Origin of the sequence: Bacillus sp. FSL W7-1346 (assembly GCF_038593335.1) — a bacterium.
GTDB classification, from domain to species: Bacteria; Bacillota; Bacilli; order Bacillales; family Bacillaceae; genus Bacillus; species Bacillus altitudinis.
In genome coordinates this window covers 3401470-3729481 of record NZ_CP151988.1, presented here as the reverse complement: position 1 = coordinate 3729481, position 328012 = coordinate 3401470, and the positions used below count along the sequence as shown (strand labels likewise).

At 41.5% G+C, this 328012-nt stretch carries 322 protein-coding genes, 4 tRNA genes, 1 pseudogene, 4 riboswitches and 1 other annotated feature (1 of these 332 cut by a window edge); of the genes and pseudogenes, 232 read left to right on the top strand and 95 right to left on the bottom strand.

Going from position 1 to position 328012, the window contains the following annotated elements:
• Nucleotides 1-620: 620 nt before the first annotated feature.
• The 11 genes from rpmH (at nucleotide 621) to NST09_RS19130 (ending at nucleotide 10964) form a co-directional block, all read left to right on the top strand.
• Nucleotides 621-755 carry a 50S ribosomal protein L34 gene (rpmH, locus tag NST09_RS19180; RefSeq protein ID WP_008360908.1) on the top strand — a complete coding sequence of 45 codons (135 nt, stop codon included), beginning with the start codon at nucleotides 621-623 and terminating at the stop codon, nucleotides 753-755.
• Between the two features lie 78 nt (nucleotides 756-833).
• A complete protein-coding gene (rnpA, locus tag NST09_RS19175) occupies nucleotides 834-1193 on the top strand; it encodes a ribonuclease P protein component (protein WP_008347592.1) in 360 nt (119 codons plus the stop codon).
• 158 nt (nucleotides 1194-1351) lie between these two features.
• Nucleotides 1352-2134, top strand: coding sequence for a YidC family membrane integrase SpoIIIJ (gene spoIIIJ, locus NST09_RS19170; RefSeq protein ID WP_089374159.1), 783 nt, complete (start codon nucleotides 1352-1354; stop codon nucleotides 2132-2134).
• Nucleotides 2131-2754: an RNA-binding cell elongation regulator Jag/EloR gene (gene jag, locus NST09_RS19165; RefSeq protein WP_035390148.1), complete on the top strand. Its 624-nt coding sequence runs from the start codon at nucleotides 2131-2133 to the stop codon at nucleotides 2752-2754. Before spoIIIJ ends, jag begins: the two co-directional genes overlap by 4 nt.
• 402 nt (nucleotides 2755-3156) lie before the next feature.
• Nucleotides 3157-4536, top strand: a complete 1380-nt coding sequence (mnmE, locus tag NST09_RS19160) for a tRNA uridine-5-carboxymethylaminomethyl(34) synthesis GTPase MnmE (RefSeq protein WP_074041760.1) — start codon at nucleotides 3157-3159, stop codon at nucleotides 4534-4536.
• A gap of 17 nt (nucleotides 4537-4553) precedes the next feature.
• Complete coding sequence (gene mnmG / locus NST09_RS19155; protein WP_046344926.1) at nucleotides 4554-6440, top strand: tRNA uridine-5-carboxymethylaminomethyl(34) synthesis enzyme MnmG; 1887 nt, start codon at nucleotides 4554-4556, stop codon at nucleotides 6438-6440.
• A 13-nt stretch (nucleotides 6441-6453) separates the two neighbouring features.
• Nucleotides 6454-7173, top strand: a complete 720-nt coding sequence (gene rsmG / locus NST09_RS19150; RefSeq protein ID WP_007497477.1) for a 16S rRNA (guanine(527)-N(7))-methyltransferase RsmG — start codon at nucleotides 6454-6456, stop codon at nucleotides 7171-7173.
• A 105-nt stretch (nucleotides 7174-7278) separates the two neighbouring features.
• Nucleotides 7279-8154, top strand: coding sequence for a nucleoid occlusion protein (noc, locus tag NST09_RS19145; RefSeq protein ID WP_024718432.1), 876 nt, complete (start codon nucleotides 7279-7281; stop codon nucleotides 8152-8154).
• A gap of 128 nt (nucleotides 8155-8282) precedes the next feature.
• Nucleotides 8283-9116, top strand: coding sequence for a YiiX/YebB-like N1pC/P60 family cysteine hydrolase (locus NST09_RS19140; RefSeq protein WP_342493231.1), 834 nt, complete (start codon nucleotides 8283-8285; stop codon nucleotides 9114-9116).
• 239 nt (nucleotides 9117-9355) lie between these two features.
• Nucleotides 9356-10117 carry a sporulation initiation inhibitor protein Soj gene (soj, locus tag NST09_RS19135; RefSeq protein WP_008360890.1) on the top strand — a complete coding sequence of 254 codons (762 nt, stop codon included), beginning with the start codon at nucleotides 9356-9358 and terminating at the stop codon, nucleotides 10115-10117.
• Nucleotides 10110-10964 (top strand): ParB/RepB/Spo0J family partition protein, encoded by an 855-nt coding sequence (locus NST09_RS19130; RefSeq protein ID WP_035704116.1) that lies wholly within the window; start codon nucleotides 10110-10112, stop codon nucleotides 10962-10964. Before soj ends, NST09_RS19130 begins: the two co-directional genes overlap by 8 nt.
• Before the next feature lie 25 nt (nucleotides 10965-10989).
• On the opposite strand, the gene yyaC is transcribed toward NST09_RS19130, so the two are convergent.
• Complete coding sequence (gene yyaC / locus NST09_RS19125; protein ID WP_025208343.1) at nucleotides 10990-11616, bottom strand: spore protease YyaC; 627 nt, start codon at nucleotides 11614-11616, stop codon at nucleotides 10990-10992.
• A gap of 72 nt (nucleotides 11617-11688) precedes the next feature.
• Between yyaC and NST09_RS19120 the strand changes: the two genes are divergently transcribed.
• A complete protein-coding gene (locus NST09_RS19120) occupies nucleotides 11689-12744 on the top strand; it encodes a hypothetical protein (RefSeq protein WP_076821506.1) in 1056 nt (351 codons plus the stop codon).
• 25 nt (nucleotides 12745-12769) lie between these two features.
• Here NST09_RS19120 and NST09_RS19115 read toward each other — a convergent pair whose 3' ends face one another.
• Together NST09_RS19115 and NST09_RS19110 are read right to left on the bottom strand one after the other, a co-directional pair.
• Nucleotides 12770-13180: a hypothetical protein gene (locus NST09_RS19115; protein WP_007497462.1), complete on the bottom strand. Its 411-nt coding sequence runs from the start codon at nucleotides 13178-13180 to the stop codon at nucleotides 12770-12772.
• 15 nt (nucleotides 13181-13195) lie between these two features.
• Nucleotides 13196-14515, bottom strand: a complete 1320-nt coding sequence (locus NST09_RS19110) for a hydrolase (protein WP_342493230.1) — start codon at nucleotides 14513-14515, stop codon at nucleotides 13196-13198.
• Between the two features lie 294 nt (nucleotides 14516-14809).
• On the opposite strand from NST09_RS19110, the gene NST09_RS19105 reads away from it, so the two are divergent.
• The 10 genes from NST09_RS19105 to wrbA all read left to right on the top strand — a co-directional run bounded on the left by NST09_RS19105 (nucleotide 14810) and on the right by wrbA (nucleotide 22715).
• Nucleotides 14810-15016, top strand: a complete 207-nt coding sequence (locus NST09_RS19105) for a DUF951 domain-containing protein (protein ID WP_008347561.1) — start codon at nucleotides 14810-14812, stop codon at nucleotides 15014-15016.
• 215 nt (nucleotides 15017-15231) lie between these two features.
• Nucleotides 15232-16332 carry a redox-regulated ATPase YchF gene (gene ychF, locus NST09_RS19100; RefSeq protein WP_007497458.1) on the top strand — a complete coding sequence of 367 codons (1101 nt, stop codon included), beginning with the start codon at nucleotides 15232-15234 and terminating at the stop codon, nucleotides 16330-16332.
• A gap of 108 nt (nucleotides 16333-16440) precedes the next feature.
• Nucleotides 16441-16728 carry a 30S ribosomal protein S6 gene (gene rpsF / locus NST09_RS19095; protein WP_008347557.1) on the top strand — a complete coding sequence of 96 codons (288 nt, stop codon included), beginning with the start codon at nucleotides 16441-16443 and terminating at the stop codon, nucleotides 16726-16728.
• 36 nt (nucleotides 16729-16764) lie between these two features.
• Nucleotides 16765-17307 (top strand): single-stranded DNA-binding protein SsbA, encoded by a 543-nt coding sequence (gene ssbA, locus NST09_RS19090; RefSeq protein WP_007497456.1) that lies wholly within the window; start codon nucleotides 16765-16767, stop codon nucleotides 17305-17307.
• A 41-nt stretch (nucleotides 17308-17348) separates the two neighbouring features.
• Entirely contained in the window at nucleotides 17349-17588 is a 240-nt protein-coding gene (rpsR, locus tag NST09_RS19085) for a 30S ribosomal protein S18 (protein WP_008347556.1), read from the top strand.
• Between the two features lie 199 nt (nucleotides 17589-17787).
• Entirely contained in the window at nucleotides 17788-18753 is a 966-nt protein-coding gene (locus NST09_RS19080; protein WP_342493229.1) for an ABC transporter ATP-binding protein, read from the top strand.
• Nucleotides 18746-20263 (top strand): ABC transporter permease/substrate-binding protein, encoded by a 1518-nt coding sequence (locus NST09_RS19075; protein WP_342493228.1) that lies wholly within the window; start codon nucleotides 18746-18748, stop codon nucleotides 20261-20263. The genes NST09_RS19080 and NST09_RS19075 overlap by 8 nt, the downstream gene beginning before the upstream one ends.
• A 210-nt stretch (nucleotides 20264-20473) precedes the next feature.
• Nucleotides 20474-21424: a ring-cleaving dioxygenase gene (locus NST09_RS19070; RefSeq protein ID WP_116306602.1), complete on the top strand. Its 951-nt coding sequence runs from the start codon at nucleotides 20474-20476 to the stop codon at nucleotides 21422-21424.
• Nucleotides 21421-22032 carry an alpha/beta hydrolase gene (locus NST09_RS19065; RefSeq protein WP_024718443.1) on the top strand — a complete coding sequence of 204 codons (612 nt, stop codon included), beginning with the start codon at nucleotides 21421-21423 and terminating at the stop codon, nucleotides 22030-22032. Before NST09_RS19070 ends, NST09_RS19065 begins: the two co-directional genes overlap by 4 nt.
• Nucleotides 22033-22091: 59 nt before the next feature.
• Nucleotides 22092-22715: an NAD(P)H:quinone oxidoreductase gene (gene wrbA, locus NST09_RS19060; RefSeq protein WP_045034926.1), complete on the top strand. Its 624-nt coding sequence runs from the start codon at nucleotides 22092-22094 to the stop codon at nucleotides 22713-22715.
• 48 nt (nucleotides 22716-22763) lie between these two features.
• Here the strand turns inward: wrbA and katX are convergent, their stop codons facing one another.
• Entirely contained in the window at nucleotides 22764-24353 is a 1590-nt protein-coding gene (katX, locus tag NST09_RS19055) for a catalase KatX (RefSeq protein ID WP_048001993.1), read from the bottom strand.
• 106 nt (nucleotides 24354-24459) lie between these two features.
• Between katX and NST09_RS19050 the strand changes: the two genes are divergently transcribed.
• The 3 genes from NST09_RS19050 to NST09_RS19040 all read left to right on the top strand — a co-directional run bounded on the left by NST09_RS19050 (nucleotide 24460) and on the right by NST09_RS19040 (nucleotide 26621).
• Nucleotides 24460-25119, top strand: coding sequence for a hypothetical protein (locus NST09_RS19050; protein WP_060832808.1), 660 nt, complete (start codon nucleotides 24460-24462; stop codon nucleotides 25117-25119).
• Between the two features lie 149 nt (nucleotides 25120-25268).
• Complete coding sequence (locus tag NST09_RS19045; protein ID WP_007497431.1) at nucleotides 25269-25763, top strand: RNA polymerase sigma factor; 495 nt, start codon at nucleotides 25269-25271, stop codon at nucleotides 25761-25763.
• The gene (locus NST09_RS19040; RefSeq protein ID WP_048001995.1) at nucleotides 25764-26621 is read left to right on the top strand and encodes a DUF3298 and DUF4163 domain-containing protein; all 858 of its coding nucleotides are present in this window, start codon (nucleotides 25764-25766) and stop codon (nucleotides 26619-26621) included. It abuts the gene before it with no gap.
• A gap of 44 nt (nucleotides 26622-26665) precedes the next feature.
• Here NST09_RS19040 and NST09_RS19035 read toward each other — a convergent pair whose 3' ends face one another.
• On the bottom strand, nucleotides 26666-27595 hold the full coding sequence (locus NST09_RS19035; protein ID WP_048001996.1) for a manganese-dependent inorganic pyrophosphatase: 930 nt from the start codon (nucleotides 27593-27595) through the stop codon (nucleotides 26666-26668).
• A 303-nt stretch (nucleotides 27596-27898) separates the two neighbouring features.
• Here NST09_RS19035 and NST09_RS19030 point away from each other — a divergent pair, with 303 nt between their 5' ends.
• From NST09_RS19030 to rplI, 3 genes are read left to right on the top strand one after another with little or no spacing between them, the layout of a single operon-like run.
• Nucleotides 27899-28846: a YybS family protein gene (locus tag NST09_RS19030; RefSeq protein ID WP_017368456.1), complete on the top strand. Its 948-nt coding sequence runs from the start codon at nucleotides 27899-27901 to the stop codon at nucleotides 28844-28846.
• A gap of 20 nt (nucleotides 28847-28866) precedes the next feature.
• The gene (locus NST09_RS19025) at nucleotides 28867-30846 is read left to right on the top strand and encodes a DHH family phosphoesterase (protein WP_017359884.1); all 1980 of its coding nucleotides are present in this window, start codon (nucleotides 28867-28869) and stop codon (nucleotides 30844-30846) included.
• Nucleotides 30843-31292: a 50S ribosomal protein L9 gene (gene rplI / locus NST09_RS19020; RefSeq protein ID WP_007497423.1), complete on the top strand. Its 450-nt coding sequence runs from the start codon at nucleotides 30843-30845 to the stop codon at nucleotides 31290-31292. The genes NST09_RS19025 and rplI overlap by 4 nt, the downstream gene beginning before the upstream one ends.
• Before the next feature lie 201 nt (nucleotides 31293-31493).
• Here the strand turns inward: rplI and NST09_RS19015 are convergent, their stop codons facing one another.
• The 7 genes from NST09_RS19015 to NST09_RS18985 form a co-directional block, all read right to left on the bottom strand.
• Entirely contained in the window at nucleotides 31494-32708 is a 1215-nt protein-coding gene (locus tag NST09_RS19015) for an MFS transporter (RefSeq protein WP_125590798.1), read from the bottom strand.
• 22 nt (nucleotides 32709-32730) lie between these two features.
• Nucleotides 32731-32874: a YycC family protein gene (locus NST09_RS19010; protein WP_008347524.1), complete on the bottom strand. Its 144-nt coding sequence runs from the start codon at nucleotides 32872-32874 to the stop codon at nucleotides 32731-32733.
• Nucleotides 32875-32892: 18 nt separating this feature from the next.
• Nucleotides 32893-33681: an alpha/beta hydrolase-fold protein gene (locus NST09_RS19005; protein WP_035704090.1), complete on the bottom strand. Its 789-nt coding sequence runs from the start codon at nucleotides 33679-33681 to the stop codon at nucleotides 32893-32895.
• An 89-nt stretch (nucleotides 33682-33770) separates the two neighbouring features.
• Nucleotides 33771-34736, bottom strand: coding sequence for an iron-hydroxamate ABC transporter substrate-binding protein (locus NST09_RS19000; RefSeq protein ID WP_216943208.1), 966 nt, complete (start codon nucleotides 34734-34736; stop codon nucleotides 33771-33773).
• 98 nt (nucleotides 34737-34834) lie between these two features.
• Nucleotides 34835-36460: an AraC family transcriptional regulator gene (locus tag NST09_RS18995; protein WP_216943209.1), complete on the bottom strand. Its 1626-nt coding sequence runs from the start codon at nucleotides 36458-36460 to the stop codon at nucleotides 34835-34837.
• Nucleotides 36461-36669: 209 nt separating this feature from the next.
• Nucleotides 36670-37551, bottom strand: a complete 882-nt coding sequence (locus NST09_RS18990) for an alpha/beta hydrolase-fold protein (RefSeq protein WP_116306594.1) — start codon at nucleotides 37549-37551, stop codon at nucleotides 36670-36672.
• A gap of 499 nt (nucleotides 37552-38050) precedes the next feature.
• Nucleotides 38051-38908 (bottom strand): hypothetical protein, encoded by an 858-nt coding sequence (locus NST09_RS18985; RefSeq protein WP_213407110.1) that lies wholly within the window; start codon nucleotides 38906-38908, stop codon nucleotides 38051-38053.
• Nucleotides 38909-39017: 109 nt separating this feature from the next.
• Here NST09_RS18985 and NST09_RS18980 point away from each other — a divergent pair, with 109 nt between their 5' ends.
• The 3 genes from NST09_RS18980 (at nucleotide 39018) to NST09_RS18970 (ending at nucleotide 42165) form a co-directional block, all read left to right on the top strand.
• The gene (locus NST09_RS18980) at nucleotides 39018-39974 is read left to right on the top strand and encodes a DUF4885 family protein (RefSeq protein WP_342493227.1); all 957 of its coding nucleotides are present in this window, start codon (nucleotides 39018-39020) and stop codon (nucleotides 39972-39974) included.
• 281 nt (nucleotides 39975-40255) lie between these two features.
• A complete protein-coding gene (dnaB, locus tag NST09_RS18975; protein ID WP_003214779.1) occupies nucleotides 40256-41620 on the top strand; it encodes a replicative DNA helicase in 1365 nt (454 codons plus the stop codon).
• A 131-nt stretch (nucleotides 41621-41751) separates the two neighbouring features.
• Nucleotides 41752-42165, top strand: coding sequence for a VOC family protein (locus tag NST09_RS18970; RefSeq protein ID WP_017359894.1), 414 nt, complete (start codon nucleotides 41752-41754; stop codon nucleotides 42163-42165).
• A 32-nt stretch (nucleotides 42166-42197) separates the two neighbouring features.
• Here NST09_RS18970 and NST09_RS18965 read toward each other — a convergent pair whose 3' ends face one another.
• Nucleotides 42198-43403 (bottom strand): cytochrome P450, encoded by a 1206-nt coding sequence (locus NST09_RS18965; protein WP_017359895.1) that lies wholly within the window; start codon nucleotides 43401-43403, stop codon nucleotides 42198-42200.
• Nucleotides 43404-43519: 116 nt separating this feature from the next.
• Here NST09_RS18965 and NST09_RS18960 point away from each other — a divergent pair, with 116 nt between their 5' ends.
• The 4 genes from NST09_RS18960 to NST09_RS18945 all read left to right on the top strand — a co-directional run bounded on the left by NST09_RS18960 (nucleotide 43520) and on the right by NST09_RS18945 (nucleotide 47126).
• On the top strand, nucleotides 43520-44122 hold the full coding sequence (locus NST09_RS18960; protein ID WP_282706817.1) for a TetR/AcrR family transcriptional regulator: 603 nt from the start codon (nucleotides 43520-43522) through the stop codon (nucleotides 44120-44122).
• Between the two features lie 216 nt (nucleotides 44123-44338).
• A complete protein-coding gene (locus tag NST09_RS18955) occupies nucleotides 44339-45634 on the top strand; it encodes an adenylosuccinate synthase (RefSeq protein WP_007497400.1) in 1296 nt (431 codons plus the stop codon).
• A 133-nt stretch (nucleotides 45635-45767) separates the two neighbouring features.
• Complete coding sequence (locus tag NST09_RS18950; RefSeq protein ID WP_213407109.1) at nucleotides 45768-46901, top strand: DUF418 domain-containing protein; 1134 nt, start codon at nucleotides 45768-45770, stop codon at nucleotides 46899-46901.
• Nucleotides 46902-46916: 15 nt separating this feature from the next.
• Entirely contained in the window at nucleotides 46917-47126 is a 210-nt protein-coding gene (locus NST09_RS18945; RefSeq protein WP_024718463.1) for a hypothetical protein, read from the top strand.
• 30 nt (nucleotides 47127-47156) lie between these two features.
• Here NST09_RS18945 and NST09_RS18940 read toward each other — a convergent pair whose 3' ends face one another.
• Nucleotides 47157-47681 (bottom strand): peroxiredoxin family protein, encoded by a 525-nt coding sequence (locus NST09_RS18940; protein ID WP_017368445.1) that lies wholly within the window; start codon nucleotides 47679-47681, stop codon nucleotides 47157-47159.
• Nucleotides 47682-48015: 334 nt separating this feature from the next.
• On the opposite strand from NST09_RS18940, the gene NST09_RS18935 reads away from it, so the two are divergent.
• The 11 genes from NST09_RS18935 (at nucleotide 48016) to NST09_RS18885 (ending at nucleotide 56150) form a co-directional block, all read left to right on the top strand.
• Nucleotides 48016-48091, top strand: a tRNA-Lys gene (locus NST09_RS18935).
• 6 nt (nucleotides 48092-48097) lie between these two features.
• A tRNA-Glu gene (locus NST09_RS18930) sits at nucleotides 48098-48169 on the top strand.
• Nucleotides 48170-48250: 81 nt separating this feature from the next.
• Nucleotides 48251-48327, top strand: a tRNA-Asp gene (locus NST09_RS18925).
• Nucleotides 48328-48353: 26 nt separating this feature from the next.
• Nucleotides 48354-48426, top strand: a tRNA-Phe gene (locus NST09_RS18920).
• Nucleotides 48427-48773: 347 nt separating this feature from the next.
• Entirely contained in the window at nucleotides 48774-49481 is a 708-nt protein-coding gene (yycF, locus tag NST09_RS18915; protein ID WP_017359978.1) for a response regulator YycF, read from the top strand.
• A gap of 7 nt (nucleotides 49482-49488) precedes the next feature.
• On the top strand, nucleotides 49489-51327 hold the full coding sequence (walK, locus tag NST09_RS18910; RefSeq protein ID WP_017368444.1) for a cell wall metabolism sensor histidine kinase WalK: 1839 nt from the start codon (nucleotides 49489-49491) through the stop codon (nucleotides 51325-51327).
• On the top strand, nucleotides 51317-52696 hold the full coding sequence (gene yycH, locus NST09_RS18905) for a two-component system activity regulator YycH (protein WP_017368443.1): 1380 nt from the start codon (nucleotides 51317-51319) through the stop codon (nucleotides 52694-52696). The genes walK and yycH overlap by 11 nt, the downstream gene beginning before the upstream one ends.
• Complete coding sequence (gene yycI, locus NST09_RS18900; protein ID WP_342493226.1) at nucleotides 52683-53546, top strand: two-component system regulatory protein YycI; 864 nt, start codon at nucleotides 52683-52685, stop codon at nucleotides 53544-53546. The genes yycH and yycI overlap by 14 nt, the downstream gene beginning before the upstream one ends.
• A 6-nt stretch (nucleotides 53547-53552) precedes the next feature.
• Entirely contained in the window at nucleotides 53553-54347 is a 795-nt protein-coding gene (locus NST09_RS18895; RefSeq protein WP_007497388.1) for an MBL fold metallo-hydrolase, read from the top strand.
• A gap of 81 nt (nucleotides 54348-54428) precedes the next feature.
• Nucleotides 54429-55616, top strand: a complete 1188-nt coding sequence (locus NST09_RS18890) for a S1C family serine protease (protein ID WP_342493225.1) — start codon at nucleotides 54429-54431, stop codon at nucleotides 55614-55616.
• A gap of 69 nt (nucleotides 55617-55685) precedes the next feature.
• Entirely contained in the window at nucleotides 55686-56150 is a 465-nt protein-coding gene (locus tag NST09_RS18885) for a GNAT family N-acetyltransferase (protein ID WP_082055591.1), read from the top strand.
• A 38-nt stretch (nucleotides 56151-56188) separates the two neighbouring features.
• On the opposite strand, the gene NST09_RS18880 is transcribed toward NST09_RS18885, so the two are convergent.
• Both NST09_RS18880 and NST09_RS18875 read right to left on the bottom strand, forming a co-directional pair.
• Nucleotides 56189-57070 (bottom strand): ABC transporter ATP-binding protein, encoded by an 882-nt coding sequence (locus tag NST09_RS18880; RefSeq protein ID WP_342493224.1) that lies wholly within the window; start codon nucleotides 57068-57070, stop codon nucleotides 56189-56191.
• Entirely contained in the window at nucleotides 57071-57760 is a 690-nt protein-coding gene (locus NST09_RS18875) for an ABC transporter permease subunit (protein WP_025208317.1), read from the bottom strand. It lies immediately after the preceding gene.
• A gap of 192 nt (nucleotides 57761-57952) precedes the next feature.
• Nucleotides 57953-58223 (top strand) — a binding site (T-box leader).
• Between the two features lie 111 nt (nucleotides 58224-58334).
• On the opposite strand from NST09_RS18875, the gene NST09_RS18870 reads away from it, so the two are divergent.
• From NST09_RS18870 to NST09_RS18780, 19 genes are all read left to right on the top strand, one after another.
• The gene (locus tag NST09_RS18870) at nucleotides 58335-59195 is read left to right on the top strand and encodes an S-adenosyl-l-methionine hydroxide adenosyltransferase family protein (RefSeq protein ID WP_007497378.1); all 861 of its coding nucleotides are present in this window, start codon (nucleotides 58335-58337) and stop codon (nucleotides 59193-59195) included.
• A gap of 14 nt (nucleotides 59196-59209) precedes the next feature.
• The gene (locus tag NST09_RS18865) at nucleotides 59210-59767 is read left to right on the top strand and encodes an ECF-type riboflavin transporter substrate-binding protein (RefSeq protein WP_024718471.1); all 558 of its coding nucleotides are present in this window, start codon (nucleotides 59210-59212) and stop codon (nucleotides 59765-59767) included.
• A 19-nt stretch (nucleotides 59768-59786) separates the two neighbouring features.
• The gene (locus tag NST09_RS18860; protein WP_342493223.1) at nucleotides 59787-61502 is read left to right on the top strand and encodes an ABC transporter ATP-binding protein; all 1716 of its coding nucleotides are present in this window, start codon (nucleotides 59787-59789) and stop codon (nucleotides 61500-61502) included.
• Nucleotides 61493-62320 (top strand): energy-coupling factor transporter transmembrane component T, encoded by an 828-nt coding sequence (locus tag NST09_RS18855; protein WP_342493222.1) that lies wholly within the window; start codon nucleotides 61493-61495, stop codon nucleotides 62318-62320. Before NST09_RS18860 ends, NST09_RS18855 begins: the two co-directional genes overlap by 10 nt.
• Nucleotides 62321-62484: 164 nt before the next feature.
• Nucleotides 62485-62655 (top strand): CxxH/CxxC protein, encoded by a 171-nt coding sequence (locus NST09_RS18850; protein WP_008360116.1) that lies wholly within the window; start codon nucleotides 62485-62487, stop codon nucleotides 62653-62655.
• Between the two features lie 80 nt (nucleotides 62656-62735).
• Nucleotides 62736-63215, top strand: coding sequence for a 23S rRNA (pseudouridine(1915)-N(3))-methyltransferase RlmH (gene rlmH, locus NST09_RS18845; RefSeq protein ID WP_035390089.1), 480 nt, complete (start codon nucleotides 62736-62738; stop codon nucleotides 63213-63215).
• 575 nt (nucleotides 63216-63790) lie between these two features.
• Nucleotides 63791-64213 carry a DEAD/DEAH box helicase family protein gene (locus tag NST09_RS18840; RefSeq protein WP_342493221.1) on the top strand — a complete coding sequence of 141 codons (423 nt, stop codon included), beginning with the start codon at nucleotides 63791-63793 and terminating at the stop codon, nucleotides 64211-64213.
• Between the two features lie 353 nt (nucleotides 64214-64566).
• A complete protein-coding gene (locus NST09_RS18835) occupies nucleotides 64567-64890 on the top strand; it encodes a type I restriction-modification enzyme R subunit C-terminal domain-containing protein (protein WP_342493220.1) in 324 nt (107 codons plus the stop codon).
• A 742-nt stretch (nucleotides 64891-65632) separates the two neighbouring features.
• Nucleotides 65633-65779, top strand: coding sequence for a hypothetical protein (locus NST09_RS18830; protein WP_342493219.1), 147 nt, complete (start codon nucleotides 65633-65635; stop codon nucleotides 65777-65779).
• A gap of 432 nt (nucleotides 65780-66211) precedes the next feature.
• Nucleotides 66212-67477 carry a hypothetical protein gene (locus NST09_RS18825; RefSeq protein WP_342493218.1) on the top strand — a complete coding sequence of 422 codons (1266 nt, stop codon included), beginning with the start codon at nucleotides 66212-66214 and terminating at the stop codon, nucleotides 67475-67477.
• A 200-nt stretch (nucleotides 67478-67677) separates the two neighbouring features.
• Nucleotides 67678-68835, top strand: a complete 1158-nt coding sequence (locus NST09_RS18820; RefSeq protein WP_342493217.1) for a hypothetical protein — start codon at nucleotides 67678-67680, stop codon at nucleotides 68833-68835.
• Between the two features lie 26 nt (nucleotides 68836-68861).
• Nucleotides 68862-70238: a DNA adenine methylase gene (locus NST09_RS18815; protein WP_342493216.1), complete on the top strand. Its 1377-nt coding sequence runs from the start codon at nucleotides 68862-68864 to the stop codon at nucleotides 70236-70238.
• A 12-nt stretch (nucleotides 70239-70250) separates the two neighbouring features.
• The gene (locus NST09_RS18810; protein ID WP_342493215.1) at nucleotides 70251-71354 is read left to right on the top strand and encodes a site-specific DNA-methyltransferase; all 1104 of its coding nucleotides are present in this window, start codon (nucleotides 70251-70253) and stop codon (nucleotides 71352-71354) included.
• Between the two features lie 109 nt (nucleotides 71355-71463).
• Entirely contained in the window at nucleotides 71464-72312 is an 849-nt protein-coding gene (locus NST09_RS18805; RefSeq protein WP_342493214.1) for an MBL fold metallo-hydrolase, read from the top strand.
• Between the two features lie 149 nt (nucleotides 72313-72461).
• On the top strand, nucleotides 72462-73052 hold the full coding sequence (locus NST09_RS18800) for a Crp/Fnr family transcriptional regulator (protein WP_342493213.1): 591 nt from the start codon (nucleotides 72462-72464) through the stop codon (nucleotides 73050-73052).
• A 71-nt stretch (nucleotides 73053-73123) separates the two neighbouring features.
• A complete protein-coding gene (locus tag NST09_RS18795) occupies nucleotides 73124-73465 on the top strand; it encodes a darcynin family protein (RefSeq protein WP_039165381.1) in 342 nt (113 codons plus the stop codon).
• A gap of 105 nt (nucleotides 73466-73570) precedes the next feature.
• Nucleotides 73571-74077 carry an LURP-one-related family protein gene (locus tag NST09_RS18790; protein WP_048002606.1) on the top strand — a complete coding sequence of 169 codons (507 nt, stop codon included), beginning with the start codon at nucleotides 73571-73573 and terminating at the stop codon, nucleotides 74075-74077.
• A gap of 15 nt (nucleotides 74078-74092) precedes the next feature.
• Nucleotides 74093-74599 (top strand): hypothetical protein, encoded by a 507-nt coding sequence (locus NST09_RS18785; protein ID WP_342493212.1) that lies wholly within the window; start codon nucleotides 74093-74095, stop codon nucleotides 74597-74599.
• 13 nt (nucleotides 74600-74612) lie between these two features.
• Nucleotides 74613-75473, top strand: coding sequence for a LysR family transcriptional regulator (locus NST09_RS18780; protein ID WP_327878564.1), 861 nt, complete (start codon nucleotides 74613-74615; stop codon nucleotides 75471-75473).
• A 39-nt stretch (nucleotides 75474-75512) separates the two neighbouring features.
• Here the strand turns inward: NST09_RS18780 and NST09_RS18775 are convergent, their stop codons facing one another.
• Nucleotides 75513-76409, bottom strand: a complete 897-nt coding sequence (locus tag NST09_RS18775) for a PhzF family phenazine biosynthesis protein (protein ID WP_342493211.1) — start codon at nucleotides 76407-76409, stop codon at nucleotides 75513-75515.
• A 253-nt stretch (nucleotides 76410-76662) separates the two neighbouring features.
• On the opposite strand from NST09_RS18775, the gene NST09_RS18770 reads away from it, so the two are divergent.
• Together NST09_RS18770 and NST09_RS18765 are read left to right on the top strand one after the other, a co-directional pair.
• Complete coding sequence (locus NST09_RS18770; protein WP_342493210.1) at nucleotides 76663-78846, top strand: hypothetical protein; 2184 nt, start codon at nucleotides 76663-76665, stop codon at nucleotides 78844-78846.
• Between the two features lie 119 nt (nucleotides 78847-78965).
• Nucleotides 78966-79976 carry a hypothetical protein gene (locus NST09_RS18765; protein WP_342493209.1) on the top strand — a complete coding sequence of 337 codons (1011 nt, stop codon included), beginning with the start codon at nucleotides 78966-78968 and terminating at the stop codon, nucleotides 79974-79976.
• A gap of 49 nt (nucleotides 79977-80025) precedes the next feature.
• Here NST09_RS18765 and NST09_RS18760 read toward each other — a convergent pair whose 3' ends face one another.
• Entirely contained in the window at nucleotides 80026-80736 is a 711-nt protein-coding gene (locus NST09_RS18760) for a GntR family transcriptional regulator (RefSeq protein WP_008347432.1), read from the bottom strand.
• A gap of 155 nt (nucleotides 80737-80891) precedes the next feature.
• Between NST09_RS18760 and NST09_RS18755 the strand changes: the two are divergent.
• Together NST09_RS18755 and bglA are read left to right on the top strand one after the other, a co-directional pair.
• A pseudogene (locus NST09_RS18755) lies at nucleotides 80892-82790 on the top strand (beta-glucoside-specific PTS transporter subunit IIABC).
• 9 nt (nucleotides 82791-82799) lie between these two features.
• The gene (bglA, locus tag NST09_RS18750; RefSeq protein ID WP_342493561.1) at nucleotides 82800-84239 is read left to right on the top strand and encodes a 6-phospho-beta-glucosidase BglA; all 1440 of its coding nucleotides are present in this window, start codon (nucleotides 82800-82802) and stop codon (nucleotides 84237-84239) included.
• 51 nt (nucleotides 84240-84290) lie between these two features.
• Here the strand turns inward: bglA and NST09_RS18745 are convergent, their stop codons facing one another.
• Complete coding sequence (locus NST09_RS18745; RefSeq protein ID WP_025208294.1) at nucleotides 84291-84452, bottom strand: hypothetical protein; 162 nt, start codon at nucleotides 84450-84452, stop codon at nucleotides 84291-84293.
• 160 nt (nucleotides 84453-84612) lie between these two features.
• On the opposite strand from NST09_RS18745, the gene NST09_RS18740 reads away from it, so the two are divergent.
• From NST09_RS18740 to NST09_RS18715, 6 genes are all read left to right on the top strand, one after another.
• On the top strand, nucleotides 84613-85848 hold the full coding sequence (locus NST09_RS18740; protein ID WP_116306567.1) for a TerD family protein: 1236 nt from the start codon (nucleotides 84613-84615) through the stop codon (nucleotides 85846-85848).
• A gap of 201 nt (nucleotides 85849-86049) precedes the next feature.
• Nucleotides 86050-87708 carry a T7SS effector LXG polymorphic toxin gene (locus NST09_RS18735; protein ID WP_269927736.1) on the top strand — a complete coding sequence of 553 codons (1659 nt, stop codon included), beginning with the start codon at nucleotides 86050-86052 and terminating at the stop codon, nucleotides 87706-87708.
• Between the two features lie 30 nt (nucleotides 87709-87738).
• Nucleotides 87739-88101 carry a hypothetical protein gene (locus NST09_RS18730; protein WP_116306562.1) on the top strand — a complete coding sequence of 121 codons (363 nt, stop codon included), beginning with the start codon at nucleotides 87739-87741 and terminating at the stop codon, nucleotides 88099-88101.
• A gap of 157 nt (nucleotides 88102-88258) precedes the next feature.
• Nucleotides 88259-88678 (top strand): hypothetical protein, encoded by a 420-nt coding sequence (locus NST09_RS18725; RefSeq protein ID WP_116306560.1) that lies wholly within the window; start codon nucleotides 88259-88261, stop codon nucleotides 88676-88678.
• Nucleotides 88679-89012: 334 nt separating this feature from the next.
• Complete coding sequence (locus NST09_RS18720) at nucleotides 89013-89489, top strand: hypothetical protein (RefSeq protein ID WP_116306558.1); 477 nt, start codon at nucleotides 89013-89015, stop codon at nucleotides 89487-89489.
• A gap of 282 nt (nucleotides 89490-89771) precedes the next feature.
• Complete coding sequence (locus NST09_RS18715) at nucleotides 89772-90965, top strand: MFS transporter (RefSeq protein WP_060832790.1); 1194 nt, start codon at nucleotides 89772-89774, stop codon at nucleotides 90963-90965.
• A 46-nt stretch (nucleotides 90966-91011) separates the two neighbouring features.
• On the opposite strand, the gene NST09_RS18710 is transcribed toward NST09_RS18715, so the two are convergent.
• The 3 genes from NST09_RS18710 to NST09_RS18700 all read right to left on the bottom strand — a co-directional run bounded on the left by NST09_RS18710 (nucleotide 91012) and on the right by NST09_RS18700 (nucleotide 94779).
• Complete coding sequence (locus tag NST09_RS18710; RefSeq protein WP_017368407.1) at nucleotides 91012-91914, bottom strand: shikimate 5-dehydrogenase; 903 nt, start codon at nucleotides 91912-91914, stop codon at nucleotides 91012-91014.
• Between the two features lie 18 nt (nucleotides 91915-91932).
• Entirely contained in the window at nucleotides 91933-93114 is a 1182-nt protein-coding gene (locus NST09_RS18705; RefSeq protein ID WP_144683243.1) for an MFS transporter, read from the bottom strand.
• A gap of 648 nt (nucleotides 93115-93762) precedes the next feature.
• Nucleotides 93763-94779, bottom strand: a complete 1017-nt coding sequence (locus tag NST09_RS18700) for a LacI family DNA-binding transcriptional regulator (protein WP_125589233.1) — start codon at nucleotides 94777-94779, stop codon at nucleotides 93763-93765.
• A gap of 276 nt (nucleotides 94780-95055) precedes the next feature.
• A riboswitch (glycine riboswitch) is annotated at nucleotides 95056-95135 on the top strand.
• A gap of 162 nt (nucleotides 95136-95297) precedes the next feature.
• On the opposite strand from NST09_RS18700, the gene NST09_RS18695 reads away from it, so the two are divergent.
• Nucleotides 95298-96644 carry an amino acid permease gene (locus tag NST09_RS18695; RefSeq protein ID WP_008347408.1) on the top strand — a complete coding sequence of 449 codons (1347 nt, stop codon included), beginning with the start codon at nucleotides 95298-95300 and terminating at the stop codon, nucleotides 96642-96644.
• 47 nt (nucleotides 96645-96691) lie between these two features.
• Here NST09_RS18695 and NST09_RS18690 read toward each other — a convergent pair whose 3' ends face one another.
• Both NST09_RS18690 and NST09_RS18685 read right to left on the bottom strand, forming a co-directional pair.
• Entirely contained in the window at nucleotides 96692-97372 is a 681-nt protein-coding gene (locus NST09_RS18690) for a DUF3169 family protein (protein ID WP_144683245.1), read from the bottom strand.
• Nucleotides 97369-97575, bottom strand: coding sequence for a helix-turn-helix transcriptional regulator (locus NST09_RS18685; RefSeq protein WP_008347396.1), 207 nt, complete (start codon nucleotides 97573-97575; stop codon nucleotides 97369-97371). Before NST09_RS18685 ends, NST09_RS18690 begins: the two co-directional genes overlap by 4 nt.
• Nucleotides 97576-97744: 169 nt before the next feature.
• Between NST09_RS18685 and NST09_RS18680 the strand changes: the two genes are divergently transcribed.
• Nucleotides 97745-98368 carry a CoA pyrophosphatase gene (locus NST09_RS18680; protein WP_052320578.1) on the top strand — a complete coding sequence of 208 codons (624 nt, stop codon included), beginning with the start codon at nucleotides 97745-97747 and terminating at the stop codon, nucleotides 98366-98368.
• 10 nt (nucleotides 98369-98378) lie between these two features.
• Here NST09_RS18680 and NST09_RS18675 read toward each other — a convergent pair whose 3' ends face one another.
• Complete coding sequence (locus tag NST09_RS18675; RefSeq protein WP_342493208.1) at nucleotides 98379-98867, bottom strand: DUF4188 domain-containing protein; 489 nt, start codon at nucleotides 98865-98867, stop codon at nucleotides 98379-98381.
• A gap of 4 nt (nucleotides 98868-98871) precedes the next feature.
• Nucleotides 98872-99423: a PadR family transcriptional regulator gene (locus NST09_RS18670; RefSeq protein ID WP_342493207.1), complete on the bottom strand. Its 552-nt coding sequence runs from the start codon at nucleotides 99421-99423 to the stop codon at nucleotides 98872-98874.
• Nucleotides 99424-99605: 182 nt separating this feature from the next.
• On the opposite strand from NST09_RS18670, the gene NST09_RS18665 reads away from it, so the two are divergent.
• The 5 genes from NST09_RS18665 to NST09_RS18645 all read left to right on the top strand — a co-directional run bounded on the left by NST09_RS18665 (nucleotide 99606) and on the right by NST09_RS18645 (nucleotide 106034).
• Entirely contained in the window at nucleotides 99606-100499 is an 894-nt protein-coding gene (locus NST09_RS18665; protein WP_116306552.1) for a hypothetical protein, read from the top strand.
• 101 nt (nucleotides 100500-100600) lie between these two features.
• Entirely contained in the window at nucleotides 100601-101479 is an 879-nt protein-coding gene (locus tag NST09_RS18660) for a hypothetical protein (RefSeq protein WP_116306550.1), read from the top strand.
• Between the two features lie 344 nt (nucleotides 101480-101823).
• Complete coding sequence (locus tag NST09_RS18655; protein WP_342493206.1) at nucleotides 101824-103683, top strand: beta-glucoside-specific PTS transporter subunit IIABC; 1860 nt, start codon at nucleotides 101824-101826, stop codon at nucleotides 103681-103683.
• 4 nt (nucleotides 103684-103687) lie between these two features.
• Entirely contained in the window at nucleotides 103688-105154 is a 1467-nt protein-coding gene (locus tag NST09_RS18650; RefSeq protein WP_008347383.1) for a glycoside hydrolase family 1 protein, read from the top strand.
• Nucleotides 105155-105185: 31 nt separating this feature from the next.
• A complete protein-coding gene (locus tag NST09_RS18645) occupies nucleotides 105186-106034 on the top strand; it encodes a PRD domain-containing protein (RefSeq protein WP_144683249.1) in 849 nt (282 codons plus the stop codon).
• A gap of 93 nt (nucleotides 106035-106127) precedes the next feature.
• Here the strand turns inward: NST09_RS18645 and NST09_RS18640 are convergent, their stop codons facing one another.
• From NST09_RS18640 to NST09_RS18620, 5 genes are all read right to left on the bottom strand, one after another.
• Nucleotides 106128-107306: a tetratricopeptide repeat protein gene (locus NST09_RS18640; protein ID WP_144683251.1), complete on the bottom strand. Its 1179-nt coding sequence runs from the start codon at nucleotides 107304-107306 to the stop codon at nucleotides 106128-106130.
• Between the two features lie 658 nt (nucleotides 107307-107964).
• Nucleotides 107965-108726 (bottom strand): ABC transporter ATP-binding protein, encoded by a 762-nt coding sequence (locus tag NST09_RS18635; protein ID WP_008347378.1) that lies wholly within the window; start codon nucleotides 108724-108726, stop codon nucleotides 107965-107967.
• A 13-nt stretch (nucleotides 108727-108739) separates the two neighbouring features.
• Nucleotides 108740-111067 carry an ABC transporter permease gene (locus NST09_RS18630; protein WP_254000909.1) on the bottom strand — a complete coding sequence of 776 codons (2328 nt, stop codon included), beginning with the start codon at nucleotides 111065-111067 and terminating at the stop codon, nucleotides 108740-108742.
• Nucleotides 111064-112317, bottom strand: coding sequence for an MFS transporter (locus tag NST09_RS18625; RefSeq protein WP_342493205.1), 1254 nt, complete (start codon nucleotides 112315-112317; stop codon nucleotides 111064-111066). Before NST09_RS18625 ends, NST09_RS18630 begins: the two co-directional genes overlap by 4 nt.
• 69 nt (nucleotides 112318-112386) lie before the next feature.
• Nucleotides 112387-113037 carry a TetR/AcrR family transcriptional regulator gene (locus NST09_RS18620; protein WP_019743642.1) on the bottom strand — a complete coding sequence of 217 codons (651 nt, stop codon included), beginning with the start codon at nucleotides 113035-113037 and terminating at the stop codon, nucleotides 112387-112389.
• A gap of 160 nt (nucleotides 113038-113197) precedes the next feature.
• Between NST09_RS18620 and NST09_RS18615 the strand changes: the two genes are divergently transcribed.
• The 7 genes from NST09_RS18615 (at nucleotide 113198) to NST09_RS18585 (ending at nucleotide 119958) form a co-directional block, all read left to right on the top strand.
• Complete coding sequence (locus NST09_RS18615) at nucleotides 113198-114310, top strand: sugar diacid recognition domain-containing protein (RefSeq protein WP_342493204.1); 1113 nt, start codon at nucleotides 113198-113200, stop codon at nucleotides 114308-114310.
• A 117-nt stretch (nucleotides 114311-114427) separates the two neighbouring features.
• A complete protein-coding gene (locus NST09_RS18610; RefSeq protein WP_098680419.1) occupies nucleotides 114428-115699 on the top strand; it encodes a GntP family permease in 1272 nt (423 codons plus the stop codon).
• 29 nt (nucleotides 115700-115728) lie between these two features.
• Nucleotides 115729-116868 carry a glycerate kinase gene (locus NST09_RS18605; RefSeq protein ID WP_342493203.1) on the top strand — a complete coding sequence of 380 codons (1140 nt, stop codon included), beginning with the start codon at nucleotides 115729-115731 and terminating at the stop codon, nucleotides 116866-116868.
• Nucleotides 116869-116959: 91 nt separating this feature from the next.
• The gene (locus NST09_RS18600) at nucleotides 116960-117298 is read left to right on the top strand and encodes a zinc ribbon domain-containing protein YjdM (protein WP_017359922.1); all 339 of its coding nucleotides are present in this window, start codon (nucleotides 116960-116962) and stop codon (nucleotides 117296-117298) included.
• 328 nt (nucleotides 117299-117626) lie between these two features.
• Nucleotides 117627-118556, top strand: a complete 930-nt coding sequence (locus tag NST09_RS18595) for an ABC transporter ATP-binding protein (protein WP_081038934.1) — start codon at nucleotides 117627-117629, stop codon at nucleotides 118554-118556.
• Nucleotides 118553-119503: an ABC transporter permease subunit gene (locus NST09_RS18590; RefSeq protein ID WP_035390029.1), complete on the top strand. Its 951-nt coding sequence runs from the start codon at nucleotides 118553-118555 to the stop codon at nucleotides 119501-119503. The genes NST09_RS18595 and NST09_RS18590 overlap by 4 nt, the downstream gene beginning before the upstream one ends.
• A gap of 26 nt (nucleotides 119504-119529) precedes the next feature.
• A complete protein-coding gene (locus NST09_RS18585; protein ID WP_007497283.1) occupies nucleotides 119530-119958 on the top strand; it encodes a DUF4064 domain-containing protein in 429 nt (142 codons plus the stop codon).
• Nucleotides 119959-120001: 43 nt separating this feature from the next.
• On the opposite strand, the gene NST09_RS18580 is transcribed toward NST09_RS18585, so the two are convergent.
• The 7 genes from NST09_RS18580 to NST09_RS18550 all read right to left on the bottom strand — a co-directional run bounded on the left by NST09_RS18580 (nucleotide 120002) and on the right by NST09_RS18550 (nucleotide 129596).
• A complete protein-coding gene (locus NST09_RS18580; protein ID WP_035390026.1) occupies nucleotides 120002-121330 on the bottom strand; it encodes a citrate:proton symporter in 1329 nt (442 codons plus the stop codon).
• 294 nt (nucleotides 121331-121624) lie between these two features.
• Complete coding sequence (locus tag NST09_RS18575; RefSeq protein WP_342493202.1) at nucleotides 121625-123691, bottom strand: beta-galactosidase; 2067 nt, start codon at nucleotides 123689-123691, stop codon at nucleotides 121625-121627.
• Between the two features lie 23 nt (nucleotides 123692-123714).
• The gene (locus NST09_RS18570) at nucleotides 123715-124923 is read right to left on the bottom strand and encodes a glycosyl hydrolase 53 family protein (RefSeq protein WP_039962843.1); all 1209 of its coding nucleotides are present in this window, start codon (nucleotides 124921-124923) and stop codon (nucleotides 123715-123717) included.
• Between the two features lie 11 nt (nucleotides 124924-124934).
• Nucleotides 124935-125777 (bottom strand): sugar ABC transporter permease, encoded by an 843-nt coding sequence (locus NST09_RS18565; RefSeq protein WP_007497274.1) that lies wholly within the window; start codon nucleotides 125775-125777, stop codon nucleotides 124935-124937.
• Between the two features lies 1 nt (nucleotide 125778).
• Entirely contained in the window at nucleotides 125779-127017 is a 1239-nt protein-coding gene (locus NST09_RS18560) for a sugar ABC transporter permease (protein ID WP_007497272.1), read from the bottom strand.
• 145 nt (nucleotides 127018-127162) lie between these two features.
• Nucleotides 127163-128428 (bottom strand): extracellular solute-binding protein, encoded by a 1266-nt coding sequence (locus NST09_RS18555; protein ID WP_008347347.1) that lies wholly within the window; start codon nucleotides 128426-128428, stop codon nucleotides 127163-127165.
• Nucleotides 128429-128600: 172 nt separating this feature from the next.
• Complete coding sequence (locus tag NST09_RS18550; protein ID WP_025208261.1) at nucleotides 128601-129596, bottom strand: LacI family DNA-binding transcriptional regulator; 996 nt, start codon at nucleotides 129594-129596, stop codon at nucleotides 128601-128603.
• Between the two features lie 172 nt (nucleotides 129597-129768).
• Between NST09_RS18550 and NST09_RS18545 the strand changes: the two genes are divergently transcribed.
• Nucleotides 129769-130668 (top strand): LysR family transcriptional regulator, encoded by a 900-nt coding sequence (locus NST09_RS18545; RefSeq protein ID WP_017359912.1) that lies wholly within the window; start codon nucleotides 129769-129771, stop codon nucleotides 130666-130668.
• A gap of 16 nt (nucleotides 130669-130684) precedes the next feature.
• Here NST09_RS18545 and NST09_RS18540 read toward each other — a convergent pair whose 3' ends face one another.
• The 3 genes from NST09_RS18540 to NST09_RS18530 all read right to left on the bottom strand — a co-directional run bounded on the left by NST09_RS18540 (nucleotide 130685) and on the right by NST09_RS18530 (nucleotide 134351).
• Nucleotides 130685-132361 carry a hypothetical protein gene (locus tag NST09_RS18540; RefSeq protein WP_008347341.1) on the bottom strand — a complete coding sequence of 559 codons (1677 nt, stop codon included), beginning with the start codon at nucleotides 132359-132361 and terminating at the stop codon, nucleotides 130685-130687.
• Nucleotides 132362-132443: 82 nt separating this feature from the next.
• Nucleotides 132444-132854: a hypothetical protein gene (locus NST09_RS18535; RefSeq protein ID WP_116306528.1), complete on the bottom strand. Its 411-nt coding sequence runs from the start codon at nucleotides 132852-132854 to the stop codon at nucleotides 132444-132446.
• A 12-nt stretch (nucleotides 132855-132866) separates the two neighbouring features.
• The gene (locus tag NST09_RS18530; RefSeq protein WP_342493201.1) at nucleotides 132867-134351 is read right to left on the bottom strand and encodes a lipase; all 1485 of its coding nucleotides are present in this window, start codon (nucleotides 134349-134351) and stop codon (nucleotides 132867-132869) included.
• A 113-nt stretch (nucleotides 134352-134464) separates the two neighbouring features.
• Here NST09_RS18530 and NST09_RS18525 point away from each other — a divergent pair, with 113 nt between their 5' ends.
• From NST09_RS18525 to NST09_RS18500, 6 genes are all read left to right on the top strand, one after another.
• The gene (locus tag NST09_RS18525; protein WP_116306524.1) at nucleotides 134465-134965 is read left to right on the top strand and encodes a DUF1433 domain-containing protein; all 501 of its coding nucleotides are present in this window, start codon (nucleotides 134465-134467) and stop codon (nucleotides 134963-134965) included.
• 97 nt (nucleotides 134966-135062) lie between these two features.
• Nucleotides 135063-135998: a nucleoside hydrolase gene (locus NST09_RS18520; protein WP_342493200.1), complete on the top strand. Its 936-nt coding sequence runs from the start codon at nucleotides 135063-135065 to the stop codon at nucleotides 135996-135998.
• A 116-nt stretch (nucleotides 135999-136114) separates the two neighbouring features.
• On the top strand, nucleotides 136115-136948 hold the full coding sequence (locus NST09_RS18515; protein ID WP_034646848.1) for a MurR/RpiR family transcriptional regulator: 834 nt from the start codon (nucleotides 136115-136117) through the stop codon (nucleotides 136946-136948).
• 185 nt (nucleotides 136949-137133) lie between these two features.
• Nucleotides 137134-138678: a gluconokinase gene (gene gntK, locus NST09_RS18510; protein ID WP_272755497.1), complete on the top strand. Its 1545-nt coding sequence runs from the start codon at nucleotides 137134-137136 to the stop codon at nucleotides 138676-138678.
• A gap of 24 nt (nucleotides 138679-138702) precedes the next feature.
• Nucleotides 138703-140031 carry a GntP family permease gene (locus NST09_RS18505; RefSeq protein ID WP_046527545.1) on the top strand — a complete coding sequence of 443 codons (1329 nt, stop codon included), beginning with the start codon at nucleotides 138703-138705 and terminating at the stop codon, nucleotides 140029-140031.
• A 276-nt stretch (nucleotides 140032-140307) separates the two neighbouring features.
• Nucleotides 140308-141240, top strand: coding sequence for a DNA alkylation repair protein (locus NST09_RS18500; protein ID WP_189337183.1), 933 nt, complete (start codon nucleotides 140308-140310; stop codon nucleotides 141238-141240).
• Between the two features lie 21 nt (nucleotides 141241-141261).
• Here the strand turns inward: NST09_RS18500 and NST09_RS18495 are convergent, their stop codons facing one another.
• Nucleotides 141262-142599: an amino acid permease gene (locus NST09_RS18495; protein WP_116306522.1), complete on the bottom strand. Its 1338-nt coding sequence runs from the start codon at nucleotides 142597-142599 to the stop codon at nucleotides 141262-141264.
• Nucleotides 142600-142917: 318 nt separating this feature from the next.
• Between NST09_RS18495 and NST09_RS18490 the strand changes: the two genes are divergently transcribed.
• Nucleotides 142918-144432 carry a PAS domain-containing protein gene (locus NST09_RS18490; protein ID WP_017368371.1) on the top strand — a complete coding sequence of 505 codons (1515 nt, stop codon included), beginning with the start codon at nucleotides 142918-142920 and terminating at the stop codon, nucleotides 144430-144432.
• A 41-nt stretch (nucleotides 144433-144473) separates the two neighbouring features.
• Here NST09_RS18490 and NST09_RS18485 read toward each other — a convergent pair whose 3' ends face one another.
• Entirely contained in the window at nucleotides 144474-145457 is a 984-nt protein-coding gene (locus NST09_RS18485) for a Gfo/Idh/MocA family oxidoreductase (protein ID WP_046344808.1), read from the bottom strand.
• Between the two features lie 144 nt (nucleotides 145458-145601).
• Nucleotides 145602-145961 (bottom strand): MerR family transcriptional regulator, encoded by a 360-nt coding sequence (locus NST09_RS18480; protein WP_007498034.1) that lies wholly within the window; start codon nucleotides 145959-145961, stop codon nucleotides 145602-145604.
• Nucleotides 145962-146272: 311 nt separating this feature from the next.
• On the opposite strand from NST09_RS18480, the gene yidA reads away from it, so the two are divergent.
• The gene (gene yidA / locus NST09_RS18475) at nucleotides 146273-147085 is read left to right on the top strand and encodes a sugar-phosphatase (RefSeq protein ID WP_007498032.1); all 813 of its coding nucleotides are present in this window, start codon (nucleotides 146273-146275) and stop codon (nucleotides 147083-147085) included.
• 35 nt (nucleotides 147086-147120) lie between these two features.
• Here yidA and NST09_RS18470 read toward each other — a convergent pair whose 3' ends face one another.
• A complete protein-coding gene (locus NST09_RS18470; RefSeq protein WP_342493199.1) occupies nucleotides 147121-148128 on the bottom strand; it encodes a LuxR C-terminal-related transcriptional regulator in 1008 nt (335 codons plus the stop codon).
• A 125-nt stretch (nucleotides 148129-148253) separates the two neighbouring features.
• On the opposite strand from NST09_RS18470, the gene NST09_RS18465 reads away from it, so the two are divergent.
• The 3 genes from NST09_RS18465 (at nucleotide 148254) to NST09_RS18455 (ending at nucleotide 151547) form a co-directional block, all read left to right on the top strand.
• The gene (locus NST09_RS18465; protein WP_050826762.1) at nucleotides 148254-148961 is read left to right on the top strand and encodes a class I SAM-dependent methyltransferase; all 708 of its coding nucleotides are present in this window, start codon (nucleotides 148254-148256) and stop codon (nucleotides 148959-148961) included.
• Nucleotides 148958-150055: a saccharopine dehydrogenase NADP-binding domain-containing protein gene (locus NST09_RS18460; RefSeq protein ID WP_050826761.1), complete on the top strand. Its 1098-nt coding sequence runs from the start codon at nucleotides 148958-148960 to the stop codon at nucleotides 150053-150055. The genes NST09_RS18465 and NST09_RS18460 overlap by 4 nt, the downstream gene beginning before the upstream one ends.
• A gap of 220 nt (nucleotides 150056-150275) precedes the next feature.
• Entirely contained in the window at nucleotides 150276-151547 is a 1272-nt protein-coding gene (locus NST09_RS18455; RefSeq protein ID WP_050826760.1) for an MFS transporter, read from the top strand.
• A gap of 95 nt (nucleotides 151548-151642) precedes the next feature.
• Here the strand turns inward: NST09_RS18455 and NST09_RS18450 are convergent, their stop codons facing one another.
• A complete protein-coding gene (locus NST09_RS18450) occupies nucleotides 151643-153466 on the bottom strand; it encodes an acyltransferase family protein (RefSeq protein ID WP_342493198.1) in 1824 nt (607 codons plus the stop codon).
• A 239-nt stretch (nucleotides 153467-153705) separates the two neighbouring features.
• Here NST09_RS18450 and NST09_RS18445 point away from each other — a divergent pair, with 239 nt between their 5' ends.
• The 11 genes from NST09_RS18445 (at nucleotide 153706) to NST09_RS18395 (ending at nucleotide 164391) form a co-directional block, all read left to right on the top strand.
• Nucleotides 153706-154581 carry an aldose 1-epimerase family protein gene (locus NST09_RS18445; RefSeq protein WP_050826758.1) on the top strand — a complete coding sequence of 292 codons (876 nt, stop codon included), beginning with the start codon at nucleotides 153706-153708 and terminating at the stop codon, nucleotides 154579-154581.
• A 60-nt stretch (nucleotides 154582-154641) separates the two neighbouring features.
• A complete protein-coding gene (locus tag NST09_RS18440) occupies nucleotides 154642-155586 on the top strand; it encodes a sugar-binding transcriptional regulator (RefSeq protein WP_007498020.1) in 945 nt (314 codons plus the stop codon).
• 84 nt (nucleotides 155587-155670) lie between these two features.
• Nucleotides 155671-156342 (top strand): deoxyribose-phosphate aldolase, encoded by a 672-nt coding sequence (deoC, locus tag NST09_RS18435; protein ID WP_096882069.1) that lies wholly within the window; start codon nucleotides 155671-155673, stop codon nucleotides 156340-156342.
• 167 nt (nucleotides 156343-156509) lie between these two features.
• Entirely contained in the window at nucleotides 156510-157691 is a 1182-nt protein-coding gene (locus NST09_RS18430) for a NupC/NupG family nucleoside CNT transporter (RefSeq protein WP_096882068.1), read from the top strand.
• A 24-nt stretch (nucleotides 157692-157715) separates the two neighbouring features.
• Nucleotides 157716-159017: a pyrimidine-nucleoside phosphorylase gene (locus tag NST09_RS18425; RefSeq protein WP_035702607.1), complete on the top strand. Its 1302-nt coding sequence runs from the start codon at nucleotides 157716-157718 to the stop codon at nucleotides 159015-159017.
• A 547-nt stretch (nucleotides 159018-159564) separates the two neighbouring features.
• Complete coding sequence (locus tag NST09_RS18420; RefSeq protein WP_045033720.1) at nucleotides 159565-160008, top strand: MarR family transcriptional regulator; 444 nt, start codon at nucleotides 159565-159567, stop codon at nucleotides 160006-160008.
• A gap of 13 nt (nucleotides 160009-160021) precedes the next feature.
• Nucleotides 160022-160660 carry a nitroreductase family protein gene (locus NST09_RS18415; protein WP_017368360.1) on the top strand — a complete coding sequence of 213 codons (639 nt, stop codon included), beginning with the start codon at nucleotides 160022-160024 and terminating at the stop codon, nucleotides 160658-160660.
• Nucleotides 160661-160685: 25 nt separating this feature from the next.
• Nucleotides 160686-160979: a putative quinol monooxygenase gene (locus NST09_RS18410; RefSeq protein WP_017358637.1), complete on the top strand. Its 294-nt coding sequence runs from the start codon at nucleotides 160686-160688 to the stop codon at nucleotides 160977-160979.
• A gap of 191 nt (nucleotides 160980-161170) precedes the next feature.
• Nucleotides 161171-163552 (top strand): immune inhibitor A domain-containing protein, encoded by a 2382-nt coding sequence (locus tag NST09_RS18405; RefSeq protein WP_025208238.1) that lies wholly within the window; start codon nucleotides 161171-161173, stop codon nucleotides 163550-163552.
• Between the two features lie 207 nt (nucleotides 163553-163759).
• Nucleotides 163760-164023, top strand: coding sequence for an ORF6C domain-containing protein (locus NST09_RS18400; protein WP_008345710.1), 264 nt, complete (start codon nucleotides 163760-163762; stop codon nucleotides 164021-164023).
• Nucleotides 164020-164391 carry a DUF1304 domain-containing protein gene (locus tag NST09_RS18395; protein WP_007498006.1) on the top strand — a complete coding sequence of 124 codons (372 nt, stop codon included), beginning with the start codon at nucleotides 164020-164022 and terminating at the stop codon, nucleotides 164389-164391. Before NST09_RS18400 ends, NST09_RS18395 begins: the two co-directional genes overlap by 4 nt.
• Before the next feature lie 143 nt (nucleotides 164392-164534).
• Here NST09_RS18395 and NST09_RS18390 read toward each other — a convergent pair whose 3' ends face one another.
• Nucleotides 164535-164699 (bottom strand): hypothetical protein, encoded by a 165-nt coding sequence (locus tag NST09_RS18390; RefSeq protein ID WP_342493197.1) that lies wholly within the window; start codon nucleotides 164697-164699, stop codon nucleotides 164535-164537.
• A gap of 254 nt (nucleotides 164700-164953) precedes the next feature.
• Here NST09_RS18390 and NST09_RS18385 point away from each other — a divergent pair, with 254 nt between their 5' ends.
• The 11 genes from NST09_RS18385 (at nucleotide 164954) to NST09_RS18335 (ending at nucleotide 177359) form a co-directional block, all read left to right on the top strand.
• Nucleotides 164954-165610: a type 1 glutamine amidotransferase domain-containing protein gene (locus NST09_RS18385; RefSeq protein ID WP_017358640.1), complete on the top strand. Its 657-nt coding sequence runs from the start codon at nucleotides 164954-164956 to the stop codon at nucleotides 165608-165610.
• 141 nt (nucleotides 165611-165751) lie between these two features.
• A complete protein-coding gene (locus NST09_RS18380) occupies nucleotides 165752-166879 on the top strand; it encodes a hypothetical protein (RefSeq protein WP_342493196.1) in 1128 nt (375 codons plus the stop codon).
• Nucleotides 166880-166935: 56 nt separating this feature from the next.
• Nucleotides 166936-167039: riboswitch (TPP riboswitch) on the top strand.
• An 87-nt stretch (nucleotides 167040-167126) separates the two neighbouring features.
• A complete protein-coding gene (tenA, locus tag NST09_RS18375) occupies nucleotides 167127-167813 on the top strand; it encodes a thiaminase II (RefSeq protein WP_342493195.1) in 687 nt (228 codons plus the stop codon).
• A complete protein-coding gene (locus tag NST09_RS18370) occupies nucleotides 167810-168409 on the top strand; it encodes an ECF transporter S component (RefSeq protein WP_019743666.1) in 600 nt (199 codons plus the stop codon). Before tenA ends, NST09_RS18370 begins: the two co-directional genes overlap by 4 nt.
• Nucleotides 168384-169976, top strand: a complete 1593-nt coding sequence (locus NST09_RS18365; RefSeq protein WP_065461374.1) for an ABC transporter ATP-binding protein — start codon at nucleotides 168384-168386, stop codon at nucleotides 169974-169976. The genes NST09_RS18370 and NST09_RS18365 overlap by 26 nt, the downstream gene beginning before the upstream one ends.
• Nucleotides 169966-170700 carry an energy-coupling factor transporter transmembrane component T gene (locus NST09_RS18360; protein ID WP_216099227.1) on the top strand — a complete coding sequence of 245 codons (735 nt, stop codon included), beginning with the start codon at nucleotides 169966-169968 and terminating at the stop codon, nucleotides 170698-170700. The genes NST09_RS18365 and NST09_RS18360 overlap by 11 nt, the downstream gene beginning before the upstream one ends.
• A gap of 149 nt (nucleotides 170701-170849) precedes the next feature.
• Complete coding sequence (locus NST09_RS18355; protein WP_024719223.1) at nucleotides 170850-171689, top strand: methyl-accepting chemotaxis protein; 840 nt, start codon at nucleotides 170850-170852, stop codon at nucleotides 171687-171689.
• Between the two features lie 173 nt (nucleotides 171690-171862).
• A complete protein-coding gene (locus NST09_RS18350; RefSeq protein WP_342493194.1) occupies nucleotides 171863-172678 on the top strand; it encodes a YwqG family protein in 816 nt (271 codons plus the stop codon).
• Between the two features lie 224 nt (nucleotides 172679-172902).
• Nucleotides 172903-173736 (top strand): PRD domain-containing protein, encoded by an 834-nt coding sequence (locus NST09_RS18345; protein WP_017368351.1) that lies wholly within the window; start codon nucleotides 172903-172905, stop codon nucleotides 173734-173736.
• A gap of 325 nt (nucleotides 173737-174061) precedes the next feature.
• Complete coding sequence (locus tag NST09_RS18340; protein WP_342493193.1) at nucleotides 174062-175969, top strand: beta-glucoside-specific PTS transporter subunit IIABC; 1908 nt, start codon at nucleotides 174062-174064, stop codon at nucleotides 175967-175969.
• Nucleotides 175941-177359 carry a glycoside hydrolase family 1 protein gene (locus tag NST09_RS18335; RefSeq protein ID WP_125589293.1) on the top strand — a complete coding sequence of 473 codons (1419 nt, stop codon included), beginning with the start codon at nucleotides 175941-175943 and terminating at the stop codon, nucleotides 177357-177359. Before NST09_RS18340 ends, NST09_RS18335 begins: the two co-directional genes overlap by 29 nt.
• 212 nt (nucleotides 177360-177571) lie before the next feature.
• Here the strand turns inward: NST09_RS18335 and NST09_RS18330 are convergent, their stop codons facing one another.
• The 3 genes from NST09_RS18330 to NST09_RS18320 form a co-directional block, all read right to left on the bottom strand.
• Entirely contained in the window at nucleotides 177572-177826 is a 255-nt protein-coding gene (locus NST09_RS18330; protein ID WP_213407087.1) for a hypothetical protein, read from the bottom strand.
• A gap of 115 nt (nucleotides 177827-177941) precedes the next feature.
• Nucleotides 177942-178931 carry a GNAT family N-acetyltransferase gene (locus NST09_RS18325; protein WP_331832181.1) on the bottom strand — a complete coding sequence of 330 codons (990 nt, stop codon included), beginning with the start codon at nucleotides 178929-178931 and terminating at the stop codon, nucleotides 177942-177944.
• Nucleotides 178928-179104, bottom strand: a complete 177-nt coding sequence (locus NST09_RS18320; RefSeq protein WP_331832180.1) for a PqqD family protein — start codon at nucleotides 179102-179104, stop codon at nucleotides 178928-178930. The genes NST09_RS18325 and NST09_RS18320 overlap by 4 nt, the downstream gene beginning before the upstream one ends.
• Before the next feature lie 675 nt (nucleotides 179105-179779).
• Between NST09_RS18320 and NST09_RS18315 the strand changes: the two genes are divergently transcribed.
• Entirely contained in the window at nucleotides 179780-180391 is a 612-nt protein-coding gene (locus tag NST09_RS18315; RefSeq protein ID WP_342493192.1) for a cupin domain-containing protein, read from the top strand.
• 151 nt (nucleotides 180392-180542) lie between these two features.
• Here NST09_RS18315 and NST09_RS18310 read toward each other — a convergent pair whose 3' ends face one another.
• From NST09_RS18310 to NST09_RS18290, 5 genes are all read right to left on the bottom strand, one after another.
• The gene (locus tag NST09_RS18310) at nucleotides 180543-181664 is read right to left on the bottom strand and encodes a 5-methyltetrahydropteroyltriglutamate--homocysteine S-methyltransferase (protein ID WP_342493191.1); all 1122 of its coding nucleotides are present in this window, start codon (nucleotides 181662-181664) and stop codon (nucleotides 180543-180545) included.
• Between the two features lie 87 nt (nucleotides 181665-181751).
• Nucleotides 181752-181864, bottom strand: a riboswitch (SAM riboswitch).
• Between the two features lie 81 nt (nucleotides 181865-181945).
• A complete protein-coding gene (locus NST09_RS18305; RefSeq protein ID WP_008345676.1) occupies nucleotides 181946-183265 on the bottom strand; it encodes a gluconate:H+ symporter in 1320 nt (439 codons plus the stop codon).
• Between the two features lie 50 nt (nucleotides 183266-183315).
• Nucleotides 183316-184737 (bottom strand): four-carbon acid sugar kinase family protein, encoded by a 1422-nt coding sequence (locus tag NST09_RS18300; protein ID WP_342493190.1) that lies wholly within the window; start codon nucleotides 184735-184737, stop codon nucleotides 183316-183318.
• Between the two features lie 6 nt (nucleotides 184738-184743).
• Nucleotides 184744-185637, bottom strand: a complete 894-nt coding sequence (garR, locus tag NST09_RS18295) for a 2-hydroxy-3-oxopropionate reductase (protein WP_017358657.1) — start codon at nucleotides 185635-185637, stop codon at nucleotides 184744-184746.
• A gap of 200 nt (nucleotides 185638-185837) precedes the next feature.
• Nucleotides 185838-186695 carry a MurR/RpiR family transcriptional regulator gene (locus tag NST09_RS18290; protein ID WP_342493189.1) on the bottom strand — a complete coding sequence of 286 codons (858 nt, stop codon included), beginning with the start codon at nucleotides 186693-186695 and terminating at the stop codon, nucleotides 185838-185840.
• A gap of 161 nt (nucleotides 186696-186856) precedes the next feature.
• Between NST09_RS18290 and NST09_RS18285 the strand changes: the two genes are divergently transcribed.
• Entirely contained in the window at nucleotides 186857-187534 is a 678-nt protein-coding gene (locus NST09_RS18285) for a DUF3298 and DUF4163 domain-containing protein (protein WP_017368341.1), read from the top strand.
• A gap of 78 nt (nucleotides 187535-187612) precedes the next feature.
• On the opposite strand, the gene NST09_RS18280 is transcribed toward NST09_RS18285, so the two are convergent.
• Complete coding sequence (locus NST09_RS18280; RefSeq protein ID WP_008345664.1) at nucleotides 187613-187792, bottom strand: hypothetical protein; 180 nt, start codon at nucleotides 187790-187792, stop codon at nucleotides 187613-187615.
• 288 nt (nucleotides 187793-188080) lie between these two features.
• On the bottom strand, nucleotides 188081-189313 hold the full coding sequence (gene pepT, locus NST09_RS18275) for a peptidase T (RefSeq protein WP_217816015.1): 1233 nt from the start codon (nucleotides 189311-189313) through the stop codon (nucleotides 188081-188083).
• A gap of 226 nt (nucleotides 189314-189539) precedes the next feature.
• On the opposite strand from pepT, the gene NST09_RS18270 reads away from it, so the two are divergent.
• The 5 genes from NST09_RS18270 to NST09_RS18250 all read left to right on the top strand — a co-directional run bounded on the left by NST09_RS18270 (nucleotide 189540) and on the right by NST09_RS18250 (nucleotide 192936).
• On the top strand, nucleotides 189540-189863 hold the full coding sequence (locus tag NST09_RS18270; protein WP_146271002.1) for a WXG100 family type VII secretion target: 324 nt from the start codon (nucleotides 189540-189542) through the stop codon (nucleotides 189861-189863).
• Nucleotides 189864-189867: 4 nt separating this feature from the next.
• Nucleotides 189868-191064 (top strand): glycine zipper domain-containing protein, encoded by a 1197-nt coding sequence (locus NST09_RS18265; protein WP_017358662.1) that lies wholly within the window; start codon nucleotides 189868-189870, stop codon nucleotides 191062-191064.
• Nucleotides 191065-191076: 12 nt separating this feature from the next.
• A complete protein-coding gene (locus tag NST09_RS18260) occupies nucleotides 191077-191835 on the top strand; it encodes a hypothetical protein (protein WP_342493188.1) in 759 nt (252 codons plus the stop codon).
• 21 nt (nucleotides 191836-191856) lie between these two features.
• Nucleotides 191857-192384: a YfjD family protein gene (locus tag NST09_RS18255; protein WP_007497966.1), complete on the top strand. Its 528-nt coding sequence runs from the start codon at nucleotides 191857-191859 to the stop codon at nucleotides 192382-192384.
• 96 nt (nucleotides 192385-192480) lie between these two features.
• Nucleotides 192481-192936 (top strand): helix-turn-helix transcriptional regulator, encoded by a 456-nt coding sequence (locus tag NST09_RS18250; RefSeq protein ID WP_007497964.1) that lies wholly within the window; start codon nucleotides 192481-192483, stop codon nucleotides 192934-192936.
• A gap of 253 nt (nucleotides 192937-193189) precedes the next feature.
• Here the strand turns inward: NST09_RS18250 and NST09_RS18245 are convergent, their stop codons facing one another.
• Nucleotides 193190-193537, bottom strand: a complete 348-nt coding sequence (locus NST09_RS18245) for a helix-turn-helix transcriptional regulator (protein WP_008345648.1) — start codon at nucleotides 193535-193537, stop codon at nucleotides 193190-193192.
• Between the two features lie 206 nt (nucleotides 193538-193743).
• Between NST09_RS18245 and NST09_RS18240 the strand changes: the two genes are divergently transcribed.
• From NST09_RS18240 to NST09_RS18215, 6 genes are all read left to right on the top strand, one after another.
• Nucleotides 193744-194733, top strand: a complete 990-nt coding sequence (locus tag NST09_RS18240; protein WP_017358664.1) for an asparaginase — start codon at nucleotides 193744-193746, stop codon at nucleotides 194731-194733.
• A 28-nt stretch (nucleotides 194734-194761) separates the two neighbouring features.
• Nucleotides 194762-196183: an aspartate ammonia-lyase gene (aspA, locus tag NST09_RS18235; protein WP_017368335.1), complete on the top strand. Its 1422-nt coding sequence runs from the start codon at nucleotides 194762-194764 to the stop codon at nucleotides 196181-196183.
• 143 nt (nucleotides 196184-196326) lie between these two features.
• Nucleotides 196327-197733: a Na+/H+ antiporter NhaC gene (gene nhaC / locus NST09_RS18230; protein WP_017358666.1), complete on the top strand. Its 1407-nt coding sequence runs from the start codon at nucleotides 196327-196329 to the stop codon at nucleotides 197731-197733.
• A 295-nt stretch (nucleotides 197734-198028) separates the two neighbouring features.
• On the top strand, nucleotides 198029-198454 hold the full coding sequence (locus NST09_RS18225) for a DUF5082 family protein (protein WP_017358667.1): 426 nt from the start codon (nucleotides 198029-198031) through the stop codon (nucleotides 198452-198454).
• Between the two features lie 37 nt (nucleotides 198455-198491).
• Entirely contained in the window at nucleotides 198492-198758 is a 267-nt protein-coding gene (locus NST09_RS18220) for a YwqI/YxiC family protein (protein ID WP_008345634.1), read from the top strand.
• A 284-nt stretch (nucleotides 198759-199042) separates the two neighbouring features.
• On the top strand, nucleotides 199043-199468 hold the full coding sequence (locus NST09_RS18215; RefSeq protein WP_007497950.1) for a DUF5082 family protein: 426 nt from the start codon (nucleotides 199043-199045) through the stop codon (nucleotides 199466-199468).
• A 47-nt stretch (nucleotides 199469-199515) separates the two neighbouring features.
• On the opposite strand, the gene NST09_RS18210 is transcribed toward NST09_RS18215, so the two are convergent.
• Nucleotides 199516-199713 carry a hypothetical protein gene (locus NST09_RS18210; protein ID WP_265154561.1) on the bottom strand — a complete coding sequence of 66 codons (198 nt, stop codon included), beginning with the start codon at nucleotides 199711-199713 and terminating at the stop codon, nucleotides 199516-199518.
• A 137-nt stretch (nucleotides 199714-199850) separates the two neighbouring features.
• Between NST09_RS18210 and NST09_RS18205 the strand changes: the two genes are divergently transcribed.
• The 7 genes from NST09_RS18205 to NST09_RS18175 all read left to right on the top strand — a co-directional run bounded on the left by NST09_RS18205 (nucleotide 199851) and on the right by NST09_RS18175 (nucleotide 207323).
• Nucleotides 199851-201809: a BglG family transcription antiterminator gene (locus NST09_RS18205; protein WP_342493187.1), complete on the top strand. Its 1959-nt coding sequence runs from the start codon at nucleotides 199851-199853 to the stop codon at nucleotides 201807-201809.
• Nucleotides 201810-201898: 89 nt separating this feature from the next.
• Nucleotides 201899-203209, top strand: coding sequence for a PTS transporter subunit EIIC (locus tag NST09_RS18200; RefSeq protein WP_024719533.1), 1311 nt, complete (start codon nucleotides 201899-201901; stop codon nucleotides 203207-203209).
• Nucleotides 203210-203224: 15 nt separating this feature from the next.
• Complete coding sequence (uxuA, locus tag NST09_RS18195; RefSeq protein ID WP_041091556.1) at nucleotides 203225-204289, top strand: mannonate dehydratase; 1065 nt, start codon at nucleotides 203225-203227, stop codon at nucleotides 204287-204289.
• The gene (locus NST09_RS18190) at nucleotides 204286-205719 is read left to right on the top strand and encodes a glycoside hydrolase family 1 protein (RefSeq protein WP_342493186.1); all 1434 of its coding nucleotides are present in this window, start codon (nucleotides 204286-204288) and stop codon (nucleotides 205717-205719) included. The genes uxuA and NST09_RS18190 overlap by 4 nt, the downstream gene beginning before the upstream one ends.
• Nucleotides 205720-205731: 12 nt before the next feature.
• Nucleotides 205732-206055 carry a PTS sugar transporter subunit IIB gene (locus tag NST09_RS18185; protein WP_008345616.1) on the top strand — a complete coding sequence of 108 codons (324 nt, stop codon included), beginning with the start codon at nucleotides 205732-205734 and terminating at the stop codon, nucleotides 206053-206055.
• A 19-nt stretch (nucleotides 206056-206074) separates the two neighbouring features.
• Complete coding sequence (locus NST09_RS18180; protein WP_081114261.1) at nucleotides 206075-206404, top strand: PTS lactose/cellobiose transporter subunit IIA; 330 nt, start codon at nucleotides 206075-206077, stop codon at nucleotides 206402-206404.
• Between the two features lie 64 nt (nucleotides 206405-206468).
• The gene (locus NST09_RS18175) at nucleotides 206469-207323 is read left to right on the top strand and encodes a polysaccharide deacetylase family protein (RefSeq protein ID WP_342493185.1); all 855 of its coding nucleotides are present in this window, start codon (nucleotides 206469-206471) and stop codon (nucleotides 207321-207323) included.
• A gap of 967 nt (nucleotides 207324-208290) precedes the next feature.
• On the opposite strand, the gene fosM is transcribed toward NST09_RS18175, so the two are convergent.
• The 4 genes from fosM to NST09_RS18155 form a co-directional block, all read right to left on the bottom strand.
• Nucleotides 208291-208713 (bottom strand): FosM family fosfomycin resistance protein, encoded by a 423-nt coding sequence (gene fosM, locus NST09_RS18170; protein ID WP_342493184.1) that lies wholly within the window; start codon nucleotides 208711-208713, stop codon nucleotides 208291-208293.
• A gap of 64 nt (nucleotides 208714-208777) precedes the next feature.
• Nucleotides 208778-209869 (bottom strand): bifunctional diaminohydroxyphosphoribosylaminopyrimidine deaminase/5-amino-6-(5-phosphoribosylamino)uracil reductase RibD, encoded by a 1092-nt coding sequence (gene ribD / locus NST09_RS18165; protein WP_017358675.1) that lies wholly within the window; start codon nucleotides 209867-209869, stop codon nucleotides 208778-208780.
• Nucleotides 209856-210617 carry a GTP cyclohydrolase II gene (locus NST09_RS18160; protein ID WP_008345606.1) on the bottom strand — a complete coding sequence of 254 codons (762 nt, stop codon included), beginning with the start codon at nucleotides 210615-210617 and terminating at the stop codon, nucleotides 209856-209858. The genes ribD and NST09_RS18160 overlap by 14 nt, the downstream gene beginning before the upstream one ends.
• Entirely contained in the window at nucleotides 210595-211488 is an 894-nt protein-coding gene (locus NST09_RS18155; RefSeq protein ID WP_342493183.1) for a VOC family protein, read from the bottom strand. The genes NST09_RS18160 and NST09_RS18155 overlap by 23 nt, the downstream gene beginning before the upstream one ends.
• Nucleotides 211489-211667: 179 nt before the next feature.
• Here NST09_RS18155 and NST09_RS18150 point away from each other — a divergent pair, with 179 nt between their 5' ends.
• The 15 genes from NST09_RS18150 (at nucleotide 211668) to cydC (ending at nucleotide 228151) form a co-directional block, all read left to right on the top strand.
• Nucleotides 211668-212000, top strand: coding sequence for a helix-turn-helix domain-containing protein (locus NST09_RS18150; RefSeq protein ID WP_125589315.1), 333 nt, complete (start codon nucleotides 211668-211670; stop codon nucleotides 211998-212000).
• A gap of 371 nt (nucleotides 212001-212371) precedes the next feature.
• Complete coding sequence (locus tag NST09_RS18145) at nucleotides 212372-212830, top strand: NEAT domain-containing protein (RefSeq protein ID WP_007497924.1); 459 nt, start codon at nucleotides 212372-212374, stop codon at nucleotides 212828-212830.
• A 20-nt stretch (nucleotides 212831-212850) separates the two neighbouring features.
• Nucleotides 212851-213507, top strand: a complete 657-nt coding sequence (gene isdC / locus NST09_RS18140; protein ID WP_057078871.1) for a heme uptake protein IsdC — start codon at nucleotides 212851-212853, stop codon at nucleotides 213505-213507.
• Nucleotides 213508-213526: 19 nt separating this feature from the next.
• Nucleotides 213527-215335 (top strand): NEAT domain-containing protein, encoded by a 1809-nt coding sequence (locus tag NST09_RS18135; protein ID WP_342493182.1) that lies wholly within the window; start codon nucleotides 213527-213529, stop codon nucleotides 215333-215335.
• A 76-nt stretch (nucleotides 215336-215411) separates the two neighbouring features.
• Nucleotides 215412-216299 (top strand): heme ABC transporter substrate-binding protein IsdE, encoded by an 888-nt coding sequence (gene isdE / locus NST09_RS18130; RefSeq protein WP_342493181.1) that lies wholly within the window; start codon nucleotides 215412-215414, stop codon nucleotides 216297-216299.
• Nucleotides 216300-216332: 33 nt separating this feature from the next.
• On the top strand, nucleotides 216333-217319 hold the full coding sequence (locus tag NST09_RS18125; protein WP_017368325.1) for an iron ABC transporter permease: 987 nt from the start codon (nucleotides 216333-216335) through the stop codon (nucleotides 217317-217319).
• Nucleotides 217306-218076, top strand: a complete 771-nt coding sequence (locus NST09_RS18120) for an ABC transporter ATP-binding protein (protein WP_135226463.1) — start codon at nucleotides 217306-217308, stop codon at nucleotides 218074-218076. The genes NST09_RS18125 and NST09_RS18120 overlap by 14 nt, the downstream gene beginning before the upstream one ends.
• 26 nt (nucleotides 218077-218102) lie before the next feature.
• A complete protein-coding gene (gene srtB, locus NST09_RS18115; protein ID WP_017358682.1) occupies nucleotides 218103-218852 on the top strand; it encodes a class B sortase in 750 nt (249 codons plus the stop codon).
• An 18-nt stretch (nucleotides 218853-218870) separates the two neighbouring features.
• Nucleotides 218871-219809, top strand: coding sequence for an ABC transporter substrate-binding protein (locus NST09_RS18110; RefSeq protein ID WP_017358683.1), 939 nt, complete (start codon nucleotides 218871-218873; stop codon nucleotides 219807-219809).
• Nucleotides 219806-220819 carry an iron ABC transporter permease gene (locus tag NST09_RS18105; RefSeq protein ID WP_099496941.1) on the top strand — a complete coding sequence of 338 codons (1014 nt, stop codon included), beginning with the start codon at nucleotides 219806-219808 and terminating at the stop codon, nucleotides 220817-220819. The genes NST09_RS18110 and NST09_RS18105 overlap by 4 nt, the downstream gene beginning before the upstream one ends.
• A gap of 1 nt (nucleotide 220820) precedes the next feature.
• A complete protein-coding gene (gene isdG, locus NST09_RS18100) occupies nucleotides 220821-221942 on the top strand; it encodes a heme oxygenase (RefSeq protein ID WP_079919928.1) in 1122 nt (373 codons plus the stop codon).
• Nucleotides 221943-222270: 328 nt separating this feature from the next.
• Nucleotides 222271-223686: a cytochrome ubiquinol oxidase subunit I gene (locus NST09_RS18095; RefSeq protein WP_008345582.1), complete on the top strand. Its 1416-nt coding sequence runs from the start codon at nucleotides 222271-222273 to the stop codon at nucleotides 223684-223686.
• Nucleotides 223673-224689, top strand: coding sequence for a cytochrome d ubiquinol oxidase subunit II (gene cydB, locus NST09_RS18090; RefSeq protein ID WP_342493180.1), 1017 nt, complete (start codon nucleotides 223673-223675; stop codon nucleotides 224687-224689). Before NST09_RS18095 ends, cydB begins: the two co-directional genes overlap by 14 nt.
• On the top strand, nucleotides 224689-226425 hold the full coding sequence (gene cydD / locus NST09_RS18085) for a thiol reductant ABC exporter subunit CydD (RefSeq protein WP_076821357.1): 1737 nt from the start codon (nucleotides 224689-224691) through the stop codon (nucleotides 226423-226425). The genes cydB and cydD overlap by 1 nt, the downstream gene beginning before the upstream one ends.
• Nucleotides 226415-228151 carry a thiol reductant ABC exporter subunit CydC gene (cydC, locus tag NST09_RS18080; RefSeq protein WP_342493179.1) on the top strand — a complete coding sequence of 579 codons (1737 nt, stop codon included), beginning with the start codon at nucleotides 226415-226417 and terminating at the stop codon, nucleotides 228149-228151. The genes cydD and cydC overlap by 11 nt, the downstream gene beginning before the upstream one ends.
• Before the next feature lie 57 nt (nucleotides 228152-228208).
• Here the strand turns inward: cydC and NST09_RS18075 are convergent, their stop codons facing one another.
• Nucleotides 228209-229240, bottom strand: coding sequence for a pectate lyase (locus NST09_RS18075; RefSeq protein WP_017358687.1), 1032 nt, complete (start codon nucleotides 229238-229240; stop codon nucleotides 228209-228211).
• Between the two features lie 489 nt (nucleotides 229241-229729).
• Between NST09_RS18075 and sigY the strand changes: the two genes are divergently transcribed.
• The 13 genes from sigY to NST09_RS18010 all read left to right on the top strand — a co-directional run bounded on the left by sigY (nucleotide 229730) and on the right by NST09_RS18010 (nucleotide 241005).
• A complete protein-coding gene (sigY, locus tag NST09_RS18070; protein ID WP_213407080.1) occupies nucleotides 229730-230260 on the top strand; it encodes an RNA polymerase sigma factor SigY in 531 nt (176 codons plus the stop codon).
• Nucleotides 230260-230571 (top strand): YxlC family protein, encoded by a 312-nt coding sequence (locus NST09_RS18065; protein WP_342493178.1) that lies wholly within the window; start codon nucleotides 230260-230262, stop codon nucleotides 230569-230571. Before sigY ends, NST09_RS18065 begins: the two co-directional genes overlap by 1 nt.
• On the top strand, nucleotides 230568-230780 hold the full coding sequence (locus NST09_RS18060; RefSeq protein WP_008345569.1) for a hypothetical protein: 213 nt from the start codon (nucleotides 230568-230570) through the stop codon (nucleotides 230778-230780). The genes NST09_RS18065 and NST09_RS18060 overlap by 4 nt, the downstream gene beginning before the upstream one ends.
• Nucleotides 230781-231088: 308 nt before the next feature.
• Nucleotides 231089-232459 carry an NADP-specific glutamate dehydrogenase gene (gdhA, locus tag NST09_RS18055; RefSeq protein WP_268357469.1) on the top strand — a complete coding sequence of 457 codons (1371 nt, stop codon included), beginning with the start codon at nucleotides 231089-231091 and terminating at the stop codon, nucleotides 232457-232459.
• 83 nt (nucleotides 232460-232542) lie between these two features.
• The gene (locus NST09_RS18050) at nucleotides 232543-232656 is read left to right on the top strand and encodes a hypothetical protein (protein WP_008345567.1); all 114 of its coding nucleotides are present in this window, start codon (nucleotides 232543-232545) and stop codon (nucleotides 232654-232656) included.
• 111 nt (nucleotides 232657-232767) lie between these two features.
• Nucleotides 232768-234150 carry a copper amine oxidase gene (locus NST09_RS18045; protein ID WP_342493177.1) on the top strand — a complete coding sequence of 461 codons (1383 nt, stop codon included), beginning with the start codon at nucleotides 232768-232770 and terminating at the stop codon, nucleotides 234148-234150.
• Between the two features lie 69 nt (nucleotides 234151-234219).
• Nucleotides 234220-234834, top strand: a complete 615-nt coding sequence (locus NST09_RS18040; protein WP_098680771.1) for a class F sortase — start codon at nucleotides 234220-234222, stop codon at nucleotides 234832-234834.
• A gap of 242 nt (nucleotides 234835-235076) precedes the next feature.
• Entirely contained in the window at nucleotides 235077-237020 is a 1944-nt protein-coding gene (locus NST09_RS18035) for a BglG family transcription antiterminator (protein ID WP_281201157.1), read from the top strand.
• Nucleotides 237021-237141: 121 nt separating this feature from the next.
• Nucleotides 237142-237447, top strand: a complete 306-nt coding sequence (locus NST09_RS18030; protein ID WP_007497889.1) for a PTS sugar transporter subunit IIB — start codon at nucleotides 237142-237144, stop codon at nucleotides 237445-237447.
• Between the two features lie 14 nt (nucleotides 237448-237461).
• On the top strand, nucleotides 237462-238811 hold the full coding sequence (gene celB, locus NST09_RS18025) for a PTS cellobiose transporter subunit IIC (protein WP_007497888.1): 1350 nt from the start codon (nucleotides 237462-237464) through the stop codon (nucleotides 238809-238811).
• Between the two features lie 26 nt (nucleotides 238812-238837).
• Nucleotides 238838-239164, top strand: a complete 327-nt coding sequence (locus tag NST09_RS18020; protein WP_008345561.1) for a PTS lactose/cellobiose transporter subunit IIA — start codon at nucleotides 238838-238840, stop codon at nucleotides 239162-239164.
• On the top strand, nucleotides 239161-240489 hold the full coding sequence (locus tag NST09_RS18015; protein ID WP_342493176.1) for a 6-phospho-beta-glucosidase: 1329 nt from the start codon (nucleotides 239161-239163) through the stop codon (nucleotides 240487-240489). Before NST09_RS18020 ends, NST09_RS18015 begins: the two co-directional genes overlap by 4 nt.
• Nucleotides 240490-240606: 117 nt before the next feature.
• On the top strand, nucleotides 240607-241005 hold the full coding sequence (locus NST09_RS18010) for a hypothetical protein (RefSeq protein WP_025208200.1): 399 nt from the start codon (nucleotides 240607-240609) through the stop codon (nucleotides 241003-241005).
• Between the two features lie 323 nt (nucleotides 241006-241328).
• Here the strand turns inward: NST09_RS18010 and NST09_RS18005 are convergent, their stop codons facing one another.
• A complete protein-coding gene (locus NST09_RS18005) occupies nucleotides 241329-242420 on the bottom strand; it encodes a branched-chain amino acid aminotransferase (protein ID WP_007497882.1) in 1092 nt (363 codons plus the stop codon).
• A 359-nt stretch (nucleotides 242421-242779) separates the two neighbouring features.
• Here NST09_RS18005 and NST09_RS18000 point away from each other — a divergent pair, with 359 nt between their 5' ends.
• The 5 genes from NST09_RS18000 (at nucleotide 242780) to NST09_RS17980 (ending at nucleotide 249032) form a co-directional block, all read left to right on the top strand.
• On the top strand, nucleotides 242780-244207 hold the full coding sequence (locus tag NST09_RS18000) for a right-handed parallel beta-helix repeat-containing protein (RefSeq protein ID WP_017358694.1): 1428 nt from the start codon (nucleotides 242780-242782) through the stop codon (nucleotides 244205-244207).
• A 117-nt stretch (nucleotides 244208-244324) separates the two neighbouring features.
• A riboswitch (SAM riboswitch) is annotated at nucleotides 244325-244434 on the top strand.
• Nucleotides 244435-244607: 173 nt separating this feature from the next.
• Nucleotides 244608-245726 carry a sugar ABC transporter substrate-binding protein gene (locus tag NST09_RS17995; RefSeq protein ID WP_342493175.1) on the top strand — a complete coding sequence of 373 codons (1119 nt, stop codon included), beginning with the start codon at nucleotides 244608-244610 and terminating at the stop codon, nucleotides 245724-245726.
• 72 nt (nucleotides 245727-245798) lie between these two features.
• On the top strand, nucleotides 245799-247295 hold the full coding sequence (locus NST09_RS17990; protein WP_342493174.1) for a sugar ABC transporter ATP-binding protein: 1497 nt from the start codon (nucleotides 245799-245801) through the stop codon (nucleotides 247293-247295).
• Nucleotides 247292-248305, top strand: coding sequence for an ABC transporter permease (locus NST09_RS17985; protein ID WP_017368303.1), 1014 nt, complete (start codon nucleotides 247292-247294; stop codon nucleotides 248303-248305). The genes NST09_RS17990 and NST09_RS17985 overlap by 4 nt, the downstream gene beginning before the upstream one ends.
• Nucleotides 248306-248399: 94 nt before the next feature.
• Entirely contained in the window at nucleotides 248400-249032 is a 633-nt protein-coding gene (locus NST09_RS17980) for a GTP pyrophosphokinase family protein (protein WP_007497867.1), read from the top strand.
• A gap of 50 nt (nucleotides 249033-249082) precedes the next feature.
• Here the strand turns inward: NST09_RS17980 and NST09_RS17975 are convergent, their stop codons facing one another.
• Both NST09_RS17975 and NST09_RS17970 read right to left on the bottom strand, forming a co-directional pair.
• Nucleotides 249083-249232: a hypothetical protein gene (locus NST09_RS17975; protein ID WP_017368302.1), complete on the bottom strand. Its 150-nt coding sequence runs from the start codon at nucleotides 249230-249232 to the stop codon at nucleotides 249083-249085.
• Between the two features lie 19 nt (nucleotides 249233-249251).
• Entirely contained in the window at nucleotides 249252-250337 is a 1086-nt protein-coding gene (locus tag NST09_RS17970; protein WP_206115853.1) for a Rap family tetratricopeptide repeat protein, read from the bottom strand.
• 529 nt (nucleotides 250338-250866) lie between these two features.
• Here NST09_RS17970 and NST09_RS17965 point away from each other — a divergent pair.
• The 3 genes from NST09_RS17965 to NST09_RS17955 all read left to right on the top strand — a co-directional run bounded on the left by NST09_RS17965 (nucleotide 250867) and on the right by NST09_RS17955 (nucleotide 253071).
• The gene (locus tag NST09_RS17965; RefSeq protein ID WP_007497862.1) at nucleotides 250867-251631 is read left to right on the top strand and encodes a transporter substrate-binding domain-containing protein; all 765 of its coding nucleotides are present in this window, start codon (nucleotides 250867-250869) and stop codon (nucleotides 251629-251631) included.
• A gap of 70 nt (nucleotides 251632-251701) precedes the next feature.
• Nucleotides 251702-252346 (top strand): amino acid ABC transporter permease, encoded by a 645-nt coding sequence (locus tag NST09_RS17960; protein WP_007497860.1) that lies wholly within the window; start codon nucleotides 251702-251704, stop codon nucleotides 252344-252346.
• Nucleotides 252343-253071, top strand: a complete 729-nt coding sequence (locus NST09_RS17955) for an amino acid ABC transporter ATP-binding protein (RefSeq protein WP_007497858.1) — start codon at nucleotides 252343-252345, stop codon at nucleotides 253069-253071. The genes NST09_RS17960 and NST09_RS17955 overlap by 4 nt, the downstream gene beginning before the upstream one ends.
• An 87-nt stretch (nucleotides 253072-253158) precedes the next feature.
• Here the strand turns inward: NST09_RS17955 and NST09_RS17950 are convergent, their stop codons facing one another.
• Nucleotides 253159-253542 (bottom strand): VOC family protein, encoded by a 384-nt coding sequence (locus tag NST09_RS17950; RefSeq protein ID WP_008345541.1) that lies wholly within the window; start codon nucleotides 253540-253542, stop codon nucleotides 253159-253161.
• A 117-nt stretch (nucleotides 253543-253659) separates the two neighbouring features.
• Between NST09_RS17950 and NST09_RS17945 the strand changes: the two genes are divergently transcribed.
• Nucleotides 253660-254841, top strand: coding sequence for a class I SAM-dependent rRNA methyltransferase (locus NST09_RS17945; protein ID WP_217816035.1), 1182 nt, complete (start codon nucleotides 253660-253662; stop codon nucleotides 254839-254841).
• Between the two features lie 37 nt (nucleotides 254842-254878).
• On the opposite strand, the gene NST09_RS17940 is transcribed toward NST09_RS17945, so the two are convergent.
• Nucleotides 254879-255559, bottom strand: coding sequence for a CidB/LrgB family autolysis modulator (locus NST09_RS17940; protein ID WP_007497850.1), 681 nt, complete (start codon nucleotides 255557-255559; stop codon nucleotides 254879-254881).
• Nucleotides 255553-255936 (bottom strand): CidA/LrgA family holin-like protein, encoded by a 384-nt coding sequence (locus NST09_RS17935; RefSeq protein ID WP_008345527.1) that lies wholly within the window; start codon nucleotides 255934-255936, stop codon nucleotides 255553-255555. Before NST09_RS17935 ends, NST09_RS17940 begins: the two co-directional genes overlap by 7 nt.
• Nucleotides 255937-256101: 165 nt before the next feature.
• Between NST09_RS17935 and NST09_RS17930 the strand changes: the two genes are divergently transcribed.
• The 4 genes from NST09_RS17930 (at nucleotide 256102) to NST09_RS17915 (ending at nucleotide 259196) form a co-directional block, all read left to right on the top strand.
• Nucleotides 256102-256989 carry a LysR family transcriptional regulator gene (locus NST09_RS17930; protein ID WP_008345526.1) on the top strand — a complete coding sequence of 296 codons (888 nt, stop codon included), beginning with the start codon at nucleotides 256102-256104 and terminating at the stop codon, nucleotides 256987-256989.
• A 17-nt stretch (nucleotides 256990-257006) separates the two neighbouring features.
• On the top strand, nucleotides 257007-257831 hold the full coding sequence (gene thiM, locus NST09_RS17925; protein WP_342493173.1) for a hydroxyethylthiazole kinase: 825 nt from the start codon (nucleotides 257007-257009) through the stop codon (nucleotides 257829-257831).
• A complete protein-coding gene (gene thiE / locus NST09_RS17920; RefSeq protein ID WP_047946593.1) occupies nucleotides 257818-258507 on the top strand; it encodes a thiamine phosphate synthase in 690 nt (229 codons plus the stop codon). The genes thiM and thiE overlap by 14 nt, the downstream gene beginning before the upstream one ends.
• Nucleotides 258508-258821: 314 nt before the next feature.
• Entirely contained in the window at nucleotides 258822-259196 is a 375-nt protein-coding gene (locus tag NST09_RS17915; RefSeq protein WP_008345523.1) for a nuclear transport factor 2 family protein, read from the top strand.
• A 26-nt stretch (nucleotides 259197-259222) separates the two neighbouring features.
• On the opposite strand, the gene NST09_RS17910 is transcribed toward NST09_RS17915, so the two are convergent.
• The 4 genes from NST09_RS17910 to NST09_RS17895 all read right to left on the bottom strand — a co-directional run bounded on the left by NST09_RS17910 (nucleotide 259223) and on the right by NST09_RS17895 (nucleotide 262712).
• Entirely contained in the window at nucleotides 259223-259570 is a 348-nt protein-coding gene (locus NST09_RS17910; protein ID WP_342493172.1) for a DUF4288 domain-containing protein, read from the bottom strand.
• Nucleotides 259571-259855: 285 nt separating this feature from the next.
• Nucleotides 259856-261394, bottom strand: coding sequence for a cation acetate symporter (locus NST09_RS17905; RefSeq protein ID WP_017360150.1), 1539 nt, complete (start codon nucleotides 261392-261394; stop codon nucleotides 259856-259858).
• The gene (locus tag NST09_RS17900) at nucleotides 261391-261705 is read right to left on the bottom strand and encodes a DUF485 domain-containing protein (protein ID WP_025208191.1); all 315 of its coding nucleotides are present in this window, start codon (nucleotides 261703-261705) and stop codon (nucleotides 261391-261393) included. The genes NST09_RS17905 and NST09_RS17900 overlap by 4 nt, the downstream gene beginning before the upstream one ends.
• A gap of 335 nt (nucleotides 261706-262040) precedes the next feature.
• Nucleotides 262041-262712: a hypothetical protein gene (locus NST09_RS17895; RefSeq protein WP_048001151.1), complete on the bottom strand. Its 672-nt coding sequence runs from the start codon at nucleotides 262710-262712 to the stop codon at nucleotides 262041-262043.
• Between the two features lie 736 nt (nucleotides 262713-263448).
• Here NST09_RS17895 and NST09_RS17890 point away from each other — a divergent pair.
• Together NST09_RS17890 and NST09_RS17885 are read left to right on the top strand one after the other, a co-directional pair.
• Nucleotides 263449-264576: a RapH N-terminal domain-containing protein gene (locus tag NST09_RS17890; protein ID WP_046344747.1), complete on the top strand. Its 1128-nt coding sequence runs from the start codon at nucleotides 263449-263451 to the stop codon at nucleotides 264574-264576.
• Nucleotides 264566-264850, top strand: coding sequence for a hypothetical protein (locus NST09_RS17885; protein WP_342493171.1), 285 nt, complete (start codon nucleotides 264566-264568; stop codon nucleotides 264848-264850). Before NST09_RS17890 ends, NST09_RS17885 begins: the two co-directional genes overlap by 11 nt.
• A gap of 341 nt (nucleotides 264851-265191) precedes the next feature.
• Here NST09_RS17885 and NST09_RS17880 read toward each other — a convergent pair whose 3' ends face one another.
• The 3 genes from NST09_RS17880 to NST09_RS17870 all read right to left on the bottom strand — a co-directional run bounded on the left by NST09_RS17880 (nucleotide 265192) and on the right by NST09_RS17870 (nucleotide 266981).
• Entirely contained in the window at nucleotides 265192-265860 is a 669-nt protein-coding gene (locus NST09_RS17880) for a glycosyltransferase family protein (RefSeq protein ID WP_144716441.1), read from the bottom strand.
• Entirely contained in the window at nucleotides 265853-266542 is a 690-nt protein-coding gene (locus NST09_RS17875; RefSeq protein ID WP_057078891.1) for a class I SAM-dependent methyltransferase, read from the bottom strand. Before NST09_RS17875 ends, NST09_RS17880 begins: the two co-directional genes overlap by 8 nt.
• A gap of 298 nt (nucleotides 266543-266840) precedes the next feature.
• Complete coding sequence (locus NST09_RS17870; RefSeq protein WP_008345506.1) at nucleotides 266841-266981, bottom strand: anti-repressor SinI family protein; 141 nt, start codon at nucleotides 266979-266981, stop codon at nucleotides 266841-266843.
• Nucleotides 266982-267439: 458 nt separating this feature from the next.
• Between NST09_RS17870 and NST09_RS17865 the strand changes: the two genes are divergently transcribed.
• Together NST09_RS17865 and NST09_RS17860 are read left to right on the top strand one after the other, a co-directional pair.
• Nucleotides 267440-267823, top strand: coding sequence for a GtrA family protein (locus NST09_RS17865; protein WP_024719496.1), 384 nt, complete (start codon nucleotides 267440-267442; stop codon nucleotides 267821-267823).
• Between the two features lie 26 nt (nucleotides 267824-267849).
• Nucleotides 267850-268107, top strand: a complete 258-nt coding sequence (locus tag NST09_RS17860) for a hypothetical protein (protein ID WP_008345502.1) — start codon at nucleotides 267850-267852, stop codon at nucleotides 268105-268107.
• 34 nt (nucleotides 268108-268141) lie between these two features.
• Here NST09_RS17860 and NST09_RS17855 read toward each other — a convergent pair whose 3' ends face one another.
• Nucleotides 268142-268987: an AraC family transcriptional regulator gene (locus NST09_RS17855; protein WP_007497828.1), complete on the bottom strand. Its 846-nt coding sequence runs from the start codon at nucleotides 268985-268987 to the stop codon at nucleotides 268142-268144.
• Nucleotides 268988-269162: 175 nt separating this feature from the next.
• On the opposite strand from NST09_RS17855, the gene NST09_RS17850 reads away from it, so the two are divergent.
• The 8 genes from NST09_RS17850 to qoxD all read left to right on the top strand — a co-directional run bounded on the left by NST09_RS17850 (nucleotide 269163) and on the right by qoxD (nucleotide 278435).
• Nucleotides 269163-270347 (top strand): galactokinase, encoded by a 1185-nt coding sequence (locus NST09_RS17850; protein WP_342493170.1) that lies wholly within the window; start codon nucleotides 269163-269165, stop codon nucleotides 270345-270347.
• The gene (gene galE / locus NST09_RS17845; RefSeq protein ID WP_017368288.1) at nucleotides 270347-271339 is read left to right on the top strand and encodes a UDP-glucose 4-epimerase GalE; all 993 of its coding nucleotides are present in this window, start codon (nucleotides 270347-270349) and stop codon (nucleotides 271337-271339) included. Before NST09_RS17850 ends, galE begins: the two co-directional genes overlap by 1 nt.
• 31 nt (nucleotides 271340-271370) lie before the next feature.
• The gene (gene galT / locus NST09_RS17840) at nucleotides 271371-272891 is read left to right on the top strand and encodes a UDP-glucose--hexose-1-phosphate uridylyltransferase (RefSeq protein ID WP_052320534.1); all 1521 of its coding nucleotides are present in this window, start codon (nucleotides 271371-271373) and stop codon (nucleotides 272889-272891) included.
• 7 nt (nucleotides 272892-272898) lie between these two features.
• Nucleotides 272899-273981, top strand: coding sequence for an aminopeptidase P family protein (locus tag NST09_RS17835; RefSeq protein WP_017368286.1), 1083 nt, complete (start codon nucleotides 272899-272901; stop codon nucleotides 273979-273981).
• Nucleotides 273982-274493: 512 nt separating this feature from the next.
• On the top strand, nucleotides 274494-275450 hold the full coding sequence (gene qoxA / locus NST09_RS17830; RefSeq protein ID WP_089374137.1) for a cytochrome aa3 quinol oxidase subunit II: 957 nt from the start codon (nucleotides 274494-274496) through the stop codon (nucleotides 275448-275450).
• A 27-nt stretch (nucleotides 275451-275477) separates the two neighbouring features.
• Nucleotides 275478-277436 (top strand): cytochrome aa3 quinol oxidase subunit I, encoded by a 1959-nt coding sequence (qoxB, locus tag NST09_RS17825; RefSeq protein WP_008345496.1) that lies wholly within the window; start codon nucleotides 275478-275480, stop codon nucleotides 277434-277436.
• Complete coding sequence (gene qoxC, locus NST09_RS17820) at nucleotides 277436-278053, top strand: cytochrome aa3 quinol oxidase subunit III (protein ID WP_007497820.1); 618 nt, start codon at nucleotides 277436-277438, stop codon at nucleotides 278051-278053. Before qoxB ends, qoxC begins: the two co-directional genes overlap by 1 nt.
• A 1-nt stretch (nucleotide 278054) precedes the next feature.
• Nucleotides 278055-278435 carry a cytochrome aa3 quinol oxidase subunit IV gene (gene qoxD / locus NST09_RS17815; RefSeq protein ID WP_007497818.1) on the top strand — a complete coding sequence of 127 codons (381 nt, stop codon included), beginning with the start codon at nucleotides 278055-278057 and terminating at the stop codon, nucleotides 278433-278435.
• Between the two features lie 77 nt (nucleotides 278436-278512).
• On the opposite strand, the gene NST09_RS17810 is transcribed toward qoxD, so the two are convergent.
• Nucleotides 278513-278776, bottom strand: a complete 264-nt coding sequence (locus NST09_RS17810; protein WP_008345491.1) for a spore morphogenesis/germination protein YwcE — start codon at nucleotides 278774-278776, stop codon at nucleotides 278513-278515.
• 475 nt (nucleotides 278777-279251) lie between these two features.
• Between NST09_RS17810 and NST09_RS17805 the strand changes: the two genes are divergently transcribed.
• The 3 genes from NST09_RS17805 (at nucleotide 279252) to NST09_RS17795 (ending at nucleotide 282382) form a co-directional block, all read left to right on the top strand.
• Nucleotides 279252-280463: an FtsW/RodA/SpoVE family cell cycle protein gene (locus NST09_RS17805; RefSeq protein ID WP_342493169.1), complete on the top strand. Its 1212-nt coding sequence runs from the start codon at nucleotides 279252-279254 to the stop codon at nucleotides 280461-280463.
• Between the two features lie 110 nt (nucleotides 280464-280573).
• A complete protein-coding gene (gene nfsA, locus NST09_RS17800) occupies nucleotides 280574-281323 on the top strand; it encodes an oxygen-insensitive NADPH nitroreductase (protein WP_342493168.1) in 750 nt (249 codons plus the stop codon).
• Between the two features lie 54 nt (nucleotides 281324-281377).
• The gene (locus tag NST09_RS17795) at nucleotides 281378-282382 is read left to right on the top strand and encodes an LLM class flavin-dependent oxidoreductase (RefSeq protein ID WP_046345037.1); all 1005 of its coding nucleotides are present in this window, start codon (nucleotides 281378-281380) and stop codon (nucleotides 282380-282382) included.
• Nucleotides 282383-282393: 11 nt separating this feature from the next.
• On the opposite strand, the gene NST09_RS17790 is transcribed toward NST09_RS17795, so the two are convergent.
• Nucleotides 282394-282621: a hypothetical protein gene (locus tag NST09_RS17790; RefSeq protein ID WP_017360133.1), complete on the bottom strand. Its 228-nt coding sequence runs from the start codon at nucleotides 282619-282621 to the stop codon at nucleotides 282394-282396.
• A gap of 81 nt (nucleotides 282622-282702) precedes the next feature.
• Entirely contained in the window at nucleotides 282703-285126 is a 2424-nt protein-coding gene (locus NST09_RS17785; protein ID WP_342493167.1) for a S8 family serine peptidase, read from the bottom strand.
• A gap of 501 nt (nucleotides 285127-285627) precedes the next feature.
• Between NST09_RS17785 and NST09_RS17780 the strand changes: the two genes are divergently transcribed.
• The 6 genes from NST09_RS17780 to NST09_RS17755 all read left to right on the top strand — a co-directional run bounded on the left by NST09_RS17780 (nucleotide 285628) and on the right by NST09_RS17755 (nucleotide 291585).
• Nucleotides 285628-285906, top strand: coding sequence for a hypothetical protein (locus NST09_RS17780; protein WP_025208181.1), 279 nt, complete (start codon nucleotides 285628-285630; stop codon nucleotides 285904-285906).
• A 51-nt stretch (nucleotides 285907-285957) separates the two neighbouring features.
• Nucleotides 285958-286791: a PRD domain-containing protein gene (locus NST09_RS17775; RefSeq protein ID WP_008345476.1), complete on the top strand. Its 834-nt coding sequence runs from the start codon at nucleotides 285958-285960 to the stop codon at nucleotides 286789-286791.
• 255 nt (nucleotides 286792-287046) lie between these two features.
• Nucleotides 287047-288435: a sucrose-specific PTS transporter subunit IIBC gene (locus tag NST09_RS17770; protein ID WP_007497804.1), complete on the top strand. Its 1389-nt coding sequence runs from the start codon at nucleotides 287047-287049 to the stop codon at nucleotides 288433-288435.
• A gap of 19 nt (nucleotides 288436-288454) precedes the next feature.
• Nucleotides 288455-289912, top strand: coding sequence for a sucrose-6-phosphate hydrolase (locus NST09_RS17765; RefSeq protein ID WP_342493166.1), 1458 nt, complete (start codon nucleotides 288455-288457; stop codon nucleotides 289910-289912).
• A 187-nt stretch (nucleotides 289913-290099) separates the two neighbouring features.
• Nucleotides 290100-290354 carry a hypothetical protein gene (locus NST09_RS17760; RefSeq protein WP_008359596.1) on the top strand — a complete coding sequence of 85 codons (255 nt, stop codon included), beginning with the start codon at nucleotides 290100-290102 and terminating at the stop codon, nucleotides 290352-290354.
• Between the two features lie 154 nt (nucleotides 290355-290508).
• Nucleotides 290509-291585 carry a chitobiase/beta-hexosaminidase C-terminal domain-containing protein gene (locus NST09_RS17755; protein ID WP_025208178.1) on the top strand — a complete coding sequence of 359 codons (1077 nt, stop codon included), beginning with the start codon at nucleotides 290509-290511 and terminating at the stop codon, nucleotides 291583-291585.
• Nucleotides 291586-291631: 46 nt separating this feature from the next.
• On the opposite strand, the gene NST09_RS17750 is transcribed toward NST09_RS17755, so the two are convergent.
• Both NST09_RS17750 and NST09_RS17745 read right to left on the bottom strand, forming a co-directional pair.
• On the bottom strand, nucleotides 291632-292441 hold the full coding sequence (locus NST09_RS17750; protein ID WP_060832744.1) for a bifunctional hydroxymethylpyrimidine kinase/phosphomethylpyrimidine kinase: 810 nt from the start codon (nucleotides 292439-292441) through the stop codon (nucleotides 291632-291634).
• Nucleotides 292442-292567: 126 nt separating this feature from the next.
• Nucleotides 292568-292873, bottom strand: a complete 306-nt coding sequence (locus tag NST09_RS17745; RefSeq protein WP_057078895.1) for a general stress protein — start codon at nucleotides 292871-292873, stop codon at nucleotides 292568-292570.
• A 127-nt stretch (nucleotides 292874-293000) separates the two neighbouring features.
• On the opposite strand from NST09_RS17745, the gene NST09_RS17740 reads away from it, so the two are divergent.
• Complete coding sequence (locus NST09_RS17740; protein ID WP_007497795.1) at nucleotides 293001-293828, top strand: glycosyltransferase family 2 protein; 828 nt, start codon at nucleotides 293001-293003, stop codon at nucleotides 293826-293828.
• The gene (locus tag NST09_RS17735) at nucleotides 293825-294511 is read left to right on the top strand and encodes a uracil-DNA glycosylase (protein WP_017360124.1); all 687 of its coding nucleotides are present in this window, start codon (nucleotides 293825-293827) and stop codon (nucleotides 294509-294511) included. The genes NST09_RS17740 and NST09_RS17735 overlap by 4 nt, the downstream gene beginning before the upstream one ends.
• A 26-nt stretch (nucleotides 294512-294537) precedes the next feature.
• On the opposite strand, the gene NST09_RS17730 is transcribed toward NST09_RS17735, so the two are convergent.
• Entirely contained in the window at nucleotides 294538-295896 is a 1359-nt protein-coding gene (locus NST09_RS17730; protein ID WP_268438331.1) for an aldehyde dehydrogenase, read from the bottom strand.
• A 172-nt stretch (nucleotides 295897-296068) separates the two neighbouring features.
• Between NST09_RS17730 and NST09_RS17725 the strand changes: the two genes are divergently transcribed.
• From NST09_RS17725 to NST09_RS17715, 3 genes are all read left to right on the top strand, one after another.
• Entirely contained in the window at nucleotides 296069-296401 is a 333-nt protein-coding gene (locus tag NST09_RS17725) for a YwdI family protein (RefSeq protein ID WP_008343634.1), read from the top strand.
• A 33-nt stretch (nucleotides 296402-296434) separates the two neighbouring features.
• Nucleotides 296435-297745, top strand: a complete 1311-nt coding sequence (locus NST09_RS17720; RefSeq protein ID WP_007497786.1) for a purine/pyrimidine permease — start codon at nucleotides 296435-296437, stop codon at nucleotides 297743-297745.
• A 67-nt stretch (nucleotides 297746-297812) separates the two neighbouring features.
• Nucleotides 297813-298184: a DUF423 domain-containing protein gene (locus NST09_RS17715; RefSeq protein ID WP_003215282.1), complete on the top strand. Its 372-nt coding sequence runs from the start codon at nucleotides 297813-297815 to the stop codon at nucleotides 298182-298184.
• 41 nt (nucleotides 298185-298225) lie between these two features.
• Here the strand turns inward: NST09_RS17715 and NST09_RS17710 are convergent, their stop codons facing one another.
• The 3 genes from NST09_RS17710 to NST09_RS17700 all read right to left on the bottom strand — a co-directional run bounded on the left by NST09_RS17710 (nucleotide 298226) and on the right by NST09_RS17700 (nucleotide 300415).
• Nucleotides 298226-298843, bottom strand: coding sequence for a cupin domain-containing protein (locus NST09_RS17710; RefSeq protein WP_019743221.1), 618 nt, complete (start codon nucleotides 298841-298843; stop codon nucleotides 298226-298228).
• A 131-nt stretch (nucleotides 298844-298974) separates the two neighbouring features.
• Nucleotides 298975-299517: a spore coat protein GerQ gene (gene gerQ / locus NST09_RS17705; protein ID WP_007497781.1), complete on the bottom strand. Its 543-nt coding sequence runs from the start codon at nucleotides 299515-299517 to the stop codon at nucleotides 298975-298977.
• Nucleotides 299518-299740: 223 nt separating this feature from the next.
• Entirely contained in the window at nucleotides 299741-300415 is a 675-nt protein-coding gene (locus NST09_RS17700) for a YIP1 family protein (RefSeq protein WP_008343625.1), read from the bottom strand.
• 175 nt (nucleotides 300416-300590) lie between these two features.
• Between NST09_RS17700 and NST09_RS17695 the strand changes: the two genes are divergently transcribed.
• The 12 genes from NST09_RS17695 to NST09_RS17640 all read left to right on the top strand — a co-directional run bounded on the left by NST09_RS17695 (nucleotide 300591) and on the right by NST09_RS17640 (nucleotide 311631).
• Nucleotides 300591-301361: a glycosyltransferase family 2 protein gene (locus tag NST09_RS17695; protein ID WP_342493560.1), complete on the top strand. Its 771-nt coding sequence runs from the start codon at nucleotides 300591-300593 to the stop codon at nucleotides 301359-301361.
• A gap of 6 nt (nucleotides 301362-301367) precedes the next feature.
• Nucleotides 301368-302780 carry a CDP-glycerol glycerophosphotransferase family protein gene (locus tag NST09_RS17690; RefSeq protein WP_035702453.1) on the top strand — a complete coding sequence of 471 codons (1413 nt, stop codon included), beginning with the start codon at nucleotides 301368-301370 and terminating at the stop codon, nucleotides 302778-302780.
• A 21-nt stretch (nucleotides 302781-302801) separates the two neighbouring features.
• Complete coding sequence (locus NST09_RS17685) at nucleotides 302802-303980, top strand: DegT/DnrJ/EryC1/StrS family aminotransferase (protein ID WP_342493165.1); 1179 nt, start codon at nucleotides 302802-302804, stop codon at nucleotides 303978-303980.
• Entirely contained in the window at nucleotides 303977-304852 is an 876-nt protein-coding gene (locus NST09_RS17680) for a GNAT family N-acetyltransferase (RefSeq protein WP_148779826.1), read from the top strand. The genes NST09_RS17685 and NST09_RS17680 overlap by 4 nt, the downstream gene beginning before the upstream one ends.
• A 1-nt stretch (nucleotide 304853) precedes the next feature.
• Nucleotides 304854-305981, top strand: coding sequence for an N-acetylneuraminate synthase family protein (locus NST09_RS17675; RefSeq protein WP_342493164.1), 1128 nt, complete (start codon nucleotides 304854-304856; stop codon nucleotides 305979-305981).
• Nucleotides 305971-306711 carry a glycosyltransferase family protein gene (locus tag NST09_RS17670; RefSeq protein ID WP_017360114.1) on the top strand — a complete coding sequence of 247 codons (741 nt, stop codon included), beginning with the start codon at nucleotides 305971-305973 and terminating at the stop codon, nucleotides 306709-306711. The genes NST09_RS17675 and NST09_RS17670 overlap by 11 nt, the downstream gene beginning before the upstream one ends.
• On the top strand, nucleotides 306708-307736 hold the full coding sequence (locus NST09_RS17665; protein WP_342493163.1) for a glycosyltransferase: 1029 nt from the start codon (nucleotides 306708-306710) through the stop codon (nucleotides 307734-307736). Before NST09_RS17670 ends, NST09_RS17665 begins: the two co-directional genes overlap by 4 nt.
• 2 nt (nucleotides 307737-307738) lie before the next feature.
• Nucleotides 307739-308479, top strand: a complete 741-nt coding sequence (locus NST09_RS17660; RefSeq protein WP_017360113.1) for a sugar phosphate nucleotidyltransferase — start codon at nucleotides 307739-307741, stop codon at nucleotides 308477-308479.
• Nucleotides 308476-309441 (top strand): dTDP-glucose 4,6-dehydratase, encoded by a 966-nt coding sequence (gene rfbB / locus NST09_RS17655; RefSeq protein WP_342493162.1) that lies wholly within the window; start codon nucleotides 308476-308478, stop codon nucleotides 309439-309441. The genes NST09_RS17660 and rfbB overlap by 4 nt, the downstream gene beginning before the upstream one ends.
• A 3-nt stretch (nucleotides 309442-309444) precedes the next feature.
• Nucleotides 309445-310299: a dTDP-4-dehydrorhamnose reductase gene (gene rfbD / locus NST09_RS17650; protein ID WP_057078905.1), complete on the top strand. Its 855-nt coding sequence runs from the start codon at nucleotides 309445-309447 to the stop codon at nucleotides 310297-310299.
• Complete coding sequence (locus NST09_RS17645) at nucleotides 310292-310747, top strand: dTDP-4-dehydrorhamnose 3,5-epimerase family protein (protein ID WP_017360110.1); 456 nt, start codon at nucleotides 310292-310294, stop codon at nucleotides 310745-310747. The genes rfbD and NST09_RS17645 overlap by 8 nt, the downstream gene beginning before the upstream one ends.
• 92 nt (nucleotides 310748-310839) lie before the next feature.
• A complete protein-coding gene (locus NST09_RS17640) occupies nucleotides 310840-311631 on the top strand; it encodes an SDR family oxidoreductase (protein WP_017360109.1) in 792 nt (263 codons plus the stop codon).
• 14 nt (nucleotides 311632-311645) lie between these two features.
• On the opposite strand, the gene NST09_RS17635 is transcribed toward NST09_RS17640, so the two are convergent.
• From NST09_RS17635 to NST09_RS17610, 6 genes are all read right to left on the bottom strand, one after another.
• The gene (locus NST09_RS17635; RefSeq protein WP_342493161.1) at nucleotides 311646-312839 is read right to left on the bottom strand and encodes an aminotransferase class I/II-fold pyridoxal phosphate-dependent enzyme; all 1194 of its coding nucleotides are present in this window, start codon (nucleotides 312837-312839) and stop codon (nucleotides 311646-311648) included.
• A gap of 17 nt (nucleotides 312840-312856) precedes the next feature.
• On the bottom strand, nucleotides 312857-314278 hold the full coding sequence (locus NST09_RS17630) for an ATP-grasp domain-containing protein (RefSeq protein WP_136944621.1): 1422 nt from the start codon (nucleotides 314276-314278) through the stop codon (nucleotides 312857-312859).
• A gap of 14 nt (nucleotides 314279-314292) precedes the next feature.
• On the bottom strand, nucleotides 314293-315054 hold the full coding sequence (locus NST09_RS17625) for an SDR family NAD(P)-dependent oxidoreductase (protein WP_052320449.1): 762 nt from the start codon (nucleotides 315052-315054) through the stop codon (nucleotides 314293-314295).
• Complete coding sequence (locus NST09_RS17620) at nucleotides 315051-315758, bottom strand: cupin domain-containing protein (RefSeq protein ID WP_008343606.1); 708 nt, start codon at nucleotides 315756-315758, stop codon at nucleotides 315051-315053. The genes NST09_RS17625 and NST09_RS17620 overlap by 4 nt, the downstream gene beginning before the upstream one ends.
• 1 nt (nucleotide 315759) lies before the next feature.
• Nucleotides 315760-316365, bottom strand: coding sequence for a bacilysin biosynthesis protein BacA (locus NST09_RS17615; protein WP_081114236.1), 606 nt, complete (start codon nucleotides 316363-316365; stop codon nucleotides 315760-315762).
• A 149-nt stretch (nucleotides 316366-316514) separates the two neighbouring features.
• Nucleotides 316515-317747: an MFS transporter gene (locus tag NST09_RS17610; protein WP_342493160.1), complete on the bottom strand. Its 1233-nt coding sequence runs from the start codon at nucleotides 317745-317747 to the stop codon at nucleotides 316515-316517.
• A 145-nt stretch (nucleotides 317748-317892) separates the two neighbouring features.
• Here NST09_RS17610 and NST09_RS17605 point away from each other — a divergent pair, with 145 nt between their 5' ends.
• Nucleotides 317893-318372, top strand: a complete 480-nt coding sequence (locus NST09_RS17605; protein WP_008343601.1) for an Lrp/AsnC family transcriptional regulator — start codon at nucleotides 317893-317895, stop codon at nucleotides 318370-318372.
• Nucleotides 318373-318387: 15 nt separating this feature from the next.
• Here NST09_RS17605 and NST09_RS17600 read toward each other — a convergent pair whose 3' ends face one another.
• Together NST09_RS17600 and hemQ are read right to left on the bottom strand one after the other, a co-directional pair.
• A complete protein-coding gene (locus tag NST09_RS17600; RefSeq protein ID WP_074041786.1) occupies nucleotides 318388-319548 on the bottom strand; it encodes an MFS transporter in 1161 nt (386 codons plus the stop codon).
• Between the two features lie 67 nt (nucleotides 319549-319615).
• On the bottom strand, nucleotides 319616-320386 hold the full coding sequence (gene hemQ / locus NST09_RS17595; protein ID WP_007497744.1) for a hydrogen peroxide-dependent heme synthase: 771 nt from the start codon (nucleotides 320384-320386) through the stop codon (nucleotides 319616-319618).
• Nucleotides 320387-320625: 239 nt separating this feature from the next.
• On the opposite strand from hemQ, the gene pta reads away from it, so the two are divergent.
• From pta to NST09_RS17550, 9 genes are all read left to right on the top strand, one after another.
• The gene (pta, locus tag NST09_RS17590) at nucleotides 320626-321597 is read left to right on the top strand and encodes a phosphate acetyltransferase (protein WP_008343597.1); all 972 of its coding nucleotides are present in this window, start codon (nucleotides 320626-320628) and stop codon (nucleotides 321595-321597) included.
• 136 nt (nucleotides 321598-321733) lie between these two features.
• Nucleotides 321734-322585, top strand: a complete 852-nt coding sequence (locus NST09_RS17585) for a MurR/RpiR family transcriptional regulator (RefSeq protein WP_046344706.1) — start codon at nucleotides 321734-321736, stop codon at nucleotides 322583-322585.
• A gap of 141 nt (nucleotides 322586-322726) precedes the next feature.
• Nucleotides 322727-323398, top strand: a complete 672-nt coding sequence (locus NST09_RS17580; RefSeq protein WP_079919313.1) for an RraA family protein — start codon at nucleotides 322727-322729, stop codon at nucleotides 323396-323398.
• An 11-nt stretch (nucleotides 323399-323409) separates the two neighbouring features.
• The gene (locus NST09_RS17575) at nucleotides 323410-324288 is read left to right on the top strand and encodes a prephenate dehydrogenase/arogenate dehydrogenase family protein (RefSeq protein ID WP_065461263.1); all 879 of its coding nucleotides are present in this window, start codon (nucleotides 323410-323412) and stop codon (nucleotides 324286-324288) included.
• Nucleotides 324289-324331: 43 nt separating this feature from the next.
• Nucleotides 324332-325666, top strand: coding sequence for a TRAP transporter large permease subunit (locus tag NST09_RS17570; RefSeq protein WP_017368250.1), 1335 nt, complete (start codon nucleotides 324332-324334; stop codon nucleotides 325664-325666).
• Nucleotides 325667-325679: 13 nt separating this feature from the next.
• Nucleotides 325680-325946: a hypothetical protein gene (locus NST09_RS17565; protein WP_008343586.1), complete on the top strand. Its 267-nt coding sequence runs from the start codon at nucleotides 325680-325682 to the stop codon at nucleotides 325944-325946.
• Between the two features lie 170 nt (nucleotides 325947-326116).
• Nucleotides 326117-326515 (top strand): DUF5082 family protein, encoded by a 399-nt coding sequence (locus NST09_RS17560; protein ID WP_017368249.1) that lies wholly within the window; start codon nucleotides 326117-326119, stop codon nucleotides 326513-326515.
• Between the two features lie 4 nt (nucleotides 326516-326519).
• Entirely contained in the window at nucleotides 326520-326798 is a 279-nt protein-coding gene (locus NST09_RS17555; protein ID WP_052320443.1) for a YwqI/YxiC family protein, read from the top strand.
• Nucleotides 326799-326809: 11 nt separating this feature from the next.
• On the top strand, nucleotides 326810-328012 hold the 5' portion of the coding sequence (locus NST09_RS17550; protein WP_342493159.1) for a T7SS effector LXG polymorphic toxin. It continues 492 nt past the right edge of the window; only the first 1203 of its 1695 coding nucleotides appear in the window; the start codon lies at nucleotides 326810-326812; its stop codon lies beyond the right edge, outside the window.

Here is a 328012-nt window from a genome sequence, read left to right as displayed (position 1 = left end):
AAGGCTTCTCCCCCCTCCTTTTCTTTTTAAAATGACCAGTATCAAACTGTTATAGAACACGAAAAAGAGCAAATGGTCATCACCATTCGTGCACATACTTTGTTGAAAACAATTAATATAGTAGAAAAACGTCTTTTCGACAAATTACACAGGTTGTGGATAAACAATTCAACAAGCTGTGTAATAACTTTCCACAGGTTATCCACAAATTGTGGATAAGATAAATAGGCCAGATAAGTAATTAAGAGTTAAAACACAAATATAATATCAAAATAAACAAGATGGTGCAATGGGTGTCACAAACTTATCCACACACTTTACATGCTGTTGAAAAATAATTATCCACATAGGTTATTTGTGTGAAAAAAATGTCGATAATGGATGTGGATAGTCAAAATATGCCGGAAAAATATCCACAACCTTGTTTTGAAGGTTTTTTTGAAGGAAAAAAAGAATAAAATGCTGGAAACTAAAAAAGAAGGTTTCTTCACTTGATAACTTGTGTTATGCTTATAAGGTTGATAATAAGAGTTTTATCATTGATATTGACAATCGATGGGTTACACAAATATAATGAGTTAGACTGTCTTAAACAGCTATTCCTCAGGGAGGTGTCATAAATGAAAAGAACGTTTCAACCAAATAACCGTAAGCGTAGTAAAGTTCATGGCTTCCGCAGCCGTATGAGTTCTAAAAACGGACGTCTAGTTTTAAAGCGACGCCGCAGCAAAGGTAGAAAAAAATTATCAGCTTAGGCCACTGAATAATGTCAGTGGTCTTTTTTACATAAAATCGTAAATGAACTGTCAGTTTTTATCGGAGTGGAAGAAAACATGAAGAAGCGAAACAGGCTAAAAAAAAATGAAGAGTTTCAAACAGTGTTCAAAAAAGGTCAATCAATGGCTAATCGCCAATTCGTCATTTATCAGCTGGACCAACCAAATCAAGAAGAACTGCGTTTAGGATTGTCTGTCAGTAAGAAGATAGGTAATGCAGTGATAAGAAACCGGATTAAACGACTAATCCGTCAGGTGTTCTTAGAGGAAGGTCATAAGCTAAAGCAAGAAAAAGACTACATTGTTATCGCACGAAAGCCAGCAAGCGAATTGACCTTTGAAGAAACAAAGAAGTCTCTCCAGCATTTATTTAGAAAATCCGCTGTTTATCAACAACAACCGAAAAAGTCTTCGTAATAGAAACTTTCGTTGAATCAATTTTTAAAAGCGCTTCCTTCATCTAGTGAATTAAAATGAAACCACCACTTTGTAATGAAAAAATGTTACCATACTGATTAGGTGAGTCACTTTCGTAATCAATTCCAACTTAAATAAAGTTTGAAGTAATGGGAGGAATCTTGTTGAAAAGGCGATTATTACTAATATTTAGCTTGATTGGCGTGTTGGTTCTATTGGCAGGATGTACACAAATCAATGAACCAATCACATCAGATAGTAAGGGATTCTGGAATTCTTACATTGTATACCCGCTATCTCAATTAATCACTTACATGGCAAACTTAACTGGTGAAAACTATGGTGTAGCGATTATTATTGTAACTCTTTTGATTCGTTTGCTCATTTTACCATTAATGATTAAACAATTAAGAAGTACAAAAGCAATGCAAGCACTTCAGCCAGAATTAAAGAAGCTTCGTGAAAAATATAGTTCAAAAGATCAAAAAACACAGCAGCAGCTTCAACAGGAAACAATGGCTCTTTTCCAAAAGAATGGTGTAAATCCATTAGCAGGGTGTTTCCCAATCTTAATTCAAATGCCAATCTTAATTGGTTTTTATCATGCGATCATGAGAACAGCTGAAATCAAGAAACATACTTTCTTATGGTTTGACTTAGGCAGTCCAGATCCATTATTCCTGTTACCGATTATTGCAGGTGTAGCTACTTTTATTCAGCAGAAGCTAATGATGGCTGGAAATCCTTCGGACAACCCTCAAATGGCGATTATGCTTTGGGTGATGCCGATTATGATCATTGTATTTGCAATCAGTTTCCCAGCGGCACTTTCACTGTACTGGGTTGTAGGTAACATTTTCATGATCATTCAAACGTTGGTCATTAAAACACCTCAAGTAAAAGTTGATACAAAAGAAAAAGCTGGCGGGAACAAAAAATGAAGGAAATAACTGCTGTCGGTCGCACAGTCGAAGAAGCAGTAGATTCCGGACTGAAACAAATTCAACTACTACAAGAAGAAGTGGATATCACAATAGTAGATGAAGGAAACAAAGGATTTTTAGGATTATTTGGTAAAAGACAAGCTGTTGTCAAGTTAGTAGAAAAGCGAGATGCGCTCAAATTAGCAACACAGTATTTAGATAAAATTGTTAAATCAATTGATCCTAAAGCAAACATTGTTTCGAAAAAAGAAACGAAAAAGATCTCTTTTCACATTGATGGAGACAAAACTTCATTAATGATTGGAAAAAGAGGACAAACACTGTACTCTTTAGAAACCTTGGTGCAGTTAGTGTTTAATCGTTATTCTGATCAGTATCATCATATTACAATTGATATTGGAGATTATAGGAAGAAACGACAAGAAGCACTTGAACAATACGCAATCAAAACGGCAAATCGTGTTTTAAAAACGAAGAGAAAGGTTCATTTAGAACCGATGCCTTCGAATGAACGAAAAGTCGTTCATGATACGATTGCAGCATTTTCTAAAGAACTTGCCACGGCATCCGAAGATACAGGCAGCAAGCGTCATGTTGTGGTGATGTATAAAAAATAGCAGAAAGGCTAAGATTCAGCAAAGCTGGATTTTAGTCTTTTTTTATTGAAAAATTACCTTTTAATAGTAGATTCCTCCTTTATTTCTAAAAAGTTAGTGTGTTATTTAGATCGAAAACGTCATTTTCCCTTAGTTGCAAAGGGAGAAGGGCGTTTTAATTTATTGGATTTAGGTGTAAGATGTGAAGACAAGTTTAGAACGTCGTTATTCACATGTGGATAAGTTAAGTGTTAAAATAGACAGGGTGCAAAACTGTGGATAATTAAATGTGGGCTACTTTCGCTTCGCATGCATTTATGGTATCTTTAAATTTTGGATTAAGCGTTTTTGATATAGAGATGGACAACGTCCATTTAATAGATATAAGACTGTCTATTGAATAGAGAAAGAGGTGAATGAGCGGTGGATACAATTGCAGCAATTTCTACACCAATGGGTGAAGGGGCAATTGCCATTATACGTTTAAGCGGGCCTGATGCAGTTCAGATTGCTGATCGCATGTATAAGGGGCCTAAGGAGAAAAAACTTGTATCAGTGGATTCTCATACAATTCATTATGGTCATATTGTAGATTCAAGTACCGAGCAAGTGATAGAAGAGGTCATGGTGTCTGTATTAAGAGCGCCAAAAACATTTACGAGAGAAGACGTTATTGAGATCAACTGCCATGGCGGAATTGTCACGGTCAATAAAGTCTTGCAGCTTGCTTTAAAAGAAGGAGCGAGATTAGCGGAGCCAGGTGAGTTTACAAAACGTGCTTTCCTAAATGGAAGAATCGACTTGTCACAAGCAGAAGCCGTAATGGACTTGATTCGTGCAAAAACTGACCGTGCGATGAATGTCGCAATGACTCAAATGGAGGGACGTCTCTCCGGTTTGATTAAACGTCTTCGTGGTGAGATATTGGAGACACTTGCCCATGTAGAAGTGAATATTGATTATCCAGAGTATGACGATGTGGAAGAAATGACACATCGAGTCTTAGTTGAAAAGGCGACATCTGTGAAAAAGGAAATTGAATCGCTTCTAACGACTTCACAGCAGGGGAAAATCCTACGTGAGGGCTTATCTACTGTTATTATTGGAAGGCCAAATGTTGGGAAGTCTTCCTTATTAAATAGTCTTGTTCAGGAAACAAAGGCGATTGTGACCGATATTCCTGGAACAACCAGAGATGTCATCGAGGAATATGTGAATGTAAGAGGAGTACCGCTCCGTTTAGTAGATACTGCGGGTATACGTGAGACTGAAGACATTGTTGAGCGTATTGGGGTCGAGCGATCAAGACAGGTCTTAAAAGAAGCTGACCTGATTTTACTTGTGCTCAATTATAGTGAAGAGTTATCTGAGGAAGATATTAAGCTATTTGAGGCTGTCTCAGGTATGGATATTATTGTGATTGTCAATAAGACAGATCTTGAGCCTAAACTTGATGTAGAAAAGGTAAAAGAGTTAGCGAAGGATCGTCCGGTTGTTACAACATCTTTATTACAAGAAAAAGGGATTGATGAGCTTGAAATGGCCATTCAATCTTTATTCTTCACAGGCTCAATTGAAAGTGGAGATTTAACGTATGTGAGCAATACTAGGCATATTGCGCTCCTTCAAGAAGCAAAACAATCGATTGAAGATGCTCTAGAAGGAATTGAAATGAATGTACCGATCGACATTGTTCAAATAGATTTAACACGCTGCTGGGAGCAGCTAGGTGAAATTATTGGGGATGCTGTTCATGAAAGCTTAATCGATCAGTTATTCTCTCAATTCTGTTTAGGAAAGTAAAGGGAGGAACAAAAGAAATGGGTTATGAAGCTGGCCAATATGATGTAATCGTCGTCGGTGCCGGTCATGCTGGTGTTGAGGCTGCTCTTGCTTCTGCAAGACAGGGCGCCAAAACACTTGTATTGACCATCAATCTCGATATGGTTGCTTTTATGCCATGTAATCCGTCCGTAGGAGGTCCCGCTAAAGGGATTGTCGTCAGAGAAATTGATGCGCTAGGCGGGGAAATGGCACGAAATATAGATAAGACGCACATTCAAATGCGTATGCTGAATACTGGGAAAGGACCTGCTGTCCGTGCGTTAAGAGCGCAAGCAGATAAGTTTCAATATCAGCACGAAATGAAAAAAACAATGGAAAATGAACCAAACCTAACAATGCTGCAAGGGATGGTAGACCATTTAATTGTAGAAGATGATGAATGTAAAGGTGTTGTGACTCAAACAGGTGCAAATTATCGCGCGAAGTCTGTTGTTCTAACGACTGGTACTTTCTTAAAAGGCCGCATTATTTTAGGGGATCTTTCTTATTCAAGCGGTCCTAATAATCAGCAGCCTTCCATTAAATTATCGGATCATCTAGCAGAATTAGGATTCGATTTGGTTCGCTTTAAAACTGGGACACCACCTCGAGTAAACAGCCACTCGATTGATTATAGTAAGACGGAAATTCAACCAGGTGACGATGTACCACGTGCGTTTTCTTATGAAACTGTGGAATATATTACAAATCAATTACCATGCTGGTTAACATACACGAGTTTAGAGACTCATCAAATTATTGATGAGAATCTTCACCGTTCTCCTATGTATTCAGGTATGATTAAAGGAACAGGTCCTAGATACTGTCCGTCTATTGAGGATAAGGTGGTTCGTTTTAATGATAAACCGAGACATCAAATTTTCTTAGAGCCAGAAGGCCGTAATACGCAAGAAGTGTATGTTCAAGGTTTATCTACAAGTCTGCCAGAGGATGTACAGCAGCGAATGCTGTCAACCATTCCAGGGCTTGAAAATGTACAAATGATGCGAGCGGGTTATGCCATTGAGTATGATGCGATTGTGCCTACACAATTGTGGCCGACACTTGAGACGAAGAAAATTTCTGGATTATATACAGCTGGCCAAATCAATGGTACCTCTGGTTATGAGGAAGCTGCAGGTCAAGGAATTATGGCAGGTATCAATGCAGGAAGAAAAGCATTGGGTAAAGAAGAAGTCATTTTAAGCCGATCTGATGCATATATCGGTGTTCTCATTGATGATCTTGTCACGAAGGGTACAAATGAACCTTACCGTCTTTTAACTTCTCGTGCAGAGTACCGCTTACTTCTGCGTCATGACAATGCTGATTTAAGATTAACGGAACTTGGATATAACATTGGTTTAATTTCTGAAGAGAGATTCCAAGCATTCACACAGAAAAAAGAGGCTATTGAAGCAGAGAAAAAACGTTTATATTCTGTCATTATTAAACCTACAGCAGAGACACAGGAATATATCCGTTCTCTTGGTGGAAGTGAATTGAAGGACGGTATTCGAGCAAGTGATCTGATGAAGCGTCCAGAGATGAACTATGAATCTGTTGTGAAACTAGCTCCTGCTGACACACCGCTTCCTGCTGATGTGTGTGAACAGGTAGAGATTCAAATTAAATATGAAGGTTATATTGAAAAGTCGCTCCAACAAGTTGAAAAGCTGAAAAAGATGGAAAACAAAAAGATTCCGGATCGAATCGATTATGATGCCATCAAAGGGATTGCAACTGAAGCGAAGCAAAAGCTAAAAGAAGTCCGACCGCTTTCTGTTGCACAGGCTTCTCGTATTTCAGGCGTTAACCCTGCTGATATTTCTATCCTTTTAGTGTATTTGGAGCAGGGACGTATTGCGAAGATAGCAGAGTAGAAAGGATGTCGGCATGAACATTGAACAATTTACAGCAGCACTAGAGGAGAAAGGGATCACTCTTTCTCCAGTGCAGCTTGAACAATTTGAAACTTACTTCCATATGCTTGTAGAATGGAACGAGAAGATGAATTTAACGTCCATTACAGAAAAGGAAGAAGTATATTTAAAGCATTTTTATGACTCGATATCAGCAGCATTTTTTATTGATTTTCACAATGTGACAACAATTTGTGATATTGGAGCTGGTGCTGGTTTTCCAAGCATTCCTCTTAAAATTTGTTTCCCTCATCTACATGTGACCATTGTTGATTCTCTCCAGAAACGCATTACGTTTCTCAATGAGTTAGCAAAAGGGTTAAACTTACAAGATACTACTTTTTATCATGATCGTGCGGAGACCTTTGGACAACGTAAAGATCAACGTGAAAGCTATGACCTTGTCACCGCTAGAGCAGTTGCGCGCTTATCTGTCTTGAGCGAACTATGCCTGCCTCTTGTGAAAAAGGAAGGATTGTTTGTTGCATTAAAAGCATCTGCTGCAGATGAAGAGATGCAAGCAGGAAAAAAAGCCGTCACTGTCCTCGGAGGAGAGGTTGTTGAAAAGCATTCCTTTGTTCTTCCTTTAGAAGAAAGCGAACGGAACATCATTGTCATTGAAAAGAAAAAACAAACACCAAAAAAATATCCTAGAAAACCAGGAACACCTAATAAATCACCAATAGAGGGTTGATCATGTAAAAGGTCGGTTTTTCTTCAATATTTATGATTTTACAGAAGGAAAAAACATGAGAAAATAGAATTATAAAAAGGTAGTTTTTAAAGGTGGTGTAGGTTCATGAAGCATTCACTCTCACGCTTCTTCGGGCTTGGTGACAAAGAACATCCTGAGCGTGATACCGAAATAGAGGCAGAGATTGCTGAGCATGAAACATTAAAGGAAGAGATACAGGAGCTCCCGGTCGACACAATTATGCCTAACCGTTTTCAGCCACGCACCATTTTTTCAGAAGAAAAGATACAAGAGCTGGCCACAACCATCCATACCCATGGCATTATTCAACCGATTGTTGTTAGACCAACAGAAGAAGAAGGAAAATATGAACTGATCGCCGGCGAAAGACGTTGGAGAGCGGTACAAACTCTTCAATGGGAGAAGATCCCCGCTATTATAAAAGATTTTACTGATACGGAAACGGCATCTGTGGCATTGATTGAAAATTTGCAAAGAGAAGAGCTGTCTGCAATTGAAGAGGCTCATGCTTATGCACGTCTTTTAGAGCTTCATGATTTAACGCAAGAAGCGCTTGCTCAGCGTTTAGGTAAGGGACAATCGACTGTTGCAAACAAACTAAGACTTTTAAAGTTGCCTGAAGAGGTACAGCAAGCCATTTTGGAGAAAAAAATCTCAGAGAGACATGCCCGTTCACTTGTACCTCTAAAGCTGCCAGAATTACAGATCACGCTGTTGCAGGAAATCATCGAAAAGCAGCTGAATGTGAAACAGACTGAAGAGCGTGTAGTGAAGATGCTTGAACAAAAAACAGATCGCAAACCGAAGCCGAAACGTAAGGCGTTTAGCCGAGATACGCGAATTGCGATGAATACCATTCGTCAGTCTCTCCACATGGTAGAAGACAGCGGACTTAAAATAAATACCGAGGAAGAAGAATTTGAGGAATATATCCAATTAACGATTCGAATTCCTAAATAGAAAGAAGCTGATGAGCATTACTCGTCAGCTTTTTTGTCTTTCTCTCCCTTCAATTCATGATATTTACTTATTATTAATTAATTGGTAAAATATGATTTTCATAGTAGAAGGGAGGTGACATATAACCGATGAAAATGAAAAAGACTATTTTTGCTATTATCTGTTATTTACTAATCTCTTTTTCTCTTTTTTCAAATGAAACGACTGTGTTTGCTGTGAGCACATCAACGAATCATGATACTCATTCAGCGGAAGAAACGATTACGAAAGAAGAACTGAGTACTCTGAAGAAACAAGGTGTGGTTTCGACAGATATAACGGTTCAACAATTAAATCAAGAGCAAGCGTCTCAGGACGATGCGATCGATGTGATCACAGCTGATGATGATTTGGAGAACTATGGTTTAAGGCAAAACAAACAGGATGAAATGGTAACAGATGAAAGTCCGAATACCATTCGCCATCTTTTTGGTAAACCGTATCCTGGAACCGATATTATGCCTCAAAAAGGGGATATATTGGTGACGAGCACTGGAGCTTTAAATGGTTTAATTGGTCATGCAGGCATCGTCATTAATGAGAAAAGCTATGCATCCATTCCTGGGTTCCGGCAGCATCCAAATATTGATTCCATTCAAAGCTGGTTTCGCTATAGTGCCAATACAAAGGTGATTCGGATTAATCATCAGGAAAAGGCAGATTTAGCAGGGAATTGGGCGCATGATTACGTGAAAGACCATCCGAAGGCTCGATATTCGATCACTATGTCTATTCAATCCTTGGACCCTACTTATTGTTCAAAGATTGTATGGCAGGCTTACGCGAAAACCGGGGACGCTGTTGGACATGCCACATTTACCATTAAAGCACCCTATGGGTTTTTGAAAAAGAAGAACTATAAAACAGTGACACCTAAAGTCATTGTGAGCGAAGGTCGTAAAATTGGCGGATTAAACTTTTGATTGTATCTCCCTCACTTTTCATGAAAAGTGGGGTTTTTTTTGTCTCGTTATTTTCTTTAAAAAGATATATTAATATATCTTCTAAGCGCATTTTTATGCATCTATTCATGTACGGAAACACAGATTCATTCACGAATTTATAATGGGGGAACAAAAAAAGCAAACGTTTCATACTTTTTTTGATAGAATAGGAAGTATGAATGAATGAGAAACTTGTTAAGTTGAAAGTGGGTGACATCGTGGGGAAAATCATAGCGATTACCAACCAGAAGGGCGGCGTTGGGAAGACGACAACTTCTGTTAATTTGGGTGCGTGTTTAGCATACATAGGAAAACGAGTGTTGTTAGTTGATATTGATCCGCAGGGAAATGCCACGAGTGGTATTGGGATTGAGAAGGCCGACGTAGAGAAGTGCGTGTACGATATTTTAGTAGACGATGCAGATGTACTTGATGTGATTAAGACGACAGAGGTCGAAAATCTTGATGTCATTCCTGCGACGATACAGCTTGCAGGGGCGGAAATTGAGCTTGTGCCTACGATCTCACGTGAAGTGAGGTTGAAAAGAGCACTTGAATCTGTGAAGCAAAATTATGATTATATGATTATTGACTGCCCGCCATCGCTTGGATTACTGACGATTAATGCGTTAACTGCATCCGATTCTGTTTTAATACCGGTTCAGTGTGAATATTATGCGCTTGAAGGATTGAGTCAATTATTGAATACGGTTCGTCTTGTGCAGAAACATTTAAATACCGACCTTGCCATTGAAGGTGTCTTACTGACAATGCTGGATGCAAGAACAAACCTTGGAATCCAAGTCATCGAAGAAGTAAAAAAATACTTTAGAGATAAAGTCTATCAGACCGTGATTCCGAGAAATGTGAGACTAAGTGAAGCGCCTAGTCATGGGAAACCTATTATCTTGTATGATCCACGTTCAAGAGGTGCAGATGTCTATTTAGACTTAGCAAAGGAAGTGGATGCGAATGGCTAAAGGTCTTGGAAAGGGTATTAATGCGCTATTTAACAATGTGGATTCCAATGAAGAAACTGTCGAAGAAATTAAGTTGAAGGATTTGCGCCCGAACCCTTATCAGCCAAGGAAAACGTTTGATGATGATGCATTGTCTGATCTCAAAGAATCGATTCAGCAGCATGGTGTTTTACAGCCGATTATTGTTCGTAAGTCCATTAAGGGATATGACATTGTCGCGGGAGAACGCCGTTTCCGTGCAGCACAACAAGCTGGTTTGACAACGATTCCTGCGATCGTCAGGGAATTTTCAGAAACACTGATGAGGGAGATCGCTCTTTTAGAAAACTTACAGCGCGAGGATTTATCTCCATTAGAGGAAGCGGAAGCCTATGCCTCCTTACTAGATCACTTAAGTGTGACTCAGGAGGAATTAGCCAAGCGATTAGGCAAAAGCAGACCGCATATTGCGAACCACCTTCGTTTATTAACATTACCGGATGAAGTACAGAAGCTGATTGCGGATGGAACATTATCCATGGGACATGGACGCACGCTGCTTAGTTTGAAAAACAAAAAGAAGCTGGCGCCATTGGTAAAGAAGGTCGTGGACGAAGGATTAAATGTCCGTCAGGTTGAGAAACTTGTTCAGCAATTAAATGAAAATGTTCCACGTGAAACAAAGAAAAAAGAAGCACCAAAGGATCGCGTGTTGAAAGAAAGAGAATCTTTCTTACAAAATTACTTTGGTACTTCAGTGACGATCAAGAAACAGAAGAAAAAAGGGAAAATTGAGATTGAATTTCTCTCAAATGAAGATTTAGAAAGAATCCTTGAATTGCTTTCTACGAGAGAATCATCGGAATGACCATCTTGATATGAGATGGTCTTTTTTATATTCTTCCCGTGATATTTTGAATAGGGGTGAAAAGAGAACGGCTTTTTTCTCTCGTCCAATCCATTTGATCAATGTGGGATAGACTTTCAGAAAGTGTATTGGCCATAGACATTACAAGATGAAGACGTGTGTTTTGGAGAACGAAGTATTCCATAAAACCGCTCACGTTGACGATTCCATTAATATGAATATTGCCTACTTCTGGCAGCTCTTTTTGCACACCTGCACCGGGCTTTAACGGTCCTTCTCCAATTTGAAACGATCCTACACTTTTCACTCTACCTAAACAGGCATCAACGGCTACGATAAATGGATGTTTATGAGCTTGTTCAATTTCAGCGAGCTTTTCCTTTAAATTGACCGCATGCACTGGGTCAGAGAGAGTGCCGTATACATGCAGCTTTTTTAAATCAAGACTTGAAAGCTTTGTTCCTACAAGTGGACCTAGAGAGTCACCGGTTGAGCGGTCTGTTCCTATGCAGACGATGGCAACGGGTCTTTTTCCTGCTTTCTGAAGATGCGAGAATAAAATACTTTTAAGCTGCTGAATGGCATTTGTATCCGTATGGGACACGTATTCTTTCACCCTATTTCTTAAAAAAAGACCGTTCTTGCTATTCATAGGTCTCACTTCCTTGTCATAGTAGTTAGTATCAGTATACGGAAACAAGCTTAATTCTATACCTATGAGGTGATGATTGTGTGGAAGGCTGGTTCAAGGTGGACGCTTTTAATTTTAGGAAGCTTGATAGGAGCGGGATATGCCTCCGGTCAAGAAATTTGGCAGTTTTTTGGCCTTGATAGCGGACTAGCCATTCTACTGTTTACGCTCATGTTTATGCTGTCTACCTATGTGGTGTTAAAAATCAGTTATGAGGTGCGTGCCGATCATTTTGTGCCGGTGTTAGAGCGTCTTGTAGGTCCTTGGCTGGCCAAGGTGTATGATATTTTAATTGTTCTTTATCTATTCACGACAACAACAGTCATGATTGCCGGTGGCGGGGTGACACTTGAGATGTATCATGTGCCATTTTGGGTTGGAATCGGTGCATTTTGTTTATTCTCATTTATGATTTTTTTCTGGGATGTGAAAGGGCTCTTATCTGTGAATGCCTTCATTATACCAATTTTGGTGGCGGGGCTCATCTATGCGTTTGTTTTTTATTATATGAATCATGATCATATGTGGAGAATTGATTTTGGCCAGCAATACAATTGGCCTGCTAGTATCGTCTTTGCTTCTTTGAATATATTATCTGTTGTGGCGGTGCTATCTTCAGTGGGGAAAGAAATGAAGGGGCTTGGAGAGGCCAAAGTTGCGAGTATATTAAGCGGTTTGATTTTTGGTGTCATTTCTTATGTGTATAACGAAATACTAGTTGATATTTCTGGGAGTCTTTCAGCAGAAGGGATTCCTTTGTTTACAGTATTAGAGGGGGCACCAACATCATTGTTTGTGTTTATGACCATTGTTCTTTGTTTAGCGATTTATACAACAACTGCTGCGGGATTATTTGGTTTATCCAGCCGCATGCTCTCTTTTGTACGAATGCCCCGCTGGTTCATTGTATTCATCATGCTCCTTTTGATGGCACCTTTAACCTCTCTTGGATTTGCTGATTTGATTGCTTTCTTGTATCCGATTTACAGCTTGCTCAATCTTTATTTGCTTGTCTGTTTAATGCTGTATCCTATTTTAAGTAAAAAGATATTTTTCCGTTCTGAAAATTATACTGATAAAATAAAATAAACACCTCTCTTTTAAAGAGAAGTGCTTATTTTATCCGAATGGAATCAATCGCTTCCTTGATATCGTCATATACAGGCATGTGCTGGAGACGCTGCATGCGTTCCTCTATTTCTGATATGGCTTGTCCCTTTAAATGCTGGGATACATGCTGTTTGACAATGGTTGTCTGGTTCATCATGTCTTCTGTTTTGGACAATTGGTACTCCAAGTGCATACGTGTGTTTGCCAATTCATCGTGAAGCCGCATTTTCAGCAATCGCTTTAAATCTTTTCGTTGTCCTTCTCTGCGCATGGCCTGAATAGCGGCAATTTCTTCAGGTGATTGCGATTGTGTTTGTGGTGCAGATTGACTTTCGAATACAGACATGGAGCGGCGGGCACTCACATTTTGCAAGAAACGCTGGGCGTCACTAGGAGGTTTATTTTGATTGATCATATGGCGACTCCTTTCTTAACGAATACCCATTTGCATCGCAAGGCGTCTATCTGCCTTGGCATAGTCATCACCCATTGTGTACATATGTCTTGAAAGGGTGGAAAGTTCTTGTTCGTAGTCTCTCAAGGTGTACAAGGCATTCAGTTGTTTTTCATGAGAATAAAAGGATGATTGCGGCTGCTCCATCCTTACTTCCTCTAACAGTGCTTCTACATCGCTATGGGTTAATAAATCATAGTGACCAAATCCTACAAGTCCTTTCAGCTCTTGTTTTACATGATGGACGGCATCTTTGACACTATCATCAATTCCATCTATTTTCTCAAATACAGTGTGTACTTCATGTTCAATAATACTTTGTAGATCATAAGATGAATTTTTTAGTAAATGGGATTTTATGATAATTTCAAGCCCGCTTTGTGCATATGCACGGCCTGAATGGATTTCTTGTAAAAGCATCGCTGTAAAACTTGTATTGTGATCAAGCTGTTCATCTAAAATACGAGCGGTTCCATTCGAATGGAATGAATACCCATTTACTTTAAATTCTCCTGAAACGAGAGCTAAAAATGCATTTGTATCAAACGATTCGTTCCACTCTATATTCATTGATGCAAAAGCTGATCTTAAAAAGGTGTCAATTTCTCTTGGTTTATATTTTATGGATTCTTGGACCGATCCCTGCTCCCGGGGCGGTACGGTGTACTTGACTTGTCCAACTCCATGATCATGGCGATTGAGTAATCCTACATAATGATTGGGTTGAATATATTCCGTGAGAACATGGTTATATTTTCCTTCTACTGCTTTTTGCTGAATGGAAGGTGCCAGGCTGCTCCATATATTTGGGCTATCGAATGTGATGGCTTTTTTGACAGCTGGCTGTTCTGTCGCAATGTAAGCACAAACAGCACCGGCAAGCGCTTGTCCAGTGAGATAGATGGTTGCATTCGGGTGCTTCTGACAGACGTCCTTGATGTATTCCTTCCCTTTAAAAAAGACATGATCTTGTTTCCCGGCTAAGGATTTTCTTTCAATGGGGTAGGCATAATCCGTTTTTAACAATGATTGGGTAGCCGTTTGAACATCTTGTGTCGATGTCACCGTCATTTGTTTTGGCAGAGGACAGTGAAACGCGACAATGAACTCATCTGACTGTTCCTGCTGCATCGTTAAACCATATAATTGATGATCTATTTTTAGAAAATCGTTGACAGTGAGCGTATGCTGACCTACTTCTATCGTATGGTTCTGCTGGTAATTCTCTGCGTTTCCAGCGTGATCGGATATGATTTTATAATCTTTGTCGGTTAATCTATCCTTTCGATTGACCATCGTACCTGCTCCCTCACATAACATTTATGCAGATATCATAAATCAAAAAATATGGAAAAACCACAGCGTTCTACCAATAAAAACCTTTTGACCTACAGTGTTTGTGACAATATTGAAAAAAAGCGGAGTTTAAGTAACTATTGGTCACAAATAAAATGATCTAAAAGAAGGGTTTTTTCTATAAAAAAGAACGGGATTGATACATGACAGCGGCTCTTTATTTTGTGCATTGCTCTCTATCGGCATTTTTTTGTACAATAGATTTAATGAAGTGAGCAAGAGAGGTGAATGCTGATGGCAGACAAAGCATTTGGGTTACATGACGTCGTTGAAATGAAAAAACCCCATCCATGTGGTGCCAATCGGTGGAAAGTCATTCGTTTGGGCATGGATATTCGTATTAAATGCGAAGGGTGCGGGCACAGCGTGATGATCCCAAGAAGAGATTTTGAACGAAAAATGAAGAAAATTCTCGTCAAGCATGAGGAGCCAACTGCTTAAGTAGGCCTCATGCTTTTTTGATGAAATTTGTCTTTTGTTCAGAGAAACAGATGCAATTTCTTATTTTAAAGCTCCGATTTAGTCTTTTTGGTAATGTTTCTTCTATTGAAAATGCATGATGGTTAGCTTGTCTTTTCATGTAAACCTACTTATAATTGCTCTAGGTTCATATTACGCAGTATAACGAGCACGTTTCATATAGAGGAGATGAAAGAATGGCTTTAACAGCTGGTATTGTTGGCTTACCTAACGTCGGGAAGTCAACGCTATTTAATGCAATTACACAGGCTGGAGCGGAGTCTGCTAACTATCCGTTCTGTACCATTGATCCAAACGTCGGAATTGTAGAAGTTCCAGACGAGCGTTTGCAAAAACTGACAGAATTAGTGCAGCCAAAAAAGACAGTTCCGACTGCTTTCGAATTCACTGATATTGCTGGTATTGTGAAAGGTGCATCTAAAGGAGAAGGTTTAGGGAATAAATTCCTTTCTCACATTCGTCAAGTAGATGCAATCTGTCACGTGGTGAGAGCATTTGCTGATGATAACATTACACATGTGTCAGGTAAGGTTGACCCAGTGTCAGATATTGAAACGATTAATTTAGAATTGATTTTGGCTGATCTAGAAACGGTTGAAAAGCGTTTAACTCGTGTGAGTAAGCTAGCGAAACAAAAAGATAAGGAAGCGGTAGCTGAATTTGATATTTTGGAAAAGCTGAAGGACGCATTTGAAGCTGGAAAATCTGCAAGATCGGTTGAATTTACAGATGAGCAGCAGAAGCTTGTGAAGCAACTTCATTTACTCACGTCAAAACCTATTCTGTATGTAGCAAATGTGAGTGAGGACGAAGTAGCAGATCAGGACGGAAACGAATATGTACAGCAAATTCGTGAGTTTGCATCTGGCGAAAACGCTGAAGTCATCGTCGTTTGTGCGAAGATTGAGTCTGAAATTGCAGAGCTTGAAGGAGAAGAGAAGCAAATGTTCCTTGAAGAGCTTGGCATTAAAGAATCAGGTCTAGATCAGTTGATTAAAGCGTCTTATTCACTTCTAGGTTTAGCTACGTATTTCACAGCAGGTGAGCAAGAAGTACGTGCTTGGACATTTAAAAAAGGAATGAAGGCGCCGGAATGTGCTGGAATCATTCATACGGACTTCGAGCGTGGATTTATTCGTGCTGAAACGGTTGCTTATGAAGATTTACTAGCTGGCGGAAGTATGTCTGCTGCAAAAGAAGCAGGAAAAGTTCGTTTAGAAGGTAAAGAATATATAGTGAAAGATGGAGACGTCATTCATTTCCGTTTTAACGTATAGGTTCTTGTCATAGGCCAAGTAATTTGTTATAATATACAATTGTGAGTAATATAATTTATTGCTCCTTGCCCGTATAGGGCCGCTTAGACCAAAAGGAGGTGCAATCAGATGAGAAAGTACGAAGTTATGTACATCATCCGCCCAACAGTTGACGATGAGGCTAAAAAAGCAGTTATCGACCGTTTTAATAACGTGTTAACTTCTAACGGTGCGGAGATCACTGGAACAAAGGATTGGGGTAAACGTCGTCTTGCATACGAAATCAACGATTTCCGTGAAGGCTTCTACCAAATCGTAAACGTTCAATCTGACGCTGCAGCAGTTCAAGAATTTGACCGCTTAGCTAAGATCAGTGACGATATCATTCGCCACATTGTTGTTAAAGAAGAAGAATAAATCATTGAAATATATATTTAAAGGTGGTCTTTCAATATGCTAAACCGTGTTGTATTGGTCGGAAGACTAACAAAAGACCCTGAGCTTCGCTACACGCCTAATGGTGCGGCTGTAGCCACGTTTACTCTAGCTGTGAATCGTACGTTTACGAATCAATCTGGAGAGCGTGAAGCCGATTTCATTAACTGTGTTACTTGGAGAAGACAAGCCGAGAACGTGGCTAATTTCTTGAAAAAAGGAAGTCTTGCCGGTGTAGACGGTCGCTTGCAGACAAGAAACTATGAAAACCAGCAAGGACAGCGTGTCTTCGTGACAGAAGTTCAAGCTGAAAGTGTTCAATTTCTTGAGCCTAAAAGCGGCGGTGCTGGTTCAGGTGGATACAGCGGCGGTGGCAATAGCGGAGGCCAGTATTATGGCGGTAGCCAAAATGATCAGAATCCATTTGGAAATGAACCAAGTCAAAATCCATATGGCAATCAAAATAACCAAAATCGTAATCAGGGAAATAGCTTCAATGATGACCCATTTGCGAATGATGGTAAACCGATTGACATCTCCGATGATGATTTGCCATTCTAATTGATCTGAAAAAAATGACCAAAGGAAAGGTGTGAAAACAAATGGCAGGTGGACGCAGAGGCGGTCGTGCGAAACGTCGTAAAGTATGTTTCTTTACTTCTAACGGAATCACGCACATCGATTACAAAGATGTTGATCTTCTTAGAAAGTTTGTTTCTGAGCGTGGTAAAATTTTACCTCGTCGTGTAACAGGAACTAGCGCTAAGTATCAACGTAAATTGACATTAGCGATTAAAAAATCACGTCAAATGGCATTACTTCCATACGTTACTGGTGAGTAAGTCGTTGACTTAAAAGCGAAGGGCCTTGAGCTCTTCGCTTTTTTTATTTGTCTCACTTTTATGAGAAAGCCGTTTCTGGCAGTCTAACTAGGGGAAGTATGTAAAAAGAGAGTCAACGTGACAGTTTGTTCTATACAAATACTAGGTTAATCTGTCATATTGGTATTTTAAAATATACTTGCAGTCAGGGCGTGGGAAGATGATTGAATTTAAGAATGTATCGATGCAGTTTTCTGATGACCGCTATGCCGTTCAATCTGTTGATTTGGAGATTCAGAAAGGTGAATTTTTTGTATTGATTGGACCTAGTGGAAGCGGGAAAACGACGACTTTGAAAATGATCAATCGTCTCATCTCTTCTACAGAAGGTGAGATTTACATAAAGGGTCGAACCATCAGCGATTATGATATTTATGAGCTGCGCTGGGATATTGGTTATGTGCTTCAGCAAATAGCGCTGTTCCCTCATATGACCATAGAAGAGAATATTGCTATAGTGCCAGAGCTGAAACAATGGAAGCGGACTGAGACGAATCAGCGTGTTGATGAGTTGATGTTCATGGTGGGGCTTGAGCCTACTACCTATCGACATCGAAAGCCAGCAGAGCTTTCAGGAGGACAGCAGCAGCGAGTCGGCGTAGCACGGGCACTTGCTGCTGATCCTGAGATTGTCCTGATGGATGAACCTTTTAGTGCGTTAGATCCACTGACGAGAGAGAAATTACAAGATGATCTGCTTGAGTTACAGCGCCGTATTCAAAAGACCATCGTTTTTGTGACACATGATATGCAGGAAGCCATGAAGCTTGGAGATCGGATATGTGTAATGAATGAAGGAAAAGTGGTGCAGGTTGGTCGCCCAGAGGAATTGATTCAGCATCCAGTTAATCCATTTGTGCGGGAGTTTGTTTCAGGAGCTGCCCGTCATGTCGACCATCAAGCATTTGAGCTGACAACTATTTCTCAGCCCATGCCTCAAGAAGATCTGTTAGGCGATGAGGTGGTCTCCATCCATGCGACGCTAGAAGAGGTTCTATCTCGACTGGTAGAGCATGAAGAGCTTGTTGTTGAGAAGGATGGGGAACGGATCGGGCTCATCACTCGTCAAGCGGTGATCCAGTATTTAGCCGGTACTTCTGCTGAGAGGGGCGAGACACATGAATGAATGGATCAGTGTGCTATGGGCTCGAAAAGATCAGCTCGGACACGCCTTACTTGAGCATATTCAAATTTCCTTCATTGCGTTATTTCTAGCGATTTTGATTGCCATTCCTTTAGGGATTTATTTAACGAGAGTCCCTAAGATAGCAGAGTGGATCATTGGGGTGACGGCTGTCTTGCAGACAATTCCGTCTTTGGCGCTGCTTGGACTTCTGATTCCTCTCGTTGGGATTGGTCAAGTGCCCGCAATTATCGCTCTTGTCGTCTATGCTCTTCTTCCTATTTTAAGAAACACATATACAGGCATTCGTGAGGTCGATCCGTCGCTGCGAGAAGCGGCGCTCGCTATGGGAATGAATCACCGCAAACGCTTATTAAAAGTAGAACTCCCTCTTGCTATGCCTGTGATCATGGCAGGTATCCGAACAGGGATGGTTCTTATTGTAGGGACAGCCACTCTTGCAGCTCTTATTGGGGCAGGCGGATTAGGGAGTCTGATTCTGCTTGGAATTGATCGAAATGATATGTCTTTGATCATCATTGGTGCTATTCCAGCTGCATTACTTGCGCTCTTATTTGATGTGGTTTTGCGGACACTTGAGAAAATCTCCTTTAAAAAAACCGTGATCTCTGTGACGGTCTTTGCTGTAATAGCAGGAGCAGTTGTCGCTGCCCCATTGCTGTTTCAACAAGAAAAGAAAGAGATCACCATTGGAGGGAAGCTGGGGTCAGAGCCTGAAATTTTGATCTCCATGTATAAGCTTTTAATTGAGCAGGATACAGATATCCAAGTCAATCTTAAGCCTGGTCTTGGTAAGACGTCCTTTGTTTTTCAAGCACTGCGGTCTGGTGATATTGACATCTATCCTGAATTTACAGGGACAGCGATTTCTGAATTTCTGAAAGAAACAGCGAAAAGCACGGATAAGGAAAAAGTGTATGAGCAAGCGCGCCAAGGTTTGGCGTCATCCTTTCAGCTTCAGCTTCTTCAGCCGATGGCTTATAACAATACATATGCTTTAGCCGTGCCTCAATTACTAGCGGATCAATATGATTTATCAAAGATTTCAGATCTGGGTCAAATCAAGAATCGCATACGTGCTGGCTTTACTTTAGAGTTTTCTGATCGTCAGGATGGATATTTAGGCATTCAAAAAGCTTATCAGTTTTCTTTTGACGATGTGGTCACGATGGAACCGAAACTTCGATATCGAGCCATTCAAAAAGGGAATATTCAGTTGGTCGATGCGTATTCGACAGACAGTGAATTGAGACAATACAAGTTGAAGGTGCTTGATGATGACAAGCATATTTTCCCGCCCTATCAAGGAGCGCCCTTGCTAAGACAGGAGACATTAAAAGAGTATCCTGAGATTGAGGCCTCTCTCAACAAGCTCGCTGGTCAAATCACAGATGATGAGATGAGAGAAATGAATTACGAAGTCAATGTGAAGGGGAAAGATGCATTTCAAGTAGCCGAAGCCTATTTAAAAAAGAAAAAATTGCTTCAATAATCAAGGGAAAGCAGGTCTGCTATAACAAAGCGGCCTGCTTTTGAAAAGAAAAAAACAAAAATCATTGACATCTATTTCAAAAAAGAATATCCTTAATTCGAGATAAATATATTTTTTGATCATATATCTCGAATTCGAGATAATGTAAAAGCATCAGTCAAGACATAATGAGTAGGGACATGTTACGTCATGAAGAGGAGGTCATTAGAAGTGAAGAAAACAGAAGGAATTCACCATATCACAGCAATTGTTGGTCATCCTCAGGAGAACGTTGATTTTTATGCAGGTGTTTTAGGTCTTCGTCTCGTGAAAAAGACCGTCAATTTTGATGATCCAGGCACATATCATTTATATTTTGGAAATGAAGGAGGTTCTCCAGGTACCATTATTACGTTTTTCCCTTGGCCAGGTGCACAAAAGGGACAAATTGGAGCAGGTCAAGTAGGTGTGACAACATATGTCGTACCGACCGGTGCCTTCTCTTTTTGGAAGGAACGCCTTGAGCAGTTTGACGTTTCTTATGAATTGATTGAACGCTTTGGTGAGGCCTTTCTCTCATTTGAAGATCCGCACGGTTTATTGATAGAACTTGTAGAACGTGAAGAAGGAAAACAGAATGACTGGACATTTAATGGGGTGACACCAGAAGTAGCGATTAAAGGGTTTGGCGGAGCTGTTTTATTAACTTCACAGCCTGAGCAAACGATGCAGCTGTTAGAGCAAACGATGGGACTTGAAAAAGTCGGCACGGAAGGAGATTATGTGAGATTCCGTTCGTTTGGAGAAATCGGCAATGTCATTGATGTGAACAAGACACCTGTTGCACGAGGACGTATGGGCGTGGGTGTTGTACATCATATTGCGTGGAGAGCAACAGATGATCAGGATCAATTAGATTGGCAAAGACATGTTGCGCAAAGCGGATATCAAGTGACGCCTGTGCAAGATCGAAATTATTTCAATGCCATTTATTTTAGAGAGCTTGGCGGCATATTATTTGAGATTGCGACCGATCCTCCAGGGTTTGCACACGATGAATCTGTGGAAACGATGGGTGAAGCGTTGAAACTGCCGCCGCAATATGAGGCGCAGCGTAGTCAAATTGAACAAATCGTGCTGCCGATTGAGGTAAGAGAAATCAAAGGGAAAGGAGATTCATGATGAAGCATCTTTTTCAAAAAGGAAAGAATGAACAAAAACCTGTCCTTCTCATGCTGCATGGAACTGGCGGGACAGAGCAAGACTTATTGCCGCTTGCAGAAGTGGTAGACCCTGAAGCATCTGTTCTTAGTGTGAGAGGAAATGTATCAGAAAACGGCATGCCGCGTTTTTTCAGGCGTTTGGCAGAGGGTGTTTTTGATGAGCAAGATTTAATTGAGCGTACAGAGGAATTATATACATTTATCGGGGAAGCAGCAGATAAGTATGGATTTGATCGTCACAATGTTGTAGCCATCGGCTATTCAAACGGGGCGAATATTGCTGGAAGTCTGTTATTCCATTACGGAGATGCGCTGAAAGGAGCGATCCTGCATCATCCAATGGTCCCAAGACGAGGGGTTTCATTACCTTCATTAGCGGGGAAACAAGTCTTTATAGCAGCTGGTGAAAATGATCCAATGTGCCGTCCTGAGGAATCTCAGGAACTGGAGCAACTGCTTCAGGAGGCGGGAGCATCCGTAACGCTTCATTGGGAAAATCGTGGACATCAGCTAACGAGAGAAGAAGTCGATGCTGCGGCATTGTGGTATCGTCGTCAATTTAAATAAGGTGGGGAATACAGGTGGGATTTTTACAGAAGCTTTTTGGGCAAACCAAACAAAAGGAGATGGAACAAGTGGAAAACGTAAAACTAGCGATTATTTATTATAGTTCAACAGGTACAAACTATCAGATGGCGAAATGGGCGGAGGCTGGAGCGAAAGAAGCTGGTGCTGAAGTCAAAATTTTAAAGGTTCCTGAATTGGCACCAGAAGCAGTTGTTGCATCAAATCCAGCATGGAAAGCACATTTAGATGAAACAAAAGATGTCCCTGAGGTTCAGTTAAGTGACTTAGAGTGGGCAGATGCCATTATTTTCAGCATGCCGACACGTTTCGGTAACTTACCGGCTCAAATGAAGCAATTCTTAGACACAACAGGCGGTTTATGGTTCCAAGGGAAACTAGCAAACAAAGCAGTGAGTGCGATGACATCTGCACAAAACCCAAATGGCGGACAGGAGCAGACGGTTCTGAGCCTGTATACAACGATGTTCCACTGGGGAGCTATTATTGCCGCTCCTGGCTACACGGATGATTCCCTATACGGCGCAGGGGGTAACCCTTATGGTGTGAGTGTGACTGTTGACCAAAATGGAAAGATCCAAGAGGATGCAGAAGCAGCCGCAAAACATCAGGCGAAACGTACAGTGAATGTAGCAGAATGGATCAAAAAAGGTCAAAACGCTTAATAGATGTATACAAAAAGAATGCAGCCACTCCGCTGCATTCTTTTTTCATTAATAAGGATCTGAAGGGGTGCTGTTGTTGATCGCATCGTTGACAGCCTGTGCCGCGCCTGTTGATCCAATTGGTCCGCTTGGCTCCTCTTGTTTGAAGGCTTTTAAGCCATCGGCCACACGTTTTCCGTAGTCAGGATCAGCTTTTGTAAAGTTTTCGATCATTTGGTCTTGGATGTCTTTTTGGCAGGTAGCTAAGGTGTTGACTAAGTTTTTAATCAGTTCCTCACGTTCCCAATCATTGAAGCGGCGATAGGTTTCTCCCGCTTGTCCGAAATTGTTCGGGCGGTCAATGGCTTCTCGTTTGACTTCACCCTCTACAAAAGGCGTATGATCCTTTCCATCTTGCTGCGCTTCTTTTAATCCCCCTAGAATGGACGGTTCATAATTCACATGGGGGTTTTGTCCTTTTCCTTGATCCACATGATATTCCATTTGCCCATCTCGCTGATTGGTGGCAACATGCTTTTTCGGTGCATTGATCGGCAGCTGTAAATAATTTGGCCCCACACGATATCGCTGCGTATCAGAGTATGAGAAGGTACGTCCTTGCAGCAATTTATCATCTGAGAAATCTAATCCGTCTACAAGAACCCCTGTCCCAAAGGCAACCTGTTCCACTTCAGCAAAATAATTTTCTGGATTTTTGTTTAGCACCATTCGTCCGATCGGTTTCCATGGATAGTCATCCTTGTACCAGAGCTTTGTCGGATCGAGTGGATCAAAGTCTAGATGGGGGTGGGTGTCATCTTCCATGATTTGAGCGTATACTTCCCATTCAGGATGATCCCCTTGTTCAATGGCTTCATATAAATCCTGTGTGGCATGATTAAAGTTTTCCCCTTGAATGGCTTGGGCTTGTTCTTGTGTCAGGTTGCGAATCCCTTGCTTCGGTTCAAAGTGATATTTGACCAGTACTGCTTTTCCTTCATGATTCACCCATTTATAGGCATGGACGCCAGAGCCTTGCATGTGCCGGTATGTGGCGGGAATGCCCCATGGTGAGAAGAGAAATGTCACCATATGTGTTGCTTCAGGTGATTGTGAAACGAAATCAAAAATGCGCTCGCCATCCTGACGATTGGTGACAGGATCAGGCTTAAAGGCATGAACCAAATCAGGGAATTTCAAAGCATCTCGAATAAAGAAAATTTTGAGGTTGTTCCCAACGAGATCCCAGTTGCCGTCTTCTGTATAAAATTTGATCGCAAATCCCCGCGGATCGCGTAAAGTTTCTGGTGAATGTCCGCCGTGAATAACAGAAGAGAATCGAACGAAGACAGGGGTCTTTTTTCCTTTCTCTTGAAATAATTTGGCTCTTGTATAAGTGGAAATGGGTTCGTCACCGAATGTACCGTAGGCTTCAAAGTATCCGTGTGCGCCGGCACCTCGTGCGTGAACGACACGTTCAGGGATGCGTTCACGATCAAAATGACTGATTTTCTCTAGGAAATCGTAGTTTTCAAGCGTAGTCGGTCCTCTATTCCCAACGGTTCTCATGTTTTGATTATCTGTTACCGGGTGACCTTGTCGATTCGTCAAGGTTTCTTCTGACTCTGAAGATGATTTAGGCTGTTGATCTTCTTTCAAGGTAGAATCCCTCCTTCAATATCTCCCTAACAATATGGTCATGTTGCTCCCTATTTCATACAAGGATTGATATAATGAGTGAAAACTTTTATGAGGAGCGGACCTAATGATTCGATTACACTGCCTTCACGCACATCCATCTAATATTTCTTACATTGACGACGCTTTCTATGACACAGGATTTGATCTGCATCACATCGTCGATTCATCATTTATGGAACGAGCCAAACAAGATCCCGCATTTGATCTTGAGCAGCAGCAAACCTATGCCATCAACAGACTCATGCAAGAAGGAGAGGCTGATCTTGTTTTATTAACGTGTACACAATACATTGCGGCTTTGGGGGAGCAGCAGCACCTGTTCAAACAACCAATTGTTCCGATAGATGAGCCGTTATTTGAGCAGATTTGTGAGCGAGAGGGTCCGCTTCAGCTGGTGTTTTCAAACCCAGATACAGTAGAAGGAACGATGAAGCGACTGTCTTCATATGTAAAAGAGCGGGGAAAGCAGTTGAAGGCAGAAGTGGTTGTGCTAGAGGATGTCTTTCATCTTTGCTTGAACGGTGATATACAAGCCTACCATGAGCGAATCATGGAACAGTTAAGGCAATCTGTGAAGCAGCAGCATGGAGATATTTGTGTGATGCAGCTCTCGATGGTTCACGCTGCAAAGCAGGTGGAGCAGGAAACAGGAGTGTCCATCATTCATCCGCTATCACCACTCAAACCATTTGTTTATCAAAAAATAACGGCTTTAAAAGAGTGAACCCGTCAGGTTCGCTCTTTTTGTATAGAAACGTAAATGGGATGACATGTTAAAAAAATAATGGAGCGCAAACTATTTTTAACAGATGCGCGTCTATCCAATGTAAGAAATAACAGATGCGCATTTAAGATAAAGGAGCTCTTTGTAAAATGAAGAAACGAAAGATTGATGATCAATTTGCGGATTACGTAATGGAGCATAAACACAGTTTTTATCGATTGTCCTATAGCTATGTCAAAAACCCAGAAGATGCGATGGATGTCGTTCAAGAGGCGATTCATAAAGCACTCAAATCTGTTCACCGATTAGAGGATGCGACTAAGATGCATAGCTGGTTTTATAAAATCGTCGTAAACGCTGCCCTCGACTTTTTACGAAAGAAGAAGCGTGTGCAAGTGACAGACGATGACACGCTGGAATTTTTATCACAGGGTGAATCGGATGTCTATGAGGATCAAGATGTCAGACGGGCGATAGAAGATTTGCCGGAGATGTATCGGGTCATCATTATATTAAGATTCTTTGAGGATTTAAAGCTAGAGGACATTGCTCATATTCTTGGAGAAAATGAAAACACCATTAAAACAAGATTATATAAGGCGTTGCGGCTTTTAAAAGTAGAATTATCGCAGGAGGAAATATAAATGGATAAGCATTTGGAACAGTTAAAAGAGGAATATTTAGAAATCCCTATTCCCCCGGAATACGATGCTATGGTTGAACGGACATTAAAACGAAAAAACAAGAAACCTCATTTTCAGAAATGGACGATCGGACTGGTTGCTGCGGCTGCTTTATTTGTCACCACTGTAAATGTCAGTCCGCAGGCAGCAAGAGCGATTTCAGAAGTACCCGTCATTGGAGAGCTTGTGAAAGTCGTGACGTTCACAGAATTTAAAAAGAGCGATCAGGGAACAAATATTGATCTCAAAACACCACACGTTTCAGGGCTTGGGGACGGAAAATTACAAGACAGCCTGAATCAAAAATATTTAGCTGAAAACAAAAAGCTGTATCAAGATTTTGAAAAGGAAACAAAGGGTTATAAAAATGGTCATTTGAGTGTAGAGAGCGGATATGAAGTAAGAACAAATAATGATCAAATTCTTTCACTAGGTCGATACAAGGTGACAACTCAGGCTTCTGCGGCAGAGGAAATGACATATGATACGGTGGATAAGAAAAACCATGTACTCATTACATTACCAAGTCTGTTTAAAGATGACCGTTATATTGATGTGATTAGTGAAAATATTAAAGAACAAATGAAGAAACAGATGAAAGAGGATTCAAATAAGATTTACTGGATGACGAAGCAAGATACGGTTGATCCGTTTAAGAAGATTCAGCCAGATCAAAGTTTCTATATCAATTCAAAAGGCAAACTGGTGATTTCCTTCAACGAATATGATGTGGCGCCTGGTTACATGGGTGTAGTTGAATTCACGATTCCAACAAGCGTGCTAAAGGATGTTCTTGTCAGCGATATGTACATTCATTAAAAGAAGAAAAAAGACTGCTGAAGATGTCAGCAGTCTTTTTATGTTTATGAAGAAAGTGCGTCTGTTAGTGCAGGCACGACTTGTTTCTTTCTTGATACAACACCTTTGAGTAAAGCAGTGTTGTTTTCAAGTGTGACATTAAATGCTTTTTCTACTTTTGCTGCTTCAGCACCAAGGGCAAGCGCAAGAGAATCATTTTCTAGAATGTCTGTGATCACTAAAACAAATAGATCAAGACCTTTCGCTGCGATAACTTCATTGATTTTTGCTTCGATGTCAGCTTGTCTTGCTGTTACTTCAGCAATATCAACTGTATTAACTTGTGCAATTTCGACTTTGCTGTTACCTAGTGCAAATTCTTTTGCATCCAGTGTGATTAATTCTTGAACTGTTTTTTGGCTTAGGTCAGCTCCTGCTTTCAGCATATCTAAACCATATACGTCAGGGTCTACTCCTGCGATTTTTGCCAGCTCATGCGCAGCATCAACATCCTGCTGTGTGCATGTTGGGGATTTGAATAGCAAGGAATCAGAAATGATCGCAGACAAAAGCAAACCAGCGATTTCTTTTTCAATTGTGACTTGGTGCTCTTTGTACATTTTGTTTAAGATCGTTGCTGTGCAGCCAACTGGCTCAGCACGATAGTAAAGAGGTTCACTTGTTTCAAAGTTGGCAATACGGTGATGGTCAATGACCTCTGTCACTTGTACTTGATCAATATCGCTTACACTTTGTTGGAATTCGTTATGATCGACAAGAATGACTTGTTTTGTTTCGTTTGCAGCCGTTTCAATGAAACGAGGTGCTTCTTGTTTAAAGAAATCTAATGCGTATTGTGTTTCTCCATTGATTTCTCCAAGTCTGACAGCTTCTGCTTGAACGCCAATTTTGTTTTTCAGATCAGCGTAAGCGATAGCAGAGCAAATCGTGTCTGTGTCAGGGTTTTTGTGTCCGAATACGAGTGTTTTTCCCATGTGAATTCTCCTTCTTACTTTTATTGATGATGTTTCTATTCTAACAGCTTTTGACCTTGAATTCAGGGTTTATAGCTAAGAATAATCTAAAAAATTGTAACATGCTGTCTGAAAAGTTGCATGTACAAGACGATCTAAGTTGTTCCACGTGAAACGCTCTTGGGATAGCCTGCATTTTACTTGCGATTTGCGGCTATGGTAAAATAAAGGTTGGGTCAAGATATGACGGAGCGTACATCGTACGTATACATAGAAGTACACATTGAGCAAGATATAGAAAAATGATTGGATTGAGGTGAAGGTGTGAAACAAACAAAAGCGTTAGTAGAAGGCGCTATCATGATCAGTATTTTTGCGGTAATGACGCTGTTTTATTTGTATGTGCCACTTTTATCCATTATTTTCTTCATGGCTGCTCCGATTCCGATCATTCTCTATACAATCAGGCATGGCTTGAAAAAAGGAATTGCGGCTGGCGCTATTGGCATAGTGATCAGCTTTTTAATTGGGTCTATTAATGGGCTGTTAAGTGCGCCAATGCTGATTGCTGTTGGAATAGGTATGGGTGTTTTCTACAGCAGGAGGCAGCCAGGTCAGGCTATCATTACGGGTGCGCTGATCTACTTATTCAGTTTTCTCATTTACTTTGTTGTCAGTGTCCAGCTGTTTCAAGTAGATATACTGGGTGTCGCAAAGGAATCAATTGACCAAATCATGCCGATGGTAGAGAGTACCTTAAAACAATCTGGCGCTTCTGATCAGGACATAGCAAAACAACTCAAGCAGTTTAGAGAGATGCAGGATACGGCATTAAATTCTTTACCTGTAGCGCTTTTGATTTTTGTCACGCTGATGTCTTTCGTCAATCATTGGTTTGTGCGGCCGTTGATCAAACGGTTTGTTCCAGACATGCCAGCTCTTAAGAAATTTAAGGATATGCGACTGCCAAAAAGCATGGTATGGTATTATTTACTCACACTGCTTTTGATGCTGATTCAGCCGGAGAAAGGCAGCTTTTTATCGCTCGTGCAAACGAGTGCTTTTCAAATTTTATTTATACTGGTGCTTATTCAGGGCTTTTCTTTTATCTTCTATTATTGCCACGAAAAAAACATCTCAAAAGTGGTACCCATTTTTGCCGTCGTATTGACGATTCTCTTTCCGCCAATCGGTGTGATTGTGCGTATTATAGGGATTGCTGACATAGGCTTTGATTTAAGAGAAAAAGTAAAAACAAATAATTCACTCTGAATGTTGAGGAGTTGATATCAGTGCCAAGCTTCTATCGAAAACCTGTCATCAAGTATCCGATCTTCGCGTTAATTGTCCTTGCGGTGATCACAGTCCTCCTCAACCTTTATTTTAATTGGATCATAGGAGCGGTTGGTCTTTTAGTCCTTGCGGGTGTGCTCTACTTTTTAAAGTGGGCAGATACGCAGGTGCAAAAAGAGATTGATTCATATATTTCAACATTATCCTATCGAGTCAAAAAGGTTGGAGAAGAAGCATTAATGGAGATGCCAATTGGTATTATGCTGTTTAATGACCAGTATTATATCGAATGGACCAATCCATTTCTCGCTTCGTGCTTCCATGAAAGCACACTTGTCGGCAGATCCTTGTATGATACATTTGAATCCATTGTGCCTCTTATTAAACAAGAGGTTGAGACAGAAAATGTGACGCTGAATGACCGGAAATTCAAAGTCATTATTAAACGGTCAGAGCGCCTTTTATATTTCTTTGATGTCACGGAACAAGTGCAGATTGAAAGACAGTATGAAAATGAACGAACGGTGTTATCTTATATCTTTTTAGACAATTATGATGATGTCACACAAGGTCTCGATGATCAGGTGCGCAGCGCGATAAATAGTGAAGTCACATCGCTGTTAAACAATTGGGCGCAAGAATATGGCATTTTCCTAAAAAGAATTTCATCTGAACGATTTATGGCGGTATTAAACGAGAGCATCTTAGCAGAGCTTGAAGCGTCGAAGTTTTCCATTTTAGACGAGGTTCGTGAGAAAACAGGGGCACATAGCGCCACACTTACCCTTAGTATTGGAATCGGTGCGTCTGTTCCTTCTTTAAAAGAACTTGGCGCACTTGCGCAGTCGAGTCTTGACCTTGCCCTCGGACGAGGCGGGGATCAGGTAGCGATTAAACAGCCGAATGGGAAAGTGAAATTCTACGGTGGGAAAACCAATCCAATGGAAAAACGGACACGAGTACGCGCACGGGTGATTTCACATGCTTTAAAAGAAATTGTATCTGAAAGCGGTAATGTCATGATCATGGGGCATAAGTTCCCCGACATGGATTCTATCGGTGCCTCGATCGGGATTTTAAAGGTTGCTCAGGCGAATGGAAAAGAAGGTTACATCGTCATTGATGCCAACCAGATTGGGGACAGCGTTCAACGCTTAATTAGTGAAATTAAGAATTATGAAGAACTTTGGTCCCGTTTTATCACGCCTGAGGAAGCGATGGAGCTTGCAAAGGATGACACATTGCTTGTGGTCGTAGATACACATAAACCGTCCCTTGTGATGGAAGAACGACTGCTAAATAAGATCGAAAACGTCGTTGTCATTGACCACCATAGACGTGGTGAGGAATTTATCCGTGATCCTTTACTTGTCTATATGGAGCCGTATGCTTCATCTACAGCAGAACTTGTGACAGAGCTGTTAGAGTATCAGCCGAAGAAATTGCGGATTAACATGATTGAAGCCACAGCACTTCTTGCTGGGATCATCGTGGATACGAAGAGTTTCTCCCTCAGAACGGGGTCAAGAACGTTCGATGCAGCATCCTACCTTCGTGCAAAAGGGGCAGATCCTGTCCTTGTGCAAAAGTTTTTGAAAGAGACAGTCGATCATTACATCAAACGGGCAAAGCTCATTCAGCATACAGAGCTGTATCAAAATCAGGTAGCGATTGCTTCCTTGCCGTCTGACAGGTCTGAGTATTATGATCAAATTACGATCGCACAAACGGCTGATTCTCTCTTGTCGATGAGTGAGGTTGAAGCATCATTTGCTGTCGCAAGGCGAGATGACGATACGGTTTGTATTAGTGCAAGATCGTTAGGGGATATCAACGTTCAAATTATTATGGAAGCATTAGATGGTGGCGGTCATTTAACTAACGCTGCGACCCAGATTTATGGTATAACCATTGAAGAAGCGGTAGAGAAGTTAAAAGCTGCCATAGACGAATATTTCGAAGGAGGGGTTCAAAGATGAAAGTCATCTTTCTAAAAGACGTAAAAGGCAAAGGGAAAAAAGGCGAAGTCAAAAATGTAGCTGACGGATACGCTCACAACTTTCTCATCAAACAAGGGTTAGCTGTTGAAGCAACTCCAACGAACCTAAGTGCATTGGAAGGGCAGAAAAACAAAGAGAAAAAGAATGCCATCCAAGAGCTTGAGCAAGCGAAACAATTAAAAGAAACACTTGAGGCGCTGACAGTGGAACTCACTGCTAAATCAGGTGAAGGCGGTCGTCTATTTGGATCGATCACAAGCAAACAGATCGCTGATAAATTGCAAAAAGAACATCAAATCAAACTCGATAAGCGTAAAATCGAGTTGAATGATGCCATCCGTGCGCTAGGATACACAAATGTACCGGTGAAGCTTCACCCAGAAGTACAAGCAACATTAAAGGTGCACGTCACAGAACAAGCATAAACAGAAAAGAACCCGTCTCCTCGTGAGACGGGTTCTTAGCGTGTAGACAAACCATCGCATTCGGTGTCAGTCCTGCGTTTCGGTGCTCACGAATGTCAAATTCGCTCCGCGCCGATACTCGTCCTTCCTAGACTGCAAAGGTTTTCTATCACGCTAAAAAGAAGACAAAGGGGTAAAATAAAGTTCATTTTATCCCTTTGTTTATGATGGATCTGAAATATAGATGCTTCGTCCAGCACGCATACCGGATATAAACATGAAAAATAGGACGATGATAAAGATGATAATGGCTGGCGTCCATGTATGTGTCACATCAAAAAGGATACCGATCATGAATGGACCAACAGCGGCTAATAAATAACCGAGTGACTGCGCCATTCCAGAGAGGGCAGCTGCTTGTTCCATATTGGTTGTTCTTAATCCAATAAATGTGAGGGCAAGACTGATACTGGCCCCTTGTCCGACGCCGATGAATAGCACAGAGATGACAAGAATAGGCGTCGACCCTCCGAGAAGGAGTCCAATCATGCCGAGTAAATACACAAGGACAAGGCCGACGACAAGCGGTCTTTGCGTTTTTAATTTTTCTGCAAAAACGGGCGTTAAGAAGGTGGATGGCAGACCAGTGAACTGCATAATAGAGAGCATCCATCCCGCTGTCGCTAGGTTCATGCCATGTGATGTCAAAATATCAGGAAACCATGCGATACTGCTGTAGAAAAGGAATGATTGCAAGCCCATAAAAAAGGTCACCTGCCATGCGACACGTGAACGCCATATTGGCTGTTCTTTGAGTGAAATGCTTTTGACAGCCGCTGTGTTCTGATGAAGAAGCTGCGGCGCCCACACCATCATCGCAAGAAGGGCAAGTCCAGCCCAGACAAGGAATGATGTATTCCAGCCCCCAGGCATCGCATGACTGAGCGGAACGCTGACACCAGATGCAAGTGCAGCAAAAACGGACATCGATGTCGTATACACGCTTGTCATTAATCCAGCATGTGCAGGGAATTTATGTTTCACAAGTCCAGGTAAAAGCACATTACAAATCGCAATCCCGACGCCGACTAGCGCCGTTCCCATCATTAAAAAGGTGATGCTGCCCAATGAACGAATGACAATCCCAAAGAGCAGGACAGCAAGCCCAAGCCAAAGTGTTCGTTCATTCCCAAGACGTTTTCCGATTTTAGGTGCAATGGGAGATAGCAATGCGAATGAGAGCAGTGGTAATGTCGTGAGGAAACCAGCCAGTCCATTTGAAAGCTGTAAATCAGAACGAATGGCACCGATCACAGGACCAACAGACGTAATGGCTGGCCTCAGGTTAAAGGCAATGAGTAAAATCCCAGCAATCAGCAAAATGGTTTGCCCTGTACTGCGAGGATGAAATGTTGATTTTTCTAGTTGTTGTTCCATGAATGTAAACTCCTTTATTTCTTTAAGAACGATCTTTCTTCTGTTCAAGCTCCGCTAATTTAGCTAATAAGATGTGCTGCGGCATATGCATGATTTGCTCTAACGGTACATTGAGTGATGCAGCAAGCTTTTGTGCGGTATCGGCTGAGATTTGTAAAGGTCTCATGCGCAAATCCCTCCTCTTTCAATCTATACGTTCCAATATACCATATCGACTTTGTGACTTGCTGATAAAAAATTTGGGTTTTCTTTTATAAAACCACTTGATGGCCGATAAGAAATTTTTTTGAAATTGTTTCAGATGGTGGCCCTCTCCTTGTTCAATGTGAAAGTGAAGCTTTCGTTCCTGCATCCCTTTCTGTAATAAAAGATCATGGAGTTGTTTGTTGAATAAAGGCATGTGCTGTTGGGCAGATGTTTTGCCTTTCCCTTCTTCACTGCCTACAGACAAATAGACAAGGTGGTCCACAGACTGAATGCTTTGTTGTTTAGCAAACGATAGAAAATCTGGATACCAAAATGACCCGGAGAGGGACGCGATGTTTTTAAAAAGGTCAGGGTACATGAATAAGGTATAAATAGCAAAGAGCCCACCTAATGAAGCACCTACGTGGCTATGTTCATGACCGGTCTGTTTGACTGGGTATTCTCTTTTGATATATGGAAGCAAGTCATTTTCTAAAAATGACACATATGTCTGTGCCTCACCTTTAAAGTCAGGGAATCCAGAATGCAGTGATGATGCTTTCCATGGTGTATATTCGTCAAGTCGATTGAAGGGGTGTATACCGACGATGATGATTGGCGAGATGGTTTTGGCTTCAATCATGCTTTCGATCTCTAGCAGGTGGGTTCTAAACAAAGAAGAGCCATCTTGTACAAAGACAGCTGGAACATCAATAGAGGTGTCCGGTGGAAGGTAAATATCAAGCTGCCGCCCGTTCAATTCGTCATATAGAAACGTTCCGTTCATGTGTATTCTCTCCTTCAAGTTTTCAAGCTCCGCTGAAAAGAAGAACAAAGGACTAAAATGTTTAGCCCTTTGTCAAGATGCGCATCTTTTTAGTTGGTTTGATCTAGCCATTTGACAGCCTGATCAAGGAAGGTGGTTTTGCTTAGTGCTGTTCCTCCCTGAAGCATAGGATCAACGACATTTTCATTGATGTGTCCATTTTTCACAGCTTTTAGGCTGTTCCAAATTTTATTTCCCTCTAAGTCCTTCAATGCATTTGGATTCGATGAGTTTTCCTCTTGGGAGAACTGAACAAAGATATAATCAGGATTGAGTTCACCTAGGCGTTCCAATGAAATCATTGCTTGTGCTTTGGCTTTTTTGATATCACTTGGTGTTGTAAATCCTAAGTCCCCATATAAAGTAGAGTTGAAGTATACGTCTTCAGGGTACACGTACAGGTCGCCCTGTCTAATGCGTAAAATGACAGCTGTTTTGTTGTTGCTTTTGTCTTTCAGGGTTTCTTTCGCTTGTTTGAGATCTTTCTGATAATCAGAGATGATGCTTTTCGCTTCTTCACTTTTTCCAGTCAGTTCACCGAGTAATAAAAGGTTGCTTTCCCAGTCGGAAGAGACATGTGATACTGGGATCGTCGTTTGGACTTTATCTAGTTTTTTAATTGTTGCAGGCGGGAACTTGGTTGATCCGAGTATCACGTCTGGTTTTAGTTTTAAGATTTTTTCTAGGTTTGGTTCAGTTTTTTCCCCAATGCCTTCTGTTTTTGCTGTAATGTCTTTAAATAATTCAGGGAAAGTGCCGCCGACAGTAGAAGCACCAATAGGGTCGATACCAAGTAGTTTTGCATCTTCCATCGATTCTAGGCTTCCAGCAATAACGATTCGTTTCACTGGTGTTTTCAGTTTGTACGTTTGATCTAAGTATTTGATATTTGTTTCTGCTGCTTCAGCTGACTTGCTTTTGGTTGTGTTGGAAGCCGGTTTATTTTCTGCAGCACCACAGGCTGCTGCGATGATCGTCATGATACAAAGGATAAGCAATGCGAACCATTTTTTCATTTGTTTTCTCCTTTAACTGATAATTGTTCTCAATTAAAGATTGTAGTAGTCATTCGTCCTTTTATCCATAGACAATCATCTGTCTAGTGATGGACTTTTTACGGAAAAAAAGATAAAAGGTCCTGAATGACTCGTTGATGACTGGCTGCTGTGTATTCACGCCAAGGGTCAGAAGCGAGTGGATAGACGGCTTGTTGCGTCACAGCCTTGAGATTTTGCCAAGCCTCCTGTTGCTTTAATTTTTGATAAAAAGCAATGGTTTTTGGTTCTTTATGCAACAAAAGGAAGATGGCATCTGGGTCTAACTGCTGTATAGAGTGAATGCTGATTTTTTTTTCGATGAGCTGGCCATCATTCTGAAAAGCTGGCAGAAGGCCAATGTCATGAAAAATTACTTCTGACATGGTGCGATTGACAGATAAGTAGAGCTGATCTTGAAAGATACGAAGAGGCAGGACGGTTCTTGGTGGATGATCAAAAAGGCATGCCTTTTTCGCTTGAATGACGAGTTCTTCGTAATGAAGGAGCCATTCTTCTGCTTCCCTCGTTTCGTTTAAGAACAGAGCTGTTTGTCTGAATTGAGCGCGCCAATCCAATTGTGTGAATGGAACAAAGTGAACAGGACAGATGGTTTTCAACACTTGTTTTTCTTCCTCTGTCACATGATCATTGGCAATGATCAGCTCAGGTTGTGCTTCCTTCAATTGCTGTAAATTGGCTTCAGCGTGTTCGTTGATACGATGTGCACTCAGATGAATCGGAATTTCTTCTGCATAATGCTCAAAATCATGTGCTGTCCATTTAGGGTGAAGAGGGGCAGCATATGGGATGATATGAATAGGTGTGAGCTGTCCGAGTATGGAATGACCATAGGCAGCCATTTTCCGTTGACGGCTTTTCATATAAGCAGAAGGAGTGATACCCGTTTTTTTCTTAAAGATACGGCTAAAGTAATAGGGGTCTTGATAGCCGATGTCCTGTGCAATGTCTTTGAGTTTTGCATGACCTTTCGCCATGAACTGTTTGGCTCTAGCCAGTCTTTTCTTGGTGATATAATCAGTGACACTCACATCAAAATGCTTTTTAAATAGCTCGCTGTAATGATTGGCGCTGATACCAGCCATATGAGATAGACTTGTAAGGCTGAGAGGTTCTTCGGAATGTTGATCGATATATTGTTTTGTTTTGAAAAGGGCGTGTGTTGTGTCACAAATGTCTTCTTTATGCAGTGTGAAAAGCTGCAGGATGAGCTGTTGAAAAAGGGTTTGGCTTCTAAAAAAGCTAATGGATTCAGGTTTTTGCCATTCTGCTGTCATGTCGGACAGTAAAGAATGAATGTGTTCAATCGAGCTAATATCGATAAATTGCCATACATTCAGTAAAGAACGGGCATGTTCAGTTGATACTTCTTCTATGTTTTGACCTTGTGGCGTGTACATCTGAAAGCGAAACAGATAGAGTTCGTGTTTTTGATGTGGCTCTGTTTTCAACATAAATGTTTCCCCAGGCATCATCGTATAGAGTGTCAGATTTTTCAATCGCCATCTTTGATCATTCAATGTAAGTAAACCGCTGCCGCTTATGTTAAAGAGGAGGCAGAAAGTATCTGAAAACTGCTGCTCCGTATGTGGAAGATCTGCATTATTTATTTTTTCAGTATATGTTAATCGATAAATGCATTGTTCAGCATTTACCTTTGTACATAATTGATGATTGTTTCCCATAAAACCACCTGATCTCTTATTAATTGATAAATATTCTCAATTGAATTGTATCAGAAAGAGCTGGAAAATGGTGTGTTTATTCTGTCAAAAAAGCACCCTGATGGAGATCAGGGTGCATAGGGTGTAGAGAAATACTTGCATTTGTTGTCCGTCCTGCGCCTGTGATAAGGGCAATCTTTTGAGATAGATCACTATGTTTCGTGTGTTCACTAGCTTTTTTTCATGTCTGTGGTTGTTAAAGGATCATCATGATAGAGTGCAAAACGAAAAGCATAATTCATCAGCACCGGCAAAACGGACGTATGTCCTTCTTCAGGGAACTCGTGATAGGCAGTATGCAAGCCGTAAGACGATAAAGGCAACATACGATTTGCTAGTGAATTGGCATGATCATTCATTTGACATGGATGATGTTTTTCTAATTCACCTACACCTACAAGCAGCCTGACATCCATAGGCACCTGACGTACATAGTTGGTGAATTGGTGTTCTTTTTCTAGAAATAATTTTTTGTTCCAGTGGATAGAAGGGCTCCCTGCAATATATGTCTGATAAGCATCAGGGTGCTCAAATAGTGTGTGTAATACAAAAAGACCACCAAGAGAATGCCCAAACAGTGTTTGACGACTTTGGTTGATCGGAAAGCGTTTTTCGATATAAGGCTTTACCGTCTTTTCTAAAAATGAAAAGAAAGTAGAAGCGCCGCCATATGTATGGATGGAGAAGTCCTTTCTTTTCCTCCCAATGGAAGCATCAGGGGCGGTAAGAGTGAGATCATAATGCCTAAGCGGATGATAGGGTTCTTCTGTCTGATAGCCAATTCCCACAATGATGGCAGGTACGATTCCTGTTTTCTCAGGTCTTCTTGACTGTAAACGAATGGCTTCGACCATTGTGCCAAAAAGTGAATTCCCATCAAGCATGTACATGACTGGAAAACCAGCGGCGGGAGGAGTGGTATTCGGTTTAAATATAAAAAGTCTGTATGGGTGTGCTGTGATATCCAGTTGCTCCGTCCCAGGTATAAAAAAAGGACGGCTTTCCCCGAAAAGTGAATTCTCAGTACCCATTTCTTCAGGGCGCTTCAACATATATAAAAATTCCCTTCCTCAAAATGATCCTCATATGGTGATAAAAGCAGGCTTGTGAATATTGGTTGGATGAGAGTATTACTTGAAAATTTCAAGTGAAAATGATTCTCAATTATCATGTGAGCAAACCAAATAATAATAGTTATTAATTATAAAGTCAAATGTTCATAAAGTTATGTAAATGTTAATTTCGCCCAATTCATTGGTGCGGCCTGCTCTGCTTCTATATTTTGCGTCGGCAGCCGGTCATCGAGAAGTTCCGCCATACCAAGCACCGTCCTTTCATACAAAAATACACTACTCTTCTTTTTAACATTTTCATTCATAACAAAATGAAATGGTCAGTCGGGGTTCTGCTAGAGAGCGTGTTGAAAGAGGAGGGGCTGTTTTAAAAGTGGCGAAATAACATATAACATCAAAAATGAGGCAATAAAAAAAGTAAGGGATGTGCCCTTACTTTTTGATCATATTGGTGTACATATCTGTAAACACGATTCAATTAAAATCCATCTGTGACATCATATTCGTAACGGATATCGGCTTTGACATTGCTCATAGTAGATCTCGCGGTAGCTTTTGCGTTGTACTTAAAGCTCCATTTTTGAGCGACTCTTAATTGATCATCCAGAGATATACGATAAGAACCACTTGTTGCAGAGGAGAAAAGTGATTGATACCAAATGTTACTATCGCTAGACATCAGTTTGTGTGTGACATTCCCTTGGTTGGGTGTTTGAGTGCTAGTTGTCGTAATCGATTTGACAATTGCACTTTTAGGAATAGAAGAATTGTTCGTTAAATCCATTGTAATGACAGAAGAATCAACCCCTAAAAAATTTAAAGAAGAATTCCCCAAGTTTGTAGCAGTGCCTGTAAAATTGAATGTCCCATTTCCAGATTTAATACGATCTTGAATGGAAACAGTAAAATACATGTTTCCGCTATATGTACCACGGGTTACTTTCACAAAATAAGTTTCTGAAGTTGAAGTCACGTCACCAGTATTTGCAAAAATAAAGGGCGTTACTGAATCAGGATTAATTACTTCTGTTTTCGCATCAGAATATTTTGAGTTATAAACCTCGATTTTCATCCCAGTATATTGCTTATTATACGAACTTCTGACATAAACTCTTTCACCTTTATTGATCGTAAATTGATAATACGCTTCATTTTCACCTTCAGGTAAGATTGTCGTGTCTGAACGACTATTTTTCCAATATCCCATTGAACTTGCAGTGTTAGGACTGTTATTCCCCGTAATTACTGCTTCCGCTGACTTAGGTGCAAAAAAACTAGTAACAAGCGCCAATAATAATGCTGGTAATAATAAACGTTTAAAGATAGTATTTGTCATATATTAACCCTCCTTGTAATAATTACTATATCGACATTAAACTAACAAATTTTAACTGAATTGCCGATATATTTAATAATCACTATTTTCTTAAAAAAGGAGAATCAAAATGAATATTAATACGTCATATACAGCCAGTTCTTCGAACAATTTGAACCAAATAGATTCTAAAGGTCAATCAGCTATTAAAAGTACAAATGAAGTGATGACCGAATCTGATAGACGGATGAAAATATTAGATGAAAAATACGAAAAAATAAATGAACAAAACAAACGATTCAAAGATCCTCATGGTCATATATTTGATAAGTATCGAAATCCATACTCTCCTTATTTCAGAAGTGACCTAACCAAACCAGAAAGAGATGCTGCTTACTCTATGGAAATTGGATGGGCTAACCATGGGAGAGGAGGGTATTATAATTTTAATGATGCCGCCTTCCGTAATGAAAATCGGTACGACCCTACCCAAGAAAGTGTCGAAAAGAAACTATTGAATCGTCAAAAGGTGAATGAACAACTGCAAGCTTTGTTTTCTACCAATGGTTTGAACATTCCTAAAAACGCCAATTTAACTTTTACCATTGACCCAAATCATTTCAAATTAGTGGTGAGTGGATCAACAGACGAAACCCTAGCCAAACAAATAGAAGATATACTGAATACAAGCAACAATACAAGAGAACTATTTTTTCATATTATGAAAAGTAGAAATGATGATTCGACTCAATTCACGCCGGATTCACTTGCAAAGTTCCACCTTGTCAATCAAATCAAAACGGTAACAGGTTACAACTTAAAAGATTTAAGTATTGTAAACGGTCAATTTGTAACGGATACCGGAGCGAATATTTTTGATATCTACAAAGAAGAACTTCTGAAAAACCCATACACAGCAGAAAATGCCCGTATTGCTGCATCACATTATGGTGCACAACTCTTTGACTTAGCCAAAAACGGATATGATTCTATTCCCGATTTGGTGTTATCTATTGGGTATGAAAACGGGTCTTTATATGACATTGGACAAAAGGTGAATTACGGAGTTAAGAAAACGATAGATTAAAAAACGCACCTGATATTTTCAATATTTGATCATGTGCGTGTTTATGCCATGTTGGAGTATCGATCACATGTGTGAACAACAGCTACAAATTCCATTAGCGAGACAAAGGACTCTATAACAATTTATGTTACAGAGTCTTTTCTATTTGAAGGGTGTGTTTCGCTGTTCAACGAAACATCCACATGGTAATTTTGACTATAGTTGATGTTTTTCACTTTTTTATTGATGAAAATGTTAAAATGATGAGTAGCGTATTTTTTTATGAAAGGACGGTGCTTGGCATGACGGAACTTCTCGATGACCGGCTGCCGCCGCAAAATATAGAAGCCGAGCAGGCCGTATTAGGTGCTGTTTTTTTAGAACCATCTGCGCTAACGCTCGCTTCTGAAGTATTAATTCCAGAGGATTTCTATAGAATGTCGCATCAAAAGATTTACAATGCGATGCTTGTACTTGGTGATAGAGGGGAACCGGTTGACCTTGTCACGGTGACATCAGAACTTGCCAATACAGACTTACTAGAAGAGGTAGGCGGGATTTCGTATTTAACCGATATTGCGAACTCTGTCCCAACTGCCGCAAACATTGAATATTATGCAAAAATCGTGGAAGAAAAATCTATTTTAAGACGTCTGATCCGTACAGCGACAACCATTGCACAGGATGGATATACGCGTGAGGATGAAGTAGAAGATCTATTGAGTGATGCTGAAAAAACCATTATGGAAGTGGCTCAGCGTAAAAACTCAGGAGCTTTCCAAAACATTAAAGACGTTCTTGTTCAGACATATGATAATATTGAACAGCTTCATAATCGAAAAGGTGATATCACTGGGATTCCAACGGGTTTCTCAGAGCTTGACCGGATGACAGCTGGCTTCCAGCGAAATGACTTGATTATTGTAGCGGCTCGTCCGTCCGTAGGGAAAACAGCCTTCGCGTTAAATATTGCACAAAACGTTGCGACCAAGACAGATGAAAGTGTCGCCATCTTTAGTTTAGAGATGGGCGCTGAGCAGCTGGTCATGCGTATGCTTTGTGCCGAGGGAAATATCAATGCGCAAAACCTAAGAACCGGTAATCTCACAGAAGAGGACTGGGGTAAGCTGACAATGGCGATGGGTTCGCTATCAAACAGTGGGATTTTCATTGATGATACACCTGGTATTAGAGTCAGTGAGATTCGCTCGAAATGCCGCCGTTTGAAGCAAGAAAACGGGCTTGGCATGATCCTGATTGACTACTTACAGCTCATCCAAGGGAGTGGACGATCAAGCGATAACCGTCAGCAAGAGGTATCTGAAATTTCTAGGGCTTTAAAGTCACTAGCAAGAGAACTTGAAGTGCCGGTCATTGCCTTATCACAGCTTTCTCGTGGGGTAGAGCAGCGTCAGGACAAACGTCCGATGATGTCTGATATTCGTGAATCAGGAAGTATTGAGCAGGATGCCGATATTGTGGCGTTCCTTTATCGTGATGATTACTATGACAAAGAATCAGAGAATAAGAACATTATTGAAATTATTATTGCGAAACAGCGTAACGGTCCAGTTGGAACGGTATCACTGGCTTTCGTGAAAGAATATAACAAATTCGTCAACTTAGAAAGAAGATTTGACGATGCGGGTGTTCCGCCCGGTGCTTAAAGCCCAGCTCAAGAAGCTGGGCTTTTTTTGATCCATCTACATCGAAAGAATGACTGAAAAACATTCGAAATGAGGAGGAGTGGGAGAAAAAGAGAGCGTATACTAAAGGGAGAGAAAAGGAGTGATGACTGATGAAGTTTCAACAATTCGAAGCCGCTCAATTACGCATCGCACGTCCGACCGTCAACATGAAAGAGGTTGTTTCTTTTTATGAAGAAGGTTTAGGGCTGAAACGAATTGGCTCATTTGATCAGCATGAAGGGTATGATGGGGTCATGCTTGGGCTTCCTCACCAGCATGTTCATCTGGAAATCACCAAACATGAAGAAGACGAAAGCTTGCCTGTTCCCCACCCAGAGCAGCTGCTTGTATTCTATATTCCGGATGAAGAAGAATTTCAGCAGATGAAAAAGAGACTGATCGCATTTGGCGGACGGCATGTCACCTCTACGAACCCGTACTGGGATCGAGGAGGCGTGACGATTGAAGATCCAGATGGATATCGAGTGGTGCTCATGAATACAGAAGGAATTACACCTGATTAAGAAAGACTCCCATCTCGTGGGAGTCCTTTTTGTTATGATCGAGGCGTGACACGGAGTTTTAGCTCTTTTAGCCCATACATACCGCTGCTTGTCATTGGGACGTAAGAGAGAAGCTCTAGTGATCCATATCGTGACTGTATGGCTTTGATGGCAGTGCATGCTTCTAGGCGAGCAAGTGGTGCGCCTAGGCAGAAATGAATGCCGTGGCCAAAGCCAATATGGGGATTAGGGTGCCGGTGTATATCGTACTCATGTGCGTTTGGAAATTGACGCTCATCCCGGTTCGCAGAAGCAAGAAAGACAATCACACTGTCTCCCTTTTTCAAGACTTTTCCTCCAAGTTCGGTGTCTTCTGTGACATACCGGACGATGGTAGGCGCAGGGGCACGAAAACGGACAGCCTCCTCCACAGCTCGAGGAATGAGGTCAGGTGATTGAGCGAGCGCTTCATACGACCCCGGATTTTCTAACAAACTAAAGATCATATTGGAGATCAGGTTGGTGGTCGTTTCGTTGCCTGCTAACAGGAGAAGATTGCAGAAAGGAATTAATTCGTCTGCGGACAGCTTATCTCCATCTTCCTCCGCTTGGATTAAAAGCGAAATCAAATCCTCACTAAGGTTCTGCCGCTTCTCTTCAATGATGTCAGCAAAAAACGCCATCATGTCCGCTTCGCTTTGATCCCGTGTTTTTTGCCATTCAACGACATCTTTTTCATGTTCACTTTTAGGCATGCTGACGAGAATATCGGACCATTCTTTAAAGGATTGTTTATGTTCTGTTGGCACACCTAAAAGCTCTGCAATGACTATCACAGGAAGCGGATAGGAGATGTCTTGAACAAGATCAATCTCTTCCTTACCTTCTATTTGTGCAATGAGATCATCCATTAACTCTTGAATGCGTGGTTCCCACAATTTCATCACCCGGGGTGTAAAGGCTTTGCTCACAATGGAACGGATTCGTGTATGTTTTGGCGGGTCCATCATGACCATTGTTTTCATCAGTGAATGTTTCCGGTGGTCTTGAGGAGGTTGACTAGAAAAGGTATCTTTATCGATGGTGACGCGCTTTGCTTCTTCATAGGTGAAGACACTCCATGTTTGGCTGTGTTCATCAAAATGAACAGGGGATTCTTGACGCATTTTGGCGTACCAATCAAATGGGTGATACGGGTCCTGCTTATTTTTCCCTCTTAATAACGCTTTCTGAACGGCACTAGGTGTTGTTGTTTCCATGATCATCACTCCTTATGGGTTGTCAGATGATTCCTTTTTTTCACTGTGTTAGATTTAAAGGTAATTCATCAGGAGAAAGGATTCAACCAACAGAAAAGAGAAATCTGTTGAAGAAAATGGGAAGGGGAGAGCGGCTTGTGGCGGACTGCTACAGAGGGGATAAGCGCACAACTGAATCAAAGCAACAATTAAGAAAAGCATTATTTCAGTTATTAAAGGAGAAGGAATGGGGGAAGATTTCTGTACAAGATTTGACGAACAAGGCAGGAATCCATCGCACCACCTTTTATCAGCATTATGAGGATAAGTTTGACCTAGCACAGCAGGTCATGGATGAGATGTTTGATGTCATGAAAACCGCTATTTTTGCTCCTGTACATGAAAGTGAGTGGAAGAGCGATCATGCAGCATATGTGTATATTTACCGCTTTTATCAGCATTTGCAGGAACATGAAGAGGAGTATCAGATTCTCTTGAAAAGGGGAAGAGAGCTTAATATTCATCAGACGGCCAGTGCTTTTTTTGAAGAAAGCTTTACTTTGGGGCTAGAAGAAGTCACAGGTTCAACACCTGATCCACAACACGTTCCTCTCGAGATGCAGAAGCAATTTGTCATTTCTGCTTATGTTGGGACAGCTGAGTGGTGGCTGAGAAAAGGCAGACCATACTCACCCGACTTTATGGCAAGTTCGATGATTCAATTGATTGAAAATCACTGAACAAACGGAAATGAGAAAAACAGTAATTTTGATCGAAATCTTCTTGTTTAAGCGTAGAATGAGCAATTAAAGCGCTTTTCCTCACATGTAAAACGAACAAAATTCGATTTCGATATATTAATGTTCGGATTTCACGTTGACTTTTTCATTGTGCATTGATAAAATAAATGTGTTTGAAAGAGATAACGTTTTGAAAGGTTAACGGAGGTGCACGATATGTCTTCAGTAGTCGTAGTAGGTACGCAGTGGGGTGACGAAGGGAAAGGGAAAATTACCGATTTCCTTTCAGAAAATGCAGAGGTGATTGCCCGTTATCAAGGGGGAAACAATGCAGGTCACACAATCAAATTTGATGGAGTGACTTACAAGCTACACCTCATTCCGTCCGGTATTTTTTACAAAGAGAAAACTTGTGTCATCGGTAATGGAATGGTGGTTGATCCTAAAGCGTTGGTCACTGAGCTTGCGTATCTTCACGAACGGAATGTGAGTACAGATAACCTCAGAATCAGCAATAGAGCCCATGTCATTCTGCCTTATCACTTAAAATTGGACGAGGTAGAAGAAGAGCGGAAAGGGGCTAACAAGATCGGTACGACGAAAAAAGGAATCGGACCAGCTTATATGGACAAAGCTGCCCGCGTCGGAATCCGTATCGCAGATTTATTAGATCGTGAAGTATTTGAAGAGAAGCTTGCCCGTAATCTAGAAGAGAAAAATCGTCTTTTAGAGAAAATGTACGACACAGAAGGCTTCAAAATTGAAGATATTTTAGATGAGTATTATGAATATGGTCAGCAAGTGAAAAAATATGTCGTGGACACATCTGTTGTATTGAACGATGCTCTAGATGAAGGCCGCCGTGTTCTTTTTGAAGGGGCACAAGGCGTTATGCTTGATATCGATCAAGGGACATATCCGTTCGTGACGTCATCTAACCCAGTGGCTGGAGGCGTGACGATTGGTTCTGGTGTAGGTCCTACGAAAATTCAACATGTGGTCGGCGTATCAAAAGCTTACACAACTCGTGTAGGTGATGGCCCATTCCCGACAGAACTCCATGATGAAATTGGCGATCAAATCCGTGAAGTTGGCCGTGAATACGGTACGACAACTGGCCGCCCGCGCCGTGTTGGCTGGTTTGACAGTGTTGTTGTCCGTCATGCGCGCCGTGTGAGCGGAATTACAGATTTATCTCTTAACTCCATCGATGTACTAACAGGGATTGAGAAATTGAAAATCTGTGTCGCTTATAAATTGAACGGAGAAATCACTGAAGAATTCCCAGCAAGTCTAAATGAATTAGCGAAATGTGAACCTGTCTACGAAGAAATGCCAGGTTGGACAGAGGATATTACAGGTGTGAAGAATTTAAGTGAACTGCCTGCAAATGCCCGTCATTACTTAGAGCGCATTTCACAATTAACAGGTATTCCACTTTCTATTTTCTCAGTCGGACCAGACCGTTCCCAAACGAACGTTGTCCGCAGCGTGTACCGTCCATCATTATAGACTGATCAGACACCAGTAAAATCACACATTTTACTGGTGTCTTTTTTTGTTTAAATATTCCTTAATTTCTACGGAACGCTCTTCCTGTCATTACCAAAATGTGATAACTGTATAAAAAGGAAGGAGCGTTCTAGTGAAAGAAAGAATACGATTATTAGATATTTTACGAGGTTTTGCGATATTAGGTACATTGGGTACAAACGTCTGGTTTTTTGCATACGCAGGGGATACCTTTGCGACAGATCAGATTGCGGATGAATATGAAAATGGTAGTTTTCTTGAAAGTCTTGTCTCTATGTTCGTTTATGGCAAAATGCTATCGCTGCTCACAATCATGTTTGGCGTAGGGCTAGAGCTGAAATACCAGCAGGCGAAAAGAAAAAATACGACTTGGCCGGGTACATATTTATGGATTCTTTTATTTTTATTTATTGAAGGCTTTGTCCATTTTGCGCTAGTGATGGAATATGATGTGCTCATGAGTTACGCCGTCACGGGTTTGCTTGTGGCGTTTATTGTCCGTGGAGGGAGTCGGCGCATCAAAAAAGGCATGATTGTCTCGGGTGTCATTCATTTGTTGGTGACGGCTTTTCTCGTTGTATTTTCTTTCTCTGAATTGGAAAATGAATCCTATGACGAGAGCAGTGAACCAGCGTACGAAGAACAACTGCCGGAGACATGGATATCTCAAGTTCAAGACCGATTACAGCACTTTTTGATGTACCGAGAAGAAGCAATCTTTATTATCCCAATGAATACCTTTTTGTTTTTATTAGGTGTGCGGATGATGAGAGCCGGTGTATTTTATGCAAATGAGCGTGGGCAAACTCTGCGGAAAACATTGTTCCGAATGGGTTTGTGGATTGGACTGCCGCTGAATGCGCTCGTCTTTGTACCAAATGACATAGTGGAATTCGTGGTGCGCTATGTGTTTTCGCCATTCCTCTCTATTTTCTATATTGCTGTCGTGGCGAAGCTTCTAGCACGCACGGAGTCATGGTTCATGTGGACTTGGTTTGAATATGTAGGGAAAATGGCGCTTAGCTGCTATATCCTGCAAAATGTCATCTGCTCGCTTCTTTTTTACAGCTGGGGATTGGGTCTTGGCGGTCAAATCAACGCCCCCCTTATCGTCTTGTCATGGTTGTTGATCTCTCTGCTGCAAATCGCCATTTCAGCCCTTTGCTTACACGTCTGGCGAATTGGACCAATGGAGTATATCCGATCACAGGCACTTCGCCGTGTGACAATGAAGAAAGCATCTTAAAGGGGAATAGATACAATGTTTTTCAAAAAAACGACGAAAAGAGAACAAGCCAATGCACAAAAAGCAGCAGGATCGGCGTTTGTTTTTTATCTTCTAGCATTAGGAGGACATGCGTCTTACGCTTTTTTTCAAGGTGAGAGTACACCTGTGACTTTTGTGATTTTAATGACAGGTCTTCTTGTGTTTTTCACCGCAGATTGGCTATACAACAAAAAACATTCATAAAAAAGAAGCCCTCTGATGAGAGCTTCTTTTTTATTTTAGGCTTTTATATTGGCCTTTTAAATTTTTACGAATGTATTGAATGATTTTGCGCAGTTCGTTGGCGTGCGGTCTGCCAAATGGACTTGTTTGTCTTTGCTGATAGAGGACTTGGCCTTTTTCATTTAATAAGAAATAGGCAGGTTCTCCGTGCACCCCGTGATCTTCATATGGGGCATCTTCTCCGTGATAGAAGACTTCATAGGCTTTCAATGATGTGAGGTTTTGGTCAGACATGATGGGGAAAGAAAGTCCCTCTTTGTCTGCAAATTCCTTCAAGTCTTCAGGGTTATCTGTTGAAATCGTCATTAAGTGAATATCCTTGTCTTGAAAATAGGATTGCTGTTTTTCCAGCTCTTTTAATTCCTCGACACATACTGGGCACCATGATCCTCTAAAGAAAACGATGAGGTGCCAGCTTTGATGCTCCTCTAAATGTTTGTAAAACTCAATGTGATCGCCCTGCACTGTTGGCAGTGAAAAATCGGGCATTTTATCTCCTAATTTAAATGAACTCATCCTATGCTTCCTCCTTTTTCAATCACCATGTTGTTTGTTTCTTGTATAACCAATATTGGTCGGAATCAAACGTTTCTGTGTGCTGGATTGGGCAGTAGCCAATGATTGAATGAAGGCGCTTGCAGGATTAGGCGGTTTAACAGAAGATATCAAATCCGACACTTTTTTTAAAAAAATGTCGAAAAACGTATTGCCATATGTAATTACTCTATGATATTATAAATCTCGTTGTTGCAAAGGTCTCTGAAACTTGTTAGGATGCGATGTTCCAGCTTTTTTAAAGCGATTGGTTTGACGCAGTACAACTTCTTCAGAATTACTTTTCACAAACCGAGAGCCATTAGCTCAGTTGGTAGAGCATCTGACTTTTAATCAGAGGGTCGAAGGTTCGAGTCCTTCATGGCTCACCATGTTTTGGCCCGTTGGTCAAGCGGTTAAGACACCGCCCTTTCACGGCGGTAACACGGGTTCGAATCCCGTACGGGTCATTGATTTACTTTAGCGTTAAGCTAATTTTTCCTCACTTGCTTGAAGGAGCACCACGATTGCTTTTTCGGGCAAGTTACTGAGGTCCGGTAGTTCAGTTGGTTAGAATGCCTGCCTGTCACGCAGGAGGTCGCGGGTTCGAGTCCCGTCCGGACCGCCATTTATACATATTCATCTTTTGATGATGGCTCGGTAGCTCAGTTGGTAGAGCAACGGACTGAAAATCCGTGTGTCGGCGGTTCGATTCCGTCCCGAGCCACTTCCAAACGCATCTGCAATCGCAGGTGCGTTTTTATTATGAAAAGAAGGCATAAAAAGGGAGAAGCCGGACCTAGGTAGGGCCCGGCTCCATAAGAAGAAGACGTTACATGTATATAGACGTTTGGTGACTGGAAAAGTTTCAATAAAAAAGGAAAAAGTCATCAAATCTTTTGGGCGGGGTTCTTCTATCCAACGTTTACTAGCAAAGAAAGCCGTTATTATTTTTATCTTTGCCTCGTAAAACGTTATAATAGACAGTGAGCCTTTTTTTCGTAAATGAAGAAGGCATAATGAGACATGCAAAATGGAATGACATAGATGCTAAAAATGCAGGAGGAAATCACAATGGAAAAAAAGATTCTTGTCGTAGATGATGAAAAGCCGATTGCGGATATATTGGAATTTAACTTAAGAAAAGAGGGCTACGAGGTTCATTGTGCGTATGACGGAAATGAAGCCCTTGAAATGGTAGAAGAAATCAAGCCAGACATTATTTTGCTCGACATTATGCTGCCGAACAAAGATGGCGTTGAAGTATGCCGTGAAGTGAGAAAGAAATATGACATGCCGATTATCATGCTGACAGCAAAAGACTCTGAAATCGATAAAGTCATTGGTCTTGAGCTTGGCGCGGACGATTATGTCACAAAGCCATTCAGTACACGCGAGCTGCTTGCACGTGTAAAAGCAAATTTAAGAAGACAGACGGCTGCTCCGCAATCAGAGGAAGAATCTGAATCAAATGATATCGAGATTGGTTCACTTGTGATCTACCCAGATGCGTATGTCGTGTCTAAGCGTGACGAAACGATTGAGCTAACGCATCGTGAGTTCGAATTGCTTCATTACTTAGCGAAACATATTGGACAAGTCATGACACGTGAGCACTTACTGCAAACGGTTTGGGGCTACGATTACTTCGGAGATGTCCGTACAGTAGACGTGACAGTCCGCCGTCTTCGTGAAAAAATTGAAGACAACCCTAGCCACCCGAGCTGGATCGTGACAAGACGAGGCGTCGGCTACTATTTAAGAAACCCAGAGCAGGACTAAGATTCTTATGAGTAAAGTAGGTTTTTTTCGCTCGATTCACTTTAAATTGACCTTGATTTATGTGCTGCTGATCATTGTTGCCATGCAGATCATTGGCGTGTACTTTGTGAAGCAGCTAGAGCAGTCCTTAATTAATTCATATGATAATTCCTTGAATCAGCGAATCTACTCGTTATCGTATTACCTAGAACAAGATTCATCGAAAAGCAAGGCAGAATTAAAAGAGGATGCTCAAAAGATACTAAACGATTTTAACAACAAAGATGAGTCTAATGAAATTTCTGAAGTCAGCTATATTGACGAAAGCAGAGAAGTCATTGCCTCTGTGAATAACGGCAGTCAAGAGATTGCCGGGAAGAAAATCACAGATCAAATCATTAGCCGTATTTTCGCGGTTGGCAAAGACTACGAGAAAAAATTCTATGACCCAGAATCGAATAAACGAGTCCGCATATCAGCAACAGCCGTGAAAAATGAGAACCAAGAAACTGTTGGTGTCATTTATGTGGTCTCATCCATGGAAAGTGTTTTTAACCAAATGCGAACGATCAACACCATTTTGGCGACGGGTACACTCATCGCACTTGGGACGACCGCTCTACTTGGTATATTCATATTCAGAACCATTACACACCCAATTTCGGATATGAGAAAGCAAGCGATCGAGCTCGCCAAAGGGAACTTTTCCAGAAAGGTCCGAAAGTATGGACATGATGAGATTGGTCAACTAGCAACGACATTTAACCATCTGACGAGAGAGCTGGAGGAAGCGCAGCTGATGACAGAGGGTGAGAGGAAAAAGCTTTCTTCTGTTATCGCCTATATGACGGATGGCGTCATTGCCACGAATCAAAACGGGGCCATTATTCTATTAAACAGCCCGGCACTAGAGCTTTTGAATGTTTCACGTGAAACAGCTCTAGAGATGCCGATCACATCCTTGCTTGGCTTAGAAGAAACTCATACATTTGAAGATTTAGTCGAAAATCAAGACTCCATGCTGCTAGAAATTGAACGTGAAGATCAACTGTCTGTTTTGCGTGTCAATTTCTCAGTGATTCAGAAAGAGCATGGGAAGATTGATGGCTTGATCGCGGTCATTTATGACGTAACCGAGCAGGAAAAAATTGATGCGGAACGTCGTGAATTCGTGGCGAACGTATCCCATGAGCTGCGCACACCGCTTACGACGATGCGAAGCTATCTTGAGGCTCTCGCTGAAGGTGCGATTGGTGATAAAGAGCTTGCGCCAAGGTTCCTCAGTGTCACGCAAAATGAAACAGAGCGCATGATTAGACTTGTGAATGACCTGCTCCAGCTGTCTAAGTTCGACAGCAAGGATTATCAATTCAATCGTGAGTGGACGAATTTTATCAGGTTTATCTCGCTCGTCATTGATCGTTTTGAAATGACGAAGGAGCAGCATGTCGATTTCATCCGCAACTTGCCGCAGCGTGAAATATATGTGGAAATTGATCAAGATAAAATCACTCAGGTGCTCGATAATATCATTTCCAATGCTATGAAATACTCGCCAGAGGGTGGACATATTACGTTCACTGTCGATTTGGATGAGGAGCAAGGTCTTGTGTTATTCAGTGTCAAAGATGAAGGAATCGGTATTCCGAAGAAGGATATGGATAAAATCTTTGAACGTTTTTATCGAGTGGATAAGGCAAGAACAAGAAAGCTTGGCGGAACCGGCCTAGGTCTTGCGATTGCAAAAGAAATGGTTCAGGCTCATGGCGGAGATATTTGGGCTGACAGCATTGAAGGAAAAGGAACAACGGTAACCTTTAGCCTTCCTTACAATGAAGAACAAGAGGATGATTGGGATGAAGCGTGAGACCTTTAAAACCATTATATTGACAATCCTAATTGCGATCAGTCTTGTGTTTACGTGGAATATTTGGATGTTCCAGCCCGTCATGCAGGATCAGGCGGATGCCGGTACACAGGTCGTGGAAACGAAGAAGATTTCAAGCGACGAGCCTCGGAGTCTCATTGATGTCGTGAAGCCGCGTGAGATGTTCATCCATTCCAATGGAGAGCATTTCAAAGTCGATCAAAAGGAACTCTTCCAAAACTTTTGGAATGATGTGAGCCTGTGGGATGTCAAAGAGATTGCCGATGTGTCGGACCAATATTCCGAGCAGAAATTTAAGAATTTCTTCTATGGACGCGAGGGACAAGGCAAGACATTGGATCTTGTGTTCAATGATCCGATTCCGATTGATATTTTCCAAGCGCTGTTTAAATGGCCGAATAAATCCATTGAATACAACTCATTTGACCGGATGATTGTGCCGTTCGCTCAGCCGGATAAGGCCAATAAGAAAGTCTATTTGGTTTCATACAGCAAGGAAACGGTGCTTGAGCTGACGATTGAATCAGCCAACTATCGTAATCTGATGGATAGCATTGCCGCCGCTCAAAACGAGATGCCGCGCTATGACCTATATACTTTCTCTACAAATTCAAAACGAGATTTCCTTCTGCCGCAGAAGCAAAAGCAGCTTGAAGCGAAAATGTTCTTTATCGAAACGATTAAGACAAGCAAATTCAAGGACGCTTTGTTTACAGACCCAAGTCTAGTTGGGGAGGAATCTAATTTAAACCGGACGGTGTATACAGATGGAACGAGTCGTCTTGAAGCAAATCAAAAAGACCACCGCATCCAATATCAGCATCGTAATATCAATTCTAGTACCGTATTCCAAACGGGAGATTTGATCAAGCGAAGCGTGAAATATTTCAATGATACCGGAAGTTTTACCGATAATTATCAATACTTCGGCATTAACAGCAACCAGCAGCTGTCCTTTAATATGTTTATGGATGGACTGCCGATCGTCAACAGCACCAAGCATCCATTTGGTATGACATCACTTGAAGTACAATGGGCGAATGATGACATCTTGAGTTATAAGCGTCCAAACTACATTCTCGGCAACAAAGCGAGTCAGAGTGAACAGGTCAAACTGATGAATGGGACAGAGCTGAAAAACTTGATCATCAAGCAGACGAAGTATGATGATTTAGAGAAAATTGAACAGATATTCCCTGCCTATCAAGCGACATCCACGGCATCAGATCAGGATCAAGCGATGTTTGTCTGGCTAGAGCCGGTATGGTGTATGAAATATAACGGAAAAACCGTCATTTTAACGAATGATTTGCTGACAGAGGGGAGCGAGAATCATGGAGTGGAATAAGACCAAAACGATCTTTATCCTAGCCTTTCTCGTTCTCGATATCTTTCTAGGTTTTCAATACTTTGAAAAGCGCTCGACCGATCATTTTGCGATTATCGAAAAAACAGATACGCTGGAAGAAATGAAGGCAGACGGAATCAAATATGGCAATCTATCAGATGAAGCGAAGATTGGATACCGCATTACAGCTGAGAAAAAGCAATATACGAAAAAGGATGTCGACGGATTAGCTGATCAAAAGACGAAAAGCACATTCCCGAAAACCGAGAAAGATGATCCTGTCACCCTGCTTGAAATGACCTTCAATAAACCAGTCGCATTGCCGAAAAAAGATATGAAAACAGCAGCGACCAATCTTGTGAGCCAGCGTTTACTGGATGGCAAGAATTATAAGCTCTGGAGCATCGATGAAGAATCAGGTGAAATCGTCTTTTTCCAAACGTATAAAGGAAAATACATCTTCCAAGAAGGTCTTGATGACACCGAAACCATCGGGAAGATCACATTGGATGTGAACGATCAAAACGAGGTCGTCTCGTATCGGCAGTCGATGGTGACATCGATTAATGAAGTGAGAAAAGAAACCCTTGTCCCAGCGCTTGAAACGGTGAAGGACTTATATACACAAAATATGCTGAGCCAAAACACGACAGTGAAAAAAGTGGAGCTTGGCTACTACACGCAATACCCAGGTGCAAGCACTCAAGTCATGGTTCCTGTATGGCGAGTAGAGATTGAAGGCGTGGTAGCTGGTTCAAAGAAAAAGACAGAAGAAGAATATTTGATCAATGCCATTGATGGCTCAACACTTGATCATATAGAGAAAGAAGACAAATCTTCATTGGAGTGAGAGAACATGAGCTTGCAGTTCAGTGTACTAGCGAGCGGAAGTACGGGGAACGCTTTTTATTTAGAAACAGACGAGCATGCTTTTTTAGTAGATGCAGGTTTAAGCGGCAAACAGATGGTGGAGCTGCTTGGTCAAATCGATCGCAAGCCTGAAGACTTGGACGGAATTTTTGTCACACACGAGCACTCAGATCATATTAAAGGACTCGGTGTGATGGCAAGAAAGTACAAGCTTCCTGTCTATGCAAATGCGAAAACATGGAAGGCGATGGAGTCACATATTGGGAAAGTGGATACGGAGCAGAAATTCCACTTTGATATGGAGACGGTTCAATCATTTGGCGGACTCGATGTTGAATCATTTGGCGTATCACATGATGCGGCAGAGCCCATGTTTTACGTATTCCATTATGGCGGGCGTAAACTTGCCCTTATGACGGATACAGGCTATGTGAGTGACCGGATGAAAGGGATTATTAAATCAGCCAATACGTTCGTATTTGAGAGCAATCATGATGTCGGCATGCTGCAAATGGGGCGCTACCCATGGAGTATTAAACGCAGAATTTTGAGCGATGTCGGACACGTATCCAATGAAGATGCAGCTCTTGCTATGACAGACGTGATTGGAGACGCCACCTCACGCATTTATTTGGCCCACTTGAGTCAAGACAACAACATGAAGGACTTAGCCCGTATGGCGGTCCAGCAGACGCTTGAAATGAAGGGCTTTGTTGTAGGGGATGGCTTTGATTTATATGATACGGACCCGAAAAAAGCAACCCCGCTTTGCGCCGTATGATTTTTACAATCGTATGATTAAGATAAGAGCTTCTTACCAACACTATATACATCATCTATTCACTGAAAGGAAGGAAACATAGTGGATTATCGCGATGTAGAGTGGAAGCCGAGACGAAGCAGAAAAGGATATTTCCTATCTGGTCTGATCGGTGTATTGGTAGGAGCTTTTTTAATGGGATTCTTTTTCCCCTATGTGTCTGGACAAAGCGGCAGCCCCTTTGGCTGGCAGTCAGCTGGAGATCAGCAGGCATCAGATGGCCCTTTAAAGACCGTCAATGTGAACGTGAATGATGCGGTCACAAAAGTGGTATCGAGTATGTCAGATACAGTTGTCGGCGTCATTAACATTCAAAAGTCGAGCTTTTGGGAAGAAGGCGGTGAAGCAGGCAGTGGGTCAGGTGTGATTTATAAAAAAAAGGGTGACACCTTTTATATCGTGACCAACCATCATGTCATCAAAGGCGCAAACCAGCTTGAAGTGAGCCTTCAGGACGGGACAAGGATCGAGGCAAATCTTGTTGGCAGTGATCAGCTGATGGATTTAGCGGTACTCACGGTCAAAAGTGATAAGATCAAGAAAACCGCCGCCTTCGGCAATTCAGACCATGTCAAACCAGGTGAGCCTGTCATCGCCATTGGAAATCCATTAGGCCTTGAATTTGCTGGCTCCGTCACACAAGGTGTGATTTCTGGAACAGAGCGTGCGATCCCTGTTGATTCTAATGGGGATGGACAGACGGATTGGAATGCGGAAGTTTTGCAAACGGATGCCGCCATTAATCCTGGGAACAGCGGCGGAGCCTTGATCAATATGGACGGCAAAGTGATCGGCATCAATTCAATGAAGATTGCTGAGTCAGAGGTGGAAGGGATTGGGCTGTCTATTCCTGCGAATCTGGTGATCCCTGTCATAGAGGATTTAGAGCGCTATGGAGAGGTGAAGCGTCCGTACCTTGGTGTTGGGATGAAATCACTAGCAGATATTGCAAGCTATCATTGGCAGGAAACATTAAAACTGCCATCAAAGGTCACAACCGGAGTCGTCGTGATGAGTGTCGAGCCTTTGTCTCCAGCAGGAAAAGCGGGGCTAAAAGAGCTGGATGTCGTGACATCGTTTGACGGCAAGCAAGTACAGAATATCGTCGATCTGCGTAAATATCTTTATCAAAAGAAAGTCGGCGACAAGGTAAAGGTGCAATTTTACCGAAGCGGAAAGAAAAAATCAGTCGAGATCAAGCTCTCCCAAACCGATCGGTTCGGAGGCTAGCCAGTTCCTATAGGGGACTGGCTTTTTTTATATGCACAGCATATGATAAAGAAAAGGGGGAGAGAGGATTTGGTCACATTACAGCCGATGTCACAAACGGATTATGACGTCTTAATAGAGGAGTCTATTAAGAGGTACGCAGGAGAAAAGGTACTCGCAGGGACATGGAATCAGGAAGAAGCGCAAAAGAACGCAGAGGAACAATTTGAGCGGTTGCTTCCTGAAGGACTTCAGACAGAGGATCATGAGCTGTGGACCTTCATGCATGGAGACGAATCCATTGGGTGGGTATGGCTTTGCTATGATCCAGATCATCCCCAGCATGAAGGCTTTATTTATAATTTTATTTTGTTTGAAGCGTATCGAGGAAAAGGGTTGGCAAAACAGGCCATGACGGCATTAGAAGAGCAGGCAAAGTCATTAGGTGTGAAGAAACTATCGCTGCATGTCTTTGCCCATAATCAAATCGCCCGCTCACTTTATGAGAAAACGGGATTTGCTGAGACTGGGATTTACATGAGCAAACCTTTATAAAAAAAGAGAAGTACCGTGCAGAGAGCGTACGGTACTTTTTACGTGGACATCATGGCATCTTGCGCCGTGACTCGGTATAGGTCGACTTTGCATTTCACAAACGCACGGATGATGGCTGGGACTTGAGCTTCTGAACGAATCAACAATGAGGTCTCGTCATCTCTGATCACAAGGTCTGTTCCCACACTTTGTAAGTACTGCGTGAGAACAGGCTTCACCTCATCATCAATCCATGCATGCTTGAAGGTGGCACGAATGGTTGAGGACGTGATGGTTTTCTCTTGAGGATGAGTACTTGAGGACACGATTTTCCCTTCAGATATAAAAGCTGTTTTGGTACAAATAGAATGGGTGAACCTTGGCTCGTCTGCTGTTAAAAAGACAGTTTTGCCTTCAAATTTTAACGATTCAATCACCCGCTGGATATGTAAGATAGAATCTGCATCAATATCCGCAAAAGGCTCATCAAGTAAAATAAAGTCAGGCTGATGAGCGATGGCTTGAGCCATTCCGAGCCGCTTCTTCATTCCAGGTGTAAAGGCACCGACCTTCTCTTGATGATAACGATGTAAGCCAACATATTCGAGTAATTCTTCATAATAGCTCGTTTTCTGGCGTGTACCCGTAATTTTCGATAAATAGGCAATATGCTCAATAGCAGTCAGCCCTTCATATAAATCCGTATATTCAGGCAGAACACCGATATGATGACGTACTTTTTTTAACGACGTCATGTTCATCATGATAAATGTGCCAGAGGTGGGGCGGGAGATCCCTGTAATGATATTAAAGAATGTTGTCTTACCAGCATCCTTCGGTCCAATGAGGCCGAAGATATCCCCTTGATGGATATCAAGATCAATATGATCTATTGCGACTTTTGTCCGATATTTTTTTGTCAGCCCTTTTGTGTGAAGCACTTAGACATCCCTCCTCTGAAACAGTAGTGCAGTTCCAATGAGTAAGACAACTGTCAATGCGGCATTCATCAGCACATAGGTCAGCGGTTCACTCCAGCGCGCATAATAATAAGGCGTCACGTATTGGAACCAGTGAATCAACCGTTCTGAAGAAAGAACAGACATCATGCTCATGATTGGAAATAGAAAGGAAAACAACATGCCAACAAACATCGATTTCTGTGGTGTTGGAAAGAGCATGGACAAAAACAAAGCACAGGAGATGCCGACACTGATAAACGTTAATATTTTTAAGGCATCAGAGAACAGAAAACGATGTGAAATCACCATATTTAATATATATGTGGTCATAATGCAACTGAGCCAAAACAGCATCAGCCCAAGATATTTCCCGATGACAATGTTTAAACGGGTCGTTTTGCTGACGAGAAAACGAATGGTTTTCAAATGAATTTCGCGGCTCAAAATATCATGAGATAATAAAAAAATAAGGAAGAAACCAAATAACGAAATCACTAGTTCATTCCCAATGGAATAAGGGTCCTTTGCCTGTTCCCACTTCCCTTGATAAGCAGCTATAAATGGAAGACTTGAAACAAAAGTAGATAAAATGAAAATAATAACAATAGTTAAGATGGATTTTGTGCTTTTGAAGAGCTGCTTAAATTCATTCATACAGATGGTCCACACACACTGTACCTCCCTTCATCTTTATTATACCCCTAGAAAAGAAAGACACCATATCTCGCTCTTTAACATTTGCTTAAATTTTATAAAAAAGAAGACTCTTCCAGAACAGTTAACTCATTTTTAAAAATGTTCAGAAAAATATCTTGATTTATCAAAAAACATCATGTATGATAGCTTTAATTCAAGATAGTTAAACAGGCAATGACGAGAGAAAGTACAATCATCAATTTTTCCACAGAGAGCTTCGGTAGCTGAAAAGAAGCAAAAATAATGATTCGAAAAATGGTCTCTGAGCCTCGTGCTGAACATATCCATGATATTAGTAGGTGACGACGAGAGTTGGTACTCGTTATCAAAACCACAGTATATGAGCCAAATTGGAGCTTTGTACTTGTAGAGGCTGTTTAGCGCGAGCAAACAGTAAATAAAGGTGGTACCACGAGACAAATACCTCGTCCTTATGATTCATAGATAAGGATGGGGTATTTTTTATTGTCCACTTTTTTTCATACAAATGTTCAAATGTTCCACGTGAAACACCACAACCATTTTTTCAAATGAAAGGGAGATTAACATGAGTGAACATGCATTGGTTTTACAATCAGATTTCGGTATTGATGATGGAGCGGTCAGCGCAATGTACGGCGTAGCCAATACAGTGAGCAGCGGCATCCGCATTTTTGATTTAACTCACAACATTCCCCAATATGACATTTGGGAAGCGTCTTATCGCTTGCTTCAGACGGTCACATATTGGCCGGAAGAAACGGTATTTGTCTCCGTTGTTGATCCAGGCGTTGGATCAGAGCGAAAGAGCCTTGTCGTCAAAACAACAAGCTCACACTACATCATCACACCTGATAATGGGACACTTACGCATGTCGCACAGGATATTGGCATCGTGGAGGCTCGGTATTTAGATGAAACCATCAACCGTCTGCCGAAGTCAGGAAAATCACATACATTCCATGGTAGAGACATTTACGCCTATACAGGCGCGAGAATTGCTTCAGGTGTGATTTCTTTTGAAGAGGTCGGGCCAAAGGCGAATATAGAGGACATTATTCACCTTCCAGTCGTACAAGCTTATGCGGAAGAAGAAGTGATCACAGGGACGATTGATATTTTAGATGTGCGGTTCGGAAACCTATGGACAAACATTCATCATACGTTATTTGAACAGCTTTCAATCAATTATGGGGATGCAATAGAAGTTACCATTGCCAACGGGCCAAAAAATGTGTATAAAAATATCATGACCTATGGACGATCTTTTGCCGATTTAAAGGTAGGCGAACCACTCGTATATGTCAATTCACTCGATCATTTAGGCGTGGCGATCAATCAAGGGTCATTTGCAAAGGCTTATAACATCGGTACAGGCACAGGCTGGCGCCTTTCGATTCGCAAAGCTCCGCGCATTATATACGAATAAGAGGAGGAAACATCATGGCAGGTAAACAACTTTCAACGAAAACTGTCGTTGCCATCGGGATTGGCGCAGCCGTCTTTGTCATTTTAGGACGCTTCGTCTCCATTCCAACTGGGATTCCGAATACACAAATTGAAACATCGTACGCGTTCCTTGCATTAATGGCCGTGTTATTTGGTCCTATTGCAGGCGCATTGATTGGATTTATTGGTCATCTCATTAAAGATGCCACCACATTTGGACCTTGGTGGAGCTGGATTATCGTTTCGGGTGTTGTTGGTTTATTGATCGGCCTCATTTCGAACCGTTTAAAAGTAGAAGAGGGCGACTTTGGCTGGAAAAAAATCACGCTCTTCAACGCCGTCCAAGCCGGCGCACAAGCATTAGGCTGGTTTGTCATTGCGCCGGTACTCGACATTGTGATCTATGCAGAACCTGCAAATAAAGTGTTTGTTCAAGGCATCGTAGCAGGAATCTCAAACATCATCACAGTCGGTGTACTAGGCACCATCATCATTGCGGCTTATGCGAAAACAAGAAGCAAAAGCGGCAGTCTATCGAAAGAAACATCATGAAGCAAGGTGGAACACATAAATGAAGAAACCGATGATTCAATTCGAACATTTCGGATTCAAGTATCGCAGTCAGGCAGAACCAACATTGAAAGATATCAACCTGACCATCTATGAAGGAGAAAAAGTCCTCATCGCAGGCCCGTCTGGATCGGGAAAAAGCACACTAGCCCATTGTATCAATGGGCTAGTTCCTGCGTCTTATAAAGGTTCTATGGAAGGAAGTCTTCACATCGGCGGGAAAAATGCAGAGAAAGAGAACATTTTCTCTCTTTCACAGCTCGTCGGAACGGTGCTGCAAGACCCTGATGGACAATTTATCGGGCTGACCGTTGGAGAAGACATCGCATTTACACTTGAAAATGATCAAGTCACACGCGAAGAAATGAAAACACGTGTCGAGAAAGCGGCAAAATTAACAGAGGTAGACGGCAAACTGGCATCATCCGTGCATGAGCTGTCAGGAGGTCAAAAACAACGTGTCGCTATCGCAGGCGTACTTGTCAACGATGTCGACATTTTGCTGTTTGATGAACCACTGGCAAGCCTTGATCCCGCAACAGGTAAAGAAGTGATCGATCTCATTGACCGTCTGCAAAAAGAAACGAAAAAAACGGTCGTGATGGTGGAACATCGATTGGAAGACGTCCTCTTCCGCCATGTCGACCGCATCATCGTTGTCAATGACGGCACGATTGCAGCGGATATGACACCAGATGAATTGCTCGCCTCAAATGTATTAGAAGCGGCGTATTTACGTGAGCCTTTATATGTGAGAGCGATGAAATATGCAGGTATTCCGATTGCAGCAGGAGATCAGATCGCTAATTTACAGCATCTCACCTTAAATGACGAGGCAAAAGAGAAAATCGAGCAGTGGATGGAAGCATCTGAGCCATCAGTCGAGCAGAATGCAGCGCCGGATTTACTAGAAGTGCGCGAGCTGAGTTTTGATTATCCAACAAGACCTAACACACTGAACAACATCTCTTTTACCGTCAAAAAAGGAGAAATGATCAGTATCGCCGGTGCCAATGGTGCAGGCAAGACGACACTATCCAAGGTGCTTTGTGCATTTGAAAAGCCAACAAAAGGGACAATCCTTTTAAATGGCGATGACATCACAGGAGACACCATCAAACAGCGCTCCGAACGAATCGGTGTCGTCATGCAAAACCCGAATCAAATGATTTCAAAACAAATGATTTTTGATGAAGTCGCACTCGGTCTCGTTTTAAGAGGTGTACAGGAAGAAGACATCAAGGATCGTGTAGAGCGAGTTTTAAAAGTATGCGGGCTGTATCCATTTCGAAATTGGCCGATCTCAGCACTCAGTTTTGGACAGAAAAAACGCGTCACCATCGCATCCATTCTTGTGTTAGAGCCAGAAATCATCATCCTAGACGAGCCAACCGCCGGACAGGATTTTAGACATTACACAGAGATGATGACATTTTTAGAGCAATTAAATCAGCAGGGCGTCACGATTTTGATGATCACCCATGATATGCATCTCATGCTCGAATACACAACAAGAACCATTGTCATTTCAGATGGAGAAAAAATCGCAGACGATACACCAGCTAAAGTACTGACAGATCAGTTGCTAGTCCAAAAGGCGAGCTTAAAGGAAACGTCGCTGTATGAACTGGCGCTAAAAGCAGACTGGCCAAATCCAAATGAACTCGTGGATCGCTTCATTGAGGTTGACAGAAAGGAACGAATGACATGGCTGTAGACATGCTGTCTTATATCGATCGCCCGTCGCCAATTCACCGGCTGACAGGGGCAACCAAACTCATTTGCTTTATCCTCTGGTCATCCGCAGCGATGCTCACGTATGATACAGGCGTTTTAGTGTTTATGTTGGTAGCCAGTATCGTGTTCTTTCAACTGTCGAATGTGCGATTTCGTGATATCTCTTTCGTAGTGATTGTCTTGGCGATTTTTCTTGTCATCAATAACATCGCCATTTACGTCTTTGCGCCTCAGCAAGGTGTCGCCATCTATGGAGCGAAGCACGAGCTGTTTCACATTGCAGGCTGGTACAACGTCACACTTGAACAGCTTTTCTATCAATTGAACATTACGCTGAAATACGTGACTGTGATGCCAGCGGCGCTATTGTTTATTGTCACAACAAATCCAAGTGAATTTGCCTCATCGCTCAGCCGAATTGGGGTCAGCTACCGGATATCGTATGCGGTAGCGATTGCTCTGCGTTACATCCCAGATATTCAGCGTGATTTTCGAACGATCGCGATTTCTCAGCAAGCAAGAGGCATTGATTTATCGAAGAATGAAAAACTGGGAAAACGGATTAAAAATGGGCTTTCGATTGTGATGCCGCTGATTTTCTCCAGCCTAGAGCGGATTGAAACGATCAGCAATGCGATGGAATTGCGCGGGTTTGGAAAGCATAAAAAGCGCACATGGTTTACGGCGAAAGACTTTCAAAAAGCAGATTATGCGGCGTTAATCTTTGTTGGAGCGGTACTGATTGTGTCGCTAGTGATTACATTTGTTAGAGGAACGAGATTTTACAATCCGTTTTGATAGAAGGAAGCCTTCACAGGAGTGGAGGCTTTTTTATTTGGTTTGTGGATAAAAGGTGTGGAAAATGGTAAAAGACTATTAACATGTGAATAAATCGGTTATATTGAACAATGAGCGAAACACTTGTGAATAACCAAACAACATATTGGAGGAATTAGAAACTTATGAACAAATCACTTTATGCTTGTGCAGAACATATAGAAACCGTACTAGACATGTACATAGATGATCACGAAACACCGCCAGAATTCAGAAAAATCGAACATACACACAGCTTATCCACAACCTGTGAATTGTGCGATGAACCTGCAATATATATAGTGGGGAACGAATGATCGGACACAAAATACACAAATTTTATCCACAATTGTTGATAACTTATATGAATAACTTGTTCTTAAGGTGGGGATGACCTGTGAATATATCAATTATCACAGTAGGAAAACTAAAAGAGAAATATTTAAAGCAAGGCATAGCCGAATACACAAAACGATTACAGGCATACGCAAAAATCGAGATCATTGAGCTCGCAGACGAAAAAGCACCCGAGAATCTCAGCGAGCAAGACATGAAAATCATCAAAGACAAAGAAGGCGAACGCATCCTAAGCAAAATCAACCCAGACGCCCACGTCATCGCCCTCGCCATCGAAGGAAAAATGAAAAGTTCCGAAGAATTAGCCGATACAATAGATAAGCTGGCAACATACGGAAAAAGTAAGGTGTGTTTTGTTATAGGTGGGTCACTTGGGTTAAGTGATGCTGTGATGCAGCGGGCGAATGAGAAGCTGTCGTTTTCGAAGATGACGTTCCCGCATCAGTTGATGAGGCTGGTGTTGGTGGAGCAGATTTATCGGGCGTTTCGGATTGTGCGGGGGGAGCCTTATCATAAATAATGGAAAAAAATATTGAAGATAGAGGGGCAAATGCTTTTCACCTTGCGTGATTGTGGATAATTGTTTCTAAGATAAATCTCCGAACAGGTGATGAATTAAAATGATTGATTTCGATTTATGAAGATCCTCCCTCAAACTCCAACTTTACGGATTCAATACGTTGAAGGAGAGTAATTACCCTCACTTCCTTAACAAGGAGTTGTATTAGGTGCTTCTTCTGTTCTCTCGTAGCCTCTTCATATATAGTTACGAATCTTTGAAGCAGTTGATTGATCAGCTTAGGATAAATAACCTTCTGGCTTGATTGATGTAACTTACTTTTATTTCCGATAGAGTATGTTCTATTGCTGTCTTCTCTTCGGCAACCTGTTTTAATCGTTCTTGAAGCATATCAATCGGAAGGAGTTTTTCTTCAAACGCTTTAAAGTACCATTCTTGTAATTTACTAATTACTGATAGACGGGTTATCTAATTGTTTTACTTCATTCATATAGGCACTTTCATCATCCTTGGTAATGTTATTGATGCCAAGGATTTTCTCTATAAGCAAATTTTCATCTTGAACAAGTTTCTTTATGACTGAAAAAACATATTCTTCTGCTTCGTTAGCTCGAATTGAGTTAGCATTACAGAGTAGTACCTTTATTATGAAGTCTCCGCATTCTATTTCTCCTTCAAGCGTTGACCAAACAATGGCTAATGATTTTAAACACTTAGGCGATAAAATGACAAAGATTAAAAATCGTAAGGTTGATAAGTCTTATGAAATCTATCTTGCTCTTTATCAAGGCGTAACAGGTACAGATGACTGGAAGAATATCTATAAAGAGTTTTCACCTGACTTTTTTAACCTCATTGGTATTAACGAGTGCCATCGAGGGAGTGCGAAAGAAGATAGTGGATGGAGGGAGATACTAACCTACTTTTCATCAGCAACCCATGTGGGATTGACTGCTACACCAAAGGAAACCAAAGATGTTTCCAATATACACTTATAGCTTAAAGGCATTGATGATGGTTTTCTTGCACCATATCAGGTAATTCGTTACACAATTGACCGAGATGTTGACGGCTGGCGGCCAGAAAAAGGGCAACGGGATAAGTATGGTAATGTGATTGGCGATCGTATTTACAATGTAAAGGATTTTGACCGTAATCTCGTACTGGGACAAAGGACATTCAAGTTGCAAAAAAAGTCACCGAGTATTTAAAGAAAACAATCGATATCAAAAGAGGATTATATTCTGTGTAAAAATCAATCACGCTGAAAGAATGAGGTAAGCGATTGTAAATTTCAATACTGATTTAGTGGCTGAAAACCATAAATATGTTTTAAGAACAACGGGGGACAATGAAGAAGGAAAAGAGTACGATCCGTTTGATTTGCCATGTGGCATTTGAGCAAAAGCCACTCACCAGAAAAGAACGTGCTTTAAATGTAAAGAAGCGGGATTACTTTGCAAAATATGGTGAGAAAGTAAGAGCGGTACTTGAAGCGTTATTGGAAAAATACGCAGATGAAGGAATCGAACACATTGAAAGCATGGAAGTATTAAAGTTAAGACCATTTGACCAGTATGGTTCTCTTATGGAAATCATCAATTCATTTGGAGGTAAAAAACAATATGTACAGGCTGTAAGAGAGTTAGAGCAACAGATTTATCATTCAGCGTAGTTTGCAATAGTAGATGGAGGATGCAACATGTCAATTACAAACGCAATTAAGTCTATATAAGATATTATGAGGCAGGATAGCGGGTTTGATTGCGATGCATGGAGGATTTTCTTGGAGATTTTCGCTGATAAAGAGGCAGAATTAGAGCTATTAGAAGACGACTATCAATCACCGATTCCAGAAGAATTAAGATAGCATAGCTGGGCAGAAAACGAAGAAGGAATGACAGGAGAGGAATTGTTGGACTTTGTTAATAACAAACTCTTCCCTGCTCTAAAAGAGCTACCAGATTTGTAAGAAGGGACAAGAGGTCATATTGTCACGAGAGAGCTTTAATTACATGAAAAGTGGGACTTGCGAGTACAACACTATGTTTACATATGATCAGGATATAGCAGGACTTATGGAGCCGTTTAAAACAAGATAAGAAAAAGAAACAATTATCAATAATGCGTTGAGATTTTATTTTTCAACTATCAAACAGAAAGAATCAGGATAATGTAAATTTGGAAAGATCTATAGTAATCTTGGTAAATTTATTGATTACCCGTCAGTGAAAGGGATGGGATTTCGGAAAATTAAGAATATGACTGCAAAGATTGAAGATATTGTTTTAAAAGAAAATAAGATTTTGAAGTATTGCTATTAACCTAATTGAAAAGAGTACGGAAGTTCCGAATAGCCTATGAAGAAAGCCTCCAGGCATAAAATCATATGAAACTGTTTAAAGGGGGCTTCTTTTATGAAAAAAGCAAAGCCGAATAGAGTCATTCCTAAGAAGATCACTCGGCTTAAAAAAGAGAAAAGTGAAATTGAGGGATTAAATGAAGAAGCATTAAACGCATTCGGGCATTTAAAGGTTCATTTGGTTGAGGATAGAAAGTGTTAAACAGGGGGTTCCCATTACAAGTGGGATTTTGAATTATATTGAGGTTGTGATAAAATTTTTGTACAACCTTTTTGCTTTTGCGGAGCTTTAAATAGTGGCACAAAGTAGTTCTTCACACAGTTTTGGGAGGAACTGTTTTTATATATTGGTGTATGGGCCAGGCTTTTGCAATATTAGCAACTGGAGGATGGAATATTGTGCTTAATGATTAATAATTTGGAGAAAAAAATGAAAAGCCATTTCTAATCTCTGTTGAACCTCTTTTTTGATTGCGAAATACTGTGATTATGTAACCTTTTTTGTCTATATCAATGACCATATCAAAAAACCAATTTTCCAATAAATGTTTAAAACAAGTGGTATAATGAATTTAAAAGGCCAAATGAGAATGTTGGAACAAGTTGATAAGAAACTATAAAGGGATGGTTATTGTTGAGGAATAAACAATACAAAAAGCTGAGAGAGAAGTATATTGAGCAACTAATTGACACCATAGAGAAAAGCTCAGAATATCAGGATTACATAGAAGAAGATGAACGGTACAGAGAATATATTGAGGGCAGGAATTTACTAAAGACATGGGGATTCACCATACTGGATACTTATAATAACAAAGATATGAACAAACTCATAAAAAGGTTTTCAAAACTAAACAAGGAAAAATATCAAGTTGATTTGCAGTATAGACCAAAAAGAATAAGAGACCTCAATTATTTTTCTCTTCAATATACAGGAGCAGGTTTCTCTTCATTAGCAACTATAAAGTTCTTGGATGATAAATTCATTAGAGAAATAAGGAGTGTGTTTACACAAATAAACAATAATCAAGCTGTAGTTGAGTTTGATATATCATTCAACAAAATAATGGATAATGCAATGTTTCTTGAGTTCATTAAAGAGAATAAAGAAAGATTATTCGATAAAAAATTTATCGGATTTTACAATATGGAAAGGGAGGGAAAATCATTTTGGTATAGTGATATTTACAGGAAGTTTAATGAGTTGGTGGGCTTGGCGGTTCAGTCAAAACTTATGGAAATAGCTGAACTTAATTTTGGAATGAACTATAGACTACCCTCTCTGAGGGTGATCAACTATCCACAAGATACCTTTGGAGATGAATCATTTAAGGATGTTTTTTTGTGTAAAACATATGAATTCAACAATGGGGGTAGGGAACAGTATTTAATTACAGATGTTACAAGCCGAGAAGGATTAGAGATGGAACTCTATTTCACAGGAAATTCCTTCTCACCCTTATCCTTTACAAACATTTTGAGTAGTTACAGGATGGACTTTTATTATTTCTTATTTGATAGAATAGAAGAGTTTGAATTGAACCAAAGAATGAATAAATACTTCAATGAATCAAGGGATAAAATCTCCTCAAAGGATTATAAATGGCTTGTTAATAAGATTCGTGCAATTAATGATAACAAAATACATATGAATTATGACAAGACTGACAGGAGTGAGGTAAAGGGTTGGAAAGCGTATTATGGAGGAGAGGAAACAAAGCTGGGTTTTACAGAGCAAGAAGGAATCAAAAAATATGAAACTATATATACTGAATGTTTGGAGTATATAAAGGTTTTATATTCTGTTGGTAAGGAAAATCTAATAATCCACCTCGCATCAATGACTTTGATTGCTACTGTGCTTGGAGTGGCCATAACTATATTATTGTCTTTTAAATGATCCTTCAAAAAAATGGACAGGATATAAGTAATCCTGCCCGTTTTTTTGCCTCTCAAATATTTAAGGAGAGTCTTAAGTGAGTGGAGTTTTTTAAATATTATTAATCAATTAATATATTGAAGTGATAAAATTGACAGAATCTTCTTGGTTGAGTAAAATGGAACGTAGGTTCTTGTTATGCATAGAAATGAGGTTTTCTAATGTTCTACATCCAAGATGGCCAGTTCAGTCACTCTTTAACCACTCATGAAGCAATATTAACAGCTGCAACTAGTATCCATGATGATGTTGACTATGGTGCTGGGGTGTTTGCTTTTGCAACATCAGGAGGGGCTTCATTAGTATTTGAAGACCCAATTATTAGCAAATTCTTATCAAATAATTCTTTTACATTAATTGTAGGTATTGATGACATTACTAATACTAATACACTAAATAAACTAAGGGAATTAAGTGACATATATCCGAATTTGGAGGCAAAAGTTTTCTGTCATAGTGATTCAGGTTCATTGTTTCACCCTAAATTTATTTGGTTTAAAATTGATGGAGAAATTAGGCTTATAACGGGATCCGGTAATTTAACAGAAAAGGGTTTAAGACGTAACAGAGAAGCATTTACAATAAATTATCTTTCAAAAAATGTGTTAAGCGCTTTTGAAGATTATTGGAATGTCTGGATTAGTGAAAATACTGATAATCTATATAACCTAGATGACGATAAGGTTTTAAGAATAGCTGCTAGGAATACTACAAAATTTATTAGAAATTATAGATTAGAAACGAATTCACATGAAGATGAAAATACCTTCACTGACACTGAAAGAGAGAATCAATCACAAAATATAGAACGAATTCCCTCCGAAATCTTAGAGATAGAGGATTATGAAGCGTGGACAATAGAAGATAATCCTGAAGTTCTCGTAGCTGAAATCCCTAACAGCGGTAATCGGTGGAAGCAAGCAAATTTTAATCGTTCTGTATTTGAAAGTTTCTTTGGAGGGATAGCGGGACTAAATGTAGAAAGACGAATATTGCTAAGACACGTAGGAACAACTGGAAATTTAGAAGAAATAGAAGTTAGACCCACAGTTTCTGTAAGAAGCCAAAACTATCGAGTTGAATTAAATGCAGCAGGTGGCTTAGATTATCCTAAAGGAGGTAATAGACCTATTGGAATTTTCATAAAAGTAGCTACCCGTTCCTTTATTTACTCTCTTGTGATGCCGAAAGATGTAATTTATAATGAAGTTCTAAGCTACTTAAATAACAATCAACCAAGAGTGGGAAATAGAATGAGACGGTATTTGACAGATGTTGATGAACTCAGAGAAAACTGTTCAAGTTTAAACTTTTGGTAATTTGATAAATTGAGGAATGATAGAAAATGGTTGGAAATTCGAATAAGCAGATTACTCTTTTTGAAGAGGAAAAAGGTGCTTTTAGACCAATTCACTATTTAGGTAGTAAATTGAGAATTCTTGAAACCATTTCACATATCATAGATGAAATAGACCCTACTTTTGGTAGGGTCTATGATGTTTTTTCGGGGTCGGGTACAGTTTCTTCCTTTTTAGGGCAAAAAAGGGCTGTTACTTCAGTTGATATTCAGGAATATTCAAGGGTATTAACAAGCGCTGTTTTACAGCCTTTTTATGAGAAAGATATCTTAGAAATAAAAAACAGGCTAACTGGTTATAAACTAACTGAATTGCAGGAATGTTTCAAACCGTTAGTTAGCTATGAAGAAATGGCTCTTGAAAAAGCATCTGGAAATGAAATTTTTGATATTTGTGAGTTGGTGGAAAACAGTTCAATTTTACCTTTTATAAATAATGAAAGAGAAAATATAACAGATGGATTACAAAAAGCATTAAGTAATACTGTTTACAATCTTCGGGATAAAAATTTGATTGACTCTGAAAATTCAATAACAAGCCGCTACTTTGGTGGAACTTATTTCTCTTTTAAGCAAGCGAATGAGTTAGATAATTTATTAAATATGGCTAACACGTTTGACGGCAGAGTTAAAGATATTGTAATTGCCGCTACTTTAAGTACAGCCAGTGAAGTTGTTAATACTGTAGGTAAACAATTTGCTCAACCATTAAAGACTTTTGATGGGAAGGGAGAGCCTAAAAAGTCAATAGTTCCAAAAATTATTAAGGATAGAACTCTTAATGTATTTCAAATTTTCGAAGAGCAAATTAACAAGTATTTCTCTTTGGAAAAAGGAGTATTTGACCATATTTCTCTTTGTAGCAATTACTATGATGCGTTGAGTAATTTAACTAGTGATACCAAGGTAGTATATGCGGACCCTCCATACACTCGTTATCACTATAGTAGGTACTATCATGTGTTGGAGACCATGAGTCTAAGGGATAATCCTGAAATTACTATGGTAAAAACAAATGGAAAAATGCAAATGAGTCGAGGTTTATACAGAACTGAGCGACATCAGTCTCCTTTTTCAATCAAAACACTTGCAAAGGAAGCTTTTAACAATTTATTTTCTAAGGTAAGTGAAAAAAACGTTAGTTTGATACTTTCGTATTCACCTTACAATGCAGAAAAAGAAAGTACTCCTAGAGTCAAAACAGTTAGCGAACTATGTGATATAGCTAATAAATATTTTAATAAAGTGGAATTGCTTTCTATTGAAGGATTTGCTCATTCTAAATTAAATGCTGTAAATAAAAATTTCGAAATACCTACTGATGCAGAGATACTAATAATTTGTACAGAACCAAATGGAGGGTGAAGAAAATAGAAAATGAAATACCAAAAAAAAGCTTACTATGGGATGGAAGATACAAATAACAAAATATTTAAGGGTGATAACTTAGAAGTTCTAACTCAAATTCGAGATATCTATCGTGGCAGGGTTGATTGTATATACATTGACCCTCCCTATAATAACGATGAACAGTATATTCATTATAATGATTCAGATGGTTTTGATATATGGTTAGAAAAACTAAGTAATATTCTTCCTTTACTCTTTGAATTGTTAAGTGACAAGGGAAGCTTATGGATATCAATTGACGACGGAGAATTACACTACCTGAAAGTTGCTGCAGATAAGATTTTTGGTAGAAAAAACTTTGTTCATACAATTGTATGGGAGCATAGAACAACAAGAGAGAACCGGTTGGCATTTTCAAATAATCATGAATATATTTTAGTATATGCAAAAAAACCGGACGAGTTTAAGAAAAGTAGAAACTTATTGGATGTAGACGATGAATTCCTAAAGAGGTATAAAAATCCAGATAATGACCCTAGAGGACCTTGGCAATCAATATCCGTTTCTGTACAAGCTGGTCATGCCGTGTCGTCACAGTTTTATACAATTATTGGTCCAAATGGAAAGTTGCATAAACCACCAACAGGAAGATGTTGGGCTTATAATGAACATAGAATGTTAGAAGAAATTAAGAATAATAATATTTGGTTTGGAAAAGATGGGAATGGAGTTCCAAGAAGGAAAAAGTTTCTTTATGAAAGTAAAATAGGACTAACACCAGAAACTATTTGGTTTGCAGAAGATGTAGGAACTACAGACCAAGCAAAAAAACATTTAAAATCATTATTTAAAAACCAAGATGTATTTGATACACCTAAACCAGAATCACTTTTAAAAAGAATCATTGAAATTAGCACCAATGAAGGTGAGTTAGTTTTAGATGCTTATTTAGGCTCAGGAACTACAGCGGTTGTCGCTCAAAAGTTGAATAGAAGTTATATAGGAATTGAACAAGGAGAGCATATTTCTGACATCATAATTCCTAGGATGAATAAAACAATCGAAGATTTAAAATCTTCTAATAACAGGGTAAAAGATAACTTAGGTTATCAACTATGGTTAGAAAAATAAATTGGTGAATTTCATTAATTATAAAAATAACTTTTAAAAGAATCATTCATCTCCAATGACTAAAGAATACAATTCAATTTCTATTGAATATTTGAAAGCAGGCAGCACCATGCACACAATCAAAAAAATAGGCAACACCTTCTCCTACATCACACCAGTATCACTCACCGACCGCCCCATCCTAGGCATGGTCGTAGGCAATAACAAAACATTAATGATCGATGCTGGAAACTCAGAAGATCATGCGAACTATTTTATCCAAAAGACCTTAAAACAAGAGAACGCCACGCCGGATATGGTTGTTCTCACTCACTGGCATTGGGATCATATTTTTGGTTTGCCGGCGCTGCCTCATGCGGTTTCAATTGCTTCTGCAAAAACCAGAAAGGAAATGGAGAAGCTTCTTCCGTTTTCTTGGTCAGATGAGGCGATTGATGAGCGGGTGAGGGAAGGAACGGAGATTGAGTTTTGCGCAAAGGCCATCAAAGAAGAATATAAGAATCATCTAGAGATTCAGGTCGTTTTACCGGATGTGATGTTTGATCGTCGGATGGAGATTGATCTTGGCGGGGTCACTTGTGTTGTGCAGCATGTTGGGGGTGATCATGCCGCAGATTCAGTGATCGTGTATGTGAAAGAGGAAAAAATCCTGTTTCTTGCTGATTGCATTTATCCGAAAATGTATGCAGAAAAAGTACATTATACGGTAAAAGAAATCTTGCGTCTTCTAGATGAGTTAGATGCTTTTGATGCGGATACGTATATTCCTTCGCATCAAAGACCGTGGACAAAAGAGGAGTTTCGTCAAGAAACAGATATACTTAGGATGATGGCGAAATTCACTGATCTATGTGGTGGAGATAAGCAGAAAATCACGAAAGAATATCAACATTACGTGAACAGAGAACTGAAAGAAGATGAATTAGAAACCATTGCTTACTTTGTAAATGGGTATTAAATAAACACTAAAAAAAGTCTCATTTGAGTGATTTCCCTCAAACGAGACTTTTTTTGCATCACGTATTGTGACAGACTTATTTTTAGCATTGATAATAAAAACAATCCCCAAGTAGGTTTGAGTTTTCCTTATTAGGAGGTAAAAAACAGATGGACAAAATAACTAACCCATACGACACGTTCAAAACCAAAATATCGAAATATCCAATTGAACAAAATCATTGGCAAGCGTTCAAAGATGGAACAACGATTAAACAATTAAAAGTGGGTACATGCATAATCAAGGCTGGCGATCCAGTGAAGCATGCTTATTTCTGCATAACGGGGCTCTTCCGTCTGTTCTATTTGTTACCGGATGGAAGGGAGTATAATGTGGCTTTTACGTTGGAAGATGATTTTGCTACTTCTTATGCAAGTATGATCAACGGGCAGCCTTCTCCTTATTCGATTGAAGCGATGGAGGATTCTATTGTGATTGAAATTCCGTATGATCTGCTTCAAATGTTGATGGACAGCAGTCATATGTGGGAGCGGTTTGTTCGGGTGAGTGTAGAAAGGCTGTATACGAGAAAGGAAGAGCGTGAGAGGGAACTGCTATATTTGCCAGCCATTGAGCGATATCAGGCGTTTTTATTGAAATATCCCGGGTTACATCAGCGTATCGCTCAATATCATATCGCCTCATATATCGGTATTTCTCCAGTTTCGCTGAGCAGGCTGCTACATCCTACTGAACATTAACCTATGTTAATGCACATTCTCTAGATCTGGCGTACAATCATCACATCATAGAAGAATCGAGGGGCTTGATGATGAAATATATGATGGTTGTTTTATTAGAGTTCTATCCATCTTGGCTTGCTTTACCACGAGAGGAGCGCAGAACCCATGCGGCTTCGCTGCAAGAGTTGATGCAGAAATATGAGGAACATGTGACGGTGCGCTTTTTTGATGCTGAAGCTCTTCCAGGTAAGGATTACACAGATTTTGTGATGTGTGAAACAGATGACCTGAAGTTCTATCATTTTATGTGGGAAGAGATTAGAGATTCTATTCCTTATACAAGTGGTTATGTCAAAATGAAAGAGGTCATCATGGGAATGGAAGATGCTTTTCAAACATATGAAAAAGAATCTCTGAAAATGGATCAGTAATCGAAAACCACCTGCTATTAGGTGGTTTTTTGCACATTCTACTTTTTGGTATAATCAGGGGTAAGGGAAGAACGGATAAATTTTTGAACTGAATCGGAGGTACTTATGAAGCAGCTGTATATGAAGCAAAAGGTATTTAGTCTGAGCGGCAGATTTACGGTAAAGGACCAACAGGAGAATGATGTATATGTGGTCGAAGGCAGCTTTATGAAGGTGCCAAAGACGTTCACCATTTTGAATACAGAACGAGACGTCATCGCTGTAATTACGAAGAAAATGTTTAGCTTTTTACCGAAGTTTTTAGTAGAAGTCGGTGGACAAGAGGTATTGACGATCAAAAAAGAGTTTACGTTCTTCAAAGCCAAATATTCAATTGATGCTGCTGGAATCGAAGTACAAGGGAACTGGTGGGATATGAATTTCCAAGTGCTGCAAAGCGGCGAAGTGATCGGTCAGGTAAAGAAGGAATGGTTTACTTGGGGAGATAGCTACAAGGTGGATATTTTGAAAGAAGAGATGGAGCCTGTGATGATTGCATTGGTTGTTGCGATTGATTGTGTGAAAGCGGATGAAGCGGCGTCTAGGTCTTCGTCGACGACAATGAATAATTAATTGGAGGGTTTAAAGTTGGACAATCTCACCCGCATTTTAAGATTAAGAGATGCAGAGATATGGGAGTATGAATTTCTCGATAATAAAGACATCATCGTCTATTTCTCGATTATAGATTTAAATAGAAAAGCAACGATTCATGATAACCCTCTGGCTACTCAAGAAGAACTGGATGAAAGAGATAATTACATATCAATGGATGTGCACAGCCATCTAGATCTCAAGAAAACGCTAGCAGAAGATATATTTGATGACTTTATCACCAATATCTCAGCTTTAGTAGAGCATATGCATGATTTTCACAATGCGCATGTTTTTATTCACATGCATGTTCATGACAAAATCGAATTAACAGATTTTCAGTTAGAAAAAGATGAAGACATGCATGGCGATGAAAAAGAACAACTCTATACATTTAAACGTTTATGGATTCAGCAGGCATGTTTTCAATTGGTCGAACAACAATTAAATCGAAAAATCACAGACATGTCTAACAGTAGGTTTTGCCAAGATCTAAAGTGAGGTGAGCAAACGAATGACATTCCCATACAAAGTATTTCAAACAGTCGTCGAATGCGGCAGTTTTACAAAAGCCGGTGAGAAGCTTGGGCTGACGCAGTCCGGGGTGAGTCATAATATGGCGAAGCTTGAGTCAGAACTTGGGATTGTGCTGCTTCATCGGAATCGAAACGGGCTGTCGCTGACAGATGCAGGTGAGCGGGTGATGCCGCATATTCGCCAAATCATTCATCATGCGTCATTGCTTGAGCAGGAGGCGGCGTTGATTCAAGGGATGGAAGTGGGGAGCATTAAAATCGGCACGTTTTCTAGTTTTTCTTCAAAAATGCTTCCGCAGCTGATTCATCGTTTTACGAAAAGTTATCCCAATATCCAATTGGAGTTATACGAAGGCGGCTATGAAGAGATTGAAGAGTGGATCGCGTCTGGCACAGTTGATCTTGGGTTTTTAACACAGCCATCTAGAGATTTGGAAACTGTTCCACTGTTTCAAGATGAATTGGTGGTGCTCATGCAAGAGGGTCATCGTTTCCATACAAAGAAGGTGATGGAAGTGGCTTCGTTCCAAGATGAACCATTTATTATGCCAAAAGCGGGCTGTGATCGACTCATTAAGAAATTATTAAAAGAAAGAGGCGTGAAGCCCCATGTTTTGTTTGAGATTGGGGACAACAATACGATTATCTCTATGGTTCAGGAAGGCCTTGGGCTCACGATCATTCCGAAGTTGATTTTGCCGCCTCAGGTGCCTCATGCGAACGTAATTCCACTTGAGACCCGTGTTTATCGCGAAATCAATATGGCGTTTAAATCTTTTAACGCAGCCTCTCCCTCTACTAAAAGATGGATTGAAGCGGTCAAAGATCATTTTAAATAGATTCAGCTTGAACGAGAGTCTCTATTCAAGCTGATCAATTTATAGCGTGATCACCCCACGAATGGTAATAATCGCTGCACCAGCTACTTTAATGACCGGCTTTGCTTCATTCGGAATGACCGTGATACGAAGCAATCCTGGTCTGCCGATTGCATCACCTTGGGCAATGTGTAGATGAGTGGTTTCTTGCTGAGAAATGATCCCTTCCAAATAAAGATATCCGGCCAATGCCCCGTTTGCTGCTCCCGTTACAGGATCTTCGGGTATACCAATGCCAGGTGCAAAATCCCTTGTATAAAGATCACAGTCCTTTGTGGATTGAAACGTATAAAGATGAGTCGTTGTGATATCCTGCTCTTTATTCATTTTTCCTAAAGTTGTTAAGTTTGGTGCTGCTTGATCAATGTCATGCTGGTGTTTCAGCGGAACCAGAAGATGCCAGTTTCCGGTGTTTGCTAATTTTATAGGATAGGATGGATCAATCCTGTCACTGCTTATACCGAGCATGTCACTAAGCTCTTCTACATCGATGATAAAATCTCGCGTCTTTGGCGTGACCTGTGTCATCTCCACATCCACAACTTTGCCATTCTCTTCGTGCCATACAACGGGAACATGGCCGATCTTTGTTTCTAACACCACCCCTGATTTTTCTTTAGCCATCCCTAGCTCCGTCGCTAAAAGCCAAGTCAACCCAACCGTCGCATGCCCGCAGAAATTGACCTCTTCCGTTGGAGTGAAATATTTCACTCGATAATCAGCTTTCTCATCATGTGCCGGCAGCAAGAAAACGGACTCGGGTAAGTTCAACTCCTTGGCGATATTCTGCATCTCATCCTCCGTTAACCATTCCGCATCCAACACCACCCCAGCGGCATTACCTCCAAATTTCTCAGTTGTAAACGCATCGACATGATACACCCTAATATCTTTCATCTGACGAATCCTCCTAACCATGTTGTTATGTTCATCATAAATGTGTAAGATGCATTCGTAAAATGAATCTTTTGAATGTGATGAATTGGAATTGTTCATGCAAAATGAAAAATCGATCGACATCACTCTCTATATCTATGAATATGGATTTTATATAAGCCTTTAGGCTCAACATTAAACCTTGTACCTATATTGGTTAAAATGTATAATATTTGTATATAAAAACATTAATAGGTAAAGAGAGGATATATTTATGAAAATAGTCCTGAAAGTAGTAGCTTCTATTCTTTGTATGATGATGTTGAGTTTTCATATACAAGAAAATGTGAGTGCCGCAGAGGGTGGAACAATAACAACAGTTGATCGTTATCAATATGGTGATAATTATCTGACGGGTAAAACAGCGCCAAACGCAATCGTTGCATTCGTAGATTGGGGTGTTCCGAGTAACTGGAAATCTAGATATATGCACTACGCAAAAGCAGATAGTAACGGAAACTTTAAGTTGTTTTCTCAGAACTTTAGTTCAGGCCAAACGGTGGAGTTAGATACGTATGACCAAAATGGGACAAAGCTTTCTTCAAACAAAGTGTATATTTTCAAGGAATCGTTTACCTCATTAGATCCGATATATGATACTTCTCAGGAGCTAACTGGGAAAACTGTGAAGAACACAAAAGTAGAGGTCATGAAAGATGGTAAAGTGATTGCCTCAGGAACATTTAATGATGCCATTCATTTACAGCTTCCTGTCCTAAATGCAGGCACATTCCTAACAGTGAAAATGACGACTGGAAGCAATATCGACATTTACAAAAAAATTGTTAACCCTAATAAAATCTCACTTATTCCAACGACAAAATGGTCTAAATCAGTGAAAGGCCAAACGGGAATCCCTTACGCAAAGATCGTCTTTAAAAACGAGAAATCTGGTGTCATTAATCAATCGGTGACAGCAGATGGAGATGGAAATTTTGAATTTAGTGTAGACAAAGATACCCTAAAGCTCTTAGACCAAAATAAATTACAAGTCATGGAACCAGCATATGACAATGTTTTGAATGAAAGATTTTTTCGTATCAGATCGACGGCTCCAACAATCAACCCATTTACCCAGCTATCAACATCAATTAGTGGAACCGCAACTCCAGAAAGTATCATCCATATTCTAAATGGAGAGGACCAAATCATTGGAGAAGGTCAGACAGACGCTAAAGGGTTTTATGAAGTTCCTGTTTCAAAGCTAATCGGTGGCGACTTAATGACCGTAAAATCGTTCATGGCTGATAATCCGATTGAAGCAAATCAATCTCAAGAAGATGTACAGAAAGTATTTGTGGAAGAAATCGATGACTCAAGTGATACCATTAATGGTATCAGTACTTTTGGGGATAAAGCTGTTGTAGAAGTGCAATCTGATGCATCGAATAACACAATTAAAGCGATGTCCAAGCTCAGCACAAGTTCCACGAAAAAGAAATATGGACCATTTGCCATTACGCCAGGAAAAAACTTCAAATTAAAAACGGGAAAATTAAGACAGGGGTCTAAAGTGACGATCACGTTGCTAAGTGGAAATAGACAGGTCTCTCTGCCTGCTGTAACCGTCAAAAAAATCGTCACATCTCCGCTTGCAGCATCTCAAGTGAAGGTGACGAACAATAAAGGGAAAAACGATACGGTAACGATAAAAGGAATCAAAAAACAATCCGTCATCAAAATCTTTAAACAAGCTTCTGGTGGAACAGCGATTGCTCAGCAAACTGCATCGAGCTCGAACATGACGATTTCCGTGAAACAATTGGGTCAAACAAGTGGAACGCTTTATATCAGCATGAAAGAGCCTGGTCTAAAAGAGGGAAATCGAGTACCAATTCGCTATCAGGGTGAAAAATCAGACGCTCTAAAAGTCAACCAGATCAAAATCAATAATTTTAAAAATAAAAATGACGTCATCACAGTGAGTAAGATCAAGAAAAAAGACATCATCAAAGTCTACTCAACAAGCGGTAAATTACTTGTCACATCAAAACCGGCAAAAAGTTCATCCATCAAATTGTACGTCAAACAAGTTGGGGTTAAGAGCGGCAAAGTATTTGTTACACGAAGCAGTGACAAGATGTTGGAAAGCGGCAAACAGGCTGTTTCTTTTAAAGGTGAGCCAACCTCTGCATTAAAAGGCAACCAAATTAACATCGTCAACAACAAGAATAAAAATGACGTGATCACCGTTAGTCAATTAGCGAAACAGGATCTTGTTAAAATCTATAACCAATCAGGAAAATTAATTGGTCAGTCAACGGTTTCTAAAGGTAAGGTTGTGAAGGTGACCATCAAACAACTAGGCGCTAAGGGCGGAAAGATCTACGTCACGGTTACAGGAAAAGGCATGTCAGAGAGTAGTAAGACGGTAAAGTCGTTTAAGGCTGAGAAGTAGATTTTCCCAATAATTTGTAACACTTCATTTCTATAACAATCGTCATTCGTTTTATGGGTGACGATTTTATGTTCAGATCGTATTTTTGAAATAACTCTAATCATAGGATGGTGCCAATCTTGAAAAAAATAAAATATGTCGTCCTAACGGCTATTATCTTTTGTTGCAGTATGTGGTCTTCTAGTGTTCAAGCTCAATCCGGTTATTTCAACACATATACAACGTATACTGGAATGTCAGGCTCTGGATTCTACACCTCTATGCAAGGAATGTGTGTCGACCGTAACAATAACATGATTTATGCTGCAAAAATAAATACTTCAACCCAGCTGACACAATTGTACTCTATTAAAATGAACAGCTCGTCAAGCAATAGAACAGTGAAGCTTCTTAAAAACTCTGACACGAATAGTACTAGCTATGATTTAGGACATGCTAATGACTTAGCTGTCAAAGCCCAAAAAGGAGATGAGCAAGTTAGTATTTATGTAGCCCCTATGACCGATGGTGTCAAGTATGTAAAAAAGATCGTGAAGCTACAAGTGAACACGAAAAAAAGTACATACAAAGTGGCTAAAGCCTATGTCCTTCAGTACCAGGGAACGAATTTATCAGTTAGCGGCATCACATATTCTGTTGGGGTAGACAAATTTATTGTGAGGTCTGGCAATCGCTTTTTCATTGGAGATTTTAATGATCAAACAGGAAAATTTGAGTATGAGGCCACATTTACATTAAATTATACAAAAGCAGTGATCAATCAATCAGTGGTAGATGTTTCGAAGTACATTCTTCAAGGAATTTCTTTTTACCAAGGAACATTATATGTCCCTTTATCTAAGCCAGATACCAACGGAGGGGCTTCTAATGTGAGTGTTATTCTCACGTATCCGTTAAATATCAACCAAATGATCAAAGAGCAAAAGGGAACAACAACAAAAGATTTTTCAAAAGAGTTGTTTACTAGAAATGACCTATCTTTCCGAATAACGAGCAGTGCATTTACTCTTTTTGAGATAGAAGCTGTTGATTTCGATGACGGAACGTTATATTTTAATACGAATCGTGGGAAAAAAGGGACACAAGAAGATATGATCGCAATATTCAATGACTATAACTACTACAAATGATGCCAGCATTAAAAAAAGCTCCTCAAAAATGAGGGGCTTTTTCCTTTCATCACCCATAATAATTATTCGCCTGAATAAAAAATTGGGATTGCATGTAGTTATATGTGATTTTCGAGAAGTCGAAGGGCTGTCCGTTTGTGAGATGGAAAACGGTCTCGACACGAAGAGCAGGATCATTTTGCTTAAGTCCGAGGTGCTTCGCTTCAGTTTCGTTTAGTTTGCCAACTTGCAGGTACATGTCAGAAAAGCCCACTTTAAGACCAAGGCCTTCACTAATGAATTTAAATACAGAATCGGCTGCAATTTCTGTGTTGAGGTAAGGAATAATGGTTTTCCGGTAATAGGACTCTTCTAAACATAAAGTTTGTCCATTGATGTAACGAATGCGTTTAAGGTAGAAAACATCCTCATCTAGTTCAATGTTTAAATTAAGCGCAGCTTCTTCTGGCGGTTTGATGGTATCTAACGTGAGAACTTCTGATGTCAGTTGAAATTCCTCTAAATCTTTTTTGAACCCTTGGTTGGATAAAAGGCTGATATAGCCTTTGCGTCTATGCCTTCTCACAAAGATGCCGCTGCCCCTCACCTGATAGACAATCCCTTTTCTTTCGAGTAAATCTAATGATTTGATAATTGTACTTTTGCTCACAGCAAATTGATTCATGAGCGTCTCAAGCACAGGAAGTTTGTCTCCTTGCTGCAGCTCATGTGTGACAATATATTTTTCAATATCGCTCGCAATTTGTTGATACTTTAACATAGCCATTCCTCTTTGTTTTCACGATTTATTGTCTTTGTATTATAGCACATCCCGATTTCTCTTTGATATGCAAACTCAAATTATATAGGTATTGATAAATTGTACCGGTATAATTATAATGTACATATACTAGTAGTGATAAAGGGGGGTTTTATATGTCAAAAGTGAGGGATTATCAAAAGCTTGCAGAAGACATCTTAGAAGCAGTTGGCGGAGAAGAAAATGTGGTGAATGCTGCAAGATGCGCCACGAGGCTGCGTTTGGTGCTGAAGCGTTCTAATCCAAAGGCAAAAGAAGCAGTCAACGCCATGCCTGGAGTCATTACAGTGGTGGAAAACGGTGGTCAGTTTCAGGTTGTGATCGGTCAGCATGTAGGTGAGGTATATGAGCATTTTTCCAACCTTGTTCAGCTCCAAACGTCGGATGATGACCAGCCGAATGAAAACAAAGGAACGATACTGAATCGGGTCATTGCGACCATGTCCGCTGTGTTTGCGCCATTTGTGTATATTTTAGCCGCAGCTGGTATTTTGCAAGGTGCACTTATCTTAATAAATTTGATATTTCCAAGCTTCTCGAAAACAGGCACTTATGAAGTGTTTAGCTTTATTTCTTGGGCACCGTTTACGTTCTAGCCTATTTTTATTGCGATCACTGCAGCCAAGCATTTTAAAACGAATATGTATATCGCGGTTGCTTGTACAGCTGCGCTTGTCAGTCCTTCTTGGACAGAGATTGCTGGACGTGTAGCATCAGGGGAAGGTGTGACCTTTTTAGGGATTGCGTTATCTGAAACGGTTTATACATCATCTGTCTTGCCACCGCTTTTCTTAGTATGGATTCTTTCCTATGTAGAAAAATTCTTAAACAAACGAATTCATGAAGTCGTCAAACCGCTATTTGTCCCATTTTTATGTATGGTCGTCATGGTTCCGTTAACCATTCTATTAATCGGTCCTCTTTCGACAGCAGGTGCAAATGGAATTGCAAACGGATACAATGTCTTAGCTGAAAATGTACCAGCTCTGGCAGGGGCCATTATCGGCGGTTTCTGGCAAGTACTCGTGATTTTCGGTGTTCACTGGGGCATCACGCCAATGGTACTTGCGAACTTTGAACAATATGGACGTGACTCCTTTCAGGCATATCAAACCATCGCTGTTATCGCTCAAGTCGGTGCGGTGTTGGGAGTTATTTTAAAAGCAAGAAATCGGGAAACACGGAAAGTAGGGGTTTCAGCTGGAATCACAGGACTCTTCGGTATTACGGAGCCTGCGATTTACGGTGTCACCTTACGTTTTAAAAAGCCGTTTATTTTCGGGTGTATTTCTGGAGCGGTCGGTGCCGTAGTGGCCAGCTTCTTTACGCCTTATTACTTTGCATATGCAGGGCTGCCTGGCCCGCTGACCATTGTGAACGGAATCAGTGCAGATTATCCAACGTCTATCATTGGTATTTTGATTGGTGTGGCCATTGCGCTGATTTTACCAGTTGTGCTTATTCAAATGTTCGGATATGGAGAAGATACAGTAGAGCAGTCAGCTGGTGAAACATCTGTTAAAGATCAAGACGGAGAAACGCCAAATACTTTTATGAACAATGAAGAAATGATCACGGCTCCACTTACAGGAAAGGTGCTTTCGTTATCTGAAGTGCCAGATGCCGTATTTAGCTCTGGAGCGATGGGGAAAGGCTTTGCCATTCATCCGACCGATAACAAACTGTTTGCACCGTTTGATGGCAGTGTCGTCATGCTTGCACCAACAAAACATGCGATTGGTCTGCGTTCTGAATTTGGTGTAGAGTTACTTGTTCATGTAGGAATTGATACGGTCTCTCTAGATGGATCGGCATTTACACTCAATATCAAAGAAGGCGACAAGGTGAAAAAGGGTGACTTGTTGATGACATTTGATCAGGAAGCAATTGAAAGCAAAGGATTACAAACAATCACACCTGTTATCATTACCAATACCCAAGCATACGAAGATGTGATTGTAGAGGAACGTTCGACATGTCAGCCAACTGACGTCATGATGACAATTGTGAAATAGGAGGAATAGATAATGACTTTACCAAAAGATTTCTTATGGGGCGGGGCATTAGCCGCTCATCAATTCGAAGGTGGATGGAATGCAGCTGGCAAAGGGCCGAGTGTTGTAGATGTCATGACAGCAGGTGCTCATGGTGTTCCAAGACAGATCACGGAAACGATAGAAGAAGGAACTTTTTATCCAAACCATGAAGCCATTGATTTCTACCATCGTTACAAAGAAGATATCGCCATGTTTGCTGAAATGGGATTAAAATGCTTGCGAACATCGATCGGCTGGAGCCGAATTTTCCCTAAAGGGGATGAAGAAGAGCCGAATGAAGCAGGCTTACAGTTTTATGATGATGTGTTTGATGAACTGATTAAACATGGCATCGAGCCTGTCATTACACTGTCTCACTTTGAAATGCCCCTTCATTTGGCAAGAGAATACGGCGGATTCCGAAGCAGAACAGTCGCTGAATATTTCGCGAAATTCGCGGAAGTATGCTTCAATCGTTACAAGGACAAGGTCACGTACTGGATGACATTTAATGAAATCAATAACAAAATGGACGTCAACAACCCGTTGTTCCTTTGGACAAATTCAGGGGTATCTGTCAAAGAAGGCGAAAATGCCAAAGAAGTCATGTATCAAGCGGGCCATCATGAATTGCTTGCAAGTGCATGGGCAGTGGCAAAAGGAAAAGAGATCAATCCGTCCTTTCAAATTGGAGCGATGGTGTCCCACGTGCCAATTTATCCATATTCCTCAAACCCAGAAGATGTCATGCTGGCAGAAGAATATATGAGACAGCGCTATTTCTTCCCAGATGTCCAAGTACGTGGCTACTATCCAAGCTACGCGTTAAAAGAATTTGAGCGCGAAGGCTATCATATTCCATTTGAAGAAGGCGATGAAGAAAGTTTAAGAAAAGGAAAAGTAGATTACCTTGGCTTTAGCTATTATATGTCAACAACGGTCAAAAGCGATGCAGTATCTGATCACAAAGGAGACATTGTCAATGGAGCACTGCCACATGGTGTAGAAAATCCGTATATCAAATCAAGTGACTGGGGCTGGTCCATTGATCCGACAGGTTTAAGGTATACATTGAATCGTTTTTACGATCGCTATCAAATCCCGCTATTCATTGTGGAAAATGGCTTTGGTGCCATTGATCAAGTGGAAGAAGACGGTTCTATTCATGACCCAGAGCGAATTCAATATCTCGCTTCTCATATTCAAACACTGAAAAAAGCGGTTGCATATGACGGTGTGGACCTCATCGGCTACACACCTTGGGGCATCATTGATATCGTGTCATTCACAACCGGTGAAATGAAAAAACGCTACGGCATGATTTATGTTGACCGTGATAACAAAGGTAATGGTTCAATGAAGAGACTCAAAAAAGATTCGTTTACTTGGTATCAAAACGTCATCGCAACGAATGGTGAAGAAGTGTAATAAAGAAATGACTGGACCGGATGAGCGTGGGATTCGCTTGTTCGGGTTTTTTTATTTCCTATGCTTCAATGTAGCCTGAATACAAAGAAAAAAGAGAGTGATCACAATAAAATAATTCATTGGATTGTGAAAGATATTGATGCTAAATGCTAATTGAAGAAGAATCCAAAAACCGAATATCACTGTAACAGCTGGGATGATTTTTTTATACACATTGATTCTCCTTTCGAGAGTAGTTTGTTTTTAGGTGGCATTGTCTCATATCATTGCAGAGATGAAAAGAGAGAAAGATATTAATAGGTTCTATTGCATAATTTGGTATAATTGGTCTATAAAAACGATAAATGGTAGATAAAGAATAGGAGTTGTTGAAATGAATCAAACTCTGCAAATGGGTGCCAATACCGTACTAAACTCTCCAAAGGGGCAATTATCCATCAGTTATGAAGTCTCATCTGCAATTGATATTTCTTTAACGGCGTTTCTCTTAACAGATTCAAATCTAGTTCAAGGAGATAATGGCATTATTTTTTACAATCAGCCGGAGAGTACTACGGGTGTCGCGACACTTTTACCAGCAGAGGTATCAGATCAGTTGAAAAGACATCAATTGAATTTTGATATGAGCAAAGTGCCTGTCGGAATCACAAAGATGGCTATTACACTAACAGAGGATCGAGGAATCGGCTTTTCTCATGTGAAGAATCTGCAAGCAGAAATTCGAACAGGTGATGAGGTGCTATACCTAACACCAGTAAGCTTTACAAATGAAAAGGGTATTGTCGTAGTAGAGCTATACATAAGAAATAGTGAAACGAAAGCACGATCCATCTGGCGTGGCTTCGATTCTGGATTGGAAGGGCTATGCAAGCTTTATGGGGTGGAGGTTGAACCTGATGAACAGGATGTTTCTACACCTCCTCAAATGGTTTCTGAAAAACAAATTAATGAGCCTGCTCCAATGAACACAGCCGCTAAAGAGAAAGTCTCTGCACCTATTAGCTTAGAGAAAGTTCAAGGTAAAATTAGTCTAGACAAAGGTCATAAACCGATCATCATTGACAAAACACCAGAGATTACGGCTACAGTATCTTGGGAGTCTGGTACCGATTATGATATTTACGCGTTGATCTATACGAAGTCAGGAAAACAAATAGATGTGGCCATGTTTGGCGCAAAAGGTGTTCCCGCTCTCAAAAGTTACGGTAACGGGGCTGTTGAGCATATGGGAGATGTCGGTAGAGATCGTGAATCAATGAAAACAGAAGTCATTAAACTAAGGTTAAATGATGATATCCTTGCGGTGGTACCCGTTGTTTACTCTGCTCAATCAAATGGAACAGGTTCTTTCTATAGATATAGAGTGTCTATGAGTATCGATAATCATCAAGGAACGTCTGTCACGATTTATGCAAAACATGCAAATGACAATGATCGAATTTATTCTTGTGTTCCTGGTATACTTCAAAACACAAATGATGGCGTGATCATCCGTCCACTAGAGCTTTACAGCAAGCCGAATTCCGAGCGCAGACCTAAATTAAAAATGAAGTCTTCAAATGAAATTGATGTTTTGATGGATAAAGGACCAATCAATGACTATAAGTAACGTGAACATGTGGCTAGACAGAGTATAATGAACTGTCTGGCCTTTTCTATATCTCTACAATGGATAAACTCGTTTATCCAAATTAGAGGGTAAATTGAATAGAAAGTCCATTCCATTTTTTATGTCATTTGGCCTATTTTTCCGTTTTGGAGGTCACGGTAAAATAGACTTTATGATCAATAATGGAGGGAGTGGCTTAATCTGGGCAAGATACTTGATGCAAAAGCACTAACCAATGCCATGGATACAAGGGCAAAACACTATCAGGAACTCCGTGAACAAATGATAGATTTAAAAAAGGCACTTCAAGGTGTTGCCAATCTCGGTGACGACTTCACTGGAAAAGGTGCCGATAACATTAAAAGCTTCTACAAAGAACTCGCCGGAAATGTGGACATGTTTATTAGCTTCATTGATAAACAAAAAGCCTTTCATGAAGGTGTTTCTGGGACACTTGATGATACAAACTTTGGCGGCAACACCTTTGTAGAAGAACACTTTTTAGACAACGCTGTACATATGGGAATCAAGAATGCCAAAAGCATCGTGAAGGATCAAAAAAAGGCACTCAAAATGATTTTTCAAGATATTGACGACCTCATTTCTCTGGAGGTATTTGATAGTAAAACCTTTGACGAAAAGATTGCAGATGCGGAAGGTGAACGGAAGAAAACGGTTAAAGATTTAATAGAACTTGATCAAAATCTAAAAGATGAATATGCTTTGTCAGAGACTGAGGAGAAGGCTACAATGGCATTGTACGCAGAAATGATCAATGCCACAAATGACGGAAAATCCATTTCGCCTATGAATTTTGACAAGAAAGCGTATCAAAATAGCGAAATCTACAAGGCAAAAAGCGATATTGAGAAGCAAACTTCTGAATATCTAAAAATCAAAAAAGATCAAGAAGAAGCCCGCGAGATCGCAAAGGAACAGGAAGCTCTCGCCAACCGTCCGTGGTATGAAAAAGCTCTTGATTACGGAGGAAATATCGTCAATGAACTGACAGGCGTAAACGATGCAAAACGTGCCGCAACAGGTGTCGATCCGATCACAGGTGAAGAACTCACCGCAGGACAGCGAGTCGCCGCAGGCGGCATGGCAGCAGCAGGATACATCCCGATCGTCGGTTGGGCAGGACGCATTTTCAAAGGCGGTAAAGCCGTTTATAAAACGACTCAAGCCACGTCCGCCGCAGTAAGAGCGGTCGACATTTACAAGACATCACAGAAGTCTTTTGACGCCCTGAAAACATCTCAAAAAGGCTTATATGGTCTCACCGCAACTAACGGCTTCAGCGAAGCGATTACGGGTCGAGATATGTTTGGAAATAAGATCTCGAAAGAACAGCAGGAAGCGAGTATGAATGCGGCGCTGGGGATGCTTTTGCCGTTTGGGGCAAAAGGGTTTCATGGGAAGATGGGTGTAAAGAGTTCAGGTATACCTAATATTTCAAAAAGGCATGATGAAATTGCTCATAAAAGTTATTATGGTAGAAAAGATTTTAGAATAAAGATAAATAGTGCAGTATATTCTCATCATGATAATAAGCATTTAAAGGCTAGAACTGCCGAAGAAGCGAAACGTTTTAGTGAAACCGGAAAACGAAATGCTCAATACCTACCTGAAATAAATAATAAAGTGATAGAAAAAGAAGCTCTTCAAAGAGGGCATATTATTGATAATGGCAATAATAATTTTTACTTCATTTATGATACTGGTAAAGTTGTTGGTTATGATAATGGAAAATCTACTAGTTGGATTAGAGGAGAACTAACGAGTGGTAATGTGTATCACGGTCATCCAATAGCTGGTGATAGATTAAATAAGTATTTAAACAAATTAGGAATAAAATAACTATAAAATTAACAAAGAGGTCGGATAAAGATGAGAAAGCATGTGAAACTTGATATTCCGGAAGTAAACATTCATCCCTTGAGGATAACTGAAGGTTGGAATGTCCGTTATAATCATTTTTGGGAAATTGACCCTAGAAAGTTAGAAACAGAAGATGAAAGATGGTTTATGTTCACTGAAAGTTTGTTACAGCTTTATCATGAGAAATCATCAATAACATTGGACGTAGGTTGGTATCCCGATTTATCTTCAGATGGCAACTATCTTGTTCTAATAGTTAAAAATACAGATTGGGACAATCCTATTCAGGAGTTTAGCTCTGATGACTATAGCAAAGTGATAGATTTTATAGAATTTCATTTAAAAGAAATTACATCTAACTGGTGGAAATAAAACTGTATGTATTTCTACGAGGTTAATAAAGCTAGTGCTTCTCTGTTTTGCCGTTTCTAAGAGCAGTACATGCTTGAAGGTGGTGGTCTTATAATGAATAAAAACCAAACAATGCTTAAAAAGAAAAATATGTGGAACCATCATTGGAGCATTAAAAATGTATATAGAACTGGATAAACTTTTATCCGCTGATACAACGGTAGATTCTTGGTACGATGAAGGATATATACTAGTAAGTGAGATACTCTCGTATTTTAGCCTAAACGATTGGGAAGAACTATCAAAACAGGTACTCAATAAACTAATAGAGTGGCAGCGAAAAATTGCGTACTGTCTCGATAATGAGTGCAATGAATATGAGTTTCATATTTTATTGGATTTGCTGAATACTAATGATGCGGAATTATTTGAGATTTGTATTGATACATTAAGAAGTTATCCTATTGAAGAGGGTAAAAAAATAGTACTGAAACATCCTCAGATTACAGAACGTATAAATCAAAAGTTGACTACTACTGCGAACCTACCAGCAAAGACAGTTCTTCGAGGTTTCATTTCAAAAATACATTCAAATTAGTCCGTTATTGCTGAAATTTAATGATGAAATAAGATCTTGATTGGTTTTATACTGATCAAGATTATTTAATTTACACTGATGAAAAATGGCACATTGTAAAAAGAGTAAGTAGGAATGTATTTATTCGGGATTTTAAACAACATAAGATTCATTATTACGTACATTTAATTATACAAAGTCCCCATTTATATTGATTTCCTAGATTTATATCCGGAAATTTTGAAAAAAAGCATAGTTATCTAGAAATCAGTTCATTCCACCATGTAGCCTGGTGGAATTTTCAAGGGGGAGATGTCTAGAGAGCAATGTTTATACGCCTTGTGGAGGTGCTCCTATGAATAATAAAGGAAAAACAAAAATCGAAACCTTAAAAAGAAAAAGCAGAAGAAAGCACTTAATAAACGAATTAAGCTATATGACACTTCCAGAACCCCCTTTTTTGGAGGTCGAAGAGAATCAATTTTTTTGTCAGAAGGTATTTACTTTCCTGCAATCGAGAGAACATAAAAGTCAAATACATGGAGACAACTATCTAGAGCATATTGAAAAGTCTACACAAATGTTAAATGAAATGGTCGGGAGGATAAAAGAGACTCCTAAACAAGGGAGATTGCTTTTTTTCCGAGATCATGAAATTGAAGCGCTTTTAGTGAATGTGGATGAAGTGTTTCATCATTTAAATCAACTTCTTGAGCAAACCAAGTTTTTAAGTGGATACGGAGATTTCATTTTAATAGCAGAGGATTTTCATTTTGGATTATGCATAGAGCGTACAGAATATTTTTATGAGTTTAGTATTTGGGGAATGTGAGTTTAGATCAAGCTTCATTTCAAAAAATGACAAGGATTTTTCTCTATCACCATTTCCCTCAAATTTAAGCAATTCACTATCATTACCTTTCACATTCATATAAAATAAGAGCTAGTGAAAATTTGAAGAGATGCTTGATAAATGAAGGGCATGTAAGCTGTATGAAATGATGAGATGTTTCAAGTACGTGAAGGTTGCAAAGCTGTTTCTCCTCACGCATGAATCTTGTAAGCGTAACCATTATTTGTCACTTCATTGCAATGTGTTGAGGGGTGTGTCAGCATGAGGAATCCGTATTTGAGAACGGCTTCTAGTCTTTATATCAATTATTTTTTATTAGGTATGGTCAATATTATTTTGGCTTCAAATATGCCATTTTTGATCAAACAATTAGATACAAATAGTGCGGGGATAAGTTATATGATATCTGCACTCGGTATTGGCAGGGTGCTCACGTATGGTCTATCGGGCGTACTGTCAGATCGTTTTGGACGAAAGCCGGTCATTTTGGTTTCGGGGGTGCTGATGGCGGTGTTCCTCATTGGAATCCCATTGTCTCCGAATTATCAAATCGCGTTTGCGTTTGCGATTTTGGCAGGGGTGGCGAATTCGGCGATGGATGCAGGGACGTATCCGGCTTTAATGGAAGCTTTTCCTCAAAACTCGGGATCTGCAAATGTGATGGTGAAGGCGTTTATTTCGATTGGGGCGACCATTCTGCCGCTCGCTATTTTCTTTTTAGCAGAGCATGATCTGTTTTATGGATTTGCGTTTTATTTACCTGCTTTTATTTATTTAGTGAATGTGATCATGCTGTGGACATTGCCATTTCCGAATCATCGCAAGGTGGAGCAAGTTCAGGTGACGGAGCATGATGGACTTCCACGCTTCTCATCAGAGCCTACGTTTTGGAGAGAAGGGGTCGCACTGATTGTGATCAGTTTTACATCAAATGGTCTGTACGCCTTGCCGCAAATTTGGCTGCCTACGTACGGTGAGGAAATTTTGGGGATGGCTTCTGGCAGTGCTGTGAAGCTGCTTAGTTACTATAGCATGGGCGGTTTGCTGTCTGTCTTATTGCTCGCATTTCTTTTGCGCCGTATTGTTCGTCCGGTCACCGTGCTGCTACTCTATCCGATTATTACATTAGCCTCTATCTGTGTGCTATTGGTCGTGAAGTCTCCAGTCATCGGGACCGTCAATGCATTTGTATTGGGCTTTTCAACAGCGGGTGTCTTTCAGCTGACGTTAACCGTAATGGCTGAGTTCTTCTGGAAAAACAAAGGGACGATGACAGGAATTATCTCAACAGCAGGCGGAGTGTCCGCCATTGTGATTCCGGTCGTCACTGGTTTGATCGAAACCCACTCGACGATTTTGCAAATCTTTATATTTGATGCGGGTGTGGCTGTTGTGGCGATCCTTGGCGCGGTGTATATCCTTTATCGATATCGCCGTGTGATGATACACGAATAAAAAAGACGACTTCCAAAGCGGAGGTCGTCTTTTTTCTGTGTTTCGTTTAGAAACGGTCATTTTCAAATAGAATTTGTTTCACTTGTTCAACAGGCATATCCTCGCCAGTAAACAGTTTGTACGCAAGGGCACCTTGCCATAGCATCATGCCAAGACCGTTAATCGTTTTGGCACCAGCTTCTTGTGCTTGAGCAAGAAGTTTTGTTTTTTGCGGGTTGTAGACGACATCTGTCACGATTAAGTCTTTGCGTAATACATCAAGGGTATCGTCAATAATGCTAAGCTCATCTAATGGTTTCATGCCAAGGCTTGTCCCGTTTGCTAAGATCGCACTTTCAGCTACTTCACGACGGAAAGCGTCTTTGTCTTCAAGTGGGAAGATATTCGCTTTGACACCGAATGATTTCATTTCGTTGTTGATGTAATTTACATTTTCCTCTGCTTGAACAAAGTATTGATCATTACGAGCAAAAATACTAATTTCACGAATACCTGATTGTGCAAGCTGAATGGCAATCGGAGTTGCAGCGCCGCCAGATCCAACGAGTGTAACCTTTTGTCCAGCTAATTCAACGCCATGTTCAATTAAGTTTCTTACGTAACCAAGACCATCTGTGTTGTAGCCAACCAGCTTGCCATCTTTGTTTACAACTGTGTTGCTTGCTCGAGTATGTCTTGCAGAATCATCTAGTTCATCTAAGTAATCAAGTACTTTCATTTTGTTCGGCATGGATACGTTAAATCCAGCTGCACCCATTGCTTTCATCCCGTTTACTGCTGCTTCTAGTTCATCATTTCCTACCTCAAAAGCAAGGTAAGCATAGTTGATTCCTGTTAGTGTATAGCCAAGGTTGTGCATCCGTGGTGACAGGCTGTGCCCGATTGGTGTTGCAAGAAGACCGACTAATTTTGTTTTTCCATCAATATTACGTTCGTGTATGTTTGTCATGATTGACATCTCCTTTAATTATCTAAACAATTTTTTCATGCGTCGTAAAACAAAGACTGCTAACAATACGCTGATGACCGCAATGATCATATCGAAGAATAAAGTCATTTTAATATCGTACGTGCTAACGAGTCCGCTTGTAATCAGCGGAACAAGGATAAACGCTGAACTTGCCGCAATGTTGACATATGATGAAGCCGTTGCTTTGTTTGTAGGGAATAATTTCATCATAATACTCATCGCCAACTGGAAAATGCCGGCTGTAAATAATCCTAAGAAAAAGGTACTAACAATGACAATGCCGTACGTTTCAATTTGAAATAGTGAAAGCATGGCAAGGAATGCCCCGATTGGGTAAATAATAGCGACCATAATTGGTGAAATTAATTTATCTAATACGATTGAAAGCAATAGAACAGATACGAGTGCACCAATACTAAAATAAGAAAGAAGCTGCGTCGCTTGTCCTGAGCCAAGCCCAATCAATTTCAACCCGAGCTGTGGAAGCCAAGTTTGCCATACAACAAATAATGCAGTAGACGTGAATCCCATAAGTACAACAGCTAGACCTTCACCAAACATTTTCGGTTCTTCCTTCATTTGCTCTTGAACGGGAAGATCGTTTTGAGAAGCCGTTTGTTTATGATCTGGGAACGGCATAAAGATCAAGTAAATGCCTACAAGTAAATAAAGAAGTCCTAGACCAAAGAATGCCCAGCCCCAGAAGATGTCATGTGCAATAAGGAATGCCAAGATAAATGGAAGAACAGTCGCACCAATTGATACAGACGCCTTCACTAATACAGAAGCTGAACTTGCTTTTTTAGGAAATGACTCTGTCAAAGCAGGATATGTTCCTGAATCAAGCAATGAGTTTGCAATCCCTGCGGAAATGGCAAAAATGAAAGCCAATGTATAATTGGTCGTTGTTGGAATCCCAATTAAGAATAATAAGTAGAGAAAGTTACCTGTAATAATGACAGGTTTTCGCCCCCAGCTGTCTGCAAGCCGGCCAGAGAAAAAGAGAGCAATTAATTTACCGATCCCGATTGCTGATACAAGCAAGCTGATTTTTGGAATATCTACATGGTAGCGTTCAGATAAGCTTTCCATGTTTGATGCCACAATAATATTGATCATGCCTAGCATGAAGTAGTTTAAATACATGCCAAGTGATGATTTAATGTATGGATTTTTCATGTTCCCACTCCTATATTTGAAACCCTGTTCGGGCCAAATTCTTGTTACCCTTTGTTATTTCCTTAAACGTAAATAATATTAAGTCCATCACAACACCCCTTGTGTGATTGATGAAAAAATAATGAATATTCATCTGTTCTTCAAATGAGTACATCGTTCTACTAAATAATTAAAAATAATAACAGTTATCATAAGTTGATGGACTTCCTCGATTTGATCAGAATCAAAAGATCCATCTTTAACTGTAGTTGATATCATAAATAACGATATGTTCACAAAAGGTATAACGATATACTAAAAGAAGCAACGAGATAAATATACTCCTGTGTATAAAATGTGTCAAGTTTATGACTTTGCGATTTAAAAAAAGAAAAATGTAATAAAGAAATAGTTGACTTGCTCAATAAAAAAAGGAGAATCGCTTTGCAATTCTCCTTTCAGCGTGTAGACAAACCCTCGCATTCTTTGTCAGTCCTGCGCTCCGGTGCTCACGAATGTCAAATTCGCTCTGCTCCGGTGCTCGTCCTTCCTAGACTGCAAAGGTTTTCTATCACGCTGAAAAGAAGACAAAGGGCTAAAATAAAGTTCATTTTAGCCCTTTGTCAACAATCTGAAAGGAGAATCGCTTTGCAATTCTCCTTTTCATGATCATGTCGAGGTTTCTCGAATATGAAGTTGAGGCTTTAATATCAATCGCTGCAGTTCTTCATCCTGCTCGTTCATTTTATGATACAAAAGGTTGGCTGCTTTGACTCCAATGGATCGTGGAAATGATGAGACTGTGGTGAGCGGCGGGTGATACATCTCCGCTTCAGGGATGTTATCGAACCCAACTACATCAATGTCTTCACCAGGCTTGATGTCACGCGCTGCCAATTCTTGAATCACCCCAAACGCCACTAAATCACTGAAGCAAAAAATAGCAGTAGGTGGTTCGGGAAGGTCAATCACTTGGGCAAGGGCTTCTTTCCCGCCTTCACGGGTAGGCACCATATCGATAATAAGAGATTCATCTATCGTTAAGTCTTCATCATCATGGGCTCTTTTGAACCCTTTCATCCGTTCAATCCAAGTTGAGGAGGATTTGATTCCACCTAAGAAGGCGATGCGGCGATGTCCTTTTTGAAGAAGATGACGGACCGCCATCCAAGTGCCTTGTTCATAATCAACACCGACATAATCACAATGGACATCTGCTAATTCACGATTTGCCAATACTTTTGGTGTGCGAATGTTGTTTAATTGTTTGACCGTTCGTGTCGAACTTTTCGATGCTGGATTTAAGATAATTCCACCCACTCGGTGCTCTACCATTGTGGAGATGAGCCGCTCCTGCTTATCTACACTATCAAAGGTTGTCCCAAGTAAAACGGTATAGCCAAGTGATTCAAGTGTGGTTTGCACACCGATTAAAAATTCAGAAATAAAGGTGTTTGAAATATCCGTGACGATCACACCTACAATATTTGAACTTTTCGACCGCATGTTAGCAGCGACGCGATCGTACACGTATCCCAAATCCTCCATGGATTGCAGCACTTTTTTCCGGGTGGCTTCAGAGATCCTAGGGTTGTTGCGAACAACGAGTGAGGCCGTTGAAGTCGATACACCGGCATGCCGAGCGACTTCTTGTAATGTCACACGCTGTTTGTTCATTTTTTTCATTTGTCTTCACCAACTTCATTGGATTGCCTAACTATGGTTCATCATCAAGATGGATGTCTCCACTAAACGAGCCGAACATTCTTTGTTTCATTATACCTTAATCAAGGGGTGTTGATGAAGTGATGTCATATCAGCTTCAGATAAGGAGGAGACAACATCTTAAAAGATTACCATTGACAGCTTTCTTTTAGAGGCGTAAAATATAAAATTATTCAGAAATAGCAACATTTAAAGTAAATATCGAAGGCTATGATTGCTGTGGGTCACACTATGGCAGGAGCAGCTTCTGGAGAGACCGCATGTATGTGCGGCGCCGAAGGGTTCACAATCTCAGGCAAAAGGACAGAAGAGTACGAAATATTGTATTTGTGATGCATGGATCATACTGTGTATTGCTTTTCTCTATTTTGCTATTCTTTTATGACCGTGAGATTGGAGCGCATCCAATCTCTTTTTTTATGGACTTTTTGAGAGTTCATTATTTCAGTATAGGATCGTGTCGTAGGAGGGTGTTGAAATTGGCACAACAAGAGTTAAAGCGAGATTTATCAAACCGTCATGTTCAATTAATTGCCATTGGCGGAACGATTGGAACTGGGCTGTTTTTAGGGTCTGGAAAAGCCATTCAATTGGCAGGACCATCGATCATTTTTGCGTACTTAATTGTAGGAATGGCCATCTTTTTTGTCATGAGGGCACTTGGAGAATTGCTCTTATCTAAGGCGGGCTATCAGTCTTTAACGGATATAGCAGAGGATTATCTTGGACCATGGGCTTCCTTTGTGACAGGATGGACGTATTGGTTTTGCTGGATTATGACAGCGATGGCGGATGTTATTGCGGTCGGGGTGTATGTGCAGTACTGGTTTGATATTCCGCAGTGGATTCCTGCTATTATTTGTTTATTGATTTTGCTAGGATTTAATTTATTAACGGTGAAGCTTTTTGGAGAAATGGAATTTTGGTTTGCACTTATTAAAGTGATTACGATATTACTGTTGATTGGCGTTGGAATTGTCCTGTTAATCATTGGTTTTCAAACAGATGCAGGGCCCGTGACGGTAACGAATCTGTGGTCACACGGAGGATTATTTCCAAATGGTGTGACAGGCTTCTTATTGTCATTCCAGATGGTGATTTTTGCGTATGTGGGCGTGGAACTTGTCGGTGTGTCAGCAGCAGAAACAGCGAATCCGCAAAAAAATATCCCGTCTGCGATTAATAAAATTCCATTAAGAATTCTCTTTTTCTATGTAGGTGCGATTTTTGTATTACTATGCATCAACCCATGGACAGAACTCAGTGCATCAGAAAGTCCTTTTGTGAAAACCTTTGGGCTCATTGGGATACCAGTAGCGGCGGGACTCATCAACTTTGTCGTCCTGACATCTGCGGCGTCTGCTTGTAATAGCGGTATGTTCTCAACGAGCCGAATTTTGTATAATCTCAGTCATCAAAAACAAGGACCGGCATCTTTTGGCCGACTAAATAAGCATGCTGTTCCAAGTAATGCCCTGTTTGTGTCGACGATTGTGGTGTCAGTAGGGGCTCTTTTAAGCAAGCTGATTCCTGAACAAGCCTTTGGTATTGTGACTACGATCAGTGCCATTTGTTTCATTTGGGTATGGAGTATTATTTTAATATGCCATCTGAAATATAAGAAGACACGTCCTGAACTGCATAAGGCGTCTACCTTTAAAGCGCCATTTACACCTTTTGTGAATATAGCGGTTCTTGTGCTCTTTGCTGCCATTCTTGTCATCATGCTTTTCGCTGATGCAACACGGCCAGCACTGTTATTGACACCCGTATGGTTTGGGTTCCTATTTTTGATTTATGCACGAAAGAAACGCCGTTCAGCATAATGAACGAAAAAAGCACAGCCTTTTTAAATGGCTGTGCTTTTGCTTATTTAACGATTTCGAATCTTCAACATATAGTATGCATTAAGAATGATCAGAACAAGTCCAACGACGATGATGGAGAAGAGTTGAGAGTGATTGGCGCCAAGAGAATAGACAATCAAAATAAACATGGCACCGGTCAATAAAATATTCATCATTTGATAAGTGTGAAAAAGCCCATCGAGCATCACATGCTTTTCGCCTTCATCAGAAATGGCGAGCAGTTTTTTGCCATAATCTTTATCGTTTGGACTAGGTAGGTGACGATTAGGATAGACGAGCTTTAGGACAGAGATCGATCCATAAGAAAGAATGACGGTGATCAAAAATAAGGCAGCATTTGCGAGAATCAGCCAGAGTGGCTGCTCGGTTACGATGGAAATTCCAATTGCAATAATCGATAAAATGGTACTCACCGTATTAGCTAACGTTACATCAGTAAAGGTTCGATACTGTTTTGCCTCGAGTTCATCCTCCTCATCACCAGATACTGAAAGAGAGACTCTTTTCTTCATGCGCGAAATGCCTGAAAAACAATAAATGATGAATAGAACTGTCAAGCCAGTGATGACAAGAGTTGCTTCAAATGCAGCTTGCAGAAGTGTCAGCTCAAATTCGGCTGCCAGCAAACAGTAAGCACCGAGAAAACCAAGGAGAGCACCTAAGAGCATTTTGTATACAGTTTTCATGTGAGTTCATCCTCCTCGAATAGAAAAATATGTTCAATGGGTTCTTGAAAAATACGTGAAAGCCTCATAGCAAGTAAGAGAGACGGCATTAATTCATCTCGTTCCATTAAGCTGATCGTCTGGCGGGAAACCTTTGCCCGTTTCGCAAGCTCCGTCTGGTTTAAACCATCACGTGCCCGCAACTCTTTTAGCCGATTTTTCATTCTGTCACCTCAACTCTGATCAAAATGTTATCTTGATTGTAAAGTATTATATTCATTTTGACAAGTATAGTTGTCAAAATGAAAAAATAATTGTCAGAAAGATCGCCTTTATTCAAAAGAGAATCAATGATACGCTAAAGAAAAGAGAAACAGAAAATAGGTGATGCCCATGTTCATTGATCAATTAAAAAGTGACTTACATCAATCACAGCCGCTATTTATCGGAGAAGAGACAGCGTTCAAAGCGGCAGTCCTTGTCCCTTTGGTGCAAGTAAACGGGGAATGGCATGTTTTATTTGAAGTGCGATCACTGACGATGAGAAAACAGCCTGGCGATATTAGCTTCCCAGGAGGCAAACTCGACGGTGGCGAAACCGCACAAGAAGCTGCACTGCGGGAAACATATGAAGAACTAGGGATTCCGCCTGAATCCGTCAAGGTTTTAGGACAGCTCAGCCCTTATATTGCCTCACCATCCTTTGTGGTATATCCATTTGTCGGGATCATTGATGAACAGCAGGTCAAACATTCCTTTAATCAAGAAGAAGTAGAGGAGACCTTTACTGTGCCTCTATCATGGCTCAGCCAATACGAACCGTACTTACACCATGTATCGGTACAGCCAACACCAGGAGAGGACTTTCCTTATGAAAAAATCATGAATGGTGAAAAATACAGCTGGGGGAGTCGTTCGATTGAGGAGTGGTTTTATGATTACGATCGTTACACCATTTGGGGTTTAACTGCCCGCATATTAAAACATTTTGTGATGGTTGCAAAAAGAAATTCCTAGAGAATCAGCTCTAGGAATTTGTTGTAGAAAGGCGTTCTTTTGCAGTTTCTTTTCCTTTCCCTTTTCCAATTAGGATGGGCGCTTTCGCTTGGCTCAATCCATATGAAGGCATGTTCACGTAGATAGATTCATATGAGCCGGCTTGAATTTGATACGTTTCATGATAAATTCCGACCGCGTCATTATGTCGTGCTCTTTGGTTAAATCCTTTCCAAGCAGCCAAATGCTTCTCCATCTTGGCATAGGCAAGGAGGTCCTCTGTTGATTTCCAATATTGGATCATGGTGGTGGTGCGTAAACCGAAGTAATTTTCTGTCCCGAGAAAACCAAGTTCATCTTGATGTGTATAAAGTTCTTTGATCATCCCCGGCATCGCCTTAAATACTGGCAGCCATTGATGGACAGCCCAGCGTTTATTGATTCTCATTCCGATAATGAACACAACAATCGGCTCAGAATTGTCTGTTGTATACCTGCCAGCACGTATATTTTTTTTCATTTGTTCACCCTTCTTCCTTCATTGATTCACAGGTCTCCACGCACCAATCAATTCCAGCCTGCGCCACTTTCTTTCCGTAATCTAACGTATACAGCCAATACTTCGCATCAGCTTCATCTGGATACAGCTCTTGAATGTTTTGTTCAATCGCAACATATGTCTCATAACGGATACGGAGCTGCCTCTCATAATCCTGTAAAAGCACCAATTTTTTCTCAAACGAAAGATATTGACCAAAAAATAACTTTAATAACACCTCATTTCGTTCTGATGGTACTTGATCGAGCGGCTGTGCCAGCCATTGCCTCAACGTGTCCAGCCCTTTTTCAGTTAGGTGATATTCCCGCTTGTCTGAGCGGCCAGTTGTAGAAGTGGGTGAAACCTTCGCAAGCCCTTCCTCGACTATTAACTTTAAAGCTGGATAAATTTGTCCATAACTAATTTTCCAAAAGTGATGCAAGCTCCTATCAATTAATTGCTTCACTTCATACCCAGACTTACAATCTGTCGTTAAAATCCCCAAAATCGCATACGTCGTATTATTGTATTTTTTCATTGATCAACACACCTATCTAAAAGATATATCATTTAGATATATAATAAACGATGTATAACTGCAGATACAAGAGGTATGAGAAAAAAATAAATGCTAGAAAGGAGGTGAAGAGATCACTGATTTGTTAATCAATGAGATGAATCCTTCATATAGAATGAACGATCATAGTTTGGAGGGGACATATGAGTAAATCGAAAATCTGGATCATGACTATTCTGGCGGTACTACTGATTGGTGGAGGCGGCTGGATAGCCTATCAAGCAATCGCACAAAAGAGTGGTTTGAATCATCCCTACGCCTTTGCATATAAGACTCATGATCGTGTGAACTGGTTCAAGGTAACGGAGAGAAACGGAAAAGTAACAGGCCAGCTGAACGAAACCATTTTAGAGGAAAATCCGAAAAGGCATTATGATCCCAATCTATTTATCAACAAATATCAATTAACTGGGAAATCAATTGAAAACGGTTACGAATTTTATGTGAAGCAAGGGAAAGAAACGGTCACATATGAAGTTCACCTTGCCGAAAAAGATCTTTCTGTGAAAAAACAAGGTGAAAAGCACAGCATCACATACAAAGCAGTTGATCAAAAAAACCTACGTGCTGTTCAACAGGACATTCATACTCGATATGAGAAACTGATGGATGACACGGAAAATAGATTTCATGATTATGTACGAAACTTCATTAAGAAAGTAACAGGCGCTTATGGTTATCTGTATACAGCAGAGGATGGTTCATACCAACTATTTTTAAAAGTAAAACGAATGTATATGCAGTCTGAATGGGCAGGTTCTTTTCTAATGAGAAAGGTTCCAGGAGATGGTGGTGAACCATATAAAGAAACGAAACATACAGCCGGTGGAGTTTCAGATGGGATGATGTTTGATTTGAGTACTTATCCTGCAATTGAAAAGGGTTTTATTTTAGGGGAAACTGACCGAGACGCAACATACATTAAATTTCCTTTTAAAATGGCAGGCGGGACAATAGAATTTAAAGCGGTCACGAAAGAGGAATATCAAGAACAAACGGAAGCATTCAAAAAGAAGGCGAAAGAATGGCAAAAGTAGATCGTGTTGGAACAGATGATTGTTGTGAATGGCATTTCAGGACGATCAGAATAAATAGGGATCATGAAGGTTTTTCAAAACATATTTGAGTGGAGGTACCTATGAGTAAATTGAAAATGTGGGTCGTGTCTATCCTGGCAGTACTCGTCTTAGGTGGAGGCGGCTGGACAGCATATCAAGCAATCGCACAAAAGAATTCATTGAATCATGCCTATGCATTTGCGTATAAAACGAAGGATAAAATGAGCTGGTTTGAGATATCTGAGAATAAAGGCAAAGTAACGGGGCATTTGAATGAAAAGTATATAGAAGAAGTAAGGTGGGATCCGCAAATCTATAAAAAACAATTTGTCGTATCTGGCAGTTCAAAAGAAAATGGGTATGAATTCAAAGTCACACAAGGTAAAGAAACGATCGTATACGAAGTTCACTTTTCAGGAAAAGACCTTTCAGTAAAAAAACAAGGCGAAAAGAAAAGTATGATATATAAGGCAATCAATCAAAAAAAGCTAGATAAATATCATAAAGAGATTCAAAAACGATATGATTATCTATTCGATACCGCTGAAGATAGGTTTTATGATAGTATGAGAAACTTCAAGGAGAAAGTGGCAAAGGTATATGGCTTTCTCTATACGGCAAAGGACAAACAATTATTTTTACAGGTGAAAACCATGCATATTGAGATTGGATGGACCGGCTCCCTTCTAATCACAACTGTTCCTGAAGAAGATTGTAAGTCTTATAAAGAAATGAGATTAGAAGTCTCGGGTGAAACGGATGGAAGAACTTTTTTTATGGGCTATGAGCCTTCAATTGAAGATGGAATCATTATAGGTTCCACTGATCGAGATGTAAAATCAATCAAACTTCCATTTAAAATGACAGGCGGTACTGTAGAGTTAAAAGCAGTTACGAAACAGGAATACCAAAAACAAGCGAAAGCATTCAAAAAGCAGGCGGAAGAAAGAAAAAAATAGATGATAAGAAACCAGATGAGTGAACTTATCTGGTTTTTTATTAATAAAGAGTTCTTATTGATGATAAAAAATATTGGTGTATAAAAAAAGTGAGAAAGGTTGCTTCAACTAAATTAAAGAAAATTAATTTAGGTATATAGACCTTAATAATTTTTAGAAAAATAAATGTTGACGCTTTCATATAATCAATATATACTAAAAACAAATCCAATATAAATAAATTAGACATGTGACTGGTCATGCAGGCAGGATCTAAAAACGATGAATTTCTTTAATTTGTCGTTTTAGATCCTTTTTTTATTGCCAAAATATAGGTCTCATGTATGAGAAAAGGAGGAGAAAAAATGGATTACACACAAGTCGCCAAAGACGTTTTACAGCATGTAGGTGGTAAAGAAAACATTGCGCACCTTGAGCACTGCTCAACAAGACTTCGCTTCACACTAATTGATCAGAAAAAAGCAGATGTGCCAGCATTAGAAAAAACACCAGGTGTCATAGCTGTCAGAATGTCAGGACAATGCCAAGTGGTCATTGGAAATGACGTGATTGAAGTGTATCAACAGGTAACAAATTTAATGGGAGGCAGCTCGTCTGGGCAAGGCGTGCCATCCAATCAGCCAAAAGAAAAAAGAAAAGTAGGCACAGTTCTATTAGATTTCATTGTGGGTGTCTTCCAGCCGCTTGTTCCGGCTATCGCAGGCGGAGGGATTTTAAAATCATTTCTTCTCCTTTTCTCTTTATTAGGCTGGGTGGATGCAAAAGGCCAAACCTATCAAATACTGAACATGGTGGGTGACGCACCACTATACTTCCTGCCATTACTAGTCGCTGTCACAACGGCAAATAAACTAAAGGTAAACCCACTGGTCGCATTATCAGCAGTCGGTGCACTCCTTCTTCCGAACATGACAGCCATGCTTACTGAAGGTGCGCAATTAATGTCATTCGACGTAAAAAATATAGCTTATGCGTATCAAGTGTTTCCAGCAATCCTTTCTGTATTGCTTTACGCTCAAATGGAAAAATTCTTCACACGATTTTCACCAAAACCAATTCGGATTTTCTTTGTCCCAATGATGTCATTAGTCATTACTGTACCCGTTACGTTACTGTTATTAGGACCACTTGGTTTTACGGCAGGACAAGGGTTTTCATCCGTTATTCTTGCGATGTTTAATACAGTAGGCTGGGTAGCTGTCGCAATCTTAGCAGCGGTACTCCCGTTTATGGTTGCATCAGGCATGCACAAAGCAATGGTCCCTTATGCAGTGACAACGATGGGGAACCTCGGGAAAGAAGCACTTTATTTACCAGCATCACTTGCGCATAATATTGCGGAAAGTGGAGCATGTTTTGCAGTGGCACTACGCACGAAAGACAAGGTACTCAGATCAACAGCCATTTCGGCAGGAATTTCAGCATTTTTTGGCATCACAGAGCCTGCTTTGTATGGTGTGACACTTCAAAATAAACGCGTACTTGGAAGTGTCATGATTGGTTCATTTGTTGGTGGGATATTCATTGGATTAGTTGGTATACAAGCATTTGTACTTGTTGGCCCTGGATTAGCCAGTATGTCGATGTTTATATCAGATGAGCTTCCACGAAATCTAATGTTTGCTGTCATTGGAGCTGTCATTTCCTTCGTTGTTGCTTTTATCGCTGCTTTTGTATTAGGTAAGGATAAAAAAGTAGAAGAAAAGACAAATGATCAAGAAGCATTTGCTGAACAAATTGGAGCAGGGGAAACTTTCAAAAGCCCTGTGATTGGTCAAATGATCTCTCTAGCTGAAGTAAAAGATGATATTTTCTCTTCAAAGGTCATGGGAGACGGAATTGCCATTGTTCCTTCAAAAGGAGCGCTATATGCACCAGTAGAAGGTGAGGTCACCTTGCTGTTCGAAACAAACCATGCACTTGGTATGAAAACGGACAAAGGGGTGGAAGTATTATTCCACATTGGCATTGATACTGTACAGTTGGAAGGACAGTATTTTTATCCAAAAGTGCAGGCAGGAGATCGTGTACAAGCAGGGGATTTACTCATTGAATTTGATGTAGAAAAAATCATGGAAGCAGGATACGATCCAGTTACGCTTGCTGTCATCACGAATACAGATCAATATGATATTAAGGTACAGCCATTACAAGAGGTCAATCGCCAAGATACATTGATGGTTATCACCCAATTAGGAGGCTAAACATATGACGACAATAAAAGGTTTTCCAAAAGGATTTTTATGGGGCGGCGCCATTGCCGCCAACCAAGCAGAAGGCGCTTGGAATGTAGATGGAAAGGGCCCATCTGTTGCTGATATTGCGATGTACCGTTCTAATTTGAGTGTAGAAGATTATGAAGGGCATCTAGCTGTTACTTCTGAAAATATAGATCGAGCGATGAAAGACCCAGATGATAAAAAGTATCCAAAACGCAGAGGTGTTGATTTCTATCATCACTATAAAGAGGATTTGGCTCTATTTGCTGAAATGGGTTTTAAAACCCTTCGCATTTCTATTGCATGGAGCCGTATCTTCCCAACTGGAGAAGAGAACGAACCAAATGAAAAAGGACTCCAATTTTACGATCGTTTATTTGCAGAAATGAAAAAACACAACATAGAACCGATTGTGACGCTGTCACATTATGAAATGCCGTTAGCACTGAGCGTGAAATATAATGGCTGGGTTGAAAGAAAAGTCGTTGATCTCTTTGTTAAGTTCGCCAATGTATGTTTTGAACGCTATAAACATGATGTGAAATATTGGCTGACCTTTAATGAAATAGATAGTATTCACCGCCACTCTTTTATTACAGCAGGAATTATTCCTGATCGCTGCCCAGAAGGGAAAGAGGAAGAGACGGTTTATCAAGCACTCCATCATCAATTCATTGCCTCTGCACTCGTAACAGCAGATTGTCATCGCATCATACCAGGCAGTCAAGTAGGGTGTATGCTGACAAAATTAACAACGTATCCGCACACTTGTCATCCGAATGATGTGGAGCGGGCATTGAAACAAAACTTAGAAAACTATTTCTATGCAGATGTTCAGGTATTTGGTGAATACCCGCCGCTTATCAAGCGCATGCTTGAGAGAAAAAACATTCATATCCAAATGGAATCAGATGATCTTTCTATTTTAAAAGAAAATACAGTAGATTTTATCTCGTTCAGCTACTATATGTCTTTAACTGAATCAGCTGATGAAGGATTAGAAAAAACGGATGGAAATACCATCCGTGGGGTCAAAAATCCTTACCTTCCATCTACTGATTGGGGATGGCAAATTGATCCGGTTGGTCTGAAAATTTCTTTAATAGAATTATATGATCGTTATCAAAAACCACTGATCATTGTAGAAAACGGCATGGGTGCAAAAGATGTTGTTGAAAGTGATGGATCAATTCACGATGATTATCGTATTAACTATTTCAAAGAGCATTTCCGCCAAATGAGAGAAGCGGTGGAAGAAGGCGTTGACCTCTTCGGATATACGAGCTGGGGCTCAATTGATATTATTAGTGCAGGTACATCACAGATGTCAAAACGATACGGGTTCATTCATGTAGATCAAGATGACGATGGAAACGGTACATTAAAACGTTCTCGTAAAGACTCATTTTATTGGTATAAAAAGGTCATTGAAACAAATGGTGAATCGCTTGATTGAAAAACCACAATCATGAAAACAGGTGATGACGATGTTTAAAATCAAAAAAGTTTTAAACTCGAGTGTGGTTCTGGCGGAAGATCAGAACCAACAGGAGATGGTTCTATTCGGCCGGGGGATTGGTTATGGACAAAAACCAGGTCAAATGATTGAAGAAAAGAAGGCAGATCAAGTGTTTATGTCTGTCGATAACATGAGAGCGAAGGAATTTCTCCAACTGTTAGATTCAATGCCGCAAGAGTTTATCGATTTAACTCAGCATATTGTTCAATATGCTGAAAAACGCTTAAACTCAAGTCTGAATTCTGGTGTCTATTTTACCTTGATGGACCACTTGAATTTTGCAGTAGAACGGCACAAGAAGAACATTAATATTACAAATCGAGTATACTGGGAAATCAAAAACTACTATACCGAAGAATTTGAAGTAGGTAATTATGCGCTTGAGTTAGTCAACAATACATTGGGCATACAATTACCAAAGGAAGAAGCGGCCAATATCGCCTTCCATTTAATTAATGCGTTAGGTGAAAAGTCCGATTCTAAAGATGGCATGAAGTATGCCAAGATGATTGGAAGTATTGTGAATCTCGTCCGCTATACGTTGAATATGAAAATGGATCAAGAAAATATTCATTACAGCCGATTTATTACACATGTGAAATTCTTTGTTGAAAGATTTTACGCAAATAAATTATTATCAGATCAAGAAAATGAGTTGTTTGAACAAATTGCACACTTGTATCCTCAAGCGATGGATGTAGCTTTCAAAATCAAAGATTATATTAAACAGGTGCATAGTATTGTTATTCCAAATGACGAACTTACGTATCTGGCGGTACATATTCACCGCCTCATTTCTTATCAAGAACTGAAATAAATGTGGACCACTTGCCTTGTAATGAGGCAAGTGGTTATTTGTATTGTATCGGTTTATGTTCCGATAGGTCGTTCTGTTGGGCCAAGATTTGTATCATTTAACGAATTGTAAGACACCGTTTGTCCGAAAACAACGATGGCTAAAGCGAAAATGAGTAAACTCACTTTTTTCATCATAATTCCTCCAATTAAGTGTAGTGTGTTCCAATTGATAGGCATCCTTTAAAAAGAGGTATGCTTGGTGAATTGAACCCAGCTCTTCAAAGTGTTTGGCAGCTAGTGCACTTAATTCACGGGCACCTTCAACATCCTTTAATTCTTTCAGAATACTGATGTCATCGAAACAGGTTTGAGCTTTTTTGGATATGTCTTCAGTGAAATATAGGTGATAGAGAAAATTCATTTTTGCTGTATAGATGGGGTTTCTGTCTATTTCTTGTTTTTGTTTGACTAATTCAAAATAATAGAGAGCTTGCGACTTTTCATCAATGGAGAGTAGCTCTTTTAGTAACATAAACATGGAGTGTTCGAAATAACAAGATGAAAGGTAGTCATCATCACTAAGAGCCTTTTCTAGGGCATCAATACATTTTTTTGATTCTCCAACTTCGGCATATAGAATACTGATATTGTGATAAAGCTGTGATGCTAGAAAATGATCGTTTAATTGATTTGAGATGTGTAATGCTTTTGTGTAGTAATTCTCAGCTCTTTTGAAATCGCCAATATCCATGAAGTTGGTGGCTGCGATCACAAAAGCTGCTGCCAGTCTTCTTTCATAGCCATCATGACCTTTGAAAATATCGATGGCATTCTGAATATAATGAAGTGAAATCAGGCTTTGGCGAAGCATCATATATAGGTTTGCGACCTTCGTATGGAATTCTGCTACTTCTATTTCATCAGGAATGTTTTGCAGTTTTTTCTCAGCAATTTTAAACAGTCCGATGGCTGATGCATAGTCTCTGTTATATGAAGCGTAAAGGGCTTTATATAGGTAAAAATAGTATTCAATTAAGTCGTTTGTTTTAGAAGGGTATTCTAGCACTGTCGGTTCATTCAGTTTTTTACCCCTTCGTTCATATAACATGAGCTTAAACTTGCCTTCTAGCAATGAATAGTAGGTCAAGACCTCCTGATTCTCTTCCATCTCTTGAAGTAATTCCTTTAATTCTGTGTAGATTGTCTTTGCATTGTGTACATCATGCTTACGAATGGCAATTCGCCAATCATTTAAACGGTTCCCCACCTGTTCAGCTGAAATGATCGTCATGGAAATTTCACCTCTTTAACATCCTTTCGCCTGTTTCAATAAAAAACGATATCACAATTTTTGGTAAAATATAATCGTTTCAGAGAGGTGATTGACAGGAGGTAATAAAAAGGACCTTATGTCATGAGATGTACGTTATTGTAATGATCATTGATTGTTTATTCAAATGAGTAAAATCTTTTTTTGGAAGTCTAAAAACGTGATAGATACTATTAGTTTTAAGTTTATGGTCGAAAATACCATCTGAATATATGAAATAAAGCTATTTTAGCTATGAGAGAAGAACAATGAAAGGTCGATCTAGAAGGGAAAATCAGTTATGATGTTGCTAGATGATTTTGGGAAAGAAACTGGTAGTTACTGAGAAAGGTGAAAATCCGAGACAAGTGTTGACCTTTCAGAAAGGATGTTGAAATGAAAAAAAGATTTCAAATGTTAAACTGGCAAATGACAATTGTGATGACGACGCTTTTACTTGTTTTAGTCACTCTTTATATCTCAAAGAGATACTTTTATAGCAAAGAAATTGAGTTGCTGACAGAATCTTGTCAACAAGAAGACGGCAAAATCATACTAGAAACAAATAGTTTGACTATGGATTACTCCTTTGAGTGTAAGAAAAAATAAAACAGGCAGCTTTCTGCCTGTTTGACACCAATTAAAACCCTAAGTTTTGTAACCACTTGTTTAACAAGGCCTCTCGTTTCTCAGCGGTGAAGCGATCGTATTTTCCTAAATTTAAATGAGCTGAAATTTCACCGTCATTCATAAACAAAATTCTTTCAGAGCAAAGGGCCACTTTTGGATCATGGGTGACGAGAAGCAGAGTTGTTCCTTCAGAATTGATTTGTGAAAAAATATCCATGACTTCCTTTGTGGTTCTTGAATTAAGAGCACCTGTGGGCTCATCTGCAAAAAGAATGTTTGGTTCATTCATAAGAGCTCGACAGATAGAGGCTCTTTGGAGCTGTCCTCCTGATACTTCTGATAAATATCTATCAGCTAAATGATCAATATCAAGTTTCTCCATTAGATATTTTGCTCGTTCATTGACTTCTTTTCTCGGCATTTTCTTCGCTAAGTAAGCTGCAGCAATGATGTTATCAAATAGATTGAGGTTTTTTAGTAAGTGGCTGTGTTGAAAGACGAATCCCATCTCTGATAAGCGCAAAGCTGTTAACTGTTTGTCTGTCATTTCTGATAGCAGTTGACCTTTATATTTGATTTCCCCTCTGGAGGATGTCTCTATACCGCTAAGTTGATAAAGCAAAGAGGTTTTTCCACATCCTGAAGGTCCCATAATGGTGACAAATTCTCCACGTTTAATTGATAAGTGAATATTTCTAAGAATGGTCTGTTTTTGTCCTTTTAATGAATCAATTTGTAAAGACAATTGTTTCGCTTCAATTAATTGTTCCATGTGAAACATCTCCTTATGAAAGTGTATGACGGCTGATTTTACTAGAAAAAAAGGACTTCAATAACCACGAGATGACAGTTAAATTCACCATAAACAGCAGGAGAGGATACACGATCCAAACCCATTTCGGGGCTAACCACTGAAGGCTGGATGCTCCTAATGATGCTCCGCCTGCACTCATTAACGCCGGACCAATAGTATGAACAGCGATTGCTCCAATGAAGGCACCAATAGAGAGAACGACGATAAAACTTGTTAAGTATTGATAGGTTAAATCTTTTTGAGAAAAACCAATCGTCCTTAACAAGTGAGTACGATTTAAATCTTTCGCCCTTAACATGTGTAGAAACATCATTAACATGAGGCTGGCTGTTCCAAAAGCTGCGATGGTTGAAAATAATGCAATCACTTTTACTAGAGATGCGGTGCTTCCTATTGTTTGATGCACATATTCTTTCATATCTGTCACTTTTGCAGGAGACATATTTGTTTCAAGTGCTGCTTTTTTTCCTGCCATATCTATTCCTTGTTTTAATTGTATTTGAATGGTTTTCCAAAGGGATGATTGAGGAAAAGGCTGAGATAATGCTTTAGCAGTTTTCCCTCCGTTGGTGACGTCTTGATAAATGCCGGTAACCATTTTTTGAACTTGCTGCCCATTTGTGGCGAGAGTGACTTTTCCGCCTATCTTTTTCTGAAGTGAGTCAGCACTCAACACCGATAAAGCAATCTCTTCCTCCTTCAACGGTTCCCTTCCTTGTAAATAGGTGAGAGGGAATGCTGATAGATCACCTGTTTCTAAATAGAGCGTTTCTAATGTATTCTCCATTGTTTTGGCTTGTAGAGAAGTTGTTTCATAGACGGCAGATGTTTGAATGTCTTGGTCTTCGCTAATCATAGACTCTATTTTATTTGTACTTTTCTCTAAATGATTTCCCTGCCGAATATCAATTCGAAGGTCACTTTTTCCAGAGCCAAGATATGTGATGAAATCTGGTGATTGTAATGTGTACCATAACTGAATCGGCATCAACATTAAAAATGTACAAAGCGCGATAATACAAGTAATTGTTGAATACATCTTTATTCGCGAGAACAGATCTTTCAAACCAAACCAAAAATTTACTGGGAGGAATCTGTTTTTCTGGAGGTGCATAGGAATTTGTTTTTTATGGCTTGGTGAGCTTATGCCGCCTTGAATGGCTTGAGCGGCTGATATTTGTCCAAATCTCCTTAGGACAGCATAGCTGAATGAGATGACGATCATTGCCGTCAAAATTGACACCAAAAGCGGGATCACCTGATGAATAAAAGAGAGGCGATTCCCCATATATTGCTGAATATTGGCTGTAAACAAATCACCAAACATGAGCGTCATTAAATATCCTGCTATACACCCTATACAGGCAAGCACAGCATATTTCCCAACGTATAATTGTTTGATTTTTGATAAAGGGATTCCAAGTACTTTTAAGATTCCAATTTCACGTTCATCCTCTTCTATAGCGGCGGTCATAGCGAGACGAAGAGAGAGGAGAGAAATGCTAATGAGCAGAAAGCAGACAAGAAGGAGAATGGCGATCACCATACCATCTGTTAGGGCATTCAGCATGCGAAGCAGGGGTAATGTGACAGCAGGCCCCTGTTGTGGCAGCTCAGATGATTGATAGAGTGATTGAAAAGCATCTGCTTGACCAGCATCATGCAATAAAAATTCAATTAAGTACTCCTTTTTTTGAAACACTTGATTCAGTGCCGCCCAGTCCGCATCATGCAGAAGAAATCTCTTTGAACTGACAAGACTTGGATTCATTTGGGCATCTCGTAAGAACGTTTTGATTTGAAAAGAGAATTGATGAGAGCCTTTTGTAATGAGTAACCTTTCGCCAATCTTTAAATGGTATTTTTGTTGAAAATAAATAGGGACTGCTACTTCTCCTTTATTTACAGTGAGCTTTTCATTTCGTTCGTTTAAAAGGAAATCAAAATAGCGATTTTGCTTTACAAATAAATGATCCATCACACCCGCTTGAGCAGGCTTCTGCCCGAACTTGATGCTGACATGTTCGATCGGAATCATTGGAACAATTTGATGTGCCTTCACCATCGACTGTTTACTTGAAAATGTATCGACCGCTTTTTCATCTAAGCTCCCATCGTGCATTTGGACAAAGTCTGGTGCTTTGGCTGATTGGAGTAAATCAGAAATGGAACCATTCAACTGGACTGTCATTTGCGCAGCGCTTGTTGCTAAAAATGATGTCATCATGATGCAAAGGGTTAAGCCGATTGAAATGAGACGGTGGCGGGTTAGGTCTTTCTTGATAAACGTCAATCTCATGAGGCTGATTCTCCTTCATGTCGAAGCATATTTTTTGTAAGGAAGGCAAGTGCAAACATCAAGGCACTGACGATTAACACGGTCACATACATGCTGGCGGAAAAAGTGTTGAACAAGAACCCGTACATCATTTGACCGAGCGGTGCAGCACATTGAGAGACCATTGTCAGATTGGCCATGACTTTTCCTAATTGAGCATTGGGTGTTTTCTTTTGCACATGTGAGATGACAACGATCGAAATCATGGTGAGCAGCATGGCAATTGGGAGACACCCTGCTAAAAAGAGAAAATAGGCTGGAAATGTCCCAAATTGAAGAGCCATCTTGGATGTTGAAAAAGCAACAGGCAGCAAAATGACTGCGATGACGAGCAGCCAGCGATACAAAGTAGGAATGCGCCAATGTTTCGCTACAAGCCCAACTAGCAGGGCGCCTGCGATGACGGCAAATTCAATGATGCCCATTCCTATTCCATACATGATGTCACTGCTTTTCATTGTGACCCTTAAAATAATGGGACCTCCAACGATAAAAAATGGTGTGAGGATGAAATTTAGCAGCGCTGCAAGCAGCATGGCTCTTTTTAAAAATGGCTGGCTTCCGATATAGGAAAATCCTTGTTTCATATCTTTCAAGAGTACTTTGGTCATCGGTTCTGCGAGTGGGCTAGGTGAGAAAGAGATATTTAACCGTAAAAGCATGCATGCTGATAGAAAAAATACAATGCTACTAGCACCTATGATGACCTGGCTCCCAATGAGTCCGTATAAAACGCCGCCAATGATAGGAGCGACAACACCTGAAAGGGCCTGCACGCCATTCACGATGCCATTTGCTTGTTCTAATTTTTCTTCTTTCACTAGCTGAGGAATACTCGACATCACAGCAGGAGCATAAAATGTACTCATGACACCAAGGAGAATCATGACGGCTCCAATCATATAAAGTGAATCATGACCTGAAAATAACCAGAAATAAAAAGCCAGAATCATAATGCCAGTAAGAACATCGAATAAAATCATCAAATTTCTTCTGTTAAACCGGTCAGCAATTGCTCCTGCTAATGGCGAAAGGAGGAGCGGGATATTGGATAAAGCAAAAAGCAGGGCATATAAATCAACACGATGTGTCATATCCAAGACGTGTAAAGATAGAACAAAACGAATCAAGGAAGACCCGAAAACGGAAATAATTTGCCCGAGAACGAGATAGATAAAATGGGTGGAGCCATTTTTGGTTGATAACGACATGAAAATCACTCTCCTTTTAGACCGACCGTCAGTCTATAATGTATGCAGGATTGGCATTGAAGTGACCAATCACTGATTATTGTCTTCCGGTTCTCCAGTTAAACGTTGGAGAAGGAAGGAGAAACTTCCCTTTTCTGCATGTAATGAGGCTTCAAGGATTGCGATAAATGCTAGAGCTCGTTGTATGCTTTCCACTGTGGTCCATTGGAAAAGTCCCTCATCAAAGATAACCTGTGCAGAAGCGAGGAGAAATTCGACAGTTTCTTGCGGGTAATCCGTTTGAAATATCCCTTCTTCTACCCCTTGCTGAATGACTTCTGCTAAAACGGGTGATAGCTCTGTAATGGCTTTGATCAAGCTTTTTTGATGCATCTCTGCATTAGCAGGCTGATGAAATTGTTCGATCATGCCTTCTTTATGGCTGCCCTGTTTAGGAGATTGTGCCATGATGATGCGAAATAATTTATCGACCACTGAGATATCTGGATCAGCGGCAATACGCTTTGCCTCGATGATATCTGCTTTTATGATCCGGTCAATGATTGCATCCATCACTTCTTCTTTGGAAGTAAAGTAATAATAGAATGTGCCTTTTGCAATGCCAACGGCTTTGAGGATGTCAATAATTGTGGTTTGCTGATAGCCTTTGGTTGAAAAAAGCTTCTCTGCTGCATTTAAGATGTCATTTTTGCGTTCCTCAGGATGTTTAACGGTTCTCATAAAGCCATCCTTTCTTTTGACTAGACTGTCGGTCGGTCCCTTGATTTGATTAAACACTTTTTGGCGTATCTTTGTCAACGGCTGTTTTTTTCAGCTTTGCATTTATTGTGCAATGACACTATGATACATTGAATGAAAACCCCTTCAGGAGAGATGCTGAATGCAATTTTTAACCAGTGAATTGGCGCAAGAGATGGTTGAACGTACGATGCATATTTTACATCAAAACATCAATGTCATGAATGCAGATGGTGTCATTATTGGGTCTGGTGAACGAAAAAGGATTGGACAAAAACATGATGGAGCACGTCTAGTGCTGTCAAGCGAAGATAGTGTGGAGATTGATCAGGAGACGTCCCGCCGCTTAAAAGGCGTGAGACCTGGAATCAATCTGCCTATTTGCTTTCGCGAACAAGTCGTTGGTGTCATTGGGATTACGGGTGAGCCAGAGGACATTCGTCATCATGCCGAGCTGGTGAAAATGGCAGCTGAACTCGTATTAGAGCAGTCTTTTCTACTTGAACGCTTTCAGTGGCGGCAGCGAATAGAGAGTGAAATTGTGAATCAGCTCATCTCCGAGTCTGACATGGGTGATCATCAGCTGAAGCACCGTGCTGACTGGCTTGGAATGGATCTAGACAAGCGGCGAATGGCTATTGTTTTTCAGCCGATTCCATCGTCCGAGGATACTGTACACAAAATGATGCATGCCATTCAATACGATAAGAATGCGGATGATTTACTAGGCATGACCTTCCGTCATGAATTAATCCTGTTAAGACAGCCGATATGTGACCATCAATTCAAGCATGTGATCGAACAGCTGCAACAAACAATGGCAGGTGCAGTTGATGGACAAGTGCTAGTGGGTGTAGGAACTGTCGCTGAGGACATGAGTCAATTACCGTTGTCCTTTCAGCATGCGAGAGAGGCCCTGCGGTTAGGAAAGGTGCTCCATCCAGAGGAAAGCATATATGTCTTTGAATCTTATCAGCTTGAAAGCTTGTTTATAAAAGCGAGAGCCGCCAAAGAGGGCAAACGGTGGAGTGATTTTTATCATCCGCTGATACAAGAAATGGAGCTCGTTCAAACGTTAAAGGTTTACATTGAAGAGGGCGGGGATTTACAAAGAATCGTTGATCGTCTATTTATTCACCGTAATACACTGCGATATCGTTTAGATAAAATCCAGGCATTGACCGGAAAAGACCCTCGTCATGTGAAACAGTTGATGGAGCTGTACATAGCACAATTGGACAATCAATTGTCTTAATTGTGCATTTGCACAACTGGAAGAAGAAATAAATAAAAGAAGTTCATCTGGATTCACAACTCGATCCCAATGGGTAAACGCTTACAATTAAGAAAAGACAATCAGGAGGGATGGAGTATGGGTGGAGATGTGACAGTAAGTACATTGGGCGCATTGACTGCGCTTGTGATCGCTATTGTTCTTATTTTAAGAAAAGTATCACCTGCTTATGGCATGCTGGCAGGCGCATTTATTGGCGGTTTGGTTGGCGGTGTAGATGTTGTGCAGACCGTGAACGTCATGATGGAAGGCGCAAAGGACATGATTCCAGCTGTTCTTCGAATCATGGCGGCAGGTGTACTGGCAGGGGTTTTAATTGAGTCGGGTGCAGCGTTATCTATTGCGGAGGCCATCGTGAAAAAACTTGGAGAGGCGAGGGCACTTTTAGCACTCGCACTTGCAACAATGATTTTAACAACGGTGGGTGTTTTTGTAGATGTAGCAGTCATTACAGTAGCACCAATCGCACTTGCCATTGCCAAGCGTGCAAAACTTTCTAAAACGGGGATTTTACTTGCGATGATTGGAGGAGGGAAGGCGGGGAATATCATGTCACCGAATCCGAATGCCATTGCAGCCTCTGATGCCTTTGGTGTACCGCTTACTTCCCTGATGGCGGCAGGTGTCATACCGGCTATTTTCGGGATAGCCGTCACGTATGTATTAGCCAAAAAGCTTGCGAATAAAGGGACACCAGTTCTGGAAGAGGGAGCAGACCAAGGCGAGGTTCAAGTACCTGGTTTTCTACAAGCGCTTGTCGGCCCACTTGTGACCATTCTCTTGTTAGCCTTGAGACCGTTGTTTCAAATAAATATTGATCCAATGATTGCCTTACCAATAGGAGGAATTGTAGGCGCTCTTTTCATGAAAAAAGGGAAGTTTCTCAATGATTATGCGATGTCAGGGCTGCATAAAATGTCAGGTGTAGCGATCATGTTACTAGGTACAGGCACATTAGCTGGAATTGTATCGAATTCTTCCATGAAAGAGGTATTTATTCAGGCGCTTGACGCTTCGGGATTACCTCCTTACTTGCTTGCACCAACGTCTGGAATTTTTATGTCGGCAGCCACAGCTTCGACAACTGCAGGGACGGCAGTTGCAAGTGGTGTATTTAGTGGAACTCTTATTGGTCTTGGTGTATCTGCCCTTTCAGGCGCAGCTATGATTCACGCTGGCGCAACTGTGCTAGACCATATGCCACACGGAAGCTTTTTCCATGCAACGGCTGGAAGTGTTCAAATGGATATAAAAGAACGGTTGAAATTAATGCCCTTTGAATCGTTAATTGGTTTGACATTAACTGTGGTATCGACCATTATCTTTGGTATTTTCCAGCTGTTCGGCTGAGGACTTAATGAGAAACGAGGGGTTTTTGGATGAAAATTGTGATCGCACCAGATTCATTTAAAGAAAGTTTATCTGCTTATGAGACAGCATGTGCCATTGAACGAGGATTTCGCTCTATTTTGCCACATGCAAAATATATGAAAATCCCAATGGCAGATGGAGGAGAAGGCACAGTTCAATCGTTAGTGGATGCGACAGGCGGAACCATTGTCCAGCAAGTGGTCACAGGTCCGCTTGACAAACCTGTGGATGCCTTTTTTGGTATGTTGGGAGATGGGCAGACAGCTGTCATAGAGATGGCAGCAGCATCAGGATTACATCTTGTTCCGCCAGAAAAACGGAACCCCTTATTCACGACGTCTAGAGGGACAGGAGAATTAATGCTTGCAGCGCTGGATAAAGGAGCGAAGCATTTAATCATTGGGCTTGGCGGAAGCGCAACAAATGATGGTGGCGTTGGCATGATGCAAGGTTTAGGTGCTTCTTTTCTCGATAAAGCAGGCCAAGACCTCACGCCGGGCGGTGGATCACTGAATCAATTAGCTTCTATTGATCTATCTCGACTGGATCCAAGATTGCGATCCGTCCGTCTGGAAGTGGCGTGTGATGTGGATAATCCTTTAACTGGTGAAAGAGGAGCGTCTGCTGTGTTCGGTCCTCAAAAGGGAGCAGATACAGAAATGGTTCAACTGTTGGACAAGAATTTATCTCATTTTGCACAAGTGGCTAAGCAGCAGCTTCATGTCTCCTTTGGGGATGCGGCAGGTGCAGGAGCGGCAGGAGGACTGGGCGCGAGTTTATTAGGCTTTTTACAGGCTGATCTGCAAAAGGGAATCGATATTGTACTGAAAGCCGTCCATTTTGCTGACGTACTAAAGGACGCTGACCTAGTCATTACAGGGGAAGGTCGGATTGATCAGCAGACCATTTACGGCAAAACGCCAATCGGTGTAGCCAAAGCTGCGAAACAATATGGACTCCCTGTCATTGGCATCGCTGGGTCCCTCTCAAAAGACAGTGCAGTCGTACATGATCATGGCATTGATGCACTTTTTAGTATTGTCCCTGGCGTCACGACTCTGGCTGAAGCCATGCATGATGCTAGTGTGCATGTAGAGAGAACAGCAAGGAATATTGCGGCTGTCATGACATTTGGAAGAGATAAGTAAATGATGAAAAATGTTTCCTTTTCTATCACATTCCTTTCTATAGAAATGTGGTAAAATGGTTCTAAATGAAAAAAAGTTGGAGGAAACACAAATGTCTAATCTACCGAATTGTCCATCGTGCAGTTCAACCTATACATACGAGGATGGCAGCATGCTTATTTGTCCAGAATGTGCGCATGAATGGTCGCTAGAACAAGAACAAGCGGCAGAGGAGCAGCTTGTTGTCAAAGATGCGAATGGAAATCTATTAAGTGATGGTGACACGGTCACTGTGATTAAAGATTTAAAAGTCAAAGGTTCTTCTTCGGTTTTAAAAATAGGGACGAAGGTCAAAGGGATTCGTTTAGTCGAAGGCGATCATAACATTGATTGTAAAATTCCTAGCTTTGGCGCGATGAAGTTAAAATCGGAGTTTGTGAAGAAAGTATAATATATGAAAAGAGGCTGTCGATCATCAGCCTCTTTTTTATTTCGATATTTATAGGTGAAAGGTATAATCTTAAACATCATTTCATACATATGTACCTGTTGAAAATGATTCTTTTTTTAAAAAATCAAGCCTCTTTTCTTATAAAAATTCACGCTTTTCTTAACCCTACCTTAAAAAAGGCAGATGACTCTCTAAATTTTGCCTAATCCCCTTCACAACTTTTGGGCATTGCTGTACCATATGGAAGTGTTCTTCTATTTTTGACGGATCATGGTGTTTATCAGGAAATAGATGATAGATGATACTTAGACAAAGAAGGAGAGGTAACGTGACGAACGTTTTAGAACTGCAAAATGTATCTAGGCATATTCGCGGGAAAAAGATTGTTCAAGACTTGAGTTTCTCTGTCCAAGCGGGCGAAGTCTTTGGCTTCTTAGGGCCGAATGGCGCAGGAAAAACGACAACCATTCGCATGATGGTCGGTCTTTCTCCCATTACATCTGGTGACATTCTGATTAATGGTCATAGTATTCAAACCTCATATCAGCATGCCATCCAAGATGTCGGTGCAATTATTGAAAATCCAGAAATGTATAATCATTTAACGGCGAGACAAAACCTTGTTCATTTTGCCAGAATGAATGGAAAAGTGGATGAAGGTCGAATTGATGAACTGCTAGAACTAGTTAGTTTGCAGCATGTGAAACATAAGCGTGTCCGTACGTTTTCATTAGGAATGAAGCAGCGTTTGGGGATTGCTCAGGCATTGATACATAAACCGAAACTGCTAATCTTAGATGAGCCGACCAATGGACTAGATCCAGAGGGAATTCGTATGATACGAGATTACTTGAGAAGGCTGGCAAAGGAAGAAGGGCTTGCTGTCATTGTTTCAAGTCACCTCATGTCAGAAATGGAATTGATGTGTGATCGTTTCGCCATTATCCAAAAAGGAAAGCTGATTGCGATTGAGGATCAGCGTGCAGAAACGAAGCAGGATGATTTGGTCAACTATCGTATGAAAGTAGCATCAAGTGAGCTAGAAGAAACTCAAAAGCTCATTAAAGCATTTGAGGAAGGCATCACAGTTAGAGAAGAGGAGCAGTACTTATTCTTCTCCATCCTAGAAGAGAAAATGCCACAATTGATTCGTCATTTGAGCGAGGCTTCTATTCATTTGTACGAAATCAAAATAGAAAAACAAACCTTAGAAGATAAGTTCTTAAGCTTAACAGGTAAAAAGGAGGCAGACGTATGATTCGCCTCATTCAAAACGAGTGGATGAAAATCAGTTATCGTGTGGGTACTTGGATTATGGTGGGGCTTCTTGTTTTAGGTATGATTGCGACGTTGATTTTTGCTGTTAAGACAAATGACGGAGATCAAGCATCCGGTGATTGGAAAACTGAGTTGCAAGAAATCAATAAAGCAAAGAAGCAAGAATTGAAAGAGGATAATATAAGCTTTTATAAGAGATCCCTTGAAACCGAAATAGCGATCAATGAGTATCGAATCAAACATGATTTACCTCCAGCCGATCAATTCGGTAAAAATGCATGGACTTATGTGGAAACAAATGCTAATTTGCTTCAGCTGGTCGGTGTATTTGTGATTATTATTGCAGCCACAATTGTCTCGGCTGAATATAAGCATGGTACAATTAAATTATTATTGATTCGTCCACCATCCAGGTTGAAGGTTCTTTTGTCTAAATACTTTACCGTTCAACTATATTCACTTTTCTTGATCGCTGTCCTATTTATCTTATCCTTTATCTTAGGTGCGATATTCTTTGGACTAAACAATGATTATGTGTATTTGGCTTATCAAAATGGTGAAGTCATTGAACGGTCTCAGTTTGCAAATATGGTCTCTTATTATTTGGCGCATTGTGCTATGTTTGTTGTATTAGGGACACTTTCTTTTGCCATCTCAACGGTGTTTAGAAGTGAGGCCATTTCCATAGCGATTAGTGTATTAGCCTATGTTGTGGGAGCATCCATCACAAGCATTTTGATGTTCTTCTTTGATTGGGCGAAATATTTATTGTTTGCCAACGATCCTGCACAGTATTTCGCAGAAACACCTACTTTTATCGAAGACATGTCCCTAGGTTTCTCACTAACGGTCCTAGTCATTTATTGGGCTATCTTCTTGGCGGTTGCTTTAATCGTCTTCCAAAAGCGAGAAGTAAAAACAGGTTAATTTAACTTTTTAGGAGGTTTCTATCAATGATTAAGCGTAAAGGTGAAAAAATTATGGGGATTATCAGTATTGTCCTCAACGTAATTGGTGTTGGTTTTGGGGCATTGATGCTCTCTGTGGACCCAGCATTTTATGAAGAAATGAATGAAATTTTACAAGAGGAAGGCAGCGCCTTGCCAGTTGAAACACTTGAGGCATCGGTTCATGCCTTTGGCGTTCAGTTTATGGTTGTTTCCGCAATTGCGGCTGTCTTAGCCCTTGTTGGTGTGATTGTTTTGAAAACAGACCGCCGTGCCGTGCTTTCTGGTATTCTTTTCTTGGTTTCGGCTGTGACTCTTTTAATTGGAACTGTTGGTCTTGCTTTCGTTCCGATGATCTTGTTGCTAATCGTTGGATTGATGTCACTAATTAGAAAACCGAAAACAGACATTCACACAAGTGAATATCCTTCATAATTCAAAGAAAAAGACATGCGCTGGTTTGCGCATGTCTTTCTTTTTATATGATGCCAATCAGTTTGGCGATGATGAGTAAAACGATACTGAACCCCCACATCCAAAAGAAGGAGTAGCGGATATGTTTCCCCATATCGACCCCTGCAAGACCGATGGCGAGCCATACAGCAGGTGCAAGGGGGCTGACAAAGGTGCCGATGATATTTCCAATCATCATGGCGTATGCCGCAGATGTCCCTGACACACCAACCTCTGATGTAATCGATTCGACAATCGGCAGAAGTGCATAATAATAAGCATCCGTACTTGTCAGCATATCAAGCGGAACCCCAAATATCCCTACAATGATATGTAAAAATGGCAGTAAGAAAGCTGGCAAAATGTGAATACTGTCCACTGCAATCGCCTTCAGCATGCCCGTTCCTTCAAGAATTCCTAAAAAAGAACCTGCGGAGAAAATTACAGCTGCCATCATTAGTGCACTTGGGGCATGTGCCTTTATTCGCTCCATTTGTAAATTCACATTTGGAAAGTTAATCAGAAGTGCTAGTGAAAGACCAATCATAAACATATAGCTAGCAGGAATCACGTTCAGCACAAGAAGGACAACAACAGCTAAAAATAGAATGAGGTTGACCCACATTAAGTGATAACGCTTTAAAGACGCATCGCCTGTTTCGCTGATCGATTGAATGGCACGATCCCAATCGGCGCCTTCTAATTGGACAGCGGCTACTTCATTTGCGGCGATTTTCACCCGAATTCGTTTTTCTTCTCTTTTTCCTAAAATGAATGCCATTCCTAATACGAGCACGACCCCGATCAGCTGAATGGGAATAAGCGGTACCCACAGTTCAGATGGGTCCATATTTAGAACACTTGCTGCCCGTCCTGTGGGGCCAGCCCATGGAATCATATTGGTTAATCCAGCACTTGTCCCGATTAACAAAAGCAATAAATAAGGACTCATATGTAATTTTTTATAAAGCGGAAGCAGTGCAGGTACAGTTAATAAAAAGGTGGTAGCTCCTGCTCCGTCTAAGTGTGCGATGACCCCAATCAAGGCAGTTCCCATCGCAACTGTGACAACATTTCCTTTTGTCAGCTTGATTAATGCTTTAATTACAGGTTCAAAGAACCCTGTATCTTGTAAAATGCCAAAAAATAAAATGGCGAAGATAAACATGGTCGCCACTGGCAATACTTTGATAATCCCTTGTTCAAAGAAAGTTTGAATGTCATTGATACCAAATCCCGCGATGAGCGCCCCTATTAAAGGCACCATGACCATGGCGACAATTGGACTCGCTTTCCCCCAAATCAGCAAAACAACAATCGTTAAAATAATCAACAATCCAACAAACGTTAACATAAGCCCCTCCCCCTACAATAAACCGTTTACATTTGTTTGTTTTTATACCAATGCAGTCCCACATCTGCATTGAAAAAAAGAGTATCAAAAATATGAGTATTAGGCAACCGCTTTCATACCTATACAATGGTAAAAAAGGATGGTGAATCCAATCGTGGCGCGGTGTTCAATATGTCAAAAAATTTAGATAAAAAATAATGATTCTATTGGTAATCTACTACCGGAAGAGATTTTATAGGTATTTAGATTCACTTAAAAGTAAAAAGCGCCCTTTGGATGGACGCTTCTTTCACGCTATTTTTTCAAAATAACGTATTCGTAAGGATTCAGTTGTAACTGTTGAGATGTATGCTGTCCAGTCAGCATATTTTCATAGCTTTCCGCTGAATCTAGTGAAATGTTCTGTTGCTGTTCTGTAAAATTCATCATAAACACAAAGTCCTGCGATCCATCTGTTCGTTTCTGGACACTGACGCCCTCTGGAATCGAAGAGGATAGGATCGGTTGTATGCCTATTCCTGTGATAAGGTCTTCGTAAAAATCATCATAAAACGCCTGCTCATTTTCAGAAGCCATATAGTATGCTTTCCCTTTGCCAAATGGACGGACAGTAAGGGCGGGCTGTCCTTCATAGCAGCCATTCTCAAAATGCCCTAACACAGAGGCTGTTTCAGGATGAATGGACTCGCAATATTGCCCGACATGATAAGTGCGTCCATTTCCTGTGGTCATTAAAACGTGTTCATCTGGCATCAATGTGTTGATTTCCTCTGCCCAAACACCAAGTACATGGCGGAGAGGACCGGGGAAACCACCAAGGAAACAGAGGTCGTTTTCATCGACCATGCCGCTCCAGTATGTTGCCACAAAAATGCCGCCCTCTTTGACAAATGCTTCGATCTTTTCTGCCACGCCTGGTTTGATCATGTAGAGCATTGGTCCAACAAGCACTCGATAGGATGAGAAATCCTTTTCCATCCCGACAATATCAACAGGGATGCCCTTTTTCCAGAAGCTTCGATAATGAGTTTGGCAAGCCTCTACATAGCGTTTGTTGGTATTATTTAAGCCTTGCGCATCATCAATTGCCCAATGGTTTTCCCAATCATATATGATGGCGACTTCTGGTTGAACGGATGTACCCGCAATCGGCTGAAGCTGCTCCAGCTGTTTTCCTAAATCAGCGACTTCTTGAAACACACGCGTGTGTTCATGTCCTGAATGATCCACAACAGCGCCGTGGAATTTTTCAGAGGCGCCTCGACCTTGTCTCCACTGGAAATAAAGGACGGAGTCGGACCCGTGGGCAATCGCCTGCATGGCAGAGAGGTGTGCCATTCCTTTATGCTTCACCTTATTCACTTCATGCCAGTTCACGAGGCTTGGTGTGCTTTCCATCACAAGAAACGGCTGACCGCCCTTTAATGAACGATACAAATCGTGAACGAAGGCGACGTTTGACGCTAATTCTGCAGTGGTTTCTCTGCCGCTATGCCATGCTGGATAGCTATCCCATGAGATCACGTCGACTTCTTTTGCAAATTGATGATAATCCAGTCCAAGAAATGGACGCATATGCGGATAGTCGCCCATAAAATTGGTGGTTACTGGCACATGAGGTGTTAATTCTCGTAGCGGTTCAATTTCATTTTGATAAAAATTGATCGTTTGTGCTGTGACAAAACGCTTCCAGTCTAGGTTCATGCCATGAATCATGTGCTCGCCATGAGGGGCTGGTGACTCGATTTGTGACCAATCGGTAAAGGTGTGGCTCCAAAATCCCGTCCACCATGCTTGATTCAAAGCTTCAAGGTCATGGTTGTATTTGTCTTTCAAATAGTCTCTAAATGCCTCTTGGCAAAGATCACAATGACATTCGCCGCCGTATTCATTTGAAATGTGCCACATGATCAGCGCTGGATGGTCCTTGTAGCGTTCAGCAAGCAAACGATTGAGTGTATTCGTTTTTTTTCGATAAACCGGCGAGGTGAAGCAATGATTATGGCGAAGTCCGTGTAAGTTGCGCTGGCGGTTTGCTTCAACGCGTAAGACTTCTGGATATGTTTGCGAGAGCCAAGCAGGTCTTGCTCCGCTTGGCGTGGCGAGAATAGCGTGAGCTCCCTGCGCTGCCAAGCGATCCATGATATCATCCAGCCAGGCAAAATCATATTCCCCTTCTTTTGGCTCGAGCTTGCTCCAAGCGAAAATGTTGATAGAGAATGTTTGACAGTGTGCAAGCTTCATTAATCGAAAATCTTCGTCAATGATCTCCGGCATATGAAGCCATTGATCAGGATTATAGTCGCCACCATGCAAAAAGCCTTTCACATTTGGGTGAACGAGTGGGTAACGCTTTCCCATTTTGTCACGTCCTATCTGTTTAATTACGGTGTCATTTGTTTAAATACATCAAGAGAAGGCAGGGCTTTTCCGTTGAAATCAAACATGGCCTGATTTTCCCAAGCATTCCCGACTGTGCCGGTTGTTTGAATATAAGCGAGCCCGTATTGACTAGACCACGGAGCACCTTTTGCTGGAATCCAAAGCGGCTCCCAATAAAAGAACCCTTTCCCGCGATTGTTTTTTACTTGTGAAATTTTTTCTGATAGATCTCGTATAAAAGATGCCTGCCCTTGTGGTGATGCTGGATAACCGGCTGTATTGACTGAATCTTGGTTAAATGAGTTATCGAGGTTGTCACCATTTGCTGTTGTAAAGCCGTAGGCGGTTTCTACCACGATGACATCTTTGTTATAGCGGGCGCTAATATCATTCATGTTGTTAGTAAGACCGCTAAATCCCCCGTCCCAATACGGGTAGTAAGATAAACCGATTGTATCGAACGAAACGCCTCGTTTGGTGATTTCATCAAACCACCAGCGAGATGCACCATTGTCCCCTCCATGTGCAAGATGAAGCATGACTTTGATGTTTGAATCGACAGAGCGGACAGCATTTGTCCCCGCTTTTAGCAAAGCAGCGAGTCGGTCAAATTCACCGCCGCCTTCACCCCAGCTTTTTCCGTTCGGCCAAAGCATACCTGAATTCAATTCATTCCCGACCTGCACCATATTTGGTAGGGCATTTTGTGCTTTCATCGCTTTAAGTACATCGCTTGTGTAAGTGCCAACCGCTTTCTCTAAATCGCTTTGCGAGAGATTGGTCCAAGCTTTCGGTTTGAACTGTTTACCGGGATCGGTCCAGAAATCACTGTAGTGAAAATCAAGCAGCACTTTCATGTTTTGTGCTTTTGCACGTTTCGATAGAGCAATGGCGGTATTTAAATCGTTTGTCCCCCCGTTATAGGCACGGCCTTGGTTGTCGTATGGATGGTTCCAGAGTCTGATGCGCACATAGTTGACACCTTTCTCTTTTAATAGCTTGAGCGGATCAACCTGCTGCCAGTTTTGGTTGTAGTATTTGCCGCCGCTTCGCTCCACTTCTGCGAGCATGGAGATATCGGCTCCTTTGATGAAATCACCTTGCAATCCATTGATCGGTTTCACCGAAATCGTATCAGCCTTTGCTTCAGGCAGAATACCTAATCCCATCAGAAAGAAAACGACAACAGTGACAAGCAACCATTTCTTCATCAAATCTCCCCTTATCCTTTTGTCCCGCCTTGTGTGAGGCCGGATACAAATTGTTTTTGTAAAACAAGAAACAATAAAGCAACTGGAATCGCAATGAGTAAAGCCCCGGCTGCAAAGGTCGTGTAGCTGGCACCCATTTTGTCTGATACAAGATTGTATAGACCGATTGGGAGCGTATACATTTCGGGTGAGCGGACAATGACACTGGAGATGATGAAATCACCCAGCGGTCCTGTAAATGAGTTGATGGCAACAACGGCTAAAATCGGCTTGGCAAGCGGCATAATAATTTGGATGAAAATCCGGAAATGCCCTGCGCCATCCATTCTGGCTGATTCATCGAGATCCTTTGGAATCGCATCAAGATAGCCTTTCATTAAATACGTATTCATCGGAATTTGTCCGCCTGCATAAATCAAAATCAATGCAAGGTGGCTGTTAATGAGTCCAAGCATTTGAGCCAATACAAATATGGCAATCAGTGCTGAAAATTGAGGAATCATTTGCAGCAGCAAAAAGAGCATCAGTCCATTCTTGCGTCCTTTGAATCGGAACCTAGAAAAGGCATAACCTGTAAAGCTAACAAGGATCAACGTTAAGAGCATAGTCGCAATACTGATTTTCATTGAGTTCCAATACCATTTCGCATAAAGTGCTCCCTGACCGAAGAAGAGTTCTGTAAAGTGGCTGAACGTTGGATTCTTCGGAAACATGCTTGTGCTCATCAGGCTGTTCCCAGGATTAAAGGAAGCGCCGATCGTCCAAAGGAGTGGATATAGAATACAAACGGAGGCAATGAAAAGGATGAAATAAGTGATACTCAGGCGAATGAGCTTATTTTGTTTTGATCCCATATCACATCATGTCCTCCTCTTTGAAGGAATTCGTTCTCTTAAACTGCCAAAGTGCAATGGCAATGACGAAGATTGATAGTAAGATCGTAACAGCGGCAGCAAGTGCATATTGAGAAGACTGCATCGTCAGTTTGTAAATCCAAGACACTAAGATGTCTGTGCCCCCCGCTGTGGATCCAGCAACAGGCGGCCCCCCGCCATTAAATAAATAGATGATATTAAAGTTGTTAAAGTTAAACGTATACTGCGTGATTAATATAGGTGCAATTGAATAGAGGACAAGCGGTAATGTAATGGAACGGAATTTCTGAAAGAAATTTGCCCCATCAATGGTTGCAGCCTCGTATAAATCTTCAGGAATGGCCTGCAAAACGCCAGTTGTCATAATGAACACAAAAGGAAAACCAAGCCAAGTCTGCATCGCAATAAGAGCGATTTTGCTCCAAAATGGATCTGTCAGCCATGGTTTTGGATCAATTCCAATCGATGCAAAAAGGGTATTGTTAATCGCACCAAACGTGTCGTTAAACAATCCAGCAAACACCAAAATGGTCACAAATCCTGGAACAGCCCACGGCAGAATCAAAATCGTTCTGAAAAACCGTTTTCCTTTTAAATCTTTTTGATTGAGCAGAACCGCTAGGAAAATGCCGACAGCACATTGAAGGGTCGATGCAGCCAACGTCCATACGACCGTCCAGCCTAGTACATCAATGAATGTGTCTCTCCAAATATCGATTGAAAAGATATTTTGAAAGTTTTTGATGCCTACCCAATCAATGAGATTGGCAGGAGGCGAGTGGTATAAATCATAGTTTGTAAAGGCCAGCGCAAAGCTGAACATAATAGGAAAGACAACAGAGAATAGAAGTAAAAAGAAAGCAGGAGTGCTCATTAAGTAAGGAAAGCCTTGGTCGATGAGCTGATGGTATTGAGCACGGATGGAATGAAGCGGAACCCCTTGATCACGTTTCTTTCCGTTCATAAATGCATCTCGTATCATGAGTACATAAAAACCGATGCCAAATCCAGCTGTTAAAAGTGCAATAATTCCTTTTGCTAAAAGGAAAACAGAGTTGTCACGAGGCAGCATCGTACCAAGTGTGAACAGCCCCCAGAAGCCAATATTGAATAAATCATAAAACACTACTAGAAAAGAAACGCCAAACAGGAAAAAGAGTGCCCCTTTGCCATACTGTTTGTTGTATATTTGCCCCATCCCGGGTATAAGAGAGAACATTAGCGCCCGTCTCCGGTGTGTCTTTGATTCCACTATGTGTGTGCGGTCTAGTTCAAGGTTACCCGTCACGTCTAACACCTACTTCATATGAAATTAGATCAAGTGCAGGCAGCATGATAGATGAACAGCTACCTGCGCTTGATGTTTATTTGGAGTGATTCGCTTTAATTTGCGAGTCGATTTGTTTGACCGCATCATCAAATGCTTTTTTCACATCGGTACGGCCAGTCGCAATCAGTCCTAATGCACTGTCAATCGGCTTCCACACCTCTGCCATTTCTGGATTGTTCGGTGTCAGCGTGGCATATTTCGTTTGCTTTGAAACAGCATCCGCATTTGCGTTTTCAGTAATGACTGGGTCTTTCATCAGCTTTTTCACTGGTGGAATTTCCTCTGTGACTTCAAAGCGCTTTTTCGAATTTTTTTCGTTCGTGATAAACTCAACAAATTTCTCGGCAAGTTCTTTATTTTTAGAATAAGAGGAGACGTTGTAGCTCTTTACACCTAAGAACGAGCTCATATGTTTTCCGTTAGGGAGTGTTGGCAGTTCCGTCACGCCATAGTCGATACCCGCTTCTTTATAAGGACCAAATGACCATGGACCAGAAATCACAGCCGCTGCCTTTTTCTCAGTGAATAAGGAATTGAGGACATTGATTCCTTGCTCACCAATGATGCCTTTCGGGAAAAGACCTTCGCTAAAGAATGTCTGAATGTATTTTCCGCCTTCGATGGCACCATCGTTATTAAGACCAATATCATTGACGTCATAAGACCCATCGTTTTTCTGTTTGAAAATATAGCCGCCTGAACCGCCTAATACACTTTGTGCGTAATAAATTTCATCCCACTTCGCAACAAAACCGTATTTCCCGTCCTTTGTCAGCTTTTTCGAAAGGTCATACCAGCCATCGAGTGTCGTTGGTGCCTTTTTCACAAGGTCTTTGTTATAGAAAAGCACAGTGGTTTCAACGGATTTTGGCAGGCCATACAGCTTACCATCTACCGTTTGTGATTGAATCGATTCGTCTGTGAAGGAATTGATTACTTTTTGATCTGGTTTGATTTCTTGTAACAATCCCTCTGTGACAGCTGATCCAATTTGGTCGTGAGGCATGGTGATGACATCTGGACCAGTGCCGGCTGCGCCATCAAGACGAAGCGCTTCAATTTGGTCGGCATATGCTTTTTCGACTACTTTGACTTTCACGTCGTTTTGTTTTTCAAATTCTTTGACAGCGTCTTGAATCCCATCAGACTTTTTGACATCCTCCCACACTAGCAAGGTCTTTGTACCTGTAGATGCCGGCTGTGTACCGCTTGAATTGTCATCTCCTGGTCCGCATGCTGACAGCAGAAGCACAGCAGTACCAACGACTGCCGATAATGTCGCCCATTTTCCCTTTTTCATTCGTAATCCCCTCTCGTTCTTTTTTCACAGATGATAAGAAAACGCTTTCTTAATGTGAGAATATCAACTTGAGTAAAAAAAGTAAACACATTTTATTAAATTTATTAAGTAAAATTTTTTACTGAAATAAAGAGAAAAGAAGCCCACCATATACGGCAGGCCTTCCAGCTGTTTATATCGTGCTTTTCCGAAAGACAGGTTCTGAGGCAATCAGCACGGTTTTTGGTAATGTTCTGCCATCAACAAGTCTTTCTAAAAGTAAATCGACAGCTGTTTCGCAAAGTAAAGAGGTATGGATGTGATAAGTTGTGAGCGGTGGTGACACATATTGAGAGACGTGAATATCGTTGATACTAAAGACACTCACTCGATTTGGTAAAGAAAAACCGCGTTCATTTAATGCTTGTAAACAGCCTATCGCAAGAGGATCACTTGCGACACAAAAAGCGGTTGGCAGGTGATCACCGAGCTCGTCGATCGCCTTCATCATCAATGAATAGCCTTCATCTACAGAGAAGTGGTGACCGATATAGACCAATTGTTCATCCAGTTTGTTGTGTGCTGTCATGTACTGGCGGAAGGTCGTTTCACGAATATCTGGAATCCGCCTATTTGTATTGAGATCAAGATCTGTCCCGCCAATAAATCCGATGGATGTGTGCTGTTTTTCGATAAAAGAATCAATAATCTTTTCTACAATTCGTTTCAGGTTTGGTTTTACAGAATCAAAGCGGTCTTCATCTGGTGATGTATCAATAAAGACGATATGTTTTGTGATCGCATATAATTGATCCAGCTCAGTTTTTTTAAATCGACCGATGGCGATGATGCCTTCTGTAGAAGGATCAATAGAATGAAGACCATCAGATGGGTTGTAAGCGGTAACATTTAAGCTTCGGGTATTGGTGAGTTCCTCGATGCCTAGACGAATGGATTTAAAATAAATATCTTCAAGCTCTTCTTTTTCAGTCATCCAATAGAGAAAGGCAATTTTTTTTAGTGAATGTTTGAATGTCTTTTTTTGATAGGACAAAGCTTCTGCTGCCGCGTATACTCTCTCACGTGTTTGATTTGTAACAGATAGGTTGGGATCTTGGTTCAATACGCGAGACACGGTGGCGATGGATAATCCGGCTTTTTCCGCAATGTCCTTTATTTTAGCTGCCAAGTCAGCACCTCCTATAGAAAATATCTCCTTTCAGTATAGAGTCTTTAAAAAAATTAGTAAATATTTTTATTAAATTGATTGCGTTTAGACTGATCTTTACGATCCCGAAAGGAATTAGTAAGATATATGTATTGAAGATGTAGGATTAAGATTTCTGATAGGAGAGGGACAGATGTATTATGATGCACTGAAGACATTTGTGACAGTGGTAGAAGAGAAAAACTTTACAAAAGCAGCTCAGAAGCTACGGATTTCTCAACCGAGTGTCAGTCTTCACATTAAGAATTTGGAGCAGGAATTTCAGACGGTTCTGCTCAATCGTTCGCCAAAGCAATTAACGGTGACGCCAACTGGGGATATGCTGTACCATCGATCAAAACAAATCATTCGTTTATATGAACAGGCGAAGCAGGATATTTATGAGCATCATCATCTGGCACGAGGGAAGCTCACGATTGGAGCGAGTTTTACCATTGGGGAGTATGTGCTGCCGCAAATCTTGGCACAATTTCATCAGCTTTATCCGCATGTTGATATTGAGGTAGTCATTGATAATACAGAGGCGATCGCTAGACATGTTCGGTTGTTCCATGTCGACATCGGACTGATCGAAGGACAAACCAATGACAAAGAACTCTCTGTGGAAACGTTTCTAGAGGATGAACTGTATATCGTTGCCCCATTAGACCATCCGTTTGCAAAGAAAAAGGATGTCACCATTGATCAATTGCAAAATGAAACATGGATCACAAGAGAAGAAGGATCTGGGACAGGAGAATACTTACAGCACGTCTTGAAATCAAATGGACTGAAAGCGCGGACTTTTGTGACATTTAGCAGCAATCAAGCGATTAAAGAAGCTGTCATTCATGGAATGGGGCTGTCTGTTTTATCTAAATATGTGCTCCAGCGGGGCAGCATTGGCGGGGAATTGGCTGTCATTTCTGTGAGGGGAATGGACTTTAAACGGACATTTTCATATGTTGAATCCCCGATGACAGGTGGGAATAAGAATAAGGAATTGCTTGTTGAGTTGTTGAGAAAAGAGAGAAAAGACGCTTCTCCGCAGTAGGAGAAACGTCTTTTTTTTATAATCCTTTGATGTTGATTTCATCGACTGGTAGGAAAATCTCACCTGTATCTGTGTACTTCATGGTGACTTGATCGCCTTCTTTTAAATAAATAATAAGAGGCTCTTTTTCAGATGACATGGTGTAGTTTTTCCCATCGTCTAGTAAGAAGGTGACGGTTGTATAATCACCGGTCTTTTCCTTATACACCCTTTTCACTTTACCTGTTGACTCTTTCTTTTCTTGCTTTGATGAACTATTGACGGTACCGCCGCCTTTTTGAAGAGCTGTTTTATAGGCTCTTAGTGCTTCATTTGGTGTAGAAGCGTATGCGGCGATCTCAGGATTGGCTGCCGAAACAATAAAGTAGTTTTGCAGGAACCCGTTTGAATCGAGAACAGGTGTAAGCCAGCTGGCTTCCCCGTAGAAATTATAAAGAATCGGCATGCGGCCCTTCCATTTCTTCTCGATAAATCGTTTCTCAATAATTTGCAAAGCTCCCTGTGAATCCATGTAGGATTCTTCAAGATTACCCGTATAATACGTAGCTTTTCCTGTTCGGGCATTTGTCAGTGCATACCCGAGCATGGAATCAACGCCCTCTTTTGGACTGGTGAAATCTGTGAAGTAATACATATCCCCTTTTGAATCAAACACTGGACTTACATTGGCTTCCGTTCCCTCGTCTGAAGGCAGTTTCACATCTGATTTTCCAAACATACTGTTCCAGAAACCATGAACATAGTTGCCGAAGTAACTATTTTGCAGACTGACGGCCTCTGGCGAAACAGCGCCATCAATAAAGGCTGGTACTTTGTCTAAGGAATATTTCTTCGTTTCACCCGTTTTGGCATCCACAACAACCACACCTGAAGCTTTAAACCCGTTTCGTGCAGAGATGAAATCTCCAAATGTTTGGATGTAATAAGGCTTGCCATCATCATTGATCTCGAGCTGCGTATCTCCATAGAAAATCAAATCTGGATACTGAAGACGGATATGCCGCTCAATTTCCTTATTGAAATAGGAAGAAGGCGTATAGACCATCTCGGTTTTCACAAACTTTGGATTGGCAGATGAGTCGGTCGCACTTAATGTAAAGTAACCCGGTGTGCTACCAGAACGAATCCATTTAAAGAAATCGGAGAACTCGACGGGTGCGATATACACATACTCACCATTGACCTTCTGAATTTGCAAGCTGCCAAGCTCGTAGTAACTCGTGTTTGGCACCTGTCCGAACGATTTCTTCATCTTATTGCGAGCAAATTGCGGTGGTACACTCGCAGGTGTCTCTGTCTCATCGAACGCTTTGATTTCGACTTTTTGCTCCATTTTAGACACGTCGAATTTCTCATTTGCATTAAATAGAAAAGCGGTTGCCATATAAACACCGAGCAACAATAAAATGAGAAATAATACGCCTTTGATCTTTCGCTCCAATCCCACTGATAAAAAGGCACCTGCTGCTGTCACAACAAGTCCAATGAGCCACAGTGATGATGGGTTGCGGTCTAAATTGGTGATGTAGTAGAAGCCGAAAATCCCGATGATGAACAGCAGGGCAAGTCCTGCAATCCACATAAGCGGCACCTGTTGTTCAGTCCCTTTCTTTCTAACGATCAACCTGAGTGGTGTGAGCAAAAGGGTCAAGACAAGACCGATCACAACCGAAAATAACAACATATATCCCACAAACAGATCTCCTTTCAAATCAATCACTCTTTTAGTATATACGAGTGAGACAGGGAAAAGATTCACCGGATAGAAGGTTCATTTAAATGCCGATCGAGTCGATGGTGGATTGAACATCTTCTTTCAGCTCAAAAAATGTGAGTCTTTTTTCGATTTTTTCGATTAAGGCGTCAATGGCTTCACCTGACATATGGGTTTGGATGTTCCTTTGATGTTTGTACACGTTAATCAGAAGGTCATCAATCAGATCTACTATTTTTTTGGCTTCTTGACGATCCTCTGCAAATTCATTTTGAAGCTGATGCCGGATGGCTCTGATCAGCGCTGTTTTCTGTTCTTCTTTGATCTTTGCTTTCAAAGCAGCCAGCTCTGCTGGTGTCATGTCTTCCGTGTTAAAGTTTGCTTTTGAGAAAATGGAGCTTGATGTATGCGTATCTGTCATTCTTTGCAAAAAACGATCTGCATCTGTTGGTTGTTTCTTTGAAAATTCCATTTATCGTTCTCCTTAAGAAATACCCATGTTCTTGGCTAGGGCCGTATCTGCATCGTGGTATTGTTTTCCTAGCTGGCTCATATCATCTGATACCGAGTCCAACCACCTTTTCATATTCATCGCATGATCAATCGCTGCATCATACTTTTTAACTGAATAGAACTCATTGTCAAGACCCTCTGTTTTTAAGTGGCGAATGACAGCATCCACATCTGAAGCCGTCAGCTGATCATACGAGCCAAAACCGACAATTTGTTTGTATCTTGAACGTACTCGTTCTACCGATTGATCCACTTTGTCATCGAGTTTCTCAATTTTGCGAATGATTTGCTGCATATGGTGCTCGGCATATGTGGAGAATGTACGACCTGTGTTCATGAGAACATGCGACTTGATTAAAATCGCTACCACACTTTGCGGGTGAACATTTGATTGGCTCAATTGATGTAACATGGCGGCAGTGAGAGAAGGGTTTTTTCTCAACATATCATCAATGGTTTGAACGGAGCCATCTGACGAAAAGGAATACCGGTCTAAGCCATGGCTGCCGGCGAGGGCTTCAAGAAATAAATTCGCATCAAGTGAAGGATTCACACTCATTGCTCGATTGAGGAGATTTTTCATAAATTGGACGGCTTTTGAGGAGTCCTCAGTGTAATCGACGCCTTCAGGTAAAGCGGCATCATACATCACTTTCACACGACCGATTTCCGTCGTATGTCGATTTAAGAGAGATAGCCCGTCATTGAGATTGATATATTCTGTTAATCTACTACGGTAATCACCTTTTAATGCTTTGGCTTGCAGACCATCCGATAGATTTGGGTAAATATTCGGATTCTCAAAGGTGACCCCGCCTTTAATAAAATCATTTTTGACAAGAACATAAGAAGCATTTGACCCGCCAAGTGAATGCCCTGTCACATACATCTTCGCATTCGGCATTTTCTTATGGATCTCTTTCGCATACCGGTCCGCTTGCACCATTTGATTCTCTGCGCCGTGTTCAAAAGGGATATTTTTAATTAAATACTTCGTATCTGAAATCAACCAATCTTGTACAATCTCATTTGTATAGGTCGTTGTCCCTGTCGTCACCTTCGTCGTCACTTCCTTTGACGTCTCTGACTGGCTAAAAGGAGGCAGCTTTGTCAAAATGGTAGAAAGAAGATCATCTGACTCTTTTTTTCCATGTTTTTTAATGGTATCTTTATATTGGCCTGCGCCAATCGGTTCTGACCCGCGGTAGGCGATGACGGCGTTTTTAATTTTTGTGAGGTCTTTTCCTTTACCGGATCTAATATAGTCATCCGTTGAAACGAGAGTCAATGCGTTAAGTCCTTTTTCTGTTTCTTTATAGTCAATGACATACAATTTCCTGTCCTGGCTTATAGCTATGTCACTATATTTTTTATAATTATCTATTTTATAGGATGCATTCGAAATAAAATTATAGTCTTTGTCGCTAAGTTGAAAGTGTGATCTATTTTTAGACAAAATTGTCACTCCTGTAATATTTATCATGAATATTATAATTTAAAGTATATTAAATATCTATAATATGAGCGAGAAAATCTATTAATAAAAATATTTGAAGGTGGATATTTTTGATGAAAAGCACGTTGAAAATTGTATTTCTTTTGTTCACTATTGCAATCATTTTGGTAGTGACACTTATACTACAACAAGTTAAGGAAAAAAAATCAAGTGATTCTGGAGGTAAGACTATCGTGGAAGAAAAAAGCGATCAAGTTAAGGCAGAAGAATTCGCAGAAAAGATGAAGCCAAAAATTGAAGAACGCCTACATAAAGAAGATATTCACAATTTTATTAAAACTATTACATTTAAAAAGAATGTATCTATAAGCCCTATGGGTTATGTCACAGTTGATGGATATATAAATAATGATGCAGAAAAATATCACTTTTCTGCATCATTAATATACAAAACTAACGAAATCGGTTCGATGAGTCATTCCCCTGATTTATCAGATCGTTTTATAGACTGGGATGAATATAAAGATGAACCTAAAGTGAAAGAAAATTTTTTGAATAGTCTCTCTGAAAAAGAACGTGAACAGTATCTCAAGGATATTGGAGAAAAAGAGTAAAAAACATTCGTTATCAGTTTGTTCCCTATAAATGATGACTAAAGTAATATGCTATTAATCAATAAAAACACTTTCATTTAAAGGAGAGATTTCATCCATGGCAAATAAAAAGAAATTGATCTTGGATGTAGACACTGGAATTGATGATGCGATTGGTATTTTGCTTGCAGTGAAAAGTAAGCGGTTTGATATGTTGGGGATCACAACGGTGTGCGGGAATGTGTCTGTTGAAGCGGCGACGTTGAATACGTGTAAAGTGCTTGAGCTGGTTGAGGCAGAGGAAATCCCTGTCATCAAAGGTGCAGTAACGCCTCTTTTAAGAGCCCCTCATTATGAACATCGGGTGCATGGGGAGGATGGAATTGGTGGCGCTTTAAAGGAAGCCCGGTCTAAGAAGACCGCAGATGAAGGTTTTGCGCCTGATTTTATCATTGACCAAGTGCTGAAGTATTCGAAGCAGGTTACGCTTGTGTTGACAGGGCCGTTAACGAATTTAGCCCTTGCGGTAAAAAAATGCCCTGAGCTGATTCATCATGTGAAAGAAGTCATTTTTATGGGAGGTGTCGTGCAGGGACAGGGGAATGTCACACCGGTTGCGGAATTTAATACATATGCAGATCCAGAAGCGGCGAAATTGGTGCTGGAGGCAGGTTTCCCTTCATTGACTCAAGTAGGGCTGGATGTCACGAGACAGGTCTTGTTAACGGATGAGAGAATTGATGCCATTCAAAATGAAACGTTAGCCAGTTATATCAGAGAGAGCACAAGCATTTACCGCCAGCGCTATTTTGAGCGGAATGGGGTGTGGGCATGTGCCATGCATGATCCGCTTGCTGTAAGTCTTGCAATTGATAAACAACTTGTGAATACACAGGCTTTTCATGTAGAAGTGGAGACGAAGAGTGAGTTCTGCGATGGTCAAATGATATGTGATTTTCAGCACCAATGGGGAAAAGATCGCAATCTTCAAGTGTGTATGGATGTAGATGCTGAAGGGTTTTTTGATTTAATGATCAAAGTCTTGAATTCTTAAAAAAGAAGTCTGTGCAAACAGGCTTCTTTTTTATAAGATGGGAACATGAGGAAATGTATGCGCTCACATGAATGAGGAAGGAGTGAAGTCAATTGGCTTCTGTCAGTTTAAGTAGTATGGATAAGATAAGGGCAGCAAGCAGAGGATTGCCGCCAAAACTGAAAGCAATTGCTGAGCACATTACAAGTGAGCCCCGCGACATCATCCATTTGTCGATTGTCGAGCTTGCCAAAAAGACAGCGAGCTCAGAGGCAACGATTTTTCGTCTTTGTAAAAGGCTTGGATTTGAGGGGTATCAAGATTTGAAGATTGCTATTGCCCAGGAAATAGACCAAACGAAGCCTGATTATGTAGATGAAGAGATGAGTCTTGACGATGATACTGCCGTTTTTATGCAAAAGGTATTTCAGGCGAACATCACTGCATTAAAGGATAGTTTTCAATTGTTGAATCCAGAAGATGTAGAAAAAGCCGTACAATTAATCCATGAGGCAGAGCGCTTAGAGTTTTATGGAAGTGGTGGGTCTGGCCTCATCGCCACAGATGCTTTCCACAAATTTATGAGAACAGGCATCAACTGTATTGTTCATACAGATTCTCACTTTCAAGCGATGTCGGCAGGCCTGCTTGATCAAAAGAGCACAGTGCTTGGTATATCTCATTCTGGTCGAAATAAGGATTTACTGGATGCGATGAAAACAGCCAAGGAAAAAGGAGCGAAAACCATTGGCATTACAAGCTATCAGCGTTCTCCATTGAGTCAGCTTGCAGATGTCACGCTGTATACATCAACGCAAGAAACGGCTTTCCGAACGGAAGCGATGTCTGCTAGGCTTGCCCAGCTTACTGTGATTGATGTGCTATATTTTGCGCTTGCACATTTAAGGCAGCAGGAAACATTAACAAACTTAAAGCAAATGAGAGAAACCATCTCTCAAAAAAGAGTGTAATGGTTTCAAAAATAAATTTTTCTATTAGTGAAAAATGCTGTTGTGGTAACGATTCTAAGGTTTTAAATGAAAATTATTTTCTTTTTGGTCGTTGAATGTCGAAAAAAATATTCCTATAATGGGATTTATCAGGTACACCGGCACCACGACACTTTATTTCAAATCAATGATTGGGCGTGATACAGATGAAGGGAAACCAGGCGGTAATTGGTTTGGATATTGGAACAACAAGTACAAAGGCGGTTCTATTTGGACCACAGGGGAAAGTCATATCAAAGCATTCTGTTCCTTATGACCTCATTCACCCCCAGCCAGCATGGGTTGAGCAGAACCCTGAACATATTTTAGATGCTGTGATTGCGAGTGTAAGAGGCGCATTGACGAAAGCAGCATTTGATGCAAAAAACCTCATAGGTGTGGGAATTAGTACGGCGATGCATTCCTTAATCGTCATGGATGAGAATGGAAAAGCATTAACAAACAGTATCATTTGGGCTGATAACAGAAGTGCAGAACAAGCGAAACGAATCATAACGGACTTAGATGGCTTTCAAATTTATAAAAGAACCGGAACACCGATCCATCCAATGTCACCGCTTTCAAAAATACGATGGATCAAGGAAATGACACCTGACCTCTTCAATCAGGCAGCAAAATTCATTTCCATCAAAGAGTATGTTCTTTATCATTTCTTCGGTCAGTATGTGGTCGATTATTCAATCGCATCAGCAACAGGACTGTTCCGATTGGAAACGCTTCAATGGGACGAGGAGGCACTACGCATTGCAGGAATTCAGGTGAATCAGCTGTCTGAACTTGTTCCAACGACGCATCAGCTGCGTGGTCTTCAGCCAGAAATTGCGCTGCGAATGGGCATTGAAGAAGATACACCATTTGTTGTGGGTGCAAATGACGGTGTATTAGCGAATCTTGGTGTTGGTGCGATTGGCAAAGGTGAGGTAGCAGTCACGATTGGGACAAGTGGTGCAGTACGTACAGTCGTAGATCAGCCAATTACAGATGAGCAATCAAGAACATTTTGCTATGCATTGACGGACAAGCATTGGGTGGTCGGAGGGCCGACCAATAACGGCGGGATTATGCTGAGATGGCTGAAGGATGAATTTGGGTCGTCAGAGGTGGAGGTAGCAAAGCGTCTAGGTGTAGACCCTTACGATCTGATGATTGATATTGCAGAAAAGGTTCCAGCTGGCTCAGAAGGACTGCTGTTTCTACCATTTTTAACAGGTGAGCGAGCACCTTATTGGAATCCAAACGCAAGAGGCACGTTCTTTGGGATTGGTCTTCAGCATAAGCGCGAGCACTTTATTAGAGCCGTGTTAGAAGGCGTCATTATGAGTGTTTTCTCGATCGGTGTGGCACTAAGAGATTTAACAGGTCCAGCGAAGGATGTCAGGGCTTCTGGTGGATTTGCGAGATCCCCTCTATGGCGACAGATTTTGGCAGATACGATGGGCAGAGAAGTGCTCGTTCCAGAAAGCTACGAGGCTTCCGCACTTGGGGCGGCTGTCCTTGCACTTCATAGTTTAGGTCATATGGAAGAGATAGAAGAGGTGCAGGAATGGATTCGTATTTCTGCCCGCCATGAACCAAATATGAAGAACAACGAAACATACATAGAGCTGTTTTATTTATATGAGCGTCTCTATGACAAACTGAAGGATGAATTTGATGTCATTAGTGCGTTGCAATTAAAACAAAATCGTTAAACATCGGGGAAAAGGTGGGAGAACATGCTTTTATTCATTGTGATTGCGGCGATTGTCCTTTTACTCATTCTCATTACAGTCGCTAAGTTGAATCCGTTTGTGAGTTTGATCATTACCTCTATGCTAGTAGGCTTTGCTACAGGAATGGATTTACAGGAAATCATTCAATCGATTAAAACGGGATTAGGGAACACGTTATCGTTACTCGCAATTGTGCTAGCGCTTGGAACCATGCTTGGGAAAATGATGGCTGAGTCAGGGGGAGCTGAGCGGATCGCTCAAACACTCATCAGCCGATTTGGGACGAAGAATGTGCATTGGGCGATGATGTTTGTAGCCTTTATCGTGGGGATACCTGTCTTTTTCCAGGTCGGATTTGTTCTTCTCATTCCTTTACTCTTTACCATTGCGATTGAAACGGGCATTTCGCTCGTGACGATTGGGATTTCATTAATCGCAGGCTTGTCTGTTGTGCATGGGTTAGTCCCGCCTCATCCAGCTGCAATGGCAGCAGTAGGCATCTATCATGCCAACGTGGGGAAAACGATTTTCTTTTCAATCATCGTCGGTTTGCCAACAGCTATTATCGCTGGACCGCTGTATGGTAAGTGGATTGGAAAACGAATACATAAACCAGTTCCAGAGATGCTCAGAAAGCAATTCACGGAACGACATGCTGATCGGAAGCTTCCTGGTTTTGCGAATACGATGTTTACCATTTTGGTGCCGGTCATTCTTATGCTGCTTGCCACGTTGGCGGATATTATTTTGCCAGAGGATAGTATGTGGTATCAGATGTTCAAGTACATTGGAGATCCCATAACAGCTTTATTGATTGCAACAGTGTATTCTTTCTTTAGCCTTGGCTTTATACATGGGATGAGCCGTGACCGAGTGCTGTCATTTAGTAATGAATGTTTGGGACCGATCGCTTCCATTCTGCTTGTGATTGGTGCAGGCGGAGCGTTCAATAATGTACTGATCGATTCAGGTGTTGGGGATTATATTGCTGATTTAGCCAAACACTCCCCAATCTCACCGATTTTACTTAGCTGGCTGATTGCTGCGGTTATTCGTGTGGCAACAGGATCTGCTACAGTATCCATGATGACAGCGGCCGGAATTGTAGCCCCAATCGCTGCATCCATGCCGGATGTGAGCAGAGAGCTGCTTGTTTTAGCAACAGGAGCGGGTTCACTGATTTTGTCTCATGTCAATGACTCTGGTTTTTGGCTGATCAAAGAGTATTTTGGTATGACCATCAAAGAGACGTTCTTGACATGGACGGCTATGGAGACCATCATTTCCGTTAGCGCCATTGCATTTATTATGATTATTAATATGTTTATATAACGGGACAACAGCTCAATTCTTCGGGATTGGGCTGTTTTAGCTTGTTGTTATGCCGCTTTTGACAATTTAGGATAAAATAATGATATTGAGCTATGGGAGGCGGACACGATCGAACCTTTAAAACATGTATATAATGAACCATTTATTCAACATTTAGCAGAAAAACTTGCGCAAGGGTCAACTGTATTTGATGATGATCACTTTCAGCAGCTCGTGTTTCAAGAGGATTGGGAGCAGCTGGAGTTGAAAGGACGAATGAGAAGAGTAACTGAATCGATGCACGCCTGTCTGCCTATGGATTATGAGAAGGCAATCGATGTACTGCGTCAGACAGCACCGCATTTTACAGGGCTCAGTGCGCTCGTATTTCCAGACTACGTAGAGACATATGGTGTTGACCATTGGGATATCTCGATCAAAGCACTTGAATTCTTTACACCGTTTTCCACTGCTGAATTTGCCGTTCGACCTTTTCTCATACAAGATCAAGAGAAAATGCTGGCGCAGATGCTTGTGTGGTCACAGGATCAAAATGAACATATTCGCCGTCTCGCTAGTGAAGGGTGCAGGCCTCGTTTGCCGTGGGGATTATCCGTCCCTGCGCTGAAAAAGGACCCTTCTGTCACGCTGCCCATTTTAGAAAATTTGAAGTCTGATTCGGCCAAGTATGTGCAAAAAAGTGTAGCGAATCATTTAAATGATATTTCTGCAATTCAGCCAGACCTCATGAAGCAAATGGTCAAAAGCTGGTATGGAACCAACGAACATACGAACTGGATTGTCAAACATGCATCCCGTACGTTATTGAAAAAAGGCGATCCAGATATCATGGCTTTATTTGGCTATGGAGATGATCCGTCTATCCAAGTAACGGATTTGAAGGTGACGCAAGACCCCGTTCGTATTGGAGAGAAACTGACCTTTCATTTTATTCTTCAGGCAGATAAGCCATTAAAGCTGCGCGTAGAGTATGCCGTTGATTACGTGAAAGCTCGTGGTACACGCAATCAAAAGGTATTTAAAATCACAGAATTTGAAACAGGATCGGCGCTGCATAGAGAATTTGTCCGGTCACAGTCGTTTCAAAATATGACAACGAGAAAGCATTATGAGGGCATTCATACATTAACCATCATCATCAACGGCATCCCAAAAGCGTCTGTTGATTTCGAAGTCGCAGCAGCAGCTCATGAAAAAACCCGCCATTGAGGCGGGTTTTTGCTTGCGTTTCTAAGCTTTCTTTTTCATTAAAAATGAAGCAATGATGGCGGCTGCTAAGAAACCGATGCTGATAATCGAGCTAGGTAAGTTCTCTGGTCTGAATAGGAACAGAACAAAACTGACACTGAGTACAAGACCAGCAAATAAAGTGAAATACGGAAATAACCAAACTTTGAAATACGGCTCCTGTGGATATCTTGGACGCAGTTTCAAATGTGCCAGACAGATGCTGATCCAAATAAGAGAAACCGCAAAACCAGGAATAGCCAGCATATAGCTGAAAATTTGATCTGGGTACAAGTAAGCAAAGAATGTTCCGATTAAAAGAAACAGAACGGTCACCCATAAACTTAAAATAGGTACACCTCTTTTGTTGACCTGTGCCAGCTTTTTTGGACCGCCGTCTGATTTAGATAGAGAATGAATCATTCTCGTCGTACCGTAAATACCAGAGTTGGCGGCAGATAGAACAGCTGTAATTAAGACGAAATTAATGAAGTGAGAGGCACCCTGCATGCCAGCTGCTGAAAAGACTTGGACAAAAGGACTGTTATTCGGATCAATTTGATTCCAAGGAATGAGTCCACAAATAATCAAAATCGGCAGTGTGTAAAACAAGATGATGCGCCACATCATACTTTTGACAACACCAGGTAACACCTTTTCTGCATCCTTTGTTTCTGTAATGGTCAGCCCGATCAATTCAGAGCCTCCATACGAGAAGATCACCACTAATAATGAGGCAAAGACAGCACCCCATCCGTTCGGGACAAAGTTTTGGTAATTGGTGAGAACAGGCGTGCTTTGGTCGCTCGGAATGATTCCAAATAGTAATGCAGCACCGAGAATAATAAACACAATAATAACGAAAATCTTCATTCCAGCGAACCAAAACTCAATTTCACCAAAGTATTTTACATTATTTAAATTAATTCCGATGACTAAGAGTGAGCAAAGTAAACATAAAGACCATAAAGGTACGTTTGGCATCCAATATTGAAGTAAACTCCCCGCTGCAATGATTTCAATGACACATACAGTGAGCCACATAAAACAGTAAACCCATCCGACAACAAATGAAAAACGTTGACCAAGCGCAATCTGTATGAGGTCGCGAAGGTTATTCCCCGGGTAGACGATGGCCATTTCAGCTAAAGCCGCCATGACAATGAGAAGAAGCAATCCAGCAAATACATAGGAAAAGATGACTCCAGGACCTGCTAAGCCGATTGTATCGGCACTTCCTTTAAAGATTCCTGTACCAATGACCCCGCCCATCGCAATCATGCGAATATGACGCGGCGATAAAAGCTTTTTTAATTCGTGTTGTTCCTGATTCGCGCTCATGACGTTCTCCTTTTTTAAAATGCTTATGTTCCATTTTCTTTTTTCGAGCGGTCAGTGTCAATATAAAAAAAGAGATTTTTCAGACAAAATAGGCGGTTGATTCTATCAAATGAGCCGTTTTCTTCCATAAATCCTTTCCATGACCCATCCCCAAAATCTGAAACTTCGTGAAAAAATGAACTTTTGCCTTCATTCTGACATAAACAATTTTCAGTTTTTGTCGATATATCTTTTGTATTACTAAAGTCCTAATAAAGAATTATTTATAACTGTAAAATATTTCAAAAAAGTATGGAAGAATGAAAGGAGTTATTGAAGATGTTTATGAGAAAAGCAAGTGATTCATCGTCGGGGGCCCTTCTTAGTGAAAGCAGTCAATTAGTTGAACGAATTGAGAAGGGAGATTTTTCAGCCAGAATTGATACTGCTGCATTCTCTTCTAGTCAAACAATAGAAGCTGTGGCTCAAATAAATGAAGCGTTACAAAAGATGCAAGAAGCGCAAGAAGATATTCATATGCGTATGAATTTAGTGACAAAAGCGATTCAAGTGGGTCTATGGGATATGACGGTTGTAGCAGGAGATCCTGTGAATCCAAAAAACGAATTCACATGGACAGATGATTTCCGCAAAATGCTAGGTTTTCAAAATGAAAACGATTTTCCTAATGTCTTAGACAGCTGGGCATCTCGAATTCATCCAGATGAGCAGGAATACACTTTGAATGCATTCTCTACGCATTTATTGGATCATTCTGGCCGTACACCGTATGATATCGAATATCGTCTGAAGTTGAAAAATGGCGAGTATCGTTGGTTCAAAGCAACTGGAACGACGATTCGAGATCGAAATGGGGTACCTCTTCGTGTGGCAGGGGCTCTTTTTGATATTCATGATCAGAAATTGAAAGAAGAAGAGCTGCAAGCATTCGTGACAAGATATGACTTGATCAACCGTGCGCTTGTGGAAGCGCCTTGGGATATGGTTGTAGAGGCTGGCGATTCTGTCAATCCAAACAATGAATTCTGGTGGTCTCCACAGTTTAGAAAAACGCTTGGTTTTACAGATGAAAAAGATTTCCCGAACGTGTTGAGTAGCTGGAGTGATCGTTTGCATCCTGAAGATAAAGAATCGGCTCTCCAAGCCTTTTCGGATCACTTAAATGACCACTCTGGGCGCACGCCATTTGACATTGATTATAGATTGCAGAGTAAAAATGGCGAGTACCGCTGGTATCATGCGGGCGGTGAAACCATTCGTGATGAGAAGGGTGTCCCTTTACGTGTTGCAGGAACGATTCGTGATATTACGTTAGAAAAAAATAAAGAAAAAACAGCCAATGAAATGGCTTCCCAAGTAGAACAGCTTTCAAGTTCTATTAGTGAGATGGTATCTGGCATCAGTTCTGTAACAAACCAAGCACAAGAGCTTGCTGTCGCTCAAGAGCAGTCAACGTCTGCTGCTAATCTGGCGAAAAACAGTGCAGATGAGACGAAGAACATTTCAGACTTGATCAAAGAAGTGGCAAACCAAACGAATCTGCTTGGTTTGAATGCCGCAATTGAAGCAGCAAGAGCAGGCGAGCAGGGCCGCGGTTTCTCAGTCGTTGCCGATGAAGTGCGTAAGCTAGCGCTTCATAGTGCCAATGCGACAGAAAATATCGAATCTAGTTTAACTGAAATGAAAACACAAATCGATCAAATTCTTGAAAATATCTCCAATATGACAGCTCTTACGCAAACACAGGCTGCTTTGACAGAGCAAGTGAACGCTTCCGTTGATGAAGTGAATCATATGTCTCAGCGTCTAGTGGCATATTCAAAGAGTATCTAATGTCAAAAAACCGCCTTTTCATCAGAAGGCGGTTTTTTTATTTAAGCATGATCTGCTGGGAAAACAATACCGGCGTCTTTCCTAGCGGCTTCAAGAACCTTCATGACAGAAAGACTGTCATCAAGCCATTCATAACACTTTTCGACATTTCCGGTTTCAATGATATGCTGAAATGCTTCTGCTTCATAAAACAGGCGGTTCGAATTGGTTTGTGCATTGAGTGAAGTGACTTGGTCTCCTATATGCAGCAACACTTCCTCACAGCCATTCGCACCATTTTTCACATGCAGGAACCCTTTTTCCCCTTGAATCAAAGCGAAATTCATACTGCTTGTATCTTTGCTGCCAACACTTGTGGCGATGAAATCATTGTAAGTAAAAGTTAAAACACCAGATGTGTCGATGCCGTTTGGATGGCGGTTGGCCTGGTAACGAACGTCTTTCGGTGAACCAAATAGATTCATAATGAAATGAACATTGTAAATGTTAATATCCATGAGGGCACCGCCAGAAAACTCTGGGTTAAAGACATTCGGCGTTTCCCCGGCGAGCAGCTGATTATATTTACTTGAATATTGACTATAGTTGCATTGAACGAGTTTGATTCTGCCTAATTGATGAAGGTGTTTTTTGATTAAATGATAGTTGGGCATATGAACGGTCGTAATGGCTTCAAATAGGAAGAGCTGCTTTTCCTTTGCGAGAGCGATTAAGGCTTCTAGCTCTTTCACATTAGAGGTAAAAGGCTTTTCGCAAATCACATGTTTTCCGTGTTTCAATGCAGCCGTGGCATGCTCGCTATGTAAACGATTGGGTGATGCGATATATACCGCTTCTATATGGGGATCTTCTAACATAGCGGTTAAATCCGTATAAGTCGTTTGCACCCCGAATTGATCTGCGAGTTTCTTTGCCGTAGCTTCCTTTCTTGAATAGACAGCGTGGCAAGAAGCACCTTCAAGCTGTTCAATTGCCTGGAGGAAACCTTCCACAATCACACCTGTTCCAATGGTTGCTATTCTCATTCTATTCATAACCCCTTCCATACGATTGATGTCACGTCAAGCTGTCTCTAGTATACCTGATGTTTTCATACAACGTGTACTTACCAGCTAGGCGCAGAGGGGTGCCAGTAAAAAATACCGGCACATCTTTGGCAGCCTCTACAATTAACTAATGTTAGCTAATGTTTGTTTCGTTAACAGTTGAATGGCCGCCTTCCTCTTTTTTAACTCTTGAATGGATTTTTGAATATCTTCTACTTTTTGTTCGAGCAGCTGTTCCGCTTCTGTTTTCGACTGTTTCTCGAATAGTGACGTGATAATTTCTCGAATTTCTTTGAGTGAGAAATCTAGCTTTCTTGCTTCAGTGATAAAGGATAGCATGAGTACATATTTTTTATCATATAAACGATAGCCGTTATGTGCTCTCTTAGGCTCGGGGAGCACACCCTCATTTTCATAAAAACGAATGGTTTCAATATGTACACCAGACATTTTTGACAATTTTCCTCTCGTAAATGTAATCATTCCCTGCACCTCCTTTCTTTGCTATCCATCATACAATTAGATTTGCTAGTTTCAAAATATTCTCCGATGAACATTTGTTCCTTTTCATACTGTTAAAATGACAGGTCTGTCCTATTCACAGCGGATTTCATAGAATAGGTTATAATAGATGAGGATGAAGTGATTTTTTGTTACAGATATGAACAAGTAGACAGTGTGAGAAAAAAACGATAGGCTAAAATAGGTACATAGTATGATGAACAGCATGTGATCATGTAGATGATCACTCAAAATAGTGACAGCACGTTTTGCTGAGAAAAGGGGAGCAGTGAATGTATAAATTAGTCGCAATTGATATGGATGGTACGTTATTAAATGATCAGCATATGGTGCCGGATGAGGTGTTTGAAGCGATTCAACAGGCGAAGGCAGAAGGCGTTAAAATTGTTTTATGTACAGGCCGGCCGATTGGCGGGGTGCATCGCTATTTAAAAGAGCTGCAGCTTGATCAAGAGGGGGATTATGTCATCGCCTATAATGGAGCGCTTGTACAAAACAGCCATACAAATGAAGTCGTATCAGAATTAACTTTATCCTATGATGATTTGACTTCTTTATATGAACTGAGCCGTCAGCTGGATACACCTATGCATTATTTCGATTCAGCTCATCTATACACACCAAATCGGGATATTAGTGAATACACGGTACTTGAATCGTACTTGACGAAATTGCCGCTTAAGTATTTACCTGTCGAAGAGGCAGACCCATCCATGAGACTTCCGAAGATGATGTATATTGATCAGCCGGAACGTTTGGAAAAGACGATACAAGCCATTCCATCTGAAGTGAAGGATCAGTACATGATGGTAAAAAGCACAGATTTCTTCCTAGAAATTCTTCATCCTGATGTGAGCAAAGGGAATGCTGTGAAGCTTCTAGCGCATGAACTGGGGATTTCTCGTGAAGAAGTGATGGCGATTGGTGACAATGGGAACGACGTGTCGATGCTAGAATTTGCGGGCTGTGGCGTTGCGATGGGAAATGCCATTGAAGATGTCAAAGCAGTTGCGGATGTTGTGACAAAATCCAATAACGAAGCAGGAGTCGCACATATCTTGCATGAGCGAGTCATCGGAAAATAAAGAAAGAGCGGTCTACCAATGAGGTAGCCGCTTTTTTATATGTGTGAGAAAAAGTAAACAAGCATACGTCTGCTGTTCAAATTTGTTTTTTCGAGCATCGCCTTTACATGATCATGCACCGTATGAGGCGAGATAAATAACGTACTGGCAATTTCTTTTGTGGATTGTCCTTTTATTAAGCAGTCAAGGACGTTCATTTCTCTTTCTGTTAGCCGATATGTTTTCGCTATATAAGGAAGGATGTCACTTGTTTGAGCTCGTTTAATATGAATCATGACAGCCTCTTCCTGCCCGGCTGCTTGTGCTAAACGAAATGCTTGAAGAGAGAGAAAACGCCCTGTCGGCATTCTGGTGATGCTGACCGCTGTTTGGTCACCGCCGCCATATAAAAGCTTAGCACCTAATGCTCTAAACGGACGGGGCATGATGGCACCGTCATGAATTTGCTCAAAGGTTTGGAAGGTGTGGAGCCAATGAAGACCGGTTTCATTTCCATAAAGAAGATGGTAATCGTGTGAAAGAATGAGGAAGCCTTGGTGTTCCGCCGTTTCATCTTCTTCCGTTTCTCTTCTTTTAAAAAGTTCATCTCTCAGCTTGGCTGCGAGTGCTGGTGTTTGGCGACTAACCGCTTGTATATCTTGTTCATGAAAAGGTTCCTTCTCCTTTTTCCGATAAAGGCTGGCGATTCCCCAGCATTCACCTTGAATCACAAGGGCTGCCCGCAATTCATCTGCCCATCCGTTAGGCAACAAAATGTGCTGGTATCGACCACTATTGAGGTATTCTCCGCTTTGGACGAGACTGGCAACGTGGACAGGACCTTTCGCTAGATCTTCATGCTGGTGCACATCTTTTTTTAAATATTCATTTTGAAACAGCTCGTTATGTATGGCTTCAATCGGTTCATCTGTAAAAGAACCCGTCGAGAGGAGAGTAGCTGGATCAATAGATGTGATACAGGCAGCATCAAAATCACAGATAGCAGCAAGTTCATCTCGAATGCTTTTTCTCAGCTGCTGAAAATGAGCGGCTGGATTGTTCATTTGATCTCCTCCTCAATATCCCCACTTTTAGGGATCGTTTTTTCTCATCTATCTTCTTACAATGAAGATAACATACCGTTAGTGTAAAGGGAACGAAGCAAAGCGGAAACTGGAGGAGAAGACATATGAGTGTAAATCAACATTGGCATGATCCTGTTGCTGAATCCTATGCAGCGACAATTGCACATAAAGTACCGGGCTATCATCTTTTGCATGAGCTGACAGTGGATAGAGTAGAAATCGAATTAATGGGAGCGGCTTCTCGCATGTTAACAGTCGGAGCAGGTGGGGGCGAAGAGATCATCAACATGCTTCAAAGAAATAAAGACTGGCATATCACAGGGGTTGATCCATCTCCAACCATGCTTGATATGGCCAAGCGCAGAGTGGCACAGCTTCATATGCAAGATCGCGTCACATGGTATGAGATGGCCTTAGACAAAGTGCCGGTTGAAAAGTTGTACGATGCAGCAGTAAGTTTGCTTGTCATTCATTTTGTAAAAGATCAGCTGACCTTTTTACAGGAGATTGCCCGCCGGCTTCAGCCAGGGGCGCCTCTCGTGCTGGCGTTTATTCAAGGAGACCCAGAAACGCCTGCATTTCAGCAGGAGCTTCATATGCTTTCTCTATTCATGAAGCGTCAAGGCTTGGGAAAGGAAGTGTTTACGTCCTTCCGAGAAAGGCTGGGTGTCACAACATATCCCGTGTCTGAAAAAAAGATGACAGCACAATTAACCGAAGCAGGATTTCAAGACATCAGACCTTATTTTCAAGCTGGCATGATCAAAGGGATTGTTTGTAAAAGAGGCAATAGAAAGGCGGTTGGAAAATGAGGTCAAAAGTGATGGTGATAGGCGGTTATGGACATGTGGGGCAGCAAATATGTCTTCAATTAAGTGACGTGTATCCTGGGCAAGTCTTTGCGGCTGGCCGAAGTTATGAGAAGGCTGAACAATTTGCACGCCAAACGAATGGGCGTGTACGTCCATTTCAGATAGACGTAAGACAACCAGTGGATACGGACTGGATGGATGAAACGAAACTCGTGATCATGTGTCTTGATCAAGATGACACGTCATTTGCTGAAACATGCTTACGATCAGGTATTGATTATCTCGATATTTCGGCAAAAGGAGCCTATATTGAGAAGCTGGCAAAGGTCCATCAACAGCAATTGAACGCAACGGCTGTGCTGAGCGTAGGTCTTGCACCAGGTCTCACCAATTTGCTTGCAGCGAAGGCGGCATCTATTCTGACCTCTGTGGAGCAAATTGATATTAGTATCATGCTTGGGTTAGGCGACCAGCATGGAAAAGCAGCTATTGAATGGACGCTTGATCATGTGCATACAGATTATGAGCTGACGAAGAATCATCAGCGAAAGAAAGTCAAAAGTTTTACTGGAGGGAAACGCATTGATTTTGGTAAAACGCTTGGAAAGCGGCAAGCCTATCAGTTTCCTTTCTCTGACCAGCAAACATTGCCTTCAACGCTCCATGTGCCTTCTGTGACAACAAGGCTCTGTTTTGATTCTGGTGTAGCGACACGTGCATTTGCTCTCACAAGGAAACTCGGAATGACGTCCCTTCTCACGATGCCGAAAATCAAGGAACGTGCCATTTCACTGATTCAATCTGCTCAAATGGGTACAGATCAATATGCAGTGAAAGTGGAAGCGGTAGGAATGAAGGGTAACGAAATTCATCAAGCAGCGCTTGGAATAAAAGGTCGCGATGAGTCTCAAGCAACAGCTCAAGTCGCCAGTGCTGTGGCACTGCATGTATTGAGCAAGCAGTTTCAGGCAGGTGTCTTTCATATCGAAGAATTATTTTCATTAGCGTATGAGAATGGTGATTTTGCGTTGGTGGATCAAAAAACGAAGGAAAAGCATGCATTAGCATTGAGTGCCAGTCTTTTAACGGCATAAAAGAAAACGACAAAAGATACGCATCAGCTCAAAAGTACAGGTCAGTCATGTGGGCGCTTTATTCATGATCCATTTCAAAACAAGGTGTCTATGATCCGAAAACAATAGCTTGCTCGCCATGTAAATGGCCGAGAGGCGGAAGAGATTTAAATCAAGGATTGTAGTCGGAACTGATATAATGGTTACATTGGGCAAATAAACCTCAAGTGGGTGTTTACAAGTGTTAGATACAGAACAAGATGTAGTGAAGAATTATATAGATTCACCCCAAAAATTGAAAAATTTATATAAACGAGTATTGTTCGTTGTCAGTCTATCGCAAATATTTGGAGGGGCTGGAATAGCTGCAGGAATTACGGTAGGTGCCATTTTAGCGCAACAAATGCTTGGAACTGAAGCCTATGCAGGAGTCCCAATCGCTTTATTTACTTTGGGGTCAGCTGGGTCAGCTTTCATTGTAGGAAAGCTTTCGCAACGTTATGGACGACGCATCGGTTTATCGACAGGTTTTGTTGCTGGAGGGCTCGGAGCAATTGGCGTTGTACTGGCAGCTATGATGAATAGTGTCACTTTATTATTTGCATCGCTCTTCATTTACGGAGCAGGAACATCCACGAACTTACAAGCGCGTTATGCTGGGACGGACTTAGCGAATTCTAAACAGCGTGCAACTGCCATTAGTACAACAATGGTCATGACAACATTTGGAGCAGTAGCAGGTCCGAATTTAGTTGAAGTGATGGGTAAATTTGCAGTGTCCATTGGTGTTCCAGCACTTGCCGGTCCTTTTATTTTATCAGCAGTAGCATTTATTGTAGCTGGTCTTGTCCTTTTTATTCTGTTGCGTCCTGATCCATTAGACATTGCCCGAAGAATAGCAACTTACAAAGCAGAACATGGTCATGGAAATAAAGCAGATGCTGCTGATAAAAAAACAGATAAAAAAGGGCTTACAGTAGGTGCCACAGTGATGATCTTAACTCAAATTGTCATGGTGGCACTCATGACCATGACGCCGGTGCATATGCAGCATCATGGTCATCGATTAGCCGAAGTGGGCATTGTGATTGGTTTTCATATAGGAGCCATGTATCTTCCTTCACCTATCACGGGTGTACTTGTAGATAAACTAGGACGAACAGCTATGAGCATAGCGTCGGGCATCACACTGTTACTTGCTGGTTTATTAGCAGCATTCGCACCAAGTGATTCAATGATTCTATTAATCATTGCTTTGTCTTTACTTGGATTGGGATGGAACTTTGGTTTAATTAGTGGTACTGCTCAAATAGTGGATGCTACAGAACCATCAACCCGGGCAAAAACCCAAGGAACACTCGATGTTTTTGTTGCGTTAGCAGGTGCTTCTGGCGGTGCCCTTTCAGGAATGGTCGTGGCGAATACGAGTTATGCTACATTATCTTTAAGTGGAGGAATTTTATCATTAATTCTCATCCCTGTCATCATTTGGTCTTTTAAAAGTAAAACATAATGCAGCTCTGTGCTCATCCATCACAAAAAAGACATGCCTCCAATCATAGGAAAGCATGTCTTTTTTGAATCTCTCTTCACAGGATGCTAGCTTTCTTATGATGCTGAGGACACATCTCCTTTTTTCTTGATACTGGCTTTAATGAGCTGAGTCAATGTGTCAGAGCCTTTTGTGGAAAGATGAACACCATCTGGCTGAAAATAGGATGGCTGTCCTGTGGCAGCTGAATGCCAATCGACTAAGCTCACATTGTGATGTTGATTGGCCACACGCTCAATGACTGCATTCACATCATTTTCCCAAGATCTTGGAACGCGAGTGTTCACAAGAAAAATATGAGCCTTCGAGAAATGTTGAATGAATGAGGTCAAAGTCCCCTCTGTAAAATAACCATTTGTGCCAAGCTCAATAATAACAGCGGCATTAGATTGATTAAATGAAGCATACTGAGGAGCGATGTTGACGGCTTCGTTCATTTGTCTGCCAACCTTTGCATCGATGGTGATTTGTGCATATGCTTTTTCAAGATTCGGCGCTATGTCTAGCATGACGGAATCACCAATAGCAAGAATTTGGCGAAACTGCTTCTGATCCGCTGCTTTTTTCTCATGTTTGTCTTTCTTTTTCTTCACTTTTGATTCTGTCTGACCGCCTGCCTTTTGGGGCGCTGTCTTAATTTGTGTTACTTCTTGTGCATGCGGGGATGTATGAGACGAGCTAGACATACCAATGGTAAATAAAATCAAAAGGACTGCGGCAATCCCAAGAAACACTTTATTGGACATAGACCATTGCTTGATTCCTGTTTTCCAAATCGACCAAGAGGCAAAATAGTGTCTAAACCCGAGTTTACGAATCGGCTGTTCGATCAAACGATAGGAAGCCTCTGATATGAGTAGAATTGCGATGAGCTGTAATGTGACACGTCCCATGGAAGGCTGTCCAATCTCAATGACCGGTGTGGTTAGCACGATAATTGGATAATGCCATAAGTAGATGCCATAAGACCGCTTTCCGAGCCATACGAGTGGTTGAAAAGACAGCCATTTCCCAATAAGACTGGCAGGATGGCAGACACACGCAATTAAGATCGCTGCATTCAGACAGAATAAAAGCATACCGCCTTGGTAGAGAAAGCCGTCAAATTCATCGACTGCATAAACACATAAGAGGAAAATGACCATCGAACCGAATCCGGCTATATGTAGTATACGTCTGCCGACAGGAAGTAATTTTCTGCTGGAAAGTCTGTGCATGGGCCAGACAAATGCAAGACTGCACCCGATGAGGAGTGCAAACGCACGTGTGTCTGTTCCATAATAGATCCTGCTCGGGTCAGTATCCGGTGAATAGAGAATGGCCATCCATAACGCAGATACAAGTGCCAGACCAAAGGTGATCATAGGAAGATGGGATCTATTTTTCACCCATTTCAGTCCAGCAATCAACAGTACCGGCCAAATGAGATAAAATTGCTCTTCAATCGCCAAAGACCATAAATTTTTTAGTGGAGATACAGCATTGAAGCTGTCAAAGTAAGAGAGCTGATGAAAAATATACCACCAGTTACTCACATAAAAAAAGGACGATAAGGCATCGCCACGAATGGACATTAATGCATTTGAACCAGCAATGGCGCACCAGCTGACGATTAAAAAAATCATGACGTAGGCAGCTGGAAGCAGCCTTCTGATGCGGCCCATCCAAAAAGGCAGAAGCTCTTGATAGCCCAAATCCTGCTTATGCAGCAAGATGGTTGTAATCAAGTAACCAGAAATCACAAAAAACAAATCAACGCCAAGAAACCCGCCGCTTGCGGGTTCAATATGTAAGTGATAAGCAATGACCGCCAATACGGCAACAGCTCTCAGCCCATCTAATCCTAATATGTAACGTAAACGGTTTTCCTTGCTGTTCATGAAAAAGAATCCCCCATCAATGTCAAACGCGTCTTTTTTGTTGTTACACCAAAAGAACAACGATTCTTTTATTTTATATAAGATTAGACGAATCAGCATTACATTTTGTTGGCGAATTTCTGTCTTTTTTAAAATTTTTTTATATGAAGAAACTTTCTAAGGATTGAGGGATTCTTATTTTTATACTCAAACCGAAAATCCCTGTCATAATAAAAGAAGAAGGAAAGGGGATGTGTTGAATGAGAACGATTGAAAATGATCTGTTATTGGTTCAAATCAATGAGAGAGGTGCCGAGGTGAGAGAGGTGCTTCATAAAGAAAGTGGACGTCAATATATGTGGTCTGGTGACCCTGCTTATTGGGGCAGGGTGTCGCCCGTCTTATTTCCGATTGTCGGACGGTTGAAGGATGATCAATACAAGATAGACGATCAAACGTATCAACTCTCGCAGCATGGATTTTTGCGTGATGTTGATTTTGAACTATTTGAAGAAGCAAAAGATCAGGTGGTTTTTCAATATCAATCAAATGGCCGTCACACGTCACAATATCCGTATGAATTTACAGCGCGCATCAGTTATGCACTGTCGGAAAATGGACTAACGATTTCCTGGGAAATTGTTCATGAAGGAGATGGCACGATGTATTTCTCGATTGGTGGACATCCGGCATTTCATGTCCCGCTTGTTGAAGGCGAGCAGACAGCTGATTATTCACTCACATTGATCCCTTCCACCGAACATGATCCAGTCCAATATGAACTTCATGATTCACTTGTGAGAGAGAAGGAGAAAGGTGTTGAGTTTGAGCCGATTCAACTTCGCCCAGAACTTTTTCAGAACGATGCAATGATCTTTAGTCATATTGATCAAGTATCATTGACTTCTCAAGCAGGTCACGGCGTTGAGGTCGATCTCAGTGATTTTCCGTTCGTTGGTATTTGGTCTCCATATGATCAAGAAAAGGGAACAATGGCTCCTTTTGTTTGTATTGAGCCTTGGTATGGGATCGCTGATATGGAAGGGACAAACGGGCAGTATAAGGAGAAATTCGGCATTCAAACCTTAGAGAAGCAAGAGACCTTTCACGCAGCTTACACCATTTTCTTTAAATGAACATTTGTGCATGGTGAAGTGAACAATTTGTTATGATAGAGGAAAAAAGGAGGCGTACGAATGGATCGGGAGAAACAGCAATTAAGTATTGAAGCAGCAAGGCTCTATTACTTATCTGATTACAGTCAGCAGGAAATCGCCAAGCAGCTTGACCTGTCGAGGCCAACGGTGTCTCGTCTGCTTCAGTATGCGAAGGAAAAAGGGTACGTCCAAATTACAGTGATGGACCCATTTGAGGATTTAAATGAGCTGTCCTTATTGCTGAAAGAAAAATATGATCTGCTCGAGGCTCATGTGGTATTTTCACCAAAGGATGATTATCCAACGATTACGGATTACTTGAGCCGGTTTGGTGCAGATTATCTTCAGAATACGGTGAAAGACGGCGATATCGTTGGAGTGAGCTGGGGCACCACGATGTATCAAATTGCTCAAAAGATGCAACCTAAACAGGTAAAAGGGGTAGAAGTGGTTCAGCTGAAAGGTGGAATCAGCCATTCACATGTGAATACATATTCTGCGGAAACGATTCAGCTGTTTGCATCAGCTTTTCAAACGGCACCACGCTATTTGCCACTGCCTGTTGTATTCGATAGTGCCGCCGTTAAAGAGATGGTCGAACAGGACAGACATATCCAGCGCATTATTGAAATGGGCAAACAGGCAAATATCGCTGTGTTTACAGTTGGGACGGTAAGAGATGAGGCGCTTTTATTTAGACTCGGTTATTTCCGTGAAGAAGAAAAGGCGCTGCTCAAGACATCCAGTGTTGGAGATATCTGTTCGCGTTTTTATGATCAAGAAGGACGCATTTGCAGTGAAGCGATTAACAATCGCACAATCGGTGTGGAGCTGGATGATTTGAGAACAAAAGAGCGCTCCATTCTTGTGGCTGGTGGACATCGAAAGGTTGCCTCTATCCATGGGGCGCTGAGAGGAAAATATGCGAACGTATTGATGATCGATCAGCACACAGCAAGAGCTCTTTTAAATGTCACAAAATAGATGAACAAAATTTCATAACTATATTTACAATTGTTCAATAGTCATTTAAGATGAAAGTATCATATTTAAAAGGAAGTGTGAATCATGACAATAGCAAAGCTCATTGATCATACAGCACTAAAACCAGATACATCTAAAGCTGCGATCATGCAGTTACTAGATGAAGCAAAGACATATCAATTTGCTTCCGTTTGTGTGAACCCAACTTGGGTATCTCTTGCGGCGAAAGAACTAGAAGGAACAGGCGTTGATGTATGTACAGTCATCGGTTTCCCTTTAGGTGCAAACACAACAGCAGTGAAAGCATTTGAAACAAAGGATGCCATTGAAAACGGTGCAACTGAAGTGGACATGGTCATCAATATTGCGGCATTGAAAGATGGCGAATATGATGCAGTTGAACAAGATATTCGTGCCGTTGTAGACGCAGCAAAAGGCAAAGCCTTAGTGAAAGTCATCATTGAAACTTGTTTACTCACAGATGAAGAGAAAGTACGAGCTTGTGAACTTTCTGTAAAAGCTGGCGCTGATTTCGTCAAAACATCAACTGGATTTAGTACAGGCGGTGCAACAGCTGAGGACATCGCATTAATGCGTAAAACAGTTGGACCTGACATCGGTGTCAAAGCATCAGGCGGCGTAAGAACAAAAGAAGACGTAGAAGCGATGACAGCTGCAGGTGCAACCCGCATCGGTGCCAGTGCAGGCGTTTCCATTATTAAAGGGGATCAATCAGCTCCTTCTAAAGACTATTAATTCATACGATCCTATGGTAGGATAACAATCATGACTCATTAGATGATGAAAAAGTCATATGCGGAAGGATCTCATTTCTGGGATTTTCTTCCGCAATTTGTTTGCGAAATAGGGTTTGTTCTATACAAGCACATTAATGTAAACGAATTCATTCAAGGAGGAAAAACATGAAATACGTCATTGGTATTATCGGTTTGCTGGTGATTCTCGCCATTGCATGGCTGGCAAGTAACGGGAAAAAGCGAGTGAAATTCCGTCCAGTCATTGTCATGATTGTACTGCAATTTATTTTAGGTTATATTCTGCTCAATACAGGTGTTGGGAACTATATAATTGGTAATTTTGCCAAAGGGTTTAAATTGCTCTTAGGCTATGCTGGTGAAGGGATCAACTTCGTATTTGGCGGTTTAATGAATGATAATGCGTCAACTTTCTTTATCAATGTCTTGCTGCCGATCGTCTTCATTTCTGCCTTGATTGGTATCCTGCAACATTGGCGTATCCTTCCGCTGATCGTACGCGGAATTGGGTATTTGCTTAGTAAAGTCAATGGAATGGGGAAACTAGAATCTTACAACGCCGTAGCGTCAGCGATTTTAGGTCAATCCGAAGTGTTCATTTCCATTAAGAAACAGCTTGGATTATTACCTCAACAGCGTCTTTATACATTGTGTGCATCTGCGATGTCGACTGTATCAATGTCCATTGTCGGTGCGTATATGCAAATGATTAAACCGGAGTACGTTGTTACAGCACTTGTGCTGAACCTATTTGGTGGATTTATTATTGCGTCTATCATCAATCCATATGAAGTGTCTAAAGACGAAGACATGCTTGAAGTCGTAGAAGAGGAAAGACAATCTTTCTTCGAAATGCTCGGCGAATACATTATGGATGGTTTCAAAGTAGCCATTGTTGTGGCTGCGATGTTGATTGGATTCGTTGCATTAATTGCGATGATTAATGGCATTTTCACAGCTGCCATCGGTGTTTCTTTCCAAGATGTACTTGGATATGTGTTTGCACCATTTGCGTTTATTGTTGGTGTACCATGGAGCGAAGCAGTACAAGCAGGAAGTATTATGGCGACCAAGATGGTGTCTAACGAATTTGTGGCGATGCAAATTCTTTCTGGCGATGCCTTCCATTTCACTGCTCGTACAGAAGCGATCATTTCTGTATTCCTTGTGTCATTTGCGAACTTCTCGTCTATCGGTATCATTGCTGGAGCCGTTAAGGGCTTGAATGAAAAACAAGGAAACGTTGTCGCACGCTTTGGATTAAAGCTGTTATTCGGTGCAACACTTGTCAGCTTCTTAACAGCAGGCGTTGTCGGTTTGATTTACTAAACTAAAGAAGGAATGGTGAAAACAATGAGAATGGTAGATATCATTGCGAAAAAACGTGACGGAAAAGAATTATCTTCAGAGGAAATTTCTTTCTTTGTCAAAGGTTATACGGACGGAACAATTCCTGACTACCAAGCAAGTGCCTTGGCGATGGCGATTTTCTTCCAAGATATGACGGATCAAGAACGTGCAGATTTAACACTTGCTATGGCAAACTCAGGGGACACAATTGACCTGTCTGCTATCGACGGTATTAAAGTAGACAAGCATTCAACAGGCGGTGTAGGCGATACAACAACGCTTGTACTCGCTCCTCTTGTTGCAGCACTTGATGTACCTGTTGCAAAAATGTCTGGGCGTGGTCTTGGACATACGGGTGGAACAGTCGACAAGCTAGAGGCAGTCAAAGGCTTCCACGTTGAAATTACAAAAGACGAGTTCATCGAGCTGGTGAACCGTCATAAAGTAGCGGTCATTGGACAATCAGGCAACCTGACACCTGCTGATAAAAAACTGTATGCCCTTCGTGATGTGACAGGAACTGTTAACTCAATTCCGCTCATTGCAAGCTCTATTATGAGTAAGAAAATCGCTGCTGGCGCAGATGCCATTGTACTAGATGTAAAAACAGGCGCAGGTGCTTTCATGAAAACACCTGAAGACTCTGAGAAGCTTGCAAAAGCAATGGTTCGTATCGGAAATAATGTTGGCAGACAAACGATGGCTGTCATCTCAGACATGTCTCAGCCGCTAGGATTAGCGATTGGAAATTCCCTTGAAGTGAAAGAGGCGATTGACACGCTTAAAGGTGAAGGCCCTGAAGACTTAAACGAGCTTGTGCTCACATTAGGAAGTCAAATGGTCGTTCTTGCGAAAAAAGCAGAGACACTTGATGAAGCAAGAGAAAAGCTAATTGAAGTCATGAAAAACGGCAAAGCACTTGAGAAATTCAAGGAATTTTTAGAAAACCAAGGTGGAGACGGCTCGATTGTAGATCAACCGGAAAAACTGCCGCAAGCACCTTATCAAATCGAAGTGCCGGCAAAAGAATCAGGTGTGATCGCTGAAATCGTCGCAGACGAAATCGGTGTTGCAGCGATGATTCTTGGAGCAGGACGTGCAACAAAAGAAGACGATATCGACCTATCTGTTGGCATTATGCTAAACAAAAAAGTAGGCGATCGTGTAGAAAAAGGCGAATCTCTCGTGACGCTGCATGCAAACCGTGAAGATGTTGCGAATGTCATGGAGAAAATTTATGACAACATCCGCATTGATGACCATGCCGATGCTCCGACTTTGATTCATACAGTGATTACAGAATAAAGAGAAAAAGACAAAAGTGATGAATCGCTTTTGTCTTTTTTTATGTAAATTTTAGGTAGCGCTTCTTCTAGATATGATAAGTTAGATGAGTGGGAGGGGATAAACCATGAGAATGCTCAAACTCATTCTCTTTATTTTTGTTGTCTTGATGATCATTGGATTTATCAGCTACTATGTGGGACCAACAACGACACCAAGTTCTTAAGACGAGCAAAAGCTCGTCCCAGCGTGAAGACAAACCCTCGCATTCGGTGTCAGTCCTGTGCGCTGGTGCTCACGAATGTCAAATTCGCTCCGCTCCATTGCTCGTCCTTCCTAGACTGCAAAGGTTTTCTTTCATGCTGAAAAGAAGACAAAGGGCTAAAATAAACTACATTTTAGCCCTTTGTCTACTGTCTGAGACGAGCAAAAGCTCGTCTTTTTTAATTGAAATAAAAAATTTCACTTTATGAAACAAACCTCTTGCAATCATGAAACAATGGGTGTATATTAGTTGACGAGTCAATGATTGATATATCAACTAATTGATCTGAATAGAAAAGAGGGGATGGCATTGACTGCATTTTGCTCTGAAGAAGCAGAGGTATTATATCGTTTGCAGTGCGTGAACCGTATGATGGGTGTGAAGTTCGAAGCATGCACGGGCATCAGCCAATCAAGACTGGAGTTACTATCACTGTTATTCCAAGCCGACGAAATCAGCCAATCCGATTTGCAGAAAAAAGTAAATATTGATAGTGCGGCTGTGACGCGTCACTTAAAACAGTTAGAAACAAAAGGAATGGTCACGCGCAGAAGAAAGCCGGAAGATAATCGAGTCACGCTTGTTCGTCTGACAGATGAAGGCAGAACAAGAATCGAAGCTTCTAAAAAAGAAAAAGAACGATTTATCTCAGAAATGCTTGAAAACGTAAGTGATGAAGAACGAAAGCTTCTCACTGATGTGCTCATCCGTATACAACAAAACATCGAAAAGATTCAAACAACCTAAAGGAGTGTTACACATGGCTACAACATTAAAAACAAACGATTTTATGGATATTATGAAAGGGCGCCGCTCCATTCGTAACTATGATCCAGCAGTGAAAATTAGCAAAGAAGAAATGACAGAAATTTTAGAAGAGGCAACAACAGCACCATCATCAGTGAATGCACAGCCTTGGCGCTTCATGGTCATTGACAGCCCAGAAGGAAAAGAAAAGCTTGCACCACTCGCAAAATTCAACCAAACACAAGTAGCTACATCATCAGCTGTCATCGCTGTGTTTGCAGATATGAAAAACAATGAATACTTAGAAGAAATTTATTCAAAAGCAGTAGAAAATGGCTACATGCCGCAGGAAGTAAAAGAAAGACAAATTGCTGCATTAACTGCACATTTTGAAGCTCTTCCAGAGCAAGTGAATCGTGAAACGATCTTAATTGACGGTGGACTTGTGTCAATGCAGCTGATGCTTGCTGCTCGTGCGCATGGCTATGATACAAACCCAATTGGCGGATATGACAAAGAAGTCATCGCTGAAACATTCGGCTGGGATAAAGAGCGTTATGTACCAGTTATGCTTCTATCCATTGGGAAAGCGGCTGACGAAGGTTATGCTTCTTACCGTTTACCGATCGACCGCATCACAGAGTGGAAATAATTTTTAAAAAAAGGGAGACGATCATATGATTATTATTCATGCAGGGATGACCATTCATCCAGAGAAAGAAAACGTATTTCTAGAAGAAATCAACGGTTTAATGAAAGCTTCACAGGAAGAAGAAGGCAATGTGTCCTACAAGCTTTTCAAGGATACAGAGAAAGAAAACACCTTTTTAATGCTCGAAGTGTGGAAAGATGAAGCAGCGGTTCAAAGCCATAATGCAAGTGCACATTTCCAAGCTTTCGTCGCAAAGGCAAAAGAATTTTTAGCCGCTCCACTTGATGTTGTTGCATATCAAGGAGAGCAGCTTTCATAGAAAAACAATAAAAGAACCCTAGGCATTTATAGCCTAGGGTTCTTTTATTGTCGACAATTCGTTTCACCTATTTCAATCACGTATTGTGCATTTTCCACAAAGTTTCTGAAAATAAAATGTTTTTCGACTTAAGTATATTGGAATATGCTAGAATTAGATATTATTTATTACCAAATTAGGGAGGAACCAATATGAAAAAAGGGAAATGGACAAGCATCGCACTAACAGCTGTCCTCAGTTTAGGCACATTGACAGCTTTCAGCACCCCTCTATCTGCCCACACCTCAGAAAAGTCAACATCCTCAGATGGTGGTCATTATTCAGGTATTCCATTCGACGCAAGCGTTGTCAATGAAGACCGCCTCATCAAAGCCTTGAAAAAACAAGGAAAGATCAAAAAGAATGCCAATGAGGCAGAAACCCAAAAAGCATTAAAGAACTACCTAAAGAAAAAAGAAGAAGCAGCGATGAAACAAAGCGCAAGTACCTTAACAGAAGAACCTGAATTCCTAAAAGAATACAAACAAAATGTACATAATAAACTAGCCAAAAAGAAAAAGTTAAAGAAGCATAAAGGAAAAGAAGGCAATCAAGTAAAGCCGGTGAAAAAGGAAAAATATAAAGGCGACGTCCGTAATGATAAAGTTTTGGTCTTATTAGTAGATTTTAAAGATTATAAGCATAATAGTATTAAAAAAGAAGAGACTGATATGTACTATGACAAGTACGATCAGCAGCACTACCAAGATATGCTTTTCGGAAAAAATGGCTACATTGGTCCAGATGGTAAAAGAAAAGTATCTATGAAGCAGTATTATGAAAAGCAGTCCGGTGGAAGCTACACGATTAGTGGAACAGTAGCTGGATGGTATACAGCCAAGCATGAAGCAGCATATTATGGCGGGAACGTACCAGACGAATCAGGAAGTGACGGCAGACCGCGCGAATTGGTGAAAGAAGCCCTCGAAGCAGCGGCAAAGGATCCAAACATTGACCTTGGTGAATATGATCAATGGGACCGCTATGATATGGATGGGGACGGTGTTTATAATGAGCCAGACGGTATCATTGACCACCTCATGGTTGTACACGCTGGCGTAGGTGAAGAAGCTGGCGGCGGACAGCTTGGCTCTGACGCGATTTGGTCGCATCGCTGGTCACTTGGTGATGTATTTGAGATTCCAAACACTGAATCAGAAGTGGGTCAAGGCGGAAAGTTAGGCGCTCTAGATTATACGATTGAGCCTGAAGATGGCGCAGCAGGTGTGTTCACACATGAATTTGGACATGATCTTGGTCTGCCTGATGAATACGATACACAATACACAGGCAGAGGAGAGCCCGTTTCTTATTGGTCTATCATGTCAAGCGGAAGCTGGGCAGGTAAAGTACCTGGTACGGAACCAACAGGTTTTAGTCCATATGCAAAAGAAATGCTTCAAAACTTGCATGGCGGCAACTGGCTTTCTGGAAAAACCATTGATGGTAAGACATTAACAAAAAGCAAAACAGTTTTAATCGATGAAGCAGCAACAAAAGGAACCAACCATGATGCGGTTCGAGTCGATTTGCCAGATAAAGAGATTGTGGTCACTCAGCCTGCACAAGGGCAATATTCATACTTCAGCGGAACAGGTGACAATTTGAATGCTACCATGACGACATCTGGGATTGATTTGTCGAAGGGAAGCAAAGCCGAGCTTACGTTTAAAGCATGGTACGATATCGAAGAAGATTATGACTATGCGTATGTAGAAGTTCGTGAAACTGGGACAGACAAATGGACAACCATTGCTGGTAATATTACGAATGATCGAAATGAGGCAGGAGCGAATGAAGGCAATGGCATCGATGGAAAATCAGATGGATGGGTAGATGCATCCTTTGATCTTTCTGCTTATGCAGGGAAGAAGATCGATCTGCAATTCCGCTATACAACCGATGCAGGATATTCACTGCCAGGTTTATTTGTAGATGATCTAAAGATTACAGCAGATGGATCAAAAGTGTGGTCAGATGATGCCGAGGGAACGTCCACGTTCACTTTTAATGGATTCTCTCAATCTAATGGAAAACAATATGCCGCTCAGTATTATTTACTAGAATGGCGCTCTTATGCTGATGTCGATAAAGGCTTAAAGCATATCAAACGAGGAGCAAGTCTGATGAGCTATAATAACGGTTTGGTCGTGTGGTACGTCGATCAATCGTACAGTGATAACTGGGTTGGAAAACATCCAGGGAACGGCTTCCTTGGAGTCGTAGATGCAGATCAACAAGTGTTGAAATGGAGTGACGGCTCTATTGCAGCGACAGGTTTCCAAGTACATGATGCAGCATTCTCTTTGAATCCAAGCACGAAGCTGAATATTGATTATACAGCGACAACAGGCTTAACCTTAGAGGATCGCTATATCCGCCCAACGCGTACATTTAGTGATAAAAAGAACTATGTGAATCCAAATAACCCGGATGCAGGACGTGATGTGCCAACATACGGCCTATCCTTTAAAGTCGTCGGACAAAGTAAGGACCGTTCTGTTGGAAAGGTATTAATTTCTAAAAGCAACTAAACAAAAAGCCGGATTCTATCCATGAATCCGGCTTTTTGATACGTTAAGACATGGATTTTTAGCGTATGACTCGTCTTTGATCGAATGTTTGTTCTTTTTTATTTTGATATCCGAATGAAACCATTATATAATAGAGGTTGGAAGGTTTTTCTTTCATTCAATGTTCTTTTTAGTTGTTAAAAAACCAAGAAAGGATGAGCGTTACCAATGAGTTGTGTCACTGCCAAGCAATTAAAGGTGATTCGAGGGACGATGCAGACTTTTTGCAGCCATTTAGAGTATGATGGCCACGGTAAGCTTCATATTAATACCATCATGGCTTTTATTAAAAAGGAATTTGGTGTAAGAAAAATGAAAGACATTCCACAAAGTCGTTTTCATGAGGCGTTAGAGCTAATCCAAGACTTTGATTTATACACGGACAAAATACAAATACGAGACCGTCTATCAGAAAGGAATTCACTAAATTGAATATTTTAGCAATGATTTTAGTAGGAATTGTCGCTTTAGAGCACATTGTCATCATGTTACTAGAAATGTTTTTTATGGAATCAAAAATGGCGAAAAGATCTTTCAATCTGCCTGAACACTTACAAAAGGATCCAAATGTGAAAGTGATGTTTGCTAATCAAGGGCTATACAATGGCTTTCTAGCTGCTGGACTCATTTGGGGGCTCATTCTTGGTTCGAATACCGTAGGATATATGATTCAGCTATTTTTCGTTCTTTGTGTGTTCATCGCAGCAGTATTTGGCGGGGTGACGTCTAATAAATCGATTATCATCAAACAAGGGTTACCAGCTTTTCTTGCATTAATTGCACTTATCCTGGCTATATAATCCTATCAGCGTGATAGAAAACCTTTGCAGTTTAGGAAGGACGAGCATCGGAGCGAATTTGACATTGGTGAGCACCGAAGCGCAGGACTGACACCGAATGCGAGGGTTTGTCTACACAGTAAAGCCGCCCCAGAGGGCGGCTTTTATCTTTTACGCATTCCCATCAAACGAATAATGGACGTAAGACAAAGGGCAACAGCGACAGCCAATATGATTTTTCCATACATGACGCCCGTAAGATTCATTAAAAAGACAGTCAATATGATACAGAGCGTGATGATAATCATCACAATCGAATAGGTTTTCATCTCTTTTTCCACTCCTTTTAAATTCCCTCTAGCGCAAGAGGTCTGTCAATTGTTTCTCATATTATATCATTTCATCACAATTTTACATGAAATTCCCTGTCAATAGAATGTGACAGAATGATTAGATTTGAAGTGAGGCTATATTTTTTAAAAAATCGGGTATAACATAAAGAGTTGTATCCAAGTCTGATTGCTTGATATTTAATTGTGCAAAATATAAAATAGCCACATGATAAATAGAAAGGATGATAAAGTTGAGCAAGAACGTTTTATTAGTATCAACAAGCAGCTCAGAAATGAACGGACACCCAACAGGCTTATGGCTAGAAGAATTGGCCGAGCCATTTCATATTTTTAAAGAAAATGGACTCAACGTGCAAATTGTTTCAATAAAAGGTGGAACAGTACCGATCGATAAAAATTCAATTCCTGAAGGAGTTCCAGCACAATATCAAGATGTGTATGAATTACTTCAAGACACAAAGGCACTGACAGATGTAAACCCAGCTGAGTATGATGGCATTTTCTTTGCTGGAGGACATGGCCCAATGATCGACTTTGCATCCAATCAATTGGTTGCCGATGCGATCTTAGCGATTTCAGACAAAAATGGAGCCGTTGGGGCAGTTTGCCATGGCGTTTCTGCCTTTGTTGATGTGAAGGATCGTGATGGAAAATCATTTATCGACGGCAAGAAAATAACAGGATTCACAAATGAGGAAGAGGATGCTGTTCAGCTGACATCTAAAGTTCCATTTTTATTGGAAACAAAACTTCGCGAGCAAGGGGCAGCATTTGAAAAAGGCGATGCATTTGCGCCATTCGCTGTTGTAGATGGACAAATCATTACTGGACAAAATCCAGGATCAAGTGCAGAAACAGCACGCTTATTTGTCAAAACCATTGCATAAATCATCAAAAAAACCAGTCGTGACTCATACGGCTGGTTTTTTGTTATGAAAATTTCCTAAAAAAGTCCAAAACAAGTATTAGAAAAATGGTAAAATAATCACAGGGTAAAAAACCCAAATTAGGGAAAAGGGGATGTTCCTGTGAGAGCATTTTATGTCAAAATCACCGCCGCCTTACTGTCTATTTTATTGGTCACAACAGGTTTATTTTCACCAGCAATCAAAGCAGAAGATACACCAAAACCAAGTGAAAAAGTATCGCCACTGACTGAAAAAGCCATTCAGCAAGTGCAAGAGTCGTTTGAAAAGCAGGATAAAGGGACTGCGGTTCAACAGAAGGAAGTAAAAAAATCATTTAAAGTAGATAAGAAAAAGGGAATGAGTATTAAACGAAAAGCGGCTGCAGATGGAAAGATGCGCACGTCTGCCGTTCGCTCTATTGATGGACTAGCCATTAATCAATCGGCAGTTTTAAACGAGGAAGATCCAGTTGATTTATGGTTCTTAAGTACATCGTCCCCTCAGGCGCTCATCAGCAGGATTACCTCTCCAAATGCTGATTATTTCGTTCAGTTATTTGTTATTGATTATGAAGAAGGACAAGCTTATCCAACGGATCTGATTCAACCAGCAGGCAGTCTGCTTGCGTTAAGCAATTTACCAGCGGGTGATTATGCGTTTGGTATTACTAGCGGTGGAGACTTTGGAGACTCATATACATTACAGGTGAATGCAAAAAACCCACCAAATTTCACAGGTGCTGAATCCCTGTCATCAACGTTGCAATACTTTGTTGCTTCGTATGCCAATGGGGATGTTTTCGCAAATGGTACAAAAGTGTATAACAAACAATCTAAGACCGCTGATTATAAATGGGAGCGTGTATTTTATTTCTCATATGATGGAAAATATCAACAGAGAACGCATTCTGTTGACAGTGTAAAAGTGAAAAGTATTTCGGCACCAGTATCGTACTCTGCTCCATACGCGAGTTCCTCTGAGGCCATTCTTGTCTACTTAGATGTGGAGACATTATTTATGTATCATGAATCATCGTTTGCTAGTGGGCAGTACTACCATAGCAGCTTTGTTGATACTCTCGGAAAGACAACGCCAAGGCGTTTAGACATTGATGATCTGACCAATTATGGCGATCATATTTTGGCTGTTGATATAAAGACAGGAAAGCCAATTGATTTCTTCAGTGTCCTTAATTTCTACTATGCAGCAGGGATCGAGAAGCTGCCAACGATCAATACATTGAATTAAGATCGGCGGTTGACATCAAATCGCCACATGTGTAGAGTAAAGATAATTAAATGACAAAAGTCCACTAGGGGAGTCATGTATGACTGAGACAAGAGAAAATCTTGGACCCTTTGAACCTGATCTAGTTTGTACTAGCGGAGGGAAGTGGAGCAGGACCTTGTCTTATTCATGATTGAATCGATAAGAAGGCCGCTCCATTTGGGGTGGCTTTTTCATTTATTCAACTGAAAAAGAGGAGGCTTTTTTTATGACATTTTCAACGCAATTAAGGCAAGAAGCAGAACCATTATTTGAAGCGATTTATCAGCATCCGTTTGTGAGAGGACTTGCAGCAGGAGAACTCGAAAAGGAACAGATCATTCATTATGTCAAACAGGATGCAGAATATTTAAATGCCTTTATTAAAATTTATGCGGCAGCCATCAGCAGATGTACAGACAGAGAGGACATTACCTTTTTCCATCAACAAATGGCTTTTGTCCTTGATAGTGAGACACATCCTCATCAAAACCTTTGCCGGGTGGCAGGTGTCGCTTATGATGAACTGCAAGGTGCATCTTTGGCGCCAAGTGCTCATCACTATATTCATCACATGCTGCAAGTCGCCGAGGAAGGGACGCTAGGAGAAATCATTGCGGTTTTGCTCCCTTGCCCTTGGACCTATTGGGAAATAGGCAAACGAATGCTTAAAGATGTTGAGCCCGCCCCTGCCCATCCATTCTATGAGTGGATCACGTTTTATGGCGGGTTAACGGACTCTGTTACAGTGGAGCTTTGCAAACGGCTTGATCAGTGGGCGGAAGGAGCAAGTGAGAAGGAAAAGGAGAAAATGAAACAGCACTTCATCTTAAGCTGTCAGCTTGAGTATAAATTCTGGGACATGGCCTTTACTGTCGAAGAGTGGCCTGTCCAAATGGAGGTGCATTCTTCATGACATGGAAGATGAAAGAAGTCGTTCTCGCTGTCATTTTATCAGTGGCATGCGGAGTTATCTATTTAGGGTGGTCGACGCTTTATTTACCGATTACAGCCCTTGTCGGTCCAGCAGGAGGCAACATCATGTTCGGAATTTGGGTCATTGCCAGTCCAATCGTTGCTTACATTATCCAAAAGCCAGGAGCTGCCCTCATCGCAGAAACAGCTGCCGCTGCCGTGGAATTACTGACAGGTAGCCACTTCGGTCTTTCTGCGCTTTTGATTGGTGTATGCCAAGGACTTGGAGCAGAAATCGCCTTCGCTCTATTTGGCTATAAGCGATATCGCATGTGGACACTCATGTTGTCTGGTGCCTTTGCAGCAGTAGGGGCAATGGCATATAGCCTCATTGCCAATGGATTCGGCTATTACACGCCTCAAGTGTTACTCATGACTCTTGTCACTCAAGTCATCAGCGGTATGTTACTCGGCGGTTGCTTGGCAAAGGTTGTGGTGGATGCTTTATCTAAAACGGGTGTGCTGAATCAATATGCCATCATGAAAGAAAAACGAAGTAAGGGTGACCAGCATGGATTCATTTCTCGCGTGCAGTAATCTCACTGTCCGTTTTTATGAACAGGCGAATCCCGTTCTTCATCAAGTATCTCTTTCTATTCAAAAGGGGGAAAAGGTGCTGATATTAGGACCAAGTGGAAGCGGGAAATCTACGCTGATTTCTGTGCTTGCTGGTATTATTCCAGAGCATATGGAAGCTGAAGTACAGGGAGAAGTGATGCGGCAAAGGCATACTGGTGTCATGTTTCAAGACCCAGATTCGCAGTTTTGTATGCACCGAGTCAATGAAGAAATTGCGTTTAGCTTAGAGAATCGATCTGTCCCTCGAGAACAAATGGATGACATGATTCAACATCTCATGAAAAAGGTACAGCTGGATGTTGACCCAAATACAGATATTCATACCTTATCTGGCGGAATGAAGCAGCGGTTGGCGCTTGCTTGTTTACTAGCATTAGAGCCAGATGTCCTGTTCTTTGATGAACCGACTGCACAGCTTGATCCAGCAGGAAGAATGGAGATATTTCAATTACTTCAGCAGCTTTCGGCTGAACAGAATCAGACGATGATTTTTGTGGAGCATGTGTTAGACGGTGTCATCGAGTGGATGGATCGGGTGATCTTGTTAGATCTTCAAGGCTGTATTATAGCAGATGGAACGCCAAAAGACGTGATGAACACATTTGAGGGAGAAATGAAAGAAGCCGGCATTTGGCGTCCGAAAATATTTCCCGAGAAATGGTCCACTATCGTACAAGATCCGTTTCATCCACTGAGTCAAACACTCTTGCAAACCTTTGAGGCGAGAAAAGAACGTCATGAGACATCAACAAATCGAGAGACAATCATTCGCACAGATCATCTACAATTAAGCTACGGGAAAAAAAGCATTATAGATGACCTGCACCTTGATATAAAAGCAGGAGATTGGGTTGCGATCATCGGTGAAAATGGAAGCGGAAAAAGTACGTTTCTTAAACATGTCATCCGTTTAGAACCAATAAAGAAAGGTCACATTTTTTTAAAAGGAAAACACCTGAAAAAGTGGTCTGACCGAACATTATATGAAAAAGCAGGCTTTGTATTTCAAAATCCAGAACTTCAATTTATACAGGACACAGTGTTTGATGAAATCGCATTTGGTGGGAGACAGCGAAATTGGCCAGAGTCTGTGGTGCAAGAAAAAACGAATCAGCTATTGGCAGAGTTCGGTCTAGAGAAGCATAGAGACGCGCATCCTTTCACCTTAAGCTTAGGACAAAAAAGAAGATTAAGTGTTGCCACGATGCTTCTTTTTGATCAGGATGTACTCATTTTAGATGAGCCGACCTTCGGGCAGGATGAGAAAACGGCGAGGGAGTTAATCCGGCGTTTAAAAGAACGTCAACGACAAGGCACCACTATTATCATGGTCACACATGATATGGAACTCGTTGATGAGTGCGCTGATCAAGTGCTTGTTTTTCATCAAGGGGAGCATGTTTATGATGGTACGCCTTTTGATTTATTTTCTCATCAGGAACTTGTCACTTCCTGTGAGCTGAGAGTGCCGTTACATTATCGCTATATGGCTGAAAGAAAGGAAGTGATGACGATTGCAAAGTAATCACTCCTTTCTATCCACTGTAAATCCAGTCATGAAATTACTCGCCCATCTCCTTGCGATGTGCTGTCTGATGGCGATTTCTGATCCTAAAACGACGTTCATCATCTGGCTGTTTGCACTTGGAATTGGACTTGTCCTAGGCGGCTGGAATTTGAAATACCTCATCACCAGACTTGTACCTTATCTGCTCTTTTTCATTCTCGTGTTTTGGATGATGGCGGCCTTTGGCAAGGGAGATCATACAGTTTGGAAGTGGGCATGGTTTCATATCACAGAGGAGAGTTTAACAAATGGGCTGACCATTTCTTTTAGAATGCTTGGCTTTGTGACATTTGGTCTCCTTTTTACATCAACAACTGATTTGACGGCCTTTATGATGAGCTTAATCCATCAATGCCGAATGTCACCCAAATGGGCATATGGGATGCTGGCAGGCTTCCGGTTTATCCCGTTGTTTCAAAGTGAATTGAAGCAAATGAAGGCTGCACATAAAATTAGAGGTTACAAGCAAAAAAACAGCTGGAAAGCCTTTATACGTTATGCACTCCCCCTTTTCACGCAAGGCGTACGGAAATCTGAACGACTAGCCATTGCGATGGAAGCAAGAGGCTTCACAGGGACGAGGGAGAGAACATATTATCATGTCATCAGCACTTCATGGATCGACTGCATGTATCTTTTTTTCATCGTCATCAGTGTGTTGATATGCATGTTCTTTTTTTAAAAACAGCCACATTCTCTTGATAGAATGTGGCTGTTTTATATGTCTTAGGTCGTTTGGTTGATATTAGTACACATTGCAGGCTGTAATAGATCATATAAAGAACCGATAAAGAGAGTGTACTGAGAAAAAGAGAGGATGAACGTGAGCGAATGTCACAGAGAATTGATAACATAATAGACGCTTTACCAATCGTTGGACTAGCTATGAGAGAGCAGCTAACCTTTTCTGTATTAGGGAAAGAGAAGGTTCTTTATTATCAGCAGCACGGGAACATTGACTTAGGGTTTAAAGCAGGGGACGTTGTAGCTCCCGGGTTCCAAAACTTTTCGATGTTGAAAAATGGGAGAGAGCCATCGTTTATCCAGATTCCTAAAGAGGTGTACGGAATTCCTATGGACATCGTCGCCGTCCCGATTAAAGATGACAATGGTCAAGTGATCGCTGCCTTCTGTGTAGCATATGACCAAACGAATCAACAACGATTAGAACACATTATGACGGAAAGTAACGATGCTTCCGAAAAACTAGTCGCGATGGTACAGCAAGTGGCTGCACATTCAGAGGAACTACAAGCGACAAGTGAACAAATTCTACAAAATACAAAAACTACTGTCGAAAATTCCTCTAAAATCAACCAAGTGTCTAATCTCATCAAAGGTATCTCTGATCAAACGAACTTACTTGGACTCAATGCATCCATTGAGGCTGCAAGAGTCGGTGAAGCAGGAGCAGGCTTTGGGGTGGTTGCTACGGAAGTGAGAAAGCTGTCTACTCACGCGAAGCAAGCAACGACTGATATTGAAACAGCGCTAAAAGATGTGCAAGGCTCAATCAAAGGAATGGAAGAAGAAATAGCACAAATCGTGGCTTCTTCTGAACATCAAGCAGAACTCGTTGGCACTTTCACAAAAATTATTGAGGGGCTGCACGAAACGAACGAAACGATGAAATCATTGGCAACAGACTTAGTGAATTATCAAGTGAAATAAATAAACGAATCACAAAACCTCCAGCCGTATCGGAGGTTTTTTAACGTGTTGAAGTGAGTTTTTTGTCATGATATTGACGGGTTTTTCACTGACAGGGAAGTTACACTTCTGTATGATAGAAAAAGAGAGACCTGTTTTGATCATTAGACCTATTCATAAGGAGGAAGACCATCTTGACACAATCAGCAAAGCTGCAAGAAGTACTTGCGCCTTACCGTCCATTGCTAGATCAAACTGAAAAACCACTGATTCAATTACAGATAAAACAAGGAAAAACGGGACCATATGACAGCAAAATAGCAGGTGATCCTTATTTCCCAAAAAACGACGAATATCCCGTTGATGGAGAAGGCCATCCTATGAAGTTGCTGGCACAAATCAATTTCGGCCAGCTGCCAAAACTGAAAGATTACCCAGAAACAGGACTTTTGCAAGTGTTTATTTCTGTACATGATGATCTTTATGGGATGAATATTGACCAAAAAACAGAGCAAAAAGATTTTCGGATCAAATTTATTGAGGAATCTTTCTTAGCTGAAGAAGACTTATTGACTGATTTTTCATTCGTGAAAATTCCTGACGATTTTTATTTTCCAGTTACGAAGGAAGGTGCAATTACAGGTGAATTATCAAGCGAAACGATCAGTGTAGGAGATTTCCGCTTTGAAAAAGTCACAGGAAAGCAAAGCTGGGATCTATTCGAAGATGCTGTTGGTATTGATGGTGATGAAGCAGATCAATTGCTAGATGAATTTTATGAGACAGCAAGTGGTTTTGGCCATAAAGTTGGCGGATATCCAGGTTTTACACAAGAAGACCCGCGTACCTATGTAGACCAAGAACATACTGTGCTATTATTGCAAATTGACTCAGATGATGAAGTGGACATGTTGTGGGGAGATTGCGGCATTGCTAACTTTTTTATCAAACCAGAAGACCTCAAACGAAAACATTTCGAAAATGTCGTCTATAACTGGGATTGCTCCTAATTTTGTAAAAAACACTCTTTTTGAAGAGTGTTTTTTGTCTGTTTTTAGCCTTTTTGCCCCTAAATCGTCATTTCTGAGAGGTAATATGTCATTCTTTCTAGTTGACCGTATCAAAAAAAAATGTAAAATCATCTTAAAGTCCTCTTTTTTGAAAATAATAATAAAATGACATATCAATCAACAATGAAATGCTCGAAAAAGCGGAATGTACTGGGGGGGATCAATTGATCATTTCGAAAGTAATCAACAATAATGTGGTCAGTGCGTATGATGACGAGCAGCATGAGCTGGTCATTATGGGCAGAGGGATTGCGTTTCAAAAGAAAAGCGGAGACCCAATTGACGAAGAACGTATCGAAAAAGTATTTTCCATTCAAAATAAAGATATATCAGAAAAATTCAAAACCCTGCTTTATGATATTCCGATCGAGTATATGCAAGTGTGTGAGGCAATTATCGATCACGCGAGAACGACCCTTAACAAAAATTTAAATGACAGCATCTATGTCACGTTAACGGATCATATTACCTTTGCTATTGAACGTCATCAAAAAGGAATGGACATTAAAAATGCCTTGCTTTGGGAAATCAAACGGCTGTACAAAGAGGAATTCATGTGTGGTGTAGAAGCTATTCGGATCATACAGGACAAGCTCAACATCCATCTTCCCGAGGATGAAGCAGGCTTTATTGCGATGCATATTGTCAATGCAGAACTGAATGAGGAAATGCCGAATGTCATTCAAATTACAAAACTGATTCAAGATATTTTAAACATCGTAAAGTATCATTTCCAAATTGATTTGGACGAAGAATCATTAAATTATTTCCGTTTTGTTACGCATTTGAAGTTTTTTGGACAGCGTCTGTTTAACGAAACACAAATGGAAAATCAAAATGAGTTTCTGTATGAAGTGGTAAAGGAAAAAAATACAGCCGCTTTTCAATGTGCAGAGAAAATTAATGACTATGTTCAAAAAGAATACAACCGAAGTCTCATAGAAGATGAGATGTTATACTTAACTTTGCACATCGATCGAGTCATAAAAAGAAAATAAATCAAAAAGAAAGCGTTGACATATCAAAATTAACATGCTAATTTATAACTATAAACTCAATAACCCACAATCTTTTAGGATTGTTACTGGTCAAGCAGGCAAAACCTAAATCATTGTCCCTATCTTTGATAAGGCGTGATTTAGGTTTTTTTGTATCTAAAGGCTTATAAAATTGAATAACGATCAATCGCTATGAAGGATTGTTACTGGTTAAGCAGGCAAAACCTAAATATCGATTAATGTCTGAATCGCTATTTTTCGGGCATTAATGGATGTTTAGGTTTTTTCTATATCAAGATGAAATCAACGATTGGAGGGTAACACAATGAACCACAAACAAACAGCAAAAGAAGTTCTAGAGCTTGTCGGCGGTGAAAAGAATGTTAAGCATGTCACGCACTGTATGACAAGGCTCCGATTCAACTTATACGATGAAAGCAAAGCGGATAAAGAGAAGCTGCAATCAACAGACGGCGTCATGGGCGTGAATCAAAGCGGCGGTCAATACCATGTCATTATTGGCAACGACGTATCAAACGTCTATCAAGCAATGATTGCTGATTCTGGGTTATCAACAGATGTAAAGTCAGGCGGTTCAGAAGAAGCTTCAAAACAAAATGTGATTTCAAAGCTTTTTGATTTTATCTCTGGCGTCTTCACACCGATTCTTCCAGCTATCGCTGGAGCTGGTATGATTAAAGGGATCTTGGCATTAATGCTGACGTTCCAATGGATCTCAGATAAAAGCAGCACATATGCGATTTTAACAGCTATCGGAGACGGAGCCTTTTACTTCTTACCGATTCTGCTCGCTGTAAGCGTAGCCAAAAAAATTGGCACAAATCAGTATATCGCCGCTGCCATTGCAGCAGCCGCACTGCACCCGCAGCTCACTGCTTTACTAGGTGCAGGAAATACAGAATTTCTAGGCTTGCCAGTGGTTGCCGTTGTGTACTCTTCATCGGTGATTCCAATTCTACTCACTATCTGGCTCGGCTCATATGTGGAAAGATTCGCAGAAAAATACAGTCCGAAATCACTAAAAATCATTCTTGTCCCAACAGTTACACTTCTTGTCGTGGTACCAGTTATGCTCATCGCGGTTGGACCGCTTGGTGGGATTATCGGAAATGGTCTTTCAGGTGGAATTGATTTATTGTTCAAACATGCAGGTATTTTGGCCGGACTCTTAATCGGTGGCTTTATGTCACCATTGATCATTACGGGCATGCACTATGCACTACTTCCAATCATGATCAACAACATTACATTAAACGGTTTTGACTTCATTCTTCCAATGATGTTTGTAGCGAATATGGCACAAGCAGGCGCAGCATTCGGTGTCTTCTTAAGATCAAAAAACAAAACATTCAAATCATTGGCGATGTCTACAAGTATCACTGCGTTAATGGGTATTACTGAACCTGCTATGTATGGTGTGAACATGCGATTGAAAAAACCGTTCCTTGCAGCCCTCATTGGTGCAGCAGCAGGCGGCGTGTTCATGTCTATCTTCAAAGTAAAGTCATATGTGATATCAGGATCAGCAGGTCTTCCAGGTCTCCCAACGTTCATTGGACCGACATTTGTTTACTCCATCATTGGATTAGTGATCGGCTTTGTTGTAGCAACCATCATGACACTTGTTCTAGGGTTCAAAGATGTACCAGTGAAAGATGATACAAAAGCAGACAAACCAGAAGAAAAGAAAGACACAGTAGCGCTTCAAAATGAAGTGGTACAAAGCCCGCTTGAAGGTCAACTAAAGCCGCTCAATCAAGTAAATGATGCAACATTCTCTAATGAAATCATGGGTAAAGGAACAGCCATTGTCCCAACAGTTGGACGTATAGTAGCACCGTTCAACGGCAAAGTTGAAACCATTTTCCAAACGAAACATGCCATTGGTTTAAAAAGTGATCAAGGCACAGAGCTTCTCATCCATGTGGGGATTGATACAGTAAAACTTGGCGGTAAACATTTCACAAGTCATGTGCAGTCAGGTGATCTCGTTCAAGCAGGAGATCTGCTAGTTGAATTTGATATCAATGGCATTCAGCAAGAAGGCTATGATGTAACAACGCCAATTATCGTCACCAACACAAATGATTTTGCACAAGTTGATGCGAAAACAGATGGGGCGATTACAGTAAAAGAGGCATTGCTTACAGTCAGTGTAGAAGAAAATGAGGAGGGCATTCAACATGACGAATTTAGAAAAAACATTTCCTAAAGGTTTCTTATGGGGCGGCGCGGTAGCCGCCAACCAAATTGAAGGCGCTTATAACAAAGATGGAAAAGGCTTGTCGACAGCCGATATATCACCACACGGTATTATGCACCCATTCGATGAATCAATGAAAGATCTTAACTTATATCATGATGCGATCGACTTCTATCATCGCTACAAAGAAGATATTGCCCTGTTTGCAGAAATGGGATTCAAGTGCTTCAGACTATCCATTTCTTGGCCACGTATTTTCCCAAATGGCGACGATGCGGAACCGAATGAAGCGGGCCTCGCTTTCTATGAAAAAGTATTTGATGAACTGCATAAGCATGGAATTGAGCCAGTTGTCACGATCTCTCACTATGAAATGCCACTTGCACTTGTGAAAAACTACGGCGGATGGAGAAACCGTAAGCTTGTGGGTCTTTATGAAACATACGCTAAAACATTATTCACTCGCTTTAAAGATAAAGTGAAATATTGGATGACCTTCAATGAAATTAACGTCGTCTTACATGCTCCTTTCACAGGGGGCGGCCTTGTATTTGAAGAAGGCGAAGACGAGAAGAGCATTCAATATCAAGCAGCGCATCACCAATTTGTTGCAAGTGCTCTAGCTGTTAAAGCAGGACACGAAATCATTCCTGATGCGAAAATCGGTTGTATGATTGCAGCGATGACAACTTATCCGTACAGCTCAAGACCAGAAGATATGTTTGCTGCGATTGAACAAGATCGTAAAACATTGTTCTTCTCAGATGTACAGGCAAGAGGTTATTACCCTGGATACATGAAACGTTATTTCCTGGAAAATAACATCAACATTGAGTTCCAAGACGGTGACGAAGACATTCTAAGAAACCATACAGTCGACTATATTGGCTTCAGCTATTATATGAGTTTTGTGACAAGTACAGATCCAGAGGTTCTTGGACAAGTGACTGGTGGCAACCTATTTGAAGGCGTGAAAAACCCTTATCTAGAAGCAAGTGATTGGGGCTGGCAAATTGATCCAAAAGGACTTCGTACAACACTAAACCAACTATATGACCGCTACCAAAAACCATTGTTTATCGTAGAAAATGGATTGGGTGCTGTGGATCAAGTAGAAGAAGACGGCTCCATTCAAGACGATTACCGAATTGATTACCTCAGAAGCCATTTGCTTGAGGCAAGAGAAGCGATCGCAGACGGCGTTGATCTGATCGGCTATACAAGCTGGGGCCCAATTGACCTTGTCAGCGCATCAACAGCTGAAATGAAAAAACGCTACGGCTTCATTTATGTCGACCGTGATAACGAAGGAAAAGGTACATTAGATCGAAAGAAAAAGAAAAGCTTTGATTGGTATAAACAAGTGATTGCGACAAATGGAAAGCATTTAGACGCATAAATAGAGAAAATATTGTTTGGTTTCTTTGAGAACACACGGTTTCATAAAACGATGAAAACAATTTGAATCGAGGCATTATCATTCTTTAGGTGTCACTTTGGAATGATAATGCTTTTTGTTTTATGAAAAAGACAAAATTGTACAAAAAATAAACCACACTTTAAATTTTTGTGTGGTTCAAATAAATCATATGATCTTTCGAATATATTTATTTATGCTTTTGAAGAAGAGCTTTGATCTTCAAAAAGTGGTTTTAATTCGATAATATCAAGTAATACTGATTCTTCAAGTCTTTCTTTTATATATCTAAAGTCTTGATTATTTTGAGATATAATATTTTTTATGGATTTGATACCATTGATTTTACTTAAAAAAGTAAACCATTCATAAGCAGCGCGTGAATCAACAAGGTATTCAATGCTATTATTAATAGTGATATATAATAAGTTATCCTCTTGTAAAGGCATTAAAACATCTATGTTTTCTTTTAGTATTGGAATGTGTAATGTATTAATCGTGAGAGCTGCGTCTTGGTTTAAGTTAAAAGTGAAATCGCAATAACAATCAATCTGCTTTTTATAGTCATCGTATCAACCTTTTTTCAAATTCTAATTCATCTTTGACATTTATTCCGTAATTTCCTATAGAGGGAATTGTCGGCTTAAGCATTCTTGCTTTATCAATTGCACCGATATAGATGTTTTTGAAAGAATATCCCTTTCTTTGATAAAACCTAATGGCATTTAAGTTATCATTACTAGTGATTAAATTAATAGATTGTATATTTTGTGTTTTTAGATGTTGTTCTAACTCAAAAAGCAATTTACTGCCAACCCCATGGTACTTTTCTAGAGCCTCTAAAGTCAGGATTTCTGCCTCTTCTTTGAATATTTTGTAAACTAATATTCCTACTATAGTATCTCCACGTTTAGCCAACATAATGTTTTCATTTAAAACATTATAAGTTGTCCCTTTAGACACCATAGTCGTTCCACCCCAATGTTCATTGAAAAAACATGTTAACCAAGAAAAGTCTTTTGAACTTGGCTGAGTTACTGTCAATTCTTCTGAAAGAGACCATTTTTTTGAAAGCTGGATATGAGCTATTTCGTTGTCATTCGCTTGATCCTTAGAAAAATTGATTGAGATACCTAGTTTTTCGGCGTTTATTTGAGAAAGTTTTTGTGCGTAGTTCGAAAAATCTTCAGGGTCAATACCAAAATGAAAAAAACTTTCAGGTGGATTCTTTTTGTACCACAATTTGCTACTGATGACATATTCGTTTTGTTTTGTTTCAGTTATGTTGATATCATCATATAATAGTGCTCTTCCTTCAATAAACTCTACGACAAATTCATCTAATTTGTTTTGAGTAAATAAACGGTTTTTTTCTTGAAAATATCCTATTGCACTTAATTTACTGTGAATCCAATTAATTAAATCATCCTCGTTTAGTTCATGATCTCTTGCTAGTGCCATTAGCATTGCAATGTAATTAACGATTGTTTTGCTTCTCTTAGTTGAAATGTTTTTATAGATGTTTTCTAGAATATCATCATTCAGTTTATTCATTTTACATATACAACTTCCTTTTCAATTAATTGTTTACTCAATGCTTGGAGGTCTTTGATACAAGTTTGAACATCTGTATCATATTCTTCAGCAATTTCCGTTACTATTGAAATAAACTCTCTTTGTCCGTCAATTCGTTCATAAAAATCAGCTTCGACTTGATTTAGGGACATGCCCGGTTCGATAATGATACCTTTTAAGTACTTTCTTGTTCATTATCAGGATTTTTTACGAAAATTGTATTATTCTTCATTGTGATTCCCTTCATTCTTTTTTCTATAACAAGGTACCAAGATTGTAGCTTTGGCTCGTTTGTGTCAGGGGATGATTTAAGATTTTATTATCTTCAAAGGATATATGTATAGTTGATTTTCTTTGACAAAATCATTATATAAATAACATTCGTCATGAGTCAGCAAAGCACTCCTTTCATAAAGTGTTAGGGTATGAAAAACTAGTTATTAATGTCCTCCAGCAACAACTACATTACGAATCTCAACAAGACATGGAGTTTTATTTTTTTGATGTAACATTCCTCCTGTATATGTATTAAATTCCTATTTTATATCCTAACAAAAGTGATAATAGCATGCCGTTTATATTTTTTTCAATATTTAAATAATGATTTTTTAACAAATTTTATGTTTATAAAGTAATAGTGATGAGTAGATTGATGTTGCAAATAGATTGATAGTTTGTAAAAAAGAAATTGGAGAAAATACAAAAGATGGCTAGAATCATCGGTTATTTTAATCTAGGAAGGCGTTTATGGTTTTAGAGAGCTGTATATCCACTAAATTGAATTCTAAATGGTATAGGATAATCTTTTAGGCTTGCCTGAGGGAACAATGGCAAAAGCAGTATTGTACGCTGCTAAAGAATCAGCTGGATTTTCAGCACATTTTGATGCGTATTGCAATTTCATTTTTCAACTTAAAGGGAAAAAGAAATGGAAGTTGGCTGAAAATTTTAATACAGTGAATCCACTTCAACATTATGAATTAATTGAGGCTCCTCATTTGCCAGAGCCATTAAAGTCGTATTGGAATGGTGATTTTCCTGATGAAAATTTATCTAATGGAAGGGAATTGATTTTGGATACGGGATCATTTTTATTTCTTCCAAGAGGTTGTTGGCATTCAACTAGTTCTTCTGAAGAAACCATTGCATTAAACTTTACCTTCGGTCAGCCAGCTTGGCTAGATCTAATTTTAATAGAATTAAGGAATCGATTGATTCAAAAAGACGAATGGAGAGAACTGGTTAATATTGATCTTTTGGATGAAAATGAACGAAAAAAGGCAGAAGAAAAATTAAAATCAATGATAAATAATTTGCCAAACGATTTCAAGGGAATTTCAGTAGGGGATATACTGGCAAGAAAGAAAGATGACTTAGATGTATATCAATCTACACAACTTGTTGTAAGACAACTTATGAGTATAAAAGATGGTTTTTAAGAAGATAACTTATATTCATTATCTTCTTAACTCTACTATAGAAGTATGACGATTAAACTTCATATAATGTTGATAGAGATGACAAAAAATAAAGAACCGCCAAAAAAGCGGTTCTTTATTATGACGGTAAGCTTTTTCTGCAGATTTCCGCCTATTTCCACACTTGATCCGCAATCTCAATCACATGACGCAGCTTTTCCCATTGCTGTTCTTCTGTTAACAAATTGCCTTCCTCTGTTGAGGCGAATCCGCATTGTGGGCTCAAACAGATTTGGTTGATGTCCACATATTGAGCCGCTTCCTCGATTCGTCTTTTGATCTGATCGACGGGTTCAAGTTCTCCGTACTTTGAAGTGACAAGACCTAGTACGATTTGAAGGTTTGGATTTTTCACATAACGCAGGGGTTCAAATCCGCCAGAACGGTCATCGTCGAATTCTAAGAAGAGACCATCCAAATCGAGACCCGCAAAAATCGTTTCTGCCGCTGCCTCGTAACCACCTTCGGCTGCCCAAGTTGATTTAAAGTTACCACGGCAAATGTGCATAGTGATCACTAAATCATCTGGTCGATCGGCAACCGCTTCATTGATTGTTTTCGCAAACGATTCACGCAGTTCATCTTCCTCGCGGCCAAAAGCTTTGATTTGTTCATGTCCTTTTTCAGAAAAGAACACAGCCCAAGCTGTATCATCTAGCTGTAAGTAACGGCAGCCTGCATCATAAAAAGCACGGATGGCTTTTTTATAAGCTTGTGCCACGTCACGGTGAAAATCATCTAAGCTGTCGTACACACCTTCTTCAAGCTTTCCACGGAAAAAGAGCATATTCGGACTTGGAATCGTCATTTTAGCCGTATGATCACCCGCGATGCTGTGAAGGAAGCGATAATCCTCCAGCATTGGATGATCAGTAAAATCAATCTTACCTGTTACTTTGATGCCTCTCGCTTTTGTCGTCGTATTGTGGAATTGAATGCCTTGGTCTGCTTCAAATCCTTCGACCCCATCAAGCCCTTCTAGAAAGTCAAAATGCCACCATGCACGTCTGAATTCTCCATCTGTGACAACCTCTAATCCAATTTCTTTTTGCTTCTCTACAATACGAGTGATTTCTTCGTTTTCAATTTGTCTGAGCTGTTCTGCTGTCAGTGTACCGTCTGCTTTTTGCTTGCGGGCTTCTTTGATGCGTTCAGAACGAAGTAAACTCCCTACTTGATCTGCGCGAAATGGCGGCTTTGTTGTTGTCTTACCAATGGTTTGTACTTGTGTCATGCTGAATCCCTTCTTTCTTCAGGTTATAAATCAAATAAAAAAGCTCTTCCTTGGATAAGGAAGAGCATCATATACTGTGAGATCTCTGCCTTATCTTCAAACAAGCATCAGCTTGCTTAAGGAATTAGCACCATTCTGTTCCTAGGAACAGCGGTTGCCGGGTTTCACAGGGCCAGTCCCTCCACCACTCTTAATAAGGTTACCTTTGATTCAATTTTCTTAATAAACACAATTATTCAATCTTTTCGAGAAAAAGTCAATGGTTTTTCCTATTTATTTTCCTACATAAACAAATCAGCGACGAGAACACCGGCTAATCCAACAAGTGATAGAACAGTCACCATTAATGTCCAAGTTTTAAAAGTTTGAGCCATCGACAAATTAAAGTATTCTTTGTAAATCCAGAAACCTGCATCATTCACATGAGAGAATGTTATACTGCCGGCGCCTGTTGCAATCACCATTAATTCTGGGCTGACTCCCGTCAAACCAATTAGCGGTGCAGAAATGCCAGCTGCTGTGAGACCCGCGACAGTTGCTGACCCTAAAGAGACACGAAGGACAGCTGCAATCAGCCAAGTGAGGAGCAGAGGAGACAGTGTGCTTCCTTGCATAATCCCTGCAATGTATTGATCAACACCGCTGTCAATGAGCACCTGTTTAAAGGCGCCGCCGCCAGCAATGATCAATAGAATCATCGCAATGGAGCCAATTGAATCCGTAATCGACTTCATGACGTCCTGCATGCTCTTTCCTCTGCCAAGACCAAATGTGTAGATGGCAAGCAACACAGAGATTAATAGGGCAATCGCCGGCTCACCTAAAAACTCAGCCGCCGGTAGCAGCGGGGAGGACGGGAAGAAAATTTCTAAACATGCTCTGAATGTCATGAGCAATACAGGTAAAATAGCGGTGAAAATACTAATGCCGAAGCTTGGCATTTCCTCTTCTGTAAATTCCTTTGGATTAAACAAGTCCTTTGGAATGTGTGCATGCAGTTGGTCTTTCTTAAATAGTTTCGTAAACAGAAGTCCGCCTACTAAAACAGCAGGAATGGCTAAAATAATTCCAACCAATAAGGTTTGTCCCATGTTGGCTTGAAATACATTGGCAATGGCTGTCGGCCCTGGGTGAGGAGGGAGGAAGCCATGTGTGGTAATGAGTGCAGCGACGAGCGGCATTCCCACATACAACACAGGGAGTCTTGCGGCTTGAGCAATGGTAAAGACTAATGGAATAAGAATAATGAATCCGGTTTCATAAAATAGAGCAATTCCGATAACAAATCCAGTCAGCATCGTCGCCCATTGGATTTTCCCGATACCAAAGCGGTCGATGAGTGTCATGGCAATACGCTGAGCACCGCCAGAATCAGCCATCAATTTACCAAGCATCGCTCCAAAGCCAAGAACCAACGCCAGATGGCCGAGTGTACTTCCAAGCCCTTTTTCGACTGAAGCAATCGCTTCAAGTGGTGACATGCCTTCTAAAACGGCAACGATTAAAGAGACAATAATCAACGAAATGAAAGCGTTTAACTTAAAGACAACCATGAGTAAAAGTAATAACAAAACGCCAAGTCCGATAAAAACTAACGACATGATCTTTCCTCCTTTGTGCTGCATCAGGGAGCGTGAACGCTCCCTCTGCTTTATCCTTCAAGTATGTCTACTGCTTCTTTTAACGTATCCTTTGAGCCAACATTTCCCGGGAAAATCACATAAGACATAAATGGGAATTTGCTTTCTTCTCCTGTTTGCCAAACGGGAATACCTGGTCTGATTTGACCTGCGACGGTCGCACGTTTGACGCTGAGTCCTCTTGTTCCAATATCGCTAGAGGTGATTCCACCTTTGGCAATGAGGTACTTAGGGCGAATGGAGAGGCGCTGAACAATGCTTGTCACCGCATCACTAATCTGAACAGACAGTTTCAATTCTTCCTCTTGACGATCGTCCCCAAGATCAAGCCGTTCTCTCCTTGTATAAATAGCAACCGATTGCCCGGTTGTTAAAAGCCGTTCAGTTTGTTGAATCACGCGGTCAATTTCCTCTTGAAATGCTTCAGGTTCTAACACGAGGTGTGTATCAAATTCAATAAATGCAATGTCTTTATTTTGCTGCAGCGCTCGCAATTGTTCGGTTGTTTTTTTGACATGGGAACCGACCATGATGAGGCCACCGTGCGTGCTTTCTTCCTGTATTAAGTCTTGTCTAGTTAATAGTGCTTGATCCTCAACACCGCCAAGCACTTTTGTGAGAGCTGCGGCACTTCTAAATAGAAAGTGCTGACCTGCTTTGATGGCATCTATGAGGGCAATGACAAAGACTTTGACATCGTCATAGTCTACTGCATTTACAACCACTTTTTGAAAATCCTTCACGGTCATCAGCTGATCCTTGATTTGTTCAATACGTAAAGCCCGGATATCTTCTAAAGAAATATAAGTAGTGTTTTCCTTAGTGAACGATCCGTTTGATTTCTCTTCGATCCATTCTCCGAGGTGAGAAGATTGAAATCCGAATGTACGATCCAATGCAAATTCTGTGTCACCAGCAGGAATTAATTCGTGACCTTCCTGTACGTAGTGAATATTGCCAATCGTAAAGCGGCCGCCTTCTTTAAAAAAGGGAAGAAGGATTTCGCCGTCAAATTGGCGGGAGCTTTGCTGTTCAATGGTCGTTCTGAGAATGTGAGTCTCTAGCGGGAAGTGTCCACGCAGGGTGGAGTCCCCCCGGCTGACAATGATGAAATTTTGATCAAGCCGTTCAGCCGTTTTCACAATCGTTGATGCGATCGTTTCATGAAGAACCGCCGTTTCTTTCTCTGTCATACTGCGAGAGTTGGTTAAGATAAAGAACATACGGCTGTCTTCAAGAAAACCAGCTTCAATGCTTTTCTCTGACCAATCGGTGAAAACAGAGACGCCGTGTACGGTTTGAATGCCTGTTGGGTCATCGTCTAATACAATCACTTTATGGTGGAAATGGTTTAGTGCTTGTTCGTATGCTGATTGAATGCGCTCTGAATCCGCTTTCGGAATGGCATTTAATAACTCAATGCTTTGTTTCATAGAACCTCATCCTTTCTTCACTTCAACATGAGCCATTTTTTCGTAATATTGAACGATCCCACCGTGATCAAGTCCAGACTTTCCGTCCGCTTTGAGGGCGTGGAAGATTTCCAGCAGCTGACTAGAAAGCGGGAGAGGAACGCCGATATCGTGGGCAGTTTCCATGACATTGGTTAAATCCTTTAAGTTGATGTCAATACGTCCGCCAGGCTCAAAGTTTCGTTCTAAAATGAGAGGAACCTTCGCATCGAGTACAGCACTTCCTGCCAGTCCACCTCGGATGGCTTCATACATTTTATCAATCGCAATGCCAGACTTAGCGGCAAGGACGAGTGCCTCGGACATGGCAGCGATATTTAAGTTGACGATGATTTGATTCGCAAGCTTTGCGGTTGTCCCGCTTCCATTTGATCCAACTAATACGACATCTGTGCCCATGGCATAGAGGACATCCTTTACTTGTTCAAAAATCTCTTTTTCTCCGCCCGCCATAATCGCAAGTGTCCCGTCTATCGCCTTTGGCTCTCCGCCACTGACAGGAGCATCGATAAATTCGACCTGATGCTGTTTTGCCAGTGCCGCTAATGCTCTAGAAGTAACAGGTGAAATAGAGCTCATATCTATAATAATCGTGCCAGGTTTTGCTGTAGCCAATATGCCTTGTTCACCTGCTACAACTGCTTCTACATGCTCACCTTTTGGAAGCATCGTGATGATGATATCGCTTTCAGATGCTGCCTCAGCAGCTGATGCAGCGGCATTTGCGCCCACTTCTTTTAATGCTAGAACAGCTTCTGTATGAATATCGAAAACAGTCACAGTATGACCGGCTTTTAATAGATTGAGTGCCATAGGTTTCCCCATAATGCCTAATCCAATGAATCCAATTTGCTTTGCCATTTTGTCCGCCTCCTATTTAGAAACCCCTTACAAAAAGCGCTTTCTTTTCTTTTTGTTAGTATATATACTATCGATTTAAATTAATGGTAGGAAATAAACTATTGTTCATTTAATGTACATGACGAAATAGGAATGTGTCAACGGAAAATATGAGAAAAGTCACAAAAAAAAGACCGGAAACAGCTCCGGTCTATGGTCGATTATGTTTTATTTTTAGCTACAGCTAATCGAGAACGTTTGACGTTGTCGATTGCATTTGATCCTAATTCTAAAACAGCTGTGACGTACAAAACATCAATAATCACAAGCTGATTAATACGAGAAATCATTGAGTCAGAACGATAGGTTGTTTCTCTCGATGAACTGAGCAGATGAAAGTCGGATTTCTTGGCGAGCTCTGATTTCGGATAGCTCGTAATCGAGGCGACCGTTGCACCTTTTTCCTTTGCAAATTGCACGGCATCAAGGATTTCTCTACTTTCCCCTGAATGTGAGATCGCGACGATAAAATCATGTTCCGTTGCATGTGTTGCAATCATATTCATCATATGAGGATCACTGCATAGACTCACTTCAAAGCCAAGCTGGAGAAACTTATGATAGGCATCTCCGGCAATAAAACTGGAGGCACCTGCTCCAAAGAAGACGGTTTTATGTGCCTGTTTCATTTGCTCAATAAATTGTGTCACAGCTTGGTCTTCTAAAATATGTTTCATATCCTGAATAGAGTTGGTTGTTAACTCTATGACCTTATGTTTAATATCTGCGACACTATCAGATGCTTCGATCTCACCGTATATGGATTGAGGTGTATTGGTCGCAATATCCTGCGCGACATGGACACGAAACACTTGATAGGACTCATAGCCAATTTTTCGCAGAAAACGGAAGATCGTCGTTTCACTTGTGTTGCATTCAGTAGCGAGTGCACTAATCGAATGAAGCACAACTTTCTGAGGGTTTTGTAAAATGTAATTGGCAATCTTTTTCTGGGTAGGGGACAAACTATGAAATGTTGTCCGGATATGACTGAAAATATTCTCTTCTATGATAAACACCACACTTCATCTAACATTCTATCTTAAGCATACAGGAACTTATGAAAACGGTAAACAAACCTCACATGAAAAATAAAGAATAATATGGAAAAGAACACTTCTTTTGGTTCTTTTGTCATGGTATACTCAATTGGTAATAGACAAAAATGGGGGTTTTTACTATGACAATGAAAAAAGGCCTAACGATCAGCCTGCTCATTTTTTCGCTGATTGTTTCATTGTTTGCGCCAGTTGGATCTGCGGATGCCAAACAAGTGAAAAAAGCAAAAGTAAGCACACACTATTATAAAAAGAAAAAAACGTTTAAATATGCACAGGTGAAAAACCTTAGTAAAGCGCATATGAAAACCATCAACCATGATTTAAAAGAAGATATCGCATTTTCCTATTCTACGTATTTGTTCTTAAAGGACGAAGCGAAAAAAGAAGGCATTGGGAAGATCACATACGAGAGATCGTTTAAAACGAAATTTAACAATGGGAAGAAACTAAGTATCCTAAACTATGATTACATGAATGACGGTAGCATGCACGGGGATACGATGGTTACGAGCATGAACTATGTGTTAACAAAGAAAAAAACAAAGCAACTGTACTTTACAGATGTGGTGAAAACAAAGAAAAAGCGTACAAAAGTAAGAGATTATATCTATAACTACACAAAGAAGCATAAAAGTAAATTCTATGCGAATCTGAAAAAAAGCGATATTCAAATCGGCTACGACACGCAGTACTACTTCACGAAAAAGGGAATCGCTGTTGTCTTCCAGCCATATGAAATTTCACCGTACTATGTAGGAATTCCTATGATTCAAGTACCTGCGAAGGTGTATAAATAAACAAGAGAAACGGCCATGAATTTGGTCGTTTTTTATACATAAAAAGAGCCCCTGGTGATGAGGCCCTTCTTTTTACATTTATACTTGTTTGGGTGCATCGTTTAGTGGGTGACGGCGTTTGCCGTTGTAGTGGCGGCGCATACGAAAGATTTCAAACTCCGAAAGCTCTGCGCTTTTTCGTTTTTGGGTGCGGTTATCTTTTTTGAAAGAGAATAGTAAGTAGCAGCAAAGTGAAGCGATAATCAATAAAATCATCATATGACATTCCTCCAATTCATCCTATTCTTTAAGTGTAGACAGGGTGAGTGATGTTTATAACTGAAAATAGTTAGCAAATAGCGTTTAGTTCTAAAGGTTTATTCTGGCTGCTTTTTTAGGTCTAAAATACTGGTTGTTTTTAACTATTATATTTCCAGTTATTTCACTCGTCAAGAAGAATTTTTCTGGGGTTGTCTCTATTAGTACGATTAAGTGTCATAAAAGTTTCAGAAAATTGTAAACTTTTATTAAAAAACCGTTCCCGAACAGGAACGGTTGTAAACATGTTTATGCTTTTTCTTCAAATAAACGTGCAATTTCCACGATCACTTCTGACGCTTTCAGCATGTTCTCTACAGAGATGAATTCATATTTACCGTGGAAGTTTTCCCCGCCAGTAAAGATGTTTGGCGTTGGAAGTCCTTTATATGAAAGCTGTGAGCCATCTGTACCGCCGCGGATTGGTTCAATGACAGGTGTCACTGAGCGGTTTTCCATGGCTTCATGAGCGATGTCTACGATATGTTTGACTGGCTCAATTTTTTCTCTCATATTGTAATATTGATCCTGAATGCTAAGGGTGATGCTGTTTTCGCCGTAGACTGCTTTTAAGTCGTTTGCGATTTTTTCAAATAGTGCTTTGCGCTTGTTGAATTTCTCTTTATCAAAATCACGAATAATATATTGCAACTCTGCTTCTTCTACTTCTCCTACAAATCTTGTGAGGTGGAAAAAGCCTTCGTATCCTTCTGTGTATTCTGGAGATTCATCTGAAGGAAGTTTGTTGTGAAAGAGCATGCCGATCTTTGCAGCACTGACCATTTTGTCTTTTGCTGTCCCTGGATGGACGTTGTTTCCTTTAATTGATACTTTTGCACCTGCGGCGTTGAAGCTTTCATATTGAAGCTCTCCTAGCGGGCCGCCGTCAATCGTATAAGCATAAGAAGCGCCAAAGGCATCAACATCGAATTTGTGAGGTCCTCTGCCGATCTCTTCATCTGGTGTGAAGGCGACACGAATTTTTCCATGCTTGATTTCTGGATGCTCAATCAGGTAATGCATGGCGGTCATAATTTCTGCGATACCAGCTTTGTTATCTGCACCAAGCAGGGTCGTGCCATCAGTCGTGATGAGCGTATGTCCTTGGTATTTTTGTAAATTTGGAAACTGCGCTGGAGATAATACGATATGTAGATCTTCGTTTAACGTGATGTCCCCGCCTTGATAGTTCTCATGAATCTGCGGTTTCACGTTCTTGCCAGTGAAGTCAGTGGCTGTGTCGATATGAGCCAGGAAGCCAATGGTTGGCACTTCTTTGTCTGTGTTAGATGGAATCGTGCCCATGACATAACCGTTTTCATCCATTGTCACTTCTTGAATGCCGATGGATTTCATCTCTTCAACTAGCTGCCTTGCTAAGTTCAGCTGTCCTGCAGTGGATGGGCAGCTCTCTATGTCTGCATCAGACTGTGTATCCACTTTTACATAACTTGTGAATCGCTGGATCATTTCCTCTTTCATCAATACGTCACTCCTTTTGTAGAATATGTTCATTTTATCATGTCTTGAATGCGCTTCATAACAAGAAAGGTTTTCTCTGACAATTAGAGAGGAAAAAGACCTACTTTTATTTTGCGATGTGCTGAATGGTTCTTTAGGGTGATTTTTTTGGGTGTCTTTTTATTTATAATGAGGACATATAAAATCATCCATTTGTACGTTAATTTGGGAGAAAGGGGTGCGAAAGTTGGATTCTAGTCAAACACTTGCACTCGCTCAAAAGTTCCAGGAAGCCGCTGATGGCATTCGGCAGTCGAAGCAGCTGCTTGAGAATCGGCTGAAGGCAGTTGGATCAGGCTGGCAAGGGGAAGCAAGAGATAAATTTGATCAAAGCTTTGAGGAAACAGTGGCACGCTATGATCAATTTGAAAAGGACTTGCTTGAAACAAGTCAGGAACTGCGGGATGCTGCTGTCAAAATCGAGGAACGTAAAGCTGAAATCGCCAGAATGGAAGAGCTTGAGCGAAAAAGGCGAGAAGAACGGAAAGAAAGAAACCGAGAAGGGAGATGATGTGATGGCGCGTGACATTGTAGTAGATCCAGATCAGCTGACAGGGCTGGCGAATGATTTTGTAGGAGAGCTTTCGGCCATCGAAACAAAGCACCACGATTTACATAGTGAACTGGATGGCCTCATCCTAGGCTGTGATCCCCGTTATCGAAGCTGTTTTTCTGGAGTAGGAGATGCATGGGGTTCTGGACAAGCCTTAATGAGCAAATTGAGCAGTGACGACATTGCCATTCGTCATGCAACGGATAAAATGGTCGAAGCTGATGATATTTTAAGGAAAATGTACAGTCTGTATGATCAATATGGTACACTCACGAGCCTAGCTGGTATTGTGATGATGCAGGCAAAATACTATGGGCTTGGAATGACGACTTTTATTAAAGAAAATGGCCGCTATGCTGCGCAACATTCAAAGCTCCTTCTTGATGTGACCGGACGGGTAGAAGGAACGAGATTTGACCGGCTGGCAAGGATTTGGCTGAGCAAAAAAGAATTATTAAAACGATCGAATTGGTCGATGGCTGACCTGGTCCATAAGAAATTTACGAAATTTTATCCTAGCGATACAGTTGCGTTCACGAACAGTGTACGTGATTTCACAAAAGGAAGTATCAATTGGAAGGACACAGCTGGTATCAAGTCTGTTCTGAAAAATGGTGCAAGGTTTGCGAAAGGAAATGCCATCATTGCAACGGTCGTCACGGGTGCAACAGAAACGGTTGGCTGCGGTCTGAAAATTGCGGAGAACTATGCGGAATTTGGGGATCAGCCAGAAGTTCTCAAGCGTGAAAATGCAAAGGCTGTTGGAAATGCAGTGAATAATACGGTCTTTATTGCAGGCGGATCTGTTGCAGGTGCCGTTGTGGGCGGCGCTCTTGGAAGCTTTGCAGGACCGATTGGAACAGTGGTTGGCGGTGCGATAGGATCAGCAGTAGGTGGCTTTATTGGTGAAAAAGTCGCCAAGCTTACTTCTGGTTTTGCAGAACAGGTCGCAGTGAAATTAAAAGACCCAATTCATGCGGTTGTCGATAAAGGAAAAAAAGCATTTGAACTGGCAGGTCAAGGTGTTAAAGCAGTCAATGACACCATTGATCAAGCAAATCAGGTGATACATAAAGGAATAGAAAAAACAAAAGAAACCGCAGATTCGCTGTTGAAAGGTGCAGGTGATTTCTTGAAGGGCGCATTTTCTTTTGGATAAGGAGAGATCAAGTTGGATCAGCTAAGTCTAAGTATCGAGGAACTCATCTTTAGTTTTTACAGTGAAGGCTATTTTGAGCAAGGGATGTCTTTAAAGGAAGCCTATTATCCAGATGTAGAGGATGAACGTCTTGGATTTTTATTTGAAATTGCATGTCGCTCTTTGCTGGCAAAAGACGTGCTGGAATTTCGAAATAGACAATACCGTTATAAAGAAAAATACCGGCATTTTATTCAGGCCATGAACGATGCATCACATACCGTGAAAGCTTCAAGGTTTGGTGCATTAGATGAAGAGGTCAGTACGTCCTTTCATACGACTCAGGCAGGTGTGTATGCGCATCATACGCTTTATGATCAACAAGTGCATCAGATTCACAAACTAAAAGAAGATCAGCAGACTGTGGAGCAAGTGACAACCTTTTTGAACATACACATGAGTGATCACCTCACACCAGTCATGAATTTGCAGGCGGAAGAATTTGAACTGCTGTTAGAACAAGCCAGTCAAGGGAATGAGGATTGCCCTTCTTTTCTAAATAAAGCAGAGAACCAAGAGCTTGTGCGGGCATTTGTTTCTGATGTAAGGGTCAGAAAAGGAAAAATGGATTCTTTGATGAAGGTCACTTATGATAAAAATAATACGCCGGATGTAGAGTCTATGATATTTGTTATTCCGGGGCAGAAGCATTCTTGGCTAGTGTCGGGCATGAAGGAAAATGAATTTCGGATAGAGACGGCTCATAGGGACGGATTACGTTCTATATTCTAATGGAGAAAAGGAGAATGGCGCTTGAATCCAAGTGAAGTAATAGAAGTGAGGAGCAGACCCTTTCTAAGAGTATGGGCATTCTTAGCAACGGGCGGGTTTGGCATCATCGGTATTTGGTTATTTTCAGAAGCTCTTACATTTGAATCGAATTATACGTTGTTTTTATTTTTAGGCGGATTATTAGGCATTGTCTATGGGTGGATCTCTTTTTTGATGATTCTTCCGGCTTTTACGAAGAGGGGAAATGTGATTTTTCGCATTCAGCGAGGAGAGAATGGCGCTGTTTTATACCGGCAACAAACAATCCCTTTTCAAGACATTCAATCTATAGATATGCGCAGGCATCGTTACAGTATCAGGGGATTTCTGTTCATGGATGTGCTCATTCGGAAAATGGATGGGAAATTGATCAAGATTCCGGCGTACAGTATTTTAGATGAAGAAGTATTTGAGCAAACGGTGAAACAAAACATTTATCCATATTTACATGAGACTGCCCAAGAAAATTGGAAACAGCAGCATGGTCATGGTGAAAAGCAGAATCAATAGATGTTTTCGCCATCATTCCATGAGGTGAGACGCCACTTTTTTTAAGAAATCGTGTATGATGTCAGTAAAGACTGAACAATCAAGAGGTGATGAGAGATGGACAAAGAAATGGTAATCGACCTCGTCACAGAACAAATGGCACGAATTCGAAAAGAAAAAAACTATACACAGGACCGCATGGCTGAGGTGCTTGGGCTATCCAAACGGCATTTGCAGCAGGTAGAAAAGAATCGTCTTCGCCTCAACTGGACGCAATCTGCGGCCGTATGTGCATTATTCAGGGATAGTGACATTTTAAAAGGGACACTTGGGGATGATCCGCTTGAGATTTTGGAAGTCGTCGCCCACGATGAATTGCATTTATCTGTTGAACGTACGATTGGCGGAAAGGTTTGGTGGCGGACGTCTGTGAAAAAAGGTACGTTTCGTCTTCAGCAGAATGTACTAAGCCAGCATTACCGCATCTTAGATGATGAGAATTATCGCTATTATAGTTCCTTTAATAAAGAAGAAGCGAAGCGGCGGTTAGAGGAATTAAGTGAGCTGTCGTAAGCAGAAAAAGAGAGGTACCTCTATGACAGGGACCTCTCAGCGTGTAGACAAACCCTCGCATTCGGTGCCAGTCCTGCGCTTCGGTGCTCACGAATGTTAAATTCGCTCCGCGCCGATGCTCGTCCTTCCTAGACTGCAAAGGTTTTCTATCACGCTGAAAAGAAGACAAAGGGCTAAAATAAAGTTCATTTTAGCCCTTTGTCAACAATCTGAGAGGTCCCTCTATGACAGGGACCTCTCTTTTTTGTGTTGTTTATACTTTCAGAGTGTTTTTCGCCCGAATAAAGGCAACAAGCTGTTTGATTTCTTCATCTGTTAGTGGAACGCCGTCTACATGGATGGTTCCTTCTTTTGCTTCCGTCAGTTCAACTTTGATATCAGAGATTTTGCGTTGGATCTCTGGCTCGTCCGTTCTACCAAGTAAAAAATCAATGGACGTATCATACAAATCAGCCAGCAGTTTTACTGCTTCAAGCGAAGGTCGTCGGTACCCAGATTCGTAACCGGCATAGGTGCTTTTGGCGATACCTAGGCGATCTGCCGTATGCTGGAGAGACCATTTTTTCTTTTTTCTAAGGGTGGTTAAACGATCGAGTATCATACATGAACGCTCCTTTATATACAACAACAGTATATCATATTTTGACAAAGAGTGTACGCGTTATGCGTAATAATTTCTTGATTAATTCGCGTTATGTGACTATAATGGCAATGAAGGTACGCGTAAAGCGTATATTATAGAATAGCACAAGCTGGCTTATAATATGTGTGACAAACGAAGTAATTTTACTGAAAGAGGTGGACCTGTTGAAGAAATTATTGCTTTTAACCACTGGTGGGACGATTGCATCTGTAGAAAGTGAAAATGGTTTAGCTCCAGGTGTTAAAGCTGAGGACCTTTTAAGCTATTTAAACGAAATTAATGCAGACTACACAATGGACACAAAGTCCCTAATGAGTATAGATAGTACCAATATGCAGCCTGAATACTGGGTTGATATCGCAACAGCCATTTATGAAAATTATGATCAATATGACGGATTTGTCGTCACGCATGGTACGGACACAATGGCCTATACATCAGCAGCACTATCGTATATGCTGCAAAATCCTGATAAGCCAATTGTCATTACAGGGTCACAAATTCCAATTACGTTTAAGAAAACAGATGCGAAGAAAAACATTACAGATGCGATTCGTTTTGCATGTGACGGTGTTGGCGGCGTATACGTCGTGTTTGATGGCAGAGTCATTCAAGGAACTCGCGCAATCAAACTAAGAACGAAAAGCTACGATGCATTTGAAAGTATTAACTACCCATATATTGCATCGATTGAAAATCATCAAATTGAATACAATAGCAAAGTAAAAAGATCATCAATGAAACCGCTTAAATTAGATGCATCCTTGAACACAGACGTTTGTTTATTAAAACTGCATCCAGGACTGAAGCCTGAGTTTTTAGATTCAATCAAAGGGTTGTACAAAGGAGTCGTTATTGAAAGCTACGGCAGCGGCGGAATTCCTTTCGAAGGAAGAAATCTTTTAGAAAAAATCAACGAATTGCTGGAAGAAGGCATTTCTGTTGTGATCACCACTCAGTGTCTCGAAGAAGGAGAAGACATGAGTGTGTATGAAGTAGGACGTAAAATCAATCAAGAACTGGTTGCTCGTTCAAGAAACATGAACACAGAAGCCATCGTGCCAAAGCTCATGTGGGCATTAGGTAAAACAACAGATCCACGAGAAGTGAAAAAGATTATGGAAACGCCAATCGCAGAAGATTTAGTGATTTAACTATTCTATAGAAAGCAGGTCATACGAGATGGTTCAAGCAACTTATCGTTACGAGAAGGATTTTCTAGGTGAAAAAGAAATTCCCGCAGACGTGTATTATGGTGTTCAAACGCTTCGTGCAAAAGAGAATTTCCCGATTACAGGATATCGCATGCATGAAGAACTCATTCGAGCATTTGCCATTGTCAAAAAAGCAGCAGCTCAAGCAAATATGGAAGTCGGACGTTTATATGAAGGAATTGGAAATGCGATCGTTCAAGCTTCAGATGAAGTCATTGAAGGCAAATTCCATGAATATTTCATCGTAGACCCGATTCAAGGCGGCGCAGGAACGTCTATGAATATGAATGCCAATGAGGTCATTGGAAACAGAGCCCTCGAGATCATGGGACATCAAAAGGGCGAATACATTCATTTAAGTCCAAACACACATGTGAACATGTCACAATCGACAAATGATTCGTTCCCAACGGCGATCCATATTGCAGTGCTCAAGCAGTTAGACATTTTACTTGAGACGATGCAGGCCATGCATGACGTATTTCAAAAGAAAGCAAAAGAATTCGATCATGTCATCAAAATGGGGCGTACTCATTTACAAGACGCTGTTCCGATCCGTTTAGGACAAGAGTTTGAAGCATACAGCCGTGTGCTCAGCCGTGATATTAAACGAATCAACCAATCAAAACAGCATTTATATGAAGTAAATATGGGTGCGACAGCTGTTGGGACAGGCCTCAATGCAGATCCTCGCTACATCGAAATCGTAGTGAAGAAGCTTGCTGATATTTCTGGACTGCCATTAGTAGGCGCAGAGCACCTTGTAGATGCGACGCAAAATACAGATGCATACACAGAAGTATCTGCTGCCTTAAAAGTATGCATGATGAACATGTCTAAAATTGCGAATGACCTTCGCTTAATGGCATCGGGCCCACGTGCAGGTCTTGCTGAGATTGCATTGCCAGCCCGTCAGCCGGGATCATCCATTATGCCTGGGAAAGTCAATCCAGTCATGGCAGAGCTCATTAACCAAATCGCATTCCAGGTCATTGGGAACGACCACACCATCTGTCTTGCTTCTGAAGCAGGCCAGCTTGAGTTAAATGTGATGGAGCCTGTTCTGGTCTTTAACTTGCTTCAATCTATTAGTATAATGAATAACGGATTCCGCTCATTCACAGATCATTGTTTAGCGGACATCGAAGCAAATGAAAAACGTTTGAAAGAATATGTCGAAAAAAGTGCAGGTGTCATTACTGCGGTAAACCCTCACTTAGGCTATGAAGCCGCGGCTAGAATCGCAAGGGAAGCCATTTTAACAGGACAATCGATCAGAGATCTTTGCCTGCAAAATGATGTGTTAACAGAAGAAGAACTTGATATTATTTTGAATCCTTACGAGATGACAAAGCCTGGCATTGCGGGTGCAGAGCTCCTGGAGCGATAATAATATCAAAAATTTTATTTTATTAATATGTGGAATTGCCTGTGAAATAGAGAAAAACAGGCAATTCACTTTCTTTCGAATTGGCACACTTTTTTCACAATATTTTGAAAACGCTTAACGCACGCACAAAGGGAGGAAACAAAATGAAAACACCACGTCTACCGTCTATTTTAGAAGTCGTGTCTGTACTTGGCTTATTTTTAGCAATTGTTTTATCATTCACTCTTTACTTCAAACTAGATATTCAGCTAGCATTGTTCATCTCATGGTTTATGGTTATTGCTTTAGGTATTCGTTTAGGGCATTCGTACAAAGACCTTCAAAATGCGATCACAAAAGGGATATCAAATGGATTAGAGGCTGTTTTAATCTTAATTGCAGTAGGTGCACTTGTTGGTACATGGATTGCTGGCGGTGTTGTACCCACGTTAATTTATTACGGACTGGAATTTATTCATCCTAATATCTTCTTATTAGCTACACTGATTATCTGTTCTATTATGTCTGTTGCTACTGGTACGTCTTGGGGTACAGTTGGAACGGCAGGTATTGCGATGATTGCGATTGGTGAAGGATTGGGTATCCCATTACCGATCGTAGCTGGGGCTGTTTTATCTGGCGCTTATTTTGGTGATAAATTATCTCCTCTATCTGATAGTACTGTGCTCGCTTCCTCTCTTTCAAAAGTGGACGTGCTGGCGCATGTAAGAGCCATGATGGTTTTATCCATACCGGCCTTTGTTATTACGGCTATTATGTTTACAATTACTGGATTTATGTATGGTGGAAGAAATATTGATCAAGATAAAGTAGAGTTTTTGAAACAAGCATTGCAGGATACATTCACGATTAATATTTGGATGATCATTCCGGCAGTCATTGTTGTCCTATTACTTGTATTGAAAAAACCGTCAATGCCTGTTATCGCAATTGGTGCACTGCTTGGGGCAGTCTGGGCGATGGCATTCCAAGGAATGAACCCAGCTGATGCGCTTGGTACAGCTTATAACGGCTTCTCTATTAATTCAGATGTAGATTTCTTAAATACACTGTTGAACCGTGGCGGTATTGTCAATATGTTAGGATCTCTAGTGGTCATTATTCTTGGACTTGGTTTTGGTGGAGTTCTTGAATACTTAGGCGTGTTAAAAGTGATCGTCGCAACATTCGAGAAAAAATTGCACAATGCAGGAAATGTGACACTGTCTACACTTGTAGTAGCATTCTTTGCGAATATCTTTGGTTGTGCAATGTATGTCTCATTAATTCTTACACCAAAAATCATGGAAAAAAGCTATGACAAATTAAAATTAGACAGACGTGTGTTATCTAGAAACTCTGAGGTTGGTGGAACACTTACGTCTGGTATGGTTCCATGGTCAGATAACGGAATTTACATGGCAGGGATTCTAGGCGTCTCGACATTCTCTTATTTACCATTTATGTGGCTGAGCTTTGTTGCCATTGGTCTTGCCATCATCTACGGATATACAGGGAAATTCATTTGGTACGTGAAAAATCAACAAGACTCAGAAGAATCGGCATCATAAGCCACTGCAAAAGCCGCCCCTCCCCCGGGCGGCTTTTGTTTGTCCTAGGACCGTAAGACTATGTATGTTTCCAGAAGGGTGGTTGTGTATTTTGACCCCCTATAAAAGAGGGCTTAAGGTGTGGTGTGAAGCAGATTGAAAGCATATTTATACCATAAAAAGGGCACAAATCCCTATTCAAACATGAGTCTTTGAACCTTATAATAACAATATTGGAAAAAGTGCGATTCACCATTACGCTCGTTTAGAGGGACTCTAAGCAGCGTTTTTATTTTTGACAGGAGGAGGAACCCATATGAGCTTATCGGATATGCTGTCTGCCCTTAACGGTGGCATTTCAAATAAAAAGGCAGAGATCGAAGAGAAAATTGCTCGACTCAAAAAGGCAAAAAGTAAGATTGAACGTGAACAAGATGCCGCAGAAACAGACCTAAAACAAATCAAGCAGCCAAAGCTTGGGGCCTCTTGGAAAGGTGAGCGGAGCCAAGATTTCAAATCAGAACGAAATGAAGCGCATGATGCGCTGCAAACGATCGTAAGCGATAAATATCCACGCTACGTGAGCCGAATCGAATTCAAAATCAGTACACTAGAAGCAGAGCAGGCTGCCTTATCCTTTGCCAGCTCTTTAGCTGGAGATGCCGCACGTTTGGCTGAAAAAGGAGAAGACGCAGTAGAAGACGCAAAACGCTTGATCTCAAAAGCATGGAGCAGCTTGTAAGCGAGCTTCATGCTGAACCAATCTGGAGGATATCATAATGGGACAAATTAAGTTAAACTACCAAACAGTGATGGATAAACTAGATGAAGTCTCCCAAGCAGTTGAAGCTTTAACAATGAAAAAAGCAGCAGATAAAGCTGGTGAAAACAGCCTTGAATTTGTAACCAAATGGACGGCACGTGAAGCAGAGGTGGGCGAAATGGTCTCAAGCTTTAAAGAAGCCTTAATCAAAAACGTTCAGGATACACGCTCAAATGTGAAGACGCTAAAAGAACAGGATGAAGCGATTGCGGCAAAATCATAAGCCCCAATCGTTTTATTGATAGCTTAACTGAGTACGATGTAAAATATAGTCGTAAAGACTCATATATAATTCGGGATTTATGACCTTAGATTATTCCGTTTTTCTTCCAAACACCATGTTAAAAGGACACCTTTTCCCTATTTAAGCCTAAGGCTTTTCACCTTATACTATACTTAATGAAAGCGAACGATAGAAATGTCAGGACTGGAAAAAGCAGATGATCTGCTCGGTTTCAAAAACGCTGACGCCGTGCTTTCTTATGAGGTCTAATAGAGGTGGATGACATGAGTTTATCCGAGATGCTGCACCATCTGCATATGGGGATTGAAAACAAACGTGCAGAATTTGACGAAATGATCTCTCGGTTAAAGACAGCCAAAAGTAATATTCGAACAGAACAAGATCTTGCGCAGTCTGACATAAAGGAAATCAAGAAGCCTGCTCTAGATTCGTCATGGAAAGGTGAGAGAGGAACGGACTTTCACCGTCATCGGAAAGAAGCCTATCACGTGCTGCACGACATTGTGAACAATGAGTATGAAACCTATATTACGGAGATAGACCAAAAAATTATGCACTTTGAGTTAAAAAAAATGGAACTCGCTGTCGCTAGTAATTTTGCAGGAAGAGCCCAAGATGTGATGGAAAAAGGCGAGGATTTTGCAAAGGATGTCAAACATTTAATTGAACGGGGCTGGAAAGCTCTTTAATAAAATAAACGAAACAGCCGGCTGAACAAGCGGCTGTTTTTTTTGGTTTAGTCACATCCGCCGCTACCACCTGAATCACCACCGCAGGAGGCATCAGAAGCGTGATGTGTATACGAATCAGTATAGTTACTGGTTGTTGAACTGTGATGTGCAGAATGCCTAGAAGATGAACGCTTATCTTTTGGTGTAAACATGTGGGCGGCAATGGCGCCTAAAGTAGCTAGTATGATGATGATAACAAACATGATGTATCCCTCCTCTTGTTTCATATTCATACGTTTGAGCCATAACAAAGTTCCCGGTCAGAAAGAAAAACTGGGCAAAGAGTTCTATTTTCGTTTATGATGATAGGCAAAAGTAATTGACCAAGGGAGGGGAGTCTATGTTATCTCTACGTCAGGAGGAGCTGTTGAGGCGGTTAATGCAGGCAGAGCAGGAGCTGACAGGTGAAGAAATTGCACGCCTGATAGGCGTCACATCACGAACAGTTCGAACAGATATGAAAGCGCTTAAATCAATATTAGAAGTACATGGGGCAACACTTCATATGAAACGTGGAGCAGGGTATACATTGACTGTCGAAGATTATGGAGCATTTCGTACTTTTTTGAAAAACTCAATGAGAGAAAGAAATGAAAAAAAGAATCAAGTTATTCCAAATCAGCCGGAGGATCGTATCTCTTATTTATTGAGAAGGCTTTTATTGTCCGAAGACTATATGAAATTAGATGAATTGGCCGAGGAATTATTTGTGAGTGAATCTACTGTGAAAAATGACCTGAAAGCAGTCAAGCATCTATTTTCTTTACATGGACTTTCTGTTGCACACCGTCCTAAATATGGACTGAGGCTGACTGGAGATGAAATGAAATTAAGGTATTGTCTAGCTGAGCATGTGTTTCAGCAGGAGCATCCGAATCCTGCCCTTTTACCTGAAGAAACGTATCAATTGATTCAAGATATGGTGCGTTCACGTACAAAGGCAAGCGGCCTTCATGTGTCAGAGATCGGTTTAAGCAACTTAGTGACACATATCGCCATTGCGTGCAAACGAATTGAAGAGAAAAAATTGGTCATGATGCCGGAAGGAGAACTCAAAGACATTCAAACACAGCCCGCTTTTCAAGTGGCGAGGCAAATGGCAGAAGATATGCGTCACGTACTCGGTATAGATTTTCCATTATCTGAAATGGCCTATATTGCGATTCATTTAATGGGGGCAAAAATGATGGCGTATGGAGAAACGGGCCACACGCTATTTCACATGCTTGATGAAGAGCATTTCCGTTTAACTCACCAATTACTTGGTTATGTCGAAGAGCACATGTCACTTGATATTCAGACAGACAAGGAATTGATTGTGGGACTAAGTCTTCACCTGAGATCAGCGATTCATCGGTTCCGATATGATATGAACATCCGTAACCCCTATTTATCAGACATAAAAAGGCATTATCCGATTGCTTTTGAAGCAGGTGTCTATATGGGAAGATGGTTGAAGGAAAATGAGAATGTAGAGATTCATGAAGATGAAATCGGATATTTGGCGCTGCATATTGGTGCTGCCATAGAGCGGACAAAAACTCAGACTGTGAGAAAAAAATGCTTGATTGTGTGCGCAACGGGTGTCGCGAGCAGTCAGCTTCTTCTCCATAAGCTGAAGGCCGCCTTTAGCGAAAGGCTAGAGATTGCTGGTACTGCAAGTGTCAGTGACCTTTTGTCGTATGACTTGAGAAGTATCGATTTGATCATTAGTACCATCCCGCTTCAGAACACACTACCTGTGCCAGTGATTGATGTACATACGATCCTCAGTGAAGACGATATGTTGAGGCTGAAACAATTTGTACAGGGGTCACAAGAAATGGGGGTCTTGCGATATATCAGTCCGAAGATGACTTTTTTTCAGCAAGATCTACAAACAAGGGAAGAGGTTCTTCAATTTTTCGTGAATGTATTGCAGGAACAAAACCGAATCCCCGATGATTTTGAACAGCTATTGCTGGAAAGAGAGGAAGTGTCACCTACGTCGTTCGGTCATTTGGTCGCAATTCCTCACCCAATCAAACCGGCAACAGATGATACGTTTTGTGCGATCTGTACGTTGAGAAAACCAGTGCTGTGGGGCGAAGAGCGGGTACAGGTCGTCTGTTTGTTAAGTATACAGAAGACGTATCAGAAAGAATTGCAGTCACTTTATCAATTTCTTGTGCGTTTGACAGAGCAGAAGGAAGTGGTGGAGCAAATCATCAAAGCTGCTTCATTTGAAGAACTGACGGCGGCGCTGCACGTGTTGGAACAGCCAGATGAAAAAAAAGGATACCCATTTCCGCATCTGTGAGGAAAAAGATTGGATGTTAATGAAAGCGCTTTTAAAATAACATCAAAAAGGAGGATGATCACGAGTTTTTGTAAAGGGGGAGACGGATCATGAGCTTTAAAGAGAGAGCGGCCGACGTCATGGGACATGTCGCTTATCGTATTACAAATCAGAAATATATTATGGCGATTAAGCAAGCATTTGTCACATTAATGCCAATTATCATTACGGGGGCATTTGCTGTACTGGTCGCAAATATGATCATGAGCCCGGAAACGGGGCTTGCCCATTTTGAGATATTCAGGTTTTTAGCAGAGCTTCAGCCAATTATGAAGGCAATCAATTATGCCACGCTGAACTTTTTAACGATCGGGGCTGTGTTCCTTATCGGGATTGAGCTCGGGAAAATCAATGGACACAAATCATTGTTCCCAGGATTAATGGCATTGATTTCATTTATATCCGTTATTCCGACGACACTTCTTCTTGAAGTCGATGGATCAATGCGTGAGGTTGTCGATGTGCTGGCGAGGCAATTCTCCGATCCAAAAAGCTTATTTTTGGGTATGATCATTGCCATCGTCTCTGTAGAGATCTTTTGTAAGCTTACCGAGGTGAAGTGGCTGCAAATTAAGATGCCAGATTCTGTTCCATCAAATGTGGCGACGTCTTTTTCTTCACTTTTCCCATCAATTATTACGATTACAATCATTAGTTCATTCGGGTTTGCGTTTCATCGTGTGACAGGCATTTATTTGCATGAAGCGGTGTATAACGTCGTGCAGCGTCCGCTTGAAAGTGTTGTGCAGGGACTGCCTGGTATTTTAACGTTAATGTTTGTGGCTCAATTTTTCTGGGTGATCGGTATTCATGGCAACCAAATGATTAAACCGATTCGCGAGCCGCTGTTATTAGGATCAATTGCAGTGAATATGACAGCATTTCAAGAGGGCAAAGAGATTCCAAATATTATCACGATGCCATTTTGGGATGTGTATATGAGCATTGGTGGTTCGGGTGTGACGATTGGTCTGTTGATCGCAATTTTTATAGCAGGAAGAAGAGAAGAGATGCGGAGCATTGCCAAGCTTTCATCAGGACCTGGACTGTTTAACATCAATGAACCAGTTATTTTCGGATTACCTGTCATGTTGAACCCTGTGATGGCAATTCCGTTTATCGTTACACCACTCGTGACAGGTACGATTGGTTATATCGCAACCGCTACAGGTTTTGCGGGGAAAGCGGTGGTGATGGTGCCGTGGACGACACCTCCGATTGTGAATGCTTGGCTGTCTACCGCTGGCAGTATGGGGGCTGTCATCACACAGCTTATCTGTATTGTTGTCGCTGTTTTCATCTATTTACCTTTTGTCCTCTTATCCAACCGGAAGCCAGAAGCAGCACCTGATTCAGAATAGAAGGAGGGCTCATGAATGAACATGCAATTTAGATGGTATGGCAAAGAAGATCCTGTCTCCCTTTCATATATTCGGCAAATTCCAGGCATGAAAGGGATTGTCAGTGCAGTCTATGATGTGCCGGCTGGTGATCTGTGGCCGGAGGAAAGTATTGCTCATTTAAAAGCGGAAATTGAACGTCACGATCTTGCTTTTGAGGTCGTAGAAAGTCTCCCGGTTCATGAAGATATTAAGCTGGGAAAGCCTAGCCGGGATGTTTATATCGAGCATTATCAAGAAAATATTCGGAGATTAGCAAGGCATGGTGTGAAGGTCATTTGTTATAACTTCATGCCAGTCCTTGATTGGACACGAACAGAGCTTGATTTCCCACTAGCCGATCAATCGACGACCCTTGTTTATTTTCAGCATCAGCTTGAACAGATGGATATAGAAAAAGATCGACTTTCCTTACCAGGGTGGGATACGTCTTATACGCAGGAAGAAATGAGAAAGTTGATGGCTGCATACAGGGCATTGGGGGAGGAAGGGTTGTTTGAGAACCTAGACTATTTCTTGGGAAATATCCTTCCAGTTGCAGCGGAAGAGAACATGAACATGGCACTGCATCCAGATGACCCTCCTTGGAACATATTTGGTCTGCCCCGCATTGTCAGCTGTGAAGAACAAATAGATCGTATCCTTCAGCTCGATGAACGCTCACAGCATGGACTGACCTTTTGTTCCGGTTCCCTAGGCTGTAATGCGAAAAATGATGTTCCTTCACTTGCGAGAAAGTATGCTAAAAAAGGGCGTATACACTTTGCTCATTTACGCAATGTCAATTTGTATGAAAACGGTGATTTTGAAGAGTCGGCACACCTGTCGTCAGCAGGTAGCCTCGATATGGGAGCGATTGTGAACGCATTGTTTAAGGAAGGATTTGCTGGATATGTTCGGCCAGATCATGGACGAATGATCTTTGGTGAGACGGGCAGACCTGGCTATGGATTATACGACCGAGCACTTGGAGCTATGTATTTACAAGGGATGTGGGAAGGACTTCAAATTCACACGAAGAAAGGTCAGGTGGCAACATGAACAAAATCGACATACCCAATGACTTTATTCTAGGTGCTGCGGCTTCTGCTTGGCAGACGGAGGGTTGGAAAGGGAAGAAACCGCATCAGGATTCGTATATAGACCTTTGGTATAAGGAGGGGTATCACGTATGGCACGAAGGATACGGACCAGCAGGAGCAACGAATTTTTACGAGCGCTATCCTGAAGATGTAGCCCTTATGAAGGAAATTGGGTTATCTCATTACCGGACATCGATCAATTGGTCGAGGTTTCTCATCGATTACGAGAATGGAATTGTAGATGAGACCTATGCTCGTTATATTGATGATTTCATCAATGAATTACTTGAAGCAGGTGTAGAGCCAATGTTTTGCTTAGAGCATTATGAGCTTCCTGCCGTTTTGCTTGAAAAGTACGGCGGCTGGTCATCTAAACATGTTGTCGAGCTGTTTGTTCTCTATGCAGAAAAGGTGTTTGAACGCTATGGAGACCGGGTCAAACATTGGTTTACCTTTAATGAACCAATTGTTGTTCAGACTCGTGTGTATCTAGATGCTATTCGTTATCCTTTCGAGCAAAATACGAAGAAATGGATGCAGTGGAACTATCATAAAGCCTTGGCGACATCAAAAGTGGTGAAGCTTTTTCAGGAAATGGGCTTGAAGGAATCAGCCGGTGCAAAAATCGGGGTCATTCTCAATCCAGAAGTGACGTATGCGAGATCGACTGCCTCGCATGATCAAGAAGCTGCCCGCATGTATGACTTGTTTTTTAATCGCGTGTTCTTAGATCCCTCCATTAAAGGCGAGTATCCAGAAGAACTGCTTGATGTATTGAAAAAGCATGACATTCTTTTCGATGCAACGGAAGAAGAGCTTCAGATCATTAAAGATCATACAGTCGATGTGGTCGGTCTTAATTTATACTATCCGCATCGCGTTAAGGCACCTAGCAAGGCTTGGAACGAAAACACACCGTTTCATCCATCTTATTATTACGATCTATTTGAGCTCCCAGGGAGAAAAATGAATCCATTCAGAGGCTGGGAAATCTATCCGAATATCGTCTATGATATGGGCATGAGAATAAAAGAAGAATACGGCAATATCGAGTGGTTTGTGGCTGAAAACGGTATGGGGGTCGAGCAGGAAGAGCGGTTTAAAAACGAAGACGGCGTCATTGATGATCAGTACCGAATTTCATTTATCAGCCAGCATTTGAAAAAAGCCCTCCAAGCGAAAAAAGAAGGTTCAAACTGCAAAGGATATATGCTGTGGGCTTTTACGGATAATGTCTCACCGATGAATGCATTCAAGAATCGCTACGGATTAGTAGAGATCCAGCTGGATAATGAACGGAATCGTCAGATGAAAGCGTCAGGGTACTGGTACAAGACATTAATCCAAACGAGGAAATTAAGGGATGAACCAGATGTCATTTATCAATAGGAGTGATGGGATATGAAGCGAATCATTCTCGCTTGTGCAGCAGGAATGTCGACGTCGATTGTGGTATCTAAAATGAAGGCAGCCGCAGAAGGAAAAGGGCTGGATTATGAAATTTATGCGATACCTGAAGGGGCCATTGCGGATGAATTAGAAGAGCATGGGGACGATGTAAAGGTCATTTTGCTAGGACCGCAAGTTAGCTTTATGAGAAAGGCAGCAGAAAAAACAGCGGCACCTTATCATATACCTGTCGATGTGGTAAATGTAAGATTATATGGAACAGCGAATGGAGAAAAAATACTAGAACATGCACTGAAACTAGCAAATGAATCTTGAGCAATCGGAGGAGAAGCAGATGACGGTATTAGAGGAAATGCAGGGAGCAGCCTTTCAAATCATTGCCCATGCAGGTGAAGCACGAAGCCATTATGTAGAAGCCATTCGTCTAGCAAGAGCGGATGACTTTGAAGCAGCGCAGCAGTTGATTGAAAAAGGGGAGGAAGCGTTTCGAAGCATCCATGACCTGCACTTGTCACTGATACAAAAAGAGGCGTCAGGGGAACAGCTTCCCTTTTCTTTACTGCTCATACATGCAGAAGACCAAATGCTCACAACAGAGACCATCCATCTGCTTGCCATTGAAATGATCGAAATGTGTAAAAAAATGAATACCCTGTCAAAATAGATATAGTTATTAACCAATTTCTGTTATAATCATTCGATAGATAAAGAGAAAGCAGGATTGGTGAATGAAAAAAACATGTATGTGGCTTGCAGTTGGTCTAGTCATGCTGCTCATTTCGGGCTGTATGGGTACGAAACAGCAAACAGAAGGAAACCAGCAAGCCATCAAAAAGGTAAAGGGTCAAGTACAAACGAAAGAAACAACAGAAACGCACCAAATTGAAGCGGCAGAGATAGACAAACAAAACTGGATTCAGCAAAAGGAACCCGTTGCGCTTCCAATCTTGATGTATCACAGTATTTCCAGCGGTAATTCGTTACGTGTGCCAAAAAGCGAATTTGCGGCTCATATGAAGTGGCTGAAAGACAACGGCTATGTCACGCTGTCGCCGAAAGAGGCATATCAAGTTCTCGCGACCAATTCGACACCAAGTGAAAAGTATGTTCTTATCACATTTGACGATGGATATACGGATAACTACACAAAGGCATTTCCGATTTTAAAGGAATATGGAATGAAAGCCACGATTTTTATGATCGAGCAGTCCATTGGCCGCCCGCATCATTTAACCGATGCCCAAATGGATGATATGGTGGCGCATGGTATTTCAATAGAGAGTCACACCATTCATCATTTAGAGCTCAATCGTTTATCACAGAAGCAGCAGGAAGAAGAATTAAAAGGATCGAAGGTATTCTTTGACCAGCGGTTTTCTCAACAAACGGTCATGGTCAGCTATCCGGTCGGTCGCTATAACGAAGACACACTGAAGCTGACGAAGGAAGCAGGATATGAAATGGCTGTGACCACTGAACCAGGACATGCGAAAAAGGAACAAGGCATGATGTCCTTACACCGCCTGCGCATTTCACCGGGACTTTCACCCGAAAGCTTTGGCAGGCTGATAGAGGGAAATTGATCAATATTAGATCACAGATGTTTCACATGAAACATTTTACGACACGTTTCGTGGATTAAATACGATTTGTTTGAGATAAATGTATGCAGAAAGAATCAGTTTTTTATATACTGATTCTTTTTTATTTAACTTAATAAGGTCTTACAATTGCCAATAGAAAGTAGGAGGGCTTAGAAGAAAAGTACAGGTTATTATACTTGAAAGTTATTTTGAGTGTTGTTCAGTATATTTGATTCATTGCATAACAAAAAGCTGTATAATTTATTTGAAATAATGAAAATTCTGCATTTGAAATGAATAAGTAAGATTAAAAAATAAGCTTAACTATGGTAACAAATTGTTACTTATGGTAACATATTGTTGCACAAGTTTTTTGTTCAACTCGGACTAAGTTGAACTAGTTTTCAAACTGAAGCACGAGAGCTTCAAGGTGAATTTCTTGAACGTTCACCATACAACTGAAAAGAAATTTAATTTGGGCACTCGGCTGACTACCGTGTGCTTTTTCTATGTATAAATTTAAAATGTGAGGAATAAACTGAAATAATATGAAAAAATAAAGCAGCCCTCCAAAAAACAGAAACGAGATAGAACCAGCATTACCTTGACTAGGGGTAATGAAGGTGCCGCTTTATTTTTCATTATCATCTTAAGGGTTCATTCAGAACGTTCTCTTATCTAAAATCCATATGATGAACTGGACTAGAGTTCGGATTGAATTTAAGATAAGGAACCAAAGCTTGTACTTACAGGTACAAGCTTTTTTCTTTTTGTTTTTGCGTCTCTCAACGCGTGAACGCACAAGTTTTGTTCTCAAACTGACCCCTCCTTTCTAGGCATAAAAACACCTTTAGTATGGAAGGGGGGAGGACTATCGTTTGCAACACGTTTCTATGTATATTTTACCATCTTTCCTATTTAATGACGAATAGCACCTTGTTGTTTCCTCTCTGTTTTTCTTTGCGTTTCATTCATAAAACTCCATATGTGTTTTCTCTAGTTTGTAATAATCCAATCGATCTTTCAAGGTTCCTGTATGAAATTCAAATTTATGTCCATCAGGGTCTGTGAAATAAATCGACTTCTGATCTCTTTCGTCTCTTGGCCGGCTTGGTAAGATGTTGACGTTCAAATCTTTTAGTTTGTTATACATTGGATCTACATCCTCCTCATCAATAGAAAAAGCGATGTGTGTGTAAGAGTGATGGATGTCTTGACGAGGAATGTCTTTTTCTACATTGAGGGCAAGCCACAGGCCGTTCAAATCAAAGTAAGCTGTCGTTCTGCCCGTTGTTAACAATTTGGCATTAAAGACCTTTGTGTAAAAATCAATAGATGTCTCTAAATCAGAAACAGAAAATAATAAATGGTTTATTCCTTTGATGTTCAATTTAATCACCTCAAATTCAATGATGAGAAAAAAGCTTGCAGACTCAATCTACAAGCTTTGTTGTTTATTGATAAACAGGATAACCCGTTATCTTTATATCTTTTCCGAGTGGTTCAAGAGTGAGTTGATCGAGTTCAATTGCATCACTCATGAGGCGTATGCCTTCGCCTCCGAAAAAAGAAGGAGAGAGTCGTCCGCCAATGAGCTTGGGCGCCATGTAGATGACGAGTTTATCGACCAGCTGCTGCTCTAAAAATGAGGCATTGATTTGTCCGCCGCCTTCAATCATCAGGGAGGAGATATTTCTTTCTCCGAGCACTTGAAGTACTTCTTGTAAGGGCACCCGGATATCGCTATCCGTCATGATGACGCTGACGCCAGCTGCTTCTAAAGCGGCTCGTTTTTCTTCATCGGCTTGTTTTGTTGTAAAGATCCATGTTGGCGCCATTTGATCCGTGACCACCTTTGCTGTCAGCGGGATAGACAGTTTAGAGTCTAAGACAATTCGAATCGGATGATGACCGTTTGGAATGCGTGCTGTTAATGAAGGATCGTCGTGAATGACAGTTTGCGCACCGACCAAGATGGCATCGTTGATACTGCGAATGTGATGTGCATCATAACGGGACGTCTCTGATGTAATCCACTTGCTGTCAGACGTAGCAGATGCAATTTTTCCGTCTAACGTAATGCCTGCTTTGAGTGTCACGAAAGGCGTTTTTTTCGTAATAAAGTGGTTGAACACTTCATTCATGAGAATGGATTCTTGCTCCATGACGCCTGTGATGACTTGAATGCCTGCATCTTGTAAAATGGCAATCCCACGCCCGGCAACAAGCGGGTTCGGATCCAGTGCAGCAACGACGACTTTTTCTACGCCGGCTTTCACAAGTGCTTCAGCGCATGGGCCTGTGCGGCCATGGTGGGAACAAGGCTCTAGTGTCACATAGATCGTGGCACCTTTTGCCTTGTCTCCAGCCATTTTAAGTGCATGAATTTCTGCATGTGGTTCGCCGGCCTTCATATGCGCCCCGACCCCAACAATTTCATTTTCTCGCACAATCACAGCCCCGACAAGCGGATTGGGAGATGTCTGACCTTTCATTGCTTCAGCATTTTCAAGGGCTAGTTTCATATATCGCTCATGATGTGGCAATCGTACGCACCTCTTGATCCGCCTTCATATGACCTGAGCGGTTAATTTTTGTCTGCAAGTATTTTTCATTGAACTCAGAGACATCACCCCAAAGTGGAATACGTCCAGAAAGAGAAAGGCCTGCATGGCTGATAGCATCGGTCTTTTTCGGATTATTGGTGATAAGTCTGACTGGCTTTGTACGCAATGTTTGAAGAACAGCAATCGCTTCTTCATATTGACGTGTATCATCTTCAAAGCCCAGTGCTTCGTTTGCTTCTACAGTATCGTAGCCGTTTTCTTGCAAGATGTAGGCCATGGCTTTACTGAAAAGACCGATCCCGCGTCCTTCATGGTTGGCTAAATAAAACAGTGCGCCTGCTCCATTGTCCTCAATCATCCGCATAGACTGTTTCAATTGGAACCCGCAATCGCAGCGTTTGCTTCCGAAAATATCGCCGGTGTGGCAGATGGAATGCATGCGGATCAACGCTTCATCAGCATGCTCGAAATCTCCGTAAACAAGGACGCTTGATTGCTGGTGATCTGCAAGCTCACGGGAGGAAAGGCTTTCGATTAAAGCTTCATCTGATAATGGTTCTTTCCCGTCATCTTTTAACCATGAATACCAGTTAAACATGACCGTTCTACCGTCTAAATTCACTGGCAGTTTAATAGGTCCAGTGATATATATAAATCCGTCTTCTTGCTGTACTCGTTTGATTTTATCTTTTAAAATGGCTGTTTTAACCTCTGTGTGTTTGTCCATATTCTGCACCTTCTTTTTTGTCTGTTTCTTCAATCTGTAAACGAACGAGAACGCCAAATGGATCAATAAATTCGTTACTTTTTCCTGTCGTGTTCATGTGAACACCTGCTTTTGTCAGACGTTCGACGACGGATGTTCTATCGTCTTCTTTTGGGAAAACCAGTGTATAGCTTCTAATTCCTGAAAAACGTGGATCAATGGCTCCTTTTCTCCCGCGTCCCCATGCATTAAAGGCAAGGTGGTGATGATAGACGCCACCAGCAACGAATAAGCTGGCTGGGGGAGCCATTCGGATATGAAAACCGAGCGTGTTCACATAAAAGGAATCGGCTTCTTCTGGGTTGAGATGGAAATGCAAGTGTCCCATGACTGTACCAGCCGGGAGTCCTTCCCAGGTGGAATCAGCGGCTTCTTGCAGGAGACCATCTCCATCAAGCGGAGCATTTCCGCCACCTTTCAGCTCTCCATGCTCACCTACCCATATGTCCTGAGGACGATCAGCATAAATCTCAACGCCGATGCCATCTGGATCACTTAAATAAATGGCTTCACTGAAAAAGTGATCGCTTGCTCCAATTAAAGGATAGCCTTTTTTGGTCACATGCGCCAGCCATGTGCCCAGGTTTTTTCTGGTAGGTAATAAAACCGCAAAATGATAAAGTCCTGGCTCATGATCCGGCTTCTCTTTCAGCTGCACATCTTCTTTCAGCACAAGGATTGGTTCCTTTGAGTTGCTGCCAAGCGTGACAGTAGAATCCGTCTGTTCTAATAAAGTAAAACCTAAAATGTCTGTATAAAAAGGCAAAGAACGCTCAAAGCTGGACACATGTAATTCTGTTACACCTAATCTTACCTGCTCTATTGTATTCAAAGCTCGGTCATCTCCTTCATGTTATATGCATCTGTATGTTCAATGGTTTATTGAAAATTGATAAAAATGATTACCTTGTTACTTTTAGTAACTAAACTATATAATAGTTAGTGACTTATTTCAAGTAATTAATTATGTTATAATGAAAAAAAGTAGAGAAAAGCAGGAGGGAGTAAAGTATGGCTCAAGTAGATGGCTGCCCAATTACAGATGCCATGGAGATTTTAGGGAAGAAGTGGGTGATTCTCATCATCAATCAGCTTTTGACAGGGCCAAAACGTTTTTGTCAGCTTGAAAATGAAATGAACATCAGCGGACGGTTATTATCAGAAAGGCTGAAAGATCTAGAAGCTGAAGGCCTTGTTGAGAAAAAAGTATATCCCGACATTCCCGTGCGGATTGAATATGAACTAACAGAACAAGGAAAGAAAATTGAACCAGTCATACGGGAAATGTATGCTTGGTCTTTAGAGCGTAAAAATAGTGAAAAGGGTGAACATATCCCTTCTTAATCGATCTCGATCAGTGTACCTGATCGAGATTTTTTTGTGATTTTCCAGAAATCTAAGTCAATAGTATGAAAAATGATGTTGACAATAAATTCATTCATCATATAATATCAAGGAGAAGAGGGTTCTTTTCCCTGTAATGGAATGGGGAGGTTATGCCATGGTATCATGAATGGGACAGATTACCTAAATCGTGTATCACTACATCATGTAGCAGCAGACATCTTTGACTTGTCGAAAGCAAAGATTTATTTTTTAAACTCAATTGATAATGATTATCATAATCATTTATGAGTGTGATTCATACGCTGATAAAGGTTATTTTTTTTATTATCTATTGAGAATAATTATCAATATCAATTAGGAGGATATATATGAAATCACTTCGTTCAGCATCACACGTCTTATTATTCTTTAGCTTTGTTCTATTGTTTGCTCTAGCCCCGGTTAGCTCTGCCTCAGCAGCAGGCTTAGCAGATGGTCAATATTCAGCACAATATGTGGTATGGAAAGCAGACAGTGATTCAACGTCAACAGCAAATACGTATTTTGAAAAACCAGCTAAGCTTGTTGTGAAGGATGGAAAAATCAAAGCGCAAGTCACGTTAACGAACAGCTCTTGGATTACAAGCTTTAAAACATTGGATCAAGGTGTCTACAAAGATGCAAAGGTGATCAGTACAAACACAGCTGCTAATAAGAGAACGGTAGAGTTCAATGTCAACAGCCTGACAGATGTTGTACCAGCTAAAGTGAGTGTGACTGTACCGGTCATTGGATATACAGGCAATTACGATATTCGCGTCAAGTTTGATGCAGCAACTGTTCAATAAAAAGGGAGGAAATTCATCTGATGAAAAAATGGATCAGGATGCCAGCCTTTGTGGCTGCATTGTTGCTGGCACTTATACTGCCTTTTTCAAATGCACAGGCTGCCTCATTAAATGATGGTACATACTCCGTCAATTACACTGTGATGAAGGCCGAAGGAACTGCCGTTTCGATGGCAAATGATTACTGGCTGAAGCCGGCAAAAGTGATCGTGAAAAATGGCAAGCTGACTGTGCAAATGACCATTAAAAACAGCAGCTGGGTAACGGAATTTAAAGTGCCGGGAAATGGCGGCTATGTCGATACGACGGTTCTATCAACGAATAAGAAAGCCAATACAAGGCTTGTCCAATTCCAAGCACAGAGTTTGTCTAAACCAATCAAGTCAAAAATCCATGTCACAGTCAAATCCGCTGATTATGATCACGACTATACCATCCAGCTGAAATTCGATGAAAGCAGCATCAAGTCACTTTCTTCTGACAGTTCAAAAGAAACAGCAGGTGCAGCAAAACATCAAGAAACATCAAAAGAAACAACCAAAACAACTGATTCATCCACCAAAACAAAACAAGAAGAAAATCCTCAAACTGGTGATACAAGCCAGATGGGATGGCTCCTTGTGCTTGTCTTATGTTCAGGCGGGTTTTTAGCGAGAAAGTGGATCATCAAGCATTAACGGAAGGAAGTGTCATCTTTTGAAACGTCTTTTTCATCTACAGACAGCTATTCTGCTCGTTTTATTCAGTTTGTTGACTGCGTTTCAGCTGCCTCAAGGAACGGCTCAGGCGGCATCATTGGCTGATGGTGAATATACAGCAGGATTCACCATTTTAAAAAATGGTAGCACTGAAGCATCCATGATGGATACGTATACAGAAAAGCCAGCTAAGCTCGTCATCGAAAATGGCAAGACGACTGCCTATTTGACGCTGAAGCAAAGCAAAGAAATCACAGATTTCAAGGTCGAACAAAATGGCTCTCTCGTCACCACTGAAACGGTCAGTGAAGATGAGACAGCGAATACGCGTGTGATCAGATTTGATGTAGCCGATGTATCAGCCAAATTAAATGGCTGGGTCAAAATTTACTGGGACTTAGGCGGCTTTATTTATGATGAGGCGTATGACGTACAGATCGCTTTCGATCAGAGCAGTCTCACACTTGTCACGCCTGCGAAGCCAGACGATAGTGAAACAACACCTGATGATCAAAACGGTACGACGCCAGGCGACAGCGAAACAACACCAGATGATCAAAATGGTACGACGCCAGGCGACAGCGAAACAAAGCCGGATGATCAAAATGGTACGACGCCAGGCGACAGCGAAACAAAGCCAGATGATCAAAACGGCACAACACCAGTTGATTCGACGCAGAATCAATTAAAAGATGGTGTGTATCGTATCAACTACAGTGTGCTGAAGGGCGATCAGGATGAGGCATCTCGGATGAGCCAATACTTCTCACATCCAGCATCGTTAACTGTTAAAAATGGAACGCAAACCGTTTCCTTTACGGTGAAGGATCATACGTCAGTTGATTCTTTGAAAATAGAGAAAAACGGTTCTTATCAAGAAGTGAAAAACGTGAGCACAGATCAAGCAAAGAACACAAGAGTGGTTTCATTTGAAGTGTCTGATCTGAAAAAAGCAGTTAACGGAAAAGTACACATTGTAGTAGCAGCCGCTCACTATGATCAAACGTACGATATTCGTTTTCAATTTGATTCAAAAAGTATCGTTCCACTGAAGGACGGTCAAATAGAGGAAGAAACACCGGCTACACCAGAAACACCAAAACCAAATAAACCAGCACCAGACACAACGAACGGCGGAACGAATCAAGAGACAGTTCAGCTAAAAGACGGGGTGTACAAGCTTCCTTTTTCAATGAAGAAAGCAGACAAAGATGAGCTTTCTCGCATGAACGATTACGTCGTGAGCCCTGCGACATTGGTGGTGAAAAATGGCCGCCATTTCGTTTCATACACTGTCAAGAACAGCTCAGCCATCACGTCGTTCCAAGTAGGAACCGGCGGTAAATTTGAAGAGACGCTAGTTGCAAAGGCTGATCAAAAAGCAGATACACGAGTGATTCAATATGAAGCAAAAAGTTTGAGTAGTGATCAGGCAGCACGCGTGAAAATTGACATTCCAGCTGCAAATTATCATGAGCAGTACGATGTCAAACTTGTCTATGATACGAAAGGCATCGCAAGTGGTGAAGGAAGCGGAATTGCGACGGTGATCGGAGACGATGAGAGCATCGGCTTTGTGAAAAATCCGAATGATCACGATTCTCAACCAAACCAGCTTGCGAATCTAGCCCCTGAGGAAACGGGTGCAGAGCAGATGACCTTTACGCCATCAGATGACCAAACCAAGTCTGAGACAGGTCAGCTGAACCCGAAAACAGGAGATACTTCACTTCTTTGGGTGTACATTCTTTTATTCGGCGGGTCACTATTCGTGCTCGTCAGAAAGTATCAAACTCGTACAAGATAAAGAATCTATGTTAAGTGAGGTGCGCCATTCATCTCGGCGCATCCACTTCCTTTTTTCGAAAGGAGGCTTCTGTTTTTTGAAGCATCGAATGTTATGTACCCTGATCACGGCTCTATGTGTGTGCGTCTTCTTAGCAGGCTGCTCACAATCAGCTGAAAGCTCAGCGAAAGGCAAAAAAAGCGCAGCATCAAGTGCCCGCATTGTGGCAACGACTGTAGCTGCTGCTGAGATCATGGATGCGCTAGAGGTGGATCTTGTCGGGGTGCCAACAAGTCAAAAATCCTTGCCGGCTCGATACAAAGGACTCCCAGCAGTCGGTAACCCAATGAGCCCGGACATGGAAATCATCCAATCACTTCAACCGACAGATGTCCTGTCTGTCACGACCCTTCAATATGATTTAGAAACGCCTTTTCAACAAGCTTCTGTCCCTGCGACATACCTCAACCTTGAGAGCCTGGACAAGATGGAGAACGCCATCACAAAGCTTGGAGAAAAATATGATAGAAAGACACAAGCGAAACGCATTGTGGATGATTTTGAACAAAAAAAGAAAGACATACAAGAGAGAACGAAGGGAAAAGCGAAGCCATCCGTTCTCATTTTGCTTGGTGTACCAGGCAGTTATTTAGTGGCAACAGAGAATTCGTATATCGGTGATCTTGTGCGTATTGCAGGAGGAAAGAACATCGTAAAAGGTGAGAAAATGGAGTATTTGGCATCCAATACGGAGTATTTACAAAAAGCCAATCCAGATATCATTCTCCGAGCTGCACATGGGATGCCGGATGAAGTCGTCAACATGTTTGATCAAGAATTTAAAACAAATGATATTTGGAAACATTTTAATGCGGTCAAACAAGACCGAGTGTACGACCTCGAAGAAAGCTTATTCGGGACAACAGGCAACTTAAAGGCAGCAGAGGCATTAGATGAATTGACTCGTATGTTGTACCCGTCATAAGCGGCGAATCTTAATGATAAAAGGACGTTCAAGATGAAAAAAACAGGGATTTTATTTCTGATAGTCAGTCTCTTACTAGCCGGCGTATTTATTTATTCCGCCATTACGGGGAGCATTCATGTTACACCGATTGAATTATTGGAAGGGCTTATGACCGGTCAACATGCACAGGTAGAAATCATTAAAGATTTAAGAATCCCCCGCATGCTCATTGCGATGTTTACAGGGGCGGCTTTATCTGTCTCCGGTGTCCTCTTGCAGTCTGTGATGAGGAATCCATTAGCAGATGCCGGTGTTATTGGTATTTCATCGGGAGCTAGCTTCTTTTCTTTAATGGCAATTACAGCGCTTCCTCAATTTTATTTCTACTCTCCTTTATTTTCAGTTTTAGGCGGGGCAATTGCCTGCTTCCTCGTATACGTGTTGTCTTGGAAAGGCGGCTTAAGCCCGATTCGAATGATTTTGGTGGGGATCGCCATTAATGCCATGTTTACAGGGATGGCAGAAGCGTTTGTGACCATTTGCAGCTATTTCAATATCACCATTAATCAGTCGGGGCAGTCGAATCTGACGATGAAAACGTGGGGAGATGTCCGTTTAATCGGTGTCTATGGCCTTATTGGGCTTGTGGTTGCGCTTTTCTTTAGCAGATGGTGTAACTTGCTTGCCCTTCAAGATAAGACGGCGAAAAACTTAGGATTGCGTGTGACCAGAATGCGCCTTTTGATTTCAATCACGGCGGTGTTATTAGCAGCGGTGACTGCTGCGGTAGCGGGCGTGATTGCCTTTGTCGGTTTGCTCATTCCCCATATCTCTAGAAGGCTCGTCGGCTCTGACCACCGGGTACTGATTCCATTTTCTGCGTTAAGCGGGGCCTTGCTCATTTTGACGGCTGATACGCTCGGCAGAACGCTTGTGGCACCAAATGAAATCCCTGCTTCTACAATCATGGCTGTCATTGGCGGACCGTTTCTGATCTTTTTATTAAGAAGGGGGGATCGTCTGCATGGACATTCGTGAGGTGTCGTTTTCCTATGATCGACAGAGGGACATTGTTCAATCGGTCACCACGAAGATCGAAAAAGGAAAAATCACGACCATTATCGGTCCAAATGGCTCGGGCAAATCCACGCTGCTTTCCTTGATGGCACATAACCATTGTCCACATAAAGGACAGATTCATTTAGATGGACAAGAGCTGAATGCGTTCAAGCCAAGGGAACTCGCGAGAAAGCTGGCAGTCGTACATCAGCAAAATGAAGCGCCGCTCGATTTAACGATCGAACGAGTCGTGGCATTTGGGAGAACGCCCTACCAAACGATGCGCGGCAGTGACAAGGAAGAAGATGAGAAAGCAATCGAGTGGGCGCTGTCCTGTACAAAGCTGACGGATAAGCGAAAGATGCCACTCGCCTCATTGTCAGGCGGAGAACGGCAGCGTGTATGGATTGCGATGGCTTTAGCGCAAAAAACACCGATCCTTTTCTTAGATGAACCGACGACTTATTTGGATATGTATTATCAATTTGACATTCTGGAGCTCATTCGAGAGCTCAATGTCGAGCATGGATTAACCATCGTGATGGTCCTGCACGATATGAATCAGGCGATTCGCTATAGTGATGTCATCATCGCCATGAAAGATGGACAAATTATCCGCGAAGGGCGGCCCAATGATGTGTTAACCGAAGAAATGGTGCGGCACATTTATCATGTGTCCGTCACAATTAAGCAGGATGCAGAAACAGGGATGTATATCGTGCCTGTAGGCATATAAGTTGTGCAAAAAGCAGGTGAGACAGTGTGAAACGAGGGAAAAGGATCGGGCAGCGAATGCTGACGATCGTCTGTTTAGGTGTTTTCCTATATAGCGGTACTGCCATTGGCTTGGAGCTCTTTGGCTATTATCAAAATCGTCAGGTGCTTGCAAAGGCTCAGACACTTTACACACACGAGGATGGAATGAAACAGCGAAAACCTGGAGAAATTCGTCAGTCATTTGATGATTTGCGAAAGGTGAATGAAGACATTGTCGGTTGGATTGATATGAAGGACACGATGATTCAGTATCCAATTGTTCAGTCAAACGATAATGCATTCTATTTAACTCGTAATTATGTAAAGGATGACACACGGGCAGGCAGTATCTTTATGGATTATCGTAATGACGTCTTGCATGAAAGTCCCAATACAGTGGTGTACGGTCATCGGATGAGGGATGGGTCTATGTTTGCTGGTCTCACAAACTATTTGAAAAAAGATTTCTTCCAAGATCATCGCACATTTCAGTACGATACGCTGTACCAAAGCTATGAAGCAGAGATTTTTGCTGTGTATGAGACGACAGTCGATTTCGATTATATTCAGACTGATTTTCAGGATCTTGGTGAATATGCGCACTACTTGCAAGCTGTGCGTAAGAAGTCCATCTATCAAACGAAAACAGACGTATCCACAGATGACTTGATTCTCACATTATCGACCTGTGATCACGTGCTGGCACCTAAAAACAAGCGTCTCGTGGTACAGGCGAAGCTAAAGAAAGTTTACTAGAAAAGGAGAGACAGACGGTTGAAATGTTTACATGTGATTTGGGCAGGACTCGTCGTCGTGCTTCTCCTCGGCGGATGCAGCCAGGCGGCGCCTGTCGAGAATGAGAGCAAGCAAGGTGCGCTCAACATTCAGGATTTTGCCGGCAGAACATTATCGTTTCATGAATCACCTGAACGGATCGTCTCGTTGTCAACTGGCGACATGAGCATCATTTATGCCTTAGGTGGCCAGGTTGTCGGCCGGCCAACTGCCGAATTGCCAGACAATCTACAAAAGGCAAAGTCCGTACAATCAATTGGCACAACCCATCAATTTGATGTCGAGTTGATCACGAGCTTAAAGCCCGATGTGGTGCTTGGGAATGAATCATTAAACAGCAAGGATATCTCTACTATAGAAGGGATTGGTTCACAGCTTCTTTTGACAAGTGCCAACTCAGTGAAGGACATCCAGCGTCAAGTTACTTTATTTGGTGATTTACTTGGAAAGCAGCAAAAGGCAAAAGCGCTCAATGCTCAAATCGATCAGCGGATTAAGCAAGTGAAGCAGCCTGAGAAAAAAGTAAAGACACTCGTTGTATATGGTGCGCCCGGCACATATATGGCGGCACTTCCACAATCTTTAAGTGGTGATCTGCTGCGGATCGCTGGTGGGGCGAATATTGCTGAAAACGAACCAGCACTCGAAAAGTTTCCGCAATATGCACAAATCAATGCAGAAAAGGTAATCGAGGCCGATCCAGATCTCATCTTGCTGATGACACACAGCAATCCTGAAGATGTCAAAGCAGGCTTTATGAGTGAAATGAAGCAAAATGCGGCGTGGCACGATGTATCAGCTGTCAAAAATGGACACGTTGAGATTCTACCAAGTGACCTATTTGGGACAAATCCAGGCGCAGAAGTCATCAGAGCGATCGATGAATTAGAGAAGAAATTGAAGCGATTGTCATCATGAAGATGAATGCAGAACTAGATTTTCAAAAAAGGCAGTCAAGACGAAAATGGCTGTTACCAGGATTGTTTCTCACTTTATGTGTGGGCGTCTGTCTAGGACTTGCGGTAGGTTCTGTCCAATTATCGCTGACGGATTTAATGGCTGTGTTCACGGGATCAGGTCTGCCTGTTCATGAAAAAATTGTCATGGATTTACGGCTGCCGCGTGTGCTCATTGGTTTTCTCGTTGGGGCCTGTCTCGCAGCATCAGGGGCGATTTTACAAGGAGTTGTCCGAAATCCACTGGCTGACCCTGGGATCATTGGTGTGACTGCGGGCGGCGGGTTAGCTGCTGTACTCAGCATGATTGTTCTTCCGCAATTCACGTATTTGCTTCCGGCAGCCGCTTTTCTGGGCGCCTTATTAGCAGCTCTTGTCGTGTATATGCTGTCATTTGATCAAGGGGTTTCACCGCTTAAATTGATCTTGGCAGGTGTTGCCGTCAATGCCCTGCTTGGTGCGGTGATGAATGGGTTTATGGTGCTTTACAGTGAGCGTGTGCAGGCTGTTTTGCCTTTTCTATCAGGGGGATTAAACGGACGAAGCTGGCATCATCTTAGCTTTGTGTCGCCATATGCGCTGGCTGGATTATGTCTTTGTTTTTTCGCCATTAAACCGTCCAATCTCCTTTTGCTTGGCGATGAATCGGCTCAGCTATTGGGCCTTCGAGTAGAGAGGACTCGATTTTTTCTCATTGCGCTGGCCGCTCTTTTAGCTGGAGCAGCTGTCAGTGTCAGCGGTTTAATCGGTTTTGTCGGGCTTGTTGTACCCCATTTTATCCGTCTTTTAATCGGAGATGATTACCGGTATTTGCTGCCGATTTCAATGCTTGGAGGGGGCGTGCTTGTGGTCTTTGCCGATACAGCAGCACGGGTCTGGTTTACACCGGTTGAATTGCCTGTAGGGATCTTGCTTGCCTGCATCGGTGCACCTTTCTTCCTCTATTTATTAAAAAAGAAAGGGAGGGGTTAAGATGGATGTCATTGCAATGGATGACGTGAGTCTCAGTCAAGGCGGCTTTCGGCTGTCTTCCATTTCAGCAGCTGTTCCTAAAGGGAGTGTGACCGGAATCATTGGCCCGAATGGGTCAGGTAAGTCGACTTTTATCAAAGCGGCCGCACGACTGACCTCAATCGAAAGCGGCATGATTTACATTCACGACATCCCGCAAAAAGAGATGACGGCACAGGAGATCGCCAAGGAGGTGGCAGTTCTCATGCAAACAAGAACCGCCATTCCATCGATGACAGTACGTGAGCTGGTCGCACTTGGACGCAGTCCGCATCGTTCCATCTGGAAAAAAAGCGGCACGTCAGATCATGAAGCGATTGAGTGGGCGCTTGAGGTGACGAATAGCCGCACCAATGAAAACAGAATGCTTCATACATTGTCAGGCGGAGAAAGACAAAAGGCATATATTGCAATGGCACTGGCTCAGAAGACAGAGACCATCATTCTCGATGAGCCAACCACTTATTTAGACATTGCGCATCAGCTTGAATTACTGGAGCTGCTCAAACAGCTGAATCAAACACATGGCATCACCATTTTAATGGTTCTCCATGACTTGCAGCAGGCCGCAAAATATTGTGACCGTCTCATTGCTATGAAGCGAGGTCAGGTGCATCAAATTGGCTCACCAAAAGAAGTGTTAACAGAAGACTTTTTCAAGGAGGTTTTTGGGATTCAGGCGGAGGTTCACTTAGACGGACCGCATCCGCTCATTATCCCCATTGCCTCCATTCAACAACAAAAGGGAGATGAACCAAACATGATTATTGTAAACAACCAAGTAAGAGTAGAAAAAGGCAGTGCAGACCACCTTGTTAAACGGTTTAACAAGCAGGGACAAGTAGAATTTATGGAAGGCTTTTTAGGAATGGAAGTATGGGTCACTCAGCAGACAACTGATTACGATGAAGTGACCATTCACACCCGCTGGAATCGAAAAGAAGACTTTGTGAATTGGACAAAATCTCAGGCATTTGGTGATGCGCACGCTCACGGAAAGGCGAAACCGGAAGGCCTGTTAAAAAACAAAATTACGTACTATGAAGTGCAAGTGACAAGACCCGCTTTACAGAAAAAAGCCTAAATATTCAAAAGCGCTGCAGCGAAGAAGCAGCGCTATTTTTTTGTGATTGTCTCTTTCCGTCACATATTTTTGACAAAGTATTCAAACAACTGACACAATCCCATCCAAATTTTAGGTAAAATTTACTTTATTTTTGAAGCGTATGGGTGTAAAGTACAGGTATAAATAACTAACCGAATGAAAATCAAGAGTAAAATTTCACCGAGTGAACTATATCAAATGGACTTTAACTTGTGAATCATTGAACAAATAGTGAATTTTTTGTGAAATGGTGAGCATAAATATCTCGAATCATTCGGCATGCGAAAGTAAGGGAGGATGTAAGGCTGTGAGTGAGCTGTTTTTAGCAAGATTTCAATTTGCCTCAACGACATTATTTCATTTTATTTTTGTTCCTATGTCTATAGGTTTGGTATTTATCGTTGCATTGATGCAAACCCTTTATGTCGTCAAGAAAAAAGAGATTTATAAAAAGATGGCGAAATTTTGGGGTCACCTTTTCTTAATTAACTTTGCAGTAGGTGTGGTGACAGGGATTCTGCAAGAATTCCAGTTTGGGATGAACTGGTCTGATTATTCAAGGTTTGTCGGTGATGTCTTTGGTGCACCGCTTGCCATTGAAGCGCTATTGGCCTTTTTCCTTGAATCGACCTTTATTGGCCTTTGGATATTCGGCTGGGACCGTCTGCCGAAAAAAATTCATTTGTTATGTATTTGGCTTGTTTCTCTTGGTACGATCTTTTCGGCGTTTTGGATTTTACTCGCCAACTCATTTATGCAGGAGCCAGTTGGATTTGTGATTAAAAATGGCCGTGCAGAAATGAATGACTTTGGGGCGCTCGTGACAAATCCGCAACTTTGGGTAGAGTTCCCGCACGTTCTGTTTGGTGCATTGGCAACCGGTGCTTTCTTTATCGCGGGTGTCAGTGCCTATAAAATGATCAAAAAACAAGAAGTGACCTTTTTCAAAAAATCTTTCCAGATTGCCATGGTGCTTGCTTTCATTTCTGGCTTAGGTGTGGCGTTCTCTGGACATGATCAAGCAAAGCACTTAATGGAATCACAGCCGATGAAGATGGCAGCAAGTGAAGCCCTTTGGAAGGATAGTGGAGATCCAGCGGCTTGGACACTATTTGCCAACATTGACACAGATAAAAAAGAAAACTCTGCGGAGATCAATATTCCGTTTGCTTTAAGTTACTTGGCTTATTCGAAGTTTAGTGGAGATGTGCCAGGCATGCTGACCCTTCAAAAAGAATATGAAGCCAAGTTTGGTCCTGGAGATTACATTCCTCCAGTCAAAACAACCTTCTGGAGCTTTAGAATCATGGTGGGTGCCGGCATGTTGATGATTTTTGCTAGTATGATTGGTTTGTATTTGAGCTTTAGAAAAAAACTAGAATCAAACAAATGGTATTTACGCTTCATGGTATGGATGATTGCGTTCCCGTTTATTGCAAACTCAGCTGGTTGGATCATGACGGAAATTGGGCGTCAGCCGTGGACAGTCTTTGGTATGATGACAACCGCACAATCCATTTCACCAAACGTATCGTACGGCATGTTGCTATTCTCAGTCATTAGCTTTACGACCATTTATCTGATTCTTGCCATCGTGCTTGCCTACTTATTCATTCGAGAAATTAAAAAAGGTGCACATTCTGAAGAGAATACAGATCAAAAGGATGAAACGGACCTGTCTACAGATCCATTTGATGGAGGCGCATATCATGGCATATCTTAACGAGATTTGGTTTATTCTTGTCGCAGTACTGTTTGTTGGATTTTTCTTCTTAGAAGGATTTGATTTTGGTGTCGGGATGTCCATGCAGCTTCTTGGAAAAGATGCACATGAGCGCCGCATTTTAATCAATACGATTGGCCCTTTCTGGGATGCGAATGAGGTCTGGTTGATTACAGCAGGCGGAGCTATTTTCGCCGCTTTTCCTCACTGGTACGCTACGATGTTCAGCGGATACTATATTCCGTTTACGGTTCTCCTGCTAGCGCTCATTGGGCGGGGGGTCGCCTTTGAATTTAGAGGGAAGGTCGAGAAGGCTTCATGGATCAAAACGTGGGACTGGGTGATCTTCTTTGGCAGCCTGCTTCCGCCATTTTTACTCGGCGTGCTATTCACAAGTATTTTACGAGGAATGCCCATTGATCAAAGCATGAATATGTACGCTGGATTTACAGACTTTGTGAATCTTTATTCAGTGATCGGCGGGGTAGCTGTGACGGTTCTTTGCCTTCTGCATGGATTGATTTTCGTCACACTCCGCACTGAGGGTGATTTAAGAAATCGTGCAAGAAAGCTCGGTCAGCGTGTTTTATTGATTGCACTGCCGGTTCTTGTTGTATTTGTTGGTGTGTCTATTCTTGAAACAGACATTTATACCGTGCGTCCGATCATTACGATCCCTTTAACTGTACTCATTGTGGTTTGTTATGTAGCGGCTCTAATCTTTATGAGAAAAGAGTGTGATGGATGGACATTTTTATTCACAGGTGCAGGTATTATGGTGACGGTGACCATGCTTTTCACAGCATTATTCCCGCGTGTCATGATTAGTTCGATCAACCATGCATTCGACCTCACCATTCAAAACGCTGCATCAGGATCTTATTCACTGACGGTCATGACGATTGTTGCCATTTCTTTGCTGCCTTTTGTGCTTGGGTATCAAATCTGGAGCTACTATGTCTTCCGTAAACGTGTAAGCGGTAAGGAGCCAATGACCTACTAATGGATAAACGTTTGCTTCAACTAAAAGGAATGAGGGGGCTTCTTGCCCTCTTAGGTATTGTGTCAATCATCCAAGGAGCAAGTATTATTTTTCAAGCACAGTGGCTGGCACATGCCATAACAACGCTGTTTGACGGGAAGAGCCTCATGCAGGCAACGCCTTATGTCTTGCTGTTTCTTGCTGCCTTTCTGGTGCGGCACGGTCTCACCTTGATGCGGGAGAAGGTCATGTTCACCTATTCTTCCCGAATTGGAGCAGACGTCAGAAAGCAGCTGTTGGACCAGCTTTTCCGTTTAGGGCCAGCTTTCACGAAGAAAAAAGGAACAGGAAAGCTTGTGACATTGGCGATGGAGGGCATTGCCCAATATCGTCAGTATTTACAGCTGTTTTTGCCGAAAATGGTGAACATGGCAGTTATTCCGGTGATGGTGCTTGTCTATGTTTGGACATTAGATGAAACATCTGCTGTCATTCTCATTGTCACGCTGCCAATTTTAATTGTTTTTATGATTTTGCTAGGACTTGTCGCTCAGCGTAAAGCGGCCAAACAATGGAGATCGTATGAGAAATTATCCAATCATTTTACTGATTCTCTCCGTGGCCTTGAAACGCTTCGCTACTTAGGGATTAGCAAAAAGCATTCTCGCAATATTGGAGAGGTCTCAAAGCGTTATCGAAAGGCGACGATGAGCACACTGAAAGTCGCCTTTCTTTCTTCTTTTGCTCTCGATTTCTTTTCTATGCTGTCCATTGCGACTGTCGCTGTATTTCTCGGCTTGCGCTTAATTGAAGGAGATCTTTTGTTATTGCCCGCTTTGACCGCACTAATGCTTGCGCCAGAATATTTTTTGCCAGTCCGTGAAGTGGGGAATGATTATCATGCGACGTTAAACGGTAAAGAAGCGAATGAGGCGATTCAAGTGATTTTAGAGGAAAAGGGCTTCCGAGAGCAGGAGACACAATCCGTGCAGCTGAACGAGTGGAATGAGCAATCTGAGCTCACACTGCAAGATGTCAGTGTCTTGCATGATGAGCATGCACCATATTCGATTCAGGATGTGGACCTCACTGTGAAAGGAAAGAAAAAAATTGGGATCATCGGTGCCAGTGGTTCGGGGAAATCGACGTTAACGGATGTTCTCGGCGGTTTTGTTGAACCGTCTGCAGGTGAAATCATCCTAAACGGAAAGCCGCTTGCTCATTTACAGCTGGCGGCATGGCAAAAAGAAGTCGTTTATATGCCGCAGCATCCTTATTTATTTCACATGACACTGAGAGAAAATATTCGTTTTTATGAACCGAATGCAACCGATGAAGACGTCGAAAGAGCGGTGGAAGAGGCAGGTTTGTCTCAGCTCGTAGCGGAACTCCCCAATGGACTGGATGAGGTCATTGGCGAACAGGGCAGAGGACTGAGCGGCGGACAAGCGCAGCGGATTGCACTCGCTCGCACAGTGCTCGGCCAGCGATCCATTATGCTGTTAGATGAACCAACGGCTCATCTGGATATTGAGACAGAGTATGAATTAAAGAAAACAATGCTTCCATTGTTTGAAAATAAACTTGTGTTTTTAGCCACACACAGACTTCATTGGATGACGGATATGGATGAAATCATTGTGATGGATCATGGGACGATTGCAGAGATGGGGACTCATGAATCATTAATGGAAAGAAAAGGTGTGTACTATCAATTGGTACAGGAACAAATGGGGGCGGTCACACATGGTCAGTAAAGGCTGGTTTATACCTTATATCAAGGAGAATCAAAAGCTGTTTGCCTTGGTGCTTTTTTTAGGGGCGATTGCGGTGTTTTCTGCTTCTATGCTCATGTATACGTCAGGGTTCCTCATTTCAAAAGCTGCCACAAGACCTGAGAATATCTTGATGGTCTATGTCCCAATCGTGGCAGTACGTACCTTTGGTATTTCACGCTCAGCGGCTCGTTATGCAGAGAGACTGGCGAGTCATCAGCTCATTTTGACGATGATTGAAAAAATGCGGGTACGTCTTTATGATATGGCTGAACGAAGTGCCAAACAGACGAAGCTTGGAACAGGTGAAATGCTTGGGCTGTTATCAGAAGATGTGGAGAGATTACAGGATGCGTATTTAAAAACAATCTTTCCATCCATCGGTGCGCTGCTTTTATATGCCGCTTCGATTGGAGCCCTTGGGCTTTTTTCATGGCCTTTTGCCGGATTGATGCTGCTTTATATGGCGCTGCTCGTATTTGTATTCCCATACATCACAGTACTTGTGAACCGGGCGAGACAAATTCAAATGAAGAAAGGCAGAAATGAACTGTACAGCCATTTAACAGATGCCGTCATGGGCGTGAGTGACTGGTTGTTTAGCGGCAGACAGAACGATTTTGTTGAAGGCTATGAACGAAAAGAAGCAAAGCTATTAGCACTCGAAGCGGCAAAGCATCGGTTTATCCGTCTGCGCCAATTTTTAGCACAGCTAGTCATTGGAGGAGCAGTCGTCCTTGTCGTGTATTGGAGCGGCTCAGTCGTTCAGGCTGGTTCTATGCCGCACACGCTGATCGCAGCTTTTGTGCTTGTGCTGTTTCCATTAACAGAAGCCTTTCTTCCGCTGTCAGATGCAGCAGGCGATATTCCTGTTTATCAGCATGCCGTCAGCAGATTAAATCATTATGAAAAGCAATCGTATGAAGGATTAGTGGAGAGGGAGGCAGCAGACGAGACACCCGTCTCTGATGGCGTTGAAGCGGTCTGTTTTGATCAAGTCACCTTCGGATTTGAAGTCAATAAACATGTACTAAAGCATTTTTCGTTTTCACTGAAGCAAGGTGAATCGCTCGCTCTTTTAGGAAAAAGCGGTGCAGGCAAATCGACCATTTTAAAATTGTTAGAAGGGGCAGTCGTGCCAAATCAAGGGGTTGTCAGCATTCAGGGGAAACCGGTACAAAGCATTCAAGAGGAGGTATCCTCTTATGTGTCTGTGCTCAATCAACAGCCCTATTTATTTGATACATCTGTTTTAAACAACATTCGCTTAGGCTCTCCAGAAGCGACAGAAGAGCAAGTAAAAGAAGCCGCGCGGCAAGTGCAGCTGCACGATTACATTGAGTCTTTGCCAGAAGGTTATCACACAGGTGTACAAGAGACAGGGGTTCGTTTCTCTGGTGGAGAAAGGCAGCGTATGGCTCTAGCTCGGATTTTGCTGCAAAACACACCGATTGTTGTATTAGATGAACCAACCGTTGGGCTTGATCCACGCACAGAGCGTGAATTGCTTGAAACAATCTTCCGTGTGTTAAAAGGAAAAACAGTCATTTGGATCACCCATCATCTCACTGGCTGTGAGGCATGCGATCGTATGATGTTTATTGAAGGTGGACGCATTGAGATGCAGGGGCAGCATCATGATTTGCTGAAAGAAAATCTGCGTTATCAAAAGCTGTATGAAATGGACCGTCCATTTTCGGTCGTGTAAAAAATGGATGACAAGAACGTTCGGACAGAAGATTTCTGCCCGAACGTTTTTTTGAGATTAAGGATTTACTTTTCCTACACCCGCATTTGATACAACTTCTGATTTCACATTGTTCACGTTAAGCAAAGAGTAGTTATAAGGAGGGTTGTACGTACCTGTTGAAGACGTTGGCAGGCTACCTGTGCTGTTAATATAAGAGTTGTTGATGACATGCCAAGTACCGACTTGACGGCTGTCCCAGCTGCCGATGGCATTTTTCGTGTTTTCAAATACGTTGTGTTCAATTCTCATTTTCGCGCCCATACGTGAATTAATCGCTGTTGTTAGGATGTTTTTGTAATAGTTGTTATACACATGGCCTTCCCCGAAGCGCATAGACGGTACACGAGAGTTCAAGTTTTCAAAACGGTTGTTGTGGAACGTGATTTTTCTGTTGTAGTTATCGTTATCGGAGCTGCCCATCAGCATCGTTTTCCAGCTGTCATGGACATAGTTCCATGAGAACGTAATGTAATCAGAGTCATTTTTCACATCGAATAACCCATCATAGTCATCTTTATCAGAGTTTAAAGTGTTGTAGAGTTCATTATGGTCGACCCATACGTTTTTAGAGGCACCTTCGATTCCGATGGCATCTTTATCACCGATTTTGCTGTGATGGATTTTGAGGTTGCGGATGATGACGTTATTAGCGCGCCATACTTTAATACCAATCCCGTTAAATTCGCCGTTTGTCCCTTTACCGACGATGGAGACATTGTTTGTATCTTTCACATCAATTTTATTGGCTGAAGTATTAGAAGGAGTAATCGTTCCGTCTACCACGATTTTCAATTTTTCATTTGTTCCTTTGCTTTTGAGGGCAGCTAATAGTTCATTTCCGGTTTTCACCGTCACCGTTTTACCGCCTTCACCGCCTGTTGTACCGCCATTTAATGTGGAGAATCCTTGCTGATTAAAATTGGCCATAATCGAAGGGCTTTCTGGATATTTCGTTGCTGCTTTTGCCTCCCCATTTGGCGCAAATAATGAAGTCACGAGACCAACCGCTAACACACCAGCTAACATTGGAACTTTTTTCTTCAACATGAACATCTCCATTCTCTATTTTGTTTTAATGTAAACGTTTCCAAAATAAGCTGCGATTCAACCGCTCCTCCTTCCTTCGCCAGCATCGCCTCTTTCGGAATGTAGGAAGAGCATAGCACGCAAAAAGGTATCATCGGCTAAGAATTGAAACGAAGTATTCCACGATTTTCAAGGAAACTAAGGCAATGATTATTTCAATTTATCTACATGAGACAAGGATCATTGACGATAGGTATTGGGGTAACCTAGTGATTATGAAAAGGACGTTCTTCTTTTTAAGGAAAATCAAGATGATTACGAAAGCGTCATTTTGTTAGAGACAAAGACCTGTCATAATCATTACATAAGAAAAAATTGGATATCAAATAGATCCGTGCGCTAAACAACAGGTAGACAAGGCTCCAATTTAAAAAAAGAAGGTCTATTTTAAACGATGCGATCACCGGTGTCGTCTAATCAATAAGAGATAGAAAGGAAGGAGGGACGTGTTTGGAGCAGACCGAGGAGACTTTATGGATCAAGCGGGCAAAACAGGGGGATGATGCCGCATTTACCGCCCTTTATCGGCATCATTATTCGTTTCTTTACCGTTATTTGATGAAATTGACCCTTCAACAAGAGCTGACAGAGGAGATCATGCAAGAAACGATGCTCAAAGCGTACATGAAACTTTCTTCTTTTAGAGGAGATTCATTATTTTCAACATGGCTCATGTCCATTGCATCTAGACAATTTTTAGATCATCAAAAGAAAAGAAAACGTGAACAAACGAGAGAAGGAAAGGCGAATCAAGAAGCCATCCGCCGGTTCAAATGGGATGTTCAGCAAAAAGGCCATACTTGGCATGACATGTGGGATGCTTTAAATGAGTTAAAGGCTCAGGAGAGAGTACCGATCCTTCTCCATTACTATTATGGCTTTACTTACCCTGAAATCGCTTCGATGCTCGAGGTGAGAGAAGGTACGGTGAAATCGAGGGTTCATCATGGGATCAAGAAAATTCGAAAGGAGTGGGACTGATGAAAGAAGATCGTTTCGCCGATCGTTTAAAAGAGGAGCTGCAGGAGCTCGATGAACAAATCGAAGTAGAAAAGCCGAGTGAACAAGCTTTGATGTTGATGCTAAAGCAGGCAAAGGAAAAAGAGAAAAAACGTTTTAAACAAGAAGTGCTGGCGTACATCCTCGTCAGTCTGACCATCATGACACTTTTTGCAGCTGCCATTACTCATTTGCCCATCATCTTCATTCTTCTCCAAGTGGTGAGCGTGCCATTCTGTGTGGTTGTCGGCATCAAGGAATATCAACAGATTAAAGGAGGGTCTTCCTTATGAGTCAGACGGAAATGATCATCTTATTGTGCGCATTACCGTTACTGTTTGCACAGGGATTTCTCTTATTTATGGATGCCAAGAAAAGAGGGCGTTATAAATGGTTCTGGGGCATCATTGGGTTAATCAACTTCCCATCTTCTTCTATTTTATATTGGCTGTGTGTTGTCTTACCTGATCGGAAAAGAGGAGAAAAGCTCAGAAAAGATTGAAAGACATTGTAAAACTTTTGACCTTTTTTTTGAATGATCATCATCTAGAAAAAGTGAAAGTTTCATGAATGTGTCAAAGAAAGCGGGATGTTGAACGTCCAGTTCGTCATTTCTAGCACGATAGTCATTCTTTGAGCGGGTCATTTTCATGACGGAAGGTCATTCTGCTTGATCTATCTCATTTCGGCATCGTTTTCATCTGTTATCAATATTGATCAGTTTTTACAAATGGTGTTAAATTAATCTCAATATGCGTTAGAAAATCTAACAACCAAAGAGTGAGATATTGACAAGGAGGCAGATGAGACATGTTGACCTTAGATCGAGCAGCACAAACAGCACAAAGCTACATCCACCGTGTGCTAGGGGATGTAGAAAAACGGAATCCAGGCGAGGCGGAATTCCAACAAGCCGTAAAAGAAATTCTGGAATCCCTCGTCCCGGTTTTTGCAAAACACCCAGAGTATGAAAAACAGGGGATCTTAGAACGCTTAATTGAGCCTGAGCGGCTTGTGATGTTTCGTGTACCGTGGGTAGACGATGAAGGCAAAGTACAGGTGAACAGAGGATTCAGGGTTCAATTTAATAGTGCCATCGGTCCTTATAAGGGGGGCATTCGGTTTCACCCATCGGTCAATGCCAGCATCATCAAGTTTTTAGGGTTTGAACAAATCTTTAAAAACGCACTGACAGGTTTGCCGATCGGCGGAGGAAAAGGTGGATCAGATTTTGACCCTAAAGGGAAATCTGATGGAGAAATCATGCGTTTTGTTCAAAGTTTTATGAGTGAACTCAGTCGTTATATTGGACCTGATCAAGATGTACCGGCAGGAGATATTGGTGTAGGTGCACGCGAAATTGGCTATATGTTCGGCCAGTACAAAAAAATGCGTGGTGCGTATGAAGCAGGTGTCCTGACAGGAAAAAGTCCTGGTTTTGGAGGCAGCTTAGCGAGAAAAGAAGCGACAGGCTATGGACTGGTGTACTTTATGGAAGAAATGTTAAAAGCCCACGGAATGCAATTTGAAGGGCGATCTGTTGTTGTGTCTGGGTCAGGAAATGTATCGATTTATGCGATGGAAAAAGTATTGGAATTAGGCGGAAAGGTTGTGGCTTGTAGTGATTCAAGCGGAGCCATTTACGACCCTCAAGGCATTTCACTTGAGACAGTGAAGCAGCTGAAGGAAGTCGACAACCAGCGAATTGCTGCCTACATAGACATTCACCCGCATGCTGAATTGATTGAAGATTGCGAACAAATTTGGTCTCTTCCTTGTGACATTGCGCTGCCATGTGCGACCCAAAATGAAATTTCAGAGTCGCAAGCACAGCAGCTAGTGGCAAACGGTGTCATCGCTGTAGGAGAAGGGGCCAATATGCCGTCCACACTTGGGGCCGTCAAAGTATTTGAACAACATGATATTTTGTTTGCACCAGCAAAAGCGGCAAATGCTGGCGGAGTGGGTGTTTCGGCGTTAGAAATGGCGCAAAACAGTGCGAGAATGTCTTGGACTTTTGAAGAAGTAGATGGTCAGTTGAAACAAATGATGCAGTCGATTTATCGTCAGTGTACTGAGACAGCTGAAGAATACGGATACGCTGGAAACTTAATGGTAGGCGCAAATATTGCAGGATTTCGCAAAGTGGCAGATGCCATGATCGCACAAGGCGTCATTTAACTCCTGCTCTCCCGCACCTGTTTATTTCATGACAAGATCGGGAATTGTCTTGTAAGAATGACAATAAGGAGGCGCGGGAGAAAATGAAAAAGTGGCTGAAACAAATTGTCAAATGGGCACCAGTGATTTATCCAGTGGTGAGGAAAATATACAAAGAACGAAAAGCATCCAAAAGTCGTAACGTATCAGCCGGGTAATCCGGCTTTTTTTTATGAAATGAATGAAACAAAAAAATATGCTGTGGGAATGATCCATTTCACTTCTCTCTCCGTTAAGTACATAACAAACGGAAAGAGGAGGCAAAACAGATGAAAATGAAAAAAGCATTTTTAACGATCCCGCTTAGTGCAGCATTATTATTACCAACTGCTCAAATGGCAAGTGCACACGAAGGACATATGCATGGGGATGCAAAAAAGTCGTCATCATCACAAGAGGTGTCAAATAAAGCAACGGATCTTCGCGCAGCGCTTGATCAGCTCTTCTCAGAACATGCTTATTTAGCAGTGATCACGATGCAAAAGGGAATTGACGGCAGTAAAGATTTTGATCAAGCAGCAGCAGCGTTAAATGAAAACACGAATGATCTATCAGATGCGATCGCCTCTGTGTATGGAAAAAAAGCAGGGAAACAATTTAAAGAGATTTGGTCAAGCCATATCGGCTACTTCGTTGATTATGTACAAGCAACAGCGAAAAAAGATGAAGCAGGTAAAAAGAAAGCGGTCAAAGAGCTTGATCAATACCGCATGAAACAAGCTGATATGCTTGATAAAGCAACAGGTGGAAGATTGAAAGCAAGTGAACTTGAAGAAGGTTTAAAAATGCACGTCAATGAACTGCTAAAAGCTTTTGATAGTTACACAGAAAAGGATTTTGATACAACCTATGAAACGGTCAGAAAATCCATTCATCATATGTTTGAAGTAGGTAAAGGTGTATCATGGGCGATTACAGATCAATTTCCTGGGAAATTTGATCAAAAATCAGTCGATACTCCAGCCGCAGATCTTCGTGAGGATTTAAACTACTTGTTCTCAGAGCATTTGGCACTCGCGGTAGTGGCTATGCAAAAAGGGAATGATGGCAGCAAGGACTTTGACCAAGCGGCAGCAGCGTTAAATGAAAACACGAATGATCTATCAGATGCGATCGCTTCTGTTTATGGAAAAGATGCAGGAAAACAATTTAAAACGATCTGGTCAAGTCATATCGGATATTTAGTTGATTATGTTAAAGCGGAAGCATCAGGAGACGAGCAAGCAAAAGAAAAGGCTGTCAAAGATTTAGATGCTTACCGTATGAAACAAGCAAAATTTTTAGATCAAGCGACAGATGGACGATTGAAGGCGGCTGACTTAGAAGCTGGGTTGAAAACCCATATTGATGAGCTCATCAAAACGTACACGTCTTATCATCATGGTGAATATGATCAGCTGTACCCGACTGTCAGAGAAGCATACGGCCATATGTTCATGGTTGGTCAAGATGTCGCATCAGCTATTGTCGATCAGCATCCTGACATGTTCAAATCCAACATGCCAAATGAGATGCCGAAAACAGGTATGGGAGGCACAGCCGGTCCATTAGGTATGTCATATGAAGCATTTGCTGGGATGATGGCAAGTCTCATCTTAGCCGGAGGTGCAGTGGGGGCGTTCTTCCTCATTCGCCGTAAACCATCAAATTAAGCAGGCATCAAGACAAGAGGGAACGTGCACAATCGTGCCGTTCCTTTCTTCAAAAGGAGGTCGACTTGCGTGAAAAGATGGCTGTTTGGTATTCTGACGCTTTTCATCATCACGGGCTGCGCATCCCAATCAATAGATGAAAAGTCATCCTCTGAAACTGCTTCATCTCCTGAGCCAATGACAGCAAAACAAGCCAAGAATCCATCTCATTCACACGACACGTTAAAAGATGAGCCATCAGGTATTGTTCCCGCTGACATCTCCATTCCAGCGATTGATGTCCAAGCAAAAGTGGAGAAAACGACTTTATCAAAGAATGGCAGTATGGGTGTTCCGCAAAATACAGATCACACAGCTTGGTTTGAAGATGGTCCGAAGCCTGGTGATAAAGGGAATGCTGTCATAAATGGTCATGTTGATAATAAATGGGGTCCAGCTGTTTTTTATCGACTAAAGGAGCTAAAAAAGGGAGACAAAGTCATTGTGACATCCTCGTCAGGGGAAAAGCGAACCTTTGAGGTTCTCAAGGTGAAAAGCTATCCGCGCGAAGAGAAACCAAATGCTTTTTTCGGGTACGCCTTTACACGGAATCTCAATTTCATCACATGTACGGGAACTTTTGATCATGCAGCCGGTACACATGAAAAAAGATTGGTTGTCTTTACACAACTGATTTCCTCATAAGAAAAAGGCGGATACACGGAGGTGAAACGCCTTTTTTTCATGATTTCCACAACAGCATCTTAGAAGAAGATTCATAGGTCATTAGATATGGTTGGATGTATAAATAGGGGCGTTTGTCATATAAATGAGTTGGCAATTTTTATTTCTTTTCAGTAGAATATGAGTAATGAAGAGAACTGTAAGCGTATACAACCTGTCCAAACAAGGCAGATTCTCCACCCTAAATGAAGGAGGCCGACCTAATGCTGAGTAAAAGACTGGCGCACATTTTAAGTCAGCTGATGGCAGCTGAGACTCCTCTCACGAGCGCAGCGCTTTCTGTCAGTTTACAAGTGACAAGCCGCACCATCCGAACAGACATCAAGGAACTGAATGAGCGTCTAGCCCCATATCAAGCAGCTGTATCAGCTGTTAGAGGCGCTGGCTATGAGCTGTTGATCAACGATGAGAATGCCTTTCGCCGTTTTATGAAGGAAGAACTCGAACAGGAAGAACCGCTTGCTGTTCTTCCAGAAGAACGAGTTCGATTTATTTTGAAAAAGCTGCTTCTAGCGGAATCATATGTGAAGCTGGAAGACTTACAGGAGCAGCTGTTTATTAGTAAATCGACGATGAGTAATGACATGAAATGGGTCAAACGTAAGCTCGAACCCTTTGATCTGAAGCTGGAAGCAAAGCCGAATAAAGGCTGCCGGATCAAAGGATCTGAGATGAAAATCCGTTATTGCATGTCAGAATATTTATTCAATGAACGGCGTTCCTATCAAACCATGCTGAACACGGCGGTTACGATTTTGCCAAAACATGAGCTGGAATTGATTCAGAGAACTATGATTGATTATATCAACGAGGAAAAAATGAATCTATCAGACATTTGCATGAATAATTTAATTGTTCATATTGCTATTGCCTGCAAACGGATTAGACACGGAAACTATGTATCTGTGCTGCCTGAAGAAATCAACGAAATCCCAAGGGCAAAAGAATACAAGGTAGCCAAAAAAATGGTTGAGCGTCTTGAAGGGCTGCTGGATGTCTCATTTCCACAAGAGGAAATCGTTTATATCGCCATTCATTTGCTAGGAACAGCCAAAATGGTACAGTCTTTTTCAACGGGCGGTCAAAAACAAATTGTGGATGATGACACGAGCCGTCTTGTTCAGCTGATGCTGAAAGCCATTGATCAAAAATTGCAGCTGGATTTAGCGGGAGATGCGGAATTGCTGATTGGCCTCAGTTTGCACTTAAAGCCGGCGATCAATCGGTGTAAGTATGGAATGAATTTAAGAAATCCAATGCTTGATGAGATCAAAGCGGGCTATCCAATTGCCTTTGAAGCAGGGATTGTGGCGAGCAGGGTCATTGAAGAAGAGACAGGTTTGTCCATTCATGAAAATGAGATCGGCTATATGGCACTTCATTTTGGTGCGGCCTTAGAGCGCAGGAAAATGGAGATACCACCGAAGCGATGCCTGATTGTCTGTGCGTCTGGTGCAGGGAGTGCAAGGCTACTTCAAGATCGTTTGCGGTCACAATTTGGGTCGAAGCTGACCATTTTAGGCACAGCAGAGCTTTATTCCCTTCCGCATGTCTCTTTACATGCATTGGATTTAATTATTACGACCATTCCCATTCATATGGATTTACCGATTCCGGTCATTCAAGTGAACACGATTTTAGGAGGCAGTGATTTTTTAAAAATAGAAGAAGCTTTGACAAGTGAAACAAGAGTGACATTAGCCACGCAATATATGAAAAAGGAATTGGTCTTTACAAAATGCGCCTTTCAAACAAAGGAAGAGGTCATACACTTTCTCACGCAAAAGGTCATTGACATGGGCTTAGCGCCAGCAGAACTTACACAATCTGTGATGGAAAGAGAAGAGTCTGCACCGACTTCATTTGGGCATTATACAGCGATTCCGCATCCGATGACCCCGCTGACAGAAGAGACGTTTTGGGCGATCTGTACATTAGAAAAGCCGATCATTTGGGGAGAGAAAAAAGTTCAATTTGTGTGCTTGCTTTGTGTCGAAAAAGAGAATGCCAAAGACTTAAAAGGCATGTACCGTCTGCTTGGAGAGCTTGTCCATCATGTGAAATTTATTCAGCACCTCATCACCTGTGACACCTTTGAAGACATGCTGGATGTCATGGATAAAAAAGCGCCTTCGTACAAGAACTAATGGTGTGATATTAACTTTTTCCGCTTCCTAAAGGAAAAAGTATGGGTGTTTATGAAAGCGGTTTCATAATATGATGAATGTGTAAAGAAAAGCTTCATACTTCAAAAAGGGGGCGTTTACAATGAACATTTTATTAGTTTGTGCAGCAGGTATGTCAACAAGCTTACTTGTCACAAAAATGGAGAAGAGTGCACAAGAACAAGGAAAAGACTATCGTATTTGGGCAGTATCTGGAGATGCTGCTAAAAATCATATTGATCAAGCCGATGTGCTTTTATTAGGACCTCAAGTTCGTTATTTATTACCGCAAATGAAAAAACTCGGAGAAGACAAAGGAATTCCAGTAGATGTGATTAATACCGTGCATTATGGCGTATGTAATGGCGCTGAGGTTTTAAAATCTGCTGAACAGTTAGTGAACGGATAAAGGGGGCGGAAGGGATGAATGGATTCAACCGATTTCTAGAAGAGAAGGTTATGCCGTTTGCAGGGAAGATTGCCGCTCAAAGACATTTACAAGCATTGCGTGACGGAATTGTTTTAACCATGCCTCTCATTATCGTCGGTTCACTGTTTCTTATTTTAGCCAACCTTCCGATTCCAGGATACAGCGATTTTATGGCAAGTGTCTTCGGAGCCGAATGGGCCACGAAACTATCCTATCCTGTGAATGCCACCTTTGACATTATGGCACTTGTTGCGACCTTTGGGATCGCATACAGGTTAGCTGAAAAGTATGCAGTCGATGCACTGTCATCTGGTGCAATTGCTGTCGCAGCTTTCCTCCTAGCCACACCTTATCAAGTACCGTTCACACCTGAGGGATCAACAGAAGCTATCCTAGTGAATGGCGGTATTCCCGTCACACTGATGGGCAGTAAAGGGCTATTCGTTGCCATGATTATTGCCATGCTTTCCACCGAAATTTACCGCTTTATTGTACAGCGGAATATCGTCATCAAAATGCCTGATGGTGTACCGCCAGCAGTTAGTAAATCGTTTATCGCACTTATTCCAGGTTTTGTGGTCATCACGCTGATCTGGGTCGCTAGGCTTCTGATTGAGATGACACCTTTTGAGAGTATTCATAATATCATCACGGTCTTAATTGGCACACCACTATCCATTCTTGGTGGAAGCTTAGGCGGAAGTATCGTTGCCATCGGTGTGCAAATGCTCCTCTGGGCATGTGGTATTCACGGAGCCACCATTGTCGGAGGAGTCATGGGTCCGATTTGGCTCGGTGCGATGGATGAAAACCGTCTTGCCTTCCAAGCAGGAGAAGTGCTGCCGAATATTTTCACAGCGCAGTTCTTTGAAATCTTTATCAATGTCGGCGGAAGCGGCGCGACGCTTGCTTTGGTACTGACCATGATCTTGCGTGCGAGAAGTAAACAAATGAAACAGCTTGGCCGTCTTGCGATTGGGCCAGCCATCTTTAACATCAACGAACCGATCATTTTTGGAATGCCGATTGTGATGAACCCAATGCTTCTCATTCCGTTTATCCTTACGCCAATTATGATGATCATCACCACATATATCGGAATGAGCACAGGACTTGTAGCAAAACCGGCAGGGATCGCTGTCCCGTGGACAATGCCGCCAATCATTTCAGGCTATCTCGCAACAGGCGGGAAAATCTCTGGCGCGGTCATGCAGCTGATTAACCTTGCCTTGTCATTTGCGCTATACTATCCATTCTTTAGAATGTGGGATAAGCAGAAATTGAAAGAAGAAAATGAGCTTGAAGCAAAAGCATCAACAGATGAAAATGTCGTCAGCATGTAATAGAGGGAACAAGGGGGATGCGGCCGATGGAAATGGAACAAATTGTGTTTCAACTCATCTTGCACGGTGGTAATGGCAGAAGCTCGGCCATGGAGGCCATTACATGTGCAAAGCAAGGCAATTTTGATGAGGCGAAGCAAAAATTGCAGGAAGCACAAGACGCGTTAAATGAGGCGCATCACGCACAGACAGAGCTAATCCAAGGAGAAATCAGAGGAGAGAAAACCGACGTCAGTCTCTTGATGATTCATGCACAGGATCATCTGATGAACGCTATGACCGTCAAAGAGCTTGCAGCTGAAATCATTGAGCTCCATGAAAAAATGAAGCAATTCGGAGGTGTCAATTCATGAAAGACGGAATTAAAATTGTCACAATAGGCGGTGGATCAAGCTATACGCCTGAGCTCGTCGAAGGGTTTATTAAACGATATCAAGAATTGCCTGTAAAGGAGTTATGGCTTGTGGATATTGAAGCAGGTCAGGAAAAGTTGAACATCGTGGGTGCTCTTGCAAAACGTATGGTTGAAAAAGCGGGTTTGCCGATTGAAGTGCACCTCACCCTTGACCGCCGGGCAGCTCTGAAAGATGCGGACTTTGTCACGACACAATTCCGTGTAGGACTGCTCGAAGCCAGAGCCAAGGATGAGAGAATCCCGCTTAAATATGGCGTCATTGGACAGGAAACGAATGGTCCAGGCGGGTTATTTAAAGGTCTACGCACCATTCCAGTCATTCTAGACATCGTGAAGGATATGGAAGAGCTTTGCCCAGATGCCTGGCTGGTGAACTTTACAAATCCAGCAGGCATGGTCACAGAGGCGGTGTTACGCTACACGAATCTGAAAAAAGTAGTCGGTCTATGCAATGTGCCGATTGGAATCAAAATGGGCATTGCAAAAGCGCTGGATGTCGATGTCGAACGCATTGAAGTACAATTTGCAGGCCTCAATCACATGGTCTATGGCTTAGATGTGTATTTAGACGGGGTCAGCATTATGGATCAAGTACTCGATGAATTAGGAAATCCAAATAGCCAGTGGTCCATGAGGAATATTGAAGCGAAAAACTGGGAGCCTTCTTTCGTCAAAGGCTTAGGGGTCATCCCATGTCCGTATCATCGTTATTACTATAAAACGAAAGATATGCTGGAGGAAGAACAAAAAGCGGCTCAAGAAAAAGGAACAAGAGCAGAGGTTGTGCAGCAAGTCGAGCATGAACTATTTGAGTTATATAAAGACCCAGATTTATCGATTAAACCGCCGCAGCTCGAAAAAAGAGGCGGGGCTTATTACAGCGATGCAGCATGTAATTTGATCAACTCCATCTACAATGATAAACATGACATTCAACCGGTAAACACAGTGAACAGAGGAGCGATTGCCAGCATTCCGGCCGAATCAGCGGTTGAAGTGAACTGTATCATTACAAAGGACGGACCGAAACCAATCGCGACAGGTGATCTGCCTGTGGCTGTGAGAGGACTCGTTCAACAAATCAAGTCCTTCGAGCGTGTGGCAGCTGAAGCAGCTGTGACAGGAGATTACGAGACGGCTCTTGTCGCCATGACCATCAATCCACTCGTTCCATCTGATGAAATTGCAAAGCAAATCTTAGATGAAATGCTGGAAGCGCACCGTGAATATTTACCGCAGTTCTTCAAATCAGTGAATGCTTAAAATAAAATGGCCCCTTAATGGGGTCGTTTTTTATGATTTTTTCATATGGAAACTGGAGAAAGCAGTGTATGATAGAAAAAACAACATGTACTGCTTCACAGAAAGGACGGTTAGAATATGGTGGCAATTGGGTTAATGCTTTACGGCTTTATCGTTCAACCTCTACTTAGTTACGGCACAGTGGTTTTGTTTTTGTATGGAATCATTGCTTCATTTATTGGCCTGATTCGGCATAGACAGGATGTGTGGATGTATGTTCTCCGCTTGCTCGTTTGTTTTACCATTCCAGTAACCAATCTGTTAATGTATTTCGCAACCATCGGTGGGGATGAAAGAGACTTTGATTTTCAGCCAATGCCGCCAGTTTATCATCTTGTTTTTATCCTAGAAATCATCATCGTCTTTTTACCAGAGATCTTTTTACTGATCGAGAGAAAGCGGAGTATCAAAGGGAAACAGTGGATATATGCAGGGGCCATTGTGGGGATATCGGTCTTGTTTTGGTGCACGATTTGATGAGAGGCTGATGGACATCTAAGTCTTTTTCGCCTTTTTGTTGCGTAACCTCTTTCGCCTCACTTTTACAAAAGTAATGGAAAGAACGAGGATAGAAATCCCGAGAAACTTAAATAGAAAACGGGTGAAGAACGATGAATCATCGAAACCTGTAGCGATGATGATTGATCCGATGCAAATCCCTAAGAACGCTAGTAAATAAGTAAAAAACATACCATCACTCCTTAAGTGTGGAATAGATCCGTATTTTCCATTATGAGGTAATGGAGGAGATAAAGAAACAAAAAAGAACCCTTCATCAAATGAAAGGTTCTTTCGCTTGCTTATGCCTGCTTGACGACCGAATCGACTTCTACTGTCCAGCCGAAGATGTCTGGCTGAGTTCCTTTTTGGATTCCGGTAATCGCTTCGTACAATTTCTTCGATACTTCGCCTGTTTGACCATTTTGAATGACGTATGGCTGATCGTGATAAATTAATTCACCGACAGGAGAAATGACGGCTGCCGTTCCTGTTCCGAAGATTTCTTCAAGTTCACCTGACTGATGTGCTTCGATTAACTCATCAATTGAAATTTTACGTTCTGTCACAGGGATTTCCCAATGCTTTAACAGCTCAAGCACAGAATTCCGTGTGATCCCTTCTAAAATGCTGCCGTTCAGTTCAGGCGTCACGATTTCTCCGTTGATTTTAAAGAAGATATTCATACTGCCGACTTCTTCAATGTACTTTTTCTCGATGCCATCAAGCCACAGGACTTGTGAAAATCCTTTTGTTTCAGCAACTTGCTGTGCTTTCAAGCTCGATGCATAGTTTCCAGCTGTTTTGGCATTTCCTGTTCCGCCTTTAACAGCGCGGACAAATTCGTTTTCCACCGCAATTTTGACCGGATGGATGCCTTCTTTATAATAAGAACCTACTGGAGATAAAATGATGATCAGCTTGTAGGTGCTTGACGGTGCAACACCTAAATAGGGCTCAGTAGAAATAATGAATGGTCGAATATACAAAGAAGTGCCCTCTGCATCAGGTACCCAATCCTTATCAATGCGAATGAGTTCATTTAAGCCTTCTAAAACCGTTTCTGTATCAATTTGCGGGATACATAGGCGGTCATTTGATCTGTTTAAACGTTCCATATTTTTTTCGGGACGGAATAAGAGAATCTTTTGATCCTCAGACACATACGCCTTCAAGCCTTCAAAAACAGATTGGCCATAATGATAAACCATAGAAGCTGGGTCCATTGGAATCGCCTGATAAGGAATAATTCTCGGATCATACCAGCCTTTATCAATTGAATAATCCATCACAAACATGTGGTCTGTGAAGATTTTTCCGAATTCAAGTTGATCAGATTGAGGTTTTGGTTTTTTTGTTGAACTAATTTCAACGCGGATGGGTTGTTTTGGCATCGTAAATCTCCTTGCTGTTTGATTATTTGAAAATTCTAATAATATGAAATAATTATGATTCTATTCTATACCTTCACAAAATATTAGCAATAGGTTTTCTGGAATTCAGACAAGAAAAATCTGTTAAAGCGCTTTCCTCCTCTCTGTCGTGGTTTTACTGAAGTTTCCCCTTAGAAATAAAATCCAATTTCATTATTAACTGATTAATCTGACAATTTAAAAGCGATTTGTTTTCCTGTAAGATATTCTTTCAACCATACACCTTTTGACTAGTACATTGCAAGGGGCATTGCCATATTTTAATCCTCTTTTTTTTAACCGATAAAGGTAGAAGAGAGTGGAAGGGAGCAAACAACGAGATGAAACGAATGATATCAGGCGCCTTATTGATTTTATTGATGACCGCCATTAGTTTTGGCTGTCAAGCGATGACGGAGGAGGCTGGTGCGAAGCAAGGTACTGCCTATTACGTCGCAGCAAATGGGAACGACAAACATCCAGGGACAAAGCAAAAGCCTTTCCGTACGCTGAAAAAAGCGGCAAGTATCGCGAAAGCTGGAACAACAGTTTATATGAGAGGCGGTACATACAAAGAGAAATTGATTGTCCGCCATTCTGGAACAAAGAAAGCACCAGTTGTTTTTCAAGCGTATGGAAAAGAGAAGCCTGTCATTAGCGGAGCATCTCTTAAAGGAAATCAAGCAGACGGAGGTCTCGTGAAAATTGATCAAAAAAGCTATATCACCCTGAAAGGTTTGACAGTCGGTCATATTAAAACGAATCAAGAAGATGTGACACCCATCGGTATATTCATCACAGGAAGCGGCAAAGGCGTCAAACTGCTTAACAACCGTGTGTACGACATTCAGACGACACATCAAAATGGGAATGCTCATGGCATTGCGGTCTATGGAACGAAAGCACCTGCAGCCATTGAAGACATCGAAATCAAAGGAAACACTGTGGAAAAGTTAAAGCTGGGTTTTAGTGAAGCCCTTGTGCTAAACGGAAACGTTAAAAAATTCCGCGTGACACATAATACAGTCCGGCATACGGACAATATCGGGATTGATTTAATTGGTTTTGAGAATGTCGCACCTTCTAAAAAGTATGATCAAGTGCGAAATGGTGTCGTATCTAGAAACAAAGTTTATGAGATTACGAGTGTTGGGAATCCAGCGTACGGCAAGGACATCTCCGCAGGAGGAATTTATGTGGATGGCGGGAAAGACATCGTGATTGATCATAACATCAGCCATCATAATGACCTTGGGATTGAGGTCACAAGTGAACATAAAGGGAAGATGGCCGAACGCATTCGCATTGAGCACAATCAAGTATATTTAAATCGTTATACAGGCATCTCCATCGGCGGCTATGACAAGAAGCGGGGCGGAACCACAAACACGACCATCTCCCATAACATTTTGTACAAAAATGACACAGCCGGCTTAGAAGGCGGTCAATTGCTCATGCAATATCAATCGGTGAACAATCGAATCACGAATAATATCATGACAGCCAGTGCTTCGCATTACTTAGTCGTGAATCTCTACGAAGTGAACAAGAAGAATACATTCCAAAAGAATGTCTACGATGACCGAAAAGGTGCAAAAGCCTCACAATGGGTATGGCGCGGGAAATGGCTGGAAGGCTACAAAACGTATCGCTCGAAAAGCGGTCAAGATAAAGGATCAGCACACCTTAATCCCCAATTTGTGAATGAGAAAAAATATGATTTCCGTCTTAAGGCATCATCACCTGCTAAGAAAATCATCGGCAGTTAAACAAGGTATTCGGTGCAAATGATCATTTTAGAAATTTTCAAAAAAGTCATTGACATTGATGAGACATCACATTAAAGTAAAGAAGACATTTCAACTAAAACAAATTTCATAACGGATCTCTTATCAAGAGAGGCAGAGGGACTGGCCCTATGACGCCCAGCAACCGTTTCTATTTAAGAAATTGGTGCTAATTCCTGCAAAGCTGTTACAGCTTTGACAGATAAGAGAGGAAGACTTCCCGATACATGTTTCATGCAACGGTGATCAAGCCTCTCTTTATCAAGAGAGGCTTTTTTTGATCTCTTTTTTTAGAATCAAAAGACTGGGTTCACAGGCATATTTCCACTTCTTTACCTAGTTTTCCGATGTGAAAAATAAAACAACTTGAGGAGGAACAGCAATGAAACGTAAATATTGGACATCATCTCTTGTATTATTGACGGTCCTGACCGTGCTATTATCTGGTTGCGGTACGGGATCAAGCGCAGGCCCAAAGGCTAATGCAAACGAAAAGGTCTCTTTTGACAATGTCCCGAAGCGATTTGCAAAAGGACAGGGAGCAAAAATTAAAGTCATCCGTAAAATTGGCGGGGACGATCATACTGCTCAGTTTTTAGCAGGAACGAAGGCAGAAGGTGAAGCGCTAGGCTTTACAGTAGATGTCTACACGGCAAATGGTGATACGGCGAAGTTTCATGATGCTATTTCTCAAGCACTAGAAGAAAACTACGATGGCTTTATCATCTCTCATGGGGATGATGAGGCGACAGTCGCTGATGTGAAGAAGATCACAGCGAAAGGCATTCCAGTTGTGGCGTTTGATTCAAATCCGAAGCTGAAGGATATCAAAGGAGTCACAGTGACGTCTCAAGATGATGAACAATTAGCGAAAAAATCATTAGATGCACTCGTGGCTGATTTTAAAGGGAAAGCAAATATTGCGTATCTTTGGGTAGACGGATTCCCTCCAATGGTGAGACGAAACAAGGTGTACCAAGAAACGCTCAAACAGCATACAGGAATCAAGGAACTTGACCGATTTGGCGTTGCGGCCTCTGATACATCAGTTCAAACACAAAATGCGGTTGCGGCTATGCTAAATAAATATCCAAAGGGGAAACTGGATGCGATTTTTGCCACGTGGGATGCATTTGCGATTGGTGCCGCAAGAGCTTTAAAAGAAGCAGGAAGAACCGAAGTGAAAATATACGGTATTGATGTGTCTAATGCCGATCTCCAAGAAATGACTGCGAAAGACAGTCCTTGGAAGTACACTGCCGCTGTCGATCCGAAGCTCATTGGCGCAATTGACGTAAGGATTCTTGCGAAGAAACTAGCTGGCGAGAAAACGCCATCTTCCTATGACCTTGAGGCCTCTCTCATTTCACAAAAGCAGCTTCAGGATGCAGGAAAGGCCATCAATATGGTCAATCTTGCAGATGAAGTAAAAGGATTCGGTTCTTCGACTGCTTTTGAAGAAGACTGGATGAAGACCTTGAAGAAGCATTATGCAAAATAAACCACGTGCACTCTCTTTTCATAGAGGGTGTTTCGTTTTTCAATTGACGATCAGGAGAGAAGGAGGACACTTATGACAACGCCGCTTGTTCATATGAAAAACATCTCGATTGAATTCCCAGGAGTCAAAGCGTTAGATCAAGCAAATTTCACATTAAAAAAAGGCACAGTCCATGCCCTGATTGGGGCTAACGGTGCTGGGAAGTCAACGTTAATGAAAGTTCTCTCTGGTGCTCATTCACATTTTGAAGGAACCATCCACATCAATGGCGAGGAGGCGACCATTCATACACCAAAGGATGCGGCCTCATACGGTGTGCAGACCGTACATCAAGAAGTGGATACAGCTCTAGTGCCATATTTAAGTGTTGGCGAAAATATGATGATTCATGAAATTGAGAAAAAACCATTCGTCCGTTGGAAAGAGATTCACCGCAAGGCAGCACAGCTGTTACAAGAGATGAATATTGACATCTCGACGAAGCGTCTTGTGAGTGATTTGACACTGGCAGAAAAACAAATGGTGCTCATTGCCAAGGCTGTGTCGATCAAATGCAGCATTTTAATTTTAGATGAACCAACCGCTCCACTTAGTCATGCAGAAACAAGCAAGCTATTCTCAATGATTCATCAATTGAAAAAGAACGGCACAGGCATCATTTTTATTTCGCATCGCATGCCAGAAATTTTCAACATCTGTGATGAACTGACTGTGATGAAGAATGGAACCGATGTGGCGGCGCACCTCATTAAAGAAACTGATCCAAAGCAGGTCATTGAAGAAATGCTTGGCGCGCCATTAGAGGATCAATTCCCATCTCGTACACCGCTTGAGGATGCACCGATTGTGCTTGACGTGAAAGAGTTGCATGACCAGCATAAATTAAACAACATTCATCTTCATGTGAAAAAAGGAGAAATTCTCGGGATTGCAGGACTAGTCGGTGCTGGTAAAACAGAATTGTGCAAAGCCCTATTCGGCGCCTCAGAAAAAAAGTCAGGCACTATGCAGCTACATGGTCAAACCATTCATATCAAGTCGCCTCATCACGCTGTGAGAGCGGGTATTGCCCTTGTGCCTGAGGAACGGAGAAAAGAAGGAATTTTAACAGAAGAGACTGTTGGATGGAACGTAACAGCTGCAAGTCTACGTTCGTTTACACGGCCGTTCAGCTTCTTACATCGTTCTAAGGAACGGAAGGCAGCAGATGGAATCGTCAAGCGGCTTGGCGTCAAGACACCTTCTCTTGAAGCGAAGGTGAAGCATCTCTCTGGTGGAAATCAGCAAAAGATTGCGATTGGAAAATGGCTGTTGGCTGAGGCAGATGTCTATCTCTTTGATGAACCAACCAAAGGTGTAGACGTTGGAGCCAAAAAGGACATTTTCTCCCTCATTGCAGAACTAGCTGCAAGAGGAAAAGCGGTTATTTATGCTTCAAGTGAGCTTTCAGAAATTGCAGGAATTGCCGACCGAGTATACGTCTTATATGATGGCAGCATTGCCCGGGAAATGACGGCACCAATGACTGAAGAAGAGCTTTTATATCATTCAACAGGAGGACAATCATGAGTGAACGACAAGTTTCAGCCCCAGTTCAACAAATCAAGAAACAGCGGCCATCCTTTCATCTGTTTGATTTCTTTTATCAATATGGCACCATCTTAACGATTGTCGTATTGATTGTTGTCTTTGCGGCAGCCAATCCGGCATTTTTACAGTCAGGAAATATCATCAATATTTTACGATCGATCTCGATTGTAACCATCATTGCGGTAGGGCTGACGATCTCACTAGCAGTAAACGGCTTTGATTTATCTGTAGGCTCAGTTGCTACGTTATCAAATGCAATTGTGATCTCCATGTTTGTATGGTTCTCGCAAAACCCACTCATTGCGATCCTTTCTGCGCTGGCGGCTTCTCTTATTGTCGGTTTGCTGAATGCTTGGATGATTGTCAAAATGAAGATTCCAGATATGCTCATGACACTAGCCATGATGTTTATCATTCAAGGGCTGGCACAAACCTATACGAAAGGTGCGACCATTTCTGAAAATATGGTGCTGCCTGATGGTACTTTTTCAACTGGCACCATCCCTGCCTTTTTCAGCAAGATTGGGCAGGTCCCCTATATCATTTTGATTATGGCGGCCATTGTGCTTTTTGCACATGTTTTTATGACTTACACAAAGCATGGGCGGTTGATGTATATCATTGGTGGAAATAAAGAAGCCGCTCGATTGTCTGGTATTCATGTGAACAAATACAAAATCGCAGCATATCTGTTGTCTGCCTTATTTGCGGCGATCGGTGGTATCGTGCTGGCATCAAGGGTGATGACAGCAGAAATTAACGCAGGAACGCCATATTTAATGGATGGGGTAGCTGCTGCTTTTATCGGGTTTTCAGTCATGGGAGCAGGTAAACCAAACGCATTCGGTACGTTTATTGGTGCGGTGCTCATCGGTATTTTGCAAAATGGACTTGTGATGATGTCTGTCCCGTATTATGCAATGGATATCGTGAAAGGATCTGTACTTGCACTGGCACTCGCGCTAACTTATTACAAACAACGGGGCTAAGATGTACTTTTTTAAAACCATTTGCGTTCTCTCTCCGTCTAGTAAACGGAAAGCAGTGTAACAGCTGTTTGCCAAAAGGAGATGACAAAAAGAAATGAATATGTCAGCAACTCATGTAGAAGATTTGAAAAGTGTCATGGAAGACTGGAAAAATGAATTATTAGTATATAAATTTGCATTAGATGAAATGGATACAAAGTTTTCGATTATTAGTCAGGAATATAATTTAATCCATGGACACAACCCAATAGAGCATACAAAATCACGGATCAAATCCTTTGAAAGCATCGTGAATAAACTAGCGAGAAAAGGATGTGACATCACCACACAATGTGCCAAGGAGTACATACATGATATCGCTGGTGTCCGCATCATCTGCTCGTTTATTCAAGATATCTATAACATTATTGATGTTCTGAGGCAAAGAGAGGATTTAAAGATCCTTGAAGTGAAGGATTACATTCAGCATCCGAAACCAAATGGCTATCGAAGTCTTCATTTAATTGTTGAGATTCCTGTTTACTTAACGAATCGTGTGGAGCATGTGAAGGTTGAAATTCAGGTGCGGACCATTGCGATGGATTTCTGGGCGAGTCTCGAACATAAAATCTATTATAAGCTGCAAAACGATGTTCCTCATCAGCTCACCGATGAACTAAAGGAAGCGGCAGATATCGCTCACTACTTAGATGAAAAAATGCAAAATATCAAACGAGAAATTGATTAACCAATAAAAAGAGTAGCTGTTTTGAAGGACAGCTACTCTTTTCAGTCTTATTAAGGGTTGGTGCCTCGATCTCTCTTTTGAATGATCGTACCGTCATCTTGCGATTGTGCAGACGGGCTGCCTTTTTGTGTAGAAGTACCAATCCAAACACCTGTGAACAAGAGCGCAAAAATCGCGCTTGAGATCAGCCATTTTTTCATCATACATCACTCCATCTTCTTAACAAGTTTTGAATGACAATGCCTTGTTCTGAAAATACATTGCTTCTTTCGGAAGACCATTTTCAGTTAAGTAGGCGGCTACATCCTGACAGATAGCCTCAAGATCAACAAGGAAATTCATAGATTCTAATTGATCACAATAAGAAATGATCTGCTCAATCATGTTGTTTGGCTGGAGCATCAATGTTTCTAAAATGGATAATTTAAGTGAAATGTTTCGTTGTTTTAAATTTTCTGCTTTTTGAAGTGAAAGCTGTACATAATAGTGGAACAAACCAGGCTTTTTCAGCTTAAACAGTGCTTTCGTGTAGGCATACAAGGCCAGTAAATAGCCGCCTGGGGAAGAAGTTTCGAATGACTCAATCAATAAAGCTTTTTCTAGGAGCGGCACAGCTTCACTGTATTCATTTCTTAGACTTTTAATAAAAGCTGCATTGCAATACGCGTGGCCAAGTAAATCCGGATCCTCCATCTGTTCTAGTGAGTAAATCACCTGTTGAAACAAAGTTTCTGCCTCATCATATTTCGATTGATCCGCATAATTCAGAGCAAGCATCATTTGACAGCTGATTGATTTTTTCACATAACATGGATCTGCGTCGTAAATAGACGAAGCCTTTTTTAAGTGGTGGATGGAGAGAAGTGTGGATCTTATATTATAGTATAGACAGCCTGTTTTATAATGGAATTCTGCTTTTTCAATGTCATCATGTACGAGATCTAATTTATCCTCTGCCAATTTCAAATGGTGAAATGCTGTATCTTGATTCCCTCTGCGCATTTCATACATGCCTTTAAAGAAATAGAAATAGTAGCTGAGCATATCATCTGTACGAATCGCATTTTCATCCACAAAAAGACTGTGATCTAACGAAGCTGTATCTTCGACTAAATCTTTGAAACGGTATTCTAAAAGTTGATAGTAGAGTAAGACGTCTTGATTCTCTTCCATTCGATCAAATGCTTGAAGAATCTCTTCTTTTAGCTGTATGGCTTCTTGTATGTCTCTTTTTTTCATCAAGACATACCAGTCATTTAGCATATTTGCTACATCAACGGATGACAAAACACCTGTTTCTGCCAATTGGTATCCTCCTTTCTTCACCTATTCATTTCTGCGGATTCTTATTTGTCTGAATCATCTTTCCATATTAAGTATCTTCTTATATTTTAAGCGGTCTATCTCAATTTGTAAAACATGTTTTTTGATGTAAATTCAACCAGTAGTGAAAAAAATAGGGAGTAGCGATCAAATTGTATACGCTTACATTTTTTTAGGTAAAAAGAGGATGTTGGAAAAAATATATCAGGATATCAATAGAGGAAGAGAGACAGTGAAAGAGGGTTTTTTCATAGGTGAGAAAGAAGTGTTATTTATAAAGGAGTGTTCTCGGTTTTTTGTGAGATTATATCACATGAATATTGTGAAACATGCTTCTTTCAGAATAAAATGAGTTATTCGCAAAAAAGTAAAATTTAAAGAGACTATCGATCTAGAATTGTATGGATCTTTGGTATTGATAAAAAATATCACACAGTATAGCTTTAGCGTGGTATAGTAAGATTGTTGTTGCGAATATTTAGACAAAACTGACAATTGGGGGTCGTGTTTTATGAAGAAATCGATGTTACTGATCATGGGACTAATTGTTGTGCTCGTCATGGCAGCCTGTGGTTCAAAATCAGACAGCGGTTCGGGAGAAGGCAAAGGCACATATAAAATCGGGATAGATGTAACATATCCGCCATTTGAATTTGAAAAGGGCGGAAAAACGGTGGGAATAGACGTTGATTTAATTAACGCCATTGCGAAAGACCAAGACTTCAAAGTGAAACTTGAAGCAATGGATTTCTCAGGGATCATTCCAGCGATGCAAGCAGGTCAGCTTGATGTTGGAATGGGTGGTATGAGTATTACAGATGAGCGTAAAAAGAAAGTGGATTTCTCAGATCCATACTTCGACGCTGGTCTGACAGTTGTTGTGAAAAAGGACAGCAGCATCAAATCGATTGATGATTTAAAGGGGAAAAAGCTAGCTGTTAAAAATGGGACAACAGGTGCAAAATTTGCAACAGATAACGCAGACAAATATGGGTATGAAGTAGTTCAATTCAATGACAGTCCATCTATGTTCCAAGAAGTATCTAATGGAAATGCAGATGCTTTAATTGAGGATTATCCTGTCATTACGTATGCGATCGCACAGCAAGACTTGAAATTGAAAACAGTTGGAGATCGCTTGAATGGAGACCAATACGGGATCTCAGTGATGAAGGGTAAAAACCAGGACTTATTGAAGAAAATCAATAAAGGGCTGGAAAACCTAAAGAAAAACGGTGAATATGACAAAATTATTGAGAAATATTTGAAGTCATAACACAAGCGAGGCGCGCTCAGAGCGCGCTTTCTTTATGTGTCAACCGTATGTGAATTAGGGAGGGAGAAACATGGATACGATTGTTAATGCATTTCCGTATTTAATGGATGGTTTGCAAACCACATTATATATCTTTGTTGTTGCTATCATTTTAGGTTTTATCATCGGGTTGATTGTGGCACTATTCCGCCTATCACCATTTAAAATCTTGAACTTTATTTCACTCGTTTTTGTCAATGCCATTCGAGGTACGCCATTTATCGTACAGCTATTCTTCATTTATTTTGGGCTTAATACACTTGAATTCATTTCACTTGACCGAGTGCCGGCAGGGATTATTACAGTAGCGATTAACGCAGGAGCTTATTTCTCAGAAATTATTCGTGCAGGGATTCAGTCCATCGATAAAGGACAAACTGAAGCCGCACGCTCTTTAGGATTCACAGGTGGACAAAACATGCGCTTTATCGTCCTTCCACAGGCATTTCGCCGTATGCTTCCAGCCATTACGAACCAAGCCATCATCAGTTTGAAGGACACCTCTCTTTTATCGATTATCGGTATTGCTGATATCATGCAGCGGGGACAAGTTCAAGCATCGGCTACCTTTGATCCTTTGAATGTCTGGCTCATTGTCGGTGTCATTTATTTCGTGATCATTTATTTACTTTCTCTACTGGCTAGCTACGCAGAAAGGAGATTTGATGTGAAATGAGTATGATTACGGTGAAAAACTTGAAGAAATCCTTTGGTGATAACGAAGTCTTAAAGGATATTAATGCAGTCATCGAGGAAAAAGAGGTTGTATGTGTCATTGGTCCTTCAGGATCAGGGAAAAGCACATTTCTCAGATGTCTCAATAAATTAGAGGATATTACGGCTGGGGAAGTTGTTGTCCACGGACATACGATTACAGACCCAAAAGTGAATATCAATAAAGTACGACAAGAAGTTGGTATGGTGTTTCAGCACTTTAATTTATTTCCTCATAAAACCGTGTTAGAAAATATCACGATCGCACCGGTGAAAGTAAAAGGGATGGAGAAGAAAGCGGCAGTCGATAAAGCATTAGACTTGCTTGAAAAGGTCGGCTTGAAAGACAAGGCCAAAAGTTACCCTAACCAATTATCTGGTGGACAAAAACAGCGTGTTGCCATTGCAAGAGCCTTGGCGATGGACCCGAAAGTGCTCTTATTCGATGAGCCGACATCTGCTCTTGACCCTGAGGTCGTTGGGGATGTATTAGCTGTTATGAAACAATTAGCAGTCGAAGGAATGACGATGATTGTCGTCACACATGAAATGGGTTTTGCAAGAGAAGTGGGAGACCGTGTGATCTTTATGGATGGCGGATATATCGTCGAAGAAGACAAACCAGAAGCACTCTTTGGAAACCCGCAGCACGAGCGTACCAAATTGTTTCTTAGTAAGGTGCTATAAAAAAAGAGTAAGAGCAGGTATGCTCTTACTCTTTTTCTTTTGTGACGAGAATGAATATACCGATTCGCATGCATTTCCTAGGAAATATTATCGTTGGAAGAACTCAATCCACTCTTGGTCTGGCCCTCGGAAAAAGAAGTAGCAATAGCCATTGGGCAATGTTGTGATTTCTTCATCTATTAGCTCAATTTGCAGCTTTTGAATACGGTTGAATTCCGCGTGGATATTATCTGTTGTGAAGGCGAGATGGTGGACCTTTCCTTCAGATGGAAGGTCACTGCTATACCCTTGAATGAGTTCGATTTCCGTTTCTGCTTCGTCTTTAAAGCCAAGAAAGGCAAGTTCAATGACTCCGTTTGTATGAGTGATGCGATCCTTTAATTTCATGCCCACCACTTTTTCATAAAAATCAATGGACTGATCAATATTTGTCACCATAATCCCTGTATGATCTAAGCGTAATGTTGTCAAAAAAGAGCCTCCTCTATGTCGAGTTGATATTTTTCTCCTCATCTTATCATAATAGAAGTAACGTATACATTCATATGGTAGGATAGAGAGAGTCAATTTAGGATAAGGATGACACAAATGAAAAAAATCTCATTAAAACAAACATTTGCAGAACAAGTGAAAAAGGGATATCCGCTTATTTCAAAAGATGCTGTGTCGCGTGTGAACGGTGTACAGGAAGGCGAACTCATTGAATGGGTAGATGAAAGAGGCTCTTTTTTAGGGAAAGGATATTATGGTGTGCAAAATAAAGGCATCGGTTGGGTGCTTTCCTTTGACGCTAACGAAAATATAGATCAGCCCTTTTTTGTTTCTAAACTTGAACAGGCATCCAAAAGCAGAACGCATCTATTTCGTGATGCACAGACGACGGCTTTCCGTGTGTTCAATGGAGAAGGGGATGGAATTGGTGGAATCACGATTGATTATTATGATGGATTCTATCTCATCCAATGGTATAGCGAAGGTGTTTATACATTAAAAGAAGATGTATTGGCTGCGATTGAGCAGGTGTACCCTGACTATAAAGGCATTTATGAAAAGAAACGATTTGATACGTCTGGACAATATATCGAAGATGACGATTTTGTAAAAGGGGAGAAAGGTGAATTTCCTCTTATCGTCAAAGAAAATGGGATGAACGTGGCGGTTTATCTAAATGATGGTGCGATGACAGGTATTTTCCTTGATCAGCGTCATGTGCGAAAAGCAATTCGAGATCGCTATGCAAAAGGAAAGACCGTCCTTAATACATTCTCTTATACCGGCGCTTTCTCTGTAGCAGCAGCGCTTGGCGGGGCAAGCCGTACGACAAGTGTAGATGTTGCAAACCGCAGTTTGAAAAAAACATCTGAGCAGTTTGAAGTGAATGGCATTGATGTAGACGGGCAGGATATCAAAGTCATGGATGTCTTTAAATATTTCCCGTTTGCGGCGAAAAAAGGCTGGAGCTATGATGTTGTGATCTTGGACCCACCATCCTTTGCACGAACGAAGAAACACACATTCAGTGCAGCGAAGGATTATAAGAAACTATTAAAAGAAGCCATCCAGATCACAGCTGAGAACGGCGTCATTGTGGCGTCAACCAATAGCAGTGCATTTGGGATGAAAAAGTTTAAAGGATTTATTGCACAGGCCTTTAAAGAATCTGGGAAAACGTATCGTATTCTTGAGGAATATACACTTCCTGAGGACTTCCGTACAACGAAAAATTATCCTGAGGGGAACTATTTAAAGGTTGTCTTCATCCAAGCATAAGAAAAAGCCATTTTCCGATAGAGGGAAATGGCTTTTTCTATAGGGCAAACGACATCAGGATAGGCGCTGCACATAATGTAATAATGGCCGAAATGATCATGGACACACTTGAGATCGTGCCTGAGACCGAGCTCAGTTCAAAGGCCTTCGATGTGCCTGCACCATGTGCTCCTGTACCAAGCAGAACGCCCATTGCAATGTCATTATCAATACGGAAATAACGGATAACCAATGGTCCAATGATTGAGCCAAATAATGCTGTTAAAATGACGAATACAGCCGTAACGGACGGCATCCCGCCAATCATTTCAGACACACTCATCGCAACGGGTGTTGTGACGGACCTTGGGACGAGGCTCTCGATCAGACTCGTGTCCAAATGAAACAATTTAGCGATAAACGCTGTTGATAAAATCGCAACGATAGAACCGCAAGCCACATTCAAAATAATTTCTACTGCATGCTTCTTCAAAATATGAAAATACTTATATAAAGGAATGGCAAATGCCACAGTCGCAGGTTGAAGCATATTTGTCAGCCATTTTCCGCCTTGATTGTAAGCATCGTAAGGAATGTTCACGATTAACAGCAAGACCACAAGAACAACCGGTGTTACAAGTAAAGGGGAGACATAGACTTTCGGATGACGTTTATAAACCGCTTTTGATCCGAGATAGATCAGAATGGTTAAGATCAAAAATAGTCCACCAACTAACATAGCTTTTTTCGCTCCTTTCTTTTCGCAATCATCTGCGTCATCATGCCAGTCGAGAGCATGACCACAAAGGTACTAAGTAAAACCACAAGGACAATACTTGTGCCAGATTGAGAAAGTAATGTTCCGTAATCAATCACACCTACTGCTGAAGGGATAAAGAAGAGCAGCAGTTCTCCGAGCAGCCATACGGCGCCAAGTTCAATCCATTTTAATTTAATGATGTTAAAATGAAGTAATAAGAAAATGACAAGAATGCCTAAGATCGTGCCCGGAATTCTTAAATGCAAAAAGGCCGCCAGCACATTCATCAATTTCGCAAAAGCAAATAAAGCCATAATCTGAAGGGTAGCAATCAGCGACGTTTTGAGCAATTGCACTTTCTGTTCACTCCTTTTTCTATATAAATTGTTCACTGTTTCACAAAAACAACACAACGTTCTAATCGGTGAGCTTACTTTAAAGTGTACAGCACGTTCTATTATAGGTAAAATACATATATCGAATAGTTATTATTCCTTTTGTCTATAGAAAGGGTGAACCATGTGGACATCAGACATTTAACATATTTCTTAGAAGTGGCACGGTTAAAGAGTTTTACGAAAGCATCGCAATCGCTCTATGTGTCACAGCCGACCATTTCCAAGATGGTCAAAAACCTAGAGGATGAGCTAGGTGTGCAGTTGTTTTACCGTAATGGCAGACAGGTTGAAATGACAGATGCTGGACAAACCATGTATACACAGGCGAGTGAAATCACACAATCCTTTCAGAATTTAACGAGTGAATTAAATGATTTAATGAATGTGAAAAAAGGACATATCCGAATAGGACTGCCGCCCATGATTGGATCAAGCTTTTTCCCAAATGTGATGGGGGAATTCCGCCAGCAGTATCCAGATGTCACCTTTCAATTGGTGGAGCACGGCTCCATTAAAGTAGAGGAAGGGGTAGAGGATGGATCATTAGATATTGGTGTTATTGTTCTGCCTGCAAATGATAAAATTTTTCATACATACACCATCATTAAAGAGAATATGAAGCTTGTCACCCATCCATCACATCCGATGGCAGGACGTGATGAGGTTCATTTGGCTGATTTAAAGGAAGAGTCTTTTATTTTCTTTCGAGAAGATTTCGTTCTGCACAGCCGAATCTTAAATGAATGTATGAATGCGGGATTCAGGCCAAACGTTATTTATGAAACGTCACAATGGGATTTCATCAGTGAAATGGTTGCTGAGAACCTTGGAATCGGGCTTCTGCCTGAACGGATTTGCCGTGATCTAGATCCTGATAAGGTGAGGATCATTTCCTTAAATCCGTCTATTCCGTGGCATTTGGGTGTCATTTGGCGAAAGGACCGCTACTTGTCCTTTGCTGCAAGAGAATGGTTAAAGCATACAAAATCCTATGTGTGGGATGCAGAATAAAAGGGAGGACGATACAGATGAAATTAAGCTGCGTGTCTCATCTTTTGGAAAAGGTTCGAGCGGAAAATCCGCTTGTCCATAATATCACCAACCAAGTTGTGACGAACTTTACAGCGAATGGACTGCTTGCTTTAGGTGCTTCTCCAGTCATGGCAAACGCCAAAGAAGAAGTGGCAGAAATGGCGCAATTAGCGGATGCACTTGTGCTGAATATCGGCACACTAAAAAAGGATACAGTGGAGGCAATGATCATTGCTGGACAAGCGGCCAATGAAAAAGGTGTACCAGTTCTATTAGATCCTGTTGGTGTTGGCGCGACAACGTTTCGGACGAGTGCGGCGAAACAGCTGTTACAGCAAGTGGACATCACTGTTGTCAGAGGGAATGCTGCTGAAATGGCTCATTTAATTGGAGTGGAGGGCTGGCAGTCAAAAGGCGTTGATGCAAAAGGGGCAAATGGAGATGTATCGTCTTTAGCAAAGAAGGCGGCAAAAGCACTTCAAACCGTTGTGGCGATTACAGGGAAAGTGGATGTCGTGTCAGATGGAGATGAGGTTCTGTCTATTCATAATGGACACGAATGGTTAACCAAGGTGACAGGGACCGGCTGTTTACTCACCTCTGTCATAGGGGCATTTTGTGCAACAGGGGAACGTCCAGTTCATGCATCGGCATCAGCTCTGCTGTTTTATGGTGTCGCTGCAGAAAAGGCAGCTCAGCAGACAGATGAGAAAGGGCCAGGGACCTTTCAGATCGAATTGTTAAACGCGCTGTCCAATACAAATGGTCAAGATGTGATCACGTTAGGAAAAATAGGGGGAGTTTTGCATGACGAAGGTTGATCAGCAGCTAATCAAACAGCAATTATCGGTTTATTTTATTATGGGAACAGCGAATACAAGCCGGCATCCGCTTGATGTGGTGAAAGAGGCCATTCAAGGCGGGATCACGATGTTTCAGTTTCGTGAAAAGGGTGAAGGTGCTCTGCAAGGTGAAGAAAAGAAAAAAATCGCTCAGCAGATTCAAGCACTTTGCCAAGAAGCGAATATCCCCTTTATCGTAAATGATGATGTACAGCTTGCAATCGATCTTGATGCAGATGGCGTACATGTTGGCCAGGAAGATACACTTGCACAAGATGTACGGCAAAGAATCGGGAATAAAATATTAGGCGTGTCCACGCACAATCTAGATGAAGTAAGGCAAGCGATGAAGGACGGGGCAGACTACGTTGGGATGGGTCCAGTCTATCCTACAGAAACAAAAAAGGATACACGCAGTGTCCAGGGTGTTTCTTTAATCAACGAAGTACGTCAACACGGTCTTCACATTCCTATTGTGGGCATCGGCGGGATCACGTATGAAAATGCTGCACCAGTCATCCAAGCAGGAGCCGATGGCATTAGCATCATCAGCGCCATTAGCCAAAGCGCTGATCCGAAAAAAGCTGCGGAAGAACTAACATCTCTTGTCGAGTCAGAGAAAGCAGCTCTTTCATCTGTAAAAGACATGGATTGACTCATCCATGTCTCAGCGTGTAGACAAACCCTCGCATTCGGTGTCAGTCCTGCGCGCTGGTACTCACGAATGTCAAATTCGCTCCGTGAAAGTAGCTGTCCTTCCTAGACTTCAAAGGTTTTCTATCACGCTGAAAAGAAGACAAAGGGCTAAAATAAAGTTCATTTTAGCCCTTTGTCAACAATCTGAGACATGGATTAACTCATCCATATCTTTTCTTATCTACGTGAAAAATAGACAGTAGAGATACAATTGTGTACAATCTAATTGTTCGATTGTTTTCGAAATGACAGGTAAATAAAGGAGAATGAATCATGGAAGTGCTCGATACGTATTTTCGTCGATATGATGAAGCGGGAAAAGGGCAAGAGCAAATGAATGAATTGTTGGCATTGTTTTCAGATGATGTCATGATTGTCTTAAATGGTGCTGAAAAGCCTGGCATCCAAGCGTTCACACAGTTTTTGAACACATTTTTCCACGTACATGAAGACATTAAGCATATGTGGGATGGCTGGGTGAAACGTGAAGATGGGAAGTATGAAACAAACTGGGCTGTTTGCGGAAAGTTAACAGACGGTCGTGTATATACAGCAGAAGGCATTGATATTGCGGAGCTGGATGATCAAGGAAAGATCGTTTATTTAGAAAACGTCCCGAAAAACCCAGAGTTATTCCAGCGATATTAAGAAGCCGGCAGAGCAGCCGGCTTTTTTTATTTGTCTAACGAATAAGCGTCAATCGCTTCTTTAGCAGATGTTTCTTGATCAAAAAGAAGATATCGGCTGTACACTTCGCTTAAATGTAGGGGACTTTCGTCTAAGTTTTCAACTAGCTCAAAGATATCTAGTACGGCTGCTAGTTTTGTGGTTGTTTGTCCATGATCTCCATTTTCAAATGTCTCATCTGGAAAATGGTCTTTGACGATTTGTTTCACTTTTCGATTGTTTTTTGCTCTCACTAAAATGATTCGTTCCTCAAAGATTTTATCCGGTCTCACCTTTGGTGAGGAGCTAGATTCAAATAATAATTTTGCTGAGTACAATTTATGAATATGTTTCACTTCTTCCTTGTGGGGTGAATTTCCAGTATGTGTTTAAAATGATAACATAGGAATAACAAGAGAAGTCTATGGGGGTAATAGGGTTGAAAAGAATCATTGATAACAGAGGAGAAGTTCATGAAATTCTGCTGATCGTCATCACATGCTGTTCGTTGATCACGTTGAGGAAATTTGACAAGTTAGAAAGATATAAAGAGAGATTAAAAGGCCAATTTATCCCATATTGAGTACAGTTTTGAAATAGCAAGCACTGAAAAAGCCGGCAGAGCAGCCGGCTTTTTCTCATCAATCTGTATCCATATGCATACCTGTGTGTGCTTTTACCTGAATTTCTGTAAAGGTGTCTTCATCTGCTTTTTCAGAGGAGAAAATGGTGCCTAAGTAAGCCGCAAGGAATCCGAGCGGGATCGAGATAATCCCAGGGTTCGATAGTGGGATAAGCGGTTCTCCTGTGAAAATGGCTGCCCCTGATGGGTCCCAGACGCTTGGGCTGAGTGACACGATCAGGAGTGCGCTCAGAAGGCCTGTTAAGCTTCCTGCGATAGCACCTGTTGAGTTAAATCGTTTCCAAAAGACAGTGAAGATAATCAACGGTAAATTCGCACTTGCTGCCACTGCGAAGGCAAGTGATACAAGAAAAGCGACGTTTAAAGATTGCGCAAATAATGCAAGAATGATGGAAAGGATGGCCACGCCGATAGAAGCAAAGCGTGCCGCCTTCACCTGTTCACGTTCACTCGCTTTTCCTTTGCGGATAATCTGGCTATAAAAGTCATGAGCAAAGGCAGACGCGGCGGATAAAACGAGACCGGTGACCACTGCCAGTATAGTCGCAAAGGCAATAGCGGAAACAAAGGCAAATAATAAATCTCCCCCCAGTGCCTGTGCAAGCAGTGGCGCTGCCATGTTTCCTGCTGCATCGGCTGCCGTAATTGCATCTGTTCCGACAAAAGCAGCGGCACCGAAGCCGAGGAAAACCGTCATTAAATAAAAAATCCCGATGATCCACGTAGCAGATAGAACAGATTTACGCGCAGAAATGGCATCCTTTACCGTATAAAAACGGATCAAAATATGCGGCAAACCTGCTGTTCCTAGCACAAGGGCAAGGTTCAGAGACAGGGTCTCTAAAGGCACATCATATTTATTTCCCGGGTGAAGAAATGCCCCACCAAGCGGGGTCGCTGTTTTCATCTGCTCAAACATCTTCAGCAGGCTAAAATCAAACTTGGCAAACACAAGCAGCGAAATAATCAGCGTGCCCAGCATGAGAAGCACAGCTTTCGTGATCTGTACCCAGCTGGTTGCGATCATGCCGCCAAACACGACATAAATGGTCATCAAGACACCTACGATCAGCACCGCAATCCAGTAATCAATGCCAAGAAGCAGTTTGATTAATGCACCTGCCCCAACAAGCTGTGCAATCATATAAAAAGTGGAAACCGTGATGGTGTTAAAAGCAGCCACGCCTCGAATAGCAGGGCGTTTGAATCGTGCAGCAATCATATCAGCCATCGTATATTTTCCTAGATTTCGAAGCGGTTCAGCCACGACATAAAGGACGACAAGATACGCTACAAGAAAACCAATACTATAGAAAAAGCCGTCAAATCCATTTAAGGCGATCATGCCGGCGATCCCTAAAAATGAAGCAGCAGACATATAGTCCCCGGCAATGGCAAGACCGTTCTGAAACCCAGTCAGACCGCCGCCTGCGGTGTAAAAATCACTCGCATTGCTTGTTTTTTTCGCAGCAAAATACGTGATGACCAATGTGAGCCCTACGATCGCTATGAATAAAATAAAAGCGGTCATACTCATTCGTCATCACCTCTAGATTCAGTTTTTAAAGCGCTTACATATTTGTCGAACTGAGCTGCTTTTTTTGCATAAAGCCCACATAAAACCCATGTCATCACAAATTGCGTGAGGGCAAATAACCAAGCCCACGTGATCGCTCCAATTGCTGGCGTGTTCAAAAAGGTGAAGTAGGATGTAGCAACCGGAAGTGAAAAGTAAAAGAGAAAAAAGAAAATCGTCATCGGTACGATAAATCTGCGTTTTTCCTCAAGAAGTTTTCGAAAATCCTTTGAAGCGGCAACCTTCTTATAATGAACGTTTTTGTCTGCCATTGTTTCCTCCTTTGTACGAATTAGGGACAAGGTACTCCAATGCATATGAGACGATCTGGTTGTTTATGACAGTATATCATAAAAAAGGCACCCGAAAAGGGTGTTTAGCCTGATCAATTGTGGATATATATATTGGGAAAATGAAAATAAACACAAGAAGCTGGAAATCAAATATAAGATCAAAGAAAAAAACTCTATGATATCCATTGTCACATGGTCTGTAGATTCGATTTAGCAAATGAAACATTTGAGGTCATAATGCGTTGGCATATTAATATCAAGAATTACATTACATAAACATGTAGAGAAGCAGGCTGATGGAGCCTGCTTCTCTTTTAATATTTTTTCCCAAGACGTGTCGTATGTGAAACTGTTTTAACATGCTTTTTACGCTTGGAATCTTTGTAGACAGATAAGACAAATTTGTTGTTCCAGTATCCATTTTTCGGGCTGTAGTATGTTTTGAATGTGTAATGAAAGACTTTTTGACCGGTTGATCCTGAAGCTGTAGTTACTGTTGTAGCGAGTATGGCTATTACTTTTAGTGTCAAGACTGCGCCAGCTACAGCACCGGTCCCTGTCGGTAATGCCAAAATTGTTGTTGTCACAAGAACGACAATAGCAAGAGTAACGTTGAATTTGTTTTTATAGGTTTTTACAAGTCTCCATTGATAATCTTTGTTTGATTTTGTGTTAAATTCGCCGTCTTCACTTAATAATTCTGGTCCAGCTTCTTTAAATTCTTTAATGTCTACTAGTTCATTGTTGATACGAAGTTCTTCTGTTGCCCGATCAAAAGAGACGGTATCTATTTGTTCACCATTATCAATCGTTATTGTTTGAGTGCTGCCTTTAACTACAGAATTGAAAGTATGTAGTTTGCCTTCAATTTCAGTTTGATAAGATTCTTTAATTCCTTGAGGTTCTAGGGTTACTGCGGCTACGGTTTGTAATGGAACTGTTAAAAATAGCGTCATGCCTAAAAGCCCGATTATGAACTTTTTCATTTTGGATATTTCCCCCTTGTTTTTTGTGCAATAATAAATATATGGATAAAAAATGCTTTTCTTTTAAAAAAAGTTAATTGAGGAGTGATTGATGTGTTTTGGAATTGGGTAGTAGGCATGATCGGGATAATCATAGGGGCTTGTATCTTTGCAACGGAGTTCGAAGATGCTACTTTCTTCACTCGCTTTATTTTCAAGCTTATTGCGATTTTACTTCTTGTGTTTTCAGTGGCTTTTATTAAGTGGCGGCGTAAAAAAATACAACAGCATAATAATTCATAGTACTCCCTCCTTTTTTGACATGTTTTCATCCTATCATTGATCGGTTTGAATTTGGGAATTAATTGGAAAATTTCTTTTTGGGTTGCGGTGACCGCAATTTAGGTTCTTTTATATGGGAGGCGAATGTATGATGACGGTAATATCAGTATTGATGATGTATAAAGTTATTTTTGCTGTTGTTTTTTTTTTATTAAGTGTCCCATTCATCAATATGGTCATTACTGGATAATAAAGAACAGGCTGAAGAGCCTGTTTTTTGTTACTTAAAATACATGGCGCCTATTTCAAAAACACCACTGCGATTAAGTATAAAAACCGATATGTCTTGTGCCCTATTTGCTTAAAAAGTGCTTGCGCTATGCCGAAAATTTTACAAATCAATGGATAAATAGGGTTTTATTAGGAGTTGTTATGCTAACATTTATTAAAAATTGGTTTTCTAGGGGGATTGTAAATGGCTTCTATACCGTCTCCAGTTGTAGCGATCAAGATAAATGAATGGTATAAGCAAATAAAAAGATTCAATGTTAAAGAGGCTCAGAAGCTAAGAGAAGAGGTTAGAAAAGAAATCGATGTCATGGAAGAAGATGAACAGGCGGTTCTTTATTTTCAGTTGATGGAGTTCCGTCATCAATTGATGACAGACTATGTGCAGCCTTCTAAAGAACCACTTGAAAAATCGGATTACTTGAAAGCTGTAGAAGGACAAGGAAAGAAGATGTCAGCCATCCTTGAATACTATTTTAATTTTTTTCAAGGGATGTATGAATTCAAAAAAGGAGAGTTTATTAGAGCTATTGTGTTCTATAAGCGCGCGGAAAAGCGCCTAGAGCAAGTAGGGGATGAGTTAGAGAGAGCGGAATTTTATTATAAATTATCAGAAGTGTTTTATCACATGAAACAGACACACGTGTCTATGTATTACGTTGGTCTTTCTTATGATACTTATAAGGCACATAAGAGCAATTCTCTTTATATGATTCGAGAAATTAATTGTCTAACTGTTATGGCAGGTAATTTCATTGATTTTGAATGCAGAGAAAAGGCGCTTCCTCATTTATTGTCAGCTTTAGAAAAATCTAAGGCAATGTCTAATAAGCCAATGATTGTGAAGTCATTATTTAATATTGGGTGTTGTTATAAAGGAGTAGGTGATTTTAATAGGGCATTAGCTTATTTTAATCAGGTGATTCTAGAAGGAGAGCCTATTAATGCTACAGAGTTGCTTTTGGTTTATTATGAATTATCGTTATTTCATTTGAGTCAAAAGGAATTTATTGAGGGTGAAAGATTTTTCAAAAGAGGCTTGGAAGAAGCGAAGAATAGAAAAAATGATCTATTTTTATCGTTACTGATGGTATTGGACATTTTATTTTTAAAAACAGCAAACCTAAGTGAAGTCTTGAGCTCATTGGAAAAATTAGAGAATGAGAGGGGTTATCCATACATGGAAGACCTAGCGCTCGAAGCGGCTCGGTACTATAATGAGAATGGGCGTATGGATGAATCTGTAAAAATGTATGAAAAAGTGATGTACGCCCGAAAACAAATCCAAAGGGGCGACTGTTCATATGAATTTTAAAACGGTTCTTACTGGTTTTTTGAGTGCTTCGGCATTGCTAGGTGTGATCTCATTATCATCTGTCGATTTTGATGTGAATTCAAGAAATGCTACTTCTCCAGAATCCACTGATCTGACTGTAAGAAATGTTACAGGCAGTAGCGTTACTACTGAGGATTTTCCTCTTATAACTTTATCTCAACAAGATAACGATTTTGCTGTGAGGAACGGAACCCGTTCTAGTGAAAATCCTGATGTTCGTTTTGGAACCCGTGATTCTAGATTATCTACTTGATGAATCAAACAGTTCTTTAGGGTCTGTCAGGCTGTCGAGAAAATCTCGACAGCCTAATTGTCCCCATTAAAACTTACATCTCTCCATTTTATAATAGAGAAAAGCATATACAATAACGGATCGAAAAGGTAATTGGTTCTACAAATCAGATCCGAAAGCATGTTCTCCTTGTCCTTTTCTTGAAAGCTGTACAAGATCTCAAAAGCATCAAAAGGCCATTTCAAGACATGTGTGGAAGGCCTTTTCATTCATTCTCACCTAACATCATGACGTGGAAAATAAAAAAGAATGTAGAAAAACATGAGTTTCTCTACATTCTGGGCACCCGAAAAGGGTGCTTTCTATCGATAATTTGCAAGAAATGTTTGTCTTGCTTTTTCATATGCTTCTGCATCAAAATGATCTCCGCATTTGTGAATACACCAGGGCTCTTCTTGCCTTGCAATACCGATCTCATATCCTTGCTGAGCGAATTCAAAAGACTGTGACACATCATAAAAATGAAACCCGTCTAAGAGGTCCTCACGCCACTTGATATCATATTGTGTTGCCATAAAAAGACCGTCAATAGCAGAAGCTTTGATATAACCTTGGGGCTCTGTCTGTGGATGACCAGATTCAAACGTCAGTAGCTGATAGGTGTCGTGCCGATATTCAATGACTTTCCCTCTGCAATCATGGCTCTCCCACCAGATTCCATTGTCTGGCACACTTTCTGCACCTATTACCCCAAGCATGCCAAGTGACGGATTTTGCAAGAAAAGTGGAATCAGCTCGAGAAGCATATGCTGTTTGACGATGAGTGTATCTTGATGAAGATAAATTTTAAACTGTGCAGGATGAGCGAGAGCTTCATTGTATGCAGAGGCCATACTTGATGCATGTCTAATGGGCAAAACCTCTACATGATACCCGTGCGGAGCAGGAAGTGAAGCGAGCTGCCGGAAGCAAGCTTGAAACATCGACTCATCATTTACACATAAAACAAATAAGATGGTGGGGCTACTCATTGAGTTGAACCGCCTCAACCACGTATTGATAGGCTGTCGCTGCCTCGTTAAAATCAAAACGGATGCCATGTTTTACGAGTAATTCATGTAGATCATTCATGACGCCCGTATAGGAAGGGTGTTGTACACGAATGGTTTCAAGCTCACGAACATGAAACCCGGCTGACTGAAAGAGGGCATGAATTTCGTGAAGGGTAAAGAAGCGTAAATGTGTTTGATCCATTAATCCTGCATCTGTATAAGAGAATCTCCCAGCCAGTAATTCTAAAACCGTTGAAATATGACCAATATTCGGAATGGAAGACAAGATGACCCCTTCCTTTTTCAGAAAAGGTTTGACCTTTTTTAAAACGGCCCAAGGGTCCAATAAATGTTCAAGAACATCTCCGAAAATGATGCAGTCAAATTGTTCATGCTGATAAGGCAGCGCCATCTGTTCAATATTGCCGCATAAAACATGATTCAGCGCTTTCTCAGCCTGCTTTGCCGCATCTTCAAAAGATTCAATTCCATATATGGTACGGTCTTGTTGTTTTAAGACTTTCCCAAGCTGACCTGTGCCGCATCCGATATCCAAGATAGACGTCCATTCCTTGCGAATACGATGGACAATCACAGGGTTCACACCGTGATAATATTGATCCTTCTTTTGATGATAATAAGATAGGGAATCTGAACTCACGCGCCACCCACCTTTCTTCTTTCTTGTGTCTTATGCTTAATATATGGGTGGGGAGCTTGGTTTTATAACGAAAATGGGCAATTTTCATGAATGACAGCTAAAAAGGGGTCATATAAAGAACAGGGAACGGACTGTCCTCCTAAAAATAGAAAGACAGAACCCCATTGAGTGGAAGGGATTGGTATGATGAGGTGTTCAATTATTGTAGCGTATCGTCATGAAAGGATGTTTAAAAGGTCAATTGACAGGTTAGAACTTTAGCCAAAGCAATCTGAAAGACAAAGGATAACGGCGTTGATTACGGTTTGTTTATCATCTTCTGATCACCGTTGGATGTTAAAAAAGCTTGTATTTCCTCGATGCCTAGTCCAATTTTTTTCGCTTCTTGAATCAAATAAACCCACTCTTCGTCAACTCTTCTTTTCACTTGCGTATCCATAATATCCTCCAGTTCAATAAGACATATTCATCTGCAACCAATGACTTGAACAAACCGTCTAGTAACTGTACGTGTGTGTGAATGGAGTACAAAAATAGATTTTTGTCGAAAAATGATGACATTTAACCTATTTTGTAAAATCTATCACCTACCACGTCCCTAAAAAAATGACTAAAAAACCCATAAATATTGAATTCTTACTTCTCATAATAAACAATTGTAAAGTCAGTTAAAAGATTATAAATTAAAATAATGATAAAGACCTAAATCATTTGACTCATATAAACCCATAAGGTTGACATATGCCATCAGCGAGAACAAATTTCATCTTTACAGGACGCACATATTGTTCGTTTGGGAAGTTCTTCTTAAGATGGTATTCTAAAAGAAACAGAATTCACCAAGAAGGAATGAAGAAAGACATGTATAGCCTTTTTCAAAAGTATCAAGAAGTTGTCATGTATCTGATCATGGGTGTGTGTACAACCATTGTCAACATAGTCAGCTTCTATTTATTCGTTGAGATGTTTTCTATGGATTACAAAACAGCAACGGTTGTTTCATGGGTATTTGCTGTGCTCTTTGCTTATATCACCAATAAGAAGTATGTCTTCAAGCAAAAGGCTCGTGACACAAAAAGCCTGATGCGTGAGCTTTCTTCATTTTTTAGTGTCCGTCTCATGTCTCTAGGTGTAGATCTGGGGCTGATGATTTTATTTGTGAGCCAAATGGCGCTCAACGAAACCGTCGCAAAAATTCTTGTTAACTTTGTGATTGTCGTGGTCAATTATGTCGCCAGTAAATGGTTCGTCTTCAAGAAAACAAAAGAAGATGCGATTTAACACATGAAAAAGATAGGTGATGTGAAATGAGCAGCAGGCCAGACGAATTATATGATGCCATATATCAACAAACAGAAAAGCAGCATGAACAAGTGTTGAGGCTAGTCAAAGAAATGACCGCACATCCAGAAGCATTTTCTGAACAAGAAAAGGAAAAGATCAACCGGATGGACATTGCGCTTCAAACAGCAACGGACATTTTAGAAAATTTAATGACCCCTGATACGCAAATGACCATTGTTTTAAGACAAGGGAGAATTCGTGTTGACCTGACGAAAGCGTAAAAGAAGCAGCCAATTGAAAAGCGGCTGCTTTTTATTATGCATCGCTTGTTTCCCGGAGTTGCTTTGGAGACATGCCGATTTTCTTTCGAAAGACTTTATTCAAGTAATTCGCGTTTCGGTAGCCGCACTGTATGGCGATTTCTTCAATCGAGTATTTCGTTGTTTTCAGTAACGTTTCCGCCTTTTCTAAACGAATATTGGTTAAATAATGAATCGGTGTGAAGCCAGTTGCCTTTTTGAATTCCCTCGTAAAATGACTTTTGGATAAACGTGCCGCAGCTGCCATATCGTCAGGCCCAATCTCCTCGTGAAAATGGTGGCTTGCAAATAAGGCCGCTTGGACGATGGGCTCAGGCCATTTCTCCATTTGTCCCTCAAGCTTTGGCAAATATGAATACAGTTCCATGACAAATTGATAAGCAAGGCTAGACCCCTCAAATGGATTGGTAATCCGTCTTTCACTGGCTTCATCATAAATCTTCTTTAGCAGGCGGATCGGTTTGGAATTCGGATGAAAACGCATGACCTGCTTTCCTTGATCGATAAATTGATCAAAGCAAAGGTCACAGGCTTCCCCATAAAGTGTTAAATAGAGAAATTCCCAATGTTCACTGTCTTCTGGAAAATAGTATTGATAAGCACTGGGGCTTTTCACCAGAAAGGCCTGTCCAGGCAATACTTTGAATCGTTTCTGTCCGATTTCAATCATGCCGTGTCCAGACAGTGTGAGCTGAAAGATGCACTTGCCCTGATCCTTCCGCTCTACGCCATTCCAGCTGTATAACGAAGATGATTGAACTTCCCAGCCAACAGACCAGATTTGGGCCGGCAATGTCACATCAGAATGGTGAAAACGAAATGCAAATGCTTCCTTCTTCAAATTGGAAACCCTCCTTCACAGCAAAAAACAACCTTTTTCTATTTTGAATCATGTTACACCTCATATCACATCGTACCATTCACAGCAAAAAAAGGGTATTTTTTAACGATTTTTTTACCATTGAACTTCAGCTGACGGGGCAACTAAAATAAGATTATCAGAAGAGAAAAGGGGAATGGATATGATCGACACATTAAGAGCAGCATTTCACCAGCAATTTGGAGATCAGGAAGAACTCCGCTATTTTTTCGCCCCAGGCAGAGTCAATCTGATTGGTGAACACACAGATTATAATGGGGGCCATGTCTTTCCATGTGCACTCACCCTTGGTACATATGCTGCGGGAGCAAGACGATCAGATGGACGCGTCAGAATGTATTCCTTGAATTTTGAAGAAGAAGGTGTGAAAGAGTTCGACCTTTTTGAAATCGCTTTCTCAGAATCAGACGGCTGGGCGAATTATCCGAAGGGAGTATTCCAACAGTTTATCGAAGCAGGCATGGATGTGAAAGAAGGCTTTGATATTGTGTATGCTGGCAATATTCCAAATGGCGCAGGTCTGTCATCTTCTGCCTCTATTGAGCTCGTCACGGCTGTCTTGATCAATGAATGGTCGTCATTCGGCGTAACGCAAATAGACCTAGCCCTTCTTGCGCAGCGTGCTGAAAATGAGTTTATTGGCGTGAACTGCGGCATTATGGATCAATTTTCAATTAGTCTTGGAAAAAAAGGTCACGCTATTTTGCTCAATTGTGACACGCTTTCCTTTGAATACAGCCCATTTCGGCAAGAGGGTCTGGCACTTGTCATTGCCAATACAAATAAAAAACGAACACTTGCAGATTCCAAATACAATGAACGCCGTTCAGAATGTCAATCTGCTTTAAACGATCTTAGAAAAGAATTAGATATCGGTCATTTATGTGAGCTCACGGAGGATGAATTCGCTAAGCATGATCATTTGATACAAGATGAAACGTGTAGAAGACGTGCAAGACATGCCATCACGGAAAACGAGAGGACCATGAAAGCAGTAAATTTTCTGAAAGATGATAAAATGGAAGAACTAGGTGCACTCATGAAGGCATCTCACCTTTCTTTAAAGAATGATTATGAAGTCACTGGGCTTGAGCTAGATGCACTGGCTGAAGCCGCATGGCAACATCCAGGGACGATTGGTTCGCGTATGACAGGTGCTGGCTTTGGGGGCTGTACCGTCAGCATTGTGAAAGAAGAGCTGCTGGACTCATTTATAGAAGAAACAGGTGCGATTTATCAAGAAAAAACAGGCATTCAAGCCTCTTTTTACACAGCTGGAATTGGAGGCGGCGCTAGAGAATTAACGAAGGAGGAATTTTGATGGCAATTTTAGTATGTGGGGGAGCAGGTTTTATTGGCAGTCATGCGGTAGCGGCTCTTTTGGCTAAAGGAGAACAAGTAGTAATTGTGGATAATTTGCAGACAGGTCATAAAGAGGCAGTCGTAAAGGGTGCCGTATTAGAAGAGGGAGATTTAAGGGATCATGCTTTTTTAAGACGGGTTTTTCAAACGCATGACATAGAAGCGGTCATGCACTTTGCGGCAGATTCACTTGTTGGAGAAAGTGTAACAGACCCGCTGAAGTACTATGACAACAATGTCGGAGGGGCAACGGCTTTACTTCAGGTGATGAATGAATTTGATGTGAAACGCATTGTATTCTCTTCAACTGCTGCGACATATGGTGAACCAAAGCGTGTACCGATCGTTGAAACGGATGAGACGAACCCAACAAATCCTTATGGGGAAACAAAGCTCGCGATTGAGAAAATGCTGAAGTGGTCTGAGCAGGCATATGGTATTGAATATGTTGTGCTTCGTTATTTTAATGTAGCCGGTGCTCATACAGAAGGGATTGTCGGGGAAGATCATCAGCCAGAAACGCATTTAATCCCAATTATTTTGCAAGTGGCATTAGGAAAACGTGATCAAATCATGATTTACGGTGAGGATTATGAAACAGAGGATGGCACATGCATTAGAGACTACATTCATGTCATGGATTTAGTAGAGGCGCACATTCTAGCGGTTGAGCGTCTGCGTGAAGGAAAAGGAAGTGCGACGTACAACTTAGGGAACGGCACAGGCTTCTCTGTGAAGCAGGTCGTAGAAGCTGCAAGAGAAGTGACGGGGCATGCCATTCCAGCACAGGTGGCAGAAAGACGTGCGGGTGATCCAGCTAAGCTGATTGCTTCATCAGAAAAAGCGCTGAAAGAACTAGGATGGAAGCCGCAATATGCAGATCTCCACACCATCATTCAAAGTGCATGGGATTGGTTTCAGAAACATCCAGATGGCTATCAAAGTGAGTAACGTGTAGCAGGCAGGGGAGGAGACAAAGGGAATGGCGATTGATATTTTTGAAAAGCTAGAACAGCTGATTCAATATGGGGTTAATAAAGAGCTGATATCACCACTAGATATGGATTATACAAGGAACCGGCTGCTAGAGGTGCTTGGTCTCGATGATGCTGAGGCAAGAACAGTCTCAGGAGACAGCGACCTTGAAGACATCTTAATGCCGATGCTCGATTGGGCAGTTGAAACAGGTCTTATTCCTGACGGGACAGATACGTATCGTGATTTATTAGATGCCAAAATCATGGGCTGCTTGGTGGCGCCTCCGAGTGTCATCTATGCAAAGTTTGAAGAGAAACGCAAGCATTGCGGACCAAAGGCAGCGACAAGCTGGTTTTATGAAATGCAGCAGCATGCCCACTATATTCATACAGGCAGAATCGCCAAAAATGTGCAGTGGTTTACACCGACAGAAGATGGTGAGCTTGAGATCACGATTAATCTATCGAAACCGGAAAAGGACCCAAAAGCGATCGCTGAAGCCAAACAGCTTAGTCAAAAGCAATATCCTCTTTGTCTCCTTTGTAAAGAAAACGTTGGGTTTGGGGGACGCATCAATCACCCAGCAAGACAGAATCACCGGATTATTCCGGTAACACTTACAAATGAGTCGTGGTTTATGCAATTCTCGCCGTATGTGTATTACAACGAACATTGTATTGTGTTCAAGGGCGAGCATGAACCAATGCAGATATCTAAAAAGACCTTCGAGCGTCTGCTTTCCTTCATATCGATATATCCGCACTATTTCATAGGATCAAATGCTGATCTTCCCATTGTTGGAGGCAGCATATTAAGTCATGACCACTTTCAAGGTGGTGCTCATGAATTTCCGATGGCGAAAGCAAAGATGGAAGAAGTGTTTTCTCTCGAAAAGTTTCCGAGGGTGAAGGCGGGTATTGTGAAATGGCCGATGTCAGTGATCAGGCTTCAAAGCAGCGACCAGCAGACGCTTGCGGAGGCAGCAGATTTTATATTACATGAGTGGAAAATGTATTCAGATCCAGAAGCGGGGCTGTTCTCACATACAGGAGAGACCCCGCACAATACCATTACACCGATCGCACGCCGCCATGGGGATGAGTACGAATTAGATCTCGTGCTACGAAATAATCGTACAGACAAGCAGCACCCAGGCGGAATCTTCCATCCGCACAAAGAAGTTCATCATATTAAAAAAGAGAATATCGGATTAATCGAAGTCATGGGTCTCGCCGTGCTTCCTGGAAGATTAGCAGAGGAATTAAGCCAGCTAAAAGCGGCGCTGCTATCCAAAAACCCTCTTGAAGAAATCAAAGCCTGTCCGCCTATCATGAAGCACGAGTCATGGGCAGAGCGTCTGATCGAAGAGAATACCTTTACGAAGGACAACGTAGAAGCCATTTTACAAAAAGAGATCGGCCTCATTTTTTCTCGTATACTCGCGCAGGCGGGTGTGTTTAAAAGAACAGAGCAAGGGAAAACAGCATTTAAACGTTTCATTCAAACACTCCATACAGGCAGGTGATGAGTTGATGATTGAACAGGTAAGAACTTTAATGGAAGAAAAGCAACTTGACGGTGTTCTGATTCAAAAGCGTAATAACTTTTCTTGGCTGACTGGAGGAAGAAGAAATCACATTGTGTTAAACACGCCAGAGGGCGTTTGTCAGCTACTTGTGTTGAAAGACGATATTGTCCTAGTTGTGAATCAAATGGAAGAAAAACGAATCATTGAAGAAGAAATGGCGTATTTTGACCATCCCTTTCAAGTCGTCACAATGGATTGGTTTGAGGATGAGACTCCTTACATTCAAACACTCATAAAAGACAAACGAATTGGTGCGGACATTCAAATGGAAGGAGTGGAATGGATCGAACCCGATTTGTCTCGTGTTCGATCCATCCTTTCAGCGCCACAGCTCAGCCAATATGAAACCCTTTGTCATGACACAGCTGTTATTGTAGAAAGTGTCTGTCAAGAAATCGTTCCAGGACAGACGGAGCATGAAATTGCTTCGCTTGTTGCTCAAAGAGCGATCGGGCAGGGGATGACGATAGAAGTGCTGCTTGTGGCAACAGATGACCGGATTCATCAATATCGCCATCCGATCCCAACAGAAAAAGCACTTCAAAAGCATGCACTGGTTGTCCTTTGTGCTGAACGGCATGGACTCGTGGCAAATGTCACAAGATCCGTTTACTTTGGACAGCTACCAAAGGAGCTTGAAGAAAACAAGGAAAGGCTTGCGCGAATTGACACGGTCATGAATGCGGCCACTCGTCCAGGGAACACCATTGGAGATGTATTGAAGGCAGGCATTGCTCAATATGAAAAAGAAGGATTTCCTGATAGCTGGAAAAAGCTTCACCAAGGAGGGAAGACTGGATTTGTGTCTAGAGAGATCATTGCAGTTCCTTCATCCGTGGAAGAGATCCAGCTTCATCAAGTATTCACTTGGAATCCTTCCTTACCAGGATTGAAATCAGAAGATACGATGGTCGTTGAGAAAGAAGGAAATCGCTTTTTAACCTATACAGGCAAGTGGACGTATATAGACATAGAACATGAAGGAAGCATCTATAGACGACCAGACATTTTGGTGAGAGACGAATAATGAGAAGCCGGCGATGAGCCGGTTTTTTGCTGGAAGTCTTTAGTGAGTTTCCACTCATTTATCACCATTACCAATCATTACAGCGCATAGGCGGAGGATCGATACTTTCTTTTCTTGTCGACTTGCGTTAAAATGAGTAAGGTTTTTGTTAAATATGGGATACCTATTTCAGAATTGTTTACCTAGATAAAATTTCATAAAGTTAAATTGAAATTTGACCAAACTTTTTTATTGTGGTAAACCTAAATTTGACAAAGTTCTTGATTGTATGTCCTTTGCCTTCAACTCTCAACTTTTCAAAATCCTAGAAATTTATTGTGTGTGCAATAATATAAATTTATGGCGAATTTATGACATTTCAATAGAAATCTGTTGAAAAATAAATGAACTTTTGAAAAAAGGGGAGCTAACTCCAACAGATTTTGATAGCATTACAAAGGGAAGAAAAGTTTTCGAAGGCAGATGGCTTTTCACAATTATTCAGCAATTTATACATTATTTAAGGAAGGATGGTGATCTTCTTGTTCAGAGCCATTAAACCTATGCTTTTATTAGCGATGCTCGTGAGTGTTTTTGTATTAGGAGGTTGCAGCAATATCGCTGTTTTAGATCCTAAAGGACCAGTCGCAGCACAACAAAAAGACTTAATCCTATTATCTATTGGATTCATGCTCTTTATCGTTGGTGCGGTATTTGTACTGTTTACCATCATTTTGGTTAAATACCGTGAGCGTAAGGACGTTGGAAACGCCTCTTATAACCCAGAACTACACGGGAATACGCTTCTAGAAGTTGTCTGGACAGTGATCCCAATATTAATCGTTGCTGCCCTTTCAGTTCCAACTGTAAAAACCATTTACTCTTTGGAAGAGGCGCCTCAAGCAACAAGTCATAAAGATCCACTTGTCGTTTATGCTACAGCAGTTGATTGGAAATGGATCTTCAGCTATCCAGAGGAAAATATTGAAACAGTGAACTACTTAAACATTCCAAAAGATCAGCCGGTTTTATTCAAAATCACTTCCGCTGATACAATGGCATCACTATGGATTCCTCAGCTAGGCGGGGAGAAGTATGCGATGGCTGGAATGGAAATGGAACAATATCTTCAAGCTGATGAAGTAGGCACATATGAAGGAAGAAACGCCAACTTCACAGGCGAAGGCTTTGCTCAGCAAAAATTCAAAGTCAATGCGATGACGCAGTCTGACTATGATAAATGGGTAAATAAAACGAAAAAAGAAGCACCAAAGTTAACGAAGAAAACGTATGACTACTTGATGCTTCCTGATGCTGCAGATGTGCAGACATTCTCATCAACACATTTATCTTTTGCGAAGCACGGAGAGGATTCTGAATATGCACTCCAAGCACGCAAACGTTTAGGTTACCAATCAGTTTCTCCGCATTCCAAGACAGATCCTTTCGAGAATGTGAAGAACTATAAAAGAAAATTAGAAAACGAATAAACTGACTAAGGAAAGGAGGAGGCCGTTATGCATTTAAAATGGGATGAGTTTTTTGTAACTGGAGACCCATTAATTCTTGGTGCGCAAATTTCTATCGCTCTTACTTCCATTGCCATTGTGTTTGTTTTAACCTACTTCAAAAAGTGGAAATGGCTCTGGAAAGAATGGCTGACATCAGTTGATCATAAAAAGCTTGGAATCATGTATATCCTTGCTGCTGTGATTATGTTCTTCCGCGGTGGGGTAGACGGACTGATGATGCGCGCGCAGCTGGCGCTTCCTAATAATACGTTTTTAGATTCAAACCACTATAATGAAATTTTCACAACGCATGGTACGATCATGATTTTATTCATGGCGATGCCATTCTTAATTGGTTTAATCAACGTCGTGGTTCCTCTTCAAATTGGTGCACGTGACGTTGCATTCCCGTATTTGAACAACTTGAGCTTCTGGACATTTATGGTCGGAGCAATGCTGTTCAACATTTCCTTCGTTATTGGAGGATCACCAAGTGCAGGCTGGACGAGTTACATGCCGCTCGCCGGAAATGATTTCTCACCAGGACCTGGACAGAACTACTACTTGCTCGGGCTCCAAATTGCAGGTATTGGTACACTAATGACAGGTATTAACTTCATGGTGACCATCCTAAAAATGCGTACCAAAGGTATGACGCTTATGCGTATGCCGATGTTTACATGGACAACATTGATCACGTCTGTCATTATCGTTTTCGCATTCCCTGTTTTAACAGTTGCTTTAGCACTTATGACATTCGATCGTTTATTCGGTTCAGCATTCTTTACACTCGAAGCGGGCGGTATGCCAATGCTTTGGGCGAACCTTTTCTGGATTTGGGGACATCCTGAGGTATATATCGTTATCCTGCCGGCTTTCGGTATTTTCTCAGAAATCTTTGCGACGTTCTCAAGAAAGCAGTTGTTTGGTTACAAAGCGATGGTTGTATCGATTGTGGCAATCTCTGTTCTTAGTTTCCTTGTGTGGGTTCACCACTTCTTTACAATGGGGAACAGTGCAGCGGTTAACTCATTCTTCTCGATTACAACAATGGCGATTTCTGTACCAACAGGTGTGAAAATCTTTAACTGGCTCTTTACAATGTATCGAGGCCGTATCAGTTTTACATCCCCAATGCTTTGGGCACTTGGTTTCATCCCGAACTTCGTAATCGGTGGTGTGACTGGGGTTATGCTTGCGATGGCAGCTGCGGATTACCAGTACCATAACACGTACTTCTTAGTATCCCACTTCCACTATGTATTAATCGCAGGTACTGTATTTGCTTGTTTTGCAGGTCTTGTTTTCTGGTATCCGAAAATGTTTGGTTACAAGTTAAACGAACGAATCGGCAAATGGTTCTTCTGGGTATTCATGATCGGATTTAACATCTGTTTCTTCCCGCAGTACTTCTTAGGACTGCAAGGAATGCCAAGACGTATTTATACGTATGGACCAGAAGATGGCTGGACTGCACTAAACTTTATTTCAACAATTGGTGCATTCATGATGGGTATCGGATTTATCATCCTTTGCTATAACATTTACTACAGCTGGAGACATGCGAAACGTGAAGTGTCTGGAGACAGCTGGGGAGAAGGACGTACGCTTGACTGGGCGACATCTTCTGCAATTCCGCCGCATTATAACTTTGCAGCACTTCCAGAAGTGACGTCACCAGATGCATTCCATCATTGGAAGCAAAACAATGTAGACGTTCATCCTGAAAAAGAATTCAAGAAAATTCACATGCCGCACAATTCAGGCAGACCGCTTATCATGTCTGCATTCTTCGGACTTGGTGCATTCGGTCTTGTATTTGAATGGTACTGGATTGGCGTTATCGGCTTAATCGGTGTATTCGCAACAATGATTTTACGTTCATTTGAATATGACGATGGCTACTATATTCCTGTTGAAGAAGTGATTGAAACAGAGAAAAAGAATAAGGAGGCGCAGAAGTAATGGGACATAATGATAGCAGCTATGCAAATGCACCGCTTGAATATCAGTCTGAAACAGGACGTTTAAACATCCTTGGTTTCTGGATATTCCTTGGCGCGGAAATCGTGTTATTCTCAACACTTTTTGCGACCTACTTTGTTCTTCATGGCAGAACAGCTGGCGGCGTTTTGCCAGCTGAGCTATTTGATATGAAGCTTGTATTGATCATGACATTCCTGCTATTGGTGAGTTCATTTACATGCGGGATTGCCGTTCATGAAATGCGCCGTGGAAGTACAAAAGGGGTTGTCATTTGGACGATTCTGACACTGCTTCTAGGTGCAGGCTTCGTTGGTTTTGAGATTTTCGAATTCTTCCATTATGTACATGAGGGTGCGAGCATCCATACAAGTGCATACTGGTCTGCATTCTTTGTTCTTTTAGGAACTCACGGATTACACGTATCCATTGGTATCTTCTGGATTACGGGCGTCTTGTTCCAAATTAAAAAACGTGGATTAACACCACAAACAGCAGCGAAGATCTTTATCTCAAGTCTATACTGGCATTTCCTTGATGTTGTATGGATTTTCATCTTCACAGCTGTGTACTTGATCGGATTAGGGGGGCTTTTGTGATATGGCTGGAAAAACACATTCCTCAGCAGAGCACGAACACTTCCCTTGGAAACACGTAGTCGGCTTCATTCTCTCCATTGTGCTAACCATCTTAGCATTCTGGATTGCCATCGGAGCTGAAATTGGCAGTTCCGCAAAACTATGGATTATCTTTGGTTTTGCCTTCATTCAAGCATTCTTGCAGCTGTTCATGTTCATGCACATGACAGAGAGTGAGAACGGGACTGTTCAAGTCGGAAATACTTTGTTTGGTCTGTTCTGTGCGATCATTTTCGTCATCGGGTCTGTTTGGATCTTCGCGGCTCACTACAGCCATGGAGAGAACAGCAAAGACGGTTATTCACCATCTGCGCCAAAGCAGTCTGAGCATTCAGAGAAATAATAAAAAACCACTCATCTTTCATAGGTGAGTGGTTTTTATGCTGATTGTGATAACGCTTCCAATTGATGATGCGATATCTATCTGCTGCTGAATCTTTTGCGAATGAATGGAAGTCCATAGATGAGGAAAGCTGCAATGTGAGCCAGAATCACGTTAATGGCAAAGAATGCGATCATGAAGGTATGTCCTGCTGGAGATAAACTGCTTGTCATGTAAAGACCGAAGAAAATCCACATAATCATGATGGGTGGAATAGATGCTAATGCAATCTTTCTGTTTTCCAACCATAAAAACAGGGGTGTAGCTGTTGCAATACATAGGTACGCAAAGAACATATCCATCGTATCCAACTCCTTTGTAAGTTGATGTTCAATTCAAATGAGAGGTCAGGATGCAATTGTGTCTGTTTTTAGGAGATATTGTGAACATTTTGTTACAAATATTATACCACAATTGACTTTGAAGTAAACTCAATAATTGGAAAATGGGCCTTATTCCGCAGAAATTGTTTTTTTCTTATACCTCAGTTAAGCTTATGCTGGCAAGATGTGCACCTTTCATATCGCCACATAAGTCATTGAATTTTCCCCTTAAAATCTGTAAAATAATCTTTTTAAAGGACTTATGATCGGTTGTCATGATAGAGTGGAAAGGAATTTTTTCCTATTGTTAGGATGAAAAGTATTTCATTTTTTGAAATTAGAATGGAACCTTTCAGGTGTCACTTCCGTCATATTTAAGGTGAGTTGCTTTTGTGAAAATTTCAATCTAATATAAATAAGGGCTTTTATGTTTTGTAATAAGGGTGGTTAGTTCATGAACAAGCAGAATACATCTCCTTACTATCAAGGAGATTTGATTTTTATATTTTTAGCCTTCTTTGCCATCAGTGTCATCGCTATTTATGCTGCGGGACAGTTTGGGCAATATGGATCTAATGCATGGACCAGACAGATCATTTACTACATGGTCGGGGTCATCTGTATTGTGGCTATTAATTACTTCGATCTGGAACAATTAGAAAAGTTAAGCCTATATATTTTTATAGGCGGCATTATGCTCTTAATTCTTTTAAAAATTGCTCCTGCACAAATTGCAGGTCATGATTTTGCTCCAATTAAAAATGGTGCAAAAAGTTGGTTTGTGTTACCGGGAATTGGAACATTTCAGCCTTCAGAGTTCATGAAAATTGGTTTGATTATGATGCTCGCCTCTGTCATTGGGAAGGCAACCCCAAGAGGAAAACGAACATTAGAAGATGATATTTTCCTACTATTAAAAATTGCCGGCGTGGCTGCTGTACCAGTCGGACTCATCTTTTTGCAAGATGCAGGTACGGCTGCGGTATGTATGTTTATTGTCGTTGTCATGGTCTTTTTATCAGGGGTCAACTGGAAATTGATCTCTCTCATCGGTTCAGTGGTTGTGCTTTTAGTTGCCGCTGTGTTAGCCGTGATTATTCTATTCCCTGATTTCGCACAAAAGATCGGGATTCAGCAGTATCAGATCAACCGGATTACCGCTTGGCTGCCTGATCGTTCTTCGACAGCCAACCAAGCCCAGACACAGGATGCATCTGGATCGGATAAATATCAAGTCGAGCAAGCCATTATGGCAATTGGGGCAGGACAAATTTTCGGGAACGGTGTTAAGAACTTAAAAGTATATGTTCCAGAAGCTCAGACAGATATGATTTTCTCTATCATAGGGGAAGCCTTTGGTTTTGTCGGCTGCGCATTTGTGGTCATCATGTTCTTCTTCCTGATTTACAGGCTTGTTGTGTTGATTGACCGTATCCATCCTTATAGCCGGTTTGCGTCATTTTTCTGTGTAGGATATACAGCATTGATTGTCATCCATACATTCCAGAACATTGGTATGAACATAGGCGTCATGCCTGTAACGGGGATACCGCTCTTATTCATCAGCTTCGGGGGAAGCTCTGTTTTATCTGTTCTTATTGGATTTGGTATCGCCTATAATGCAAGTGTTCAATTAACGAAATATCAAAGTTATTTATTTAAATAAAACGGGTAAAGGGCAGTCTAAGAGTAGGCTGCCTTTTTGGCGTGAGTTCTAACTTTTGAAAAGCAATATTCATTTGAATTATGATAGTAGGAGTGAAGGAGGTCTTCGAATTGAATAAAACGATAGAAACCATCTTAAATCATCGGTCCATCCGTTCGTTTACAGATGAGCGTCTGACAGAGGAAGAGGTGCTGACACTTATCAAAAGTGCGCAGGCTGCTTCGACATCAAGCTATGTACAGGCGTATAGTATCATTGGTGTAACAGATCAGGAGAAGAAGGCGAAGCTTGCTGAACTGGCTGGAAATCAGCCATACGTTGAGAAGAATGGGCATTTTTTTGTTTTTTGTGCAGACTTGAAACGCCACGACTATATCGCAAAAAAAGCAGGGAAAAACCATCAAGAAGCGCTTGAGAATACTGAAGCCTTTCTTATCAGTGTGATTGATGCGGCGCTCGCTGCGCAAAATGTCAGTGTCGCAGCAGAATCTATGGGACTTGGCATCTGCTATATCGGCGGACTGCGTAATCAGCTGAAGGAAGTATCCGAATTACTTGAAACGCCTTCCTATGTGCTGCCGCTATTCGGCCTGGCCATAGGACATCCTGCCAATCAATCATCTCAAAAGGAACGGCTGCCCGTTGAGCTGATCTACCATGAAAACACATATCAGCAGGACGAAGCTCATGTGGATCGTTATTTAAAAGAATACGATGATCGTATTTCATCATATTATGAAGAACGAACAAACGGTGAGAGAAAAGATACATGGTCTGAGCAAATGCTTCGAGGCTTTAGCCAGCCAAAACGTGCCTTCCTCGGAGATTTTGTGAAAGAGAAGGGCTTTAATCGAAAATAAATCAGGAAATCCCCCTTTCGAGTGAGAGAGGGGGATTTGTGTAGGAGGTGCGACATCATGAAATTAAGTATACTGGATCAATCTCCTTTGATTGGAGATGCGACGCCTGCTGAGGCACTGAAGCAAACCGTCGAGCTGGCGAAGCAGGCAGAGAAATGGGGCTATCATCGTTTTTGGGTATCAGAGCACCACTTTTCAAACCGGCTCGCAGGATCGAGTCCAGAGGTGCTTCTCGGTCATTTATCTGCTGTGACGTCACATATCCGTATTGGTTCAGGCGGCGTCATGCTGCCCCACTACAGTGCCTATAAAGTAGCAGAGAACTTCAGAGTGCTCGAAGCCTTGGCTCCGGGCAGAATTGATCTTGGCATTGGACGTGCTCCTGGAGGTATGCCGATCTCCTCCATTGCCCTTCATCATGGAGAACGGAAGCGACTTGGTGATCAATACCCTGAGCAGGTAGAAGAATTGAAGGTGTATTTACATGATTTAGCCGATGAATTTTATCCGCTTCCTCACTTGACCGCTTCTCCGAAGGTAGAAACTGCCCCAGAGGTATGGATGCTAGGTTCCTCTGGAGGAAGTGCACGGCTTGCTGCAAAAGCAGGTGCAGGCTATACGTTTGCTCTTTTCATTAATGGAGAAGGCGGAGAAGACTCTGTGTCACAGTATATCAGCCGATTTGAACCTTCAGAATTTGGTGATGAGCCGCGTGTCAGTCTTGCGGTCTTCGTTTTATGTGCAGAAACAGAGGAACAGGCAGAAAAATTGGCGGTCAGCTTAGATTTATCATTATTAGCCAACGAGCAAGGACAGAACCTAGGCGGCTTTCCTTCATTTGAACAGGCAAAGGCCTATTCCTACAGTCCATATGAACAAAAACGAGTAGCAGCCAATCGACAGAGAATGGTTGTTGGCACACCATCTTCTGTGAAGCAGCAACTGACAGCACTCGCAAAGGTGTATCGTACAGATGAAGTGATCGCTGTGACCATCACACATCACATGCAAGACCGTCTCACATCGTATCGTTTATTAAAAGAAGCTTTTGACGCATAACGTATGTAAATTTACCGTCTGCGCAGCCAATAAAAGGGATAGAGGAGCATCATGGTGAGAATAAAGGCAGCTGTCACCGCCAAGCTAAGCGGATAAATGCAGGTGGTATAGACAGTCAGTTCACATGCTTGATGAAAAGGACGAGGCTGTTTTGCATGTAAAAAGGTAAAAAAATAAACCAAGGTGATCGTGAGAAAAAAAGCCGTCATAAAAGAAACGATCCATAGCCATATCAACATGAATTTCTCTTTCCTCCATACATGATAGAAAAGCCTTGTTGAGCTGATGGGCTCATACAAGGCTTTTTATGTGATTCTTGTTTATTCAGGATAAATATCGAATGGTTCTTTTGTTTGAACCGTATCTGATTTGCCTTTCAGGCTTGCATACGCAAGCATTGTATACTCACTTGCTTCTAACTTCTGTCCTTTATTGATCGTGCCATTCCATTTCACACGATGCTCTCCTTTATCAACATGTTGATAAACTCCTGCTTCACCTAAATACTCTCCATCTGTCGAGTAGACGAGGAATGCAAGGTTTTCAGCACCGCCTGGGAGATAGCTGCTAATAACATAGCTTCCAGCACGGTTATCCGGCTCTACGGAAACCGAAGTGACGCGCGGGTAATCAGGCTCTTTTACAATCAATAAAGTAGGGATTTCAGTGACCTTTCTGCCATTTTCGCGAATGGTGATACTGCCTTGGTACGTTCCTTTTTTCGTTTTTCCATAATTCACTTGTACTGCGGAAGTAAAGGACCCTGTGGAATTCCCTTTTACTGTGATTTTTTTCGTGCCGTTTGTGCTAATGCCGTTGCCATCGAACTTGTAATCAATGGTATAGGTTTTCGGTGCTTTTGACAGGTTTTCTACCTTGAACTTCTTCGTTTTGATTTGAACGCCCTTTTCTTTTAAGAAAGTGCCGTACGAATAGCTTGCATCAGACACAATAGAAGACGCTTGAAGTGATTCGATGATTCGAACGCTGCCTGTGCCCTGCGTATTGTGAGGGAACGGGCTGCCATTTGGGTCATACAATGTTTCTGCTGTATTCATCATCAGCGCTTTAATTTGCTCTGTAGAATACGATGGTTTTGCTTGTTTAATAATCGCTGCTACTCCGGCTACATGAGGAGATGCCATGCTTGTTCCTTGCTTCGATCCATAGCCGTATGGCTGAGAAGGATCGTGTGTCGGAATGGTGCTGACAATACTCACGCCAGGTGCTGAAAGATCTGGTTTGATCATCCACGTATCGACAACAGGTCCGCGAGATGAGAAGTCAGCGACTTGTTCACTTAACTCTTTCACAAATTGAATCGAGAAAGTCGTTGTATTGTTACCAGCCTCAATGGCTTTAACAAGCGCTGTTCCTTCCGCTTTTGACAGCTTAATCGTCGGAAGGGCCAGACCTGGTACATCCACAGGGATTTCTCCATCGGTATTGTTGTACATGACAACGCCGATCGCACCAGCAGCTTTCGCATTGTCCACTTTATCAACAAAGGCAATGGCTCCACGTTCAATCACTACCACCTTTCCTTTGACATCGATGTTTTCAAAAGCTTTTTCGTCACCGATGCCTGCTTGGACGAGTGTGACTTGTTTTTGGTCAAGTGCTTTTAAATCATTTTCTTGATAGTAGCCCATCACTTTTGCTGTTGAATAGTTCGGGAATTTCACGTTGTATAAACTGTACGGAAGCTGAGTGGCTCCGACAGAAATAGCATCTCTTGATGTCCCAGGAGATCCAACGGTCCAGCTGTTTGGCCCGCTGTTTCCATTTGATGTCACAGCGACAACCCCTTCAGACATGGCCCAATCCAGTGCGATGCTTGTTGCATAATCAGGGTTATTCACACTGTTTCCAAGAGAGAGGTTCATGACATCGGCTCCGTCAGTGACAGCCCGGTCGATGCCTGCTAGGACATTTTCAGTTGTTCCTGATCCGCCTGGTCCAAGGACACGGTAGGCGAGAAGGGTAGCATCTTTTGCGACACCTTTAATTTGTCCATTTGCCGCAATTGTTCCTGCGACGTGTGTACCATGATCTGTCGATTCGCCTCTAGGATCTCCTTTTGGTGTTTCTTGTGGAGAATAGTCATTATCAACAAAGTCATAGCCTTTGTATAATCCGAAGTTTCCTTTTAAATCAGGGTGGGTATAATCTACTCCAGTATCAATGACAGCGACTTTTACTCCTTTTCCAGAGTAGCCGGCATCCCAAGCTTTTGGGGCACCGATAAATGGGGCGCTTTTATCCATGAGTGGAGAGACATCCTCATTAGGAAGCTGGACGCTTTTCTTTTTCACTTCATCTGTTTGATATGTAACATCCGGATAAACGGCTTTTACTCCGTCAACTGCGAGCAGTTTCGGGATTTCGTTTGCAGGAAGTTTCATAGAGAAACCAGAGAAGACTTTTTCATATTCTTGATGAACACTCGCTTTATCTAGCTTTTTGAGTGCTGCATTCTTTACTTTCGTTCGAGATTTTTTGAGGGAGGCCTTTGTTTGTGTTTCGCCTTCTTGCTTGGCTTCAACTAAGGATTTTTCCTTTAATTCAACAATGACAGTGGTGTGTTTTCTAGACTTAACATTGATTTCGCCGAAGATTTCTGCTTTTTCCAGTTCCACCTGTTTGTTCGATGGAGCGGCAGCAGCCTGACCTGAAAAGAATGTGGATAAGGTAAAAATAGTGGAGAACAATAGAACAGAAGAACGAGAGATTACTTTTTTCAATTAATTTTCCCCTTTCTAGCTGTGTATTTAGGGAGATAGCCTTTCTTTTTGTGGATAAATAGGAAAGATTCACTGCCCGTTATTAAGTATTCCATACGATGAAACCAATTCCTTTACTAAAATGGTCTTATTTTACATAGTCATAAAGAACTATTTTGTTTATAAAGTCACACTTATGCACAATAATCTGTTGATAACTCGATTATTCAGATATATATATGGAAAATAAAAAAATCTCATACACAAAATCTAGTAAGAGGGTGTTGATATGTGGATAAACCCTGTTGATAAGATGTGCTTATCTTTGGGATAGTGTGTGTATAAAATTTTCATAGAAACATTGTGAAACATGCTCATCTTCTGCACTTTTCAACAAAACTTCTGAAAACTAGTTCGTTTTTTCACCCAGATTGTGACAAACCTCTCTTTTTTCTCGGGATATGATAGGAACAGTTAATTTGCTAGAACTGCTAGATTCTAAGGAAAGCGGAGGGATGTTCAGTGAAGAAATGGAAGAACTGGTTGAGTGTATGGTTTGGTTTTGTGATGAATGTGCTTGTGAATCCTGGTGAGCTGCTGAAGAAGCAAGGGGTGAAAGTGGCAGCAGTGGATGGAGGATTCTTTCTTGCGGTGAATGAGAGAAAGCTAGAGAAACTGGCAGATGAAAAGAAGAAGAAGCGCAGGACAGAAAAGCCGTTTCAAGAAAGTCTGATGATGCTTGATGAAAAGACAACGAGAGAGGCTCGTGCCGGTCCGTTCTTATCTTTACAGAAAAGTTGAAACAGGGTAAAATCCCACATAAGACACGTTATCTGTGGGAGAGGATGCCCCTTGAAGATATATAAAATATTGAATAACAATGCAGTGGTTGTAAAGGAGGGTGATCAGGAGAAAATTGTGATGGGGCCCGGAATTGCTTTTCAGAAGGGGAAAAATGACGTCGTTCCCGTTCAAAAAATAGAGAAGATTTTTGTTGTGCGTGAAGAAAATGAGAAATTCAAACAAATTCTTGCGACATTGCCAGAAGCGCATATTGAGGTGGCAGAGCATATTATTAGTTATGCAGAGGGTGAACTCATGATGCCGCTCAGTGATCATATCCACATTTCACTGACAGATCATTTATCCTTTGCCATTGAACGCGTTCAAAAAGGCATTGTGCTATATAATAAATTGCTTGGTGAGATCAAAGTCTTATATAAGCAGGAATATGATATTGGAAAGTATGCCATTCGTTATGTAAAGGAGCGGCTTGGGGTTGACCTGCCGGACGATGAGGCAGGGTATGTGGCACTTCATATTCATACGGCCAAAATGAATACGGAGTCCATGAAGAAGACGGTCAAATACACAACGATGATCAAAGAAATGATCGAGCATATCGAAAGCGTTTTTGAGCGCTCGATTGATGAGGATAGTATTTCATATCAGCGGCTTGTGACACATTTGAGGTATGCATTAGGCAGGTTGGAATCGAATGAAGCATTTCAAATCATGGACGATGACATGCTGACTTTTATCCAAACAAAGTATGATTCGGCTTACCGGTGTGCACTTGGACTGGCTGATTTGCTGAAAAAAGAATATGGACTTCATCTCCCTAAATCGGAGATCGGCTACATCACGCTGCATGTCCAGCGTCTGCAGGATGCCGAATTGGTGTAAAGGTTGTGCCTGTCCGCAGGCTTTTTTTTATGCACACTACTCTAATTAGTGTATATGGGTCATTTGATTCGAAAAAATAGGTTGACGCAGGTCACGCTCTTATACTATGATGAAAGCGTAATCAAAAACCAATATCGTGGGATTGTGACTGTCAGGCAGGCAAGACCTAAAATTTGCGTAACGAGGGGACGTGTATGTCCTTTCATCGTTGGTGAATTTTAGGTCTTTTTTGTTTTAAAAAAAGGGGGAGAAAACATGGATTATCAAAAAACAGCCAAAGAATTAACAACATTATTAGGCGGCAAAGAAAATGTCATTAGCGCAACACATTGTGCCACACGACTCCGATTGGTGATGAAAGATGAGGCGTTGATTGACAAAGATGCCATTGAAGAACTTGAGGGTGTGAAGGGTGCCTTCTCAAGCTCGGGTCAATTCCAGATCATATTTGGAACAGGTTCTGTCAACAAAGTATATGAGCCTTTTGCTCGTGAGACGGGTCTTGAGGCAGACGACGAGAATCAAAAACCTGCCAGCCATGATGAAGCCGTGAAGCAAAAAATGAATCCACTTGCACGTTTTGCCAAGACGCTATCGAATATTTTTGTACCAATCATTCCAGCGATTGTAGCAAGCGGTTTATTAATGGGCCTATTAGGCATGATGAAAGCCTTCAAATGGGCTGATCCAAGCTCTGCCATCTTCCAAATGCTAGATATGTTCTCAAGTGCTGCCTTTATCATTTTACCGATTTTAATTGGGGTTAGTGCAGCCAAAGAGTTTGGTGGAAATCCATATTTAGGAGCTGTCATTGGGGGCATTATGATTCACCCGAGCTTGCTGAATCCATGGGGACTGACAGACGCAAAACCAGAATATATGCATCTATTCAACTTTGATATTGCGCTTCTTGGTTACCAAGGAACGGTCATTCCCGTGTTATTAACTGTGTATATCATGTGCGTGATTGAAAAGAACTTAAGAAAAGTTGTGCCGAACAGTATTGATTTACTTGTGACGCCGTTTGTGACGGTGATTGTGACTGGATTTGTGACGTTTATTGCTGTAGGACCGCTAGGGAGAATGCTCGGTACAGGAATCTCAAATGCACTCACTTATGTTTATGATCATGCAGGATTCTTAGCTGGACTTATTTTTGGAGGTGCTTATTCTTTAATTGTACTGACAGGTGTTCATCATAGCTTCCATGCGATTGAGGCAGGACTTCTAAATGATATTGGACGGAATTATTTGCTGCCGATCTGGGCCATGTCCAACGTCGCTCAAGGCGGAGCTGGGCTAGCGGTCTTTTTCTTAGCAAAGCGTGCAAAAACGAAAGAAATTGCTTTACCAGCAGCATTTTCTGCTTTCTTAGGTATTACTGAGCCGGTCATATTCGGTGTGAATCTTCGTTATCGTAAGCCATTTATTGCTGCAATGATCGGAGGTGCATTAGGCGGGGCGTTTGTCGTCTTCACGAAGGTAGCCGCCAACGCTTATGGTTTAACAGGGATTCCGATGATTGCCATTGCAGCTCCATTCGGTTTACAAAATGTGGTAAATTATGTTATTGGTATGTTAATAGCTGTTGCTGTTTCATTTATTCTTACCATCATCTTTAAAGTCAAAGAAGTCGAAAAATAATCAAGGAGTGGTCACAGTGATGACAACAATGGACGCAGCACTTCGTCAAAAGGTAACAGATCGTATTCGAAACTATGAGCATTTGGTGAAAAAAGATGTGTACCGTCAGAACTTCCATTTAATGCCGCCAGTCGGTCTTTTAAATGACCCGAATGGATTGATTCAGTGGAAGGGAGTCTACCATGTGTTTTATCAATGGCAGCCATTTAAAACAGGACATGGGGCAAAATTCTGGGGTCACTACACATCAACCGATCTAGTGAATTGGCAGCATGAAGAGGCTGCCCTCACCCCAAGTGATTGGTTTGATCAAAATGGCTGTTATTCTGGCAGTGCAGTCATTGACGATGGTCGTATGTATGTGATGTATACCGGAAATGTCCGTGACGAGCAAGGGAATCGTGAGACATATCAATGTTTAGCTGTGTCAGAGGATGGGGTTCATTTTGAGAAAAAAGGTGTCGTGGCGACTTTGCCAGCGGGATTCACTGCACATTTTCGTGACCCGAAGGTGTGGAAGCGGAATGGAAAGTGGTACATGGTCCTTGGAGCACAAAGTGAAGATCTCAAAGGACATCTTGTCTTATTCACATCTGATACATTAGACAATTGGACGTTTCAAGGCATTATTGCAGGCAGTGGAAAGAATGGATTAGATCATTTCGGATACATGTGGGAATGTCCAGATCTGTTTGAATTAGACGGTCAGGATGTATTGATCGTGTCACCACAGGGGCTGAAGCCTGATGGATTCAAATACAACAATACACATCAATCTGGTTATTTTGTTGGTACATTGGATGATCGTACCTACCAATATACGCATGGAGCGTTTGAGGAGCTGGATCGTGGCTTTGACTTTTATGCACAGCAGACTTTTCAAGATGAATCGGGCAGACGCATTTTAATGGGATGGATGGGTGTACCAGATCAAGGGGAAGAGCATCATCCAACCATTTCTTATCAATGGATCCATTGTTTGACGATTCCGAGAGAGCTTCGTTTAGATGATGAAGGACGTCTTATTCAAAAGCCGGTAAGTGAACTTCGATCTATGCGGACAAATGAGCAGGAGCATGTTTTTCACGTTAAACGATCTGTTCATTCCATTCCTGTTGAAGATTTGACGAGCGCAGAGGTATTCATTGATCAAATTGAAACACACAAAGGATTTGAATGCTGTATCCGTGCTGCTGCTCGTATCATTTATGATAAAGATGAAGGCAAACTAACGTTAGAGCGAGATCGATTTGAAGATCGAACAAAGGAAGTTCGTGAAGTAGAAATTGAGGAATTACAGGATTTGCATATCTTTATTGATGCATCATCGATTGAGATTTTTGTCAACGGAGGCCGGGAAGTATTTACTGCACGTTACTTTCCTTCCCCGGGAAATAAATCAATCTCCATCAGTGGTAGAAATGAAACGAAGCTTAAATTGAAGACGTGGCATTTGCAAAAAGAAGCAGATCATTGATCTGCTTTTTCTAGTGAGATCAGCCTGTATCTTAAAGCCTATATCATGTATATACAAGGTTGGCCTAAAGCGGTTTGATGACGTTTTACATATATGATAACAGGTTCAATTATGGTATCATTTTAAAATATATACAGCTGAGGCTGACGTTTATCCAAATGCGGTAGGACAAAAAGGGGTTGTTTACTTGAATTCAAAACAGCAGCCGACGACTAGAAAACGCTTGGAGACAATGGCAGATCATGTTGAAGATAAACGTGAAGAATATAAAGAATTGCTGATTCAAGTCCAATCTATTCTCGGTGAACCTTCTCTAGAGCAGGAAGAATTAAAAGAGAAGCTGTCAGATACGTATAAACAAATGAAAGAATATGCCTTATTTGTTGAATCCATTGAAGCCTTTATTCGAAAAATGGCGAAAGAATCTGATCAGCAAAAGTAGGTAAAAAAGTATGGTGAAAGAGTGTACCTGGGAGCGGGTATGCTTTTTTTATTTTAGTCAGATCATTCAGAAATTTAAATGAAAGCGTTGACATTTCTTTTGTCATGATACAAAATAAATAAAAATTCATCTGAGCATATACAGGAGGAACGATATGAACCATGCAACCAAGAAATGTCTGATCACCTTTATCATTGTGCTATTTTCTATGAGTTTTCTTCATCCTTCCGTTTCATCTGCCCGAACGCAACACACATCATTTTTTACACCTACTGCCTCCGTACCATCTGGTCAATATTATCGCTCACAAGAGGTGGCACTCCATTCCCAGGTGCCAAAAGCTTCTCTTTATTACACAACAGATGGCAGCCAGCCGACAACTCAAAGTCAGCGATATACAAAGCCTATTCATATCGATACCGATACGACTTTAAAAGTAAGCGTTTACAAAAATAGACATCGCTTAGCTACGTCTACATACAATTATCGTTTTGTCACACGAGAGGACATTGCCTCATCATTTTTATCTTTTGAATATCAAGGAATGCCTTATCGGTTATACATTCCGAAAAATCATAAGAGGGGTAAAGCTTATCCTCTCGTCCTGTTCTTACATGGAGGAGGGGAGCGGGGAACTGATAATCAAAAGCAGTTACTTGCAAATGATGGTGCAGTCTTATGGGCTTCTCCTGAAGTTCAAAAGAAACATCCTGCATACGTACTAGCACCTCAGGCTCGAAATGCTGTGGATGGGGGTTTTGCTTTAACAAGAAACGCGCAAAATGAAATCGACCTGACAAATGTGTTTCAATTTTCACCAGATTTACACAAAGCGTATGAAGTGCTTCAGCATGTGTTAACTTCTTATCAGATTGATCAGAAAAGGATTTATGCGACTGGTTTATCTCAAGGCGGATTTGGCTCGTATCAGTTAAACATCACATATCCTCGTTTGTTTGCAGCGATGATTCCTATTGCGGGGGGTGCAGATCCAAGTAAGGCAGGAATTTTAGCGAACAAGCCAATATGGGCATTTCATGCAGAGGATGATTCCATTATTCCTATCAGTTATGCGAGAAATACAATTCAAGCGATTCAAAAAGCTGGTGGAAGACCGATTTATACCGAGTATGCAAGCAAGTATGGGTATGATCATGCATCATGGACGCCTGCTTATGAGACGCCAGGCTTAACAGATTGGTTATTTGCACAGAGACTCAGCTTACGATAAACAAAAAAAACCGATTCACCCAAGCGGCGGATCGGTTTTTTTTGTTTTATTTGTCCAAACGATGTGCGGAATGTTTCGTTGGTCCGATGTATTCGTTTAGTTGGAAAGAGCCTTTAATGGCAGCTGTGATGAATTCTTTTGCTGCATAAATGGCTTCTTTCACGTCTGAGCCGTTTGCTAGTTCAGCTGTGACTGCGGCTGAGAATGTGCAGCCTGCACCGTGTGTGTATTCTGTGTCGATCTTATCTGTTTCAAGGCGTTCGAAGGTTTGTCCATCATAAAGCAAATCAATCGCTTTATCAGGGCTTAGCTTACCGCCGCCAGTGATGACCACATACTTTGCACCAAGTTCATGGATGCGTTTTGCGGCTTCTTCCATTTGTTCCAAAGTTTTGATCTCGCCAATGCCGCTTAATTGACCTGCTTCGAAAAGGTTAGGTGTGATAACTGTTGCCAGTGGCGTGAGCTTTTCGCGCAATGCTTCAGCGTGCTCTGGGTAAAGGACTTCGTTCGCACCTTTACATACCATAACAGGATCAATGACGACATTTTTCAGCTCATATGTTTTGATCGTTTCAGCTGCGAGTTCAATGACGTCAACTGTTGGCAGCATACCTGTTTTTAACGCATCTACACCGATGCCTTCCACGATCGTTGAGAGCTGTGCGCGGATGGTTGATGTATCGATTGGAAACACTTGATGATCCCAGTTGTTATGAGGATCCATTGCAACGACAACGGTTAAAGCTGTCATCCCGTAGACGTTTTTTTCTTGAAACGTTTTTAAATCTGCTTGGATACCTGCACCGCCGCTTGAATCCGAACCTGCGATGGTGAGTGCTTTATTCATAGACATAGTTGCTGAACCTCCAATGTGATGTGTAACAGTTACTGTTCTACCCCTTATTATAATCAGCTTTTCCATTTATCACAATGAAACGGCATAAAAAAGCGTTCCACTCTTCATGGAACGCCTCATTCTTTATCTTTTACAAATCACCAATTTCCCTTTTTTCAGCTCCTCTAAAAGCGTTAAGGCTAATTCTTGATCGGCGCCGGTCGACATGATTTTGGCCATCAGTTCATCATCCCTGGTGCGAATGATATTGGCCATTTGATCTAAAATCCCTTGATCGACAGCTGTCATGCTCTTTGCTTCCGTGTACTCAGTAACGGTATCAGAGCGTTCGGGGTCATACGCAAAAACAAACACATCGTCCTTTGCTGATTGTATCTGTTCGATCGTCTGTTTGGCTTCTTTACTATTCTCAACTGTGAAAAATTCCATCATCATCACTCCTTTTCATCAAAAATTCCCATTTTCTCGATCAATCAAACCGCCTTTTATATCATGAGAAGAAAGCCGATTTATGTTTTAATGAAAAAGACGAATTTATTAAAGGAGTTAGGCCGATATGAAGATTTCTTTACTAATTGTGACACATAACCGGCTGAGCGCATTGTGTGAACTGCTTGAATCCATCTCGAGACAAAGCGTACAGCCTTTTGAAATTGTGGTCGTAAATGATGCAGGAGAGCGAGTGGACGTGATTCAGGAACTCTATCCAGAGCTGCCAATCCGCTTGATTCATTTAGATGAGAATGTCCAGCATGTGAACGCAAGAAATGTTGGGGTGCGGGAGCTGACAGGTGACGTCATTATGCTGAGTGATGACGATGATTATTTTACACCTTGTCATATTGAACGTATGAGCAAGGCGTTGGAAGACGCTGATTTTGTCTTTTCGGATGCGGAAATTGTTTCGTTTGAAGAACGAGGTGCGACTCGTTTTCCAGTATCAAGACGTTTGTTTGCTTATACAGCGGACATTGAGGACATGCGTGTTTTTTCTACATATGTTCCTTCTGGCAGTATGTACAAACGCCGCATACATGATGAGATCGGCTATTTTGATCCAGCGATGCATCACTACTGGGACTGGGACTTTTTCCTGCGTGTTACGCAGCATGCACGAGCCAAACGAGTGCCAGCTGCCAGTGTGATTTATGCGTTCTTTGATGGTGGGGGCAATCAGTCGAGTGATCTTGGTGAAACAAGGAAGAACTACTTAGATGACCTGAGTGAAAAGCATGGGCTCGGTGATTTGCCGACAGCGAATTTTGCTGTCCTATTAGAAGAACCAGCGATGAAAAAACGAGAATCAGAGAGTGAGATTGTATGGGATGGAAAACCGATGATCTCAAGATTGGCACAGCAGACAGAAGGAGGACAACCGCAATGAAGCCATTTTTAAATGATAGCTGGTGGGCTGTGATGAAAAGTGAATTTGAACAGCCATATTATCAGGAATTACGTGAGTGGGTAAAGGAAGAATATCGTACGCAGATCGTGTTTCCAAAGCCAGATGACATTTATCGTGCCCTCCATTTGACGTCGTATGAAGATGTGAAGGTCGTGATTTTGGGACAAGACCCTTATCATGGCCCAGGACAGGCACACGGATTAAGCTTTTCTGTTCAGCCTGGTGTCAAACATCCTCCATCTTTGAGAAATATTTTTCAGGAGCTAAAGGATGACCTCGGTTGTCCGGTCCCTAACCATGGCTCGCTTGTCAGCTGGGCAGAGCAGGGTGTCTTGCTGTTAAACACCGTACTCACTGTAAGAAAAGGGGAAGCGAACTCGCATAAAGGCAAAGGCTGGGAACGTGTGACAGACCGCGTCATCGACGTCCTGAATGACCGAGATCAGCCAGTCGTTTTTGTGCTTTGGGGCAGACATGCGCAAAATAAAAAAGAACGTATTGATCAAAGCAAGCATTACATCATTGAGTCACCTCATCCAAGTCCTTTTTCCGCAAGAAACGGCTTTTTTGGCAGCCGTCCGTTCTCAAAAGTAAACGCCTATTTAAAGCAAATGGGGATCGATGAAATCAACTGGTGTATCAAGGACATCGAATCAAAATAGGACGAGGGAAAATCCCTTCGTCCTGTTTATTTTAAAAATTTGCGGACAATGTCGAGTCCGTTTTTCGCATTTGGATAGCGGAAAGAAAAATCAAAGCGATTGGTCTGGCGCAGGACGCTTTTTTCATGTGTAAAGGTGAAAAAGCTTTCTTTTCCATGATATCGTCCGATGCCGCTTTCACCAACGCCTCCAAATGGTAAATATGGAGTGGCGACATGCATCAGTGTATCATTAATGCAGCCCCCGCCAAATGAGAGGTTGTCTAGAATATAGGCTTCTGTTTCTTTATTTGTTGTAAATAAGTAAAGAGCGAGCGGCTTCGGTCTTGCCTTAATCATGTCAGCTGCCTCTTGAAGAGAACCAAATGTGATGACCGGCAAAATAGGTCCGAAAATTTCCTCCTGCATCACAGGGTCTTCCCATGTAATGTGATCTAGAATGGTCGGTGCGATTTTGAGCTCTTGTTCATTGCGCTGTCCACCTGTCACAATCGTGCCATTAGAGAGAAATTGTGAAAGTCGATCAAAATGACGCTGGCTGACATTTTTTCCGAAATGCGGATTTGTTTCAGGCTGGTCCCCGTAAAAGTCTCGGATACAGGTCGTCATTTCACGCAATAGTTCCTCTTTGATCGATTCATGAACTAGTAAATAGTCTGGTGCAATACATGTTTGACCAGCATTCGTGAATTTACCAAAGGTGATTCGCTTCGCAGCGAGCTTGATGTCTGCATCAGGCATGACAATGCATGGACTTTTTCCGCCGAGCTCAAGTGTGACAGGTGTGAGATGTTTTGCGGCCGCTTCCATGACGACTTTGCCGACGGCTACACTACCAGTAAAGAAAATATAATCAAAAGGCAGTTTCAGAAGCTCTGTGCTGACATCCACACCGCCTTCAACGACCGCTGCAAGATCTTCTTGAAACACGCTTTCCACAATCGTGCCAATCACGTTTGAGACGTGCGGCGTTAATTCTGACGGTTTTAAAGTAACGGCATTTCCCGCAGAAATGGCTCCAACTAATGGCGAAAGGGCCAATTGGAAAGGATAGTTCCAAGGGGCAATAATTAGAACACTTCCGTACGGTTCCTTAATGATCATACTTTTTGATCCGATATGGGTCAGAGGTGTTTTCGCGCGAGATGGTTTGGCCCATTTGTGAAGATGTTTGACGGTATGATTGATCTCTTCATATACCATGCCAATTTCTGTTGTATAGGCTTCCTGTTCGGATTTATGTAAATCATGGGCTAAGGCTTGTAAGATGTCCTTTTCATGATGTTTAATGGCTTTTTTTAAATCGTTAAGAAGACGGATTCGATCTTGAACCGCTGGTGTTTGCACGTTTTTTTGTTTGTGAATGAGTTCAGTGAGTTTGCTCATCTTTCAGTCCTTTCAAAGACGATATTGTTTCTTTTTTATTATGTGTGAATCTTGGGTAAGGGTCAAATCAGATGAACAGAAGCACACAGCTTTGAAAAAATGAGCCCATTCGGTTTGTTCATTTGGTAAAATAATGTTGGAAAACGAATTTTTTAGATTGGAGGGTCTACCCTTGAATATTCATATATCAAGTCTGCTTCAAAAAATGGAGGAAGCCATTCAAAAAGCAAAACAAAGTGGAAATGATGAAGAGGTGAAACGTCAAGCGGCGGTCATTTCTTCACTATGTGATGTCATTCTCGACACATCATCACAGGTGCAAATGCCGCAGTCTTCGGTTATTTCACCACCTCCATCTATACAGACACCATCTGCACCGGCTGTGTCTACGGATCAAGCCATGCTAGAGAAATTGATGGGCACTAGCGGTGCAAAGAAATTTCAGCATAAAGAAGAGGGTCAACAAGAGAAAGATGGCAACGGTGACTCTATTTTTGATTTTTAATGGTCTTGTCACGACAAAGGGAAGGTGATCGGGTTGAAACTATTTTTGGGCGCCATTCAGTGGATGGCATTTTTTATCGCAGCTTCTATTGCTGTGCCGATTGCGATTGCACAAGCATTTGAATTAAATCAAGTGCAGTCGGCGGAACTGATTCAGAGTACATTCTTTTCACTTGGACTTGTGGCGATGGTGCAGTGTTTATGCGGTCATATGCTGCCGATCAATGAAAGTCCAGCAGGGCTGTGGTGGGGGGTATATACCCTTTATGCAGGCATGACAGGGACGATTTTTGCTACATATCCTGAAACCTTGCAAGCGTTACAAGGGGCGTTAATTTTTAGTGCTGCGTTCTTTTTTATTTTTAGTCTCTTTAAAATCATTAATTGGCTTGCGTCTTTATTTACGCCGGTTGTCACAGGTATTTATTTGCTGCTGCTTGTTGTGCAGTTAAGTCAGCCAATCATGAAAGGGCTGATGGGGATCGGCTATCGGGGAAATCAGGTAGATGGGCTTGTGTTTTGTCTATCGATCTTGATTATTGTCATCACCTTCATGATCAGCCGCTCAAAATGGCATTATTTAAGACAGTTTTCTGTGTTATTCGCACTTGCAGGCGGCTGGCTGTTATTTGCTTTACTCGGACTAGCGAAGCCTGTTCGCATTCCTGAGCAGATCATTGAGTTTCCAAAGCTATTTCCATTTGGCATGCCGGTCTTTGACAGTGGACTGCTTGTTACGTCCTTTTTTATTACGATCTTACTCATAGTGAATATGCTGGCAAGTATTCGAATTGTGGAAAGTTCCGTCAAGGCATTTGGTGAACTGCGTGAGCGGAAACGAGCCAGACCGGCTGGTTTTGTCGCCGCATTTGGTCATTTGCTAAGCGGACTGATTGGTGCGATTGCGCCTGTCCCTATTTCAGGGGCAGCGGGTTTTATACAAACAACCAAAATTCCATCGAGAAAGCCATTTTTCCTTGGCAGTCTGCTCATTGTCCTCATTAGTTTATTTCCATTATTGATGAGCTTTTTCTCTGCATTGCCTTCACCTGTGGGGCTGGCTGTGAACTTTGTGGTGTTCTCTTCTATGATTGGGATTGCCATGTCTGAATTCGATCAGTATGAAAAAGAAGACATCCCGCGCATTCGATTTGTGCTTGGCATCGCTGTTTTAGCAGGCGTGGGCGCAATGTTTGTGCCGCAGGGGGCATTGAAAGGCATGCATCCTGTGCTGATTTCTTTATTGAGCAATGGTCTTGTGCTTGGTACGCTGATTGCAATTGTGGTCGATCAAGTGCTACTGCGAAAGAAAAAGAAATCCGACAATCTCGTGTCAGCATCATAGGAAAGTTGAATGTTGGATGAGACCCGCGCTATGATAAACATAATTGATGAGATAAGGAGAATGACGAATGAAACTATTTTTCATATTAGGTGCCATTAACGCCATGCTTGCGGTTGGTCTTGGAGCCTTCGGTGCACATGGACTGGAAGGGAAAATTCCTGAAAAGTATATTGAGATATGGAATAAAGGGGTTCAATATCAGATGTTCCATGCCATTGGCCTATTTATTGTCGCCTTTCTGGCAGATAAACTGTCAGGTGTTTCCCTAGTGCCGACCGCTGGCTGGGTGATGCTGGCAGGCATTCTTTTCTTCTCAGGAAGCCTTTATGTGCTTGCCTTGACTCAGGTGAAGATTCTAGGTGCCATTACACCAATTGGCGGAGTGGCATTTATCGCTTCTTGGATCATGCTAGTGATTGCAGCAGCAAAAAATTTATAAGATAAAAAACCGATGCTCTCATAGGGGCATCGGTTTTTTTCTTAACTCCAATAAGGAGAATAGTTCGGAGGTGCTTGATAATAAGGTACATAGTGAGAAGGCGGGACAGGGTGCGTTTGTGTCTCTTCCTCCCGGTGGCAGAAAGGCCCGATAAACACACCAGGCTTCACAGGCTGCGTCGCCTGCTTCCACTGCGTTTCGTTCATGCAATAAGTATGTGCCATGATGTGTGAAGGCGTGAGGGTTAGAAGGTCTGAACCTAAGATGACTTCTGGCGTCGATGCGTTAAAAATGGCTAACAAATGGGTTTTGTCCTGCAAGGCGACTTCATAATGCCACCAGCCTTGTGGCACATTGGCTACCTGCCCAGGGGTAATGGTGTAGGTGGACAGCTTTTTTGTAAAAGGGTTCAACATGGATACAGCAGCAGAGCCGGCGATACAATAAACAAGCTCGGCAGCATTTTGATGATAATGAGGCTCTACTACTTTGCTTTTACTCAAATATATATCCAGCAGAGATACTTGATCGAGCGAATTTAATTGTTTTTTTCCTAAAACATTAATCAGATTGTGTTGATCATATTTCACAAGGGGGCTTTGATTCAAATCAAATGAATATTTGACATTCGGCGATGTATAATCCAGCTCAACAGTCATTGATGTCACCTCTAGGCGTTTAATAAAAACTACTAGGCATCTTATGAGCCTTCCCCCGAAGGTGTGTCAAAAACCTAGACAAAAGAAAAAAGCAAGGGCGTCTGCACCTTGCTGCTGATATGACCTTGAGGTTATCTCGGAGAATACGTAGACATCGAGTATGGATAGTCATATTGAATTTCCCCATCAAACGTAATGTAATCAAGGTAGATTGTTAACAATAAGTATCGTGTCCCCGTTTTGTTATCACTAATGATAATGTGATCACGTCCTGCGGCCTCAATGACCCCTCTAAAAATCTTTGAGTTCCATTCTTTACTTGCCTCAAATGTCATATAGATCGTGGCTACTTTGCCGCGGTTTAATCGTAAAATATTTTCAATATAGGACTGCTCAAGCGGCAGCTGACCGGTGACGTTCTGCTGATAAATCGGTCCCGAAGGAATTTGATAGGGCTGCCCGCCACTTTGCCCACCTTGGCCTCCTTGTGAAGTACCAGTAGACGGCATTGGCGAATACCCCTGCTGCATTTGACCTTGCATTTGACCCTGCGTTTGGGGAGGGACTGAATAACCCATCTGCTGCGCAGGATACGGATTTGCTCCATATTGTTGCTGGCGAAAATCTTGACCTTCGAAACCCGAACCTTGCCCAAATTGATTTTTCAATTTCATAACGTTCCTCCTCTTTCCTCATGGTGTTCTAAACAGAAGGCAGAAAAGCGCCTGTTGTTTCCATAGCATTCTTTTTCTCTTTCACACTATGAGACAGGAAGAGAGAATATGTACATTGAACGAAAAAAAGGAACTGCTTTGTGCAGTTCCTCAGTATTCAGACAAACCCCTTATTCGTACTGCCTAGATTGCAAAGGTTTCCAACAATTTAAGGAATGCCTCTTTACATCAACCAATTCATAGCCCGCTGGACGTCATAGAGAAGGGTCATCGTGAGAAAAAATAAGGCGATCGGTGCGATGGCAATGATAAAGGCCTGCCATATTCTCAGCTTCATCACAGCAACAAGGCCTAAAACAGCCATCCCAAATATCCATGCCTTGGTATACGCATCAACCAGTGGTAAAACGCTGAGATAATACCATACTTCATAGTGCTGGTCTAAATAGGGTGAGATTTTCACAAATGTATACGGACCAAGCAACCCCACAGTAATAATCCAAGTAAGAGCAAATAAGGTGGAAGGAAAAATGACCGTCAGTGTGCAAGCTTTGAGCACATCTCGATACGGCGCTTTACTGCCAAAAAACAGTCGTCCTAACCACTGTAAAATGAATGAACCGAAAAATAGAAGAAAATTGCCTACTAAAATACCAAAACCTGCTCCGTGTAACAGAATAAAAGGATATGGAATATGATTGCCCATATACTCACTAAAATACCCTTCGTACATCCAGCTTGTACCAGCGATACTTGCAAGGAGTATCATCAGCCACATGGGAATAGAGGTATGTTCATATGAGCGAATAATCGTTTTTGTCGCGACAAAAATTTTAAAGAATCGAAAAAAACCTTTTGCTTCCTCTTCTTGGGAGAGATCACTCTTCATATACTCCAATGTTCTTTACTCCTTTAATACACATAAATGATTACTTATATTACCAAAATTTTTACGTTTTTCAAAGATAGATCATGAAAAAAATCCAATTTTATAAAAAATAGGTCACTCTACAGTCTCTTTAAGAGGAGACACATATGATAACCATAGTTTAAAAGAGACCGAGGTGAAAACATTGACGAAAGTAACGGTCATTATGACGAGCTACAACAAAGCGGCCTACGTTGGCAGATCAATTGAAGCGGTGCTGCAGCAGACCTTGTCAGACCTTGAACTTTTTATCATGGATGATGGATCAAACGAACAAACTCTTGCTGCTATTGAGCCTTTCCGTAAAGATCCACGCGTCCATTTTATCCAAAGCGGGGTGGAAACGCTGGAGGAAAGAACGGCGAAAACACGCTATGCCGTCCTCATTAATCAAGCATTAGAACAGGCAAAGGGCGAGTATATTTCCTATGCCACAGATGACAATGTCTATGCACCAGACCGTTTAGAGAAGCTCACGAAATATTTAGATGCTCGTCCGAATGAAGAAATTGTCTATTCTAGTTCAAAAGTTATCTATTTAAATAGCGAAAAAGAGCCAGTAAAGGAAACGATTCGACCTGCGCAAACGGTGCAGTGGAATGCACCTTGTGCCATTGATCACTGCTCGGTTGTACATCGTGCATCCATTTTAACAAAGATTCGTGCTGAGTTTGGATCCTACTGGGACGAGAGTCCGCATTTTTATCGAATAGGAGATGCCCGGTTCTTTTTTAGATTAAATCACTTTTATCCGTTCTACCCTTTTGATGAGGTATTGGATACAAACTACATCACAGAACAGTCTATTCATTATCAGTTGGCAGAAGAAGAGAAAAGCGATTTTATTCAAGCACTTCCTCCGCAGTCTACCTGCAGGGAGCTCCGCCATATATTAAAACAAAGACATGGGAGGTGACCTTAAGTGTCGCATTATATTCATCATTATTGGCAAGTGTACTTTGAGTATGTGAATCTGATGAAAGACTTATCCTATCGCCACATACCCCTTGGATTAATCAGTAATTTTTATCAATACATCAGTCCTGAAGTGAGGGAACGTATGGAAGATGAGGCGTTTGGTGAAGAGCTGTCAACGACTTGTCCAAAGCCGCAAGACATTCAGCCCTTTTTTGATCAGCATAAACAGCAGATCAAGCGTACCCCTTATCGCCCGAGTCATGGAAAGGTGCTGCTTCACTTTGAACACCTGCGTTTTACTGAACAAAATTACACGCGGTTCCATCCGAACCAAACAGTGGTGCTCGCGCGCTGGAAGAAGGCTGATTATTTCGGATTACCAGTGATCAGCAAGCCGGAATTAGCCGGAGAGGTTAATAAAGAAGCCCATGTTGAATATATTGAAAAAGCAAATGCTCTATTGAAACCTTACGCCCAGCATCCTGTCTTTGGCAATGTCTTTTTTAGAGAAAAGCTTCGGAAGGACCTTGTGCAATTTATTGATGTAATTGACCAAATAGAAACGCTATTTGAGATGCAGCCTATTGCAGCTGTTGTTGTTGGGACGACGGAGGATGCATATAGCCGTGTGCTCGCCTTACAAACTGTGAAGCGCCATCTCACAAGTATTTGTCTTCAGCACGGTGCGCTCATGGGAGACGAAGCCTTTTTGCCGATTTTCACCACCTGCCACGGGGTGTTTGGAAAATATGAAAAGGACTGGTATGTAAACAAAGGCTGTCAGCCTGAGCAGGTGGAGATCACAGGTCACCCGAGATTTGATTTGGTGCAGGAGCGAACACCGCTTCAACAGGAAATGGTCTTTCGTAAATTAAACTTCAACCCTGCCAAAAAGACTGTACTTGTGGCAACACAGCCGTTTTCAGAAGCCTTTTACGGTGATGTTCTTAAAACAATTGCAAAAAGGAAAGACATTCAGCTGATTATGAAGCCGCATCCGTGGGAAATCGCTCGAAATCGATTAAATGACTACACAGCGATTGAGCGTGCGGGGAACCATGTGAGATTAATTAAAAAAGAGATCGACTTGTATGACCTCCTGCCGTATATGGATATGGTCATTACGCTCACATCAACAGTTGGTCTGGAAGCAATGCTCTTTAAAAAGAGTGTACTGATTGGAAAAATGACAGAAGGCAGAAGATACCCTTATTACGAGTCGCTTGGCAGCTGCCACATGGAAAACCCTATTGAGCTGGCCGAGAAAGCGATCCGTATTTTATCGGATGAACAAGAAATGAAGCTGGCGAAACAGCAAGGGGCTCGTTTCATTCAAGAACATTATCCGCATGCACAATCGACCGATGTTCTGCTTTCTCTGCTCAAAACAAAAACAGGCGTGGATTTTCAGAGATGAAGATAGGGGTGTGCAAGCGATATGGGACAAAAGAGAGCACAATTTCTTCCTTATGCACTGCCTTTTATTGAACAGGAAGAAATTGATGAAGTCATTGGAACATTAAAGTCCGGCTGGTTGTCCACCGGACCAAAAGTGAGACAGTTTGAAGAAGAGTTTAAGCAGCTGACTGGAGCAAAGCACGCAATAGCAGTGAATTCATGCACAGCTGCTCTATTTTTAGCGTTAAAGGCGAGAGGCATTGGAGCTGGTGATGAGGTCATCACAACGCCTCTGACGTTCTGCGCAACAGCCAATACGATCATCCATACGGGGGCAGCCCCTATTTTCGTCGATATTGATCCGGCGACACTCAATCTAGATGCGAAAAAATTAGAAGCGGCCATTACACCACATACAAAAGCCATTGTGCCTGTACATTTTGCTGGTCAATCGTGTGATATGGACCAAATTTTAGCGATTGCCAAGAAGTATGATTTGTTCGTGCTGGAGGATGCCGCTCATGCCCTTTATACGACCTATCACGATCAACCGATTGGATCAATTGGTGATGCGACCGCTTTTAGCTTTTATGCAACGAAAAACATAGCGACTGGTGAAGGCGGCATGCTGACGACAAATGATGATGCCCTTGCAGCTAGAATCAGAAGGCTGGCGCTCCATGGCATGAGTAAGGGAGCGTGGAATCGTTATGGAGAAAAGGGAACATGGTATTACGAGGTCGAGGAACCGGGCTATAAAATGAACATGTTTGACGTGCAAGCATCGTTAGGGCTCGTTCAGCTAAGCCGGTTGAAGGAGATGCAGACACGCAGAGAACAGATTGCGAAGACATACAATCAGGCATTTCAATATGAAGCTGGTCTCATCTTGCCGCCTGTACATGATGAGGGAAGACATGCGTGGCATTTATATGTACTGCAAGTTGATCCAAAAGAAGCACTGATCACACGCGATGACATGATTGATCAGCTGCAAAAGGAATATAAAATCGGCACGAGTGTTCATTTTATTCCCGTTCACTTGCATCCATATTATCAAGAGACCTACAACCATTCACCAGAGGATTTCCCTGAGGCACTCACTTATTACAAACGAACGCTTTCGCTCCCGCTCTATCCAAGTATGACAGATGAAGATGTGCAGGATGTCATCACCGCAGTTGTGTCAATTTTAAAAGACAAGAAGGCCTCTTCATGAAAGTCGTTCATGCAATAGACGATCAGGTGCTGGCAGCTTGGCTGAAAACATATGGTCATGAAGCGGAACGCATGACAGGATTCAAGCAGTTTGCTCTTGTCAGCGGCGCTAAGCTCAAAGCAGTGCTGCTATACGAATGGTCCAAATGGGAGAGCGGTATTTTTGACAAGCATATTTTTCATGTGAAGTTTGTGGAAGCTGAATCAGCGCTGCTCTTTAAAGAATTGATGGAGAGATTCATCAATTGGATGAGAACAGAAAAATGTGATTTTTTCTTTTTACGTCTTGAGGCGGCTGATCTTGAAAAAAACCGCATTGTTCAAAAACTATCCCATGTGTATTATGTCGGTGGTCTCACTAGGCTTGAGGCACCGCCTGCTCTCATGGAGATGCCATTATCAGATCAAGATGTGGTGATGGGTGTGCCAGATGAAAAGGATTACGATGAGGCGGTCTTACTAGGTGATCAGGCTTTTGTGAAAAGCCGTTATGCCCTTGATCCATATTTAGACCAGCGTGTTGTTCAGCATTTTTATCAGGAGTGGATGAGAAACAACCTACTTGGACGCGCAGATATTAACCTCGTTGCCAAGGTAAATGATGAAGTGGTTGGCTTGATTCAAGGTATGACAAAGGGGCATGAGATGGGGCTTGAGCTTTTTGCGATTAGACCGGACGTTCAAGGAAAAGGGATCGGAAAAAAGCTGTTTATTGAGATGATGAAAGTGTCTCATCACAGAGGGCATCACTTCATTTCTGCGGGGACACAGCTTCATAATACGACAGCCATCCAGCTGTACGAAAAGATGGGGTTTAGGACAACAAATGCCTTTTTGTATTACCATGTGTGGCCGAAAAAAGGAGAGAGGTAAGATGGCGCATTTCTATATCGGAGATCGCAAAGTGGGAGATGATGCGCCTGTCTTTATCATTGCAGAGGCAGGCATTAATCATGATGGAAAGCTGGATCAGGCACTTGCTTTAATTGATGTGGCAAAAGAAGCAGGGGCTGATGCGGTGAAGTTTCAAATGTTTCAAGCGGATCGGATGTATCAAAAGGAACCGGGGTTATACGAAACGGCCAAAGGAGAAGAAGTGTCTATTTTTTCTTTAGTGGAACAAATGGAGATGCCGCCTGAATGGCTGCCTATCTTATTGACACATTGTAAGGAAAAAGGACTGATGTTTTTAAGCACCGTGTGTGACGAAGAATCGGCTGATTTATTGAATCAAACGAATCCGCCTGCTTTTAAACTGGCATCCTATGAAATCAACCATTTGCCTCTTTTGCGTCATACGGCTTCTTTTCAAAAGCCGATCATTTTTTCAACAGCTGGGGCCACCATTGCAGATGTTCATGAAGCATACGAAACGATTACGAGCCAGCAAAATAAGCAAGTCGCCATCATGCATTGTGTGGCAAAGTATCCAGCGCCTAGAGCGTATACGAACCTGCGGGTGATTCAAACCTTAAGGTCCGCTTTCCCTGAAGCAGTCATTGGCTTCTCAGATCATAGCGAACACCCGACGGAAGCGCCAGTAGCCGCTGTGAAGCTCGGGGCAGCAATGATTGAAAAACATTTTACAATAGATAAAACATTACCCGGAGCGGATCATTCATTTGCTCTTAATCCTGAAGAATTAAAGGAAATGGTTCAGCACATTCGAGCAGCAGAAAAGCAGCGGAATCAAGCAGAAATAGACGTTCATTCATTACCAGAGGAGCTTCTTGGCAGTTCTTATAAAACGACAACAGCCATTGAAGGGCAGATTCGAGAATTTGCGTATCGAGGAATTTTTACGACAAAAGGCATTGCAAAGGGTGAGACCCTCACGTCAGAAAATGTAGCCGTGCTGCGCCCCGGACAAAAAAATCAGGGATTGCATCCGCGATATATGCCGGTTCTACTTGGCACAATGGCTGTGAGAGACATCCCAGCTCATACAGGCGTTTCGTGGAAAGACGTACTGACGCAGCAGGAGTCTCATGATGATGCATGATGTGCTTTTTGTCATTCAGGCTAGGATGGGGTCAACAAGACTGCCTAAAAAAGTGATGAAACCGATCGGCGGCATGGCGCTGATTGATTTGATTGTGGAGCGGGTGAAGCAATCAGATGATTACCATCACAACATGCAAAACCTTATGATTGCCACAACGGTCGAGCCAGAGGATGACTATTTGGCTCAATATTGTATGTCAAAGGGCTATAAGGTGTTTCGAGGCAGTGAGGCAGATGTGCTTGAGCGGTTTGCGCAGATTGTCCGCCAATTTGAACCTAAAACGGTTGTACGTTTAACGGGAGACAATCCATTTATAGATCCTTCGCTTTTGTCGAAAATGCTTGAAAAACATAGACAGGAAAAGGCTGATTACACATATACGAACGGAACACCACTCGGTATTTCCGGGGAAATGATTGAAGCATCTATTTTATGTGAAATCGACAAATTTCCCCTCACTTATTCAGAACGTGAGCATGTCACGCTGTATATCAGAAAGCATCCCGAGCAATTTTCCCTTCAATTATTCACACCGCCCAAAGAACTTGCATATCCTGCTTATCGATTCACGATTGATACAGAAGAAGATTATGTGTTTGCTACCCGTTTACTAGAGAAAGCTGGTGGTTCTATTGCTGTGCCGACAGCTGAGCTCATTTCCATCTGTGAACAACATCCAGACATTGTTCGTTTGAATCAATCTGTGAGACAGAAGGATGCTGAATGAACAAAAAAATCATGATTGTTGTTTATGGTGGTTTTTTAAGAGGAATGGGGCATGTCGTCAGAATGAAACGTTTGGCAAAAGAACTGCTTCAGGAAGGGAACGACTTATATTTCTATACAAATGATCAGATTTGTGTAGAAATACTTTCGCACCCAGAGTGGTACGTTCACATGGTGCATGAGTCTAATGCGCTTCTCCAGGTCCAACAAGACATCAAAAAGCTAAAGCCTGACCTTTTAGTTATAGATGTCCTTGATTGTGATCTTCAGTTTCTTCAAATGATCAAAGACTCCTGCGATAGTGCGAGGCTGGTCTTATTTGAGGAAAAAAGAGAGGAAGCCTGTCAGCTTGCAGACACGGTCATAAACGGCATTTATGGCGGTCTGGACGGGAAGCACGAGCAGCTTAATGGCACGGCTTATTATCATGGAACGCCCTATTTATTGTTAGATCACGAGATTAATCGATTCAAAGACACATATGAGGTTCGGAAAGAATGTAAAAAGGTGGTCATCAGTCTTGGCGGTAGTGATCCGTGCGGTCTGTTATCAAAGGCTGTATCGGCGCTTCTTCAAACAAATCACCTAGACATTTTAGCGGTCGCAGGAAAAGCCTCTCACATCAAAGAGCAAGTAGAGGCGGAACATATCCAATTCATTCAACATACAGATCAACTACCGGTTCTTTTATCAGAAGCTGATATGGCTATCGTAGCAGGCGGTATGACGTTATATGAGGTAATTTGTATCGGGGTGCCCAGCATTGTCCTATCGCAAGTAGACCACCAAGCAGTGACAGCGAGCATGTTTGCGCAAAAGGGCGCTTGTTTTCACCTTGGATTAGGTGACCTTGTGGAAGAAAAAGACCTGTTGCAAGCTGTTCAAAAACTGTCTGACAGCTATTTTCTCCGCAGAAGCATTCATCTTAATGGACGTTCACTCATTGATGGAAAAGGAATCGAACGAGTGAAAAACATTCTTATACACCTCATGAATTCACACCAAAAAGAACATAAGGATGTGTAGATGTGAAGGGAGTTATTTTAGCAGGAGGAAAGGGATCACGGCTGGCACCATTAACGAAGATTTTCAACAAACACTTGCTGCCGGTTGGTCCATACCCGATGATTTATTGGTCATTATTCAAACTGAAAGAAGCAGGAATTGTAGATGTGATGCTGATTTCACAGGAAGAACAAATTCCGTTGTTTCAAAAGTTACTGGAAGATGATCGTGAACTTGGGATGAACATTGTGTATCAAGTACAGCCAGAAGCATCTGGTATTTCCGATGGTTTATCCTATGCAAAGTCCTTTGCTCAAGGGGAAAAATTTGTGCTGATGCTTGGTGATAATGTATTTGAAGATTCTTTACGCCCTTTTGTCGACGCCTTTAGGCAACAAGAAAGCGGAGCCAAGGTTTTATTGAAAGAGGTGGCAGATCCAAAACGGTTTGGCATTGCAGAAATTGATCCTGCTCATCACCGAATTTTATCAATTGAAGAAAAGCCAGAGCATCCGACGTCATCTTACTGCGTCACGGGCATCTATTTTTATGATCAAGACGTCTTTCAATATATCGAGGAAATCTCGCCGTCAGATCGAGGTGAACTAGAGATTACTGATGTGAATAATCTCTACATCTCAAATAGCCAGCTGACCTATGATATGTTAAAAGGGTGGTGGATTGATGCAGGAACTCATGAATCTCTCCACGAAGCATCAACAAAAATGTTTGAAACGATGAAGGAAAAAGAGGGATACGAATGACGAAGTCTTATTTAATTACAGGTGGAGCAGGGTTTATTGGACTGAATTTTGTGAAGCTGCTGCTTCAAGAATCCGATGTCCGGCTGACCGTATTTGATAAATTAACATATGCCAGTCATCCAGAGGAGATGGAATATTTATCAAAGCTGCCTCATGTCCGTTTTGTCCAAGGAGATATCACGCTGCAAGACGAACTAGATCAAGTATTTGATGAAGCGTATGATGCCATCATTCATTTCGCAGCAGAATCACATGTCGATCGCAGTATTCAGTCAGCAGAACCTTTTATCCAAACAAATGTCTTTGGTACCTATCGTATGCTTGAAGCTGTCTTAAAGGGAAAGGCGAATAAACTCATTCATATTTCCACAGATGAAGTATATGGAGATTTGGAGCCGGATGATCCTGCTTTCACAGAACAAACACCACTCTCACCGAATAATCCTTATTCAGCAAGCAAGGCAAGTTCAGACCTGCTTGTGAAATCTTATATCCACACCCACCAATTACCCGCCATGATCACAAGATGCAGCAACAACTACGGACCTTATCAGCATGAAGAAAAATTAATCCCAACCATTATTAGAAAAGCGGTCAATGGTGAAAAGATTCCGATTTACGGAGACGGCCAGCAGATTCGCGATTGGCTCTATGTAGAGGATCATGCGAGAGCCGTAAAACAAGTAGTAGAAAACGGAACAGCCGGTCAGGTGTACAATATTGGCGGAGGCAACGAGAAAACAAATCTTGATTTAACCAAAACCATTCTCACACATCTAGGCATCTCTCATGACCAAATCGCGTTTATTCAAGACCGGAAAGGGCATGACAGGCGGTATGCCATTGATGCCAGTAAGCTAAAAGAAGAGCTCGGCTGGATGCAGGCAACTTCATTCGAAAAAGGTATCGAAAAAACGATCGATTGGTATCGTGCCAAATATGATCAAAGTGAAGAAGGGTGACCGATGAAAGTTTTAATCACCGGTGCAGGCGGCCAATTAGGGAAAGAATTGACGAAACAGCTGAAAGAAAAAGACATCACCGTCATTGCTTTAACAAGGAGTATGCTGAATATCGCAGATCAACAGGCAGTCAGACATGCAATGAGACATTTCCGTCCGGATATTGTTGTCAGTGCGGCTGCTTATACGTCTGTGGATCAATGCGAAATAGAAACGGAAAAAGCCTATCTTGTGAATGGGATTGGCGCCTACTATACAGCGCTTGAGGCTAAGAACGTAGGGGCTGATGTGTTACATGTTAGCACAGATTATGTATTTGATGGGCAAGCGGATACCCCTTACCAAATCGACGCACAAGCAGATCCACAAACCATTTATGGAAAGAGTAAAAAACTTGGAGAAGAATTGATTCATCTTGTGTCAGATGAAGTGAAGATCATTCGGACATCGTGGCTTTATGGACATGAGGGACATAATTTTGTGAATACCATTCTTCGACTGGCTGAAACGAAGGATCATTTGCGCATCGTCAATGATCAGTTAGGGTCTCCTACTTATACAAAGGATGCCGCAGAAGCTTTGATTCACTTGTTTGACCAGAAAGCAGGTATTTATCATGTCAGTAACCGAGCAAGCTGTTCATGGTTTGACTTTGCGACAGAAATTGTGGCAGCAAGCGGTCTGTCTACGACAATTGAACCCATTTCCACTGAAGAGTATGGTTTCCAAACACCTCGGCCCGCCTACTCTGTTTTAGATCTTCAAGCGATTGAAGCGACAGGCTGGAAGCCAAGACATTGGAAGGATGCACTTCACGAATACTTGCAGAAAGAAGGGAGATTCGAGCAGCATGATTGATGGTGTACAAACGAAAAAACTCATGAAACATTGTGATGATCGCGGCTTTTTCGCAGAGCTTATTCGAGATGACGAACCGATGCTGAAGCGCTTTGGGCAGGCGTCGTGGTCGAAAAGTTTCCCAGGAGTCATCAAAGCCTTTCATTATCATGAAAAACAAGACGATGTTTGGTTTTTCCCAGCAGGTCATGCACAGGTCGTTTTATACGATTTGAGAGAAGATTCTCCGACAAAGGATCAAACCGATGTGTATTATATGGGAGAAGATAATCCGATGCTGCTCCTCATCCCAAAGGGAGTTGCCCATGGCTACCGCGTATTAGGCGAGACGCCGCTGCAGATTGTGTATTTTACAACAGAATCGTATGACCCAAAAAAACCAGATGAGAAGAGAATTGCGTGGAATGATGAGGCAATCGGATTTAATTGGGAAACGACATTTAAATAGAGAAGAGAGGCCTTTCGCAGGAGAAAGGTCTTTTTTTGTTGAAATACATTCTGTATGTGTCATTTTATGTATATTGATGAAAAGGGATGTGGATGAGTTTGTCTAAAAGAATTGCATTTGTAACAGGGGCAAGTACAGGCATTGGAAAGGCAATCGCAATAAAACTTGCCGCTCAGAGCGATATGAAGGTGATCATCAACTCTAGAAATATGGACTCACTTGAACAGACGAAACAGCACATTCAAGATATGACAGAAACAAAGGAACCGCTGTCTCTATTCTGTGGAGATATGTCGGTTGAAGCGGTGAGGTCGGAAGCCTTTGAAGAAATAGAAAAGGAGTTTGGCAGACTCGATGTGCTGATCAATAACATTCCAGGAGGAAAACCAGATACATTTGATTCATGTGAAACTGACCAGATGCTGGCTGCTTTCTCCCAAAAAGCCATCGCCTACGTAGATACAATGAAGCGTGCAGCCGCATTGATGAAAAGACATGAATATGGACGGATCATTCAAATTGTCGGGAACCTGTGGAAGGAACCTGGTGAACAAATGTTTACGAATAGTATGATGAATGCAGCGATTATTAATGCCAGTAAAAATGCAGCCACACAGCTTGCGTCGTCTAGTATTACGGTAAATTGTTTAAATCCAGGTTTTATTGCAACCGATCGGTATGAACAATTTATCGGCAATATGATGACGAAGCAGGCATTGTCACGAGAGCAGGCTGTACAATCTGTCGCATCAGGTATCCCAATGCAAAGAGTAGGCTCAGCGAGTGAGATGGCGTCATTGGCAGCTTTTATGGCATCAGAGGAAGCTTCTTATATCACAGGGCAACAAATCTCCGTAGACGGTGGAACGATGAAAAGTATATAAACTGAAAAAACCCGCTATAGGCGGGTTTTTTGATGAAATCGAATGGGGAGGATGGACAGGCGATCGATAAAGAGAGCAAGCTCCTCAATCGGGGCAACCATGGAAATGCGTACATGACGGCTTCCATTGGCTCCAAATACTCCTCCAGGCGTGACGACAACATCGGCATGTTCGAGTAAATAGTCAGCAAAGGCATGAGAATGTTCAAAGTCATCAGGAATCGGAGCCCATAAATAAAAGGCGCCGGGTGGACGTTCGATTGTCCAACCAAGCTTTCTCGCCGCTTGCCGGATGAAGAAATTGATTCGTTCAAGGTATATCGCCTTTAATGATTGAATATGACAGTCATCACTTTGCAAGGCAGCAGTCGCAGCGTGTTGAAATCCGCCATACATACTAACAAACACGTGGTCTTGGAAGGTGTTGATGGCTTGGATGATCTCCTCATTTCCAACAGCAAAAGCGACTCTCCATCCTGCCATATTAAATGTCTTTGATAGAGAATATAATTCGACTCCTACACTTTTCCCGAGAGGAGTATTCATGAAGCTCACGGGTGTTTGTTCATAATGAAATGAACCATAGGCAAAATCATGAATAACATACAGCTCGTGAGCGGCCGCAAAGGCAGCAACCTCTTCGAAAAATGCCTCATTTGCGACAGCACCCGTGGGGTTATTCGGATAATTCAAGAACAGTACTTTTGCTTTTTTGACTATGTCAGGATCAATTGAGGAGAGATCTGGTAAATAGCCATTTTTCTCTTCAAGTTTGATACTGTATGGCTTGGCGTCCGCCATCAAAATGCCTGAATGATATTCAGGGTATCCTGGATCGGGAACGAGTGCGATATCTCCTGGATCAAGCAGACACTGACTCATGACATACAGCCCCGTTTTTCCGCCAGTGAAAAGAGCAATTTCCTTCTGCGGATCAATCTCAGCACCGAATTCCGATCTATAAAAATCTGCAATGGCTTGTTTGAAAAAGTCAAAGCCTCTAAAAGGGGCATATTGTTGAAATGGCAAAACACCCGCTGACTCCTGTAGGGCACTCACGATATGGGGAGGGGTTGGTAGATCAGGGTTCCCCTGACCTAGATTCATGATGTTTGCTCCGTTTTTTGTCTTTTGAGCTATTTTTTCAAAGACGGTGCCGAATTTCTGTTCAGGCAGCCGTTCAATCATTTTAGATGCTAACATTTTCACCACAGCAGCCTCTCTTTCTATCCCTTCACTAATTCATCCATTAACTGAATCGTTGCCTGTTTCTGAATGTTGCGGATGGACGCGGCAACATCTTGTGAGGATGATCCTTTTAATTCAAGAGATACGATTCCATTAAAAGCTTCAAATAAATCAAGATCCACCATAGTCCCTTTGGCAGGGAATGATTGACTGACAATCGCAGTATCTCCAACGAATGCTTCCTGCGGAATAGACACATGATCAATGGTGATATGTGTGGATTCAGGTGGTATGTGCCCACTCTCTTTAAAATGCTGAGGATACAAGTGGCAGTCCGCTACATAAAATGTATGTCCAGAAAGCAGTTGTTTTGGCAGTACAGCCTTTTTTCCATCAACTAATACATCAATCAATAGCTTGGCCATATCGACGCCAAAGACCTTTTTAATATTCGGGATCATATTCCAGCCAGCGAATCGAGCCGCTGATTCGATCAGTCCAGTTTCTCGATTTTTCATGAGTTTGATTTCTGTATGGGTTGCACAATGTTCAAGACCTAGCCCTTCATTTGCCTTCCTTGCTGCTTCAATGATGATTTGCTTTGCTTCATTGTCTAAGATCGTCGGAGTGATATGAGCCGTTTCTGTAAAGCCGATTTGAGGGGTTTTATCATGTATGACAAAAGGGAGATATTCGCCCTCTACGACCAGCCCTTCTACACTGACATAATCAGCATAACCTTCATCTTGATACCAATCTTCGTAAGCACCCTCTAAATACGTTTCAGCGACAAACGGTGCTTCATACGTGACAGCGTCTGGGACTGGTATGGTTTCCAAATACGATTGTACTTGTAAAAACAAGTCATCACTTCCGGCTTTGTCATGAAACAAGGTGACGCCAATAGAACTGGCTAAATATGTAGGCTTTAAAATGAGCGGTGTTCCGATAGACTCAATGGCTTGTTGGAAATCAGATAAAGTCGTGACAGGCTGAGTTTTCACCGCTTTGACGCCAGAGGCATTGAATGCAGCCCTCATTTGGCTTTTATCACGCGCCATTTCGGCTGCCTTGACACCGGCACCTCGTAGCCCAAGACGTTCAGCGGCCTTTGCCATCGGTGCAATGAATAATTCATTATTGGTCGTGATTGCATCTGCTTTGAAAAAGGAAGCCACTTGAATGAAGTCTTCCACAACCTCTTCTTCTGATTTTGGATAATCATCATGTGCCCAGTAAATAGAATCAGGGTGTTCAAAAGAAGGGTGTGTCTCAAAATAATCACGGTCTTTGATGACCGCAATGGAGTATTTTTCGATTAGCTCGGCATGTCCCTTTGTAATCGCAAAGGGTCTTGGGATATAAGAAACGATATGGTATGATGCCGCCACGCTTTCATAAAACATATGAGGCGGGCACCCTCCTAAGTCAGCAATGACAAGTACAGTTTTTTTACTCAATGAAAGCACTCCTTTTATCTAGCGGTGTAACCGCCATCTGCAGTGACGACACTTCCAGTCATATAGCTGGATAGGTCAGAGGCGAGAAACAGCATCACGCCAGCAATTTCTTCAGGTTTTCCAAGCCGCAGCATAGGATTCACCTTTGCTTTTTCTTTTTTGACGATCTCGAGACTTTCTGTGTGATTGTCTAAAAAGGACTTTTCATTTAGTGGCGTATCAATGATGCCAGGGGCAATACAATTTACCCTGATTTGATGAGCGGCATAGTCGATGGCCATTGATTTGGTGAGCTGAATGACACCGCCTTTTGTTGCATTGTATGCCGGAATGTCAGGCCAGCCCACAAGACCTCCGACAGATCCGGTATTGATAATACTTCCACTCTTCTTTTCAAGCATATGCGGCAATGTATGCTTACTCATGAGAAAGACGCCGGTCAGGTTGACCTGAAGAATACGATGCCAATCCTCCAGTGCCATCTCATGAATAGGTGAGACAATTTCGATGCCTGCATTGTTAATGAGGACATCAATGGCACCGAATCGGCTCAGCACGTTCTGAACGGTTTGGTGACAGTCAGACTCCTTCGTAATATCTGTTTTAAAAAATGCAAGGTGCTCATGCGGCAATGATTCAATGAGTTGGTTGCCGCTGCTTTCATTGATGTCAGCGACAGCTACTTTTGCTCCATTCTCGAGGAAGAGCTTGACGGCAGCAAGCCCAATCCCCGACGCACCTCCTGTAATGAGGACAACTTTTCCATCCAGCTTCATTTCTTCACCTTAGATGCCTTTGGCTTCAAGCGATTATAGCGAGGAGGGAAGAAGAGATTAATAGACTTTGATGCTTCTGGCTTTGGATTGATGGCCCCATGATCTTCCCTTGGGTCACAGAAATAGGTGGTGCCAAATTCCATCTTTTCTGTAAAGCCTTCGATCGTCATATCATACCCTCCGCTGATGCAAATGCCGATTTGTTCATTTCTATGTTTATGAAAAGGCATTTCTCCGCCGTTTCCAGGGATATTGGCAATCATCAGCTCCATCCAATCTTCCACAAAAAAAGTCACTTCCATGCCAGGGAGTAAATCCCGTGTTTTGAAAATGTCTAAGAAATAAGTGGGGGGAGCTGTATATTCTTCGTCATCCTTTAATCTCTTAATATCAATGGCGATCACTTCTTCATCTGTCAGATTTGAAGCGCCGTGAGGGACAAACGGTGGTGCGATATAGGCTGATTCTAATGGGGTGAGCAGTTGAGTCGATTGGCCGACAGTCATTTGAAGCTCGCCTTTTAATACAATGCCGATTTGTGCTTCGGGATGTTCGTGAGGTTCAATGATTGTGTGGGGAGGGACGTATGAAATTAACACTTCCGTACCGCCTCTTACAGTGGAATATTGGATAACGCCATTATCCCATTCTAATTTTTTCGCTTGAGGAAAATATCGTTCTTGCGTCTTTTGTTCAGTTTGCATCTTATATCTCTCCTTTTCCGAATATGGACCAACTCATGGGTATACTTTTAAACGTTCGAATGAAGATGAGGCCATATGTGGCTCTTGCCACCTCATTCGTTAAAGCAAAATCAAATTCGCCGTCCCTTACTTTCTGCGCGGCAGTACTTGTAGAATTAACAAGTTCAAATTCAGCATTTTGGTGAATGAAATATTGAATTAAATTGACAGGTGCAGGATGTGAGACAATTTTTAAATGGTGGAGCATTTGTTCATTGAATGGGAAATCAGGTCTGACAGCCAAACCATACATGGGCGTGTCACATCTGAAAATTTGTAAAAGCTGTAGATCTGGTCTCATGTAGAAGTGTTTGATGCCTTCATATGCGTGTGGAACGAGAGTAAATTGAAGTGGTTGAGAGAGAGTATGTTCAATGCAAGTTTCGAATGTGTCATAAAGGGATAGTTTCGTATGAGTGCCGAGTGTAGTGGTGGATTGAGAGATGAAATGTTTTGCTGCGTATTCACTGCTTGTCCCCTTAGGGCCTAGTGTGTTGACTGTAAACATCTTAGATGAAGGGCTTGGCTCTTCTTTGAAATGAAACACATCATCATTCTTTAGGATCATGTTTACCATCCAATCTTTTTCAAATTTTTACTAGATTATAAAATTTAAAATTGGCAATTGTCAACAAATTTTATAAAAAATGTATTTTGCGATTATATTAAAAATTGATCTAAAAAACTGCACATATCGAGATGTGCAGTGAAATGTGCTTACGTTTCAAGTGTAGTTGGCTGTTTTTTCTGTAAGGCGCGTTCTCGTTTATAGCTGCCGAAGCTGATGATAAAACCAACAAGTGTGATCAATGCACAGACAAGACCTACCGTATGATATCCGAAATGGACATAAACGGGTCCCATCAGTGCGGAACCGAGCATAACAGCAAGGTTGGAGGCCAGGCTGTAAAAAGCCATCACTTTCCCGCGATGGGTTTGAGAGCAGTCGCTTAGAACGGTGCTTAGAAGCGTGACAGATAAGCTTTGCATAGCACCCCAAATAAATAGGGCGAAAATCAGCAACATCCACGAGAATGGCGCATAAGGAAGCAAGGCTAGAACAACCGCAATTCCACCCAGCACAAAGACAAGGGAACGAGTTTTACCGAACCAGTCTGCTAATTTTCCAGTAAACATACTCATAGAAAAGCCGACGCCATAAGCCATAATAAGAAGTCCAGCTGTTGATTGTCCGCCATCAAACAGACTTTGCAAATAAGCACCTAAAAACGAGTACATGCCGTAAAATCCAAGCATATTGCAAAACGTCACAGTCAAATAGGCAGGCACACGATCGATTTTCAAAGCTCCCCATAAAGCGCCTGTTTTCTCTCTAGCTTGAGGTGCCTTCGGATCAGCTGCTCTGACTTGTTTTCTTGATTCAAGGATGACGAGTAGCAGGACAATGAGACTCATCATAGCGAAGATCCAAAACGTCCAGCGCCAGTTTAAACTCTGGCCGATAAAGGCGCCAATGGGCACACCAAGGACAAGAGAAAGAGACCAGCTCGATACAATGAGTCCCATCACTTTGCCGCGATATTCGTATGGAACCCGGTCGCCCACAAGAGCATAGGCTGTTGGCACAAATACACCAGTTGCCAGCCCAGAAATAGCACGGCCTGCAAAAAACACGGCCAAATTTGGGGCAGCAGCACACATCACTGTTCCGATTAAAAAGAAGGACAGCCCAATTATCAAACACAGCTCTCTTGAATATCGGTCTCCTAAAGGAACGAGCAGTGGAGCTCCAACCAGCACAGCTAACCCATAAATGCTGATGGAAAGAGCCAGAACATCAAGAGAGTGCTGAAAGGAGTTTGATAAATCAGGCAGCAGTGGTGAAATCACCAGTTCCTCCGATCCCGCCGCAAAAACGCCAAGTGTGAGTGCAATGGCAAGTGTGATGGGAAATGTTTTAGAAGCCTGGCTGTCTAAAGATTCTTTCATCAAGTGATCCCTCCATACTTGCTTTTTCATTCAATTCCGTTAAAATAAATTCTACCATTATTTAGTTTTATTTTACATTTCGTATCATAAGTATCATCATAAAATACTTTTCAAATGGAACGATTTTGGGATAGGAGCGTAACGAATGAAAATCACCGATGTGGATGTGCATATTTTAAACGAATTGAGAGAAGATGCCCGCTTATCAATGAGGGAATTGTCCAAACGAGTGAATTTATCGGCGCCTGCGGTAGCAGAAAGAGTGCGAAAACTAGAGGATGCAGGGATTATCGAAGGGTATTCTGTTCAAGTCAATTATAAAAAGCTGGGTCTGATGATAGACTGTTTACTGGAAGTCACCGTATTAAATGGGGAGTATCAGCGTTTTGTGACATTTATGAACCAGCATCCACGTGCGTTCTTTGCTTATCGAGTGGCAGGACAGTCCTGTTTTTTCATTAAGCTGTCTGTTTCTTCTCTTGAAGAAATTGAAGCCTTTATTCAAGATGTGTCTGGCTTTACAAAAACGGTCTCCCATATTGTCTTATCAGAGCATTCCTTTACCCATCCCATTCAGGAACGTGTGAAACAAATAGAAGAGCCAGAAATGACCGTGGTGAAATAGAAAAAGGACCTGCCCTCAGGTCCTTTTGATTCGTTTATCTGACTGATAGCTCATGATCGTAATGATCAATCCAATGAATGTCACGCCTGCCGCAAAGAGCGGGACAAGCTGTAAATGTGTGATTTCAATAGCAAGACCGCCAAGCGCTGCACCGCCAGCATTTCCAATATTAAAGGCAGAATGACTGAGCGTTGATGCGAGTGTCGGGGCTTCATGTGCCATGTTCATCGTGCGGAATTGCAAGGTAGGAACGAGAATAAATGAAATAATTCCCCACACAAAAATCGTCAGCACGGCAGGCACTTTAAAGGCAGATGTATATGTGAATAACAACAGAACAGCCATCAGCAAGATCAATGTGATGATAATACTCGGCATCAGCTTCCAGTCGGCAAGCTTTCCGCCGACTAAATTCCCAATGGTGACCCCAAGCCCAAAGAGGACAAGAATGAGGGTGACCCCGTTTTCCTGAAAGCCAGTCACTTGCAGCAGGATCGGGCTGATATACGTAAAGGCGGTAAACACACCCGCAAAACCAAAAATCGTCATCGCAAAGGAGACGAGGACCTGCGGCTTTTTCAACACCGATATTTCATTTCGAATATCTAATACTTCTTCTTTCGATTGATTTGGTACTAAACTGATAATACCGATTAAGGAAATGAGACCAATGACGGCAATGACGAGAAATGACATGCGCCAGCCGAATTGATTTCCGATAAAGGTGCCAAATGGCACACCCAGTACATTGGCTACTGTCAGTCCTGTAAACATGAAGCTGATCGCACTTGCGCTTCGCTCCTTAGGAACAAGCCGTGCAGCCATAATGGCGCCGACACCAAAGAAGGTACCATGAGCAAATGACGTTAAAATACGTGCAACCATCAATAGATCATAAGAAGACGATACAGCTGCGACAGCATTTCCTGCTACGAAAAGAATCATTAATAGAATGAGGAGACGTTTTCTCGACATTTTTCCAGTTGATAACGTTAAAATAGGGCCGCCAACTGCGACACCGAGTGCATATCCGGTAATCAACTGACCTGAAGCAGAAATAGATACATGAAGATCATTTGCGACATTTGGCAAAAGTCCCATGATCACAAATTCAGTCATGCCAATCGAAAACGCACCGAGCGTTAACGCAAAAATAGCGATGGGGAAGTTTTTCATGATGAGATCACCTTTCTAAACAAATACATAAAAAGGCTTCGGAGAGATCCGAAGCCTTAAGAGTTTATCATACATGGAAATAAGACGCTAGCTGCTCGTTTGCTAATCGGTTTCCAACAAAGAAGGAACCAAATTCGCCGTAACGTGCACTCACTTCATCAAATCGCATTTCGTAAACCAATTTTTTAAATTGAAGCACATCATCAGAGAAAAGAGTGACGCCCCACTCATAATCATCAAAGCCAACAGAACCTGTAATGATCTGTTTTACTTTCCCAGCATAGCTTCTGCCAATTAAGCCGTGACTTCTCATAAGGGATTTGCGCTCATCCATTGAAAGCATGTACCAGTTGTCATTGCCAGAACGTCTTTTATCCATTGGATAGAAACAGACATATTGAGAAGAAGGAAGCTCAGGATAGAGGCGCGCACGTACATGTGGGTTCTCGTAAGGGTCTCCGCCATCTCCGCCTCCTGCTAAGTAGTTGCTGAGTTCAACAACTGACACGTAAGAATAAGCTGGAATCGTAAACTCGGCTAGTCGTGTCTTGTTGAATTCAAGTTCAATTTCACCTAGTTCTTCCATGGTCGGACGTAAAATCATGAGCATAATATCTGCTTTTTGGCCGACAATACTATAGATTGTTTGGCTTCCAGCCTGATGGTGTTCGGCTGTTTTCCATTTTTCTAATAGACCTGTGAACTCATGAATGATGGCTTGACGCTCATCGCTTGTCAGCAGCTTCCAAGCTGTCCAGTCGATCGTTCTAAAATCATGCAGCGCATACCAGCCATCTAGTGTTTGAGCTGCTTCATTTGTTGTATGTTGTTCGCTCATTTCTTTCACTCCTATTTACAGTTTTCCATCTGTTCCAACTATAACATAGTTTGTCCAAATGAAGATGTGATCAAAACTTGAACGACGAAAACGCTTTTCTAGAAATTGATTTAATTAGTTTGAAAAATAAGAATTTAATTTGTAAGCGCTATAATGTAAGTTGGTAGTTTGAATTTATGTAGAAGAAGAGTATGCTTAAAAGAGAACGCTTTTTTTGTAAAATCAAGGAGGGTATTGAAGTGGCAGATATTTTTTCAACAGTTCAGGAAAAGGTTGCAGGTAAAGGAGTTAAGATCGTTTTTCCTGAGGGAATGGACGAACGCATTCTAACAGCCGTTCAAAAACTAGCAGATGGCAAAGTATTGCAGCCAATTGTTGTAGGTAAGAAAGAAGAAGTAGAAGCAAAAGCAAAAGAATTAGGTCTTACACTTGATGGTGTTGACGTGTATGATCCTCATACATATGAAGGTTTTGAAGATCTTGTGCAAGCTTTCGTCGAAAGACGTAAAGGCAAAGCGACAGAAGAGCAAGCGAGAAAAGCATTACTGGATGAAAACTACTTCGGTACAATGCTTGTGTATAAAGGTCTTGCAGACGGCCTTGTAAGCGGAGCAGCACACTCAACTGCTGATACAGTGCGCCCAGCACTTCAAATCATTAAAACAAAAGAAGGCGTAAAGAAAACTTCTGGCGTCTTCATTATGGCTCGCGGCGAAGAGCAATATGTGTTTGCTGATTGTGCGATCAACATTGCACCAGACAGCCAAGATCTTGCTGAAATTGCGATCGAAAGTGCAAACACAGCAAAAATGTTTGACATCGAACCACGTGTAGCAATGCTTAGCTTCTCTACAAAAGGTTCAGCAAAATCAGACGAAACAGACAAAGTATCTGAAGCGGTTCGCATTGCAAAAGAAAAAGCACCTGAGCTTGTTCTTGATGGAGAGTTCCAATTCGATGCAGCTTTCGTTCCTTCAGTGGCAGCGAAAAAAGCACCAGATTCCGTCATCAAAGGCGATGCTAGCGTATTTGTTTTCCCTAGCCTTGAAGCTGGAAACATTGGCTACAAAATTGCCCAGCGCTTAGGTAACTTTGAAGCTGTAGGTCCAATCCTACAAGGTCTAAATCAGCCAGTAAACGATCTTTCAAGAGGCTGTAATGCCGAAGACGTTTACAATCTTGCGCTTATCACAGCAGCTCAAGCACTATAAAATAGCATCTCGACTAGAGCAGTCAGTACGATAGATTCGTGCTGGCTGTTTTTTTATTTTGTCCAAATGTGTACAATAAAGGGTGAAAAGAAAACACGAATCGTAGATAAAGCCGATAGGATAGGCAGGTGCTATAATGGAGGATTTAATATATAAACTTCAGCATAAGGTCGCATTTTTAACCGATGCGCAGAGGAGAATTGCAGATTATATCGTACAAAATCCAATGGAAGTCGCTTTTTTAACTGTCGATAAATTGGCGTCAAAAGTCGGGACGAGTACAGCAACGATCATGCGATTCTCTGCTGCGATGGGGTATTCCGGTTTTTCTGAGTTCCAAAAAGAGCTTCAGTCAGCTATGAAGCATAAAGCCGACCCTCAAACGAGACTTGAAGCGAATCTCAAGCATTCAAATAAGAATAAGCTCCTGCATGACCATGTAGAACTGCAATTTCAAAATATCCAGTATGCACTAGACAATATCACGGAAGAAACCTTTCAGCAGATTGTTGGGAAAATAGCCAGCGCACGCCACGTTTTGTGTACAAGTGTTCGAAGTGGAAGACCTGTTGGTGAGTATCTGTCACTCGGAATCAATCGGTTATTGGGGAATTGCCAATACATTGATGCAGACAAAAGCGACTGGGTGGATGATCTCGTTCATTTTCATTCTGATGATTTCATTATAGCGGTCAGCTATCCGCGGTATGCAAAACGCATGAAGGACTTGCTCGAAGTAGCGAAGTCTTATGGGGTGGAAGTGCTTTTAATCACAGACAGCTACAGCTCTCCATTAACCAAATATGCACAATATGTATTACCATGTTCCTCAGCAAGTGTAGGCTCTCATAACTCTGTCGTATCTGCTATCTTTATCGTCGATTACATTTTAAGTGCCTTAGCGATGAATGATCCTGAAAGAACAAAACCACGTTTAGATCAAATCAATCATATGTTAACGAAAATGAGTTACCACACAACACATTAGTCGTGTGGAACTCATTTTTTTATTTTTGAAAGCGCTTTACTAATTGAAAATGAGGTGGTATGATCATATCACAAAAGTAATAAATATTACTTTAATAAAAATAAGTGTAATGAATATAACTCAAAGGGGATGATGGAAACAATGAGTACTGTTCATTTCGTGTCAAATGATCTTATCGCTAGGGCAAAAAAGCTTAACTCGACCTTGCTGTCAGACGTAATGGGATGCACCGGCGCGATGGATCATCAAATCAAACCAGTTGCGAAAGGCATGAATGTAGTCGGCACAGCTTTTACTGTTAGCTTACGGCCAGGGGATAATTTATTTCTTCATCAAGCGATCTACTCTGCTAAAGAAGGAGATGTATTGATTGTTGATGGGAAAGACCATAAGGGTCATGCCTATTTAGGGGAATTGATGGCACATTCAGCAAAGGCTGTAGGAATAGAAGGAATCGTGATTGACGGGCTTGTTCGCGACAAACTCTCTTTAGAGGAGCTGGCTTTTCCAATCTACAGCAAGGGATTTATGCCAAACGGACCTTTTAAAGATGGTCCTGGGGAATTGAATCAAACCATCTCGTGCGGCGGTGTCAAAGTAGCCCCAGGTGATCTAGTGATTGCTGACGATGATGGAGTCGTCATCGTTCCAAAGGAAAAGGCGGAACACCTGCTGACACTAGCGGAAGAGAAACAAGCGTATGAACATCAGAGATTAAAAACGATTCAACAGTATGTGGACGAAGGAAAACAAGACATCAGTCTCTTAGCACCGGCATGGCTGGAAGGCAGAATGAAAAAATTTCAAGGATAGGGGAATCTGTGATGAGGATAGGCTTTATCGGATATGGAGAAGCAGCATATGAGCTGTCAACGGGATTGAAAACAGAAGGATTAAATCAATTTTATGCGTATGATGTCCTATTAAAAAATGAGAAATTAGCTGGCTCATTGAAAGAAAAAGCATCGCAAACAGGCGTTCAATTAACGAGCAGTATTAGCGAAGTCATTGAGAAATCTGATCTTGTGATTGCAGCTGTGCCAGCGAATAAAACCTTAGAAGTGGCACAATCCGTATCGGGAAGTTTGAAAAAGAATCAATTATATGTCGATGTATCGGCATCAACACCAGACATCAAAAAACAAGTAGCAAACGAAATTGAAAAGCAAGAAGCTCTATTTGTAGATGCCGCCATGCTAGGGCCTCTTCCAATCAACAAACACAAGGTTCCGATCACGGCAAGCGGCAGTGGAGTTGACCAATTCATGAAAGTGATGAATGCTTATGGCATGAATATCACAAAAATTAGTGACCAGCCAGGAGATGCTTCGGCACTAAAGCTAATCAGAAGCATTTATATGAAGGGGATTGTCGGTCTCTTGATTGAATTTTTGGAAATTTCCAAAAAATATAATGTGGAACATCAAGTGATTTCTTCACTAAGCGATACAATCGATAGCAAAAGTTTTGAAGAGACCATGAACCGTCTTGTGACAGGGAGTGCATTGCATGCAAAAAGACGGGCGGTTGAGCTGCTTGGCTCTATTGAAATGCTAGATGAAGCAGAGATTGATGCTAGTATGTCTCGGGCAGCACAACAGAAGCTTGAGAGATTAGCAGACTTTCACTTTGCTGAACGATTTGACGGGGTAAAACCTGCTAGCTGGGAAGAAGTCATTGACGTGATGCAGCAAGGGGAATAAATTGTAAGCGTTTTATTTTATAAAGGGGAGGCGAAGAAACGATATGGGTTTTATTGCGTTGATTGTGTTCATAGCTGTCATCATTATATGGAATGTTATGGTGAAACGGAATATGGGAGAAGCCATGCTATTAGGCTTTATTGCGACCACATTATTTGGCGGATGGGATGCGTTAAGACTTTTCTGGGATGGTTTAATATTTGCATCCACATATGAGGTGCTTTATGCAGCTGTCGCATTTGTATTCATGGCCTATTTAATCGAAAAGTTGGAATTAATTCATGCACTCTTACGAATCTTGAATTCTGTTGTAGGGAAACTACCTGGTGGAGCAGCTTATATGAGTACGTTAGGTTCAGCAGTGTTAGGCGCTCTTTCAGGTTCAAATTCTGCAAACACAGCTGCGACTGGCTCTATCACGGCCTCTTGGATGATTAAATCCGGGTGGAGCCGGACCCATACGGCCACGATTCTAGCAGGGAATGGCGGACTTGGAGCGGCACTGCCTCCGAACTCTTCCATGTTTATCATGCTTGGGTTTGCACCAGTTGCCGCCCTTGTATCTGAGGGAGATTTATATATTGCCCTTCTAATAGGAGGACTGTATCAAGTCGTATACCGATTTATTTTGGTGTATCTTCTGGTGAAAAAGAATAAAATTCAGGCCATGCCGCCAGATGATATTCTTCCTTTCTGGGAAGCGGTAAAACAAGGGTGGAAGTCGATCTTTATTTTTTTCGGTGCCTTGATTCCTATCATGATCACCATTGGTCCGTTTGCAAACTACTTAAAAAGTAATCCAAACATCGGACCGGAGGCAATGGATCAAATTTCTTTAATTACGTGGATTCCGATTCTCATGATATTAATTAGTCTAACAATTGGAAGAAAAAAGGCGTCTGCACTTGATTGGTCTCAGTTTTTCAAGTCGGCTATTCCTAAGTTTACAACGATCGGAGCCTTGATGCTGTTTGCAGTGGCTGCTAGTCAAGTACTTGCAGAATTAGGGCTCGCAGATGATTTGACGCAAATCACATCAGTACTTGCCATTCCGAAATGGCTCATGGTGCTCATTGTGGGTGTTCTTGTCACACTGGTGGCTGGCCCTCTATCTTCAACAGCGACATTAACAGCAGTTGGGCTTGTCTCATTTTCAGCTTTAATCTCAGTTGGAGTGGACCCAGTTGTGGCTGTAGTTGCCATTCTTGCTTTTTCATCAACTGAAGGCGCTTCCCCGCCTGCATCAGGGTCCATATTTATCGCTTCTGGTCTTGCAGGGGCCAGACCAGAAAAAACCTTTATCCCACTGATCCTCTATTATATGCTTCCGATCGTTGGCATTGGCTGGCTCATTGGAATGGAGATACTTCCCGTATAGAAAGGAGAAACAGATGAGAGTATTGATGGAATTCTTATTTAAAGTGCTGCTTGTCCTATTCCTAACGTCAGGAACGTTGTTGGTATTCGGTCAAATACTAGGAATTCTCTTGCAAAAGGGAGATATGATCATTGCTAGTACGAACCTATTTAAAAACCCAACACTGGTGTTAAGTGCCTTTTTTAGCCTTGTCGGGTTTTCACTCCATTATATCCCTGAGAAGAAAGACGCTGCATGTAACGATCATGACTCAGCATCAGTCACTGAAACTTTAAAATAACCATCAAAAGCTGGATCCTATCGAAGGATTCAGCTTTTTTATGTGAATTAGGTATAAAAACCCAATACATACGATTCATTTTTAAGTAAATTCGTTTTCAATCATATGCCTCTTGTGCTAGTAAATGGTAACATAACGGAGGACTATTTGAGGAATAGAGGTGTTTGACGATGTCTGGAGCTATCATCGGTTATACAACAGCCTTGTATTCGTTAAAGGCAGACATATCCATAAAAAAAGAACAAATCATAGAACTGAACATGTGTCGAAAAGAAATCAAAGAAGCAAAGTCTGCTCTGGCAGATGCTAACAAGAAAATGACTCATCCAGAACTGACATCACATACATGGTTTGGCCATCTCGCAGATACGTTTGATGACATTCGAGACGAGATGGCATCCGCCAGTCAAGAGATAAAAAGTGTACAGCTGACCAATCTAGTGAATCGAATTGATGAGAAAATTAGCGACTTAAAATCAGAGATCCATTCATTAGAACATGAAATTCATTCGGTTGAAAGAAAAATAGAGAAAGAAAAGCAGAAACAACTGGAAGAAAAAAGAGGGTAGTCACATGAGTAGAGAAATTAAAATAGATGCCAGTCAGGTCAAACGAGTATTACAGCATGCAAAACAATCAGGCGCTCAAATGAATGCAACACTTCCAACAACCATCAAAGGAAGAAATCAGCTCCTGACGGCAGACACATTAGAAAAAATCAATCAGCAGCTGAACGAATTAAGTACATCCTATATAGACATTCTTCAGAAACAACTTGTACAAACAGAACAAGCGGTGAACACCATGATCGAAACGGACCAGGCGCTTGCTTCCAGCAGTAAAAGAAAATAAAGGAGAACGCAATGAAAACCCTTGATGCTTTTGCGCTAATAAACGGAATTGACCAAACGCTGAATACATTAAAGCAGCAATCACAACAGATTAGCTCCATTGAAAAACAAATCCAACAGATCATCTCACTTGATGGCGCACTAAAGGGAGAGGCGGGACAAGCCATCCGCTCCTTTTATACAGAATGCCATATTCCCTTCCTGCAATTTTTTCAGGTTGTCATTGAGGAATACAGCTCTGCGCTCAAACAAACAAAGCAGGCGCTTCATACCCTTGAATCAAATCAGCACGGCTTTATATCACAAGCATTTATTGAACACGAACTTGATTCAGGTTTAAAAAAAGCAGAGCGAGCGATTTCTGACATTGTTTCAGATGTGAGCCAGGCGATCGGCAGGGTCAGTCATATCGTTCACTTGCCTCATGTAGACGAGTCTGCTTTTCAACAGAGCTATCAAAAAGCGTGGCTTGAGACATCCAGAACCATTGGACTGCTCCATGCCTTTGACAGAGAACAAACAAGTGCTATGAATGAAACAACAAGTGCATTGCAAACAATGAAGCAATACATCAACACGCTAAGCACCATGTTCACCGGTCCCAAAATCGACATCACGAGCTATCAAAAGGGATCTATTTTCAAAGACACAAAAGAAGAAAAAATAAGCAGCACGATCAGCGGATTGAATGACAAAATAGACAACACGAAAGAAAACCCGATGATGATCATGCTGAAGAAATTGAATGAGAAAGAACAGGCGAATGTGGATACGGTGGTTCATAGAGGTACCCTCCGAAACGTCAACAAGCAAGTCAAAGCAAACGATCCATTGCTTACGACATTACAAAAAGAAGCTGTGAGCGGGAAAAGTAAGATTCATAGTGACATCAGGGTCGTAAATGGTAAACTATATAACGTAAAAGGCATCAAAAAGCTAAAAGAATTCGACATCGCTGATGAAGTAGTCACAGATCCGTCTGACATTGATTTTATAGGCGGGAGATACACCGTTTACGCCAATAAACAAATCATCCGAACGTATATCGCAAACGGCGAAGTAAGAATAGAAGAAGTCGACAAAATTCCAGAAAGCCGCAGCCGTGGCAACGCTAAACGCATATTAGACGGTGAAGTAGTCTCAATCACTGAAAACATCATCCTAGAATACAGCGGCATCTACGACGGCTACCGAGCCATTACTGGTAAAGACCTA

Excerpts from the sequence above, each read along its gene's own strand:
- rpmH (WP_008360908.1), top strand. The coding sequence starts at position 621 with ATGAAAAGAACGTTTCAACCAAATAACCGTAAGCGTAGTAAAGTTCAT.
- rnpA (WP_008347592.1), top strand. The coding sequence starts at position 834 with ATGAAGAAGCGAAACAGGCTAAAAAAAAATGAAGAGTTTCAAACAGTG.
- jag (WP_035390148.1), top strand. The coding sequence starts at position 2,131 with ATGAAGGAAATAACTGCTGTCGGTCGCACAGTCGAAGAAGCAGTAGAT.
- mnmG (WP_046344926.1), top strand. The coding sequence starts at position 4,554 with ATGGGTTATGAAGCTGGCCAATATGATGTAATCGTCGTCGGTGCCGGT.
- rsmG (WP_007497477.1), top strand. The coding sequence starts at position 6,454 with ATGAACATTGAACAATTTACAGCAGCACTAGAGGAGAAAGGGATCACT.
- noc (WP_024718432.1), top strand. The coding sequence starts at position 7,279 with ATGAAGCATTCACTCTCACGCTTCTTCGGGCTTGGTGACAAAGAACAT.
- NST09_RS19140 (WP_342493231.1), top strand. The coding sequence starts at position 8,283 with ATGAAAATGAAAAAGACTATTTTTGCTATTATCTGTTATTTACTAATC.
- NST09_RS19130 (WP_035704116.1), top strand. The coding sequence starts at position 10,110 with ATGGCTAAAGGTCTTGGAAAGGGTATTAATGCGCTATTTAACAATGTG.
- yyaC (WP_025208343.1), bottom strand. The coding sequence starts at position 11,616 with ATGAATAGCAAGAACGGTCTTTTTTTAAGAAATAGGGTGAAAGAATAC.
- NST09_RS19120 (WP_076821506.1), top strand. The coding sequence starts at position 11,689 with ATGATTGTGTGGAAGGCTGGTTCAAGGTGGACGCTTTTAATTTTAGGA.
- NST09_RS19115 (WP_007497462.1), bottom strand. The coding sequence starts at position 13,180 with ATGATCAATCAAAATAAACCTCCTAGTGACGCCCAGCGTTTCTTGCAA.
- NST09_RS19110 (WP_342493230.1), bottom strand. The coding sequence starts at position 14,515 with ATGGTCAATCGAAAGGATAGATTAACCGACAAAGATTATAAAATCATA.
- NST09_RS19105 (WP_008347561.1), top strand. The coding sequence starts at position 14,810 with ATGGCAGACAAAGCATTTGGGTTACATGACGTCGTTGAAATGAAAAAA.
- ychF (WP_007497458.1), top strand. The coding sequence starts at position 15,232 with ATGGCTTTAACAGCTGGTATTGTTGGCTTACCTAACGTCGGGAAGTCA.
- rpsF (WP_008347557.1), top strand. The coding sequence starts at position 16,441 with ATGAGAAAGTACGAAGTTATGTACATCATCCGCCCAACAGTTGACGAT.
- ssbA (WP_007497456.1), top strand. The coding sequence starts at position 16,765 with ATGCTAAACCGTGTTGTATTGGTCGGAAGACTAACAAAAGACCCTGAG.
- rpsR (WP_008347556.1), top strand. The coding sequence starts at position 17,349 with ATGGCAGGTGGACGCAGAGGCGGTCGTGCGAAACGTCGTAAAGTATGT.
- NST09_RS19080 (WP_342493229.1), top strand. The coding sequence starts at position 17,788 with ATGATTGAATTTAAGAATGTATCGATGCAGTTTTCTGATGACCGCTAT.
- NST09_RS19075 (WP_342493228.1), top strand. The coding sequence starts at position 18,746 with ATGAATGAATGGATCAGTGTGCTATGGGCTCGAAAAGATCAGCTCGGA.
- NST09_RS19065 (WP_024718443.1), top strand. The coding sequence starts at position 21,421 with ATGATGAAGCATCTTTTTCAAAAAGGAAAGAATGAACAAAAACCTGTC.
- wrbA (WP_045034926.1), top strand. The coding sequence starts at position 22,092 with ATGGAACAAGTGGAAAACGTAAAACTAGCGATTATTTATTATAGTTCA.
- NST09_RS19050 (WP_060832808.1), top strand. The coding sequence starts at position 24,460 with ATGATTCGATTACACTGCCTTCACGCACATCCATCTAATATTTCTTAC.
- NST09_RS19045 (WP_007497431.1), top strand. The coding sequence starts at position 25,269 with ATGAAGAAACGAAAGATTGATGATCAATTTGCGGATTACGTAATGGAG.
- NST09_RS19040 (WP_048001995.1), top strand. The coding sequence starts at position 25,764 with ATGGATAAGCATTTGGAACAGTTAAAAGAGGAATATTTAGAAATCCCT.
- NST09_RS19035 (WP_048001996.1), bottom strand. The coding sequence starts at position 27,595 with ATGGGAAAAACACTCGTATTCGGACACAAAAACCCTGACACAGACACG.
- rplI (WP_007497423.1), top strand. The coding sequence starts at position 30,843 with ATGAAAGTCATCTTTCTAAAAGACGTAAAAGGCAAAGGGAAAAAAGGC.
- NST09_RS19015 (WP_125590798.1), bottom strand. The coding sequence starts at position 32,708 with ATGGAACAACAACTAGAAAAATCAACATTTCATCCTCGCAGTACAGGG.
- NST09_RS19010 (WP_008347524.1), bottom strand. The coding sequence starts at position 32,874 with ATGAGACCTTTACAAATCTCAGCCGATACCGCACAAAAGCTTGCTGCA.
- NST09_RS19005 (WP_035704090.1), bottom strand. The coding sequence starts at position 33,681 with ATGAACGGAACGTTTCTATATGACGAATTGAACGGGCGGCAGCTTGAT.
- NST09_RS19000 (WP_216943208.1), bottom strand. The coding sequence starts at position 34,736 with ATGAAAAAATGGTTCGCATTGCTTATCCTTTGTATCATGACGATCATC.
- NST09_RS18995 (WP_216943209.1), bottom strand. The coding sequence starts at position 36,460 with ATGGGAAACAATCATCAATTATGTACAAAGGTAAATGCTGAACAATGC.
- NST09_RS18990 (WP_116306594.1), bottom strand. The coding sequence starts at position 37,551 with ATGTTGAAGCGCCCTGAAGAAATGGGTACTGAGAATTCACTTTTCGGG.
- NST09_RS18985 (WP_213407110.1), bottom strand. The coding sequence starts at position 38,908 with ATGACAAATACTATCTTTAAACGTTTATTATTACCAGCATTATTATTG.
- NST09_RS18980 (WP_342493227.1), top strand. The coding sequence starts at position 39,018 with ATGAATATTAATACGTCATATACAGCCAGTTCTTCGAACAATTTGAAC.
- dnaB (WP_003214779.1), top strand. The coding sequence starts at position 40,256 with ATGACGGAACTTCTCGATGACCGGCTGCCGCCGCAAAATATAGAAGCC.
- NST09_RS18970 (WP_017359894.1), top strand. The coding sequence starts at position 41,752 with ATGAAGTTTCAACAATTCGAAGCCGCTCAATTACGCATCGCACGTCCG.
- NST09_RS18965 (WP_017359895.1), bottom strand. The coding sequence starts at position 43,403 with ATGGAAACAACAACACCTAGTGCCGTTCAGAAAGCGTTATTAAGAGGG.
- NST09_RS18960 (WP_282706817.1), top strand. The coding sequence starts at position 43,520 with ATGGGAAGGGGAGAGCGGCTTGTGGCGGACTGCTACAGAGGGGATAAG.
- NST09_RS18955 (WP_007497400.1), top strand. The coding sequence starts at position 44,339 with ATGTCTTCAGTAGTCGTAGTAGGTACGCAGTGGGGTGACGAAGGGAAA.
- NST09_RS18945 (WP_024718463.1), top strand. The coding sequence starts at position 46,917 with ATGTTTTTCAAAAAAACGACGAAAAGAGAACAAGCCAATGCACAAAAA.
- NST09_RS18940 (WP_017368445.1), bottom strand. The coding sequence starts at position 47,681 with ATGAGTTCATTTAAATTAGGAGATAAAATGCCCGATTTTTCACTGCCA.
- yycF (WP_017359978.1), top strand. The coding sequence starts at position 48,774 with ATGGAAAAAAAGATTCTTGTCGTAGATGATGAAAAGCCGATTGCGGAT.
- walK (WP_017368444.1), top strand. The coding sequence starts at position 49,489 with ATGAGTAAAGTAGGTTTTTTTCGCTCGATTCACTTTAAATTGACCTTG.
- yycH (WP_017368443.1), top strand. The coding sequence starts at position 51,317 with ATGAAGCGTGAGACCTTTAAAACCATTATATTGACAATCCTAATTGCG.
- yycI (WP_342493226.1), top strand. The coding sequence starts at position 52,683 with ATGGAGTGGAATAAGACCAAAACGATCTTTATCCTAGCCTTTCTCGTT.
- NST09_RS18895 (WP_007497388.1), top strand. The coding sequence starts at position 53,553 with ATGAGCTTGCAGTTCAGTGTACTAGCGAGCGGAAGTACGGGGAACGCT.
- NST09_RS18870 (WP_007497378.1), top strand. The coding sequence starts at position 58,335 with ATGAGTGAACATGCATTGGTTTTACAATCAGATTTCGGTATTGATGAT.
- NST09_RS18865 (WP_024718471.1), top strand. The coding sequence starts at position 59,210 with ATGGCAGGTAAACAACTTTCAACGAAAACTGTCGTTGCCATCGGGATT.
- NST09_RS18860 (WP_342493223.1), top strand. The coding sequence starts at position 59,787 with ATGAAGAAACCGATGATTCAATTCGAACATTTCGGATTCAAGTATCGC.
- NST09_RS18855 (WP_342493222.1), top strand. The coding sequence starts at position 61,493 with ATGGCTGTAGACATGCTGTCTTATATCGATCGCCCGTCGCCAATTCAC.
- NST09_RS18850 (WP_008360116.1), top strand. The coding sequence starts at position 62,485 with ATGAACAAATCACTTTATGCTTGTGCAGAACATATAGAAACCGTACTA.
- NST09_RS18840 (WP_342493221.1), top strand. The coding sequence starts at position 63,791 with ATGACTGAAAAAACATATTCTTCTGCTTCGTTAGCTCGAATTGAGTTA.
- NST09_RS18835 (WP_342493220.1), top strand. The coding sequence starts at position 64,567 with ATGAAGAAGGAAAAGAGTACGATCCGTTTGATTTGCCATGTGGCATTT.
- NST09_RS18830 (WP_342493219.1), top strand. The coding sequence starts at position 65,633 with ATGAAAAAAGCAAAGCCGAATAGAGTCATTCCTAAGAAGATCACTCGG.
- NST09_RS18820 (WP_342493217.1), top strand. The coding sequence starts at position 67,678 with ATGTTCTACATCCAAGATGGCCAGTTCAGTCACTCTTTAACCACTCAT.
- NST09_RS18815 (WP_342493216.1), top strand. The coding sequence starts at position 68,862 with ATGGTTGGAAATTCGAATAAGCAGATTACTCTTTTTGAAGAGGAAAAA.
- NST09_RS18810 (WP_342493215.1), top strand. The coding sequence starts at position 70,251 with ATGAAATACCAAAAAAAAGCTTACTATGGGATGGAAGATACAAATAAC.
- NST09_RS18805 (WP_342493214.1), top strand. The coding sequence starts at position 71,464 with ATGCACACAATCAAAAAAATAGGCAACACCTTCTCCTACATCACACCA.
- NST09_RS18800 (WP_342493213.1), top strand. The coding sequence starts at position 72,462 with ATGGACAAAATAACTAACCCATACGACACGTTCAAAACCAAAATATCG.
- NST09_RS18795 (WP_039165381.1), top strand. The coding sequence starts at position 73,124 with ATGAAATATATGATGGTTGTTTTATTAGAGTTCTATCCATCTTGGCTT.
- NST09_RS18790 (WP_048002606.1), top strand. The coding sequence starts at position 73,571 with ATGAAGCAGCTGTATATGAAGCAAAAGGTATTTAGTCTGAGCGGCAGA.
- NST09_RS18780 (WP_327878564.1), top strand. The coding sequence starts at position 74,613 with ATGACATTCCCATACAAAGTATTTCAAACAGTCGTCGAATGCGGCAGT.
- NST09_RS18775 (WP_342493211.1), bottom strand. The coding sequence starts at position 76,409 with ATGAAAGATATTAGGGTGTATCATGTCGATGCGTTTACAACTGAGAAA.
- NST09_RS18770 (WP_342493210.1), top strand. The coding sequence starts at position 76,663 with ATGAAAATAGTCCTGAAAGTAGTAGCTTCTATTCTTTGTATGATGATG.
- NST09_RS18760 (WP_008347432.1), bottom strand. The coding sequence starts at position 80,736 with ATGTTAAAGTATCAACAAATTGCGAGCGATATTGAAAAATATATTGTC.
- NST09_RS18740 (WP_116306567.1), top strand. The coding sequence starts at position 84,613 with ATGAATCAAACTCTGCAAATGGGTGCCAATACCGTACTAAACTCTCCA.
- NST09_RS18730 (WP_116306562.1), top strand. The coding sequence starts at position 87,739 with ATGAGAAAGCATGTGAAACTTGATATTCCGGAAGTAAACATTCATCCC.
- NST09_RS18725 (WP_116306560.1), top strand. The coding sequence starts at position 88,259 with ATGTATATAGAACTGGATAAACTTTTATCCGCTGATACAACGGTAGAT.
- NST09_RS18720 (WP_116306558.1), top strand. The coding sequence starts at position 89,013 with ATGAATAATAAAGGAAAAACAAAAATCGAAACCTTAAAAAGAAAAAGC.
- NST09_RS18715 (WP_060832790.1), top strand. The coding sequence starts at position 89,772 with ATGAGGAATCCGTATTTGAGAACGGCTTCTAGTCTTTATATCAATTAT.
- NST09_RS18710 (WP_017368407.1), bottom strand. The coding sequence starts at position 91,914 with ATGACAAACATACACGAACGTAATATTGATGGAAAAACAAAATTAGTC.
- NST09_RS18705 (WP_144683243.1), bottom strand. The coding sequence starts at position 93,114 with ATGAAAAATCCATACATTAAATCATCACTTGGCATGTATTTAAACTAC.
- NST09_RS18700 (WP_125589233.1), bottom strand. The coding sequence starts at position 94,779 with ATGAAAAAAATGAACAAACAGCGTGTGACATTACAAGAAGTCGCTCGG.
- NST09_RS18690 (WP_144683245.1), bottom strand. The coding sequence starts at position 97,372 with ATGAAAACTGTATACAAAATGCTCTTAGGTGCTCTCCTTGGTTTTCTC.
- NST09_RS18685 (WP_008347396.1), bottom strand. The coding sequence starts at position 97,575 with ATGAAAAATCGGCTAAAAGAGTTGCGGGCACGTGATGGTTTAAACCAG.
- NST09_RS18680 (WP_052320578.1), top strand. The coding sequence starts at position 97,745 with ATGTTCATTGATCAATTAAAAAGTGACTTACATCAATCACAGCCGCTA.
- NST09_RS18675 (WP_342493208.1), bottom strand. The coding sequence starts at position 98,867 with ATGAAAAAAAATATACGTGCTGGCAGGTATACAACAGACAATTCTGAG.
- NST09_RS18670 (WP_342493207.1), bottom strand. The coding sequence starts at position 99,423 with ATGAAAAAATACAATAATACGACGTATGCGATTTTGGGGATTTTAACG.
- NST09_RS18665 (WP_116306552.1), top strand. The coding sequence starts at position 99,606 with ATGAGTAAATCGAAAATCTGGATCATGACTATTCTGGCGGTACTACTG.
- NST09_RS18660 (WP_116306550.1), top strand. The coding sequence starts at position 100,601 with ATGAGTAAATTGAAAATGTGGGTCGTGTCTATCCTGGCAGTACTCGTC.
- NST09_RS18655 (WP_342493206.1), top strand. The coding sequence starts at position 101,824 with ATGGATTACACACAAGTCGCCAAAGACGTTTTACAGCATGTAGGTGGT.
- NST09_RS18650 (WP_008347383.1), top strand. The coding sequence starts at position 103,688 with ATGACGACAATAAAAGGTTTTCCAAAAGGATTTTTATGGGGCGGCGCC.
- NST09_RS18645 (WP_144683249.1), top strand. The coding sequence starts at position 105,186 with ATGTTTAAAATCAAAAAAGTTTTAAACTCGAGTGTGGTTCTGGCGGAA.
- NST09_RS18640 (WP_144683251.1), bottom strand. The coding sequence starts at position 107,306 with ATGACGATCATTTCAGCTGAACAGGTGGGGAACCGTTTAAATGATTGG.
- NST09_RS18635 (WP_008347378.1), bottom strand. The coding sequence starts at position 108,726 with ATGGAACAATTAATTGAAGCGAAACAATTGTCTTTACAAATTGATTCA.
- NST09_RS18630 (WP_254000909.1), bottom strand. The coding sequence starts at position 111,067 with ATGAGATTGACGTTTATCAAGAAAGACCTAACCCGCCACCGTCTCATT.
- NST09_RS18625 (WP_342493205.1), bottom strand. The coding sequence starts at position 112,317 with ATGTCGTTATCAACCAAAAATGGCTCCACCCATTTTATCTATCTCGTT.
- NST09_RS18620 (WP_019743642.1), bottom strand. The coding sequence starts at position 113,037 with ATGAGAACCGTTAAACATCCTGAGGAACGCAAAAATGACATCTTAAAT.
- NST09_RS18615 (WP_342493204.1), top strand. The coding sequence starts at position 113,198 with ATGCAATTTTTAACCAGTGAATTGGCGCAAGAGATGGTTGAACGTACG.
- NST09_RS18610 (WP_098680419.1), top strand. The coding sequence starts at position 114,428 with ATGGGTGGAGATGTGACAGTAAGTACATTGGGCGCATTGACTGCGCTT.
- NST09_RS18605 (WP_342493203.1), top strand. The coding sequence starts at position 115,729 with ATGAAAATTGTGATCGCACCAGATTCATTTAAAGAAAGTTTATCTGCT.
- NST09_RS18600 (WP_017359922.1), top strand. The coding sequence starts at position 116,960 with ATGTCTAATCTACCGAATTGTCCATCGTGCAGTTCAACCTATACATAC.
- NST09_RS18590 (WP_035390029.1), top strand. The coding sequence starts at position 118,553 with ATGATTCGCCTCATTCAAAACGAGTGGATGAAAATCAGTTATCGTGTG.
- NST09_RS18585 (WP_007497283.1), top strand. The coding sequence starts at position 119,530 with ATGATTAAGCGTAAAGGTGAAAAAATTATGGGGATTATCAGTATTGTC.
- NST09_RS18580 (WP_035390026.1), bottom strand. The coding sequence starts at position 121,330 with ATGTTAACGTTTGTTGGATTGTTGATTATTTTAACGATTGTTGTTTTG.
- NST09_RS18575 (WP_342493202.1), bottom strand. The coding sequence starts at position 123,691 with ATGGGAAAGCGTTACCCACTCGTTCACCCAAATGTGAAAGGCTTTTTG.
- NST09_RS18570 (WP_039962843.1), bottom strand. The coding sequence starts at position 124,923 with ATGAAGAAATGGTTGCTTGTCACTGTTGTCGTTTTCTTTCTGATGGGA.
- NST09_RS18565 (WP_007497274.1), bottom strand. The coding sequence starts at position 125,777 with ATGGGATCAAAACAAAATAAGCTCATTCGCCTGAGTATCACTTATTTC.
- NST09_RS18560 (WP_007497272.1), bottom strand. The coding sequence starts at position 127,017 with ATGTTCTCTCTTATACCCGGGATGGGGCAAATATACAACAAACAGTAT.
- NST09_RS18555 (WP_008347347.1), bottom strand. The coding sequence starts at position 128,428 with ATGAAAAAGGGAAAATGGGCGACATTATCGGCAGTCGTTGGTACTGCT.
- NST09_RS18545 (WP_017359912.1), top strand. The coding sequence starts at position 129,769 with ATGTATTATGATGCACTGAAGACATTTGTGACAGTGGTAGAAGAGAAA.
- NST09_RS18535 (WP_116306528.1), bottom strand. The coding sequence starts at position 132,854 with ATGGAATTTTCAAAGAAACAACCAACAGATGCAGATCGTTTTTTGCAA.
- NST09_RS18525 (WP_116306524.1), top strand. The coding sequence starts at position 134,465 with ATGAAAAGCACGTTGAAAATTGTATTTCTTTTGTTCACTATTGCAATC.
- NST09_RS18520 (WP_342493200.1), top strand. The coding sequence starts at position 135,063 with ATGGCAAATAAAAAGAAATTGATCTTGGATGTAGACACTGGAATTGAT.
- NST09_RS18515 (WP_034646848.1), top strand. The coding sequence starts at position 136,115 with ATGGATAAGATAAGGGCAGCAAGCAGAGGATTGCCGCCAAAACTGAAA.
- gntK (WP_272755497.1), top strand. The coding sequence starts at position 137,134 with ATGAAGGGAAACCAGGCGGTAATTGGTTTGGATATTGGAACAACAAGT.
- NST09_RS18505 (WP_046527545.1), top strand. The coding sequence starts at position 138,703 with ATGCTTTTATTCATTGTGATTGCGGCGATTGTCCTTTTACTCATTCTC.
- NST09_RS18500 (WP_189337183.1), top strand. The coding sequence starts at position 140,308 with ATGCACGCCTGTCTGCCTATGGATTATGAGAAGGCAATCGATGTACTG.
- NST09_RS18495 (WP_116306522.1), bottom strand. The coding sequence starts at position 142,599 with ATGAGCGCGAATCAGGAACAACACGAATTAAAAAAGCTTTTATCGCCG.
- NST09_RS18490 (WP_017368371.1), top strand. The coding sequence starts at position 142,918 with ATGTTTATGAGAAAAGCAAGTGATTCATCGTCGGGGGCCCTTCTTAGT.
- NST09_RS18485 (WP_046344808.1), bottom strand. The coding sequence starts at position 145,457 with ATGAGAATAGCAACCATTGGAACAGGTGTGATTGTGGAAGGTTTCCTC.
- NST09_RS18480 (WP_007498034.1), bottom strand. The coding sequence starts at position 145,961 with ATGATTACATTTACGAGAGGAAAATTGTCAAAAATGTCTGGTGTACAT.
- yidA (WP_007498032.1), top strand. The coding sequence starts at position 146,273 with ATGTATAAATTAGTCGCAATTGATATGGATGGTACGTTATTAAATGAT.
- NST09_RS18470 (WP_342493199.1), bottom strand. The coding sequence starts at position 148,128 with ATGAACAATCCAGCCGCTCATTTTCAGCAGCTGAGAAAAAGCATTCGA.
- NST09_RS18465 (WP_050826762.1), top strand. The coding sequence starts at position 148,254 with ATGAGTGTAAATCAACATTGGCATGATCCTGTTGCTGAATCCTATGCA.
- NST09_RS18460 (WP_050826761.1), top strand. The coding sequence starts at position 148,958 with ATGAGGTCAAAAGTGATGGTGATAGGCGGTTATGGACATGTGGGGCAG.
- NST09_RS18450 (WP_342493198.1), bottom strand. The coding sequence starts at position 153,466 with ATGAACAGCAAGGAAAACCGTTTACGTTACATATTAGGATTAGATGGG.
- NST09_RS18445 (WP_050826758.1), top strand. The coding sequence starts at position 153,706 with ATGAGAACGATTGAAAATGATCTGTTATTGGTTCAAATCAATGAGAGA.
- NST09_RS18440 (WP_007498020.1), top strand. The coding sequence starts at position 154,642 with ATGGATCGGGAGAAACAGCAATTAAGTATTGAAGCAGCAAGGCTCTAT.
- deoC (WP_096882069.1), top strand. The coding sequence starts at position 155,671 with ATGACAATAGCAAAGCTCATTGATCATACAGCACTAAAACCAGATACA.
- NST09_RS18430 (WP_096882068.1), top strand. The coding sequence starts at position 156,510 with ATGAAATACGTCATTGGTATTATCGGTTTGCTGGTGATTCTCGCCATT.
- NST09_RS18425 (WP_035702607.1), top strand. The coding sequence starts at position 157,716 with ATGAGAATGGTAGATATCATTGCGAAAAAACGTGACGGAAAAGAATTA.
- NST09_RS18420 (WP_045033720.1), top strand. The coding sequence starts at position 159,565 with ATGGCATTGACTGCATTTTGCTCTGAAGAAGCAGAGGTATTATATCGT.
- NST09_RS18415 (WP_017368360.1), top strand. The coding sequence starts at position 160,022 with ATGGCTACAACATTAAAAACAAACGATTTTATGGATATTATGAAAGGG.
- NST09_RS18410 (WP_017358637.1), top strand. The coding sequence starts at position 160,686 with ATGATTATTATTCATGCAGGGATGACCATTCATCCAGAGAAAGAAAAC.
- NST09_RS18405 (WP_025208238.1), top strand. The coding sequence starts at position 161,171 with ATGAAAAAAGGGAAATGGACAAGCATCGCACTAACAGCTGTCCTCAGT.
- NST09_RS18400 (WP_008345710.1), top strand. The coding sequence starts at position 163,760 with ATGAGTTGTGTCACTGCCAAGCAATTAAAGGTGATTCGAGGGACGATG.
- NST09_RS18390 (WP_342493197.1), bottom strand. The coding sequence starts at position 164,699 with ATGAAAACCTATTCGATTGTGATGATTATCATCACGCTCTGTATCATA.
- tenA (WP_342493195.1), top strand. The coding sequence starts at position 167,127 with ATGACATTTTCAACGCAATTAAGGCAAGAAGCAGAACCATTATTTGAA.
- NST09_RS18370 (WP_019743666.1), top strand. The coding sequence starts at position 167,810 with ATGACATGGAAGATGAAAGAAGTCGTTCTCGCTGTCATTTTATCAGTG.
- NST09_RS18365 (WP_065461374.1), top strand. The coding sequence starts at position 168,384 with ATGGATTCATTTCTCGCGTGCAGTAATCTCACTGTCCGTTTTTATGAA.
- NST09_RS18355 (WP_024719223.1), top strand. The coding sequence starts at position 170,850 with ATGTCACAGAGAATTGATAACATAATAGACGCTTTACCAATCGTTGGA.
- NST09_RS18340 (WP_342493193.1), top strand. The coding sequence starts at position 174,062 with ATGAACCACAAACAAACAGCAAAAGAAGTTCTAGAGCTTGTCGGCGGT.
- NST09_RS18335 (WP_125589293.1), top strand. The coding sequence starts at position 175,941 with ATGACGAATTTAGAAAAAACATTTCCTAAAGGTTTCTTATGGGGCGGC.
- NST09_RS18330 (WP_213407087.1), bottom strand. The coding sequence starts at position 177,826 with ATGCCTTTACAAGAGGATAACTTATTATATATCACTATTAATAATAGC.
- NST09_RS18325 (WP_331832181.1), bottom strand. The coding sequence starts at position 178,931 with ATGAATAAACTGAATGATGATATTCTAGAAAACATCTATAAAAACATT.
- NST09_RS18320 (WP_331832180.1), bottom strand. The coding sequence starts at position 179,104 with ATGTCCCTAAATCAAGTCGAAGCTGATTTTTATGAACGAATTGACGGA.
- NST09_RS18315 (WP_342493192.1), top strand. The coding sequence starts at position 179,780 with ATGGCAAAAGCAGTATTGTACGCTGCTAAAGAATCAGCTGGATTTTCA.
- NST09_RS18310 (WP_342493191.1), bottom strand. The coding sequence starts at position 181,664 with ATGACACAAGTACAAACCATTGGTAAGACAACAACAAAGCCGCCATTT.
- NST09_RS18305 (WP_008345676.1), bottom strand. The coding sequence starts at position 183,265 with ATGTCGTTAGTTTTTATCGGACTTGGCGTTTTGTTATTACTTTTACTC.
- NST09_RS18300 (WP_342493190.1), bottom strand. The coding sequence starts at position 184,737 with ATGAAACAAAGCATTGAGTTATTAAATGCCATTCCGAAAGCGGATTCA.
- garR (WP_017358657.1), bottom strand. The coding sequence starts at position 185,637 with ATGGCAAAGCAAATTGGATTCATTGGATTAGGCATTATGGGGAAACCT.
- NST09_RS18285 (WP_017368341.1), top strand. The coding sequence starts at position 186,857 with ATGACAATGAAAAAAGGCCTAACGATCAGCCTGCTCATTTTTTCGCTG.
- NST09_RS18280 (WP_008345664.1), bottom strand. The coding sequence starts at position 187,792 with ATGATGATTTTATTGATTATCGCTTCACTTTGCTGCTACTTACTATTC.
- pepT (WP_217816015.1), bottom strand. The coding sequence starts at position 189,313 with ATGAAAGAGGAAATGATCCAGCGATTCACAAGTTATGTAAAAGTGGAT.
- NST09_RS18265 (WP_017358662.1), top strand. The coding sequence starts at position 189,868 with ATGGCGCGTGACATTGTAGTAGATCCAGATCAGCTGACAGGGCTGGCG.
- NST09_RS18250 (WP_007497964.1), top strand. The coding sequence starts at position 192,481 with ATGGACAAAGAAATGGTAATCGACCTCGTCACAGAACAAATGGCACGA.
- NST09_RS18245 (WP_008345648.1), bottom strand. The coding sequence starts at position 193,537 with ATGATACTCGATCGTTTAACCACCCTTAGAAAAAAGAAAAAATGGTCT.
- aspA (WP_017368335.1), top strand. The coding sequence starts at position 194,762 with ATGGTTCAAGCAACTTATCGTTACGAGAAGGATTTTCTAGGTGAAAAA.
- nhaC (WP_017358666.1), top strand. The coding sequence starts at position 196,327 with ATGAAAACACCACGTCTACCGTCTATTTTAGAAGTCGTGTCTGTACTT.
- NST09_RS18225 (WP_017358667.1), top strand. The coding sequence starts at position 198,029 with ATGAGCTTATCGGATATGCTGTCTGCCCTTAACGGTGGCATTTCAAAT.
- NST09_RS18220 (WP_008345634.1), top strand. The coding sequence starts at position 198,492 with ATGGGACAAATTAAGTTAAACTACCAAACAGTGATGGATAAACTAGAT.
- NST09_RS18215 (WP_007497950.1), top strand. The coding sequence starts at position 199,043 with ATGAGTTTATCCGAGATGCTGCACCATCTGCATATGGGGATTGAAAAC.
- NST09_RS18210 (WP_265154561.1), bottom strand. The coding sequence starts at position 199,713 with ATGTTTGTTATCATCATCATACTAGCTACTTTAGGCGCCATTGCCGCC.
- NST09_RS18205 (WP_342493187.1), top strand. The coding sequence starts at position 199,851 with ATGTTATCTCTACGTCAGGAGGAGCTGTTGAGGCGGTTAATGCAGGCA.
- NST09_RS18200 (WP_024719533.1), top strand. The coding sequence starts at position 201,899 with ATGAGCTTTAAAGAGAGAGCGGCCGACGTCATGGGACATGTCGCTTAT.
- uxuA (WP_041091556.1), top strand. The coding sequence starts at position 203,225 with ATGAACATGCAATTTAGATGGTATGGCAAAGAAGATCCTGTCTCCCTT.
- NST09_RS18190 (WP_342493186.1), top strand. The coding sequence starts at position 204,286 with ATGAACAAAATCGACATACCCAATGACTTTATTCTAGGTGCTGCGGCT.
- NST09_RS18185 (WP_008345616.1), top strand. The coding sequence starts at position 205,732 with ATGAAGCGAATCATTCTCGCTTGTGCAGCAGGAATGTCGACGTCGATT.
- NST09_RS18180 (WP_081114261.1), top strand. The coding sequence starts at position 206,075 with ATGACGGTATTAGAGGAAATGCAGGGAGCAGCCTTTCAAATCATTGCC.
- NST09_RS18175 (WP_342493185.1), top strand. The coding sequence starts at position 206,469 with ATGAAAAAAACATGTATGTGGCTTGCAGTTGGTCTAGTCATGCTGCTC.
- NST09_RS18160 (WP_008345606.1), bottom strand. The coding sequence starts at position 210,617 with ATGGACAAACACACAGAGGTTAAAACAGCCATTTTAAAAGATAAAATC.
- NST09_RS18150 (WP_125589315.1), top strand. The coding sequence starts at position 211,668 with ATGGCTCAAGTAGATGGCTGCCCAATTACAGATGCCATGGAGATTTTA.
- NST09_RS18145 (WP_007497924.1), top strand. The coding sequence starts at position 212,372 with ATGAAATCACTTCGTTCAGCATCACACGTCTTATTATTCTTTAGCTTT.
- isdC (WP_057078871.1), top strand. The coding sequence starts at position 212,851 with ATGAAAAAATGGATCAGGATGCCAGCCTTTGTGGCTGCATTGTTGCTG.
- NST09_RS18125 (WP_017368325.1), top strand. The coding sequence starts at position 216,333 with ATGAAAAAAACAGGGATTTTATTTCTGATAGTCAGTCTCTTACTAGCC.
- NST09_RS18120 (WP_135226463.1), top strand. The coding sequence starts at position 217,306 with ATGGACATTCGTGAGGTGTCGTTTTCCTATGATCGACAGAGGGACATT.
- NST09_RS18105 (WP_099496941.1), top strand. The coding sequence starts at position 219,806 with ATGAAGATGAATGCAGAACTAGATTTTCAAAAAAGGCAGTCAAGACGA.
- isdG (WP_079919928.1), top strand. The coding sequence starts at position 220,821 with ATGGATGTCATTGCAATGGATGACGTGAGTCTCAGTCAAGGCGGCTTT.
- cydB (WP_342493180.1), top strand. The coding sequence starts at position 223,673 with ATGGCATATCTTAACGAGATTTGGTTTATTCTTGTCGCAGTACTGTTT.
- cydD (WP_076821357.1), top strand. The coding sequence starts at position 224,689 with ATGGATAAACGTTTGCTTCAACTAAAAGGAATGAGGGGGCTTCTTGCC.
- cydC (WP_342493179.1), top strand. The coding sequence starts at position 226,415 with ATGGTCAGTAAAGGCTGGTTTATACCTTATATCAAGGAGAATCAAAAG.
- NST09_RS18075 (WP_017358687.1), bottom strand. The coding sequence starts at position 229,240 with ATGTTGAAGAAAAAAGTTCCAATGTTAGCTGGTGTGTTAGCGGTTGGT.
- NST09_RS18065 (WP_342493178.1), top strand. The coding sequence starts at position 230,260 with ATGAAAGAAGATCGTTTCGCCGATCGTTTAAAAGAGGAGCTGCAGGAG.
- NST09_RS18060 (WP_008345569.1), top strand. The coding sequence starts at position 230,568 with ATGAGTCAGACGGAAATGATCATCTTATTGTGCGCATTACCGTTACTG.
- gdhA (WP_268357469.1), top strand. The coding sequence starts at position 231,089 with ATGTTGACCTTAGATCGAGCAGCACAAACAGCACAAAGCTACATCCAC.
- NST09_RS18050 (WP_008345567.1), top strand. The coding sequence starts at position 232,543 with ATGAAAAAGTGGCTGAAACAAATTGTCAAATGGGCACCAGTGATTTAT.
- NST09_RS18045 (WP_342493177.1), top strand. The coding sequence starts at position 232,768 with ATGAAAATGAAAAAAGCATTTTTAACGATCCCGCTTAGTGCAGCATTA.
- NST09_RS18035 (WP_281201157.1), top strand. The coding sequence starts at position 235,077 with ATGCTGAGTAAAAGACTGGCGCACATTTTAAGTCAGCTGATGGCAGCT.
- NST09_RS18030 (WP_007497889.1), top strand. The coding sequence starts at position 237,142 with ATGAACATTTTATTAGTTTGTGCAGCAGGTATGTCAACAAGCTTACTT.
- celB (WP_007497888.1), top strand. The coding sequence starts at position 237,462 with ATGAATGGATTCAACCGATTTCTAGAAGAGAAGGTTATGCCGTTTGCA.
- NST09_RS18020 (WP_008345561.1), top strand. The coding sequence starts at position 238,838 with ATGGAAATGGAACAAATTGTGTTTCAACTCATCTTGCACGGTGGTAAT.
- NST09_RS18015 (WP_342493176.1), top strand. The coding sequence starts at position 239,161 with ATGAAAGACGGAATTAAAATTGTCACAATAGGCGGTGGATCAAGCTAT.
- NST09_RS18010 (WP_025208200.1), top strand. The coding sequence starts at position 240,607 with ATGGTGGCAATTGGGTTAATGCTTTACGGCTTTATCGTTCAACCTCTA.
- NST09_RS18005 (WP_007497882.1), bottom strand. The coding sequence starts at position 242,420 with ATGCCAAAACAACCCATCCGCGTTGAAATTAGTTCAACAAAAAAACCA.
- NST09_RS18000 (WP_017358694.1), top strand. The coding sequence starts at position 242,780 with ATGAAACGAATGATATCAGGCGCCTTATTGATTTTATTGATGACCGCC.
- NST09_RS17995 (WP_342493175.1), top strand. The coding sequence starts at position 244,608 with ATGAAACGTAAATATTGGACATCATCTCTTGTATTATTGACGGTCCTG.
- NST09_RS17990 (WP_342493174.1), top strand. The coding sequence starts at position 245,799 with ATGACAACGCCGCTTGTTCATATGAAAAACATCTCGATTGAATTCCCA.
- NST09_RS17985 (WP_017368303.1), top strand. The coding sequence starts at position 247,292 with ATGAGTGAACGACAAGTTTCAGCCCCAGTTCAACAAATCAAGAAACAG.
- NST09_RS17980 (WP_007497867.1), top strand. The coding sequence starts at position 248,400 with ATGAATATGTCAGCAACTCATGTAGAAGATTTGAAAAGTGTCATGGAA.
- NST09_RS17975 (WP_017368302.1), bottom strand. The coding sequence starts at position 249,232 with ATGAAAAAATGGCTGATCTCAAGCGCGATTTTTGCGCTCTTGTTCACA.
- NST09_RS17965 (WP_007497862.1), top strand. The coding sequence starts at position 250,867 with ATGAAGAAATCGATGTTACTGATCATGGGACTAATTGTTGTGCTCGTC.
- NST09_RS17960 (WP_007497860.1), top strand. The coding sequence starts at position 251,702 with ATGGATACGATTGTTAATGCATTTCCGTATTTAATGGATGGTTTGCAA.
- NST09_RS17955 (WP_007497858.1), top strand. The coding sequence starts at position 252,343 with ATGAGTATGATTACGGTGAAAAACTTGAAGAAATCCTTTGGTGATAAC.
- NST09_RS17945 (WP_217816035.1), top strand. The coding sequence starts at position 253,660 with ATGAAAAAAATCTCATTAAAACAAACATTTGCAGAACAAGTGAAAAAG.
- NST09_RS17940 (WP_007497850.1), bottom strand. The coding sequence starts at position 255,559 with ATGTTAGTTGGTGGACTATTTTTGATCTTAACCATTCTGATCTATCTC.
- thiM (WP_342493173.1), top strand. The coding sequence starts at position 257,007 with ATGAAATTAAGCTGCGTGTCTCATCTTTTGGAAAAGGTTCGAGCGGAA.
- thiE (WP_047946593.1), top strand. The coding sequence starts at position 257,818 with ATGACGAAGGTTGATCAGCAGCTAATCAAACAGCAATTATCGGTTTAT.
- NST09_RS17915 (WP_008345523.1), top strand. The coding sequence starts at position 258,822 with ATGGAAGTGCTCGATACGTATTTTCGTCGATATGATGAAGCGGGAAAA.
- NST09_RS17905 (WP_017360150.1), bottom strand. The coding sequence starts at position 261,394 with ATGAGTATGACCGCTTTTATTTTATTCATAGCGATCGTAGGGCTCACA.
- NST09_RS17900 (WP_025208191.1), bottom strand. The coding sequence starts at position 261,705 with ATGGCAGACAAAAACGTTCATTATAAGAAGGTTGCCGCTTCAAAGGAT.
- NST09_RS17895 (WP_048001151.1), bottom strand. The coding sequence starts at position 262,712 with ATGAAAAAGTTCATAATCGGGCTTTTAGGCATGACGCTATTTTTAACA.
- NST09_RS17890 (WP_046344747.1), top strand. The coding sequence starts at position 263,449 with ATGGCTTCTATACCGTCTCCAGTTGTAGCGATCAAGATAAATGAATGG.
- NST09_RS17885 (WP_342493171.1), top strand. The coding sequence starts at position 264,566 with ATGAATTTTAAAACGGTTCTTACTGGTTTTTTGAGTGCTTCGGCATTG.
- NST09_RS17880 (WP_144716441.1), bottom strand. The coding sequence starts at position 265,860 with ATGAGTAGCCCCACCATCTTATTTGTTTTATGTGTAAATGATGAGTCG.
- NST09_RS17870 (WP_008345506.1), bottom strand. The coding sequence starts at position 266,981 with ATGGATACGCAAGTGAAAAGAAGAGTTGACGAAGAGTGGGTTTATTTG.
- NST09_RS17865 (WP_024719496.1), top strand. The coding sequence starts at position 267,440 with ATGTATCTGATCATGGGTGTGTGTACAACCATTGTCAACATAGTCAGC.
- NST09_RS17860 (WP_008345502.1), top strand. The coding sequence starts at position 267,850 with ATGAGCAGCAGGCCAGACGAATTATATGATGCCATATATCAACAAACA.
- NST09_RS17850 (WP_342493170.1), top strand. The coding sequence starts at position 269,163 with ATGGATATGATCGACACATTAAGAGCAGCATTTCACCAGCAATTTGGA.
- galE (WP_017368288.1), top strand. The coding sequence starts at position 270,347 with ATGGCAATTTTAGTATGTGGGGGAGCAGGTTTTATTGGCAGTCATGCG.
- galT (WP_052320534.1), top strand. The coding sequence starts at position 271,371 with ATGGCGATTGATATTTTTGAAAAGCTAGAACAGCTGATTCAATATGGG.
- NST09_RS17835 (WP_017368286.1), top strand. The coding sequence starts at position 272,899 with ATGATTGAACAGGTAAGAACTTTAATGGAAGAAAAGCAACTTGACGGT.
- qoxB (WP_008345496.1), top strand. The coding sequence starts at position 275,478 with ATGCATTTAAAATGGGATGAGTTTTTTGTAACTGGAGACCCATTAATT.
- qoxC (WP_007497820.1), top strand. The coding sequence starts at position 277,436 with ATGGGACATAATGATAGCAGCTATGCAAATGCACCGCTTGAATATCAG.
- qoxD (WP_007497818.1), top strand. The coding sequence starts at position 278,055 with ATGGCTGGAAAAACACATTCCTCAGCAGAGCACGAACACTTCCCTTGG.
- NST09_RS17810 (WP_008345491.1), bottom strand. The coding sequence starts at position 278,776 with ATGGATATGTTCTTTGCGTACCTATGTATTGCAACAGCTACACCCCTG.
- NST09_RS17805 (WP_342493169.1), top strand. The coding sequence starts at position 279,252 with ATGAACAAGCAGAATACATCTCCTTACTATCAAGGAGATTTGATTTTT.
- NST09_RS17790 (WP_017360133.1), bottom strand. The coding sequence starts at position 282,621 with ATGTTGATATGGCTATGGATCGTTTCTTTTATGACGGCTTTTTTTCTC.
- NST09_RS17770 (WP_007497804.1), top strand. The coding sequence starts at position 287,047 with ATGGATTATCAAAAAACAGCCAAAGAATTAACAACATTATTAGGCGGC.
- NST09_RS17765 (WP_342493166.1), top strand. The coding sequence starts at position 288,455 with ATGACAACAATGGACGCAGCACTTCGTCAAAAGGTAACAGATCGTATT.
- NST09_RS17755 (WP_025208178.1), top strand. The coding sequence starts at position 290,509 with ATGAACCATGCAACCAAGAAATGTCTGATCACCTTTATCATTGTGCTA.
- NST09_RS17750 (WP_060832744.1), bottom strand. The coding sequence starts at position 292,441 with ATGTCTATGAATAAAGCACTCACCATCGCAGGTTCGGATTCAAGCGGC.
- NST09_RS17745 (WP_057078895.1), bottom strand. The coding sequence starts at position 292,873 with ATGGAATTTTTCACAGTTGAGAATAGTAAAGAAGCCAAACAGACGATC.
- NST09_RS17740 (WP_007497795.1), top strand. The coding sequence starts at position 293,001 with ATGAAGATTTCTTTACTAATTGTGACACATAACCGGCTGAGCGCATTG.
- NST09_RS17735 (WP_017360124.1), top strand. The coding sequence starts at position 293,825 with ATGAAGCCATTTTTAAATGATAGCTGGTGGGCTGTGATGAAAAGTGAA.
- NST09_RS17730 (WP_268438331.1), bottom strand. The coding sequence starts at position 295,896 with ATGAGCAAACTCACTGAACTCATTCACAAACAAAAAAACGTGCAAACA.
- NST09_RS17715 (WP_003215282.1), top strand. The coding sequence starts at position 297,813 with ATGAAACTATTTTTCATATTAGGTGCCATTAACGCCATGCTTGCGGTT.
- NST09_RS17710 (WP_019743221.1), bottom strand. The coding sequence starts at position 298,843 with ATGACTGTTGAGCTGGATTATACATCGCCGAATGTCAAATATTCATTT.
- gerQ (WP_007497781.1), bottom strand. The coding sequence starts at position 299,517 with ATGAAATTGAAAAATCAATTTGGGCAAGGTTCGGGTTTCGAAGGTCAA.
- NST09_RS17685 (WP_342493165.1), top strand. The coding sequence starts at position 302,802 with ATGGGACAAAAGAGAGCACAATTTCTTCCTTATGCACTGCCTTTTATT.
- NST09_RS17680 (WP_148779826.1), top strand. The coding sequence starts at position 303,977 with ATGAAAGTCGTTCATGCAATAGACGATCAGGTGCTGGCAGCTTGGCTG.
- NST09_RS17675 (WP_342493164.1), top strand. The coding sequence starts at position 304,854 with ATGGCGCATTTCTATATCGGAGATCGCAAAGTGGGAGATGATGCGCCT.
- NST09_RS17670 (WP_017360114.1), top strand. The coding sequence starts at position 305,971 with ATGATGCATGATGTGCTTTTTGTCATTCAGGCTAGGATGGGGTCAACA.
- NST09_RS17665 (WP_342493163.1), top strand. The coding sequence starts at position 306,708 with ATGAACAAAAAAATCATGATTGTTGTTTATGGTGGTTTTTTAAGAGGA.
- rfbB (WP_342493162.1), top strand. The coding sequence starts at position 308,476 with ATGACGAAGTCTTATTTAATTACAGGTGGAGCAGGGTTTATTGGACTG.
- rfbD (WP_057078905.1), top strand. The coding sequence starts at position 309,445 with ATGAAAGTTTTAATCACCGGTGCAGGCGGCCAATTAGGGAAAGAATTG.
- NST09_RS17645 (WP_017360110.1), top strand. The coding sequence starts at position 310,292 with ATGATTGATGGTGTACAAACGAAAAAACTCATGAAACATTGTGATGAT.
- NST09_RS17640 (WP_017360109.1), top strand. The coding sequence starts at position 310,840 with ATGAGTTTGTCTAAAAGAATTGCATTTGTAACAGGGGCAAGTACAGGC.
- NST09_RS17625 (WP_052320449.1), bottom strand. The coding sequence starts at position 315,054 with ATGAAGCTGGATGGAAAAGTTGTCCTCATTACAGGAGGTGCGTCGGGG.
- NST09_RS17620 (WP_008343606.1), bottom strand. The coding sequence starts at position 315,758 with ATGCAAACTGAACAAAAGACGCAAGAACGATATTTTCCTCAAGCGAAA.
- NST09_RS17615 (WP_081114236.1), bottom strand. The coding sequence starts at position 316,365 with ATGATCCTAAAGAATGATGATGTGTTTCATTTCAAAGAAGAGCCAAGC.
- NST09_RS17610 (WP_342493160.1), bottom strand. The coding sequence starts at position 317,747 with ATGAAAGAATCTTTAGACAGCCAGGCTTCTAAAACATTTCCCATCACA.
- NST09_RS17605 (WP_008343601.1), top strand. The coding sequence starts at position 317,893 with ATGAAAATCACCGATGTGGATGTGCATATTTTAAACGAATTGAGAGAA.
- NST09_RS17600 (WP_074041786.1), bottom strand. The coding sequence starts at position 319,548 with ATGAAAAACTTCCCCATCGCTATTTTTGCGTTAACGCTCGGTGCGTTT.
- hemQ (WP_007497744.1), bottom strand. The coding sequence starts at position 320,386 with ATGAGCGAACAACATACAACAAATGAAGCAGCTCAAACACTAGATGGC.
- NST09_RS17585 (WP_046344706.1), top strand. The coding sequence starts at position 321,734 with ATGGAGGATTTAATATATAAACTTCAGCATAAGGTCGCATTTTTAACC.
- NST09_RS17580 (WP_079919313.1), top strand. The coding sequence starts at position 322,727 with ATGAGTACTGTTCATTTCGTGTCAAATGATCTTATCGCTAGGGCAAAA.
- NST09_RS17575 (WP_065461263.1), top strand. The coding sequence starts at position 323,410 with ATGAGGATAGGCTTTATCGGATATGGAGAAGCAGCATATGAGCTGTCA.
- NST09_RS17570 (WP_017368250.1), top strand. The coding sequence starts at position 324,332 with ATGGGTTTTATTGCGTTGATTGTGTTCATAGCTGTCATCATTATATGG.
- NST09_RS17565 (WP_008343586.1), top strand. The coding sequence starts at position 325,680 with ATGAGAGTATTGATGGAATTCTTATTTAAAGTGCTGCTTGTCCTATTC.
- NST09_RS17560 (WP_017368249.1), top strand. The coding sequence starts at position 326,117 with ATGTCTGGAGCTATCATCGGTTATACAACAGCCTTGTATTCGTTAAAG.
- NST09_RS17555 (WP_052320443.1), top strand. The coding sequence starts at position 326,520 with ATGAGTAGAGAAATTAAAATAGATGCCAGTCAGGTCAAACGAGTATTA.